General features: G+C 57.4%; 344 protein-coding genes, 1 tRNA gene, 1 other RNA gene and 5 pseudogenes (2 of these 351 only partly in view). 161 read left to right on the top strand and 190 right to left on the bottom strand.

Annotated features, from left to right (window positions below; genetic code table 11):
- Nucleotides 1-322 carry the 5' end (the start) of a phosphoribosylformylglycinamidine cyclo-ligase gene (purM, locus tag UH5x_RS22520; protein ID WP_047815986.1) on the bottom strand. The gene continues 758 nt to the left of window position 1, outside the view, so only the first 322 of its 1,080 coding nucleotides appear in the window; the start codon lies at nt 320-322; its stop codon lies beyond the left edge, outside the window.
- Nucleotides 323-793: 471 nt separating this feature from the next.
- Between purM and UH5x_RS22515 the strand changes: the two genes are divergently transcribed.
- The 9 genes from UH5x_RS22515 to UH5x_RS22475 all read left to right on the top strand — a co-directional run bounded on the left by UH5x_RS22515 (nt 794) and on the right by UH5x_RS22475 (nt 14,347).
- On the top strand, nt 794-3,469 hold the full coding sequence (locus UH5x_RS22515) for a hypothetical protein (protein WP_482633746.1): 2,676 nt from the start codon (nt 794-796) through the stop codon (nt 3,467-3,469).
- A gap of 66 nt (nt 3,470-3,535) precedes the next feature.
- On the top strand, nt 3,536-3,763 hold the full coding sequence (locus UH5x_RS22510) for a hypothetical protein (RefSeq protein ID WP_482633745.1): 228 nt from the start codon (nt 3,536-3,538) through the stop codon (nt 3,761-3,763).
- Nucleotides 3,764-3,829: 66 nt separating this feature from the next.
- Nucleotides 3,830-4,867: an SMP-30/gluconolactonase/LRE family protein gene (locus tag UH5x_RS22505; RefSeq protein ID WP_482633744.1), complete on the top strand. Its 1,038-nt coding sequence runs from the start codon at nt 3,830-3,832 to the stop codon at nt 4,865-4,867.
- Between the two features lie 761 nt (nt 4,868-5,628).
- Complete coding sequence (locus UH5x_RS22500; protein ID WP_047815047.1) at nt 5,629-7,236, top strand: DUF1549 domain-containing protein; 1,608 nt, start codon at nt 5,629-5,631, stop codon at nt 7,234-7,236.
- A gap of 146 nt (nt 7,237-7,382) precedes the next feature.
- Nucleotides 7,383-8,651 carry a DUF1501 domain-containing protein gene (locus UH5x_RS22495; protein ID WP_047814880.1) on the top strand — a complete coding sequence of 423 codons (1,269 nt, stop codon included), beginning with the start codon at nt 7,383-7,385 and terminating at the stop codon, nt 8,649-8,651.
- Nucleotides 8,652-8,670: 19 nt separating this feature from the next.
- Entirely contained in the window at nt 8,671-9,192 is a 522-nt protein-coding gene (locus UH5x_RS22490; protein ID WP_047815048.1) for a sigma-70 family RNA polymerase sigma factor, read from the top strand.
- Nucleotides 9,189-11,189 (top strand): hypothetical protein, encoded by a 2,001-nt coding sequence (locus UH5x_RS22485; RefSeq protein ID WP_482633743.1) that lies wholly within the window; start codon nt 9,189-9,191, stop codon nt 11,187-11,189. The genes UH5x_RS22490 and UH5x_RS22485 overlap by 4 nt, the downstream gene beginning before the upstream one ends.
- 35 nt (nt 11,190-11,224) lie before the next feature.
- Entirely contained in the window at nt 11,225-13,015 is a 1,791-nt protein-coding gene (locus tag UH5x_RS22480) for a DNA methyltransferase (RefSeq protein ID WP_482633742.1), read from the top strand.
- Between the two features lie 753 nt (nt 13,016-13,768).
- Nucleotides 13,769-14,347 (top strand): hypothetical protein, encoded by a 579-nt coding sequence (locus UH5x_RS22475; RefSeq protein WP_482633741.1) that lies wholly within the window; start codon nt 13,769-13,771, stop codon nt 14,345-14,347.
- A gap of 37 nt (nt 14,348-14,384) precedes the next feature.
- Here UH5x_RS22475 and UH5x_RS22470 read toward each other — a convergent pair whose 3' ends face one another.
- Nucleotides 14,385-15,452: a UbiA family prenyltransferase gene (locus UH5x_RS22470; RefSeq protein WP_482633740.1), complete on the bottom strand. Its 1,068-nt coding sequence runs from the start codon at nt 15,450-15,452 to the stop codon at nt 14,385-14,387.
- Complete coding sequence (locus tag UH5x_RS22465; protein ID WP_482633739.1) at nt 15,452-16,642, bottom strand: hypothetical protein; 1,191 nt, start codon at nt 16,640-16,642, stop codon at nt 15,452-15,454. Before UH5x_RS22465 ends, UH5x_RS22470 begins: the two co-directional genes overlap by 1 nt.
- Nucleotides 16,643-16,948: 306 nt before the next feature.
- On the opposite strand from UH5x_RS22465, the gene UH5x_RS22460 reads away from it, so the two are divergent.
- From UH5x_RS22460 to UH5x_RS22450, 3 genes are all read left to right on the top strand, one after another.
- Entirely contained in the window at nt 16,949-18,304 is a 1,356-nt protein-coding gene (locus UH5x_RS22460) for a hypothetical protein (protein WP_047815049.1), read from the top strand.
- Nucleotides 18,305-18,549: 245 nt separating this feature from the next.
- Nucleotides 18,550-19,335 (top strand): hypothetical protein, encoded by a 786-nt coding sequence (locus UH5x_RS22455; protein ID WP_047815050.1) that lies wholly within the window; start codon nt 18,550-18,552, stop codon nt 19,333-19,335.
- Entirely contained in the window at nt 19,332-20,723 is a 1,392-nt protein-coding gene (locus tag UH5x_RS22450) for a DUF11 domain-containing protein (RefSeq protein ID WP_482633738.1), read from the top strand. Before UH5x_RS22455 ends, UH5x_RS22450 begins: the two co-directional genes overlap by 4 nt.
- 96 nt (nt 20,724-20,819) lie before the next feature.
- Here the strand turns inward: UH5x_RS22450 and UH5x_RS22445 are convergent, their stop codons facing one another.
- Entirely contained in the window at nt 20,820-25,934 is a 5,115-nt protein-coding gene (locus UH5x_RS22445) for an Ig-like domain-containing protein (RefSeq protein WP_482633737.1), read from the bottom strand.
- Between the two features lie 408 nt (nt 25,935-26,342).
- Between UH5x_RS22445 and UH5x_RS22440 the strand changes: the two genes are divergently transcribed.
- Nucleotides 26,343-27,224, top strand: a complete 882-nt coding sequence (locus UH5x_RS22440) for a serine/threonine protein kinase (RefSeq protein WP_482633736.1) — start codon at nt 26,343-26,345, stop codon at nt 27,222-27,224.
- A gap of 20 nt (nt 27,225-27,244) precedes the next feature.
- Here the strand turns inward: UH5x_RS22440 and UH5x_RS22435 are convergent, their stop codons facing one another.
- Nucleotides 27,245-28,909 (bottom strand): permease, encoded by a 1,665-nt coding sequence (locus UH5x_RS22435; protein WP_482636054.1) that lies wholly within the window; start codon nt 28,907-28,909, stop codon nt 27,245-27,247.
- Nucleotides 28,910-29,210: 301 nt separating this feature from the next.
- On the opposite strand from UH5x_RS22435, the gene kdsB reads away from it, so the two are divergent.
- Nucleotides 29,211-29,963, top strand: a complete 753-nt coding sequence (gene kdsB, locus UH5x_RS22430; protein WP_047814889.1) for a 3-deoxy-manno-octulosonate cytidylyltransferase — start codon at nt 29,211-29,213, stop codon at nt 29,961-29,963.
- Between the two features lie 649 nt (nt 29,964-30,612).
- On the opposite strand, the gene UH5x_RS22425 is transcribed toward kdsB, so the two are convergent.
- From UH5x_RS22425 to glmS, 18 genes are all read right to left on the bottom strand, one after another.
- Nucleotides 30,613-30,933 (bottom strand): hypothetical protein, encoded by a 321-nt coding sequence (locus UH5x_RS22425; protein ID WP_236696285.1) that lies wholly within the window; start codon nt 30,931-30,933, stop codon nt 30,613-30,615.
- A 268-nt stretch (nt 30,934-31,201) separates the two neighbouring features.
- Nucleotides 31,202-31,600, bottom strand: a complete 399-nt coding sequence (locus UH5x_RS22420) for a cytochrome C oxidase subunit IV family protein (RefSeq protein ID WP_047814890.1) — start codon at nt 31,598-31,600, stop codon at nt 31,202-31,204.
- Between the two features lie 62 nt (nt 31,601-31,662).
- The gene (locus UH5x_RS22415) at nt 31,663-32,934 is read right to left on the bottom strand and encodes a cytochrome c oxidase subunit 3 (protein WP_047814891.1); all 1,272 of its coding nucleotides are present in this window, start codon (nt 32,932-32,934) and stop codon (nt 31,663-31,665) included.
- A 134-nt stretch (nt 32,935-33,068) separates the two neighbouring features.
- The gene (locus UH5x_RS22410; protein WP_047814892.1) at nt 33,069-34,811 is read right to left on the bottom strand and encodes a cytochrome c oxidase subunit I; all 1,743 of its coding nucleotides are present in this window, start codon (nt 34,809-34,811) and stop codon (nt 33,069-33,071) included.
- 99 nt (nt 34,812-34,910) lie between these two features.
- Nucleotides 34,911-36,092 (bottom strand): c-type cytochrome, encoded by a 1,182-nt coding sequence (locus UH5x_RS22405; protein WP_482633735.1) that lies wholly within the window; start codon nt 36,090-36,092, stop codon nt 34,911-34,913.
- Nucleotides 36,093-36,159: 67 nt separating this feature from the next.
- Nucleotides 36,160-37,176: an SCO family protein gene (locus tag UH5x_RS22400; protein WP_482633734.1), complete on the bottom strand. Its 1,017-nt coding sequence runs from the start codon at nt 37,174-37,176 to the stop codon at nt 36,160-36,162.
- Nucleotides 37,177-37,217: 41 nt separating this feature from the next.
- Nucleotides 37,218-37,514: a hypothetical protein gene (locus UH5x_RS22395; protein ID WP_047814895.1), complete on the bottom strand. Its 297-nt coding sequence runs from the start codon at nt 37,512-37,514 to the stop codon at nt 37,218-37,220.
- 72 nt (nt 37,515-37,586) lie between these two features.
- The gene (locus tag UH5x_RS22390) at nt 37,587-38,828 is read right to left on the bottom strand and encodes a hypothetical protein (protein ID WP_047814896.1); all 1,242 of its coding nucleotides are present in this window, start codon (nt 38,826-38,828) and stop codon (nt 37,587-37,589) included.
- A 121-nt stretch (nt 38,829-38,949) separates the two neighbouring features.
- Entirely contained in the window at nt 38,950-40,497 is a 1,548-nt protein-coding gene (locus UH5x_RS22385; RefSeq protein WP_482633733.1) for a quinol:electron acceptor oxidoreductase subunit ActD, read from the bottom strand.
- A gap of 85 nt (nt 40,498-40,582) precedes the next feature.
- Nucleotides 40,583-42,004: an NrfD/PsrC family molybdoenzyme membrane anchor subunit gene (gene nrfD, locus UH5x_RS22380; protein WP_047814898.1), complete on the bottom strand. Its 1,422-nt coding sequence runs from the start codon at nt 42,002-42,004 to the stop codon at nt 40,583-40,585.
- A gap of 61 nt (nt 42,005-42,065) precedes the next feature.
- Complete coding sequence (locus UH5x_RS22375) at nt 42,066-45,449, bottom strand: TAT-variant-translocated molybdopterin oxidoreductase (protein WP_482633732.1); 3,384 nt, start codon at nt 45,447-45,449, stop codon at nt 42,066-42,068.
- 70 nt (nt 45,450-45,519) lie between these two features.
- A complete protein-coding gene (locus UH5x_RS22370; RefSeq protein WP_047814900.1) occupies nt 45,520-46,224 on the bottom strand; it encodes a cytochrome c3 family protein in 705 nt (234 codons plus the stop codon).
- 352 nt (nt 46,225-46,576) lie between these two features.
- Nucleotides 46,577-47,482, bottom strand: a complete 906-nt coding sequence (gene pyrF / locus UH5x_RS22365) for an orotidine-5'-phosphate decarboxylase (protein WP_482633731.1) — start codon at nt 47,480-47,482, stop codon at nt 46,577-46,579.
- A gap of 109 nt (nt 47,483-47,591) precedes the next feature.
- A complete protein-coding gene (locus tag UH5x_RS22360) occupies nt 47,592-48,131 on the bottom strand; it encodes a hypothetical protein (protein WP_482633730.1) in 540 nt (179 codons plus the stop codon).
- Between the two features lie 895 nt (nt 48,132-49,026).
- Nucleotides 49,027-49,617 (bottom strand): 3-isopropylmalate dehydratase small subunit, encoded by a 591-nt coding sequence (gene leuD, locus UH5x_RS22355; RefSeq protein ID WP_047814904.1) that lies wholly within the window; start codon nt 49,615-49,617, stop codon nt 49,027-49,029.
- Between the two features lie 173 nt (nt 49,618-49,790).
- Nucleotides 49,791-51,248, bottom strand: coding sequence for a 3-isopropylmalate dehydratase large subunit (leuC, locus tag UH5x_RS22350; RefSeq protein ID WP_047814905.1), 1,458 nt, complete (start codon nt 51,246-51,248; stop codon nt 49,791-49,793).
- Between the two features lie 183 nt (nt 51,249-51,431).
- Nucleotides 51,432-51,629: a hypothetical protein gene (locus UH5x_RS22345; RefSeq protein WP_047814906.1), complete on the bottom strand. Its 198-nt coding sequence runs from the start codon at nt 51,627-51,629 to the stop codon at nt 51,432-51,434.
- Nucleotides 51,630-51,766: 137 nt separating this feature from the next.
- Nucleotides 51,767-53,620 (bottom strand): glutamine--fructose-6-phosphate transaminase (isomerizing), encoded by a 1,854-nt coding sequence (gene glmS, locus UH5x_RS22340; RefSeq protein ID WP_047814907.1) that lies wholly within the window; start codon nt 53,618-53,620, stop codon nt 51,767-51,769.
- Nucleotides 53,621-54,137: 517 nt separating this feature from the next.
- Between glmS and UH5x_RS22335 the strand changes: the two genes are divergently transcribed.
- From UH5x_RS22335 to UH5x_RS22310, 6 genes are all read left to right on the top strand, one after another.
- The gene (locus UH5x_RS22335; RefSeq protein WP_482633729.1) at nt 54,138-55,619 is read left to right on the top strand and encodes a sensor histidine kinase; all 1,482 of its coding nucleotides are present in this window, start codon (nt 54,138-54,140) and stop codon (nt 55,617-55,619) included.
- Nucleotides 55,620-55,790: 171 nt separating this feature from the next.
- The gene (locus UH5x_RS22330) at nt 55,791-56,162 is read left to right on the top strand and encodes a DUF3127 domain-containing protein (protein ID WP_047814908.1); all 372 of its coding nucleotides are present in this window, start codon (nt 55,791-55,793) and stop codon (nt 56,160-56,162) included.
- Nucleotides 56,163-56,507: 345 nt separating this feature from the next.
- Complete coding sequence (locus tag UH5x_RS22325) at nt 56,508-58,187, top strand: GH3 auxin-responsive promoter family protein (RefSeq protein ID WP_482633728.1); 1,680 nt, start codon at nt 56,508-56,510, stop codon at nt 58,185-58,187.
- A gap of 156 nt (nt 58,188-58,343) precedes the next feature.
- Nucleotides 58,344-59,390 carry a ketopantoate reductase family protein gene (locus tag UH5x_RS22320; protein ID WP_047814910.1) on the top strand — a complete coding sequence of 349 codons (1,047 nt, stop codon included), beginning with the start codon at nt 58,344-58,346 and terminating at the stop codon, nt 59,388-59,390.
- Nucleotides 59,387-60,673: an ATP-grasp domain-containing protein gene (locus UH5x_RS22315; RefSeq protein ID WP_047814911.1), complete on the top strand. Its 1,287-nt coding sequence runs from the start codon at nt 59,387-59,389 to the stop codon at nt 60,671-60,673. Before UH5x_RS22320 ends, UH5x_RS22315 begins: the two co-directional genes overlap by 4 nt.
- Nucleotides 60,674-60,791: 118 nt before the next feature.
- Entirely contained in the window at nt 60,792-61,250 is a 459-nt protein-coding gene (locus UH5x_RS22310; protein WP_236696288.1) for a superoxide dismutase, Ni, read from the top strand.
- A gap of 55 nt (nt 61,251-61,305) precedes the next feature.
- Here UH5x_RS22310 and UH5x_RS22305 read toward each other — a convergent pair whose 3' ends face one another.
- The 10 genes from UH5x_RS22305 to UH5x_RS22260 all read right to left on the bottom strand — a co-directional run bounded on the left by UH5x_RS22305 (nt 61,306) and on the right by UH5x_RS22260 (nt 70,253).
- Nucleotides 61,306-62,235, bottom strand: a complete 930-nt coding sequence (locus tag UH5x_RS22305) for a cupin-like domain-containing protein (protein ID WP_047814913.1) — start codon at nt 62,233-62,235, stop codon at nt 61,306-61,308.
- Nucleotides 62,236-62,253: 18 nt separating this feature from the next.
- Entirely contained in the window at nt 62,254-63,612 is a 1,359-nt protein-coding gene (locus tag UH5x_RS22300; protein WP_482633727.1) for an amidohydrolase family protein, read from the bottom strand.
- A gap of 131 nt (nt 63,613-63,743) precedes the next feature.
- A complete protein-coding gene (locus UH5x_RS22295; protein ID WP_236696289.1) occupies nt 63,744-64,811 on the bottom strand; it encodes a sialidase family protein in 1,068 nt (355 codons plus the stop codon).
- A gap of 135 nt (nt 64,812-64,946) precedes the next feature.
- A complete protein-coding gene (locus tag UH5x_RS22290; protein ID WP_047814915.1) occupies nt 64,947-65,579 on the bottom strand; it encodes a bL17 family ribosomal protein in 633 nt (210 codons plus the stop codon).
- A gap of 86 nt (nt 65,580-65,665) precedes the next feature.
- Nucleotides 65,666-66,661, bottom strand: coding sequence for a DNA-directed RNA polymerase subunit alpha (locus tag UH5x_RS22285; RefSeq protein WP_047814916.1), 996 nt, complete (start codon nt 66,659-66,661; stop codon nt 65,666-65,668).
- Nucleotides 66,662-66,721: 60 nt separating this feature from the next.
- Nucleotides 66,722-67,105: a 30S ribosomal protein S11 gene (gene rpsK / locus UH5x_RS22280; RefSeq protein ID WP_047814917.1), complete on the bottom strand. Its 384-nt coding sequence runs from the start codon at nt 67,103-67,105 to the stop codon at nt 66,722-66,724.
- Between the two features lie 66 nt (nt 67,106-67,171).
- Nucleotides 67,172-67,543 carry a 30S ribosomal protein S13 gene (gene rpsM / locus UH5x_RS22275; protein WP_007328402.1) on the bottom strand — a complete coding sequence of 124 codons (372 nt, stop codon included), beginning with the start codon at nt 67,541-67,543 and terminating at the stop codon, nt 67,172-67,174.
- 390 nt (nt 67,544-67,933) lie between these two features.
- Nucleotides 67,934-68,641: a dihydrofolate reductase gene (locus tag UH5x_RS22270; RefSeq protein ID WP_482633726.1), complete on the bottom strand. Its 708-nt coding sequence runs from the start codon at nt 68,639-68,641 to the stop codon at nt 67,934-67,936.
- Between the two features lie 7 nt (nt 68,642-68,648).
- Nucleotides 68,649-69,443: a thymidylate synthase gene (locus tag UH5x_RS22265; RefSeq protein WP_047815055.1), complete on the bottom strand. Its 795-nt coding sequence runs from the start codon at nt 69,441-69,443 to the stop codon at nt 68,649-68,651.
- 156 nt (nt 69,444-69,599) lie between these two features.
- Nucleotides 69,600-70,253: a class I SAM-dependent methyltransferase gene (locus UH5x_RS22260; protein WP_482633725.1), complete on the bottom strand. Its 654-nt coding sequence runs from the start codon at nt 70,251-70,253 to the stop codon at nt 69,600-69,602.
- 374 nt (nt 70,254-70,627) lie between these two features.
- Between UH5x_RS22260 and UH5x_RS22255 the strand changes: the two genes are divergently transcribed.
- The 5 genes from UH5x_RS22255 to UH5x_RS22235 all read left to right on the top strand — a co-directional run bounded on the left by UH5x_RS22255 (nt 70,628) and on the right by UH5x_RS22235 (nt 76,966).
- A complete protein-coding gene (locus UH5x_RS22255; protein ID WP_482633724.1) occupies nt 70,628-72,439 on the top strand; it encodes a GumC family protein in 1,812 nt (603 codons plus the stop codon).
- 104 nt (nt 72,440-72,543) lie between these two features.
- Entirely contained in the window at nt 72,544-73,788 is a 1,245-nt protein-coding gene (locus UH5x_RS22250; protein WP_482633723.1) for a sugar transferase, read from the top strand.
- Between the two features lie 9 nt (nt 73,789-73,797).
- A complete protein-coding gene (locus tag UH5x_RS22245) occupies nt 73,798-75,159 on the top strand; it encodes a glycosyltransferase family 4 protein (protein WP_482633722.1) in 1,362 nt (453 codons plus the stop codon).
- The gene (locus tag UH5x_RS22240; RefSeq protein ID WP_482633721.1) at nt 75,156-76,136 is read left to right on the top strand and encodes a polysaccharide deacetylase family protein; all 981 of its coding nucleotides are present in this window, start codon (nt 75,156-75,158) and stop codon (nt 76,134-76,136) included. Before UH5x_RS22245 ends, UH5x_RS22240 begins: the two co-directional genes overlap by 4 nt.
- A gap of 8 nt (nt 76,137-76,144) precedes the next feature.
- Nucleotides 76,145-76,966, top strand: coding sequence for a WecB/TagA/CpsF family glycosyltransferase (locus tag UH5x_RS22235; protein ID WP_482633720.1), 822 nt, complete (start codon nt 76,145-76,147; stop codon nt 76,964-76,966).
- 51 nt (nt 76,967-77,017) lie between these two features.
- Here UH5x_RS22235 and UH5x_RS22230 read toward each other — a convergent pair whose 3' ends face one another.
- The 3 genes from UH5x_RS22230 to leuB are packed head-to-tail and all read right to left on the bottom strand — an operon-like array spanning nt 77,018 to nt 79,691.
- Nucleotides 77,018-77,551 carry an NADPH-dependent FMN reductase gene (locus UH5x_RS22230; RefSeq protein WP_047814924.1) on the bottom strand — a complete coding sequence of 178 codons (534 nt, stop codon included), beginning with the start codon at nt 77,549-77,551 and terminating at the stop codon, nt 77,018-77,020.
- 46 nt (nt 77,552-77,597) lie between these two features.
- Entirely contained in the window at nt 77,598-78,557 is a 960-nt protein-coding gene (locus UH5x_RS22225; protein ID WP_047814925.1) for a phosphatidate cytidylyltransferase, read from the bottom strand.
- Nucleotides 78,558-78,611: 54 nt separating this feature from the next.
- Nucleotides 78,612-79,691, bottom strand: a complete 1,080-nt coding sequence (gene leuB / locus UH5x_RS22220) for a 3-isopropylmalate dehydrogenase (protein WP_047814926.1) — start codon at nt 79,689-79,691, stop codon at nt 78,612-78,614.
- Nucleotides 79,692-80,047: 356 nt separating this feature from the next.
- On the opposite strand from leuB, the gene UH5x_RS22215 reads away from it, so the two are divergent.
- The 3 genes from UH5x_RS22215 to UH5x_RS22205 all read left to right on the top strand — a co-directional run bounded on the left by UH5x_RS22215 (nt 80,048) and on the right by UH5x_RS22205 (nt 83,162).
- Complete coding sequence (locus UH5x_RS22215) at nt 80,048-81,337, top strand: glycosyltransferase family 4 protein (RefSeq protein WP_047814927.1); 1,290 nt, start codon at nt 80,048-80,050, stop codon at nt 81,335-81,337.
- A gap of 109 nt (nt 81,338-81,446) precedes the next feature.
- Nucleotides 81,447-82,718 carry a hypothetical protein gene (locus UH5x_RS22210; protein ID WP_482633719.1) on the top strand — a complete coding sequence of 424 codons (1,272 nt, stop codon included), beginning with the start codon at nt 81,447-81,449 and terminating at the stop codon, nt 82,716-82,718.
- Nucleotides 82,719-82,802: 84 nt separating this feature from the next.
- Nucleotides 82,803-83,162 carry a hypothetical protein gene (locus UH5x_RS22205; protein ID WP_482633718.1) on the top strand — a complete coding sequence of 120 codons (360 nt, stop codon included), beginning with the start codon at nt 82,803-82,805 and terminating at the stop codon, nt 83,160-83,162.
- A gap of 93 nt (nt 83,163-83,255) precedes the next feature.
- Here UH5x_RS22205 and UH5x_RS22200 read toward each other — a convergent pair whose 3' ends face one another.
- Nucleotides 83,256-83,819 (bottom strand): elongation factor P, encoded by a 564-nt coding sequence (locus UH5x_RS22200; RefSeq protein WP_047814929.1) that lies wholly within the window; start codon nt 83,817-83,819, stop codon nt 83,256-83,258.
- A gap of 306 nt (nt 83,820-84,125) precedes the next feature.
- On the opposite strand from UH5x_RS22200, the gene UH5x_RS22195 reads away from it, so the two are divergent.
- From UH5x_RS22195 to UH5x_RS22180, 4 genes are all read left to right on the top strand, one after another.
- Complete coding sequence (locus UH5x_RS22195) at nt 84,126-86,699, top strand: serine/threonine-protein kinase (protein ID WP_482633717.1); 2,574 nt, start codon at nt 84,126-84,128, stop codon at nt 86,697-86,699.
- 129 nt (nt 86,700-86,828) lie between these two features.
- Nucleotides 86,829-87,758: a GGDEF domain-containing protein gene (locus tag UH5x_RS22190; RefSeq protein ID WP_482633716.1), complete on the top strand. Its 930-nt coding sequence runs from the start codon at nt 86,829-86,831 to the stop codon at nt 87,756-87,758.
- Between the two features lie 480 nt (nt 87,759-88,238).
- Nucleotides 88,239-90,911 (top strand): PSD1 and planctomycete cytochrome C domain-containing protein, encoded by a 2,673-nt coding sequence (locus UH5x_RS22185; protein WP_482633715.1) that lies wholly within the window; start codon nt 88,239-88,241, stop codon nt 90,909-90,911.
- Entirely contained in the window at nt 90,908-92,395 is a 1,488-nt protein-coding gene (locus UH5x_RS22180) for a DUF1501 domain-containing protein (protein WP_047814933.1), read from the top strand. The genes UH5x_RS22185 and UH5x_RS22180 overlap by 4 nt, the downstream gene beginning before the upstream one ends.
- An 11-nt stretch (nt 92,396-92,406) precedes the next feature.
- On the opposite strand, the gene UH5x_RS22175 is transcribed toward UH5x_RS22180, so the two are convergent.
- Nucleotides 92,407-93,696, bottom strand: a complete 1,290-nt coding sequence (locus UH5x_RS22175; RefSeq protein ID WP_482633714.1) for a Gfo/Idh/MocA family protein — start codon at nt 93,694-93,696, stop codon at nt 92,407-92,409.
- 147 nt (nt 93,697-93,843) lie between these two features.
- A complete protein-coding gene (locus UH5x_RS22170; protein WP_482633713.1) occupies nt 93,844-95,082 on the bottom strand; it encodes a PQQ-binding-like beta-propeller repeat protein in 1,239 nt (412 codons plus the stop codon).
- A 131-nt stretch (nt 95,083-95,213) separates the two neighbouring features.
- On the opposite strand from UH5x_RS22170, the gene nagA reads away from it, so the two are divergent.
- Nucleotides 95,214-96,413 (top strand): N-acetylglucosamine-6-phosphate deacetylase, encoded by a 1,200-nt coding sequence (nagA, locus tag UH5x_RS22165; RefSeq protein WP_482633712.1) that lies wholly within the window; start codon nt 95,214-95,216, stop codon nt 96,411-96,413.
- 272 nt (nt 96,414-96,685) lie between these two features.
- Entirely contained in the window at nt 96,686-97,867 is a 1,182-nt protein-coding gene (locus UH5x_RS22160; RefSeq protein ID WP_482633711.1) for a DUF3500 domain-containing protein, read from the top strand.
- Nucleotides 97,868-98,588: 721 nt separating this feature from the next.
- On the opposite strand, the gene UH5x_RS22155 is transcribed toward UH5x_RS22160, so the two are convergent.
- Complete coding sequence (locus tag UH5x_RS22155; RefSeq protein ID WP_482633710.1) at nt 98,589-99,614, bottom strand: acyl-CoA desaturase; 1,026 nt, start codon at nt 99,612-99,614, stop codon at nt 98,589-98,591.
- A 363-nt stretch (nt 99,615-99,977) separates the two neighbouring features.
- Here UH5x_RS22155 and UH5x_RS22150 point away from each other — a divergent pair, with 363 nt between their 5' ends.
- The 3 genes from UH5x_RS22150 (at nt 99,978) to UH5x_RS22140 (ending at nt 104,014) form a co-directional block, all read left to right on the top strand.
- Nucleotides 99,978-101,387 carry a THUMP domain-containing class I SAM-dependent RNA methyltransferase gene (locus tag UH5x_RS22150; protein WP_482633709.1) on the top strand — a complete coding sequence of 470 codons (1,410 nt, stop codon included), beginning with the start codon at nt 99,978-99,980 and terminating at the stop codon, nt 101,385-101,387.
- Between the two features lie 186 nt (nt 101,388-101,573).
- A complete protein-coding gene (locus UH5x_RS22145) occupies nt 101,574-103,022 on the top strand; it encodes a hypothetical protein (protein ID WP_482633708.1) in 1,449 nt (482 codons plus the stop codon).
- 71 nt (nt 103,023-103,093) lie between these two features.
- The gene (locus UH5x_RS22140) at nt 103,094-104,014 is read left to right on the top strand and encodes a hypothetical protein (RefSeq protein WP_482633707.1); all 921 of its coding nucleotides are present in this window, start codon (nt 103,094-103,096) and stop codon (nt 104,012-104,014) included.
- A gap of 141 nt (nt 104,015-104,155) precedes the next feature.
- On the opposite strand, the gene UH5x_RS22135 is transcribed toward UH5x_RS22140, so the two are convergent.
- From UH5x_RS22135 to UH5x_RS22090, 10 genes are all read right to left on the bottom strand, one after another.
- Nucleotides 104,156-105,625 carry a TlpA disulfide reductase family protein gene (locus UH5x_RS22135; protein ID WP_047815042.1) on the bottom strand — a complete coding sequence of 490 codons (1,470 nt, stop codon included), beginning with the start codon at nt 105,623-105,625 and terminating at the stop codon, nt 104,156-104,158.
- Between the two features lie 365 nt (nt 105,626-105,990).
- The gene (locus UH5x_RS22130) at nt 105,991-107,472 is read right to left on the bottom strand and encodes a DUF1254 domain-containing protein (protein WP_482633706.1); all 1,482 of its coding nucleotides are present in this window, start codon (nt 107,470-107,472) and stop codon (nt 105,991-105,993) included.
- A gap of 74 nt (nt 107,473-107,546) precedes the next feature.
- Nucleotides 107,547-108,974, bottom strand: coding sequence for a DUF1254 domain-containing protein (locus tag UH5x_RS22125; protein WP_482633705.1), 1,428 nt, complete (start codon nt 108,972-108,974; stop codon nt 107,547-107,549).
- Between the two features lie 133 nt (nt 108,975-109,107).
- The gene (locus UH5x_RS22120) at nt 109,108-111,633 is read right to left on the bottom strand and encodes a DUF1592 domain-containing protein (protein WP_482633704.1); all 2,526 of its coding nucleotides are present in this window, start codon (nt 111,631-111,633) and stop codon (nt 109,108-109,110) included.
- Between the two features lie 8 nt (nt 111,634-111,641).
- Nucleotides 111,642-112,931: a DUF1552 domain-containing protein gene (locus tag UH5x_RS22115; protein WP_047815044.1), complete on the bottom strand. Its 1,290-nt coding sequence runs from the start codon at nt 112,929-112,931 to the stop codon at nt 111,642-111,644.
- A 113-nt stretch (nt 112,932-113,044) separates the two neighbouring features.
- Nucleotides 113,045-114,208 carry a purple acid phosphatase family protein gene (locus tag UH5x_RS22110; protein ID WP_482636053.1) on the bottom strand — a complete coding sequence of 388 codons (1,164 nt, stop codon included), beginning with the start codon at nt 114,206-114,208 and terminating at the stop codon, nt 113,045-113,047.
- A gap of 412 nt (nt 114,209-114,620) precedes the next feature.
- Nucleotides 114,621-115,694, bottom strand: coding sequence for a hypothetical protein (locus UH5x_RS22105; RefSeq protein ID WP_482633703.1), 1,074 nt, complete (start codon nt 115,692-115,694; stop codon nt 114,621-114,623).
- 253 nt (nt 115,695-115,947) lie between these two features.
- A complete protein-coding gene (locus tag UH5x_RS22100; RefSeq protein ID WP_482633702.1) occupies nt 115,948-116,769 on the bottom strand; it encodes a hypothetical protein in 822 nt (273 codons plus the stop codon).
- A 390-nt stretch (nt 116,770-117,159) separates the two neighbouring features.
- A complete protein-coding gene (locus UH5x_RS22095; RefSeq protein WP_482633701.1) occupies nt 117,160-118,320 on the bottom strand; it encodes a transposase in 1,161 nt (386 codons plus the stop codon).
- A gap of 121 nt (nt 118,321-118,441) precedes the next feature.
- Nucleotides 118,442-119,797 (bottom strand): rhomboid family intramembrane serine protease, encoded by a 1,356-nt coding sequence (locus UH5x_RS22090; RefSeq protein ID WP_047813801.1) that lies wholly within the window; start codon nt 119,795-119,797, stop codon nt 118,442-118,444.
- Between the two features lie 519 nt (nt 119,798-120,316).
- On the opposite strand from UH5x_RS22090, the gene UH5x_RS22085 reads away from it, so the two are divergent.
- The 3 genes from UH5x_RS22085 (at nt 120,317) to UH5x_RS22075 (ending at nt 125,290) form a co-directional block, all read left to right on the top strand.
- Nucleotides 120,317-121,855: a nucleoside permease gene (locus UH5x_RS22085; RefSeq protein WP_047813800.1), complete on the top strand. Its 1,539-nt coding sequence runs from the start codon at nt 120,317-120,319 to the stop codon at nt 121,853-121,855.
- 205 nt (nt 121,856-122,060) lie between these two features.
- On the top strand, nt 122,061-125,096 hold the full coding sequence (locus UH5x_RS22080) for a VWA domain-containing protein (protein ID WP_482633700.1): 3,036 nt from the start codon (nt 122,061-122,063) through the stop codon (nt 125,094-125,096).
- Nucleotides 125,093-125,290 (top strand): hypothetical protein, encoded by a 198-nt coding sequence (locus UH5x_RS22075; RefSeq protein WP_047813798.1) that lies wholly within the window; start codon nt 125,093-125,095, stop codon nt 125,288-125,290. Before UH5x_RS22080 ends, UH5x_RS22075 begins: the two co-directional genes overlap by 4 nt.
- Here the strand turns inward: UH5x_RS22075 and UH5x_RS22070 are convergent.
- The gene (locus UH5x_RS22070) at nt 125,287-125,709 is read right to left on the bottom strand and encodes a VanZ family protein (RefSeq protein ID WP_047813797.1); all 423 of its coding nucleotides are present in this window, start codon (nt 125,707-125,709) and stop codon (nt 125,287-125,289) included. The genes UH5x_RS22075 and UH5x_RS22070 overlap by 4 nt on opposite strands.
- Before the next feature lie 188 nt (nt 125,710-125,897).
- Here UH5x_RS22070 and UH5x_RS22065 point away from each other — a divergent pair, with 188 nt between their 5' ends.
- The 5 genes from UH5x_RS22065 (at nt 125,898) to UH5x_RS22045 (ending at nt 130,083) form a co-directional block, all read left to right on the top strand.
- A complete protein-coding gene (locus UH5x_RS22065; protein WP_482633699.1) occupies nt 125,898-126,602 on the top strand; it encodes a LamG domain-containing protein in 705 nt (234 codons plus the stop codon).
- A complete protein-coding gene (gene tadA, locus UH5x_RS22060) occupies nt 126,599-127,078 on the top strand; it encodes a tRNA adenosine(34) deaminase TadA (RefSeq protein WP_482633698.1) in 480 nt (159 codons plus the stop codon). The genes UH5x_RS22065 and tadA overlap by 4 nt, the downstream gene beginning before the upstream one ends.
- Nucleotides 127,079-127,223: 145 nt before the next feature.
- Nucleotides 127,224-128,558 (top strand): leucine-rich repeat domain-containing protein, encoded by a 1,335-nt coding sequence (locus UH5x_RS22055; protein ID WP_482633697.1) that lies wholly within the window; start codon nt 127,224-127,226, stop codon nt 128,556-128,558.
- Nucleotides 128,558-129,130, top strand: coding sequence for a DinB family protein (locus UH5x_RS22050; protein WP_482633696.1), 573 nt, complete (start codon nt 128,558-128,560; stop codon nt 129,128-129,130). Before UH5x_RS22055 ends, UH5x_RS22050 begins: the two co-directional genes overlap by 1 nt.
- The gene (locus tag UH5x_RS22045) at nt 129,127-130,083 is read left to right on the top strand and encodes an ion transporter (protein WP_047813792.1); all 957 of its coding nucleotides are present in this window, start codon (nt 129,127-129,129) and stop codon (nt 130,081-130,083) included. Before UH5x_RS22050 ends, UH5x_RS22045 begins: the two co-directional genes overlap by 4 nt.
- A 22-nt stretch (nt 130,084-130,105) precedes the next feature.
- Here UH5x_RS22045 and UH5x_RS22040 read toward each other — a convergent pair whose 3' ends face one another.
- On the bottom strand, nt 130,106-130,858 hold the full coding sequence (locus UH5x_RS22040; RefSeq protein ID WP_482633695.1) for a tetratricopeptide repeat protein: 753 nt from the start codon (nt 130,856-130,858) through the stop codon (nt 130,106-130,108).
- Between the two features lie 248 nt (nt 130,859-131,106).
- Between UH5x_RS22040 and UH5x_RS22035 the strand changes: the two genes are divergently transcribed.
- Complete coding sequence (locus UH5x_RS22035) at nt 131,107-131,745, top strand: hypothetical protein (RefSeq protein WP_482633694.1); 639 nt, start codon at nt 131,107-131,109, stop codon at nt 131,743-131,745.
- 27 nt (nt 131,746-131,772) lie between these two features.
- Here UH5x_RS22035 and UH5x_RS22030 read toward each other — a convergent pair whose 3' ends face one another.
- The 9 genes from UH5x_RS22030 to UH5x_RS21990 all read right to left on the bottom strand — a co-directional run bounded on the left by UH5x_RS22030 (nt 131,773) and on the right by UH5x_RS21990 (nt 144,053).
- Nucleotides 131,773-133,299: a sulfatase family protein gene (locus UH5x_RS22030; protein WP_482633693.1), complete on the bottom strand. Its 1,527-nt coding sequence runs from the start codon at nt 133,297-133,299 to the stop codon at nt 131,773-131,775.
- A gap of 41 nt (nt 133,300-133,340) precedes the next feature.
- Nucleotides 133,341-134,948, bottom strand: coding sequence for a sulfatase family protein (locus UH5x_RS22025; RefSeq protein ID WP_482636052.1), 1,608 nt, complete (start codon nt 134,946-134,948; stop codon nt 133,341-133,343).
- A gap of 146 nt (nt 134,949-135,094) precedes the next feature.
- Complete coding sequence (locus UH5x_RS22020) at nt 135,095-137,134, bottom strand: tetratricopeptide repeat protein (protein ID WP_482633692.1); 2,040 nt, start codon at nt 137,132-137,134, stop codon at nt 135,095-135,097.
- A complete protein-coding gene (locus tag UH5x_RS22015; protein ID WP_482633691.1) occupies nt 137,131-138,582 on the bottom strand; it encodes a metal ABC transporter permease in 1,452 nt (483 codons plus the stop codon). Before UH5x_RS22015 ends, UH5x_RS22020 begins: the two co-directional genes overlap by 4 nt.
- A complete protein-coding gene (locus tag UH5x_RS22010; RefSeq protein WP_482633690.1) occupies nt 138,579-139,913 on the bottom strand; it encodes a metal ABC transporter permease in 1,335 nt (444 codons plus the stop codon). The genes UH5x_RS22015 and UH5x_RS22010 overlap by 4 nt, the downstream gene beginning before the upstream one ends.
- Nucleotides 139,913-140,752 (bottom strand): metal ABC transporter ATP-binding protein, encoded by an 840-nt coding sequence (locus UH5x_RS22005; protein ID WP_047813785.1) that lies wholly within the window; start codon nt 140,750-140,752, stop codon nt 139,913-139,915. Before UH5x_RS22005 ends, UH5x_RS22010 begins: the two co-directional genes overlap by 1 nt.
- Nucleotides 140,753-140,785: 33 nt before the next feature.
- Nucleotides 140,786-141,856 (bottom strand): metal ABC transporter solute-binding protein, Zn/Mn family, encoded by a 1,071-nt coding sequence (locus tag UH5x_RS22000; protein WP_482633689.1) that lies wholly within the window; start codon nt 141,854-141,856, stop codon nt 140,786-140,788.
- On the bottom strand, nt 141,853-142,635 hold the full coding sequence (locus UH5x_RS21995; protein WP_482633688.1) for an NUDIX hydrolase: 783 nt from the start codon (nt 142,633-142,635) through the stop codon (nt 141,853-141,855). The genes UH5x_RS22000 and UH5x_RS21995 overlap by 4 nt, the downstream gene beginning before the upstream one ends.
- Entirely contained in the window at nt 142,632-144,053 is a 1,422-nt protein-coding gene (locus UH5x_RS21990; RefSeq protein ID WP_482633687.1) for a transcriptional regulator, read from the bottom strand. The genes UH5x_RS21995 and UH5x_RS21990 overlap by 4 nt, the downstream gene beginning before the upstream one ends.
- Nucleotides 144,054-144,209: 156 nt before the next feature.
- Here UH5x_RS21990 and UH5x_RS21985 point away from each other — a divergent pair, with 156 nt between their 5' ends.
- Together UH5x_RS21985 and tmk are read left to right on the top strand one after the other, a co-directional pair.
- Nucleotides 144,210-144,785, top strand: a complete 576-nt coding sequence (locus UH5x_RS21985) for a hypothetical protein (RefSeq protein WP_482633686.1) — start codon at nt 144,210-144,212, stop codon at nt 144,783-144,785.
- Nucleotides 144,785-145,441, top strand: a complete 657-nt coding sequence (gene tmk, locus UH5x_RS21980; RefSeq protein WP_482633685.1) for a dTMP kinase — start codon at nt 144,785-144,787, stop codon at nt 145,439-145,441. The genes UH5x_RS21985 and tmk overlap by 1 nt, the downstream gene beginning before the upstream one ends.
- 327 nt (nt 145,442-145,768) lie before the next feature.
- Here tmk and UH5x_RS21975 read toward each other — a convergent pair whose 3' ends face one another.
- The 16 genes from UH5x_RS21975 to UH5x_RS21900 all read right to left on the bottom strand — a co-directional run bounded on the left by UH5x_RS21975 (nt 145,769) and on the right by UH5x_RS21900 (nt 166,041).
- Nucleotides 145,769-147,946 carry an alpha/beta hydrolase gene (locus UH5x_RS21975; protein WP_482633684.1) on the bottom strand — a complete coding sequence of 726 codons (2,178 nt, stop codon included), beginning with the start codon at nt 147,944-147,946 and terminating at the stop codon, nt 145,769-145,771.
- Between the two features lie 298 nt (nt 147,947-148,244).
- On the bottom strand, nt 148,245-148,544 hold the full coding sequence (locus tag UH5x_RS21970; RefSeq protein ID WP_482633683.1) for a hypothetical protein: 300 nt from the start codon (nt 148,542-148,544) through the stop codon (nt 148,245-148,247).
- A 1,003-nt stretch (nt 148,545-149,547) separates the two neighbouring features.
- Entirely contained in the window at nt 149,548-150,108 is a 561-nt protein-coding gene (locus UH5x_RS21965; protein ID WP_482633682.1) for a hypothetical protein, read from the bottom strand.
- A 157-nt stretch (nt 150,109-150,265) separates the two neighbouring features.
- Nucleotides 150,266-151,282 carry a tetratricopeptide repeat protein gene (locus UH5x_RS21960; RefSeq protein ID WP_482633681.1) on the bottom strand — a complete coding sequence of 339 codons (1,017 nt, stop codon included), beginning with the start codon at nt 151,280-151,282 and terminating at the stop codon, nt 150,266-150,268.
- A 185-nt stretch (nt 151,283-151,467) separates the two neighbouring features.
- Nucleotides 151,468-152,034: a hypothetical protein gene (locus UH5x_RS21955; RefSeq protein ID WP_482633680.1), complete on the bottom strand. Its 567-nt coding sequence runs from the start codon at nt 152,032-152,034 to the stop codon at nt 151,468-151,470.
- Between the two features lie 1,800 nt (nt 152,035-153,834).
- Nucleotides 153,835-155,250 (bottom strand): group II intron reverse transcriptase/maturase, encoded by a 1,416-nt coding sequence (gene ltrA, locus UH5x_RS21950; protein WP_482633679.1) that lies wholly within the window; start codon nt 155,248-155,250, stop codon nt 153,835-153,837.
- Nucleotides 155,251-155,780: 530 nt separating this feature from the next.
- Nucleotides 155,781-156,563 carry an FRG domain-containing protein gene (locus UH5x_RS21945; protein WP_482633678.1) on the bottom strand — a complete coding sequence of 261 codons (783 nt, stop codon included), beginning with the start codon at nt 156,561-156,563 and terminating at the stop codon, nt 155,781-155,783.
- A 138-nt stretch (nt 156,564-156,701) separates the two neighbouring features.
- Entirely contained in the window at nt 156,702-156,977 is a 276-nt protein-coding gene (locus UH5x_RS21940) for a hypothetical protein (protein WP_482633677.1), read from the bottom strand.
- 347 nt (nt 156,978-157,324) lie between these two features.
- Nucleotides 157,325-157,531 (bottom strand): hypothetical protein, encoded by a 207-nt coding sequence (locus UH5x_RS21935; RefSeq protein ID WP_482633676.1) that lies wholly within the window; start codon nt 157,529-157,531, stop codon nt 157,325-157,327.
- Between the two features lie 239 nt (nt 157,532-157,770).
- Nucleotides 157,771-159,000, bottom strand: a complete 1,230-nt coding sequence (locus tag UH5x_RS21930; RefSeq protein WP_482633675.1) for an ISL3 family transposase — start codon at nt 158,998-159,000, stop codon at nt 157,771-157,773.
- Nucleotides 159,001-159,024: 24 nt separating this feature from the next.
- Nucleotides 159,025-159,333: a hypothetical protein gene (locus UH5x_RS21925; RefSeq protein ID WP_482633674.1), complete on the bottom strand. Its 309-nt coding sequence runs from the start codon at nt 159,331-159,333 to the stop codon at nt 159,025-159,027.
- Between the two features lie 389 nt (nt 159,334-159,722).
- Entirely contained in the window at nt 159,723-160,676 is a 954-nt protein-coding gene (locus UH5x_RS21920; protein WP_482633673.1) for a DUF1571 domain-containing protein, read from the bottom strand.
- 130 nt (nt 160,677-160,806) lie between these two features.
- On the bottom strand, nt 160,807-162,594 hold the full coding sequence (locus UH5x_RS21915) for a hypothetical protein (protein WP_047813773.1): 1,788 nt from the start codon (nt 162,592-162,594) through the stop codon (nt 160,807-160,809).
- Between the two features lie 118 nt (nt 162,595-162,712).
- Entirely contained in the window at nt 162,713-163,741 is a 1,029-nt protein-coding gene (locus UH5x_RS21910; RefSeq protein WP_482633672.1) for a potassium channel protein, read from the bottom strand.
- Nucleotides 163,738-165,801 carry a DUF4129 domain-containing protein gene (locus UH5x_RS21905; protein ID WP_482633671.1) on the bottom strand — a complete coding sequence of 688 codons (2,064 nt, stop codon included), beginning with the start codon at nt 165,799-165,801 and terminating at the stop codon, nt 163,738-163,740. The genes UH5x_RS21910 and UH5x_RS21905 overlap by 4 nt, the downstream gene beginning before the upstream one ends.
- Nucleotides 165,802-165,816: 15 nt before the next feature.
- Nucleotides 165,817-166,041 carry a hypothetical protein gene (locus tag UH5x_RS21900; RefSeq protein WP_047813851.1) on the bottom strand — a complete coding sequence of 75 codons (225 nt, stop codon included), beginning with the start codon at nt 166,039-166,041 and terminating at the stop codon, nt 165,817-165,819.
- 342 nt (nt 166,042-166,383) lie between these two features.
- On the opposite strand from UH5x_RS21900, the gene UH5x_RS21895 reads away from it, so the two are divergent.
- Nucleotides 166,384-169,548: a hypothetical protein gene (locus UH5x_RS21895; RefSeq protein WP_482633670.1), complete on the top strand. Its 3,165-nt coding sequence runs from the start codon at nt 166,384-166,386 to the stop codon at nt 169,546-169,548.
- Between the two features lie 41 nt (nt 169,549-169,589).
- Nucleotides 169,590-170,654: a hypothetical protein gene (locus UH5x_RS21890; RefSeq protein WP_482633669.1), complete on the top strand. Its 1,065-nt coding sequence runs from the start codon at nt 169,590-169,592 to the stop codon at nt 170,652-170,654.
- A 565-nt stretch (nt 170,655-171,219) separates the two neighbouring features.
- Here the strand turns inward: UH5x_RS21890 and UH5x_RS21885 are convergent.
- Nucleotides 171,220-172,440 carry a bifunctional 3,4-dihydroxy-2-butanone-4-phosphate synthase/GTP cyclohydrolase II gene (locus UH5x_RS21885; RefSeq protein WP_047813769.1) on the bottom strand — a complete coding sequence of 407 codons (1,221 nt, stop codon included), beginning with the start codon at nt 172,438-172,440 and terminating at the stop codon, nt 171,220-171,222.
- Between the two features lie 259 nt (nt 172,441-172,699).
- Here UH5x_RS21885 and UH5x_RS21880 point away from each other — a divergent pair, with 259 nt between their 5' ends.
- On the top strand, nt 172,700-173,719 hold the full coding sequence (locus UH5x_RS21880; RefSeq protein WP_482633668.1) for an alpha/beta hydrolase fold domain-containing protein: 1,020 nt from the start codon (nt 172,700-172,702) through the stop codon (nt 173,717-173,719).
- A 35-nt stretch (nt 173,720-173,754) separates the two neighbouring features.
- Here UH5x_RS21880 and UH5x_RS21875 read toward each other — a convergent pair whose 3' ends face one another.
- From UH5x_RS21875 to UH5x_RS21860, 4 genes are all read right to left on the bottom strand, one after another.
- On the bottom strand, nt 173,755-174,639 hold the full coding sequence (locus tag UH5x_RS21875) for a DMT family transporter (RefSeq protein WP_482633667.1): 885 nt from the start codon (nt 174,637-174,639) through the stop codon (nt 173,755-173,757).
- Between the two features lie 69 nt (nt 174,640-174,708).
- The gene (locus tag UH5x_RS21870) at nt 174,709-176,439 is read right to left on the bottom strand and encodes a LamG-like jellyroll fold domain-containing protein (protein WP_482633666.1); all 1,731 of its coding nucleotides are present in this window, start codon (nt 176,437-176,439) and stop codon (nt 174,709-174,711) included.
- A 375-nt stretch (nt 176,440-176,814) separates the two neighbouring features.
- Nucleotides 176,815-177,909 carry a DUF1559 domain-containing protein gene (locus UH5x_RS21865; protein WP_047813766.1) on the bottom strand — a complete coding sequence of 365 codons (1,095 nt, stop codon included), beginning with the start codon at nt 177,907-177,909 and terminating at the stop codon, nt 176,815-176,817.
- 48 nt (nt 177,910-177,957) lie between these two features.
- Nucleotides 177,958-178,413 (bottom strand): hypothetical protein, encoded by a 456-nt coding sequence (locus UH5x_RS21860; RefSeq protein WP_047813765.1) that lies wholly within the window; start codon nt 178,411-178,413, stop codon nt 177,958-177,960.
- Nucleotides 178,414-179,187: 774 nt separating this feature from the next.
- Here UH5x_RS21860 and UH5x_RS21855 point away from each other — a divergent pair.
- Complete coding sequence (locus UH5x_RS21855) at nt 179,188-180,210, top strand: serine/threonine protein kinase (RefSeq protein WP_482633665.1); 1,023 nt, start codon at nt 179,188-179,190, stop codon at nt 180,208-180,210.
- Here UH5x_RS21855 and UH5x_RS21850 read toward each other — a convergent pair.
- A complete protein-coding gene (locus UH5x_RS21850) occupies nt 180,200-182,065 on the bottom strand; it encodes a hypothetical protein (RefSeq protein WP_482633664.1) in 1,866 nt (621 codons plus the stop codon). The genes UH5x_RS21855 and UH5x_RS21850 overlap by 11 nt on opposite strands.
- Before the next feature lie 316 nt (nt 182,066-182,381).
- Here UH5x_RS21850 and UH5x_RS21845 point away from each other — a divergent pair, with 316 nt between their 5' ends.
- Complete coding sequence (locus UH5x_RS21845) at nt 182,382-183,389, top strand: DUF1573 domain-containing protein (protein WP_047813763.1); 1,008 nt, start codon at nt 182,382-182,384, stop codon at nt 183,387-183,389.
- A gap of 139 nt (nt 183,390-183,528) precedes the next feature.
- On the opposite strand, the gene UH5x_RS21840 is transcribed toward UH5x_RS21845, so the two are convergent.
- The 7 genes from UH5x_RS21840 to UH5x_RS21810 all read right to left on the bottom strand — a co-directional run bounded on the left by UH5x_RS21840 (nt 183,529) and on the right by UH5x_RS21810 (nt 193,382).
- Entirely contained in the window at nt 183,529-185,670 is a 2,142-nt protein-coding gene (locus UH5x_RS21840; RefSeq protein ID WP_482633663.1) for an FAD-dependent oxidoreductase, read from the bottom strand.
- Between the two features lie 1,128 nt (nt 185,671-186,798).
- The gene (locus UH5x_RS21835) at nt 186,799-188,463 is read right to left on the bottom strand and encodes a flagellar hook-length control protein FliK (protein WP_482633662.1); all 1,665 of its coding nucleotides are present in this window, start codon (nt 188,461-188,463) and stop codon (nt 186,799-186,801) included.
- Between the two features lie 54 nt (nt 188,464-188,517).
- Entirely contained in the window at nt 188,518-189,168 is a 651-nt protein-coding gene (locus UH5x_RS21830) for a hypothetical protein (RefSeq protein WP_047813759.1), read from the bottom strand.
- Nucleotides 189,165-189,614 (bottom strand): flagellar export protein FliJ, encoded by a 450-nt coding sequence (gene fliJ, locus UH5x_RS21825; protein WP_236696138.1) that lies wholly within the window; start codon nt 189,612-189,614, stop codon nt 189,165-189,167. The genes UH5x_RS21830 and fliJ overlap by 4 nt, the downstream gene beginning before the upstream one ends.
- Before the next feature lie 155 nt (nt 189,615-189,769).
- Entirely contained in the window at nt 189,770-191,173 is a 1,404-nt protein-coding gene (locus tag UH5x_RS21820; protein WP_482633661.1) for a FliI/YscN family ATPase, read from the bottom strand.
- Complete coding sequence (locus tag UH5x_RS21815; RefSeq protein ID WP_482633660.1) at nt 191,170-192,081, bottom strand: FliH/SctL family protein; 912 nt, start codon at nt 192,079-192,081, stop codon at nt 191,170-191,172. Before UH5x_RS21815 ends, UH5x_RS21820 begins: the two co-directional genes overlap by 4 nt.
- The gene (locus UH5x_RS21810) at nt 192,078-193,382 is read right to left on the bottom strand and encodes a flagellar motor switch protein FliG (protein WP_482633659.1); all 1,305 of its coding nucleotides are present in this window, start codon (nt 193,380-193,382) and stop codon (nt 192,078-192,080) included. The genes UH5x_RS21815 and UH5x_RS21810 overlap by 4 nt, the downstream gene beginning before the upstream one ends.
- 267 nt (nt 193,383-193,649) lie before the next feature.
- Here UH5x_RS21810 and UH5x_RS21805 point away from each other — a divergent pair, with 267 nt between their 5' ends.
- Nucleotides 193,650-194,024 carry an STAS domain-containing protein gene (locus tag UH5x_RS21805; protein WP_007324404.1) on the top strand — a complete coding sequence of 125 codons (375 nt, stop codon included), beginning with the start codon at nt 193,650-193,652 and terminating at the stop codon, nt 194,022-194,024.
- Entirely contained in the window at nt 194,021-194,719 is a 699-nt protein-coding gene (locus UH5x_RS21800) for a sensor histidine kinase (protein WP_482633658.1), read from the top strand. The genes UH5x_RS21805 and UH5x_RS21800 overlap by 4 nt, the downstream gene beginning before the upstream one ends.
- A 44-nt stretch (nt 194,720-194,763) precedes the next feature.
- Here the strand turns inward: UH5x_RS21800 and UH5x_RS21795 are convergent, their stop codons facing one another.
- The 4 genes from UH5x_RS21795 to UH5x_RS21780 form a co-directional block, all read right to left on the bottom strand.
- The gene (locus UH5x_RS21795) at nt 194,764-195,816 is read right to left on the bottom strand and encodes a 3-deoxy-7-phosphoheptulonate synthase (RefSeq protein ID WP_047813755.1); all 1,053 of its coding nucleotides are present in this window, start codon (nt 195,814-195,816) and stop codon (nt 194,764-194,766) included.
- Nucleotides 195,817-195,958: 142 nt separating this feature from the next.
- Nucleotides 195,959-196,930 carry a VanZ family protein gene (locus UH5x_RS21790; RefSeq protein WP_482636051.1) on the bottom strand — a complete coding sequence of 324 codons (972 nt, stop codon included), beginning with the start codon at nt 196,928-196,930 and terminating at the stop codon, nt 195,959-195,961.
- A gap of 122 nt (nt 196,931-197,052) precedes the next feature.
- Nucleotides 197,053-199,488: a flagellar hook-basal body complex protein gene (locus UH5x_RS21785; protein WP_482633657.1), complete on the bottom strand. Its 2,436-nt coding sequence runs from the start codon at nt 199,486-199,488 to the stop codon at nt 197,053-197,055.
- Between the two features lie 80 nt (nt 199,489-199,568).
- On the bottom strand, nt 199,569-200,030 hold the full coding sequence (locus tag UH5x_RS21780) for a flagellar hook assembly protein FlgD (protein ID WP_047813753.1): 462 nt from the start codon (nt 200,028-200,030) through the stop codon (nt 199,569-199,571).
- A gap of 290 nt (nt 200,031-200,320) precedes the next feature.
- On the opposite strand from UH5x_RS21780, the gene UH5x_RS21775 reads away from it, so the two are divergent.
- From UH5x_RS21775 to UH5x_RS21745, 7 genes are all read left to right on the top strand, one after another.
- The gene (locus UH5x_RS21775) at nt 200,321-201,568 is read left to right on the top strand and encodes a hypothetical protein (protein WP_047813845.1); all 1,248 of its coding nucleotides are present in this window, start codon (nt 200,321-200,323) and stop codon (nt 201,566-201,568) included.
- A gap of 36 nt (nt 201,569-201,604) precedes the next feature.
- Nucleotides 201,605-203,800, top strand: coding sequence for an efflux RND transporter periplasmic adaptor subunit (locus UH5x_RS21770; RefSeq protein WP_482633656.1), 2,196 nt, complete (start codon nt 201,605-201,607; stop codon nt 203,798-203,800).
- Nucleotides 203,801-203,811: 11 nt separating this feature from the next.
- Entirely contained in the window at nt 203,812-204,849 is a 1,038-nt protein-coding gene (locus tag UH5x_RS21765; protein ID WP_047813843.1) for an HlyD family secretion protein, read from the top strand.
- Nucleotides 204,846-206,975, top strand: a complete 2,130-nt coding sequence (locus UH5x_RS21760; protein WP_482633655.1) for an efflux RND transporter periplasmic adaptor subunit — start codon at nt 204,846-204,848, stop codon at nt 206,973-206,975. The genes UH5x_RS21765 and UH5x_RS21760 overlap by 4 nt, the downstream gene beginning before the upstream one ends.
- 102 nt (nt 206,976-207,077) lie before the next feature.
- Nucleotides 207,078-207,647 (top strand): peptide chain release factor, encoded by a 570-nt coding sequence (locus tag UH5x_RS21755; RefSeq protein ID WP_047813751.1) that lies wholly within the window; start codon nt 207,078-207,080, stop codon nt 207,645-207,647.
- A gap of 6 nt (nt 207,648-207,653) precedes the next feature.
- Nucleotides 207,654-208,424, top strand: coding sequence for a rhomboid family intramembrane serine protease (locus UH5x_RS21750; protein WP_047813750.1), 771 nt, complete (start codon nt 207,654-207,656; stop codon nt 208,422-208,424).
- Between the two features lie 564 nt (nt 208,425-208,988).
- Nucleotides 208,989-209,672, top strand: a complete 684-nt coding sequence (locus UH5x_RS21745; RefSeq protein ID WP_482633654.1) for a PEP-CTERM sorting domain-containing protein — start codon at nt 208,989-208,991, stop codon at nt 209,670-209,672.
- 180 nt (nt 209,673-209,852) lie between these two features.
- Here the strand turns inward: UH5x_RS21745 and UH5x_RS21740 are convergent, their stop codons facing one another.
- The gene (locus UH5x_RS21740) at nt 209,853-210,614 is read right to left on the bottom strand and encodes a hypothetical protein (protein WP_047813749.1); all 762 of its coding nucleotides are present in this window, start codon (nt 210,612-210,614) and stop codon (nt 209,853-209,855) included.
- 131 nt (nt 210,615-210,745) lie between these two features.
- Here UH5x_RS21740 and UH5x_RS21735 point away from each other — a divergent pair, with 131 nt between their 5' ends.
- The gene (locus tag UH5x_RS21735) at nt 210,746-211,012 is read left to right on the top strand and encodes a Trm112 family protein (RefSeq protein WP_482633653.1); all 267 of its coding nucleotides are present in this window, start codon (nt 210,746-210,748) and stop codon (nt 211,010-211,012) included.
- Nucleotides 211,013-211,292: 280 nt separating this feature from the next.
- Here UH5x_RS21735 and eno read toward each other — a convergent pair whose 3' ends face one another.
- Complete coding sequence (eno, locus tag UH5x_RS21730; protein ID WP_047813747.1) at nt 211,293-212,579, bottom strand: phosphopyruvate hydratase; 1,287 nt, start codon at nt 212,577-212,579, stop codon at nt 211,293-211,295.
- 205 nt (nt 212,580-212,784) lie between these two features.
- On the opposite strand from eno, the gene UH5x_RS21725 reads away from it, so the two are divergent.
- The gene (locus UH5x_RS21725) at nt 212,785-213,459 is read left to right on the top strand and encodes a riboflavin synthase (RefSeq protein ID WP_482633652.1); all 675 of its coding nucleotides are present in this window, start codon (nt 212,785-212,787) and stop codon (nt 213,457-213,459) included.
- A complete protein-coding gene (rsmA, locus tag UH5x_RS21720) occupies nt 213,456-214,442 on the top strand; it encodes a 16S rRNA (adenine(1518)-N(6)/adenine(1519)-N(6))-dimethyltransferase RsmA (protein WP_047813744.1) in 987 nt (328 codons plus the stop codon). The genes UH5x_RS21725 and rsmA overlap by 4 nt, the downstream gene beginning before the upstream one ends.
- Nucleotides 214,443-214,456: 14 nt before the next feature.
- Here the strand turns inward: rsmA and UH5x_RS21715 are convergent, their stop codons facing one another.
- Together UH5x_RS21715 and UH5x_RS21710 are read right to left on the bottom strand one after the other, a co-directional pair.
- Complete coding sequence (locus UH5x_RS21715; RefSeq protein WP_482633651.1) at nt 214,457-215,659, bottom strand: hypothetical protein; 1,203 nt, start codon at nt 215,657-215,659, stop codon at nt 214,457-214,459.
- A gap of 320 nt (nt 215,660-215,979) precedes the next feature.
- Nucleotides 215,980-216,675: an RNA polymerase sigma factor gene (locus tag UH5x_RS21710; RefSeq protein WP_047813741.1), complete on the bottom strand. Its 696-nt coding sequence runs from the start codon at nt 216,673-216,675 to the stop codon at nt 215,980-215,982.
- A gap of 671 nt (nt 216,676-217,346) precedes the next feature.
- Here UH5x_RS21710 and UH5x_RS21705 point away from each other — a divergent pair.
- The 3 genes from UH5x_RS21705 (at nt 217,347) to UH5x_RS21695 (ending at nt 222,438) form a co-directional block, all read left to right on the top strand.
- Entirely contained in the window at nt 217,347-219,089 is a 1,743-nt protein-coding gene (locus UH5x_RS21705; protein ID WP_482633650.1) for a hypothetical protein, read from the top strand.
- A 120-nt stretch (nt 219,090-219,209) separates the two neighbouring features.
- Nucleotides 219,210-221,573, top strand: coding sequence for an ATP-dependent helicase (locus tag UH5x_RS21700; RefSeq protein WP_482633649.1), 2,364 nt, complete (start codon nt 219,210-219,212; stop codon nt 221,571-221,573).
- A 184-nt stretch (nt 221,574-221,757) separates the two neighbouring features.
- Nucleotides 221,758-222,438 (top strand): peroxiredoxin-like family protein, encoded by a 681-nt coding sequence (locus UH5x_RS21695; RefSeq protein WP_482636050.1) that lies wholly within the window; start codon nt 221,758-221,760, stop codon nt 222,436-222,438.
- Between the two features lie 194 nt (nt 222,439-222,632).
- On the opposite strand, the gene UH5x_RS21690 is transcribed toward UH5x_RS21695, so the two are convergent.
- Both UH5x_RS21690 and UH5x_RS21685 read right to left on the bottom strand, forming a co-directional pair.
- Nucleotides 222,633-223,628 (bottom strand): adenosine kinase, encoded by a 996-nt coding sequence (locus UH5x_RS21690; protein ID WP_482633648.1) that lies wholly within the window; start codon nt 223,626-223,628, stop codon nt 222,633-222,635.
- Nucleotides 223,629-223,772: 144 nt separating this feature from the next.
- Entirely contained in the window at nt 223,773-224,111 is a 339-nt protein-coding gene (locus UH5x_RS21685) for a histidine kinase (protein WP_274405565.1), read from the bottom strand.
- Between the two features lie 43 nt (nt 224,112-224,154).
- Between UH5x_RS21685 and UH5x_RS21680 the strand changes: the two genes are divergently transcribed.
- On the top strand, nt 224,155-224,454 hold the full coding sequence (locus UH5x_RS21680) for a FliM/FliN family flagellar motor switch protein (protein WP_047813737.1): 300 nt from the start codon (nt 224,155-224,157) through the stop codon (nt 224,452-224,454).
- A 229-nt stretch (nt 224,455-224,683) separates the two neighbouring features.
- Here the strand turns inward: UH5x_RS21680 and UH5x_RS21675 are convergent, their stop codons facing one another.
- The gene (locus UH5x_RS21675) at nt 224,684-228,367 is read right to left on the bottom strand and encodes a PVC-type heme-binding CxxCH protein (protein WP_482633647.1); all 3,684 of its coding nucleotides are present in this window, start codon (nt 228,365-228,367) and stop codon (nt 224,684-224,686) included.
- Nucleotides 228,368-228,688: 321 nt separating this feature from the next.
- Here UH5x_RS21675 and UH5x_RS21670 point away from each other — a divergent pair, with 321 nt between their 5' ends.
- From UH5x_RS21670 to UH5x_RS21620, 11 genes are all read left to right on the top strand, one after another.
- The gene (locus tag UH5x_RS21670; protein ID WP_482633646.1) at nt 228,689-229,231 is read left to right on the top strand and encodes an FxsA family protein; all 543 of its coding nucleotides are present in this window, start codon (nt 228,689-228,691) and stop codon (nt 229,229-229,231) included.
- Nucleotides 229,232-229,308: 77 nt separating this feature from the next.
- A complete protein-coding gene (locus UH5x_RS21665) occupies nt 229,309-230,202 on the top strand; it encodes an HAD family hydrolase (protein WP_482633645.1) in 894 nt (297 codons plus the stop codon).
- 45 nt (nt 230,203-230,247) lie between these two features.
- On the top strand, nt 230,248-231,525 hold the full coding sequence (locus UH5x_RS21660; protein ID WP_236696132.1) for a glycosyltransferase family 4 protein: 1,278 nt from the start codon (nt 230,248-230,250) through the stop codon (nt 231,523-231,525).
- Nucleotides 231,522-233,237 (top strand): alpha-amylase family glycosyl hydrolase, encoded by a 1,716-nt coding sequence (locus tag UH5x_RS21655; protein ID WP_482633644.1) that lies wholly within the window; start codon nt 231,522-231,524, stop codon nt 233,235-233,237. The genes UH5x_RS21660 and UH5x_RS21655 overlap by 4 nt, the downstream gene beginning before the upstream one ends.
- A 10-nt stretch (nt 233,238-233,247) precedes the next feature.
- The gene (locus UH5x_RS21650; RefSeq protein WP_047813733.1) at nt 233,248-233,916 is read left to right on the top strand and encodes a MotA/TolQ/ExbB proton channel family protein; all 669 of its coding nucleotides are present in this window, start codon (nt 233,248-233,250) and stop codon (nt 233,914-233,916) included.
- A complete protein-coding gene (locus tag UH5x_RS21645; protein WP_482633643.1) occupies nt 233,913-234,794 on the top strand; it encodes a hypothetical protein in 882 nt (293 codons plus the stop codon). The genes UH5x_RS21650 and UH5x_RS21645 overlap by 4 nt, the downstream gene beginning before the upstream one ends.
- The gene (locus UH5x_RS21640; RefSeq protein WP_482633642.1) at nt 234,787-235,362 is read left to right on the top strand and encodes a hypothetical protein; all 576 of its coding nucleotides are present in this window, start codon (nt 234,787-234,789) and stop codon (nt 235,360-235,362) included. Before UH5x_RS21645 ends, UH5x_RS21640 begins: the two co-directional genes overlap by 8 nt.
- Nucleotides 235,363-235,422: 60 nt before the next feature.
- A complete protein-coding gene (locus UH5x_RS21635; RefSeq protein ID WP_482633641.1) occupies nt 235,423-237,648 on the top strand; it encodes a prolyl oligopeptidase family serine peptidase in 2,226 nt (741 codons plus the stop codon).
- A 171-nt stretch (nt 237,649-237,819) separates the two neighbouring features.
- Nucleotides 237,820-238,620 carry a site-2 protease family protein gene (locus UH5x_RS21630; RefSeq protein ID WP_047813729.1) on the top strand — a complete coding sequence of 267 codons (801 nt, stop codon included), beginning with the start codon at nt 237,820-237,822 and terminating at the stop codon, nt 238,618-238,620.
- 798 nt (nt 238,621-239,418) lie between these two features.
- Nucleotides 239,419-239,679 (top strand): hypothetical protein, encoded by a 261-nt coding sequence (locus UH5x_RS21625; RefSeq protein WP_482636133.1) that lies wholly within the window; start codon nt 239,419-239,421, stop codon nt 239,677-239,679.
- Between the two features lie 359 nt (nt 239,680-240,038).
- Nucleotides 240,039-241,454 carry a POT family MFS transporter gene (locus tag UH5x_RS21620; RefSeq protein WP_047813726.1) on the top strand — a complete coding sequence of 472 codons (1,416 nt, stop codon included), beginning with the start codon at nt 240,039-240,041 and terminating at the stop codon, nt 241,452-241,454.
- 135 nt (nt 241,455-241,589) lie between these two features.
- Here the strand turns inward: UH5x_RS21620 and UH5x_RS21615 are convergent, their stop codons facing one another.
- The 5 genes from UH5x_RS21615 to UH5x_RS21595 all read right to left on the bottom strand — a co-directional run bounded on the left by UH5x_RS21615 (nt 241,590) and on the right by UH5x_RS21595 (nt 248,140).
- Entirely contained in the window at nt 241,590-243,662 is a 2,073-nt protein-coding gene (locus tag UH5x_RS21615) for an ATP-binding protein (protein WP_236696131.1), read from the bottom strand.
- A 214-nt stretch (nt 243,663-243,876) separates the two neighbouring features.
- Nucleotides 243,877-245,421: a sulfatase family protein gene (locus UH5x_RS21610; protein WP_482633640.1), complete on the bottom strand. Its 1,545-nt coding sequence runs from the start codon at nt 245,419-245,421 to the stop codon at nt 243,877-243,879.
- A gap of 232 nt (nt 245,422-245,653) precedes the next feature.
- Nucleotides 245,654-246,343: a PRC-barrel domain-containing protein gene (locus UH5x_RS21605; RefSeq protein WP_482633639.1), complete on the bottom strand. Its 690-nt coding sequence runs from the start codon at nt 246,341-246,343 to the stop codon at nt 245,654-245,656.
- A gap of 141 nt (nt 246,344-246,484) precedes the next feature.
- Complete coding sequence (locus UH5x_RS21600) at nt 246,485-247,399, bottom strand: hypothetical protein (protein WP_482633638.1); 915 nt, start codon at nt 247,397-247,399, stop codon at nt 246,485-246,487.
- 381 nt (nt 247,400-247,780) lie between these two features.
- Nucleotides 247,781-248,140, bottom strand: coding sequence for a hypothetical protein (locus tag UH5x_RS21595; protein WP_047813722.1), 360 nt, complete (start codon nt 248,138-248,140; stop codon nt 247,781-247,783).
- 754 nt (nt 248,141-248,894) lie between these two features.
- Between UH5x_RS21595 and UH5x_RS21590 the strand changes: the two genes are divergently transcribed.
- Nucleotides 248,895-249,728 (top strand): polysaccharide deacetylase family protein, encoded by an 834-nt coding sequence (locus UH5x_RS21590; protein ID WP_482633637.1) that lies wholly within the window; start codon nt 248,895-248,897, stop codon nt 249,726-249,728.
- 386 nt (nt 249,729-250,114) lie between these two features.
- Entirely contained in the window at nt 250,115-250,807 is a 693-nt protein-coding gene (locus tag UH5x_RS21585) for a DUF502 domain-containing protein (RefSeq protein WP_047813720.1), read from the top strand.
- Between the two features lie 40 nt (nt 250,808-250,847).
- On the opposite strand, the gene UH5x_RS21580 is transcribed toward UH5x_RS21585, so the two are convergent.
- Nucleotides 250,848-251,297 (bottom strand): MgtC/SapB family protein, encoded by a 450-nt coding sequence (locus UH5x_RS21580; RefSeq protein WP_047813719.1) that lies wholly within the window; start codon nt 251,295-251,297, stop codon nt 250,848-250,850.
- Between the two features lie 245 nt (nt 251,298-251,542).
- Here UH5x_RS21580 and UH5x_RS21575 point away from each other — a divergent pair, with 245 nt between their 5' ends.
- Nucleotides 251,543-252,871 carry an NAD(P)/FAD-dependent oxidoreductase gene (locus tag UH5x_RS21575; protein WP_482633636.1) on the top strand — a complete coding sequence of 443 codons (1,329 nt, stop codon included), beginning with the start codon at nt 251,543-251,545 and terminating at the stop codon, nt 252,869-252,871.
- 100 nt (nt 252,872-252,971) lie between these two features.
- Here the strand turns inward: UH5x_RS21575 and UH5x_RS21570 are convergent, their stop codons facing one another.
- The 4 genes from UH5x_RS21570 to UH5x_RS21555 all read right to left on the bottom strand — a co-directional run bounded on the left by UH5x_RS21570 (nt 252,972) and on the right by UH5x_RS21555 (nt 256,959).
- A complete protein-coding gene (locus UH5x_RS21570) occupies nt 252,972-253,697 on the bottom strand; it encodes a tetratricopeptide repeat protein (RefSeq protein ID WP_047813718.1) in 726 nt (241 codons plus the stop codon).
- Nucleotides 253,697-254,272, bottom strand: a complete 576-nt coding sequence (locus tag UH5x_RS21565; RefSeq protein WP_482633635.1) for a hypothetical protein — start codon at nt 254,270-254,272, stop codon at nt 253,697-253,699. Before UH5x_RS21565 ends, UH5x_RS21570 begins: the two co-directional genes overlap by 1 nt.
- The gene (locus UH5x_RS21560) at nt 254,262-256,295 is read right to left on the bottom strand and encodes a type II and III secretion system protein family protein (protein WP_482633634.1); all 2,034 of its coding nucleotides are present in this window, start codon (nt 256,293-256,295) and stop codon (nt 254,262-254,264) included. The genes UH5x_RS21565 and UH5x_RS21560 overlap by 11 nt, the downstream gene beginning before the upstream one ends.
- A 232-nt stretch (nt 256,296-256,527) precedes the next feature.
- Entirely contained in the window at nt 256,528-256,959 is a 432-nt protein-coding gene (locus tag UH5x_RS21555; RefSeq protein WP_482633633.1) for a Fur family transcriptional regulator, read from the bottom strand.
- Between the two features lie 333 nt (nt 256,960-257,292).
- On the opposite strand from UH5x_RS21555, the gene UH5x_RS21550 reads away from it, so the two are divergent.
- The gene (locus tag UH5x_RS21550; RefSeq protein ID WP_482633632.1) at nt 257,293-257,931 is read left to right on the top strand and encodes a MerC domain-containing protein; all 639 of its coding nucleotides are present in this window, start codon (nt 257,293-257,295) and stop codon (nt 257,929-257,931) included.
- A gap of 32 nt (nt 257,932-257,963) precedes the next feature.
- Here UH5x_RS21550 and UH5x_RS21545 read toward each other — a convergent pair whose 3' ends face one another.
- The gene (locus UH5x_RS21545; RefSeq protein WP_482636132.1) at nt 257,964-258,155 is read right to left on the bottom strand and encodes a hypothetical protein; all 192 of its coding nucleotides are present in this window, start codon (nt 258,153-258,155) and stop codon (nt 257,964-257,966) included.
- Complete coding sequence (locus UH5x_RS21540) at nt 258,095-258,250, bottom strand: GTP-binding protein (RefSeq protein WP_482636049.1); 156 nt, start codon at nt 258,248-258,250, stop codon at nt 258,095-258,097. The genes UH5x_RS21545 and UH5x_RS21540 overlap by 61 nt, the downstream gene beginning before the upstream one ends.
- A gap of 176 nt (nt 258,251-258,426) precedes the next feature.
- Between UH5x_RS21540 and UH5x_RS21535 the strand changes: the two genes are divergently transcribed.
- Both UH5x_RS21535 and zigA read left to right on the top strand, forming a co-directional pair.
- Nucleotides 258,427-258,891: a hypothetical protein gene (locus UH5x_RS21535; protein ID WP_482633631.1), complete on the top strand. Its 465-nt coding sequence runs from the start codon at nt 258,427-258,429 to the stop codon at nt 258,889-258,891.
- A gap of 115 nt (nt 258,892-259,006) precedes the next feature.
- Nucleotides 259,007-260,269 carry a zinc metallochaperone GTPase ZigA gene (zigA, locus tag UH5x_RS21530; protein WP_482633630.1) on the top strand — a complete coding sequence of 421 codons (1,263 nt, stop codon included), beginning with the start codon at nt 259,007-259,009 and terminating at the stop codon, nt 260,267-260,269.
- 97 nt (nt 260,270-260,366) lie between these two features.
- Here the strand turns inward: zigA and UH5x_RS21525 are convergent, their stop codons facing one another.
- Nucleotides 260,367-260,732, bottom strand: coding sequence for a GxxExxY protein (locus tag UH5x_RS21525; protein ID WP_482633629.1), 366 nt, complete (start codon nt 260,730-260,732; stop codon nt 260,367-260,369).
- Between the two features lie 163 nt (nt 260,733-260,895).
- Here UH5x_RS21525 and UH5x_RS21520 point away from each other — a divergent pair, with 163 nt between their 5' ends.
- From UH5x_RS21520 to UH5x_RS21510, 3 genes are read left to right on the top strand one after another with little or no spacing between them, the layout of a single operon-like run.
- The gene (locus tag UH5x_RS21520) at nt 260,896-262,002 is read left to right on the top strand and encodes an NAD(P)/FAD-dependent oxidoreductase (protein WP_482633628.1); all 1,107 of its coding nucleotides are present in this window, start codon (nt 260,896-260,898) and stop codon (nt 262,000-262,002) included.
- On the top strand, nt 261,996-262,214 hold the full coding sequence (locus tag UH5x_RS21515; protein WP_482633627.1) for a hypothetical protein: 219 nt from the start codon (nt 261,996-261,998) through the stop codon (nt 262,212-262,214). Before UH5x_RS21520 ends, UH5x_RS21515 begins: the two co-directional genes overlap by 7 nt.
- The gene (locus UH5x_RS21510) at nt 262,211-262,843 is read left to right on the top strand and encodes a hypothetical protein (protein WP_482633626.1); all 633 of its coding nucleotides are present in this window, start codon (nt 262,211-262,213) and stop codon (nt 262,841-262,843) included. The genes UH5x_RS21515 and UH5x_RS21510 overlap by 4 nt, the downstream gene beginning before the upstream one ends.
- Before the next feature lie 421 nt (nt 262,844-263,264).
- Here the strand turns inward: UH5x_RS21510 and UH5x_RS21505 are convergent, their stop codons facing one another.
- The 8 genes from UH5x_RS21505 to UH5x_RS21470 form a co-directional block, all read right to left on the bottom strand.
- A complete protein-coding gene (locus tag UH5x_RS21505) occupies nt 263,265-263,921 on the bottom strand; it encodes a Uma2 family endonuclease (RefSeq protein ID WP_482633625.1) in 657 nt (218 codons plus the stop codon).
- A 61-nt stretch (nt 263,922-263,982) separates the two neighbouring features.
- Entirely contained in the window at nt 263,983-264,690 is a 708-nt protein-coding gene (locus tag UH5x_RS21500; protein ID WP_047813192.1) for a HoxN/HupN/NixA family nickel/cobalt transporter, read from the bottom strand.
- Nucleotides 264,691-264,701: 11 nt separating this feature from the next.
- Nucleotides 264,702-265,067, bottom strand: a complete 366-nt coding sequence (locus UH5x_RS21495) for a DUF192 domain-containing protein (RefSeq protein ID WP_482633624.1) — start codon at nt 265,065-265,067, stop codon at nt 264,702-264,704.
- On the bottom strand, nt 265,064-265,984 hold the full coding sequence (locus UH5x_RS21490) for a type II secretion system F family protein (protein ID WP_047813229.1): 921 nt from the start codon (nt 265,982-265,984) through the stop codon (nt 265,064-265,066). Before UH5x_RS21490 ends, UH5x_RS21495 begins: the two co-directional genes overlap by 4 nt.
- A gap of 329 nt (nt 265,985-266,313) precedes the next feature.
- A complete protein-coding gene (locus UH5x_RS21485; RefSeq protein WP_047813194.1) occupies nt 266,314-267,204 on the bottom strand; it encodes a type II secretion system F family protein in 891 nt (296 codons plus the stop codon).
- Nucleotides 267,205-267,427: 223 nt separating this feature from the next.
- A complete protein-coding gene (locus tag UH5x_RS21480) occupies nt 267,428-268,819 on the bottom strand; it encodes a TadA family conjugal transfer-associated ATPase (protein WP_047813195.1) in 1,392 nt (463 codons plus the stop codon).
- Nucleotides 268,816-270,030 carry a CpaE/TadZ family protein gene (locus tag UH5x_RS21475; protein ID WP_482633623.1) on the bottom strand — a complete coding sequence of 405 codons (1,215 nt, stop codon included), beginning with the start codon at nt 270,028-270,030 and terminating at the stop codon, nt 268,816-268,818. The genes UH5x_RS21480 and UH5x_RS21475 overlap by 4 nt, the downstream gene beginning before the upstream one ends.
- Nucleotides 270,027-271,205: a pilus assembly protein TadG-related protein gene (locus tag UH5x_RS21470; RefSeq protein ID WP_482633622.1), complete on the bottom strand. Its 1,179-nt coding sequence runs from the start codon at nt 271,203-271,205 to the stop codon at nt 270,027-270,029. Before UH5x_RS21470 ends, UH5x_RS21475 begins: the two co-directional genes overlap by 4 nt.
- 390 nt (nt 271,206-271,595) lie before the next feature.
- On the opposite strand from UH5x_RS21470, the gene tnpA reads away from it, so the two are divergent.
- Nucleotides 271,596-272,039: an IS200/IS605 family transposase gene (tnpA, locus tag UH5x_RS21465; RefSeq protein WP_482633621.1), complete on the top strand. Its 444-nt coding sequence runs from the start codon at nt 271,596-271,598 to the stop codon at nt 272,037-272,039.
- Nucleotides 272,040-272,527: 488 nt separating this feature from the next.
- Here tnpA and UH5x_RS21460 read toward each other — a convergent pair whose 3' ends face one another.
- The 7 genes from UH5x_RS21460 to UH5x_RS21430 form a co-directional block, all read right to left on the bottom strand.
- Nucleotides 272,528-274,309 carry a hypothetical protein gene (locus UH5x_RS21460; RefSeq protein ID WP_482633620.1) on the bottom strand — a complete coding sequence of 594 codons (1,782 nt, stop codon included), beginning with the start codon at nt 274,307-274,309 and terminating at the stop codon, nt 272,528-272,530.
- Between the two features lie 77 nt (nt 274,310-274,386).
- Nucleotides 274,387-275,415 (bottom strand): TadE/TadG family type IV pilus assembly protein, encoded by a 1,029-nt coding sequence (locus UH5x_RS21455; RefSeq protein ID WP_482633619.1) that lies wholly within the window; start codon nt 275,413-275,415, stop codon nt 274,387-274,389.
- Nucleotides 275,415-275,879, bottom strand: a complete 465-nt coding sequence (locus tag UH5x_RS21450; protein WP_482633618.1) for a hypothetical protein — start codon at nt 275,877-275,879, stop codon at nt 275,415-275,417. The genes UH5x_RS21455 and UH5x_RS21450 overlap by 1 nt, the downstream gene beginning before the upstream one ends.
- A gap of 19 nt (nt 275,880-275,898) precedes the next feature.
- Nucleotides 275,899-276,300, bottom strand: coding sequence for an A24 family peptidase (locus UH5x_RS21445; protein WP_482633617.1), 402 nt, complete (start codon nt 276,298-276,300; stop codon nt 275,899-275,901).
- Between the two features lie 342 nt (nt 276,301-276,642).
- On the bottom strand, nt 276,643-276,990 hold the full coding sequence (locus tag UH5x_RS21440; RefSeq protein ID WP_283433065.1) for a Flp family type IVb pilin: 348 nt from the start codon (nt 276,988-276,990) through the stop codon (nt 276,643-276,645).
- Between the two features lie 417 nt (nt 276,991-277,407).
- Entirely contained in the window at nt 277,408-277,842 is a 435-nt protein-coding gene (locus UH5x_RS21435; RefSeq protein WP_482633616.1) for a DUF2946 family protein, read from the bottom strand.
- A 653-nt stretch (nt 277,843-278,495) separates the two neighbouring features.
- Nucleotides 278,496-278,819 (bottom strand): hypothetical protein, encoded by a 324-nt coding sequence (locus UH5x_RS21430; RefSeq protein ID WP_482633615.1) that lies wholly within the window; start codon nt 278,817-278,819, stop codon nt 278,496-278,498.
- On the opposite strand from UH5x_RS21430, the gene UH5x_RS21425 reads away from it, so the two are divergent.
- From UH5x_RS21425 to UH5x_RS21395, 7 genes are all read left to right on the top strand, one after another.
- The gene (locus UH5x_RS21425; protein WP_482633614.1) at nt 278,818-280,020 is read left to right on the top strand and encodes a DUF58 domain-containing protein; all 1,203 of its coding nucleotides are present in this window, start codon (nt 278,818-278,820) and stop codon (nt 280,018-280,020) included. The genes UH5x_RS21430 and UH5x_RS21425 overlap by 2 nt on opposite strands.
- Nucleotides 280,001-282,217 carry a transglutaminase-like domain-containing protein gene (locus UH5x_RS21420; RefSeq protein ID WP_482633613.1) on the top strand — a complete coding sequence of 739 codons (2,217 nt, stop codon included), beginning with the start codon at nt 280,001-280,003 and terminating at the stop codon, nt 282,215-282,217. Before UH5x_RS21425 ends, UH5x_RS21420 begins: the two co-directional genes overlap by 20 nt.
- Nucleotides 282,214-283,161 (top strand): AAA family ATPase, encoded by a 948-nt coding sequence (locus UH5x_RS21415; protein ID WP_047813206.1) that lies wholly within the window; start codon nt 282,214-282,216, stop codon nt 283,159-283,161. Before UH5x_RS21420 ends, UH5x_RS21415 begins: the two co-directional genes overlap by 4 nt.
- 146 nt (nt 283,162-283,307) lie before the next feature.
- Nucleotides 283,308-283,643, top strand: a complete 336-nt coding sequence (locus tag UH5x_RS21410) for a hypothetical protein (RefSeq protein WP_482633612.1) — start codon at nt 283,308-283,310, stop codon at nt 283,641-283,643.
- Nucleotides 283,640-285,250 carry a permease gene (locus UH5x_RS21405; protein WP_047813207.1) on the top strand — a complete coding sequence of 537 codons (1,611 nt, stop codon included), beginning with the start codon at nt 283,640-283,642 and terminating at the stop codon, nt 285,248-285,250. The genes UH5x_RS21410 and UH5x_RS21405 overlap by 4 nt, the downstream gene beginning before the upstream one ends.
- 78 nt (nt 285,251-285,328) lie before the next feature.
- The gene (locus UH5x_RS21400) at nt 285,329-286,354 is read left to right on the top strand and encodes a DUF1559 family PulG-like putative transporter (RefSeq protein WP_047813208.1); all 1,026 of its coding nucleotides are present in this window, start codon (nt 285,329-285,331) and stop codon (nt 286,352-286,354) included.
- Nucleotides 286,351-286,776 (top strand): carboxypeptidase-like regulatory domain-containing protein, encoded by a 426-nt coding sequence (locus UH5x_RS21395; protein ID WP_047813209.1) that lies wholly within the window; start codon nt 286,351-286,353, stop codon nt 286,774-286,776. The genes UH5x_RS21400 and UH5x_RS21395 overlap by 4 nt, the downstream gene beginning before the upstream one ends.
- 58 nt (nt 286,777-286,834) lie before the next feature.
- Here UH5x_RS21395 and UH5x_RS21390 read toward each other — a convergent pair whose 3' ends face one another.
- The gene (locus UH5x_RS21390; RefSeq protein WP_261340211.1) at nt 286,835-286,969 is read right to left on the bottom strand and encodes a hypothetical protein; all 135 of its coding nucleotides are present in this window, start codon (nt 286,967-286,969) and stop codon (nt 286,835-286,837) included.
- A gap of 110 nt (nt 286,970-287,079) precedes the next feature.
- Here UH5x_RS21390 and UH5x_RS21385 point away from each other — a divergent pair, with 110 nt between their 5' ends.
- From UH5x_RS21385 to UH5x_RS21370, 4 genes are all read left to right on the top strand, one after another.
- A complete protein-coding gene (locus tag UH5x_RS21385; protein ID WP_482633611.1) occupies nt 287,080-288,213 on the top strand; it encodes a Re/Si-specific NAD(P)(+) transhydrogenase subunit alpha in 1,134 nt (377 codons plus the stop codon).
- A 32-nt stretch (nt 288,214-288,245) separates the two neighbouring features.
- On the top strand, nt 288,246-288,545 hold the full coding sequence (locus UH5x_RS21380) for an NAD(P) transhydrogenase subunit alpha part 2 (RefSeq protein ID WP_047813211.1): 300 nt from the start codon (nt 288,246-288,248) through the stop codon (nt 288,543-288,545).
- Nucleotides 288,542-289,903: an NAD(P)(+) transhydrogenase (Re/Si-specific) subunit beta gene (locus UH5x_RS21375; protein WP_047813212.1), complete on the top strand. Its 1,362-nt coding sequence runs from the start codon at nt 288,542-288,544 to the stop codon at nt 289,901-289,903. The genes UH5x_RS21380 and UH5x_RS21375 overlap by 4 nt, the downstream gene beginning before the upstream one ends.
- Nucleotides 289,904-290,430: 527 nt before the next feature.
- Nucleotides 290,431-291,534 (top strand): DUF1559 family PulG-like putative transporter, encoded by a 1,104-nt coding sequence (locus tag UH5x_RS21370; protein WP_482633610.1) that lies wholly within the window; start codon nt 290,431-290,433, stop codon nt 291,532-291,534.
- Between the two features lie 302 nt (nt 291,535-291,836).
- On the opposite strand, the gene UH5x_RS21365 is transcribed toward UH5x_RS21370, so the two are convergent.
- Nucleotides 291,837-292,469 carry a hypothetical protein gene (locus tag UH5x_RS21365; RefSeq protein WP_150122490.1) on the bottom strand — a complete coding sequence of 211 codons (633 nt, stop codon included), beginning with the start codon at nt 292,467-292,469 and terminating at the stop codon, nt 291,837-291,839.
- Nucleotides 292,470-293,298: 829 nt separating this feature from the next.
- Nucleotides 293,299-294,636 (bottom strand): NADP-specific glutamate dehydrogenase, encoded by a 1,338-nt coding sequence (gene gdhA / locus UH5x_RS21360; RefSeq protein WP_047813234.1) that lies wholly within the window; start codon nt 294,634-294,636, stop codon nt 293,299-293,301.
- 485 nt (nt 294,637-295,121) lie between these two features.
- Here gdhA and UH5x_RS21355 point away from each other — a divergent pair, with 485 nt between their 5' ends.
- Nucleotides 295,122-299,009 (top strand): hypothetical protein, encoded by a 3,888-nt coding sequence (locus tag UH5x_RS21355; RefSeq protein WP_482633609.1) that lies wholly within the window; start codon nt 295,122-295,124, stop codon nt 299,007-299,009.
- A gap of 84 nt (nt 299,010-299,093) precedes the next feature.
- Complete coding sequence (locus UH5x_RS21350) at nt 299,094-299,945, top strand: polysaccharide biosynthesis/export family protein (RefSeq protein WP_482633608.1); 852 nt, start codon at nt 299,094-299,096, stop codon at nt 299,943-299,945.
- Nucleotides 299,946-299,994: 49 nt separating this feature from the next.
- On the opposite strand, the gene UH5x_RS21345 is transcribed toward UH5x_RS21350, so the two are convergent.
- Nucleotides 299,995-301,098 (bottom strand): sialidase family protein, encoded by a 1,104-nt coding sequence (locus tag UH5x_RS21345; protein WP_482633607.1) that lies wholly within the window; start codon nt 301,096-301,098, stop codon nt 299,995-299,997.
- 182 nt (nt 301,099-301,280) lie between these two features.
- On the bottom strand, nt 301,281-303,119 hold the full coding sequence (locus UH5x_RS21340; protein ID WP_047813218.1) for an SLC13 family permease: 1,839 nt from the start codon (nt 303,117-303,119) through the stop codon (nt 301,281-301,283).
- 566 nt (nt 303,120-303,685) lie between these two features.
- Between UH5x_RS21340 and UH5x_RS21335 the strand changes: the two genes are divergently transcribed.
- The gene (locus tag UH5x_RS21335; RefSeq protein WP_047813237.1) at nt 303,686-304,102 is read left to right on the top strand and encodes a CBS domain-containing protein; all 417 of its coding nucleotides are present in this window, start codon (nt 303,686-303,688) and stop codon (nt 304,100-304,102) included.
- A 145-nt stretch (nt 304,103-304,247) separates the two neighbouring features.
- Here the strand turns inward: UH5x_RS21335 and UH5x_RS21330 are convergent, their stop codons facing one another.
- Both UH5x_RS21330 and UH5x_RS21325 read right to left on the bottom strand, forming a co-directional pair.
- The gene (locus tag UH5x_RS21330) at nt 304,248-305,894 is read right to left on the bottom strand and encodes an alkaline phosphatase (RefSeq protein ID WP_482633606.1); all 1,647 of its coding nucleotides are present in this window, start codon (nt 305,892-305,894) and stop codon (nt 304,248-304,250) included.
- Between the two features lie 335 nt (nt 305,895-306,229).
- Complete coding sequence (locus UH5x_RS21325) at nt 306,230-306,592, bottom strand: hypothetical protein (protein ID WP_482633605.1); 363 nt, start codon at nt 306,590-306,592, stop codon at nt 306,230-306,232.
- 999 nt (nt 306,593-307,591) lie between these two features.
- Between UH5x_RS21325 and UH5x_RS21320 the strand changes: the two genes are divergently transcribed.
- The 7 genes from UH5x_RS21320 to UH5x_RS21290 all read left to right on the top strand — a co-directional run bounded on the left by UH5x_RS21320 (nt 307,592) and on the right by UH5x_RS21290 (nt 315,996).
- Complete coding sequence (locus UH5x_RS21320; RefSeq protein WP_236696041.1) at nt 307,592-308,017, top strand: hypothetical protein; 426 nt, start codon at nt 307,592-307,594, stop codon at nt 308,015-308,017.
- Nucleotides 308,018-308,119: 102 nt separating this feature from the next.
- Nucleotides 308,120-308,503 carry a putative PEP-binding protein gene (locus UH5x_RS21315; protein WP_482633604.1) on the top strand — a complete coding sequence of 128 codons (384 nt, stop codon included), beginning with the start codon at nt 308,120-308,122 and terminating at the stop codon, nt 308,501-308,503.
- On the top strand, nt 308,500-309,582 hold the full coding sequence (locus UH5x_RS21310) for a glycoside hydrolase family 130 protein (RefSeq protein ID WP_482633603.1): 1,083 nt from the start codon (nt 308,500-308,502) through the stop codon (nt 309,580-309,582). The genes UH5x_RS21315 and UH5x_RS21310 overlap by 4 nt, the downstream gene beginning before the upstream one ends.
- Nucleotides 309,579-311,849: a glycosyltransferase family 4 protein gene (locus UH5x_RS21305; RefSeq protein WP_482633602.1), complete on the top strand. Its 2,271-nt coding sequence runs from the start codon at nt 309,579-309,581 to the stop codon at nt 311,847-311,849. The genes UH5x_RS21310 and UH5x_RS21305 overlap by 4 nt, the downstream gene beginning before the upstream one ends.
- Before the next feature lie 8 nt (nt 311,850-311,857).
- On the top strand, nt 311,858-313,303 hold the full coding sequence (locus UH5x_RS21300; protein ID WP_047813224.1) for a glycoside hydrolase family 130 protein: 1,446 nt from the start codon (nt 311,858-311,860) through the stop codon (nt 313,301-313,303).
- Nucleotides 313,304-313,352: 49 nt separating this feature from the next.
- Entirely contained in the window at nt 313,353-314,975 is a 1,623-nt protein-coding gene (locus UH5x_RS21295) for an alpha-amylase family glycosyl hydrolase (RefSeq protein WP_482633601.1), read from the top strand.
- Nucleotide 314,976: 1 nt separating this feature from the next.
- A complete protein-coding gene (locus tag UH5x_RS21290) occupies nt 314,977-315,996 on the top strand; it encodes a glycosyltransferase family 4 protein (protein ID WP_482633600.1) in 1,020 nt (339 codons plus the stop codon).
- A 67-nt stretch (nt 315,997-316,063) separates the two neighbouring features.
- Here the strand turns inward: UH5x_RS21290 and UH5x_RS21285 are convergent, their stop codons facing one another.
- The 3 genes from UH5x_RS21285 to UH5x_RS21275 form a co-directional block, all read right to left on the bottom strand.
- The gene (locus UH5x_RS21285; protein WP_482633599.1) at nt 316,064-318,568 is read right to left on the bottom strand and encodes a protein kinase domain-containing protein; all 2,505 of its coding nucleotides are present in this window, start codon (nt 318,566-318,568) and stop codon (nt 316,064-316,066) included.
- Between the two features lie 146 nt (nt 318,569-318,714).
- The gene (locus UH5x_RS21280) at nt 318,715-320,766 is read right to left on the bottom strand and encodes an EF-hand domain-containing protein (RefSeq protein WP_482633598.1); all 2,052 of its coding nucleotides are present in this window, start codon (nt 320,764-320,766) and stop codon (nt 318,715-318,717) included.
- Nucleotides 320,767-320,947: 181 nt separating this feature from the next.
- Nucleotides 320,948-321,628: a sigma-70 family RNA polymerase sigma factor gene (locus UH5x_RS21275; protein ID WP_236696042.1), complete on the bottom strand. Its 681-nt coding sequence runs from the start codon at nt 321,626-321,628 to the stop codon at nt 320,948-320,950.
- A 20-nt stretch (nt 321,629-321,648) separates the two neighbouring features.
- Here UH5x_RS21275 and UH5x_RS21270 point away from each other — a divergent pair, with 20 nt between their 5' ends.
- A complete protein-coding gene (locus tag UH5x_RS21270; protein ID WP_482633597.1) occupies nt 321,649-324,444 on the top strand; it encodes a sulfatase-like hydrolase/transferase in 2,796 nt (931 codons plus the stop codon).
- A 909-nt stretch (nt 324,445-325,353) separates the two neighbouring features.
- Here the strand turns inward: UH5x_RS21270 and UH5x_RS21265 are convergent.
- Together UH5x_RS21265 and UH5x_RS21260 are read right to left on the bottom strand one after the other, a co-directional pair.
- Nucleotides 325,354-325,527 (bottom strand): hypothetical protein, encoded by a 174-nt coding sequence (locus tag UH5x_RS21265; protein WP_482633596.1) that lies wholly within the window; start codon nt 325,525-325,527, stop codon nt 325,354-325,356.
- Nucleotides 325,524-325,778, bottom strand: coding sequence for a hypothetical protein (locus tag UH5x_RS21260; RefSeq protein WP_482633595.1), 255 nt, complete (start codon nt 325,776-325,778; stop codon nt 325,524-325,526). The genes UH5x_RS21265 and UH5x_RS21260 overlap by 4 nt, the downstream gene beginning before the upstream one ends.
- Between UH5x_RS21260 and UH5x_RS21255 the strand changes: the two genes are divergently transcribed.
- A complete protein-coding gene (locus UH5x_RS21255) occupies nt 325,771-326,397 on the top strand; it encodes a tyrosine-type recombinase/integrase (RefSeq protein WP_482633594.1) in 627 nt (208 codons plus the stop codon). The genes UH5x_RS21260 and UH5x_RS21255 overlap by 8 nt on opposite strands.
- Here the strand turns inward: UH5x_RS21255 and UH5x_RS21250 are convergent.
- The 7 genes and pseudogenes from UH5x_RS21250 to UH5x_RS21220 all read right to left on the bottom strand — a co-directional run bounded on the left by UH5x_RS21250 (nt 326,365) and on the right by UH5x_RS21220 (nt 334,921).
- A complete protein-coding gene (locus tag UH5x_RS21250; protein WP_482633593.1) occupies nt 326,365-327,213 on the bottom strand; it encodes a type IV secretory system conjugative DNA transfer family protein in 849 nt (282 codons plus the stop codon). The two genes, UH5x_RS21255 and UH5x_RS21250, sit on opposite strands and share 33 nt — an antisense overlap.
- A gap of 733 nt (nt 327,214-327,946) precedes the next feature.
- Nucleotides 327,947-329,179: a response regulator gene (locus tag UH5x_RS21245; protein ID WP_482633592.1), complete on the bottom strand. Its 1,233-nt coding sequence runs from the start codon at nt 329,177-329,179 to the stop codon at nt 327,947-327,949.
- Complete coding sequence (locus UH5x_RS21240) at nt 329,169-329,636, bottom strand: hypothetical protein (RefSeq protein ID WP_482633591.1); 468 nt, start codon at nt 329,634-329,636, stop codon at nt 329,169-329,171. The genes UH5x_RS21245 and UH5x_RS21240 overlap by 11 nt, the downstream gene beginning before the upstream one ends.
- Complete coding sequence (locus UH5x_RS21235; protein ID WP_482633590.1) at nt 329,633-333,181, bottom strand: hypothetical protein; 3,549 nt, start codon at nt 333,179-333,181, stop codon at nt 329,633-329,635. The genes UH5x_RS21240 and UH5x_RS21235 overlap by 4 nt, the downstream gene beginning before the upstream one ends.
- A 568-nt stretch (nt 333,182-333,749) precedes the next feature.
- Nucleotides 333,750-333,971, bottom strand: a pseudogene (locus tag UH5x_RS21230) (tyrosine-type recombinase/integrase); the annotation flags it as partial.
- 63 nt (nt 333,972-334,034) lie between these two features.
- On the bottom strand, nt 334,035-334,730 hold the full coding sequence (locus UH5x_RS21225; RefSeq protein ID WP_482633589.1) for a tyrosine-type recombinase/integrase: 696 nt from the start codon (nt 334,728-334,730) through the stop codon (nt 334,035-334,037).
- Between the two features lie 117 nt (nt 334,731-334,847).
- A tRNA-Val gene (locus UH5x_RS21220) sits at nt 334,848-334,921 on the bottom strand.
- 599 nt (nt 334,922-335,520) lie between these two features.
- Here UH5x_RS21220 and infC point away from each other — a divergent pair.
- The 3 genes from infC (at nt 335,521) to UH5x_RS21205 (ending at nt 338,598) form a co-directional block, all read left to right on the top strand.
- Nucleotides 335,521-335,973 carry a translation initiation factor IF-3 gene (infC, locus tag UH5x_RS21215; RefSeq protein WP_482633588.1) on the top strand — a complete coding sequence of 151 codons (453 nt, stop codon included), beginning with the start codon at nt 335,521-335,523 and terminating at the stop codon, nt 335,971-335,973.
- 218 nt (nt 335,974-336,191) lie between these two features.
- Nucleotides 336,192-337,139 carry a phosphoribosylaminoimidazolesuccinocarboxamide synthase gene (locus UH5x_RS21210; protein WP_047814131.1) on the top strand — a complete coding sequence of 316 codons (948 nt, stop codon included), beginning with the start codon at nt 336,192-336,194 and terminating at the stop codon, nt 337,137-337,139.
- Between the two features lie 85 nt (nt 337,140-337,224).
- Entirely contained in the window at nt 337,225-338,598 is a 1,374-nt protein-coding gene (locus UH5x_RS21205; RefSeq protein ID WP_482633587.1) for an asparagine synthase-related protein, read from the top strand.
- A 182-nt stretch (nt 338,599-338,780) separates the two neighbouring features.
- Here the strand turns inward: UH5x_RS21205 and UH5x_RS21200 are convergent, their stop codons facing one another.
- The gene (locus UH5x_RS21200) at nt 338,781-339,080 is read right to left on the bottom strand and encodes a BON domain-containing protein (protein WP_047814133.1); all 300 of its coding nucleotides are present in this window, start codon (nt 339,078-339,080) and stop codon (nt 338,781-338,783) included.
- A gap of 540 nt (nt 339,081-339,620) precedes the next feature.
- Between UH5x_RS21200 and UH5x_RS21195 the strand changes: the two genes are divergently transcribed.
- The 11 genes from UH5x_RS21195 (at nt 339,621) to trxA (ending at nt 350,525) form a co-directional block, all read left to right on the top strand.
- A complete protein-coding gene (locus tag UH5x_RS21195) occupies nt 339,621-341,384 on the top strand; it encodes a GGDEF domain-containing protein (protein WP_482633586.1) in 1,764 nt (587 codons plus the stop codon).
- Nucleotides 341,385-341,954: 570 nt separating this feature from the next.
- Nucleotides 341,955-342,776 carry a flagellar hook-basal body protein gene (locus UH5x_RS21190; protein ID WP_047816028.1) on the top strand — a complete coding sequence of 274 codons (822 nt, stop codon included), beginning with the start codon at nt 341,955-341,957 and terminating at the stop codon, nt 342,774-342,776.
- A gap of 40 nt (nt 342,777-342,816) precedes the next feature.
- Complete coding sequence (gene flgG, locus UH5x_RS21185) at nt 342,817-343,623, top strand: flagellar basal-body rod protein FlgG (protein ID WP_047816029.1); 807 nt, start codon at nt 342,817-342,819, stop codon at nt 343,621-343,623.
- Between the two features lie 6 nt (nt 343,624-343,629).
- A complete protein-coding gene (gene flgA, locus UH5x_RS21180; protein ID WP_482633585.1) occupies nt 343,630-345,078 on the top strand; it encodes a flagellar basal body P-ring formation chaperone FlgA in 1,449 nt (482 codons plus the stop codon).
- Nucleotides 345,075-345,965, top strand: a complete 891-nt coding sequence (locus UH5x_RS21175; RefSeq protein ID WP_047816068.1) for a flagellar basal body L-ring protein FlgH — start codon at nt 345,075-345,077, stop codon at nt 345,963-345,965. Before flgA ends, UH5x_RS21175 begins: the two co-directional genes overlap by 4 nt.
- A complete protein-coding gene (locus UH5x_RS21170; RefSeq protein WP_047816031.1) occupies nt 345,965-347,104 on the top strand; it encodes a flagellar basal body P-ring protein FlgI in 1,140 nt (379 codons plus the stop codon). The genes UH5x_RS21175 and UH5x_RS21170 overlap by 1 nt, the downstream gene beginning before the upstream one ends.
- Nucleotides 347,105-347,190: 86 nt before the next feature.
- A complete protein-coding gene (locus tag UH5x_RS21165) occupies nt 347,191-347,556 on the top strand; it encodes a rod-binding protein (protein WP_047816032.1) in 366 nt (121 codons plus the stop codon).
- Nucleotides 347,557-347,664: 108 nt separating this feature from the next.
- A complete protein-coding gene (locus tag UH5x_RS21160; protein ID WP_047816033.1) occupies nt 347,665-348,168 on the top strand; it encodes a hypothetical protein in 504 nt (167 codons plus the stop codon).
- Nucleotides 348,169-348,309: 141 nt separating this feature from the next.
- Nucleotides 348,310-349,089, top strand: coding sequence for a sugar phosphate isomerase/epimerase family protein (locus tag UH5x_RS21155; protein WP_047816034.1), 780 nt, complete (start codon nt 348,310-348,312; stop codon nt 349,087-349,089).
- A gap of 19 nt (nt 349,090-349,108) precedes the next feature.
- Nucleotides 349,109-349,948, top strand: a complete 840-nt coding sequence (locus UH5x_RS21150) for an NUDIX hydrolase (protein ID WP_047816035.1) — start codon at nt 349,109-349,111, stop codon at nt 349,946-349,948.
- Nucleotides 349,949-350,198: 250 nt separating this feature from the next.
- Nucleotides 350,199-350,525, top strand: a complete 327-nt coding sequence (gene trxA / locus UH5x_RS21145; protein WP_047816036.1) for a thioredoxin — start codon at nt 350,199-350,201, stop codon at nt 350,523-350,525.
- Nucleotides 350,526-350,652: 127 nt separating this feature from the next.
- Here trxA and UH5x_RS21140 read toward each other — a convergent pair whose 3' ends face one another.
- Nucleotides 350,653-352,140: a DUF1501 domain-containing protein gene (locus UH5x_RS21140; protein WP_482633584.1), complete on the bottom strand. Its 1,488-nt coding sequence runs from the start codon at nt 352,138-352,140 to the stop codon at nt 350,653-350,655.
- On the bottom strand, nt 352,137-355,397 hold the full coding sequence (locus tag UH5x_RS21135) for a PSD1 and planctomycete cytochrome C domain-containing protein (protein WP_482633583.1): 3,261 nt from the start codon (nt 355,395-355,397) through the stop codon (nt 352,137-352,139). Before UH5x_RS21135 ends, UH5x_RS21140 begins: the two co-directional genes overlap by 4 nt.
- 325 nt (nt 355,398-355,722) lie before the next feature.
- On the opposite strand from UH5x_RS21135, the gene UH5x_RS21130 reads away from it, so the two are divergent.
- The 7 genes and pseudogenes from UH5x_RS21130 to UH5x_RS21100 all read left to right on the top strand — a co-directional run bounded on the left by UH5x_RS21130 (nt 355,723) and on the right by UH5x_RS21100 (nt 361,149).
- Entirely contained in the window at nt 355,723-356,241 is a 519-nt protein-coding gene (locus UH5x_RS21130) for a gamma-glutamylcyclotransferase family protein (RefSeq protein WP_482633582.1), read from the top strand.
- A 250-nt stretch (nt 356,242-356,491) separates the two neighbouring features.
- Nucleotides 356,492-358,627: a carboxy terminal-processing peptidase gene (locus tag UH5x_RS21125; RefSeq protein ID WP_047816039.1), complete on the top strand. Its 2,136-nt coding sequence runs from the start codon at nt 356,492-356,494 to the stop codon at nt 358,625-358,627.
- A 28-nt stretch (nt 358,628-358,655) separates the two neighbouring features.
- An RNA gene (rnpB, locus tag UH5x_RS21120) (RNase P RNA component class A) lies at nt 358,656-359,060 on the top strand.
- Between the two features lie 127 nt (nt 359,061-359,187).
- Nucleotides 359,188-360,228 carry a ThiF family adenylyltransferase gene (locus tag UH5x_RS21115; protein WP_482633581.1) on the top strand — a complete coding sequence of 347 codons (1,041 nt, stop codon included), beginning with the start codon at nt 359,188-359,190 and terminating at the stop codon, nt 360,226-360,228.
- Nucleotides 360,191-360,469 (top strand): annotated as a pseudogene (locus UH5x_RS21110) (hypothetical protein); the annotation flags it as partial. The gene UH5x_RS21115 and the pseudogene UH5x_RS21110, both read left to right, overlap by 38 nt.
- Nucleotides 360,376-360,630: pseudogene (locus UH5x_RS21105) on the top strand (hypothetical protein); the annotation flags it as partial. The pseudogenes UH5x_RS21110 and UH5x_RS21105, both read left to right, overlap by 94 nt.
- A gap of 177 nt (nt 360,631-360,807) precedes the next feature.
- Nucleotides 360,808-361,149, top strand: coding sequence for a DUF1589 domain-containing protein (locus UH5x_RS21100; RefSeq protein ID WP_482633580.1), 342 nt, complete (start codon nt 360,808-360,810; stop codon nt 361,147-361,149).
- Here UH5x_RS21100 and UH5x_RS21095 read toward each other — a convergent pair.
- From UH5x_RS21095 to UH5x_RS21085, 3 genes are all read right to left on the bottom strand, one after another.
- On the bottom strand, nt 361,121-361,474 hold the full coding sequence (locus tag UH5x_RS21095) for a nucleotide pyrophosphohydrolase (RefSeq protein ID WP_482633579.1): 354 nt from the start codon (nt 361,472-361,474) through the stop codon (nt 361,121-361,123). The two genes, UH5x_RS21100 and UH5x_RS21095, sit on opposite strands and share 29 nt — an antisense overlap.
- A gap of 103 nt (nt 361,475-361,577) precedes the next feature.
- A complete protein-coding gene (gene mtaB, locus UH5x_RS21090; protein ID WP_047816042.1) occupies nt 361,578-362,888 on the bottom strand; it encodes a tRNA (N(6)-L-threonylcarbamoyladenosine(37)-C(2))-methylthiotransferase MtaB in 1,311 nt (436 codons plus the stop codon).
- 32 nt (nt 362,889-362,920) lie between these two features.
- Nucleotides 362,921-363,271: an ATP-dependent Clp protease adaptor ClpS gene (locus UH5x_RS21085; protein WP_047816043.1), complete on the bottom strand. Its 351-nt coding sequence runs from the start codon at nt 363,269-363,271 to the stop codon at nt 362,921-362,923.
- Nucleotides 363,272-363,454: 183 nt separating this feature from the next.
- Here UH5x_RS21085 and UH5x_RS21080 point away from each other — a divergent pair, with 183 nt between their 5' ends.
- Nucleotides 363,455-364,873 (top strand): dipeptidase, encoded by a 1,419-nt coding sequence (locus UH5x_RS21080; protein ID WP_482633578.1) that lies wholly within the window; start codon nt 363,455-363,457, stop codon nt 364,871-364,873.
- Between the two features lie 325 nt (nt 364,874-365,198).
- On the opposite strand, the gene thrS is transcribed toward UH5x_RS21080, so the two are convergent.
- Nucleotides 365,199-367,436, bottom strand: coding sequence for a threonine--tRNA ligase (gene thrS, locus UH5x_RS21075; protein ID WP_482633577.1), 2,238 nt, complete (start codon nt 367,434-367,436; stop codon nt 365,199-365,201).
- Nucleotides 367,437-367,790: 354 nt separating this feature from the next.
- On the opposite strand from thrS, the gene UH5x_RS21070 reads away from it, so the two are divergent.
- The 5 genes from UH5x_RS21070 to UH5x_RS21050 all read left to right on the top strand — a co-directional run bounded on the left by UH5x_RS21070 (nt 367,791) and on the right by UH5x_RS21050 (nt 378,790).
- Nucleotides 367,791-370,430, top strand: coding sequence for a PSD1 and planctomycete cytochrome C domain-containing protein (locus UH5x_RS21070; RefSeq protein ID WP_482633576.1), 2,640 nt, complete (start codon nt 367,791-367,793; stop codon nt 370,428-370,430).
- Nucleotides 370,431-370,492: 62 nt separating this feature from the next.
- A complete protein-coding gene (locus UH5x_RS21065) occupies nt 370,493-371,992 on the top strand; it encodes a DUF1501 domain-containing protein (protein WP_047816071.1) in 1,500 nt (499 codons plus the stop codon).
- A gap of 308 nt (nt 371,993-372,300) precedes the next feature.
- Entirely contained in the window at nt 372,301-373,353 is a 1,053-nt protein-coding gene (locus UH5x_RS21060) for an exonuclease domain-containing protein (protein WP_482633575.1), read from the top strand.
- Nucleotides 373,354-373,711: 358 nt separating this feature from the next.
- Nucleotides 373,712-376,963 carry a carbamoyl-phosphate synthase large subunit gene (gene carB, locus UH5x_RS21055; protein WP_047816049.1) on the top strand — a complete coding sequence of 1,084 codons (3,252 nt, stop codon included), beginning with the start codon at nt 373,712-373,714 and terminating at the stop codon, nt 376,961-376,963.
- Between the two features lie 162 nt (nt 376,964-377,125).
- Nucleotides 377,126-378,790: an SHD1 domain-containing protein gene (locus UH5x_RS21050; RefSeq protein ID WP_482633574.1), complete on the top strand. Its 1,665-nt coding sequence runs from the start codon at nt 377,126-377,128 to the stop codon at nt 378,788-378,790.
- Nucleotides 378,791-378,904: 114 nt separating this feature from the next.
- On the opposite strand, the gene UH5x_RS21045 is transcribed toward UH5x_RS21050, so the two are convergent.
- Complete coding sequence (locus UH5x_RS21045) at nt 378,905-379,306, bottom strand: four helix bundle protein (RefSeq protein WP_482633573.1); 402 nt, start codon at nt 379,304-379,306, stop codon at nt 378,905-378,907.
- 221 nt (nt 379,307-379,527) lie between these two features.
- Between UH5x_RS21045 and UH5x_RS21040 the strand changes: the two genes are divergently transcribed.
- From UH5x_RS21040 to UH5x_RS21030, 3 genes are all read left to right on the top strand, one after another.
- On the top strand, nt 379,528-380,979 hold the full coding sequence (locus UH5x_RS21040) for a sigma-54-dependent transcriptional regulator (RefSeq protein ID WP_047816052.1): 1,452 nt from the start codon (nt 379,528-379,530) through the stop codon (nt 380,977-380,979).
- Between the two features lie 73 nt (nt 380,980-381,052).
- Nucleotides 381,053-382,558, top strand: a complete 1,506-nt coding sequence (locus UH5x_RS21035; RefSeq protein WP_482633572.1) for a leucyl aminopeptidase — start codon at nt 381,053-381,055, stop codon at nt 382,556-382,558.
- Nucleotides 382,559-382,651: 93 nt separating this feature from the next.
- Nucleotides 382,652-382,960, top strand: coding sequence for a DUF1589 domain-containing protein (locus tag UH5x_RS21030; RefSeq protein WP_482633571.1), 309 nt, complete (start codon nt 382,652-382,654; stop codon nt 382,958-382,960).
- A gap of 111 nt (nt 382,961-383,071) precedes the next feature.
- Here the strand turns inward: UH5x_RS21030 and UH5x_RS21025 are convergent, their stop codons facing one another.
- On the bottom strand, nt 383,072-384,499 hold the full coding sequence (locus UH5x_RS21025) for a DUF1501 domain-containing protein (protein WP_482633570.1): 1,428 nt from the start codon (nt 384,497-384,499) through the stop codon (nt 383,072-383,074).
- 30 nt (nt 384,500-384,529) lie between these two features.
- Nucleotides 384,530-387,376, bottom strand: a complete 2,847-nt coding sequence (locus tag UH5x_RS21020) for a PSD1 and planctomycete cytochrome C domain-containing protein (protein WP_482633569.1) — start codon at nt 387,374-387,376, stop codon at nt 384,530-384,532.
- 267 nt (nt 387,377-387,643) lie between these two features.
- Here UH5x_RS21020 and UH5x_RS21015 point away from each other — a divergent pair, with 267 nt between their 5' ends.
- Both UH5x_RS21015 and UH5x_RS21010 read left to right on the top strand, forming a co-directional pair.
- A complete protein-coding gene (locus UH5x_RS21015) occupies nt 387,644-389,464 on the top strand; it encodes an arylsulfatase (RefSeq protein WP_482633568.1) in 1,821 nt (606 codons plus the stop codon).
- Nucleotides 389,465-389,753: 289 nt separating this feature from the next.
- Nucleotides 389,754-391,214 (top strand): sulfatase, encoded by a 1,461-nt coding sequence (locus UH5x_RS21010; protein WP_482636048.1) that lies wholly within the window; start codon nt 389,754-389,756, stop codon nt 391,212-391,214.
- Nucleotides 391,215-391,345: 131 nt separating this feature from the next.
- Here the strand turns inward: UH5x_RS21010 and ilvD are convergent, their stop codons facing one another.
- A complete protein-coding gene (gene ilvD, locus UH5x_RS21005; RefSeq protein ID WP_482633567.1) occupies nt 391,346-393,049 on the bottom strand; it encodes a dihydroxy-acid dehydratase in 1,704 nt (567 codons plus the stop codon).
- Between the two features lie 239 nt (nt 393,050-393,288).
- On the opposite strand from ilvD, the gene UH5x_RS21000 reads away from it, so the two are divergent.
- The 6 genes from UH5x_RS21000 to UH5x_RS20975 all read left to right on the top strand — a co-directional run bounded on the left by UH5x_RS21000 (nt 393,289) and on the right by UH5x_RS20975 (nt 401,008).
- Complete coding sequence (locus UH5x_RS21000) at nt 393,289-394,062, top strand: 3-keto-disaccharide hydrolase (RefSeq protein ID WP_482633566.1); 774 nt, start codon at nt 393,289-393,291, stop codon at nt 394,060-394,062.
- Nucleotides 394,062-394,760: an HAD family hydrolase gene (locus UH5x_RS20995; RefSeq protein ID WP_482633565.1), complete on the top strand. Its 699-nt coding sequence runs from the start codon at nt 394,062-394,064 to the stop codon at nt 394,758-394,760. Before UH5x_RS21000 ends, UH5x_RS20995 begins: the two co-directional genes overlap by 1 nt.
- A gap of 18 nt (nt 394,761-394,778) precedes the next feature.
- Nucleotides 394,779-396,425 carry a Ppx/GppA phosphatase family protein gene (locus UH5x_RS20990; protein ID WP_047813186.1) on the top strand — a complete coding sequence of 549 codons (1,647 nt, stop codon included), beginning with the start codon at nt 394,779-394,781 and terminating at the stop codon, nt 396,423-396,425.
- A 104-nt stretch (nt 396,426-396,529) separates the two neighbouring features.
- Nucleotides 396,530-397,843, top strand: coding sequence for a protein-L-isoaspartate(D-aspartate) O-methyltransferase (locus UH5x_RS20985; protein ID WP_173442618.1), 1,314 nt, complete (start codon nt 396,530-396,532; stop codon nt 397,841-397,843).
- A 316-nt stretch (nt 397,844-398,159) separates the two neighbouring features.
- The gene (locus tag UH5x_RS20980; RefSeq protein ID WP_236696034.1) at nt 398,160-399,425 is read left to right on the top strand and encodes a TIGR03000 domain-containing protein; all 1,266 of its coding nucleotides are present in this window, start codon (nt 398,160-398,162) and stop codon (nt 399,423-399,425) included.
- 674 nt (nt 399,426-400,099) lie between these two features.
- Nucleotides 400,100-401,008 carry a hydroxypyruvate isomerase family protein gene (locus UH5x_RS20975; RefSeq protein WP_482633564.1) on the top strand — a complete coding sequence of 303 codons (909 nt, stop codon included), beginning with the start codon at nt 400,100-400,102 and terminating at the stop codon, nt 401,006-401,008.
- A 511-nt stretch (nt 401,009-401,519) separates the two neighbouring features.
- Here UH5x_RS20975 and UH5x_RS20970 read toward each other — a convergent pair.
- Nucleotides 401,520-402,116, bottom strand: coding sequence for a hypothetical protein (locus UH5x_RS20970; protein WP_482633563.1), 597 nt, complete (start codon nt 402,114-402,116; stop codon nt 401,520-401,522).
- A 244-nt stretch (nt 402,117-402,360) separates the two neighbouring features.
- Here UH5x_RS20970 and UH5x_RS20965 point away from each other — a divergent pair, with 244 nt between their 5' ends.
- Nucleotides 402,361-403,767, top strand: coding sequence for an outer membrane protein assembly factor BamB family protein (locus UH5x_RS20965; RefSeq protein ID WP_482633562.1), 1,407 nt, complete (start codon nt 402,361-402,363; stop codon nt 403,765-403,767).
- A 252-nt stretch (nt 403,768-404,019) separates the two neighbouring features.
- Here UH5x_RS20965 and UH5x_RS20960 read toward each other — a convergent pair whose 3' ends face one another.
- Complete coding sequence (locus tag UH5x_RS20960) at nt 404,020-404,214, bottom strand: hypothetical protein (protein ID WP_236695933.1); 195 nt, start codon at nt 404,212-404,214, stop codon at nt 404,020-404,022.
- Nucleotides 404,215-404,706: 492 nt separating this feature from the next.
- Between UH5x_RS20960 and UH5x_RS20955 the strand changes: the two genes are divergently transcribed.
- The 7 genes from UH5x_RS20955 to UH5x_RS20925 all read left to right on the top strand — a co-directional run bounded on the left by UH5x_RS20955 (nt 404,707) and on the right by UH5x_RS20925 (nt 415,266).
- Complete coding sequence (locus tag UH5x_RS20955) at nt 404,707-405,387, top strand: hypothetical protein (protein ID WP_482633561.1); 681 nt, start codon at nt 404,707-404,709, stop codon at nt 405,385-405,387.
- Nucleotides 405,388-405,598: 211 nt separating this feature from the next.
- Nucleotides 405,599-407,254, top strand: coding sequence for a CTP synthase (locus UH5x_RS20950; RefSeq protein ID WP_047812459.1), 1,656 nt, complete (start codon nt 405,599-405,601; stop codon nt 407,252-407,254).
- Nucleotides 407,255-407,292: 38 nt separating this feature from the next.
- Nucleotides 407,293-407,739 carry a DUF1844 domain-containing protein gene (locus UH5x_RS20945; RefSeq protein ID WP_047812458.1) on the top strand — a complete coding sequence of 149 codons (447 nt, stop codon included), beginning with the start codon at nt 407,293-407,295 and terminating at the stop codon, nt 407,737-407,739.
- Nucleotides 407,740-407,790: 51 nt separating this feature from the next.
- Entirely contained in the window at nt 407,791-411,132 is a 3,342-nt protein-coding gene (locus UH5x_RS20940) for a tetratricopeptide repeat protein (protein ID WP_482633560.1), read from the top strand.
- A 38-nt stretch (nt 411,133-411,170) separates the two neighbouring features.
- Nucleotides 411,171-412,088, top strand: a complete 918-nt coding sequence (locus UH5x_RS20935; RefSeq protein WP_047812456.1) for a MotA/TolQ/ExbB proton channel family protein — start codon at nt 411,171-411,173, stop codon at nt 412,086-412,088.
- 6 nt (nt 412,089-412,094) lie between these two features.
- Nucleotides 412,095-412,517 carry an ExbD/TolR family protein gene (locus UH5x_RS20930; protein WP_047812455.1) on the top strand — a complete coding sequence of 141 codons (423 nt, stop codon included), beginning with the start codon at nt 412,095-412,097 and terminating at the stop codon, nt 412,515-412,517.
- 58 nt (nt 412,518-412,575) lie between these two features.
- Nucleotides 412,576-415,266 carry a hypothetical protein gene (locus tag UH5x_RS20925; protein ID WP_482636047.1) on the top strand — a complete coding sequence of 897 codons (2,691 nt, stop codon included), beginning with the start codon at nt 412,576-412,578 and terminating at the stop codon, nt 415,264-415,266.
- 192 nt (nt 415,267-415,458) lie between these two features.
- On the opposite strand, the gene UH5x_RS20920 is transcribed toward UH5x_RS20925, so the two are convergent.
- The 28 genes and pseudogenes from UH5x_RS20920 to UH5x_RS20785 all read right to left on the bottom strand — a co-directional run bounded on the left by UH5x_RS20920 (nt 415,459) and on the right by UH5x_RS20785 (nt 454,616).
- Complete coding sequence (locus UH5x_RS20920; RefSeq protein ID WP_236695931.1) at nt 415,459-416,907, bottom strand: DEAD/DEAH box helicase; 1,449 nt, start codon at nt 416,905-416,907, stop codon at nt 415,459-415,461.
- 2,209 nt (nt 416,908-419,116) lie between these two features.
- Nucleotides 419,117-419,809: pseudogene (locus UH5x_RS20915) on the bottom strand (transposase); the annotation flags it as partial.
- Between the two features lie 539 nt (nt 419,810-420,348).
- Nucleotides 420,349-420,918, bottom strand: a complete 570-nt coding sequence (locus tag UH5x_RS20910) for a hypothetical protein (protein ID WP_482636131.1) — start codon at nt 420,916-420,918, stop codon at nt 420,349-420,351.
- Between the two features lie 54 nt (nt 420,919-420,972).
- Nucleotides 420,973-421,038: pseudogene (locus UH5x_RS20905) on the bottom strand (hypothetical protein); the annotation flags it as partial.
- 374 nt (nt 421,039-421,412) lie between these two features.
- Nucleotides 421,413-421,913, bottom strand: a complete 501-nt coding sequence (locus UH5x_RS20900) for a hypothetical protein (RefSeq protein ID WP_482633559.1) — start codon at nt 421,911-421,913, stop codon at nt 421,413-421,415.
- A gap of 664 nt (nt 421,914-422,577) precedes the next feature.
- Nucleotides 422,578-423,651 carry a transglutaminase family protein gene (locus UH5x_RS20895; RefSeq protein ID WP_482633558.1) on the bottom strand — a complete coding sequence of 358 codons (1,074 nt, stop codon included), beginning with the start codon at nt 423,649-423,651 and terminating at the stop codon, nt 422,578-422,580.
- 291 nt (nt 423,652-423,942) lie between these two features.
- Nucleotides 423,943-424,188 carry a hypothetical protein gene (locus tag UH5x_RS20890; RefSeq protein ID WP_482633557.1) on the bottom strand — a complete coding sequence of 82 codons (246 nt, stop codon included), beginning with the start codon at nt 424,186-424,188 and terminating at the stop codon, nt 423,943-423,945.
- A 962-nt stretch (nt 424,189-425,150) separates the two neighbouring features.
- Entirely contained in the window at nt 425,151-426,317 is a 1,167-nt protein-coding gene (locus UH5x_RS20885) for a hypothetical protein (RefSeq protein WP_482633556.1), read from the bottom strand.
- 324 nt (nt 426,318-426,641) lie between these two features.
- Nucleotides 426,642-427,568 (bottom strand): ISAzo13 family transposase, encoded by a 927-nt coding sequence (locus UH5x_RS20880; protein ID WP_482635993.1) that lies wholly within the window; start codon nt 427,566-427,568, stop codon nt 426,642-426,644.
- Nucleotides 427,487-427,849, bottom strand: a complete 363-nt coding sequence (locus UH5x_RS20875) for a hypothetical protein (RefSeq protein WP_482632733.1) — start codon at nt 427,847-427,849, stop codon at nt 427,487-427,489. The genes UH5x_RS20880 and UH5x_RS20875 overlap by 82 nt, the downstream gene beginning before the upstream one ends.
- Nucleotides 427,850-427,972: 123 nt before the next feature.
- The gene (locus UH5x_RS20870; RefSeq protein ID WP_482633555.1) at nt 427,973-429,646 is read right to left on the bottom strand and encodes an RHS repeat domain-containing protein; all 1,674 of its coding nucleotides are present in this window, start codon (nt 429,644-429,646) and stop codon (nt 427,973-427,975) included.
- 223 nt (nt 429,647-429,869) lie between these two features.
- Complete coding sequence (locus UH5x_RS20865) at nt 429,870-431,030, bottom strand: transposase (RefSeq protein ID WP_482633554.1); 1,161 nt, start codon at nt 431,028-431,030, stop codon at nt 429,870-429,872.
- Nucleotides 431,031-431,328: 298 nt separating this feature from the next.
- Nucleotides 431,329-431,961 (bottom strand): transposase, encoded by a 633-nt coding sequence (locus UH5x_RS20860; protein WP_482633553.1) that lies wholly within the window; start codon nt 431,959-431,961, stop codon nt 431,329-431,331.
- A gap of 233 nt (nt 431,962-432,194) precedes the next feature.
- Nucleotides 432,195-432,674 carry a hypothetical protein gene (locus tag UH5x_RS20855; RefSeq protein ID WP_482633552.1) on the bottom strand — a complete coding sequence of 160 codons (480 nt, stop codon included), beginning with the start codon at nt 432,672-432,674 and terminating at the stop codon, nt 432,195-432,197.
- A gap of 185 nt (nt 432,675-432,859) precedes the next feature.
- On the bottom strand, nt 432,860-433,105 hold the full coding sequence (locus UH5x_RS20850) for a hypothetical protein (protein ID WP_482633551.1): 246 nt from the start codon (nt 433,103-433,105) through the stop codon (nt 432,860-432,862).
- A gap of 1,268 nt (nt 433,106-434,373) precedes the next feature.
- Entirely contained in the window at nt 434,374-437,391 is a 3,018-nt protein-coding gene (locus UH5x_RS20845) for an RHS repeat-associated core domain-containing protein (RefSeq protein WP_482633550.1), read from the bottom strand.
- A gap of 920 nt (nt 437,392-438,311) precedes the next feature.
- Nucleotides 438,312-440,180: a tetratricopeptide repeat protein gene (locus tag UH5x_RS20840; protein ID WP_482633549.1), complete on the bottom strand. Its 1,869-nt coding sequence runs from the start codon at nt 440,178-440,180 to the stop codon at nt 438,312-438,314.
- A 53-nt stretch (nt 440,181-440,233) separates the two neighbouring features.
- Entirely contained in the window at nt 440,234-443,467 is a 3,234-nt protein-coding gene (locus UH5x_RS20835; RefSeq protein WP_482633548.1) for an FG-GAP-like repeat-containing protein, read from the bottom strand.
- A 494-nt stretch (nt 443,468-443,961) separates the two neighbouring features.
- Nucleotides 443,962-444,129, bottom strand: a complete 168-nt coding sequence (locus UH5x_RS20830) for a hypothetical protein (RefSeq protein WP_160311384.1) — start codon at nt 444,127-444,129, stop codon at nt 443,962-443,964.
- A 129-nt stretch (nt 444,130-444,258) separates the two neighbouring features.
- Nucleotides 444,259-445,479, bottom strand: coding sequence for a DUF1559 family PulG-like putative transporter (locus UH5x_RS20825; protein ID WP_482636046.1), 1,221 nt, complete (start codon nt 445,477-445,479; stop codon nt 444,259-444,261).
- Nucleotides 445,480-446,052: 573 nt separating this feature from the next.
- Nucleotides 446,053-446,451, bottom strand: coding sequence for a hypothetical protein (locus UH5x_RS20820; RefSeq protein ID WP_047812444.1), 399 nt, complete (start codon nt 446,449-446,451; stop codon nt 446,053-446,055).
- Between the two features lie 44 nt (nt 446,452-446,495).
- On the bottom strand, nt 446,496-447,806 hold the full coding sequence (locus UH5x_RS20815) for a (Fe-S)-binding protein (RefSeq protein ID WP_482633547.1): 1,311 nt from the start codon (nt 447,804-447,806) through the stop codon (nt 446,496-446,498).
- 5 nt (nt 447,807-447,811) lie between these two features.
- A complete protein-coding gene (locus UH5x_RS20810) occupies nt 447,812-449,056 on the bottom strand; it encodes an FAD-binding protein (protein ID WP_482633546.1) in 1,245 nt (414 codons plus the stop codon).
- Complete coding sequence (locus UH5x_RS20805; protein ID WP_482633545.1) at nt 449,049-450,494, bottom strand: FAD-binding oxidoreductase; 1,446 nt, start codon at nt 450,492-450,494, stop codon at nt 449,049-449,051. Before UH5x_RS20805 ends, UH5x_RS20810 begins: the two co-directional genes overlap by 8 nt.
- The gene (locus tag UH5x_RS20800) at nt 450,491-451,624 is read right to left on the bottom strand and encodes a Gfo/Idh/MocA family protein (RefSeq protein WP_482633544.1); all 1,134 of its coding nucleotides are present in this window, start codon (nt 451,622-451,624) and stop codon (nt 450,491-450,493) included. The genes UH5x_RS20805 and UH5x_RS20800 overlap by 4 nt, the downstream gene beginning before the upstream one ends.
- A gap of 220 nt (nt 451,625-451,844) precedes the next feature.
- On the bottom strand, nt 451,845-452,900 hold the full coding sequence (locus UH5x_RS20795; protein ID WP_047812439.1) for a sugar phosphate isomerase/epimerase family protein: 1,056 nt from the start codon (nt 452,898-452,900) through the stop codon (nt 451,845-451,847).
- Nucleotides 452,901-453,645: 745 nt separating this feature from the next.
- Nucleotides 453,646-453,915, bottom strand: a complete 270-nt coding sequence (locus UH5x_RS20790) for a WXG100 family type VII secretion target (protein ID WP_007326182.1) — start codon at nt 453,913-453,915, stop codon at nt 453,646-453,648.
- Nucleotides 453,912-454,616, bottom strand: coding sequence for a tetratricopeptide repeat protein (locus tag UH5x_RS20785; protein WP_047812438.1), 705 nt, complete (start codon nt 454,614-454,616; stop codon nt 453,912-453,914). The genes UH5x_RS20790 and UH5x_RS20785 overlap by 4 nt, the downstream gene beginning before the upstream one ends.
- 271 nt (nt 454,617-454,887) lie before the next feature.
- On the opposite strand from UH5x_RS20785, the gene UH5x_RS20780 reads away from it, so the two are divergent.
- Together UH5x_RS20780 and UH5x_RS20775 are read left to right on the top strand one after the other, a co-directional pair.
- Nucleotides 454,888-458,070: a DUF1592 domain-containing protein gene (locus tag UH5x_RS20780; protein WP_482636045.1), complete on the top strand. Its 3,183-nt coding sequence runs from the start codon at nt 454,888-454,890 to the stop codon at nt 458,068-458,070.
- Nucleotides 458,067-459,389: a DUF1552 domain-containing protein gene (locus UH5x_RS20775; RefSeq protein ID WP_047812437.1), complete on the top strand. Its 1,323-nt coding sequence runs from the start codon at nt 458,067-458,069 to the stop codon at nt 459,387-459,389. The genes UH5x_RS20780 and UH5x_RS20775 overlap by 4 nt, the downstream gene beginning before the upstream one ends.
- Before the next feature lie 1,538 nt (nt 459,390-460,927).
- On the opposite strand, the gene UH5x_RS20770 is transcribed toward UH5x_RS20775, so the two are convergent.
- Nucleotides 460,928-461,373 carry the final stretch of an aldo/keto reductase gene (locus tag UH5x_RS20770; protein ID WP_482633543.1) on the bottom strand. The gene runs 553 nt beyond the window's last position, so the window shows 446 of its 999 coding nt (coding positions 554-999); its start codon lies beyond the right edge, outside the window; the stop codon is at nt 460,928-460,930.

Below are 461,373 nucleotides of genomic sequence, written 5' to 3'. Positions count from 1 at the left end.
AGAACAGCGGCTCGGCGCCGGTGCAGATCAAATCGTTGACGCACATCGCGACCAGGTCGATTCCCACCGTTTCGTGCTGGTTCATCGTTTGAGCGATTTTCAGCTTGGTCCCGACCCCATCGGTGCCGCTGACCAAGACGGGTTCTTCGTAATTCCGAGCGAACAGTTTGCCGGGAAAATCCAGGCGAAACAGTCCCGCGAAACCACCGTCGCTGGGCATGACGCGAGGGCTGAACGTACGGTGCATCAGCCGAGGCAAGCGGCTCATCGATTCAGCGTAGACATCCAGATCGACGCCGGCGTCTTTGTAGGTCGAAGCCATGAACGAGAAATTTGACGGGGAGAACGGGCTAGGAAACGCCCAATCATGACCGCCCAACCCCGAAATGACGAGACCGGGCCCCGAATTGCCTTGAGATATTCCGTTTTGCTGCCCGAAAGCCGAAATCGCCAGCCGAAACGGCCTGTTGATTCACTCGAGTTCACAACCCGACGCGTGAGCGAGGGACCCACAGGCTCGTTGCAATCGCACACGATCCCTCGCTCATGCTTCGGGTTAGGATTCAATCAACAAGCCGGAAAGCCTCCGGTTTGTCGGGCAAAAAATAAAACCGGTCCGGATTTCAGCATTCTTTGCACGGATCGCTCGTGGCGTTGTCACTAACAAGGGTGGGGACCTGCCGCGTCCATTCCATTCGCATTGAGAAAATGGAATGCCGCGGGCCGCGTTCCAACGAGTTCCTGCTTGCAAACTTGCTTCGATCCAACCTTGCTTTTTCACCGGAAATTTCCGATGCGTTTGACCCTTCGAACCCTGCTGGCCTACCTCGACGACATGCTCGACGAGCAAGACGAGAAATTGCTGAAGCAGAAGATCGACGAAAGCACCTACGCGACGTCCCTGGTCGCTCGAATCCAATCCGCGATGGACCACCCGAGTTTGGGTGCGATGTCGCCCGACGCGGTTGGGCCACTGGAAAATGCGAACGTCATCAGCGAGTACCTCGACAGCACGCTGTCGGCCGAACAAATCGCCGAGGTCGAACGAGTCTGCTTGGAATCCGACACCACGCTGGCCGAAGCGGCCGCCTGCCACCAAATCCTGACGATGGTGCTGGGCCAGCCCGCACGGGTGAGCGATGGATTGAAGGAACGGATCTACACGTTGCCCGCCAGCGAGGCGCTTCGCAACATGGAACAACAGATCGAACGGGCCCCCGACGCGAATCCTTCCAAATCGATATCCAGCGCGGAAACCGCTTCGTATTCTTCGCTGGACATTCCTGCCAACGAAAAGGCGGCGGCAGACGCATCCGGGGACCCCACCATCGGTCAAGACGACACGCATGCGGCCACCCCGATCGCTCCGGTCGGCCCCAGCGACTCGGGCGTGGCGGACGCGCCAACGCGATTGCGGAACCCGGTCGGACATGCCGCCAACCCGTCCTCGTCGCGATCCGAAGCCGAATTGGTCGCCCGAACCACACGCGCGATGATGCGAGAGGACGGCTACGGCGGCATGGTGCGTCCCTCGCGAATCACACCCTGGCTGGTTTCATTGGCCTTGGTCGCCGTGCTGCTGTTTTCGTTGGGCAAGATCTTCGCGCCCTTGATCGAGCAACGCATCGCTGATCGAGACACAGTGAACGACGATGCCGTGACCACTCCCAATCCATCCGAGCAACCCCCCGCCGCCACGCCCTCGGGTCCCGCACCGCCTGTTCCGGGCTCGCCACCGACCACACCCATCCCCGACGAGGCGTCCGCCGAAACAAGCTCGGAAGAAACAGTCCTATCACCCCAAGAGGATTCGGCGACCGGCGATGTCCCGATGACCACCGCGCAGACGCCAGCGGAAACGACCACGCCTGAAACCGATGTGGTCGACACCGCCCCAGCCTCCACACCAAACACCAGCGCCGATGCCCCGGACGTCACGCCAGCCCAGATGACCGACACGGCCGAAGTCGCACCGCCGAAGCCGCCCGAGACACTTCCCGCGGAAACGGCACCAACCGCCGACGCCACCGCGACAACTCCACCCGAAATGGCGGAGGTTTCCAACGTTGCCAGTGGCACGGAAGTCGCCCATCTGGTCAACGGCCAATCGGTCGTCCTGGTTCAGAACCCCACCGCGAACTCGGCCGAAGCCAGCGAGGAGGCTGACGCGGTCAAGACCGCTGGCTGGCGTCGATTGTGGCCTGCACTGGCAGAGCCCGAGGATGAATCCGCGGAAGCGAATCCAGAAGCCGCCCCAGACGATCGCTTGCGTTTCGTCGGTGCCAGCCAGACCGTCTTGGCCCCTTCGCTGTATCGCCCGATCTTGGCGGGTGACCAAGGCGTCGAATGGACATTGGCGGGTCCCACACGCCTGACCATCTCACATACCCAGTCCGTCGCGGCGACTTCATCCACTGCCACCATCGAGGAACCAGACGCCATCGATTCCGAAGAACCCGGTGACGACGCCCAGCCGCCCGAGACGGAGCCAACCCCATCCGTCACGACGGTCACCCGTTTGCAGGACGGCCGCTTGCTGCTGGCATCCACGCGAGACAACGTGACCGCCACTTGGGAATTGGGTCCACGGACGATCGAGATGACGATGCCGGAATCCCAAACCGTGCTGGCGATTGAGATGACGCACCTGCGACCTCTTGGTATGGACCCGCGAGTTCCCGGCAACCGAATGCCGATCTACCGAGTCACGGCGGTTCAGGGCTCCGTCCAACTGAAGGACCAAGCCTCAACTCCAATCGACGGTGACGCGGAATCAGCCCCCGAGGTGGTGACCTTGGAACCGAACCAGCAATGGCGGGGACGCGGCACCGGGGAAGCAGAGGTCAGCGACGTTGAACGATTGCCCAACTGGATCGATCCTCCTGAAAAAGCGGACCTGCTGGTCACCTCCGCTCGAGAAGGGTTGCTGGAATTTGTCAGCCGCGATGGTTCGTTCGATGACAAACAATTGGAAAAGGAACTGCGGGAAGCAATGGCGTTTCGCCGCGTCGAAGTCTCGGCCTTGGCAGCTCAAACGTTGCTGATGATCGGACGAGCGGACGTGTACTTCGGTGCCACCGGCATCCTCAGCACGCCCCGTCATCGCCTGTACTTCACCGAGCACTTCCAGCAACTCCGCCAACACATGGCGTCCGACGCGGAAGCAGCCAAAGCCATCGACAACGCGATCCAGCAAGCCGAACAGGCCGATGGAGAAACTCTGTTTGAATTGTTGGTGGGATACAACAACGAACAACTCGAGGCCGGTGCGGATGCCAAGTTGGTCGAGTACCTGAATTCGAGTTCCATGTCGGTCCGCGTGCTGGCGATTGAAAACTTGCGAGACATCGTGGGCGACACCCTGGGGTACCGTCCCGACCAAGAAAACGTGTCGCGTCGAAACAGCGACATCAAGAAGTGGCAAGCACGACTGCGCCGCGGCGACATTCGGTACACAGCCGAGGATTGATGCCACGACGACGCCTGTCACCGCGCCGCGGCTTTGGGGCGGAGGAGCTGCGGCCGAGAACTCGGGTTGAAACCCGAGCCTGACAAATGTCACCGCTCCGCGGTTGAAACGGGTGGAAACGTTCCCGGCAACAGTCGCGGAGCGACGGCATGGGACAGCCTTGGGTTTCAACCCAAGGTGCCCAAGATTGCCATGCATCGGCAAGTCGCGGAGCGACGACCGTTGTTCAACACCTGTCACCGCTCCGCGGTTGGGACGGGCATGATGCCCAAGCAGCAAAAATTTGTGTCGTGATCGTGCGGTGGATAAGATGCTTGGCCCCTCCCGTTCTTCTCGCCTTTCCCCATCGAGATTCCCACCATGATTTTGTTGCCACGTGCCTTGGCACGCACCACCGTGCTCGCCTTCGTTGCCTCCACGATTGCCTCTGTCGGAATCGATTCGGCGGCGGTCGCTCAAACGCCATCGACCATCGGCCGAGTGGAACGACTCGATGATTCGCTCAATCAGTTCCTCGCAGTGGATGTCAAGATTGAAGTCCTGGCGGCCGGGTTCACTTGGACCGAAGGCCCGGTTTGGGTTCCCGCTCAAGAGGACGGTCAAGAAGACGCGTTGCTGTTCAGCGACATCCCACGCAACACGATCTATCGCTGGAGCAAAAGCCAAGGCGTGGAGTTGTTCTTGGAACCCAGTGGCTACACCGGCAACACGTACTACGGGTTGGAACCGGGCAGCAACGGGTTGATGTTGGACGCGAAAGGCCGTTTGGTCATGTGCGAGCATGGCGACCGACGCGTGTCGGTGCTGACGATCGGCGGTGGCAAGCAAACGATCGTCGACAACTACCAAGGCAAACGGCTGAACAGCCCCAACGATCTGGTGTTTGACCAAGCCGGCAACCTGTACTTCACCGACCCGCCGTATGGATTGCCCGAGCGTGCCGAAGACAAACGACGCGAATTGGATTTCTGCGGCGTGTACCGCGTCTCAACGTCGGGTGAGGTGACGTTGTTGACGGATTCCATCGCGCGGCCAAACGGCATCGGCTTGTCGCCAGATGAGAAGACGTTGTACATCGCTCAAAGCGATCCCCAAGAACCGATTTGGATGGCTTACCCGTTGAAGTCCGACGGCTCTCTTGGTGAGCGACGAGTGCTCGGCAACGCCAGCGATGCGATGAAGGAATTCCCCGGACTTCCCGACGGCATGGCCGTTCATAGCCAGGGGACCTTGTTCGCCAGCGGTCCCGGCGGGATCTATGTGATGACTCCCGATGGCAAGTTGCTCGGCCGGATCCTCACCGGCGGGCGGACCAGCAACTGCACCTTCGACAGCGACGAAAAGTGGCTGTACATGACCGCCGACGACAAACTGTGCCGAATTCAGATTGGCCACTGATCGCTCCGCGGGGAAGGTGCCAGCCACCTTCCCCGGCACGGAGCTTCCCTTGGGTTGCGAAATGTTTGCTATTGGCGTTCCGATCGCGAATGCAATTTTTCTTCCGGCTTCTGTCTTTCTTCATCCCGGTAGGGATTTCAGATGGTAGCCGGGGGTTGCTGCGTAGCAGCGTCCCCCCGGAAGACGAGCACCTATGAAACTCTCCCTCCCGCCGTGGCCAATGGCCACGGCGGGAGGGAGAGTGGCGGCGTGGGGGGGGCGTGTCCATCGGTGGCGCTATCGCTTACCGACGGCTACCATCTGACATCCCTACCGGGATGAGAACTTGCGCGAACGAATACGCTCCACAACACCAAACATTCCGCGGTCCAGGCTTCCGCCCCGAGTTACCGATGTCGTCCCCTCTGTGGCGAACAAAGCGCAGCAGAAACGGCTGGCTCCAAGTCCGATTGTGACGCCCCCGGATCAATTCTCCTTTCCCACAATCCCTCTTGGATTGGTGGCAGCGGCCCAGATTGGACTAAAATGGAGGTTGGTTGTCTGAGGATGAATCAGCCTCCAGCGGGTACATTTCCTGCGGGTAGCCGTTCTATTCTTGTCTCGCGTCGCTTCCAGCCCGCCCGCTCATTCTTTTCTGACGATGAGTGGCCCAAGGCTTTTGCTTCGCACTTCTCGTCTAACTTCGCCGAGCGTTTTTCATGAAATCGATCGTTCTGTCCCTTTCCGGGCTGTTGATCGCGGGATCTCTCGCTTGTTCTTCCATGGCTTCCACCGCCTCGGCGGCCGGTCCTGCCGTTCCACCTCAGGTGGTGATGATCAACGAAGCGATCGAGCAAGTCTGGCGAGACTTTTCGATTCGTCCTGCCGCGGAAGTCGACGATGCGACTTGGTGCCGACGCGTTTACTTGGACGTGATTGGGCGAATCCCCTCATTCGAAGAACTGTCGGAATTCGTGGGTGACCGCGACTCGAACAAACGAGCCGCACTCGTCGATCGCTTGCTCAACGACGACCGTTACACCGAAGAGTATGCCAACCACTGGTCGACCGTTTGGACGAACCAGTTGATCGGCCGCAGCGGTGGCACCGATCGCCGTGACTTGACCAACCGCACCGGCATGCAGAAGTACCTCCGCGATAGCTTCGCAGGAAACAAGACCTACGACCAACTGGTGTATGAACTGGTCACCGCCGAAGGATCGACCACCCCGGGTGAACCGAACTTCAATGGCGCGGTCAACTTCTTGGTCGACAAAGTCAATCAAGAAAAAGGCACGCTTGCGACCAGCAGTGTTTCGCGGATTTTCTTGGGACAACAGGTCCAGTGCACCCAGTGTCACAACCACCCGTTTAACCAATGGAAACAACAGAAGTTCTGGGAGTTCAATGCGTTCTTCCGCCAGACCCGATCTCTGCGTCGGTTCGTTGATGGAACACGAGATATCGAGTCGGCCGAATTGGTCAGCCAAGACTTTGCTGGCGAAGCCAACGACCCCGAAGACGCACTGGTGTTTTATGAACTGCGAAATGGTTTGCAAAAGGTCGCCTACCCGGTCTTCACCGATGGCACCGAGATCGAAAAAAGTGGCTTTGTCGAAGACGTCAATCGCCGCGAAGAACTCGGACGTCTGATGCTGCAGAGCGAGTACCTGGACAAGATGATCGTCAACCGGATGTGGTCGATGTTCCTTGGCTACGGCTTCACTCGTCCAATCGATGACCTGGGCCCACACAACCCTTCGTCGCATCCTGAGTTGCTTGACAACCTTGGCAAGGAATTCCGCAGCAGCAGCTACGACCTCAAAAAGCTGATCACCTGGATCACCCTCAGCCGTCCCTACCAATTGGCATCGACGATGAGTTCCAGCAACGAGATCGACGACCCAACGATCGGTGAATCCCCCAAATTCTCGCGGTTCTACTTGCGTCAAATGAGTGCCGAACAGCTGTACGCGTCGATGGTCACCGCCAGCAACGCGCAGTCCAAAGGCAGCTATGAACAACAGGAAGCAGAACGTCGTCGTTGGTTGTCGCAATTTGTCGTCGCCTTTGGAAACGACGAAGGAACCGAAACAACCACCTTCAACGGTTCGATCCCACAAGCCTTGATGTTGTTCAACGGTGACTTGACGAAGAACGCAATCAGCCTAGAAGCCGGTTCGTTCCTGGACCAACTCAGCCAGTCGGGACGTTCGCCCAAAGACCGTGTGACGCGATTGTTCCTCAGTGGTTTGGCACGTCGTCCAACCAAAAACGAAGTCACGATTGCCAGCAAGTTGTTGGTCGCTCGCAAAGGCGATGAGCCTGAAATGTTGCAAGACATGTGGTGGGCGATTCTCAACAGCAACGAATTCATCATGCAGCACTGAGCTGCCTGATTTCACCCTCAGACAGGACCCCGGCAGCGATCACTGCCAGCGTCCCAATCTGAAAACGCCTGATCTGACATCGCCCAATCCGAGGGTGGCTCTCATGCCGCCACGAACCGATCACCTTTTCTTTCCCGGAGTTCACCATGGATCTTTCCACCCCCAACGGCATGACGCGTCGTCACTTCATGAGCCACTTGGCTGGGTCATCCGCCGCGGCCGCGGCCGCGTGGACTTTGGGCGGCAACATCGCTGCGCAAGCCGACGAAATGCGACGCAATCGCAAGTCCGCGATTTTGCTCTGGATGGGTGGCGGTCCGCCCACGATTGACATGTGGGACCTGAAACCAGGTGCTCCGACCGGCGGTCCCTTCCGCCCGATCTCGACCACCGGCAACGCTCAAATCTGTGAGCACATGCCGATGATCGCCCAACAGATGAAACACCTGTCGGTCGTTCGCAGCATGTCGACACGAGAGGCCGACCACAGCCGCGGCAGTTACTACATGCACACGGGCTACGTTCCCAACCCCAACATCGAACACCCCAGTTACGGCAGCGTGATCGCTCATGAGTTGATCGATCAACGTCCCGCATTGGAGATTCCTCCCTTCGTTTCGGTGGGTGGCGCCGGTGCCGGTCCTGGGTTCCTGGGGATGGCTTGGTCGCCATTTTCCGTGACCAGCAACGGCCGTGTTCGAAACCTCAAGATGAACCTGGATGACGATCGACTGCTGCAACGCATGGCGGCCCTCAACATGATCGAAAGCGGGTTCGCCAAACGCACGCGTGACACGCCCGCCGCCGAGCACGCAAAGGTGCTGGGCAAAACGTTGGATCTGATGACCAGCGAACAAATGGAAGCGTTCCGCGTGGAGAAAGAACCCGACGAAGTCAAAGAACGTTACGGCACAGACAACTTCGGCCAAGGCTGCTTGCTAGCCCGTCGCTTGGTGGAAGCCGGTGTGCCGTTCATCGAAGTCGACCTGGGCGGCTGGGATTTGCACAACGACAACTTCACAGCACTCAAAGACAACAAATTGCCAACTTTGGACCGAGCCATGAGTGCTTTGGTGGAAGATCTGGCTCAGCGAGAATTGCTGCAGGACACCGTTGTGATGTGGATGGGCGAATTCGGCCGAACGCCTCGAATCAACGCCAATGCTGGCCGAGATCACTTCGCTCGGGCGTGGTCCTGCGTCGTGGGCGGGGCGGGAATCAAGGGCGGGTTGGCCGTCGGCGAGACCAATTCCGACGGAACCACGGTTGAGACGGAACCCTATAGCAGCGAAGATCTGATGACGACGGTCTGCAAAGGCCTGGGAATTTCAACCGAAACCACCTTCACCAGCAACAACGGACGACCGATGAAAATTGCTGGTGGCGGAAAGCTCATTCGTGAATTGGTGGCCTGAGATCCAGGCCAATGGATGCGTGAGTGAACTTTCACCAGCTGAATTGGTTGTCCGCCACCAAGATGGAATTTGGCGGTATTTGCGACTGCTCGGATGTGACTCCGCCACGGCGGACGATTTGACGCAGGAGACGTTTCTGCGTGTACTTCGACGAGACAACTTCGTTCAACATTCAGACGAAGCCACTTCAGAATACCTTCGCCGCACGGCGTACAACCTCCTCGTTTCATACCACCGAAAGTTCGGACGGATCCGACTTTCTGATTCACCTGAGTTGCTGGACGAAAGTTGGCAACGATGGGCGGGCAAGGATTTGACGGGCAATGAAACCGTCGAAGCCCTCCGAGAATGCATGGAGGGACTGACCGAACGTGCTCGCGACGCCTTGGCAATGCGTTTCGTTCACAACACACCTCGCGTGCAAATTGGTGAAAACCTGGGCATTTCCGACCACGGAGCCCGAAACCTGATGCAGCGAGCGAAAGCACAACTTCGAGAATGCGTGGAAGAAAAACTCCGCGCTGTGACTCAACCATCATGAATACAAACCCTTCCCCCGCCGAACCGCACGAGGATCCCCCTCGGAACACTGGCCCTGACTCCCAGGGACCGGACTCGTTGCGCGAGGACGCGATGCTGGACCTGCTGATCCAGGAAGCTCTCGGTGGTCCCACACCGTCCGATCAAACCGGACTCATCCTGCGACGACTGGCGGACGAAAACGCGGGGTCAGAATCCAAACTCGCGGGTTCCAAGAACCAATCCGCTTCTCCCGTTGCCGAGCACTCCTCCCAACCTTCGCTTGCCACGATCCTGATCGGCATCGCCGCCGGATTGTTGCTGTGCGTCGGAATCGCCGTGGGCGTGAAGTACCGATCCGGGGTGGCTCTGCAAGCGATCGCCGAGGAGGCGACCGACAACGCCGCGCCATCCGTGCCCACCCCGTCTGCTGTGGTGGAAAGCGAAGACGCGTCCCCACAACCCAAGCCTGCTCCCCGAAAACGTGCTCAACCAATCGAGTTGGCTGGTGATCCTTCGACCGCCCTCGATGGCGATCCAGGCTCGCTCTCGCCCGAGTTACCAAGTCAGCAAGACACCCAATCGGCTTCACCATCCGCCGCGGTTCCGTCAATCACCTTGGTTTCGCAGAACATCAACTCGCGTTGGCAGTCACACTGGAAACGCCTGGGCGTCAGCCCCACGCCTTCGCGTAAAAAGGAATCGATTCAACAGGAACTCGCTGACCGCTTGGGTCTGGTGATTCCCGTCGATGCGATCGGCGATGCCAAAGCCATTCGAACAGCGATCGCTAACCCATCGAATCGCCAAGCGATCTCGAAGCGGTTGCTGACCGCGATCTTGGGAAAGAATTCCAAGCACCAAGATGCCTCTGAAAGTCTCAGTGAAGTGCTGAAGAGCGGATCGGGTGCCGATCGCTTGATCGCCGCTTGGATGCTCCCGTCGAAGGCCGATTCCAACCCCAGTCCGGACGAAAAATCGGACTCCTCGAAATCGGCGGCGACCCCGTGGATTCGAATGTTGCAACCGACGGACTTGCACGAAGTCACGGTCAAGACAGCAGCTTTGACCAGTCACAAGGATCTGCGTTGCCAACGCTGCCACGATGTTCCCAACTCCGGTGACGAGGTTCCAACGCAAGCCGATTACTGGACCGTCGCAGCAGGACTGGCCCCACTGCTGAACCCGTCGCGAGCCAACAAGGATCTCTTCTACGACACCCTGGACGGACGTCGTCAATTGGCGAAGCGCCCCTCCCAAGAAGAATCACAGGCCTGGTCCGACAACTTGGTTGGCTCACGGGACTTGGCGGAGGGCATCGTGTCGACCTTGTTTGCAATGGTTCACGATTCGCCGTCCACGACCAGCCCGTTTGATCTGTCGGTCGCTTCGGCTGCCTCCGTCCCGTCCGAGACGCTTCGTCCACTGGTGGATGATTTGATCGCCAGTGATTTCGACGTGCTTCGCAGCCTGTCGATTTTGTTGTCCGATGCCGTGATGACTCGCTCGGTTCCCGATGCGATGTCGCCACAAGGAGTTTTGATCGCCGACGATCAACAATGGTCCAGCGCGGTGTCCGCCGTCCACGCGATGGCGGCTCGATCTCCGTTTCGGCGTCCTGGATCCGCTCAGCGTCGGTTGCAAGTCGCTTTGCTCGATGCCAAGCCAAACTGGCCGGGCGACAGCGGTCGCGACACATTGCTGGCTCAGCCCCTGGGCAGCGAATTGTCCGCCGATGGCACGCCCTCAAACTCGGAAAAGCGTCGTCCTGAAAAGAACGGGGATCGCAAAACCGCGGTCGCCGCGACGGGGTATCCCATGCGATCCTCGATGATTGTTCCCGCGTGGATTTCTCAGTTGCCGGATTTCGACAGCCGCTTGGACCACGTCGCTCATTTGGCCGGTCAACTGAAACTCAACCCCTCCGAACGCGAACTGGCACACCAGGCCCTGGCATCGGGCGACGACGAGGCGTTGATCTTCGAACGGTTATGGTGGATCATCCGGCCCAACAGTTGATCGATTGTGGCCCGTGAACGGATCTGAATGTTTGTATGACCTCTCCAGCCTTCGGACAAATTCACGTTTCAGATTGCGTCGAGGGCATGGCGAAGCTGCCAGACGGCTGCATCGACCTGGCTTTTGCCGATCCACCGTTCAACATTGGATACACCTACGACGTCTACGATGACTCGTTGGAATCCGATGAATACCTGCAGTGGTCCGAAAACTGGATTCGCGGCGTGCACCGTGTTCTGGCCGATGATGGAGCCTTCTGGCTGGCGATCGGAGACGAATACGCTGCCGAACTGAAGGTGCTGTCGCAAAACATCGGCTTCCGGTGCCGCAGTTGGGTCATCTGGTACTACACCTTTGGCGTGCACTGCAAATACAAATTCACGCGGTCACACGCCCATTTGTTTCACTTCGTCAAAGACGAAAAGCACTTCAAATTCAACGCCGACGATCCAGCCGTGCGAGTGCCTTCCGCCCGGCAATTGGTCTACAACGACCGCCGCGCCAACAGCAAAGGCCGGATGCCCGATGACACTTGGATCCTGCGGCCCCAGGACCTGCCCTACGGCTTCACAGCCGATGAGGACATCTGGTACTTCCCTCGAGTCGCGGGCACGTTCAAGGAGCGTGCTGGGTTCCATGGCTGTCAAATGCCAGAACAGTTGCTCGGCCGCATCGTCCGGGCCTGCAGCGACCCCGGCGACAAAGTGCTGGATCCCTTCAGCGGCAGTGCCACCACCGTCGCTGTTGCAAAAAAGCTCGGTCGTGAGTTCATCAGTTTTGAGATGAGCGAAGAATATGTTTCGCTCGGAAACGAACGTCTCGAACAAATTCGTGTTGGCGATCCGCTCACTGGTGCCGCAGACCCTCTTCGCAGCGCCCCCGCCACCAACGGCAAGAAGAACGAAACCAAGGCGGAAAAGCTAGCTCGCGAGGAAGAAGAACGCCAACGCTGGGCAACCCAACAGGTGGGGCCTCAGATGGAATTCCAATTTGAAACCATGCGTGCGATGACCGATGGCGAACTGATCAACGCCTTCCGAGACATCCATGACGGCCACTCCGTCGATCGGGTGCTGCTCGATCCGGTCCTCAGCGATCGCCTGGAAACCGCGTGTCGCCGGATCTCCGAACGCGAACCCGCCGCGTCCCGACGTCAGCGACTGATCGAACTGCGCGCGTCCGGTGCACTGACCGCCGAAGGCATTCACACCGTGCGTCCCACCACGATCCCGACGACCACACTGGAACGATTCAGCTACGCCGCTGAATTGGCGTGGTCCAAACTCGCGCAGCATTATCCCGAACACAGCTTGGACGATATCTTCACCGATCCCAAGTTACTCGAAGAGTTTGATCGCGAAGCGTTGCTGCATGCGGCTGACGCCGATCCTATGACACTTCGTTGGTGTGCGACCCAACTGCGATCATGGGCCACCGCGGCTCGCGAGAACCAACCGAGTGAAGACGCACCAGAGCACTCGCCCCTGAAGTTCTCAGCAGCCAAAAACTGGACTGCCACCTCCGGGCCGAGTTCGAAAAGCGGCTCCGCAAAAGGCGGCCTGTACCAGGTGCTCGCCCGAGACGATTCCGTGTTGTTCGTGGGCGAAACCTCCGACTTCGCCGTTCGGTTTGGCGACCACCTCGCCAGCGAATCGGCAGAACGGTTTTGGCGAAACGAGGCCGGTGGCCAACCCAAAGTCCGCACCGCCCAACTGGAAAACCACGAAGGCCCCGAACGTCGACTCGCGATGTGCCAATGGCTGCAAGAAAATCCGGCGACCTCACGGAACCTCGTTTCCTTGTGGAAGGATCTTATCGAAATTTAGTGACAACGGTCCAGGATGTGAGATTGTTCAGACATTGTCTTGGTTCAGTAGGAACGGGAATTTGCGTTTCTGCGAGTTACACATTGTGATGGCTTCCTGCCGGTGAATTCGGGCATCCTGCCCGAAAGATTTTTCGTATGATGGAAGAATCGAAGGGAAGAGTGACGGCATCTTTCGAGACCGCCGCCCTTCGACTTTTCACTCGGCGCGGCGCTCCGGTTGCTCCGCAGCAGGGCTCTATCCTTCGACCGAAGCCTTTGCAGTTTCTTACATAAGCGTGTCGTTTTCGCTTTTGCTGACAACGACGCGTACGGGCCTCCTCCAACTTGCGATCACGCTATGCAACCTCCGCTGGTTGGAATGGCACGCGATTCTTCGTTACCCGGCTTGTCGATATTGCTGTAGTGTGGCCACTCTTATCCGACATCCGCAACTTTGACGGGCAAGAGTGCCCCTCCTACACGCGTTAAAACCTCGTTGACGACTCAATCGACAAGCGGTAACGCTTCGGGTTAAGATTAAATCAACAGGCCGCTAAGCAGGTCGGCAGGAATGATCGGGCATCATCATGTGAGCCGTTTGGGCGTTAGCCCCGGTTGTACGTGGGAGCAACGACGTTTACCGAAACAGTCCAAATGCCGAAAGGCTCCTGCCGACCTGCTTCAACGCAAGCGTTCGCAGTGTCTCAAATGCAATCGGCGTAGCGCAGTCGGCTTTGATAGCTCACCCCACTTAGGTTGCGATAACGAACGAATGAAAAATGTCACAATCGCTTTACTTCTAGCGATCGCTACGATTGCCTCCGCTTTTCTTGTTCGATCGCATCGTGAAAATCTCTTGTTGAAATCGGAGGCTGCTAAATTAGCGGAAACCGTCGAGTCCTACGAATGTTTAGTTGAAAGTCGAAATGAGAACTTGGCTCATTCCCGGCTCGGTACGAGCGTGCTTTGTCGACTGGCTTTGTCGGGAACCAACAACGACGTTTTCGATTTTCTTGACATGACACCGGTCGGATCACTGAATTGCAAGGTGATTGATTTTCCTGAATCGCCAGAAACAAAACTGCTCTGGTATAGTCAGAAGCGGGAATATGAAGAAGGCAAACCGATTTCTGTTCGGGAATCCCAAGCTCTCCGAGAAGAGGCCAAGTCCGTTTTGTTCGTTGTTGATTTCAAATCATTTGAGATTGTCGACCACGTGACGATCAAGAATTTCACTGGGGTATTAATACAAGGTCCCTCTCCCTATCAATGTCGAGTGAGCTGCAATCTACCGAATGGAACGCCGGTCGAATACAAGGTTTTACCGACCGGGTTTGAACAAATTCAATAGTTGCCGGGGAGTCGTTGCCATTCGTACCTGACACCTTTTACGTCACTCGGAAGCGGCGGGCGAGCCATGTGGAGGGGATCACCAGGGCGAAGACGCAGAGCGATGGGATGGCTCCGGCACCGAGCATGGTGATCGCGGCCATCAAGGGAATGATCGCCATGATCGCGGACTTGATTGTGAGCTGAATGCGTTTGGGAGACGGGGATCGCCAGGCTGTCCAGCCTCTCGCAAGCGTCGGCACGATCATCAAGGCAATCGTGGCGGGAAAGATCAGCACGGGGTCAATTTGCCAACCACGGGTCCAATCCACTGGCACGTTCGCGGCCGGGAAGAGGCTGGCAACACGAGGGGCGAGCGCGAGCACCAGGCCGCCCAATGTCATCCCAAACCAGCCCCACGGAAGGTGCAGGCTGCGATCACCGATCGCTTCACGACGGGCGAACGTGGTGACACCGGTGATGTAAAGTCCCATGCCGATTGCAAACGCGAACGAGACGGGTGTGATGTGCATCCAAACGGGCTCGCCGAGGACGGACACACGTCCCTGCCATTGCTCCGCAGGGATCACAGAATGAGCCGCCGTTGATCCCAGCAGGAAGCTCAACACGCGGCACCCACCCATCAACACGGAGGCGATGGGAGTGCGTTTGAAGGGGCCATCGTAAGCGACAATGCAGATGCTCAAGAGCAACGCGATCACACCTGGGACGGTACCGATCAAAGCAGCCAAAACCATTCCCGCAACGAGCAATGCCCAGCCGACCCGCCGAGCATCCGCCAACCGAATCTCGCGGCGCGGGAGCGGCCGTTCGCTGCGTGCTCGGCGATCAGCGCGGATGTCAAAGACATCGTTGAGCACCATGCCGCCCCAGTACAAGGCGACTCCTGAGGCAACGACCAACGCCAAGAATGGCCAAACCGAACCAGCACGGTCATCACCCGATCGCAACCAACCGCTGGCGCCCAGCACCAACAAGAACGCGGCCGACACATCGGCGACCACCGTGAATCCATTGGGCAGTCGAACAAGTTTCGCCCAAGAGAACAAACGCGTTCGGAGCGTGGCGTTGGCAGGAAGCGAAGAACGTGATGACTTGGGATTCATTAGCGCCGGAGCATTCGACTTTGACGTTCCGTGATCGCGATCCCGTAACGGGACAAGTAGCGATCGGTTTCGTTGGTGAATTCGACGTCGAGGTCTTGGTTTTCAAATCGAAAGCGACCGATCGGCGGAGGCGAGATCGGACGCAGCGAATACAGCTCAATCAAACTGATCAAAGGCCCGGTCAGCATTCGTTGGTGGGATAGTTGCGGGTCAGCAGTGGAGTCGTCAAGCACACTTGCTTCGCTGGCGTCGGTGCCACTGCGACTTTGGTTGTCGAGATCCGAAATAGCCGGGTTGTCCTCGCCTTCCGCTGTCTGCCGTTGCACTGGGTCTCCACAGTATTGGATCAGCAGCGGCAGGCCGTTTCCAAATCCGGTTTCTGGATCGTCGCTTCGTGCAATCAACACCATGACTTGCGTGGGACAAAGCTCTGGCCAAGACGTTGTGCCAAACTCTTGCAAGCGTTGCGTTCGCACGTCGTTGCGGAGGGTTCCCGTGACAATCCAAACGTCACGGCCTTCGAGCTGGCCGGATTGCAACGTCAGGTCATGTTCCGAGGCAATGGTGTCCATCATTTCCGTCCACCCGCCGACTCGGACGCTGGGTTTCATCGTGGTCGGAACCGCTGCCCCTTGCGAGCCACGTCCCATCAGCGATGCGAGTGAGTCGTTGACCCATTGGTCCAAGCGTCCCACATCCACCCGCCGCAAGGAAACTTGTTCCCCGATCTGTTCGCGGGTCCAAGCCAATCGCCCGTCGCTGACTTGTTGCAGCGTGTGTTTTCCCTCGCCGTCGAGCATCGTGACTTGCAAATTGAACTGGCCGGTTCCCTGGCCGGCTTGTTCGTACGTTCCGACTCCTAAAATTTCTCGTCCGCTGACCCAAACCCGTTGGCGAACTTTTGCATCAAACGCGGGTCCGTGACCGATTCGTTGGACTGTCTGAGCGATCAATCGGTCGGCAGGGCCATTTGTTTTGGGCTCAATCGAATCCGCACCCCAGGCCTGAATTTCATTGCAAACCGCCGTCGCGAGGCCGCCCAAAAGGAAGCAGGCGAAAAGGCATCCCGCCAGTATTCCCAGTGTTTTCCGGGGTATCAGGCGACTTGCCAAGCTCCGTCGACTGACATCAGCAGCACCGTCGCTGTGCGGGTTCAGACAGTCAAAGCAGTCGTGCGGGTGAATCTTCATGGGGAGGTTATGACGATTTTGCCAAAGAAATGCCCTCTCGTGTGCCGATGAGCTGAGCAGTGACTGATCCTGACAGAACAGTTGCGGGGAAGAAGGGCCGATCCTAGGTCGTTTTCCCGCTTCGCGTCCAGCCAGATCTGGTCACAACTGAACACCACTGACTTTCCATTTTGATTTGATTCAACGATTGAATCACAACCAGTTCTTGTTCCACGCTGCGTGAAACCCGAACGAGTCGCTTGTCGACTCGTCCGATTCATGGCAAGTGTTGGGGGAAGAACCCAGCGACCCAAGACGGGGGAAAAGATGAAACGAATCGTCACTCATTTGGCGCTTGCGGCGGCCACGGCGATCCTCGCCACCGGATGTGTGCCGGTTCGCCACAACCTGCCTCCAGAACAGCGGATGATGCAACCAGGTCCAGGCGTCGGAGGCCCCGGCCCCGGTGTCTTGGGCCCACAGGCCTACGGCATGATGGGAGCCAACGCTCCTGCGGCTGCAACGGGCACAGAAGGCATGATCACAGAGGGAGCCATCGACGGCGTCCTCGGTGAAGTGCCTTCGAGCATCGTCCAGGCAGGACAGAACAACCCCGAAATTCAGCAAGTCGGTTTCCGTCAACTCGCCGGTGGCGATTGCGGATGTGGCGGCAGCTGTGGTGGCGGCGGATGTCTCAGTGGCGGATCGAACATTCCTCCTGGTGGCGGCGTGGCAATGATGCCACCACCCGGCATGATGCCTGGGATGGTTTCGACCGCCCAGGTCACTTTTGGCAACCCAGATGGCATGCAAGTTCGCTATGACCAATCCGGTGCCGGCATGTTCGACAGCGAACCGATGGTGGTTCCCGCTCGTCAGAACTTCCCACAAGGCGGTCTGTATCGCCTGAAGCTGACCAACATTCCTAGCCGTCCCGGTGTGGAATTGTACCCGACCGTTGAATTGGCCTACGCCAACCCACGGACCGGTGCGTACTTGGCTCACAACTCGGTGCCGATCCAGTTCACCGAAGAAGACTTCGACCAAGTCTTGACCGGTAACTTCGTCACCAAAGTCATCTACCTACCAGATCCCGAGTTCCAAGGCCCTGCTTTGGCCGGTATCGACACGCTTGTCAGCACCCGCCTCGATCCAGGCATCGACCCAATCGTCGAAGCCGACCGTCGCGGTAGCATCTTGGCGATCATCCGTTTGGGTGACAAAGACATCGAGATGGCTGGCGGCAACGGTGGCATGGCAATGGGCGGCATGATGGGTCCTCCGATCGCTGGCTTGCCCGCTCCTTTCGCTCCGGCAATGACCGACGGATGCGGCGGACCAGGTGCTGGCAAATCGGGCACACCGATGGGAATGCCCGGCATGATCGCTGGTGTCAACGCTCCTCAGTATGGGATGCCACACACTGGCACGCCGATTGGATTGCCTGGACCACCTCACATTCCATTGGGTGCTCCAGCCGGTTTGAAGAAGCATGTGATCCGCAACCACACTCACATGAACATTCCACAACCGGTTGAGAAGATGCGAATCGATGTTCGCCAGCAACCTGGCATGAGCTACCCCAACCCGGTCAGCCGTGTTCGGATCACTGAGCAGAACATCAACCCAGGCGTTCCAAACGGTCGGCCTCTCTACGACAAGGCCAGCCAAGGCGTTTACTAGTCAGTAACGTCCGAATTGGAAAGCCGGTGACAACCGAATGCAGTCAGGCTCACGGGCCTGACTGCTCAGAACCACGACGCGGTGTTTTGCTTCGGCAACGCACCGCATCGTCACTGCCCAGCGCAAGTGGCGTTCCTGCAATGAATGAGCAACCGCCCAGAGCGAGCTACCGCTCAGAGCAAAATACCGCTCAGGGCAACTTTCGCAGCTGCCCGAGAATGAACATCGCAACCGGATTGAGACTCATGGCAATCGCACGCATTACTCCGCCCAGCAACTTGCTGAACGCCGGATGGGCTCTGCCGTCGCTCGCGATCGCCTGCGTGTTGGCAACCAGCCTCTCTTCTTCAGCGGCTGACCCATCCCAGTACCTCTCGTCCAACGGACAACATCGATTGTTCAACGGCGCGATGCCACCGGGCGTGATCGCGGCCACGCGTCAGATGGCTGGTCCAGGCGGCACGGCGGCAATGGGAGTGCAAGCTCCCTACTATCAACCCGTTCAAATCCGAGGCCCACAAGGCGTTCGATTTGCATTGCCTCAAATGGGCAGCTTTGTAGATCCCGAACCGGGGTTGATGGCGGGTTTGTTGGTCGGCCAAGTTTACCGCTTTCAAATCACCGGGATCCGCGGTGCCGAAGGCGCGGAGTTGTTTCCAACCTTGGAAATGGTCGACCGGACCTACCCGCCACCGGGATTGGCAACGCGTTATCCAGTGATCGTCACCCTCGACGAAGAAGACTTGCAAGCCGCATTGGATGGCCAGATGGTCACCCGAGTGATCTACCTCGAAGACCCACAAACCGCCGTGCCACTCGCTCAAGCCCCCACGACGGGCAGCGACACCGGCGGCGAAACTCCGATCGATGTGTCGCAGTTCCAAGACCCACTGCAAGTTGCCGATCGCCTCGGCCGAGTCGTCGCGATCCTGCGAATCGGCTCGCTCGCCCCGCCACGTTCCCACGAACTGGCACCCCAGTTTTTCTTTGGCTATCCCACCTGGGCACCCATCTTCAAGCCGGAATCATGATGCATCCAGCTCGCCTTTCCGAGATCGCGATCCTGTCGCAACCAACGAACGCCACTCGATCAAACAGTGCACCGATGTGCTTGGCTTGGTTGGCTGTTGGTGCTGCCGCGATGCTGATCAGTGGTTGCGCCACGCCGGTCGCCTCGCCCATCGTGTCGCCGACCGCCTCGCTCACCCAGCATCCGGTCCAACCGACTCAACCCGCTCAGCCATTCGCTCAGGCTCCGGCAGCTCCCACTGCACCTGCGTTGGATGTGGCATCGTTGTACGGATCGACTTCCGTGACCTCCAACGTTCCTGGGGCCGAAGCCACGATCGGTCAACCAGCGATCGCTCAAGTTGGCTTTCGAAATCAAACCGCATGCGGATGCGGCAGCACGGCCTGCGGCGGCGAATGCGGTTCAACAAACGGCATGGCCGGCGATTGCGTTGCCTGTCAGCCGATGCCTGCCATGCCCATGATGCGCGCTCCGTGGGGTGTCGACCCACAAGAGTTCCTGTGCGACGGCGGGGACCAAGATCCACAAGCTCGGTTGACTCGAGGCGACATGATCAACGGCCTGCAGCCCGAAGACACCGTCACTCACTACACCACCGAGGCAGGCGACATTGAGTTCTCCGCCTCCAATCGTGTCTGCGTGTACTCACCTCGATTTGCATCGGTGCGTCGGATCACGGGAGCGATTGTGAATGATCGTTCGATCACCGTCGGCGGCACGTTTCAACCTGTGGGGCCACGTGGCATTGATTTGGATCAGCCCGGGTTGGTCATGACCGACACCACCAAGATTGCTCACAGCGAACTGACGCGACGCGTCGATGCGATGCGAGATCGCAATCGTGGCGTCCCCGTCGACAACGTTCAACAAATCGAAGTCGCCGAAGATGTCCTGGCGTTGCTGACCAACATCCGCCAACTCAGCTTGTCTGAATTGGACGAGTCCCAACTGGCACTGGTCGAACGCTTCGCCAACGCCGCCATCGCTTGGTCAATCGACGAATCGGTGGAAGTCGAGATCCAAGACTTGAAACCGCCAACGCTGACCCGCGACCAAAAGGTCGACGCCGTGGTGGTGTATGACTTCCCCGAGGCGGGACGCGTCAACCTGATCAAGTTGGCTGACAAACAACACGCACCGGTCGGCGACACCGTGACTTTCGCGTTGCGATTGCAGAATGTGGGTGACTCGCCGGTCAACGGCGTCGTCGTCACGGACAACCTGACCACGCGTCTGGAGTACATCGCCGAATCGGAATCCGCGACCATGGACGCCGATTTCAGCATCCAACCGAACCAAGCTGGCTCGGATCAATTGATCTGGAAGCTGACCGAGGAACTCGGTGTCGGTGAAACCGTCTCGATCGAATTCCAATGCAAGGTGCGATGAGCAAGCTGCTTTGAGTTCGACCAGTCAACAAAAAAAGCGTGACGAAGCCATTGCTTCGCCACGCTTTTTGATTGGGTGTTGAACTTCCGGTCTGGGTTAGCCCCACAGACCCGCAACGTCGTCGGCCAACAAGTCCAGCAGATCGTCGTCGTCCGAATCCGCCGTGGAGTTATCGACCACCACTGCACCGGTGGACGATGCATCGGTTGCCGAAGCAGCTCCGCCCGTGACCTTTGACTCTGCTGCCAAGTCACCGATCGCTTGATCCGAGGCTTCGCTGGAGAGCGTTTGAATGCCCGTTGAGATCGATTCGCCCGCAGCAGCAATTGATTCGCCGGCCGAGACTTCGTTCAGATAGTTGATGACTCGAAGAGCATCAATGGCACTGACGCGGCGGTCTCCGTTGACGTCGTGGTAGTACGGGCTCGAATTCGCAGATCCGGGTTCGCCCGCAACGGCGGAATCCAAACGTGAGAGTTCGTTGATGACCAACAAGGCGTCAATGGCCGTGACCAAATTGTCACCGTTCACATCCGCTGGCAGGTTCGTGTTCTGCAGTGGCTCACCGCTTCCGGTGATCGTGAAGGACAGTGAATCATAGACGATCTGCGATGGATCAACTCGTTCGTCGCGGTCATCCAACAACGTGTCTTGGAAAGGGAACCGGTCGGCTGGCGAACCAGTGATCGTTGCCGTTCCTGGTGCAACCGCTTCGAAGTACAGCGTTGCCAACAAGGGGCTGACGCCGGTTGCAGGGAGACCAGTGTCACTTCGGAGCGAACCGAATTCGTCGATCAAACCGGCACGCGTGTTGACGCCGACGGCTGCCGAGGAGTTGAATTCGTCCGCGAATTCAACATCAAATCCAAAGTCATCGCCAGAAATTGTGTCGGACGGGACGATGCGTCCGGTGTCGTAGAGGACATCGAGGAAGCCAGCGAAGACAGGATAGGGGTCCCGTTGCGTAAGGTCATCCGCGATAATACGAACACCAAAACGTTGGCCAACCGCGACGGTCGAAATCGGGTTGCCCGATTCGTCCACCAACTCGAAGTCGAACTCAGCCAAGGGGTCCTGATTGGCTCCCACGACCAAGGTCACTTCCGCGATGCTGGTGACAATCCCGAATGTTGGGCTGGAAACCGTGGTCACATAGGTGAACGAATCAAAACCACTGAATCCAATGTCCGCGGTGTACCCGATGTAGTCATCGGTTGGATCGTTGGGCGTGCCATTGTCGCGAACGAGTGCGGTGCCATTGGCAGCACCTTGATTGATCTCGAAGGAGATGACTTCGCCACTGGTTCCCAACAAGTCATTGTCGAGCACGTCCAGTTCGGATTCGGAAACACTGGTGATCAGCGATCCGTTGCTATCGAGACCTTCCGGGAAGGAATCATCCAACGCCGAAGGGAAGTTCGGTCCCGCCGGTGCAATCGCGACCTCAACCGAACCGTAGCGAATTTCGCCAAAGCCCAAAGCAGAGGACTGTTCGATCAAAATCGTTTCGCTGACCGCGGCATCAGATGGGTCAGCTTGGAAGACGGCAATGCCGGAACCAATTGCCTGCAGCGTGACAGTGAACAGTTCCGCCGGTCCGGTGTGCGAAGCGACGTCGTCACCAGGTCCATTGACGGACGACAGGTTCGAGATGGACTGAGCCGCACCGATTTCATCGAGCAGACCAGGTGTCAGTGAATTGCCGAGTTGGAAACTGCCAGGAGTTTCAAACTTAGGACCAAAGGTGATGTCAAAGGGGAACGCGTCGCTGGAGTTGGTATCAACGGTCGTCACCAACTCGCTGGAGTACAACACGTCCAAGAATGCAGAGGCCAGACCTTGTGGCGTTTGCCCAGGCAGGTCCCGCAAATCATCCACGCTGACTCGCAAGCGGAAAATGTCGCCTTGTTGCAAGGTTGGACGTGGCGTGTCGTTGACTTCGTCCAAGATTTCCAACGTGAACGATGCCAAGTCATCGGCATCGGAGTCCGGGTTGATCGAGACGGTCACGGTCGCAGTCGAGAAATTGTTCTCGCTGTCTTGAACCGTGTACATGAACTGTTCCGACCCGGTGAATCCAGCGGCAGGTGTATACCTGACCGATTGGTTGTTCTGGGTCAAGACCACGGTTCCACCCGCGGTTCCGTTGGTGACAGACGCCAAGGTCAGTCCACCGGGAGCATTCGACGCAATGTCATTGTCGAGAACATTCAGCGGGAATCCGCCGCTGCTGTTCGCGTTCGCTGGGATGCGATAGATGTCATCCAAAGCGATTGGGTCTTCGGTTTGGAACGTCACGTTGACGCTGACCGTGGCGGTTGCCACGTTGCCTTGCGTGTCAGTGACTCGGTACTGGATCGTGTCCTGTCCGACGAAGTTGTTTGGTGGCGTGTAAAGCAATTGCTGCTGACCAGCGGCACCGGCACTGATGGTCACAACCCCTTGGGTCGCGGCGGTGCCCTGCGTGGTGATCGTCAGCGGATTGGACGCCGAGTTGAAGTCATTGGCCAGGACATCGATCGGGAAGCCTTGGCTGTTGCGAGGCACCGAGACGCTGTCGTCATTGGCCAAGTCGCCGTCATTCAGAAGTCGAACGGCATAGTCTTCCACTTCACCAGTATCAACAAAACCTGTGGCCGAGATGTTGGTGTCTTGGCTCAGACGGAACCGAGCAAACGTGTCGAGCAGGCCGCTCGCCGGCAAAGTGAAGCTGGGCAGAGTCAAGGGAACCGAGCTGACACCAGTCGCAAGGACTTGGTTCGTGATGAAGCGTTCATCCGAATCAAAGGTTCCGCTGCCGTCGACGTCGATCCAACCTTGCAGGTAAGCCTGGCCACCGGTGGTGTTGTTGACCGTCACCTGGATGGAACTGGTCGTTCCGGGAACCAAGGGGCCCGTGAACAGGATGCCATCTTCGTCGGCACCATCACCCGTGGCATCGGCCGTGGGCTGCCCATCGCTCTCACGATCCACCGTGGCACCGAGAGTCAGACCACTGAGGATCCCGTGGCTGGCACCATTGGATGCACTCAAGGTTCCGTACGTGTCCGGAGCATCGCCAAAATCGCGAGACGACCGGCCACCGAAGTTGAAACCCTCTGCTGGTCCGCTACCGGGCGTGACGACGTATTCGCCGGACAACGGAACGGTTGCTTCGAACCCAGCCTCCGCGACTTCGCGAATCGCGTAGGAATAATCCACCTCGGACAAGTCGAGCGTATACAAACCGTCCTCATCGGTGAGCGCGAATGGCTCACCCAAGTCAGGACGATCATCGCCGTCCAAGTCGGCATAGATGTAGGCACCTTCGACACCAGGTTCGCCTGGATCATAGACGCCGTTTTCGTTCACATCTTCAAACTTCCGGCCGGTCACATCCGACAGCAACTGACGGAAACCAAAGCTCGGCAGCGTGCTGCTGCTTCCCAGAGTCACCGAACGACTGACGGGGGTCGTTGCCACGAAGTTGGAAGGCGTCATCGCGATGACGTTGTAACTGCCCGACGCACCGAACAAGCTGTAGGTGCCATCGGCAGCGGTGACCGTCGAAGGATCGGCTGAACTCAACAGGCCATCGCCGTTGACGTCCAAGAAGACAGTGACGCCACTGAGTCCCGAGTCGCCAGTGAACGTGCCGTCGCCATTGATGTCGTTGAAAATCCGTCCGGTCGCACCGGAGCCAACCGTTCCGGTGGACAAACCGTAGGCGATCGAATGAGCGGTGTAATTGGTACCGAAGATGCCTTCAACCAATGAAAAGATGTCTGTTTCAAAGGACGAAGGGATGTCGTCCGCCGTGCCATAGATGCCGTCAGGGCCAAGGCCGACCAGTTGATCATCGGCGATTGGGTCGCCACCTTCATCGCTGACATTCGCGACCAAGTTGGTGCCGTCGGTGTGCCGAATGCCCAAGATGTGGGCTGCTTCGTGAGCCGCAATGCCACCCAAGTAAGTCGCCAACACGTCGAACTCACTCGATCCCGCCGAACGGGGAAACGCTTGAGCGAACGGAACCCAAGTATCCAACTGAACAATGGCGTACTCGTCGAGCTTGAAGTTGCCGACGTCAACGGATTCAGCAACCGTGGCTTCGAAGCCATAGTTCGTTGAGGTTCCCGTGACCAAAACACGAGACACATTTGGATTGCTGCCGGGATCAGCGTGCTGCAAACTATTGAGGATCGTGACCCCATAGTCGCCAGGATTGCCCGTCGAGTCGTAGTCGCCGTTGATGTTCTTGGCACCCACGTCTTCGAAGATGCGTTCCACTTCAGCCGCAATCGACAGTTGCAAATTCTCGATGGCACCCGCTGCTTGGTTGACCACTCCCAATCCGCTCAAGGTTTGTTCGATGCCAGGGATGAACGCGACCCCACCCAGGATTGGATCACCAGCGGGGGCATAAATTTCTCGCAGAACCGCCCGTGGGAACACACCGCCGTCAAAGTCCAAGAAGATGACCTGCCCTTCTCCAACTGGCAGACTCTCGGTCACGGGGCGATACGTTCGCAGCCCCAAGGTGTAATCGACACTGGTCGACTCACCCGAAACCATCACATAGTAAGTTCCGTCTTCTGGAACGATCTGAGCAAAGGCTTGGTTGCCCAAAGTTTGAAGCGGTGAGTCAGCGGGGTAAGTGTTGAACTGGGTCGTGGAGCCATTGAGAACGCTGTCCACGGCGAACCAAACTTGGCCGCTGGGCAGCATCACCGTGAATTGAGCGGAGCCACCCAAAGTTGCGACATCCAAGATATCGCCGGCTTCCAGATTGAACGAGAACACGTCGATGTCGGTGGTGACACCCAAATTGCCACGCGGGAAAATCCCGGCGGTGCCGCTCAGGTCGATGGTGTCACGCTGCCCTGCACCGTTCCCCAACGGCAGGAACTCCGCATCCTGAAAGAAATCGTTCTCGCCAACTTCCCCACGAGATTCCGATTCCGACATCGGGAATGCGGCGACGGTTCCGACGTTGCGAGGACCGTCGTACTCGTCCAAGGCAGGGGTACTGGGCACAATGCCACCCGCCGCCAAGAGCTGGCGGGTTTCCAACCCTTCCATCATCAGACGGCGTTTCTGGGTTCGTTTACTTCGCCGGTCGCTGCGGCGTTTCGAGCGTCCTTTGCCCGCGTTGGAATCGGATGGATTTCGCTCCGTAGCGGTTTGAGAAGTCCAATCCGACGACGGTTGAGAAGGCTGACGATGAATCATCGAGGGTCTCTGGCAGGATGGGCCCCTGGGGACCAGAAAAGGGGAAGCAGTGCTGTCACACACCTGACGGCGTTTCCGTGACGATGCGGAAGTGGCCACAAACAGCAAACCGCGACAGCGAGTCTAGTTAGGGGCGATGCGGTGTCAACGAAATGCATACTTTGTGACGTCAACACGATCGACAAAGTTCCCCGAATGAATCGTCCACCTCCTACAACCCGCACAACCAGCCCCCATTGGACCCGCTGAAACCAGCGATTGGGACAGCAATCATGCCGAATTGGCGGACTTTTCCGGTCGCCAGGAGTCGATTCGACCGGAACCATCGACCTAGTCGATGTCACTCTCGGTTCCGGACCAATCCGTTTGTCCGCTCCCAGACCTCTTCGCCTCCTGTTTGGATCGCTCATGTTTGGCAAATCCCGCGCGTCTTCAAAATCGACTTCGGCCGCCGAGACGCCCACCTGCTCCATGAACAGCCCGTTTTCCCAACGAATCCTGGGAATTTGGCGGGTCGGCAGATCGATCGCCCAGGGCCAGGGGACGGAGTTGTTTCTCGCTCAACCCGCCGATGCCGCGGACAGCCCACGCTGGGACTACGTCTTGAAAACGGCCAGTTTGACAGGCAACGCAAGCGTCCCGGCCATCCAACCGGCTCGACGTTTCGCTCAAATCATCGCCTCCGCAGGGATCACACACCCCAACCTGATGCCGATCCTGGACGAATCCGCCCATGGCACGTCCCCCTACGTGGTGATGCCTCGTTTGGACGCCATGAATTTGACGAATCGAATTTCAAAAATCCCTCAATTCGCGCTGCCGATCGCTCTCTGGTGGACCCGGCAACTCGCACAAGCCACGCAGGCCCTGCATCAAAACGGCTGGATTCACGGCGACATCAACCCCGACAACGTGCTGGTCGATTCCCAGGGACATGTGACTCTGATCGATCTGGGGCACGCTGCGAGAATTCATTCGCCGATGCCGCCTCTGTTCCGTGGAACCCCGGGATACGCTGCTCCAGAACTGGCCGCCGGAAACACAGCCGCCCTGCCAGCCATGGATGTGCACTCCCTCGGCCAGATTCTGCTGCAAACGTTGGCGTTGACCGAGCCCACTCAGTCCCGCAGCGTCGAACCCGTCGCTGAGTTGATCGAAGAAATGGTGTCTCCCGATCCGCTCGAACGCCCCTCGACGAGCAACGTCGTCGCCCGACTGCTCAAACTCGAAATCGAGACGCTGGGATGTCACATCGTTCCCGAGCGAAGCACGATTCGGCGTGCCGCCTAGTGCTGACTTCGACGTGCCCGTCAGGATGACGGCTTGACCTCGGATAGGCCGGCCGGTTCATGACTGCTCCTTTCCGAATCGTCCGCGGCGGAAGGTTTCGGCAGGAACCAGGCCCATGCGATCAAGAACCCACCTGTGATCGCGTACCCCGCCACGTATTCCATCACCTTGGCAACATGCTCGCCCGGCAATCCCAACGAGCTTGATTCGCCAAACAAAAACGGGACGAACAAGCGATTGCCCACGATCGGCGAATGCATCACGCCAAAGCAGGTCAACACCGCGGCCCCCAGCATCACAACGCCGGCCCGAATCAGCTTGCGGTCTATCATCGACGCAAGTGTCCAAGACCACAGCAACCCGGTCACGATGAAACCGTTGCTGAGCATTCGCAAGGTCTGCAGGTCATGCTTCAACGGACCGCCCACCAGCGAATCCATCGTGTGCCCACCTGCGAGCATCAACGAATCCCCAAAGATTCGATCTGGCAAACTCATCGCTAAATACGCCAGCGCGGGCAGGCAAGCGATCACGACCGCCGCGTAGTGCTTGCGTGGTGTTGCGGTGAAGGTTTGCGCCGTGATCTCCAACCCAACGAACACCAAAATCGGATACACCGCCGGCGCGGGGATCCAAGCATTCAACAACGCAAAGTAACCAACGATTCCCGCTGACCCGACCAGCAACGCGGTTGCCAACGTGTACGCCGCCCGGCCACCCATCGCTTTGTAAGCCGGGTGACCGATGTACGGTGTGGTTTGAATCACACCGCCCGACAGCCCGGCCAAAAAGGTCGCCACGGCTTCGACGCCCAACACCGTGCGTGCATCGTATTCATCGCCCGCCGAGGCGGCGGATTCCGTGCAATCAATCCCACCAACCACCGTGGCCAATGCGAACGGCAACACAAACGGCAAGAACGGAACCGCATCGGGAAACGCGCCCCACCATGTCCCCTGCCACGATTCCATCCACTGGGTCGGAAACCAAACGGTCGGCTGAGTCGTCGGAAATTCATACCCGGCCACTCCAAGCAAACACAACAAGTAGTAAACACTTCCGGCAACGATCAACGCCCCCAGCGTCCCCGGGGTTCGACCGGGCAAAGGCAGGTGAGCGATCAACGTCCCCAGCACCATCACCAGCGCCAACAAACCTGGCAGGGGCGAACCCAAAATGTGCGTCAGAGGAAAAAAGCTGATCAACACCAATGCGATCGCAGCCAACGAACCCAACAAGCCAGCGCGCGGAATCGCATCCCGAACGACTTGCCCGAAGGGAGCCAAGATGAGCTTCAACACCCCGCACATCACTGTGCACCAAATCCCGATGTGCCAAGTGTGACGAGCCGCTTCCAACTCCGTCATTCCACCCGCCCGTGCTGCCAAGAACGCGGGCCCCAACACCAACAGAATCATCCCAAACGTCGACGGCGTGTCCAAACCCAGCGGCATCGCCGTCACGTCGTCTCGGTTCTGCCGGCGTCCCATCCGCAAGGCAATGAAAAAGAACGCGATGTCACCCAGCATCACCCCCAGCGCCGTGCCGGGAACCATGTGCGTGACTGTGAACTCCGCTGGCAATCCAAACCCCGCCAACAACGCGGTCATCAACAACAACCCCGCCACGTTGTCGAGCATCAATCCAAAGAAAGCATTGATGTCGCCCGTCGTCGCCCACCATATCGCCGGAGATTTCTGGTCCGTTGTTTGCTCTGCACCAGACATGAAAAACCTGTTGTTGACGAATCGAGCGGGTTGCGATCAGCACTGCCTCATCCGAGGTGCTCTAGTTCTAACCGGATTCAACACTCCAGGGAGGCAACACACGCGATTCATCCCGGAGCGTTTCCAAATCGAGCCTTGTGCTGCGAACAACGGCGTTTGCATCTCAAATCCGCTTCGATTCCACTGATGCCACCCCGGATTGCCCTAAGTCCGCTTCACCGATCCATTGACTCGTTTCCCCCAAGCCATCGGAACCACCATGAAGTCCATGATCGTCATTCCCGCTCGCTTGGCATCGTCCCGCCTCAGCCAGAAATTGCTGTTGCAAGCGGGTGGCAAATCCGTGCTGCAGCACACCTACGAAGCCGCAATGAGATGCTCCGTCAGCGAGGAAGTCATCGTCGCAGTGGACGATCCACGCTTGGCCGCCGAAGTCGATTCCTTCGGTGGACAAGCTCGACTGACCAGCGTCGAGTGCCAAAGCGGAACCGACCGGATTGCAGAAGTCGCCCTGCTGCATGAAGACATCGATATCTTCATCAACGTTCAAGGAGACGAACCGGAGATCGATCCCAAGACAATCGATGCGGTCGCCCAATTGCTGATGCAACATCCCGAGGCAGACATTGCCACCGCTGCCTGCCCCATTCGCGATCGCGAACGCGTGGAAGACCCCAATTGTGTCAAAGCGGTCCTGGGCGATGACCAGCGAGCGATCACGTTCAGCCGTGCCGCTGTCCCCCATCCTCGCGATGGATTGACCGACGCCTTGCTGAATGCGGAACCAGCGAATTACTGGCAGCACATCGGACTGTACGCCTACCGCCGAGACTTTTTGCTGTGGTTCGCGATGCAACCGCCAGGAAGGCTCGAGCAAATCGAAAAACTCGAGCAACTGCGGGCCATCGAAGCGGGCAAAACGATCGTCGTCACTCCCGTCGAGTCGTCGGCGCCTGGGATCGACACCCTCGAAGATTTTCGCGAATTCACCGCACGAATCGAATCGGTGTGACCAACCGTTGAGCAATCAACGAAAGACTCCTGCCGACTGGCTTGGCAGACCACCGCAGTCTTCCCTTGCGAGTCGAGAAACTCGTCGACGGTTCGTTGATTGAGCGGTTCCCATCCAAAGTGCTTGGAAATCCTAGCCCGGCGCGTGACGGCTTGCTGATTGAGTCAGCTGGAACGCGATAGCGTCCGGTTCGTCTTCGGTATTCGTGAGCGAGCGCTGGCCTGCTAAATCAATGGGCTTGTGGCGGCCATGCGTTTGCGCAACTTTTTATCCCGGTAGGGATGTCAGATGGTATCCGTCGGTAAGCGACAGCGCCACCGATGGACACGCCCCCCACGCCGCCACTCTCCATCCCGCCGTGGCCATTGGCCACGGCGGGATGGAGAGTTTTATGGGAGCTCCTTTTCCGGGGGTACGCTGCTACGCAGCGACCCCCGGCTACCATCTGACATCCCTACCGGGATGAAGAAAGACAGAAGCCGGAAGAAAAATTGCTTTCGCGATCAGAACGCCGACAGCAACGATTTCGCAGTCCACGCTAGCGCCCATCGGCTGATTGCTCAATCTGCGAAACGCACTGAATCAACAGCCTGGTGAGAGCGGGACCGCATTGAGTCCCTTGATCTGAACGGCAGGCCGCCCCAAATGACTAGCGACGACCAAATGGGCGACTGGTCCCACGTCCGGATTGCACCCCATCGGTACCGATCACGACGCGTCGAAGCGGACGGTAGGTCAATGGGGTTTGCTCAGCGCTCTCCACCCAGCGAACGGTGTTGCCATACACATGGAACAATCGACCAGGGCGTTCGGCAATGGGCGTCGCCTGAATTTGAGCTCGGTACTCACCAGTCGGCACAACGACCGGGCTCCATTCTTCCGCAACAATTCTTGCGGGACTGCTCGCCAAGGAGGTTCCCAAACTCACTGCTGCCAACAAAGCCAACACAGAACCGGACAAAGAACGCATCGCTGATTTTCTCCTGAAGAAATGTCTGAACCTGCAAACATACGCCAAGAAAACAGCTTAGGCAATTTCGGTCAACCTTTCCGGCCAAAAACACCTCGCAGTCCAACCAGCTTGGAAAAAGGAGGTGAATCCACCCAGTCTATTAGGGGGAATCACGCGCAGCCGGTCGCGTTGAAGATGCCTCGACACGAAAAAGCCCGGTCACAAAGTGCCGGGCTGATTTCAGATCCGCGCCAAGCGGCATTCATATCCGCTGGACAGGGTTTCACTACAAATCGACGGAAACCGCAACCGGCACTTCGTCGACAATGTTCTCGTTGGCCGGAGACGTCATCTTCGCATCACTCAACGTGATGGTCACGAACAAGCCGACAAACACAAACGACGACAGGAACACGATCAGGTTGAACGGTTTATCGAACGCCAAGTGCATGAAAAACAAAGCGACCAAGACCGCCTTGATGGTGGCGATGAACATCACAATCGCAATGTCAATGCTGCCCAAGTCGAAGTTGGCCTGAGCGACGGTCACGATCGTCAGAAAAACAAGTGCGATGAACACACCGAACAGCAGCGGCAACGGAATGGGGTGCGCGAAATCGCCCTCGGCATGGCCGTCGTGCGAGTGTGCCGAATCGGTGTTCGCGGAATGTCCGTGGTCAGACATATTGCAACTTTCGAGAGGTCGTTGAATGAGGAGGAATGCGAATGAACTGCTCCGCGGCTGAACTAGCGAATCAGGTACAGCAGCGGGAACAGGTAGATCCAGATCAAGTCGACGATGTGCCAGTACAGGCCGACGTAATCAACTGGGCCAAAGTAGTGTCGATTGAAGTCTTGGCGGATCGCACGGATCAACAGCCAAACCAGCACACCGATCCCAGCCAAAATGTGAATCGCGTGAACACCGGTCATGCAGTAGTAAATCCCAAAGAACACACCGGCTTGTCGTGGTGTGTTGACGTTACCTGGGATAGTGGAGATCCCCGCGTCACTGGTGGATGAATCCTTCAGAATCTTGCCTTCAGCCATGGTTTGCTGAGTCTGCTCCGCGACCACCAAATCCTTCAGACCGGTGTTGGTTTCGTTTTCAGCGAGCAGTTTCACCGCCGCGTAGTCATCGCCCAAAGGCGTTTGGACCATGTTGGCGTCGGATTCGTCCGCGACTTCTTCTGCATGATCAACGGTCGCCACGGCGTGCGAATGATCTGCGTCGCCGTGTTCCGCATCGGCATGATCGCCAGCTGCAGCGACATGCTCATCACCATGATGCTCGCCACCGGACTCCAGAATCGTGCCCAGTCCAACGCCCCCGAAGAAGCTCAAAGCGACGACCAACAGTGGCTTCGCACAAGCGTACTGAAAGGCATTGCCCGAGATTTTCGAGACAACCAACCAAATGAAGACGCCCGCCGCGATCAACGCAAACGGAGCACACAGGAAATACAAACTGTTCGTCAGGAAGAACGCAGTCGACTCCGAGAAGCCGTGCAACTCCACCATCTGAGCGGCGGTCGGGTGCTCGTTGGCAGCACTGTAGAAGTACGTTCCCGGCGGCAGCAATCCCATGCCCCATTTGTGCGAGTATTCAATCGACTTCACACCCAGGAAGACCATCGCACAGGACAGCGTGGTCGCAATCAACGCGACCAACTTCTTGTGCTCTTCCGTTTGGGAACAGCGAACGGCCCACGCCATCGTCAGCGAACTGAATAGCAGCACGCCGGTGTTGATCGCACCCAATTTCGTGTTCAGGAACTGGCTGCAACCCTCGAAGACTTCCGGTCGAAGCATTCGGAGGATGGCGTACGCACAGAACATTCCACTGAAGAACAAAATCTCCGTGACCAGGAACAACCAAATGCCCAGCTTGCCGCTGTCAAATTGCTGTTCGGGGGTCTCGAAATGGTGCGCCAACCAAGATGGATGATCGTGATCGTGCCCATGCGAATCATCCGCGTGAGCATCGGTTGGTGAAGATACGGAGTCGATCGTTGCCATGAGCGGTGGGCCGACGTGTGAACTGATTCAAAACGGAAAGCGGCACCAATCCGATGCCGCGGGATTTATAACAAGTGCCCCCGAACGTCGCACGATCCATCAAGATGGACAATTCGACGCAGGGCAGATCTCAACTACTTTTGGCCGCCAGCATGGGCGGGAACTTCATCAGGCGTGGACTCAGGAACCAGTTTGCGTTCTGGCTCCGTCATGACGTATCGCTCGTTCTCAGCGTCCCATTCCAGATTGTGGAAATCGTATGGATCGCCAACAACGGGTGGACGTTCAAAGTTGTAGTACGGCGGTGGGCTGGTGCATTGCCATTCCAACGTCACGCCACCCCAGGGGTTGGCAGGGGCACGACGGCCTTTGGCCAACGAAACCATCAGCACGATGAACGCATACAGCAAACCAACTCCGAGCAACAAAGCACCAAACGTGCTGAGCTGATGCAAGAACGCGAACTCGGGATCGTAAGTCGCGTAACGACGAGGCATCCCGCGGCTGCCCAAGACGAACTGTGGCAAGAAGGTGCCATTGAATCCGAGGAAGACCAACAGGGAGGCAATCCGCCCGTGAGTTTCGTTGTAGAGCTTCCCGACCATCTTCGGCCACCAGTGGAACACACCACCGAGGAAAGCGATCAACGTTCCACCAACCATCACATAGTGAAAGTGAGCGACCACAAAGTACGTGTCGTGAAGGTGCAGGTCTGTCGCCAAGGTTCCGAGGAACAAGCCGGTCAAACCGCCGATCGTGAACAAGAAGATGAACGAGATCGCGTAACACATCGGCGTCGTCAAGCTGATCGAGCCCTTGTACATCGTCGCCAACCAGTTGAACACCTTGATCGCCGACGGCACCGAAACCGTGAACGTCAACGCGGAGAACACGATGGTGGTCAACGAGCTCATGCCTGCGGTGAACATGTGGTGTCCCCAGACCAAGAAGCCCAACAGAGCAATCGCGATCGAGGAGTAGGCGATGAAGCGATAGCCAAAGATGTGCTTGTGACTGTGAACACTGATCAGTTCGCTGATGATCCCGAAGGCTGGCAGAATCATGATGTACACAGCGGGGTGACTGTAGAACCAGAAAAAGTGCTGGTAGGTCACCGGGTCGCCGTTGAATTCAGGATCAAAGATCCCGATGTGCATCGTGCGTTCTGCGATCAGCAGCAACAACGTGATCCCGAGGACGGGCGTTGCCAACACCTGAATGATGCTGGTCGCGTAAGTCGCCCACAGGAACAAAGGCATCTTGAACCAGGTCATGCCCGGTGGACGCATCGTGTTGATCGTGACAATGAAGTTCAGACCGGTGAAGATCGAGCTGAATCCCAGAATGAAGGCACCCAAGGTGGCCAAAATCACCGAGGTGTCAGTCGTTGTGCTGTAGGGCGTGTAAAACGTCCAACCGGTGTCCAACCCGCTGCTGAACAAGGCGCTCACAAAGAACAACGCCCCAAACACCCACAGATAGAAACTGCTGAGGTTCAACCGCGGAAAACCAACGTCCTTCGCACCCAGCATGACAGGCACAAGGAAGTTCCCCAGTGCCGCCGGGATACTCGGGATGATGAACAAGAACACCATGATCGCCCCGTGCAGGGTGAACACTTGGTTGTAGATGTTGTTGCCTTCGGCGCCCGTGAACAGCAATCCATCGGGTTTCAACAGGTGCAAACGAATGGCAAGGGCTAGCAAACCACCGATTGCAAACGCGCTCACCACGCCGATCAAATACATCATCCCGATGCGTTTGTGATCCAGCGTGAACACCCAGCTGAGGATGCCCGAGGAGTTGGTCAGGTAGTTTTCGCGTTCGGTTGGATAACCGGGGTCGCGAGCGCCCGCTGGGAGTGTTGCATTGGACATATTGGCGTCCCTTCTGGAGACCGTAAAACGTGTCGGTGATGGGTGTGCTTTGAAAAGGCTTCAGTCAGTTTACCGAATCAGCCTGAATCTCTAAACGAATTATTCGGCGGATTCTGCTTCCGGTTCAGCCTCGGCGGCGGCCGGTTGGGACGATGCGTTGGCACTGATCGACTTCAAGTAAGCGATGATCGAGGCAATGTCGTCGTCGCTGAGCTGCCCTTTGTAGCTCGGCATGACAGGTTGATAACCCGCGACAACCTTCGCCTTGGGTGCGAGAATCGATTCGCGAACGTAGTTTTCATCGACGAGTTGATTCTCACCGGTGGTCAATCCGTGCTGGCTGCCGTAAACGTCCTTGAAGGACGGGCCAACCAGTTTCGAACCGTCGACCGAGTGGCAACCGGAACAACCACGACGGCCGTAGAGCAACTCGCCCCACTCTTCCATCGAGACTTCACCGCGACTGCTGTTCGCCTTGATCCAGGCGTCCAGGTCCGCTTGCGTTTCGTGAACGACAACCACGGTTTGCATTTCGGAGTGGTTCGTGCCGCAATACTCGGCACAGTACAGGTCGAAGAACGTGTAGCCCTCGGGAGTGACTTGCACCTCTTTTTCACCATCTTCGGTTTCGATGGTGTGGACTTTGTCGTAGTCCCAGGCGGTGCCTTCGTTTTGCTTCTTCAGCTTGGCAAGTTGCTCGGCACTGATCTGTTCGCTGGCAATGGTCGGTTGGAACCACATGTAGTTGTACCGACCCGGCACAACGTCCTTCTTCACGCGAAAGGCGGGGATGAACACACTGTGAATCACGTCGGTGCTGCGCATCGACAGCTTGGTGGGTTCATCTTTGACGATGTGCAATTCGGGGTGGAACGTGCCGTTCCCGTAATCCATCGTCCAACCCCATTTGAACGCTTGAAGACCGATGTCGTAGGAACCTTCTGGCGGACTCCGCATGTCGAGGAACGAAATCGACCCCTGAACGAACATCCAGACCAACAACACCGACGGCCCGATTGACCAGGTCAACTCCAGCGTTGTGTGGTGCGACAGTTGGCTTTCAGCCTTGGTCCCGCGAGCCTTGATGTACTTGAACAGGCACCAAACCATGAACACCATCATCGGCACGAAGAATGCCAAGCTGATGTACAGGATCAGGTCATAAACCCAATCAACTTCTTCGGCGAACGATGAACCTTGGATGGGAAACCAAAAGTCCGCGTTTTTGTCAGCCAACAAAGTTGGAAACGTCATGGCGAGCGATTCGATTGCAGGAAACATTTGAGTGAATGATTTTCAGGTCGCAGTGGATTCGGTTGTCTGGTCTTGCTGAGGTCGCAAGCGATCGTCAGTCGGCATTCCCGTGCAAATGCCACTGCGTTGGTTTCAAAGGTGCCGGTTCCGATGTGCCATCGGGACCCGCGGTTGAGTTGACGTTGCCGTCAGGTGTTTCGTCGTCGGTGGCGTTGGCTGGCGAACCTTTGCGGCCTCGCCAATAAGGCAGCAACGCCAACCCGAGCAAAGTGATCGTCATCCCACCGCCCAAACGCATCAGCTTCCAAGCCTGCGGAACGTAACTGTTTTCGTTTGGGTCATAGCTGTAACACCACAGCACAAACTGATCGACGATCCCGCCCACATTGCCTTGACCAGCCTCGACCAACGCCAACTTCATCTGGTCCGGGGGAAAGGCAACGCCAAGCGAATAACGCGTGATCACACCGTCGGGTGAGACAAACGCCAGCATCGCCGGGTGAGCGTACTCTTTGGTGCGGGGGTTGTACTTGTAGGAGAAGCCCACTTCTTTGGCCAAGCGTTCCACGTTGGCCTTTGTCGTTCGTGTGAACGACCATCCCTCTTCTGCCTTCTCATGCGAAGGAACTTGTTCGACGTATCGTTTCTTCGTGTCGCGAAGTCGTTGATCGGTTTCGGTCGGGTCGATGCTGACACTGAGCAACTGAAAATCTTCACCAATCTTCAAGTCGTCCATCTGGTCGAGCGATTGAGCGAGCTGATTCAGTTGCACGTTGCAAAGCATCGGGCAGTTGCTGTAGTTCAGCGTCAAAATCAGCGAACGTTCACCATCGAGGTAATGACTCAGCGTGAATTGGCGGCCCTTCGAATCGATCAGCTTCATGTCGCCGGGCAGTTGATTGCCCAAACGCTGCTCCACGGTGACGTTCTCCACTCCCATTGGCACACCATCGTTCAGCAGAACCGGTGCTCCCTGTTCCATGGCCCCCGTGCTGGGCTGAGCCGACACAGGTGATCCGACGCCAGCCACGAACGCGAACATTCCGGCCACGAACACCCAACTTGCCAGTGGCAAGCGGTGGGTCATTCGGCGGGAAACGAGCGTATTCATAGTGGATCGCTGGGGAGGGATGGGTTGAAAGGGTCGTGGTCTCAGGCTTCGTCTTGCGAACCGGCCTTCTTGACCATCTTCTTCATCGCGTCTTCGACGGGAATCGTCACATTGCCCGTTTCCGGATCCACGCCGTAACGCGAAATCTCAGCGGATTGGTCCGCGAGCACCGCGTTCTGGCGGGAATACGAAGCCGATTGAACCTTGCGTTCATCAACAATGTCCGCCATCGCGAAGTACAGGACCTGGACCGCTAACACGGTAACCGCAGTGACCAAGATCGAGATCACGCTGATGACCGCGATTCGTTTGACATTGAGGTCGTCGTAGGCTGCCATGAGTAAGGATTCAGTAGAAAGGAGATGGGTGGGGTCCGAACAGCGGCAAATTGCCGCAAAACGCAGATCGGTTTAGAAATTTTCGAATGCCAGCGACTCACCCAAGCGAGGGTCGCGAACCGGCACCACACGAGTTCCAGCGGCCAATTTGAGCATCAAACCCAACATCAGAGCGATCATTCCAATCACGCAAACCAGTGTCGCAATGATTCCGGCTGCACCGCCCAAGCCCATTCCGGCTTCCGGGATGATGATCCAGTACAGGTCAACGAGGTGCAAAACCAAGATGTAAGCCGCCCAGCAGGAAATCAGCCAAGGGCGACGCCGAACGTGGCGGCTCATCGTGCCAGCAAACGGCAATCCCCAGTGCAGGATCATCAGCACCAACGAGACGTTGAACCACCCGTTGGTCGACCGTGTGTAGAACCAGTGAGTTTCCTCAGGGATGTTGGCGTACCAAATCAGCATGTATTGGCTGAACGAAATGTATCCCCAGAAACAAATGAACCCGAAGATCAATTTGCCCAAATCGTGGTAGTGCTCGACCGTGACTTCGTCTCGCATCGCACCGGCTCGCTGCAGCAAAAAGCTGAACAAGCAGATCGCACAGTGCGCGGACAGAATGCTGCCGGTGAAGAGGTACACCCCGAACATGGTCGAGAACCACATTGGAGCCAGGCTCATCACCCAATCAAACGCAGCAAACGATGTGCAGAACGAAAACGCGATGACGGCAGGGCCACTGCGAGCTTGCAGCTTTTCAGTGATCGTGATCTCGCCCGTCTCGTCTTGGCGTTGGCTACCGCGGTAATACCAGGCGGCGATGCCACACCAAACGGTCAAGTAGATGAGCGACCGAGCGACGAACCAATTGGGGTTCAACCAACGTTCCTTTTGCTCCCAAATCGCACTCGGGATACCGTGCTCGGCTTGGTAACCCTCGGCGGACCACACATACAACGATCCGGTGTAGGCCGAGACCGCGATGGGAATGAACAGCAATGCCAATGGAATGACCATGATCATCATCAGCTCTGCGACGCGTCGTACCACGACGCTCCATCCCGCACGCGACAGGTGCTGGATCAAAACGAAGAACAACGACCCAATCGCAAGGGTCAGGCAGTACATGTAAGCCACCAAGTACGATGACATCCCGAATCGACCGCCGACGGCCGAGTTGGAGAAGAACGCACCGCCGACCAGTGCCACGATGCCCCCGATGATCATGGGCAACGACAACCCAGCCAAAGAGGCGGGAAGTTGAAATGCCGGGTCATCGGCAGGCTTGATAGCGACCGCTTTGTGTGACATGGGAGATGTGAGGGCTGAGACTAAGTGATGTGATGACTGGTTTTGATGCCGGGTGGTCCGGCGTCGGACGCTTGCGTTTCTCGGCTGGGGCGGTTGCCCGCCTGCCGATCACAAAAGCGACCTACTCGGCGTCGGCGGCTTCTGCCGCCTTGGCTGCTTCGGCTTCGGCGGCGGCTTTCAACTTCGCTTGAACGTCGGCCTGTTCTTTTTCGATCTTCGATCGCTGTGATCCAGGAACGTCTTCCAATGTCGCGTCCTGGCTGGTCTGCAACGCTCGCACATAGGCCACAATCGCCCAGCGATCCTTGGCTTTGATCTGCGAAGCGTAACCTGGCATTTTGCGGACACCGTTGGTGATCGTGCTGAACAACTTGCCGTCGGGGTAAACGTCCGAGTACAGCGTTGGGTCATGCATGTTCGACGGTGGCGTCCACGTGGTCGCCAAAATCTCTTGAGCTCGGCGATTGACCAAGCCGTTTCCGCGCCCGTTCATGCCGTGGCAGACGGAGCAGTAAATGTTGAATTGTTGTTGACCACGGGCCAGAGCTTCTTCGCTCAGCTCGAGTGGATTCTCAGTCAACCAAGGTGTGTCGTCCGCGGTCGCTGCAACCGAAGTGTTTTCGGAAGCTTCGCCGGTCTCGCCAGCAGGGGCAGGTTCCTCCGTCGCCGCTTCGTCTGCGGCCTGTTCCTCAACGGCAGGCTCTTCAGCTGCCACCTCGTCTTCTTCATCCACGGCAACATCGGATTGCAGAGCAACCAACTGAGCAGCACGTGGGGCATCGATGCTGGCCAATTCGTCCATGTCGATGCCGGTCTTGAAGTTCAAATCCCAATCCATTTCGCCGCGGCGAACGGTTCCGGGAACATCAGGACGCATCGCGCGGCCATCGGCAAACAAACTGGTTGTTTGCTGAGCGTCCTTCGAGGGCGAAAAGTCCATGTCGGGGAAGATGTGGAAACGCGGCGAACCACTTTTGGTCACTCGCATCCGCAACACTGCCAGAGCTGGAATCGAAGACAGGCAAATCACGGTCGCCAGTGTGATCAGCAGTCCCTTGGGAATGACTTTGGACGAGTCATCCTCGAGCACAGGCTCCACAAACTCACCGCCGAGTTCGCCCAGCAAGGCCTTCGCACCGGCTTCGTCAAATCGCGAGTCCTTGGCATCCAAGAACAAGAAGAACGTGTCGTCCGTCGCACGATCGAATCGTGGGCTGGTGAACATCGGGTTGCTGAACCGGGGCAGACCATTCAAGGCCCACATCCCAAAGAACGTTCCGAACGACGCCAGCAAAATCGTCAACTCAAACGTCACCGGAATGAACGCCGGCAAGGAGATGAAAGGCTTGCCCGAGATGATGTAGGGATACTGAATGCCTTCGAACAGTTCCGTTTGACCGTTCAAGCTGATCTGCATCAACAGTGCGATCGTGGTCCCAGTCAAACCCGCCGCCAAAGAGATCCATGGCAAAATGGTGGGTTTGATTCCCAGGGCCGTGTCGATCCCGTGCACCGGGAATGGCGTGAACGCATCCGCTTTGGTGTAGCCCGCGTCGCGAACACGACGACAAGCCGCCAGCAGCGAATCGACATCCGTGAATTCGGCGACGACACCGTGGACTTTTTTGTCGTCCGCGACTGTCTTCGGTTTGGGTTGGGATTCAGTCATGAGAAAGATTTCAATGAACGGTTTTCAGTGATCAGGATTCAGCACGTCAAGGAGGCGTCGGCCGCGAATGCCGCGACCAACAAACTCAGTGATCGTCCTCGTGCGAATGGTTGGCGTGAGCCATGTGCAATTCTTTGGCGAGTGTCGCCTTCGTCTCCGCCATGTTGACGATCGGCATCAAACGGCAGAACAACAGGAACAGAGTGAAGAACAATCCGAACGAACCAATCAACATGCACCAATCGACCCACGTTGGGCTGAAGTATGCCCAAGCACTTGGCAAGTAATCTCGCGAGAGACTGGTGATCGTGATCACGAAGCGTTCAAACCACATTCCGATGTTCACAAAGATCGAAACGACAAACATGATCCAGGGTGTTGTCCGAGCTTTCTTCGACCAGAAGATATTGGGCGAAACCACGTTGCAGGTGATCATCGTCCAGTACGCCCACCAGTAAGGACCAAAGGCCCGGTTGATGAAGGCAAATTTCTCTTCGGGGACTTGGCCGAACCAAGCGATGAAGAACTCCGTTCCGTACGCCAAACCGACGATCAAGCCGGTCGTCAGGATGATCTTGCACATGTTTTCCAAGTGCCGGATCGTGATCAGTTTTTCAATGTTGAAGATCTTCCGAGCGGGGACCATCAACGTGATCACCATCGCGAAACCGGAGAAGATAGCCCCAGCGACAAAGTAAGGCGGGAAGATCGTCGTGTGCCAACCGGGAACCTGCGAAACCGCGAAGTCAAAGGACACGATCGTGTGCACCGACAAAACCAGCGGGGCAGCGAAAGCAGCCAACAGAGCGTAAGCCTTCTCGTATCGCATCCAATGCCGTGACGAACCACTCCAGCCCAGTGCCAGGACGCCATAAGCGGCACGCCGGATTGGATTCTTGCTGCGGTCACGGAAGGTCGCCAAATCGGGAACCATGCCCATGTACCAGAACAACAATGAGACGGTCGCGTAGGTCGAAACCGCGAACACGTCCCACAGCAGCGGGCTGCGGAATTGTGGCCACATCCAAAGGTTCAAACTGGGATAGGGTGCCAGCCAAAATGCGAGCCAAGCCCGACCGACGTGAATTCCCGGGAACGTCCCCGCACAAACCACGGCGAAAATCGTCATCGCCTCGGCCGTCCGGTTGATACTTGTTCGCCACTCTTGGCGGAACAGATACAAAATGGCACTGATCAGCGTTCCGGCGTGACCAATCCCGACCCAGAACACGAAGTTGACAATCGGCCAACCCCAGAAAATCGGTGCCCGGTTACCCCACACCCCCACCCCGGTGTAGATCAGGTAAGCGATGCACAAACCCAACATGGTCGCCAAGTGAACGGAAACCAAAAACCCGATCACCCACGCACGAGACGGCGGTTGCTCGGCGATCTTGCAGACCGCTTCGGTGATCGAGTGATAATTCGTGTCGCCAAGAACCAGCGGTGCGCGCTGACCGGGCCGATCGTTCGAATTATCCAGTCCGTTTGGGATTGCGAGAGACATGGAAAGGGCTGAGAAAGGAGGTTGATTTCGGAGTATGAATGCGGGGGCGGGACGCGAGTCCCTAGACGATCGGCAACTGGAACGGACGAGTCAGGTTCCGAGTGTGCTCTTCTTCACCATGAGCGTGATCGTCGTGACCGTGGTCGCCTTCGTCATGACCATGGTCATCGTGCCCGTGTTCCTCGTGACCGTGATGAGGTGCCTCGAGTGACAGATCCTCGATCTGCTTGCGAGTCATCAAGGCGAACGGCGTGTTGCGAATACGAGCCTTGTAAGACGTTCGTGGCTTGACGTTGAGTTGCCCCAACATGCCATAGCTGCGAATGTCTGCCTTGGCCTTTGAAACAGCCGATTCTGGATCCGCAATGTTACCAAAGTCGATCGCGTTGGTCGGACAAGCGGCTTGGCAAGCGGTGACGATATCGCCATCGCGAACCGCGTTCCGCCCGTCCTTGCGAGCGTCAATCTTGGCGTGCTCGATGCGTTGAACGCAGTAGGTGCATTTCTCCATGACACCCCGTCCGCGAACGGTGACGTCCGGGTTGAGCACCAATTGCTGCAGCTTGCGATTCGCGGTTTCGATCGAGCCTGGGTAAGCATCGATGCCGTAACCAACTCCAACGTCTTTGTTGTAGTTGAAGTAGTTGAAACGGCGGACTTTGAAAGGACAGTTGTTACCGCAGTAGCGTGTGCCAATGCAGCGGTTGTAGGTCATCGCGTTGAGACCTTCATCGGTGTGAACCGTGGCCGCAACCGGGCAAACCTGCTCGCAGGGTGCCGTTTCGCAGTGCATGCAAGCAACCGGCTCTTGAACGATGTCCGCGACGTCGGAATCGCCTTGGAAGTAACGGTCAATCCGCAACCAGTGCATTTCACGGCTGTTGCCGACCTGTTCCTTGCCGACGATCGGCACGTTGTTCTCGCTTTGACAAGCGACCACGCAGGCGTTGCAGCCCAGGCACTTGGTCAAGTCAATCGACATGCCCCATTGAGGAATGTGATCTTTGCTTTCTTCGATTTGGTTGATCGGCTCTTTCCAAAGCGAACCTTCTTCACCCACCGATGGGACGTGAGGTCCCTTGGCTTCGGTGAACTCAGGCAGCTTCTTCAGCAATTCGAGCGTGCCTTCCCGAATCAGGCTGAAACTGCGGCTCTCAGCTTCGTCGCGTCCGAGTTCATCGATCGCCCAGTGATCCTGCGTCGTGACCAAATCGTATTCGGTGTATCGCGGGCGAGCTTCGACGGGATGAGCGTACAACATCGAATCGCTGAACCGAATCGGCGAAACGTTGACGCCCACCGGATCGACATCCATTTCAATGGATCCGCCAACGGCACCGACGCGAGTTCGGCCGTACCCGATTTGCGTGGTGATGACGCCAGGTGCACAACCGGGCATTTCGTAAACCGGCAATTCAACGGGTGTGTCGCCGCGACGAATCGCAACCATCAAACCGTGTTTGATTCCCAACGCTTCCGCGGTGCGGGGGCTCATCACCGCGGCGTTGTCCCAGACCAATTTCGTCAGGGCTTGCGGCAATTCTTGCAACCAACCGTTGTTGGCAAACCGACCGTCGTAGAGGCTTTCCGATGCGGTGAAGATGACCTCGATGTCGTCTTGATCGACATCCAAAGTGATCTCAGGTAGTTCGGCAGGGAGCTCGACCAACGTCTCACCAGCGGCCACTTCTTCGGCGGAGACAACGACATCTTCCGAGAAACCATCGTGCAGTAGTTTTCGCCATTGGCGATCGCTGATTGCCGATCCAGAAACCGAATCCGCGGTGCGACGGACCAATTTCTCTCCCTCGGTGACTTCTTCGGCCAGCATCAACGCCAAGACTTCTGCGGCGGAGCGACCACCCAGAAGCGGCATGATTTGCGGCTGGCAAATGCCGTAATGACCATCGACCCCGACGCAGTCACCCCACGATTCGAGCGGGTGGCTCATGGGCAGCGACCAACTGCATTTTTCAGCCGTTTCGTCGTCGTAGATGCCCAAGTAGATCGAGTGCTCAACGCGTTCGAGAGCCTTGGTGAAATTCAGATCGCCCGGTGCGGTGTGGACCACGTTGGTGTCAACGAACAACACGGTGCTCAGGTCGCCCTTGGCAATTCGATCGAATGCGTCTTGGAGCGTGAGCTGGTTCTTCAAATCCGCGCCAGCGACGGGGCGGAAGGTTTGGATTGAACTGAGCGAACCAAGCTTGGCGTTCATGTCGATGCCAGCGACGATTGCATCGGCACCGAGCGTTTCGCCAACAACGACCACACCCTTGTCACCAGCGGCGGCCAAGTCAGCCGCGGCAGCGTTCAAGAATCGGTCCAAACGAGCGGCAGCGTCGATTTCGCTGTACGCGGCACCTTCGCCGGGCAAGTTTTCCAAACCGTACTCTTCGCCAAGTGTTTCCCCCGCTTTGACTTTTTCAACGCGGCGTCCAAGCTCGGCCAAGACGGCCTTCATTTGGCTGGGGCGAATTGCGATGCGAACATCAGCGGCAGCACCAGTGGTCGTGTACCCGCCCTCGGCGACGTACAGACGACTCATCTCGCCTTTTGTCTCTTCTTGCATTGGATCGCGTTTTGCCGCGAACGTGCGTGAGTTGGTTTGGCTGCCCGTGTCGCTGCCCAGGAAATCTGACTGGAACGAAACGATGACTTCCGCTTCGGTGAAGTCAAATTTCTGAGTGGCTGGTTTGCCGAAGACACGCTGGGTGGCTTCGTTCATCAACCCGCCATCGATGGGGTCGTAAACGCAGACGGATGCGGCGGGCAGCTTCTTCTGCAGTTCGCCGATCATTCGCAATGTGGTGGGCGACGTCGTCGGCGACATCATCACCGCAACCGATCCACCATCGCCGACTGATCGCAGCAAAGCCTGCCCATAATTCGCGAAGGCGTCCCAGTCGGACTCGATGCGTCGTTTTTCGCTGTCATCGAAACGGATCGGCACACCGGCTTCGCCGCGAGCCCGATCAGGATCGTAAAGCCCCAGCACGCAGGCCTGGGCATGAGTGCCCGCTCCGCCACCGGCTGGGTGGGTTGTGTTGGGCTCGGCTTTGATCGGACGACCATCGACGCAGGTGATCAGCAAGTGCTGGACTTCACCGGCGAGTTCAAAGTTGGTTGCCGCTTGATAAGTTTCGCCCGGCACACGATCAGCGGGACGCAGCACAAACGGCGCGATCAGCTCCTCGGGGTAACGACACCCCGCGGCACCCGCCATGGCCAGCGACGCACCCATGATTTGCATCCATCGACGACGCGAAACGCCCTCGGGGAATTCCGATGCTGCGACCGGAAATTCACGGTGCAAAAATTCGCTGACGAACGCGTCGTCTTGACGAAATTCCGACAAGCTTCGCCAGTACTGCGGTTTGCCTGCAGCGGACGAAGAGGAGGTTTCGGAAGAATCGAAACCGGCGTCTTGGGTCGAAGTGGTCATGGAGTGGAATCTTCTCAGTTCAGTTTGCGGTGAGTCAGCCGAATACAGCGGGCCGGTTGGTCTTGATGGACTATCGGTGACAAACCGCACAATGGACTTGTGGATTGATGTTGTGTTCTTCTCGGTGGGCCTTCGCGAATTCTTCTTGGTTGGCGAATTCACCCCAATCGTGGTCATCCGCTTTCCAATCAAGCTTGGTCACCAGCTCGACGGGGCGAAGGTGTTCATTTGGGTTGCGGTGACAGGTGATGCACCATGCCATCGACAACTGCTCGTGTTGGTACACGACTTCCATTTGATCGATGCGCCCGTGGCAGGAAACGCAACTGACGCCTGAATTCACGTGCGCGGCGTGGTTGAAGTAAACGAACTCCGGCAGGTTGTGAATTCGCATCCAAGCCACACTCCGGCCCGTTTTCCAACTCTCGTGGATCGGTGCCAACTTGGCACTTTCCGTTCGAACCGCACCCAGTGGCGTTTGCCCATTCTCGGCAGCAGGTGAGTGACAGTTCACGCAAGTCGCGGTGGGAGGCACCGCCGCGTGAGCCGCATCAAACACGGTGTTGTGGCAATACCGACAATCCATTTTCAACTGTCCCGCGTGAAGCGCGTGACTGAAGGGGACCGGTTGCGTCGGTTGATAGCCCACGTTGAGAGTCTGAGGGTCCGTTACCAGTCCACCCATGGCAGCGGCGTACACGCCCCCGCCAACAAGGGCCAGTCCCAGAACGCCCAAGAAGGGATTGACCCAACGTGGAAACAAAAAACGTTTCATGATCGATCCAAATCACTCGCCAACGGAAACCAAATCTCAACCGCAGTTCGCACCCGAGGGATCACCTCGATGTGCAACACGCCCGAGCAACGTTGACGAGACAAGAAAAAGTAATAGAGCATCCGCGCAACTCTTGCCGACGCGGGCCGGGATTATCAGTCGGAAACACCTGTGAGGGCAAGGCCAGCGGAGGATCAGCGACATTGTGTCGCACAAAAAAACCAAGCTTGGCCGACAATACCGGCTCTTGACTCGCGAGAGAGCCCCTCTACGCGTCTGCGCAGCGGAAATCGCACCAAGGAATCGGGCAGAAAAAGGGGAGCGACGAAAAAACCAGACGAACTTGCCAGGCTCAGCCCTGGAGCTGCTCGTTCATCTGCAGGGTCGCGGCTCGCACCGCATCCTGCCAATTGCTCTCATCCGCAGCGACTGAAAACTCTTCTCGTTTGTGCGCAAAGATGATGTGACGCGAACTGTTCACCACCGCCCCCGTCCCATTGGCATCCAGTGCCGCCCGGACGTCGTCGGCCGATCCGCCCTGGGCCCCAAAACCGGGCACCAACAGAATACTGTGCGGCATCGCCTTCCTCAGCTCGACCAACTGCTCGGGGTATGTCGCCCCCACCACCGCGCCCACGGGCCCGTATCCGTCCGCGTCCAGTCGCGGCCGATTCAGCTCCGTGACCAACTCCGCCACCGATTGATAGATGGTTTTGCCGTCCACGCTGAGATCCTGCAGGTACCCGCCACCTGGATTGGATGTCTTCACCAGCACAAAGATCCCAGCCGCTCGGAGATCGCAAACCTCGACAAACGGCTCCAGGCTGTCTCGCCCCAAGTAGGGGCTGACGGTCAAGGAATCACTGCCCCAAGGCGAACGATTCGGCTCAGAACTGCCCAGATAAGCGTCCGCGTACGCCGTCGCGGTGCTGCCGATGTCATTGCGTTTGCCATCCGTGATGACAATCAACCCAGCTCGATTGGCGTGCGAGATGACTTCGCCCAGCGACACCATGCCAGCCGGCCCAAGCTGTTCAAAGAACGCCGCTTGAGGCTTCACGCACGGAACCAAGTCGGCCACCACATCGATGATTTCACAGCAAAACTGCGTGTAAGCGGCCGCAGCCAGATCCTTTCGATCCCCTGTCACAAGGTCCCGAAGCGGCTTCGGCAACTGCGCCAATCGCGGGTCCAATCCCACGCAAGTCACTGATCCGGTCCGCAAAATTGCCGCATTGAGCCGCGTGGCAAAGGTCATCAATCACATCCCGTTGAAGTCTGGTTTGAAACAGACGGAATGCTATCGGATCTCAGACAAATTGTCGGCCCAGCCTCCAGGACTTTTCATCCGCCACGAACCAACCCGCTCACGCCGCGGCCAAACCAGACTGCTCGGTCGTTCGCTGCAGCAACCGCCCGTCGTCCAACCATTCGCTCACGAAAACCTGCCCCTGCAGAGCCTCCAATTCGATTCGCACTGGCGCCAATTCCGGCAACGCATCCCCCGCAGCGCACTCTCGTTCACGAAAACCGCCCGAGACATCGCCCTCCCATTCCGTCGCGAGCGCGAGCTTCATCCCAGCCGTGGTCAGAGGATCAATGTTCTGCGGAAACAGGTCCGCTTCGGGGTCGACGGAGGCAACGTCCATCGCGTGCCACCGACCATCGGTGAATTTCATCCAAACCTTGATCCCCAACAACGCGTTGGGCAAAGAACTGTTGTTCACGATCGCCAGGTTCAACCAATACTTCAGCACGATTTGGTTTTTGCCTGGCGCCACCCGCCGGTAGGTCGCGGTGTCCTCCATCGCCATCAGCATCGTGCCCCGCAACCCCGTGACCGTGCAGGCAGCCAACTTGGCTCGCTCACGATTGGCACGTACCAACCAAAAATAAAACGTTGACACGACAGCAAAAAACGACGCTGAGAGCGACAACCCCTCTCGCGCGAACTCCATCTCTGACCAAGCCACTTGCGTTCTCCTGCGTTTCGAAACCCACCCCATCCGGTCTACCCCAGCAGCACCGAGGGCCGAAAGAGCGAAACCAGCCCCAGCCAAGAAACTCACGGCAATCAGCCCCACCCAACAAAGGAGTACGTGCAGTTTTTTGAAGCTGCATTTTGGCGGGTTTTCACTCGGCGCACCTCTCCTGAAACGCAGTTTGGGGAGAGCGACGCCGTTCAGGCGTACGCGAGGGTGAGGGCCGAGCATGGGGAGCGGCGCGGATGGCCCTCCCCCGGTAATCTCGCTCAACGCTCGCCTTCCGCCCCCTCCCGCTGCACGGGCGGGGTTCTTAAGCAGGTCGGCAGGAGTGATCAAGCACAACCATGTGAGCCGTTTGGGCGTTAGCCCCGGTTGTGCGTGAAAACCGTGGCTAACGCCAGCGGCTCACATACCCGATGACACCTGCGCACCTGCTTAAGGCATTGCAAGCACAGCATTTAAAAACTGCACGACCTCAAAGCGTCAGATGGAACGCGAGGAATGGGAAAGAGCCTCAGTGAGGCCCTGCTTCTACCTCGTGCTCGTGCTCGTTTTCTCCGATGGGCTTCCAAGCCCGTCGAATAAACGTGCCCCCGAAGCGCGAGCGAGGAACCGCACCTGTCGCCGCTCCGCGGCTTCAGGGCGAGGGTTTGCGGCCGAGACCTCAGGTTGAAACCCGAGGCTGACGACTGCCACCGCTCCGCGGTTGGGTGAGTCGGATGCATTCGTGGCAACAGTCGCGGAGAACCTTGGGTTTCAACCCAAGGTTGGGACTGCACTTACGCGCACAACATTCACGAACCGTGACCCCCGAAACTTAGCCGCGAGCTTCTTCGAACGCGGTGATCTTGTCTTCGTGCTTCAGCGTGAGGGCGATGTCGTCGAGGCCGTGCAACATATTGTGCCGGCGACTCTCATCGACTTCGAACGAACGCTCAAAGCCTTGGCCGTCGGTGACGACCTGGTTTTCCAAGTCGACGGTCAACTGATAGGGGTTGCCCTTCTCGGCTCGCTGGAACAACTCTTCCACGTCCTCTTCTGACAACGCGATCGGCAGGACGCCGTTTTTGAAGCAGTTGTTGAAGAAAATGTCGGCGAACGAGGGCGCGATCACGGCACGAAAGCCGTAGTCGTCGAGCGCCCAAACCGCGTGCTCGCGACTGCTGCCGCTGCCGAAGTTCTGACGCGTGAGCAAGATCGACGCCCCTTTGACATTGATGCGGTTCAGCTCAAAGTCTGGGTTCTCGGTCTCGCCGTCTTCCAAGAAACGCCAGTCAAAGAACAGGAACTGGCCGAAACCGGTTCGCTCAATGCGTTTCAGGAATTGCTTGGGGATGATTTGATCGGTGTCGACGTTGGCACGATCCAGCGTTGCCACAACGCCTTGATGTACGGTGAAATTTTGCATGATGAAAGCCTGCGGCTTCAGCCATTCGCTGTTCGCGTCTGGCTGGTAGCTCTGGAGGGGTGGTTTGTTAGCCGATGGGGGCTGGCCCCGGTTGTCGGCGTGAAGACAGAAACAAAGCAGCTAGCAGCCAATGGCTAGCCGCTAGCAGCCGGGCAGAATTGCCGCCAGGCAACTCAGCGATAATCCCAGTCGCGAATGTCGACGAAGTGGCCTTTGATCGCGGCCGCAGCAGCCATCGCGGGGCTGACCAAGTGGGTCCGGCCACCCTTGCCTTGGCGTCCTTCGAAGTTGCGATTGCTGGTGCTGGCACAACGTTCGCCGGGAGCCAACTTGTCCGGGTTCATCGCCAAACACATGCTGCAACCGGCTTCTCGCCAATCAAATCCTGCGTCGGTGAAGACTTTGTCCAGGCCTTCTTCTTCGGCCTGCAACTTCACCTTGCCACTGCCGGGCACGATCATCGCGTTGACCTTGTCACTGCAATGATGGCCTTTGATCACGGCCGCAGCGGCTCGCAAATCTTCGATCCGTGCATTGGTGCAGGAGCCAATGAAGACGCGATTGATCTCGATCTCAGTGATCGGCGTGCCGGCCTTCAGATCCATGTACTGCAGTGCCGAAGCCGTCGACTTCTGCACGTTCACGTCGGTGCTGTCACCGGGCGAAGGCACCAACGAATCGATGCTGCAAACCTGACCCGGGTTGGTTCCCCAGGTCACTTGCGGGCGGATGTCCGAGCCCTGGTAGACGTTGCTTCGGTCGTACGTCGCACCGGGATCCGATGGCAATTTCTTCCACTCTTCCACGGCAGCATCGAAATCAGTCGGGCATTCCGGACGACCGCGCAAGTAGTCGAATGTGGTTTGATCGGGCGCGATCATGCCGGCGCGAGCCCCGGCTTCGATCGACATGTTGCAGACCGTCATTCGCTCTTCCATCGTCAGGTTGCGAACAGCGTCCCCGGTGAATTCGAGCACGTAGCCTGTTCCGCCTGCGGTTCCGAGCTCACCGATCAGATACAGGATCATGTCCTTCGCCGTGACTCCGCGAGCCAGCTCGCCATCGACGCGAAGCTCGAACGTCTTGGGCTTGAACTGCAACAGCGTTTGCGTTGCCAGAACGTGCTCGACTTCGCTGGTTCCAATTCCAAACGCGAGCGAGCCGAACGCACCGTGCGTGGCCGTGTGGGAGTCGCCACAGACAATCGTCATGCCGGGCTGGGTGTAGCCGTTCTCGGGGCCGATCACGTGCACAATGCCCTGTCGCACATCATCGATGTCGAACAGCTGAACACCGAATTCTTTGCAGTTCTCACGCAACGTTTGAATCTGCTTGGAACTGATCGGGTCCGCGATGGGCAGGCTGCGATCGGACGTGGGTACGTTGTGATCGGGAGTCGCGATGGTCCGCTCGGGACGACGAACGGGGCGGTTGTTGATCCGCAACCCTTCGAACGCCTGGGGGCTGGTCACTTCGTGAACCAGGTGCAGATCGATGTAAATGATCGCAGGCCCGGACTCGGGAGCGTGAACCAGATGCTGGTCCCAGATTTTGTCCAGCAACGTTTGTTTGCCGGCGGATTGAGGAGTGGCCCCCGCTTGGCTGGGGGCAGTCGAAGAAGCGTCAGACATGGATCGTGAGACGAGCGTAGGTGGGGAAAACTGGGATTTTAATCCCGGGAACCCGACACTGTCGACACTCTAGGGCAACCTGTCAACTCAAAGCAGTGACAGAAGTTGTGCTCGACAACGCCATCGGCGGAGCTCCCAATCCTCTCACCAAACCGACTCATCCAACCCGATCCAACCTGCCAATCAGACCGGCTCTTCGATGAATTCGTGAACGGGTTGCTGGCCAGGAACAATCCGCGTGATGCTGACCTTGGTGCGGCGGAGTTCCTCCACCTCTTCCAACAGATTGTTCAGCAAATCAGCGATCTCGGCTCCTGCCGTTTCGCCAACGTGGACCATGAGTGCTTTGCGTGAGTTGTAGCTCAAACCCCGATCGTTCATCTCAGGATAACTCCACTGCAGGTGTATTCGAAAAGAAACAGAAAAGGCCCCTCGGCTTGATCAACCAACTTTGGACGATCAAGCGAAGAAGGTAAGACAGACCCTAATTGACGACCAGGCTCGCCCAACCGTGAAATTCACTCCACTGTGACACTTTTCGCCAAGTTCCGAGGCTTATCAACGTCACAACCCCTCAAAACGGCAATATGGTAGGAGAGCAATTGCAGGGGGATCGCCGAGACAATCGGCTGCAGAAACTCGGGGACTTCCGGGATCATGATGACCTCATCGGCAATCCGGCGAATCTGAGCTTCTTCGTGGCTGGCGACCGCAATCACGGGACCACCGCGAGCCTTGACCTCCTCCATGTTCGACATGACTTTGTCGTAAGTCGTGCCGCGAGGCATGATGAAAACGCTCGGCGTGTGCTCGTCCACCAGCGCGATCGGGCCGTGTTTCATCTCAGCCGCAGGGTAGCCCTCCGCATGGATGTAGCTGATTTCCTTCAGCTTCAGAGCCCCCTCGAGAGCGGTCGGGAAGTTGTAGCGACGACCGAGGTACAAGAAATTGGACGCGTCGGCGTACTTCGCAGCAATCCGGCGGACTTCCGAGTCACACGTCAACGCTTGCTCCACCGCGGCCGGCAACCGCCGCAGTTCTTCGATGATGCGGCCGCCTGACTCGAAACTCATGTGCCGCATTCGGCCAAAGTACAGCGACAACATCGCCAGGACGCAGCACTGGCTGGAATACGCTTTGGTGCTGGCCACACCGATCTCCGGTCCGGCGTGAAGGTAGACCCCGCCGTCGGCCGCTTGTGCGATCGAACTGCCCACCACGTTGCAGAGCGCCAGCGTGCGGTGCCCCTTGCGTTTGGTCTCGTTCAGTGCGGCCAGCGTGTCGGCCGTCTCACCACTTTGGGTGATCCCGAAAACCAGGGTGTTGTTCTCAATCGGCGGGTTTCGATACCGCAGCTCACTGGCGTATTCCACACAAACGGGAATCCGCGCGAACTCCTCGATCATGTATTCCCCAACCAAGGCCGAGTGCCAACTGGTCCCGCAACCGGTCAAAATGATGCGTTCCACCCCGCGAAGCTGCTGTGGAGTCAGGTTCAATCCGCCAAAGACCGCGGTTGCGTCCTCATCGTTCAACCGGCCCCGCATGGCGTTGCGAAGCGAATCGGGTTGCTCATGAATTTCCTTGAGCATGTAGTGCTCATAGCCATTCAGGCTGACCTCGCCGGTGTCTTCCGCCAACGGCTGGATGTTGACCCGCACCTTGCCGCTGTCGCGATGCAGCACGGTGAACCCCTCGGCTGTCAGGACCGCGATTTGGTGGTCGGCCAGGTAGACGATGCGATCGGTTCGCCCCGCAATGGGAGAGGCGTCGCTGGCAATGAAGTACTCGCCGCGACCGACGCCCAGCACCAATGGACTGCCAAATCGAGCGGCAATCAGCAGCCCGGGCTTCTCTCGAAATGCGACGGCCAAGCCATAGGTGCCGCGAAGCTGTGCGATCGCCCATTGCACCGCCGTCACGTAACGCATGTTGGGCTGAGCCGGATCAACCGGTGTGTTCTTCAGGCCTTCGGCGACCAAGTGCGCAATCACTTCGCTATCGGTCGCGGATTTGAACGCGTAGCCCTTGGTGATCAGCTCGTCTTTGAGCACCTGGAAATTCTCGATGACGCCGTTGTGAGCCAGAACGACCTCGCCCTCCCCACCAAGATGCGGGTGAGCGTTCTCTTCGGTCGCCGGCCCGTGGGTGGCCCAGCGAGTGTGCCCCAGCCCCATCGTGCCTTTCGGCGGGGTGCCCAGACGATCGGCCAAGGCCTGAATTCGACCGACTGACCGCGTGATGGCAATCTCGTTTCCGCCGTGAATGGCCACCCCAGCACTGTCGTAGCCGCGGTATTCCAATCGCCGAAGCCCATCGACCAAAAACTCAGCCGCTTGGTCCGCACCAACGTATCCAACAATTCCGCACATGGCTCTCGCCGCTCTCGAATGACAAAAAATGAGTTCGCGATGGTTGCTATGTCCCACGCGAGCGTGGCCGACGTCAAGAGACGACCGCCAGGTCACCCCGGCCAACCTTCCCGTTTGCATGAAATCAAATGCGCCCAGGCAGCCCGATCCGTGACCCACGACCGTTCTATCGGCGTTTGCGTTGCATTCGATCCAACCCTTTGACGCCACCGGATTCGGATGATTCCGTCGAACACTCAAAACCGCTGCGACCCGTTCAATTCCCCCAATCCGAGGAACCAAAGCTGCTGGCAAAACAGCATTTTTCAAGGCAAAGTCCCTCTGCGGCACAACATATGACGATGGAGTAATCGTTGCTGCATTTGGTTTCACATTGAAGCGTGAGATCAAATCGACCGGGCCGTGAGCGGCATCCTGTCGATTGAATCTCAGTCCGCGTTCACCCCAACGCTCAGAGAAAGACGCCCCGCCCGGCGGCAACGACACGCCTGCCCCGTCGTGAACGAAAGCCCACAATATGCCCCCGTCCAACCACCCATCCACCACCAGCGTGCGTCCCAGCCGCCGCGTCCGCCGCAACACCGCCTCCCCCACCAAGGAAGCGGCACCCGATCCACTCGGCGCGGCCGTGCGACTGCTCAGCGAAACCGCGCACGATCTCAAATCGCCCCTGGCTGGGATCGCGGCCACCATGGAAGTCATCCGCGACGGCAGCCTCGGCGACGTGACGCCCTCGCAGGCAGAGTTCTTACGAGGGGCGATGAACCAGTGTCGCTACATCGATTCCCTGATCGGTGAATTGGCGCGAGCCGAACGACTGAGGTCGGGAACGCCTCGCGTTCGCCGAGTCGCAACCAAACGCTCCGCAATTCGCGAATCGGTCGAGTTGGCCACCCGCTCGATTCTCAGCAACAAGCAAATTGACTTGCTGTGGGACGGAGTGGATCCCAACTCAGCCGACGTGTTGATCGACCCGACGATTCTGACACGATTGCTGACCAATCTGATCATCAACGCCGAACGCGCCAGCCAAGCCGGTTCGCCAATCCTGATTCGGGTGGAAGACGACCTGCCTCGCGGAGTCGCCGTTTGGTCCGTGATCGATCGCGGACGAGGCATCGCCCCTCAACGATTGCAGCAAATCAGCGGAACCAACTCAATCGAGTCAGACCTGGGCGGCGAGGGGCTGGGGCTGATGATCGCTCGACAGATGGCGTCGCTGCACTATTCGAGCCTGACGTTGCGGAGCCGAGTCGGAAGCGGCACCGACGCGATGTTCGAAACCCCTTTGGCCACCCCTTCCGGAATCGCGACCACCTTCGCGCGGTTCCGCTCTCTGAAACGCGGGGGACGCTCTCGCCCCAAGACAATCCAGCAGTGGAAGTCAGGCCCCGACGTGGCGGAACGCGAACTCCTGGGCGGCAAACGCGTGCGGATCGAAACCGTTCAGAACCAATCGTCCTGGCATCAGATTCAATTGCACTGCGATGACAGCCGCCCCACCCGTCCCGATCGGCTGGCACTCGGGCGAGTGACCGCTGACGAGGAGTGCTCGATGGAAATGGCGGATCGTTTCGACGAAATGCTGCAGGACAACCTCAGCCAGTTTGAACTGGCCTATCGAACTTCGCGCCGCAGTTGGGTGTGTGCGTTCGACGCCGACCATCACAGCATGCCCACCCGAATGCAGCAGATCGAATCGCTCTCTCGCCGTGCCACACCCGCCATGCACCTGCAATGGAGCGAACCCTCGATTGTGCCCGTTCACGAGCGCAGCCTTCAGTGCCTGCTGCTCGATGCGATGACCACCCGATCGCTGGCCGAAGCCCCGGGGACTATCCCCGACGTCGATTCCGTTCGACTCGGAACGCCCGAGATCACCTTTTCACCCGTCGCCTCCGCTCGACTGGACGAAGAACTTCGACGCATGAACCAGCGAATGAAGACGCAATCGGAGCGACTGCAACAACAATCCGCTTCCCTCCGGCCGCAAGGCTGAGCACCGCGCCCCGCGGAACACTGCCGCCCAAAGACACTTGGGATTCCGGACGTTTGGGTTTAGGACCTTTAGTCGTTTGCGATCAACGTTTACACTTCGCCGCTGTGATTGCTTCGGTCCGTTTTCGACCGAACAGACGATTTTGCGAGAAACATGCGGGCGAGTAGCGAGATGAGTGATTCAACAGTTCGAGGCGTGGTCCACGTGATCGAAGAAACCAAGACTTACGGTCAAAAAGGGTTTCGCAAACGGATGGTCGTTCTCGAACAAGACAAAGGCAGCTTCAGCAACTACATCCCCATCGAATTCACTCGCGACGCTTGCGACAGCGTCGACGAGATGAACATGGGTGACGAAGTCGAAGTCGCCTACCGTCTGAACGGCCGGAAATGGCAGCGTGACCCGCAAAGCGAAGTCAAATACTTCGTGAGCGTCGAGGCCCTTTCCTACAAAGTGGTCGGTGCATCAGGCGGAACGGGCGGCGGAGGCACCGAAGCAGCCAATGACGCGTTCAACGAAGTGGACGACGAAGCGCCCTTCTGACCGATCCCAACTTGGCAGACCGGAAAACCCGCCCAACAGAGCCCCTATTGGGCACGGTGACACGGAGCCACCAACAGGAACATACGTACTCCTGAGCGGTGGCAAATCGCTTTGAGGACACTGTCCTCAACTTGGCACCGGCCATCTGGGGGACTACAAAGGTCCTCCAGACAACTCAGATTGCCTCGCCATCGCTGCGCACAGCGGACCGATCTCAGCCTCCACCGTGGCCTGCCTCGGACGCAAATTGCATCCGCGCCCCACGCCCTGGATTCGCGACGGACAAAGGACGCCGAGAACATTCTGAGCTGATTGGCCCATTCCGACCGAGGGAGCCCGCTCACCATGTCCCCCGATCCCATGACGCTGCTGCGGCGTTCGATGCTGCGATACAAGGTCGGCCGCCTGGAACGGTATCTCGCCACGGCAGAGCGTGCGCGCGAGATCCAGCGAGAAAACCTGCTTCAGCGAATTCGGCAAAATGCGGACACCGGTTTCGGCCGCGACCACGGTTTTTCTGAAATCCGCACGCTCGAAGATTACCGACGCCGCGTGCCGATTGCCGGCTACGACGAAGCTCGCCCCTATGTGGAACGGGTGATCCAAGGCGAAACGACGGCTCTGTTCCCCAAGAACACCAAAGTCGTCATGTTCGCGACGACTTCGGGAACCACCGATCACCCCAAAATGATCCCGGTCACCGAAGACTTTTACCGCCACTACAAAGCCGGCTGGCAATACTGGGGCACGGGGGTCTACCGCGATTACCCGCACCTTCTGCAAATGAAATCGCTTCAGTTCTCGAGCCACTGGAACGTCACCCAAACTCCTTCCGGTGCCCCCTGCGGAAACATCAGCGGGCTGGCCGCGGAAACGCGACCGTTCTACATCGGGTCACTGTTTGTCCTGCCCTCCTGCGTCATCCAAATCACGGAACACCTGGCCAAACACTACACCGCACTGCGACTCAGCCTCGCATGCGACCGCGTTGGAAAAATCGTCACCGCCAATCCGAGCACGCTGGTCGAAGTTGCCAAGTTTGCCGACTCCATGAAGGACACACTGATTCGGGACATCCACGACGGCACGCTCACCGGCGACCAGCCGATTCCCGATACGATCCGGCAACGACTTCGATCTCGCCTGCGGCCCAACCCTCGCCGAGCACGGCAACTGCAACAAATTGTCGACCGAACCGGCCACCTGTACCCCAAAGACGCCTGGCCTGACCTCACACTCCTGGCCGTGTGGACTGGTGGCTCCGTTGGCATCTACCTGAACCAGTTGCCCGAGTACTACGGCGACGCGGCGATCCGTGACCACGGGCTCTCGGCCAGCGAAGGCAGGATGACGGTTCCTCTGCAAAACGGCTCGCCATCAGGCATGCTCGACTACAGCAGCCACCACTTTGAATTCATCCCTGAATCCGAACGCGACAGCAGCCAACCAAACGTGCTGGAAGCTTCCGAACTGACCGAGGGCGAGAACTACTTCATCGTGCTGACAACAGCCAGCGGCCTGTATCGCTATGACATTCACGATCTCGTGCGATGCGATGGTTACTGTGGCCAAACCCCCATGCTGTCGTTCCTCAACAAAGGCAAAAACTTCTGCAGCTTCACAGGTGAAAAACTCAGCGAACATCAAGTCATGCAGGCAATGCAACAAACCCTGCAAACCCTCAACGTTCCATCCTGCACCTTCACGCTAGCTCCGACGCTGGGCGAACGCCCGCGTTACCACCTGGTCCTGGACGATGCCTCGCTGCCCAATCTCTGCGAACAGATTGGCAAAGAACTGCAACACCAATTGTCGCAAGTCAACTGCGAGTACGCCGACAAGTGTGCCAGTGGACGCATCGAGCCAATCCAGGTCACTCGCGTTCCCGCCGGCACCTGGGAAAAGCTGCGACTCAACAAGACCTCGAAACGAGGCAATTTCGAAGAGTACAAACACCCGTGCCTGACGAATGACCCCGAGTTCATGCAAACCCTCCGGCAACTGGATCCATCCCCTCCCCACTGAGCAGGCCAACCGGGATCGACGCCTCGCGTGAACGCACATCCACCGCGTGCTTCAATTCGGCGAGCGTCACTTAAAGAGCCAGCGCTGGCCCGTTATCATCACTCATCGAATTTTTTGCGCCGGCCCTTTTCAATCTCTCATGACCGACATCCCGCTATGAAAATCAGTGTTCTTGGGGCCGGCGCGATCGGCACCATGCTCGGAGCTTTGATCCGCGACAACGACCCGTCTTGCCAAGTTGTCTTGCTTGGACGCGGGCCACACATTCAGACCATCCGTGATAGCGGACGCGTCCAACTGCAGGGCCCCTGGCCGACCCGTGACGTCCAAGTCCAAGGCACCGACAACCCAGCCGACATCGCGGACTCGGACCTGGTCCTGGTAACGGTCAAGTCGCAAGCCACCGCCGAAGCCATCGCCACGGTCGCCCCCTACCTCGGTTCAGCCATCGTCGTGTCCGTTCAAAACGGATTCAATGACGAAGCCTTGCTGCAACACGTCGACGAAGACCACTTGGTCATGGGAATCACCGCCACCAATGTGACCGTTCCTGAACCCGGCACCGCCAGCCTGCAGTTCAAAGGCACAATCGTCCTCGGCCCCAATGCCCAAGGCACCAACGCGGCCTCCGCGACCGCCGCGACCAAGACGCTTGAGAAGACTGGCTTTCGCATTTTTGAAGAACGCAATGTCGAAGGTGTGCGGTACAACAAACTGGCGATCAACTCCCCCGGTTACGCGGCCTCGCTCTCGCAGTCCAACTTCATCACCGAAGCCGTCTGCCATCGCGGTTGGCGAACTGCCGTGGGCAAACCACTGGCCGATGAATGCTTGCGAGTTTTCGAGACGGCGGGCATCCAACTTGCCAACATCCCCAAACTTCCCGACATCCGAAAACTGCGAGGCTTCTTCGGAAAGCTCGACTCTCGATTGCTCGGCCCGATCGTTGGCACGGGTGCCAAGCTGATCTTCAATCGCCGACCGATTCAGTTTTCTCTGTACCAGGATCTGCTCAAAGGCAAAGGCACCGAAGTCGACCACACCCTCGGTGAGATCGTTCGCTTGGCTGAGCGGCACGGCACGACGGCCCCCTGCAACCAAATGGTGATCGACCTGGCCCACGAAATCGAGCAACGCGGAGCCGGCAAGTTTTTCACCCGCGAAGAAGTCATCGAACGTTTTCAAACGATTCAATCGCGATGAGCAAATCGCGGCGAATCCTGTTGACGGAAGGATCGAGCACGTCGGCTCGCCAAACACTGCACTGCCTAGGCGGCCGACACACGATCGACGTGATGGATTCAGCGGCACTCAGTCAAGGCCGTTTCAGCACGTTCGTGAGACACTGGCACCGATGCCCGCTTTCTTCCGTCGATCCGATCGCGTACCTGCGACGACTGAAAGAACTGATCGACGCTCACGGTTATGACGTGGTCATCGCCACGCACGAGCAAGCCTACCTGCTCAGTCGCGTGCGAGATCAACTTCAAAACCATGTTGGCGTGGCGTTGCCAACCTTTGAAGCGATCGACCGATTGCAAAACAAAGCCAACTTTGCACGGGTGATGAAAGAACAGGGCCTACCTCAACCCAAGACTCGGATCATTGACGGCACGTCACTCGAAACGCTCCGTGAAGGCTGCCTGGCACAATCCGATTTCCCGTGCTTCCTCAAAACGGCACATGGAACCGCCGGACGAGGCGTGATCGCAATTCACGACCCCACGGAGATGCTTGAATGGGTAAACGAGCAAACGGCCAACAGCGACTCGCTTCCCAACCAAGAAATTGTCCTGCAATCAGCAGCCCCCGGCGAACTGTCGATCCTGCAAGCCATTTTTGATCGCGGTCGCCTCGTTGCCTGGCACGATGCGATGTCACTTCGACGTGGTGTCGGCGGTGCTCCCATTGTTCGGGTCAGCACGCATCGTGAAAATGTCGCTGATGACGTCCGACAACTTGGTCAGTCACTGGACTGGCACGGAGCCCTCTTCGTCGAATATTTCTACGACGAAGCATCCCGTCGTCATCAATTCATCGAGGCCAACCCGCGAATTGGCGAAACCGTCAATGCGATGCTAGCCGGCGTCAACTTGTGCGAAATCCTGGTGAACGTTTCGCTCCAAGAGATCCCGCCGTCGTCGCCGGTCGCCACAGGCGTCGCGGGGGTCAAATCTCACCAATTCCTGACAGCGCTGCTCGACCAAGCCATGCAGACCAACTCGCGAGCGGCGGTGTGGCACGAATGCGTGAACCGACTCCGTCACCGACAGGGCTATCGCGATTCCCAGCCTGAGATGATGCGTCTGAGGCAGGATCCACTCAGCGGCATCCCACCACTCGCCATCGCGTTTGAACTGCTGCTGTCGCCCCAACGCTCACACAAAATGGTTCGCTCGACGGTCGCCAACTATGGGCTGAACGCCGATGCGGTGGCAAACATCGCCAGCCTGCCGGACCAGGAACTCTTGGCAATCTTTGGGTGAGGTGGAGCTTGCGCCGCACCGGCAGAAGAAGTCGGTACAATTGGAAGGCGGTGCAAGTTAACTTGCGCCCACCGGACAGCCTCGCTCTTTCGCTCCAATCCCCGAACTGGACCACAATATGAACCGCCTGTTTGCCTCGACCATCCTGACACTCGTGTTTGCCACCATTGCCTCGGCTCACTGCCAAGTTCCTTGCGGAATCTATGGCGACCAACGTCGCTTTGAAGAAATGTTGGAAGACGAGCACACGATTTCGAAAGCCCAAACCGAAATCAATTCCTTGGCTGGCAAGGCCGATGCCCAATCGGTCAACCAAGCCGTTCGCTGGGTCACCACCAAAGAAGACCACGCCACTCGCATCCAAAACACGATCGCGGCCTACTTCATGGCTCAGCGGATCAAAACGGACGACCCTGCCTATGGCAAGAAACTGATGGCCGCTCACAAGGTGATCGTCAACGCCATGAAAGCCAAGCAGTCCGCAGACCCTGCGACCGCCAAAGCTCTTGAAGAATCGATCTTCGCCTTCTACGAAGCTTACGAAGGCAAGAAACCTGACTTCGATCACGAACATTGATCGACCGAGCGAGCAGCCAAACCTGCTCCGCTCAGCTCAGCATTGAAATTCAACCTCAGGCCGCCTTCTGGGCGGCCTGACTCGTTTGCAGCAGACCGCTGAGAATCTTCTTGCCTTTCATCACCGTCCTGGCTTTTCGAATCAAGGTGGGAATCGCCAAGATCACCATCGGACTGCGGACCACCTCCTTCGCCACGCGACTCAAACCGCGCCCCAAAGAAACCTCTTGCGTCAACGTGTTCAGTGCTGGTTCGCCCGCACCTGCGAAATTATCAAGCATCCATTTGACGCCCGACGGCATCACCCCCCTCGTCTTCTGAAGCAACCACAGGATCTCTGATTCACGCGCTGCAATCTTGGTTGCGGCAGGCTGCTGCTTGGGCATCAGAACCCAGTTCACGTTGACATTGAGTTCGCCAATCGAGTGCACGTGGTGGAACCAATACCGAGGCAAAAACACCATGTCGCCCTCGTTCAAATCAAACTCGTAGACCCGCTTGCCTTTCAAAGAGTTGTCCTCGAACAAACAAGTCTTCGAGAATGGCATGTTGGGAAGTGGCGTTTCTGGGGCGACGATCGTCCAGTGCTTCTTGCCCTTGAGCTGCAAATTAAAAACGTGCAACGAGTGACCGTCATAGTGCCACGGCGTGGTGTGCCCTCCCGAGTTGAACCAAACGCGAACGCAGTTGTCTCGCAAGAAGGCGGTGTCCGGATTCATTGATTCCGTCACGACGGGCGGCGTGGTGCAGGCATCGTCAATGATCTCTTGCCGAACGTCATACCAAAGCAACCGCTCGGTCACGGACGTATCAACCGCAATCTTGTCACACAGAGATCGGCAAACCTCTTCCGCACCACCGTCCGCGTGTGTCACACCGCGAAAAATCACAGGCTGCTCAGTCGCGTAATGATCGCGAAAAAAAGCTTCGACATCAGTGGCGTCCAACGATGGAATCTCGCGAGCGGCCGGAATGGACATGGTCATGATGCGGTCTCGTTGAGATCAATCCGAGGAATGCTGCGCGGCAAATGCTTCCACCCGTTCCCGAACGCCGGGGATCAGCTTGGTGGCGTTCTCATAATACAGCTTCCGGAGCACCTGGGGAGGAAGATCCACCCCATCGATCTGCCACAACCCTTGCGGCGGTGGCTCCTTTTCGCTGTAGGGAAACGCCTCATCATTGGTTTCAAAGAATCGCCAATAGTACTTCAGGCGTTTCTTCGGCCACGGACCGTCCGTCCCAAACAAAATCCGGTCCTGGTATCGGATCAAAAACTCTCGTGCTGCGCGAGGCTGACGCCCAAGCTCGTTGATTCGTGACGCAGGCTCAAGCCACAAATTCGGATACCGCTCCATCCACTCGCTCACCAACGCCAGGTCCTCGGGACTGTTGGCAATGTGAGCTCCAATGAACTGCGTCTTGGGATGCTTTCCAATCATCCGATTGCGAGCTTCGAAAAGCTCTTCGCGAGAAGGGAACTCCTCACCATGAAAACTCCAATCAGGATGCCGCGACAACTCTTCCCAGCGTTCGTTGCGTTCGTCAACCGGATCGAAGAAGGCAGCCGGATCGGCCGTGTGAATGATGATCGGAATCTGAAGCTCACCGCACGCAGCCCAAATTGGATCCCATCGAGGATCATCAATCTTGACCAGCGAGCCATCCGGATTGCGATGGCCCAAACCAAACCGCTTGAACAGCTTCAGTCCCGAAGCCCCTTGCTTGACCGCCTCACGCAATTGCTCGACAGTCCGCTCGGCAAACCCAGGTCGGTGACACGCCCAGGTGGAAGGATCGTCCGTCGCACCGTCGCCCCGCCAATCCACGTTGGCGTACAACACGAAACGATCGCGATGCGTTTTCCACAAGAACTCCTTTTGCTCCTGGAACTGGGAGCCAAGCTTGCCGTCCAGAGACACGCACAAAGCGATGCGATTGCAGTCCATGGCCGCGACAAAATCTTCGAGAGCCTCGCGGTTCATTCGCAATCGATAGAAGAAGTGCGTGTGCACGTCGACCACCGGAAACGCAGCCCGACTCACCTCCGTGACTTTCGTCTTCAACTGCGACTTGGGGTTGTATCGATGCAGTGACAGGTCACGCCCATTCCTACCGTCCAGCTCATTGGATTCCGCTGTCTCGGCCGCCATTTCGGTTGACTCGACGCTTTCTGAATCACCCCCTTCTGCTGCGACCTTCTTTGCCCCGCAACCCGCGGCGCTGTGGGCTGTGGCATCTGCGGCGTGGCCCCGTTGCGATGTCACATCGCGATCACTCGGCGATGCTGCCGTCGTAGGGCAACACCACACCACAGCCATGGTCCAAGCACCCCACACCAACAACGCACGTCGAACAGTCATATCGCTCAAAAACAAAGGGAAGGAAGTTCGTCGCGAATTGTAGCGTTCCACCATCCGCATTCATTGGAAGATTCGATGAAAACGAAAGGGCAACGACGCAACCAAGCTCACGCCAATCCATCACCGAAAGATCAATCCAACTTCACCTGGGCAACATAAATCGCTGTTGTGAAGTCAGTCTCGACTTCCGCATCCAGTGACTCGTGCTGCGAGTAATAGCTCACCCACAGCAGACCGTCGTGATACACCAACCCGGCGTAACTCGTGTCGCCACCGGATGGCAGTGCGAGAAACTCATCCAAGGCACCCGTCTCTGGATCGATCCAGCACAGCGAGGTACGAACCTGCCCGTCGTAGAGACGCACCGCCGCAACCAGTTTGCCATTGGGCAAACGAATCATGTGTGGCCCGCCAATCCGGACTCCCATGTCCTGCCATTTCCAATCGGTGTAAGGCGGCTTGGCAACGCCCCACATCCCTGACTTGCTCCCGGCGTCGCGGCGCAACAAGCAGTGCGCCGTGTCATCTTCCGAAAACAGGATCGAAGATTCATTTGGATAGCCGTCAATCATCAAGTTGTCGACCAACACGTCGTACTGACGCCCGTCCTCACTCTCGTACAAACGGACGAACCGATCCTCCGGAGCGGCAGTCCGATAGCCAATGCTGTACCCCTTGCCGGCATGCGACCAAGACGTTCGCCACAACCAATCGCTGATCTTGCCAATGGCAACTGGCTCACTCCAGGTCACGCCATCATCCGAAAACCAATTGTAAGACTGATGACTTCCATGACTCGCGTCGTGCAACGCCCCAGCCCCGCTCAACAGCAACTTTCCATCAGGTGTCACGGACAATTTTGCGTCGCGAAGATCGGCGGTGTCGCTTTCAATCAACGCAACAGATTCCCACTTCAATCCATCTTCACTCCGCAGCACCCGCAACGCACCATCGTCAGAGACGTGCCGCGTGCCCTCACGAAATACGCAGAACCAATGTCCCTGAAAACGAGCCAGGTCCGTGAACGCGTTGTGATGCGCCTCATCCCAGATGCGATCCACTCGCACCAACTCAGCCGCCTCACCCACGGAAGGCAGTTGAAATGCAGCCAGAAAGAACAGCATCCACGATCCCAACCCGACCGACACTCGCTTCACTGCATCCATCTTCCGACCACCAATGACTGAACTGAGAAACAAGAGGGCACACTCGCTCAGAACGAGCACACCATCCCGGAGAGAATAGTTCCTGACGCACTCGCCCCCAAGTGAACGCGCATAAAAAAAGCAGCCCAAATTGGACTGCTTTCTTTTTCAATGATTTGCGAACGCGGTTCAGCTAGCCGAAGCGGTTTCTTCTTCGGACTTCGCTTCGGCTTCAGGAGCCGAGGTGTTCTCAGGGGCGTCTTGCTCAAAAGCAGGACGTTGAGCTGAACGGGTGACCCGGTCGTTCTTGCCGACCAGTTCCAGAATCGCACGTGTTCCGCCGTCACCCAAACGAGGTGTGGCCAAACGCATGATCCGAGTGTAACCACCGGGACGATCGACGAAACGCTCTGCAATGGTGTCGAACAAAACCGAAACGGCTTCGCGATCACCGATCAATTGCAAAACGCGACGCTGAGCGTTGACATAAGGAGCACGAGCGTCGGCCCACTTGGTCCACTGCTCGCTCTTACGCCATTTCTTGTATTCATCGGAACCACGCTCGGCGGTCGTTTCGTACTTCTTGGCTTCTTCGAGAGCTGCCATCGAACGCTTTGCGAGCGTGATGCATTTCTCAACCAAAGGACGAACTTCCTTGGCCTTTTCCAAAGTCGTGATGATACGACCTGGGACCTTGGGAGCATTTTCATCCAAGCTGGCGTCACGTTCGGTCAAGAACAGGGCGCTAGACAGGTTCCGCAACAATGCTTTGCGGTGAGCTGGAGAGCGGCCGAGAACGCGGCCTTTGCGGCGGTGACGCATGACGCGAGTCCGTCAAATTGAATGGGAGTGAAATGAAAGGTGATTGAAGTCGTTGGGAGTGCACCGCAGACGCGATGCGTCTCCACTTAAAACAGAGGCTGATTCGGCACACGCATGCCGAGGTGCAACCCATACTGCGAAAGCTTTTCACGAACTTCGTTGAGAGTTGTGTCGCCAAAATTGCGAACTTCCAACAATGAATCTTCGGTTCGCTGCACAAGGTCGCGAACAGTCATGATGTTTTCGCTTTCCAAGCAGTTGTTGGCACGCACCGACAATCGCAGGTCGGCGAGAGTCATGTTCAACTTCGCTTCCAGCTGAGCTTCGGGCGAACCAGCTCCACCGCGAGCGGCGGAGAAAATGCTTGGTCCCAATTCGCGGTATTGCACGAATGGGTTGAGGTGTTTGCGAAGGATCTTGGCGGCTTCGGTCAACGCCATCTCTGGGTTGATCGTTCCGTCAGTCCAAATTTCGAGGATCAAACGATCGTAGTTGGTCTTTTGACCGACACGAGTCGCTTCCACTTCGTAACGAACACGAACGATAGGACTGAAGACCGCGTCGATCGGAATGATTCCAATCTCGTGATCCACACTGCTGTGTTCCGTGCTGGGCACATAACCGCGACCGGTTTCAACAACCATTTCCATCATGAATGGAACGTCGTCGGTCAACGTGCAGATGACGTGGTCTTTATTGATGACTTCAACGTCCGCATCCGTCTGAACATCAGCACCAGTGACAACACCAGCGGTGTTGCGTTCCACGGTGATCACTCGAGTTGAGTCGGTGTTGCTGCTGACGATCAACGACTTGACGTTCAAAACGATGTCGGTGACATCTTCAAGAACACCTGGAATCGAGGTGAACTCGTGTTGAGCACCACGGATTTTGATTTGGGTGACGGCACTGCCCACCAAACTGCTCAGCAGCACGCGACGCATGCTGTTACCGATGCTGGCACCAAAACCACGCTCAAATGGCTCGGCAGAAAACTTGCCGTAGGTTTGGGTCAGCGAGTCACGATCGACTTCGAGCGAACTGGGCAGTTCCATTCCGCGCCAGCGGATGTGCATGGTCATGTTGGGCCTTTGATGGATGCGGGATGGGGTTGATCAGAAACGAAGCGGCGTCAGCGGGAATTAGACGCGGCGTTTCTTGCGAGGACGGCAACCGTTGTGCGGGATGGGGGTCACTTCCTCGATCAATTTCACGTTCAAACCAGCGGCTTGCAGTGCCGTGATGGCACTTTCGCGACCAGACCCTGGCCCTTTGACGCGAACTTCGACGTCACGCATGCCAAACTTGGTTGCTTTTTCAGCAGCCTGTTGAGCAGCACACTGACCGGCAAAAGGAGTGCTTTTGCGACTGCCCTTGAAACCGCTGGTTCCGGCACTGGCCCAGCACAACGTGTCACCCTTGGAGTCCGTGATGGTCACCGTGGTGTTGTTGAATGTCGCGTGAACGTGAGCAACACCGTTGCTTACATTTCTGCGGATGCGTTTTTTCTTGTTGGTCTTTGCCACCGAAACTTCTCAAACAGATCAATGAATGGGGAAAGGAAGGAAAATGGAATCAAGACAAACCTGCGACTAGCGCAGATCCTTGACGCCCTTCTTACCAGCGACCGTCTTACGAGGCCCTTTGCGGGTCCGAGCATTGGTCTTGGTGCGTTGCCCACGAACAGGCAAGCTGACACGGTGCCGGATGCCGCGGTAGGATTTGATCTCCCGCATGCGGCTAATGTTTTGAGTCACTTGACGACGCAGCGGACCCTCGACGAGATAATCTCGTTCGAGAAGGGCTGCGATGCGACCTACATCTTCATCGCTGATGTCGCTGGCGGGTGAAGTTGGGTCAATGCCCAATTTTTCACACACCTCACGAGCCCGGTACAGCCCAAGGCCGTACAGGTACGTCAGCGAATATTGAATCTGTTTGTCGTTGGGGATGTCGACGCCCATCAGACGGGGCATGGCGATACTCCGAGAGCAGCTGCGAAGGAGGTTAATTTTGTGCGTTGTTACGCTTCAGAAGCGCTGGATGGCGATGAAACGCAAGTGCGTCTTCGCCAGCGGATCGCGGACTATAGCAGTCGGCCCCCTTTTTGCTCAAGTGGAAGCGACAAAAGCAATCCGGATTTTTTTTCGGGGAAGTCGTCAGCTTGGCACATCCCCACATCAACGTTTGCCCGAAACCTCCAGCAGAGCCCCGAAACCACGTTGAATTGGATGCATCGGCGGGCACCCCACCCGCACTGAAATCTCATCCGAGTTTTCTTGAGAACCCTCCAGAATTGTGCCCCAAAGCCATCTGATTGATTCGCTGAGAGCCCATTCCGACCGTTTTGAGGGCTACTCAGCGGTGTTCGACTCGGAAAACTTGGGGCTCGGAATTCGACGACGCATCCGCAACCAGTCGGTTGGGTAGTCGTCTTTCGCGGTCACCGGGAATGATGCCTGAGACACCACCTCAAACTCGTCCAACGGCAATTCGATCCGCGTGTCGCCGGAAATGTTGGCCCAGACCCTGGTCCACCACAAATCAGTGCACCACGGGAACCACTGCTGGTAAATCTGCCCCCCACCAACCACAAAAATCCGCCGCTGAGCTGCGAGCGCTATCGCGTCCCGCTTGCCCGATGCAGTCTGGGTGCCAGGGAACTTCCAATCATCCTGACGAGTGAGAACGATGGTTTGCCGCCCCGGCAGAACCCGACCGATCGACTCAAATGTCTTTCGGCCCATGATCAACGCTCCCCCCATGGTGGTCTGCTTGAACCTCTTCAAATCGGAGGACAATCGCCACGGCATGTCTTGCTCATCCCCAATCACGCCATCCGGGGTCGCTGCAACGACGGCAGTGATACGGCGGCCCATACCGCCATCGGCGGGGCCACTTTCAGTGGGCAACGTGTCGGGAGTGACCTGCGAACGGGTGGGCTCGGCTGACGCGCCCCCAGAATGCCCCGTTTCGTTGGCCTGGCTCGCTGAATCGGGCCCCAGTGACTGTGCGGATGAATCCGACGGCCTGGGATCAGGGTGGGAACTGACTTCACGCATACCGCTGTTAAACTGCCACCGGAGCCTTGATGTGGGGATGCGGGTCGTAGTTCTCCAATTCGAAATCATCAAACTGGAATTCCGTGATCGTCGCCACATCACGCTTGATGTGGAACGCCGGCAATGACCGAGGCGTCCGGCTGAGCTGCTCACGAGCTTGGTCGAAATGGTTGCTGTACAGGTGCACGTCCCCCAGTGTGTGGACGAATTCACCCGGCTTCAAACCAGTCACCTGCGCCATCATCGAAGTCAACATCGCGTAGCTAGCGATATTGAACGGCACGCCCAGAAACAAATCCGCACTCCGTTGATACAACTGGCACGACAACCGACCACCAGATACATAGAACTGAAACAACAAGTGACAGGGCGGCAAAGCCATCTTGGGCACATCGGCCACATTCCAAGCGGAAACCACCAACCGACGAGACTGCGGATTCGTGCGAATTTCGTTCTCGACCCAACCGATCTGGTCGACCGTTTGACCGTCAGCTCCCTCCCAACTTCGCCACTGGTGTCCGTACACGGGGCCGAGGTCGCCAGACTCGTCGGCCCATTCGTCCCAGATGGAGACTTTGTTTTCCTTCAGATAACCGATGTTGGTATCGCCACGCAGGAACCACAACAATTCATGCAAAATCGAACGAATGTGCAGTTTCTTGGTCGTCAGCAAGGGAAAACCGTCTGCCAAGTCAAACCGCATTTGACGCCCGAACAAACTGCGGGTGCCAACTCCGGTTCGGTCATCTCGATCGATCCCGCGGTGCAGGACTTCGTCGAGGAGTTGCAAATAGCCTTGCATGAGCGTCTCGTGCGATTTGGAACTGCCGGCGAATCTCTTTCGCCCAATCTTGAATGGTAACAGCCAAGGCGTTTCGGGAGCATCCGCCCTGCCCAACAAAATCAGCTCGAACGACTCAGCTGTTTCTTCCAATCCGGGCGACTCGGCGGGCAAGTCTCAAACCGGCATCGTCCAGTCCAACGTCCAGTGTCGGTCGCTTGTCATCTGCACGGCTTCCTCTGGTATCCCCACGCTGGCCACCATCGCCCGAGATTCCTGCAAAGTCAGCCCCGCCCACAACGATTGCCGCAGCAATTGAACTGGAGCGTATTCCGGTGGAACGTCGACGCTCGCATCCGATCCCGCATGCAACTCGACCAAACGTTCAATCTCAGCTTCGTTTTCGGGGCGAAACAGATCCCGAATGAACAGACGTCCGCCCGGCATCAAGGCTCGCACCGCGACCTGAATCGCGGTGATCGGGTTGGGCAAATGATGCAGCACCGTGTTGCTGATGATGGTTTGAGCCAGGTCCTCTTGCAGGCTTTCGGGATCCGTCAGATCAATCTGTTGCAAGAACACCAAGTCCTGCATGCCAGCCAACTCAACCTCAAACTGTGCCAACTCCAGCATGTCCACGCTGAAGTCAACTGCCATGATCTCCAATCGGCCTTCCGCGAAAGGTCGCTCGGACTGACCCTCCACCTCCTCGGACTGGCGATACCGCTCACTCAAGATCAGGGGGATCCCAGCGGGGCCACAGCCCAGATCGATGACCCGCGGGCCAACACACCCCCCTGAGAGAAGATCCTCGACAAAAGCAGTGTTCACCTGTCGATGATCCATCGCTTGGTAGGCGGCCGCATCCAGGGCAGGATCGTCCGGTAAAGGCTCCGGTACACGTGAGAACATGCGTTCAGGACACTTTCGAGTAAAAACGACTTGAAAAAACCGAAATGCACTTGGGTGAGAATAAACGCCCAACCCACTGGAATGGTGGTTTCCACCCAGACATTACTGGATTCTGAGCAAATTCACCCCCGCATTTTTTGAGCGGGCAACTACAACTTGAACAAGATGCCTGACCAAGGCAATGGATTGCGCGTGCTGAAGGGAATCGGGGCTTCGCGCTGGTTGTGGGCATTTTGACTACAGGGCCGATTGTAACGATTGCCCCTTTGCCCCCGAAGTGCTTGGAGCTGCCCGTGAGCCGATCTCAACCAGAATCCACCTCGTCCAATTCAGCAAGCCGCCTGAACAAACGTTCGTCTCAGTTCTCCGCAGGTTCCTGGTCGCCCTCCGCACCCACCGAATCATGGGCCATGGTGACTCCCAGTGAAGTCCTGCAGTCCTTCCGTCGCCGATTGCCGTCGATCATCGTCACCACGCTTTTGGTGACCCTGGCCGTCGTGGCTGTCCTGATTGTTTGGCCGAATCAGTATCGAAGCGAAGGCTTGATGTATGTTCGCCTCGGACGCGGTGCACTGGCCGTGGATCCGACCACCAAAACCACTCAATCGGTTTCGATGCAAGAAAGCCGCACGGCGGAAGTCGTCAGCATCGGCGAGATGATCGGCAGTCGGGAAATCGCGGAACGCGCGGTGAAACGAATTGGCGTTGAGAAAATCAACCAACCGCGCACCTGGATCGACCGCGGCCTGAACGACGTTGAAGCGTTCTTGAAATCGGACCATCAGCTGACCTCCTGGTTGCCAAAGTCCGAAGGCAAAACCGTCGGCGAACTGACCCCCGAAGAATACCAAGCTCAATTGGAGCGTGAAAACGCGATCAAGAAGGTCTCCCAAGCGATCAACGTCCAAATCGCGAAGAACGGCTACACCGTCGCGGTGGCCGGCAAAGGCGACGATCCCTTGCTGGTCCAATCCGTCGTCCAAGCCGTGATGGATGAATACGGCCGCTACCACGTCGAAGCTCACAGCGTGGACGGATCGGAGTCCTTCTTCGAGAAACGAGCCAAGCAAAGTCGCGAGACAGCCTTGACGACACGCCGAGCCTTGCAAGAAACACGCAATGAAATGGGCTGGCTCAGCGCCGCCTCCGCGGAAGAAACACTGCGTGAACGAATCATCGACCTGGAGATGAAGCTGAACACCGCGGACAGCGAACTCGCCGAAGCGATCAGCCAAGCCGAAGAACTGCGTCGCCAACTGGACGGGACCAAAGAATGGGTCCCCGTCGAAGTCACTCTGGGCATCGCCAACGTAGCGGGCGACCAAATGCGAAGCCAACTGTACGACGTGCAGATCCAGGACGGCGAGGAACTCTCCCGCGTCAGCCCCAACCACCCCCGCTACAAATTGCTGCAAGAAAAAATGCAGCAGAGCGCACAGCTCGCCAACGCGGAACGCGAAGATCGCGAAGAACGCCGCGAAGCAATCAACCCGGTCTACCAGGAACTCGAAACCCAGTTCCAAACCATTCGCGCCAAAGCCGTCGGACTGAAGAGCCGCCGTGATGCCGTGAACGAACGCCTGGCCGCCACTCAGCTGGACCTGCGACGCCTGAACGACGACTCCACCCGCTTGGCCGAACTGACCTGGGAAGCGGAATTGGCAGAGGACACCTATCGCGAACACGCACGGTCACTGGAAGAAGCCCGTGTCAATTCAGAACTGGACGAATTGCAGATGTCCGATGTCAGCGTGATTCAAGACGCGACATTGAACCTCAAGAAGTCCGGTCCGATGCGTGGCTTGCTGTCCGTTGTCGGCCTTCTGCTCGGCCTGAGCCTTGGATTGCTCCAAGCGATCCTGCGAGATTCGCCCGTTTCTTCGACCGGCGGTTCTCGCTCTGAGTTTTCGCGTAACAAGGCGGACAAAGTTCGGCGCCGCCCCAACTCCAACGACGCAGCCACGGCTGACACGGACATGGACGATGTGATGCACGAACAGGACACCATTGAAGTCAGTAAGCCGGTGACTGCCGGCCTGCCCAATGGCGACACCGTTGCCATGAACGAAACGACGGGAACGTTCAACGCTCCCGTGCCGCGCTGATCCCAGTGGAATTTGACGCGGGCAAAAACAGACCCCGCCTCGACCACGATGGATGAAGCAGACCGGCTCGAGTGGGCACAGACACGCACCTAGGAACAACAAACTTGTTTTCATTTTTAAAGAAAGAACGGCGTGAGCGCCTGCTGCGTTGGAAGGACGAGGCTTCCCTCGGCCGCCGACGCGTGCTGCTGCTGTCGTCGCGACAGTTCGATCGCGAACTGAACCGCGAACGCTTGCGAGCGACCCGGCGGTCCATTCCTTTCTGTCTCTTGACAGTTGAACTGCTGACCAAAGCAGGCTCGACACGTCGCAACACGAACAAACAAAACCGCCAACTGGTGGACCTGCTGCTCCGCAATCTTCGCGTGACAGATGAAAAAGGAATCCTGGCAACCTTCCGATATGGCGTCCTCCTGGTCGACACACCCGAAATGGGCGGTCGCGCGGTCCTGGACCGACTGTCACGCTTGACCTCCGCGGCGGGCTTGGAAGTGCGATTGCACCTGCAAGTCCACGACCCGAATGGCTTCAGCGAAGACAACGATCTCGACGGTGACGCCTCCGGCGATCGGCGCACCGGCGAACGCCGCAAAGACGATCCTGCCGACAAACAAGAGAACTGGGTGCGTCTGGCAGAATCCTCGCCGGATCCCTCCGCATCGACGGCCCCCCAAACGCTCTCGCACAGCGGCGTTCAATCGTCGATTGATGACCTCTCACTCGTCGGCACTCCCCAACAATCCAACCACGCTGGTTTGTGGCTCAAACGCGGCATCGATCTTGCCGGCGCAAGCGTTGGGTTGATCCTGGCAGGTCCCGCGATTCTGGCCGCCGTGGCTGTGATCAAGTGGACCGACGGCGGACCAGCCTTTTTTCGCCAAACCCGCGAAGGCCAAAACGGTCGCCCTTTCACCATCCTGAAACTTCGCACGATGATCGTCGATGCGGAGAAATTCCAAGCGGAATTGCGTGCCGAAAGCCATCGCGACGGGCCCGCTTTCAAGATTTCTCGTGACCCGCGCGTGACCAAAGTTGGCCATTTTTTACGGGCGACTTGTTTGGACGAACTCCCACAACTGATTAATGTATTGAAAGGTGACATGTCTCTGGTGGGTCCTCGACCACTCCCCTGGCATGAGAGCCGAGCCTGCGAACGTTGGCACCGTCGACGCCTCGACGTTCGCCCCGGGCTGACTTGCACGTGGCAGGTCAACAAGGGAAAAGCCGTGACGTTCGATGATTGGATGCGGATGGATCTTCGTTACATCGACCAATTGGGTTTGTTTCAAGATCTTCGACTCATCGCTCAAACTGTCGTTGTGCCCGTGACGGGGCGTGGCGGCGAATAGACTCTCAACATGTCTGCCGTTTTGCCCGCGAAACCTGAATCCGACGACTCAACGCACACCTGCCCGCCGATCGGTTTCTTTGGAGACGATTCGCTGGAACGGGGATTTTCTGCTGACGCCAAATCACTCAGCCAACCGCTCGCGGCCGACTCGGTCTTGGACACCAAAGCCGTCTTTCTGACGCACTACATCCCGCTGTATCAAGTCCGGGTGCTGCAAGAGATCACCAAGCGAATTCGCGATTTTCAGATCCTGCTCAGCACGCCGATCGAGCCCAATCGCAATTTCGAATTGGACTGGTCAGGACTGAACGTCCAAGTCCAAAAAACCGTCACGCTGCGCAGGCGATGGCGACATGCCAAGGCAGGATTTGACGACCCGCTGTTCGTGCACATCCCCTATGACACCTTGGCTCAACTGAAACGCCTTCGCCCCGAGGTGGTCATCTCGCATGAACTGGGGGCTCGGTCATTGGCGGCGGCTCGCTATTGCCGACGCTCAGGAGCCCGTCTGGTCCTCGCGACCTTCATGAGTGAACACACCGAACAAGGTCGCGGACGACTTCGCACCTGGGCGCGCCGGCGACTGATCCGGGCAGCCGATGCCATCACCTACAACGGCCCCTCCTGCCGCGAGGTGTTGCTGTCCTTGGGTGCCAAGGAAGAACAGTTGTTTCACCTGCCCTACGCGGCAGACGACCGAACCATCGCCAACGATGCCGAACGTCCACCGGAACCCCAGGTTCGCAGGCGTCTGCTCTGCATCGGGCAGCTCTCACAACGCAAAGGGGTCCTGCCCTTGGTTCGTCAAGCCAGCGATTTTTGCGCCGCCAACAATGAGTCCTTGGAAATCACCTTTGTGGGCGACGGCCCCTGTCGTGGCGAACTCGAAACCTTGGCAGCGGGGAATTGCACTCACGACAACGCTGCCATTGATTCCCGCCTGACCCTCCATGTGCTGGGCAACCAGCCCGCTGCCGAGCTTCCGCAACGGATGCATGACCACGGGGCCATCATCGCGCCGACCTTGGCTGACGAATGGTTGCTGGTCACCAACGAAGGGATGCACGCAGGGCTGCCGATCATCGGCAGCATCTACGCACAATCCGTCACCACACTGGTCCAAAACGGACGCAATGGCTGGCAATACGATCCACTGGCCACCGCACCGTCATCATCGACGCTGGATCTTTCCGGCGCACTGACTGCTTACCTCAACTGCGACGACGCGACCATCGCTGAGATGCGAAAGAACGCCCAGCAAGACATCCAGGGTTACACCCCGGAACGATCTGCGATGGGTGCCATCCACGCGATCCAATCAGCCATGCATCACCTCCCTCCGCATTCGACGGGGAATGCTGCACGATGACCCAAGCGTTGATCGGCAGCCTGTCGATGGATCTGGACAACAAATGGGCCTACCTCCGCGCTGCCGGGCGAGAGGACTGGGAGTCCACGTCGAGCTACCTTCCCATGGCCACGCAACGCATCGTTGAGATGCTCGGCGAGCTGAACCTGCCTCTGACCGTGTTCTTGGTTGGACGAGATCTGAACGTCGATTCCGACGCCCAGGCCATCCAAACATTCGACCAACTTTCCAGCTGGGAAGCCGCGAATCATTCGCTCAATCATTTGCCGTGGATGCACACGATGAGCGAACCCGAAATCGAATCCGAGGTCATGACGACGCACGATCGAATCATCTCGACCATCGGCACCCGCCCGGTTGGTTTTCGAGGGCCAGGGTTCAGTTGCCCCAAGGAAGTGCTGCGAGTGCTGATCCGAAATCAGTACACCTACGATGCATCGATCTTTCCAACATCCGTGGCGCCGATCGCACGAGCTGTCTTTTTGGCTCGCACCAATCTGAAAGGCGAACAACGCGAAAAAGCGAAGAAGCTTTACGGTGGGTTCGATTCCATGCGACACCCCAATCGCCCCTTTGTACGGCAGGAAGAGGTGGACGGCGTCGTTCGTCCACTGCAAGAGATCCCGGTCACCACGCTGCCCTTCCTGCGTGCTCCCATTCACTTCAGCTACGTCACTTTTTTGGCCAGTTTCAGCGTGATGGCGGCGAAAATGTATTTCACATCCTCGTTGCGGTTGTGTCGCCTGACCGGCACCTCGCCGTCACTGCTTCTGCACCCGCCGGACTTTCTCGGGTGCGAAGACGATTCCGACATGGCTTACTTTCCCGGCATGAAAATGAAACGCGAAAAAAAGCTTTCATTCATGCGCTGGGCTCTCAACAAATTCGCTCGTGACTTTGATGTGCGAACCATGCTGGAACAAACCCAAACACTCGCGACCACGCACGCTCCCGTGCCTCAACCTGCAACCACTTGATCAAAACCATGTTGGACTACGGACAACACAACGTGTTGGGCATTGGCGTCAATGCGATCGACTACGAATCCGCGGTGGATCGCATCCTCACCGCCGCGAAGAACCATGCCCCGATGGCGGTCACCGCCTTGGCCGTTCACGGCGTGATGACTGGTGTGCTCGACCGGGAACATCACTATCGACTCAACCAATTCGACCTGGTCTGCCCGGATGGGCAACCGGTGCGGTGGGCACTGAATCGATTGCACCAAAGATCCTTTGACGGACCTGCCTTGTCCGATCGTGTTTACGGCCCGGAACTGACGCTTCGGCTGTGCGCCCAGGCTGCCAAGGAAGACGTGCCGATCTTTTTGTTTGGTGCCACTGAAGACATGCTCCAGCAGTTCGCCGATCGTTTGTGCGAACGGTTCGAAGGCCTCCGCATCGTCGGCAAACGTGCCTCCGCGTTTCGACAAATCACCGCGGAAGAACGAGACGAACTGGCCGCAGAAATCCGGGCCAGCGGCGCTCAGATGTGTTTCGTAGGACTGGGTTGCCCCCGCCAGGAAATCTTCGCCTACGAAATGAAAGAACACCTCTCGATGCCTCTGATCGCGGTCGGCGCCGCCTTCGCCTTCCATGCCGGAATGCTGGAACAGGCACCGGCTTGGATGCAAAAGAACGGGCTGGAATGGTTCTTTCGCCTGACGCGAGAACCGGGCCGTCTGTGGCGGCGTTACCTGTACTTGAACCCCGCCTACGTTTCCTTGCTCACGCTTCAGAAGCTGGGCATCTACCGTCGCAAACGTGACGGCGGACAGTCACCGAGCAAAGAACTGATGTTTGGCTGATCCATCAATTCATTGCAGAGTCGACAGGCGAGGATCGCCTGGCGACGATGCTCACACGTTGAGTGCGTCGCTGATCCGCAGCGTTTCTTCCACCAGCGTGTCGACTCGCCGAGCGATTTCATCATCGGCCAACGAATCGCCTTCGAAGGACTCGCCGGTTGCGTAGACAAACCGCGGCACGATCAAGCAGCGGAAATCCAGCATCAGGCTGTTGGCCAACCCCATCACGGACATGTAACTGCCCTGGCCACCGGCGGCCAACAACAAGGCAACCGTTTTGTCTGTCCAGGCTTTCCCGGTGAGCTCCACCGCGTTTTTGATCGCCGCGTTGACATCGTAATTGTAAACCGGAGAGGCAATGAAAATCGCTTCTGCCGAACGCACCAATTCGCCCAGCGCAATCACCTCTTCGTTGCCGTACGCCGTGGCACCATCGCAGGGTGGCAGAGTCCGCACGGACAGGTCAAACACTTCCACTTCGCGGCTCTGCCCACGCAGTCGCTCCGCAACCGATCTCGCCAGAATTCGGCTGCGACTGGTGGGGTGAAGGCTGGAACTGATGACGAGATGCATGCCCTGGCTCAATCGAAAGTGATGTTGGCTTGGAAGAAGAACTCAGACGACTGAGAGTTCAAGTGAAGAAGAATCGTGTGACGTGATAGAAGATGGGAGCGGCGAAACAGATGTTGTCGATCTGGTCCAGAATCCCAGCGTGCCCCTGCACCAGGGTGCCCGTGTCAGTCACACCACGGTCTCGTTTGATCGCACTCATGGTCAGCGTGCCCATGCTCGCCATCGCGGTCACGACCACGCCCATCAGCAACGCTTCCCACCAGAAAAACGGCGTGGCCCACCGAAGCAGCGCGGCGATCACACCGGTCGACATCATCGCCCCCAACACGCCTTCCCAGGTTCGCGAAGCGTTGATATCGGGAGCGATCACGTGACGCCCGGCCAGCTTGCTCCACACTCTTTCCAGGGTCAGCGACAACTGAGCGATCAAGACGAAGAACATCAACAAGTTGACGTTGCTGCCCGTCCAAGGTTCGCCACCCGTCCGAACCAACTGAAGATCCAGAAGCGCCGGGGCGTGGGACAGCGAATAAACACACACGAGCAGCCCGGCCTGGATCTTCGCACAACGTTCCAGAAACCGCTTGGCATCGCCCGCGATTGCAGCCCGAGCCGGAATGAACAGGCTGGCATAAACCGGAATCATGATGCTGTAAAACGGATAATAATCATCGCCCAGACCAATCAGGATGTACTGCAGCGGCGTGAAGATGAAGAAGATCCAAAACAGCGTCCGGTGGTCGCCACGTCGAGTCGGAGTCATCGATATGAACTCTCGCAGCGCCCAAAAGGACACCATCGAAAACAACACCACCAACCCGATCCGATGGATCAAGGAACCGATCACAAAGATCGCCACCATCGTCCACCACACTCGCAATTTGGCACGAAATCGCTTGACGACCGCGGCATCCACCGCGATCGAATCGTTGCGGCCAAGCAGGAACGCGACCAACGTTGCGATGGCCAGCGCCGCGAGAATGACCGCGATCAGGATGTAGGTGGTTGTATCTGGCAAGGTGATCTTCGGAGTGAGAGGAACCGACTCGACCAGCAGAGTTTCTGCATTGGTTTAGACCGTCAATTTCGCAACCACAGCTGCGCCCATCTCGTCGGTCGACACGCTTTTGGATTGATCGCCACGAGCCAAATCAGGGGTTCGCAGGCCATCGGTGATCACGGCCGCAACCGCAGCTTCGATGGCTTCGGCTTCCTCGGTCAGCCCCAATGAATGCCGCAGCATCATCGCAGCTGCCAAAATGGTCGCCAACGGGTTGGCGATGCCTTTGCCGGCGATGTCCGGTGCCGATCCGTGAATGGGCTCATACAATCCAGGCCCACTGTCGCCCAGCGACGCACTGGGCAGCATGCCAAGCGACCCGGGCAACATCGACGCTTCATCGGTCAGGATGTCGCCGAACATGTTGCCGGTGACAACCACGTCAAATTCCGAGGGGCGATTGATCAAGTGCATCGCCATCGAGTCGACCAGCACGACGTCATACTGCACGTCAGGAAATTCATTGGCCATGACTTCCGCGGCCACACGTCGCCACAATCGACTCGGTTCCAAAACGTTGGCCTTGTCGACGCTGGTCAATCGATTCGAACGTCCGCGAGCGGCTTGAGCAGCCATGCGGACGATCCGTTTGACCTCGCCAGCGGAATAGGTCATCGACTGGAACGCGGTTTCATCGTCGCCACTGCCGGAGGTGCCCGACTCACCAAAGTAAATCCCGCCGGTCAGTTCTCGAAAAAACAGGATGTCGGTGCCTTTGACGATGTCCGCTCGCAACGGGGACGCCTCGGCCAACTCATCGAACAACTTGATCGGGCGTAAGTTGGCGAACAAACCCAACTCCTTGCGGATTTTCAACAACCCGGCTTCTGGTCGAGTCTTCGCCGACGGATCGTCCCATTTCGGCCCGCCAACCGCTCCCAACAAAATCGCCGCGGACTCACGACAGGCGTCGATGGTCGCCTGAGGGAGTGGGTCGCCAGTCTCGTCAATCGCGATTCCGCCAATCTGGTGCGAACTGAACTGAAACGTGTGTCCGAATCGCTCCGCCACCTTGGCCAGGACCAAACGGGCTTGCTCGACGATTTCAGGTCCGATCCCGTCTCCGGGCAACAAAACGATGGAGGAATTCATAAGGTCTGACGCGGGGCTGAGTTGGCGTGGGGGAAAACAGGAAAGACGCATGATTTTTGGAGCACAGAACTTAGCTGAATCGCAGCGTTTCCCCCAGGGTCCTGGACACTCAATCATCACAACCAGCACGACCGTCCAACTCCCCTGCAATGCGTCGGAAGCCGCGGAAGTGCTCCACACACGGGGGCGATCTCTAACCCAAACTTGAGAAGTGTCGCCTCACGTGAGTGCCTCCTTCACGCGAAACCAGACTTTGCCACTGCCATCCGGCACGTGTCCGCACCGCGGCGGATGAGTCCGTTCGGCATTCCTGTCCGACACCTCCCGCACACCCGACACCTCCAGCACGCCCCAATATGCAATCGACCACCAACTCCAACTTCTCGCCCGTCACCGAGACCGTCATTTCGCCGGTTGCTTCGTCCGCCAGCGTTGATATCGCCAAGGAAGCGTCGTTTTCTGCGGCCAGTCTCCCGTCGGCTTTGAGCATGACTCGTGAAGTCCGCGTGCTGCATGTCGTCAACGGCGAGCACTTTTCGGGTGCCGAGCGCGTGCAGTCTCACCTGGGACGCTGCTTGCCGGATTTCCACGTCACCGCCGATTTCGCGTGTGTCAAACCCGGACGCTTCGCCGAGATGCTGGAAGAACGCCAAACCGGCGTCGCTGGTGAAAACTGGGGACAATGCCACCGTGTCCCCATGCGACACCGCTTGGACTGGACCGCGGTCAAACGACTCGCACGCGTGATGGCCGAAGGCGAGTACGAACTCCTGCACGCACACACACCTCGCACCGCGATGCTCGCCTCGGCGGTTTCGAAGTGGTCGGGCCGACCTTGGGTGTACCATGTCCACAGCCCCGCCGGCCGGGACTGCGAACGAGCCTGGGCAAACCACATCAACGCCTGGATTGAGCGTCGCTCACTCGCAAATTGCTCGCATTTGATCACCGTGTCCAACAGCCTTCGCGAAGACACGCTTCAACAAGGTTTCCGTGCAGACCAAGTCACCGTCGTTCACAACGGCGTGCCCGCCATCCGTCCCGCTCGGCAGAGCAAACCGACGATCGGTAGTCACTGGACCATCGGCATGATCGCTCTGATGCGATCCCGAAAAGGTTTGGAAGTCGTCCTGGATGCCCTGGCAATTCTGAAGCATCGCGGCATCGAAGTCACGCTGAGGTGCATCGGACCGTTTGAAACCGAAGCTTACCGACAACAAATCGACGCTCAGATCACCGAGCTCGGGATTGGTCATCTGATCGAATGGGTGGGATTCACCCAAGATGTTCCTGCCGAACTCGCTCGCCTGGATGCGATGGTCTTGCCCAGCCTGTACGGCGAAGGTTTGCCGATGGTCGTCCTGGAATCGATGGCCGCCGGAACCCCGGTCATCGCCACCTCGGTCGAAGGGACACCCGAAGCCATCCGGCATGGCATCGAAGGCGTTCTCGCCGAACCTCGCAGCGCAGACTCCTTGGCCGAACAAATCGAAGCGATGGTTTCCGGTCAACACGATTGGCAATCCATGTCGGATTTCGCCGTGACGCGGCATCACCAAAGTTTCAGCGATCACACGATGGCCAACGGCATCGCCAAAGTCTATCGTCGCGTTCTGGAGCCATTGAGCCTCCCCAGCAACGGTTGATCCCGGTGCAAATTTCCGCCTCGCAGGTGCCCGTTCGCTTGGTACGATGAACCAAGCGGCGACCGAACCGCGTTTCTGATCACAGCTTTCTGAATCGGCGGAAAAAACGATGCGAAGCTTCACCGGATGGACCTGCCCTTCCAACCCGTCCACCAATCACCTTGCAAGCTTGGCATCGGCTTGGTTGCTGTGGGCAATGATGGCGACCAGCCTGCTGGCCCAACCGCCACTTCACGTCGATGGCCGCCGCGGTCCCTATCACGATCACGGTCGTCACGGCGGGCCATCCGGCGAGTTTGACTTGGTCGAACCCACCGGTGCGGTGACCGGGAGAATTTCTCTGCATCGAGACCAACTGATCTATCGACACGGCGACGGTCGGCAAGTCGTCTACCGACGCAACGGACGCTACGACACTCCCGACGGACAATTCCTGGGCTACTACAACACGCTGCTCGCCCGAGTCCTGAAGTTCCCACGCAGCGGGTTCGGCCACTTTCTTTACGCCGACCTCGACGACTTCACTCCCTTCCCGCAAGCCTCCTACCGTTTGCTGCACCCCGTCGACGCAGGCCCGATTGGCGGCCCCATCGTTGGCCCTTGGGCGGGCGGCTACATGACCCACGACATCTCGGTTTATGGCGGTGGGCTCGGATTGCCTTGGTTGGCCCCGGCACCTGCCTTCGGTTGGGGCATGAACGCCGGTCCGCTTGGGCCCATGCCGTTTGCCCCCTTTCCTCTCAATCCGTTGCCACTCAGCCCCATCCCACTGAATCCCGGCCCAGTCCCAATCGACACTCGCCGGGTTGCGTTGCCCGACCTCCCGCCTGCCAAGATTCGGTTCACCAACAGCAGCCAACGAGACGTCAACGTCACCCTGTCGGACGCTCGCCAAGCGGGCCTGTCGAAGACGTTCCGACTGGGGCCTGCTGAAACGCACGACATGAAACTGCGACGCGATGCCGGTCACGAATGGGTCGAAACCTATGAACTGCTGTCACCGGACGGCCAGTGGATCACCCGCGAAGTCCGACACTCAATCCAACCGCAACCTCGTTACGAAATCGTCGTTCACGAATGGCGGGTGCAATCCGTTGCGATCGATCGCACCGCGCGGGGCAACAATCGGATCGAAGACATCAACATGCAAGGCAAAGGCATCGGTCGCTTCCTCTTGCCACCGGGCCCCGAACTCACCGACCAAACCATCGATGTTTTTCAATCCGCGAGAGCCATGCAAAACCAAGGCACCGTGACACCTTTGATTTCGGACGAGCAAATCCAAGAGCAGTTCCGTCCCAGCGATCGAGTCTCACCGTTCGAACGAGCCCTCCTCCAACAACAACGAGCGATCCAACAAGCCCAGCAGGGACAACGTTAGGAACCGCATGGCAAAAAACTGATCTTTGCCGAGCAAGAGATGACGAGAGACACCAATTTGTCCGCCGTGAAAATGACAATCAAAATGCAAGTCGAATGGTTGGGATGCATTGCCGTTGCAGCCTCCTTGCTGGTGGGATGCCAGAAAACCATCCCCGAAGGAACTCCGGTTCCCAACAACGTGGTCGAGCATGAAAGCGACGACGCCATCGAACGTTACATGCAAGCCCAAGATCAAAACTCGCGACAAATGGCGGAGCAATACCAAGAGCAGGCGATGGCCGACCCCTCGATGGCCGGCCCCTCGATGACCGAGCCTTCTTTGATCGAGCCGCCCACCAACGGCCCGCATTCAGCCGACCCGGATACTGCGACCAACCCTGCAGACGCTGGCCGGCAGGATCCCCCGCCAGCCGTTCCCCCAGTGACCGTCGACATCATCTGACTGCCAAGGCTGCATTGGATTGGCAGCGAGGGCCCCCGTCGGCGAGGCACCTGCCAATGGGAGCAGCAGAACAGACGAAGAAACGTTTCCGCGTCACGCTCGCGAAAGAAATTGGCCGGTTCGCGAATCAACCTTCAGTCGTTCGCCTTCCTTGATGTACTCGGGAACTTGAATGACCAACCCGGTTTCCATGGTGGCGGGCTTGGTGCGTGACGTGGCTGAGTTGCCCTTCACACCTGGATCACACTGAGCAATGTTCAGCTCCACGGTCGCTGGCACTTCGATCCCAACGCAGGCGTCGTTGTAGATCAATGCCCGGATGCCCTCCAGGCCTTCCGTGATGTAAGGCATCTGCTCTTCCGCATCCTCGAGAGGGATTTCGTACTGCTGAAAATCCTCTTTGTCCATCACGTGCAAGAACTCCGTGTCGGTGTACATCATTTGCACATCCCGGCGAGAAAAATCCGCTTCTTGAAGGACTTCGGTGCCCTTCAGAGTGATGTCGACCTTGTTGCGGGTCATGACATTCCGAGCCCGAAACTTGTACAGCGTTGCCGCGCCTCGAGCAGACGGCGACTGAACCGACATTCCAACGATCATCACCGGGTTGCCATCGTGGACCACAACGGAACCGGACTTCACTTCTTTCGCGAGCATGATTGATATCAAAATGGGAGAAGAGGATTTTTGAGAAACGTAATGCTCGCTCAAACGAAAGAAAAGCCCGGATCCTGGCTTTTCATCAAGCGGGCGTGCCACCGCTCCCCGCCCTACAACTCGCTCGATCCCTGCGACCGTTGCAACGGTTCTCTGTGAAAGTGGCAGACGGTTCGGGGGTTCGCTTTCGAGAAACTTCGGCGACTTTCGGTTCACGGGAACGACCTACGGTTGCCATAGCAACGAACCCGTTGGTCGCGAATTCAGATCAACACGGCACCGTGAGATTCCAAAGCAACCGTCGCCATGAACGCCCCTGACGCATCCCATCCCGAATCGACCGGCAACCCCGGTGCGTTGGCGTCTGATGTCAACAGCCTCGATTCAAACCGCGAGCCGACTGACCGTTGCGGCGATGGCTCCTCGAGCGATCCCGGCAACCAGAACGCTGGCTCCTCGCGAAAAAGTCGGTCGCGTTCACGACGTCGTCGACCAGCGAATGCCTCCCTATCCCATCCCATTCACGAAGAAACGATCGGTGCGATCTCCGGCGATCGTTCGTCTTCTTCTGCACCCCTCCCTGGGTCCAAGGATTCCGTCAGCGTCCCCGTGTCCCGGTACGAATGCCTCGAAGAGGTAGGGCGAGGCGGCTGGGGAGTCGTTGAGAAGGCTGTCGACCGACAACTCGATCGAGAAGTCGCGGTGAAACGATTCAGTGACACCGATGATGTCACGGAACTAGAGCGACAACGTTTTCTGAACGAAGCCAAAGTCACCAGCCAACTTCAGCACCCAGGGATTGTCCCCGTCCACGAAATGGGCGATCAGCATGACGCGTTCTACGTCATGAAGTTACTCGATGGCGTCACCCTCAGTGAGTTCATCCAACAACATCACCAAAGCGATCAAACCCGCAATCGAAAGACCCAACACCAATTTGGCGAATCACTCGAACCGTTGCTGCAACGGTTTGTTGATATCTGCAACGCCGTCGCCTACGCACATCAGCGAGGAATCATTCATCGCGATCTAAAACCCTGCAACGTGATGATCAGTGGCTTCGGCGAGACCGTGGTGCTTGATTGGGGATTGGCCCAATTCGTCCCATCACCAACCGGCTCGGCACCCGCCCGATCCAAATCATCCCAGCCCACTCGGCAAGCTGATCTTTCGCTGCCCTTGGAACCTCACGGTACCGTGCTGGGCACCCCAGCGTACATGTCACCGGAACAGGCCCGTGGAGAGTCCCACCGGATCAATCCCTCTTCGGATCTGTATTCCTTGGGCGTGATTCTCTACACCATCATCGCTGGCCGAAATCCGTACCATGGCCAACCTGTCAAGCAAATCTTGGAACAAGTCCGCCGATCATCTTCCCCTGACTTGCGAACGGCTCAGCCGTTGGTTCCCAAACCACTGCTCGCGATTGTTCGCCAAGCGATGTCATCGTCGCAACACGACCGCTACGACAGTGCCGAGGAACTGGCAAGTGAGGTGCGCCGTTTCATCGCCGGCGATTCCGTTTCCGTCCACCGCGAAAGCATGATTGAAAAAGGAATGCGATGGTGCCGGTATCATCAAGGCATCGCCGCCACCGTCACAGTCGCAGCCAGTGCGTTGCTAATCGCGACGATCATATTCGGTCTGGTCATCCATCAATCTCATCGCACTGAACGCTTGGCCCGTGTGGATGCCCAACGCGCTCACCGCGAAGCGATCATCAATCTTGGCGAAGCGATCGACGCGACCGACACATGGCTGAATGAACTCAGCGGGTCCCTTCAATTTTATCCCGGCATGGCGGCGATCCGTTCGAACCTCCTCGATCGAGCAATTGAACAATACGATGAAATCGCAATCCAAAACCTCAACGGCTCAGCCTCGCCCCTCTCCACCGGTGAGTTGGACGATTTCGATCTGTCGAAATCCAGCCGGCAAACGGAGCGTCTGACGTTGCTGCAACACGTCAAAACTCAACTCCGATTGGCCGACCTCCACCGGATCACTGGCCACCCCGAGCAAGCACAGCAGCAGTATGCGGTTGCGGAGTCCCTGCTGAGCAATCAACCCGATCTTGGCAACCAACTGCAGATCACCCCCGTCTCCACGACCGCTCGCCAAGATCCACTCGAAACTCAATTCGAACTGGAACGGATTCATTCATTGACCGGGCAGTTGCTCCTTCAAGATTCATCATCGACTTCGATTCCAACCCAACGTCTCTTGGCGGCCCGACAATGGTTGCTCCAACGCCTCGGCACGTTCGCCACTTCCTCCAAACCTGAACACTCGGGTCGCATGGATCCGACCCTGGCGAAAACGGCAGCCATCTACGCACAACTCGAACTTGCAATTCAAATCCAGTCGGATCCATCCCTCCATCCCGGACTGAAGGATGCCGCCTGCTTCCAACACGCCATCGATGTCGCTCGCCGACTCGCCAAACTTCAGGGAACAGTCGGAAACCTCCGACGATCGGAAACCATCCAAACGAACCACTGCCTCCAACTGATGGATGCTGATTCCCTCACGCTCGCTGAACAGGGATGGTCGCAGTTGATTGGTGACCTACAAGAATGGCTGGATTCGGCCCCGGACCGCATCGATCTTCTGCAATCCCGTGCCCGTGCCTTGCACCAGCGAGGCAACTGCCGGGCTCGTTTAGGCAAGCAAACCGAAGCAGTCGCTGATCTGAAAGCGTCCCTCCAGATGCTCGCCAAGGCTTCGCGACTGACGGAAATGGATCCCGACCAAACCCAGCGTTTGCATCAAACTCAACTGGATTTGAGACGTCTTCAAGCCGCAACCATAACGATCACCCCGATCGGCACGATCAACAACACCGTCGCGGTTGACACAAATTCCGACGAGTCAGACTGAATGCCGTGACGCTGTGTTCCAAATGAGAACACCGTAACCCATGGTTGCAAGCAAGCCCAAACAATGGTGACAACCGTCGCCGTGCAGTCGTTCCACGGGTCCCCCTCAAATATGCATGGAGCAGGTCAGATGACAACCGTTGCCCACCCAGCCAGCCAAACCATCCCCACTGGCCTCGATGCTTCAGAAGCGACGCTGCGACAACAGCCAACCGTTCCAACATGCGAATCGAACAACGAGTGCTGCTTGGTACAAATCTATCCGCCGGACGTCATCGAAGGCATGCTGCTTTTGGAACAAGACGAGTTTCAAATCGGTCGATCCCCTGATTCCGATCTGCCACTCTTTGACAACAGTGTTTCTCGCCAGCACGCCATGCTGATTCGCGGGCAAGACGGCTACCTCATCCGCGACCTAGGCAGCACCAACGGAACCCTGATCAACGAAACCGTGATCCAGGACGATCGCAGCTTGGAAAGTGGCGACACGGTCCGCATCGGCAGCTTTCTCTTCCGGTTTCTTTCTGCCGACAGCGTCGAGACGCAGTATCACGAAACGGTCTACAACGCATTGACACGCGACGCGCTCACCGGCGCCATGAACAAACGGTTTTTGACCGAAGCCATGGACCGAGAACTGTCCCGTTCGTCGCGTGCCAAGCTCGAGATGGCCGTCATCATGTTGGACATCGACCACTTCAAATCCGTCAACGACACGCACGGGCACTTGGTGGGAGACGATGTCTTGCGAACCTTTGGACAACGCATCCAAGCACTCTGCCGAGCCGACGACATGTTGGCTCGCTATGGCGGCGAAGAGTTCTGCTTGCTGCTCGCCGCGACAGGTCGCAAAGACGCGATGGAAATTGCCGAACGCTGCCGAGCAACGATCGCTGACACACCCTTCGCAACTTCCATTGGCCCACTTTCGATCACCGCCAGCTTTGGCGTCTCTGTTTTCGATCCCGAGCAAATTCAATCGGTCAAAGAGTTGATCGGGTCAGCCGACCAACAACTCTACGAAGCAAAGCGTTCAGGTCGCAATCAAGTTCGCGGCTGATGGCTTGCTGCCACCAACTTTTGCAAATCCGACCAAAGAGGTCGGCAGGAGTCTTTCGGCATCCGAACTGTTTTGGCAAGCGTTGTTGCTCGCTAACGCTGGACTGCTAAAAGTTTGGTGTTATGGAACGCATTCGTTTGCGCAAGTTTTCATCCCGGCAGGGATATCAGAGAGTAGCCGTCGGTAAGCGATCGCGCCACCGACGGACCTGTAGCCCGCGTCGCCACTCTCCATCCCGCCGTGGCCATGGGCCACGGCGGGATGGAGAGTTTTTTGGGAGGCACGGTTTCCGGGGGTGTGCTGCTACGCAGCGACCCCCGGCTACCATCTGACATCCCTACCGGGATGAAGAAAGGCAGAAGCCGGAAGAAAAATTGCATCCGCTGTTGGATTGCCTGAGTAAACAAAAAGCTGGACTGGGGCCATCGGTTGGGGTTACGCTGTGGGTCTCCCACCTCCCGCGAAGCAGATGTCCCACCTATGTCGCGCCCCATCCTTGCCGTCCTGGCGATCGTTCTCATTGGCTCCCACCTGCGAGCTGATGTGGATTACGACGCCGATATCAAACCACTCTTCCAAGAGAAATGCGGTTCCTGTCACGGCGTCCTCCAGCAAGAGGGCGGACTCAGGCTCGATGCCGGGTCCCTGATCCGTGGGGACCACGATCCCAACGGCCTGCTGGATTTGGAACACCCTTCCCAAAGCGAACTGATTCGACGAGTCGCCTCTTCGGATCCCGATGTGCGAATGCCGCCCGAAGGCGAAGGAACGCCACTGTCGACTCAACAGATCCATCAACTGACCGGCTGGATCGAACTCGGCGCCCCCAGCCCGCCGGACGAAGTGATCATGGAATCGCCGTCCCAGCACTGGGCCTACCAGCCTCCCACCCAACCCAAGCTTGCGACCGACGTTCCTGAACCATGGTCGGCGAACCCCATCGACACCTTGATGTTCGCCCAGTGGCGACAAAGCGGTTTGGATCCCGTTCCACCAGCGGACCCTGCGATTGCTTTGCGACGCCTGCACTTGGACGTGACGGGATTGCCACCGACGCGAGCCGACCAAACTGAGTTCGCAACGGATTCTTCGAGCGAGGCTTGGCGAGAGCGTGTGGATCGATTGCTGGACGATCCCGCCTATGGAGAAAAATGGGGTCGGCACTGGATGGATGTGTGGCGATACAGCGACTGGGATGGCTACAGAAACGAACTCCGTGGTAGCCAGCGACACATCTGGCATTGGCGAGATTGGATCATCGAATCGCTGAACGTGGACAAAGGCTACGACCAAATGATCCACGAAATGGTGGCCGGCGATGAGGTCGCCCCCGAAGACCTCGACGTGCTGCGTGCCACCGGGTTCCTGGTTCGGAACTTCCACAAAAGCAATCGCGACATTTGGTTGGACGCAACCGTCGAACACACCGCCAAAGCGTTCCTGGGAATGACGATCGCCTGCGCTCGATGCCATGACCACAAGTACGACCCCATCTCGCAGCAAGAGTACTACGCGTTTCGAGCGATCTTCCAACCGCACCAAGTCCGCACCGAACGTTTGCCGGGAGAGCCCGACACAGCCAAACTCGGGCTTCCGCGAGCCTACGATGCGGACCTGGACGTCCCGACCTACTTGTACGTGCAGGGCAACGAAAAGAATCCTGACAAGGATCATCCGATCGCCCCCTCCGTCCCGGAGATCGTCGAACTCCCCTTTGCGATTGAACCGGTCGCGCTGCCAAATCTCGCATCCAATCCTTTTCTGCGGGACTACATCGAAGCCGAGGAAATTGCCACTGCACAACAGAAACTTCAGTCGGCCCAGAAATCACTGCAATCGTCCAATGACAAACAGGACTCGATCAAACGGCAACAACTCACCGTCGCCGAAGCAAACCTGAAGTCCATCCAACAACGTTGGGCCGCAACCAGAGCCAAGTTCGCCGGCACAAGTTCAAACCATGACGAATCGGCTGCCGATCCGACGCCCGCTGAAGCCCTCGCCGTCCAAGCGGCCAAGTCCGAACGAACGCTGCATTTCCAGCAAGCATTGCTCGACGTGCTGAAGCAGCGCAACGCGGTGGCGACCGCTAAAGATTCCAAGGAAACAGACGAGACCAAAAAGAAGTCTGCCCTCGATGCGGCCAACAAAAAACTGTCCGAACTCGAGAAGAAGTTGGTCGATGCTTCCGTTCAACTGGTTGGCAACGACGGCAAGTTCACCCCGGTGGGCAAGAGCTACCCGTCGACCAGTAGCGGGCGACGCACTGCACTCGCAGAGTGGATCACCCATCCAAGAAACCCGCTGACCGCTCGCGTTGCCATCAACCACATTTGGACGCGTTACTTTGGCCAACCGCTGGTTTCCAACCTCGACGACTTTGGTCTCCGATCACCACACCCCATCCACCATGAACTGCTGGACTGGTTGGCCGTGGAACTGGTCGAAAACGACTGGAGCATGAAGCACATCCATCGGCTGATTGTCCAGTCACGCACCTATCGACTCGCTTCGTCGGCGTCGCAAGATTCAGAAACCACGTTTGCCAAGAACGCCGAGATCGATCCCGACAACCTGCAACTTTGGCGAGCCAACGTGCGCCGTTTGGAGGCCGAACTGGTTCGCGACAATCTGCTTTCGATTGCTGGGACGCTGGACCGATCCAGAGGCGGCCCCGACATCGATTTCAAAAAGGGCGAAACGACGCCGCGACGAAGTGTCTATTTCCGCCATGCTTACGAGAAACAGATGCCGATGCTGGTCATCTTCGACGCAGCCAACCCGACCGATTGCTATCGACGTTCGGAAAGCATCGTCCCCCAACAAGCACTGGCGCTCGCGAACAGTCCGCTGGCGGTCGATCAATCTCGCCAGACCGCGGCGCGACTCAGTGCCGACGTCACGGACGACCTCGCCTTCGTCTCGGAAGCCTACGCCGCGATCCTGGGACGCGAACCCACCGACAGTGAACGCTCCGCCTGCGAATCGTTCTTGACCCACCAAGCAACCTTGCTGGCCGATCCTGATCAGCTTTCTCCTTCAACCGGTGCGGCCAAAACCTCCGTTCCGCCAGCGACCGATGCGAACCTTCGCGCACGTGAAAACTTGGTTCACGTTCTGTTCAACCACAACGACTTTGTAACGGTGCGATGAGCATGCAATTTGGAAACAAAGGCCCCCATCCATTCTCCGAACGTCACCGCCGTGGCTTCCTGCAGGATCTCGGGTTGGGATTTGGAAGCATTGCACTGTCCAGCCTGCTGCAGGGTGACTCGGTCGCACACGGCGACGCCCTCGCGGAAAGCGAACTGAAGAAGATCGCCCCGAAAGCCAAGAGCGTTATCTGGCTGTTCATGATTGGCGGCGCCAGCCACATGGAGACCTTTGATCCGAAGCCACAACTGAACCAACTGGCGGGCAAAACGATCAAGGAAACACCCTACGCCAAAGTCCTCGAGTCCCCCTACTTGGCCAACGAACGCGTGGTCGCGTTTGACCCCAACAACGGATTCATTCGCAACGAAATCTATCCCCTGCAAGTCGGCTACGCACCGCGAGGCGAAAGCGGGATCGAAATCAGCGATTGGTTCCCGCACGTCAGCAGCTGTGCCGATGACCTGTGCGTGATCCGGTCAATGTGGACCGAGGACAGCAACCACGGCGCTCAACTGCAATTTCATACCGGACGCCATCGCGTCGACGGCTTCTTTCCCACCATCGGCTCCTGGGCGACCTATGGACTGGGCTCACTCAACGAAAACCTGCCTCAATTTGTTGTGATGGGAACTCCTGTCGCCGATTGTTGCGGCGGCCGTGAATGCCATCGTGCAAATTACTTGGGCCCGCAATTCGACGGCATTCCGCTGGACATTGATTCAGACATCCCGCTCCCTTACGCGGCACCACCCGGTGGCGTGTACCAAGAGGAACAAGCCGGCGAGTTTGAACTGCTACGTCAACTGAACCAAATCTCGTCGGAGCAATTCCCGAGCGACGAAGCGCTGCGAGCCCGAGTCCGCTCCTACGAATTGGCGTTTCGAATGCAGACCGCGGTCCCCGACGTGGTCCGACTGGAAGACGAAACCGCGTTGACTCAACGAGAGTACGGGTTGGACCAACCTGAGACCAAAGTCTTCGGACGTCAGATGCTGACGGCTCGCCGATTGGTCGAACAGGGCGTTCGGTTCGTCCAGGTTTACCACGGCAGCAACGGCGGGGCAGGGCAGTGGGACAACCACAAAGGTCTCAAAGCGGGACACAGCAAATTGTGCAAACAAACCGACCAGCCAATCGGTGCCTTGTTGAAAGACTTGAAACAACGCGGACTGCTGGATGAAACCCTGGTCGTTTGGGCAACGGAATTCGGACGAACTCCCGGAGCTCAATCATCCAACGGTCGCGACCATCATCCCTACGGATTCAGCGTTTGGATGGCCGGCGGCGGAGTGAAGGGCGGAATGACGCACGGTGCGACGGATGAAATTGGATTTCACGCCGTTGAAGACCGCCACTATGTGACCGACATCCACGCCACGATTTTGCACCAACTGGGACTGAACCCGCACGAGTTGGTCGTCCCCGGTCGACAACGACTGGAAAAAGATTTCGGTCACGTCATCCACGACGTGCTCGCCTGAAAACGAACGGTCTAAGTCCAGTCGCGTTTCGCACGGCTGCGCAAACGGTTCGCTTCATCGTCGTCCACAAACGTTTCCGTTTGGGGATCAATCGTGAGCGTGCGATTCAAAATCCAAGCCAGCGCGGCGGCGTGACAAGCAACATGCGACCGACGCATCACGGTTGAATTGCAAGTCGCCTGTTCTCGAGTCTTGATGCAATCGAAGAAGTTCCGTGCGTGGGCGGTGACGTCCAAACCACGCACACGCTCAGCGCTGGAAAGCTCTTTTTGCAGGGCAGGTGAAGACGCCACAATCTCACCTTCATCGCCCGTTTCAATCGAGCCATCCTCACCGATGAACCGCACCGGGCAGGTCCCCAAACGAGTCAGCCAACGCGGGCTGCGATCACCAAACGGCTCCTCCAAGAAGTCCACTTTCAACTGAACGCCGTTGGCATACGTGCACATGATCGCGGTTTGCGAAGGCTCGTACTTCACAGGCATCGTGTCATCGGCGCCCGCGGCCCACTGGCAAAGATCCAGCGTGTGAGCTCCCCAATCCAGCAAACGCGCACCGCTGTCAAAGTCGTACTGACCACGCCAACGACCATCGACGTACTTCTGGTTGAATGGACGCCATGGAGCAGGCCCCAACCACATGTTCCAATCGCAAACGGCTTCGTCCGGTGTCGGTTGAGCGGGCAACCAAGTGTTGTCGAGAGTCGGCAGGTAAGCCGTGGCCTGCAACTCTTTGAGCTGCCCGAGCTTTCCTGACTGAGCCACTTGCACCGCTTGAATGAAATTCGGCACGCTCCGCCGCTGCGTGCCCGCCTGGAAGATTCGACCCGTTCGCTGGAACGTCTCATCGAGTAGCTGGCAATCACGAATCGTGATCCCACACGGCTTTTCACTGTAGACATCCTTGCCAGCCTCAGCGGCCAGGATCGATGCGGCGGCATGCCAACGATCGCCGGTTGCGATCAAGACCGCGTCGATCTCATCCCGCGCCAGCAATTCTCGAAAATCGTGATAGAGCATGCAGTCTTGATTGCCGTAATGGTCGTCCACCAACTTCTTTCCCGCATCACGTCGCGACTGTTGCACGTCAGCGATGGCGACACATTGCACATCCTTGAGCTTCAAGATCGCTTTCAGATCGTAGGTGCACCGAGGCCCGATCCCAATCACCCCCAGCGTGATCCGTTCCGACGCTGCGACAGAATCGCCAGCCCCAAGTGCCTGAGAGGAAACGAAAGCGGGAGTCGCGAGAGCCGCCCCAGCGGCCAGTGTGGTGGACAGAAAGCTGCGTCGATCGGTCATGATTTCGGTGGGGAAGGCGTAGCCGGAGGGATTTGCTAGCGAGACTGCAATCGTGGAACGAGTCGCCATCTCAGCAACATGTCTCTCATTCTAATGACTGAGAACACACCGATGGCCATCAAGTGCGTCAAGATCTTCCCGCCACTATCACAGCTTGATGCACAGCACTTCTTGGTTGTCGCGGATGTATCCCAAACCATTGGCGATTGAAAGGGATTGACGTGTCCTGCCAAACAGCTTGGATCTGCCCAATTCTTCGTATCCATCCGGCGAGACCTTCACCAACACCAACTCCCCGTCCATCGTGGTGATCCAAAGCTTTCCGTCGGCCAGAACCAAATTGCCTTTGCCAAACCGAGTCTTCCGCCAAACTGTCTCGCCGGTGCCCGCATCAATGCATGTCAGGTGTGTGGTTGGCCCGGCTGCTCCCACATTGTCGAATCCGTAGAGATAACCATCGACCAACACCGATGTTTGCCATTCATTTCGCATCACGCTCTTGGAATCAACACTGGCCCAGTGCTCTTTGACCTCAAACTTCCCACTGGCCTGCTCAACGTCAATGAACACGCAACCATGGTTCTCGCCAGCCGAGATGAACACGTCGCCGTCCACCGAAACCGGGTTCGCAGTGTTGCAGGCGTAGGGCGTTGGAAAGTCATACGTCCACAACACCGCTCCGTCGCTCGGGTCGATCCCCAGCGTTTTGTCGCCCGTCAAGCTGACAACCTGCTGTTCACCAGCGACTTCCATCAACGTTGGCGATGAGTAGCCCGCTGGTCCGCTGCCTGCTGACCACTGGAGTTGACCGTTGGCGATATCAAACGCCGCCACTGCCGTGCCGCTGCCTCCCACGTGCACGATGACCGAATCCCCGACCACCAATGGGGACGACGACATCCCGTATTCGGATTCTCTGGCGCGGCACGCCTGCAAGGCATCGGTCCGCCAAATCAGTTCGCCCGTCTTCTGATCGACCGCGCACAAGACACCATCGCCCGTGAACGCATAGACGACGCCACCCGATACCGCCGCGGTCGCACGAGGCCCATCGCCTTGACCGTTCTTGTACTCCGCTGCCAAACCGGTTTGCCAAGCACGCTCGCCGGTTTTGGCATCGAAAGCAACGAGCAACTGCTTGCCCGAATCATTCATCGTGGTGATCGCCAAGCCATCCGCAACCGTGACCGCTGACATTCCCACACCACCGGGTACTCGCCAAACAACCTCGGGGCCTTCTTCGGGAAACGCGTCGAGCAACGCAGTCTCGCTGGACGCACCATCACGTTTTTCACCCAAAAACTGAGGCCAATCGGCGTGCGTCCAAGAACAGCCCACGATCGTTGTCAGCAAAACGTGGAGACTTCGGTGAATCAAGGTTCGCATGCTGTGTCTCGGACGGAGCGATCAAAAGGAAAAGCCGACCAACATGATAGCGCAATTGGTCACCTCGAGCACATCTCACCAACGGTATACTTCTCGTTCCCACCGGCCGTCCTCCAACCCAACTGCAATTTGTGTCCCATCTTTGCTTTCTCAACGGCACTGCGATCTTGCCCGACCGCTTGCTTCCCGATGCGGTCATCGTCTGCCGAGACGAACGAATCACGTACGTCGGAACCGCACGCTCTCGCGTTCCCGCCTCCGCGAAAATCATTGATGCCAAAGGCGGCTACATTTGCCCGGGCTTTGTCGACATCCACATTCATGGTGGCGGCGGTGCCGATGTGATGGACGGCACTCGAGAAGCGGTCCACACCGTTTGCCAGTCCCATGCTCGCCACGGAACAACAACCATGTTCCCAACCACCAGCACTGGAACCGACGATCAAATTCACGCGATGTTGGCAGCCTGCGGCGAAGTCCGCGACACTTGGAAGACCGATTGCGGAAGCAAGATCGGCGGTGTGCATCTATACGGCCCGTACTTCGCCAAGGGAAAAACAGGCTGTCACGACGAGTCCGTTTGCCGTGCTCCCAAGGCAGCCGAATACCGCCGCTACTTTGACTCGGGCATCATCGGGATCGCAACCTGCGCGGCGGAACTTCCGGGAGCGGCGGCGTTCTATCAACACGCGACGAAACGAGGCTGCTTGGTGACGTGCGGTCATTCCAATTCCAGTTGGAACGAGATGGACGCTGGATTCAAACGTGGCATGCGACACGTCGACCACTTTTGGTGTGCGATGAGCAATGTGTCCTCGGTCCGCAAACGACTCGGGGTTCCAATGCAAGGCAGCATGCTGGAGTACGTGTTGTCCAACCCAGAGATGAGCACCGAGGTCATCGCCGATGGGATGCACCTGGCACCGGAGCTCCTGAGTTTTGCTTGGCGAATGAAAGGCAGCGAACGCTTGTGCTTGGTCACCGACTGCAACCGAGCCCTCGACATGCCGCCGGGGAAATATCGATTTGGCCCGGAAGCGGACGGCTCTTGGTTCACCAGCGACGGACAAGTCGGCTGGGCATCGCCCGGTTCCTTGGCCAGTTCCGTGATGGGAATGGACCACATGGTTCGCACGATGCACAAGCTCGGAAATGTTCCCCTGCAAGACGCCGTTCGCATGGCATCCCTGACTCCCGCCGAGCGAACCGCAATCGATCAACAAGTCGGCAGCCTGACCCCAGGCAAACAAGCCGACATCGTCTTGCTGAGCAAAACCTTGAAAGTGAAACAGGTCCATATCAACGGCGAACGGTGGTCACCGAGTCGCTAAGACAATCTGAGTTAACCGACGCATTGAGCAGGGTGACGAAAGCGGTTGAAGGCGGACTCGGTTGCAATGAGGCTTGGCCGTTGAGGGTTGCCTGACGGAACAGTTGGGGACAACTGTTCTACTCTGGATTCACCCCGCTGAATCGTCAGTCCGATCCGCCGCAGAGCCTTCAGGGACTGGCTCCGTCGCATTGTTACAAAGTGTTTGGCCCTCCGATGGACGCGTTGGGTATAAAATTCAGAAAACACAGTCCCCCGAATCCTCGATCGCAATTGAGAAACATGAATCGACCGTCACATCTCCCCCGTTGGATCGCAGTCGCCACCGGTTTAATTTGCTGTTCAACCGCCCTCTTGAACGTCCATGCTCAAAGACCGGGCGGACGACGAGGCGCTCCCACGGTCGACGAACCGTTTGTTGGCATCACGACGTCGAACGGTCCGCAGAAAGACCTGTTTTCGATCGAGTCCACCGGTGTCACCACGGAACCCGTTCGTGTCGCAGCCGATGCCTTCCTGGCAGGGCTGACCAATCAGCAACGCGAGCGAACCGTCTTCCCGGTCGACGACACCGAATGGAGAAAGTGGGACAACCGACACAGCCCCAAACGCCAGGGGGTGGGCTTCGACGAGATGACCGAAGCACAACGAACGCTGGCCTTCGAAATGCTTCAGCAAAGCCTCAGTGCCAAAGGGCTGAAGAAAACCAAAGACATCATGAAGCTGAACGGCACGCTCGGTGAGTTGGCGAAGAAGCCCCAGGAATACAACGAATGGCTTTACTGGATCACCGTGATGGGGAAACCATCCGAAACGGAACCCTGGGGATGGCAACTCGATGGGCATCACGTCGTCATCAATTACTTCGTCTTGGGCGACCAAGTCGTGATGAGCCCCGTCTTCATGGGTTCCGAACCCGTCGAAGCCAAGCAAGGCAAATTCGCGGGAACGATCGTGATGCAGGACGAACAAGACAAGGGTTTGAATCTAATCAAGCTGCTGAGCGAAGGGCAGCGTTCCGAAGCGATCATCATGAATCGCAAAGACGGCAACAACAATCTGACAGAAGCCTACAAGGACAATGTCGTCCTGGACTATGCGGGGATTGTCGGTTCAAAGCTCGACGAAACGCAGAAAGATGCTCTGCTGCAATTGATCGAAGAGTACGTCGGCAACATGCGAGAAGGACACGCAAAAGTGCGAATGTCCGAGGTGAAGCAGCACCTCGACGAAACCTACTTTGCCTGGATCGGCGGAACGACTGACCAAAGCGTGTACTACTATCGCGTTCACAGCCCGGTCGTCTTGATCGAGTTCGACCACCAACGCCGCGTCGCTCCGTTTCGAACGTCCGAACCGACGCGTGATCACATTCACACCGTCATCCGGACTCCCAACGGCAACGACTACGGCAAAGACATCCTACGCCAACACTACGAATCGCATTCGCACTGAACGCGATATTCGCGGAAGCAAGTCGGCAGGAATGATCCGGCATCACCGAGGGATGCCGTTTGAGTATTAGCCTGGGCTGCTAAATTTTGGGGGGTTGTGGCGGCCATGCGTTTGCGCAAGTTTTCATCCCGGTAGGGATTTCAGATGGTAGCCGTCGGTAAGCGATAGCGCCACCGATGGACACGCCCCCCACGCCGCCACTCTCCATCCCGCCGTGGCCAATGGCCACGGCGGGATGGAGAGTTTTATGGGAGCTCGTTTTCCGGGGGTACGCTGCTACGCAGCAACCCCCGGCTACCATCTGAAATCCCTACCGGGATGAAGAAAGACAGAAGCCGGAAGAAAAATTGCATTCGTTGTCAGAACGCCAATAGCAAACATTTCGCAGCCCAGCGTTAGGCGGACAGTGAAAACCTGAGAGACGACACCGTTCTGGACTGCGAAGGTTCTGTTCCTCGACTTCGCCCCAACGGGGCGGTCCTAGTGGTCTGTCACAGCTAAAAGTTAGGGTTGATCGTAGTGGACGAGGCCACGAGTCCTTGGATTTGACGCCAGTTCAGGACTCGTGGCCTCGTCCACTACCCTAAAAACAAGTCCTGACAGACCACGAGCGCATTTTGGGACTCTTTGTTAGGGCTGCCCAGTTGGGGCGTGGGACAGAACCAAAACCAACGACGCTTCCCAAAACGGATCCCATGCCGAAAGACTCCTGCCGACCTGCTTAGCTTTCAGCTCCGCTTTTTCGCACGTGGCGAGGGCGGATGATGTGGGTTGCCAAACCGAGGGCTCCGAACAACCGGATCACGTAGTAGTTGGGGTCGATTTCCCACCAGCGATGTTGAACCGACGCGCTCGCCGGATCCGCGTGATGGTTGTTGTGCCAACCTTCGCCCGCGGTCAGCAAGCTGACAAACCAGTTGTTGCGACTGTCGTCCGTCGTTTGGTAGTTCCGGTATCCAAACACGTGCGTGAACGAATTGACCGACCACGTGATGTGCCAAACCCAAACGGTTCGTGCGATCACTCCCCAAACAAATACGCTGGCCGCCATCTGATAGGCGTCTGCATTGTTGCCGTAAACGAGCATTGAGATCCCGACGGCCAACAACGCATACACAAACGCGTGAGCGAGATAGAACATTCCCGCTGGGCTGGGCAGTTTTTCAATCCATCGGTAATAGGGGTCCGACAGAATATCGCGGGCATACTTTTCGTACATCGAAAAAGTCGCCATGCGTGTCCGACTTTCGTGAACCAGCCATCGCACGTGGGCCCACACGAAACTGATTCGCGGCGAGTGGGGATCTTCCGCGTGATCCGAATGACTGTGGTGCATGCGATGCCAAGCCACCCAGTGCGCCGGCGTTTCTTGAGCCGTGCACATGGCCAATGTCACCAGCGTCCGCTCAAACCATTTGGGTGACCGAAAACTACGATGCGAAAGCATCCGGTGGTAACCGATTGGAATCGCCAATTGCCCGAAGACAACCACTCCAATCACAAACGCGGCGACGCCGGCCCAAGAAAAGAAATAGGGAAGCAGCACCAACAGCGTCAGCAAATGCAGGGTCACGAAAAAGATCGTGTAATCCCAGCGAATCGAGCGTTTGGTTGGATCGCTGTAGGTTCCCGCCTGGGCAGGCGAGCTCGCCGAGGCAAGACTCTGAGAATCGGTTGGCGTCTGCCAATCAGCCTCTGAATCGCTCTGGCCCGGATTGGTTGGGATGGTTGCCGCCTCAGTCGTCATTCTGATACCTGGGGTAGTTTCACGGCTCGTGCTTGGACTCGATCGGCTGCAGCCGTGTTTCCGATCGTCCCGCAGCATATCGTATCGAAGGTGAATGGGAAGAACGATTCGCCGCCACCCCGGACCGCTTCAAGGCGAATGGGCGCATCGCGAGGGTCAGACAAAGTTTCCGGCTGAGATCAAGGAAGGACCAGGCCTGTCGAAACCTGATAACCACCGCGAAACAGAGTGATTCCCAAACAACCGTGCGTCCAAATGGACGACCAATCGACTATGGTGTCCCTCGTCCACGCAGTCAAAAACCATGTCCAATTTGACGACATCAACAGCTCTGAACCACACTTCGTCCACGTCTGACCACTGATGGAAAAGAAACCAAGCGAATCGATCGCTTCCTCCCCCGCAACCGCCCCCCAGCCATTTGACTTGATTGTCCCCTGCGCGTTTGGCTTGGAAGCGATCGTCAAACGGGAATTGAAAGGACTGGGCATCGAGGCCACCATCAGTGATTCCGGACGCGTTTCGTTCCGAGGCACACCCGAGATGGTTTGCCAAGCCAATCTTTGGCTCCGAACGGCCGACCGGATTCTGATCCGCGTCGCGGAATTCCCTGCCGCTGATTTTGATGCTTTGTTCGAAACAACCCGTCAGATCAACTGGGGAAAGCTGCTGCCCGCCGACGCTGCGTTTCCGGTCACAGGCCGCTCCATCAAGTCGACGTTGACCAGCGTTCCAGCCTGCCAGCGAAGCGTGAAGCGAGCCATCGTTGACGCGATGATGCGAGACCACCGGACCAGTGAATTGCCCGAAACCGGACCGCTCTACAAAGTCGACGTGGCGATCGTGAAAGACGTCGCCACATTGACGATCGACACAACCGGCCGCAGCCTGCACCGCCGGGGATACCGAACTCACATCTCCTCGGCCCCCCTGAAAGAAACCTTGGCTTCCGCAATGGTCTTGCTGAGCTACTGGAGATCCGGTCGCCCTCTGATCGACCCGTTCTGTGGCAGCGGCACAATTCCAATTGAAGCGGCCCGGATCGGTCGCAACCTAGCACCTGGACTCGAGCGAGAATTTGCTTGCCAAGCCTGGCCCAATTTCTCCGCCGAACTCTGGTCCGACACCCGCTCCACGGCGGCCAACCAAAGCTTGCCGCCGCTGGAAGAAAAGCTGTTGGGCAGCGACATCGATGGTCGTGTCCTGACCGCTGCCCGCGACAACGCGATTCGCGCCGGTGTCCAAGATGACATTCATTTCCAAGCCATGCCGGTTCACGAAATCAGCAGCAGCAAACGCTTCGGCTGCGTGATCACCAACCCGCCCTACGGCCAACGCATCGGATCCGGCCATTCGTCTCGCTTCGATGCCGCCGATCATGGCGACCCAGACAGCGAGGGACCTGAAGATTGGGAACTCGACGAGTTGTACGAATCGTTGCCCCAAATCTTTGAGAAGCTGCCCACCTGGTCGAAGTACATCTTGACCGCGTACTCAAACTTGGAACGGGCGATGGGTCGTTCCGCGAATCGCCGTCGGAAACTTTACAACGGCCGTATTGAATGCACGTACTACCAATACCAAGGCCCCAAACCCTACGCGAGCGACCGCCCAGCCACCGAGAAATCTCCGGCACCTGCTCAGCCGATCACACGCGAACCAACCACAAGTGAGCCCTCCGTTCGCGAGACCAACACCAGCAAACACGCCACACCAGAACCGGCCAAACCAAAACCCAAATCACCTTGGCCAAAATCTCCACCGAACTCGTGAACGTTGACCTGGCATCGACGAGCGGACCAACCTCGTTCGGCCTATCATGGACTGATTGCTCAATGCCATTGGCAAATTGCGACTTCAAGATTGAAAGGCACGATGATGCAACGGATGACACTCTCGATACAACCGTGTTGCGAAAGCAAATCCGCGACCAAGCCCTCATTTGCGAAGTTCGGGACGATGACCTTGGCATGGTTTGCATTGTCCATCTGTGTGACTGGCGTTGCGATGGCAGCCGACACGGACAAAGTGTTTCGCGCCGGTGCGGTTGCGATCGACATCACGCCGGAAACATTCCCGGTCAGCTCCTCGGGCAGCATGACGCACCGAACGGCCAAGCAAGCACACGACCCTTTGCACGCTCGTTGTCTGGTGCTGAACGACGGTGAGACAAGCATCGCGTTGGTCACCTGTGACAGTTGCATGATCCCGCGTGAGATCTACGACTCCGCCAAACAGATGGCCGCCGAAGCCACCGGCATCGCAACCGACCACATCCTCTGCTCCGCAACCCACACGCACACGGCGGTCTCGGTCGCGCCGACCTTTCAAAGCTTGGTCGAGCAAGACTACCTCCCGTTTCTCACCAAACGAATCGCTGAAGGAATCGTCCAAGCCCATGCGCAATTGGAACCGGCACGCATCGGTTGGGCAATCGGAAACAATCCCAACCAAGTCTTCAATCGTCGTTGGTTCCTGCGTCCAGGAGTCGAAATCAATGACCCATTTGATTTGGGAACCGATCGAGTGCGAGTGAACCCGAGTGCGAACAGTCCCACGCTGTTGCAGCCGGCTGGTCCAGTCGACCCGGAGGTTCCTGTGGTCGCCGTCCAAGCCCTCGATGGTCGACCGATTGCGATGTGGGCAAATTATTCGCTGCACTACGTCGGCGGTGTTCCTCCCGAATCGCTTTCCGCTGATTACTTTGGTGAGTTTGCTCGCCAATTCACGAACATGATCGATGCAGGGGAAAGCGAGCCACCCTTCGTTGCCACGATGACCAACGGCACCAGTGGAAACATCAACAACATCAACTTCTTCGAAGGCCGCGACCACCAACAACCTTTCGAACAGATCCGGTTGGTCGCCAACGATGTGGCGGCTTCCGCACGTGTCGCCTACCAGCGCATTCAATTCGAAGACTGGGTGCCGCTGGCGATGCGAGAAACCGAGATCAAACTCGGCGTGCGTCGCCCCACTGCCGATGAGGTCGCTCGTGCAGAACAGTTGATCGCCGAGTCCAGTCCGGGCCCCTGGAGTGACCGCCGCTTGATCTACGCGGGAGAAACTCTGGAGCTCGCTGAGTACCCGCCGACCGTGAAAGTGAAACTGCAAGCGATTCGAATCGGCGAGCTCGCCATCGTCAGCAGCCCCTGCGAAACGTTTGTGGAAACCGGACTGGCAATCAAACAGTCCAGCCCCTTCAAGCCGACGTTCACAATCGAACTCGCCAATGGCTACAACGGGTACCTGCCCCCTCCCGATCAACATGCCTTGGGCGGATACGAAACTTGGCGAGCCAAGTCGAGTTACCTCGAGGTCGATGCGGAACCCCAAATCCGGGAAACCCTATTGAACCTGCTCGATGATTTGAAGAAGTCGCCACCAGTTTTCTCTGCCCGACGATGAGTTCCAGAATCCGGTCGACAAGAATTCCGTTGATCGGGGCAGTGGTCGCTTTGGCTGCGATCGTCCTCGCGATGAATTCGCTGCCCCTGGCTTGGTCGAGCGTTCACTGGATGATGCACCCGGAAACCGCATCGTCGCTTCAGTGGTGGATGTCGCGGGCCACCGCGGTGCTGTACGTGGTGACAGCCATCTTCTTTGCCTATGGTCCACCGGCTCAGGCAACCGCGAGCAGAACAATCGCAAGATTGGTCACGATCCTGCTCATCATTGCCGTCTTTCCATTTGCGACCAACTCGATCCAAAAGTTTTGGCACATTCGGCCTGATTCCTGGGACCTGCTGCTTTGGCGACTGGACGACGATTGGAACGAAGGTCGTGTCTTTGACTTCCTCGGTGATTCCATCGCCTGGCTGATCGCAATTGGGGCACTGTGGCTGATAGCCGGGTGGCGAAATGTCGCCTTGCAATCAACTTCGGTTGACGAGGACATCGCCCGCGAAAAGATAACGAAGTCCATCACGATTCAACGCCTGATGGCGTTGACCGCGATGGCTGCTGGCTTCGCTGCGATTCTGCGTTGGTTGCAATGGTCCGCCTCACCGCAGGAGTTCGTTCGCATGACCTCGGCCGTGCCCATCGCATTGTCGATTGCAAGCGTGGGCAAATTGACCCAACGTCCAGGCCACCAAAGTCGCTTTTGGGGATGGGTCCTTGGCGTGACCATGATTCTGCTGACGTGGGTCACCTGGTTCGCGCATGGATTTTTCACCGAGTGGCATTTTCGCTCGATGGTTCAAACGAACTTCAATGCTCCAGTCTCATGGCTGGACGTTCGATTTAGGCAGCACGTCACGATTGCTAACGACGAAACCATTGCTTCGATCGGACAAGCGATGATCGCTTGGACCCTCTTCGCTGTCCTGGGTTATCGACTGGAGCGAACATCGCTCAAGCACCCTGCATCCAATTCGAGCGATCCGGCACCTCGCTGATCGCTCGATTGAATCAGTTGCCCCGGCGGACCAACACCGGCCCGGCTCGCAAGCAAGTGAACCATCGGAATCCCTCGCTTGCCCAGCGGCCAGTCGCTCAACAATTCGTCATGCTTTTCGCCCAAGACAATTCACTCGGGACTATTCGCCCACCAACTCTTTGATCTTGGCGTGCAGTGCGTCCGCATTGGCTTGCCCACTGCCAACTTTGATCATCTGCACCTTGCCTTCGCGATCAACCAGCACCGCATGCGGGATACCGGTCACGCCGAAGTTGGATTGCATCTCGGTGACCTTGGGGGCGACGATGGTTGGGTGCTCCATGTCCTTGGATTGCAGGAATTTCGTGATTGCCTCGCGTTCCTCTTCGGGCGTCGGATCTTCGGATCCGTTCACTGCCTTTCCGCTTTCTTCGTCCCATGTGTAGCCGTAGTACCGGGTGATCCCCACGACCTCAAAGCCTTGATCGCCGAACTCCTCGCGAAATTCTCGCAAGTGCGGAAAGGTTGCGATGCAAGGGCCACACCAGATCGCCCAGAAGTCGTACAAAACCACTTTGCCGTCCAGGTCCTCCAAGCTGATCCCTTCGGCGTTGGCCCACCCATCGATGTCCAACTCAGGAGCGGGCTGACCGATCATCTCCAGTTGCTTTCGGGTCGACTCGATGCGACTTTCCAACGACTTGATTCGAGAAAGGATCGACGCGACGCCCCGGTTCTCTTCGTAGGGCGTCAACTTCGCAACCGCAGCTTCCATTCGCTCGATCGCCTCGTCAGGACTGACCCGAGCGAGCCCGCTGATCACCGAGTATTCGTTGCTCGCGTATTGTCCCATCAAAACGGAGGACTCCGGATAGGCCCCCAATGCTTGTTCAAAAGCGGATGCGACACGCTCTTGCCCATCCACCTCGTCGAACAGACGATTTTGAGTGGTCAGCAGATTGATCAACTCAACGGTTGTCTTCTCAGATCGATCCTCCGTCGCGTTGATCTCTTCTAACTTCGCGACTTGCTTGGCCAGCATGTCCTTGGCGGCGTCTTCATCCTCCCGCGCCAACATGGAGGCACGAACTTGGATCAGACGAGAGAGCGGCATTTGAATTTCGATGGGATGCTTCGCTTCCAACGCCTGCACCTTTTCAATGGCTTGGTCGGACCACTGGGCAGCCAACTCGGGTTGAGCAGCAGGAAGACCGTAGACACTGACCTGGCGAATCAAACTAGAAAGCCGCACTGCGTCGGAAGGCGATTCCGTCCGCTCCAGTTCGAATTCAACCGCAGCCCCAAACTGCGCCATCGCCTTGTCGTATTGGCGTGCCCGAACAAAGCCCGTCGCAATCGTTTGATGCAATGGTTTCAGCTTCTCCGCGACAGCATCCGATTCCATCGCCGTCTCCAGAACCTTGGCCGCCTCGGCAGGCTTCCCCTCCTTCACCAACTGCAGGATTTGATCGGGAATCGAGAGGACCTCAGGCTCCACTTCCGCAACGTCTTCGGCACTCTTTTCGGGAGCGTCGGTCGAGTCTTGCCCGTACGACATTGCCGGGAAGACAAACCCGAGGCTCAACGGTGCCGTCAACAAGCCGATGGCCAAGAACTTTCGCAAACGCATCTGATTTTTCCTTGAGAGATGATCGAATCAATGGTTTCCGCCTGTTGCTGATCCTAACCGGTCTCGGATGCGGGCTGTTGAACGCAATTCACAGCGGAAAATCAAATGCCCCGAAACCCGAAGCGGATGGCAGATTCGAAACCACTAACCAATGGCTGCGAGACTCGATCGATTGATCTGACTCGGCCATTCCCATTGTCGCGTGTTTCGAATCGTGGAGCGGGGACTCACGTGGTCGGTCACTGGATCACAACCGCGCCGGCTTCCCCGTGTCCTGCAAACACCTTCGTGAATCAGCGAACGATCGCACCGCCCAACGTTTGCAGACCGCTGGACGGGGCCGCGAACACCCCGCTATTCCAACATCAGTTGGCTTTCACGATACCCGGAGGGGACCAAGTGCCTTCGCCCGGCGGCAAAATGGACGGGGCCTCGGTTTTGGGCCAGTAGAGACGCATCACCAAGTAGGCTGTGCCGTTCGGCGCCGGGAGCCAATTGCTCTCCTTCTCAGCCCCCGGGCTGTCCTTCTGAATGTACAGCGTCAGCGATCCGTCCGCATTCTTTTTCATGGCGGGAAGCATCGGCGCGTTGATCAAGTATCGATCGATCGGATTCTGGATCAGCAACTGGCTTTTGCCATCGTACATCGTGACTGACCAGAACGAGTTCACTGGCGGGAGCTGTCCGGCCGGGAAGGTCAGCGTGTAGTTGTGTTTGCTTGTTTCGATCGCATCGCCATGGGTATCTTTGCGGGTCGCGGGATACATGGCTTCGGCCGGCACGTTGGCGTAGATCCCCGCCTTTGCTGTCGCTGCGAGCTTCAGAGCATTGCCGCCAAAGAACGCTTCGTCTCCGCCCGCGAGTCCACCGACTTGCCATCCGTTCTGATCCTTGCCCCCGTCGGCTACAAGAGAATCGACCTTTTCAGAACCAGCCTTCATGCCCAACAGCACTTCTGCTTTGTGTTCCAGTGAAAGGTCCTTGAAGTCGAAGGTTTTCCCAGGTCCGATGCCGATGGAGGCAAGCTTTGCACGGATGGACTTGTTGCCCGGCGTCTCCGGTACAAACTGCAATGCGGCATCGAGATATTCGTAAAAGTTGTCCTTGATCCCCTTCGTATTGGCCGGGACGAAGTCGATCTTCGCCGCTGCCGGTGGCGCGGGTTGACCGAGAAAGGCGGAAAGCGGCTGAGCTTTGTACCCCGATTGCACCTTCACCACGTTCGGCATGTCATCGGGGTTGAACAGCTGGGTGCGGAAAATGGTCAAGCCAAACGGAGTGCTGGATCGAAACACCTTCTTGATCCCCGCCGGTGTCTCCCCTTTCCAATCGGGTCCCACCGCAAGGTAGTCGCCCGGTTCGACGCCCGTTGCGCGAGTGCCGATGTAGCCATAGACGAAAGTGTTGCCGTCCACCAACTGAACCGAATAGTAACGTTCCTTCTCGACCGCCGGCACCGAGATCACCATGGGTTCGGCGCGCAGGTCCAACCACAGACTCGAGTAGGGCGTATCACTGTTCGCTGTGACCACCGCGGTGTCCTTGTAGGTGAACACGCGTGCTTCGTTGTGTATCTGGTTGAAGGGGGCTTTGTACTGCCCGGATTCCTTGTCCACACAAAACTCGTTCATGACCGCATAGTTCATCACCAGCGGCAGGCCGTAGATGAAGCCCTCTTCGGCAATCGCTCTGGTTTCTTCGAAGCTCGGCATGTTGATCCCTGCTTGCCCATCGGCACTTGCGGCCTCGGTGATCGGGTCACCCGGTTGATCGCAGGCAGGCAACGTCAGTGCGGTAACAAAGCCCACGATCAGGAAGAGGGCAAATCGTTGGTGAGTGGTCTTCATCCTGCTTTTGTCCAGTGTGCGGCTGTCAGAGGTCGGTTGGCTTGGGATTGCGGTCAGCAGATTCGTTGACTCGGTCACTTCACCATGTCCAACTTGGGTGCTTTCCAAGATCCATCCAACGCCGCTTCGCTGGGCCAATACAGTCGCATGTACATCGAAAAAGGTCCGTCGGGAGCGGGCAACCAGTTCGATTCACGCTCTTTGCCGGGCGATTCGTTCTGAACGTAGATCGTGACTCCGCCGTCGGCGTTCTTTTTCAACTGCGGCAACATCGGCGAGTTGATCAGGTAGCGATGGATTGGGTTGGCCACCAGCAAACTGGACGGCAGCTTGTACATGGTCAACGACCAGAATGCCTTCACAGGAGGATACTGACCTTGTTGAAACGTCAGGGTGTAACGGTGGGTGCCGGTCAACGGATCGCCGCTGGAATCCACTTGATAGACCGGGTACATCGCTTCCTGCTTCGAGTTGCCATAGATGCCGATCGTCGCCAACCAACGCCGCAGGTAATTGCCATTCAAGTATTGACGGGTGCCGAAAACATCGCCTGACGTGATCACCCCTTCCTGCAACTTTCGAGCATCCTGAGCATAGGCCTTCCACGCTTGGGCTCGTCCCTGCTCGAAGGCAGCCGTCATTTCAGGTGTCAGCTTGGCGGGGTCGAACGTTTTTCCGCCCTCGATGCCGATCTTGGCAAAGCGTTGACGAAGCTCCACTTCCGAAGGATCGACCGGGCAATAACCCAGCACAAAGTTCAGAACATTGAAGAACTCCAACGATGTCTTTTGCTCTTCCGTCGTCAATGGTTTGATCCACGGAACCAATGGCGCGGCGGGAGCAGCGGCCTTGCCAAGAAACTTCGACAGCGGCTGTACTTTGTACTGAGACTGAATTTTCTTGACGTTGTCGATGTCGGCCGGATCGAACAACTGAGTTCGAAAGGCCGCCAAAATGAAATCGGTTTCCGAGCGGATCACTTCCTCGATCCCTTCGGGCGTTTCCCCTTCCCAGCCTGGCCCTGCGACAAGAATCGATCCGGCGTCGTTGCCGGTGGTGCGGCTGCCGGCGTAGGCGAAGTTGAACGTGTACGCGTCAATGAACTGAATGCTGTAGTAGCGATTCTTTTCAATTTTGGGCACGGAGATCACGATCGGCTCGGCCCTCAAGTCCAAACCCGCCCAGGAATACGGGGTGTCCGAGTTCGGCGTCTGAATCGCGGTGTCGGCCGGCGTGTAAACGTTGGGAATGTTGGTCAGCTGATTCCAAGGCGCCTTGAACGAGGGGCTGTTTTGATCGACGAAGTAGGCGTGCTGGATGCGATAGCTGTCCACCAACGGGTAGCCATAAATGTAGGCCTCCTTCGCAATCGCAATCACCTCCGGAAGGGGCGTTTCGGAACGGGGCAGGTCGGCCGAGGCCACTTCCTCCGCACGTCCCGGTGAACAGAGCACCATGGCAAGGCCGAAGACAAACAAGTTGGCCACAAACAGCGATTTCATTGGGACAGGCTTTCAGGCATGGAGGGACATTGAAGTCTTGATTCCCGGACAACGGAATCGCGTCGTTGGCACGGAAGACAAACGCCACCAGCCACATCCAATTCTATACCAGACCAAGGAATCAAAGGGCTCCTTAGCGGGAGCGAAACAGATCGCTGGTCAGAACCTCGGTCACCATCGTTTGCAGCCCACCACCGTCCGCTTGGACACGTTCCCAAATTTCATCGATCTCGTATTGATCCGCGCGTTCCATGTGACGCCCCGTCGAATACGCAAGCAGCTTCTCGATCAAACTGCGAGTGAATTGATCCTGGCGGCTTTCCAGCAGCTTCTGCTTGAAGTCTGAAAAATTGGTGAATTCTTCACCAGAAGGAAACTTCCCTGTCGCATCGACCTTTGCCGCGATGCCCTTCCCCTTCGCCTTGGGATACTTGCTCCGCCAGCGACCAATTGGGTCAAAGGTTTCCAGGGCATATCCCAGTGGATCAATGTTGCGGTGACACACCGCACAAGCTTTGTCCTCACGGTGTTTTTCCAGCCGATCTCGGATCGTCATCGCTCCGCTCGTGTTGGCATCAATCGCGGGCACCTCATCAGGTGGCGGTGGCGGCACGGTACCGAGGATATTCTCGAGCACCCAGACGCCACGAGTCACGGGTGATGTGTCGACGCCATTTGCACTGACGGTCAACACTCCAGCCATCCCCAGCACACCGCCGCGTTGGCGGTTCTCCGCTAGGCTGACACGTTGAAATCCATCGGCCAACCGCAACGTCTCTTTCTCTGGCAACCCGTAGAGCTTGGCCAGCTTCTTGTCCACGAAGGAATAGTCCGCGTCCAACAAATCCGTCACCGGCCCGTTCTCATCCAGGAGGTTCCGAAAGAACAGACGCGTCTCTTGCTTCATCGACTCCGGCAGATTCTCCGCGTAGTAGTCTGGGACAGACTTTCGTGGCGGCGGCAGATTCCCTATGTCTCGCAAGTTCAACCAACTGTCGAGAAAACCATTCACGAACTCGTTGGAGCGTTCCGATCGAAGCATTCGTTGAACTTGCTTCTTCAACACAGCGGGTTCGGTCAGCCGGCCCGATTGGGCCTCTTCAAACAGTTCTTCGTCCGGTGGTGCGGCCCACATTGCATAGGAAAGACGCGATGCCAGATCGAAGGGACGCAGCAGCGGTTCCTCTTCCGGTGTGATCTCACTGAGATAAAGAAACGATGGCGAGCACAGAATCATCTTCAACGTATCGAGTGCGGCTTGTCGCGGAGTCGCATTTTCAGACAACCGTTTCTCGTAGATCGCCACAATCCGATCACGGTCCGCCTGCTCGAGCGTGCGACGGTAGGCTCGTTGGCCGAACGCAAACAATTGTTCCAGTGCGTGATCTTCTTGAAATCCCTCGCTCCCAAAAACGGCCCGTTCTTCTTCGCTGCCGTGGAGTTCTTCCACCGGTCCTCGGACTTTGATCTCGCCAATACGAATGTGCGGCAACTTGCCTTCGCGAAGCAGTGTGGTGCGGCTGACACCTTCCTTTGGATTTTTAAATTCGTCCTTGTAACGCCGGTTGGTTTCGATCACAGAGGCCCGTGACTCATAGGGTCCATTGGGGAAAATGAATCGAGGTGTCTGCCCGGCCTCCAGCCAGACACGAAACGGCAACCACTCGGGTTGTTCATCCGGAACGACGGCACTGGCTAAAATCGGCTCAATCGCTTGGGGGTAATGAATGTGCCCCTTGGTGGCATCACCAGGAACCACCGCGATTTGAAAGGGTTCCGAAAGATCGATGCGGTAAATTTTCGGATCGTAGTGCGTGTCGCGGTGCATCGCCTGGGCATTCACTTCGATGTCGTAAAACCCTGACACGGGGACACCTTCGAGGAAGTCTTCGATGTGCCCATAGCCACCTTGTCTGGTGTCCGTGTTGGGTTGCTCGTACAGGCACAAGTATTGAAACTTGAAGACAGCTCGGTGGGCGCCCGTCAGCTCTTCGTACTGCTGGAAATTGTCGGTGAAGTGCCAAGATTTTGGCTCCATCGTCGGCTTGCCGAGACGCGTTTGCACCAATCGCGAGGCCGCCTGGAAATACTGGTCCAGCAAAAAACCCGACGTCACCAGGGATTCGCCGATGGTGTCGAGATGGTGGCTGGTATTTTCTTTCGGGAAGTCGGCGGTCAGCCCCAACGTGTCGACGCGACGACCAAACAACGCCGCCAAAGTGACTTCGTATTCACGGTTGGAAAGCCGACGCATCACGGTTCGTCCCGCATGCCCCTTGAATTGATCGCGGGCATCCGTGATGCCGTCTCGCAACACCTCAAGCAAGTCCAAGCGTTCTTCGTCGGTCGGCTGATCCGATTCCTCCGGTGGCATCAATCTCAACGTCACCTGATTGATGATCTCATCCGTCGTGATCAGTTGTTGCTCCGACGAGATCGGAAGGCTGAACGACTCGAATTCGCGTTCTCCCTCAGCCGAAGCTTTGTCATGACACTCCAGGCAGTACTTCCCCAGGAAATTCGCGACGATCGCGGGGTTGTCAGCGTCCGTCTCCGCCTCGGTTTCAGCAGCGAAAGCGACCGGCGTGTTCAAAAGGGAAAGCACGACCCAAGTTGCGAGAAACGCGATGGACCGGATCGAAAGACTCGAATGCATCATGATCACGTTTAAGAGAAGGTCCCGGTGCTGGTGCCGAACGAATCCGTTTGGACCCCCATCTTCTGAGCAATGTCAACATACAAATTGCACAAAGGAATTTTGTTTCGGTTGCCCGATCCAACCTTCTTGAATTCACCACGACCATAACCACCGCCCGCCAAAACAATCGGCAAATCCGAGTTTGTGTGAGAACTGCCGTTGCCCATGCCGCTGCCGAAGAGCACGGCGGTTGAGTCGAGCAACGTCTGCTCACCGTCCTGGATTCCTGCCAGACGAGTCAGAAACTTCCCGAACTGTTCCAGTTGGTAGGTTTCCAGCGTGATCAGATGTGCGACCGTTTCCTCGTCGTTGCCATGATGCGAAAGGCTGTGATAAGACTTGTCAATTCCCAGATTCTGCGGCAAGAAACTACCACCGATTTCCAGGGTCGCGATCCGTGTCGAGTCGGTTTGCAAGGCCAGCGAGATCAGCTCATACAACATGGGAAGATCGTCCACCGTGTTGGTGTCCGCTGGTTTCTCAAATGGAGCTTCCGGTTTCGGCTGATCAGCCCAACGTCGGCGGACTTCCAGCTGTTTTTCCACTTCGCGAATCGAGCTGAAGTACTCATCGAGCTTCGATCGGTCCTCTTGATTGACTCGCTTCGAAAGCGCCCCAGCTTCTTCGGTGATCGAGTCGAGAATCGATGCTTGCAAAGCGTTCTCATTGACCATCTGCGAGCGTCGTTGCTTCGACTCCGTCATGAACAGACGGTCAAACAACTCGGCTGGCCCAGTGATCGGTGGCACGCGAACGCCAGATTTGGTCCATGACATTTGACACCCGCCATGAATGCCGCCTTCCGATCCCACCGTCAACGACGCAAACCGAGTTTGCTTGCCAACTTCATCGGCGAGAAATTGATCAATCGTCACATTGCCATCGCGGCGATGCTTGGATTCGTGGTGCAGCACGCCCGATAAAAACGTGTGCACTGCGAAGTGCCCGCCGCGAATCCCATGATCCAAGCCTCGATACACATTGATGTGGTCGCGGTTTTCTGCCAACGGCTTCAACAGCGTTGTCTCTTCGAAATCACGTCCAGGTGTTTCCGGAAAAAAATGCTTTTGCTGAAAGCCGAGTAAGTTCCCAACGGCAACGAACCGACGTGTCCCGGTGCCCGCACCACGCGTTGCCTGAACCGGTGAGTTGCGATCGACGGTATCGGCCATCAACGACGGCAATCCTGGCAACGCGAGTGACCCAGCAAGGGAACGAATGACGAAGCGACGCCGGCCGAGATTCTTTGGTTTTGTCATGTTCGTATTCTACTCGAATCAAAAAGGGGATACTCATCGGTCAGTCATCATCTGCTGGTGAGAACTGACCTACCGAACTCAGGGAGGAGTCCGTTGCTGAAAAACCAAGTCGCCTACTCGCGGACCGGGCGTGTGAACTGGTCGCGGACCGTTCCATCTTCTAGCAAGCAGGTGCCCTGCAACGCGTCCCGAGTGAATTTCAAGACAAACACATGGTTGCCTTGATCGGCCATCCCTGGTGACTCCAAGAACCAACGGTCGGTCTTGGGAGTCCGTTGTGGCACGCCCAAGCCTCCTTCACCGATGTAAACGACGCCGGTTTCATCGTGCTTTCCATCACGGATTGGAACCGTGCGTTTGATGTTGTGCCCATCCGCTTCGCAGACCAAATCCACGTCGTACTTTTCAAACAACGGCACCCAACTCTTCAAACCGGAACCGGGTGTTTTGACCGCGGGAAAAACCGGGCGATGGTACTGAGTGACCAACCAGCGATGAGTGGGACGCGATTCCTTCAGCTCCGCCTTCAACCAATGTGCCTGATCGCCCGCCGTGCTGGTCTCGGAATTCAGTGTCGTGAAGCGAACCTGAGGACCGATGTCGAACCCAAAGTAATTCAGATCGCCCTCGGGAAAACCAAACACTTCGTTGAACGGTTTCCCTTTGTCGTGGTTGCCACGAGCCGGGATGATCGGCAGCAAGCGACCGTCAGGCGCGGTCGTCAATTCATGGTCGGACAACCACATCGACCAAAGTTCCATCTTGGTTCCCGTGACGATGTAATCTCCGCCGTGGGCGAACGCCAAAATGTCATCGGCCAAGTCATCGTTGTCATAGGAATCCACGACCAACCCGGCGATCATTTTGTTCATCCGCCGGCGGGCGTCTTGATCGGATCGGGAATCCCCCCCATGCAAGATGCTGAATGCACGGTCCGTTGCCGGGGCCGTCACAAAATAGAACCCAGGCGACTCATTCCCGTCGCTGACCATTTGCACCTCGTACGCCGTCGCAGGCAGCAAGTCCGTCAAACGAACGTGATGGTAATACGACTCGAATTCGCCGCCGGTGTAGCGTCCCGATTCGGCCAATTGCTCGGCCGGACTGTCCTCGCTGCCTCGGACGCGAAACCGAACGGAGTGCGAGCTCCCCGCTTCTTTCGTGCTCCAAGAAACGGTGGCTTGGGTCGCCGGGTCAGCGGTCCAAATGACACGCCACTGAGCTGGTTGGGTTCCGGTCAGGGGAGCATCCGCGCGGACTGCCCCACTTCCCAGCATCAGACTGCAAACAAGGCCAAGTATCAGCGTGCGCGTGCATTTCCTAGATTTCATCTGCGGGTCAGGCCAATCGGTGGGTGGGGGTGCGTTTGCTGCCGAATGCTGCAGCAAACGCGGTAGGGGCTCAGGAGTCTACATTCTACTCGCTGGAACCACCAACCTCCAAATGACCCATCGAAGGAACCGTGGGCGACAATTTCTAGAATTCAGGTGAGTGCAAAAGGCCATGAGCCCTCCGGCGACCCACCGGGCGACTTGCCCCATTTCGTGAGGACGAACTTGTTCCCCAACGATTCCTTCGTACCTGAGCCAACCCTATTCGGCAAAACCTTGATGGTCCGAACGTCTCAGCGTCTCGTTCTCGCGAGTCGTGAGCGAACTCTCTTCGGCTGACTCACCCAATCACGTGTCCTTAGGGAGTGGCGTACTTCGAGTGGGCGGACGCATTGAATTCCTGCAAGGCCTTGTCGAAGGTACGATTTTCGAACTCGTAGTTCCACGGTTCGATGTACCGCATCCCGAGCTCTTCTGCCTGTTGGAACACGGTCGTGTAATCGTTGTTCTCAAATCGGTTGGGTTGGTCGGAGCGACCGATCACCTGACCATAAAGATCACCTTGGTAGTTTTTCAGGAGAGAGATCAAGTTGCCTTGGTAGGTCGTTTTACCCGAGATCCACCACATGCCGATGCCGACGCGATCTTTATACTCAGGCTCCTGGAACTCGCTGATCAGACGCTCCGGAATCTCGGTGCTGCGAAAGAGTTCATGCACCTCGAACGCGACGGCTTTTCCGGGGAAGGCACTGAGCACACTTTGCGTCGCCTCGGTGGCTGCTTGGAGCCAGAGATCGCCAAATTTTTTCTCCGCGTCCCGATCACGTGGATTGATCCCGGCGGCACGCAGCAATGTTTCCGAAGGGACACCGTTGAAATGACCTTCAGTCCCATTGCTGGTCATCTGCGGGACGTAGATCAGTTTCAAACGCTCGGTGCGGTATTGGTTGCCAACAGCCTGCAACATCTTTTTCAAGCGTTCTTGAACAATCGGGTCCCAGTACTTGGGCATCTCGACCGGATTTCCGCGGAAGCTCATCGAGAAGGTCTCAACATGGAGGTCGGAGACCAACCAGGTCGGCGACAGCGAAAGAGGTCGTCTCCGTCCTCGAGCGATGTTCGCTCGCGATGGGGTGCGTTCGCGAGATTCAGTCGAAGTCCAACCACCGTGGATGGCGAGCGTCCAGTTCATGTTGGGTTGGAGCAGACGAATCTGTTCCTCAATGCGAGTGAAATTGAACTGCCCGGGTCTGGGTTCAATCTCACTCCAGGTGACCCGGACGAGCCCGCCCTTCATGTTTTTGTTTTGAACAGCGCCACGAGTGATCACGCTGGCATAGGTGCCGATTGGTTTTTCAACTTCCTCGCCCAAGGCAGACGAGACCAGGAACAGTGGCGAGAGCAGCAGCGCAAGTAGTTTTCGAATGTTCATGCTGATTCAACCGCTGAGGCATGAAAAGGTTTCGGTTGCGACGTCCATCGAACACCAATCTCACCCCACCCAGTGGACGAATTTGCATCTGCCGCCACTCGCGACGAAAGGCCCCGTGGGTTTAGAAGCAAACGCGAAGCAGGTCGGCAGGAATGAACGGGAATAACCCAGTGAGCCGCTTGGGCGTCAGCCCCGACTGCACGTGGGAGCAACAACGCTTGCCAAAACAGTTCAAATGCCGAAAGACTCCTGCTTACCTCCGGTTCAACGTCCAGTGGATGAAGATTGCGAGCGGCACGCCACCGTTGGCGATCCGAATCAACGTTTCCGGCCAAGCCTCGATGCCGAGAGCGGTCATGCGACTCGCCGCCGTCACCAAGCCCCAAACGACCATGTAGAACGCCGCGACACGTGAACGCAAGACCAGCAAAGCCACCGCAACAAGGATGTCGACCACGCCAATCACGACCAACATATTTTCGACCGTCGTCTGAGTGAAACCGATGTCGGTCCATTGCATATCTGATAGCAGAATCAGATCGGTGAACGGGGCGTAGCATGCGTACGCTTTGTAGCCATGCGCAGCGAAGGTGAATGCGGCCGCGACGGTCAACATCAACACCGCGAATCGAGTCCGTTTGGAGGAGGAACACGATGCGGCACCGACTCCGCCACAGATGGCCAGTGCCATGGGCGCGACGTAGCGGACCGCATGTTCGGGAAAGGACAATTCCGCGAACACCGCCGCACGCATCATGTGCGCCGCGGCGATCAACAGCATCCAAAGAGCAACGCATCCGGCAGCGGCCTGATCGAGCCTGCGAACAACGTTGAACCACCGCGAGTCACTCGGCATTTCCCACATCAGCCAGCCGGCCAAGCCAAAGACACCACCGGCGACCAGCGTCATCAGAGCGCCAACGTTGTCAATCGACTGAGCGAGTGCTTCGGGCCAATGGCAATCGAAATACAGCCAGCCATAGACGTCGCTTTCCGTTTCAAGTGATGAAAACAGATAGCGTCCGCCCACCCCAACGCACTGGACCACGACCACCACCCGCAGGCACACGAACATTGGCAGTGAACCAAGTACCCGCCACCCTCCTTTGCCAGGGGATACGGAACGGTCGGTTGATGTCGACGGGGGTGAGATCGGTGTATTCATGGGCGACGAATGATACTCCATGCAAGGCAATCTGTTTGCCCCCTTGAATATGGTGCCAGCCACCTTTGAATATGGTGCCAGCCACCTTAATTGTTTGACCGCGCCGAATGTTTGGCATTTACGGCGGCAGATTGGGGACAACTCCCGCTGTCTTGTTGCCATTGTGCGAGCTGATCGTCTGCTCAGAGGCGTCGACTTCGCGATTGCGGTCGAGTGTGCGCATCAGAGTAGAACCGTTGTCCCCAACTGTTCCGTCGTCTCATTCACCACGGTGAAGGCCGGCGATCGCTTCGGGCCTGCTCAACCGAAGCAGGCTGCGGCTTGGACCTGGCCTCGGTGGTGGTGGCGGCCGGTTCGTTCGGCATCCGCTTTCATCGATTCAGGACGACCGATGCAGCTGGTTCTGCCAAAGTACTTCTGCCAGTCCCACACCAAGTCTCGCCACATCGAAGCGTCGATTCCAACCTCGGACAGCGTTTGAGCGAGACGCGCTGGCAGCTCAGCGACTCGAACGGCGACGGACTGCGCCGCAGTCCAGTCCAGCAATCGTTTGTAGTCGCTCCAGCGGATGTTCAAGAATCCGCGATCGCTGCTGCGGAGACCCTTCGTGTGGACTTGCGGTTCGTTGGACAGTTTGGTTTCGTTCAGCGTCAGTGGACTCAACCATTCGTCGCGTCGGATGCGTTTCCCGGTTGGATTGCGTCGTTTGGCTTTTCGTTTTTGCTGAAGAACCTCGACCGGCGTCTCTCGAATTTCTCGTCCGGCTTCTTCTGTCGGGATCGGTTTCAGATCAAAGGCCGCCGAAGCAATTCGTTCGCCCTTGCGAGCTTCGATTCGGTCGTAGGCACTGGTGTGCGGGCTGGTCTCGGGACTTGCCGTCATCGCTGCCCGGACCGGGTTCAGATCGACGTACATGCTGCACGCGAGCAACCCTGCCTCGTCGACGATTTTTTGTGCTTTGAAGCGTCCCTCCCAAAACCTACCGGTGCATTCGTCTTGTTTGTTCGCCATTCGAGCAATCGGTTCAGCCAGGGCTCGCATGAACCAGGAGATGTCTGACAAGCGGTGGCGGACGTCGGCCAGACGTTCCTTGTTGCGAACCAGCATCTGAACATCGTTTTCAGTCGGCTCGGCCAGGTGTTCTTCGAGGCGTCTGCCGGGGAAGACCCGCAGCCAGCGAATTGCGACTTCCTCGTCGCTCCACTGAGCACAGACATCGGGGCGATTGCGAAGAATCTGATGCATGTGATTGCTCAGCACCGCGTACGAAAGAACGTCGACCGCGAACACTGAAGCCAGGGCTTCCATCCGCCTGCGGATCCATTCTTTGCGGAACGAGTAGTCCTTGCCAGTCGCTTGGTCGACCCCTGCGAGGAAGGCGCGTCGCACACATCGCTGGACCACGTGCACGATTCCCACTTCGTTTGGATCAAACTGTTCACATCGCTGAGGCCGCGGCATCGCTCTGCTCTCCAAAGGGATTGGCAAGACAAAAGCATCGTATGCATCGCCGCAGCAAAGTCAAATCAAGGTGGCTGGCACCATATGGAGATGGAGATTTGGATTGGATCGTCGTTGGCGGTCACGGAGGCGTGGCGACTGCTCGGCACAGGGTGAGCAGCTGGTCTCGGCGGGCAAGCGTTTGTTGTTGGGACTCGGTGGGCTTCTTCTCGTCCACATGAATTTGATTCAAGGAGGCCGTCGCGAGATCGGCGCGGCGCATGACTTTGAACTGGATCTGGGCCAGTCGCAAGCGTGCTTCGTTGGACAGCGAACCGTCGCGGTCAGCGATGATTTGCAGTGGGCCCGCTGCGGGAACGAACTGTTTCCCTGCGGCATAGAGTTTGGCCAAGTCAAACAGGGTCTTGTCGGACAACCCCGTGGCGATGGCGAGTTGGTCCAGCTTGGCAAAGTGGGAGTTGGCGACGCTCAAACTGCCGCTCGCGAGGGCTTGTCGTAGCAGCATCGACAGGCGATTGAACTCGGAGTGCGATTGCGACGCGGTCATCGCGGCTTGAGCGGCTGCGGCAGCATCGTTGGGGCCACGCTTTTTCTTGCCAAGGAACCCACGCTTGGTTTTCACTGGCGTGGCCGACGCCGATTGCCGTTGAGCGTAGGTGGATTTCGCATCGACTTGCGAATGCTTGCTCGCCAAGGCCGCCGCCACAGGATCGTACGCAATGGCCGCTTCCCGCTGAATGGCTTCGCGACGCGACGGTGGGCAGAGCCACTCGTATTCCTGCAACCACTCGTTGCGGGAAATGACGTCCCAGTTCTCGCAGTCAACACGACCCGTGTGCAGCATCCAGAGCCCGATGGGTGCGCCAACGAGTGCACCGAGCATATGCAGCACCCCAGACGAGACGGAGAACCCCGCGACGAACATTTCAACGACTTGCAGAAACAAGAACAGCATCGCGAGCGTGACGACTTTGATTTCAAACGCGAAGGCTCGGATGAGCAAGAACAACCCAAAGACCAACACACATTCGACGTCGTTTTCAGGTGCCCAAATCAAAGCAATCATCATCAATCCGAACACGGCTGAGGAGGCCCCCAGTGAATACCCTTCGCCGACGAGGACCAACATCATCAGCTGTTCGACAACGCATTCGCCAACAGCAATGCCCAAATAGATGAGCAAGAACTTCCACGCACCAACTTTGCCTTCCACGATCAGACCGAACGCCCACAGGAAGAACATGTTGCCCATCAAGTGAAACGGACCAGCGTGCAGAAAAACGCTGGTCACCCACTGGACCGGATGGATCGTTTCGTACGAAAGAGCGAAGCGTTCCAACGTTTCGTAGTCAATGTTTCCAGTGACCAGCCCCCAGACGCAAACACTGAAGGCGAGCACATTGGCAACGATCAGGCTGACGGTGGCGATCGGCCAGTGATAAATGGGCGCGTCGGTCGAGATCGGCACAAACAACACGACGCGTCTCCTTCGAGTGAGGGGAATGACAATGGCAACCACCGCGACCGTAGTCTAACGCGATCGACGCCAGCGGTGGCAGGAAACCACCTGTTGTGGGGCGAGCCTCGATGATCGGCAGGACCTGGAGCCCGCCGGGTGCGTGACCTTCAAAGGGTTTGTTCATCGATCGCAAAGCCCCTTGGGTTTGCCTGACCGCGGAGGCAGATCGGTTCGCCACTGGCCGGCAAGGGCTCCGGCCAATCCGCTCGCATGCGTGTTGGGCAACGATTGATCCACTGAGGAAGACCGGGGCAAATCCATCGACAGCCTGCTCTGCGTTCAGCATTCGCAACAGTCGGTTTGGCTTGGGCAGGCAATCGACAAACTGAGGCTGAGTCGAGACACGGCTCCTGCGAATTGTCTTAAGATGGGCCGACCCGCGGCCGCCATCGCGTGGCTCCCCACTTGCGAGAGCGCCGGCCGCAGCCGGAAAGCTCACCTTGAAACCTCCTGCCTCGTTTCCCAGTGCTGACTCAAATGCAAGACGCAGAATCCAACTCCCAGTCCGCCGCCAGATGGATCGTCCCATCGTTGTCGCTGATGATGTTCCTCCAATTCTTCGCGTGGGGAGCTTGGTTCGCGAGCCTGTCCGCTGCGATGGATTCGAATTTATTGGGAGCGTTCATTGGCGGTGCCTATGAAGCGGCTCCCCTCGCAGCAATCTTCGCTCCCTTGTTCTTGGGATTGGTCGCCGACCGGTTCTTTGCGAGCGAACGTGTGATGGGATCGCTGATGCTGGTTGGCGGCGGCATCATGCTATTGATCCCGGGAATGGCGGAAAGTGCTTCAGCGTTTGCCAATGAGACCGCCGATGCCATGCGTGCTGCGGGCACCTACGATGCGGAGGCCTTCAGCGCCTCGCAAGCGGAGGAGAACACCGCTGGCAAGACTTTGGTCTGGATGATCTTGGCGTACCTCCTGTGTTACATGCCGACACTGGGACTGGGCAACACGATCGCATTTTCGAACATCCCCAGTCAAAACGATTTCCCGAAGATTCGCGTTTGGGGCACGATCGGCTGGATCGCTGCGGGCTTGACGGTCGGGATCTTGGGTTGGTCCTCGTCGTACAACATCTTTTGGCTCGGTGCGGTCAGCTCGCTCGCGTTGGGTGTGTTGTGTTTCTTTTTGCCGCACACCCCGCCACCGCTCAAAGGCAAGCCGATGGACATGCGGTCGCTGTTCATGGTCGATGCATTTGCGTTGCTGAAAGATTGGAACTTCCTGATCTTCGCGGCTTGCTCGACGTTGATTTGCATTCCTTTGGCTTACTACTACGGCATGACAGCCACGTACCTGAGCCAAACCGGATTCGCGGAACCGGCGGCGACGATGACAATCGGGCAGATGTCCGAAATCATCTTCATGTTGCTGATCCCGTTCTTCTTCCGCCGTTTAGGCGTCAAAGTGATGATCTTGGTCGGGATGGCTTGTTGGGTGTTGCGTTACGCTCTGTTCGCGTATGGCGCACCAGATCAAGTCACGTGGATGTTGCTCGCCGCGGTGGCGCTGCACGGCATTTGCTATGACTTTTTCTTTGTGACGGGGTTCATGTATACCGACCAGAAAGCCCCGCTTGGCATTCGCGGCCAAGCCCAGGGGTTATTGGTGTTCTTGACTCAAGGCGTCGGGATGTTCTTCGGTTACCGGATCATGGCGGGAGGAGACTTGTTTGGCTTCATTCCTCTCAACTTGACGTTCGGAAACTACGGCCAGCAGGTGACTTCCTCGCCGACCTACGTGGAAGCGTTGGCGGATGCACGCGGTGAATCGACGTCCCTGTCGTTCCTGGAATCATTCACGCAGATGTTTTCACGAGCATTGCCCGAGGGACTCGATGCGGGGATCTTGGCGGAAACGATGGGACAGTGGAAGGACTTTTGGTTGTCGCCCGCCATCATGGCGGCGATCATCTTTGTTGTCTTCGCCGTGACATTCTGGGACCGAACCGAAACGGAACCAGACGCGGCCGAAGCCTCTGCTGCCGAGCCCGTTCCATCGGACACCTCGGTCTGATCGGCTGGCAATCAGGTGCGAACACCGCGGGACCCCACCGTTGGATCCTGCGTTATGATGGAGCGGTGGGTGTGAGCGACACGCCAGTGGTCAGGTCGCTGCATCGACTTGGGTTGACGATCGCTTTTCCGGCCTCACTGGGTTCCCCCCAGCCTCGCGGGGTTCCCCAGCCTCAAGGGGCTATTCAGCCATCCAGAGCTCTTTCGTGACATTTCCTTTTCGCCTCGGTTTTGAATCGCCCGACTACCTTTGGTGGTTGGCTGCGCTGCCGTTGTTGTGGTGGCTGGGATGGTCGCACCTGCGAGTGCTAGGGGCTTGGCGACGGGTCGTTGCTTTGATCGTCCGGACCGTTGTCTGGACCGCGATCGTGGCGGCGCTTGCCGGTGTGCAACTGGTCTGGACCAGTGACCGGATCACGGTCATGTACGTGCTGGATCAAAGCGAAAGCATTCCGTCGGCGAAACGAACGGCGATGCTGGATTACGTGATCGAATCGGTTCGCCGTCACCGAAATGCAACGCGTGGTGACCGCGCGGGGATCATCGTCTTCGGTCGGGATGCGATGATCGAGATTCCGCCTTACGACGACAACGTGCCGCCGATTCGTCGTCTGGAAAGTTTGCTGGAACGCACCGACGCGACCAATCTGGAAACGGCACTCAACCTCGCTCAGGCATCCATGCCCGAGGACACGTCACGCCGCATCGTGATCGTGACCGATGGCAACGAGAACATGGGAGAAGCTCGCCGAATCGGCAGCCGGATTGTGGACGCGGGGATTGGGATCGACGTGGTTCCAGTGTTGAAGGAGGCCGGCGGAGAAGTCTTGGTCGAAAAGATCGATCTGCCGACGAACATTCGCAAAGGGCAACCATTCGAAGCACGCATCGTGGTGGATCGCCAAGGTGCCAAGCAATCCGATCCAGAGAAACCTGTCACAGGTCGCTTGCGCGTCAAACAGAAGGTCGCAGGCGAAGAAGCGTTGCTGCTCGAACAGACCGTGGAGCTGCAACCGGGAAAGAACGTGTTCCCGCTGCAGCACAAGATCGATCAACCAGCGGCATACACCTATGAAGCGGAATTCATTGCCGATGACGACGAAGACGATTCTCTGACGCAGAACAACAGTGCGACCGGCTACACCTACGTCCGTGGCAAAGGACGTGTGCTGTTGATTCACGGTCCAGAGGACATTGGTGATTTCGAACTGCTGATTGCAACGTTGCGAGATTCCAACATCGAAGTGACTCCCATGCCAACCACGCAGCTCTTCGGATCGCTGGCCGAGCTGCAACCCTACGACGCGGTGATTTTGGCTGGCGTTGCCAGGGTGTCCGGTGACACCACTCAAACGATCACTTCGTTCAGTGATGACCAAATCGAAATGCTGGTCCGCAACACCCAGCAACTCGGGGCCGGGTTGCTGATGATCGGCGGTCCAGATTCTTTGGGCGCCGGTGGATGGACAGGGACGGAGCTTGAAAAAGCGATGCCGGTCGACTTCCAAATCAAGAACACCAAAGTGCAAGGTGTCGGGGCTCTGGCCTTGATCATGCACGCCAGCGAAATGGCGCAGGGCAATTACTGGCAAAAGCAGATCTCGATCGCGGCGATTGAGCAGCTCGGCAGCGCGGATCAAGCCGGCGTGGTTCACTGGACCATGAACGGTGACAAATGGTTGTGGGGCGGATCCAAAGGCATGTTGGAGGTCGGCCCCAATCGACGCGCGATGCTGGCGGCGGTGGGACGGATGTCACCAGGCGACATGCCGGAATTTGATCCGGCGATGCGGATGGCGGTTGCGGGGTTGGTTCGAACCGATGCTTCAGTCAAGCATTTGATCATCATCAGCGACGGGGACCCGGGAGCACCCACCAACAGTGTCATCCAAGCCTTCCAAGACAACAGCATCACGATCAGCACGGTCGCGGTGGAATCGCACGGGTTGTCCGACAGCAAACGATTGCAAGACATCGCTCGGTCCACCGGTGGCAAGTACTACGCGGTCAAGTCAGGGCGTGCATTGCCCGGTATTTTTCAGCGTGAAGCTCGCCGGGTGACTCGGCCGTTGATCTACGAGCCACCCGGCGGCGTCACCCCGCAGATTGTCTTTCCGCACCCGGTCGTCGATGGGTTGGACTCGCTTCCACCGATCACCGGTTTTGTCATGACTCAGGTCAAAGACAGCCCGCTGGTTCAGGTCATCGCTCAGTCCCCGAAACCCAGCACGCCAGAAAACGCGACGGTGTTGGCCACATGGACCTACGGGCTGGGACGCTCCGCGGTGCTCACAACCGATGCGGGCGCACGCTGGACGAATGCTTGGACGGGGTGGCCCGGCTATGAAAAACTGCATTCGCAATTGGTGCGTTGGTTGATGCGTCCGACCGGCGACACCGGTCAATTCTCGTTGGCCACACAGGTGCGAGATGACATGGTCGATGTCATCGTGACCGCGCTCGACGATGACGATTCCTTCCTCAACTTCTTGGAGGTCGGTGGTTCGGTTTTGGACCCTGATCTTCAACCATTGATGCTGGACATGGAGCAGACTGCACCGGGACGCTACGAGGGGTCGTTTCCGATCGATCGAGCGGGAACCTACTTCGTCAACGTGATTCCCGGCCAAGGCAACGCGCCGTTGTCTGCTGGCGTCACGGTGCCTTACAGCGAAGAGTTCCGGTATCGTGAAACCAACGAAACCTTGATCGCTCAGTTGGCCTCGATGAAACCGGATGGAGGCGAAGCCGGGATCGTCACCGAGCCTCTGGAAGCAACCTTGAATGACGCCCTGTTATCGCGGGACACGTTCCGTGGTGGATTGCCGTTGGCCCGTCGAATTCGTGATGCGTGGCCATGGTTTGTGTTGGCCGCTTGTGTGTTTTTCTTCACCGACGTGTTGGTGCGACGTGTCGCGATTCGGTTTGGATTCCTGAAGACTTGGTGGAAACGAATGGTGGGGGATGCCCAACCTGAAACGGCAACGGTCGCGAGATTGGATCAACTGCGTCAAACCAAAGAGGACGTCCACAAACAACGACGAGCCAGCCCACGGTTCGAGCCGGAATCGATCGACACTGATGGCTCGAAACGGTCGGACATCGAAGGGTTGGATTCCCCACTGGGGCGGCCAACGGATTCCCAGGATGCATCGACGTCAGCAAGCAGCCAAGGTGACTCATCAGGGACCAGTTACACCGAACGGTTGCTCGAAGCCAAGCGACGGGCGAAGAAGAAATGATGATGCTCGTCTTCACCGCGTTCGCGTTGCTGCTCATCGGGTTGGAACTGTTCACCGGATGCGCGATGCTCGGATGGGCAGCGGACAAAATGGTCGTTGAACGCGAGAAATCGCCAGGCCCGTATTGGTTTGCAATCGCCTTGCATTCGTTGGTCGGCATTGGATTGCCGATCCTGTTTGCGATCTACGCCTAGGTCGCCGACGGCGAGTGAACCGAATCCGAGCGTTCGCGGTGACTCAGCCAGGCCCAGCGAACGGCTGCGTACAGAAACACAGCGGTCAGGGTGCCTGCGGCGTCGGCCAAGAAATCCATCGGGTCCGAATGCCGGCCTCGAACCAGAGCCTGGCTCAGCTCATCGACGCACGCATACACCAAGCACATGGCCACGATGATTGAAAAGCGACGCCAGACACGGGACGAGTTGGTGCAGTAGCAAAGCAACATCGCCAACCCGAAGAAAGCCGTGAAGTGCATCACTTTGTCGTTCACCGACGGGAGTGACTGGGGCATCTTGGGCAGATGCGTGCCCACAAAAATCGCGACCCAGTAGGCAACCAAAGCGATCACGGCCAATCGAAAGCCGAGCAGTCGAAATTTGGTGACCGGTTGCATCAGCGGTGCTCTCGCGAGGACAATGGGCGTCTATGACAATTCGTTCGCTAAAGGTCTCTATCGTGCGTCCGCAATCCACTCCTTCGATCAATCTGGCTTCGTTTCCGGCGTCGCGGGCATTCTTGGCGACGCTCGTGCTCGCACTTGCCCCATCTTCTGCATATTGCCAGTCCGGGGAAACTCCCCCTGTGGCGGCCAAAAGCGATGCTGAAACGAAAAACACCGCGAAATCACAGTTCAAATGGCGTCCATTGGCCGGAAAATGGGACGAAGCCCACTTTGGTGGGGACGGCGGAATCACACGAGAAAATTGGAAGAAGACTGCTCAGGACGATTCCGCGAAGCAGCCTGCGACCGGTGAGTTGTTCCGTTTGGGGATGGGCGACCCGCTGACCGGAATCCGCTGGACCGGTGATTTTCCACTGGAGAACTACGAACTGCGACTGCAGGCTCGGCGAACCGACGGGTTCGACTTTTTCGCGGCCGTGACGTTCCCTGTCGGTAAAGAACACTGCAGTTTTGTGCTGGGGGGCTGGGGCGGCGGTGTGGTTGGAATCAGCAGCATCGATGGGAATGACGCATCGAGCAACGAAACCACCGGGTACAAAGACTTCGAAAACAAGCAGTGGTACAACATCCGGATTCGAGTCGACAAGGAAACCGTGACCACTTGGATCGATGATTCAGAATGGTCCAACGTGAACCGATCCGAGCACACGTTTGACATCCGAATCGAGATGGATCCATGCCTGCCGTTGGGGATCGCAAATTTTCAATGCGAGAGTGAAATCCGAGGCCTGGAGATTCGCCGTTTGGACGATCAGTCCCCCGCTGAAAAGCCTGAATCGCCGAGCGAAGAAGCCTCCGCAATCACACCAGCGGGAAACCCATGAGTTTGGACCCCTTGGACATTGATCGTCACTGGATGCAGCGGGCGATCGAGATGGCTCAGTCTGCCGCGATGGAAGATGAGGTTCCGGTTGGAGCGATCATCGTGCGATCGGGAACCGCGATCGCCGCAGCGGCCAATCAGCGGGAAGCCTTGCATGATCCCACGGCTCATGCGGAGATGATCGCGATCACCCAGGCGGCAGCTTCGATCGAAAACTGGCGTTTGGAACAAACGACGCTGTACGTGACGCTGGAACCCTGCCTGATGTGTGCGGGGGCGATTCTGCAGGCTCGCGTGCCGCGGGTGGTCTTTGGGGCCAGCGATCCCAAGGCAGGGGCGGTGACCAGTTTGTACGAAGTGCTGACCGATTCACGCCTCAATCACCGCTGCGAAATCACCCATGGCGTGATGGGCGAACAGTGCGGCCATTTATTAACCGAGTTCTTCTCTGCCAAGCGTGCACTGGGCAAAAAGTAGGGGAAGAAGTCCAAGTCGATCGACGCTAGAATGCAGGGCCTTCTCAGTCCAAGACGGCTGACACACTCCCTCCGAACCTTTCCCGTGGCAATTTGCCCTCGTCAAAATGAAACTGAATTTGCTCTCTCGCCCAAGCCTTCGTCCCATGACCATTCACCGTTCCCTGTTGACCGGACTGCTCGTCGGTGGTCTGGCCCTCACCGGGTGTTCCCGTTCCGACTCCAAGACCGGCCAGGACGCGAACACTCCTGAAGTCGAAGAGACCGTGGTCAGTGTTCCTCCTCAGGCCACGCCGGACGATCCAGAGGCTGTCGCCGCACTGACCGACGCGGGTTACATCCTGACGAAAAACGACGATGGCAACGTCGTTGAGTTTTCGATCGCCAACCAAAAAGGTGGCATCGCGGAATCCTTGCCGCATCTCAGCGGAATTCCCAACACGCTGATCGCCACCTTCAATGGCCCTGGCATCGACGATGCTGGAATGGACAACCTGACTTCGCTCGCCAAACTCAAACGCTTGACGCTGACGGACACCGCGATCACGGACCAGACGCTGGAAACGGTTGGCAAGATGAACACTCTCGAAGCGTTGTTCCTGCGTCGCACCGGCGTCACCGACGAAGGCATGGAATTGCTCACCGGGTTGAGCAAATTGCGAGCGATCGATCTGCGGAACAGCAACATCGGCGATGCTGGCATGAATTCGCTTGCCAAGATCAAAACACTCGCAGATGTGCAGTTGGAAAAGTCCAAGGTGACCGATGAGGGCTTGGTCCAACTTGCCCCGTTGCCGCTGAAGTCCATCAACTTCAACTACTGCACGACGATCAACGGTCCGACGATGAAGATGCTGGGCCAGACCGCAACGCTGGAACAGTTGCAAGGCGATTATTCCAAAATCAACGACGCTGCGATGGCTGAATTGAAAGGGCTGTCCAAGCTCAAGCGTCTGCGAATTCGCGGTTGTGACGTGACGGGAGAAGGCATCCAACACATCGCCAACAACAAAGCCCTGGCTCGATTTGAACTTCGCGATTCGTCGGTGGATGACAAAGGACTGGAAGTCATCTCGCAGTTGCCCGCCGTGACCTACGTCGACATCTCGGAATGCCGCCTGGCGTCTCCTGAAGGAATCGCCCAATTGGGTAAATTGACGGGCCTGACGTACCTCGGACTTTGGGAAACCAAGACGAACGATGAAACATTGGCTGGGTTCGGCGACTTGGTCAACTTGGAAGAGTTGAATCTGAAGTCCACCTCGGTGACCGACGAATCGCTGCCTGTGTTGATGCAGATGACCAAGTTGAAAACATTGAATGTTGCGGGGACCCAACTCGGCGATGAGAGCTTCCTGGAATTGGCAAAGCTGCCCAATCTCAAGAGCATGAACGTTGCCAACACCAGCATCGGATTCGACGTCATCGACACATTGGCTGAGAATCATCCCGACCTTCAAGTCATTGAGTTTGAAAACTGATGCAAGCCAACGCTTCTGTGAGCCGCTCCAAGAGTCGCCGACCTGGCGAAGACGAATTGTCGCTCGACTATCACTGTGAATTGGCCCGTCGTGTTCCTGGTGAATGCATCCTGCAAGCCATGGACGACCAGTTGCACTGGGTCTGTGAACTGACAGGAAGCCTTTCGGCGGAGCAGATTGACAAGGTCCACAAACCCTTTGCGTGGACCATTCGCCAGGTGATTGAACACTGCGTCGACGCGGAACGAATTGCCGGGGACCGAATGCTGCGAATCGCGGCAGGAGATCAAGGCAACCAGCCCGCGTGGGACGAAAACGCCTACGCCGCGGCTCGCTTTGGTCTGGGGAACATGCGAGAGTTGATCTCCGAACTGGGATTCTGCCGGCAAGCCAACGCGACGTTGCTGCGGCGAATCAATCCAACCGCCTGGGACAATGTTGGGACGGTGGATGGCAACCGCATCAGTGTCCGAGGGATGGCCTGGGTGGCGGCGGGGCATTTACTGCATCACTTGGAAATCATTGAACAGCGATGTGAAATCCAGGTTCCTCGCGGTCCCCAAATGACATGAGCACCGCGACCGAAAAAGTGTTGCGGCGTCGATTGATCCAGCGTCCCGCCGAACCCGGTGTCCGGCAGACGCTTTACGATGTGATCTTCGAAGCCGACTCAACGCTTGGTCGTGGTTTTGACATCGCGTTGTTGGTCGCGATCATTGCCAGCATCGTGTTGGTGTCTTTGGAAACGGTCCCTGAGTATGGCCTGCAACGTGACCCCAAGTCTGAGACGCCAGTCAGCACGCTCGCAACCTGGTTTTGGGTGTTGGAATGGTTTCTCACCATCCTGTTCACCATTGAGTATGCACTCCGACTGTACTGCGTGCGTCACCCGCTGAAGTACGCGTTCAGCTTTTGGGGGATCGTGGACTTGCTCAGCATTTTGCCGAGCTACTTGGCTCTGTTCGTCGAGTATTCCGCCAAGTCATTTGTCATTCTTCGCAGCGTTCGGCTGCTGCGAGTCTTTCGGGTCCTGAAGCTTTGGCGAATGATGAGCCAGGCCGATGAGCTCGCGGATGCGGTTTGGAAATCACGCGAAAAGATCATTGTCTTTTTGGCCGTCGTTTTGGTCGCGGTCACGATCAGCGGCACGTTGATGTACCAGATCGAAACGGTGCTGATGGGATCATCGCATGAAAGTGATTTCACCTCCATTCCGCAGTCGATGTACTGGGCGATCGTGACGATGACCACGGTGGGCTACGGCGATGTGGTGCCACACACGACAATCGGAAAGATCATCTCTGCCGCATTGATCCTGCTCGGGTATTCGCTGATCATCGTGCCGACTGGATTTGTCAGCGCGGAACTGTCGAGCAAGCTGGTGACGACGACGGAGCGTCATCTGTGTTCGCAATGTGGTTTGTCGAATCACCGAGCGGGCGCCGTCCATTGTGATCGCTGCGGCCATCGCTTGGACGATGTGATTCCCGCGGTGTCAAGCCCGGATGGTTCGCAGGGATCGTGACCCCACGGCGGTCGCGTGATTGTCAGCGTACTTCGGGCTTGGTCGAATCCGGCAGGTGTTTCGCGTAAACACGAGCCACATCCGCCATGTAATGTGCCAGCGGTGCGGCGGCGGCTCGCTTCATGAATCGCTCCGCGGCAACTGGTTGGTCCTCCGCATCGGCGATCATCCCCAGGTAGAGATCCGCATAGAAGCGAGCGGATTGCTTTGACCCTGGATGGTCGATCGCCTCCACGGCGGCTTCGATGGCGTCAGTGTCGCCTCCTGGCAGCCGGTCAAGGATCTCAGACATCGGGACCCGTCGGTCTCCCGGTGCAGGCAACAGCAACTTTCGAGCGGAGTCGATGCCGTTGGCCTTGGCTTCGCAGAGGAAGTGCCAGGCTGCGTTTTCAACATCGTTGGGATTCACACGTCGATGGGCTTCGAACAATTCCCGTCCGTCTTCGAAACGCCCGGCGAAGAACAAAGCGATGCCGTACTGCCAAAGGTATGGCTGCATGTCAGGCGATTGCTCGATTGCGTTCTCGTAGTGCGGAATGGAATCGTCAACCTTCCCGGCACGCAGCAGCGCATCGGCCACTGCCACCTGGCGATTCGCGGAACCTGGCTCATCCGGACGCAGGTTGGACCGGGCTCGTTCGATCGCAAGCTCATGTCGGGCCGAGTGATCGATGCTGGGCTGTTGTGCATGCACTGGATGGATCGCAACCCACGACAGCGTGAGCGCGAAGATCGAGAAAAGAACTCGGGGCGAGAGGTGAAAAGTGTGGCTCATGGTCAGCATGTTGGAATGGAACGGGAACAAAAAGTGGCATAGGCTTCCAGCCAGTGAGTCGCGCTAGGACATCACCTTCCTCACAGGCCGGAAGCCTATGCCACATGACTCCGCTTGTGTTGGGGGGTGACGATTTGATATCGCCGAGGGTGAACCGGGCCAGTGACCATCGTCCGAACGAAATCAATGATGACGATCTCTTGAATTCAAGCTTCCATCCTATCGTGTGGCTCGTTGCAGGAAGTGCCTTGCTGGCTTCTTCCGGGTGTCGATTGCCGACCGGCATCACGCACTCGCGATGGGCGATGGAACACCCGGATTACGCTGAGAAGTATGCCGAAGGCGCTCCCAAATCCGACCCGATTGGCAAGGTAAAACAGGCCAGCGATGCCAGGTTCCTGAACGGGGCCGAGGGGACCTACGTTTCTGCCGGAGCGGCGTATCGATCCCGCACGGGAGCCGGGTTTGTAGCGGATGTGGGGAATGAAAACTACTTGACCTCGTACCTCACTCAGCGGATGTCGGTGTCCGGCGCTGCGGGCTGGGACCAAGCTTCGATCGGACTCGACACCGGATTGCGATTGCAAACCCCAACCCGATTGGCGCCCTTTGTGGGGATCGGTGGCTACGCCGGGATGAACTGGGAAACCGTCGAGGCGGACGACGATGGAGTTGACAACGACGACGATGGAATCACAGACGAACGCGGTGAGGAAGACACCGAATACGATCTGACGATGGCATCGATCTATCCCGAGGTGGGCGCCCACTTTTGGTGGACGCCACACGCTCGGTTGACCGGGTTTGGACGCTACTGGGTCACCACGGATGGACGCGAATCCGATGCCTGGATTGTGGGCGGCGGACTCGCGTTTTTTCGGAAGTGAGCCAGACGCTGGCTCGAACCGATCGGATCAGGGATTGATTTCCGCGACTTGGGGTTGATCCCAAAGACGATACGGGTCGTCCAGTCGTTGCATTTCGGAGAGCAACAACGCTTCCAGTTCCTGACGCTTCTCAGCGTAGGCCGGGTTTTCTGCGAGGTCCGTTTCGAGTTCCGATTCACGTTGGTGTTCGGGCAGGTACTCCAGCGGATTGGCGGCCAAGTTGAACAACTGCGTCTCGTGGACTTTGCCGTCCAACGCGTCGTACTTGATCAACTTCCAGTCGCCCTTCTTCACGCTCCGCATGCCCGGTTTGGTTCCGCCACAGTAGACGCCGTAGAGAACATCGCGAAGGACTTCTTGGTCGCCTCGGATGACGGGTTGCAGGGATTTTCCCTCCAGGGTTTCGGGGCCATCGATCTTGGCGAGGTCGACGAGCGTGGGCAGCAAATCGAGGAGGTACAGGTTGCCGATCGCACGCTTTCCCTGTGGAATGCCAGGACCCTGGATGATGAAGGGAACTCGCCAAGTGTGTTCGTAGAGGTTTTGCTTGCCTTGCAAACCGTGGCGACCGATCGCCATGCCGTGGTCGGATGTGTAGACGATGTAGGTGTTGTCCAATTCGCCCATCTCCTCGAGGCGGTGAAGCACCTTGCCGATTTGAATGTCGATGTTTTCGCTGCAGGCAAATTCTCGTCCGAGTTCGTTGCGAATCGTCCGTTCATCGCGACGATCCCACACGCCACTGACACTGACTTCATCGCGAAGATTGGGGTGCCCGTGATGGAACGGATGAGCTTCCAAATGGTTCGGCGGCAGGGGCGGTTGCTTGGGATTCGCAGGTGGCAATGATTTGCGATCAGTGTGGTTGGTCGCTCCATACTTGGCCAGCAATTCAGGTGTTCCGTCTCGCGTGTCGTGTGGATGCGAGAAACCGAAGTAAATCAAGAATGGATCTTCATCCGATGCAGCGTCACGTTGATCCAGGTAATCCAACACTTGTTTGCCGTGCCAGGCACTGCCTGATTCCTCTGTTCCACCACGTTTGGTTGCATCATGCACGACCGTGAATTGCTCGTTGGCGGCAGCGTAACTGTTGCCCCTCTTGCAAGTTCGCATCGTGTCGTACCCGGCCCGATTGAAGATCGCCGCCATGGTGTATTCAGGCAGGTCCTTGGGGGCCAGTTTCTCATCTGGGTAGCGCACACTTTGATTGTTGTTGCGTTGCTTTGCATTCTTCGGACGTCGCTGAGGAAGGTGCCAAACAGTGCGTCCCGTCATGATCATGTGCCGCGAAGGGGTGCACACGGCACCTGACCAGGCCCCCATGTGATGAGCCCCATCGAACACCATTCCGGACGCTGCCAAGCGATCAATGTTGGGCGTCTCCAGTGGCGAGTCGGGGTTGTAGATCTTCAAATCGAGAGGCGATTGGTCGTCAACCACAATGACCAAAAAGTTGGGGCGATCGTTGGCGACTACGGCGTGCGAGACGCTCATTGCGCAAAGCAACGCAACCAAAGGAAGCCAACGAGGAACGGGGATCATGAGATGCATGGAGGGTCTCTCTGGGGGATGGGGATCGTGTGGAAAGAGGATCAGGGACTGGGGCGGATGTACTCGGAAGGATCGATCCAGTGGAGGTCGTCCCAGTAGCCCGTGTCATTGGGTTGAGGATCGCCGGGGGTACTACGCCCGTTGACCACGATTTTTGTCAGCGCGGTTTGCAATCGACGAGCAATCTGAGGGTGATCAGACGAGAGATCCTTCGATTCCGCGGGATCAGTGGCGAGATCGTAGAGTTCACCTTGGTCTTTGAATCGGTTGGGAGCGATCCACTTCCAGTGGCCTGCCGTGATGGCGAACTCGCCTCGCACCCCGTGATTGATCAATGGGACACGATGATGTTCGTAAGAAGGGTCGAGCAAGATCGATGCAAAGCTGTGGCTGTCTTCGGCGGCATGGACCGGCACGGATTGCCCGAGCAATTCGGCAATGGTTGCCAACAAGTCGACTTGTCCCACCAAAGCATCGCTGGTGCGACCTGGTTGCTGAATGCCGTCGGGCCAACGGGCCAGCATGGGAACTCGGTGGCCGCCCTCGTAGATATCACGTTTGCCACCTCGGTAAGGACCGTTGCTGTGGTGACCAAAGTCATCGATGCGTTGCTTCCATGACTTTTCAGGGCCGTTGTCGCTGGTCAAAATCACGAGCGTGTTATCGCTCAAACCGTTTGAATCCAAATGGTCGAGCAAGCGGCCGAGATGGTGATCCGTTTCGATGACAAACTCACCATACCCACCGCATTCGCCTTGCCCCCAGAACTCAGGCAGCGGGCAGACGGGATAGTGCGGCGATGTCAGTGGCAAGTACAGGAGAAACGGTGCGGTGTCGGAAGATGCTTCTGCGGATGGAGCGGATGTGACTTCGGAAATCCACTCGATCGCTTTGTCGGTGAACCGAGTCAGGCATTGATTGTCGATGAAGTCGTCCGCGACCTCGATGGTCGTGTTCTTGAAACGCTCCCGTGCTTCGCCCTCAGTGTCGACATAGGGAGGCATGATGCGATAGTCGACGTGACGCTTGTTCGGTTTCTTGCCGGTCCAAGATTCGGGAGGAACCGCGGCGTGGCGACCATCGAACCAAGCCAACACGCCATAGTTCAGGGATGCGGGAATGCCAAAGAAGTGATCAAAGCCTTTGTCCAACGGCATGTCGAGAACGGGTTGGGACCAATCTCGGTCCTTCGGTGAGCCGGGGAACTGCATGCCCAGGTGCCATTTGCCGACCATGCCCGTTTGATAGCCTTGATCGCGAAGGAAGGATGCCAACGTCATCCGGTCGTCGGCGATCAAGCACTTTCCCTCGGCGTTCATCACACCTCGTTTGAGCGTTGTCCGCCAACTGTAGCGACCTGTCAGCAATCCGTAGCGGGACGGCGTGCAAACGCTGTCGCTGGAGTGCGCGTTGGTGAAGGCGATCCCCTCTTTCGCGAGACGATCCATGTTGGGCGTCGCGAATTTTGCCTCGGGGTTGAAACTGCTGACATCGCCGAAACCTTGGTCATCGGTGTAGACGATGATCACATTTGGACGTGGGCTGGCAGGCGTCTGCTGTGCGACCAGCGAAAGGGGCGAAATTGCCGAGCAAACCAGCGTGACCCAAAAAATTCCCAGAAGGCCTCGGTAAGCATCCCGCAGGTGCATCCGAGTTCGGCTCGACGAAACAGGGATAGAAGAGTTCGAATGCATTTTGGAACCGTGTCGACGAAGAGGAGCGGTGAAACCGCCTCCGATTGTATTCGAATCACACAGCAAACTCGAAATGCCATTTCATTTCCTTCGGTCGGCCATCAGGGAACAGAGGGCTGCAATCGCTCGGCACGCCGGAAATACTGCTCCGCTTCGGCTGTGTTGCCCAGAGCATCGTGCATGGCTCCCATATTGTACGTGGCGCTCAGGTGATTGGGGACGATCGCCAGCACACGTTCGAAGTAGCCGATGGCGTCTTCGGTGCGTTGCTGATTCGCTGCAATCACGCCTAAGTTCAAGATCGCGCTGACGTCTTCAGGGGATTGATCCAGGATCCCCTGCCAGACTGCGGAGGCATCCTCCCACCGTTGGACCGACATCAGCACGCGAGCCAAATTGGTTCGATGATCCAGTCTTTGAGGAGCCAGATGCACGGCGGTTTGGAACAACTCGATGGCCTCCTCGTTGCGTCCCTGTGAGGATCGGAGCGTCGCCAAGTTCCCGTAAGAATTGGCGTAGCCGGGGTCAATTTCAATGGCATGGTTCAGCGACGCTTCTGCGGCGTCGAAGTCACCCATCATTCCTTGCGATGCCCCCAGTCCGTTGTAGGCTTCGGCGAGCCCCGGATTGAGTTCCGTGGCACGGGTGTAGAGCGAAAGTGCCTCTTCCAGATCGCCCAGGTTTTGACGGGCTTGGGCCAAGTTGATGACGGAGTCGGCAAACGTGGGTTTGATCTCCAGGGCACGACGCAGATGCGTTTCGGCTTCCAGGTAGTCGCCTCGTCGGTTGAGCAGCGCGCCCAAGTTATTGTGAGCCATGAACGAGTTGGGGTTCTTGGCCAACGTGTCCCGCCAGAGCACTTCCAATCCGCTGTAGATCGTCGCTTGGCTAAACGAAACCGTGGCCAGCAGCAACGCGGCACCGGCGGCCATCAATTTAGGCAGGTGTCGCCCCAAGCCAAATTCTTCCTCGTCTTGATCCTTGGTTTGCAGCCAAGTCGCAACCACCCCCACGACCAAGGCAATCAGAGGAACACTGGCCATGTAGGCAAAGTGATCGGCAACGAAGGAGAACCGCATCGGGTAAACATCGAAGAACCCCAAGGCAGGAAACAAGGTGCCCGCGTACAAGCACACCGCTGCGATGGGGCCGCGCCCCAAGCGATGGCGCATCACGAACAGCGTGATCATCACGGCGATCGCTGCGATTGGAAACGCGTTTTGCCACCACGAGGTGACATCGATCTCCCATCGTGGGTAGGTGAAGATCAGCTCGGTCGGCCAAACCAATTTACCGGCGTAAAACCAAAGCGCTCGTCCGGCAATCAGCACCCGTTGCCAAGGCGACAATTCCCAGTCCATGCCACTGGCCCCGACCTGGACCTTTTCCAACCACACGGTGAGCAACCCCATTCCGATGCCGATCACGAAGAACGGAATCAGGGCGACAAAGTCTTTGATCCGGAGCGTGCCACGCTTCCACCAAATCATCACCAGCAACGCGGCGGGCAAGGTGGAGGCGACCGTCTTGCTCAACAACGCGGCGATGAAACACAGCAATGCGAGTGCGTACCAACGCCGGTTTCGAGGCGTCGTTTCGGCATCTGATTCCGACTTCGTGAAGTCCCAGTACCTGAGCCAGCACAGGATGGTCAGCAGGGTGAACATCCCCGACAGAACATTTTTGCGTTCGGTGATCCAGGCAACCGATTCCACATGCATCGGGTGCACCGCGAACAGGAACGCCGCAACGTAGGCTCCCGGAACGGAGAACCGCGAGAGGACTCGCCACAACAACAGTGCACTGATGCAGTGGACCAGCACATTGACCAAGTGGTAGCCCATCGGGTTCAGGCCCCACAGGTGATTCTCAATCCAAAATGAACTGTGAACGACGGGGTAGTACTGGGGTGTCGCCGAAGGATCGGTCCAGATCGCGACCAGTCCATCAAACGTGTGCAAGGTTGGGTTTTCAGTGACATAATCGTCATCATCCCAAATGAATCCACCTTGGATGGCTGGCAAGTAAGCGATCGCAGTCAGAAGGCACAACGCCGCAGCAAGCATCCAATTCGTGAGGACGCTGGTGCGGAAGAAATGCTGGTCGGTCGAAGAAGAATGGGATTCCAAGCTGGCACTCATGGGTGTTGATCGTTGGCCGAGGGAATGGGGCTGCCGTGCGGGTCCTTCTCCGGCGAATCGGTTTGATGATCGAGTTGGTCTTGCAGTTGGCGATCGGTGAAGTGCTCAAGCTGGTGAGCTTGCTGGTGAATCCGGCTGCCTTCCGAGTCAACTTGTGTGACCAGGTATTGTTCCCACAACCGGTGCGAGCGAACCAGCGATTCCGCTTCGGATCGTCCCACACCCGTCAACTTGGGAACCAGCACTTTCGAACGATCGGCCGTGTTCGCCGTTTCGGCGGTGGTCGAAACCGCCTGAGCGGTCTCGATCCGGCCACGCCAGGCGTGATACTTGACCGCCGATTTGATCGCGAATCGGTTGGTCAACAAGACACCCGCCATCCAGGCATTGAGGTCGGCCTGCATGGCCATGGCATCCGCGATCGGACGTTCGTCCAGTGTCTTTTCTTCCATGCGGTACAGCAACGCCAAGACGTCGTCCGTCAGGATCGTCCAACGCAGCCATTGTTTGCGGATCCACTGGGGGATCAATCCGCGACGGGGCGAACCCAACACGGCAAGTGTGAACGCGAATCCAGTGGCGACTGCCATCATGCCCGCCGTGGTGGTGCTCCGGAAACCGAACCAGGTCGGAATCTCGACCGCGGCCACGTGACCGCCCCAGGCGGAAGCGGCACCAATCACGCAGGCCAGCAGAATCATGACTCCCAATCGATCGGTCAACAAATACGCCGTCGCGGCGGGAACGACCAGCATCGCAACGACAAGGATATTGCCCACACTTTCAAAGCTGGCAACGGCAGTCACAGCCACCAACGTCATCAGAACGTAGTGAATCGCTTTGGCCGAAAAACCACTGGAGGTGGCCAGTTCAGCGTCAAAGGTTGCCATCTTCAGTTCTTTGAAGAACAGCCCCACGAAAGCTGCGTTGATCAATGTGACGATCGACAACACGACCACGACTCGCGGAATGTCGGTGGGACCGAGAATCGGAATCGGGATGACCCAAGTATCAAGCGGCGTCGATTCAATGGCCCCATACAAAACGCATCCTGGATCGAGGTCGACCCGATCAGCCGCCAACACGATCATGATCAAACCAGCGGCGAACAGGGTCGTGAACACCACGCCCATCGAGGCACCCTCGTCGACTTCGCCACGAACGTGAATCCAGTCGGACAAGAGTGCAGTGAGAACGCCCACGATCACGGCGCCGAGGAACATCCATCCGCTGCTGCGACTGCCGGAAATCAAAAATGCGGCGGCCAAACCGGGCAGCACCGCGTGACTGATCGCATCGCCCAGCAAACTCATCCGGCGGAGCACGAGGAAACAACCGAGCAGCGATGATGCCACGGCACAAAGCATTCCTGCGGCGACGATCCATCCGTCCAATGCCCAGTTCCATTCCACCGTCCAAAATGACGTGGAGTCAGCCCAACCGATCATGCCTTGGCTCCTTCGGCGGAGGAAGCGTGCGGGTCGGTCGGCATCCGGCGCTCCCCCAGTTCGGCATTGAGCAACGATTCGAGCTCAGCCACCGTCTCCGGTTCCAGCACGTGCTCAATCGCGTCCGCATCGCGGTCAACTCGTTGCGGTGCGATGTCGGCGTGATGAATCAAATACAGTTCCCACAAACGGTGGCGGCGTGTGAGTCGGCGGGCTTCGGATTCCCCTCGTTCCGTCAAAGCGAATTCCATCTTGGTGATGTTCTCGCTGACCCAACCATCGCTGGAGGCCTGCTCCAGAATCTTACGAAGGCGTTTGTTGGACCAACTCCGGGCTTGGACGAGTTCGTCCCACGAAACCGACAACCGATTTGGATCGGTTTCAAACAGTTCGTAGAGTTCACGCAGCAAGTGTTGTCGATCGATGCTGGCGTTGAGCGACCGACGACGCCACATCCGAATCAACAAGCCTCGACGAGCCCCGACGAGAAAACTGATCAGAAAGCCAATGCCAGTCGTCAGCACGATCATCGCGCCGCTGGGCAATCGTGGCAGCATGGCGCTGGCGGCTGCTCCCACCAAGCATCCCATCATGCCAATGGCCGATGAAAGAACCATCATCCAAACCAATCGATCGGTCCAAAACCGGGCCGACGCAGCGGGAATGACCAGCAAGGCAATCACCAACACCAATCCCACGGCCTGCAGGCCAATGATCGTGATCACGACCACCACGCTCATCAGAGCCGCATCGAGCAGCACGACGGGGTACCCCCGCGAGCCCGCAAAGGCTTCGTCGAAACACAGCAGCTTGAACTCTTTCAACAGCCCCACGCAAACCACAACACAAATCAACGATGCGATTGCGATCAGCCAGGCGTCGCTCTCGACCATCGACGCGGTCTTGCCGTAGATGAACGATTCCAGTCCGGCTTTGTTCCCGTTCTTCATTTGCTGGGCGATCCCCAGCAGTTCCAGTCCGAGTCCAAAGAAGACGCTGAGGACAATTCCAAGCGCGGCATCCTCTTTGATGCGAGTGCCACGCCGAATGATCAGAATCGATGCGATCCCAAACATGCCCGATACGGTGGCCCCAGCCAACAAGACCGGCAGCGAACGCCCATTGCCGCCCATCGCCGTGACCCACAGAAATGCAATTGCAATTCCGGGAAGCGCCGCGTGAGCGAGCGCATCGCCGACCAAAGCACGGCGACGAAGCAGCGTGAAGCAACCCACCAACCCGGCAGCGAGCCCCAGCATCGCGGCGCCGAAAATCACGACTCGTGTGTTGTGATCCTGCAGACTGATCACACGCCAAAGGTGCTCGGGCATCAGATCGACCGTTCCCGGCGACGCATGGCTTCGGTGGCTTCGTCCAGCAACGTCAATCGGCCACCGTAGGTCTTCTGCAAATTTTCACTGGTGAACACGTCTTCGGTTTTGCCTGATGCAACCACTCGCATGTTCAGCAGCACGACGTAGTCAAAGTAATCCGGCACCGATTGCAAATCGTGGTGAATCACAACCGCGGTCTTTCCATCGGTTCGCATCTGACGAAGCAGGTCGATGATCGCGGCTTCCGTGGCTGCGTCGACCGCAGCCAGCGGTTCGTCCATCAAATACAAGTCGGCGTTCTGCACGAGAGCTCGCGCCAGGAAAGTGCGTTGTTGTTGCCCGCCGGACAACTGGCTGATTTGCCGATGAGCGAGGTCAGCAATGCCCACGCGAGCGAGCGCTTCTCGGGCCATGTCGCGGTGCTTTTTGCGAACCGGCATGCACCAACCCAATTGCCGATACAGTCCCATGGTCACAACATCGAGGGCATCAACGGGAAAGTCCCAGTCCACGCTTTCTCGTTGCGGGACGTAGCCCACTCGGCTGCGTGATTTGGAATACGGTTGGCCAAAGAATTCGACTCGCCCCGACGCCCGTGGGATCAAATCCATGGCCGCTTTGAGCAGCGTGCTTTTCCCGGCTCCGTTGGGACCGACGATGCCGACCAAGTTGCCTGCTGGGATTTCCAGTTCAACGTCCCAGATGACGGGTTTGCGGTGATACGCCACCGTCAAATCATCCACCTTCAAAGCGATGGCCGACGACGTGTCACCGGCACCCGAAGAGGCGGACCCGTTTGGAACGGAAGGTTCAACAGGGATGGCAGACGAACTCATGATGAAAACAGATGGGCTGGACGGGGACGGTGCCTAATTCGGAACGTTCGAGGTCTCGGCTGTCGTTTCCGCGTCCATGCTCAGTTTGCCTCGCAATCCATTCTCGGGGGCTTCGCCTCCCAGGGCTCGGGTGATCAGTGTCACATTGTGATCAATCATGCCAGGGTAGGTGCCCTCGTAAGTGCCCGCTTCGCCAGCGGCGTCAGAAAACAGTTCCCCGCCAATTTTGACCGCGTGCCCACGAGAACGGGCGCCATCGATCAAGGCTTGAATGCTTTTCCCATTCACACTGGTTTCAACAAAGACGGCGGGGACCTGTTTCTCAACGATCAAGTCGACGAGTTCGTTGATGCGTTGCAGCCCGGCTTCTGAGTCCGTTGAAATTCCCTGCACACCCATGACCTCGATCCCGTAAGCGCGGCCAAGGTAGCCGAACGCATCGTGCGAGGTGATCAGAATTCGTTGGTCTTCTGGGATCGTTGCCAGGGCGGCCTTGGCGTCCGCTGCGAGGTCTCGCAAATCCGATTGGTAGTTTGACGAATTCATCGCAAACGTATCCAGGTGTTCGGGCAACTGTTCCCCGAGGACTTCCGCGACTTGGTTGGCGGTGAGCGACCACAGTTCGACATCGAACCAAACGTGCGGATCGGGGTGGCCGGTTTGCTGCGAATCAGACAAAAGCTTGTCGTGATCCAAATCCTCTGTCACTGCGAAAACGGGTTTCGATTTCCCGACCTTCGCAAAGGTGTCCGACATTTTTCCCTCGAGCATCAAACCCGAATAAAACACCACATCGGCATCCAAAATTTGAGCCACGTCATCGCGAGTCGTCTTGTAAAGGTGCGGGTCGACGCCCGGACCGAGCAACACGGTGACTTCGATTGCGTCACCACCGACCGCTTTGACGACGTCGCCCACCATCGCAGTGGTGGCGAGAACTTGCAGCTTGCCGCTTTTGGGTTTGCCGGCTGAATTGGTGCATCCTTCGGTTGCCGCAAAGGCGAGGATCAACATCGTTCCGGCCATCAACACGGTTGCCCAGCGAGACGCCGATGATCGGGTGGATGCCCGCGGTGAATGCTCGGTCGGAATCGCTGAATTCATTTGGAGGCCTGTTTTCTTTCTTGGAGCCATTGTTCCACCGCGATTCGATTGGACGGGAATGCCATGTTGTTGAGCTCACGCTTGGTAGGCACACACCATTTGAACTCAGACAGTTCAGTGGGTTCCAATTGAATCTTAGCGTTCGTGGGAACTTTGCAGACAAAGAACAAATCGATCACATCAGCGGTCACGCCGGCGTAGGTGTAAGTGTTGGGGCCTGTCGTCAACAGCGTCAACTCGGTCACTTTCAACTGAGTCTCTTCGATGACCTCACGGCGCAGAGCTTCCTCGATGGACTCGCCTCGATCGACAAAGCCACCGGGCAAACCCCATTGGCCTTTGCCAGGGTCGCGTGCACGACGAACAAGCAGCAATTCCTGAGCTTCGTTCACAATCAGCCCGCCGACGGCCGCGACGGGGCCAAAAAAGAACGCGAATCCACATTCTCCGCAGCGAAACGGGATGGCTCCGAGATGCTCACTCGGTGTTTGGCACGAGGGACAATAGCGGAACGCCTGTTCGATCGGTTCTTGCGAACGCCTGGTGGGCTTGGGGTTTTGCTTGCGAACGCTTTTGACAGCGGACTTTTTCGCGGCCTTCTTCTTGACCGACTTCTTCACCTTCTTGCTGGCGGATTTTTTGGCGTCGTTGCCACTCGCTTGGTGGGCGGCAGGATGTGACGTGCGAGTTGATTTGCGAGAGGACTTCTTCGCCGATTTCCGTGAAGCAGACTTCTTGGCTGTTTTTTTGACAGTTGCCGCGCTCGGTTTCTTCTTCATGGTTCCACCTCTTCGTCGGTCATTGAGAAGGCGACGATGGATTCGGTGTGGTAGTGCGCTGCACGCAACACGCCGGCATCTTTGAGACGCGCTCCTAAGGTTCGAAGTTCTTCGACCGAGTGAATGACGCCCATCCCGAGCGATTCAATCACCTCGTCGTCCAGTTGGCAGTGCAGCAGCACGTGACCATCGGCAATCAATTGACTCCATTGCCGTGCCAGAGGTGTTTCCGCGTCCCAGCTTTTGAACGCCGTGTCCTGGTCCAACTTGGCTGGGTTGCTCGGTTCCAAATCGGCTGTGCCCGAGTCGTCTTCCTCCTCCTCGTCGTTGTCTTGGGAGGCGTCGCTCTGGTCCGGATCGGACTCGATGCCGATCGGTGATTGACCGAGTTCTCGCAACCACACCGGGCCGGGCGGCGTGCTGACTTGCGACCAAATCACAATCGTTCCGGCCGGTGTGACGTGACGCCCGGCTGCGATTGCGGCCCGCGCCAGGTTGGCCCAGGTCTGCGAGTTTTCGTCTCCATCGAGAGCCGCAACGACCATTTCCGCGGTCGGGACGGTCTCGCTGATGGCGTCCGAAGTGATCGCGGATTCGTCGCGATCCCAGGACTCTTGGTCGGCCGTCTCTCCGCTGGCATACAGGTTGGCCAGCTCATGGCGCAAGGCATCCGGGGTGCCGGCGATCAATCGACCGAGTTCACCGGCTGCGTCGGCGGAAACCAGCATCATGACTTGCACGCCCAGCAACCAAGCGGCTTCCGAAGGTTCCGTGGTGGATCCGATCTGGTAGCGGTGCTGCGTCGCCGCATCCGCGAACAATGGGAAGATGCCGGTCGGATCAACGTTGTTGATCGCGTCACGGGATCGAGCGGACAGAATTGGCAACGTGAAGTCAGCGTCGACCAGATCCTTGGCCAGGTAAACCGCCTCGGCGTTTTCGTCCGCGACGATGTAACGCAAATTTTCGCGTCGGTGTGGTTCATGGCGAACCACTTCCACCTTCATCGGTTTGAGGGTGGCTTGGTTGTCCTGGACCGCATCCAGTTCTTGCTGCAGTCGAGTCACCAAGGCTTCGTCGGCCTCGTTCCAGAGCACCACGCTGACCTTGCCCGCATTGGCTTGCCCGAGCAAGGCAAGCACGCCCCGCAAAACATCCGAAATTCGCGGGACATTGGGGTCAACCGCCAAAGCCACATGGTCGCCGGGAACAATCGCCTCGAACACGGTGGGGAAGTCCGCCGGCGTCTGCAACATGCTCACGGCGAGTTTCGTGATCGCCTCCGGTGAATCATCGGTGGGTTGCGAACGAGCGGAGAACGAACCCGCCACCGCGGCGGGCCTCAACTCCCACAATTCACCCTCGACTGCCCCACGGTAGTGCTGGGCTGAGACGACTGGCAACGAAACACGTTTCATGGAACAAGTGGCTAAAATGAACGGGATGACCAATTGGATCAGGGCGACCCTCACGGCGCTGAGATCGAATGCGGTTATCGTATCGAATCGTGGTTCCTGGGGTGACCCCAGCGAATCGCAACCAAGCGGCTCTCTTCCTCTTTTCTGGCGATTGCGATGACTCAACTCCTTGCTGAACAACCGCTCGTGGTTTCAATCATGCTGGGGGTGTTGGCCGCCGCGTTGATTTTCAGTTGGTTGCAAACGGGCAAAAAGGCATTGGCCATCGCCGGCTTGGTCTCCGCCGCCTTGATTCCGTTGGCTTGGGTGATCGCCGGCAATTGGGTGACGGACGAGGAACGAATCGAAACGTTGATCTACGATGTCGCGAAAGCTGTCGAGGAAGAACGCTACGACGATGTAGTGGAATTGATCGGTGCCGAACAAACCCAGACGCAAGCTGGAACCGAACTTCAACGCTATGAATTCGAAGTCGCCAAAGTCGGCAGCATTCGATCCATCAAAATGGTGCAGGGATCCTTGCCACCACAAGCCAACGTGGACATGACGGTCAAGGTGACCGTCAGTGAAAAACGCGGGTCGATCAAGAATGTTTCCATTCCCAGACGATTGATGCTGACATTTGAAAAAAGTGGCGATCCCAATGCGGCCCACGGCGGTTGGTTGGTGTCGGAATACGCTCACTTGCCCATTGTGGGCAAAGCCGATGCCTATTCAACGGGGACGTTTTGATGCCTGACGATTCTCACCATGCGGAACCATGCACAGCGGAACCCGCTCACCCGTATCCGGGGCGTTTGATCACGCTCGATGGAATCGACGGGGTTGGGAAGTCATCCCAGATCGAGATCTTGGCCGATCGTTTGCGATCCGAAGGCCGCAAGATTCTCTGCGTGCGAGACCCCGGGTCGACTGACCTGGGAACGAAATTGCGAGCGATGTTGCTGGACAGTGATCTGCAAATGCATCGACGCACCGAAGCGATCTTGTTCATGGCCAGTCGCTGTGAAATGATCGAATCGACCTTGCGATCGGCGCTGGCCGATGGGGTGACGGTGATCAGCGACCGGTTCTTGCTGGCCAATGTGGTCTATCAGAGCGTTGGTGGTGAAGTCGATGCGCAAACGCTGTGGCAACTCGGCCGACTCGCGTGCGGTGGGGTTCAGCCGGACGTGACGCTGTTGTTGGATTTGCCCGCCGAGATCTCGATGCAACGAGTCGGTGGCGAAACCGATCGGATGGAATCACGAGGCGTGGACTACATGGCCAAGGTCCGCCAAGCCTTCTTGGACGAATTGCCAAACGCCGGTGGTCGCACCCACGTCATTGACGCCTCGGGAACGATCGAAAAAGTCGCCGAAGCCATCGCTGCCATCGAGCTGTTCTGATTCGGCCTGTAGGTCTCTCGTTCCCGCACGCCTGAACGGTGTCATGAGTTGTGTTGGGCACGCGACCCACGGATACCTTCCATGAATCCCTTCGGGGTGCGGCGTCAAGGGGTCCAGGGGCGGTGCCCCTGGCCCAAAGGCCATCAAAGTCGATCTGGCAAAATCGAAGCGGGTCGCGGCAGAACGCTACAGCATCCGCGGTCGTGCGTCGCTCACGAGCTGATGCTGACCGTAGCGTCCAAAAACCGTGAAACCATCGATAGATCGCCCCGGGGCAACTGGGATGTTGGATGGCTTCATCCGCCCATTTACCAAAGGGAGGGCAAGTCAGCGATGAGGAATTGACCAACAAGATGCACCAGATGCAAACGATAGTTTCCTGATTGCCGGACGATCCTTTGCAGGTGCATCGAAACGCAACATCACACAAATATCGTGCAGTGTATTTCCTGCTTCAGCAAAATACCCATGTGCAAGATCAAACAGATCAAATCCTTGAACCAAAACCACTTCAAGTCCATTGACCTCAACAACAGGCGGAATCAGTCCGGCACGCGAGAAGAGATGCTTGATCTCAGAAAGCTGCAAAGCCAAGTCTGCACTATTGGCGTAAAGTGTTGCGCGTTGGTACACATTGCCCCATGATTTCAACGAGTATTTGAATACATCATGGTCAACGTCCGGCGCGGCAAAAATTGCGTCACGTAGTTTCACCGGCTGCTCCATCGACGACTGCATTTCAGTCCATCGTGCAAGCAATCTGTTTCCCATACTGTGGGCCAACAGCGATAACGGCTCTCCATCGACGGAATCTTGAACCACCTGCATGAACTTTGTGAAGAAAGGAATTGACGCCTCAATAGCTGCCTCGTCAGATGCGTACATGCCAGGATTTCCAGCCGAAGGCCATGAGAAAAGATAGATATTGCCTTTCAGTGCGAGGTCAGCCTTGAGTCTAGCAGCCTGAGCCATCGCGAAATCAAACGTAGTATTAAAGCCATGCACAAAAACCAAATGGTGTCGTGATTCTTCGTCTGCGTTAAGGAATCGCGAAAGTTTTTCAAAACCTTCAGTCTCGACAACCTTGATGGCAGTCACGTCTTCTTTAGACTCGGCAAACCGTGACACCAGCCACGTGCAAAAATCGATCGTTGATTCTCGCCAAGTCCTGCTGGCAGATCCAAAGCTTTGCATGTTCGTTACCTCGACTACTCTGAAACCGAGCGTTAACTCAGGGCTGCGAGCGTTGCCAAGCGATACTGTCTCACCGTCTATTTCGCAATTTCGGTTAGTGCCAAACAGCACCGGTACCTTGACTGGATCAATCAATGGTGGGTCTTGGCGTCGCCTTATCCACTCTAAAGGAGATGCAGCTGGCTGGGGCGGGTCTCTTGTCAAAGCGATGGTTGCTTGAGTCAAGCCTTGACTGGCAACACCATCGAGACAGTACAAATCGTTGGTCGATTCACTAAGTTCAACCCCGAACAGTTTCGCAACAACCAATACGCCTTCCTGCCGCGCACTTAGACAATCGACGAACGGCACTCGCAGTCGCGGTTTGATGTTCATTGCATTGCACAGCTGCAGCATCAGCTCGGCAAGCTTTCGTCCTAAACCGCGAGCTCGGTAAGTGGGCCAAACGAAAAACTCGTGAATCACCAGTTCATCTCCTCGTCGGGTGCCAAAAGCCCAACCCATTCGCTCTCCGGTGTTGCCTTCAATGATCTCTCGACCATGTATTGAGAACTTTTCCGACAAGGCCCATTTCCAGCCAACACAAACATCTTGCTTAACGTCGTACGGCAACTGATCCATGAAACCGGCAAAGCCCAGGATTTCGGTAACATGTTGCTCAAGGTATTCAGTGCTAAGTGTTCCTGAACCCTGATTACCCCATTCCCAGCCCCACGAGTTGTCAAAGTGGAACAGTTGGGTCGTTGAGTCGAATGTCGGCGTGAGCATATGAGTACCGCACGGTACCGTATCAGAGCTTGGCATGGGGATCACACCATTTGCTGGGTCGTACCAGTCGCTGTTAATGAAGATCGCGCAGCTTGCAAGCCCACATAGCGATTGGAACTCGAGGAGGTCAGCAACGTTGTCTAAAGGAAGGTAGGCAAACTGGCGGAACTGTTTTCCATATTTGGCCAATCCTTCGCTAACGTCTTCAATTCTGCTTTCGTACCCGAACTGATCGTTCGGCACCGCTCCCAGGAACCGCTCTGATCTTTTCTGGCTAATCCCATAGCAGCCCTCCTGAAGAGGACTTTCATGTCTTCCCTCCAGCCATCTAGCGTGCATCCAAGCGTAGGGATTGGCACTACAACGCTTCCAGAATTCTTCTTCATTGGCCTTCCGGAGTTTGACGTTACGCTTCGAGAATCTCCAATTTGACGCATCAATAGTCTTGATCTTTAGATAATTCAGCTCACGCTGCTTGCTGAATTGCCGACGCGCAAAGGCGACATTTCTATTTTCAAGCGTTTGAGAGAGCAAGTTGTTCAATGGATCTCCTATTCAGAATGGGGCACAGCAAACGTGGGCATGCATGGGCGCAAGTCCAATCAAAGAGGACGGGGCATAGACGCACAGATGAAAGCAACAGTGAACGCCATCCCTTTCGATTTTGCCCAATGGCTTGAAATGCAAAACGCCTTCCAAGCAAAAATATTAGCACCTCCCCCGCCAGGCAGCAACGATTGAGCGTCTTTGGTGTCGGCGGAAACGGAAGAAGCAACGAATCGCGGTGAACGCATCTATCGCCGGTGAGGAAGTGGCTACTGATCGCCGTTCGCAGGTGGCCTCATCTCGGCCCAGTGGGCCGGCAGCTGAAGCGGACGACTCGCTCGATGGGGATGACTTCAATGCGTCCGCCAACCTGCGTGATGGTGAGATAGTCGGAGCCGAGGATCGCCGCCTCAGCCTCCAGGTCACTGAACCTCGACAGGCCACCGAGACCATCGTCGACAGTGTACTGAACGGTCACCTCGTGAAAGGCGTGACGGTCGGCCAGCGGCAACCACATCCGGCACAAACCACACGCCATAAAACCGCAAGCGAAGCTGGCGGCGACAATGAGAACGAATTTGCGTCGATCAGTCATTTGGATGTCCATCGGCGATCGAAAATGATTTGGAGCAGGGCAAAAGGGAGCGGGGCAAAAGTGAGCCAATCGAAATCGCGATGCCCTTGTTCCCTTCGATCTCGGGCAGATCAATTTTGGTCAGAATCAGAGTCGGTCGACACTTCCTTTGGGACAGTCGTTCTTGGGAGCAAACGAAGCATGGACTCGACCTGCCTCAGCGCTTCTTGCATTTCGGGATCCGACAACAATTTGAGGGTCTCGTTTGCCGAACGAAGGGTGGACGGGAGTGACGAGATCCCTTCGGCTACGTCGTCCCCGACAATATTCGAGTCCTGAAGCGTTTTCTGATAATCATGAAACAATCGGTACACAAATGATTGGCTCAGTTCGACCGTGGTTGTGCCCTGCCCCGTCGCTACGGTCGCACCGTCGATGACCACGTTGTACGATCCCGAAAACTCGAAGTGAATGACTCCCTCACTTGGATGAGGATCGGTCTCAGTCGTTGGCTCGTCAGCGTAAGTGGTGGGCGAGCAAAGAACGGATGCAAGAACAAGCAATCCTGAAAAAATGGAAATGGTGTGTTTCGGCATTGATAGCAACCTGCGGAATGAATGGTGAATCTTGGTGTGTTCGCAAACGTCTCAATTCGCGGAGCGTCGGACCTCACGGGGCACGGAGAGACAGCGATCCATTGCCAGAACGCTGGAAGCCGTGCTCTCGTGCATGTCATTGCCCCCCGCCATCATGGCCAACGTAGCGGAAATTGCGAGCGAACCAAGCAAGTGCAAAATGGATTGTTCCAAAGACGCTGCCGAGCGCGAGGGTCACGAATGGAATCAGCCAAGTGGAAGCGAATGAATCGATGCGCGCATTGAATGGCACAGTTGGATCGTACAGCACATCAACACGATCAACGAAACCAGAAGCGAGCATCCCGCAAGCAGCGGAATCAGAACGCGAATCACGCTGAACCAGTTTCGGATCATTGAGGACTTGATGTCAGTTTCGACGTGGGACGTTAGGCAACGCGGGGGCCGGAGAGTGAGCGGTCCATTCGATCTAGCGCCGCAAGCCGTTCTCCCGTGCCTGTCATTGATCTGCTCGCCTTCACGACCTGCCAGCCTGTTTTTGTCTTCCACTGGATACGAAATCCGGCATCTTTGAGAGGCGTGTCCTTTGGAAACCAAAATGCGAGGTAACGCATGCCGATGGACCTTACAGGCTCCGGGGCGAAACAGTAGGCGTTGCTGATTGGATGATAAACGAATCGAAAGACGTTTGTCGTCGAAGGGGATGTCTTCTCGTCGACGCGAAAATGGACCATCGCAGAACAGACGGGGCCAAGGCTCAGAACGAGAACCACGAAAGCCAGTTGAATCGATACGACACACGGCAACAGCAATCTTGCAACTCTGTGATCGCGTTTAAGCAACAGCGGGACGAGGCACAAGAAACTGGCGAACACGGCTACAGGAATTGCGAGCGTTCCGGTCAATGCCAAAAACTGCCCAAGGCTGATGGCGAACGCAATGCAGGCTGTTCCCAGAAGTAGAAAGCGGAGGGAGAATTTCGGTCGCATCACGTATTCAGCTCCAGCTTCGATTGTCAGAACAGTGCGGTTCAGCTGGCGACGGCGAGCGACTTTCCATTTGCAAAATGGCGACCACCGCCACTCCGTTGCAGCCGATAGTTCGCCGCTCCCAGCCGAGTCGAATCAATTGGAGTACAAGGACCATTTAGGACCACCAATCTCGCCATGACGGCGGTTTATCCAGGCAAGGCACGTGCGTCTTATACGACTCAATGTAGAGCAGCATGTCCTCCACTTCTTCCTGATTCATAGCTAGGTCGAGGGCTTTTTCTTGATATTCAATTGCGGAGAGAAAATCACCTTGAGCGGCATAGGCAGAGGCAAAACAGCCGAGGTAATCCGCGCTGCATTTGTCGGCCAGCTCGCATGCTTGGCTGATAAGCCTCAGCGCGCGAGCTCCGTCGCGGAACCGGCCTTTGGGGCAAGTTGCCAGAAACTCGGCGAGAACGGCATGCCGTTGCGCTGAATTGGAATCGAGTTCAAGTGCTCGCTCGTAATCAGCAAGCGTTTTGGCGTATCTTCCTTTTCGCTTCCACGCGATACCGCGGCTGTTATAGGTTTTGGCAATATCGGTGTTGTTTGGCTCAAGGCGGATCGCCCGCGTGAAGTCCTTGATCGCTTTGCGAAACTTACCGAGGGATACCCAGGCATTCCCTCGATTGTGAAAATCATCTGCGGAGCCCGGACCGATGCGGATCGCGTTGTCGAAATCTGCTAGGGCCCGCAGGTAGTCACCACGGTCGGCCCACGAATGCCCTCGCAGTCGGTATGCCTTGACATATTGGTCATCAAGGCGGATCGCGATGTTGAAATCTTCGATTGCATCTTCGTAAGCACCTGTCAGCCTGCGGGAGCGACCGCGATTGAAGTAGAAGTGGTGAAGATCAGTGTGCCTGGGTGCCCGAGAGATTGCTTCAGTGAAGTCGGCGACTGCGAGTAAGTGTTCACCTTTACCGCTGTATGCCAGCCCGCGATTGTTAAGCACATCGACGCGATCCGGAGCCCAACAAAGCGCCTTGTCAAAATCGGCAATTGCGTTGTCGTATCGCTTCTTCTTGCTCCAAGCCCATCCACGCAAACTCAATGCGTAGACATCATCCGGAAAGGATTCAAGTTCCTCCGTGCATTCCGCAATCGTCTTGTCATGTTCCGGTTCGCTCAAGTTCTCAATGCTATCAATCGAGGCTGCTAAAACGATTCGTTGGAGTCGTAGTTGGCAACAAGTTCGGCTTGCGACACGGGGCACCAAACCAATCGTCAGTCGGATAACGTCCAGAGTAACAGGGCGGCGACGTTACGCTTTGACTTCCATTTCCGCCGGATTCGCCGCTCCGGCTCACGAAACTGTTAGCACGAATATGGGTCGGGCGGAAGGCTGCCATCGGTTTCAGCCTCCGAAACCGGAACATCCGCGAGCGGTTCAAGTGACGGGATTTGCAGTCGGTGAACAACGTCGGCCTTGTAAGCCATGAACGACAAAACGTCATCTTTGATGCTCCATCGTTCGTCAATTTTCGCAAAATGTGGCGGCCACGTGTCACCAATGCGATAGACGAAGGTCCAATGTTTCTCGCGGTAGATCAGCAACGCAGTGTAGTCGTTGATCCATTCAATCATGCCAACATCACAGCCGAAGAATGGATTGTATGATTCAATGTCGACAGCTGACGATTTGCCGTTGGTGTCGATGTAGTGAATCTTGATCGTAATATCGACTATCGAGGACCACCAGCGTTTTTTTGCACGAGATTCAACGTACACCAAACGGTTCGTCGGTGATTGTATCGCCGCAGCAACCAATTCGCACTCGTAGCCTCGTTTGTCGACGAAGAAAGGTTCGCGGCCAAGAATCGATGCTGCCTGTTCGATTGCCTCGGGGTCGGGTTCGTCACCATTGGAGGCGCGGAGTGACATTCCGTACTTCCACGGATTGCGATTGCCGCCGATAAATGCCCGGTCAGAGTCGCTCACAGTCTCTTTCTTGCGTGCTAACGTCCAAGGCCACCTCAGGGCGTTCGGTGAAGTTGGAATGGGGAAGAAGACTGACGCCCGTACTCCGGTGCAGTACGCCCAACATTGGCGTGATCTTGTAGGGTGCCCTTCCTTCGTGAAGCCAGTCTCCTGTACTTCGTTCCGGTTTCTTTCGAGGAGTCAGTATACCAAATGTAACTCTGAAGAAAGACAGTACGAGGCCATTCACCAAGCAACCCGGGGCAACTGCGGGGCGGTGACAAACCGTGGGGAGGAAGCCCGCTAAGACGATCGGTAAGCCAGCAAAGAATCGTCGCTAGACATCTTTTCGCCAAGACCCGCCAGGTGACGAACAGAAACTTGATACGAGGCCGACGACTCCAGGTCCGTCGCGGAGCAATCCATTGGATCACAGTGGGCTGCTGACCAAGAAGCCGAACCGGAAGCCCGACGGATGCCTTGCTGGAGTTCTGAGCGTAGGTAGATCAAGCACTTGGGCGGGGACAGATCACGTATTCTTGAGCGATCAAGATGTCCCTTATTTGGTGAGATGTCGATGCGTACCCGTGAGTAGGGCTTGCCCGAAAGGCGGGGCGGAATGCGGCAACGTATGCCCGTGCAAAGAGAAGTCAGCAGAGGGCCCCATCGATCGATTGCTGAAGGCTCCGTAGCGACCCACGAAGACTATAGCTTGAGCTCTGGGGGAGATACCGCGCACCACACTCCCTTTTTGTCAGCGGTAGTCATTCCAGCGCGATTGCGGTGATGCTTAACTGAATGCGAATGGTCTCGCGCTGGTCGGATGGCAATCGGTCGTCCCAATGTTCAAAATCGCGAGTCTCGTCGATGAGTGTTACGGTTTCGCCCTCGGAAATCTTTGCAAAGCTTCGGGATGCACCCGGGTTTTCGCTTCTTGATGTGTAGGAGCCAACGCTAGCAGGATAGATCTCCTTGATTGGCTTCCGTATTGTTTCCCTGACAGCTCTACGACCTATCCCTCTGCCACTTGTCGGATCATATCCCAGTTTCGTCGTGATGATTAGATCTTCCTCAAACTGCTCCTCCGGAGATACGGGATCAGGCAAAAGGAGGACAAGGGAGCCGAACGCGTCCTTGCTCGAGTCCGCCGAACGGTTCTTCGTGTAAAATGACTGCGAGGATTCTAAGTAGTTTCGTTGAAAGACAATTCGACTCCTCCGATTTTTTCCTTTTGGCCGATGGGAAATCGTTACTTCCCACGTACCAAGGTACGCCAGTCACTTCGAAAGCCCATGCGTCCAATCCTAGGTCCGCGAGGATAGTCTCGGCGTCCAGATTGCGTCTAACCGTCAGCTGTGCTACGGATTGCTCCGGGGCCTTTGACAGTCGCTGGTTCTGCGGAAGTTGGCTTGTCTCAACCGGTCCCGAAGATCTTCCGCAACCACAAGTCATTATCGCTAGAAACGCGAGCGACGAAATGGTTTTTGGGAGAGATCGCATACGTGAAAGCTTCCTGTTGTTCACTGGGTAGCGACCGCGATGACCGATGTCGCGGCCAAAAAACTCACCGTCAGGAAGCGGCCGAACCGCGACTTCGGGCGAGTAGACCGAGGTCTCTTTGGTTTAGGTTAGGGTTTGTGTTCCCTGTTTGCCACCGGTTTCCTGTGGTGGTGTCACAATATTCTAACCATGCCGCATTGACCCTCGGCCCCTCTCAGATCCGGACGTGCCACTTTCTAGCATCCGGCTCCCAACCAACACCTCTCACACAGCACTCATCGACGCACGCGACATCGCGATCAGGTCCGTGAGCTGCCGCGGATTCGACAAGGGATGTCGCTCGCACAGACGGGCCAGGTGCGTCCAGTTCACGTAGCTGCTTTGGCTCCGACGACTGAGGTGACGCTTGACCAGCACGCGGGCCTTGTTGCGGTACGCCATCAGCATCGGCCAATTGTCATTGATACCGTAGTACTGGTAGTGACCGCGAAGCTTCGCGTTAAGGGTCTGCCACATCTCGCCGATCGGAACGTCCAACTGACTCTTGAACCAGCGACGCAGTTCCACGACCTTCTGCCGATACTTCTTCCCCGACGTCTTCCGTTTCAGCTTGAACTTTCCAGCGCGGCTGCGCCCGCAGTAATGAGTGAATCCCAGGAAGTCAAAAGTTCCCGGAGGCCCTTCGCCCCAGCGTTTGGAATCACGCTGGGCAAAACGACCGAATCGGAGCAACTTCGTCTTCTCCTGGGCGACTGACAGCGAATACCGGGCAAGTCGTTTCGGCAGGACCGCTTGGTATCTCCGCGCATCCGATTCCAGTTCAAAACAGCAGATGAAGTCATCCGCATACCGAATCAGAGTCGCTTGTCCTTGCAGTCGTGGCTTCACTTCCCGTTCGAACCAAACGTCCAACACGTGATGCAGGTACACATTCGCAAGCAGCGGAGAGAGGCTCGAACCTTGTGGAACGCCCTCGTCGGTTGCTTCCAGTTTGCCTTCGATCATCACACCTGCTTTGAGAAACCGCGTGATCAGAGCGAGCAGCTTGGGGTCGCTGATGCGAACTTGCAACAGTTCCAAGAGGCTCTCGTGACACACGTTGTCGAAGAAGCCTTCGATGTCCGCGTCACTGATCCAGTTCACTTTCTCGGTCGCGATGCTTTGACCGAGTGCCGACAACGCTTGGTGGCATGATCGCTGCGGACGGAATCCATACGAGAAGTCGTAAAAGTCGACTTCGTAGATCCGCTCGAGGACCATCACCATCGCTCGCTGAACGAGCTTGTCTTCCACGCAAGCGATCCCCAGAGGTCGCGTTTTCCCATTCCCTTTCGGGATGTTCTTTCGCAAGCTTGGGTTCGGGCGATAGCTGCCACGATGAAGTCGATCGAGCAGGCCAAGAAGGTTGCCCTCCAGATCCTCCTCGTAATCTTCCACCGCCACGCCATCGACCCCCGGCACTTTCCCTCGCTTCAGTCGGCGAAACGCATACCACAGCAGCTCGTAATTGAGCAGCGAAAAGAGGTTATTGAAAACCTCTTCGGGATGCGCCTTCGCTCTTTCGGTGATGCGTTCAAGACGATCCAGAACCGTACTCCCGCCACTGAGTGTGGGCGACTCGGCGTCTTGGACGCGTGTTGGCCTGACCGCCTTCCCTTCGCCAGCATTACCCGGCTTCATTCCACCTGATTGGACTTCAAGTTTCTGCGGTACTATTCGGTCATCCGACTCCCTGAATGTCATTTGTCTTCGTCGCTTATTCCACTTCTAGGACATACTCGATCGGCCAAGTTGGAAGGCTTGGGTTCGGTCAAGAACTTCAGGGTCTCACTGGTTGCCTGATTGGCTTGATGTGTAATGCGAATGGGCCGCCGACCCCGGGTCTCCGCTTGCTGCTCGCCAAGTGACGCTGCAAGCGATGTTGCCTTCAGGGATGCACAAACCTTGGGCAGGATCCAACAGTTACCAAATTTCGGGGCTAAAATCCATTCAACGTCGCAGGGCCACCTACGAGCGCTTCATCCTCACTACCTTTCTGTGTACGCTTCAAACTTCGACTTCAGCTCATGGTGCCTATACGAAGCCTGCAACACTCGATACTGGGCGCGCGGCTAACGCTTACCCAGACGGGATTCCCACCCGCTAGTCAATCAGACCTTGCCAGTCCGCACGTGCATCGGAATGGTTATCCCAGATAGTGTGCATTGGCATTAGCTTTCGAAGGTGCAGATAGTTGCGAGATCTGATATTGAACGAGCAACCCCGTCGAGTCCAGGAAATAAAGTTGCAGCAGTTACGTTCATGGAGACCAATTGCGAAAGCAGGTGTGGCTTGCATTTTGAAGCAATCGTAATTAGTCGCACTTGGTCGACATCATCACCGGCCGCGTCGCGGTAGAGCGTGTCGTGGTCACAAACTAGGTGCGTTGGAAAAGTGAATAAGCCTTGTTGTATGATCGCCCTCTCGAAATCTGCGCTTGGGGAGTACAAAAATGCCGTCGGCTTTTCACCAACGTACTGCTTGAAGTCTTCTGGTTTCCGAGGATCGCCTGACTTCCCACTCCAATTCCTAAGCGAACCTACATCAACAACTATTACAGAACCATCTACGGATGGTTCCGCAGCGACGGCAAAGTACAACGCAACGTAAAAAGAGCGTGTCCAGTCAAGCAGTCGAGTTGGAGCTCCGTAATGTTGCATTGTCTGCCAATGCTCAATATCTGTCGTTCGCCCGCCAAACACCCCACCAGCCTCACGCGGACGCAGATGCTTGCTACGTCTTATGTATTCAAATGTGATTCGCGACTCCGTTTCAATCGCCTGCTCTTCCGTGGGGTTCTGGGGGATGAGTAAACGCGAGAGTGTAGGTTCAAGCCGGTACGATTTGTTCGCGTGGCCTCTGAATGCGTATTGCACCCGATTCCCAACCGGCGTCTCGAATTGCGATGCAAGCTTGAAAGCGTCCTCAATTCCCTCGATGTGTGAAACTTGCATCGTCTATTTTCGGTCTAGTTGGGATAACGGCCGACGTCACCGGGGACGGCGGTTTAATTTTCCATTTGTGAACGCCCCATGCCGTCCTCCGGTGGACGTCATGGTTATCTGGCAGTGTGACGTCTGCAGCGCCGCGTCCTAGATCTCATCACGCGGATCTCGCTGGTCTGCTTCGCATTCTGAAGGTGGACGGTGCACAAAGTGGGATCCTAACAGTCCACCAGCGACCGCACCGAATGCACCGCCAATGGCTGCGGAAGTCGCGGCTTCTCCAAAACCGTGATCATACCCGTACATCGCTTCCAGGATCATGGTCGACAAACAGCCTACACCAAAGATTGTTCCAAGTATCGAACCAATCGTCACATAGACGATCGGCGCGACGTCGTCCGCTCGCGCAATGAGAATGATCATGCTGAGTGTTGTGCCAGCGAAAATTGCGGCGACAAAACCGGGTATCCCCCGCGACTGCATGGTTGCGAGCAGAACAGCATACGCCGCTATCACTGCAAGCGCCCTGCTGATGCTGAATCTCACGAAAAGTCCGGAAGTGAGTGTGCGTAAGTCAGATAACGGTTGGCATCAGCGGGGACGGGCGGTTGAGCTGCAAGCAGACAGAAAAACGTGACACCCGTCCTCCGTTGAATGCCTTGGTTATCCGTCCGTCCGGGAAAAGCTCACATTCCAAATCGACTCGAGCTCGTCGAGCTCATCATCGTTCAGCAATGACACGCTGTAAAGCAATGCGGCTGCGTAATACCCTAGGCGCTGGCATTGGGTGGGCAGGTCGGTTTCAAGGTCAGCGAAAGTGAAGTAGCAGTCAAGACCAGCGACAGGACCAAGTACGCGAAATACGGCAGCTTCAGTTTGCCCAAGCGACATGGCGACATTCGCACCGCTGCCGCAACGCGATACAGCATCAAATCCAGCAAGCGATGTGCAACGGACCTTGCCAGATATATCTCCACCAGCAGACCTCCGAAGCGATGCAGCGGATACGCCTGGTAGAGCAGACAATAGCTCTTCGATTCGCGTCAATGAACTCGAGTCAGTCAATAGAGGATGACGGTCGGTTAATCGGATAACGGCCGCGATATGCGGGCGGCGGCGAGAGACTCAACCATTGCCAAAACGGCGACCACCGCCGCTCCGTCATCATCGCTTGGTTACCCGCCGTTTTGAGGAGCATCAAAAGGTCCATCCGGGATTATCGTGGGTAGAGATCCAAGCCGCCACAGTAAAAGAAGATGGCTGTTTTGAAGTTTTCAACGTTTCGGAATCCACCGACTCGTCTTTTGATGGACATGATTTTGCTGTTCATGCCTTCGGCGACCGCATTGGTAATGCCATACGTGCAGTAGCTCACAACATTCCCAAGGCGATCCTTGATTGTGCGTGCGACAGCTTTCATTGGCTCCAGCTTCGTGTGAATAACTCGCTTGTACCAATCCTGGAAATAGGCCGTTACTGAAGCGGCATCGTCGTGATTCCAAAGATCACGCAGCATCTCCTTGTACGCCCATGCCCTGCCGGTCTCAAGTTGATTGGTATAGACCTCATCGAATCCTGAACGTTGATTCTCCGTGAGGTTCTCCTGGCTTTTGAGCCAGAGATAGCGTGAATGAGTGAGGCGATCGTCCCCTTCGCTTTGAAGCTGCTTGTGTTCACGTCGCCTCACTTTGTCGACCGCCTTCGTCGCTAGCTGCATTACATGGAAACGGTCATGCACAATCTTCTGCTCGGCCAGTGGGATCGACTGCTTTGCCGCCTTGACATAGGCCGCACTCATGTCCATCGCAATCGCCTCGACAGAATCCAATTGTTGTTTAGAAAGCTCGGAAAAACAGGCGTTTCCTGCCTGCGTGTCGTTGCCTGCACTGATTGCCTCGACGGTGCTATTGTCCAAGTCGTAGAGCATCGTGATATAGCTGTGGCCTTTCTTGAACGCCTTCTCGTCGATCCCGATTCGTGGCAGCATTCTAGTCAGCTTCCGATTCTTTCCGCGGCGCACAGCTCGGGCAATGATATTCCAAGTTTGATCCCACTTCGTATCGAGAACGCCCATCGCTCCCTTGACCGTCTGTGTCGCCATCAAGACATCGATGGCGAATCGCTCAAACATAATTGTGAATCGGCTGCTCTTCTCAGCCCAAGGGACATTCACAGTCTTGACCCCGTGAGTCGGACATTTCACACGCGGTGTCCGAGCAATCAAGATCGTTTTGAACTGACACGAATCGAGGTGTCTCCAGCGTCGTGGCTCCGAATGATCGTGGCATGGCAATTCGGTCTGGCATTCAGGACAACAGAACTTGGTGCCCCGAGGATGTTCCACCTTCACTCGTATCTCTGCTGCGTCTTTATCGAGCTCGACCTCATCGACCGACCAGGGCGAATGAAGTCCAAGGATTTGTTGATAAAGTTCTTTGTCTTGCATTGTGATTCTCCAGGGCCGAGAATCTTACCAAATCCACGATAATCCCGGATGGACCAGTTTTTTCCCGTCAACACACCGAACAAGTTCAACCCTAGCCGAGGGAATGATGCCAGCGGGAACATCCAAAAAAGCTGTTTCAAGAACTCTCTTTTCACCACGATCCGTTTGCATCGCGGATACGCTCTTCGGGGCCTCCACGACACCGAGGACAACAAACAGGGCCCCGATAATCAATCGCCTGCTGGGTGAAAAGAATTCGACAGACACACCAGCCATTTCCATTTCGCTAGTTGAAATCTTGATGCCAAGAGCAGTGGCACCGAACAGCGCCATCGGCTTCGATTAAGGAACATAAGTCACGATTGGGGGGCGATGTCAAATCTTTTTGTGAGCGAGGCGGAGGGCTTCGCCAGGGCGGGGACGGTCGAATGGTAAGTCAAGTCAGGTTTGGAAATTCAGTATTTCCAAACCCGTTTGATCGGTCCTGACCATCACGTTCATAATCGTCAGCAGCTTCCTCATGCACGCAACGATGGCCACCTTGGATTCCTTGCCAGCGATCTTGAGCTTTTGGTAGTGAGCCTTGATCACTGGCGACATAAAGTGGCTGGTACCATACTGAGACAGGTCGTCAGGCAGACAGGGTAAAGAAAACTTAGGCCTTCTTCAGCATTGTCGGGGGCAACTTTTTCGACTCTGTCATTCGCAGTTTCTCAAACGCTTCACTCAGGAAACGTGTAGTCCGGATTGGCGGGATCGAAATCGAGATCGATCAATGTCGGATTGATGACCAGGTCGTGGTATTCGTAGGACTCGATCAACGGAGGTGTATCGCCTTCGGATTCAGGCCAACCGAAGCTGCGGAAGCTGACGATGAGTTTTTGTTCTTCATCAATCACGACCTCGGCCAATGAGAAGTCATCGGGTTGGTCGCTCGGCATAGACCGTTTGATCTGGAGCAACGTCAATGATTGCCCGTCAAAGTCATGGCCTTCCGTGCGAATGACTTCGACATCGGGATTGTCGATGTCGCGAGAACCTCGCTCGATCAACTTGCGAACCAAGTTGGTCAGTCCCAGTTCGGTGATCGGATAGCGTTGGCCTCGCATCGCGAGGAAGTTGGTCGGGTCCAATTTGGCGGTCATCATGCTGCCGATGAATCCCGCTTCGCGAACGAGCAGCTGTCCGTCGTTTTGATCTTCGATCCAGATCACTTCGCGTCCCTTCGCGGATTCTGGTGTCTCAAATCGCAAGTAAGCGCGAAGGCCGTGACCTGGTTCACCACCGACATGTCGCGTTCGGATCTTCATGAACATCTCAGACGGTTCTTGCAGGACTCCGTTGCGATCTTGTTCGTGTTTGATCATTCGCGTTGTGTAGCCGTCAACGTTGGCGATCAAATGCTGCAGCGATTCCTCCGCGAGCTTCAACACCTCGGACATGGGGACTTCCGACGATGCCGACTGACCGTCGGTTGATGTGCGATTGGAGGAAGATGAGTCAGTTCCGACCACGGTGGGCGGTGAGGCCACGGAGCGAGACGACTGCTTTCCTCGCAGGAACCATCCCAATCCGATTCCTGCAGCAAAACAGAGCAGTCCAAACAGGAAGGCTCGGCTGCGACCGCGGGAAGGGGCGTCAGCGTCGGGTGAGGCGGAAGATGAATCAGAGGCCATGACACCGGGCAACTTTGGAGGACAAGAAAAAACCTCCCTGGATCCACCCGATATCGGGTCGGCCCAGAGAGGTTTGAAACGTGGTCCATTCAGATCATCTGACAGAGCAAATGATCCGAACAGCGTTGGCTCAGAAGCCTTGGTTCATCTTGGCTTGCTGAGCTTGGCGAGCGGCAGCACCGATGGCTTGCAGCATGCCGTCACCGATGATGAACCGGCTGATTTGGCCGTTTTCGATCGCTTCGGAAACGATCCGCAATTCACCTGCGTCATCGGCTCGCGAAAGAGCGTCGATCATGGCGGCGATCGCGTCGTTGTTCTCGATCGATTGAGCAAACTGAAGGATTGGCATCAGGTTGACTTCCAGTTGCATCAACGTGTTGCCCGACGGAGCCACGGGTGTTGCTTCCGCGTCGATCAATTGCTTCATCAATGGCAGGCTGTCATCGCCCAAAGCAACGTAGATGGCTTTGGGGCCAGTTCCGATGTGAACGCGAACTTGTTCGCCGAAGATCTTGCGAACTTCGTCTTCGTCAGCGGGCACGTCGGCTTCCACCAAGTGCATATTGACGCCCTTGTAATTGTTGACGTCGAACTCAAAGCGAGGTGCGTCACCGCGACCTTGAACCTTGGCAGCGACATCTTTGACGATGCTGGCGGCTTCGCCACCGTCGGAAACAAAGGCCCCCATTGCGAATTGCAATTTATTGGCATCGGTCAGCAACAAGGCACCGAAGTCCGACTTGCCTTCTTTGGCCGAGTCCATCATCAATTCAACCACGCGGCGAATCATGTCTGTCGCTTCGGCTTGCTCGGATTCGCTCAGCTTGTCGGTTTGGCTCAGAGCCGATCCCAGCATTTGCATGGCACCGTCGACGCTCGTTTGAGCTTGTTCCAAAGCCTCGGGGCCAATCGAACTGGCGAAGTGAACGTAGCCGGCGGCATCTTCACGAATGACACTGCTGTAAGCCGACGGGATCGGTTTTTGCCCGTCGTAGATGCGAGCCAATTTGGTTCCGGCAACGGCGGTGAATTCGGTCTCGAGCATGATGCGGCGATTGGCCGAATCAATGTCGATTCCGATCATCAGTTCTTTGGTTTGATCGATGACTTGTTCGAGTTGTTCGATCGATTGAGCGGCGTATTCCAAAGCGGCTTCGTCGCCGTTTTGTTGCTGCTTCATGGCTTGATCAAAGCCTTGGCGAATTTGCCCGATCAAGGCATCACGCATTGGCGGCGGGATCTGTTGGACGTCCAAGCGAACGGCGATGTCGTAGTCCGTGCCCATCTCGCTGATGATGGCCGAGGGGTCGGCGGGAGCACGGTCCAGCACGCTGCGGTTGCGAGCCAAGACAGCCCAGTTACCGACTTGGCGGATGAACACCGTGTTGGCGCCGATGGCGATCACCATGGTGCCGTCGTCCAGTTCGTCGGCGGGGCCGACTTGAGCTTCCATGCGTTTGAGCACGGTTTTGACATTGGAGGTTGGCAACAACGCGATGGGTTCCGGAGCACCGTCGATCAACGGGACGACCACACCAACCGGTTGAGAGGTGTCGATGCCTTGCGTGAAGGTTCCGGCCATCATGGCGAACATGCCGCCCAATTGAGGCTGGCCGATCGCACCACTGAGGTAGTTCAAGTCGCGGGTCAATTGGTCAATGCTGCCCAACGTGACCACGACAACGGGTTCAGTGGATTGTCCCGCCACGGCACTGCCGCCACCGGGAGTCAATTTTTCTTGAGCCATCACCGAAGTGAACGGTGAGGCGATGCCTGCGACGGCGACCAAAGCGGCCAACGCGAACGTGGCAACTCGAGAAATGCCTGGGCGGGCGGGTTGGAAACGGGCGTACGACAATCTCACGGGTGCGTCCTTTGTCGGATCAAATTGGAAACTGAAAGGCAAGAGCTTCAACTGTAAGGCCGCGTCATGTCAGGAACAGGGCGCGTACGAAGAAAGGTACCCAGGCCGATTCGCTGAAGTTTCAGCAATGTTGGCAATTTAGGCGAGTTTCTTTTGGGTTCTTTTTTACCTAGTTGAGCGGGACGGCGGCGTCGGTTTCGTCCACCAGGCCTGCTTCATCGTCCAGTTCTTCCTGGATTTCACGCTCCAGTCGAGCAATCGCGAGCCGAATCAACCGCGTTTCACGACGCGCGACGGACAATTCCGCCTGCAGTCGTTCGAGCTGGCGTTTCTTGTTGGTTTTGAACAACCGGGTGGCGACGCCCAAGATCACCAGGGCTCGGAAGCCCTTGAGCGCCGTGCCTCGCAAGCGATAGGCCCGAGCAAGCTTGGCAATCTGGGGTATTTTCGCAAGTTTCGCCAAACGAGTTCCTCGAACCGCCTGCATCGATCGCAGGAACGAGAAAAACGGCAGCAAGATGATGGCCAAGTCGACCCAATTGTGGCGGATGTACTGAAGCTTCTTCTCCGCAATGGAAACCATCAGAATGAATTCTGCCGCGAAAGCAAACCAGATCACTCCGGTGCCGATGTGCAACGCGATTCGCAGCCATTGATAACGTGCGACTTGGTCTTTGAGAAAGAACTCCGTGATCAACACCGGCAAGATCAACAGCGCGATGCCGATCATCGGAATGCTGAAGTGTTGCGCCAAACGCCGCCTCAGCCGTTTGTTGGTTCGTTGCCACGACATGCCGGGCAACCACAACTGGCCATGCATTTCGTAACTGCGAGCACACATCCGCAGGGAAGGGCAAATGCAAAACGTCAACGTGTAGAAGTGGAACCATCGCATGGACGGTGTTTTCGGCCGAATGATCCAGTGGTAGACGGACTCCAGGATCACGATGGGCCAAATCGCCAGCATCGAAACAATCGCGAGTTGTTCGAACCACATTCCCAAGTAAGTCGAATCAACCCGAATGACGTATTGATCGACGTCCGCCTGAGTGGCCGATTCGCGAAGATTGGGAACGTCGACCCACATCACGATCAAGACCGCTTGGCACACCAAGAACAACATGGACAGCGCAAACATCCACGGCGCTGTCGCTCGCGCGATTTGCGTGTGAATGGGGGAGTGCAAATGCGACGTCATGAAGTGCGGGTGCCACCAGCGAAAACTTGCCAAACCGAATTGGCGGCCTCGACATCATCCTGCAAGGCCGCTGCACGACCATAGACGATTCGGTTGTACGCATCGACGACCTGGACCGCCGATTGGCCGAGAGTCGGGAATTGCACTGCGACTCGGCGGACAAATTCAGACGGCGTTTCGTCCGGAGATCGCTCGACGCCTTGTTCTCGGCACCATGCTTCCAAAGCCTGAAACGTGACCACCACCACCCGACGCGGATCGGGATCCCCAGCCGGATTTCGAAACGATGCAAATGGTCGCGGTGGCGAATCCGGCTCCAAGCTTTTCTTCTCGATCGGTTTTGGAGCGGACGGTTCTCGGTTTTCATCCGCAAAGAGGTTGTCCCACCACGCCAGAATGGCGTCCAAGTTACGAACGACAAAGAACGCGATGAACGCAAACAACGCCAGGAAAATCACCCACTTCAGCATTCCTGCCATGGTGCTGAACACGCCCCCCAAGGACGGCGAGCGATCGGGCGGTGGCTTGGTCCGAGCCGAGAGCGGTTCCTGTTGGTTGCCCGTGTTTTGATTCGGGGTGTCGTCCGAGGGCGACTCGCTGTTGGATTTCGATTGCTCGGATGTTTGAGGCTCCTGTTCCTGCGAATCAGGCGATTGGGATTCCTCCGCGGCATCGGTGTCGGAGCTTGAGTTCTCGGGTTCCCCACTTTGCGAATCGTCGTTGGCCGCATCTGCCGCATTCGACTCGGATGTTTTCGACTGCGATTGGTTGGGTGGATCGGTTTTGGAGGAGGATTCGCTCGGTGAGGGGGGTGACTGGTTGGGAGGCGCCTTGCCTTGGTCTCCTGACTTGGGCCCTGGTTGTCCGGGCTTGGATTGGGGGGGGGTGCCCGAGTTCTTGGAATCGTTGGCCGCGGGAGACGGGCTCTTCGACGACTCGTTTTTTTCACCGCCGGCGGGTTGGTCGCTGCCGGGGTCTTGCCCCTTGCCTTGCTTCTTTCCGCCGGGATCACTGCCCGCAGGTCCATCTTCGCGGTTGCCCTTTTGGCCGCCGGCTTTTGCACCGGATTTGGTTTCACCGCTGGGAGAACCGTCTGGGCTGGTTTCGGATGACTTCGCGTCGTTCTCGTCGCTGATTTCCGCGCCCTCATCGCCCCACCCGTATTCGCTGGCAGACAGCGGCGACCGATTGGTGAGGAACTCGGGGGCCTTCAGCGAAGCAACGGCCTTGCCGGGCAACGGAGCGATGTAGGCGATCATCAGGATCACCCCGATGATGACAATTCCACCTGCAAGCCATGCGACGGTTGCATCCAAAGGCATCTCGGTCTGCCGTTGTCGCAGATAACGCCGAAGGTTCAAAAACGAAGTCACCACGAGCAGTGACAACGCAGAAAACAAATAGAGCGTCAGAAGGATTCGAGCCAGGTTCCAGGTTTTTGAATCGCCACCAAGAAAAAACTGGCCCAGACCAAACAGCGGCAGGGCCCCCAGTGCCAGCCACAACACGGTTCGGCCTGGTTGGTGCCCGGCAGCAGGGTTCTTGGCTGAGCGTTTGGAGTTGGACTGGGAGATCGCACTGGCGTCATTCGCGTCGGTTGCCGCATTTGATGGCAAGACGTCGGTCTGTTGTTTTTGTTGTCGTCGAAGCTTCAGAAACGACAAACCACTGTCGACCAGTCCCTGTCCGCTGCTGTCGACGGCATCATCGACGATGGTGCAGTCATGAACGATCTTGTCGGCCAAATAACCGACGACCCACACGATCCCGATGGAAAAGATCGGATCGCCAACGTACCGAATCAGGACGAAAACCGTCGCGACGCCCAAAGCAATTGCGTACAGGGAGGAGTACTGACGATCGTGTTCGATGGTGATCCGGGCCACCGCAGTGGCTCCCATCGTGTACATCAACATCGTCCAGACCAACGCGCCCGAGTACCCGCCGGAATACAGGACGATGCACAGGAAGCTGGCCAGACTGAACAGCATCACGAAGATCAACACCGGCGCAATCGCGATGGCGGCGTAGTCGGCGGCGGTGTGATGCAGTCGGCTCAAGAAGATGCCGTGTGGCTAGCTGGCCTGCCCGTGCGCGGCGTCACCGGCTTCGTTGGGATGAGACGCTTTCCATCGCCGCATGGCAGGTTCAATCGTACTCATTGGAACCCACCGCTGCCGCGTCTTGGAGGATTGCACCAACGTTTCCGGAGAAATTTTCCCCCGGTCGATACGGAGCAACATTTCAGGTTCGCTGATGGGACCGATCCGTTTCGTCGTATGAAACCATCCGTGACTCATGTAATACCATTGGGCACTCATATGCACCTCCACTATGTTTGCGGAACAACCTTCAGCTTAGTGCTTTTGTCATCTTGAATACAGCTAATTCTGGGGTGATTCTTGCGCGGCAAGGGTGGTCAGTGCGCCTCTAGGGGGGCGTGGTTTGAATGCAAGTTCCCTCCGAAATCGTCTTGTGATGACGGTGATGAACCCAGTACTTTGGCGTTGGACGATTCAAGTTGGATCTCGAAGAATCGGCCACCCTGTTGGGTGGTGATTATCACAAAAGCTGGTTTTCAAGTGATGGGGCAAGGCGAAACAAACGCGCGGACAACACCTCGAAACGACCGTTGTCGTGACGTGTCGCGCACGTTCTACGATGCTTTCGCAATCGCTGTGTCGCGATCGCTGGCAGGGTTGTTGGTCTGTGTTTTCGGCGTGACAAACGCCCTCGCGCAAACCAGTGAAAAAATCGTTGTCTTGCCGCAGAAGGGGATCCCTTCGTGCCAGTTGTCGGAATCGTTGATTCGTTTTCGGATCGCGGGCGAAGCGGACGCTGCTGACGAAGAAACAGTTGCGAGCGAAACGTCGGTGGATCAATCCAAAGGTTCGGGACGCTTGGACATTCGATCGGCTGCATCCAATGCCCTGATCGGGCGCGTGGAAATTTCCCCTGCAACGGTGTCTGAACCGGTCACGATCACGGAGCCAGGGATTTACGATGTGCAAATGCGCGTCCCTCGAGACCACCAAGGTTGGCAGCGCTGGCTGCGTTTGGATTCCCTGACCGAGCGTGATGGGATGGACGTGGTTCGCAGTTGGACCGTGGTGGTGTTCCCAGCCTCCAGCACGCAACCGACTGCCCCCACCCAACCCACGGCGGGCCTTCCCAGCCCAATGGGGCTGAAGCCCCGTCAACTGATGACGCGGATCGATGCGGCGACCCTGCGATCGTGGTGTTCCAATGCGGCGGCGGAGACATCCGCAAAGGATCACTCCTTGTTGAACTGGAATTGGCGTCACGATGACGCACCGATTTCGGAGGATGCGATGCAGTGGCAAGCGCGTCTGAATTGCTTGAAACGCGAAATCAAAGTCCTGCGTGACCATGGTGTGGACGCGATCGTCCTGCCCATGCCCGAGGCGGCGCTTGGTGCCGATCCCGATTCATCGGTTTCCAACGAAGGGTCCCTCGAAGACGCCATGCTGGTCCGCTTGGCCGCGGAAGAAATGATTCAGTTGGACGGACAGGTTTGGTTGGAACCGCCCCATTTGCAGTGCGGTGCTCCGGTGAATCGTTTGGTTGATTCCTGGAATGAATTCTGGGGCAACGGCCAGGCCAGTGGTTTTGTGGTGCGATGGCAATCAGAAACCATTCAGTGCCGGAACTGCGGCCACCATCATGCGACGGAAGCTTTGCTGCCGATCATTGCGAACTTGAATCATCAGCACTTGATCTTGGTCGAAGATGCGAATGTTGAAACGGCGTCGACCGCAGATGCCACCAGCGAATCAACCGTGCTTCCTTTGCTGCAACAAACTCTCGCCGAAGTTCGCCGTTTGCAACCGGAACGAACCGACGGGCAGGTTTGGTTGGTCAGTGATCACCGACGTGAACCGCCCCCGCGGTTGAGCGCCCACTTCCCGATCATGGACGGTCGTGCTGCTGAGCCCGCCCAAGGTTTTTGGCTGGGGTACCAACCTGTGAGTCCCACCTCGGACGCCGCGTCTTCCGTGGAGGGCAACGCCGTTTCGATGGCGTTGAGGGATGACCAATGGATTCAGTGGTGGGATCAACCTGCTCGTGCCGCGGGCCTGCCTCGAGATTCCATTTCGTCACGATTCCTATTGTTCGATCGCGACATGTTGGACTCATCCGTTGGCAAGGCCGCTTGCCACGTTTGGAAACACTGGAACGAGGATTTGATTCCAGTGCCGGCAGAAGTTGCCAATGGCAAACAGAGGTCGATCGATGGGTTGGTGACCGTGTCGGTGCATCCGTCCAGTCATTCTTTGGTGCTTGTGAACCGTGCTCCGTGGACCATGAGCGTTTCGCTGACGACGACGGAAACGACGGTTTGGAAGACCACTGCGGGTGACGATGCAAGGGATCTGACGCTCACGGTGCCGGAGCAAACAGCACTGGGCGCCCGTTTGAAATTGCCACCTCGTCAGATGGTGATTTGCCAAAGTGAATCGCCACTGCCTCGCAAATTCGCCTGGACCGGATCCGTCTCGGACCCTGCCACGATGATGCCTCGAATCACCGAGCAAGTCACGATGGTGGTGGAGCATGTCGGTTTGTTGAGTGAGTTGGATCGGTTGCCTCGAGAATTGAAAACACCCACTCCAGAAGCTGAATCGCAAGCCGCACCGGCGAGGTCCTCCATTGACCGCTGGAACCCTGGTCGAGTGATTCAAGCCAGCACAACGTTGCTGCGTTCTCCCAAGCAAGTGACACCACACTTCGTTGCAAAGTCACCGCAATCCCTGCTCAGCAACGGCGGGTTCGAGCAGAGCAGTTTGCCAGATGCGTCCGCGCGACTGGGGATTCCGAATTGGATGCATGCCCAACATCCCGCTGACGCTGTCAAACTCGATTCACGCGCAGCGTTTCGTGGCGAGCACAGTGTGCGTCTCGCCGCTCGCGATGAGTCGGGAACTCAGGCTTGGTTGATCAGCAAAAACATTGCGACTCCAGTCGCGGGACGCGTTGCCATTTCCATGGCTGTCCGAGGGTACCGCGAACCTCTCAAAGCACCAGCGACGCCGGGAGCATCCGCTCCAGCGATTGCCAATCCTACCGCAGGGAATTCAGGAAGGCCCTCGCTCGAACCGTTGGGACAAAGCAACGAAGGACGCCAGGGGACTTCCGCGGAAGCTTCCAAAACACTGACGCTGCGAGTGGCACTGGAGGGATCTCTCGACGGGCAACCGTGTCGCCATTGGCGTGAAGTGGAAGTTCCAATTGACGGAAAATGGCAAGACTCCACCGTGGTCTTGGAATGGCTGAACGTGGACGTGGAAAACACGCGAGAATTGCGGGTAACAATCGACAATCTGTCCGATGGAATCATTTGGGTGGACGATGTTTTTGTCACGGATTGGTTTGCCAGTCGAGCCGAACGAGCTGAAATCCAGAGTTTGGCGTACTTGGCCGTTCAGGGTCTGCAACGTGACGACGTCAAAGGTCCCGCGCGATTACTGAATCAATTCTGGGCCAAGCAATTGTTGCAATTTGCCGTGCGACGAACGACGGACCCGCGCCGCGCCGAGGTTGATCGTCCCTTTGTGCAGCCGGCGTTTGGGCAGGGCGTTGTCAGTCCCGTGGCGATCGCCACTTCGGCCCCCACAGGGCCGCCGACAGAATCCATGCTCACCGAAAAGACGGTGGACAATCTTTCTGGCACAGCGGCCTCGCCTGGAAGTTCCTCGGATCCGCAGCCCCTGGTGGATTCGTCGCAGCAAAATGCGAGTGTGACCGGCAAAATTCGCAATTGGTTGCCTCAGCCGCTAAGATTTTGAGTCCTTTTTGATCAGTCGAACGCCTTCCCAAGGTTTCGCTTATGTTCCATTCGCCATCGCATCGATCGAAGCCTGCGAACGCTAAGAAAAGCAGTCGGTCGTCCTTTCGTTTTTGGGGACGCATCGCGGGCGTGGTTTTGACCGTGGCCCTGGTTGCCGGCGGCATGGCGAGTTACTGGGCGGTTTGGCAGTCTCGGCAAGTGCCCGATTTCTACCAGCGGGTCTTGGATCAATCCGATCAAGCGATGCAGGTTGCTCGGAATCAATTGCAACACGATGTGGAGCAACTGCAATCGGATCTGTCACGGCGAGGTTCCTGGAACGCCTCCTTCAGTGAAGAGGAAATCAACGCGTGGCTGTCCGATCAATTGCCAGAACGATTTGATCGGCTGTCACGTCGCGGCGTGCGCGAGCCCGCCATCGCCATCCAAGATGGGCAAATTCTCGCCGCGGTGCGGTACCAGTCATCGCGTCTCGACACGGTGGTCTCGTGCCGCTTGTCGGTTGAGATGACCGAAGAACCCAATCTGCTTGCCATCCACTTGTCGGACTTGAAAGCGGGGGCGTTGCCATTGCCGCTGGAACCCTTTGTCCGCCGGATCAGTCGCGAAGCTGCGCTGGGCGATTTAGACATTCGGTGGGACTTCACCGAGGATGGGCCGATCGCGTTGGTGCACATTCCTCCAGAGGACCCGCACTATGCCTTCAAGCCCTTGGTCATCGAACTGGTCAGCTTGACCGCGGGGCGGTTGCGTCTGTCGGGACAAGCCGGCCAGTTGGCTCAGGATTACTACTCGCCTCGAGGTCCGGTGCATCGTTTCGTTTCGTTTCGCAAGCAATCACAGCAAGCAAACGATTCCGAGGATGAATCCTCACGTGCATCTGATCAAACCACGGACGGCCGTTCCGCATCGATTTCCGAATCCCAAGAGCAAAGCTCCGAAGCAACGACGACCGGGGATCGAAACCTCGATCAACGCCGGGCAGATTCGCGAGCAGCGGGAACCAAAGCCTCTGGCCAACGCTGGATGGTCAGGAAGCCGTCCCAGACAATGCCGGCGGTGTTGCGAACTCGCTCAGACGATTCGCTGTCGCAGTACCAGTGAATTGACTGCAATGGAGCGGACTGAAACAACAGCTCCAAGCACCCGGGCGATGGGACCGCGTTGAGTGCTTCCGTTGGTTGGATTGAGGCCACGGTGCGAAACGGGATTTCGCTCGTCGCCGCCTGCGAGGACGATTCCGATCGGAGGATTCGGTGAGTGCCGAATGCGATCCGGGTGACATTGCCTCGGTTGTTGGAAACCGGGCCGTTGTAGTCCAAGTAAAGCCGGCGGTGATCCGGCAAACGCACCATCGGAATCTTGTTCGCGGGTGCCAGCTGCACGATCGGCGTGGCACAGGTCCACAGTTGCTCGCCGCCGCTTTCCAGTTCGAACAACCAGTCAAAGTGATCGCCACGTGCGACGGTCGCCTGGGCGGCTGTATCACTGCCAGTTGAATCGCAGCCACTTGAATCGCAGCCGCTTGGATCCGAGCCACTTGAATCCGAGGCATCCCGATTTGGGTCAGCACACTTGTCGCTGTCGCCGCATGGCACGCGGTGATGCAACACGGCAAATCGCAACGACGCCTCGGAGGAAGCCTGCGATGAATCTTCGGTGGAAAGGTTCACGACAGTGGCGGCAGCTGGTGACCCATCTTTTCGCGTTTGGTTTCCAAGTAGCGCATGTTGTGCTCGTTACTGGGGGGAACGATGGGGACTTGGTCGACGACCTTCAAGTCAAAGCCACGAAGGTTGAAGGCTTTGGTTTTCTTCGGGTTGTTGGTCAACAAACGAACCTCGGACAAACCAAGGTCCTTTAGAATTTGAAGTCCGACGCCGTAGTCACGCATGTCCGCTTTGAATCCGAGCGCGTGGTTGGCTTCGACCGTGTCCATGCCCTTGTCTTGCAAAGCGTAGGCCCGGATCTTCTGAGCCAACCCGATGCCCCGACCTTCCTGTGGAAGATAGATCAATGCACCTCGGCCTTCGCGACTGATCATGTCCAGTGCCATGTGAAGTTGGTCTCCACAATCGCAACGCAGGGATTGGATCAAATCCCCCGTGAAGCAGCTGCTGTGCATCCGAACCAGTGGTGGCGTGCCGGGCGCGGTCAGGTCCCCGAACACGATCGCAATGGGTTCTTGGGCTTCGTAGTTGACATTGTAAACGATGACTTCGAAATCGCCGTACCGGGTTGGCAGTTCCGAAGTGGCGGCGCGGCTGACCAGTTTTTCGCTCACGCGTCGGTGTGCGATCAGGTGTTCGATGCTGATGATTTTCAGATTGTGTTCCTTGGCCAGTTTCGCCAAGTCGTCACGCGAAGCACGGTCGCCGGTTTCGTTCAGCACTTCGCAGAGCACGCCGACGGGGGCCAGTCCCGCCATCCGAGAAAGGTCGATTGCCGCTTCAGTGTGTCCTGCCCGGCGTAGCACACCGCCTTCTTTGGCCAGCAATGGGTACACGTGACCGGGACGCACGAAGTCTTCTTCCGTGGCCTCGGGATCCGTCAGGAGTCGAATCGTTTCACTTCGCTCGGCGGCCGTGATGCCTGTTTTCGCAGTGGCGATATCGATTGGCGTCATGAACGCGGTTTGCAGCGGAGCGTTGTTTTGAGGGACGACCGGTGACAATTCCAGTCGTTTACACACCTCGGGCAGCACCGAAACGCACAACTGTCCACGCCCACCCAAAATGAAATTGATCAGTTCTGGGGTCGCTTTTTCGCCCGCGCAGATAAAATCGCCTTCGTTTTCACGGTCTTCCGCGTCAATCACGATGATGACTTCGCCTCGGGCAATGGCTTCGACGGCTTCGGGAATCGTGTTCAACTCAATCGAGGATGACATATTGGGCAGATCAGGTCGGCGATGGGGGGGAAAGACGGGGGACCATGCGACGAAATGGCAATGACTCGACGCTGGACCTGCCCGTATTATACGTGCGATGGAAACCACGCCTACGGACCCAAACATGATGCTCTCATCCTTTCCCTGCAGTTCCCTGCCGCCGCGAGAATTCGCGAGCGGGAATCATGGGGGGCAGGGCAGACGGACTTTGCGAAGCCCAAGTCCATGGAACCTGCTGGCGAGTTGCATTCTCGCGTCAGTGGCTGTTCTGCCCTCAGGGGCTGCGTGGTCCGATGAGGGAGAGAAGACAAACTCATCGAAGATCATCCCAACCAGCGAGTCCGCGGCCGTTCAGCCCGCCAGCGTTGATTCCGCTGCTGAGGTGGGCGCAGTTGCCGTTGCGGCGACCGATCAGGGGACCCCCGTGGAGGTGCAGCAGTTTCTTGATCTCCGCTACAGCGATGCCGATGGAAGCGCGGGGCTGTTTGATTTGCACCTGCCGATTTCGGATCAGCACCGCGTTTCGACCAACGACGCCGGCGAAGTGTTTGTCGAAGGGGCACCTCGTCCAGCCATTTTGATGATCCACGGTGGTGGTTGGGCGATCGGCGACAAATGGACTTTGCGTGCGTATTGCGATCGATTGGCCCAGTTGGGATTTGTCGTCCTGAACATGAATTACCGCTTGGCACCGCAGCACCAATTCCCGCGGCAAGTCGATGACGTGCGACAAGCCCTGCTGCAATTGGTCGAGCATTCGGACGCTTGGAAAATTGATCTGAATCGTGTCGGGATGTTTGGCTACTCGGCGGGAGGTCACCTGTCGGCACTGATTGGAGTGCTGAGCAATGAAGATCGGCCGACTCAAATGCTGGCCAGCGAGTGGGGATCCGACGACCCACGTTGGGAACAGTTGCCGCCGATCGCGGCGGTGTGTGCGGGCGGTCCACCGTGCGATTTCCGAATCGTCCCCGACGACAACGCGGGGCTGAGTTACTTCTTGGGCGGAACGCCGCGTGAAGTGCCTAACAATTATCTGGGAGCCTCACCGACCGCCCATGTCTCCCCCGGCGATCCACCGATGCAGTTGATTCATGGTGAAAAGGATTTGTTGGTTCCGCTGGAAAACAGCGAGAAATTTGCAGCTGCTTTGATGGACGCCGGCGTGGCCGTTTCCTTGACGGTGATCGAAAACCAAGGCCACATGATGACGCTGTTTCATCCCACCACGAAGCAGCAGATCAAGGACTTCTTTGTCAAGCAGTTGCTGCAACCGTAGTCATCGTTTCGGATCGCTCTGGTATCGATTCCGAGTCACGACAACACGGCCAAGGCAACGGCGAACGTCAACAGAACCGCACCCGACAGTCGCATCAGCAGCAGTTTGCCGCTGAGGTCGGCTTCTGCGCCGCCCCAAATTCTGGCGGCGGCGTAAGCCAACAACACGCCCCACAAACCGCGAAGCGAGTAGACCACGTTCAGTCGTGCCGCGTCGCCAAACACCGAGACTGCGATCGTGATGCAGAACGCTTGGCAGGCCAGCAAGATGATCGCGGGAACGAGCAGTTTCCAGTTGTTGTCTGACACCACGGGCCGCCAGCGTACCCAAGGCAGCGCGAGCAGCGACAGCACCGCGACGATGAGAAAGACCGCGGGCAACAACCGAGTGGATCCCCAGGCCGGTGACCAACGTTGGACCAACAAGTCAAACGTCGCATAGCAACTCGCGGCACCGAGCGCCAATGCGATGGTCAGTCCAATTCGCCGGGGATGATGCTGGCCAGTCCACTGAATCAACGCAATGCCGGTTGCCGCCAAGAAAGCGGCTCCCCAGATCGCGTTGGGGACTCCCGTGTCCGACGAGAATGCGAGCAGGCAAGTTACAAAAACGACCTTCACGCCAAACACCGGGGCCGCGATGGAGACGTCGCCGACTTCCACCGCCGTGAATGTCAGCAACAACCCCAAGATGAACAACAACGCGACGACCGCGGGTTGCCAAAGATTCAACCAATAGGTGTCGGGCCCGTCAAAGAACCACAACAGCGACATCAAGGCAGAGGAGCCCATGTTCACGCAGAACAACAGCGTGACTTGTCCAACCCCCTCAGGGCGTACGACGGATCGGCTGACTCGTTTAACAAAGATCAGCCCGCAAACAAAAAGAACGCTGGCCAACAAAGGAAGTAGAAGGTGCATGGCGGAAACGATACCGCCTGCTCCTCCAATGCGATAGTTGAAGCCAGGTTGCCGTCGCGACCTCCAGGCTCACTCTTGCTTGGGCACGCCGGTTTGCTTCGTCACCGAAACGGTGTCGAAGAGTTGCCCCTCCAAGTCGTACGATTTGAGTTGCAGTTCTTTGCCATTGACCGCGACGTAGACAAAGTGGTGTCCGCGACGAACCGTTTGTTGAAACGGAGGTCGGATGGGACCGGCTTGTTCCAGTCCGCCACCGCCGCCGCCCGTGATCATGTAGATCGTGCCTCGGTCGTTCTGTGGTTTTTCGTTGTGCATTTTCCAGGTGCGTTCGTAGGAGTGGATGTGTCCATTCCAGACAATGTCCACAGCGAAGCGGTCGAACAATTTGGTCATCGGGCGGATTCTCAAATCACCCCATTTGCTTTTGCCTTTCCAGAGGTCTCCGTAATCATTTTCATCCGATGAATACGCGGGATGGTGAAAGCTGACAAAGGTCCACACGACTTTGCCGTCTGCTTTTTCAGTTTCCAAGGCCGCGAGTTGCTTTTCGAGCCACTGGTACTGTTCGCTGTCGGGGCCCATTTCCTTGTTGGAATCGAGCATGAAGAACGCCGCGTTCCCGTATCGAAACGAGTAGTAGTATTCAGGTGCGGGCAGGTCCATGTACCGATAGTAGTGATCTGCATTTCGCTCGTGGTTCCCCAGGACCGGATAGAACGGGACTCGAGAGATCAGTGGATTCATGCTTGAGAAGAACTGATAAACCCATTCGTTCTTGATCGTGCCGGTGCTGACAAGGTCACCGGGGACGACCAAGAAGTTCGGACGCAGGCCCCAGGCCAATTCGCCGACTTTTCCGCTGACGGCTGGATTGCCCTGAGTATCCGAGATGACTGCAAATGCGTACGGGGTTTCCGGCAGGGAAGCGGTCTGGAACGAGAGCACTTCGCTTTGCACGGAAGCTTGGGTTTCCAGATCGGTTGCGGTGACTTGATAGTAGTGTCCGGTCTCAGGAGTCAGTCCATCCAGCAGTGCCGAATGAATTCTTTTGTCGTCGGAGGCGGCAGTGCTTTCGCGGTCGAAGTCGGCGGTTTCTCCGAAACGCACGGAGACTTCGCACTCCGCATTGGTTTCACAAACCACGCGGATGCTGTCGGTGGTGGCGTACTGCAAAAACGGGGCGACCATGAAGTCCAAGGGTGCCTTCTTTTTCGCGGTGGGCGGAAGCTCTGCCCATGCCTCTTGGTGTTCGAAGTCATGAGCGATCCAAGCCGGTTTTGCGGCCAGGTCGTAGACAGCGACCTTCGCCAGACGACCGCTCATGGGAATGGTCTCGTTTCGATCGAGGTAGGCACCCACCGCCAGGTCGGCTTTTTTCGGATACAAGATCGGACCACCTTGATCGCCCGTTTTTGCATCCAGTTTTCCGTTGACCCAGAGTTGCATGGTTTCGCCATCGTAAACACCCGCGACGTGGTACCACTTTCCGAGTGTCACTTCGGTGGTTCCTTCCAGGTAGGTCATCTTCCCATTCCCATCGTCTGCTTCCTGACTGGAGAGTCCGAACGAGAACGTTTGGTTGTTGTACCCCAGAACCCATCCTTGTTCCGAGTCGCCATTGTCCTGCAGGGCCGAGACAATGCCGCCGTATTGAGTCAGCTCATCGAGCGAAACCCAAGCCGCAATCGTGATCGCTTCCTCAGGAAGCTTCTTCTGCAATTCAGGCCAAGGTTGTTCAGCAACAAAAAACGAACGGGTCCCCTCGAGGCGAATCGCGTTGAGTCCATCGGAGTCGTCCAATGTGGGGGATCCGTGCCCAGCGAGACTGGGACCGAGTTGGCTTTTCAGATTTCCATCTTGGAAGAACGGTGTTCCAAAAACCCAATGCGCCCGCGGGTCAGGTCCATCGTGCCCGACGGCTGTCGACCATGAACAGACAAGAAGAAGCAGGCAGATGCCGGGACGGAGGAACCATGGTTGTGTCGAACGCATTGGGAAACTCAAAGAGAAAATGGATTCAAGGAAGTGTTCAGCAGACCGGCGGGAGTCTTTCGGCATTTGGAACGTGTTGGCGAGCGATGTTGCTCCTACGTACAACCGGGGCTAACGCCCAAACGGCTCACATCGCCATGCCCGATCATTCCCGCCGACCTGCTTCTCAAGGAAGTGATTAAGTTATGGCTGTTCCACCACTTCCCCACCATCTCGGGTCCCCAAGGCGGAAAAGATCGTCATGTCGATCGATTCCGTGATGAAACGAACCGATCCGTCGCCCACACAGAACTGAGCACCACCGGTGTGCTGGCTGCCGAAGCTGACTTCGTAAGCGCCCCATTCAGGTGAGTCATCCGCCGTGGGGATGTCAATTGGTTTGGCATAGTTGATTGGGACAGCGGTTGACCCGCCCATTTCGGACCAGTCGGTACCTTCCCAGTTGTCGAAGTCGTCGCCGCCAATCGCCCAGTGATCTTTTCGGCCAGAGTTGGCTTCTTCGGCAGTCGATGCGATCGAGGCCAACTCGGGGTCGGGGATGGCTTCGCCAAACATCAGGGTGTTGGAGAGTCCGTCGATCACGTCTCGAAATTTGGTGCCGCCTCCCATTCCGCCTTGTGCGATACGAGCTCGCTCGGGAGAACGCGTTTGAATCATGCCGTCCAACTCGGAGTGGTGCTTTGTCGTTTGGCTGTCGCCCCAAGTCGGTTGGTTGGCGCGGCCCCATCCCCAGGAAGGCTTCCAGTCATTTGGCTGAATGCCGGTGACGACGGCGAGGTAGTTGGCGGGTGCACGGGCGGCGACAAACCATGGAGGCGAATAGACCGAGGCGTCAAAGATGGCTGAAGGGGCGACTGAGGAAGGGCATCGCATGACGCTGATCTGCATTTCGCAAGCGGCCACTTGCCGATCTCGTGGGTTGGCCGATGAAATGTCGGCGCCACTGAGTGCGGTGCCCGCTGCCCAGTTGGTGGAACCAAACGTGAGTGCTTCAAAGAGGCTGGTCTGTTCACAGTAGGGCATGATGAATGCACTCCAATGGCCACCTTCCTGAGCTTCACCAAGCATTGGCAGATCTTCGTCGTAAGCGGAAGCAAAGTTATGCGTCGCCAAGCCAAGTTGTTTGAGATTGTTGCTGCACTGCATTCGTCGTGCGGCTTCGCGTGCGGATTGGACGGCAGGGAGGAGCAATCCGACAAGAATGCCGATGATGGCAATGACCACCAACAATTCGACAAGTGTGAAGCCGGATCGGTGGCGAAGGTTGCGTCGTTTCATCTGAAAGGTCTCGCGAGAAAAAGTCAGGTGGGAACAAAAAGGGATGATTCAAGACTGTTTGGATGGGATGTCGAATTCAATGCGGTTGTCGGTGCCGGAAACCACCTCGAATTCGAGGGTCGATTCACCTCCATCGCCGTAGGCAGGAGGAACAAGGTCTTTGGTGACCAGACGCCGGTCGTCGTCCATCTTTTCATCGCTGGAGCCAACCGTTTGACCTTTGCCACTGACGATGCAAGAGAAGCTGACGCGATACATTCCGGTTGCGAGACCTTCGCCGGCGGTCGAGCGAAGGAACAGCTTTCCAGTGGCGTCGGTTTCACCGACACCGAGGTTGTATTGTGTGACGCTTTCGTCGACGGGCCGGACATACACGATCAACCGCTCGTAGGGTTTCCCGCCAAGCGTGACATGGCCGCTGATCGGGTGAAGAGCGGGTTCAGAATCGCAACCGGTGGCAAGCAGGGACGCTGTTAGGATCAGCAAGGCAGCGAAGGGTTTCATGGAAGGCGTTCGCAAATAGGATGGCAGGTCAGTTTTGAATGAGGCGTGATTTATAGGTGCTCAATGTGAAGGTGCTGTGGTGAGTTCGGTACGAGTTCGATGAATCTCTTGGGAATCAATTGATTGAAACGAGGCAGGTATCGGCGTTGCTTCTTGCACATGAATGAGGTTGTGCAGTTTCGAAGTGCTCTGTTCGTGACGTCGTGCGAACCCCGCCCGCGCAGGAGGTCGTGTAGTTTTCAAGTTGTTGTTTTGCAAAGCGTTTCTCATCACCCTCCCCTTGGGAGGGTCGAGCGAAGCGAGGGGAGGGCTCAGCATTGGATCCTGCGCGTAACCCTCCCCGGCCCGAAGCGGTCCGACCCTCCCAAAGGGAGAGTGAAGTAAAACTTCACGACCTCGAATGAGGTGGGGGCTCGATTCTTCGATTGGTGTTGTCTACTTTTGTTCACTAAGCAGGTGCGCAGGTGTCATCGGGTATGTGAGCCGCTGGCGTTCGCCACGGTTTTCACGCACAACCGGGGCGAACGCCCAAACGGCTCACATGGTTGTGCTTGATCACTCCTGCCGACCTGCTTAGCGGGCGGTCTTCACCAGACACCGAGATCCTCGCCATATGGGATGGCACCGGATAAACGGCATGGAAAACAGCACCGAACGAACACAAGAAAATTCGACCACGCGAGACGCCGCGGACTCCGATTCAGAAGCGACGCGATCGGCAGGGCAGTCGTCGTCTTTGTTGGGTGCGATTGGTTGGCAAATCAGTCGTCGCCGATGTCCGAGAAGGAGGCCGCGAAGTGGATGATTCAGATGGCCAACGCGGTTCAGTACGGTCATGAAGCCGGAATCATTCACCGCGATTTGAAGCCGCAGAACATTCTGATGCAGCAGTCGTCGGATGGCGAAACGCAGAGGCCCGTGGTGTTGGACTTTGGTCTTTGTGCGAACACGGATTCGACCGTCGCGACAACGACCAGGATCGCGGGGACGCCGCGTTACATTGCGCCCGAACAAGCGATGTTTGGCAATCGTCAGATCACACCGAAGAGCGATCTCTATTCGCTCGGCGTGATGCTGTATCAGATGCTCACCGGAACGACTCCTTTGACGCCGGACAATTTTGCCGAGGCCGTGTTGATGCTGCACCATTCGCCGATCGATGGGCCGAAGAAACATCGGCCTGATCTTTCCGATGCGATGCAAGCGATCTGTTTGAAGTGCCTGAGACGCGATCCAGACCTACGCTACGAATCGGCTGGGGCACTGGAGGCCGACCTGCAGAGATTTCTGAGCGATCGGCCGGTTGAAGCCAGAGCTCCCAGCATCGCGGAGCGTTTCGGGTACGAACTCTACCACGGGTCGCTCGAGAAGACCTTTGGCTGGGCCATCATCGGGATCAATCTCTTCACCTGGGCCTGGGCCGCGAGCGGCGGGCTGTTGGTTTGGCAGCGTTATTCCGATGTACCAGAGCTTGTTGAAACGTTGCCGGAGTTTCTGTTCTTTGTCGGGGTGGTCGTGATCCCGTTCCACCTGCTCGGTGCTCATGCCGGATCGTTGATGATCCGTGGGAGCAAGCATTTTTTGTGGCTCGCGTTCGTGAGCTTCGTTTCACTGGTTTGGGCCGGCATCCAAGCCACCCATTTATTCTCCAACGCAACCACGTTGAGAATCTACGAAGGCCGTGTGGTCGCCACGACTTTGGTTTTCCTCGTGATTGCGCCCGCTTTTTTTGCCCAAGCCTGCATGCTGGCAGCGGGATCTTGGACGGCGTGGTGTCGAAGTCGAGCTAGCGTTTGATCTCGAAGGTGACTTCGTTTTGACCGTACTTCTTTCCGTGGACGTCTTCCATCGTCAAACGCAGCTGGTAGCGTCCCGGTTCGAGCGAGTCGGGCAAGTACATTTGGTAGGCGATGAAATAGTCACGCAATTTGTTCGTCGACAATTGTTTGTCGACAGGCAGCGATTGGCTGGCAACGCGACGCCCTGATTCATCCAGCAGGTCATAGCTGCCTTGCAACATGGTTTCGAAGCCTTGGTTGCCACCCTCGCTGATTGACTTGGCCACGAAGTTTTCAATCTCGCAATACAAGATGACTTGTTGACCGGGATCAAACTGACGTTTCGGGAACGGCTTGATTTGCCCGTAGGCTTCGATCTCGGTACAGAATTCCAAGGCCCGGATATCCAGCGAATCCGATGCCGCGGCAAGGAACTCGGTGGCTTGGCGAATTTGCGGCAGCGCGGTGCTGAAACGTCGCGACGGCACCGGGTGCCCGTTGGGATCGATGATGGTCCACAGACCGAGCAATTGGTGACGCAGGTACTCCTGTTCTTCCGTGCTCAATCCCTCCAGTTTGTCGACCGCACGATCGGGGTCTCCCGAGAGAACCATCAAGTGACGTTTAATAATCTGGCGACGTTGTTTCTGAGCGTCGGATTCATTGGGTTCGGTTTGCTCGAGTCGTTTGAGCAAGGCGTCATACAGTTCCGAGTCACTGAGCGATTCCACGTTGACTGCTTGAGCGACGCTGGCCGCCGGTTGGATGACAGGCGATTGAGAGCCTGACGATTGCGTGGCCGAGACCTGTTGAACTTTGGGTGGTGTGCCATCTTGGTTGGCGATGGCGTCCGTTTGATCCGACAACGAATGAGCCGCGCCGGTGTCATCCGCGACCTTGTCCGAGAAGTTCCAAACGGCCGTGGCATCTGTTTCTGTTTGGGGCGAGCCAACCGGCAATGGAAGGTTCTCACCACCACCGGTCGCAGCGGCGTTGGTGGTGGCGACCTTGCCTTGGTCGCTCAGGGAGTCTCCTTCGAAAACGTCTTCGAGCACCTGGTCGGTCAGATTGAATTCAGAAAGTGGCGGGATGGTCTGAGCGACATTGGCGACGGGGCTTGTGGAGGACTCCTTCGATGGGGAGGGGGGGAAATCCTTTGCCGCGATGCGTTGTGGCGTCAGGCCGCGATCCACCACTTCATCCGGCAGATCGGGCAACGAGTCCAGCGAGGCCGCCAACAGGTTGTCGATCCCGGCCGGTTGCTGGGTGGGTTGGGCTTTCTTGTAGGACATTGCGACCAAGCGGCGAATCGCTTCTCGCTGCACCTCAGGCGGATGATCCTTGAGCGCGTTCATGACCATGCTGACGTCGACGCCCGCGTAAGTGTCCGGTGCCGAGGTGGGTTTGGGAGTGCCGTTTTCATCCGGGCGGGACGGCGAGTCGCTGACGTAGCTGACTTGGCGTGTGGTTGCCGCCGAATCTCGTGACGACAAATCGTCAGATTCGGGGCCGGAGGAGGTGGTGGTTTGAGCGGGAGCCGGAGTCTTGGTGGGCGGGGTTGCCGCGGTCGTCGAATTCGAATTCTTTCGAGTGATCGGTGTTTTCGCCGTCGCCAAACGCTGCGGGACTTCTTCAAGCAGCGTCTCTGGGGCGGCATCCTCCCCCGAAATGAAGATGTCCGAAGGTCCCTGATTGGCGTGTTGTTCCAGACCGGATCGGCCGTTGAGCGGTGAGAACAACCGCGAGCGATGGCAGCCCGCGCTGGTGAATCCGGTGGCCAGCAGAGCGATGGCCAATCCTGAGCGTGTCAGCGAGGATGATCGAACCGACCATTCCGTGAACAGGGGCAGGAGGAGGAGACGTGGCGCAGACATGAGGAACCTGGCATCGGAGACGGGGGACAATCGACCGGCCAGACGCTACGAAAATCGCCCCCTCGGCAACAACGTCAATTTGATCCACTCATTCTTCACGGATTCGCTGATTTTCATTGGTTTCCACAAATTCTCCCCCCAATCGAGCTTGTCCATCTGAGGCATCTCGGTACGATTCACACGAGATCGTTGATCGATTGTGGATGCACCCGACCTTCGCGTTGTTGCTAGCAAATGGTCAACCTCGAGCCAATGCCGATGGATGGGCATTTCAGGTGAACATGTTTCCTCGCAGCTCCCCTCAGGAGGGGATCGAATGAACAGTCGAGTGTGGATGGTGGCGTTTGTCTTCTTGGGTTCGGCCCTGGGTTCCTCTGCGAGGGCGGATTGGACCCAAACGGTGTTCCCGGTGAAGACGCACAATTTTGGAACGGTTGCGGTCGCTTCCAAAACGGAATTTCGCTTTCCGGTGGTCAACACGTTCAACTCGGATCTGCATATCCGATCGGTGCGAGAAAGCTGTGGATGCACCACCGCGATCATCGAAACCGCAACGATCGCTCCCGGCGAGTCCGGATCGATCTTGGCTCGTTTCAACACCCCAACGTTTCGCGGCAAACGTGGCGCGACGTTGACGGTCGTCATCGACAAACCGTTCTACAGCGAAATTCAGTTGAAAGTGGATGGTTACATCCGCAGCGACATGGTGTTCCACCCTGGTGCCATCGAACTGGGAACCGTCAATCAAGGCGAACCCAAGTCGGGGTCGACCAAGTTGTTCTACGCGGGGCGAAGTGATTGGCAGGTGGTCGACGTCCGCTCCAACACGCCTTGGTTGGTGCCTTCGTTCAAGCAAACCGAACGTGGTGCAGGCAAAGCCAACTACGAACTGTCCGTCGAAGTGCGTGAAGACGCTCCGGAAGGCTACTTCCAAGACGAGCTGATCATTCAAACCAATGACCGCAGCATGCCGAACGTTCCTTTGCGAGTGATCGGCACCGTCGAATCAGCCCTGTCGATCGCTCCTCAATCCATCGCGGTTGGAACGATCAAGCAAGGTGATAGCATTTCCCAACGCTTGGCGATTCGGGGCCGCAAGCCTTTCGCAATTGAGTCGATCGAATGCGAAGGTTGGAAGGTGGAATTCTCGGCCAGCGAAGACGAACGAATGATCCACATGGTCGACTTGACGCTGACCGCCGACACGGCGCGTGGGAACCAACGTGTTCCCATGGTGATTCGTACCCGAGGCGAAAATGCCGTGACCGCCAAAGCCATTGTGACGGCGGACATCGCTGCCGAACAAGTCGCTCAAGCTCAGTGAGCTCGAACGTTTCAACAAACCGAAGCCTGCGATCGAATCCCTCGATCGCAGGCTTTTTTTATGCCGTCAACGAATCGCCTGCCAAGTCCGCGGGGTACTTCTCCTCTCGTCTCTTTCAGAATGAACGCGTCGCCCCCAATCACTCCTCAGCGACTGACTTGGATTCCACTGGCAGCAGTTGCACGGCGTCAAGGATCACAAAGCCAGACGTTTCCGCGTTCGTGATTTGGATGACGGATTCCGTCTCTGCCGAGAGTGCAACCGTGGCGACTGGGCGGAAGTGTTCTCCCGATGGCAGCGGCAGGGTTTGGTTCACGTGGAACGAAGTGTGGGAGTCCCCGGTGGAAATTGAGAGAGGAACGTTCTTCGCCCGGCTTTCGTGAGCGGAATAAGCCATCCGCACTTCGTATCGCCCCGACTTTGGAACACGGAATCGAAAGGTGGCCGTCGTGTTCCCGTCGCCCTTCGATTGGGAATCCTTCTCCCCGCAATACATGTAGCCCGTCTCGACGTGAGGTTTGAAGTTGGTCGAGTGTGACCAGTTGCCCGAGAGTTCCGCTTGGGAATCGTCGAGCACCATTCCCGGCAACGACGTCGCGGCAATGGTCCCACTCGGAGTGGTTGGCTCCGGCACGTCCGGCAGTTCCAGAACCTGGCCTTGCGCGAGCAGCCGTTTGCGGAGCTGTTCGTAGTTCAGTTCCTGGACAGGCAGGTCGGCATCCGCCGCCAGGGCCGCGGCGACACCGGCTCCCTGGCCGATCGCCATCCAAGCCCCCTCGATTCGCAATGACGAGATCCCAACGTGCGTGCAGGACAGGGCGACCGGAACCAGCAAGTTGTCGCACTGCTCTGGTCGGGGCAGAATCGACCGGTAGGGGACATGGTAAGCGTAGCCCTGTTTTGGATTGGTTCTTCGCACGGGGAAGATCGTCCCTTCGTTGATCACCCCGCCACCTGGAAGTGCAATCCTTTGGCAGTCATGCGAGTCAATTGGAAACGACGAGATCGCAATCGGATCCTGTTTTTCGGGTGATTCGAGAATGTCCTTTTGGCTGATGACGTACAGGCCCTTCATTCTTCGAGATTCGCGGACGTAGAGCGCCGGCGAAAAGTGTTCGTGGCTCGCGAATTCGTCTTTGCAAAGGCCGAGCTTGGCGTAGCGTTCCCGCATCGATTGGGGCACAACCGGGTCAGTGATCAGGAAGTGATAGAACTCCAGCGTGTACTGCTTGTGGGCTTCCCAGATCTTCCTTCGCCCCGCCTCGTTGGCGGCGTGCCAGTCGTTGCCGCCGCCGACCAAACCGATGGAGAATTGCCCGCCGATTGAATTGTTGCCGTCGAGTTTGTTCCCGGGCAGTGGGTACAAGTCAAAGCCAACGCGGGTTTCCCCGGCCAGGAGCGCCCGGCGGACAATCTCGAACCTTGCCGGGTCGTAGTGGGTGGGTTGAGGCATCGGCACACGGTTTTCCGCTTCCTCGGTCAAGCACAGTCGGAAGCTGTAGGTCATCACATTTTTGTCACCGACGTTCTCGTCACCAACACGCATCGCGGTGACCAGCGGCAATGGCTCGCCTTGATCATCGAAGCCGTTGATGTTCATCTTCGATTTCGGGGTTTGCTTTCCCGCCAGCGATTCACCGTATTCCTCGCGTCCTTCTCGGCCAATCGTCCAATCGACTCCTGCAGCCGCCATCAGGTCGCCTTCGTAGGTGCCATCCACGAAGACTTTGGCAGTGAACACTTCTTGCGTCGTGTCCAACGAGGTGATGCGTGGACCATCCTTCGTGACTGATTGAAGAGCACGCTTTGTCAGGACGGTGACCCCGGCTTCCTCCAACATTTGCAAGGTCACTCGCATCGCCACATGCGGTTCGAACGTCCACCGCGATTGGTCCTTCTTGGCTGGGTTGTACGGAGCTTGCCGACCTCGGTCGGTGTAGTCCTTCACCACTCGTGTGTGCCACTCATCGAACAATCCCAACAACGTGCTGCGAACCATCTGGTTCGAGTCGCAGTGACTCAAGCCACCCGTATTCAGCCCGCCGATATGCTCGGTCGGTTCTAGCAAGATGACCGAAGCTCCCTCGCGAGCGGCCGCGATCGCGGAACAAAAGCCTCCCGGTGTCGAGCCATAGACAATCACATCCGCCGCCGTGGGGTCAGCAACGTTGCCTTCGGTTTGGGGAGTTGGTTCTTGGGCATGGAGCGTGGGGCAGAACACCAGCATGCCAAACGCAACCAAAGCGAAGGGATTCGAAAGAGCAGCCCGGCGGTGTGACATGGGGATTTTCCTTGTGCGGGGCTCACAACTTGGCGAATGGTTGTGAGTGAAAACGGAGGGGCCGTCATCTTAGTTGTCGAGCGACGAGGGAGGGTCCCTCGGACTTTGCGAATTCCCAGTCGCGGAGCGACGACAGTCGGGGGAAGCGTTGCAATCACCTGCCGCCGCTCCGCGGCTCGGTTGCGCTCGCTCTTGCCACTGGTCATTCCGTAAGGTGCCACCCACCATGCGCACCCGCGGGGAACACGCACGGCCAGTCGCGGAGCGACGGCAGCCGCCAGCCTTGGGTTTCAACCCAAGGTCACATGCCCACCCACAGGTCCACCCAGTCGCAGAGCGACGACAGTTGGGGGAAGCGTTGCAATCACCTGCCGCCGCTCCGCGGCTCGGTTGCGCTCGCTCTTGCCACTGGAGACCTCGGGTTGAAACCCGAGGCTGGCAAATGTCACCGCTCCGCGGTTGGGGTTTCCACCATTCCGTAAGGTGCCACCCACCATGCGCACCCCGGGATGCACCCGCGGGGAACACGCACGGCCAGTCGCGGAGCGACGGCAGCCGCCAGCCTTGGGTTTCAACCCAAGGTCACATGCCCATCCACAGGTCCACCCAGTCGCGGAGCGACGACAGTTGGGGGAAGCGTTGCAACCACCTGCCGCCGCTCCGCGGCTCGGTTGCGCTCGCTCTTGCCATTGGAGACCTCGGGTTGAAACCCGAGGCTGGCAAATGTCACCGCTCCGCGGTTGGGGTTTCCACCATTCCGTAAGGTGCCATTCCGTAAGGTGCCACCCACCATGCGCACCCGGAGCGACGATAGGTGCGGTTCAAGATTTTCGCCCCGGATGGGGCCGTCTTTCATAGCTCGGGGTGGAAGCCCCGAGTTGGATGGCGGTTCATGGCCGTTGCCCCGGATGGGGCCGTCAGTGGGATGCGGTGCGGTGCCCCGCCCACGCGTCGGGCTTTCAATTCGACGGGTTTGGAAGCCCATCGTACGACGAGCACGAGCACGAGCACGAGCACGAGCACGAGCACGAGCACGAGCACGAGTACGAGTACGAGTACGAGTACGAGTACGAGCTAGAAGCTAGTGGCTAGTGGCTAGTGGCTAGTGGCTACGAGCTAGTGACCAGGTCAAACCTGCAGGTCGACCCCGGTCGCCGGCGTCATCCAGGAGGCAGCGGTTGCTGCTGGGAGGGTGGGACCGTCCGGTTTGGCATCGATGGGGCGGGAGCCGTTGACGTTGCCGCGGTTGCGAGAGCGTTCGTGCTGGGATCCCGCGTCGCGATCGGCATGGTCTCGATCACCAAACGAGTTTTGAGTTTGATCGAACTCCGAGGCGCCGTTGGGATCGGTGGTGATCTCAATGGATTCCAACCGCATGCCTTGCGACTCGAGTTGCGACCGCAACTGGGGCAGATGTTCTCGCAGCAGTTGGCTGGCGGCTTCCGATTCCGTCACCATCCGGCCGCGAAGGTTGTTCTCTTGGATATGAACTTCCAATTGGACCGACCCCAATTCGACCGGCGAGAGCCGCATGCGAATGTGTCCGCCGTTGGTGCCGAGCGTTTGAAAACCTCGGCTGACCCGTTGGACCAGTTTGGCACGAGCCACCGCGGAGGTCTGGTCGACTCCAGAGGCTTGCAGACCAGCCTTGGCTTTGCTTTCCGCCTTTTCCGCCGAAGGCGTGGCAGAATGGAGGGGATCGGTCGGATCGCTGCTGCCCGATGGGGTGGACACCGCGGCACTCGTGGATCCCACGGCGGTCGTTCCGCTGGCCGCGGTTTTGGCAGCGGCGGCCGCGGCGGTGGCTTGGATGGGTGCCACAGCCGCCACCGAGGCGGGAGATTTGGCCGCGGCTTGTTCGACCAACTGATTCAACTGCGTCTCGCTGATTTCGGTTTCGTCGCCGGCCGCTGCCAGGGACGAATCGATTGCGATTTTTCCCTCCCCCGAATTGCTTCCGCTGGCGGGTTGAGACGCCTGGTCTTGCGAGTCAGCATTCCCTTCGCGTGAATAGCGGCGACGTTCGGTTCGTCGGGGATCGTGCGAGGTTGGATCGTCGGATTGTGATTCACCACGCGTTTCAGCGTTGTCATTCTCTGTGCCGGACTCATCCGTGGCGGCTTCTTCGGTGGAGGTGACCGGATTCGTGGTCAGAACCTCTTCTTCCGCCGAAGCGTTCGCGGTGTCATCGCTCGAACGCTGTTGCGATTCGCTGCTGAGCAGAACGGCAACCTCTTCGGTCACGATCGCATTGGAATCGCTTTCTTCGAGTTTCGATTCCGCGTCGGAAAGGAGCAAGGCCTCATCCGCCGAGCTGGCTTCTTCCTCTTGAAGTGAGTCGGTCTCCTCGGCCGATTGGGTCCAAGCCACCTCGTCGGGGCTCTCCGACGACTCATTCTCTTCGTTGGAAGTTGCGACCGCATCTTGCGCCGAGTCAACTTCGACCGTCTCGTCGACCAAGTTGGTTGCCGTTGTCGCCGCGGCGGCGGGGGTGGTGTCGTCTCGCGCTTCGACCTCTTCTTCGCTGGATTCGTCGCGGTCTTCGGTTTCGGTTGACAGCGAGTCTTCCGGTGCCGAGGCTGGTTCGGAGGCAACCACGGTTTCGGTGGTCGCGATTCGAGCGAAGACTTCGGCGAACGGATCGCCCAATCCTGACGCCGGCTCGATCAATCCGGCTGTTCGTGCGGATGCAGAACTGCCCAGTGCGGCGAACGCATTCTCGGCGCGTTTGTTGGTCGTCGGTGTCGAGACAGTGGTCTCGGTCCTTGATTGGACTGGTTTTGTAGTTGTCATCGCGGTCCCCCCACCGTGATCATCGGGATCCTGGTGGGAACACCTTGACCTCAATCACCCACCGCGAGCATCGTCGATGAGTCCGGTCGTTGGCATTCCTTCGCCGATGCGGCGTAGGATCTCGTAGAGCTTGTCCATTTCTTCGGGCGTAGCAAACTCTGCCAAGATATCTTTTCGTTTATCGATGGGCATGGCTTGAATGATACTGACAACGTCATCGATTTCTTCGTCATCGTACATGCGCAAAAGCTGCTCTTTTGCCTGTTCTGCCTCAAGTGCCTGGAGTGTGCGTTGCACTTCTTGCAGTCCTTCGTCTTGAGCGCCTTTTCGAATTTCGTCCAAACTGCGATCAAACGAGGTCCGACGTTCATCAAAACGTTCGCGTTGCAGCTTCAGTTCCGACATTTGAAGAGCGATGTCGTTCTTGGCTTCTTTCAGACTTCGCAATCGAATGTCACTGTCCAATCCATCCCGCCGCCGGGCGTCGAGGATCTCGTCAAAATCCGGTTGCTCACGGTCTTCGCTTTGCTGCATGATCTGCCGCAATTGATTGCCGGTGATGTCGATTCCGTTGAACAGTGCGATGACTTTGGTCAATGTTCCAACGTTGAGCGTGCCTCGCGAAGCGAAGTAGCCCATCAAAATGATCATGGTCAAGCAGGTCGCGGTGCTAATCATCGCGACGGAACGCATCATGAATCTCATCGTCGAGTCTCCTTGGATTGAGCAGCCATCGCGCGACGTCGTAGCAGGACACGGGCGGATGTCAGATCATCGGCTTCGGCTTGTTCTTGTTTGGCTTCGAGCGAACGATGTTCGGCCAGTTGAGTTTCACGCAATCGTTCGAGGCGTTTCACTTCGGCTTCTGCGGTCACAAGCTTTTGGCGACGCTTTTCAAGCTCTTGGTTGAGCTGAGCCAGCGTTTGTTGAAGCGAGATTTGGTCGGCGTGCAGTTGGATGTCGTAGCGACCTTGGTGCAGCATCTGGTCCACCGAAACGTTGGCTTGATGCAATGTGTGGGTCTGCGCCGTGCGGATCAATTCGCGTTGCGAATCGATGTCTTGCACTTGCTCGTTGATTCGCTGAATGGCTTCCAGAGCCTTGCCCACCTCCGCGCCCGCTTCATCTCGTTCGCGAGAACGCAAGTCCACCAGGGAATCGAATCGGAATCGAAACGGAGGCATGGGACGCTAGCGAGTGTTGAGTGCGAAGGATTGACGGGAAGAAGAACGTTCTGAGCGGTGTGGCCGAAACGATCTGGTGAATGGATGCCGTTTTGGAAACTCATTCGATGGAAAGAGCGGGATCAGGCTGGATTGGGAGCAGCAACCGGCGGTTGTTTCAGTTGAGCGAGTGCTGCCGACGCGGCTTGATGCAATTTTTGAATGCGAGCCTGTGAATCCGCCAGGGGCGTGATCTCGTTCGCGTCTTGTCGCAACAGATCATTGATGGGGTCTCGCATCGCGATGGCGGTGTCGATGCGAGGGTCGCTGCCGGCGCGGTAGGCACCGATCGAAATCAGGTCCTCGCTGGATTGGTACTGGACCATGTGTTCGCGAATTCCCAGGGTGGCCTGGTAGATTTCCGGGGTTACCAAATGATTGGCGACTCGGCTGATGCTTTCGGGGACATCGATCGGCGGGTAGTGCCCACGATGGGCGAGTTTTCGGTTCAGCACAATGTGCCCGTCGAGCAAACCACGGACGGTATCTGAAATGGGTTCGTTGTTGTCGTCGCCTTCCACCAACACGGTGTAGAACGCAGTGATCGAACCTTTGGTGGTCCGTCCAGCACGTTCGACCAACTGGGGCAACATGTTGAACACGCTGGGCGGGTAGCCACGTGTGGTCGGAGGTTCGCCGGCGGCCAATCCCAACTCACGCTGAGCCATGGCGAAACGAGTCACACTGTCGACGAGCAACAGCACACGATGCCCTTCGTCGCGAAATTGTTCAGCGATCGCGGTCGCGGTCCATGCCGCAGAAAGTCGTTGAGCGGCGGGTTTGTCGCTGGTTGCCACCACGACGACGCTGCGTTTCAGGCCGGCGGCACCGAGCGCCCGCTGCATGAATTCCTGGACTTCGCGTCCTCGCTCGCCCACCATCGCGATCACGATTCGATCGGCGGTTGTTCCGCGAGTCAGCATGCCGAGCAACGTGCTCTTGCCAACGCCGGAACCGGCAAAGATTCCCAACCGTTGGCCCACGCCGCAGGTCAGCATCGCATCGATGGCGCGAACGCCCGTTTGCAGAGGTTCATCAATGGGTGGGCGATCCAGCGAATCGGGTGCGGCCCGCGACGCACTGACTCGAACAAGGTCTTCGCTGAGAGGTTTTCCGTCGATCGGACGCCCGAAGGCATCAATGACACGCCCGCACAGAGAGTCGCCAACACGCAATGTGAGCGATCGCGAAACCAAGCGAACTCGATCCCCAGCCGCGAGGGCTGAAATGGCTTCCATCGGTGCCAGGATCGGTCGCGTGTCATCAAACCCAATGACTCGCGCGAGGGTGGGTTTGGCGTCCGGCGGCATCAGTTCGCAGATCGCCCCCAGGGGAGCGGTCATGCCTTGCACCGTCACCGCATCGCCCGTCACCGATGCGACACGGCCGCGAATTTGTGACAGGACCAGGGAGCCAAGTGATTGGCGAATGGTTTCGGGATCGGGCAAGCGTGGCGGGTGCAGCTGTGGAACGGCGGGCAGGTTCATAGCATTTCCTCACGCAACCGTTCCAACTGGGATTGCAACCCGGCGCGGATCTCGCCGCCTTCTTGTCGCACGACCACTTCGCCCACGGGAAGTGTTTCATCGGGGATCACACAGGACTGTTCCGGCAAATCAGGGCTTGCCAAAAGTTCATCGAAACGTTGCCCCAACTCCGCCAGCATGTCGGGATGAACGGCCAGGACCAAACGTCCAGCGGACCGAGTGCTGTGCAGCGCTTCGCTGGCCCAACGCACCAGAAGGTGTTGTTGGTGAGGACTGTCGGCGTAACCGGCTTCGGCAAGCGATGCCGGCACGGGGGCCTCGTTCAGGTTGGCGCGCACCATTCGTTCGGTCGCTGCGATCGCAGTTTCGGTCAGCACCTCGGCGTATTGCTGCATCCATTGGTCGTACTGCGCGTGCATCTTTGTGCTGGCGTTTTGCAACGCTTGCAGTTGCGATTTGGTTTTGGCTTCGGCCAACTGCGTGATTTTCTGTTCGATGTCTTGCGAGGCCTTTTTCACGCCTTCTTCGTAGCCGCGAGCTTCCGCCGCCTGCTTCATTTCGGCGGCTTGGGATTCCGCTTCGGCGAGCAACTGAGCGGCTTGTTCGCGAGCCTGACGCAATTCTTCGCGTCCTTTTTCAGCCAGGTCATTGAGATTGAAGCCAGCCAAACCGGACACACCACCCGGTTGTTTGCCGACGACGTCGCCAGTCGCACCTGCTGCGGTGGATCGAGCTTGATCGACTTGATCAGCAGGGACTCGCGTGGAAATGCCGGGGCGACTCGCGGGCGGAAAGTCAGCGGGGCCAAACTTCGATCGGTCAGGGGGCGCGACGGGCGTGCCATCCGCATTGCTTGCGGGGGCGGCGTTGGGCGCGGCGTTGTGTTTGAGAATCGATGCCATGGTCATGCCGCCATCGCAGTGGTGGAGGAATCAGCCAAAGCAGCAACCAAGACCGCTTCTTTGGCCTCGTCAATTTCACGCAGTTCCATCGATCCCACATTGGCCAACTGGGCACGAACCTGGTTGGCTTGTTGCCGCGGGAGCACGCTGATGGCGGAGTCGGCGGTCTTGTTAGGCAGCCCGCACAAGCACAGCATGGCGATGCGGGTGGGGACACGTCCCAGAGCTTCGCAAAGCAAACGCGGTTTCATTTTCACGAGTTGTTGATGAATTTCGTCCGTGGCCAAACCGGAGGATGCCGGCGAGGAGGTGGAATCTGATCGCGGGGAGGCGTGGGGAGCTTCCGCGGTGGCGTTCGCCGGCACATGCACTCGCAGCGGTGGTGCGCCGCCAACTGATGGCTCTTGAATTTCTGCTGCGGCACCGATTGGCGTGCTGGCAGGATGCCCGGGCGCGGTGGCATGCGTCGCTGGAACCGAGTGGGTTTCCGTGCTGGGCGAGGCGTGACCGTACGTCGGCGTCATTTCAGACAGGATGGCTTTCAAACGAGGCGACACGGCGGCGGCTTCCGCGGGCACGTGGCGTGCTGCTTGCGCCGGGTCCCAGCCCTCGGTGGGAGCGTAAGCGTTGATCAGATCCTGCAATGGATTGGCTTGCGATCGAGCGATCAAGGCTTCCGCTTTGGTGCGAAAGGTGCTGACCAGATCTTCGATCATCGAATCGGGAAATTCTTGCAACCGGCCGATTCGGCTGAGGATGTCTTGCCGCTGATTCGGAGGGAATTGCGGCAGGATGGCCGCGGCTTTTCGGGGATCGATCGATGCCATCACAACCGCGATCGTTTGCGGATGTTCGCTCTGCAGAAGCCCACGGACATCGTCGTTGGTCAGTGAATCCAGGAATCCAAACGAATGCTTGGTGGATCCAAAATCAGCGGACACGGGGACTCCGGCCGGATTGGAATCCATCGTCGAGCGGGGGGAAGGCGTCTGCGTGCCCCGCTCCGACGCGGTTCGGCTGAACACGATTTCATCCATGGAGCCGCTCGGTTGGCCGTGGCGGGCAGCGTCGGATCGAGTCTGTCGAATGGAACCGGTGAATGATTCCAGGGCTCGTTTGTGTTCCAGCGGGTCAACCTCGTCGAGGGAGGCGAGCTCGTATTGCAGGCGTTGCTGCGATTCAACGGGCAATTCGCCCAGTAATTTCGCGGCAATTGGTCGGGGTAAATTTTTGAGAACGATCGCGACACGTCGCAACGAAGCGGCGCGGCGAGCGTCATCGTCAGAGCGAGAGGAGGCGGTCGCCACGAGGACACCTGAATTGTGGGGAAAAAAGCGGGCAGAAAATTTGCGAGCGACGGATGCGATCCTGCCCAGTTCGGTCATAGTGAAACACGGGGTCCCAAGTGAAGGTCGAATTGTCTCGATCCCCCCGGCCCGCTAAACTTGCTGCCATGAACCAGCCCCGGATGAAACGCCTGTTGGCAGTCATTGGCGGTGGTCTGGACACCGGATGGGTGGCATCGGTCATCCAACGTTTTCTGTATTTCCTCCTGCCGTCCTGAGCAAACTCACATGTCAGCCATCACCGAGCAAATGCAGGGTGAAGTATTGATCGTTGGATTCACCGACAATGCCCTTCGCGATGCACAACGGATTGAGGTTGTGGGCCGCGAAATGCAAGAGATCGTGCCACAAGCCATCCACAAAAAAATGTTGATCGATTTCTCCGGCTTGGCATTCATGTCGTCGGCGATGATCAACAAACTGATCCTGCTGAACAAAAGCTGCAAAGCTCAGGGCGTGGCTCTGAAGTTTTGCAATGTGTCCCCGTTGGTGATGGAAGTTTTCCGCATTGTGAACCTGGGCAAACTGATCGACATCCAAGGCGATCAAGAAGTGGCCGTGGCCAGCTTCGACAAAAAGGGCTGGTTCGGCGGCAAAAAATGACGCCCGCCGGCGATTCCACTCCGGGTGTGCCCACGGACCCGCCCGAGTCAGGGCCCGACGTTTCGAAGTCGCAGTGGATGCGGTTGGTCGAGGCCGAACGCCAGTCGATTGCTGGTGAGCTGCACGATGAGTTGCTGCCTTACCTGTTCGCTGCAGCGGGGGCGCTCGCATCGCTGCAGCGGCAGAATCCCGATCTGAAAACGGCGCTCGAAAAACCCGTTCAGTGGGTCGATCAAGCCCGCGAAATCGCTCGCCAGATCATGAACGGAGCGGCGCTGCCTCGTGATCTGTCTTCTGGCCCCTTGGTGGCCGCCAAAGAATTTCTGGAATCCGTGGTGCTCCGCGGCGATGACGTCCAGGAACTGTCGGTTCGGTGGAAGCAATTGGACGAGAGTGCCGACGTGGCATGGGACGAAACGCAGGCAATCGCGGTTTACCGGATCGTTTGCGAAGCGGTTCGCAACGTGGTTCGGCACGCCCGAGCGAACCAATTGATCGTGGCTTGGGAAACGGCCCCGACCGGATGGGCGGTTTCGATCCAAGACGACGGGGAAGGCTTCGAGTCGGAGACCGTTTCAAAGACTTCGCAGGGCATCACCTTGATGCGGCAGCGGGCAGAAGCTGCCGGATTGCGTTTCCAGATCGTTGGGGCCAAGGATTCTGGCACCCAAGTGACCGTGTTTGGATCGCCGTAGCGTGCTTCGCACGAGACGGCGATGTCTCCGCGTTTGCTGCTCGATCAGCCGACTTGGCGACGGGCCGCGACTGCTTGTCCGAGATCGCGAAACAGTTTCTCGGTGGTGTCCCAACCGATGCAAGCGTCGGTGACGCTGAGCCCTTGAACCAACGGGGACGCACTGAGTTTTTGATTGCCTTCGAGCAGGTTGCTCTCGATCATCACCCCCATGATGCGATCGTCGCCCTCGGACACTTGAGCGCAAATGTCGCGACAAACGTACGACTGCCGCGCGAAGATTTTGCGACTGTTGGCGTGGCTGCAGTCGATCATGATTCGCGGTGGCAGGTCGGCTTTTTCGAGCAAGCCCGACGCCATGTCGATGCTGGCGGCATCGTAATTGGTGTGCTTTCCACCACGCAGAATGATGTGGCAGTCCGGGTTACCGGTCGTGGCGAAGATGGCCGAGGTGCCCTCTTTCGTGACTGACAAAAAGTGGTGAGGACGCCGAGCTGAGCAGATTGCGTCGACCGCGATCTGCACATTGCCGCTGGTTCCGTTTTTGAAGCCGACCGGGCAAGACAGCCCCGACGCCAATTCGCGGTGCCCCTGGCTTTCGGTCGTGCGAGCCCCGATGGCTCCCCAGCCGACCAGATCGGCCACGTATTGAGGGCTGATCAGATCCAGGAACTCGGTTCCGGTCGGCAATCCCATCGCGTTGATGTCGCTGAGCAGACGCCGAGCGGTTCGCAGGCCGTGGTTGATTTCGAAGCTGTCGTCCAGTTTCGGGTCGTTGATCAGACCTTTCCAACCCACCGTGGTGCGTGGTTTTTCGAAGTAAACCCGCATCACGATCAGCAGATCGTCGGCGTACCTTTTTTGCTCCACGGCCAACTTTTCAGCGTACTGGCGAGCAGAGTCTGGGTCGTGAATCGAGCAGGGCCCCACGACGACCAATAGACGATCGTCCTTCTTTTGAAGCACGTTCTGGATGGCAGCACGCCCGTCAGCAACGGTTTGTGAGATTTCGTCGCTCGCCGGGATTTCCGACAACAGTTCACTGGGTGACATCAGGTTTTTGATGGCGCCGATACGAAGATCATCGGTGCGGATCATGAGCTTGCAGTGGGTTCAAAAGGAAAATGTGGGGGAAAACGTATCGTAGTTCAATTCCAAAAGATTGGAACGAGCCTTCTATCAACGGCGGGGTGGCGACCAAGACGAGGCCGACAAATCGTCTCGCTGTTTCGCAACTGGTTCATGGTTCTGATTGGACCGCAGGGCGTTTCAGAGTCGCGTGAATGTGGTCCACGTCGAGCTCGACCCCAGGGCCGGGCTGGTAGATGAGCAGGCTGACCATCTTGATTCGTGACAGATCCAGCTCGCGATCTTGAGGACCGTCGATCATGGATTGACGAGGGAAAATCACGTGTTGAGGTTCACCCGCTCGAAGTGTCACAAAGTGTTTCGCGACATCTTCATGGTAATCCTGATGATCTTCGTCGATGACTTTGAGGATCACTTCCCACGTTCGAACGACAGGCGACTCGAGTTCCGGATCGGATGATTCGGAATCGGTTGGCTCAGTCCCAGTTGGCTCCAGCTCGGTCGGCACCGGCCCCAATGACTCGGGGGGCCCGGCAGACGCTGGTGCGTTCAGCACGATGTCCAGTTCCAACGTTTCCACGTTGGACCAATCGGAACTCACCTCCAACAACGTCATCGCGGGATGCGGGGCATCCTTGGGTTTCCAACGCAGAGCGAACTCGCCGTCGGTCACATTGGACTGGGTTCGACCACGCCGACCGCGATTGAAATGCCACCGTGTGATCTCAAGCGGTGTTTCGAACGACGCGATCCGAGGGAAGTCCGATTCGACCTTCCAGCAATCACGAATGATCTCGATCGAACCCCACCATGTCAGCCCGATGAAGATGATTCCAAGCAACTGCAGCGAGCGTCGCCCTATCAACGAAGTCAAACCACTGGCAACGAACCAGACCGACGCGGCTAGGATTCCCAGGCCGTTGGCAATGGCATCGTGAAGCGTCGCGGATCGTCCGATCATACCTTGCAGCATCTCGACCAAAACACCCGACACGAACAAGGCTGCCGCGACCAAGACCAAACGCCGTGCCCATGGGGCGGAACCAACGACCTGAGGCCGAAGCGACTGCAGCAACACCAACGTCAACATCGTCAGCCCTGCGAACAGCGGGGCGTGCACCATGTTGCCGATCGACCCAGCCATTCGACCCGAGATCGGCAGCGGCACCAACAATCCAACCAACGCGACCAAGAAGCATCCCGGCAGCGCCAGCCAAATCAAGCGAGAGGATTGGCTCTGAATCACTATCGTCGCAGGTTGAGCAGTTCGTCGATGAGCTGCTGGGTGGTCGTGATCACTCGGCTGTTTCCCCGGTACTGGGTGCTGGCCAGAACAAGTTCGACCAAGTCCTTGCCGATGTCCGTGTTGGACAATTCCAACGCACCACCGATGACCGATCCGATGCCGTTTTCGCCGGGCTGACCGGTCACGGGCAAGCCGGTGTTGACGCCCTCGGCGTACATGTTCAGACCCCGCGCTTCCAAACCGGCGGGGTTGGCAAAACGAGCCAATTGCAACTGCCCCAAGTCTCTCGAAATACCGTTGCTGAACACGCCGCGAATGGTGCCGTCTTCGCCAACGACGAAGCTGTTCAGAACACCGGGTTCACTCCCGTCCTGCTGGGTGGCTGCCAGCGAGGCTTCGTCGGTAGCCAGTCCCGAGACAAGTGAGAAGTCCATTTCAAATTGCAAAGGCGAAACGCTGGGGATGCCTTGGCGGTTGATCGAAATGGTTTCTTCGGTCGCGGTCACGAAGTTGCCGTTCCCGTCGAACTGAATCAGACCTGTTCCGACCGTGATGTCGGTGTTGCCGGTCACCGAGTTGTCGGGACTGTCGGCGTACCAGCGATAGATGGTGGCTTGGTCGGTGCGGCTTTCCAGGGTCGCGGAAACTCGGACGTTGATTGGCACACCGAGTGAGTCATAGACCACAAAGTCACTGGAGGCACTTTGTCCGATCGCTTCTTGCTGCACTCCAAAGGCCAAGTTCGGCGTGGTGATTTGGCCCAGTTCGTCCGTCAATCGAAACGCAGACAATTCAATGTCGATCGCGTTGGCTTCACCATTGTTCGAAACCAGTCGAATCTTTCCGTCTTGGATGTAGGCTCCCGCGACCAGGTCGCCGGATTCACCTTCAATGTTGTTTTCCGATCGAGGGATCGGATTGGCCGAGTCAACCTGCAACGTCTGGATCCCCGAAGCATCGGAGATGAAGTCCAGCAGGTCCTGCATGGTGCTGGTTGAAGTGATCTCCAGTTCCTTCGTTCCCAGGTTCGAACCACCTTTGCGACCGGTGTAGCTCAGCGTGCCTTCGCTGAAGACCTGTTCGTAGGTCAATCCATCTCGGCGAAGGACATCGGTCAGCAAGGTGTTGGAGTTGACCGCCGGGCCATCCATGTCCAACAACTGGTTGCCGGGTTCGGTCAGGTCCGATATTTGTGCATCCGTCGCGGAGTCGGTGAAGGTTTCACCGGGGGCGACCTCCCCCACCAAGTAGAAGTTGTTTTGGTCACCGGCAAGGTTGCGATAGATCCGCACCGAATCGTAGGCGGGGAAACCGCCGCCAGCCGGAGGCGTTGGAGGCGTTGGGAAATCGCTCAACGTGATCCGGCCATCGACAACGCTCTTGGGCCCCAAATACGAACTCGGGCGACTTTCTGGGTCGCCGGAGCTGTAGTAAGTCACCATGTAGGTGTAGTTGCCCGTCAGCGTGTCTTCGTTGATCGCCGTTCCGGACAGGGCGGTCGAACCATCGTCGTTGTACGTCCCACCTGCGGCTGCCGACGCGAGGTACTCGAATTCGGTTCCATTGGGGCCGGTGCGATAGATGTTGACCGTTGGGAAGTCGCCGCCCAAAGGGTCCTGAGGCAAGTTACTCAGGTCGACATTGCCGTTGGTTCCCACCGTGAAGGAACGTGCAGCGCTGGGCGCCGATTCATTGCCGCTGGCATCGACCAAGGCAAATTTGTACTGGTAAGTTCCCCCGGTCAGCGAACCGGCCCCCACGGTGCCGGTGACGGCAGCGTGATCCGCAATCGGTGATGTTTCGACCGACACACCGCTGGCGTCGGGACGTGGGACTTGGCTGTCGCCCAGGTGAAGACTCTCGATCACTTGTCCCGCGGTGGCAACATCGCCTTCAGGGGTCAACGTGCCTTCAAATGAGACGTTCTCGGTCGCTTTGGCAACGGTCTTGGTTCCCAAGGGAATCGACAGCGGAACCAACGAACTCGTCTGCAAACGGAACTGTTCGTCGATGCCGTAACCAAGCAATCGCTGGCCGGTTGCATTGACGAGTTCTGCATCGCTGTTGAGTTTAAAAATACCATTCCGCGTGTACAGCTTTTCGCCGTCCGCCGCTTCGACTTGGAAGAACCCGTCGCCCTGGATCGCGAGGTCGCTGCTGCTGCTGCTGATCTCGATGGTGCCCTGGTTGTGGTTGGCCGCGATTTCCGCGACCTGGACACCCAAACCGATTTGTCGGGGGTTGGTACCACCGTTGTTGCTGGAGGGACCTGCCCCTAGCGACAACGTTTGCAAGAACTGCGTCGCAAAGACCGCATCGGACGATTTGAAACCGACCGTCTGCGAGTTGGCCAGGTTGTTACCGATCACATCGATCTGTGTTTCGGCAGCACTCAGTCCGGTCAAGGCAGTCGTCAGGGCTGATTGAAGTCCCATCGGCGAACGTCTCCACAGTTTTCAGTAGGTCTTACAACGCAAACTCAAACCTGTAGATCGGCCAAACTAATCGACAAACTTTACTCAGTTTGAATTTCTCGGATATTCTCTATCTGCATCGTCTTCTGACCCACGTGAACTTTGACCGAACGGGCTTGGCTGTCGTCATTCGTTTCGACCGTGATCTTGTCGACCACCCCCGTTGTGTTGGTTTGGTCATCGGCCAACCCCGTCACGGTGCGTCCAATCAATCCGCTGGCGGTGACCAGTTGTTGGCTGTTGGACAGATCGCTGAGTGTGTTGGTCAGTTCGTCGGTGGCCCCGATTTCACGAATTTGTGCGATCTGCTGGACCATTTGGGCGTTGTCGACCGGGTCCAGAGGGTCCTGGTTCTGCAGTTCATTGATCAGCAATTGCAGAAAACTGTCCACATCCAACGAGTTGTACCCCTCGTTGGCACTGTCGCTGATTTGGGAAGCCTGTTCGCTGGACGAAAAGCTCGCGGCGGCGGAGGTGCTGGTGACTTGACTAGCAGCAGACATATTCGCGTTTCCAAGATGGGAAGATCCGCTCACGCGAAATCAGCGCGACGGAGAGCGTTTGCATAGCAATTTCGGGGATTCTGACGCGAGTCCAGTTCTTTGCGGGCTGGATTTTCTTCGCGGTTTGCACGCCTTGGGCCCGGGATTGTGAGCGATTTGACGTCTCAGCAGCCCGCCCATTTCTACCTATCGGCGAACGGACGGCTTCCCCTAAACTCGCCCGAACGCGACCAAGAATGATTCGAGGTCCGCCCCTTCGACGCTCAGCCACCGGAACGGAGTCCTTCGGCATGGAAGCCAAAACCATCCGCCAGTTCGTCTCTGCACGTCTCGATTTCCAGAAGCGATTGGGAACCGTGTGGGCCTGTTTTGCTGTGTTGGCGTGCTTGGCAGCACCGGCCGACGCGGCCAACTACCGAACCCGCAATTTCATCGTCGAAGCTCCCAACTCCCAGTTGGCCAAAGCCGTCGGGGACGCCGCCGAGAAGTATCGCCATGATCTGGCGAGCTATTGGACCGGCCAGCCCTTGCCCCCCTGGCCCACTCCCTGCCCGGTTCGAGTTGTCGCAGGCAACCTGCCCGCCCAAGGCGTGACCACGTACAACCCCGCTCCTGTTCGCGACTTTCAAATGGAAGTCGTTGGAACCCCCGAGCGAATCCTCGACAGCGTGTTGCCGCACGAAGTCACCCACACGGTTTTGGCGACTCACTTCGGTCGACCTTTGCCACGTTGGGCTGACGAAGGCATTTGCACCACCGTCGAGCACGATTCAGAAAAGGCCAAGCACGAAGCCAAGTTGCGAGAGTTCCTGTCGACGCGTCGCGGCATCGCGATGAACCAGTTGTTCTTGCTGACCGAGTATCCCTCCGATGTGTTGCCGATGTACGCCCAAGGTTACTCGGTGTGCCGATTTCTGATCGAGCAACAGGGTCCTGAGACATTCATTGATTTCTTGGGCGAGTACATGCAACGTGGGTCGTGGACCAACAACGTGCAAAAACACTACGGCTACGATTCGTTGGCCGAACTGCAGGAATACTGGTTGGGCTGGGTGGAATCCGGCAGCGGCCCCGTGGCTCAATTCGCCAAACTCACTCCTCGAGGCAGTCAGCCTGGTTCGACCGGCGACATCGCTTTGGTCAGTGCGACTGGCCCCGCCAACTCAGCGGCCCGCTCGCAAGTCGCACCCGCCACCGCACTGGCAGCAGCGGATTCGATGCCACGTGACCAAGGGCGTTCGGATTCTGGTTGGAAAAGCACGAATTCAATGGCATCCGCAGGCAACCGACCGGCAGCCTCGAATGGTTCCTCGTCCTGGTATGTCCGTCAACTCAATCGCGACGAAGATCGTTCGCCAGTGGAGTCCATTCCAGCCGGAGCGAGTGCACCGATCGCACAAGCAAGCCCGAACAACTTGAGTGAGGATGCGTCCAAGTCACGTTGGATGCCACCCTCGGTCAAATCCAGTGGTCGCTATTCGGTTTCGACGCCGCAAGGCGAAAGCAGTGGTTCCTTTGGCGGCAACCGCTGGCGTTGATCTGCCGGTTGAAAACATCGTTCTCTTGGAAAATTGATGACGTCGACCGCGTCCAGCGAGCCGTTTGTCTTTGCACCCAGCGGGTCGGTTTCATCTGACTCGTCGGGGAGTTCAGCGTCTGCGCACGGATCGACCTACGCCGCCCCCGGTGTGCCTTCGCCTCATCAGTTGGTGGACCAAGCTCGGCAAGAGATCACTCAGATCGTTCGCGAGGTCGCTGCGGCGACGCATCAACCGCGAAAAAGGGCGGACTACCTTCGGTTTCTCGCCGATCGCGTTTTGCGAGCGATGGCGGGTCATGGCGTTGTGATTTGGACGCGTCCCAGTTCAGGGGACTCCAATGAAACGAACTACGTTGCCGAACATCGTCTCGGGCGGGTGACCGACCTTGCCCTGGTGGATGAGGCCGAACAAGTTCACCAGTGTTTGCTTGCGGAAGTCGCAACGGAAGGGGCTCCGGTCGTCGTTCCCCCCACGCCAGGTGCGGACCAAATCGATGTGCCAGCCAATCCGCTGCCCTATCCCACGGCAATCGTGCCGATTCGGATCGACCCTTCCTCGGCGTTGCCCGAAGGATTGATCCAGGTCTTTTTGGATGAAGGTGGGACCGCTGCCAGTCAACGCGGCAGCCTTCGGTTTCTGGCCCAAATGTCGGATCTCGCGGGCGAGTTTCTACGCGTGTTGCGTCTGAAAACACTCAGCCAATTGCTTGATGCAACCGACCGGGTCGATGGCGTCGTGGAACGCCTGCACCGGACGACGTCGACCGGAATGATCCAAGCCGCCTGGGTGGATGCAGCAGCAGAGTTGTTGCGTTTGCCACGCGTGGCCCTGTGCCGAGTCGACTCGTCTCAACCACGAATCGTTGCTGTCAGTCATGTCCATCGCATCGATCAACACAGCGGCGCCGCCAAAGCAATCCGCGCCGCGACGGCGATTGACCTTCAACCTCAACACGGAATTTGGTTTGGCAGTTGCCAAGCGAAATCGAACGAAAGCAATCCCAACGAGGACGCTTCCTCCGCAACTCCGTTCAACCAAGACCAAACCACGAGCTCCATTCAATCTTCCCAGGAACCCTCTTGGGTCGTTGCCGCGCACCCCGATTCGCAGTGGCGGATCGTGGGATTCACGTCGGACGAAGCGGACCATTTGTCGGAAGACATTTACTGGGGCACGCTGAATCGGTTGCTTGTCGGCGGAGCCTCGGCCTGGACCGCCGCCCGTCGCATCGAATCGCTTCCCGGTGGCCGATGGTTTTCGAAATTGTTCGTGGAACCGGACGCGGTCAGCTCCCTTGGCTCAGCCCCGGCGTCCGACCCGAGTTCCACTTCACGACGCACGCGAGCGGTGCATTCTCGACTTCGCAAATCTGCGACTTGGATGGCAGCAACGCTTGCGATCGCCATCTTGGTTTGCCTGCCGATGCCCAGTTTGGTGCCCGTCACGGGAGTCATCCGGCCTGTTGAACTCGACTCCTATCACGCCGCCAGCGATGCAGTGGTGGAAACACTGCATGTCGATCACGGGCAACGGGTTCAGCGAGGGGACTTGTTGGCGACACTCACGTCCACCGACCTGCAAGAACAGGAAACCAGTCTGCTGGGTCGCCAAGCCGTGTTGATGCGGCAACAGGAACAAGTCAACCAGACGCTGATGTCGCGTCCATCCGTTCATTCTCGTCCGGACTCGGCCCATGACGGACGAGAAGTGGAAGAAGAAATCGCGTCGGTCGAACGACAACTCGAAATCATTCAGGAATCAAAAAAACGGTTGGTCCTCCGAGCTCTCCGCGACGGACGCGTGGACGCCTGGCGACTTCAAGAACGTTTGGCCAATCGCCCCCTCCGCCGCGGCGATCCGGTCTTGAACGTGATCGCCGAAGACACCCCGTGGGTCGTCGACGCTCGGGTTCCTCAAACTCGCCTGCAAACCGTCGACAACGCGTGGCAATCGGAGCAGCTGACCGCGGAAGTGGGGACGGCCTGGTCCAGTCAAATGAATCTTGCTGCGACCGCCCAACGGTTTGGCCCGATCGTGCCCGATCCGACGGATGGAACGCCCTCGGTCGTGATGCGATTGGGGCTGGAACAATCACCGACACTCGGTGATCAGCCGCTCGCTGAAATGCCCGCCCGGGTGACGCTGCATTGCGGACGCACGCCGGTGGGATGGTTCTTGGTCCAAGACGTGGTGCATTGGTGCCAAGTCCAATGGGGAGGGTATTTCTGATGCCAGATCACATGAAATCAATGGTCTGTTTGATCGTCACCTTTGGCTGGGCAACCGCCTCCGTCGATGCCGCTGACCCGGTCGATCGCGATCCCGTGCGAACCAACGTGGTCGAAGTTCGCGATGTCGTTGTCGATTTCAGCCAACAGGTGGACGTGCCAGCGTTGCAGAGCGGTGCGGTGGCGGAATCTGCCGTGCGACCCAACCAATTCGTCCGCCGCCAGGACGTTCTGGGAAGGTTGGACTCGCAGGCACTGATCATCCGACGTCGAGCTGCATCGCTGCGTCACGAGTCAGCCAAGCTGATCACAAGTGACGATCTCGAAATGCAATTCGCGGAAACATCGCTTGCCGAAGCCGAAGCCGAGCTGGACGCCAGCAACGCGACTGAGCAAAAATTCACCGGCGCGGTTTCCTCGAATCAATTGCGGAGGATGCGGTTGGCGGTGGAACGCGCCCGCTTGGAAGTGGCACGCACGAAGAAACAAATCCGCCAAGCCGTCATCGACACACAGTTGGCTGCCGCGGACTTGGCCTTGATCGATGAAGAGTTGGCTCAACTGGATTGTGTCAGCCCGATCGAAGGAGTCGTTCTGGCGGTGCACCGGGAACCAGGTGAATGGATCGCCAAAGGCCAACCTTGGGTCACGGTTGCTTCCGCAGGACAGTTGACGTTGCACGCCCTCGTGGACGCTGATGAGCTGTCACCGGCGACCTGCGTTGGTTTGGATGTCAGCGTCCATTGGGGAAACGAAGCCGATGGGACTGCGAAAATGTTGGCGGGCAAAATCACATCGGTGGATCCAACTCGCTTGCCCGGCAATCGTTTCCGCTTGCACGCCGAAGTTCAGAACCGCCGGCAAACCCATGATGGTTCGGTGCCGCCGCGGACCGCCATCGTTCCTGGTTCAGGGCACAGCGTCGACCAGCATTGGCAATTGTTGCCAGGTGCCCAGGTGACGCTTCGCATCTATCGTTCACGAGACGAAATGGCCTGGCGAATGGACCGCGACGACTCCGATTCCCTTCGTGGAAATCTGCGGCGATGAGCGGTTTGGGCCCTGCCGTGAACTCCCGCCGAGAAGCATCGGCCCTGCGTCAGGACTTGCACGCGTTGCCATTGCCAGATGGCCGTGGGCTGGTGATTGTCGATGAAATCGGCGGACGCTTCGCTCGCACGACCAAACGCATTTGGCAATCGCTTCAAGGCTCCGCCTCGGATGCCCCTGGTGCTACGGCGCCCCCGGATGCGACGTTTTGGCCGCAAGCCAAAGCGGCGGGATGGCTCAAGCGAACCAGCGTGGACGCCCCCAACAGTCGATCGCGATGGCTTCCGTCGCCGCTGTCCTTTCGCATTCCGCTGGCGTCGATCGATCCCGTTGCTCGTCGTTTGGTCCCCCTCAGCGGATTGGTCTTCTCACCGTTGGCCGTTGTCCTGTTCAGCGTCGCCGGATTGGTGTCGTTGCTGTTCTGGATGGTGCGTTGGCAACACTGGGCCGGCTCAGTGCCTTCCCTGCAAAGCTATCTCCTGTCGTTGCAACCACTGACCATCGCGGCCACGTTTGTACTGACCAAGACCGCTCATGAACTCGGGCACGCGGTCCTCTGCCGACGCTTTGGATCTCGCTGCGGTGTGGTTGGCATTTGGTGGTTGTGCTTCATGCCGTGCCCGTACGTCGACGTCACCGACGTTTGGCGACAACCCAACGCCGCCAGACGCGGTGCGGTGATGGCCGCAGGGATTTGGGTGGAGTGGATCATCGCCATGGGGGCGCTGTGGGTTTGGTGGTTGGCTCCGTCGCATGAAGTGCGAATGACGGCGATGAATGTGGTCCTGGTTTGTGGAATCAGCACCGTTTTGTTCAACGCCAATCCACTGATGCGGTACGACGGGTATTTCATTCTGAGTGATCTGCTCGACACAGCGAACTTGCGAGAGGAAGCACGACGCGGACTGCGATTGTTTCTCGTTTCACCACTTTCCCGTTGGCATCGTTTTGGCAAACGAGTTTGGTCGATGGCGGTCTACCACTTGGCCTCGAAGCTGTACCGGATCTCCATCAGCATTGCGATTGCCACGTTTGTTTTGCAGTGGGCCGCTGGATGGGGATTGTGGCGAATCGCCATGGTCGTGGTCGTTCTTGCCGTGATGCGTTTCGCCTTCACCGGCATGCGAAACCTTGTTCGCATGATTCGGGGAAGCGGTGCGTGGATGGGAGTTCCCGGTGGACGACGCGTTGGATTGGCAGCCTGTGGTTGTCTCGCGGCCATCCTGATTCTGATCGTTCCCATTCCCAGATACCGCCACGTCCCAGGAGTCATTCGCGTTCGGGATGCGGCATTGGTTTACTTGCCTCGAGGCGGCGTCATCGAAGCCGTCGACGTTCGCGTGGGCGACCGCGTGATCGCAGGCCAGAAACTGGCCGAGATCGCTGATCCCACATTGCAAATGAAGTTCGAAGAAAATCGGGGCAAGCAATCCGTCATTCGCGAAAGAGTGCATGCGACACGCTTGGCTTCGTTGCGGACGGGCACGTCGGCAAGAGATTGGCAAGCGTTGGAGGCTGCGTCGGATTCGTTGGCTTCGAATCAATCCCTTCTGCAAAAACGAATCGACTCTCTGCGTTTGGTCAGCCCACAAGCGGGGTTGGTGCTGCCGGCATCGGCAGCACCAACGACTCCGAAGAATCATCGCGATTGGCGAATGGAGGATCCGTTCACTCTGCGACCAACGGTGGGTGAGACCACAGAAGATCGCGTTGCCTGGTGCCGAATCGCGTCCGATCCTCGGTTGGAAGTGGTCGTGAACATCAACGCCTCGGACCGCAATCGGATCGCCGAGGGCGTGCCGGTGAGTGTGACGCTGCCCTCGATGCCAGGCCGAAAGATCAGGACCCACGTGCGCGGTGTCTCACCCATGGAGTTGGTCGGCGAACAAGTCGCTGCGACAAAACCGGAGGAGGAACTGGCCTACGAGGCGGTGTGTGATCTTTCGATTGAGAGCATGGTTCGCCCGCAGGATCCTTCATTCGCAGGACAAACCGCGACCACTGATCGGGAACTCGACGGGTTGCTACGCTGGGACGGAGCCAGTTGCCAAGCGGTGCTTCGATTGCCACCGAAACCGTTGTGGAAAGATGCCAAGCACTCGATCGAACGGTTGATGGGCATCTGAACTCTCTGTCCAGATCCCCTCCTATTGCTTGTTCTAACCGTGTCGGATCCTTCCACGCCCCCTTCGGAGACAGCGCCTTCGTGGCCATCGCCCGAGCAGCGGATGCCGCTCCCGATGTCCGTGGGCACGCACCCATGTCTCTGGCCGGTCGAAGAGATCGAGAAACGCTGCCAGTTGCGAACGCAATCTCGCAGCGGCCCAGGCGGACAGCATCGAAATCGAACTGCGTCGGGAGCGTTCCTGACGTTTGATTCGGGAGTCCCCGAGATTGGCACGATCACGGCCGAGGCGACCGAGCAGCGACAACAGGGTCGCAATCGATCGACGGCATTGGCACGCATGCGGTTTCTGCTGGCAATCACGCTGCGATCAGAATCGCCTCTGGGAACCGGTCTCGCCCCGAATGAAGTCGGACTCTCCCAAGCGGAGTTGGATTTGCGAGCACGCTATCGCGGTTCACCCATGAAACTGAATGACGAGAATGCCGCGAAACCTGGTGTGTTGACCTTGGTGCTCAACGATCTTTGGTATGCCGGCGGGCAGCCAAGTTTGGTGGCACCACATTGGAAGGCATCGACCAGCAAACTGGTGAACCTTGTTCGATCACATCCCCCGGCGTTTCGTTTGGTCAATCAGATCCGCCAACATCACACGAGACCACCTTTGCGGTGACCCCCTATGATTCCGATTCGCGATGACATCCCCAGCCGGACCACGCCGGTGGTCAATTACTTGGTCATTGCCCTGTGCGCGTTTGCGTTCTTGGCTCAGCAAGCGTCGTCGGACCAAAGCGAAGCGATCATCAGCGGATTCTCGATGGTCCCCTTGCGAATCACGGATCCGGACACCACGCCGGTCATGCAGCAACGTGTCGCGGTTCAAACGCCTCGCGGTGTCGAAGTCATGGAGGTGCGGCAGGAAATTGGTCCGGCAGCGGTGCCGGTGTGGGCGACGTTGATCACCTGCATGTTCCTGCATGGTGGGTGGATGCATTTCCTGGGCAACATGTGGTTCTTGTATATTTTTGGCGACAATGTCGAGGACCGCTTGGGGCACCTGGGGTATGTGCTGCTGTATCTCGGGACAGGTGTGTTCGCCGGGCTAGCACATTTGCTCAGTGACCCAGGCAGTCCCGTGCCGACGCTGGGGGCCAGCGGTGCGATCGCGGGTGTGATGGGAGCCTACGCGTTTTTGTACCCGCATGCTCGCGTGGTGGCGGTGTTGCCGTTGATGTTTGTGTTCCCGACCTTTGTCTTGCCCGGTCCGGTGTTCCTGGGCATCTGGTTTGTGATCCAGCTCGTCAACAGTCTGGGGTCGCTCACCGGGGGCGAAGCGGGAGGAGTCGCTTGGTGGGCTCACGCGGGCGGGTTCATCGCCGGGGCGGTTGCCGCATTGCTGATCGGCCGTTCGCCGCTGGGCCATGAAGCCGTCCAAGAACGACGGTTTTGAGTTGGCTGCGGCTGCTCGGAGAAACGCCGGAGCATCGAAGGGCAGGGAGGCTGAATCGCAGGGCACTGGAACGCGACACCTTGCAAGCTGAAGTCCAAGCCGCTGGCTGCGTTGGTTGAGCAGGACGAAACAATCGCAGGCCTTCACCGTGGTGCGGGAGGCGACGGAACAGTTGGGGACAACTGTTCGACTCGGATGCGCTCACTCAACCACAATCGTGAGCAGGGAGCCTCCAAGTAGCCAATCTCGCCCGCGAATGGCCCTCCAAACAATGGAAACCGTCCACAAACAAGCCAACTTCTCACAACGATCCAACTCAAAAAGTGGCTGGCACCTTACGAAATCAAAAGGAACACAACTAAATTTAATCAAAGCAGTTATAAAAACTTTGCCATTCCTGGCTGGCACCTTGCGATGACCAATACGTTTTGACAACAAGTCCTGGCCATGATCTTTGTGTTAAGTTAGGGGGATTCGACTGTCCCTACTGTTGCAACTCAAATCAAATCAGCCAACAGTAGCGGAAGAATCTACCTATTTGCACTGGCACCGAGGCACTTTGAGATGAAAGTTATTTTGCTAGCCGCGTTCGCCGTCTGCTGCATTCCTGCCGTTGCCAAAGGAGCCTTGGTAATGACCGGAGTTGTAGACGGGCCCTTGTCCGGGGGAACACCAAAAGCCGTTGAATTCTATGCGACGGCGGACATAGCCGACCTCAGCATTTACGGTATCGAGCTAGTCAGCAATGACGGAAACTCAGGCGGTACAGTTGAATCTGCATTCTCCGGTTCGCTATCAGCAGGAGAGTTTTATTACATCGCGACTGAGACAGTGCAATTTGAGAGCGTGTTCGGTTTCGCCCCGGACCTCGTTACGAGCGACGCCAATCACAACGGCGACGATGATTTCTACCTGTACGAAAACGGCAACTTGATAGACACTTGGGGCGGTAGTGATGGCGTTGATAACACTGGTACGGTCGCGGACATCCTGGATTCTTGGGCCTATCGAATCGACGGCACTGGGCCGGATGCAACGTTCAATCCAGCTAATTGGACGATTGCCGCAGTGGGCAGCCTTGATGGTCTGACGGCTACTGAAACAGGTTCAGTGGTTCCGTTCGGCACCTACTCGGTGACAGCAGTTCCTGAGCCGTCCAGCCTCGCACTGCTAGGAATCGCAGGTCTCGGCGTTTCCTACCAACGACGTCGCCGCGCACTGAAAACAAAACGTTTCCGTGTCATTTGAATCGCAGAAATTCAATTCGAGGTTTGCCATCATTCATAATGCCTCTTGCCAATCGATCCCGGGAGACAGCAATAGATTCTCCAGAAAACGAAAAGAAGGCTGAGCGACACCCCCGCCTTCCTCAGCACGGAGTTTGCTCAACAGCCAATGCTACGCGTTTTCAGATTGCGACTCATTCCGTCACCGCCAGAGGCTGATGACGGGGAGGCCGGCGACGGCGGTGGGTGGGCCGTAGATCGTTGGGTTGGCGGGAGCGAGTTCGGTGGCTCGCATGCCTGATTGCAGAGAAGAGCGTGGTCGCTCCCGGGTTGCCAGCGAAGCGGTGGCGGCTTGATCGGCCCCGGTCGTGATCGGCTGGATCGGTGCGTTGGCGTCGATCGGACGCAGACGCGATGCGATCTCAGGACGGATGTTGGAGTTGGCCGCCAACGACTGGGCTTGCGTTGCCAACTGACCGACGGGCTCGTACTGGACGACTTGATCGTTCTGCATCCGCAGCGTTCGCTCCGGAATTTGAACCAGCTTGGTCTCCGGTTCCCACTTCACCCGAGTTTCCGTCTGGTGGAAGACTTCCGAGCGAGCTTCCCAGCGGGTTTCTGGCACGTGCCGGTAGGCCACGGTGGGCTGGCGAAACGGGTTCCAACGGCCTTCCAAATGCGGACGCAACATCATCGTGGTCACGGGCACATAGGAGGTGCGAGCGACCGGTTTGGTCTCGGTGACAGCTTTGGGCGTGTACACCGTTTGCTGGCGAGTCTTCATCTGAACTTCGCTGACAGGCCGCTGGACCTGCCGAATTTGCTTCCGGTACACAATCCCGGTCGCTGGGTCAGCGTGCAATTCGCCGCCGTCCTGAGCGGAGACCTCTGTCGCCAGGGACAGCGATGCCCCCGCAACCAACACGCCAACAATGATCTGGTTCGTCCGATTGGATTTCCGCATGACAATCCTTCGTCTGCAGGTGGGATCGGGCATGGCAAGGCCGCCCCAAGAAAAGTAGTTTGCCGTGGTTAGAATTCGGTGGGACGCTCACCGCCGTTGAAGTCAAACTTTTGAATCCCTGAGAAGCCTCCATGATCACACCGGATATCTTGCCTATTCTGCGCTGTCCAGCAGACGGCGGTCAGCTCCTCTTGGCCGACGAGCCCCTCATTCAGAGGGTCAACCAAGCGATCGCCGAAGGCACCGCGCGTGATCAATTGGACGAGCGTGTGACCGATCCCATTGAAGGCGGGTTGATCAATTCTCAATCCGATCGGCTGTACCCAATCCGTGGCGGGATTCCGACACTGATCGTCGACGAAGCGATCGGATTGGCGGGAATCGGCGAAGGGGAGTAGAGAAGCAAACGACCAAAGCCGTTGGTTTCGCCGGACTTCGAATCCCAGCCCACTGGTCTGTCACAGCTAAAAGTTAGGGCTGATCGTAGTGGACGAGGCCACGAGTCCTTGGATTTTACGCCAGCTCAGGACTCGTGGCCTCGTCCACTACCCTAAAAACAAGTCCTGACAGACCACTACGGTCACCCAACACGAAACTGGCCAGTTTCGGATGCACCCACAAAAAAAGCGGAGCCACTGGGGCTCCGCTCGCTGAATCAGTCCATCGTGAATTCGGCGATCAGCCGGTGATTCGCTTGGCGAACAAAGGGCCGCCGTACTGAGCCGCGTCACCCAGCAATTCTTCGATGCGGAGCAATTGGTTGTACTTGGCCATCCGGTCACTGCGGCTGGCCGATCCGGTTTTGATTTGACCGGTCGACATGGCAACGGCCAAGTCAGCGATGGTGGAGTCTTCGGTTTCGCCGCTGCGGTGGCTGCTGATCGAGGTGTAACCGTTGCGATGAGCGAGTTGGATCGCGTCGATTGTTTCGGTCATCGTTCCGATTTGGTTGACCTTGATCAGGATGCTGTTGGCAATCCCTTCGTCGATGCCGCGTTGCAGACGCTCCACGTTGGTGACGAACAAGTCATCGCCGACCAATTGGACCTTGTCACCGATCTTGGTCGTCAGTTTCTTCCAGGTTTCCCAATCGTCTTCGTCGCACCCGTCTTCGATGCTGCAGATAGGATACTTCTCGCACCAACCGGCCAAGAAGTCGACCATTTCATCGCCCGACATTTGGTTGCTGTCCAGCGAGTACTTGCCAGACGCCTTGTCGTAGAACTCAGTCGATGCCGAATCCAAGGCGATCCAAACTTGTTCGCCGGCTTTGTAGCCCGCTTTGTCGATCGCGGTCATGATCACATCGAGAGCTTCTTGGTTGCTCTTCAGGTCAGGTGCAAAACCACCTTCGTCGCCAACCGCGGTGCTGTAACCCTTGTCCGACAAAACCTTTTTCAGGTTGTGGAAGATTTCGGTTCCGCAACGCAGTGCATCGCTGAAGCGTTCGAAGCCCAATGGCATCACCATGAACTCTTGGATGTCGACGCCGTTGTCGGCGTGCTCACCACCGTTGATGATGTTCATCATGGGGGCGGGCAACATGCGAGCACCAGCACCACCGAGGTAGCGGAACAAAGGCTGGTTGGTCGAAGCCGCAGCAGCGTGAGCGACGGCCAGCGAAACGCCGAGAATGGCGTTGGCACCGAGTTCTTTTTTGTTGGGCGTGCCGTCCAATTCGATCATCGCTTGGTCAACCGCAGCTTGGTCGGTTGCGTCCATGCCTTCCAAGGCATCGGCGATTTTCGTGTTGACGTTTTTGACAGCGGTCGTGACGCCTTTGCCCATGAAGACGGACTTGTCGCCGTCTCGCAGTTCCCAGGCTTCGTGCATCCCGGTGCTGGCTCCGCTGGGCACGGCGGCGCGACCGGCGGCACCGTCCATCAGCGTGACTTCGCATTCGACGGTTGGGTTGCCGCGGCTGTCCAAGATTTGCCGAGCGTGAATCGATTCGATCAGTGTCATGAGTTCACCATGGGATTGAGGGGGAACGAAATTCGGCTCAGAAGAGGGCCGCAAAATTTGAATTGAAAAACGCGGACGTTGTCCGATCGGGCGGTATTCTGTCCAATGCCCTGGAAACTGACCACCCGGCACCGATTTCCTGGGTTGCGGCCAGGTTTCGAGTCGTTTTTTCCGCCATCTGCCTCCTGCACGTCATTTCGCTCTCATGTTCACCGGTCTTGTCGAATCCGTGGGTCAACTTTCTGCCGTCGTGGAACAACCACCCGGCAGACGCCTGGTGATCGCCGCCCCCTCCTTCCGGGACGAAGATCCGGCTCAGGATGTGAAGCTGGGCGACAGCATCGCGATCAACGGCTGCTGCCTGACCGTCATCGAGATCGACGGCAACGACTTGGCTTTCGAAGCCGGTGAAGAAACCCTTCATCGAACCAACCTGGGCGAGCTAACGGCCGGGTCCACGGTCAACCTGGAACGGTCGCTGGCCGTGGGTGATCGCATGGGCGGCCACTACGTCACCGGCCACATCGACTGCGTCGGCCAATTGATCGAACGAGTCGACGACCCACCGTGGGCCAATCTGAAGTTCTCCGTCCCATCTCCCTACGCGCAACAGATCGTTTCGAAAGGCAGCATCGCGATCGACGGGATCAGTTTGACAGTCGTCGATGTGGGAGACGACCACTTCACGGTCGCCCTGATCCCTCACACGTTGGATGTGACCACCTTGGGAGGTCGCCAAGTCGGGGACCGAATCAATCTGGAAACCGATTTGTTGGCCAAGTACGTGCAACGAACATTGCAGTTCGGAAATGCCAACGACCAACCCAGCGCCGACACCGTCGCGTCCCCCCCCAACACACCATGGAGTCCACAATCATGAGCGACGAATTCGATCCCAATCCTCCCAGCGCACCGCCCCAACCTCCGGCTCGCTCGGGCAACGCGTCTCGCGGTTCACGCCAAACCGCGACGTATCTGTCCAAGCGTCTGACCGCCGCCGGTTTGCGCCCGGTGTCGAAGTACGGCCAGAACTTTCTGATCGACTTGAACTTGGTCGAGCTGATCGCTCGGTCGGCCAAGATCGGCCCTCACGACATTGTGCTGGAAATTGGCACGGGAGTCGGGTCGCTGACATCGATCATGGCGACTCAGGCCGGCGCGATCTTGACCGTCGAAATCGACCAGAACCTTTTCCAACTGGCGTCCGAAGAACTGGCGCCGTTCCCGCACGTGAAGATGATCCAAGGCGACGCGCTCAAGAACAAAAGCACGTTCCGTGATGACATCATGGAATCGATTCGCGAAGCCAAGTCACGTTTGCCCGAAGACAGCAAGTTCATGTTGGTTGCGAACTTGCCTTACAACGTCGCGACGCCGATCGTCAGCAATCTGCTGCACCAAGATCCACCACCAGATCGGATCGTCGTCACGATCCAAAAGGAGCTGGGCGAACGGATGGTCGCTGGCCCAGGGTCCAAGGACTACGGCGCGCTCAGCATTTGGATTCAAGCCACATGCCGCGCTGAGATCGTTCGCATCCTTCCACCCACCGTTTTTTGGCCGCGTCCCAAAGTGGACTCAGCAATCGTGCGACTCGACGTGGATCACGAGCGCCGCAACGCCATTCCGGATCTGAAGTACTTTCACCAAACCGTTCGAGCGTTGTTTTTTCACCGTCGCAAATTTTTGCGAAGCGTTGTGATCAGCGCTATGAAAGGACGCCTCGAAAAACCTGCCATCGACGAGATCCTTGGTCGCCTGAAGCATGGCGAAACCGCCCGTGCAGAAGAGCTGAACCTGGAACAGATCTCCGAATTGGTGGAAGCGCTCCGGCAAGCAGAATTGGCCAACGAGTCGACTTAGCCACGGTCAACCGTTCAGCGTTGTCGGGTATGAAAGAAGGGCGCCTGCCAACTGGGGGCGAGAGAGGCATCGTCGATGTTCACGCCCGCTTCCGGACGACCGTCATGATTGACGAGCGGATGGTCGACCAACTGGCTCAGTGATTCTCGCGGGACAAAGCGAACCCGGCCGTCTTCGTACAAGACATTGATGCCACGCCCGCCATGGCTGATCACCCCATCCTGTGATGTGGCAGCCAACCGGGGCCAGCCTTCGTCATCCACCACACGATCGACAACCTTCATCACCGCGGCATCGCTCATCACGGCGAACGAGGACCGTCCTTGGAATCGCGGCGAAGCAAACTCCTCACCGTCACGAACCCCCAGCGTGTAGGCATAGTGGCCACCGGCGGTCTGCTGCAACCATTGCAAACGAGCGATCGCACGTTGCCACGCGACTTGTTCTTCGAACGTCGTCGCACCTGACTCCGCGAAACGGCTCAGGTCACGAGCCGCTTCGTCCAGCATCCGAAGCGTTACCAGAGTGGGCTCTTCCCCCACTTCCTGCGAAACAAACTCCTCCTCGGTAGATCGCAACCCACCCGCGATCCAGAAGTCAGAGGATCGAATGGAGGGGCAATGAGTCGACCGCGGATCCATCATCAATCCAGCCGCGTGAAGTCGCGGGGCGTAGACCCCAGCGAAGGCCTGGTAACCATCGGAATCAACCGATGGCAAACGTGCTTCGGCGTTGCGGGTGACGTACTGGGTCATCGCCATGCCCAGGTGCCGCAAATTATCCTGGCACGCTTGCTTGCGAGCCATGAAGCGACCCTCCACCATCGATGGCAGCGCGATCGCCAACAAGATGCAGGCTGCCGTGAACGAACCCACCCAATCACGCCACGTCCACGCGATCGCGTCCGAGCCCTCTAAAACCGGCGACAATTTTGGTATCTGCGGGGCGGACACTTCAGAACCTGCGGACACGTCAGCAGGGCCCGATTCCATGCCGGGCATCGGCGGGAGGGGCGGCAAAGCATCGAGCGTTCGCGCAACCAAGTCCGTGGGCGGTGGCTCAACGATCTCACAATCGTCGTGAAGCGGCCCCAGTTTGCGTTCCAACTCGGCCAGCATTTCTCTGGCCTCGGGGCTTTCCCGCAGCAGCTTTTCGACCCGCTGCATTTCGTCCAGCTCCAGCGCACCAAGCAGATATCCGAGAAGATCTTCTTGCATCACAAAGGACGTTGCGTAAGCGGAAAACGAGCACAAAAAAGGTCCCGACAAAGAGTGTTACGCCCGAACAAGGGCGAGTGTTCGAAGAGCGGCCGTGGAGCCTGTCGGTCAGGCCTGCAGCGGCTTCCAAGCCGCGATTCGCGGTGATGTCCGCTGCACTCCGTCAGACGAACGGGTCGCTCCCCTGGTTCGCTCAGGCACGAACGAACGGGCCAGAAAACGAGGGCCAGAAAACGATCGGAACAAAAAAAAAGCGGCACCGAAGCGCCGCTCTTGTCCTTCCTGCCAGCCAACAGGCTGCCAAATCCGATTCCTGGCGGTCAGATCCCTGATGGTTCGTTGGCATCCTGCTCGCCGTCGTGACTATCGTCCCACAAGCCGCTCAAACGATTGACGGCGGCGTGCAAACGACTTTTCACGGTGCCAACTGGGATCCCCAGAATTTCCGCTGCTTCGCGGTACTTCAGGCCCTGGTAGTACACCAATTCAACGACTTGCTGCATGGGTTCGCCGAGTGATTCGACTGCGTCATGCACCCAGCGACCATTTTCTTCTTTGGACGCTGCGGCCAATGGATCGGTGATGGCACCTTCCAGCTTTTCAGACCAACTGCCGCCACGGTCGTCGTCTTGACCGCTGGCAGGACGATCCAAGCTGACCATTCGGTGACGCTTGTTGCGACGCTGGACATCAATCGCTTGGTTGGTCGCGATGGCGTACAGCCAAGGTCGGAAACGACGGGTCAGGTCGAACTGGTTGCACTTCAAGTGAACCTGCAGAAAGGTGCCTTGAAAAGCGTCTTCCGCCATTTCGGCGTTGCCGATGTAACGACGCAAATACGCGTAAATTTCGCGTTCATAACGCCGCATCAAGGTTTCGTAGATATCGCGACGGCCGCTGGTGCGATATTTCGCGACCAATTGCTCGTCGGTTTGTTCAGCCACGGGTTCGCTGGTGAAGACGCTTCCCGAATCCACTTTCGAATCAGCGACCGCTGCGGAAGTTGAAAAGTTCATAGGGGATCGATCACAAAGGAGTTATGAGTAGCACTCAGTCTACTTGCAAATGCGTCTCGTCAGGGGATGAACCGCCAAAACGAACGCACATTCACAGAGACGAGCGTTGACAGGAAGGATCCGCAAAGTGTCTTCAACAGCCCTTACAGGCAATCAATGGAAACCTCGACGACATGCGTATTATCGCGGTTTCGCAGAAAATGTCAAAGTCATCTTCGCGTTGAATTCACATCCTGCCTCGTTGGCAGGGAGCGAATCCATGTCTCCCTAGGGGCAATTCGTGTTCCAGACCGTTTGAAATCGTTGCGCGGGTCACTCGGGTTGGTCCGATTGTTCCGGAATTACCGAATGTTTGCTGGAAGTTGTGCCGATAACTCCGCCTGGAACGGTTTGTTCGTTCGAGGTTGAACTCCCTTTTCGCGGTGTTGCCCCCAATTTGGCGGCAAGCTTCCCCGGAAACGCGTTCAGGCTCGGTTCACGGCGGAACGGTCCACAACGGCGGGGTCGCCGAGTGCGAAATCCTTTGGAGCATCTCAGCGACCCAACAGCCACAGGACATTTATGGCTGGGTGTCCTCGCGTGAGCGGGGCCCCCGGGGGGATTTTGGGGTCTTTGTGACCGCGGAGACGATTGCAATGCGAAGAATTGTCAGGCAACGAAACGAGCAACCCATGATGGCCCAGACCCCCGATCCCCAAATCAAACCCGGACCCAACCAAAGAACCGGACTGCGTGTGACCCTTGAGGACAATGGGATGACGAAATCATTCAACGAAAGCGTGACGGTGAAACTTCGCAAGCTTCGTGACTTAGTCTGTGGAGGCTTGATCGCCGCCGCAGTTGCCACGCCAGTCGCTGCAGCTCCACCCACTGCGGGTGATGCAATGGACTACGAGGCGAGTGGCTTCATGCTACCGCCCGGCGTTCAGCCAGCAGGGATGGTCGACGGCATGCCAGCCATGTCGATGCCACCGGGCTCCATGCCGGGTGCTCAATCAATTGCCACCACCTTGCCATCGGCTCCGCTGATGATGCCAGGCGGATTTGGTTCGGCTGGTTACGCTCCCGCGGGTTACCCACAGGCTGGCTACGCACCTGCTGGTGTGATGCCCGTCGGTTACCAAGGCGGTGGCTTCCTCGGCGGCGGGTACGCAGCCGGCTGTGACACGATGGCCTGCGGTTGCGGCGATTCGGGTTGCACCAGTGGTCAATGTGGCAGCAACTTCCAAGGTCTGTTGCCCGCCGTGATGGGCGATTGCTGCGGATCCTGCGGCGGTGGCGGATGCGGTGCCTGCGGCGGATTGGGCTCTTGCCTGACCAACGGATCGCTTGGCCAAGGCGGCCTGCTCGGCAGCCTCAACGAGTGCGGCCCCGGCAGCACTGACTTCGGCATCTTGGCAGCACACATCGGCGGCGGTTTGGCTGGTCTGGCAGAAGCCATGCGACCTTACTCGGAAGCTGGCAAATCAGCTCAACGCTGGTACGACGTTTCGGTGGAAGGATTGTTCCTGACACAGGAACTCGATGGCTTCGCTGATGGCCAAGTGCTGACCAATGCAGGCACCACCGGCACGCCCAACGTTGCCGACAACCCGGTTCTGACGCAAAGCGATCTGGGTGACGATGACCTGGAAGCCGGTGCTCGCATCTCGTTCGCTCTGATTTTTGGTGCTGGCTCGAACGTCGAGTTCACCTTCATGGGCGGTCAAGAATGGGGTGGTGCCGCCTCGGCCTCTGACCCCGGCGGAAACCTGACTTCGATTTATTCAGGTTTTGGCACCACGCCTGTCGGTGGATACGCCAACCTGTCGAACTTCCAATCGATCAGCTACCAAGCAGAATTCGACAGCTACGAAATCAACTATCGTCGTCGCACAGTCGGCCCGTACGGACGATTCCAAGGCTCTTGGCTGCTCGGCCTCCGGCACGTGGTGTTCGACAACCAATATGCTTTCAATGGCTCGCAAACGTCCAGCACCATTGCTGACTTCCAGCAAAGCTTCGACCTCGAGAACCGCTACTTTGGTCCTCAGGCCGGTGTCGACCTCTGGTGGAACGCTCGCCCTGGAATCCAGCTCGGTGCGGAAGTCAAAGGTGCTTGGGTTCAAAACGACTTCGGCCAAACAGCGTCGATCGGAACGACACCGGGTGGCTTGAACACGTTTTCAACTGGCGGCCAGGACGGTGCCTTCATCTTGGATTTCCAAGCCACAGGGATCTACCGATTCTCGCACTCGTTGTCGCTGCGTGGCTCGTACCACTTGTTGACCATCGACGATGTGTACGCGGCTCCACTGGACAACAGCTTCATCGACGATTTCGCAACGAACGGGGCCGGTGTCTCGGCACCGAGCACATCGGAAACGTCGCTGACTCTGAACGGTTTCGCAGCCGGTCTTGAATACATGTGGTGATCGGTTTGGCGGGCAACCGCCGACGATCCATCATCGAGAGAATCTCGCACAGGGGATCGACCATCGGGTCGGTCCCCTGTTTGCGTTGCCCAGTTTCCCTGGGAACGCTAATCTTGCGTCATGGATGCCATCACAAAAGATTTGACCGTCGCGCAAGCCGAAGCGGTCCAGCACATCGACGGACCTCTGCTCATCATTGCCGGTCCCGGCAGCGGTAAAACTCGCGTCGTCACCCACCGCATCGCGCACATGTTGCAAAGCGGAATCCGACCGTGGCAAATCGCGGCGCTCACGTTCACCAACAAAGCCGCGGACGAAATGCGGTCGCGAGTCGATCTGCTCGCCCCCAACCAACCAGTCTGGATGGGCACGTTCCACCGGTTCTGCGCGCAACAGCTTCGGCGTTACGCACCGATGGTCGGGTTGGCCGAGAACTACTCGATCTACGATTCGTCCGATTCCAAATCTGCGATGAAGCGGGCGATCGCGGCCGCCGGTGTGTCAACCAGCCACACCTCGCCCGAGCAAATCACCTCGGCCATCTCCAACGCCAAGAACCGCCTGATCACTCCCGAGATCATGGCCCAACAAACCGGCCGCGCCGGCGACACCGTCGCAGCGAAGGTCTACCCGGTTTATCAACAACAATTGCTGACCGCCAACGCGGTCGACTTCGATGACTTGCTGTTCCACTTCGCTCGCTTGCTGCGGGAAAACCCCGAGGTCCGATCGAACCTGGATGAAAAGCTCAAGTACATCATGGTCGACGAGTACCAAGACACGAACTTGGCTCAGTACGCGATCGTGCGTGCACTCTCGGTCGACCATCCCAACCTGGCCGTGACGGGCGACCCCGATCAATCGGTCTACGGATGGCGTGGCGCCGACCTCAACAACATCCTGGATTTTGAAAAGGATTACCCAAGCGTCAAAACGGTTCGGCTGGAACAAAACTACCGCAGCACGCCGGAGATTCTGCGTGTCGCCGATCAACTGATTCGGCACAACCGCCGTCGCAAACAGAAGAAACTGTTCACCGACAACCCGACCGGTGAAGCGGTCACGCTGCGTCAGTACGAGAGCGGTTACAAAGAAGCGGACGGGATCGCCGATGAGATCGACAACCAAATGATGGCGGGCAATGCCGAACCGCGAGATTTCGCGATCATGTGCCGCATGAACGCACTGACGCGATCCATCGAACACGCCCTGCGAAATCGCGGCATCCCGTATCAGATCGTCAACGGGCTGGAGTTCTATCAACGCAAAGAGATCAAGGATCTGCTGGCCTATCTGCACCTGATCAACAACCCTCGCCACGACGTGGCTCTGCATCGCGTGATCAACACACCGACGCGAGGCATTGGTGCCAAGACGCTCGAACGAATCCAACGCTTTGCCGACGATCACCGCATCCCGATGCTGGAGGCGACTCGGCGAGTCGACGAAATTGACTCGCTTTCCAAGCGTGCCAAGACACTGGTGACATCGTTCGTCCGTCTTTACGACCGCCTGGCTGTCAAAGCGACCGCGACGCTGGAGGACATGCTCCGGTTCCTGATCGAAGAGATCAAATTCGTGGCGTACCTGGAACGGACCACGCCGGAACAACAAGACAACAACCCGATCGCCAACGTCGACGAATTCATCTCCGCCGCCGTTGAATTTGATCAGATGCACCCGGAAGACGGGTCGCTGGAAGCGTTCTTGGAACAAGTCGCACTGGTCTCGGACACCGACGCGTTTGAAGATTCCAACAACCGCGTGACCCTGATGACCATGCATGCCGCCAAAGGCCTGGAATTTCCTCGCGTGTTCATCATCGCGGTCGAGGACAACCTGCTGCCTCATCGCCGCAGCAAAGAAGACGAGACCCAACTCGAAGAGGAACGTCGACTGTTGTTTGTGGGTGTCACGCGAGCCGAGCAGTGGCTGCAGATCAGCTATGCAAAACTGCGAAGTTTCCGTGGCGAAAACCAACCGGCGATCCCCAGCATGTTCTTGGGCGAATTGCCTCGCGATGAAATGCAGGTGGTCGAAGTCAAAGGCAGCCGGAACTTCTTTGACGACGCCTACGACGATGAATACCCGGACTCGTGGGACCTGGTTCAAGAACCCGCTGCGGTCACCGACACCGGCCCCGCCGGACAAACAGAAGTCGCCGACGGACCTCGCATCATCCCGATGACGGACCAATCCGCGATCCCGGACGTGTATCACGACGACGTTCCGCCGCCGAAGAAAAAGAAGCCCAAGGTTTCAATCCAAGCCGAGCTGAAAACGGCCAGCGATCTGCTGCAATCCGGGGCGACACCCCTGGGTGCGTACCGCGAAGGCAGCACGGTTCGCCACGATGAATATGGCGAGGGAACGATCATCGCGTTGACAGGCAAAGGCCCCAAACGAACCGCCAAAATTCAATTCGAAGAAACCGAAGAAACCTTCCGTCTGGCGTTCGCCAAAATCGAGTTGGTGGAGCGGTAGCTCGCCCATCCGGCCAAGGATTCGCGACGTTTGGGGGCCGCTCATCCAGCTTGGATTTGGCGGATCCCACTCGGCAGCAGACATTGCCAAGCTGTTGCCGTTCTTCTCTTCCTTCTGAATCCAACGTTGTGAACTCATGCGATTCCGTCTCTTCTTTTGTGCCGCATTTCTGCCGGCCATGGTCCTGTCCACTCAAGCCCGTGCAGACGAACCCGCGGGAACCAACCTTTCCTCCCAACTGAAGGAAATGGAGGTCAATTCGACGAAGCGATACCCAGCTCAAGTCCTGAAGACGTTTCAAAATGCGGTGGGCCAAGTCCGTGCGACCGGCATCGAGGAATCCGCCAAGCAAGTCGGCGACGACGCCATCGACGCGACCCTGTCTGGCTGGGACGAAAATCAAATCACGCTCAGCGACGTGTGGTCCGAAACCCCGGTCATCTTGATGTGGTACCGCGGCGGATGGTGCCCGTACTGCAACCTTCAATTGCGAGCCATGCAGGAACAACTCTCGGCCATCGAAGGTGCCGGTGCAAAGCTGATCGTGCTGACTCCCGAGATCCCCGAGAAAGCCAAAGAAACGGCCGAGTCCAACGACTTGGAAATGCTCGTTTTGTATGACCAGAAAAGCGAAGTCGCGCGGAAGTACGGCATCATGTTCGACTTGCCCGAGTCGATTCTCCCCGTCTACCGCGACAAGTTTCAGCTCGCCGAACGAAACGACAACGAAGCGATGGAACTGCCGCTGGCGGCGACCTACGTGATCGATACCAATGGCAAGATCAGCTACGCATTCGTGGACGCCGACTACAAGAAACGGGCCGAACCCGCCGACGTGATCGCTGCCGTGAAAAAAATTCAGTAGCAAACGCCCATCCGACTCAGCGAAGCATCAGGTGACCAATCGGTCCTGAATTTTGGTGGTGGACGAGGCGACGAGTCCCACTCAAGGATTCGTTGCCTCGTCCACCACGCTGATTGCTAGGGACTCGTTGCCTCGTCTCTACGCTGATTATCAGGGACTCGTTGCCTCGTCCACCACGGCCATTATGATTCCGCTCAGACGCTCAAATCTGTCAACTGCTTGACTTCGTCTGCTGTGAATGGAGTGGCCAAGCGAGCTCCCATTTGGGCGACCACACGAGCGGCGGCGTGCGAGGCCAAGTGCCCGGACTGACGCCAATCCAACCCATTGGTGATGCCGTACAAAATGCCGCCAGCGTACATGTCGCCCGCACCGGTCGTGTCGATCGCCTTGACCTTCACACCTTCGACAGGAATCGCTTCGCCACCGTGCATCAAGATCGAACCGTTGGGCCCCAAAGTCATCGCGACGTTCTCGGCCGACTCGTGAATCTTGTTCGCACATGCAATCGGATCAGCCAATCCGGTGAGGCTCTTGGCTTCTTCTTCGTTGCAGAAAAACAAATCGACTGGACCGCGGATCAGGTCCCACATCTCGTCCTTCATCATGTTGACGAGGAATGGATCCGACGCAGTGAACGCGACTTTGACATTGTTCTTTTTCGCGAATTCGATCGCTTTGTAAGCGGCCGCTTTGGTTTGTTCGCCGGTGAACAAGTAGCCTTCGATGTAAATGTATTTGCTCGCTGCAATCACGTCTTCGTCGATGTCCGCTTCGGACAGGGCGGTGGAAGCGGCCAAGTTCGTCAGCATGGTTCGCTGAGCGTCTTCGGTGATCAGCACGGCACAGGTTCCGGTCGGTGCCTCGGGCTGAGGATCCACGTCGATGGTGACACCGAGGGCTCGCAAGTCTTTCAGAAAGAACTGCCCGGTTTCGTCGTCGCCGATCTTCCCGACAAAGGCGGCCTTGCCACCAAAGTCCGCGACGGCGGCGATGGTGTTGGCGGCCGAACCACCCGCACAACGAGACAACGATGGAAGATCAAATCGGCTCAGCACGCTCGCTTGTTTCTGGTCGTCGACCAGCGTCATGATGCCTTTGTCGAGTTGCAGTTCCGACAGCAGGTCATCGGCAACCATCGTCTGAATGTCAACGAGAGCGTTGCCAACGGCGTAAACATCGTGCGTCATCAAATTCAACCAAGGTGAGAGAAACAGACTCGTCCATGCCCGCGAATCGGCCTTGATCAGGGCGACTTCAGATCCGGCAGGCGGGCCCGCAGTGTACCCGCGTGCGACGACTCCGCCAGCCAGCTAGGATCGTCTGCTGTGCTCTCAGGGGGTGAACATCGACGACAACCCGGCGTCGAATTGGCCCCGCGTCAGCACGGTCGGCACGCCCGCTTCTCGCGCCCCCTTCAACCGAGCCACTTGAACGTGCGGCCCATAGGCCACCACGCGAGCCTCGGGACACACGCGTGAAACCGTGGGCATCAATTCTGCGACGACTCCATTGCGAGTCGACAGGTCGACGATCACCCACCCCACGTCCTCGTTGGCTTCTTCGGGCAATCGTCCTGCCAGCGAAAACGTCATCCCGGCCGTTTCACAGGCCGCGCGGACACGGGAGGCAAAAATCAAATCGCCGGAGAGGAACAATACAGTTGATTTCATGGTGGCTTCCGGTCGATAAACGAGGTGTCAGGATCAAGAAAGAATGAGCGAGAACGCAACCAAAGACAAGCCGAGCGAACCAAAGCCTCCGACATCCTCGATGTATCAGGAGAAGGTTCTGAAGATCCGCACCACCGTCAACGTCACGCTGGCGGAGAAGAAGGAATCGCTTCGCAAGATTCTATCGCTGGTCCCCGGCTCGATGCTGACCTTCGACGTGCACTGCGACCGACCGCTGGAACTGCGTGCGGGTGGGCACCCCATCGCCATCGGCGAGACAGTCAAAATTGGCGACAAGTTTGGCTTGCGGATCCGAGAGATTGGCGTCCCCAAAGAGGACTGACCCGCCCCGATCCAGGTCGGCAGGAATGATCAGGCACAACCATGTGAGCCGTTTGGGCGCTAGCCCCGGTTGTACGTCGGAATAGTGGCGTTTGCCCAAACAGTTCAAATGCCGAAAGACTCCTGCCGAACTGCTTCATAGCAACCAGGCCCGTCTGAAAACCAGTTGCTGATTTCAACCGGGCCTGATTTCGTTTCCTCACCGCGATGCTGCGACGTTGGCGGGTGGGCTACTCACCCTTCACCGGGCGTCCAAAGAAGACCGCTCGATCGATGTGGAAGATCCCTGTTCCTTCCAACCCGATTTTGATGTAGCTGGCCACCGTTCCTTCGGGAAGCTCCACCTCCCACTCGGCCTGCGGCGACTCGCTCTTCCAAACTCGGGTCCATTCTTTGCCGTCGTTCGACGTCCACATGGCCAAGCCTTCCGCTCGGTCGTGGAACTCCTCGTCGCGACGGTTCGTGATGGTGCCGCGAACCAATTCCGCTGGCTTTGCCAACCGCAGAATCACGGCTGGATCCGTTGCGGGTTGTTTCGAGTGCACCGCAAAGCGATCTTGGCGAACGCCTTCCCCGCTGAACAGATGCTGGGCTTCGCGGTTCCATACGGCAGGCCAATCGCCGGGCACACTGATCATTGAATCACGTGTCACCTCGATCAGATCGCCGTCCTTGCGAAGCGGGTAATCCGTGTTGGGATTGGTCGCGATCCAGTTGCCACCCAAGAACGCCAACAGATCCAGGAACTCACCCGGTGCAACCGTTTCGGTCAAACCTTCGGGCATGCTGCTGGCCTTCATCGGTTTGCGTATCTCGATCTCTTCTTTGTCGATGACTTTGATCTTGCCATCGGCGATTCCGAGCGAGATCGTTTCGTCGTCTTCCTTCAAGATGAACCCGCCAATGGCCTCCCCGTCGTACGTCAAAATCATGACGGTCTCGTAACCTTTGGCGATTTCCTCGTTGGGCCAAACGATCGATCGGATGATGTGTTCCTTCGTCATCCGTTCGCCGATCGTGGTCAACTCCGGACCAAACTCCTTGCCAATTTTCCCGTGCAAGTGACACGCGGAACAAACACGTTCAAACACCTTGGCACCGGTTTGAGCGTTCCCGCGAGACGCAGCAACCACCTTTTGCAGTGCAACCGTTTGGTCTTCTGGCTTGGCATCCACATCCGCCAACACCTTCAAAGGCCGATACACCTCCGCGCCGGGACCGGTCGCGATCTTGTATTCCTTCAAGTACTCCGCCGCCTTGGGTGGCAAGGAAGCGATCAGCTCTTGGATCTCCGTCGACTCCCCGTCCCAGTGCGTCGAAAGCGCTGACATGGTGTGTTCCAAAACATACTGAATCCATTTGTCAGCGGGCCGATCCACACCGGCCAGGGCCACTCGAACGCCAACGGGATGATCCATCAAACTGGCGGCTCGCAACGATTCCAGTCGGACGCGTGCATGCTTGTCTCGGCCGGCTTCCAGCAAGAACTGAACGAAGGGCAAGTCCACCGACAATTCAATCTGATCGCCGGAGTTGGCTTGTTCGTTTCCGGACAAGAAACGCCATTCGTTGCCAACCACATGAGTCGCAGCGGCACGCTGCTGGAAATTGCCTTCCGCAAGAACTCGCTTTGCAAGATCCAAGTCCACGTGGTGGAACGACTCTTGAACCCAGAGAATTTCGAGAGCGGCTTCGGGGGTTGGGTTGTCTTGCAACCATTGCTTGGTTGCCGCAACCACTTCCTCCACCGGACGACCACGCAGAGCACGACGGGCGCGGTATCGAGTGCGAGTTTCGTACGCCAGCAATTGATCCATGACCTCGATGGTCGGCAAATCCGCCTGCGTCACCACATCCAACAACGGCCGTTCCTTGTGACGCAGCCGATAGATGCGGCCGTGTTCATGGTCGCGGTTCGGGTCACGCTGGGAGTACTGCATGTGTCCGATCAGAGCGTTGCACCAATCGCCAAACCACAACGCTCCATCGGGACCAATCTTGGGATCAACGGGACGGAAGAACATGTCCGTGCTGACCAGCAAGTCATCGGATCGTTCGCCGGTCAAACCCGCCTCGTCTTCTTGGTCGCGAAGTTCGAACGCGGGCATCCCGTGCATGTTGATCACGCACGCATAGACCAAACGATTGCGAAACTCCTCGGGGAACTGACGCGAATGCAGGATTTCATTTCCAGCGGCGGGGCGAATCCCATGGTTGTTAAAAATTGGCTCCAGCGTTTTTCTCGAAGGGACTTCGCCGCCTGACAAGGCGTTGGTCCAGTGGTGCTGGGCGTTGGTCCCGTCCCCAATGATGCCGTTGCCATATTGATCAAAGACCAGACACCACGGGTTGTACTGCCCGGGAGTTCGGAAGTGCGTCAAACGCAGACTGTCCAAATCCCACACGTAGCTGCCCGAAGCCCCCGCTTCTCGAACGGGGCCCCAAGGGGTTTCCACGGTCGTCGACATCGCGATGCCCTCCTGCATGTGCAGTCGACCGCCGTTGGAATATTCCCAAGCTCCCATCGCGTGGTGCGTGTCATCGGTGCCGATCCCGTCCAGCACATGTGTGACTTCATCGGCCACGTCATCGCCATCGGTGTCTCGCAAAAACAGGATGTGTGGCTCGTCGATCACCAACACACCGTCTTGGTAGAACTCAAAACCGGTCGGACAAATCAGCTTGTCGTAGAACGGTTTGCACACATCGGCTTTTCCATCGCCATCGGTGTCTTCCAAGATCAGCAACCGGTCGCTGGGACGGCTGCTGCCGGGCAACCACTGTGGGTAGTTGACCATGCACGACACCCACAATCGGCCGCGTTGATCGAAAGCGATTTGCGTCGGGTTGGCCAGTTCAGGGAAGTCTTTTTCACTGGCGAAACACTCCACCTCAAAACCGTCAGGAATCTCCATCTGCGAAATGGACTGCTCTGGCGTGGGGTATTCCAGCGTCTTGGGCTCGCGCATTTCGCGAAAGCCATCATCGCGAGAACCAAACATGGTTTCGGGGATGAAGACTTCGCCGGTCTTCGAATCATCGACCTCTTCCGGCACATCGCGGCCCGCGGCCATGTCCCACAGGTACTGATCGCGAACGGTGACCATTTTACGAATCTTTTGAAACTCGCCGGGGAAGGTTTCCGTGTCCCACGTGCGACGTCCACCGTAGACATACCAACCGTTCAGCATGCGATAATCTTGTTGGTGCAACCAAGCCTTGTCGTTGACGACTTGCCGCATCGCTTCAAAGCGTTCCGCCCCCACGGCGGGTCCCGCGCCAGCGAACAAACCGGCATCGATCAACAACGAAACCGCTTCGTCTCCCGCTTCGTTCAGGTGCAATCCGTTGGTGGTGTATTGGCAACCGGGTTGCTGCTGGAACAACTCAGCGGTGGGCGTGAACACATCGATGACCGTCAACTCACGTTGCTTGCCGACTCGCTTCACGGCATCGGTGTAGGCGGCCAAGTAACGATTGTGCAGCAAGCCATCCGGCTGCAACGGGTTTTCGCTGGGTTCAAACGCAATCGGCGTGACCAAAGCGAACTGAACCGGGCGTCCATCACTGGAAAATTGCTGCGACAATCCATCCAGGTAGGCGTGGTAATCGGCCTCAAATTTCGCGATGTGTTCGGCGTCGTCTCCAGCGAACGATTCGTTCATGCCAAAGAAGCACAGGAACGCTTGCGGTGCGAAGACCTGGAACGGGTCGTCGATCACCGTGTAGTTTCCCGGCCGTTGTTGCGTGGAAACTTCGTCGGTCGGCCAGCCAAAGTTGCGAACCACCAGCGGGTTTTTGCTGGTTCGCAAATGCAGCATGGTTTCCAAGTGCCCGTACAGGCTCATGCGTTGTGCTGTCCCGTTGCCCACGAAAGCCAAACGCGTTTTGGCAGGCAGCTTCGACGGATCCATGGCGGAGACGTTCGTCCCGGCCAACGTCAGAAAAAAGGTGCTAAAACCCAACAGCAGCACGACCAACTTCGGTGTCGTTTGAGCCTTGCAAGAAGCCGACCACCCGGTCGGAACTGACTTGGCCCCGCAGCTGGATTGAGACCGCGAAAACGCGAGAGAATTCATAAAACGCATCGAAAAAGCGGGAGAGATGGAGGGAATCGAGGCAGGCGACACCCGTTTGCGGAACGAGAATCGCAATGGAGTCGTATCCTCTAAAATCTTAACCGATTCCCTTGCCAAGTTGGCAGTGAATTCATTCCTTCGTTCGAGCCCGAATTGATGTTCTTTCGACTTCTCGCTCTCTTGATCGTTGTCCCGTTCATCGAACTGGTTCTGCTGCTGCGTTTGGCAGACGAAACCAGTTGGTTGACCACCCTGATGATTGTCATCATCACCGGGATCATCGGTTCCTACCTGGCTCGCCGCGAAGGACTGGCAACCTGGTTTCGTTTCCAGTCCGCCATGGCGCAGGGGAAAATGCCGAGCCGCGAAATCCAGGATGGGTTGATGATCGCGTTGGCAGCGGTGTTGTTGTTGACCCCGGGTTTGTTGACCGACGCGTTCGGGTTCACTTTGTTGACGCCACCTGGACGTCGGCTGATCGGCGGGTGGTTGCGACGTCGTTTTGCGGGAAGTTTTCAGATGCGAACCTTCGGCGGTGGCGGCCAACCCGGTTCGACCAGCAATCCCGCCGAGGACGAACGCTTTGATCCGCGAGGGTATGAACCACGCAGATCGAATGCCTCGGGGCAGCGTTTTGGCGGTGCGGGCGATACGATTGACTCGCCTCACTTCGAACCCAAACAATCGCCTTCGCCGTGAACTCATCCAACGACCGCGACGCTTCCCTGACAAATTTCCTTTTTTCTTCCGAGCCACTTCTGCCGAATCCGGTTTCCGTGCCCCCGGAACTCGCCCCGCTGACTCAGCCCAAGTTGATTGACCTCGGTGAGATCCAGGTCATCTTGCTGGACGTCTACGGAACACTGGTCATCAGCGGCAGCGGCGACGTCGGAACCGCTGACGATGCGAAACACGACGCCGCCAACCGCTGGATTCGTGACGCCGCCACGGAAGCCGGTGTCCAGGATCTGACCGGCATTCCAACGTCCGACCAACTGCGAAACCAAATCGTGGCCACGAACGAGGCCGCTCGCTCGGAAGCGAACCCCAAGCCAGAAGTCGACATCCTGGAGATCTGGCGGCGGGTGCTGCAGGCCAACGGACGCGAGGATTTGGCAACGAATCCAAAAATTTTGGCGGCCTGGATTTGTGGCGTCGAAGGCCGCTCCAATCCGGTTTGGCCGATGCCGGGGGCTCACGACGCATTGATGGCGATGCAAGCCAAAGGCCGCCGTTTAGGAATCGTCAGCAACGCTCAGTTTTACACTCCGTTGATCGTTCAAAATTTGATTGCCAAGCGTTCCCAGGACACGAAACGAGGCGAGTCAAGCGATTCGGTTGAAAGAACGATTGCGGGAGATCTGTCATCCGTGTTCGATCTCAACGCGTGCCATTTTTCCTATCGCTATCGAGCCGCCAAACCGGGGCCCTTGCTGTTTGAGCGTGCAATCTCGCAGCTCCGTGGCACCGGGATTCTGCCGGAACAGGTTCTCTACATCGGCAACGACATGCTCAACGATGTCTGGGCGGCAAAGCAGTTCGGACTGCAGACAGCACTGTTCGCGGGGGACGGTCGCAGCTTGCGATTGCGGACCGAGGATGCTCGCTGCGAGAAATGTTTGCCTGACATGGTGCTGACACACTGGGATCAGATAGTAGAGTGTTTGTGAGAGAACGTTTCCGCGACGTTCTGCCGCCAGACGAAACACGCAAGAGTGACAGCTACGATGGGCGTCCAAATCGGCTTTGTGGGAACACGTTTCGCCGGCACCGACGGGGTGTCGCTTGAAAGCGCGAAATGGGCCCAGGTTCTCTGGGACAACGGCCATGTGAGCCACTGGTACTCGGGCCAGAGCGACCGTGACAAAGCGACCTCGATGGTCGTTCCCCACGCTTACTTCGGCCACCCTGACATCGAATGGATCAACCGCCGCGCGTTTGGCACTCGCACACGAACGCCCGATGTGACCCAGCGGATCTACACGCTGGCGGACTACCTGAAGAAAACGCTGTACGAATTCACGCGTCGATTCGATTTGGATCTGCTGATCGTCCAAAACGCGCTGTGCATCCCGATGAACTTGCCGCTCGGCGTCGCGCTGACCAACTTCATCGCCGAAACCGGTTTTCCCACGATCGCGCACCACCACGATTTCTACTGGGAACGGGATCGGTTCAGCGTCTCGGCTGTGACCGACATGCTGTGGATGGCGTTCCCGCCCGCGCTGCCACAAATTCAAAACGTGACGATCAACTCGTTCGCACAAGAAGACCTGTCGCACCGCCGGGGTGTCTCGTCGATCTTGGTACCCAACGTGCTGGACTTCGAAAACGAACCACCGCAAGCCGATGAGTACTCGTCGCACTTCCGCGAAGACATCGGGTTGGAAGAAGACGACATCCTGTTCCTGCAGCCCACCCGCGTGGTGCCTCGCAAAGGCATCGAGCACGCCATCGCCCTGGTCGCGGCGCTCAAGAACGACAAGTGCAAACTGGTGATCTCTCACGCCAGCGGTGACGAAGGCAACGAGTACCTCCAAGTCCTGATGGACTTGGCCGAGAGCAGTGGCGTCGACCTGCGGTTGTGTGATCATCAAGTCGGCGACAAACGCGCGATCGATGCGGACGGCAATCGCATCTACACGTTGGGCGATGCCTACGCGCAAGCCGACTTCATCACCTATCCAAGTATCTACGAAGGGTTCGGAAACGCTTTGTTGGAAGCGTTCTATTATCGTAAACCGTTGTTGGTGAATCGTTATTCGATTTACGTCGCCGACATCGAACCCAAAGGGGCCAAGGTCATCTCCATGGATGGCTACCTGACCAAGGACGTTGTGTCGAAGGTGGAGCGGATCATTCGCGACAAAGCGTTCCGAGATGAGATGGTCGACTTCAATTATGAGATCGGCCGTGCTTTCTTTTCCTACGGGGTGCTGCGGCGCAAACTGCGAGCCCTCGTGACCAACTTCACCGGACAGGACAACTTGTGAGCTCAACCATCGACGATGCCACTCGGTCACGGATCACCGATGTGTACGGGCACGTTCCCGACGTGCTCGCCGAAGGTTTGCAACGGTGCTTTGATCAATCCAACCATCCCTCCTCTCCCGACGAACTGTGGGATCATCGCGATGTGGTGATGATCACCTACGCCGATCAAATTCGTGAACCGGGCAAGTCGCCACTCGACGCCCAACGGCAATTCCTGCTGGATCACAACCTCGATGAATTGATCCGCTGCGTTCACTTGCTGCCGTTTTGTCCCTCGACCAGCGACGATGGGTTTTCCGTCGCGGATTATTTGGCCGTGGATCCTGAATCCGGCGACTGGGACGACATCGAGCGGTTGGGCGAACGCTTTGATTTGATGTACGACTTGGTGCTCAACCATTCGTCGCAACAACACCGTTGGTTTCAAGGCTTCCTGAACGACGAACCGGAATACAAGGACTTCTATTCCACCGCCGATCCATCGGAAGATCTCTCCCAAGTCGTCCGACCACGCAGCTTGCCACTGCTGACGGAGTTCGATTCCGCATCGGGCAAGCGTTACGTCTGGACCACATTCAGCGCCGATCAAGTCGACCTGAACTACGCCAACCCGCGTGTCATGTTGGCGATGCTGGAAACGTTGGTTGAATACGCTCGCCGAGGGGCCCGCATCATTCGCCTCGACGCGATCGCGTTTCTATGGAAAGAGATCGGCACGTCATGCTTGCACCTGCCACAAACTCACGCCGCGGTCCGTTTGATGCGTCACGTGCTCGATGTTGCCGCACCGGGAACCATCGTGCTGACAGAAACCAATGTGCCTCACGCCGAGAACATCTCCTACTTCGGCGACGGCACCGATGAAGCCCACATGGTGTATCAGTTCAGCCTGCCGCCGCTGTTGCTCGATGCCATTCACAGCGGTGACACCGGCGTGCTGCAAAACTGGATGCGGTCGCTGGTTTTACCCACCGACCAAGTCACGTATTTCAACTTCACGGCATCCCATGACGGCATCGGGGTTCGGCCCGTGGAAGGCATCTTGCCACCCGAGCGAGTCGACGCACTCGTCGAGATTGCGAAAGCTCATGGTGGTCGCATCGGAATGCGTACCCAACCCGATGGCTCGCAAAGCCCATACGAACTGAACGTCACTTACCTGGATGCGGTGGCCGATCGCACTACCGTTCCCGCGACGGAACACGCCAAACGTTTCTTGGCCACGCAGGCGATCATGTTGTCGATGCGCGGCGTGCCGGCGGTTTACTTCCATTCCTTGGTCGGATCGCCCAACGACATTGCTGGCGTGGAAGCATCGGACATTCCCCGCCGCATCAATCGCCACAAGTACGATCGATCCGAACTGGAGTCGGCTCTTGCCGATGCCGGTTCACTGCAACAACTCGTCGCAGACGGTTACCGTCATTTATTGAGCGTTCGAAAACAGCAAACCGCGTTTCACCCCAACGCTTCGCAGGAGGTTTTGAAACTTCCGGCCGATGGTCTCCTCGGGTTTGTACGGCAGCACGATGACGAATCTCCGCTGTGCGTGCTGGCCAACCTATCCAGCGAAACTCGCCAGATCGAGCCAGCGAACCTCACCGGCGATTTCACCTTCGACGCCCTGGCGGATGAGTCGCTTGATCAGAACGCCCCCATCGCGATGGCGCCGTATCAGGTACGCTGGTTGAAGACATCTTCCACCGCTTGAACAACTGGCCATGCTAGAGCTGATCTCGTCTTACTCCACTGTTGCCATCGTGGTTGCCGCGTTGGCACACGTGTTCTTTTTCTTCGTGCTGGCCCTGTGGGCACGGGGAGATCGCAAGAAGATCGTGCAAACGCTGCAGCGGTTCACGGATTCGCTTCCCAATCGCAGTCGGATGGATCATGACGCCCACCCCTCCGACCAAATCGAGGCTTGCCTGGCGGACATCCAAGACGTCTTGGTGGAGCCACCGGGATCGTCTCATCGCGTGGCACTCAGCCAACGAATGCGAATCCTGGACGAACGGCGTGACTACCTGCATTCGCTTCGGTTCGACACGGCATGGAATGTCGCCCGGACCATGATCGAGGCCTACCCGCTGGCGGGTGTGCTGGGAACGATCCTCGCCATCGGCGCGGCGCTCGCGTCTGACGACCAAGCCTCCGTGGGCGTGATCGTGACACGCTTTGGTGACGCCATCTGGTCGACCTTCGCGGGACTCGCTTCGGCGATCACGCTGATGTTGATCAACAGTTTTGTCGAACCCGGGTTTGCCAAGCTTTCAGAGAACCGTTTGCACGTGCGCGAAACCGCGTCCAAAGCCAAGCGTGAACTCGGCCCTGCGGATCGCGTGGATCCCAACGTGATGCCAACCACGCCCGCCATGGAAGCGACGACGTGAACGAATCGGCGTCTCCTGCCAGCGAAACCGATTTCCACGCCTCCCGCGTTGGCCATCGGCGAATTCGGTTCCAATTGACACCGTTGATGGATCTGTTGCTGATCATCGTCTTCGCTCAGTTCATGGAGATGCGCGAAACCTCCCAAGAACAAACACGGGAGATCTCGCAAGAGCGTCAAGCATTGCTGGAGGAGCAAGCGATGTGGCGATCCGAGCGAGACCGTGCGGTCGCCGAACGCAACATGGCTCTCGCGACTCAGCAATCCAGTGCCCAAGACGTCGGCCGCGCCATCGAGATGCTGCGTGGCTGGCTGAACCTTGACACGGAGGAATCCAAAGCAACCATCCTGCGTCCCGGCATCGATTCGCAGGACGTGATCGCACGCGCCATCGAACGTTCGCGGCAGCTTGCCTCCGCCGACCCCAACACGCTGATCCGCTTTTTGGTCGGCCACGACGAACTGCTCAAGCGAGCGGAAGTCTGGACCGTTCACGCTCGCGAAACCGGCGACGTTGTTTTTGAGGCTTCGGGACACACCGAAACCTTTCGCTTGGAAAGCCAACGGCAATCACAACGCACCCAAGAAATCGCCGACCGACTGTTCGCCGCCTACAAACAGACCCCGCAACCCAAGGGTCTCATCGTGGTGCTCGTTTCCTACGCCCCGCGAAGCGTCGCCGGGGTGTATCAACCGTTGATCGATGCCATGCCCGCTACACTGGAACGATTGCGAGCGGACACGCCGACCAGCCGTTTCGAATACACCGTTCTCGGTGCGGCTCAGGCCCCCGAACAGTCCAATGACATGGACGCTGCAGAACCGTCCACTGAAACCGAAAACCTCACCCCACTTCAGGGAAAACCAGACGATGCGTAAACGAATCCCGTTAGCGGTGGGTGGTGGAATCGCACTGTTGATCGCCAGCCAATTCTTGGACTTCGGACTGGGTTTCCAAAGCGGCGAAGCCCCGTCTGTTTCAACCAACCCCGATGGCTCATCCGCCATTCTGGATGCGATTGTCGCTTCGGAAGAAGACAGCCCTGAAGAAGCACCAACGGAACCCGCATCCGAATCACCGCTGCCGCTGATCACACCTGAGATCGTCGACGTTTTGATCGACGGGGAAAGCTACCTCGTGATCACCGATGCGAATCAACCGGAACAACGCAACGCGTTGGCACTCGAGGCCTTGCTTTCAGCAGTCGACGCCGCCCCCGGTGATGCCAGCGGCATCAAGGTTCGAATCAGTCGCACACCGTCGGCAATCGCCATGGCCGAAGAGTTCCTGCTCGAACAGCTTCAGCAATCCGGCTTGGACGAAGACGAAATTGATCGACGTCGTCAGCTGGTTGAATTGCCGCTTGATGAAGCCATCAGCGACACAACCGAACCAAGCCCATTGGTTCCTTCCAACGAAACATCCCCGTCCGCCGAAACGCGGTGACGCATTTCGGCAATTGTTTTTGTACCGCCGCATTCCACGAAGCACGACGAGAATGACAACATGACCGTTTTCCGACGCAACGCCCGCCTTCGAAAGACACTGGCGACGTTCCTTGCCGGCTTTTGCATCAGCTCTCTTTCCCAACCCGTCGCCACGGCGGAAGAACCCACCGATTCGAGTACCCGCATGAAGTTCGAGTATCCCGTCAGTCGTCTTGACGAGGTCGTTGACAACTACCACGGCCGCGAAGTGGCTGACCCGTACCGTTGGTTGGAAGACGTAGAGAGCGACGAAACAGCCGCCTGGGTCGAGGCACAAAACGAGGTCACGCAGAGTTACTTGCAGTCTCTGCCGCAACGCGAACCGATGCGCGCACGGTTGAAAGCGTTGTGGGACTACTCTCGAACCGGTTTGCCCGCCAAACGAGGCGACACGTACTTCTACACCTTCAACGATGGACTGCAGAACCAAAGCGTTCTGTATCGCACCCCCGTCGATGTACCACCCTCGCAGTGGGAAGCCAACCGCGAAGTGCTGCTGGACCCGAACAACCTGAGCGAAGACGGAACCATGTCGCTCGCGTCATGGGTTCCCAGCGAAGATGGCAAGTACCTCGCCTATGCCATCGCCGATGGCGGCAGTGACTGGCGGACCTGGCGAGTGCGTGAAGTGGCCACGGGCAAAGACACGGACGATTTGATCCAGTGGTCCAAGTTCAGCGGCATCGCGTGGACACCGGATGGCGACGGGTTCTACTACTCGCGTTACGCCGAACCGGCTGAAGGCGAAGAACTGACCGGGACCAATGACAACCAAATGATGTACTTGCACCAACTGGGCACGCCTCAGTCGGAAGACAAACTGGTCATGAAACGCCCCGACCATCCCAAGTGGGGCTTCGGTGGGACGGTCACCGATGACGGTCGCTACCTGGTGATTTCCAATTGGATGGGCACCGAACCGAAGACGCAGGTCTTCATTCAAGACCTGACGAAGGAAGACGCGCCCGTTCGCGGATTGATCATGGGTTTTGACGCCGACTACAACTTCGTCGGCTCAGAAGGATCGACGATGTTCTTCCTGACCGACCACGAGGCACCCCGTCGCCGCGTGATCAGCTTGGACGTGGCCGAACATGCCGGGCGAACTGACGACAACGTCGATGAACCCGCCGATCGAGCGGGCTGGGAAGAGGTCATCCCACAGAGCGAACACGTTCTGGAGCATGTCTCGCTGCTCAGCGGAGTATTCTTCGCCAACTACTTGGCCGACGCGCTCAACCAAGTCGAACGCTACGCGTTGGACGGATCCCCAATGGGACCGCTGGAATTGCCCGGCAAAGGCTCCGTGGGGGGCCTGGGAGGCCGCCAGGACGCCACCGAGACGTTCTTCTCGTTCACCAATTACGTCACGCCACCGAGCATCCACCGCGTTGACGTGGCCACGGGCGAATCGGAGCTGGCGATCATGCCCGAAGTCGCCTTTGACGTCAGCCAGTACACCACCGAACAAGTCTTCTGCACTAGCAAAGACGGCACCCAGGTGCCGATCCTGATCACACGTCACAAGGACGCCCCGCTGGACGGCAGCAACCGCACGCTGCTGTACGCCTACGGTGGATTCAACATTTCGCTGACGCCGTCCTATTCGCCTGGCATCGCCGGTTGGTTGGACGCCGGTGGTGTGTACGCCGTCGCGAACCTTCGGGGTGGCGGGGAGTACGGTCGCGAATGGCACGAAGCCGGCATGCAACTGAAGAAACAAAACGTCTTTGACGACTTCATAGCCGCTGCGGAACACTTGATCGACATGGGCCTCACGCGGCGTGAACGCTTGGGGGTCCGCGGTGGCAGCAACGGTGGATTGCTGATCGGTGCCGTGATGACTCAGAGACCTGATTTGTTCGGTGCCTGTTTACCTGCCGTCGGCGTGATGGACATGCTGCGTTACCACAAGTTCACGATCGGTTGGGCTTGGGTCAGCGAGTTTGGAAGCAGCGACGATGAAACTCAAATCGACAACCTGTTGTCGTACAGCCCGCTGCACAATTTGAAACCTGGAACGTGTTACCCCGCCACGATGGTGACCACAGCGGACCGGGACGACCGAGTCGTGCCCGGTCACAGCTTCAAGTTCGCTGCCGCGTTGCAAGCGGCTCAGTCGTGCGACAACCCAACGTTGATTCGGATCGAAACGCGAGCCGGGCACGGGGCTGGCACACCGACCAGCAAGAAGATCGACGAGTACGCCGACCTCTGGGCTTTCTTGCTCGAAAACTTGAAGTGAGCTTGGTTGTTCAGCAGCCTCCTCCGATGATGAACGCTGCCTGAATGCACTCGCTTCGAGCGATCCGTTCACGGAATCACTGAAACATCTCCCGCAAGCTGGCCTGTCCCGCTGCGGAGATGGTTTCGTCGCCGCAAATCCCCCCCACAAACTCTCCTGTCCACCTGTCCAATGCTGCTGCAACAACCCCAAGAATCACCCTACGACCTGAACTTCCAGTTGTTCGGATTTCCGATCCGAATCGCGTGGACGTTTTGGCTGGGCGCGGCCGTGTTTGGATGGGGTTTGGTCCAGCTGTTTGATTCGATGGAAGGCAGCCCTGGCCGCCTGCCATTGCTGCTGCTGTGGGCTCTCTGCATGCTCTTTTCGATCCTGATTCACGAGCTCGGCCACGCGTTTGCTTTTCGCCAATTTGGCATCGAATCATCGCTGGTTCTGTACCACTTTGGCGGGCTCGCCGTGCCGCGATCCACGCACAATTACGGCGGTTTTGCCTCGTCGTTCTCGCCTCCGCGGCTCAGCCATGGTGCCGAACTCTGGATCGCTCTGGCGGGGCCGCTGGCGCAGTTGGCATCCGCTGCAGTGGTCGTTGCCGCTGTCAAAGCGATGGGGTTTCGGATCACCGCGTTCGCTTTGATGCCCTATCCACTCGATTCGCTTCCCGGCGTCCTCGAGGGGAACGATTTTGACAGTGTCGGCATGATCGCGTTGGTCACGTTCTACGTCTGGCCCAGCGTGCTCTGGGCAGTCCTGAATTTGATCCCTGTCTTCCCGCTCGATGGCGGACGAATCATGCGTTCGTTGGTGATGATGGGAGGCGGCCAAACCGACACCTGGTTGTGGATCAGCATGATCATCGGTGGTGCCTGCACGATGTACGGTTTCTCATCCGGGAACATGTTCTTGGGCATCCTCTTTTTGTCGTTGGCGGTGGGCAACTACCAAATGATGCAAGGATCGGCGCGTTACTAGCGCGCACGTCGCGGTGGACTGCTTCATGGGTGCCTCGTTGCCTGCCATCGAGGACATCCAATCAACGATCGCGTCTGCATCACGTCACGTGACAAGCCGGTTCTGCAAAGCTGCCATCGAACACACTTCGCCGCGTTTGCAGTGACAAGCAAACAAGCCGATGTGGATGATGCATCACACGTTGAAACGCGCAACGTTTGTCATCCACGCCACGTTCAACGACCGTTTCGCGTGTTCAACGACGTGTTTTTTTCAAACTTTTTTTGCGACGTTGAAACGCTTGTTCGTTGCCTGTTCCAACGACGCGCATGCATACCATGCAGACAACACGTGGACGTGGCGATAACAACACGTTGCGCGCGTGTTGTTGCAAAAACATTGAAAAAGCCAAGCGTTACTGCACTTGTTCGCAAGCAACGCAACAACGTCGACTGGAACGTTGATGCAAACAAGCCACACGGCGCATCAACGACGAAGCGAAACAACATGCAAAAAATGCGTTTGCCGTAGCAAATTTTGTTGGCGACGCAAGCGGTTTTTTCACGAAAACATGTTGCGGAATCCAGCGAAGCGCGTACAGTTACGCGCACGTACTAACGATCGTTTTTGTTTGCAAGGTCGATGAGGATCATCGAAGCGGATGAAATCGATCACCATCGATTGTTGTTGAGCCGTGGCCGGTGACTTGCAATCAACTTTGACAACGAGGACGTCGACGCAATCGCGTTGACCAAATCGATGTCACAGCTCGCAAGTCACAATGACTCGACAACAGTTCCTTTCTCGCGGAGGAAGAACGTGGCCAAGAAAAAAGCAACCAAGAAGACCGTCAAGCGCACTGCTAAAAAGAGCGTGAAGGCTGTCAAGAAGACCGCTCGTAAAGCAGTCAAGAAGAAAGCCGTCAAAAAGAAAGCCGTGAAGAAGGGCGTCAAGAAAACCGCTCGCAAGGCGACCAAGAAGAAGGCTGTGAAGAAGAAAGCCGTCAAGAAGGCAGCCAAGAAGAAGGTTGCCAAGAAGAAGGCAGTCAAGAAGAAAGTTGCCAAGAAGAAGCGACGCTAAGCTTGACTGATTCGGCGACCCAACCCGGTTCGCCAATCATTCGCGATTCAAATTTGACAAGCCACGTTGAGCTCCAAGTTGGAGAACGTGGCTTTTTTTATGCCCCAGCTCAATCGAGGGAGCTCGGCATCAGAGGGCGCCACCAACCACCGTGTGGCCAAGCGCGGCGAGCAATCCAGCCCCAAATTTTCGCGTTGTCTCAAACGTTGCTTTCCCAGCCCATTAAATCGCCGCGGGGACTGGTTTGGCCGCGGCGAGCGGCTTAATTTGGCCTCTGTCAGCTCCTCCATCACCCCCTTCTTTGCTGACTTCCACTGGGCCCCGTCGCCCGTCCGTGCCAACCCAACGGAACCTGCTTGATGTCGACATCCGATTCCACCCCACCCGACCAACCAGCCAGCCCCAAGTATCGCGATCAGCCCGAAGCCACAACGGGCATGCCTGCCGGCATCCCCTACATCATCGGCAACGAAGCGGCAGAGCGATTCAGCTTCTACGGGATGCGGTCGATCCTCACGGTCTTCATGACAACGTACCTGCTCAACGCCAGTGGTGAACTGGATCCGATGAGCGATGAAGACGCGAAGTTCTGGGGGCACACGTTCATCATGGCCGCCTACTTCACGCCGCTGCTGGGCGCGTTCCTGGCCGACTGGTTGTTGGGCAAGTACCGAACCATCTTGTACCTGTCCGTCCTGTATTGCCTCGGTCACCTGGCACTCGCGATGAACGAAACCCGATTCGGGCTGGCGGTCGGCCTGGGGCTGATCGCCCTTGGCACCGGTGCGATCAAACCATGCGTCTCCGCCCACGTCGGTGACCAATTTGGAACCAAGAATTCACACCTCCTCGCCAAGGTCTTCGGATGGTTCTACGTCGCCATCAACCTGGGCTCCTTCTTCTCGACGCTGCTGACGCCGTGGCTGCTCGACAAGTACGGATCGCAAGTCGCCTTCGGGGTCCCCGGCGTGCTGATGGCAATCGCCACCCTGTTGTTTTGGATGGGGCGAAACAAGTTCATCCACATCCCCGCCCGAGGACCAAGCGTCTTCAAAGACGCCTTCACCGGAATCGGTGGACTGGCGCTGCTGAACCTGATCCCCGTCTACCTCTTGGTCGCTGTGTTCTGGAGCCTGTTCGATCAAACCGCCACTTCATGGGTGATCCAAGCCGAGAGCATGGATCGAAATGTCTTTGGCTTTGAGTTGCTGTCCAGCCAAATCCAGGCGGCGAACCCATTCTTAATCCTCATTTTCGTGCCGCTGTTCAGCTACGTGCTGTACCCGGCGATCAACCGTGTGTTCACTCTGACGCCCTTGCGAAAGATCTCCATGGGCATGTTCCTGACCGTGTCCTCGTTCGCGATCATCGCTTTGATCGAACAAAACATTCAAGATGGCGGGACACCCTCGATCACTTGGCAAGTGCTGGCCTACACAATCCTGACGGCCGCAGAAGTCATGGTCTCGATCACCTGTCTGGAATTCAGCTACACCCAAGCGCCAAACAGCATCAAGAGCATCATCATGAGCTTTTACCTGCTGTCCGTCGCTCTGGGCAACTTCATCGCCGCTGGTGTCAACGCGATCATCTCCAACGCCGATGGCACTTCCAAACTCCCTGGTGCAACCTACTACTGGTTCTTCGCTGGATTGATGTTGGTGGCGGCCTGCCTGTTCATCTTCGTCGCTCTGATTTACCGGGGTAAAACCTACATTCAGGACGACGAAACCCTGGACGCTGAATCGACGGCTGAGAGCTCAATGACCGCTTGATTCGCAAGAATGTTCTGGCGGCCTGAGGTTCGCCACGGTTCTCACCCAGGAACCGTGGCGGTGAGTTGTTCGATGGGGTGGCTTGCAGCGAAGAAGACCATCGTGGGCTGAACGACCGGTGATCGGGTCGAGCGGTCACCTCAGTCCGCGACGCACTTCCAATTCCAGAAAGATTTCTCGCAGGCGTTGAACCGAAGCGGGTTTGGTGATGTGCCTGTCAAAACCGGCCTCCATTGCCATCCGAATGTCTTCGGGTTGCCCATTGCCGGTCATCGCGATCAGCATGCTGGAATCCAATTCCGACAAGCTACGGAATTGTCTCGCGAGCTCGTAGCCATCCATGTCCGGCATGCAGATGTCTGAAAAGACGATGTCAGGCTGAAGCTCACGAGCCCGCTCAATGCCAATGGGAGCACTGGGCGCTGAACTCACCTCGTGCCCCATCGCGCCGACCAACATCGTGAACATTTTTGCGATCGCGGGGACGTCGTCCACCACCAACACCCGGAAACGTTTCCTCGGCTCCTCCACTTGGACGCCCGGATTCAGCTCACCGGGCGGGGCATCCAAACGCGGCAAATGAATCCGAAACTCACTCCCGCTCGACGTCTCGTCACTGTCCATCAACAGGACCTCTCCACCGTGCAGTTCGACCAACTGCTTGACCAACGTCAAGCCGATGCCGAGCCCGCCGCGACTGTCCTTCAATGTGCCTTCCACCTGCGTGAACATTTCGAAGATGGCCCTCCGATGCTCCGGTGGGATACCAACTCCATTGTCCTTGACTGTGATCTCCACCTGCCCATTGGATCGGCCGCAGGAGACTTCGATGCGACCATTTGGCGGTGTGTACTTGCATGCATTGTTGAGCAGATTGGTCACCACCTGCGTCAGCCGGACGTCGTCGCCATGCACATGCAGAGCTTCTTCCGGATCTGCTCGACGAATCAGCTGATGGCCCATCTCGTTGCAAAGTGACTCCACCGCTCGACAAGAATTTGCAACAACTTCGTGAATCGACACCGTCTCTCGCTGCAAATCAATCCGCCCACGCGTGATCCGTGAAACGTCCATCAGATCATCGATCAATCGCACCAACTGGCGGACTTGGTTTTCCAAAACGGTGCTGATCTCATTGACCTGACCAGGGTCCTTCGCCGCGAAACGAAGCAGGTCAACAGCGTTGCCAATCGGTGTCAGTGGGTTGCGTAATTCGTGTGCTAACAATGCGAGAAAGCGATTCTTGCGTTCATCCATCTCACTGAGCAACGCCTTCTCATTCTTCAATTCGCGAAACAACCGCTCGCGTTCGAGTGTGTTTTCGTGCGACTGCGAGACGTCATCGATGATCAGTAAAATCTGATCTGAATGCCCGTCATATCGGTGCAAGGAAACCGCCGAAACGTTGACGTGCACAGTTCGCTTTTGCCCATCGGCATCCTCGCCCTTGGCACAGTAGGTATCCACGCAGCGGAACACGCTTCCGTCGCCCACCGCATCACGGATTCGCTGGCACTCGTCAAGCCTCCGATCGGGAATGATCGGCAAGGGATACCCCAGCACCTCGGCGCTGGTCCAGCCAAAGATGGCTTCGGAGGCGTCGTTCCAAAGCTTCACGCGCCCGTCACAATCGATGACAATGACCGACAGCGGCGACGCTTGGATCATTGTCTGAAACATGCGTGCTTGGTCGCGTTCCCGTTCGGCCGCAGCGATCAGTTCGATCTCTGACTCAACCGACGCCGACAGTTCACGCAACGTTTCGAGTTCGTCTTCCGTCCATTCACGCGGAACAACGTCGACAACGCAAAGCGTACCGAGCACTTCACCCGATCGTGTTCGGATGGGAAAGCCAGCGTAAGAAACGATCCCGTACTCTTTGATCGCCGGATGCGACTCAACCCGAGGATCCACGCGTGCATCTTCTATCAGGAAACGCTCTCCCGCACGTACCGTCAGTTTGCAAAACGAGTGACTCAGCGGTGAACCACGCAGGGTTGCGAGAGGCTCCGGCAAACCAACGCAACTCTTGAAGAATTGCCGATCCTCCTCGATCAGCGTGACCACCGAGGCAGGGCATCGCAGCAAACGGGCGGCCAAACGAGTGATCCGATCAAACGACTCGTCGGCGGGACTGTCCACCAACGACAGACTTCGCAGAGCCTTCAGCCTCAATGGATCTGTGATCGGGTCAACGGTTCGATTCATCGATGCTTTCGCGGCCGTTCGCAAGGTCAATGACAAAAAAAGGGGGACGGTTCAACGCCCCGTCCCCCGAAACTCACACCGCATCGATCTTATCTGCGTCCCTCGCCTTTGTCTTGGGGCAGCAACCGGTCCGCCCCTGCAGCTGAAGAATCGGCTGCTCCCGAGCCAACCGCAACCGCCGATGGGAACGATTCTGCCACTTTCGATTCGCCCATCAAGGACTTGGGAAGGACACGCCCGCTGGCAAGAACGTGATCTCGCGATCGTTCGCGACCTTGGGTCCCTCGGTGCTGCGGCCTGAGTCAACGTAATCGCTGAGTAAGCGCAACAACGAATCGACGACTTCAGGATTCTGCTTCGCGACGTTGGATTTCTCTGAGGGGTCCGCTTGCAAATCAAACAATTGCAGTGGCGGAAGTCCCTGCTGCTTGGCTTTGGGCTCACGCGGGTCGCTCCAGCCGCCACTGCCACGCGACAGGCAGAGCTTCCATTTGCCGCGACGAATCGCGAACGAACCGCCGATGCTGTGGCTGACCAAAGCTTCGCGTTCCGATGAGTCGTCGCCACCAAACACGCCGGTCAAATCAAACCCATCTTCACCGCCTGTCGCTTCCCGCGGTTGATCCGTGATCGACTGCAATGTCGTGTACACATCGGTCAAACAAGCGACCGCATTGGTCGTCTTGCCCGCCACAACTTTCCCTGGCCATCGCGCGATGAAGGGAACACGGTGACCGCCTTCGTAGATGTCTGCTTTGTGCCCTCGGTAGCCTGCACTCGGATCATGTTCATACTTGGCGAGCGCACCAAAATTGGCTTCCGGTGAACAACCATTGTCGCTGGTGAAGATCACCAATGTGTTCTCTTCGATGCCCGCCTTGGCAACCGAATCGAGCAATTGCCCCATGTGGTGATCCATCTGCATCACAAAGTCCGCGTAAGGGTTCATCCCACTGGCGTCTTTGAACGGCGGCACCGGAACGATCGGCGTGTGCGGGGCAGGAAGCGGCAGATACAAGAAGAACGGCTTGTCCTCCTTCACGCGTTCTTCGACATAGGCGATCGACTTGTCAAACAAATGCGGCAACACCTGTTCGATCTCAAAGTCATCTCCGATCGGTCCGTTGCGATACCAACCGTAGGGATTCTCCTTCTTCGTCACTCCCTCTTTTCGAGTCGGCACAGAAGTTGGCTTGCCAGTGTCCACCCAGACGTACGGAGGCATGTCCAGTGATCCACAGTGAGCGTAGTACTGGTCGAAACCGTTGCTGTCGGGACCGTTCAAAACCGGCTTTGAAAAGTCAATTTCTTTGCCGTCCTTGTGCCAATCCCAACCGAGGTGCCACTTGCCGATCATCGCCGTGTGATACCCGGCACCTTGAAGCAGATGCCCCAAAGTCGCTCGGTCACCTGGGATCAAGTGCTCGCTGGTTCCACTCAAAACACCCTTGGCCAATCGCGAACGCCAGTTGTAACGACCGGTCAACAGCCCGTACCGTGTTGGGGTGCACACCGAACTGGGCGTGTGAGCATCCAAGAATGTCAGCCCTTCATCCGCCATCTGCTGCAGACGCGGCGTCTTGATCTTGCATTCCGGATTGGTCGGCGAGACATCGCCGATCCCCAAGTCATCCGCCATCACCAGAATGATATTTGGACGAGCCGTAGAATCGTCGGCACGAACCTGCGTCGCCTCCACATCCATCAGACAGGGAACAGCAACAACCGCGGAAACAACAAACCATCGCAACCAATTCATCAGTAGCCAATCAATCAGAGTGGGGAAGGAAAAAGGGGGATCGCACATTCTAGACACGAAGCATTCTGATGCAGAAAGCTTCTCGTGAGACCCCGCGTGGCCCCTCAAACTACCAAAGAACGGATGCACCTTCTCGGAATGGAAGCACAAACTCGCAGCCCAAAAACGCTTCCCCAGCGAATGCGACAACCGCGGAATGAATTGCGACAACCTGGCAGCGTTCAGAATTTGCTCACGAGGCCGGCTCATAGAGAGGCGAACCCTTGATCTGCTCTTGCGTCAAACCCACTGTGACGGTCGCTTCCGCCCACGAAATCTCTCGAATCAGCTCGCGGCTGATCAGCACTTTTTTGCCTGGCCACCAATTCCGAGTGTCCACGATCAATTTTTGAAGGGACCAGTTCACATCATCGATCAACAATCCTTGAACGTGCCCGACATGCTCATCGCTGCCCTGGATGTTGTAGCCTGAAACTTCGTTCGCACTGCGGAGGTGATTCCGCTGGATGTCATCCGTTTCGACTTGGTCCATCGGCAGCAAACCTGCCGCCAACGGCATCGGCGTGTAACCGCTGCCGGCCAACGTTGCCCCCGCGGGTCCCCAGTAGTACGGCACATCAAAATGCTGGTACAGCTCGATCTCCATCTGACGCGATACCGGGCGATCGGACTCAACCGAAGGGCTGTCGCTGACCTGTTGACTGGTCAATGGGACGGCAGCACTCGCAGCACTCCAGTCCGCGTTCTCAACAACGCCCGGTGGCAACAAGACCTGACGCCCAGGCAGCCAATGCCCTGTGTCAACGACCAGGTGCCTGACGACCCAAGTCTCGTCATCAAACAACAGGTCACAGATCGTTCCGACACTTCGATCGGATCCGAGCAATTCTGTGCCCAAGATGGTCTCGGTGGAAATCAACATGACATGGTTCCTCTGGAAAAGCGGACAGGTTGCGTGAAGCACATCGCGTGCAAAGAACGTTCCGAAACCGAATGCGAAGTCGACTGAGCAGGCATGCAGGATTCTTCAGGTGAAGATCGAGAGATAGTTGGCGAGGTCCAATCAGCGATAACGCTGCGAGACGACACGCAACTCAAACCCACCGCTCTTTGAAACACACTCGAAGACCGTGTTTGCAATCTCATCCACCGAATCGTGCCCTGCCTTGACCGCATGGCGAAGCTCCAGCGTTGCCAAATGCACTTCCAACTCCTCTGGAATCAACTTGAGGATCTGACGATCACGAGTGGATACGCCGGCCTGGATCAGCAAACGTTCTTCAAATCGCTGCAGTGGACTGGGGCGAGTCCAAAGGAAGTACAGTCGCTTCTCTTCGCTGGAATCGTCCAGATATCGAGCCTGAGGATTTGATGAAAACTGATTCACCAAGTCGACTCCTGGTCGCGTTCCGCCGACAACGCCCAATTCGATCCCGAGGTGGTCCAACTGCCTGGCATATTCCTTCAAATCGTTGGCCCTCCAATCAATCTGCCATCGTTTGAATCTTGGAATGATGTCGGCATCGGCATCTCCGGTTTCGTCCAAACCGCTTCTGCCGGTTGTTCCGGAGCCATCGTCTGCCGATGGATCCATGGAATCCATGGAATCCATTTTGGGTTCGGTCATCGCAATTTGTTCGGCGGCCGACACAAGTGACCGAACGGACGCTTTCAAATCGGTGGTGCGAAACGCCACCGTTTCTTGATCTGTCGGAACAACAAACGTCGAATCAACGATCGCGCTGCCTCCAACCGAAACGCGTGTGATCTCCGCCACCGGCTCGGTCAACACAACATCGTCTTCCGGCAGCAGCACCCAGAGCAGAAACAAGACACCGACCATGCTGGTCAGCATCAGCAAGACCGCCATCAAAAACGAAGTCACCGCATCAAACCAACTGGTTCGCATCGCAGCCGATCCGCCTCTGGACGACGACTCCGGTTTCGGGCCGGTGAGTTTCCACGCATTTCGTTTCATCGGATCACTCGCTGAGAGAAGGATGGGCGACTGCCCAAGAGAAGCTCAACGAGTTTAACCGTTCACAGCAACCGACACCAATTTCTCAATGAAATCGGCCAGCCATCACTAGTGGTCTGTCAAAGCTAAAAGTGAGGGTTGATCGTAGTGGACGAGGCGACGAGTCCTTGGATTTGACGCCAGTTCAGGACTCGTCGCCTCGTCCACTACCCTAAAAACAAGTCGTGACAGACCACTAGCAACCTGTTGCTTTGGTCAGCCGGAACGCGTTCGCGTCCGGTAACCGTGGGCTAGCATCCGTCGGCAGATCCTTCGATCTGGGAAACGCTTTCGATCAACAGTCTGCTAGCACCTCAGTCTTTGACGGCGAGGATCCAACCATCATTTGTCCGGACGCTGTTTGTCGAGAAAGGCTTGGATTCTTTCATGCATTTTCTCTGGTGCCGCAATAACCAATGCGCCGTCCTGAGGATAGGGAGCCATCGTGGCGGTTCCACCACGAGCTTCCCAGTGCTTTGGCAAGACCTGATCTTGCACTGTTTGCATGATCAAGGCAGGTCGAAAGGCCCCGTCTTTGGACCACGCCGGCAAATCATGAAGCCGATAGACCTTGACAAAGGTTGTTCCTGGATCGACCAGGACCTCTCCATCCGCCGCATCCGCCGACACTTGCGAATTGGTTGTCACTGCCATTCCCGCCAACATCAAACCCAGCAACAGGGCACCGCACTGCAGATGCATTGTTCAATCCTTTTAAGTTGCGTTTGTCTCTTGCTAAGTGCGAGAACGTGATATCGAGTGTTACTGTAACGCAACCTGGGGGATCCCCAAACATCAATTCAGATCGAATGGATCCGACTCATCCAAGAACGACAAATTGATCGTGCCTCTACTAAGCAGGTCGGCAGAAGTCTTTCGGCATTTGAACTGTGATGGCAACCGCCACTGCTCCCAATTGCAGCCGTGGCTAAGCACGTGAGCGGGAGTCATTGGGCTTGATCACGTAGCGGCGTCTCTCCGAGACGCTGTCATTTGCGAGTCTCAAAGAGACTCGCCTGCGTGAGGTTCTACCCGATCATTCCTGCCGACGTGCTTACATAGGAGGGTAGCCATCGGTATGCGATCGCGCCACCGACGGACACGTGACCCCACGTCGCCACACTCCATCCCGCCGTGGCCAGACGCCACGGCGGGATGGAGTGTTTCCTCGGGCTCGCTTCCCGGGGGTGGGCTGCTACGCAGCAACCCCCGGCTACCCTCCGACATCCCTACCGGGATGAAGAAAGGCAGATGCCGGACGAAAAGTTGCATCCGCTATCGGTACGGCAATATCACACCTTACCCAGCCCAGGTGAATCGCACTGCAACTTGCCCTGATTTGATCGACTTCCGTTCGCATCCGCACTAACATAGGTGCGCTGCATCGCTGTGGCGGGTGTCGTTTTTGACCGACATTGATTCTGTCCATCTCATTCAATTGGGTCCAGTTCGTTCCATGTTTCGCTCAACCCAACCCAATTGGCTTTTGCTGCTTGCCGTTTCCATCGCTTTTCCATCGACGGGCGTCGCCGAAGAGGGTTACTGGCCAGACGGCAAAACCTATTGCGTCACGCTGACCTACGACGACGGCATTCCCAGTCAGATCGTTCACGCCTTGCCACAGTTGAAGGCTGCGAACCTCAAGGGCACGTTTTTTTCGGCGGGTGGCGTCACCTATCGTTGGTCACAGGAAGACCTCGACCAGGTTCGCGAGCAGGGCCACGAGTTGGCGGGGCACACCATCCTTCACCCCTGCGCTCGCAAGAACGACTGGGTGAAACCGGGCGACGCCTCGGAAGATTACGACGATGCTCGGATGGCGAAAGAACTCGATGAAAACCTAGCCAACCTCATCAACAACGGCGTCAAGCGGGAACTTGCGACATTCGCTTACCCGTGCGGAAACACATCCATCGGGGAAGACAATCACAGCTATGTCCCGTTGGTCAAAGAGCGATTCTTCGCCGCGCGTGGCACCCAGTTTGGTTTTGAGATCCCCAGCCAAGGCAACACCGATCTGTTTGAAGTCAAAACCGTCGCGGGCCACGAACGTGACTTGGCGTATCAACTCGAACAGGTCACCAACGCACGAGAGAAACAGGGCTGGCTCGTGATCATGTTCCATGGTGTGGGAGGCGACCATCTGGCAATCAGCGCGGACGACCACAAAGAGATCCTTCGATTCCTGCAGAACGACGATTCGGTTTGGGTCGCAACTTTCCAGGAGGCTGCCGCTTGGGTGAAATCAAAGCAAGCGACCGCACCAACCGCCGCGATTGAAATGGAATAGGCAGGTCGGCAGGAGTCTTTCGGCATTTGAAATATCTTGGCAAGCGTGGTTGTTTCCACGTACAACCGGGGCTAACGCCCGAACGGCTCACTTGGCTATGCCCGATCATTCCTGCCGACCTGCTTAGGTCTTCCCAACGCCTTGGCTTGGCGATCGCTGGATCGGCAGCACCCTACCACGGGTTCATCGTTGCAGCGATCATCGTTGTTTTGGCATTTCGCACAGGCTGGTCCTTCACCCACCTTCCCGAACAAGGGCGCATGCTGTCCGCTGACTTTGCCCACCTCATCGCCTTCCCACTTGGCCTCGCGAGTGCATTCGTTTCGAGGTAGCGGCAGGACGCGTTCCGAGGCAGCCCCTCCCGCTCACCACCTGGATTTTTCAACATGCGTGCTTTCCTCCTAACTCTTTGGCAACGCGGGTTCATCGGCACCTTCTTGACGGGCCTGTTTGCATTGCTGCCACTGGTGATCACGATTTGGATCATGAACTGGGTCGCCGGAATCCTCCGCGGGTTTGTCGGCGCAGAGAGCTTGTTGGGCCAAGGATTGCGTTCGATTGGATTGCACTTTGCCGCCAACCAATGGCTCGCCACCGCAATCGGTTGGGTGTTTGTGGTGGCCGCGATTTGGTTGGTCGGCCTGCTCGTCTCCAGCACCGCTCGTTTCCGCTGGCAAGAATGGTTCGATGGCAGCTTCAAAAAGATCCCCGTGGTCAAGAGCGTCTACGGACCTGTGAAGCAAGTCGTTGAGATGTTCTCCAAGCAAGACGAGTCCGCGATGACCGGAATGAAAGTCGTGCACTGCTACGTCGGCGATGACGAGTCAGCGGGCTTTCTGGGGTTGCTTCCCAGCACCGACACCTATCGATTCCAAGACAAAGAATGCCACGTCATTTACCTGCCGTCCGCCCCGATGCCGATGACCGGCTTCAACATGTTCATTCCGGTCGATCATGTCACCGTTGTGGACATGGGCGTTGACGATTTGATGCAGGTCTATTTTTCGCTGGGCGTGATGACGTCGACCGTGGTTCCGCCCGGAGTTGTCCTTCCAAAACAGAAACCGGGACCGACATAAAGGCCGCCAAACCCGGCGCCTTCGATTCGCGGAGTGGAAGTCAACCTTTTTGATCGTTGGGTGGCTTTTGCTTCCGGTCAAAGTGGGCCTCGATCGGTTGCAGGATCACCAACACCACCACCGTCGTCACCACGCTGGTCACGGCCAACGGATACTCTCGCAGTCCGCACGCGGTTCCAACCGCTGCGGCCAGCCAGATGGTGCTGGCGGAAGTGAGTCCAATCACCTCGTGTTCCTGACTCATCTTCAGAATCGCTCCGGCCCCGATGAATCCGACCCCCGCTGCAATTCCCTGAACCACTCGCGTCATGTCGCCGCCGGAATGGCTGGTCATTTCACGGCTCGCAAGGATGAAGATCGATGCAGCCAAGGAAACCAGGATATGAGTGCGCAGTCCTGCCGCGTGCCCACGTGTTTGGCGTTCCAAACCGATTGCTCCACCAAGCAGGACCGCGGCGAGCGTTGGAATCAAGGTATCGGAGAAAGTCATGCGGCAACTGGCGATTTCAAAGCAAATTTGATGGTGTTGATGACGACGAGATCACCCTCCGCCCATTGTGTGCGTTTCGTGTTTGCCTGGATACTGCACATGGCGGACGCCCCCGATCACTCCCTTCCCAATCCCATTGGAACCAGGGGCCGAAAGGTGAAATCAGACTCCTTCTCGCAATGAATGCGATCTGCCGCCCCGATGCTGACAGCACGTCCTCCACCCAACGACGAGAACGCTCCTCCATGAACTCCACTCCCTCAACCAGACTTCCTCACGTCGTCATTGTCGGCGGCGGTTTTGGCGGTCTCGAAACAGCTCAACGCCTTCGCAAATCGAATGTTCGCGTGACAATCGTGGATCGACACAACTACCACCTGTTCCAACCACTTCTGTATCAAGTCGCCACTGGTGGACTGTCGCCCGCCAACATCGCCACTCCACTGCGATCGATTGTTCGCAAACAAGCCAACTGCGAAGTGCTGATGGCGGAAGTCACCGACTTCGACGTCGCTCATCAACGACTGATGCTCGCCGACGGCGAACTGAACTATGACTACCTGGTGCTCGCTGCCGGAGCCACCCACAGCTATTTCGGCCACGATGAATGGGCGAAGTTTGCCCCCGGCCTGAAAACAATCGGCGACGCAGCCGAAATCCGACGTCGCATCTACTTGGCCTTTGAAGCCGCTGAGCGAGAAACGGATCCAGAACGGCGCCAGGCCAAACTGACGTTTGTCATCGTCGGCGGCGGCCCCACCGGCGTGGAACTCGCGGGGGCACTGTCAGAGATCGCTCAACACACGCTCAAACATGACTTTCGCCATATCAACCCCCAGGACGCTCGGGTCATGATCGTCGAGGCGGCACCGCATGTGCTTGCCCACTACCCCAAGGACCTCTGCGAACGAGCCGCTGAAAAAATCCGCTCGTTTGGAATCGAAGTTCACACCCACACAAAAGTCACCGCGATCAACGCCGATGCGGTTCACCTGTCCGGCCCCAATGGCGAGACGATTGTGGCCACCGAAACCGTGTTGTGGGGCGCCGGCGTGCAAGCCAACCCGTTAGGGAAGAAGCTCGCGTTGGCATTGGGGATCGAAGTCGATCGAGGCGGCCGCTTGCCAGTCAATCAATCCTGCCAACTCGCCGGCCAAGACCGCATCTTCGCAATCGGTGACATCGCTTCGTTTACGGATTCCGATGGCAAATCTCTGCCGGGACTGGCCTCCGTCGCGATCCAACAGGGACGCTATGTTGCCAAGGCGATTCCGCAACTGACAAGCGGAGAATCCATCGACGAAACGTTTCAGTACACCGACCGAGGAACGATGGCAACGATCGGTCGCGCCGCTGCGGTGGCTCTGATTGGCAAGCGTCGCTTCTACGGGCTATTCGCTTGGCTGCTTTGGCTGTTTGTTCACTTGATGCTGATCGTCCAGTTTCAAAACCGGATGTTGATCTTGGTCCAATGGGCGTGGAGCTACGTCACCTTCAACCGCAGCAATCGCATCATCACAGGTGAACAACCGGTCCAACTCATTTCGCAACCCGGCAAATCAGCCTCCGGATGAAAAACCATCGCAAACCAAGTGAATGGTTGGCTGCAAATCGGCTTCGCGTTCGCGGTTCGTCCCGCGGTCGCTTGGTAACTCCGTGGGTGGCCGAACCCGGCTAGCGCTGCTGTGTTGACGTCTCGAGAGCTGCCACCAGGGCATTGGTCTGGTCATCCAAGTTCGGATCCTGCTTGGCTCGCTGCAGGTTCTTTCGAGCGGAATCAATCTCACCGGCTTCGATGTCGAGCAACGCGAGATTGTGGAGCGCGGCCGTTTTCCCCACCGCCATTTCCCACTGTTGGAAGGCATTCCCGTGGTCGCCCTGTCGATAGTAAGTCATCGCGAGGGTCGACCGCAGCCGCTTGTTCTCCGGCGATTTCTGCAACCCTTTCATCGCTTCCTCGATCGCTTGATCAAAACGACCTGCTTCCATCAGTGTCCAAGCGTAATTGTTGATCAAATCGGCGTCGTCCGGCGTTGCTTGCAGAATCAGCTTGTATCTCTCAATGGCGGCGGCGTGATTGCCGACTTCGGCGTACAGGGGCGCAAGGTTGCGATCGAGCGTCGAGGCGTTGGGATCCAGTTCTTCGGCTCGCTCAAAAAGCTTGATTGCTTCTTCGGCGTGCCCTTTCGTTGCCACCGTCTTGGCCGTTTCGATGCACAGCGAACGTTCGTCGGGAATTGGTTGACGCTTTGCCTGGGCATCCATTGACTCCACCGAAGCAAACGGCTTTAAAAAGTCAGCCCCATGATCCTTCTCAATGCTGTTGCATCCCACTGCCAACGGCAACAACGACCAAAGCAGAACACGCAATGGTCGCCACTGAATGATGCCCATGCTCATCAAAAGATCCCTCCGGAAAAGCCATTGGATTGACCACCCAGACCAGAAGGCTGCGAAATCGGTGCACCGGTGCCCGAGGATGAATTGCGAATGGTCCCAAATCCGCTGGCAACACGCTCCGCCTGTGGACCACGCAACCCGAGTGCGGCAGGTGAAGCGACTTCGACCACCGGGGACGGGATCCCGAACGACGCAAGCTGCACGGTGACCGCATTGACTCGCGCTGCGTCCAATTCGTTGCTGCCCGAGGGCTCAACGAAGGATGGCTGGATGCCAGCGAGCCCACTGTTGGCATTGCGAGCCATTCGCTCGATCGCACCAGGGGAAAGCTCCGCACTCGTTCCAACGAAATCGGCATGGTAAAGCACCGTTTGATCAGCGACCGCACCGGTGACCTGCGCGGACTGCCAATTGCATACCTTCGATCCAGCGGGTTCGGGAATCGCGCCAGCGGGAATATCCGCACAGCGATCGACGCCCAGGACCCCACCGCGAGACATGCATCCCAGTGTGGTGAGCGAAGCGGCTGCCAATCCAATTGTGGCGAGTCCGATCATCTTCCGTTTATTGAGCATGATTGCCTCGCTGAATCATTTCACGTAGCGACGAACCATCCCCGGCAGCGTCTGGCTGGAACGGCTTCACGTCAGGGAACGGCTCCATCGAACCGCTGTCGATGCTGGGAGTCGTCGGTTGATAACTCAACGGTTGCTGACTGGATCGAATGGCCGTGTGCGGCACCGGTGATGGTCGTGGACAACAACGATCCGTCGGACCAACGTCGCCGATCATGAAGAGCTCCGGGCAACAGTGCTCGGCTCGTTTTTGCCGGGCGTAGTCGGTGCGAACGGATGAGCGATGGTCTTTGGACCGTCGACTTTCCAAGCGATTGGCAATGTAAAACTCAATGTCGCTGGGCTCATGGACGTCGCTGCCGGGCAGAGCGGGGATTTCGCAAGCATCCACGGGAGCGACCAAATGAGGCGTGACCAGAATCACGAGTTCCTGTTCACCGCTGCTGCTGCGGTTGACCCCGCCTGTCGCGCCGATGATGGGCAAATCGCCCCAGAACGGAGTGCGATCAGAACTGGCTCCGTAGTTGGTTTGCAGTAGTCCGGCGACAGCGATTGTTTGGCCGCTTCGGAGCTGCACCGTCGTGGAAAAATTCCGACTGTTCAGCCCCGAGACCTGAGTCCCGCCGCCTCCGCCGCCAATGCTGGTCCCCAACGACTCGTCTCGCGTGCTGACTTCCGCATTCATCTGCAACCGGATCACATCGCGATCTTGAATGAACGGCGTGAACTGCAACTGAACACCAAAGGGAACGAACGAGACGCCCTGGAGGTTGTTCCCCCCGGTGCCACCGCTGCTGATGATCGGAATCGGGAACTGCCCACCAGCTTGAAAATCCGCAGGCTGGCCGTTCATCGCGACCAAGTTCGGCTCCGCCAACGTTCGAGAAAGATTCATTCGCCGAAGTGCTTCAATGGCCAAGCGGACCTGGCCCATGTCCAACGATGCAAGGATGTTCGCGCTCGATTGGTTTTGAGTGCTGGCCAGGTTGCCGGTCAACGATTGAAAAACCGTCAGTCCATTGTCATTGTCGACGCCAAAGTTCAACCCAATGCTGCGAGCGGCACTTCGATTGACTTCCGCAACCGTGACTTTCAACATCACCTGTTGCTCGCCGACGATCTTCATCTGGTTGATGATCCCCGCCTGAGCCAGTGCAACTGGATCCAGGTTTCGACGTCGCTCCGCGGCGGCTTCCTCGCTGGAAAGTGCATCCACCGCACCGACGAAGTCATAGGCCGCCGCAACCGTGACCGGATTTGCCGGCCTGGTCAAACCTGCTCGAACCCCACGGGCACCCGCGAGAATTTGCAAGATCTGCGACATCTCGATCGCGTCCGGTGCTTGCCCTCGAACAATCAATCGATCAGCGATCTCATCGAGTTCGACAAAGCTATTGGGAAACTTCTCGTTCAGTTCCGACTCGAGGTCCCCGACCGGTTTGGCCAGAATGGGATCTTCGTAAACACGCACCAAGTAGCTGACGACGCTTTGCCCGCTCGGCGCATCACTGTCTTGGAACCACAGCATCAGCGTTGTCGTTCCCGGCCGAATCCCTGTGACGGCCAGTTCACGCCCACTCTCTTGGTCAATGATTTCGGTGCGAATCGTGTCCTCATCGGGAACATAAATTCGTGCCGGAGTATCAGCCAGTCGAAGAATTTTCGGACGACCGAGGACCAGCGAAAGTGGGATCTCGGGATCGATTTCCGATTCGACAAAGCGACTCGCTCGCTGCTTGGCAGCGTCACTGGGCGGCGGCAAGATCAACTCCGTGGGCAACCCGGATTGAATCCGTGAAGGTCCGACATCCGGGATTGGTTGCCACGGAACAACGCGATCGTCGTTTGGAAGTTCCAAGCCCGAGCGGATCGGTCGAGGCTCACCGGGTTGCAGATTGGTTTCCGGCAACCGGACCGGACCGTGTTCTTGCGCGAACGCAGGCATCGCGATCCACCCCATGAGCAGCGTCGCCAGAACGCGACACAGCGGTGATATCAGCGGCATTGCCGACTTAGGGGTCATGAAACGTCTTCCGTGAATGGACAGCAAAAAGACCTGCGCAAAACGTCGCCGCAATACCAGCAGGATAGGTCCGACCACAGGACAATCCTTTTAATCGGTAAAATCGGAAGACAACTTGAGCCGCGTTCGCAGGGTCAGTCATGCGAGGTCGATCTCACCCGCGTTTTCGACTGGAAGCTCGCCGCAGCGAATGCCGCCTAAATTGGTGTGCCGCGATCAGTTTCGAACCAACCTATCGGCAGTCGTTGCAATGGCCGCGAAGCAGGATCTCGGTCACCTCGCCAACCTTGCCGCTCTCTCGCTGGCTGCCCGCAGTCAACTTCACGTCATTCAAGCAAGACACGGTGCCGCAATCGACGCACAGAAAGTGCGGATGAGCCGATTGGTCATGCTCTCCCTCTGCGATCGCTTCGAACCGCCAAACGTGATCTCCCAATTCGGTCCGACGCAGCAAACCGGAGTCCGTCATGTCGTTCAAATTGCGAAACGCAGTCGCTTTGTCCACGCCGCTGGCGGCGAGCTGCTCGGCGACATCCGCATGGGTCAAAGGAGCCTTCGCCTCCCGAAGCATGATCAGTGTGGCGATTCTCGCAGGAGTTGCTCGCAACCCCGCCTCACGAATTGCCTGCTTGATGGCTTCAATGGACTCAGACGACTTACTCACAGAGGTGACCTAAAAGAAATGAACCTGACCAGGATTCGACAACCAACCTCTAGCATATCAACCTGCAATTCTTTTGCAAATCCACAGAATCGGCAGGCACGCCACTGCGGGCTTGGCTATCCCCGGAACGGATACGTCACCGATCTTTCCAACGCCAGAATCTTCATCGAAAATATACCTGCACACCAATTGCATTTCATATTGACAGGCGATTGCCGGACTCTTTTAATGCACAACACTTGCATTTACTAAAACAATGATTGGCATTGATGTGCAAATGCATCCCGGTAGCAATTCACGCGTCCTCCCCGACGACCTGATGGAGCCTGATCAATGAGCGATGTCCCGTATCAACCCGCCAGTCCTCTACCGCTCAGCAGTCCCGAACCCACCAAAATTGCCACCTGGCGTGACTGGGTCGGGATCGTTGCTTCGATCGGGTGTGCGATTCATTGTGCGGCCATGCCGTTTGTGATCGCATTTTTGCCCGCACTGGGACTCAGCTTCCTGGCGGATGAATCGTTTCACCAGTGGATGGCTCTGGCCTGTTTCCTAATCGCGATCGCAGCTTTCGTCCCTGGCTTCCGCAAGCATCGCCGGATGACACCGATCGCAATCGCCAGCGTGGGCTTGGCCCTGATCACCAGCGCGGCATTTGGCTTGGCTGGTGACTGCTGTGCGGCCTGCGAGACTTCCATCATCGCGGCAACCGATGCCGCCGTTTGCACCGACGCATGTTGCGAGCATTGCACCGCAGCGGCAGAAGCCGGTCCAGATGAGTCGGAAGCCAACCTGAGCAGCCTCGCCGCGAGCGGAGGCCCCCCTGAAGTTTCCGGGCTGCAAGCTTTGGTCGCTCCCTTCGCACTTTGGATCACACCGATCGGTGGACTCCTGCTGGTCTGCGCTCACTTGCTCAACCGTCGATACGGATGCCTCTGCGGGTGCTGCGAACCAGCCACACAAGCTGCGTGACCCGCCTGGCATCAAGGCACGACCTTCATCCGCTACTTGCACTTCAGTAGCAGTTGCTCCAGCTCCTCCCAGCCGGAGGTTGGACTGTCGGTGATGACTTCCAAGCGGCTATCGCGACGATACGCCGTGGTGCTGAACGAGGTCTCATTCTTGCTGCGATTGATCACCCACCAATCAACTCGTCCACGGTCACCATGCCGTACTCGTTCACGAAAATCGACCATCGTTCGCCATCCGGTCGATGCTCAAGCAAGCGATTGATCGCCGTTGTCTTCCTTGACCCAAGGAATCCCGTGATCAAATTGGTTGGGATCGGCATCATCGAACTCGAACGGGGCTGTTTTGCTGGCTGAGGTTTGGCATCCATTTTGGATACTTTAGCAGATCCCCAAGAACACTCCCTTCCTGCACACGTGTTGCATGTGCGTCGTATTGTCATAAACTGAACGTGTCCTGACGGCACTCATCGCTTCTTTTCCTACGAAGGGTTCTTCTATGTTGCTCAAGTTCCGAACACTCTGCTTGGTCGTTGCCTTGGCTGGTTGCGGGCCCCTCGCCGCGGCCGACCAACCCTCTCCGCAGCAGCCCACTGACACCGCTAGCAACATCGCCGCGAATGGCACCGGCGAGTCGGTGCACGAAGATGGCCCGATTCTTGTCGTTGCTCACAAGAGCTTGCTCGACAGAATTGCGACGTGGACCGACGCTCCGGCAGAATGCCTCTTTGATCGAGAAAACCTAGCCGACGACAACGCTCAACGGACCGTGCCGGCTTTACCCATCGCTCGATTGCTCAACGCGAAGTGCTATCTCTATTGCCCAAGCGAAGAACTGCCCATCGAAGCCATCTATCGAGAGCGTCTGGCAAACCATGGCGTGAAAGTCATTCCCATTGCCTCACCGTCCCAGCGTCGCAATCAAGAACTGCAGAAGAGTGCGATGTTGGCCACGTTGCACTAAGCAGCAATCGAACCGAACGGATAACTCCAAGTGGCATAGGCTTCCAGCCTGTGGAAGACCAACACAGGCTGGAAGCCTATGCCGCCCCCATCCCAACCACCCTCTTGAAAATCCAATGAACCCAACCGATCCAACAACGCCCCAGGCGGAACGTCTTCCTGTCACCGTGCTTTCCGGATTCCTCGGAGCCGGCAAGACGACACTGCTCAACCACATCCTGACCAACCGCGAAGGCCTGCGAGTCGCGGTGATCGTCAATGACATGAGCGAAATCAACATCGACGCGGCGTTGGTCAAATCAGGTGACGCGAATCTTTCGCGAACGGAAGAACAGCTCGTTGAGATGTCCAACGGTTGCATCTGTTGCACGCTACGCGAAGACCTGCTGATTGAAGTTCGCCGGCTCGCTCGCGACGGCCGCTTCGACTACCTGCTGATCGAATCCACCGGCATCTCCGAACCGATGCCGGTCGCAGAAACGTTCACCTTCGAAGACGAAGAGGGCGACAGCCTGTCGTTGGTCGCCGAACTGGACACGATGGTGACCGTTGTCGACGCAGGCAACTTCATGAAGGATTTCGGCTCGTGGGATGACCTCACCGATCGGCGTTTAGGTCTTGGCGAAGACGACACTCGCAACATTGTGGATCTGTTGGTCGATCAAGTTGAATTTGCCAATGTCATCGTCGTCAACAAAACCGACTTGATCTCACCATATGAACTGGAGCAGCTCAAACAGATTCTGCGTCAGCTCAACGCCGAGGCCAAGATCCTGACCACGACGGAAAGCCGCATTGAGCTATCCGAAATCATGGGCACCGGGCTCTACTCTCTAAGTGAAGCCGAGGAGCAACCCGGATGGTTGGAGGTACCTCGCGGGGAAGAAGAAACCGAGACCGAAGAATACGGCATCTCGAACTTCGTCTATCAAGCCAATCGTCCATTTCATCCCAAACGTTTGACCAGCGCTCTCGACGCCGACATGGAAGAAGGTTTGTTCACCGGAGTGCTTCGTAGCAAAGGATTGATGTGGATCGCGTCGCGACACGACTGGGCCTACGACTGGTCGCAAGCCGGGTGCTCGATCCGGATGAACCCAGCCGGTTTCTGGTGGGCAGCCGCACCGGAAGAGGAATGGCCCGACGACTCCGAGTCCATTGAAGAAATTCGATCCAAGTTCGTCGGCGAACATGGCGATCGCCATCAAGAATTGGTGTTCATCGGAAACGCGATGAGCCGAGAACGAATCACCCAGATTCTCGATGACTGCTTGCTGACGGACGTTGAATTTGCTCAAGGCCCGGAAGCCTGGACGAACATGGAAGATCCATTGCCGCCCATCGAGCTGGAATATGACGAAGAAACCGTTTCCAGCTGATTGTAATTCGCCACAGAGACACAAAGGGGCACAAAACGCAGCAACGCAAACGAGCGAGCTCTCTGTGCCCTCCTTGTCTCTGCCGCAAACCCAAATCCTACGTCTTGAATTTCCTGATTTGAAATTTCGCTGATCCGAAGTTGACGAGCAGCCCGTGACTCAGCGTGGTCGCTTTTGGATAGCCGAGGATTTGTGCAACATGTTTGTCATCGATTCCTCGAGCGGCTTTGATCTCAACCACCAGAATTTCTTCGACGACAAGGTCTAACTTGTATTCGCCTAAACAAAATTCGTCGTCATCAAACACCTGCACCGGCACCTGCTTTTCACAGCGAATACCCGCTTTAGCCAGACGATGAAGCAATCCGTTTTCGTAAATCTTTTCGTGGTAGCCGGTGCCCAAATAGACATGCAAATCGTAAGCGATCTGTCGAACCCGATCGCAAAGCTCTTTGACTCGCACGTCACTCCAGTCTTGATTGACACTCATCTCCTAGGCCTACTCAAAAACATGGTGCATAAACAGTTTCGCCACAGAGGCACAAAGACCACAGAGGTCTTGACCACAAAGTCGATCTTTCTTTGTGTCCTCTGTGCCTTTGTGGCCCAATCCAGGACGGTGCAAGATGACATTTGACGTCGTTGTCATTGGTGCCGGCGCCGCGGGCGTTGGTGTTGGCGTGGCACTCAAACACGCAGGCATTGAGAACTTTCGGATTCTCGATCGGCAGCGCGTGGGTGAGTCCTTCGAACGATGGCCTGCTGAAACCCGATTCATCACGCCTTCGTTTCCGACGAACTCCATTGGCATGTTGGACCTGAACTCCATCGCGATCGGCGTCTCTCCCGGGTACAGCCTTGAAGTGGAGCACCCAACGGGCCGGGAATATGCGTCCCACTTGCGTGGCGTATCACAATTCTTTGAGTTGCCTGTGCAAGAAGATGCCGATGTTCAAAGCATCGCCCAAGCAGGGAGCCTGCTTCAGATCGAAACGAGTTCGGAAACCATTTTAGCCAAACACGTGATCTGGGCAGCCGGTGAATTCCAGTACCCCCAAACGCGTGGGTTTCCCGGATGCGAACACTGCATTCACACAGCGACTGTCCCGAGTTTCGCCGAACTGGAGGGGGAGGATTTCATTGTGATTGGCGGTTCGGAGAGCGGCGTGGATGCGGCCTTCCATTTGTCCACCAACGACAAGTCAGTCCGTGTTTTTGAAAACGGTCAACCATGGGAAGGTGAAAGCTCGGACCCCAGCGTTTCACTTTCGCCCTGCACTCTCGAACGCATGCGTGAAGAGTGGTTCGAAGAGCAAGTCGAGTTGTTCCCCAACACACCGATCGCTTCCGTGATGCAGGTCGACGGTGGCTATGAGGTCAGAGCAGTCGATGGCCGCGTGTTTCGAACCTCCACGCGTCCGCTGTACGCGGGCGGTTTCAGAGGAAGCCATCGTCTGATCGAGAACCTATTTGAGCTTCGCGAGGACGGTTTCCCGCTGCTCACCCAAAATGACGAGTCGTCGCTCGTTCCTGGGGTTTTCCTTTGCGGGCCATTGGTCCGACATGACCACCATATTTTCTGTTTTATCTACAAGTATCGTCAACGGTTCGCTGTGGTCGCCAAAGCGATCGCCAACTCACTCGGCTTGCCCGCCGAAGAACTGGAAACGTATCGCAAGTGGGGCATGTACCTGGACGACCTTTCGTGTTGTGGTGAGGAGTGTGTGTGTTGAGTGCGAAAGCAATCGATGAAGCGAGCGAGTTTCCCAAATCCTGGCGAAACGCACTGACCCTTTCTTGGTTTGGGCAAACGGTTGCGAGTGCATGTTGGATGGGCAGCGTCTTTGCCTATGGCATATCGACCGCAGGCGACAGCATGCAACTGGCCGCGGCATCCGCATGGATGATCGCCAACCTCGCGACGCTGCGTGAATCGAACGAATGATCAATCGACACGTGATATCCGATCGACAATGGGCCGCCGGACTGCTCAGCCAACAGTGCTGGTGCTGGGGACAGGACGTCGCTTGCCCCGACGGCAATTGGTTGATCCACAACGGGTTTCGCAAACAAACGCCACCGCGAGATCGGAAGAATTGCTCCAGTGTTTATACGCTGGATCTTTCTCCGAGCAGCCGAATTGTCTTGCGCGGCTTTGGCGTTTACATCGGTGACGACTCCATCGGAGGTTTGTTCATCGAACGTTTCGGCTTCACCCCCAAGTACACCCCGCTGTCGAATCTGAAATGCCCACCATGGTCGAATGACGACTTGCCAGAGTTCGCCGATCCACCACCCAAGCGTCAATACAACTGCGTCAGTTTGCTGTTGCGGCTATTGGATTGGATCCGTGGCTATGAATCACAGGTCGCAACAACACTGGGACTCGGCTATCGTCGCCAAACACTCGCTCGATGGAACAACGGCGAGCGAATGTTCATCCCCGCCGAGCAACTTGCCTCGTCATGGCGAAAGCTTTCGCAGACGGTCGCGGCCAATGCTCACACATGGATTCCAATTCATCCAGAGTCGGAATCAGCTTTGTTGATGCAAATGGAATCGGACGATGGATGACATCAGCGTGATTTCCAAGAACCGCGAGCAGTGGCGGGACTGCATCACCATTCGTTGCGGCATACCGTTTCCACATGAATGAGCTTCGCCACAGAGACACAAAGGGCACAGAGGTCTTGACCACAAAGTCTATCTTTCTTTGTGTCCTCTGTGCTTTTGTGGCCAAACGAATGCGGTGCAAGACGACCGCTAAGCAGGTCGGCAGGAATGATCAAGCACAACCATGTGAGCCGTTTGGGCGTTAGCCCCGGTTGTGCGTGAATACCGTGGCGAACGCCAACGGATCACCTACCCGATGACACCTGCTTAGCTGATTTTTGAGGCCCCGCTACCACCGATTGTTCCGTCGTGTGTGTGGAAACGAGCGACCGGTCCGACCAAGCCAAGTTGGTAACCGCCATGCGGCGGTACAAATTTTCAATTACCGAAACAGCGTTTCAACCGAGAATTTGATCTCGCAGTCGTCGCAGACACGAAAGGCGACCGAATCGTTCAAGTTTTCAGTTTGATAACCACCATCATCTTGGCGTTGATCGAGAACAACCGTTTTTTCTTGTGGGTCAACAATGAGGTACGCGGCGATGCCGTGCTGGTGATAGAGCTGTCGCTTGTAGCCGAGATCGTTCCGTCGCGTGGACTCCGAAAGCACTTCCACAGCGACTGCGGGAGCCTTTTCCAAATGCCGTTCAGGTGGATCGCCGCAGACAACCATCACGTCCGGTCGCACAACGGTATCGTCACTGACAATCCAATCCAGCTCAACCACCGTTCTGGCATCGCAACCCGCATCGTGAATCGCGTTGCGAATCAGTCCAGCAAGTTCGGTCAGCGCGAGCTGATGCCGACCAAATGGGCTGGGGCTCATCGCAATCGCAATGCCTTCCCACAATTCCCAGTCACCCTTCCAGTGCTGATAGTCGCTTGCCGTGTAATGCGGTGAAAACTCGTATGCACTCGACATTTTTGATCCCTCGTAAATGCGGCCCCTCAACCAAATGGCCCGCATCAATGCAGCGGAGACGCAGAAATAGCCCGGCTGCCCACTGGACCAGTGCCCGTATTCTAGCAACGATTTCATTTGACCGAGAGTCGAGACTTGGCAATCGCGATTTTAACTGCAAGCGAATCCCCAGCAGGGATCAAGCGGTCAGTGCAATTCGACCGCAGTAAAAAACGCCAACCGCCAAAATCAATCCGGCACGCAGATACGGCCACGGCAGCTTCCCGAGTCGGCTGTCTTCGCGAATCAGGCTGCCGCCGAAACGTTGCAGCAGAATACCGACCAGCGTCAGACTGCTGGCAATCCCGGCAGCAAACAAACCGATCACCGCGTAGGCCGCGACTGGCGATCCCGTCGACATGCTGGTGAAGTAGGCGGCCAAGGCCGACGGACATGGAAGCAGCCCAAAGGCGATGCCCAGCAACGCACTCATCGAGTAGCTCGACCGTTTGGACACCGGCTCAGCATCACAACTGGCGTGCTGATGCGACTTGCACCCACACGCCATTGGCTTCGCCCGCCAAGCCGACCACAGCATCCAAATCCCCACACACATCACCAACGCGGCACTGATCCACTGCAGCGATTGCGTGACCACTTCATCGTCATGATGGTGATCACCCGAGACCAGGTGATGTGTCAGGTGCACCGCCATGGCGATCGCAATCAACGAAACGGAATGAGCCAAACCACTGGAGATTCCCATCACGATCGGATGCCAGAAACTTCGACGCTCGCCAGACAGATAGACCAGCATCGCGGTCTTGCCATGCCCCGGTTCCAAGGCATGCAAAGCACCAAGGAAGAACGCGAGACCTAGCGTCAGTTCATGGGAATGAGTGTGCATATTTTTCTCGCTTACTGACTACAAGGACATTCTTCGGTACCGCTGACAATTTTGAGCTTCCGACCGACCGCCCAATGCTTCGAAACCGACGACATTTCAATGACTGACTTGGTACCCGGAGCACACAGGACGACTTTCCAAGGGCGAACCTGCTGCCGAATTCCAACGATGCATAATTCTCGGTCCAACATGACCACGTCGATCGGAAACCGCATGAAACATGTGTGGAGAGACGAACAGGGTGTGATCAACAATCCGGTATCATCCGGCAGCGACGATCGAAACTGCAAGCCTTTGAATCGTCGCCAAAAGGTGTCGGCGACTTCGACTTGGTTCAACAGAACTTCGTTCGTGGCCGCGTCAATCAAGTGTCTCATCCTCCACCTCCCGTCAACGAATCAACGATTCGCAGCAACTGAGTGAAGAATGGACCGAGAGGCCAAACGAACAAACCAGGCAGGAAACAAACCACGAGCGGGATGACACGCTTCGTCGCGAGAGACTGTGCGAATGCCATCGACTTTTCACGGCGTTCGGCACGGACATCTTCGGCTTGCAGACGCAACGTTTCAGAGACGCTGGCCCCCATTTGTTCGGACTGGATCATCGCGGCAGTGAATCTCGTCAGCGGCGGCACATCCAACCGGCCCGCTAACCTGCGAAAGGCAACACTCCGTCGCATTCCCCCTAGCAAATCACGTTGAAAGCCTCGACACGCACTCGCCAACACTCGGTCCGGTCGTTGAGTCCTTTGCCAACGATCCAGGGCCGCATCAAACCCAAGTCCACCTTCCGAGAGCGTCGCCCAGAGGTCCATCGCGAGCGGCAGGTCACGTGACACTTGCGCCACCCGAGTGCGGCGTGATGCTCGCACCACCAGAATTGGCAAGGCAGCCACCATCACAGCGATCAACCAGGGCGAAACGATCACCACCGGCGCCAGCATCCCCGACAGCCCGCCGGGCACCGATTCGATCCCTTCCAAGAAGACTTGTTGCAGTCCCGACCACCGAAACAGCAACGCGCAGAAAATCCCACCCACCAACATCACGATCGTTGAGACAACGAGCAGCGTGCCGGCGGCCGGCGTTCCATAGCCAGCCAGCATCATCCGCCGACGAAGCCAACTGATTTGGTTTTCCTCGATTTTGGATGAGTCCGTTCGCGTCACGTCCCGTTGCAAACGGTCCAACGCCTCACCACGCCGTTGGTACCTTCGCCAAACGGAATAGCAAACAAGGATGATGCCCAGCCAAAGGACAACGACGATCGTGACTCGCAGCGATACGCTCATGATCGTGCCTTCTTCGACCCCGTTGGGGTCGGGTTTGCGTGAGGAGTCGAGGACCGGGGGTGCGCTGCGCGACCCCCGGCTACCTGCTTCCACCGCTTCGCGGTGGTTTCGGCGCGCCCCCGAAGGAGCCCCATTGGACAGCAGCTCGCTTTCTGACCCCGAAGGGGTCGTGGATGGTAGCCGTGGGTCGCGCAGCGCACCCACGGATGACGAAAACCAACGCGGCTCTCGCCCCCGACAGGGTCGAAGATTCGTTTCACCTGCTTCCACCGCTTCGCGGTGGGTCGAACATTGCACCCTCGATGGGCGAGAAGGTTTTCATTCATCGCTCACGCCTTTGGCCGACTGATTGCGTTCATCCAAACAATTCCAACAGCCTGCAATACGATCGTGGCCGCGATGGCTGCCGAACCGAGCGAACTGCTCGCAAATTCTTTCATCACGTCCGGTCGATCCAGCCACAACACCAACGCGACAAAGTAGATCAACAACAACACCGCGATCGTCGAAAATTGGCTTTGAGCAATGTTGCTGCGAATCCGCCGTGCCACCTCTTGCCGGTCACGCGCGACTCGCGCGACGGACGCCAGCACCGGAGCCAGCGAACCACCCGTTTCCCAGTGCACGCTCATCGTCGTTGCAAACAACTCCATCGCATCAATCGGCATCCGCCGGGAGAGCTCACGGAAGACACCGCTTCCGGAATCGCCAAGCTGGATTCGTCGCACACACCAGTGAATTTGATCCTGCAAGGGCGAAGCCGTGACCTCGGAAGCCGCCGCCAATGCCGCCGACGCTCCGGCACCGCTGCGCAGCATCGGAATCATCATGTCCAGTAAATCAATCAACTGCCGCTCAATCCGGCTGAGTCGCCAAGCGTGCCAGCCGACTTCGAGTTGCGCCAGCAACAGAGCCACCACCAGTCCAATCGCGGCCACTATCGAAATGGGAATCGAGGTCAGCAGGCCGATCGTCAATGAAATCAAGGCACCAACGAGGTAGGGCACCCACCGCAACGGACGCAAGAGCGGCTGAATGATCCGACGACGGTCCGCACGTGCTGAACTCGCCTCAACTTGCGGCGTCTTCGTCGGTGAAAGCAACTCGATGCTATCGCCGAGCCGATTGCCCGCGGTTGCACCGGCGAGTGAGCGACGCAGCGCCAGCGTCGCACCTGCGAGCACGAACAGCGTGATGGCTAGAATGATGAGTGTGGCCATTGGGGCAAACGATTCAACCGAATCTGTCTTCTCTTTGTTTAGGTTGGCTTCTCAAGGGTCGAAACGGAAAAGGTTGGAACGCTCGTTCCCGGGCTCTTGCCTGGGAACGCACTGCTTCGGAGGCTCCTGCCTCCACCGCCCCGTGCTCAGTAGGCAGGAGCCTGCCATTCGGTGGATTCCTAGGCAGAGCCTGGGAACCAGCACCGGCGATCCATGAAACCATTCAACGCTCCACTTTTTCAAACCACGAGGTCGGCACATCGATCGCTCGAGCATGCAGCTTCTCGACCAAACGCGGCACCGTTCCCGTGGCCACGTGCGTTCCTTGCAAACGCTTTCCCTTGCGACCGGAAACGTTGAACCGAAAGATCTGTTGCAACTGGGGCGTGCTGCCTTCCAACCCGACCAATTCATCGACCGACTCAACCCGACGCACGCCGTCTTCATAACGACGGACGTGAAAGATCAAATCAATTGCCGAGACAATCTGTTCGCGAATCGCCGTGGGCGGCAACTCCATGCCGCTCATCAAAACCATCGTCGACAATCGTGAGATCGCATCGCGAGGGCTGTTGGCGTGAACCGTCGTCAGTGAACCATCGTGCCCTGTGTTCATAGCCTGCAACATGTCCAGCGTTTCGCCGGCGCGAACTTCGCCGACAATGATGCGGTCAGGACGCATCCGCAATGCATTGACCACCAAATCGCGAGCCGTGATTTTGCCACGCCCTTCGACATTTGCCGGTCGCGTTTCCATGCGAACCACATGCAGTTGATCCAGCACCAATTCCGCGGCGTCTTCAATCGTCACCACGCGTTCATCGTCGGGGATGCTCTCACAGATCGCCCCCAAGAACGTGCTCTTGCCGCTGCCGGTTCCCCCACTGATCAGAATGTTCAAACGGGACCGAACGGCGATGGCAAAGAACTCCGCCATCGTTTCACTGAACATCCCCAGTCGCTGCAGTTCCTCCCCCCGCAATCGACGGCGACCAAAGCGACGAATCGATAGCGTCGGTCCGTCCAAGGTCACCGGAGGCAAGGTCGCATTGACACGACTGCCATCAGGAAGCCGTGCATCCACCATGGGCTGCGACTCATCGATCCGGCGTCCCACGCGAGTCGCAATTCGCTGGATGATTCGGGTCAGGTGATCGTCATCCCGGAACTCGACCTCGGTGAGTTCCAGTTTGCCATATCGTTCCACGAAAACATGATGCGGGCCGTTGACCAGGATGTCGGTCACCGACGGATCCGCCATCAGCGGTGCCAATGGCCCCAACCCGAGCGTTTCTTCCAACAAGTCGGCTGCGAGACGTGACCGTTCCGAATCGTTCAGTGGCAACTGCTCACTGGCAGCAATGTCAGCCACAAACGCATCGACTTCCTCCTTGAGTTGTTCGTTGTCGGCGGTCAGCAACCCGCGACGATCCAGGTCATCGAGCAACTGACCATGCAAACGTCCCTTGACAGTCACCGCTCGACCGCGACGGGCCGGGTCAGTGGCTTGCTTGGCCGTGTCTTCGGTGAGTCGTTCCGGTTGCGGCTTGCTGGTCGTCAATCGAGTCGGGCGTCCAACCTTGCCCAGCCGAGATCGTAGATTCGAGTCGCTCATGAGCTGACCTGCTGCTCGGGTAGCTGATCGGAATTCACACTCCCGCTTGTGGGACCGTCGGTCGCGACAACGGCCGAGACAGGTTCTGTTCCAGTCCGCCTGAGCAACTCATCTGCCAACTTTCGCATCGAGCCACCCACGCCCCACCAACCGCGTGACATGATGACAGGACGGCCCAGGTTCGCGGCTTCCAAAACACGACGATCGTATTTGATGACCGCAGCGACCGGTTCGCCAAGTTGCTCCGCCACTTCGGCGGCCGACAAGCTCCCCGCACAACTCTGAAACCGATTCAGGATCAACGAGCGCCGATCTCGGCGAACCTCCAATTGATCCAACGTCTTCAGCATCGCCGCGGTTCCGGTCAGCGTGGGCACGACATTCTCCGTGACCACCGCGACGTGATCCGCTCGGTCGAAGATCGCCAACGTCGTCGCGTCCAACAGAGGAAACGAATCGACGATCACCAAATCGAACGCCGATTTCGCGACCCCCAGGATGATCGACATGCAAGTGTCGTCCACCTCGGATGCATCGGCCGGTGTCGGCGGCGCCGCCAAAACGTGCAACCCAGATTCGTGCCGCGTGGTGACTTCACGCAGCATCGTGGCGTCCAGTCGATCCTGCATCGCGGCCACATCGGCGATCGTCATGTCCGGCGTCAGATCCAAGAGCGAGGCCGCGACCCCCAATTGCAGCGATGCGTCAACCAACAAGACTCGCTGGTCCGTCGTCGCGGCCCAGTGAACGGCGGTGTTGATGGCGATGGTGGATTTCCCGACACCACCCTTGGTGCTGGCGACCGCCAACAACCGCCCGCGACGCCCCGATTCGGGACGCGACTTGGCGACACGCCGGATCACTCCGGCAAGCTCTCCGGCACTGGCCGGACGCCGCAGAAAATCGCGAAAACCGACTCGCACGGCTTCGACCAACAAGCCATCGCTGGGGTCGGCGTCATCATCCAGAATCCCGATGATGGGGCAAGTGATCTGGTGCACCTCGATCGCATGCTGCCACGCGTCCAGCGACTCGCGTGACCCCGATAGTTCGACGAGCAACAGGTCCGGTGCATCGTGCCGCATCTGGTGAATTGCGGACGAAAGATCGATGCTGAAATCGAGGGAGTGATCCCCTTCGAGGGCCGAGGTGGCGGCTTCCAGTTCAATCTCCAGCGAGTCCGATTGAACGACGGCGAGAAACTTCGTCATGGCGTGCCTCCTTGGATTTGTTGACTGCGGACCAGGACTGGGGCACGAACGACGTTTCGTTCCGAAAGCTTTCCCAGTGAAAAGCGAATGACTTGCGATGCAATCTCAGTAGATTGAGCGTCATAGTGCAGCGTCGGCAAAGCAGCATCAAAGTCGGTCGTAAAATTGGCGAACTTACCGGTGCTGACGAATCGAAGAATCTCAACTCGATATTCGTCTTCGTCTTCGTCTTCGGTGATTCTCGCAAAAACAAAACCAACGACGACATCGAGATCGTCGCCATTGTCATCTTCGAAGCTAGAAAACATGGAGTAGAATTGCGGTTCGTCTGGCAAAGTCACTTCAGAAATGTCGGTGACTCGGTGACCAATCGACAGTGGATTGCAATCCTCAAATTCTGAATCGTAGTCTTCAAGTTGCTTCAGTGATCCCACTGGGAAAGCATCAGCGAAACCCGAATCCTGCCAATCTGCAAAGTCAAAGGCCAGCTGATTCGCTGATGGCAATCCAACTGGATTCTCAAACGCTCGACCGATCGCCACCGCCGGAGCCAGCGTCGCGATCGACTCACTACGGACAGCGATGCCATCACCTTTCAAACTCAAGTCGAGGAGCGAACCGCGACTCCACAGGTACGTCAAACGTTCCGCTGAGGTGCCTCCTGCGAGGGCGGCTTCGCCCGTCCGACGTAGGCGAACCAAGATCGAATTCGGGTCCTCGTCGTTTGGTTCAAACGCCGGGCTGCGGTCGTACCCACTGGGCTGACCAGGTAAATCGTCTGGCACCTCGCCACGCATATACTCACCGAGCACGATGTCGCCCGCGATGTCGTTGTCGACATTGGGATCCAGCATCGGACGAACGGGATCGCCGAGCGTGTCTCGTTTGATCGTTTGGGAGCTCTCCCGTTTGCCGTCATCGTTGAGGTCATAACCATCTTCCAGCTCAATGCGATGCGGTCCCCAACTCTCGGACATCTCTGCGGCACGACGGACGACCGCGTCTCGCGTTGTTTCCTTATCGGCCCCCATCGCCAACTGCCAACCACCTTCGATCGCGGCGGCGTCAGAAACCGATTGCATGTGAGCCTGGGTGAGCCGAGCCATTCCGATATCGATCAACAACCCTGCGATCGCCAGCAATGCGAAGAGCAGCATCACCACCAGAATCAACACGGCTCCACGCCGAGGTTCTTTGACCCCTCCGGGGTCACGCAGGCAGGTTGGACGACGTTCCGGGGGTGCGTTTCGCGACCCCCGGCTACCTTCTTTCACCGCTCCGCGGTGGGCTGAGATCCAGCAATGAACCGCTTCGCGGTGTCCTACACTCGACGATCCCGAAGGGATCCAAGAAGGTAGCCGTGGGTCGCGGAGCGAACCCACGGATAACGTGCCCCAAAACAATTTGCGACCCCGGCGGGGTCGAAGACGTTCACTCACGGCACCCAAGGACGAGGCGTACAAACGCGACGCCCGACCCTGAAGGGGTCGAAGATCCGACAAACAACCGCCCCCCCGCCTTACAATGACTGGCGTCACTTGCCACTCAAGCCCCAAGGCTCCGCCATGTCGACCTTTCATAGCTTGCACTACCACATCACCTTCTCCACCAAACATCGCAAACCCTGGATCAAGGTCGATTGGCGAGATCGGATGCATGCCTATTTGGGAGGAATCGTGAAGGAAATCAGCGGCGTTCCTCTTTGCGTCGGTGGTGTCGATGATCACGTCCACCTGCTCGTCGGACTCAAGACAACGCATTGCATCGCCGACTTCATGCGAGAATTGAAAGGATCGACCAGCCGATGGGTCCATAAGGAGATCGGTTACCCGCCCTTCCAATGGCAAGACGACTACGCCGTGTTTTCGCTCAGCCCGTCGGCCATCCCCGAGGTTCGGCGATACATCGAAAACCAAGACGAACACCATCGCAAGCGAACGTTCCGAGAGGAACTGATCGAAATGCTCGATCGAGCTGGAGTGAAGTACGACCCGAGATACTTGGATTGAAGTGCGCGATGGTTCTTTGCCCCCTCCGGGGCCAGGCCGGCACGTTGCGTGATGTTCCGGGGGTTCGCTTCGCGACCCCCGGCTACCTTCTTTCACCGCTTCGCGGTGGGCTGGGCTCCAGCAATGAACCGCTTCGCGGTGACTCCAACTCAACGATCCCGGAGGGATCCAAGAGGGTAGCCGTGGGTCGCGAAGCGAACCCACGGGTAGAGTAATACAACATGCCTCCCGGCCCCGAAGGGGTCGAAGACGTTCCCAGAGCGAGCGGCGCGACTCCCGGCTACCTTCTTTCACCGCCTCGCGGTGACTCCAACGCAACGATCCCGGAGGGATCCAAGAGGGTAGCCGTGGGTCGCGAAGCGAACCCACGGGTCGAACGGCACAACGCAAATCCCGGCCCCGAAGGGGTCGAAGACTTCCACTCCGCACCAACGCCGAGATCGAAAACGAACTCAATTCCCAATCGCGGGAACTCATATCGCCCCCTCTCATTCTCCCGCCCCAAACAACTGGGCTTCTCGCGAACCGCCGACGAAAATATCGGTTCGCTTGGCATCCGAAAGCGGATCGAACTTCATCACGGTCACTCGTTGCGGCGTGTCGCTCACCAAATCCAACGCGTCGACCCGCGAACTGGCCGACCGGACCGTCGCTCGCAAACTGGAACCAACCGCGACGGCGTATTCCAACTGAGCGACCTGATCGGGACGAACCGCGACGATCAACTTGGGCGACTCGGAATCCTTCGAGTCCTTCGAGTCCTTCGATTTCCTGCCCGTCGGATTGCCAGGGGATCGGGTCGGCATCACGACAATGACATCGTCCGCAATCGGTTCCACGCGAGTCCGCTGAGCATCCGTGAGCGTCACGTTGGCAAATCCGCCTCGATTGCCCCCCCGCGGTTGATCTTCCGTCCGGCTGGCCACGAGATCCAAGTGCTGACCGAACTCGAATGCATCCCCACCGATCAGTCCCTCGGTATCGAGAAAGAACAAGACCCTTCCCGGCGGCGTCGCACCAGACAATCCCGTCATCGTGCCTGCCGGCATCAAGTCGCCCTCCTGGATCGGCACGGTGGCCGGCAAATCGTGACGTGGAATTCGCCCCACCAAGTCCGAAAGATCCGTGATCCAGTTCGATTGACTCGCCGTTTCCACGGGCACCTGGATCGTTCGCACGTAAGCTGTCGCCGGATCTTCAAAGCTGGTCGGACGAATGGTTTGGTAGGCCAACAAGGTTTGCCCGGGAATCGGAACCGCCACCATGCCCTCGGGAACATCCACCGACGATTCGTTTGTGTCGACTCGACCGCTGCGGACCAAGACGTTGACTGTTGCCCCCAATTCCAACGCGGACGTGACCGCGGAAACGTCTTCTGCAGCGACAGCCAACACCACTTCCTCCACCGGCACGCTCAACAGTCGTTTGCCTTGTGAAAGCGAAGCCGATGTTTCGGTGCTGACTCGCTTGACGACTGGGGTCAGCACCACCGCTTGCCGAGCGACCAACCGCGCGGTCGTCTCCTTTTCTTGGTCACGATTGGCGCGTCCCGCATCCGCCACCAACTCTGCCCCAGGCAATTGACTGCCAGTCGAGAACTCAAAGCGGCTGAGTTTCTGCAGCGGGATATTGGCCACCAAGTCGATCTGTTCGCCCATGCTGATACGATGCACACCGGCGAGCTGAGCGGCTTCCAACGTCATCGCACGCATGCCTGGGGGAGTCGCACCCGCTAAACCTGCCGGCGTCCCACGCTCGAAAAAGTTGGCTTCGGCGAACGCAAATCCGGACGACTTGTCGCTCTTGACGACCCGGCCGATGATGTCCGTTGCCTGCGTGAACGCGCCCCCCAGTTTCACCAATTGGCGACTGGTGACGACCGATCCATCTTCGAGTTGCAAGACGATCCCCTCGTCGGTCCGCTGAGCGAGTTCAATTCGTTTGTCGACCAGCCCCCCATCGCCATCCGTCATCGTTGCACTCATGCCCCCGAGCGCTGTCAGTGGAATTTCCACCCCATGGATGCCGCCCGTGCGGGGATCCACCAAATCGCCGCGAGAGACTTTGCTGTAAGCCGGAATCGTCTGCCAGTTCATGGGCAGCGAGATCGTGTCAGGCCGAGTTTCGTCGACACGCCAGAACGCAAGCCGTTCCATTGGCACACCGGCAGCAAACAGCGATGCGATCAGGCCACCGCCGAGAACCACGAGGACCAGCAACATCGCCAGCAAGATTTTGATGAGCCCGAAGGATGATTTTTGTTTTCGCATGATGGAAGTTTTCGATGGTAGTGGATGAGGCAACGAGTCCCTTCGCCTGGGAACACGCAACTTCGTTCACACCCCTTTTATGGAGTCGCTTCAATGGAGGGTAAAAACACTTCCCTGCGAAAAATGGCGTGTGACACGAGCACTCGCCGGTACGGGCGAATGCCGATCGCATCGCCTGTCAATTCGGGGCTGGTCATCGCTCCATGAATACCGAGCCCATACTTACCCCCGTAAGTTCCTGCGTAGACCGATTCGCCCAGAGAGTTCTCAAAGACGAGCGGCTTGCTATCGAATAACGTGCCCTTCATCGCTTCAGAGTTGAGCGATTCAACCGCATCATCGTCGGCTGCATTGGGGTCACCGGCGTTTGATACAAACGCACCACGGTCTTGGTAGCTGCTCAACCAAGTCGACTGGGCGGGGTAGTGAACACGAAGTGCCACGACGCCTCGCATGTCTTGATTTGAATTTTCGAGAGAAAATGGTTCGGGGTTGGTATCGGGATCATCAACTTCCTCGACCACACACACCCAACGAATTCGCTCGGCACCACCACCGTTGTTGTGGCCTTCTTTTCTCTCGACAACGAGAGGGATCTGAACGACGTAATCTTCCGCGAGATAGTCGGGATACTCGATCCCCGACTCATCGGACTCACCTTGGGAGCGATTCAACAACGCACCGGGATACCGCATCAATCGCTTTGGCGGAGTGGCGTCGTCGTTGTCATGATCGAAAGTCTCGAGCACATAAAGCACCGCCAACTGTTGATTCAACAGCGGCATTTGCGGCACGACATAGGTAAAGAAATCGTGGCCTGGCTTCTCTTCTTTCAACTTCGTTAGATCGATCACCAACCAGCGATCGTCATAGATTCGCTGGCGGACGATTTTCTGATCGAGTGCATCCTCGAACGTCTCATCAAAAGGCAGCGGCGTTTGCGAAAGCTCCCGGGCGCCCACATTGGCCGCTTGTTGAATTTGCCCCGCCGCATAAATCCAGATGCCGAACGTGATCGCGCCACCCACCAGCATGTACAGCACCAACGCGACGAGTCCAAACTCGACGAGTGCTTGACCGGATCGTTTGTGGCAGCGACTTCGCACTATTGAACGCTCTTCATTGCGTCGAAGAATTTGTGCAGCAAATCGTGCAACTCTTTGTGGCCATCTTTCACCGCGTCGTGTTTCTTCGCCATCGCAGCATGCTTGGCCGAGAAATTCTTGTGCTCCTTTTCCAGAGCCTCGTGATTGCTCGCGTCGCCATCATGCTCGTGATGGGCGATCTCCTCGCCATGATGCATCGCGTGATCTTCATGAGCACGCATCGCTTCATCGTGCTCGATCAATTCCGCTTCGTGTTCGTAGATCTTCGCTTGCAGCTTGGCCATCATGGCCAAGGCTCGCATGTGTTCGGCACGCCACTTGGCGTGTTCAGCAGCCCATTGGTCGTGTTGCAGGTGAGCGGACTGGTGTTCCTGCTTCATGCCAGCGTGATCGTCAGCCGAAGCGACGACATTCGAGGTCAGCGAAACAAACGCAACGGCCAAGGCAAGTGCGATTTTCAACATAGGAACAATCCTTTTCGAGTCAGACGAGGAAGTGAACGAAACCGACGTAGCCAACAAACCCCGCCGCGATGGCGGGCACATAGGCGTAGTCTCGCTCGCCGCGAAGCATCGCGATCAGCGAGAGCACGCCACCGGCGATGGCCATTCCAAACAACACAATCAAAATCCCCACGGGTCCCACCAACATCCCCAGCGAAATGAGAAGCTTTCCATCTCCACCGCCGAGCTTCGCAAATCGAAACAAGGCGTACGCGATCGCAAGTCCGACGACTCCGCCCGCCAGCACCCAGACGATCGACAGTCCAAGCCAGCCCAACAGCGAACTGATAACGGCAACGCTGCCGATCGACACCGAGATCCAATCCGGAATCTCTCGCGTGCGAAGGTCGCAAGCGGTTGCGATCGCAAGCAAGGCAAACACAACAAGGGCGATGGTGATGAACAAACGATTGAAGTTGAAAGGCTGAAAGTTTTTGGCCTACGGACTACCGCAGAGCGGTGATGGAAAGTAGCCGGGGGTTGCGAAGCAGACCCCCGAGAACGGTTCTCCTCGTGCCGAAACGACCCCGTCGGGGTCGAAGATCGGTGCGAGTCTTCTTTGACCCCTCCGGGGTCACGCTTGTGTGCTGGACGATGGACCGGGGGTTCGCTTCGCGACCCCCGGCTACCATCTTGGATCCCTTCGGGATCATCTAGGAATCCACTCGCGGCAAGCGAGACTCGCCGAGAGTGGGTTGAGCTTCCATGCGTTCTGAACTTCGACTTAAGGTTCTACGACCAAACCACCGAAGCCATCGCCACCAGCAGCGGTCGTTGCACCGAAGACGTTATTGTCCAGACGACCAGTGTCCGTATTAGCTGCGATTGTGGCGCCATCCAAAGCGATCTCACCCGTATCCGCACCTGTGGTCTCAATGAGCTTCCCGCTGACCATCGGACCGTTGTCGTCCGCGTGAGCACCCGGCAGGATCGCTGCGGTAGCACCGATCAAATCGCTGGTCTTGTGACCGAAGACCGAAATGGCAGCGGCACAGATCAAAGCCACGCCGGCGATGATCAGACCGTACTCGACGAGGCCTTGGCCCTTCTTGTTGTTCAAAAACTTACGCATTGTGTTTTCCTTTGAGAAAACGAGTTGTTAACAAATGTTTTGTCGCCTGACCAAAGGTTTTGCATGACCAATGCAGGCATGTGCGGCGGCGACGAACAGACCGCACACGTTGTCCTTTCTTCGTAGTGGACGAGGCAACGAGGCCTGAGCAAGAGGACTCGTTGCCTCGTCCACTACGATCTGTCTTGTTCAAGGAGCCCCACCGCGCGAAGCACAACCGATCTGGTTTGGTCGGACCGTTTGACCGATCGCACCGCCGCGCGGCGGGACGTATTGGGTCGTGAGTCCATTTGGATCAGCGCGCACCGATCAACAGCGAGCACCAAAACAAACGAGGTGGAGATCCTGAAACAGGCTTCCAAACCGTTATGTGGGGACAACAGGCTGGACGCCTATCCCACGAACGGAGTGCGAAACCTAAGCAACGATCGCGGGTGGCCCGCGAGGCTGCGGGATCGAAAGAAGAGTCGCCGACAAGAGGCGAGCAGGCGAGACGCTGGTGAGCTCGGAAACGAACTCCACCGGAAGAACAACCACCAATTCCCAAGTCACACCGACGGGGGCAGCCAATGATTGGCAAATCCCGCAAGTATTGGGATCGTGCTCGTGAGGGCTGCTCGAATCGTGCGAAGCTGGGACCGCGATGTCTGCATCGGAACCCGATGCGTCCGGCGCGGTCGCGTGGTGATAGCACCCATGCGAGCAAACGAAAACCGTGTCGCTCGCCGAGTCCGTCACTTGCGAATGGGACTCGCTGTCACAGGTGGCCACATGCAACCAAGCCGGAGCCTGACCGAGAACGATCAGGCTGCAGAGCAGGCTAGCGACGAGGGGCCGGAACAGCGAAGTCATGAAAGCGACGTTCGATTCAAAGAGATTTTGATTGTGGCAAAGTGGTCCGACCAAAGACGATTGCTGCCTAGTACGATGACTACAACCCTTCCGTTCGTCAAGTTCATCATTCAAAACTTGCAGACTTCATCGCTTTTGTCCGTCACGAGCAATTGCAATCAGATTCGGATCGCATGTCGTGGGCAGGCGACCGATTCGCTCATCCCTCCAGTCACTCAACGGACTGACGCTCTGAACCATTTCAAATGACAAGCCGTAACATCGCGAGAACAATCATGGCATCCTTGGTCGGACCGTTGATTCCCGCTTGAATCAATCTGCATTGCTTCAAGCTTCTTCCGCTTTTCAACGTTGGCAACCGACTCTTGGCGTCGTTTCGCATCTTCACCGTTTACTTGACTCTGGCTGCGTTGCTGTTCGGCAACGCTGCAGGTTGGGTTCACGTGGGGTGCTCGTCACACACCGCGGGTTGCTGTGCCGTTGAATGTCATCCGAGTGGGCATTCTCATGGCGAATCGCATTGCCTGGCAGACTCACATCGCCTGACTGACGCTGGCTCCACGCATGATCACAGTGGGCACAGTTGCTGCCATCATGGTCACGCGAACCACGGTGAAAGCGAAGTCACTTGCCAGAGCGACGCAGATGATTGTTCAGCCGAGTCCGACTCGAATCAACCGACAGAGCCGCACGATTCGGATCGCTGCTCGATTTGCCAGAGCTTCTTTGGGTCGCGTCATGCCGCCTTGCTTTGGGACACGCTGGTTCAGTTCGAACCACTGACCGCCAGCCGCGAGATCGTGCTGGCCGACACCGCGTTCGTTCCCAACACCGCGTCCAACCTCCACTGGGTACGGGGTCCGCCGAGCGTCTAACGCTTCGCGATTGTTTCCCCCTGTTTCGCTTCCGTACCCAAGGTGCGCTTCCATGGCCATTGTCCATGAAGTTCCCAGGTCGGCGAGTTGGTTATCACGCATGCTGACGACCGATTTTTGCCCCTGGGCGAATCGTTTTGTTTACTGGCTCAAAGAGCCAATCGGTTGGTTCGTTCTGGCAACCGCGATCAGCGTGATCGTCGGTTTGTACTTGAGTCCCATCGGTTGGGTCCTGGCCGCGTCCTTGTCCGCGATCATGGTCGTCGGGATGGCCTGGCCGTTGGTGGCCGTGTCCGTTACGAGATGCGAACTGCGGCCCGAAACAAATTGCGTTCATGAGGGGGATGCATGCCGAATGCTTGTCTCGGTTCGCAATCGGCTTCCCATTCCAGTTTGGGGATTGTCCGTCGAAGGCTACCTGGATTGTGAAGGTGATGAAGCGGTTCCCACGGTCGGACTCGCTTGTGTGCCACCGATGTGCGTCAGTGACTTTGGCATCACCGTCAATCCGACACTGCGAGGCCATTACCCCATTCAATCGCCTTCCGTTGCCTGCTCGTTTCCATTTGGAATTTGGACCGCACGGCGAAAGCTGTCCACGACGAAGTCGCTCACGGTCTGGCCGAAGGTTTATCCGGTGCAAGGCGTTTGCCCGATCATCGGTCTGACCAGCACCGATCACGGCGACGGAAATCTCGGCGGTCGAAGCGGCGACTTTGTCGGCGTGAGAGACTATCGCCGCGGCGATTCGGCCAAGCACATCAACTGGGTCGCATCCGCCAGAGTGGACACGTTGGTCGTGACCGAACGTGGCGGACCGCAGTCGGTGGAACTGGATGTGTTTGTCGACACTGCCATTTCCCCCTCCGCCTCCACGACACTCTCCGAAGAGGAGCAATCTGAATCCGTCGGGCGTGAACGGCTGGCCAATCGCATTCGCATGGCGGCCAGTGTCTTGATCAATCTGCACCAAACCGGGGTGCCAATGCGTGTCACGATTGGCCCGCAAAGTTTGTCTTTGCCACATGGCGCCAAAGGCAGGCAGCAGATTCTCAACGCACTCACCGAGATCCCCGCCGATGGAATCGTTGCCCCCATCCAACGAAAACGGATCAGCAAACACGCCCGAATCGAGTTCGCGACCGATCCCCCTGGGTGCGAAGTCGTGCAGGTGATTGACCCGCGGGGCGGCCGCCGGGCAGGTGGGCGATCGGTGACGAAACAAATCGCATCGAGCGGTGCGTTGGCGCAGCAAATCGGCGACTTCTGGACGGAGGTGCGTGATGCTGACGTCGCCGCGTAAACGAACCGAAATCATCCTGCTCGCAATCCTTGCGATCGTCGCCGTTGTGCCGCTGCGATTCTTTGTTGAATCAAAGCTCTGGTTTCTGACGGAGATGGGAACGTTGTTGGTTCTCCTGGCCGTAGCGGAAGTCGTCAAGACTTTCGGTGTGGAATCAGGCAGATCGAAACTCGTGACGAGCTCCGCTACGACGCTGCTCGCAATCACCCCCGTCCTGTTCGCAACCCTGGCCCGAGCATTCGGTTCGCCAATCGCGTTTGAGATGTCCGCTCTCTCGGCATTTGGTTCGGTCTCGTTGGCCGTTGCCATCGCGGCAACCACCGATCGAACCCGATCGATGTCCTTGGTTGCCAGTGGTTTCCTGGTGCTGTTTGCCACGTCCATTTCCGAACACCCACACGCCGTCTGGCTGGCGGTTGCCTGGATGAGCGTTTGCGTTTGGCACTTGGTTGCCAATCACTGGGAAAAACTCGACGTCTGCTTGCCCGACTCCGTTCGCCCCGCCGTGGGCGTTCGTCCCGCAAGCGTGCTGGTCGCCGTTGCGTTGTGCGTTGCCGGTGGACTGGTCGTTCGCGATCGCGTCGGTCCAGCCAATCGAATGACCAACGGTGTGATGCCCACCAGCGGAGGATCCAAGTGGTCCGACCCGGCAGCACGCTCTGGCATTGGAACAGGCGACGCTGCGATCGCAGCGAAGGATCATGCCGAGTCCTTCGGCGCGGTCGAATCGGAGATCTTCTTGGAATCCACTGAGTCGTCGCTGTTCGACATGGTCAACGAAATGATTGGAGAACCCAAGCAAAAAATGAAATGGGATCGTCGCCAAGCGATGGGCAGCGAGAACCTGATCCCGACGCACGATCAAGCCGCCAAAAGTGAAAAAGGCGGGGCCTCTTTCAGCACCGATCGAATGCCACCGAAGAAACATCACCACTTCGAAGATGCAAAAGAAAACGCGGTGATTCAGTGGGACGGACCCACCGGCATTCGATTGGCGATGGAACGCTTCGACACCTTCGATGGTGTTGACTGGACCAACTCAGCCGATCACTTCAACAATCAACTCAGCCGACAGGAGATTGATCAACATGTTTGGTTCTTCGACCCACACATAAAATCCAGAGCGTTCAGCAACAGCGACCTGGTGTCGGTCAACTTGCTGAAGGTATTGCGTCTCGATTCAACGCGGTTTCCGTCACCGATGATGACGGCAGGACTGCATATCAAAGACATCAACCGCCAAGACTTCTTTGGCATCACCAACGATGGTTCGTTGTTCATGCCCGAACGCGACAAGATCCCGCCCCTGACGGTTGTGAACCTGGCTTCGATCCAGGTGATGGAAGATGAACTGTGGGAACGGCTTCCACGATGTGTCACCGAAGTCGAGGGACATCCAACGCTGGATCCAGCTTCCACGCCGCACCCATACGAACAACTGCAAGCCATCGTCCACCGATTGCGAACGGAGTTCACGTTCGATCGCAACACCGCGAGCCTGACCGACAACCCAGTCGAAGAATTCTTGGAAAGCCGCCGCGGTGGCGATCACCTATTCGCGACCGCAGCAGCACTCCAAGCACGTGAAATCGGATTGCAATCCCGACTGGTGACCGGGTTCTATGTTCGTCCGGACTCCTACGACTTCACCGCGGGACATGCAAACATCACCCCCGAGGACGTTCACGTTTGGGTGGAGATCCAACTCGACGACGGACGCTGGTTCGAACTGGAACCCACACCGGGGTACCAATCACCCATCTACACGCCGTCTTTGTGGCTGAGCACCAAACGCTTTGCGGCAGCGCATTGGATCCATGGCTGCCTCCTCATCGCAATCGGTGCCGTGATATTCCTCACGCGGTTGATTTGGATCGAGTGGTTGCTGGCAACCATCTGGTCGCTGTCGTTGTTGCTGCCCTCGAAACACCAATTGCGAATCGCCATGCGGATCGTGGAAACGCGAGCCCGCTTGATTGGCAAAGCTCGTCCGACGGGGAAACCGCAACGTGATTGGTTGGAATCCTTGGTCGCCCGTGACGTTGGCCTCCACGATCACGTCCAGCAATTCTGCGATGTGGCTGACCAAGCCGTCTTTGGCGCACCGACACCGATCGATCGTCGCCAACTCAGCTCGGTTGTTCGCGGATTGAAAACCAAACAATTGAAATCGATTCCAAGTGAGACAACCGCATGAGTGTGGCAACAGAACACGAACACGAAACACAAGCCGCCCTGCAGGCGATGCGTGAGCAACTCGGAAGAGTCCTTTTGGGCAAGTCCGAACAAATCGAAATGGTGATTGCGTGCCTGCTCGCACAAGGCCACTTGCTGCTGGATGATTTGCCGGGAACGGGCAAGACAACGCTGGCGAAAGCCCTCGCGGATTGCTTGGGAGGCCGACTGGCCCGGATCCAGTGCACGCCGGACTTGTTGCCGACCGACGTGACGGGGTTCAATCTCTTCAACCAAAAAACTCGGGAGTTCGAGTTCCATCCCGGTCCCGTGTTCTCCGACGTGCTCTTGGCGGATGAGCTGAACCGAACAACGCCACGTACCCAGAGCGCCTTGCTGGAAGCGATGGCGGAACGGCAGGTCACGATCGATGCGGTCCCGCACTCACTCTCGGACACGTTCTTTGTGATCGCGACGCAGAATCCGATCGACTCACACGGCGCCTATCCATTGCCCGAAGCCCAACTGGATCGGTTCACGATCAAGCTTCAAATCGGATACCCCGACCGCGCCGCACAACTTGGGATTCTGGAAAACGCTGCCCGTGCGACCAGTTCCCATGACCGTCCGAGCAGCACCCTCTCATTGGCCGAACTGAGGCGGATGCAGCAACACGTCCAAACGATTTCCGTCCACCCGAAAGTCCGCGAATACTTGGTTGACTTGGTCGAAGCAACGCGTGACGACGCAACCATTCAGCTCGGTGTGAGCCCCCGAGGCATGCTGCTGTGGCAACGGATCGCTCAAGCTTGGGCGGTGCTGCAAGGTCGCGACTTCGTGACCCCCAGCGACGTTGCCAAGGTGGCTCACCCGGTCCTGTCCGTGCGTTTGCTGACGATGACCGACGACGTCGATTCCGTGATCGACCGCATCATGGCTGAAGTTCCCGCACCGGAGTACAAGTGATGACTCGCAAGCCCAAGCCATCGCAACCAGCACTTCCACGCCACCGGCTCTGGATTTCAGCTCTCGTCCTTTCACTTCTCGCCCTGCTTGTTGGCTGCAGCACGGATGACGCTCCCAAGACCTCCCTTTTTGAACACGACCACGTCGTGTCATCGCACTGGCCCAGTGACCTTGCCGACTTGTCGAGCAAGCTACGCAGTCGAATGGAGGAATACGGCGATTCGCCCGACGAACACCTGCGTCACGAAATCGAAGACCTTGTCGACTGGGTCAGTGAATTCGCTGCGGACACGCCCCTGTCCGAAACCGATTGGATTCCGCTGCATGAAAACAGCCAGGCCGTCTCGGCAAACTTGAAGGCAACCGACGGAGCGTTCGCCAGCGATGACCTGAAACAGATCGAATCACTCTGCCAACGGATCGATGAATCGGTCTCCCTGATCCCGGAACACTTTGCCAGCGTGAAAGCGTCCACCCCATGAACCAACCACTCACAATCATGTTGACGGGCGGATTCGTTCGCGTCCTTCAAGGCTTCGCTGCCGCCGCGCCAACGTTGCTGGTGGGTCTGCTGATCGCGTCGATCATGCGGTACTACCTCGGCGACAAGGGCACCCGAAGGTTGTTCGGCGGCGAGACAATCCGATCACTGCCACAATCCTGGTTGGTCGGCATGCTCTTGCCAGTCTGCTCGATTGGCGTGCTGCCGATTCTCTGCGAGATGCGACGGGCTCGCGTGAAGCCGGGGGCGATGTCGGCGTTCGCTCTCTCCGCTCCGTTGTTCAATCCGCTGTCGCTGCTTTACGGGCTGACACTCAGTCGACCGATGGTGATCATTCTGTTTGCATTCGGTTCACTGATCATCGTCACAGCGCTCGGACTGTTCTGGGATGCGTTCGGCGGGCGGAAAGAACCAGCTTGCGATTCAGAACCAGACATCTCGGATGCCGATCCCACCAACCCCGACTACTTGATCGGTCTGCGGCGACTGGCCGCCACGTTCGTTCACTTCGCTCGTGATCTCACCGGTGCGAGCCTTGGTTGGACGGTGCTCGCGTTGTCCGGTCTCGCGGTTCTGGCCGCTGTCCTTCCCTTTGGAGCCATGCAGCACTCCGTGGAACGCGACGACTGGCTGGCGCCGTTGACGATGATGGGAGTCGCGATTCCTGTTTACGCGACCCCGATGTTGGCGATGAGCCAGTTGGGGATGATGTTTCAACATGCCAACTCACCCGGTGCAGCGTTCACCCTGTTGATCTTGGGCACCGGTATGAACCTGGCCACTCCGGTCTGGTTTGGAAAGCACTACGGATTCAAAGCGACGGCACGGTGGACGGTTTCCCTGCTGGTGATCGTGCTGGGAATCTCCTATGCAATCAATCAGCCGCTGATTCCACCGGGGGTCGAACCTGCCGGTCACACGCATGCCTTTGACATCTACGCCAATCCGATCCCGGTCTCCCAAGGGGGCAACACAACCTCGCTGCGAGACTTGGTTGTCAAGGACCTCGACTTCAGCGTCATCGCTTCGCTCGCCGTCCTGGGTTTCTTCAGCTTGGCCGGGATCGGTTTGCGACTCATGAAAATCGATGAGGCTTGGTTGGTGCGAACTGCCAAGGCTCACTCGTTTGTTTCCTCCCTGACATCGGAAGATGCAAAACCTCGCAAGGGACTCGACTTGGTGGTCCCGCCAGGCATCATCGGAGCGACCATGCTGGCGGGCTTGGTCGCGATGAGTGTCGTCGCCTGCTTCGCCTACTACCCATCGGCGGAGGAATGCTTGGATGAGATCAGCATGGCGAGGGCAGAGTGTTTGTCGGCGGCCAACAGCGGCCAAGCCGAACACGCTTTGTATTGGCTGCCTGTTTGGGAAGACTGGAGTCGCCGAATGGAAGTCGGAACATTCATTCGCACGGGGCAGATTCGGCCCTACCAAAGGATGCAGGGTTATTTGATCCGCAAAAAGCTCGAATTGCTCGAACATGAACTGGAGCACGACCCGTTCGAACTGGAGGAAACACAGCAGGTCGTGAGGAATATTCTGTCAACCAACACCCGCTGGGTACGTTCATTTCGACCCCAAGACTGACAATCCGATCTCGACGAGATTACAATCGCAGGCGGTCGGACCGGACTGACGCACCTCTTTTTGCGGAAGATCCGTTTCATGTTGGTAGTTCAAAAAAGCAAAGCTCGCGCCTTCACGCTGGTCGAATTGCTGGTGGTCATCTCGATCATTGGCGTTCTGATCTCGATGTTGCTGCCTGCCGTTCAATCGGCCCGCGAAGCCGCTCGTAGCACCGATTGCAAGAACCGCATTCGGCAATTGGCACTGGCGACGCACATGCACCATGACGTGCTCGGCTACTTTCCGCCGGCCAGGTACGAGTCGCGACCGGACGCCGATCCGGCCGACCAATGCGGCTTGGAAACACCCACGTGGCTGGCCCGTGTGATGCCTTATATCGAGCAAGCCTCGCTCGGTAGCCAATGGGATTTTTCCAAACCCTGGCATCAACACCCCGAGAACGTTCGAACGGTCGTTCCGGACATCTTCCTCTGCCCCTCGCGACGCTCCGGAACACAACCGACCGGCACTCGGGCACTCCGCACAACGGTCGATGGCGGAGGCGGTCGCCTCCCCTGCGGTTGCCCCATGCCGCCTCGTCCCGTCGACGTGTCCTTGGATATCGAAGGTGCGCTCAGCGATTACGCAGGCAACCATGGTGACCTGACGCCCGGTGCGACCGGTGCTCCCACTGATTTTTACTATGGCGGCAACGGAACCGGAGTGATCATCAGTGTGCGTCCCAACTGCAGTGATGGCAAAGCGATTGCCCCCTCCGATCGCATCCGGATGGCCTCTGTCACGGATGGGACGTCCAGCACGTTTCTGTTTGGCGAAAAGTTTGTCCCCCTCAACGGCCTGGCTCAATTCCCCGAAGACTCGCCAGCTTACGATGGCGACCACCTGCCCGCGTCCAGTCGTCTCGCCGGGCCCGGACTGCGTTTGGCCAACGGCCCCAGCGACGTTCTCGCTGACATGTTCTCATTTGGAAGCTGGCACCCTGCCGGCGTTCACTTCGCGCTGGTCGATGGCAGCGTTCGAATGCTCAGCCCCCACACCGACACCAAAGTCCTGGGCTCGCTGGCCAACCGTCGCGACGCCCACGTGGTGGAGTTGGCCCAATGACTCGTCCTTGGGTCTCAGCCTTGTTTCTTCCACTGCTGCTGGCAGGATGTTCGGCGCAACACCCCGCAACAGGATTTGTCGGGTACACCGACGGGGAACCCGTTCAGTCCGGAAGCATTGAGTTTCGTTTGATCGAGACGGGCGATCGCTTTGCTGGACGGATCGCTCGCGATGGCGAGTTCACGTTGCGGGATCAAGACGGAAACGAATCGCTGCCCCCTGGTGACTACGAAGTCGTCGTCGTGCAAATCGTGCTGACGGAAGATGTCGCCGCAGCCGATCACGATCACGGCCGCACCGTCCCTCGACGTTACGCCGACTACTACACCAGCGGCTTGCGGTATTCCAACCCAGCTGACCGGGTCGATTCGATCCGTGTTGAGCTCGAAGCAACGCCATCGACCCAATCGTCTGCTTTTTAAAGAACGTTGCCGATTCCGAGTGAATGACAGGTGACATCCGCGGCGGAACACGCCGTCTTCACAACGCATCCAGCATGCAAAACGCGTCATCTTGATTGCGTATCCGTTCCGTGAATTCGGCGGCATCAGCCTGCACTGCCACTGCCACGTGCTTGGATGCTTCGTCGTTCTGTGCACCTTTCGGCCGAGGCATGCCGCATGCATCCGCCTCAGATGGTTAGGATAGGACACAAAGGCGGTGTCAGTGTTGAAAGATTGTACGATTCGAAGCACCGGCTGATTCAACACACGAGGAGCGAAGTGATGCAGATTGGCGTCCCCCGCGAAAATTGGCCAGGCGAGGCGAGGGTGGCACTCGTCCCCGCCAGTGTCAAGAAAATGATTCAGTCTGGGTTTTCAGTCGAGATCGAATCGGGTGCGGGATCTCAATCAGGGTTTCCGGACGACGCCTACACGGAGGCCGGTGCTGTCATTCAGACCGACCGGGCATCCCTGCTGTCGGGCTCCGACGTCGTGCTGCGAGTCCGACGCCCCGAGACCGCGGAGGTTTCCAACCTCCGGCAAGAAGCCATCCACATCAGCTTCCTTGACCCGTTCAATGAAAAGGAACTGATTGGCGAAATGGCCCAGTGCGGCGTGACGTCGGTTTCGATGGAGATGATCCCGCGATCCACTCGCGCCCAAAAGATGGATGCGTTGTCCTCGCAAGCCAACCTGGCGGGCTACGTCACGGTGATCCAAGCTGCGTATCACAGCCAAAAGATCTTCCCGATGATGATGACTCCCTCGGGAACCATTCGGCCCGCTCGGGTCTTTGTGATCGGTGCGGGCGTCGCGGGCCTGCAAGCGATTGCAACGGCGAAACGACTCGGTGCCCGCGTCGATGCCTTTGACACCCGGCCCGTCGTCGCGGAACAAGTTCGATCGCTCGGTGCCAAGTTCGTGGAGATCGATCTGGGCGAAGTGGGGCAAACGGAACAGGGGTACGCCAAAGCGCTGACACCGGAACAAATTGAACTTCAAAAGGAAGGCCAAAAGAAACTCATTGCGGTCTCCGATGTCGTCATCACCACCGCCCAACTGTTTGGTCGCCCGGCGCCTCGCATCGTCACTCGCGACATGCTGCTCGCGATGCAACCCGGCAGCGTTGTCGTTGACATGGCAGTGGAAACGGGAGGCAACGTCGAGGGTTCCGTGCTGAATGAAATCGTCGATGTCGAAGGTGTCAAAATCATCGGCCAAGGGAATCTGCCATCCGAGGTCAGCCGCAATGCCAGCGAGATGTACTCGAACAACTTGACCGCCTTGATCGACGATTTTTGGGACACCGAATCCAAGCGGTTCGCATTCGATCCCGAGGACGAAATCGTTCAAGCCGCCGTCATCACTCGTGGTGGCGTGATCGTGAACGAGACCATCGCCAAGCTTCATTCGTAAACCACCATTCATCCATTCAAACAGGGGTTCCCATGGAAGCCGTGCTGCTCGCCTTCATTTTGATGTTGTCCGTGTTCTTAGGCTTTGAACTGATCGCCAAAGTGCCGGCAACCCTGCACACGCCCTTGATGTCGGGTGCCAATGCGATTTCCGGCATCACCGTCGTCGGGGCCATCATCGCTGCGGGAGCCGATCTGGGACCGTGGTCGACGTGGCTGGGCGCACTGGCGGTCTTCTTTGCCACCGTCAACGTGGTTGGCGGCTACATGGTGACCGATCGGATGCTGAGCATGTTCAAAAAGAAAGACAGCCCATCGGGAGGTGACTCATGAGCGTTGAAGTCCTGGGTTCGGTCTACATCCTCGCGGCCATCTTGTTTGTCTTCGGGCTCAAACTGATGAGCTCCCCGGCAACCGCTGTGCGAGGCAATCTCCTGTCGTCTGTCGGGATGCTGATGGCCGTCCTGATCACACTCACGTCCAAGGAAATCCTGGACTACCGCTACCTGGCCGGTGCCGCGATTCTCGGCGCCGTCGTGGGCGTGATCTCGGCGCGGCGAGTTGCCATGACGGGAATGCCCGAAATGGTCGCGTTGTTCAATGGCTCCGGTGGCATCGCCAGTCTGCTGGTGGGCTGGGCCGCCCTGTATGGGCAAGAATCGTCCGCCTTCACATTGGTCACCGTTCTGGTTTCGATCTTGATTGGCGGCGTGACGTTTTCGGGATCATTGGTGGCCTGGGCCAAGCTCTCAGAAACCATCGGCAGCGGGGCGATGACCTTCGCAGGGCAGCGTGTCGTCAACGTCTTGTTGTTGCTGGTGCTGCTGGGATGCTCGATTGCGATGGTCCTGGACCCCGCCTGGACATTCCCCCTCGTCTTCGTTGTGATTGGACTGTCGATCTTATTGGGTGTGATGGCCGTCATCCCGATCGGTGGCGCCGACATGCCCGTTGTGATTTCCCTGCTCAACAGCTACTCGGGACTGGCTGCATGTGCCGCTGGATTCGCAATCAACAACACCATCTTGATCGTGGCTGGTTCGCTGGTGGGGGCGGCAGGATTGATTCTGACCAACATCATGTGCAAAGCGATGAATCGATCGCTCAGCAACGTGTTGTTCTCCGGTTTTGCAGCGACCACCAAAGCCACCAAGGTCGAAGGGGAAGTCAAACCGATCACCGCCGATGACGCCTACCTGATTCTCGAGGCCGCTTCCTCGGTCGTGATGGTGCCTGGATACGGCATGGCGGTCGCGCAAGCACAGCACGTGGTTCGCGAATTGGGCGAACTGCTCGAAGCCAACGGGGCAGATGTCAGCTATGCGATTCATCCCGTTGCCGGACGGATGCCCGGACACATGAACGTCCTGCTAGCCGAAGCGAACGTGCCCTACGATCAATTGATCGAAATGGACGAGATCAACCCACGGATGGAAAACATCGACGTGGCAATCGTGATCGGAGCCAACGACGTGGTGAACCCAGCGGCACGCGAAGACGAGAACAGTCCGATCTACGGCATGCCGATCATCAACGTCGACTATGCACGGACGGTGTTCGTGCTGAAGCGTTCTATGGCGTCCGGGTTCTCCGGCGTCGACAACCCACTGTTCTTTGGCGAAAACACAAGAATGCTTTTCGGTGACGCCAAACAATCGCTCAGCAGTGTGATCGCCGAATTCAAATCCTGAGCGACTTCGCCAGCACTGATTGCCGGACTTCCGGGAGCGGGCAGGACGCGCCACTTCCCGGGCTTTGGCCCCTCCCTCCGGTACGCCTGAGGGACGTCGATTTTATGACTGACGTTCTTCGAGGCGTCCTTCGCCCAGGACCTGAACCGTAGTGGACGAGGCGACGAATCCTTCCCCACGCAAGGGACTCGTTGCCTCGTCCACTACCAAATGCTGCCCTCAATCAATCGACATCCCAAAGGCGTCGATCAACTGCACGACCTCCAATCGGAGAGGAGAGTCTGTCATCGATGCGACCTGGCTTCGTTGGATGATTCACCCCGACCAAACTGCGTTCCCATCACGCGGCTGCAAATTCGGCATTGATACAAACGCTCAAGGTGGTTCCTGATCCCGTAATCAGAGTCCAGTGGATACCGAAAATTCATTGCGCAGCGGCCTCTCGCACGCATGGTAGAGTTTCGACTCGTTGAGTGCCGACCCCCACTAAGCATTCTTGTTTTCACAGTGTCCGAAGAAGTGAGAAAATGAAGATGTCATTACAGGTCAATCGTTCCCGCGGATTCACTTTGGTGGAACTGCTGGTTGTCATCGCAATCATCGGCGTGCTGGTGGGACTTCTTTTGCCAGCGGTGCAATCAGCGCGTGAGGCGGCCAGACGAATGCAGTGCAGCAATCGTTTGAAACAGATGAGTTTGGCGTTGCACAACTACCACGCCAGCTTCAACACCTTCCCAGCGGCAGGCGTCCTGCCAAAGGGACAGAATGTTGCACGTTACTACCCAGGGGTGACGGTTGCGTTGCTGCCGTACATCGAGGAGCAAGCACGCTACGAAATAATTCAGCAGCGACTTGCTGCATCCACCTCAGCGTTCAGCCGGATGTTCAACGGAACAGAATACGAATCCATTTTGCCGGGTGTGCTATGCCCGTCATCTCCAAATTCGTCGCAACCATCGCCATACGCGAACAACGCTCGAATCAACTACATGTTCAACATGGGTGACGGCATGTTGAAACTCGACGCTGCCTGGCACCACCCGAACTATATCAACAACAAATACGTTCAAGCGCGGCATCGGGGCCCGTTCCACTTGGAATCGTGGGTCAAGTTTCGTGACATCTTGGATGGGACGAGCAACACGCTGGCATTCAGTGAATCGGCCAGTGCCGGATCTGGAAATTACTCCTTGGAAGTCAAAGGAAGCTCCGGATACAACGGTGCGTTGCTTGATCCTGATGGTTCCGAACCAGTGATTCACCCCGACGTGTGCGTCACCAGCACCGTGGACCCGGTCAATCGGAATCTGTACTTGGACCCTTGCGACTCCTGGCGTGGAAACTTCTTCCAAACCGGGACGCCGTGGAATGGTTTTCACACGGTCGTCCCACCCAACGGCCCAAGTTGCTGGGACAGTCCCACAGGATACTGGGCGGCCATCTTCACACCCAACAGCTATCACACCGGCGGCGTCCACGGTGCCTTGATGGATGGGTCCGTGCGATTCATCTCCGATTCGATCGACAGCGGAGACCTGACACAGACTCAACCACTCTCAGGAGAAAGCCCCTACGGTGTCTGGGGGGCGCTCGGAACGCACCGCGGTGCGGAGCTACCCGGCGAGTATTGAGCAAAGAGTATTGAGCAAACGTGAGCGTTTGAGCAATCAACACGCGGAACACTGCGAGCAACCGGCTGCAGTGTTCCGCCTTTGCCGCCTGCTTGAACGCAGGAATGGACTGAGATCAGTCCATTCGTCAGAAGTGCGATTCAAGCGAAGCAGGTGGGCAGAAATGATCGGGAGGAACCATGTGAGCCGTTTGGGCGTTCGCCCCGGTTCTGCGTGGGAACAGTGGCCTTCGCCAAAACAGTTCCAATGCCGAATGACTCCTGCTGACCTGCTGATGAAATCATCGCTGCGAGCTGCGAGGTTCACTCCATCGGTGTGTACGACGCATCGCCTTTGGACGTTGCACTCGCTTGCACATCGATCTCTTTGACGGCGGCGCCCAAATCCTCACTGAACAGGTTCTCACCTGAACTCGTGACTTCCACCTTCAGGGGCGTTGTCCCGGCGGTGCGGTATTCCTTTGCGACCACCTTGTAGACCTCGAACGTCCCCGTCTTCAGTGCTCGATCGTACTCATTGATCTCATCTCGCGTCGCTCCTTGACCAGGATGTTTTGGGTAAGGATCGCCTTCGGTGACGTTTTTGCTGACGATCACTTTAAAATGACCTTCAGGTGCCCCCTCATATTGAGTGGACGTCACCAAGGCCGCAGTCCCTTGCTCGTCAGTGGTTCCACCGACCGGCCAACGGGTCAGGGACGAATCTTCTGGATAGAGCACAACAGTCGCGTCAGCGAGCGGAACGCCATCCTGAGTGATCGTGATAGATGCAGGGTAAGTTTCAGGCATCCCCTCAGGACGCGAGTCGCCGCATCCAGTGAAAGCGAGTGTCAGTGCCAAAAGCAATCCGACAGCACCACTCCAAGTTCGGTCAATCTTTTGCATGTCTCGTTCTTTGTGTTTGTCATCGATGTCTCGCGGAAACCACCATGGCATCGGCAAGTTCGCGCTGCCCATCAGGAAACCGCGCACAGAGAACGAAACTATATCAACCTGCTCTGTCACCCACGGATTGGAGCCTCTCTTGCAACCGCAAGGCGAAAGATAGCACCGCCATCGAGGGATACGGAAAAGATCAATCACACAGAACTTCGCCGGCCCGAAGGCCGGAGCGTCTGCCTATGTCGGTGTGGACTTCAGCGGGGCCGCTTTCACTTGGATTGCTTCGGCTTCCGCCGGGAACCTGCTTTTCGCTGGGAACCAGCTTTCGAGTTGCCTTGAGACCTCGTTGTCTTCGGTATGGTAACGGTGTAAGTCAAACCGTGATTGGTTTGAATCGTTACCGCGACATTCGACATGCCAGTTGACACAACAATTTCCTTGGAGAATGGAAAACGAATTGACCGAACAAGTCGACCTTTGATTGCAAAAGCTGGACCACCTCGATCACGAAACGAATCCCGCGTGTTCGCGAGAAACAGCGTCAACCAAGGTTTCCAATCGTGTCACCGGAGATTGTCATCGTCCGCGGATCGACCCAATCCGCTGAAGAGGTCGTGCGATGCCAACGCCTCCGAGTCGTGGAGAATCGTTCGGAATTAATTGGCTGTAGCGGAGCGGCGCGAGCCGCCCGGTGTGTCACCGGAGGGCTCGCGCCCTTCCGCTATCTTTTGAAATCCCGATGTTGTTTCCGAACGGTTCCGAGCGACGGCAGTTGGCAGCGAGTTCGATCCCACCTGCCGCCGCTCCGCGGTTTGGTTGGGCAACGCCTCGACCGCATCGTCACGGAACGCCGTCATATGACGGGTATCAGGCGACCGCTTGGTCAGATCAGCCCCAAGGATTCCATGGCGTCCGCGACCCGCATGAAGCCTTCGATGTTTGCTCCTTGGGCATAGTTGCCGGTGACTCCAAATTCGTCGGCCGTTTCCAGGCAACGGTCGTGGATGTCCTTCATGATTGCCGCCAATTTCTGCTCGGTGTATTCAAACGACCAGGCGTCACGCGAGGCATTTTGCTGCATCTCCAAAGCACTGGTCGCGACCCCGCCTGCGTTGGCAGCCTTGCCGGGCGCGTAGGCGATCCCCGCCTCATGAAATTTCTCGATTCCCTCGGGCGTGGTTGGCATGTTGGCACCTTCAGCAACCGCCCTGCAACCACCTCGCAACAGCGAGTCCGCGTCTTTCCCGGTCAGTTCATTCTGGGTCGCGCAGGGGAGCGCGACATCACACTTGATTTCCCAAATCTTCCCCGCCCGTTGATAGCGTGCTTGCTTTCTCGTTTTGCAGTAAGCCTCAACGGGCAGTCGCTCTTGTTCCTTGACCCGCTTCAGGGTGGGCAGGTCGATGCCACACTCGTCATAGACCACGCCTTTCGAATCGGAACAAGCCACCACCTTGCCGCCCAGTTGCGTGACCTTTTCAATCGCGTAGATCGCGACGTTGCCCGCCCCGGACACGATACAGGTTTTGCCTTCGAGTGATTCCCCTCGCGCCGCCAGCATCTGCTGGACGAAGTAGCCGAGTCCGTACCCAGTCGCTTCGGCCCGAACCAGCGCGCCGCCATAGCTGAGCCCTTTGCCTGTCAAAACGCCCGACTCATAACGGTTGCTGATTCGTTTGTATTGCCCAAACAGGTACCCCAACTCACGACGTCCCACGCCGATGTCGCCCGCTGGAACATCGGTGTATTCCCCCAAGTGCCGTGACAGTTCAGTCATGAAGCTTTGGCAGAACCGCATCACTTCATTGTCGCTGCGTCCCTTGGGGTCAAAGTCGCTGCCGCCTTTCCCACCACCGATGGGCATCCCGGTCAGAGCGTTCTTGAAAATCTGCTCAAAGCCCAGGAATTTGACGATCGACAAATTGACGGATGGATGAAATCGCAACCCGCCTTTGTACGGACCCAGGGCACTGTTGAACTGCACGCGAAAGCCGCGGTTGATGTGCACCTCGCCCCGATCATCCTGCCATGGAACACGGAAAATCACCTGCCGTTCGGGCTCGCAAATGCGCTCGATGATCTTCTGTTCCGTCAGCCGGGGGTACTTTGCCAACACAGTCCCGATCGACCCCAACACCTCTTTCACCGCTTGGATGAACTCTTGTTCGCCGAGGTTTCGTTGTTGGATATTCCAGAGTGTTGACTCTAATTTTTCATGCATCGTGTGGATCAAATCTCTTGAAGTGGTGCCGGGGAGCCAAATCTGGCGTGAAACAATCGCTCGGCCGACGATTGCCTGATTCCCGGTAGAGAAAGCCAAGGCAACGAGAGTTGTCATTGGCTTGTCGATCGAAGGTGGCTTCTTTGCAATCATGGCCCCAGCATGGAAAGGCCGCAGCGAAAAAACCCCATTAGCACCTGGCATGCCGAACCGTTCGGACCATCGCAATCGACGTCAATCCGGCGTTGAAACAGATTCCATGTGCCCCGCCACTTCACCGATGCGTCAACTCCCGGCGACACGACGTCGCCACAGGTTGACTCCCTGGCGATTGAGACAGAATCACGACTTCCGGTGGGGCCGGGAGGTTTCAACACCAAAAGCAAGCCACCAACATCCTGCTGCCTCCACCTCCAACCACGATGAGACATCCGATTCGTGCCTTGCTTCCTTCCAGGCCGGAAAGCTACAGAGGAATGAACGAATTGCCACTCCTTCTTTTCACCCCCATCAAGGACGACTGCTTGCGAACGAAGAAAGGCGTCCGAACGTTCGCAATTCGAGCGATCAACCTGGGGCTGTTGCTCGCATTGGTGCTTCTAGTTTCCCGGAACGTCGTTTCACGGTTCCTAGCAGAACGAGTGGCGTCGTCCCTGTTGGCAACGGAAGTCCGAGTGGAATCGGTTCACATTGGCCTGGGTACGATTCAAGTTGATGGCATCACGGTCATGGAACCTTCCATCCCAGATGCCGCGCAGATCGAAGTCCACCAAGTCGACGTTGTCGCGTCCATCTTTCGTGGTCTGAGCGACGGGAAGTGGGTCGATCACATTACCGTTGTGAAACCAGTCCTCCACCTTCGGTTCGACGACGAAGGCCAACTGCTCTCGGTTTTCCCGAAATCAGAAAGCTCATCCGAAGGCGAGACCAAAATCCCACTTCGGTCGTTGCTGGTTCAGAACGCGGAACTGATCGTTCACCAGGGAACACACTGCCAAGCGATGGTGGAGGGAGCCAGCCTTTCGGCCGTGTTCGGAACCGAAATCGACCTCCGCGCGGAAGTCGACCAGTTGCTCGATGGACAGCTCGATTTTCAAACCCGAGTGGATGCAGCCACCTTCGCCGGATCAACCGTCATCCAATTGACGGGCTGCCGCCTCGATAGCCACACGCTACCTGCCAGTTTGTTACCGCCTGACGTTCGCAAGGAACGCGTCAGCGGGAAGGCGTCGATGCTGGTCAAAGTGCAGCACCCGGCCGACGAGAAAGATTTCCGACACCACCCCGCGGAAATGCAACTGCGTTTGCAAGACATCGCCTGGAGTGACTTCGGAACGGTGGTGAGCCAAGTGACGCTGCATGCCAACACAAGCCGCGATGGACTCGCACTGAACGTGGACGCGGACCCGCTGCAGGGCAGGGCTCAATTGTCATTGACGACCAATTCACTGGCTGCACCACTGACAGCGAACATGACCAGCGAGGTCAGCGGTTGTGACCTCCAACCCTTGCTCGCTCACTTCATCCCGAACTTAGGCGTTCACGCGACAGCGGGCTTCTCAACGCACTCCCAGGTCAGCTGGCACAATGGTGTCGCTGACTTCCAAAACACAATTCACGCGATGGCGTCAGGCCTCGCCGCGGATGACATCGAACTGGATCCCGTCATCTGCGACGTCATTTGCAAGGGGCAAATTCCACTGGATCCAAACAACTTCGATCCGATGGGAGGGTTGCAAGGCAACCTCTCCGGCAACGTGACGTCAGACGGCCTTGGTTTGCATCAGCTGGCCAAGCGACTCGGCATCGCGGATCTGGGTGGCCGCCTCCAAACATCGGTCGCCTTCTCACTGCCCCTGGATCAATGCCTCGACCCCAATGCACTGACCGTCGAAGCAACCGCAAGTTGCGAAAACATTCAGGCACACGGCGTTGCACTGAACGACACGGTCGCCCAAATGAGCCTTTCCAAGGGCACGGCTGTCGCTCGCTTGGACGAAGCCCGATTCGTCAGTGCACAGGGCGAGACGATTGCGGTGACAAGCGGTTCCGCACAAACAAGCCTGTCCACTCGGCGACTCCAACTGCAGGCCATCTTGAACGAACTGGATGGACAGCACGCTGCCCGCCTTTGCAAGGTCGATGATGGACAACTCAGAGGGAAGGCAACCGGCCAAGTGGACGCTTCCGTCTCGCTCGATTCGATGGCTCACCCCGACGCCTGGCAAGTGTTGGCCAGCCTGAACACGGTGGGCATCTCCGTCTTGGGAGAAGTGGTCCGCGACGTGAACGCGCAGCTGGAACTGAACCAAGGGCGAATCGTTGTTGCCCCCACCACCTTGCAATGGCGTGAGAACCGCTGCCAGCTCTCATTGGATGGAAAGCTCACCAATGAATTGACAATCGACGCGGACTTTTCAGCGGGACCGATCTCACTCCGTGATGTTGCCGATGTTGCGTCACGTTTTTCAACCACCCCGTTGCCACTCGCCGGAACAGCCCAACTGGCTGGCAAACTGCATGCAGACTCCAAACGCCACACCATCACGACAACCGGGACCGCGTCTTTGTCGGACGCAACCTACGCCCGCACGAGCATTGGCTCGGCCCGTCTGAACTGGGAAGCCGACTCAACAGGGCTGGTGATCCACACGGGATCCGACGATCTGCTTGGCGGTCAATACACGCTCTCGCTGACGACCCACCAACTGGATTGGACGCAGTCGACGATCGAATCGTGGTTCACTGGAATCCAGGCCAACCGCTTGCCTCGATTTGCCAACGTTCAAATTCCTGTGACAGGCACTCTGGAAGGCGGATTCAAATTCACGTCGCTCGGATCGCTCGCCAAACTGGGTGGAAACGCTTGGGTCCGCAGTCGCGCGCTCTCGGCAATGAACGTGCCGATTGAGCTGACACGGGCGGAGATTCAGATCGAGAACGGGATGGCGAATGGGAATGCAAACGGAGAGCTCCTGCAAGGCACCTTTGACGCCAAGGTCCAAAGTGATCTGCAAGAACTCGTCGCATTCGCGAATCAAGACGCCACCGACCTGCGTCAGATTCCCTTTTTCGTGGAAGCCAAACTCAGCCGACTCTCAATCGACAAAGCGATCCAAGCGGCCAAGTTGCCGACAGCCCTACGCCCTTTGTCCGGGTTCGTGGATGCCAACTGCACGCGTGATGCGAACTCGATCCGCGACGGTTTGCTTTGCACTGCGACGGCGTCAGCGGAACGCGTTCGCTGGAACCAATCCAGACTTTCCGATCGTGTGACCGCCAACGTCGAACTGCGTCCCGATCGTCTGGCGTTGGAATCCGTTGACGGACGATTCGCAGACGGACGGCTCAGTGGGCGGGCGGAAGTCTCGCTGATTGGCGAACCTCGCGGGACGTTTCAATTCGGTATCAACCGAATGAACCTTCGACTTGCTGCCGCACCACTGGGCAACATCGCAAGCGGTGCGTCCGGAACGGCCAGTGTGCGAGTCACCGGTCGCATCGCACAAACCATTTCGGGTCGGGCGGATGTCTCCGCCAACAACCCTTCGATTGCCGACCTCAACATCCGCGCGGTTCGATTCCCGATCGACTGGACGGTCACACCAGCCTCGAACCGCATTGCCTGGCGATGCCGCGCTGGGGTGATCGAAGCAGGCGGTGGAAAGATCAATGTTTCGACCGAGGGCGACTACAGTCGTTCTCTCAACATGCAACTTGCCGCACGGCTGAATCAGATCGACACCTCTCGTTTGCTCCGCGGCAAAAGCGTGGGAGCAGGCGTGATGGACGGGCAAGTCCATTTGAACGCCCGACGTGCCAGCCGCCCGGATCAGATTTCCGGCAACTTCGACCTCCAGATGTCCCAGGTCGATTCGTTGGAGATGCCGATCTTGGACCAGCTCGATTCCCTGGTGAGTTTGACTCCCTCACTGGGTTCCAAACACGACAATGACGGCACCATCACAGGTCGATTGTCCGGCGGATTGGTTCACCTCGATCAACTGGCCATCACACAGAGCAACGTCCAGGTCCTGATGAGCGGCAATGCTTCGCTCGACGGACGTCTCAACTTTGACGTGACCGCAGCAACCGGCCAGGTTGGGCCGGCAGACGGATTGATGGCGCTCACCGACTCGCCGCTCATGCTGGCTGCTCCCGCGCCGGTCACCCTGGTTTTGAAAGCGAACGAGGCGATGAAAGACCGAGTCGTCCACGTCCATGTGGGTGGAACTTCCTCCCGGCCAACCCTTCGTTTGCAACCCGGCAAAAACTTAACCCAAGACACCTTACGTTTCTTCTTGACCAACAGCTTCGGATCGCAGGTTGCCACGGTGGCCGACCAGTCACGGAACCAGAACCGCTCGCGTTAGCAAGCAACGGAAAACGACCGTTCCTTCACCAGCAACAGCGTGTCGACCAAGCAGACAGAACCAAAACTGAACACGGAGATTCCTATGACCCATCATCCTACTTTACGCACCGTTCAGGTGATGCTGCTCGCCGCCTGCTGCGTTGCAGTCATCGCCGGCTGTCGCACCGCCGCCTCGCTCGGACTGCCTGTTTCGGCAAGTTCCAACGCGTTGCTTCCCTACGCAACGAATCTCCGCCAAGCCGGACATCGTCACGGCATCCCAACGGAGTTGGCCAAGCAAGCCTTGCCGCCTCACCGCATGGAAGCTGGCGATGTCTTGGTCATTGAGCCCAACGATTTCAATTCGCCCGTGCGTCTGCAAAGCGACCAAACCGTCCATCAAGATGGCTACATCGAACTGGGCGACTACGGCCGTGTGGCGGTCCTCGGTATGACGACCGAAGAGATCCAACAAACGGTTCAATCGCGTGTTGCCGCTCGAGAAACGGAAAAGAGTCAACAACGATTCGCTCTCGCCTCACACAGCCAGAATCGCCCGCCGGAGGAAATTGTCGACTACGGCGTCAACGTCCGCTTGGTCAACAACGAAAGCGATCAGTTCTATGTGATGGGAGAGGTCAATGCGCCAGGCTCGTATCAGTTGGTCGGCGCCGAAACGGTGTTGGACGCACTGATCGCTGCCGGTGGTTTGTCCGATCGAGCGAACGAACACAAAATCATTCTCACTCGCCCCCAACCGGACGGACAACCACGACTGGTCCTCCCCGTTTGCTACAAACAAATTCTGCAACTGGGTGATGTCACCACGAACTACCAATTGCTTCCTGGGGACCGCATCTATGTTCCCAGCATCACGCTCTGGGAAGATGTCAAACAAAGCGTCGCCTTCAACAGCGACAAGAGCTGCCCACACTGCCGCGAGTACCGCCAGTAGGTGACGGCAGAGCCAGCGACACGAACGTCTCGTTCCGACCGCCCAAGACTCACTCGATTTCACGGAACAAGGCATCCGTTTCTTCGATTCGGAAACGCGTGGTCACCACCGAGTGTTTTTCTGGCCCCGGCTGATACTTGATGTACGTGGTCGCCACGATCGTTCCATCGGGCAACAACTCGACGCCCGGATAACCACAATCGCCCACATTCTTCGCGTGACTGTGCAACAGCTTGATTCGATATTGCCCCGGTCGGTTTTCGCGAATGTCCTCGTAAGTTCCGACCCAAGCCACGAAATGCCCGCGTGTTGGACTGCCCGGGGCCTGATCACGGAACGCGAATACCCAGCGACCGTCTGGCAGCGGGACGCCGATGTGTCGATCGCCCGACAATCCCCATGGCGTGTCAACGGGCGTGGTCCAGGTCTGGCCCTCATCACGCGAGAACATCATCAGACTGCGTCCGCGGTGTGTGTTCTCTCGCAACAGACAACACAATTCTTCCCCGTCGGGTGAACGAAACACGAACGGCTCACAGGGATTCTTCCCTTCCACCGCGGCGACCACACGCGGCTCGGACCAAGTGAACCCTCCGTCCGCGGTGATGGTTTGCAACACGCTCAGCGGTGCTCTGTCCTTGCCGTCAGGCCCTTTGTGATACAGCCCCAGTGTCCGACCATCTTTCAGTGTCACCACACTGCTGAACGTCATCACACATGGAAAACCAAGTGGCGGCATCTCGGTCCAAGTCTGGCCGTCGTCTTCGCTCATGATGCTCGGCATCCCCGGACCACCACGCCGGTTGAGCGACGCCGAGAAGACCCACAGCCGCGGCTTCCCCTCGGGATCACGAATCCGATAGATGCTCGGACAATTTTGATGCTTTGAAAAGTTGGGTGGCAACTGATCGTCCAGTCGCGTCCACGTCAGTCCCCCGTCGTCGCTCTTGGCCATCGGCCCCGCCGAGCCACCGTGATTGACACACCAAACGCAAAGGATTGTTTCGCTCTCCGGCATCCGCAGTGTCGTGGGATGGCCTTGGTAAACGTCTTCGGTGCCCGCTGCGATGACCACCTGACGTTCCGTCTGCTGCGACAAATCCACGACCGGCAAATCAGGACCATCGCCCAACGCGGCGGAAGTCACTGACATGACTCCCACAATCCAGATCAACTGACGGCAAGCCAATCCAATGAGCGGGTTCCTTCGATCAGCAAGCAACAAATGCATGGTCAATTCCAGTGGAGATACGGCGGGGTGTTTGAATCGAAACGAGACAGTCTACCCGATTCACGCGTCGCATTTGTTCCGAGCAAGGACTCCCAACGGTGGCGTCAGGGAGTGAAGGGGAACAGCAGGGGCACGATCCAGAGCGTGACCGCGAGAACGAGCAACTGCAGTGGGATGCCGACCTTCAGGAAATCGCCGAAACGGTAGCTGCCCGCGCCAGTCACCAGCGCATTGATCGGTGAAGCCATTGGAGTGGAAAAGGAGGTCGATGCAGCGAGTGCCACGCCCATCAACAAAGGGTACGGCGAAACGTCCAGCCGGTGAGCAACCTCCAGCGCCAGCGGTGCGAGCAACACACTCGTTGCGGTATTGGAAATCGCTTGACTGAGCAGCGACGTGACACTGAAGAGCAACAGCAGCAACAGAGTCGGGTTCGCTAAATGAGGGCTTTCCACGATCGCGTCGGTCACCATCCCCAGCACACCCGTTTTCTCGAGCGCCGTGGCCAGCGGCATGACCGAAGCGATCATCACGATGCTGTCCCAATGGATGCTCTGATAAGCCGTCGATCCACGAAATGCTCCGACCACCACGGTCAACAACGCGGCGACCAGAACCGCAGTCACATTGGCGACCACCCCTGTGCTCATCACCATCAACATCCCCAACAGAATCGCAACGACCCAGCCAGCAGCAGGAGTCAGTGTCGGACCATGTTGCTCGTCCTGTGTGCTGATCAGCAACACATCTCGTCGCGATTTCCAGAGTCGCTCCAGCGTGCTCGTGTTGGTGGCAATCAAAAGCGTGTTGCCTGGATTCAATGGCGTGTCAGATGTCCGCGTGCTGATGGGCTCCTTGCCATCGTGCATCGCCACCACCATCGCCCCGTATTGACGAAAAAAGTCGATTTCCCGAACCGTCCGCCCAACCAACTCAGAGCGAGGTGGGACGATCAATTCGGCCAGGTACACATCCTTGGGAAGCGACGGAGCGGTTGAAACCAACTCGACGTACCCTTCCGTGATCAGGCGTTCGACGGCCCCCTGGTTGGAGGATTTAATGAAGAGCGTGTCGCCGGGTCGCAACAGCGTATCGGCGTTGCATTTGCGCACGATATCCCCGTCCGAGCGACGAGTCAGCACCGCGATGACATTGACTTGAAACGTCGTCCGCAACCCAATCTCCCGAAGCGTGCGGCCCGCCAAGACCGAACCCACGGGAATCGTGACTTCGCTGATTTGCCCCTCCACCCCGTAGCTATGGAGCAGGTCAGGACGCGAAACGTATCGCTGCTCGTGACTCGCTTGCGCCACGTTGTCGTCTTCCTTCGCCCGGTCAGGCAACAGTCGCGTTCCGATCGTGCACATGAAGCCAACACCGACGCAGAGCATGACCAAGCCCGCCGGCGCAAACGAAAAGAAATGAAACGGTTCCATCCCCGCATGCCGAAGTTCTTGACTGACGACGATGTTGGATGGGGTGCCAATCAGAGTCAGCATGCCGCCCAACGCGGCCGCAAAGGCCAGTGGGATCAACAGCTTCGACGGTGAGATTTCCGCACGGCGACTCAGCGAGAGCACGACAGGCAGCATCACAGCGACCGTTCCCGTTGAACTGATGAACGCCGACAACAGGGCACAGGCGAGCATCACCGTCGCGGTCAGCCGGACCGTCGACTTGCCGCCGATTCGCCCCAGCCCTCTGCCGACCTGATCAGCCACGCCGGTTTCCAAGATCGCACCACCGACGACAAACAGTCCGGCAATCATCAGCACCAACGAATTGGAAAAACCTGCGGTTGCCTCCGCTGGCGTCAGGATGCCGGTCAGCACGAGCGCCAAGAGCGAAACAAATGCAACCAGATCCATCCGGAATCGATCCACCACAAACGCGATGATGGTTGCCACCAGGATGAAAGTCACCATCCAAACGTCAGTGGACATCGGTTGATCCGTTCCTTCGTCGGAGTGATTCTTAAATGAAAAAGCAGGTGCGCATCAGTTGTCCCACTGCTGGGAAGGACCATCGCAACGATAGCTCTCGTCAATCGCTTCGTCGATCCATGTTGGAGACAACGGATCGACCGAACGATCCAATATCATCCCACCGTGCAACGATCGATCAGCCGCCCCATACTTCTCTGCCCGAGTCGCATACGCCACGGCAAGCACGGGCAGTGAAAGCTGCGTTTCATCTTGCCAGGCGCCGCCGTGCGATATCGCACGCGGTTGCTGTGCAGTTCGTCACACTGTGTGACGCCTTCCCAAACGTGTTCGGGAGTGGCCCTGTGGTGCGACCTCTTGTCCACTGGACCTCCGTTGTGATGCCGAACCGTCAACACGCTGATCGAAATTCAGTTCGCAGCGGCAGCAGTGCTCTTTCCTGAATGAATGTCCATCGCGGAACAACGTTTGCCAATCAAGGATGGCAACTTGATTGCCACGTGTTGAGCGTGGATGGATCTCCTAATTTTCCATCCCTTGGTTCAGCACCACTCCTTGGAAATAAGATGAAGAAAAACGAGCCGCTGACAAAAATCATGTCAACAGGATTGCAGACCATTCACGACGGCGAGCCCGTTTCGAAGTTGCGAGCCATGTTTGAATCCGGTGGCATTCACCACATCCCTGTTGTCAGCGGGGAGAAGTTGATCGGCATCGTCAGCTGGAGTGACTTCGTGCGAATCTCGTTTGGCGAGTTCGGAAACCAAACCTCGAAGTCCTTGGATCAAACACTCGATCACCTTTACAAGGTGCACGACGTGATGGTCGCCGATTGCGTCACGATTGAAAAATCGAGCACGATCCGTGACGCCGCGAGACTGCTTGGGTCTCACAGTTTCCACTCTCTGCCTGTCGTCGAAGGAGACAAGCTGGTGGGCATTGTGACCTCAACGGACTTGATTCAGTATCTCGCTGATCAATAGCCTTCACGCGTCAGCCTTCACGCGTCGCCGGAACCGCTTCAGCCAAGCAGCTGTTTCGATCACGCTGGGTGACGCCCGCACAGCTTTTCAACTGCGGGCGATCACCCACTATGGCTCGACCCCAACGCCTGGTCCCTCCCTCAACTCACTTGTCGAGTGTTTGAATCAACGCTTCGGGACGCACAAGGTGGAAATAGTGCCCATGGTCGGCGGTCAAAATCAACGCGGTGTCATCCCAGCCACCATTTTGCTCAATCCACTGAACAACCGCCGCGAACGCATCGTCACCGCTGAGCACAGCCCCGATCGAATTGTCGATGTTGTTGGAGTGATTTGCCCAATCGACGTCGCCCGATTCGACCAGCAACCACCAACGTTCATTTTTCGATTGGAGCACCTCCATCGCAGCAACCGCCATGTCGCGTAGCTGGACGTTTTCAACCCGATCGGCCTCGCTGTAGACTTCTGCCTTGGCCGGTTTGGGATTGCCAACGCTGACGACGGGGTCGTAGTTGCCGTCGGCGGTCTGGAACGGCAGGTGACCGGCTTGAGCACCAAAGAAACCAAACAACCGCTTGCCATCGGTTTTTGCTTGCTCGACGGCCTTGCTCAACACCTCGGTACCAGCTACCCCATTGGTTCGTTGAGCCACGACGTACTTGCCGCCGTTTTGAATATCAATCGCTTCCAAATCTTCGGGCGCCAGGTAGCGATTCCCGGGGACAAAGTTCTTGCCCTGAGCGCCGTCGGTGTCCTTGTCCATTCCCCAGCCACCACCAATCAGCACATCCACCCCTGGCAGACCACCGGGATGATAAATCGACGGACGCCCGATCAGGTCGCGAGTCAAATCTTGATAGTCGTTTCGATGAACGTTGTTGGCGTAGGCACATCCCGGCGTTGCATGGCTGATCGGAACGCTCGTCACCACTCCCACCGCAAAACCATCTTCTTGCAGTGTTCGAGCGATCGGCAACGCCTCACGCCCCATCGAATTGACATTCATCGACGCGTTGTAGGTCTTGATGCCACTCATCAACGAAGTCGCCGAGGATGCCGAATCGGTGTAGGCCTGGCGGTTCTGTTTGCTTTTGCCAATCGGATAGTCCGCGTCCTTGATCGGGCTCCACGGTGAATCGCCACCCAACTCGGGGTCATAACCACCACGAACTTTGCCGTCAGGATTGACGACGATTTGCTTGTCGACACTCACGTTGGTGCCATCGTTGTGCGGGCTGGTGACGCAGTAGCCAAAGTCGGTCGTCGTGCCTCGGTAATCTTGAAAATACAAACCCTCCCCTCGTCCTTGGTCGTAGGCAACGCGACCTGACTTCGCGATCGCAGCCGCTCGCGTCGTGTCCCAATCCATGCCATCGAAGACAAACAGAATGACTCGCTTCTTCCCTGACTCGGCCGCTTGTTTCTGCAGCCGATAAACATCGGTTTGGTCAAAGTACTCCGCGTTCGGGTTCAAGGTCTTTTCAGGCAGGTAGCCGTAGAGCTTTTCGATGGCCGCCGCATCGCGATACAGGCTGTTCTCACCGCGGACCGATTGGAGATCCATCCCAAATGAGTACACCGGGATCAACCGGTTGCTATGCGTTTTCCAACTGGAATAGGTGTCTGGGTCGGATCCCCAGTGCCCCCAGTCCGACGTGCGTGTTGTCGCTGCATCGGCCTGCAACTTGGCGATCGGGTCAGGGACTTGCGCCAGCAATGGCGTCCAGGATGTCGTGACCGCTCCTCCCATCAGAATGGCGAACAGCATTGTCAGGCGAGAGCAAAAACTCATGGTGGGGCCTCAGAAGTCGAGCGGGAGAGGTAGCTGGTGGGACGGTTTGGTGGGAGAGATTTGCTGCAAAGCGCAAAACTCTGGTACCGGCGATCATCCTTGGGGACATGCATCCATTCAAGACCCTTGTCCCCAGTGATTTCGTCCGCCCTCAGGAATCAGCGGCCTGCCTGCGTCTGAACTTGCCCTCCATCACCCGTGCTTCGGCGTGATCCGCTGTCGAATGATTCGATCCAGTGGACGCTCCGTTCGGCCAGTCGTCGGGCGACGATGCCGTGCCAATTTCAGGGAAATGAATCCCGAACCTTGGGGATGACAACCAACTTGGAGCCGTCTCACAAATAATCCAAGCGAGAGGCAAGCATCCACACCGGTATGAGATACAGCAACGGAACACACGCAATGATGAACGCTGAAATTGGCCGCCCGGCGATCAATCCAACGATCGAAAAAAAAGAACAGGTGACATAGACGGGCGGATAGAAGCACGCAGCAGCGAAAAATTTGCAGAGCAAAGCCACCTCCTCCTTCGCTTCCGCTTTCGGCAGATCGCCTGTCGGCACACCATCGCCTGACAGCACACCGAAGATCAGAAACAACCCGAGAATGAAAAGGAACGGCAAGTATTTGAAAGGCCAGATCCCAACCATCACTGGCAAGACAGGAAGCAATCGCCCGACTGATTTCAGTAGTTTCATGCTTGCTCCCATCAGCGTGACAAAAGAAACAGCCCCCGAACGAACCGCCCCCCCACTGTAAAGGATCAACTCCCCCAAAGCTCGCGCAGCGGTCGCGTGCCGCCGAAATGAATGGACCTTGCTCGGGAACCCCACGCGTCCGTTCCGAACTTGCCTTTTGCCGATCGGTCCTGTTGGCCAACAGGCCTTTCTCCACCCCAACACGATGCGTCCAACCTTTGTCCCCTGCTCCCACACGCTTCGGGTATCGGGCGGCTTTCAAGTCTCGAACTGCCCGGCAATTTCTCATGACCCTCGCTCCGGGAGGGTCGAGCGAAGCGAGGGGAGAGTGAAGCAAAGCCGCACGACCCGTGAAGCGGTAGGGGCCGGGAAAGGAGCGTTCAGCGACGCATCCGGGTGAGGGCAACACGCACAACCATCGCCCAACAACACCGAATTTCAACTCCTGCCCCCCCTCTCGCACGGAGGTCGTGCAGTTTTTTGGTGCTGCATTTTGGCGGGTTTTCACTCGGCGCACCTCTCCTGAAACGCAGTTTGGGGAGAGGTCGAGCGACGCCGTTCAGGCGTACGCGAGGGTGAGGGCCGAGCATCGGGAGCGGCGCGGATGGCCCTCCCCCGGAAATCTCGCTGAACGCTCGCTTTCCGACCCCTCCCGCTGCACGGGCGGGGTTCTCAAGGCATTGCAAGCACAGCATTTAAAAACTGCACGACCTCCACGCTTTGTGGGGAGAGGGCGAGGGGCAAGATCTCAACCCAAGGTTCGGAGCACCAACCGGCGTATTTCAGTCACTCGTGGATGGTTTTGGATTGTATTGACTCCGAATCGTGGTAGCTTGCAATGTTGGCCTGCGCGAAGCGTGCACTCAAATCACGCCCGTGAGTTTCCACCGCATCTTCCGGTTGAAACCTCTCTGTTCGCAATTCGCAGTTTGATTTCGCCGTCGATTTTCTTCGGCAGACAAACCGCAGCAGGCCTCTGGATGGCCCAAGGAGGCGATCATGGTGGATGTTTTTGCCAAGACACCACGTTATGTCTTGAAGGATGGGGCGAACCCGACGGGTCCGCCTGTCATTTCAGCAGCGGCCGATCCCCATTCCGTTGTCATTCACGGTTTTTCGGACAAACCAGACTACGACGTGTTCGTGTCTGCCAGTTCGCTGGAACTCACCCCATACCCGCTGGTCAAAGGGTTCCTGAAAAATCAATGCGAACTGGACACGGACGTTCTAAGACTGATCGTGCTCGATCCAGTCTCGCCCACCCAAGCATGCCTAGATGCCACCACGCTTCAGGCCGTACTCGAGGCCTTGCGGATTGGTTCGAAGAGTGTCCCGGTCTCTCACCGATTGCGACGGGATCCGTCTTCGTCGGGCTACCGAATTGAACCGATTGCTTGCTCCTCCCCAGCGAGCCCTCTGTCATGAATTGGAAACAAGTCAAACGGCAATGGCCGGCCGTCCAAAATGGCATCAAACGCACCTGGGGAAAGATCGACGAGATGGACTTGAAGATGATCCACGGCGAACGTGAATCGTTCATCCGAATTCTGGCCCAGCGGTATCACCGCAATGCACCCCGCGGTATTGCGAGCGATCCAGCAAGTCGTGGTGGCAGCCAAACGCTGGAATTGCCCGGTCTGTGTTTGCGGCGAAGAAGCCAGTGACCCCGAATTTGCAGAACTGTTGATCGGACTCGGAATTCAAGAACTGAGCATCAGCCCTTCGCGCGCGGGCGAACTCGCGACCGCCATCGGCAAGATGAATTCAGCAACCGCGAGTGCCCTTGCGCAACTCGCACAAAAGTGCCGCAGCCCGCAAGAGGTTCGGCAATTGTTGACGCCAGAAAGCAGACAAGAACAGCTCGAAGAATCAGACCACCAACCCGCGGATGCAATCGGAACTCGCTCGTGATCGAAAGAAGCTCCGCCTCGTTGCTGCTGCAACCGAGTGACGTGCCGCCATCGCAGGCTGACCTCCGAGTGATCGGCGTGTTCAACCCGGCCGTTGCAATCCTCAATGACGACCGGTTCATGCTGGCCCGCGTCGCGGAACTGCCATCCGAATCACGAACCGGCTGGCTGCCTCTGCCTCGCTGGTCGACCTCCGGAACAACCGAAGTCGACTGGGTGCGGGAAGAGGATCTGACCCACGTCGATGCACGCGTGGTGGCGATGAAGACCAGCGGCGACCTGCGTTTGACTTCCGTTTCCCATTTGCGACTCTATCGCTCATCGAACGCGAGCGACACGTCTTGGGAGTTCGTCACAACGATTCATCCCGAAGGCCCTTGGGAAGAATACGGCATCGAAGACCCTCGGATCACCAAGATCGGGCCGATCTACTGGATCACCTATGTCGCTGTTTCTCGATCCGGTGCAGCGACCGCACTGATGTCATCGACGGACCTGATGACCTTCCAGCGTCACGGCATCATCTTCCCCAGCGAAAACAAAGACGTCGTCCTGTTCCCGGAAATGATCTCCGGTGACTTTGTCGCCTTGCACCGCCCGAACCCTCATTCGCACTTTCACCCGCCCCAAATTTGGCTGGCCCGTTCGCCCGACATGATTCACTGGGGGCGTCACGAATGTGTTCTCAGCGGAATGCATGCCTGGGAAAGCGACCGCGTCGGCAGTGGCACGCCGCCGATTCTGTGCGAGGAGGGTTGGCTCACGCTTCATCACGGCAGCGCTCGTCCGAGTTCCGCCGGCACCGTGGGTTGTTACTCCGCGGGTGCGATCTTGCTCGATCGCGATCATCCCGGTCGTGTGCTGGCTCGGTCCAGCCAACCGATGATGCAGCCCACAACCGAATATGAGCTTCATGGCTTCGTCCCCCAGGTCGTGTTCCCAACCGCCATGCTGGACCGAGACGATCAGCTTCACGTCTTCTACGGAGCCGCCGACACCTGTGTCGCCTCGGCCCGTTTCCCAAAGCAATCCGTCCTGGATTCGCTGCAACGACAACCCCCGAGTCAACCCAAACAATGACCTCACCTGATCTATTAAAAATTGCCTTCCTTGGCGACTACTTGCCGCGCAAATGTGGCATCGCCACGTTCACTCACGACCTGCGAATCGCCGTCGCCACTGAATCCTGCGCGGAGTGCATCGTGGTCACGATGGACGACGTCGAGGGCGGCTACGCCTACGACGATGAAGTCCAATTTCAAGTGGCCGATCAAGAACTGGATGAGTACCGATCGGCAGCCGACTTCCTGAACTTCAGCAACGTGGATGTGATCTCGCTGCAACACGAATTTGGCATCTATGGCGGTCCCTGCGGAAGCCACATCCTGGCGCTGCTGCAAGACGTTCGGATGCCGGTCGTCACGACCCTCCACACGGTTCTGTCGGAACCCAGCCAAACGCAGCGGGCGGTGATGATGCAGCTGATTCGGTTGTCAACGCGGCTGGTCGTGATGACGGAGCGAAGTCGCCAAACGCTGCTCAACACCTACTCCGTCGACAGTGAACAAGTCGACTTGATCGCGCACGGAATCCCGGAAGCTCCCGAGACCGACCAAAGCGTCCTGAAAGAACAATTCGGGGTCGAGAACAACAACGTCGCACTCACCTTTGGCTTGCTTTCCCCCGGCAAAGGCATCGAACATGTCTTGAAAGCGATCCCAGAGATCGTCGCCCAATTCCCGGATTTCATCTACATCGTCCTGGGGGCAACGCACCCCAGCCTGATTCGCGATCAAGGCGAACGCTATCGGATCAGCCTGGAACGGATGGCAAAGGAACTGGGCGTTTCCAAGCATGTCAGTTTCTACAACCGCTTTGTCGAACTGGAAGAACTGACGGAATTCATTGGTGCTGCGGACCTGTACATCACACCGTATCTGAACGTGGAACAAGCCGTCTCGGGAACCCTGGCCTACGCGTTTGGTTGTGGCCAAGCCGTGATTTCCACTCCCTACTGGCACGCCGAAGAACTGCTCGCCGATGGGCGTGGGGTGCTGGTCCCGTTCGCGGATCCAGCCGCGATCGCGCGCGAGGTGATCGGGTTGTTGGGCGACGACGACCGGCGTCTGGCAATGCGAGCGAAGGCCTATGAACTGGGTCGCAGCATGACCTGGGACCATGTCTCGCAGATGTACCTCGACTCATTCAACCGAGCCCGAGATCAACGCACGTCGTCCTCGAAACCACTCGCGGTCCGCACGCTGGACGAGCAACCTTTGGCGCTGCCGCAAATGCAGCTCGACCATCTGCAGCACCTCAGTGATTCCACCGGCATCATCCAGCACGCCATCTATTCCATTCCCGATCACGCCCATGGCTACTGCACCGATGACAACGCTCGAGCCTTGATCCTGACGGTCTTGCTGGAGGAACAAGGCAAGGATTCCCCCGAAGTGCGTGCGTTGGCATCTCGCTACGCCGCCTTCCTCAACAACGCCTTCAATCGTGACACCGGACGATTCCGCAACTTCCTTGGGTTTGATCGACAATGGATGGAAGCAGACGGTTCGGACGATTCGCAGGGCCGCGCCTTGTGGGCAATCGGAACGTGCGTCGGTCGATCCTGCAACGCAGGCTTGGTTGCCTGGGCGCGAGAGGTGTTCCACCAAGCACTTCCTGCCAGCGAACGAACCACCTCCCCGAGAACCTGGGCACTCGCCATCATCGGCATTCACGAATACTTGCGACGCTACAGCGGTGATCGCGTGGCTGCGGCGATGAGTCAGCAACTCGCCGACCGCCTGGCCGACATGTACGAAGCCATCGCCACGGACGAATGGCCCTGGTTCGAAAAAATCGCGACCTACAACAACGCCAAACTATCGCAAGCCCTGATCACACATGGTCGCTGGTTCGACAATCAACGCGCGGTCGACATCGGGCTGAAATCCTTGCATTGGCTTAGCGGAATCCAACGCTCGCCGCAGGGAAGGTTTCGCCCGATTGGTTCCAACGGCTTCAGCCCCGAAGGCGAAGTGACGGCCGTGTTCGATCAACAAGCCATCGAGGCGCATGCCATGATCTCGGCGTCGATCGAAGCCTTCGCTGCCAGCAAAGACAACTTCTGGTCCGAACAAGCTCACTTGGCATTCGATTGGTTCTTGGGACGCAATGATCTCGGCCAACCCATTTACGACGCCTCCACAGGCGGTTGCTTTGACGGCTTGATGGAAAATCAAGTCAATGAAAACCAAGGCGCCGAGTCCACGCTCGCGTTCTTACTCTCACTCGCTGAAATGCGCGGCTTGAATGCCATGATGCGCGTCGTCCCCAACCCCACTCACTGATCTTCACCTTGCCAATCAAACGAACCGGAATCGTCCTCTCGCCCAACCGCCAACGCGTCGTCCTGCGACCGTTCCAGCCTCCTGGTGACGATCGTGTGCTGCGTGTCATCGGACGGGTCTGCACCCTGTCCGAAGCGGAGGTCAACCAACAACTCGCCCATGTCCTGGAGGAATTCCACGGGCGACATCAAAAACCCAAGGCCTACTTTGAACAACGGTTTCGGGACCTCAAACACCACCTGCTCACCGACACCCCGCTCAGCGAAAACCGGCGGCTGCTGCTGGGAGCGTACTTCACCCAAGAATACGCGCTCGAATCGGCCGCTCTGTTCAACCCTTCGCTCGTGTGGCATCCCGACCAATCGAATCTCCCTGCAGGTACGCGGCGATTTGCAATGAGCTTGCGAGCCGTCGGCGAAGGACACATCTCCTCGATCGTCTTTCGCAGTGGAACAATCGACCGCAACTGCAACATTCAGGTCGATGAATCCGTGCGGTATGTCACGACACCTCGGTACGTCCCCGATTCCTGTTACGAGAACAGTCTGTTTCGGCGCAAACTCATCGAACTCGGGCTCGGCAACACGTTCACCTACGAAGTGCTCGACGCACTCCCGGAGGAATTCACACTCGCCGAACTGGAAACGCGTTTGCAAGCGTCGCTCCGCGAACATCGCTCGCTTCACAACGAACTCGCGCCGCTGGTGGATCGAGTGGTCATGCTGGCCAAATCGAACTACGAAATCCAATACACACCCGATCACGAACTGTCCGAACGAGTCATCTTTCCATTCAGTCCCACCGAAAGCAACGGGATCGAAGACGCGCGTTTCGTGGACTTCCAAGACGACGATGGCAGCCGTCGATACTACGCCACCTACAGCGCCTACGACGGCCAATTGGTCTTGCCCCAATTGTTGGAAACAAAGGACTTCCTGCGTTTCAAGATGCACACTCTCAACGGTCCCGCCGTCGCCAACAAAGGCATGGCGTTGTTCCCGCGGAAAATCAACGGCCATTACGCAATGCTGGGCCGGCAAGACGGCGAACATCTGTTTCTGATGTATTCCGACATGCTCTATTTCTGGCACACCAGCGAATTGATCATCAAGCCTGCCATGCCTTGGGAGTACATCCAAATGGGCAACTGTGGCTCGCCCATCGAAACCGACGCAGGGTGGCTGGTCCTCACTCACGGCGTCGGTCCGATGCGCAAGTACTGCATCGGCGCGATGCTGCTGGACCTGAATGACCCTTCCAAAGTCATCGCACGGTTGAGCGAACCTCTGATCACTCCCAACGAAGTCGAGCGGGAAGGCTACGTCCCCAACGTGGTCTACACCTGCGGTTCGATCATTCATGAAAACCAACTGATCATCCCCTACGCGATGTCAGACTACGCCACCACGTTTGCCACCATCGAAGTTGACAAATTGCTGGCCTTGATGACGTAGAGAACCGTCGAAAAATCCGTGTCAGGTACCCTTTGCCGAACGACGATCCATGAAATCACACTCCCGCCCCCTCTGCGATCATCGATGGTGGGAAACCGGGGTGATCTACCAGATCTACCCGCGTTCATTTCAAGATCGCGATGGCGATGGGGTCGGTGACCTGGCGGGAATCGAGACGCGGCTGGATCACCTGGTGACACTGGGGATCGATGCGATTTGGCTGTCGCCGATCTACCCGTCCCCGATGGCCGACTTCGGCTACGACGTGGCCGACTACTGCGACATCGATCCGATCTTCGGGGATCTCGATGCCTTCGATCGGTTGCTGGCGGCAATCCACTCGAGAGGGCTCAAGCTGCTGCTGGATTTCGTTCCCAACCATTCCTCGGACCAACATCCCTGGTTTGTCGAAAGCCGTTCTGCTCGCGACCATCCCAAACGGGACTGGTACATTTGGCGTGACCCATCGCCCGGCGGCGGACCACCCAACAACTGGGTCAGTGATTTTGGTGGCTCGTCCTGGCAGTGGGACGAGGCGACGCAGCAATACTACCTGCACGCGTTTCTTCCGCAGCAACCCGATCTCAATTGGCGGCACCCGGAACTGCGTCAGGCGATGATGCAAGTGCTGCGATTCTGGCTGGATCGCGGCGTCGATGGATTCCGCATCGACGTGTTGTGGCACATCATCAAAGACGCGGGTCTCCCCGACAATCCTCTCAACCCAAACTGGACGCCCGACCAAACTCAGCGCGATCGGTTGATCCAATTGCACTCGACCGATCAACCCGAAGCTCACCAGATCGCCGCCGAGTTCCGAGCCTTGGCCGACTCCTATGGCGACCGCGTCCTGATCGGCGAGATTTGTTTGCCAGACGATCGTCTCGCCCGCTGGTTCGGCACCCAGGATCAACCTCAAGTCCATTTCCCGGTCAACTTTCACCTGATCGAAAGCGAATGGAAGGCGGACTCCCTGTGCCGGATGATCGCCAACTACGAACAGTCCCTCCCGGCATTTGGTTGGCCCAATTGGGTCCTGGGCAGTCACGATGCACCTCGCATCGCCGCCCGACTGGGAGAGGCCCAATCCCGAGTGGCCGCCATGCTGTTGCTGACCCTTCGCGGCACACCGACGCTCTACCAAGGCGATGAGATCGGGATTGGCGAAGTGACCATTCCTCGCGATCGAGTTCGTGACCCGCAGGATCTTCGGCAACCCAAGTTGGGGATCGGTCGCGATCGTTCCCGCACACCAATGCCGTGGGACGCTTCCGCTCACGCCGGATTCAGCACCGTCGATCCTTGGCTTCCGCTGGGTGACGATTGGCGGACGCGGAATGTTGCCGCGCAAGCTCGGGACCCTCAATCGCTTCTGTCTCTGTACCAAACATTGCTCTCACTGCGGCGAAGCCACCCGGCACTTGTGATCGGCGACCTCGTGCACCTGGATTCCGCCAACGACGTGCTCTGCTTTGAGCGACAGCATGGCGAGGAACGACTGTGGATCGCACTGAATCTCAGCGACCAACCCCAGCCCTTGCCCAGGCCACAAGAAGCAGCCCAAGCGACCTCCCTGTTCACGCTTCTGTGCTCAACATCAAAACCTCGTCCGCTGGACGGCACGCTGGCGTCCAACGAAGGTCTCCTCCTACAACGAAGAAAGCAATCCTAGAATGCGAATCGCAATGCTGGCCCCCATCGCGTGGCGAACTCCACCAAAGGCCTACGGCCCGTGGGAACTCGTCACCAGCATGTTGACCGAGGCCCTTGTGGCGAGAGGGGTGGACGTGACTCTGTTCGCCACGCTCGACAGCCAAACGTCGGGGAAGCTCGATGGCGTGGTCCCCGCACCCTACGGCGACGACCCATCGATCGACGCAAAGGTCTGGGAGTTTCGGCATCTGGCTCATCTGTTTGAACAAGCCGACCAGTTCGACTTGATCCACAACCAAGCGGACTTTCCCGCCCACGCCTTCGCCCGGATGATCGACACGCCGATCGTCACCACCATTCATGGATTCTCATCCGACCGCATCCTGCCGATGTATCAAGCGTTCCAGGACGTGGTTCACTACGTCGCGATCAGCGATGCCGATCGGCATCCCAGTTTGCGGTACGCCGCCACCATCCATCATGGCATTCCCTTCGACCAGTTTCCGTTTCAGCCAAAGCTCAGCGATGACCTGCTGTTCTTTGGCCGCATCCATCCTGACAAAGGTGCGGCGGAAGCGATCACGGTGGCACGCCGCAGCGGACGCCCGCTGCACATGTACGGCCTCATTCAAGACCACCAGTACCATGAAACGCACGTCGTGCCAGCCGATGATGGCGTGCACATGACCTATCATGGGGTGGTCGGTGGGAAGCAACGACTGGACGCCTTGGGCAATGCGAGAGCGTTGTTGCACCTGATCAACTTTGACGAACCATTCGGTCTGTCGGTGATCGAAGCGATGGCCTGCGGAACACCCGTGATTGCCACCCGGCGCGGATCGATGCCCGAGCTGATTGAACACGGCGTCACTGGTTTCCTGGTCGACAACTTGGAAGAAGCGAACCAAGCGATTGAGCGAATCGACGAGATCGATCGAGCCACCGTTCGCCGAGCGGTCGCGGAACGTTTCTCCATCGACCGCATGGCCGACGCCTACCAAGCCCTCTACCACCGCATCAGCAACCCCATCGTGGCCTAGGCTTCCAGCCTGGGTTGCGTCCGTCATTCACCACCCGGCACAACTCTCGCCCCCGCTCCCACTCGCGTCAGAGGTCGTGCAGTTTCTGAATGATCTGTTGCGTCTGAACCGCAAAGGGATGTGTCTTGGACTCTGGGGCGATCGCGTCCAAGTCAGCAACGGCGGCCGCGATCGCTTCACGCTCTGCCTCTGTGTCACCGCTGCGTCGTCGAATTTCGGCGAGACTTCGGAACAACAACGCTCGCCAACATCGATGGGGCATGCTACTGGGCGATGCATCGACCAACGACGACTGAATCGCAATTGCCTTTTCGAGGCGTTTCAGTTCCAAAGCAAAGTCGCCATCCGAACGAGCGAGGCTCGATAGCTTGTGCAAAATGTGAACTTCGGAGATGGCGAACAGTTGTGTCTTGGGATTGCTCGACCGCAGCGGTTGCAATTCCGCCAACGCTTCGTGAAGTCGCTCGTCCGCCTCGTTGATCAATCGTTTCGAACCGAACTGCCGTCGCAGATTCACGCTGGAGAGCACCTCGACCAAGGCGAACCGAACTCGGGAATCGTCTGGATTTTGAATCAGTCGATCCCGCAAAATTCCGGTGGCTGACAGAAGCTCCGACTGCCGAATCGCTGGCCGCTTTGCGCGACGTGATTTGGCGAGATGAATCCGGGCTCGCAGCACAGCAACTTCACTCGCGTCATGCAAAGGGATTGTCAATTCACTCAACAGCAACTCGGCCGCTGACAATCGCTCACGGGCGATTCGTGATTCAACCGGCGACCCCCATTCATCGCGGCGACGCTGAGGCGGCGGCTCACCGAGCGCCACATACGCAGACGCTAGTTGCAGTTTCAACCGATCGTCTGGATCGGTGACCGCTTCCCCGAACTGGATCGCCATGCCATAGGCTTTGTCGGAATGGGCGTCGTCCAACTTCAGGGCGTGGACTTTGCCGAGCTCGTTGTGCAAACGGGCGAGCAGCATTCGTTTCTCATTCGTTGGCAAACCAGCCAGGTCACCCCGTGTCTCCAAGAGTTCAATGCTTTGGTCGAGGGTGTTGATTGCAGCGTCGGTCTGCCCGAGTTGTCGTTGAATCTGTGACAACCGAAGGCTCGCTTCCACCATTTGTCGAACGATGTCGGGCCGAGTCGGCGATTGGTTGGCAAGCCGTTCGTACAGGGGTTGAATGTTTTCCAACACGCTTGCAGCATGCGGCGATGGATTCAGCAGAAACGGTGCCGAATCCAATTCCCCCAGATCCATGTCTCCGATCGCTGAGCCTGGAGTAGAGACCACCTCCACCACGCCATCCAACGACTGCAGCGCGAGATCGACCGTTTGCTCGGATCGCGCAAGTGCCTCGCTGGTCCGCTTGTTGGCGGCCGATGTCATCGCAAACCCGACCGACGACGCGACCGTTGCGGCCAGCATCGACGCGATGGCGATGCCGGTCACACCAGCCAGCTTCGGGTTGCGGCGACACCAACGAACCAGTCTCTGGAACGCCGTTGTCCGTCGAGCAAGGATCGGCTCGTCTTGCAAAAAACGCTTCAGATCGTCACGCAAATCAGACGCCGATGGATACCGATGGGCCGGCTCAGGATTGATCGCTTTGGCGACAATCGTCTGCAGGTCCATAGGAACATCGGCGCGAACATCCCTCCATGGCTTGATGAGCTGAAGCTTCACCGCCTCCGGCAGTTGCTGCTGGGTCAGGCCTTCAAAAGCAGGTGTGCCCGCCAGCATTTCGTAGAGCGTCAATCCAACGCCGTACACGTCGGACCGCTCATCCGATTGCCCTTGAAAACGTTCCGGTGCCATGTAGCGAGGACTCCCGCTGAGTGCCTGCGTCATGGTCGGATCGTCCCGAGTGTTTCGGGCCAGTCCAAAGTCGGTCAGTTGCGCGACCCCCTCTTCATCGAGCAGAATGTTGGCGGGCTTCACGTCGCGATGCAACACGCCATTTCCATGCGCGTAAGCCAGTCCGTCAGCAATCTGGGCGGCGATCTCAGCTGCGGTGCGACAGTCGAAAGGCGGTCCCTCTGCCGTGATCCGTTTATCAAGCGACTCGCCTCGAATCAGTTGCATCACCAAATACTGCGTTCCATCGCATTGCCCCGTCCCGAAGATGGGCACAATGTTCGAATGATGCATCGCCGCTGCCGTGCTGGCTTCGCGATGAAAACTTTGCAACGCATCGTCGGTCAGCAAAGACTGTTTGGGCAGAACCTTGATCGCAACACGACGCCCGAGCGACTCTTGTTCGGCTTCGTAAACAATCCCCATCCCCCCACGACCAATTTCGCGGACGAGACGAAAATCACCGAGTCTTTCGATCGTCCGTCCCGCGAGCGTCGCTCGTCCATCGCTTTCAGCTTGCTGGTCAACCTTGACCTTTTCGACCGAGAGCACCAATGGAAAGACGCGCCGAATGGGCTCGCTCAGTTCGGGATGGCGAATCGCATATTCCTCGACCGTCGGTCGATCACCATTGCGATACCGTGCCACGAAATCACTGGCCAGGATATCAACCGTTGCGTAGGTGTCGTCGTCGATCGATTCAGGAAGTTGCATGCGGTGTCAAAGAAAAGGTGAATGCGAAGGCTCTGACTGGACAACATCGACAAATTGTAACAAGCACGTCTCATTCACAACCAAAGTGTTAAACAGGTCGACAGGAATGAAGACTCCTGTCGACCTGCTTAGCGAGGAATTCGGTGTCACTGTCCCAAGCGTCCGCCCGGCCGCTGTCCCCCGCCCGTTCGTCCTTGGCCTCCCTGACGCGAGTTGCCACGACCACCCGGGAAGTGACTTCGTCCGTTGACCATGCCAGCCGATTCATCTTCGTCTCGCCAAACCGTGAACTCCTGTTGCACCGACTTGCACCAGCCTTTCTCTTTGTTGCACGCGAAGTATTGGATCTTCACCAAAAGGGGTTCGCCCTCGTCCCAGCCCTTCACATCAACTAAAAACTCACGCGGCTCATTGTCGGATTCGACTTCCAGACGCTGAGCATGCCCCGTTGCAGGTGAGACCGTTGCACCTTCGACGACGATCTTGTACTCCGGTGGACTGGCAAGGTTGTTCCAGCTTGCTCCCAACACTGGGTCCTGGCGAAACCCAAGGTACAGCTTCCCCGTCCCGGTCTCGATCAAGGATTGGTCGGCTTCCGGGCGAAGTTTCGCATAACGGTTGGACGAATTGAAATCGATCGAGCGCAAGGCAGAGACGGGATTGCTTTTCCCGCCGGACTCGACACGCAACGGAACAGCTTTGCCTTCCACACTCACCCGCTCCACCAGCATTTCGCTTGTGGGAGTGAGGTGGCGTTCGAAACGAGGAAGGTTCAATTCCTCGACGGTCGTCAGTGTCTCCGGCTTGCCGACCAACGCCTCCAACGATTCGCGAAGACTTGATCCCCGTGCCCAGGAACTACGAGTCACCACTTTGCCGGATTGATCAAACACAAACTGAGAGTTGGGAGTCAGAGCGAAATACGATTTCAACGGGTTGTCGATCGGATCGGTCAACCATGGGACTTGGGTCTGCAAAAGATCCTGAGCGTGTTCGACTTGAGCAAATCGTTCCTCGATCGAAGACGGCTGCACAAATCCCCAATTCTCCGGGTGGGTCAGGGATTGGTACAGGAAGTAGAAGTCGACGCCTCGGCCTTGAAAGTCGCGAGCGACCGCTTCAATCTCAGGATAGGAATTTCGGAATTCAGGACATGTCAAACAGCCACCGACGATCACGGTGTACTTCGATTGAAAGATGCGATTGACTGGCACCAACTCTCGATCGACGTTGTAGACGGAGAGGCTCTCCGGCAATTCGGCCCCGACCGGAAACCGTTCGTTGAACTCGGTATCACGCGGACGAACGCGATCACGAGGCCGACCGCCCTGGGAGACTTGCCCACCACGCTGCCCCCCGCCTTGACCGCGTCCCAGACCATCACGCCCCAGACCACCACGACCTTCGCCCATTCCGCGCTGGCCCATTCCACGCTGACCCATTCCGCGTTCACCGGCACCGCGTTGGCCCGCCTCCCGCTGACCAGCTCCGCGGGGGCTCGCTTGCGTGGGCGTGTTCACCGGAGTGTCGTCGGTCGGATTGAGTTGGTTGCGTTGAAACTGCGACGCCAGCACGAGTCGTTCGGACGAATCAAGCGATCCATCTTGGTCGGCGTCGGCAACTGAAAATGCTTTGTGCATGTGTTCGGGTAACTCCGACTTGCTGAGCAAGCCGTCCTTGTCGTCATCAAAGTCCATGAGCTGTTCGGCAAACGCAGCATTCGCTTGAGCCGGATCGCCACCGCGACCTCCGCCCCCACCAGGTCCACCACCAGGTCCACCGGCAGATCGGCCACCGCCGGGCTGGCCACCTTGCATTGCCCCCCGTGGTCCACCGCGACCTTGTCCTTGACGATCCGATTGCCCGCCGGCACCCGACGGTCGAAATTCTTCGACGGTCAGCTTTCCATCGCGATTGCGGTCCAGCTTTCGCAGCGCAGCGGCCGCACCTTCGATTTCTTTCGACGACAGTTCCTCGTCCCCATCCACATCGAAGATACGAAGCATCGGCGGGATCGATTGCGTTCCGGGCTGCGAGTCGGGACGCCCCATTCCTTGCCCACGCCCGCCTCCCATGCCTCCGCCTTGCCGTCCGCCGCCCTGTCCGGGGCGACCACCTGGAGGCTGCGCGTTGACATGTGATTCGCTCAGCAACATAGCCAACGCACAGAAAACAGTGAGCAGTGACAAACGCTTCATGATGGGGCCCGTGGAAGGATCAGTGGAGGAGGGTTCACAGACTGAAACCCCACCGCGAGGCCGCTTCTACAGGTAAAACAAAAAAAGTTTGAAATGAGAGCGGCTGGTGTCGCTCGCTTCACCAGAAAGATCACCAGTCGGCCACAAGCGGTTGATCAAACCACTCCGCACGGACGAGCATTCACAGTTGCTCCAGCACCGACCGCAACCGTTCCAACGCTCGCACGTAACGAATGCTGGCTGCTTTCGGCGTGATCCCAAGCTCGATCGCCACTTCTTGGTTGGTCAGTTCCTCAAAGTGACGCAGCGCCACGACTTCGCGATCCATGTCGCTCATCTCACTCAGGGCCGACCGCACCTCCGCAATCAATTCAACCTTCACTGCCGCCTGGCTGGGGGAAGTGAGATGAGCCATGAAACGTTGCGAAAGACACAGCGACGTGTTGCCCCAAGGATTGTCGTTGCCCGGATTGGATTCACGCAACGTCGAGCGTGATTCGGTGGCCAGATGGCGGCGATGAACCCGACTCAGCGTCTGCCCGGCGACCAGTCGGAGCCACAGAAAGAGGGACGGGAAATCGCCCTGGATGTAGTGTTCGAGCCGTTTTTCGGCATCCAGGTAAACGTCCTGCAAAACATCGTCGGCATCCACACGTGCACGAATCTGATCGCTGAGCCGAAAATGAATGATCTGCCACAACCGGGCGCGATGGCGCGCAAACGCATCGGCAAACAGCGACAAATTGCCATGTTTGAGTTGCTGTTCGATCTCTCCGACGTCAATATTCACAAAAATGGCGTGGCAGCTGTAGATGTCTGCAACCGTTGGGGTTTCTAACCATGAGGAAGTTGCACCGCCCATTGTATCCAAGGCTGATCCTGATGAAACCAACTCTCGCCATCCCCACGTTTGTGCTGTTCGCCGCATCGATCATCTTGCCCAATGCGGAACTTCGCGCGGAAAACTCGCCCACGAAAAAGAACATCGTGATCTTGTTGGCCGACGACCTTGGCTGGGGCGATGTTGGATTCCACGGAGGGACCGCTGACACCCCGAACATTGATTCCCTGGCCAAAGACGGTGTGCGACTCAACCGCTTCTACGCCTACCCGGCCTGCAGCCCCGCCCGGGCAGCGATGCTGACCGGCCGATTCCCACACCGCTATGGAATCTCCGGCCCCGTGCGACCTCGCGACGAGGGGTTGCCGACCAGCGAGAAACTGCTCCCCGCTGTGTTTCAAAAGGCGGGCTATGAAACCAGCTTGATTGGAAAGTGGCACCTCGGCCTGGCTGGCGAAGAAGCCCATCCCAACCGCCGAGGCTTCGACCACTTCTACGGCTTCCTCGATGCTTCGATTGACTACTACCAACACACTGCAGGTCGAGGGCAGCTGGATTGGCAACGCAATGGAACCACGCTTGAAGAGGAAGGCTACTCCACCGACTTGCTGACCGCGGAAGCCGTGCGTCAGATCGGAAACCAACGCTCGGGGAAACCGTTCTGCATCGTCGTTTCCTTCAACGCGCCCCACTCGCCCTTTCAAGCTCCCCAAAACTTGATCGCAAAGTACCAAGGGCGATCCAACGAACGCGAAGCGACCTACGCCGCCATGGTCGATTCGATGGACCAAGGCATCGGGCGAATTCTCGATGCCATCGACGACCAACAACTTCGAGAGGAAACAATCGTCGTGTTCGCATCGGACAACGGTGCGGCTCGAGCTGGAACGAACGAACCGTTTCGTGGGCAGAAACGACAAATCTACGAGGGTGGAATTCATGTCCCTTGTGTCATCCGTGCTCCTGGCATTCTGAAAGCTGGAACCGAGAGTGAACAGCTCACCGCCATCCACGATCTCTTCCCCACACTCGCAGCAGCCACAGGAGTCACCATCCCGTCAGCGAAACCGCTCGACGGCACCAACCTCTGGCCACAACTGGTCGGTGGCAAGTCAACTTCGCGGACCATCGTGATTGCCGAAAACGACCACGCCCTCCTTGAAGACGATTGGAAACTCATCCAATTCGCGACGGGTGAGACGGAGCTGTTCCATTTGCGGACCGATCCAACGGAGTCTCAAAACAGGGCCGACTCGGATCCCCAAGTCGCCTCCCAATTGCGATCCAAGCTGGCTCAGTACCAAGGGTTGGTCCAAACGGATGCACCGTCCCAAGCTGCCAACCCGTCACCTGCGGCGGAGCATGACACGACGAAGGTGTTGATCGCCACCGCGACAGAAGACTTGCAAGAAGGAGAATCGCTCTCGACGGCAACGATCCTTGGGGATGCCAAGTACGGGGTGCTGGGTGATCCGCGTGTGGAATCCAATGGGCGCGGCATCCGCTTGCTCTCCAGCGAAGATGTCGATGGCAACGGTATCTTTGCCAGCGAAGTGTCACTGACCAGCGACGAGGTCTCGGCCGACCAACGCTGGTATCGATTCTACATCTCTGGGCTCGCCCAAGACCACTTTGCCGTTGAACAAGACGAACTGTATCTGAAGGTCGAGTTCTTCCAGAAGAACGGCACCGACTCATTGGACCTGATCAAAGAGCGAATCTACCCACAGGTCTTAAGAGAACGAGAAGACTTCTTTGACAAAGCCACCAACGAAAGTCTCGGTCACGCAACTTGGCGAACCTACGCCATGGACTTTCGAACGCCGTTTGCGGAAGTCGACACCCTGAAGCTGAGTGTGGGTTTCGCCAACGGAAAAGCCCTCGAGGGAAAATCCGAGTTCTGGGTCAATTCGATGGACATCCGCCCCATCGATGCCCCCGCGAACTACCAAGCGGCCAAGCCCACCCTTCAAGACTTTCCACAACCGGATGAATCGACTTTGATCGCCCTTGGCGGTCGTTGGTACTTCGCCCCGAAAGACGGCCAACGCAACGTCCCCAAGCAGTTCGACCACAACAACGCCGAACAACTGCTCTACAAAACGGATCGCTACCACGCCCCGTTCGCCGGCAACATGAGTTCGTGGTTGCGTGCCGGATACCTCGATTTCAATGGCGACGAAGTCACGAAGGACGAGCACAAACCCTACGCGGTCATCGTCACATTCACCGACGAACATCTCGTCATCCGAAGTCGCAATCTGCCGAATCACCCCACCGCAACGTTCCCGGATCGCTGGCGAATGCTCGATGGAAACCCGTCGTACATCCAAGAACAAGCGAACACGTGGCACATTCCGTTGGAACCGAAGCGTGATCCAGACGCCATTGCGATGGATGAAAAGAACTCCAATCAAGCCCTCCCGATGGGAGCGATCGGTGTCGCAACCAACGGCGTGATCTTCTTCAATCCCTTTGACCATATCTTTGAAACCGATGCGGTTTGGAGACTCGATCGTTGTTGCGGTCACCCCAGCCCTCGACAACAGTATCACTATCACAAGTATCCGGTCTGCGTGAAGACTCCATGGTGCGACGAAGGGCAGTCTCACTCCGGCGTGATTGGATTCGCTTTCGACGGGTTCCCTGTTTACGGTCCCTACGAATCAAAAGGCTTGCTCGCCAAAGACGATTCAAAGAACCCACTCAACGACTTCAATCTTCACGAAGACCCTGACCGTGGTCCTCACTATCACGTCACGCCCGGCGAATACCCCCACATCATCGGCGGGTACTGGGGAAAGATCGACGCGAACAATCGCCCGGGACGAAGGTGAGCTGGCAAAACCACCCACCCCCGGAAAGCTCGCTGAACGCCCGCTTTCCGCCCCCTCCCGTTTCAACGGGCGTGCCGTTTGACTTCCCTCTCCCTTGGGAGGGCACTTCCCTTGGGAGGGCACAGACAAACACCTGGTAATACAAGACTTCAAAACGGCACGACCCCAGCGAAGGCAGGGTCAAAAACAAGTTTTCAGCGACCATCCACAGGCGACCTGAACCGCACTAAATCAAACCGCTAACGACGGATACCCAGGAAGCCTTTGACATCGCGAGGAAAGAGCCGATGTTCAAGGGCTTTGTTCAACAGGCCATGAAGCGGAGCGGCGAAGTCGGGCGGTATTGAAACAGACAATCTTTCCTTGCCGCCAAGTTGCGGCTTCCATTGTCCAACCTTTGGAATGGAACTTATGAGCGACGGTCTCAGGCTCAAACTTGCATGCGTTTTGGTTCAACGTCGATTTCAAACCACTGCTAGCGATTACTCGATCGGAATCGCTAAGCAGGTCGGCAGGAATGATCGGGCATCATCATGTGAGCCGTTTGGGCGTTAGCCCCGGTTGCAAGTGGGAGCAACAACGCTTACCGAAACAGTCCAAATGCCGAAAGACTCCTGCCGACCTGCTTGGCCTCCGGTTCAATCCCTTGTTTCTTCACCTCAGCGTTTCATTGGGCCGGGGCTCGGACCGAGGTGAATGTGCAAAGTCACAACCCGCCGCATCAGCAATGCCCCACGTAATCTGACTCGCAACGGCTTGTCGATTTTGTTGGTAGGTTGGCCACTCTTGGCCGACATCCAAAGCTCCGACGGGCAAGAGTGCCCATCCTACAAGCGTTCAAACATGAATGACGACTCAATAGCAGCCTGGTAAGCGAGGCACGCACCTGCCCCCGCCCCATCAACACGCCTACTCCGCCTCATCCAAATCCGACGTCACCTTCGCAACCAGCAATCGTTCACTGGGAACGTAGCGTTGCCCCATCGTGAACGCCGTCGGCTTGCCTGACTTTGAACGTTTGTCGTTTGGGATGGGCTGGTCCAACGTGATCGTGTCCGGCGAATCCGGGGCGGATAGCATCATGACTTTGAATCGTTCCCCTTCGGGCCGATATGCCCCCATGGGATTTGTGCAACAAGCTGCTGCACGATCGGTTTTTGTAGCGAGTCCGCCTTGGCCACAGCTTGTGGCCATTTCTTTTCCAATTTGGCCACAACTTGTGGCCCAATTGCATCGGTGGATGCCCAGAAGGTGTACCACTGCCGCATTCGACGCAGATTTCGATAAGAAACCCCCTTGATTCCGGGGAATTCGGAGGAGAGATCCTTGCTCATTTGTTTTAAGCAACCGTCGCCCCATTTGTTCACGGTCCCCGATGGCATCCTGCGGATTCTCAATCGAGACCTGAAAGCCGCTGGCATTGAAAAGACAGTGGACGATCGCGTCGTCCACGTTCATGCGTTGCGACACAGTTTTGGGACCCACCTGTCGCTTGCGGGCGTGGCACCCCGCGTTGCCCAAGCTGCGATGCGACACAGCAATATTAGCCTGACGATGGGCACCTACACCGACGCCAAATTGCTCGACACCGCGACTGCAGTTGAAGCGTTGCCATCACTGCCGATCGCCGATGACGACACCGATACGGCCGAAGAACCGAAAAGCGTGAACGCTTCCGATTCGGATCGCCCTGGTGAAACAGGGGAAACGAGCACCGAAGCACCCCCGCGAACGGTTGCACCAATGCTTGCACCAAACTCAGTCCAGGACAGCAAATTGAGTCCTTCTGAGTCCCTTTCTGACCCATCCGACGACGACGCTGAAAACGGTGCGGACACGAAAAAACCCCACAAAACACTAGGTTTTGCGGGGTTTTTGGGAGTGGGCGATACAGAACTCGAATCTGTGACCTCCACGATGTCAACGTCCTGGCAGCTGGCGAAAACAGCGTGAATACCCGCTCATCGTTTCGCCTCGCATCGCAGGGATGCTTGAATAGATCGATAGCGATCCACTTTTCAATCGGCGAGGGTCGACAAACGGACCGGTCAGCACATCCTGCACGCACTCAATCCCGATAAAAGCCAAGTGTTTCCGCAAGTTCGACAGAACCCCAAAAAACTCCTGCCCCGTACGATCATAGAAGGCCCTCGCTGACGCACGGACGGTACCGCCGCCCGCGTCATTGTCCATCATCTCGATTTCGAGCGTGTAGCTGTTCGGATCTTCTTCAGCGGGTTCGGCCAGACGAAATGCAAGTTCCCAAACAGTGACGAGGTTGCGTCGACCTTCGTATCGGGCGTGCGTGGCAACGTGAGTGCAGAGACCGCTCAGAATATCGCGAGCGCAGTCATTCCAGTGCGGGTCCTTACTTCGCTGTGAGTCCGGTATCAGCGAACTGGCGATGAGCAACGCATTCGGAACGAACGAAAATCGATCCGACCGCGAGAGCATCTCGATCGGATTGAAACCAACCCGGTATTTCCGGGTGCCTTCGCCAGAACACTCAAAGGGATCAATGACGGCGACATCTTGCCCCAAGCCTTCTGCACGCCATCGGCACGTGGCTTTCGCGAGGTCGCCTTTGGGATCAATCACGAGCGTCGACGTTTCTTTTGGAAGCATGATCAGATTCGGCACGAGCACAGATCGCCCCTTGCCGGCGCGGCTTCCTGCGACAAGAAGGTGATGGCGATCATCAGCAACGCCGATCGGAAAACCGCCATCAACCCATCGCGTCGCCCGTCCGTCCGTCCGGCAGTCGATCACCTATCGTGATCGAGCCGCCGATCACGCCGAGAAAGATCTTCGATTCGCGGTTGCTTTCGACGTCGAACCGAAGCGACTTCGTCGAGACGATGTTCTGAGAGAGCTCGAAGTGCGCATTGGGCGGCCGCCCGACATCGTCAGGTCCACGACCGCGAGGCAAATCGCCAAGAATTTCGTTGAGTGCTTTGAACTGGTCGATGTCTTCGGTTCTCTCAAATTGGCCGATCTAAACGCCTCCGAGCGATCCAATAAGATAGCAAATCGCGACAGGAGCCTGTCACAGCGACTTCTGACAATGTCTGACCCCTGGAACAATTAACCAACAATGCCGAGCCGCCTCCATTCGCCTCCCAAATGACAATTGGGCATCCGGCGTCGGCCACCGGAGCAGATTAGCGGCGCAGGTCGGACTTGTGCATCCCTAGATTTCGATCATGCAGATGCGTCCGTGTCGTGGATTTGAGTCCTGGAACATTCCTTACGCCGACCCTCGAAAACGCGGAAGAAACGGACGTTTCCGACACGGTGGGTGCAGTAAACGCAAGCGATGTTTTGCTCAGCGAATTGATCGCGATCTGGGATAAGGTTTCACCTGAGATTCAGCAAGCGACTCTTGCGATCGTCCGGCAGAGAAGGGCAAACTAAAACTTCGTTGCTCCTAAACTATGGGCCGAAGAACTTCTTGGAATTGGGGGTTCTCAAAAGAAGCTATACAATCAGCAAGCCGCAACTGCTAGGTGAGCAAGAACCAGATTGACCAAATAGCGAGGGCGAGGATCGCAAGCGCAACCGAAATCGGTGATCCACTGAGGAAAAACATCAGGGCGACAACACTTGCCCCAACGATCCAAGCAGGGAAGTGCTCAAAGGGTAAGACGGCCTTCGATAGTTTCCCTCTAGCGACCATCTTTGTAGGGACGATTTCTCCCGACTCAATGAAGGGCTTCCAGTACCGCTCCACAAAACCTTCGTCCATAAAAAGACCGTGAGATCCAGAATGAAATCGGTCGGTCACCAACGCAGATCCGGCGCCATTGGTCCCAATGTCTCCATAGCCTACCGAGCGTGCCATCGTCGGCCATTTGTCTGCATCACCGCAGTCATTGATGACAAAGCAATCCTTAGCTGATTCAGCTGGTTCACCTATCTGCAACCGCACTCGACTCCAAGGGAAATCTTGTCGAACGACAGATCCACATAGAATGATCCGATGGAGTTTTGCGTGTGGGTTATCGGCTAAGAATCTAGTCACCAAATAAGTGCCAAAACTATGAGCAATGACCGAAACCTTAGCATCGACATATTGATCCTTGACATTTCGGTATTCCTCTTCAAACCGAGAAAGTGGTGTTCTCGTAAAGTCCAGAGGAATTCTTGGAGCAACAAACCTAAGCGGCCCAAACCAGCCGTACTTGATTGTGAATACTCGAGTGCTCGTCCCCTTCTCAAGAATTTGTTTCACTCTGCTTTGCCACGGCCCGTAGTCTCGAATGCCGTGCAAGAGAATGACGACATTTTGTTTTGTCTCCGCTGAAGCATTCGCCTGCTTAAATGCATGCTCAGCAAAACTTGCCAGTTGCTCTTGCCACCCGAGCTTTGAGCTCTCGTATCGAAGCAAAGTCCAACATGCTGAGGTGAAGACGCTTTCATACCTTTCCTTAGCATCCTCAAACGCTGTCAAACCAACTATGTATCGAGGGACCTTGAAATGAGGGCTCGATCTTTGGAACGACTTAAGCAATGAGATTGCAAGATTAGCATCAGGATCCTCATCCCCAGTCCTTGGAATGAGCAGATCCAAAACAAGCAAGTCGAACGCCCGCTCCTCAAGCAACTCGCATGCTTCAATATAGCTGCCAGCAGAAATGATTTCACAATTCGACTTGCCGCATGCGTGAATGAGTGTGTCGATTATCCGCTGTTTTTTGTCAGCATTGTCCTCGACTACAAGAACACTAATTTTCATCCGTTAAAACCCCTCTGTCCGTCAACAGCTTATTTATCTCAACCTGCCAATCTACTCTCGAAGGATGGTAGTAAACGGTGCCTATGTAGCTCTCGCTAAACAATGCGGAAAGCTCCTCACGCAGTTCTTGGATAGTCATTCTTTCCTTGTCTTTCCCAAACTCAGGAAACTGCGTGACAACGATCACCGAGCATCCGATCTTCTTGCGTTTCATTTCCTGGAGGATATCTCTTCCCGCGAAGATAAACATCTCACTGTACGGATCACTCGGTGAAACATCACGATTAGGCAAAGACATATCCAGGACTACAAGATCGAAATCTCCCTCAATCGCGGCTTCAAGGCCGCCGACATAAGAGACTCGCTCTTCGATTTCAGCGTCAGGGAAAACCTCCCGGAGATGCTGCCGCATGTGAGCAAGCTTCCTCTCTGCATCCTCAACGACAAGAATCCTCATCGAATACCTCCGATCATTTTTATTGAACGCATCTCGATGAATACTCGGAAGTTCCCATCGCTCGTCACCGTACAGATGACTTGGCTTGCACGTTGGCGCAAGTCTTCTCTAACGAGTTTACGGATTTTCGGAATCCCGGTGTTTCCCTCTGATTGCAATTTCGTGTGGTCAATTGAATCCGAGCGTCCTTCAGCATTTATCCTATCTACTTCGCGACGTAGCTCATCGACATCAACATCCTCACCAAGAGAGTTCTCTATGAGCATCGACAGAGTGTTCCCACCATTGAACGTAACAACGCACTCAGGACGAAAAACCGGAGTCATTCCATTCTTCAGTAAATTGTCAAGCAGAATCACCATTATCTCAACGAAGGGCTTGAACCAAGATCCTTCAAAATTGTGCTCAGGAACCCGACGCTTCAGCTCGAAATCCTTGCCGGGATGAAACTGCTTCGCGGTTTTCGTCGCAACATCCAAAACTAAGTCAAAGTTGAAATTCTTAAGCACCGGGCCTGAAGATCTCCGAAACCATTCCGCGAACAGTCGGAAGTCAGCTTGTACTTCATTTCCGCATGATGCGACTACTGCTGAAAACTCTGTCTCGGCAACCACCGGCGAAAGATCTAGGACATCTCGCTCCAGATCGTGAAGCAACCCAAGAGCCTTTGACAACAACTCGCCGGTAATGCGGTCCCGTATTTTTTCCAGTGAGACCTCGGTTTTTTCCCAAAGATATTTGATGATAAAATCAACGAATGAGAGATGGTCAGATTTTTGAGCCGCCGCTATGAACAAGAGCGTTTGCTCGTTGTCATCCATGTCAAAATCAAACATGCCATTCGGATGTTCTTCGTTTTTCATCTGAATCCAGCCAGTATTCACCTCTTCTACGAGGTCGTCGAGCTGACTTGAAAATACCTTCATCCTCTGATTGATGATCGCTTGATTCGACTGCTCGACTTCAGAAAAGCGTTCCATCCAGTATTCGTTATCTTGATACTGGCCATCTCGTGCTTGCCTCGTTGCAAGGCGCCTCGCGTCGAACTGGTTTCGTATCTGAGAGCTTATGTAGCCATGGCGAATATGCACTGAGACATACGTATTGAGTCCGTGTGAGGGATTTCGGATGAATTCATCACGAATCTCGTTGACGAGATCTCGAAAAAGTGAAACGGTGTAGTCCGTGTAACGGACGCGACGCGTGTCCCTCAATCTGACTCCGTTCAAGTCTACGGTTCTGCGCATTTCTGCGTCGGGAACTCGTCGCAAACGATCGAACCGATCGAACCGTTGTGAATTCTCCTCGGAAAACTTTGATTCAAATCCCTCTGTGTTTACAAACACTCTTCCGATTTCGACATCCTGAATTGCATCGTGAAGTAAATCAAGGCGATTCATTTCGGTGATTTCATCGCGTGCTTTCTGCTTGTAACGGGTCGTGTCTTGCTGAAGGACGTATTGAAGAATGTGGATTCGTTCGTTGTGTTGATCCATTCGCGTTTTGAGCTTGTAATTTCTTCTAAGCACTTTTGTCGTGCAGACATTCATCAGAAAGCAAATAAACGCAGGGTTTGGATCTGGATTTCCATCGAGATATTCAGAGACTGTTCGGACGTTGTGCTCGATCATGAATTCGTCAACGGAAACCCAAAGGTTGTATTCAACGGATTCGCTAATCAATTCTCGTGTTGCAAGCCAATACGTTATTGGCCAACTGAACTCCGACAAACGCGGGTCACCCAGTAGTTTTTCTGAGCCTTGCCAGATGTCAGACAATAACCTTGATGGGAATCCCTCGAGAAAAGATGGCTGAGAAACAAAGGCGTACGATGTCTCGTTAAAAATCTCAACGAGGTCGCCGGAACTCTTGTGCTGTTTGAGGCTTGCGTGACACGTCTTAGCTAGGAAGTACTCCTTGCTCGTCAGTTGTCTCAAATTACTGAATCGTTGGGACGCTGTCTCGGTATTGCCTTGTTCAAGATCTAGCATCGCATCAAACCAGAGTGAAAAACGCTCGTCGATTCCCGTTTTTTCAAATCTGCTTATGTTAATATCCGGTTTGTATCCAGTGTTGCGAAAGGCGTGGATCCACTGTGCATCATCAAGCTGACTCCACTGCTGCAAGGCGGCAGCGCGTTGACCTTCGCTCATGCTGAAAGAGATCCAGGGAAGAACACAAGGCAAACTTGTCAGCCAAAAATTGTCAAAGTGCGTGCTGTAATCCAGTTTGGAATTCCAATATGTCATAATCCGATGCGAGAACTCGCTGTTCCCCAGAGAATATGCGAGCTTCGCAAGCTCATTCAGGCAGCGGGAGGTTCTTTCCCCAAATGCTTCGGCCTCTGCGACGCATGCCAGCACTCGCTGAGCGATTGACATTGGCGGAAAAAGCTCGCGGACATTCAGATCCCCAAGGTGGCAAGCTTGTGCGTGCACCAGGTAAAAGTCGAAGCATGTGGGATTCAGTTTTATCTGGTGTTCACATAGATCACGGGCATCACTGAAGCGTCCTTCGATTAGCATTCGCTCAACTTTCGCGTGCACTCGCGCCAATTCCCCAACGGTGACGCCATCATGGTTGCCAATCCAGAATTTAAGTAATAGATACCTCTCTGCGTCTAAAAACACTTTCGCATCTTCTAAAGCTAGTTCCCGTTGAAGAGATGACTCGTTGGACTGCAGATCAACAACATAGAATGGGACAATTGTCCGGTAAGCGAGCGCAGTATCGAGCAACGAATATGCTCGTGCATGGTCTAGTATGAAGGGGAAGAACTGGGGGACTTCTTTTGCATGAAAATTTAGGTTGTAAAGTACTTCTGCGATCTCTTTTTCCGGCACGTCATGATCGGAGTTGCGGACGTCTTGAATGAATCCGTTGACATATCCACAGTAAGACGAAGCGGGAAGTTCCTTCTCCACTCTCTGTGATTTGAATGTCGAGATTAAAGCAACCCGCTGAGCTGGGTCCTGTTCATAAATGCTTGAAAGGAAGCGTCTGTTCCCCTCGACGCCGTCAGAAAGTTCGCCGACTAGAAGCGTTGCCTCGACTAACCAGAGCGAAACTCCAAAACCAGCTTCGATACTAGCGAGGGTTTCAGTTGCCTTCGTCAATTCGTGAGTAGCAACCTGACCGTAGAAGCGATCAACCAGCTCGTATCCAACCTTAACGCGTTCACGATAGGCCTTCAACAAACTACTTGTGAGCGAAAGAGCCGATCTCAAATTCGGAGAATAGATCGACGACCTTTTTAATGCACATTCAGCGTAGGTGGCTGGAAATGCGTTGGGAACCAGCGGGGAACGCAACTTTTCGTTGGCCACAATCTGTCGCAGAACGTAGTCACGATCCGCACGAGGAAGCGAGGCAATTTTCGCTAGTTGCGATGAATTGTAGTTTCGCTTCAGACGTGGAATGTGACTTTGCTTTTCTCGCAGGTGCGCAAGCTGTTTTTGCACCCGCTTAGCTCTTTCTTTCTCTTTTCGACGTTTGCGATCTTCCTTCCGTATGCCCAAGAAGTCCTTCCCCTGATAGTTTGTCACAGCTGTTGGTTGAAGGTTTAGAATTCTAGCAAAATGCCATTAGCAGTGTCAGCATACGTTGCCATTCTGTAGCCGACGGCGGATCCAGATTAACCGAAGTGGAAAAGGTCTCCTCGCCGTCGGAACCTTGGTTGATGTTCCATCTTGAAAAGCGAATACGGCCAGCCAACCCGATCGGGGTTTGAATATTTGGGTTTCGGTGGATTTCCTTCGGCGGCAGGACGCCGCCGCACATCGGCCACGACGCCCGCCACGCTGAACTCCCGGCGGCGATGCCGTCGCCCACAACGGGCAGGATACCCGCACGCACCCCGGCGGTAGCGAAGCGACCGCCTGAGCCTCGCCGGCGAGCGTCAGCGAAAAGGCGAGGCGAACCACTCGGGATTCGCCGAAGGCACGGCGCGCATGGATGATAGCCGTGGAATGGGCCGCCGGGGCATGGATGCCGCCGGGCGAGAAATGGTACGGTCAAGAAAAGGCACGCGGACTCGTTTTAAGCTGTTTTGGCATCAAGCTTTCATGCTCCGGTGGCCGACGCCGGCGTAGTTCCGGGCACGTTTTTGCTCGCTCACTTCCTGCTAGCAGCGTTTTCGGCTTGTCGCCGCAGGTGCTCGATGTTCTGGGACAGGTGGGCGTAGTTGGATACCATTCGTGTCGATCGGTGCCCCATCAGGTGCGAAAGCGAAACAGTGTCAACAGAGCGGATCAGAGCGTTGGTCGCGTAGCTGTGCCTGGCCCCGTAGGCGATGCACCGGAATCCCGCTTTTTTCGAGATACGGATCATCGCTTGGACGAGGGCGTCTTTCGTGTAAGGGACTCCTTTCGTGTTTTTAAAGAGGACACCTTTCTCCTTCTAACGCGGAGCAACGATGTCTTTGGCCTCTGCGGTGAGGAAGATGACTCGCGAGTCGGTTTCGCCTTTGCTTTCGTCGGGCGGAAAAATGACGAGGTCATCGTGGACATGGCGTGCCTCAACGGTGCGACCTTCTTTCGGTCGGCACCCGGTCGACCAGAGGAAATTGATCAACGCGGCCAGTTGGGGGCTCGCGTACGACTGGATGATTTTCCACTGCTCGGGCGTGTAAACGATCTCTCGTCGCTTTCGCTTCGGTTTAACGATTTTGGGAATCGGGGATGCATGGAGGTATTCGTGCTCGACCGCCCAATTGAACATTCGCTGCACAACCGAAATGGCATCATTTTGGCTCGTCGTGTCCCCGACGCCCTTCGACCAGTTCAAGACGTGGTGCTTCCTCAGGGCAGAGATTTTGAGCGTCTTACCAATCGCTCCGATGAAGCTTTTTAAGTAGAGCCGGTGATTGCTGTATGTGCCGGCACTCCGGTTTTCTTGGCACCAATCGAGGTACGACTGCGAAAGCTCGTACACGGTCGACACTTCCGCCGAGACTGCCCGGCGATTGAGCATCAACTGGTGGTACTTGTCGAACGCCGCCTCCTTCTCAGCCCCAAGCGTGATGCGTTGCCCGTCGATGGTGCAGACCCATCGTTGTTGCTGACTTTTCCAGTACGGCTTTGGTTCTCGTGGCATGGCTTCACCCCTCGTGGTTCCTGAAAAGGGAACGGAAAGGGGAATACTACGCCGGTTCGTCAGCGAGAAAAGTTTCTGCGCATAAAAAGAGCCCGCAAATTGCGGGCTCTTTTTGAGTGGGCGATACAGAACTCGAATCTGTGACCTCCACGATGTCAACGTGGCGCTCTAACCAACTGAGCTAATCGCCCGTCGGGGTCTGGTTCGGATGATCTCCGGACGTTTGACCCGAGGGGGTCCCGCCTGTCTCGCGGGCACTTTGCTAGGAAATCGGCTGTCTGGCGGACAAAATCCAGTCCCGGTGTTCCCCAAGCGGTCGCACAGTTTGCGTCGACCCTGACGGTTCGTCAAGCCTCCCCCATCACGCAAAATCCGATCCCTGGCCGTTTGCCCGCACTCGGACTGATTTCGACCCACCCTCGGAGCCGAAATGCCTTCCAGACCGCAACGGATTGGCGAAAACACAAAGATTTCGCCATTTCGCTGTTGACGGCTGCCGACCCACCCCTGGATACTTTGGGGAAATTGGGGTTGACGCGGTTGGAGCGATTTTCAGGAATCCCTCCCCCACTGGTCAGGCTGACTAACCTATGTTTGGGCAGCGGCTTTGATCGGACGGCACGTCCGCCCGCTGCGGTGAGCACACATTCGTTCTCATCGACTTGATTTCCACTTGCGCCGGAACGCCTCCCGGCCGGAGAAGATTGCTTTAGTGGCATTGGCACGCAGAAACGTACAACCGGAAAATCGCGATTCAACTCGCATCAACTCCCAAATCCGCATCACTCCAGTGCGAGTCGTCAGCGAAGAGGGGGAACAGCTTGGAATCATTCCCACCGAACAAGCGCTCGAACGCGCTCGCGACGCGGGGCTGGATTTGGTTGAAGTGGCCCCCGGAGAGCGCCCACCGGTTTGTCGAATCATGGATTACGGCAAATTCAAGTACGACAAAAACAAGAAAAAGAACAGCGGCTCGTCTCACACCAAGACCAAAGAAATCCGCTTGCGACCCAAAACCGGTGACGAAGACATTCGCACCAAGGTTCGCCAAGCCGAGAAGTTCTTGGAACACAAGGACAAGGTCCAAGTCAGCGTGCTGTTCCGCGGTCGTGAAATGGCCCACATCGAAGAAGGCCGCAAAGTCATGGAACAGGTCATCGAGATCCTGAGCGAAGTGGGCAAGGTCGAAACCAAGCCCCAACAGCACGGTCGTCGAATGATCTGCATGATCGCTCCGAAGTAATTTCGGACGCGGGTCTGGTTCTTCCCTCCTCTCGCCACGCCGATTCTGATCGGCGTTGGATGGTGCTGGCGCAGTCCCGGGAAACACGCTTGGACTTGCCGAAAGTCTTGGCGACTTCCGCCACGTCTTGGCGACTTCCGTTCCGGATGGAACGCGAGAGCGAAACTGGCAGCGGCTGATGCTTGTCGACGTCCGGTCGGTGTGCGAACATCTGCGGCATGAACGACCACTATCAATTCGATGCCGCAGGTGCCTTGCTCAGCACCGAACTGCCATTCCCTCGCCGACAAGGCAAGGTCCGGGACGTGTACGACCTGGGCGATCGGTTGCTGATCGTCAGCAGCGATCGGATCAGCGCATTCGACTACATTTTGCCCACAGGCATCCCCGACAAAGGCCGCTTGCTGACCGCGATGAGCCGGTTTTGGTTCGAGCAAATGGATGCCGGCCGCATCGGGCAAAATGCCGGCGGACCAAACGCCGAGCAATCGATTTCACATCACTTGATCAGCACCGATGTCCCGGAAGAGGTCGCCGACCAAGTCGATCCGAAGCCGCTGGAAGGTCGCATCATGGTGACCCGGAAAGCGTCGGTTGTGCCCTTTGAATGTGTCGTCCGAGGCTACCTCGAAGGCAGCGGCTGGAAAGAGTACCAGTCCACGGGCGAAGTCTGCGGTGTGGCTTTGCCGGCCGGACTGAAGCAGTGCGACCAACTCAGCGAACCGATCTTCACCCCGGCGACCAAAGCGGAAGAAGGGCACGACGAAAACGTCTCGTTTGAGGTCATGTGCGAATCGCTGGGCGAGGAACAATCCAGCCAACTGCGGCGGATGAGTTTGGCGATCTACCAGGACGCCTTGAAGATCGCGGCCGAACGAGGTTTGTTGATCGCGGACACCAAGTTCGAGTTCGGCATCGTCGATGACCAACTGATCTTGATCGACGAAGTTTTGACGCCGGACAGTTCACGGTTCTGGGCCGCGGACGAATACGAACCGGGCCACTCGCAACGTTCGTTCGACAAACAGTTCGTTCGCGAATACTTGCAGGCGTCGGACTGGGACCGCAACAGCCCTCCGCCACCGCTGCCGGAATCCATCGCCCGCCAGACCGCGGATCGTTACCGTGAGGGCTACGAGCGATTGACCGGCCAAGCGTTCGCTTGATCGCGGCGTTTCGATCCCACATCGTCGCTTCGATCCTTTCAGAATCGCTTTCTTCCTTCCAACATTTTTCGTCGGGAACACTGCCATGAACGCGCCTCCTGTCATTGAACGCATCGTGAACCTGTTGGATCCCAGCGGCGACATCCTGTTGGGCACCACTCGCAAGGCGGCCGAAGCAGCCGTGCGGAGTGGGGACGCCGAAGCGGTTGGAAAAATCCGCGGTCAATTCGCGATTCTGCAAGCGGAAGGCAAGACCGTTCACATGGCTCGTTCGATCGGAAGGCCGATGCGATACTTCTTGGCCAAGCGGGCCGCCGGCCCCTGCTTGATTGTCGCGGAGCGGATCGACGAAATCTATCAACAACTGCGTGCCGAAGGCTTGGAGGATCAATTCCATCCTTCGTACACGCGAATGGTTCCGGCACACCATGTGATGAAGTTGCAACTGACCGGTTGCCCCGACCCCAATCCAACGTTGCGTCGTTTCTTTGACCCGCGATCCAACACGCTTCCGGCCAGCATCGAAGCGATCGGGACTCGGTACATCGAACGAATCGTGAAGGCGTGCTCGGACTGGCTGGACACGATCGAGAACGACGCGCCGGTCGGGGTGATGTTCAGCGGCGGCATCGACAGCGGCGCCATTTTGATCGCGATGATTCATGCCCTGAAGCAACGTGGTCAGACGCCTCAACGTTTGAAAGCGTTTGTGCTTTCGGTGCAAGACAACACCGGTTCCAACGAAACGGACTTTGCACAGGCCAACGCATTCCTGGAAGCGATCGGGATGCCGATGCTGCTGGAAGTCATCACGGTCGAGACCTCTCGCATCGACTGGCGTTCCGCGATCGAAGTCACCGAAGATTACAAACCCCTGGACATCCAAAGCGCCACGATGGGATTGGCTCTTTGCCAGGGCATTCGCGATCGCTATCCCGACTGGAAGCACTTGGTCGATGGCGACGGCGGCGACGAGAACTTCAAGGACTATCCGATTGAAGAGAACCCAGAGCTGACCATCCGAAGTGTTCTGAACAATCAGATGCTGTACCAGGAAGGATGGGGCGTCGACGCGGTGAAGCATTCCCTGGTCTACAGCGGTGGGCAAAGCCGCGGTCACGTCCGAACAAGCGCGCCGGCGCGGCGACTGGGCTTTCACGGATTCAGCCCGATGGCATTGCCCGAAGTGATTGAGGTTGCCGAAGGCACACCGTTCATCGAGATGACCGACTGGGACCACGAAAAGCTGTACGCCTTGAAGGGTCAGATCGTGGGCGCGGGGGTGCAGGCGGTCACGGGGATCCCGATGCCGATCAATCCCAAGCGACGTTTCCAACATGGTGCGGGAGGCAAAGCAACGTTCGAGGCGTTGTTCCCGATGGAAGAACTCGAATACCGCCAGTACTTCAGCGATGCCTTCTCAACCGGCAAGCTGGCGGAACGACTTTCCGGTGAATGACGTCGAGCGAGAAGATCGGCTCGATGGCAGAGATTTGATTCGTCGGGCTTGGAAGCCCAACGGACGCACTGATTGCGTGATGCAGGGCTTGGTTTGGAAGCCCAGTGTTCAGACCAAGCTCAGTGTTCAGACCGAGCCCAGTGCAGAGAAACTGCGCGGTGGAAAACCAGCACGAAGGCTGATCAGGAGCCCATGCAGACATCGACGCGGTTGACGACTTGGCGTCCCGCAGCGACAGGGCGAATCGTTTCTTGAGCCAATTGCTTGTGATAGAAGCTGCGAACTCGGCCAGTCAGGCAGATCTCGTTTTCACTTTCGTCCACCCGCAAAAATCGCAACTCAGCGACACTGCTGTCAGCCAAGGCTTTGATGGCGGCGGTGACTTGGATTCCCGAAACGCGATTGCTCGCGGAATCGGCAAAACCGGTCGATGCGGCTGAGAGTGACGGAGCAACGTGGGTGGTCTGCGTGGTCGAATGCATAAAAGTCCCAATTCCTTTTAGGTGGTCATGAGTGGCCCGGACAGCTTTGCAATGCGCAAAATTTGCACCGCGGAAACGCTGTCCCTCTAATTTTGCCGATGTTTGCGATTCAGGCCACGTCAATTTGGATATTTTGTGACGATCAGCCGCCGGGAGCGTGTCAAACCAGGAAAGCCCGGGGCATTGGGCCGTTTTTCTAACGAAATCGATCGCAGACTCTCCTTTTTCCTCAAGTTGATTTCGCTTGGTGAGACCGCGGCGTGGCCCAACAGCTTTGCTATTCCCCAGAGGAAGTAGTTCAGTCAACTGGCAAAAGCAGCGGTTCGAACGTGAACATTTTTCCATTCGGCACAAACGGTGACGTAGGTTTGTATCTCGCAAGCTTCATTCGGGTGGGTCGGTCCAACACATGCCCACCGCGAAGCGAGCGAGAAGACCGGACGGGATGAGGCCCCATCGATTGGAATTTCGAATGGCATGTCTCCTTGCTGCCCACTCTTCCACTGAACGAACTTAGAGATCCTCTGCGGGAACAAAAACGTGCTTCTTGATATCATCATTGCAGCCAGTAGCGGTGGCGCCGGAATGACATGCGGTTGGGTGATGCACGCCCTTTACAATCAAGGCTTGGCATCGGATGGCCCCCAGCCATCGCCCCAGACGCCAGCCACATCGAAGGCATCTTCAGCCGCCGAAAAGGCACTCTCGACCGACGCCGACACCTCGATTCCAGCGGCCACTGAAGACGTTCCCGATAGCGAAAAGGTGATGGCCGTCGCAGATCGCGTTCGCCAATTCACTCATTCGATTGCTGCGGACGTGGACGCCCACCAAAGTCGCGTCGAAAACTTGAGCATGACGCTGCATGAAAGCGACCTGAGCAATTCACCTCCCGCGATTGTGGATGCGGTGGAACAGATGTTGGGAGCCAATGAGATCATGCGAAATCAATTGGCTGACGCCCAAGCACGAATCCGCGAACAATCCCAACAACTGCAATCGGCCGAGCAAAGAGCTCAGACCGATGCCCTGACTCAAATCTACAACCGAGGGGCGTTCGACGAGCACTTGTTGCGACGTCATGCACTCGGTCCGTCCCGAGCTGGCGTGTTGGCAGTCCTCGACGTCGACCATTTCAAAAAGTTCAACGACACGCATGGTCACCGGGCCGGGGACGAAGTGTTGCGAGTGGTCTCGCAATTGCTCGATGCACGTCTGCAGCCGCACGGGATGGTCGCTCGATTTGGTGGTGAAGAGTTCGTGATGCTGCTGCATGACAAGAGCTTGGCCGAAGCCGTGGACCTGATCGAACAAACTCGGATTGCCATCGGGACCCGCGAAGTTCGCTTCGAGGGCAAGTGCTTGAAAGTCAACGCCAGCGTTGGCATCGGAGCGCTCGAGCCCCAACAATCTGCTGAGGAATGGTTGCAACGCACCGACGAAGCGCTCTATCGGTCCAAAGAAATGGGTCGCAACTGCGCCCACTACATCGATCAAGAGCGTTTCATTCGAGCAGGTGAAGTTCCCACCGAAACCATCGCGAAGGACTCGCCCACCGCAGCCAACGTCGCTGGCCAACCGATCTCTTCCAGCTCGGACTTGCTCCAGGCTCCCGCCGTCAGCCCTCGCGCTCAGGAAGAAGACCTGGCAACGGAAGTGGAAGCGTTGGCACGAGAAACCCGGTCGACCGTCCAAGCGGAACCGACTCCTGCACCCCGTGCGGCAAAAGAAACCCCAATCAACCAGGCTCCCTCCAATCCGCTGGAGGACGTCTCGCTGGTGGACGACCAACCGTTTGGCGAGCGTCCCAAGGCACTCAGCTACCTTCCCGATTTAGCGACGATGGTCGACTACGTGGAAGAAATGCAAACGTCACCCCACCGCTCCAAGGCTCCCAATCAATTGATGAGCGTTCGGCTCTCGGGCACCCCGAGCGGAGCGACCATGCGATCGCTGCTGCAACTGGTCCGTGCCGCAACCCGAAACCAAGATCACATTGGTTGCTTGGATCAATCCACGTTGGTAATCTGCATGCCTCAATTGGATGCCGAGGATGCAATGGATCGAGCTCAACAAATCTGCGGTGCCGCAGGTTCCATCGGCATGTCTCTGGCCGCGGCTGAAAAGTCGACGAACGGAGAAAAGTTGTCGATCGGTATCCTGCAGATCGCTTCTTCGGTCAACTCGATGTCGGCGTACGAAAAGTCCTTGAAACAAGCTTGTGCGATCGCTGGATTGGCGGCACGACAAAGCGGCCAGGACGACCAACTGCCCGTGCTCTCGCACCAGATGGCCTCTGCCTGAAGGCACAGGCAACGCCTGGGCGTTGAAACACACGCTTGGGATGAACCTGTCTCTTCGCGCCGCATCCTCCACGACGGCCCCTTCCGGGGCGACCGTTGGATGCCCTCCCGCGGTCTCGGGGCTTCCGCCCCGAGCTACCGATGTCGGCCCCTCCGGGGCGAAACTGCGTGCAGGACTCCGGGGGACGTTCGAAAAATAAATGGTGGCTGGCGTCTGGGTTTCGCCCCGGATGGGGCCGTCGTGGGAGCTGGGGGAGTCCCTCGCTCACGCGTCGGGTTGTGATGGGTGGTCTTGGCCGACTCTGACGGGCAAGAGTGCCCATCCTCCATGCGTTGAGGACTGAGTCGACAAGCCATCACCCTTTGGCGTTGTGATTGCGGATGCCGACTTTATTCCTGGATCGCACGGAGGAGTCCTCGTGGATCGCTCGGGTGGTCGCGCGACGCCGTTCAGGCGAACGCGACGGCTGAGGAACGAGTTCCGGAAGCACGGAAAACTCAACGCCTGGAACGAATTTGGACATTCGGTGAACTTTGGCTCAAGAATTGGGCTTGAGGTTGGCTCCTCCGATTGCGTACCCCCAAAGGAACGTCGAGCGGTTCGGCGGAAGCGGAGTCACGTGATCCAAGCGAGCGATCCATGCCTTACGGAGTCTATCTCTCTGCAGCGGGTGCCCAGGCACAAAATCACCGCCTGCAGCAGATCAGCCATAACCTTGCCAACGTCGACACGCCTGGTTTCAAACCCAGCGAAACGATCCTGCAGGCGCGGTTCTCGGAACTGATCGAAGAAGGCATGGTCTCCCCCGGCCTGGGCGGCGCCGACGACATCGGTGGTGGCGTCACCATTCAACCCGAACAGACTCAGTTCAGCGTGGGAGCGATTCGAACCACCGGCCGCGAAACGGACTTTGCGTTGCATGACAAAAAGAGTTTCTTTGTCCTGCAACGCGGCGATGAACAGCTGCTGACTCGGGCCGGTGACTTCCTGTTTGATTCCACTGGGACGCTGGTCAATTCCGGTGGCGATGCCGTCGTCGGAAAAGACGGTCGCCCGATCCAAATCGACCCCCGACTTCCGCTCAACGTTGGTCCCGAAGGCACATTCACGCAAGCGGGCGAGACTCAACAGTTGATGCTTGCTCAACCGGCCAGTTACGGCGACTTGGCCAACATCGGCGGCAACCTGTTTCGCCCCTTGGCCGGGTTCAATCTGGCTGCCGACAGCGATCGAAATGTCGTGGCCGGTTCGTTGGAACAATCCGCCGTCAGTCCCACCGGCACGATGATGGAAATGATTGAAACGTCGCGCGCCTATGAAGCCAACATTCAAATGATCAAGAACCAAGACAGCGTCTTGGGATCCTTGATCGGTCGCGTCCTCCAAGGCTAACCGCGATGCAGTTGTCGCTCTCTCACAAGGAAAATTTCGCATGAGTGTTCAAACGCTGTACACCGCCGCCACCGGCATGGAGGCGATGCAAACCAAACTCGATGTGATCGCCAACAACCTGGCCAACATCAACACGACCGGTTTCAAAAAAGACCGCGCCAACTTCGAAGACTTGTTGTATCGAACCGAGGTGTACCCCGGCGTGCAAGATGCAACGCAAACCCCCACCGCGGTCGGCACCCAAGTCGGCTTGGGAGTTCGCGTGACCAGCACGCAAACCGATCAACGGCAGGGCACCTTGCAACAAACGGGACGTGACTTGGATGTCGCCATCCAAGGCAGCGGCTACTTCCGTGTGGTGGATCCATCAAGCCAAGACACGATGTACACCCGGGCGGGCAACCTCGACATCAATGCGGATGGCCAATTGGTCATGGGGTCCGCGCAGGTCGGTCGTTTGCTCGATCCGCCGATCACGATTCCGAATGATGCCACCGCCCTCGTCATCACCAGCAACGGCGAAGTCATGACCCAGCAACCGGGGCAAACCGAACTGACCAACCAAGGCCAAATTCAGCTCGCCCAGTTCATCAACCCGGACGGGATGCTGAAGACAGGCGAAAATCTGTACATGGAAACAGACGCGTCTGGACCGGAACAAATCAACAACCCGGGAACCGACGGAATTGGTGTGCTTCGACAAGGCAACTTGGAAGCGTCCAACGTCGAACCGGTCCAAGAACTGATCGACCTGATCACGACCCAGCGGGCGTTCGAACTGAACAGCCAAGCGGTCCAGGCCGGCGATCAAGTCATGCAAAACATCTCTCAACTGCGACGGTTCTAAACCTTGATGGATTCGATCCCGAAAACGTCGTTCCGATCCACCTTCGCAAGAGGGTGGTTGTTCGCGTGCGCAGCGGCGTGTTCGATTGGATTCTCCTTGCACCTGCCGGCACAGACACCGAGCGATGCCAACTCCATCGCCAACGCGGCGATGCGGACACCCTTCCATGGGGTCGACCCAAAGTTCAATCTCAATCCTGCACCGCGAATTTCGCCTGCCTCGATGCGGGCCTCCGACCAGCCCGAACAACACGCAGGGTTCCAGCCGACCAAGCCTCGTTCGAGCGGCCCACACAGCCAGACGATTGACGCGGACACACGTTGGCAATTCACCGCCATTGAAAACGCCAGCACGGATTCCCCTATCATCCGGCTCCGTGATGTCGTGCGTCCCTTGCATTCGAACATGGCGGCTTGGCCCCGCCTGGCCGATGCCACCGTGGGTCTGATGCCACTGGATGGAACGCCCGCCAGAATTTCTCGAGATCGATTGGCGGATTTGATCGTCGGCGGGCAAGCCACAGCGGGTCGCATCAAGATCTATGGGAATCCAACGATCTTGGTGCATGCCGTTCAGGACAGCAGTCCATCCCCAACGGGCAACACGCACTCCATGGCCGCACAACCCGTTTCGGCGTTTCGAGAGTCAATCGACAACACCTACGTTGCCCACGCGATGCTGGAAGCCCCGGACGCCTCTGAATTCGCCTCTGCCCCAACCTCTGCCCCGCAGGATGAATTGGATTTTGAAACGCGAGAGCGGCTCAGTCACTGGGTCCATCTCGGATTGAAAAACCAATTCCGCGACCTGTCCGACGCCTTTGACTACGAAGCCTTCTTCATTGCGCAGGAAGTGGGCCCGCTGACTGAAATGCAAGGCATTCGAGAGATTCGGTTCCTCGACCCGATCCCAACTTGGTCGGCCGAGAGTTCCTCTCCCACCACCTGCCGTGTCAAAATCGATGCACGCTCCAGGGTCGACGATTGCGAAGGCGTTGTCCGAGTCACCTTCACGCCCAAACCCGCCGTGGTCGTCGCGCGACGTCCGTTGCAACGCGGGCACCGAGTGGGTCCCGGTGACGTTCACTTGCAACCATCCCCCGTGACCGATCTTTCGGGCGACCAGGTCATGGACGTGAACGAAGTGATCGGGATGGAAGTCGTGGGGCTGATTCGAGCCGACGTGCCGCTTCGTCCGAGTGACTTTGCAGCACCACGATTGGTTCGCCGAGGTGACTTGGTCGAGGTTCAAGTGACCGGCGGCGGTATCCGCGTGACGACCACTGCCAAGGCTCTGGGCGACGGCGCCCAAAATGAACTGATCGAGATCGAAACACTCTCGCCCAAACGACGTCTGCTGGCCAAGGTCGTCGAACCGTCAGTCGTCGAAATCGTGACCCAGCCGAACCGCGTCCTCGCGAATCAACCCACTCGCAAATGGCAACCGCAACCATGACTTTCATGCCTCGCTCATTGGCCGCCACTGCGATGTCGTTGCTGTTCGCCAGCGGTATCGCCAGCGCTCAAAACTCTTCGTTGTTGCATGCCACGCCGCCGTGGATGCCCAACGCGCCCGCCAGTCGTCCCGGCATGGTGGCTCCCGCCAGCAACACACAAGCACGCGCGGTTCCCGGCGTGGGGGCGGACGCTGCCGTGATGCCACCGGAGTTCCTTCCACCGGGCATGGCAGAACGCGTCCCCAACGGTTCAGCAGCCAATGGCGGCGGCCCATCCGCTCCCAATCCGAACGCCGCCCAACCGGCCTACAACCAATCGCTTCCGCCTGCCGTTGGATTGGCAGGAGTCAGCTGGACGTACCAGCCCGCTCCTCCGATGCGAGCCTTTCGGATCCAAGACATCGTCACGATTCGGGTCGATGAAATCGCCCGCATGATGGCCGAAGGCGACACGGAAAAACGCCGCGTGTCGTTGTTCCAAGCCACCCTGGCGGACTGGATCAACCTTGGCAGCGGAGGTTTGATCCCCGACCCGCAAACCGAGGGTGACCCAACCGTGGACGCCCAAACCACCGCCAACTCACGAGCCGAAGCGTCGGTCGAATCGCGGGAATCGATGTCGTTCAACATCGCGGCTCGGATTGTGGACATCCGCCCCAACGGCAACTTGGTCGTGGAAGCTCGCAAGCAATATCGGGTCAATGACAACCTCTGGGAAACGTCGCTGTCAGGCATCTGCCGCGCCCAAGACATCGGGCCCGACAACGTCGTGCTCAGTCGTGACCTGATCGACCTTGAAATCAACAAACAAGACCAGGGCCAATTGCGAGACGGTTACCGTCGCGGATGGTTCCAACGTGCCTTTGATCGTTTGAAACCATTCTGATGAACAACCAATCCATTTCTCGAGCTCCATTTTTCTTCGCTGCGATCCTGTGGGTCGCCGCTTCGTGCGGTGTCTCCTCCTCGATGGCAGGTGGATTGAAACTGGGCGACCTGTGTCGCTTGAAGGGTCAAGAAACCAACACGCTGCAAGGCCTGGGTTTGGTCGTTGGCCTTCAAGGCACAGGCGATGGCGATGCCGCCCCCAAGGGTCGTGCGCTGGCTCGGATGATGCAGTTGATGGGTGGTCCCATGGCCGTGGACGCCGCCGGACGACTGAACATCGAAGACGTTGGCGACGCCAAGAACGTGGCCATGGTTTTCGTCAGTGCGACCATTCCAACGGTCGGTGCACAGCAGGGTGACGTGCTGGATGTGACCATCAATGCGATCAGTGCCAAAAGCCTTGACGGCGGTTACTTGATGCTGACCCCGATGCTTGGGCCTCGCGCCGACAACCCCACCGTGTACGGCATGGCCGAAGGGCGTGTGTCCGTGTCGGCGGATGCCCCGCCCACTTCGGCGAGTATCCAAGGCGGCCTGAAAATGGAAACCACCGTGCGAGCGTCCTACGTTGAAAACGACCGCATCACCTTGATCATCGACCGAGACTTCGCGGACTTCAACACCGCGCAACGGATCGAAGACGAGGTCAACAGTTTGACTTCCCTGACGATGGGTGACCGCAATGCTTCGCGTTTATCCAGCCCCAACCACAATGCCGGCGCCGACCTTCGCGAGCCCGCCCACGCGCGTGCCATCGATCAATTGCACGTCGAAGTCATGGTGCCGCCGCTGTACCGCGACAACCCGATCAAGTTCATCGCGTTCTTGTTGGACATCCCCATTCAGTTGGCCAATCGCAGCAAACGCGTTGTGATCAATGAAGCCGACGGCGTGGTGGTGATCGGCGAAGACGTTGAGATCGCACCGGTCTTGGTCACTCATCGGAACCTGCGAATCGAAGCCGGTGGCGGAGGCCAATTCGTCGAAGTCGGTCCGGACGGAACACCGTCGGCCGCCAAGCTCAAAAGTTTGGCGGATGCACTGGGCGCCTTAGACGTCCCCACGGAAGACTTGATCGCCATCATCAAAACACTGAAAGCGAAAGGTGACTTGTACGGCGAAGTCATTTTTCGGTAGAGACAACTGAGTCGTCACATTGACTGACACTCGGTTTTTGAGCCGCCCTCCCATCGCCGACTTTCGTTTCCGAGGTCGAACCTGCCATGTCACCGCTTTCGTCTTCCCGACTTTCATCCCTGCAAACACCTTCGTTGCAACTGGGCCCCAGTGCAGAATCGAAGTCCACCTTGGACGCCCTTTCAAACTCCTCGTCCAATGAGACGGGCACCGAAGAGGCGGAACCACTGAAGGAAGCCTTTGGCGATTTTGTCGGGCAAACCTTGTTCGGAAGCATGTTGTCGACCATGCGTGAATCGGTCGGCAAACCCGCCTACTTCCATGGCGGGCGAACCGAAGAGGTCTTCCAACAACAGATGGATCAGCACCTCGTGGCGGCCATGTCAGAAGCCTCCGCCGACACGATCGCCAATCCCATGTTTGAACTGTTTCAAATGCAACGTCGAGCTTGATTGAACCACCGGATCAGTACTCGCTCAATGCCATTTACCACTTGCATCCCCATCCGTCCCCAGCATCTTTTTTCTCAACCGTCTTCCATCTGAAATATGACCAACGCTATGTCTGCTCATGAATCTTGGACTCAACGGGTCTCCGATTATGTCGACGATCTGGTTCAAATCACCGAGGCGATGGACCTGATACTGGACGAAACTCGCGTCCGCACAATCGCCTTGCAGCCCAACCAAGTGGATGAATCCACTGTGAAATTGGCGGAAACGATTTCGCAATTGGAAGCCATGGTGGAACGCCGCGACGTTTTGCTTCGCGATCCCGAGGCCCCCGAGGCTGGGCTCAGCCTATCAGAGAAACTCCTGGCGTCTCGACGCATTGAGGACGCTCGCCTGGCACGACGCTGCGGCGAAGCGGCGGAGCAAATCAAAACCACACACCAACGCGCCAATGCGTTGTTCGTGTGCCAATACCACCTTTCGCAGTTTCAATCCGAGATGCTCGACCGATTGGCTGGCGTTGCCGCCCCCCCCACCTACGAAAAACCCAATGCCAAGGGTGGTCAAAAATCAAACCGCGGTGGTGGGGAACTGTTCAACGAAGCTGCCTGAAGAAGCCGCTCAAAACGAATTGACATGGTGACTCTGCGAAGACTACACCAGTGACGCAGACTTTCCTGAATAGGTAAACTTGTCGTGGTCCCACCGTGCGGCCACTGACTTCATTGATTTTTTTGTTGAAAGGATTCCCACGTGTTTGTTGCTGCTTCGACCCGATGCTGGCCAGACCTTGAATTGCAGGCCTCGATCGAACTGCTTCAGGATTTGGATTTCACCGCGATTGAGATCGCGATTCATGAATCGTCCGCTCACTGCCGTCCCAGTGACGTGTTGAGCGATGAAGACCGCGGCATTCAGTTGCTCCGGCACACCCACCGTTTAGAAATCAGTGGGTACAGCGTCGAGTTGGACTCCACCGGCGAACAACACTACACCGATTTTGAAGGCATTTGCCGGATCGCGAAGGCGACCAAAGTCGTCAACATCGCAGTGCCCTCCAGCGAAAAAGGCACCCCGTTCAACGAGGAAGTGGAACACCTGCGGCGATTGGTTGCCATCGCGGAAGGCGAAGGCGTGCGAGTCAACGTGCGGTCGATGCTGGGCTGCCTGAGCGAAGATCCCGACACGCTGCTGGTGCTTTGCAACAATGTCGATGGATTGGGCGTGACGCTCGATCCCAGCGTGCCCTTGGTGGCCGCTCATGAAAATCCCGCCGCTGGCAAGACAATGGCCGGTGGAAAGGGCTTCGATCAAATCCTGAAGTTCGTCCACAACGTTCACCTTCGCGACACCCGCAAAGACGCTTTCCAAGTCAGCGTGGGCCAAGGCGAAGTCGATTACGGCAAACTGGTCACCCAACTGGAACGTGAAAAGTACACCCGTGCGTTGACCGTCGACATGACACCGATGGAAGATTACGACCACCGCGTGGAACTTCGAAAACTGCGTCGCTTGCTCGAAACGTTGATCTAAGCCACGCGACTTCACCCCCATGTCAGATCGCGTCCTGTCGCGATCCCCCCGGCCCACGGAGGTTTCGGTGCTGAGCCCCCAATCGACTTCCTGGACGACCGAACTTCCAACCGATGCCGACCAATTGGCCGATGGGCTGACCCGACATCTGCTGCCGAATGATTCGACGCCATCGACCACCCAGGCCCTTCCGCCGTGGTCGCTCAATCGAGATTTTCGATGTGTGATGGCGCCGCATTTGGCATACGGCCGACACCGTGGCCCTCACCGTTGCCATTCGCGACACGCGGCTGTCGCGGTTTGCTTGTTCCAAGATCCCACCACGGGTTCATGGATGATTCCGTTGACCCGGCGTCCCACGACACTGCGTCATCATGGCGGCCAAATCTGTTTCCCCGGTGGCCGGATCGAACGCGGAGAAACTCCCTCGCGTGCGGCCCTGCGTGAGTTCGAAGAGGAACTGGGCGGCCCCGCTCACGTTCACCGATGCTGCGGTGATTTGCCGCGGCAGTACGTTTACGCCAGCGATAATTTGGTCACCCCGATCGTGTTCGTGATCGATCCGCCGGCCCCCGATTGGCACCCCGATCCCGCGGAGGTGGACGAAGTCATCGACTTCCCGATCGAAGCCGTTTTGAATCCCACGCAAGACGCGACCTCCCGGCAGTCGCAGGCTGAGAAAACATGTCAAATTGACATGATTCAGCAAACCAAATCACTGCGTTCAGGAATCCACCCGGACTGCGTCGCCGGCCACCTGACCTTCGCGGTGCCCGCATTTCGGCATGGTTCGGTGAATGTTTGGGGAGCCACTGCCATCATTCTGGGCCAATTGGCCCAGGCTTTGCATTCCCTTTAGCCTCCAGCCACTCCCATCGTTCAGATTCCGCTGGATCCCATTTGGCGAGACATTCTGCAAAACGGTCATTTCACTAAGAGAGACGGCCCCCTCCGGAAAACCGCATTTCGGCCGCGTTTTACCAATCAACTCGTCCTGAGCGGCAGGTTGTCCCACCGACTCCAAATCAACCGTTAGGCAAATTGACAGTTTCCCGACGGTTCCTAAAATCACTCTTCCAATAACACCGTAACGTTCAAGGACCTTGGCCATGGCCTCAGAAGCAGTCAAAGAATTCAACGACGACAATTTCGATTCCGAAGTCCTCCAAAGCGACGGCCCTGTGCTGGTCGATTTCTGGGCTCCATGGTGTGGTCCTTGCCGTCAAATTGCCCCCATGATCGACGAACTGGCTTCCGAGAATCCTGGCGTCAAGATTGGCAAAGTCAACATCGACGACAACCCAGGTGCCGCTCAGAAGTTTGGCATCAACAGCATCCCGACTTTGTTGCTGTTCAAGAACGGCGAAATCGCGGACACCTTCGTTGGCGTTCGCCCCAAAGCCGCTCTGCAAGACGCCCTGACCTCGGTCAGCTGAATTCAAAACCGAATTCAACTTGAACCATTCGATTCACCTCGCGTTCCTTTTGGGCCGCGAGGTTTTTCAATGCGCTGGTCCTGAGCGGGAAAGCACGGTGGGGCACACCGTTCGACTCCGCGTTCGCTCACGCCAGAATATCGTTCACCAATTCGCCGTGCACATCGGTCAATCGATAGTCTCGGCCCTGGAAACGATAGGTCAGTTGTTTGTGATCAAATCCCAGCAGATGCAAGATCGTGGCGTGCAAATCATGCACGTGCACCGGGTTCTCCGCGACATCGAAACCGAGTTCATCCGTCTGCCCGTAAGCCAAACCGGACTTCAATCCACCGCCAGCCATCCACATGCTGAATGAGTTGGGATGATGATCGCGACCGTCATTGCCACCTTGAACCATGGGGGTCCGACCGAACTCACCGCCCCAAATCACCAGCGTCTCATCCAGCATGCCTCGCTGCTTGAGATCTTTGACCAACGCGGCGCAAGCCTGATCGGTATCGGCACAGTTCCGCTTCAAGCCTCCCGTCAAACCACCGTGCTGATCCCATGATTCATGGAACAGTTGCACAAAGCGAACACCCCGCTGAACCAAACGGCGAGCCAACAAGCAATTGTTCGCGAAGGACATTTTGCCAGGCTCGGCACCGTACAACTTCAGGATGTGCTCCGGTTCCTTGGCGAGCGACATCGCCTCAGGTGCACTCGATTGCATCCGGTACGCCATCTCATAGCCGTTGATGCGGGTCGCAATTTCAGGGTCCCCGACCACATCCAATCGCCTCCGGTTCAACTCGTTGACCGCTTGCAGCGAATGACGCTGCGACCAATCGCTGATGCCGGGCGGATTGGACAGGTACAGCACCGGATCGCCACTGCTACGGAACTCCACCCCGGAATGCAACGAAGGCAGGAAGCCTGAATTCCAATTGCCAGACCCGGCACTGGGGCCCTTCTGCCCGCTGTTGAAAACGACAAAGGCAGGCAGATCACGCGATTCGCTGCCGAGTCCATAAGTGGTCCAGGCCCCCATGCTGGGTCGTCCAAATTGCTGGGACCCCGTGCTCATCATCAACTGCGCAGGAGCATGGTTGAACGCGTCGGTCTTCATCGAGCGGATCAGACAAATGTCGTCGAGCACACCGCCGGTGTGAGGCAACAATTCACTGATCGGAGTTCCAGCCGATCCCTTCTTTTCAAATTTGAATTTCGGCCCCAACAGTTTGGAGTTCGGATTGATGAACGCCGCTCGGTAACCGTCCAGCAATTCAGGCGGCGGCAGCGTTCCATCGAGACGCTCCAAATCCGGTTTGTAGTCGAACATTTCAAACTGGCTGGGACCGCCGCCCATGAACAACAAAATCACATTCTTGATTTTCGCGGGAAAGTGCGGGGCTTTGGGCGCCATCGGATCCACCTGGGACCGGTCCGTGTCGGCGACGCCCAATTCACCGGCATCGGCCATCAAGGACGTCAGCGCAATGTGGCCCAAACCGAGACCGCATTGCTGCAGGAACCAACGTCGCTTCATCAAATCCACCCCCTGCGCAAAGTGCGAGGGATTGGTGAAGTCAGAAGGGGCGGATTGCAAGAAAGGCATGTTGAAAGACTTCATGATTTGGTGATCGTTTCGTCCAGGTTCAAAATCGTGCGACTGACCGTCATCCAGGCCGCCAATTCAGCCGCCTCGAATCCGGTGAGTTGCTGGCACAACCCTGCGGGGACACCCAATAACTCCGGCAGATTCAAATTTCCGTCGGCAATGTGGTCGCGTTGTTGCTGAAGCAAACGCAGCAGGATTTGAACTTCCTCGGCGTCGGGTTCGCGACTGGTGCACCATCGAAACGCAACCTGAATTCTTTGAGCGTCATCGGCGGATGCTTCCCGCAGAATACGTGCCGCCAAAGCTCGTGCCGCATCGACAAATTGAGGTTCGTTCATCAACACCAGCGACTGCAACGGTGTGTTGCTTTGCTCGCGACGAACACAGGCCGCATCGCCCTTGGGTGCATCGAAGACTTGCAGCGGCGGGTAGGGAACGCTGCGGTACTGATGCACGTACAGACTCCGGCGGTATTGGTCGGACCCTGTCGACGTGTTCCAGATCTTGGGCCCGTAGCTGGTCGGTGGTTGAAACAAAAACCCTGGGGCCGGCGGGTAAATGCTGGGGCCACCGACGGACGTGTTCAGCAAACCACTGACGGACAGCGCCAGATCGCGAATCATCTCCGCTTCCATGCGGTGTCGTGGCCCGCGTGCGAGCCACTGATTGTCGGGGTCATCTCGCCAGGCCTGATCCGGGACCGTGGACGATTGGCGGTAGGTTGCCGAGTCAACAATCAAGCGATGAATGTGCTTCAACCGCCAGCCATTTTGCATCAGTTCGGTGGCCAAGTAGTCCAACAACTGAGGGTGACTGGGAGCGGCGGATTGAAACCCAAAGTCCTCCGGCGTCGAAACCAAACCGCGACCAAAGTAGGCCTGCCAGATTCGGTTCACAATCGCGCGAGCGGTCGTTGGCGAATCCTTGGACACCAACCACTTGGCGAATCGCAGACGGTCCGGTGCGTCATCGCTTGGCATCTCGTGCAAAAAATCGGGAGCGTTGGGCTGGACCGGGTCAGTCGGATTCAAGAAGTCTCCGCGCGCGAACACAAACGTCTCGCGAGGGTGCTGGGTGGCTTGTGCGACAAGCTGGGTCGTTGTTTGGGGGAACTGTTGCCACAGCGATTCCACCTGGGCATCAAGCGTCAACAATTCCTTTTCGATCGCTGTCGTCGATGGGTCGTCATTGCTGGACGGGTCATCACTGTTCGCCGCGGCATCGTTTTTGGGTGCGTCATCGTTTTTGGGTGCGGCGGTCGCCAGCGAACGATGCCATGCCGTGAATGCGAGTTGGGCTTGGGAACTCGTCCAATCATTGGGATCCATTGCCAAAACGGATTCCGCTTCGGTGGGAACCGAGGAAGCAGGCAATTCAGCCGCGTCGGTGATGCTGACGCGATAACGTCCGATCAAGAAGTTTTGATTGTCGTCGCTGTTCCAGCCCCCGTGCTTTTGCACCAGCGTGAACGTGACTTCGGCTTGGTCGTTGATCGTGACGGGGGTTTCGGGAACGAACACGATGTGGCGAGATTGGTTGCTGCGTCCGGGCCCGATGTCCGTGGTCCACGCCGTGGCTTCGTCACCATCGATCGCGTATTCCGGCGGTCCCACAACCCGTTTGTCCTGTTCGGGATCACGATTGCGGTATTGCGGCTTCAAGGTCCGCCGCGACGGATTGGCATCGCTGAACGCACGATGAAACTTCACCCAAACGGCCGGCTTGGGATCACCCTTCTCATCTTTGGTCAGCGGGGTGATCTTGAGTTTGAATTCGGACAATGCCCCCGTGCCATCAATGCTGCGACCGGGGCCACCCCGAGGCAACTGCGGGTGCGAGAGCGCGTCGAGCCGAACCGCGGTGATTGTGCCCACGTGAGTTTCCAGCGTGAAGTCGTTGCTGACTTTCGTGGGTGCATAGCTTTCGCTGACAATCGATCCATCTTCCAAGACGTTGAATTTCTGGCCCTCGAACGGAACCTGGGTGGGATGCAACACTTGCCAGGCGACGTTGTTGCCTGGTCGCGACCGAGCCCACTCAGCCACCTGCTCACGCCACTCAGGATGTTCACGTTGAAACACCTTTTCAGCCGCTTCGATCGACGCCAACACTTCGTCGCGTTGTTTCGTTTGCTCGGGTGTGAAGACGGTGATGCAGGCTTCATGAAAATCATTCAGGGCCGCGAACATTTCGTAGTATTCGTGGTGACTGATCGGATCGTATTTGTGCGTGTGACATTGGGCACACTGGGTGGTGATGCCGAGCACTGCCTTGCCGATCACATCCATCCGATCGAACATGCCTTCGATGCGAAATTGTTCGGGGTCGGCCCCGCCTTCTTCGTTGGTCATCGAGTTCCGCAGAAACCCGGTCGCGACGCGTTGACTTTGCGTGGCACCGGGCAGCAGATCACCGGCGATCTGTTCCAGGATGAATTGGTCGTAGGGCATGTCTTGGTGCATCGCATCGACGACCCAGTCACGATAGAACCACACATTGCGTTGCATGTCCTTTTCGTAACCCGCTGAATCCGCGTAGCGTGCCGCGTCGAGCCACCAACGCGCCCAACGCTCACCGAACGAAGTGGATTCCAGCATGCTGTCGCTGAGTTGCTGCAACAGCAACTCGGGATCATCCGACGAGGCGAGCTGATCCAACGTTTCCAGCGTGGGAGGCAACCCCGTCAGATCCAAATGCAATCGACGCGTCAACGTTGCGATGTCGGCGGGCTGGTTGGGGGAACGCTGGGTGGCTTCCAATCGCGCCAGCACAAATCGATCGATGTCGTTGCGGCACCACTGCGAATTGGAAACGCTCGGTATTTCGGGAACACTTGGTGGAACGTACGCCCAATGCTCTTCATAAATGGCCCCCTGATCGATCCACCGCTGAATCGCGATTCGCTCCTCGTCTGTGATTGTCTTGCCAGTGCCGGGTGGTGGCATGACCAAATCAGGATCATCACTGGTGATCCGCGCCATCAACTCGCTGGCATCGGCGTCGCCGGGATCGATTGCCCCACCTTCGATCGCTTCGGCCCGCAGATCCAATCGCAGACTGGCTTCTCGGGTGGATTCATCGGGTCCGTGGCAAAGAAAGCACTTGTCCGACAGCACGCTGCGAATGTCTCGATTGAATGAAACCTCGTCGGCGGAGGTCGGCCGAATTGCGGATCCCAGTGACCACACCATCCCCACAAGCAAGACTGGCAGGGAAGTTCGACAGCAAGCGCTTCGAAGACAAAACGATTCGGCAGCCATTGGCTTCATTCAATTTGTTCGGCGGGACCAACCAAGATCCGCTCGCTGTGATCTCACCCAACCGACCGCTGACAAGCGAACGGGCAAGGGTGCTCCAGCAAGTGAAGTCTCGTCGGCGACAGTGCCGCCATCGCGGGTGGGCAGGGGAGGGTGCTGAGACAGCAACGGAAGGGGATCCCCCATTGTATCAGCGATGAATCCCGCCTGCCAAAATGAACCGATTCCTTTTCAAAGGCCCGTTCCAGGAACAAGGCAGCCCTGGGACAATGCAGCGAGTTCATGCCCGACTCCCTTCCGCATGGCCATTCCCTTCGTTGATACAAGTTCGAACCGAATGAATCCGATTTCCTATGCCGGCACGATCCCGGAGAACCCCGACGAGGTGGTTGTTTACTTTGTCTACGGGACGCTGTGCCGAGGTCAGTGCCGGCAACATTGTTGGCCGATCACCCCGCTGGGCGTTCACCCGGCTTGGGTTCAGGGGACCTTGTTCGGCCGAGAAGACTACCCAGCCTTGCGACCGGGAAACCAGCGTGTGGGCGGCGAATGTTGGTTCTTTTCGAAGCCAGACGCTGAGCGAGTGACCGCAGTCCTGGATGAAATTGAGGTGACAAATCAACCGGGACACCCCAATTTGTACGACCGCGTTGAATTGCAAGCCAATCTGGTCGCACCATCCCATCTAAAACCAGTCAATCAGTTTGGTTTGCCGCAAACCTGGGTGGCGTCCGCCTATCACTACGCCACCGATCCGCTGCGGGACGGGTTCGATCGCTTGACCGAGCGGGAGACTGGAAATGGAAAAATAGTCGTTTGGCCGCCAGAAAAATGGCGATCATGGCGTGACCTTTGAACCACCGGCGGTGTTCAACCGAATTAACAAGGTGAAATCAGCCGCCCCCTGCTTGAGATCGTAGGTCGTTCCGAACGCCACAAGCGGGACCAGGTCCTGTTGGGACATTAGGAAATCAAGGTTGCCGTTTTTTCGCCACACTCCTAACATCGAACTGGACGGACGCGCGCAAGCTGCCTGAATGCCCTATTTTGGTATGCACGCATCCCTCCAACCTCTGTCGGTTTTTCCTTTTACCCGATCGTGATCTATGTCGTTTCGTCAAATCCTTCCCGTCGCGTTCCTCGCGGTGGGGTGCATTGGTTCCACCCCGCTTCAACAACCCGCCGTTGCGCAGGAACAAGTCGTCGAGCGGGCTGCAGCGGAACAAGCCGCTCCTCCGCAGCCCACGCCTCAGGACAAAGTGATCGCGAAGCTGATCGCCAAACTGATGCCGAGCAATCATGTTTCGGGCAGAGAACTCAATGACGAAATCAGTCGTCGAGCTTTGGATTTGTTTCTCGAATCCTTTGACCCGATGAAGCTGTATTTCTTGCAGAGCGACGTCGACGAATTCAAACGTTACTCCGAAGTGGTGGACGACCAAGTTCGCTTGGGCGACCTCAGCTTGGCCTATTACATCTACGGCCGCTTCACTCAACGTGTGGATGAACGCGTTGCCGTGGTGATGGAATTGCTCGACAGTGACTTTGATTTCACTCGCGACGAACAAATCATCATCGACCGCGACGCCACCCAATTCGCTCGCAACGCGGATGAAGCCCGCGACCGCTGGCGTCGTCAGATCAAATTGGCGCTGTTGGATTTGCGGAACGAAAAATCGGACTCCAAAGACGACTCCGAAGCCGATGAACCCGAGTTGACCAAGGAAGAAATCACCGCTGACGCCAAGGATCAATTGCGTCGCCGCTACGCACGTTACGCTCGCCGTTGGAAACAAACCAGCTCCGATGATTTGTTGGAACTGTTCCTCACCTCGGTGACCAACGGTTACGACCCACACTCGACTTACATGTCGCCTGCGACGCTGGAAGACTTTGCGATCAGCATGCGTCTGAACCTCGATGGCATCGGTGCCTCCTTGGGCGAAAAAGATGGCAACACAGTTGTGCGTCAAGTCATCCCAGGCGGGGCGGCTGATTCGCACGGCAAACTGAAACCAGATGATGTGATCGTCGCCGTTGGCCAAGACGCCGAAGGCGAGATGGTCGACATCGTGGAAATGCCACTCAAGGAAGTCGTCAAGCTGATTCGTGGTCGCGCTGGCAGTGTCGTTCGCTTGGCCGTTCGCCCCGGTGGCACAGGCAACGAAGAGATTTTCAAAATCGTTCGCGCCCGCATTGAACTCGAAGACTCCGCTGCTCGCGGCGAAGTGATCGATCACGAAATGCCGGGGCAGGGAAAAATCAAGCTTGGCTACATCAATCTGCCCAGCTTCTACATGGACATGGAAGCCGCTCGTCGCAACGAAATTGACTACCGCAGCAGCACCCGTGACGTCGAACGAATCCTGCGAGACTTCAAGGAACAAAACGTCGGTGGCGTGGTCCTCGACTTGACTCGCAACGGTGGCGGTAGCTTGACCGAAGCGATCAGCCTGACCGGATTGTTCATCGATCGTGGCCCTGTGGTTCAAGTCAAGAACTCAGACGGGTCGGTCCAACAATACGCAGACGACCAAAGCGGCACCGTTTGGGATGGCCCCTTGGTGGTTGTGACCAGCAAACTGAGTGCGAGTGCCAGCGAAATCTTCGCCGGTGCCATCAAAGACTATCATCGCGGGATCGTCGTCGGAGACCCGGCCACCCACGGCAAGGGCACCGTCCAAACGCTGATGGACATCGGGCAAAGCCTGTTCCGCAGCAACAATGCCAACTACGGGGCTCTCAAAGTCACGTTGCAACAGTTCTATCTGCCCGACGGTGAGAGCACTCAGCTCAAAGGCGTCGAAGCGGACTTGGTGCTGCCCAGCATGACCAGCAAACTCCCCGTTGCCGAAGGCGACCTCGAATACGCGTTGGAATTCGACAAGGTCCCGTTGGCGAAACACAACCTGTACGCGATGACGCCAGACAGCCTGCTCAATCAAATGCGAATCAATTCGGCAAACCGAGTCCAACAGGACAAGGAATTCAGCGAGCTGATGCGTCGGATTGAACTCTACGTTCGCGAAAAAGACCAGAAGAGCATTTCGCTGAACGAAGAAGAGTTCCTGCGTCGCCGGGCCGAACGTGAAGCCCAAACGGAAGCCGAAGAAGAGGAACTCGATGATGTTCTCAACAACGAGGAGATCTTCCGTGACACGTATTACAACAAAGAGGTCATGAACGTGGCCCATGAATACGTGACCGGACTGCGTTCGCAGAACTTGGCTGTTGCAAAGTAGCCGGCATGCTATCCTGGTCGTTGCAAGACGAGTGGGCGGGGTGATCGCTGGCACGGTTCGCGGTTCCCGCGTTTCCGGCTGGAGGAAAGTCCGGGCTCCAAAGGGCAGGATGGTCGATAACGTCGACCGGCCGTGAGGCCAGGGAAAGTGCAGCAGAGAGCAGACCGCCGAACGGTGACATCGCTTGCGGTGTCATGCGTGGTGAGGGTGAAACGGTGCGGTAAGAGCGCACCAGCGATCAGGGTGACTTGATCGGCTTGGTAAACCCCATCCGGAGCTAGACCAAACAGGGTGCATCATCGAGGCGGCCCGCCTCGTTATCGACACCCGGGTAGGTCGCAGTGGAGGCGACGAGCAATCGTCGTGCACAGATAAATGGTCACCGTCGATGTTCGCATCGGCACAGAACCCGGCTTACAAGCCCACTCGTTTTGCATTCTTTGTGCTTGAAAGCCATTCTGGAAAGGGGTCTGCTCCCTTTGGAAGCGGCTCATTTCAGACGGTTCTTCACAGGCTCACGGGAGAGGGCCAGCCCCTTTTCAGATAGGCACTTTGATTCCATGGCGATCTCCGACCCAAACGATCGATACGTCCGCCAAGCACAATTCGCCCCCATCGGCGAAACGGGTCAAGCCAAAATCGAATCCGCTCGCGTTGCGATCCTTGGCTGCGGTGCCCTTGGCTCCGTCGCTGCGGAGTTGCTGGTTCGCGCCGGTGTCGGTCACATTCGTCTGATCGATCGTGACTTGATCGAATGGAGCAACCTGCAACGTCAAAGCCTCTACGTGGAGACCGACGCCGAGCAAGCCCTCGCCAAAGCCGAGGCCGCTGCCAGTCATCTTCGCGAAATCAATTCCCGCGTCGTGATCGAAGAAGTCGTCGCGGACATCCACCCGGCGAATATCGCGGAACACCTTCGCGACGTCGACTTGGTCCTCGATGCCGCCGACAACTTCACGCTGCGGCTGCTGCTGAACGATTGGTCGCTCTCGACCGGCACACCTTGGGTTCACGGCGGCTGCGTTGGTGCCAATGGACAAGTCCGGTTCTTTGCGGGCGTGTCACCCTGCTTCCGCTGCCTCGTCCCCGAGGTTCCCGACCCCAGCGAAGTGGCCACCTGCGATACCGCGGGAGTGATCGGCCCAGCCACGCACCTGATCGCCAGCTTGCAATCGTCCGAAGCACTGAAGTATCTCTCGGGCAACGCGTCGGCGATCAACCCGCGTGTGCTCTCGATTGACCTGTGGCGCAACCAAATTCGAGAGGTCGCGATCGACGATCAGCTGTCCAGCCAATGCCCGGCTTGCTCGGGTGGGCATCGGGAATTTCTCGCTGCAGCCGAAGCGGGCGTTTCGCAAGCCGAAACGTTGTGCGGCCGCAACGCGGTTCAGATTCCCGGCGGAAGTCGCCGCATTGACTTGGCCAAAATTGCCGAGCGTTGGAACAGCGTTGCCCCGGTCCAAGCGACGCGATTTTTCACGCGTCTGCAATTGCCTGACGACCAAACCCTGACGCTCTTTCGCGACGGCCGAGCCGTGATCAGCGGCGTCCGTGACATCCCTCATGCCCGATCGATTTACGATCGCTACGTCGGTTCGTAAGCCAAGCCGGCAAACCAACCGTAGCCGGATTTGCCAGAATTCGGTTGGCGCCCGTAGGCCATCTCCCACATGGCGTCCACGCCGACGCTTTGGAACAAAGCGAGGCGTCATCAAAATGCCGTCGCGAGACCAACGCTCACCGGCCAAGAACCATCGCCAGGTAAAACCTGGCCGACAGCAGCCACGTCAATTCGTAGCCGGATTCGCCAGAATTCGGTTGGCCCCCGTAGGCCATGTCTCACATGGCGCCCACGCCGATGCTTTGGAACAAAGCGAGGCGTCATCAAAATGCCGTCGCGAGACCAACGCTCACCGGCCAAGAACCATCGCCAGGTAAAACCTGGCCGACAGCAGCCACGTCAATTCGTAGCCGGATTCGCCAGAATTCGGTTGGCGCCGTAGGCCATGTCCCACATGGCGCCCACGCCGATGCTTTGGAACAAAGCGAGGCGTCAACGAACTGCCGTCGCGAGACCAACGTGCACCGGCAAAGAACCATCGCCAGGTGGAACCTGGCCTACAGCAGCCACGTCAATTCGTAGCCGGATTCGCCAAGAATTCGGTTGGCGCCCGTAGGCCATGTCCCACATGGCGCCCACGCCGATGCGTTGGAACAAAGCGAGGCGTCAACGAACTGCCGTCGCGAGACCAACGTGCACCGGCCAAGATCCATCGCCAGGTAAAACCTGGCCGACGGTAGCCACATCAATTCGTAGCCGGATTCGCCAGAATTCGGTTGGCGCCCGTAGGCCATGTCCCACATGGCACCCACGCCGATGCTTTGGAACAAAGCGAGGCGTCAACGAACTGCCGTCGCGAGACCAACGTGCACCGACCAAGAACCATCGCCAGGTGGAACCTGGCCTACCGAGTCCGGTGACGAGAAACTGGCCTACGCGTCTTCCGGGACCGGGTACTTGACCGCGTTGCGGATCATTTTGGCCCGCAGCGTGGTCGACAAATCGATGTCCAACTTGTTCGCGATCGCGAGCAAATACGCCAGGCAATCCGCAACCTCTTCACCGACATCGTGAAGCTTCTGCTCGTCGTCCTTCACGCGGGCGGATTCCTCCGGCGTCAACCACTGGAAATGCTCCATCAGCTCGGCGGTTTCAATCGCCAGCGACATCACCAGGTTCTTGGGCTGGTGGAATTCATGCCAGTTTCGTTCATCGACGAACTGATGCACGATCGCTTTCAATTCATCGACGGTGGCAACGTCGTCTTTGCGAGGCGGTGAATTCACGCGAGTGCTGCGTCTCAAATAGGAATGGGGGTTCTGGCCGTAGCGGAAGTCGTCAAGACTTTCGGCAACACAGGATGCAAACCGAAACACTTGACGAGTTTCGCTACCCGAAGACTTCGCTGCGACGCAGCGCGAGTTGCAATCGATCGGCTTGGATGCCAACGACTCGAGCCGTGACGAGATCATGTTCGCGAAGCGTGTCCCCGTCAGCGACCTGCGTTGGACGATCAATCGATCCAAGAGCGTAGCGACACGTCGTGCCTTGCAATCGTCCGTCGGGTGTCACTTCCTCGACCAACAGCTCCAAATCAGAACCGACCAATGACTGGTAGTACTCATCTCGCAGCTCGGCCTCGACTTCCCCCAACCGGTCGACTCGCTCGGAAATCAAGCCTTTGTCGAGTTGGTCCTCTCGTTCGGCAGCGGGAGTGCCGCGACGAGCCGAAAACGGGAACGCATGAATCTTTGAGAAGCCGGCTTGGCGACACGTCTGCAATGTTTGCTCGAATTCCTCTTCGGTTTCACCTGGGAATCCCGCGATGATGTCCGTCGTGATCGCGGGTCGGTCCAACGATTCGCGGAGCAGACGGCAACGATCAAGAAACATTTTGGTGCCCCAACGACGTCGCATGCGACGCAGGACGGAATCGCTTCCCGATTGCAAACACAGGTGCAGGTGCGGCACAACCTTGTCGGGGAACTCGGCCATCACGCCAATCAGTTCCCGAGTGACCTCGGTTGCCTCGATGCTGCTCATTCGAATTCGGAATTGGCCGGGGATCTGGCACAGGTCTTTGACCAAGTGCGCCAGCCGCACCCATTCTTCACGAGGCTTGTTGCGGTTCCAGTCGACGCCGTAGTGCCCCAGGTGAATGCCGGTCAGGATGACTTCGCGGTGTCCCGCGTCGATCAAACGAGTGACCTCGTCAACAATCTCTTGGCTGGGTCGCGAGTGCAGTTTGGGACGCACCATCGGAATGATGCAGTAACTGCAGCGAAGCAGGCATCCGTCTTGGACTTTGACATAGGCCCGTTTGCGGCCAGCGAATCCAGACAACCCGGTGGGCACATCGATGACGCCGAAGCGGCCCATCAAATCGCCGAGTTCCCGCTTGTCGGTCAGGACTTCGACGACGCCCGGCAGAGCACTGACTTCCTCGGGTGCCCGGGTGGCGTAGCACCCCATCACGACGATTCGAGCGTCCGGGTTTTCGCGATGCAACCGCCGGACAACTTGCCGACTTTTCGCGTCGCCGGTTTCCGTGACCGTGCAAGTGTTGACGATGCACAGATCGGCCGATTCACCATCACTGGCGTCTTCGTACCCGATCGTTTGCAAGCCCTGTCGCACCAGTTCGGTTTCGTACTGGTTGACCTTGCAGCCCAGTGTGCGGGTTCGAATTTTCGCCGTCATCAGAAAAGAATGCCTGTCAGCCTCGGGCTCGTTCAGCCACGAGCAGGTTCAATGGTGGCAGTCATGCTGCCTTTGCAACGGTCCAACTGTTCGTCTTTGCCAAACGCGTGGATTTGATCGCGTTTCAGTTCCGCCAGTTCCAACGTGGTGGTCATACAAATCGCACGGCCACTTTTGTCAACCTCTTTTGCGACTTGATAGCCTTTTTCGATGGGCATGCGGAACAAACGCTTCATCATCGAGATCACATAGTCATAGCTGTGGTCGGTGTCGTCCCACAGAATGACGTGATAGGGCGGTTGCCGTTTTGGCTTGCGGTCGCTGCATTGTTCTTCTTCCGTGACCACATCGGGCTCGGCAACGGCGGCGGAATGATCGGACATGCTTCCAACAGCTCCTCTTGAAATCTGGTGCAATCAGCGGCGTGTTACCCTGCCGCTTGGTGGTCCTGTTTTGGTTTGCGAAGTGCTATTGTAAGGACGTCCAGATAGACCTGTTAGTCCTCAATTACGGATTTTTCCGTATTCGAGGGCACGCCGCTTGATTCTCTTTCGCAATGCAAATCGATGTCCCAACCCGAACAATCTGCCACCCCTGGCACTCCCTCCGCCTCCCCCTTGCCCACGGAGGTTCAGTCGCGACTGGACGACGGAAAGCAGCGTCACGAAGCCGAGTTGATTGAGTGGCTGAAGATCCCCAGCATCAGCAGCGACTCGTCTCGCCGCGACGACGTGCATCGTGCCGCCGATTGGCTGCTTGAAAAAATGAACGCGGCCGGCCTGCAAACCGAATCCATCTCCACCAACGGGTTCCCACTGCTGGTCGCCTCCACCCCACCCGTTCCCGGAGCCCCCGTGGCCCTGGTCTACGGGCACTACGACGTTCAGCCACCGGAACCGCTGGAACTGTGGACCAGCCCACCGTTCGAACCCGTCGTCCGCGATGGCAAAGTCTTCGCTCGCGGTGCGACGGACGACAAAGGGCAAGTCCTGACGCACATCCAAAGCGTTTGCGACTGGGTCGCCACTGGCCAACCGCTTCCGCTGCAAATCAAATTTCTGATTGAAGGGGAAGAAGAAGTCGGCAGCCAGAACCTGGACGATTGGTTGCCCCAACTCGCCGAAAAATTGGCCTGCGACGTCGTTGTGGTCAGCGACAGCAGCCAGTACGGACCGGGTCGCCCCGCCGTCACGTGCGGCCTGCGAGGGATCGCGACGTACGAATTGTTCGTCGATGGACCGAGTCACGACCTGCACAGCGGCAGCTTCGGCGGCGCGGTCGCCAACCCCGCCATGGCCCTGTGTCAGTTGCTGGCCAGCATGAAGGACGCGGATGGAAAGATCGCGATCGATGGAATGTATGACGATGTCGCACCGATTCCCGAGATCGAACGCGAGGCTTGGAAGAAGCTCGGTGCCGACGATGCGGAATTCGCCAGCAGCGTCGGTGCGTCCGAACTGCACGGCGAAGCAGGCTACACCACCGATGAACGACGCTGGGCTCGTCCTTCGCTCGACATCAACGGCTTGACCTCCGGACACCAAGGCGAAGGCGTGAAGACGGTTCTGCCAGCCAAGGCTTCCGCGAAGTTCAGCTTCCGATTGGTGCCCAACCAAGACCCGAAACGACTGACTGGGCTGATCGAATCCCACCTCGAACGTCATTGCCCGCCGGGCATTCGTTGGACACTGAAACCAGATCACGGTGCCGGTGCCATGCTCGCGGACGCAAACAGCCGCTACGCCAAGGCAGCCAGCGTCGCGATCGAGAATGCCTTCGGAACACCCCCCGTGATGATTCGCGAAGGCGGCTCGATTCCGATCCTGGCTCGATTCCAAGAAGTTCTAAAGTGCGATTGCTTGCTTCTCGGTTGGGGCCAAAACGACGATGCCGCGCACAGCCCCAATGAAAAGTTCTCACTCGAGGATTTCCACCGCGGCATCCAAGCCTCGGCCTCGCTCTGGCAAGCCATCGCCTCGGCGTGAAGCGGGAAGATGTCACCGCTCCGCGGTTCCGTCCCCGGCCGACCGGTCGCGATCAGACCAGTCACGATCAGATCCAACGCAACCAGTCGCGGAGCGACGGCATCCGATAGCCTTGGGTTTCAACCCAAGGTCTCGTGACGCCACCCGCGCCACCCAAGTCGCGGAGCGACGACAGCCGGAAACACGTCGCAATCACCTGTCGCCACTCCGCGGCTGGCCGGTTTTCGTGTCGCCGCCCAAGACCTCGGGTTGAAACCCGAGGCTGGAAAATCTCACCGCTCCGCGGTTGCATTCGCGAAGCCCGCCTGCGGCGGCAAACCCGCGATCAATAATCCGTCGCGGCGCCGCCGGATTCGGCGATCGACACCGTGCTGCCTTTGACGGCCTGACGAACCTGACGCGTCTCGACTTCTTTTTGCAGACGCGCGATGGCTTCTTTGATCGGCATCGATCCCAGGTCGCCTTCGATTCGGTCACGCAGCGCAACCTGTCCCGACTCGGCTTCCTTCGGCCCCACGACGGCCATGTAGTTGACCAAGTCGATTTGGGCGTTGCGGATCTTGGCTTGGACCTTGCCATCAGACGCATCGACGGTGACCTTGAACCCGGCTTCGTCGAATTGCTTGGCCACCGCGGTCGCGTATTCGACGGACTTGTCCGACAACGGCAACACACGAACTTGCTCGGGTGACAACCACATCGGGAACGCACCGGCAAAGTGCTCGATCAACATCCCGGTGAATCGTTCCAGCGAACCAAATGGGGCCCGGTGGATCATCACGGGACGGTGAGTCGCGTTGTCGTTGCCTTTGTATTCCAGCTTGAAGCGATCGGGCAGGTTGTAATCCAACTGCACAGTTCCCAACTGCCACGAACGACCGATGCAGTCACGCACCATGAAGTCCGCCTTGGGGCCATAAAACGCCGCTTCACCGGGCTCTTCATTGAACGACAAACCGGAATGCTCCAGCACGCCTCGCAGAGCACCTTCGGCATGATCCCAGTTTTCTTCGCTGCCAACGTACTTGCTGCTGTCCGGATCCCGCAGTGACAACTGCACGCGGTAATCATCCAGCCCAACGGACTCAAGAACGAACTTGGTCAGCTCAATCGTCGCACGGAATTCCTCTTCGACTTGATCGGCGGTGCAGAAGATGTGCGCGTCGTCTTGCGTCAAACCACGCACTCGCATCATCCCGTTCAGTTCGCCAGTTTGCTCGTGGCGATAAACGGTTCCGAACTCGAACAACCGCAACGGCAACTGACGGTACGACCGCGGCTGGGCAGCAAAGATCTGACAGTGGTGCGGGCAGTTCATCGGTTTGAGCAAGTACCGCTCATGATTGAGTTGCCAACGATGCAGCACGTCCTTTTTCGCGTCGTTGGATGCCGACGGTTTGTACTCCGGCAACTTGACGCCGAACACTTCCGCGGCGGCAACCAACTTGTCTTCGTCATCCTTGGACAAATCATCTTTGTCCAGACGAGTGCTCCAGGCATCCAGCAACCCACCGACTTCGCTGCCGAACAACGGAGCAAACTGGCTGTCGCGGTAGTAAGGGAAGTGACCGCTGGTTTCGTACATTTCCACGCGACCGATGTGCGGGCTGTAGACCGGGTCGTAACCGCGTGAAAGCAATTCGCGACGCAAGAAGTCTTCCAGCGTGACACGAACGCGAGCTCCCTTGGGCAACCACAGGCACAGACCTTGGCCGACTTCGGGGTTGATCGCGAACAAGCCGTGTTGTTTGCCGAGCACGCGATGGTCGCGACGCTTGGCTTCCTCGAGCTGTTCGAGGTAGCTGTTCAGTTCTTTCTTGTCAAAGAACGCGGTGCCGTAGACTCGTTGCAACTGACGTCCCGAGGCATCGCCTTTCCAATACGCCCCAGCAACGCTCAGCAGCTTGATCGCTTTGATCATGCCCGCGTGAGGGATGTGAGGTCCGCGGCACAGGTCGACGAACTCGCCTTGGCGATAGAAGCTGACCGTGGCTTGGTCGCCCAAACCGGTTTCGATGTGTTCGACCTTCAAGTCTTGATCGAGGTCATCGCAAAGCTTGCGAGCTTCGTCGCGATCGAGCACAAAGCGTTCGAACGGTTCTTTGGCTTTGATGATCTTTTTGATTTCCGCTTCGATCTTTGGAAAATCATCCTCGCTGATTTTCTCCGGCATATCGAAGTCGTAATAGAAACCACCCGAGGTGGTCGGACCGAACGCCAGCGAAACGCCTTTGTAGATTCGCATGATCGCGCGAGCCATCACGTGGGCCGCCGAGTGACGCAGGACATCCAGCGCCGATTCATCACGCGTGGTCAGCAAACGAAGCGGAACCACATTCTCCTCGTCGGCCATTTCGCCGAGAGGACGGAATGAATCGACGATCGTGCCGTCCACTTCGGCCGCCACGACACTGCGGGCAAGGCCTTCGCTGATCTCTTTCGCGACGTCCATCGCGGTGGCGTCGGCGGGTTGGGTCTTCAGCGAACCGTCCGGCAAACGGACTTGAACTTCAGCGGCCTGGGAGGAGGGGGAGACGGAAGGCGAGGGGGAATCAGAGGACATCAGACAATTTTCTTTCTGAACAAGGATGGGTCGCGAGATACGAAGTCGCGAATCGACCGTCAAGAATAGCGGGTCAGGGGGGGACAGCAGAAGTTCAGTTCGAGTTCGCCCTGAGTTTCACGGTTCTTTCGTCCGACGTCAGCCAGCGCCCGTGCCCCCATTTCCCGAGCAATACCCTGGCCGAACCCAGGCGGCCCGTCCCCTCTGCAGGCTGCGAACCAGCCTCCCTGAAACACGGCAATCCTCGCCACTTCGCACGGCCAGAGCACCTGATTCAGTTGCGACATGGCGGCCCGTGGACCAAAATGCAATTCCTGCCCTCCCAATTCGCTCCTCGCCACCCCCGCCTTGCGAATGCCTGCGTCCTCGCTCTCCGTGGTTTTCCCGACTGCCAATCCGATCGCACTGACGCTCGGGGCGGCAATCGTTCTGGCCTGCTGCACGACGGCCCAAGCAGAACAAACGGTCGCCCCAGAGGTTTCCTTCCAAGAAGACGTGCGTCCGATCCTTTCGAACCACTGCTTCGCTTGCCACGGCCCCGACGAGAACCACAACGCCGCAGGATTCCGACTGGACGTCGAGGGCGAAGCCGACCTGGATGAGGTGCTGGTGCGGATCGATTCGGAGGATCCCGATTCGATCATGCCACCGCCGGACATGCACAAACCGCTGAAGCCCGAGCAAGTCGCGATTCTGAAACAATGGATCGAACAGGGTGCTCCCTACGAAACACATTGGTCGTTCGTCGCTCCGACCCCACCTGCGCTGCCCGAGTTGGTGGACGCCGACTGGACCTCCCCCATCGATCGCTTTGTGCGTTCCAAGATGGAATCGAAAGGACTCTCACCTCGACCGACAGCGGATCGTCGAACTCTGATCCGCCGCCTTTCGCTGGACCTCACCGGGTTGCCACCGACCGCCGAAGAGATCGACGCGTTCCTGAACGACGACTCCGAAACCGCCTACCCGGACCTCGTTGACCGCCTGATTGCGAAACCCGCGTTCGGCGAACACATGGCCCGCTACTGGCTGGACCTCGTCCGATTCGCGGACACCAACGGGATGCACCACGACCACTACCGCGAGATGACGCCGTATCGCGATTGGGTGATCCGTTCGTTCAATGAGAACTTGCCCTTTGACCAATTCATTGTGGATCAACTTGCCGGCGATCTGCATCCCGATCCCAGCGTCAATCAACTGATTGCCTCGGGCTTCAACCGATTGCACTTGATCATCGATCGGGGGACAGCCTTGCCCGAAGAAAGCTTCATGAAAAATGTCGTCGACCGGGTATCGGCGGTGGGCACGGCTTTCATGGGGCTGACCCTGCAATGCGCCGTTTGCCACGACCACAAGTACGACCCGATCTCACAGAAAGACTTTTACTCGCTGTACGCATTCTTCAACAACTTTGATGGCGGCCCTGAAACGGGTGGACGTCGCGGCACCGATTTCCAGCGCGGGCTGCAACCGCCGTTCATCGAACTCCCATCGGACGAACAAGCACAAACGTTGGCTCGTTTGAACGACGAGATCGCCCGTTTGCAAACCGAAGCCAAAGACTTGCAACCCAAACCGGATCCTCCCAAGAAAGAAGAACCCGCTGCCGAGAAGGTCGAGAAAGAAACGAACGGCAAAGAAAAAGAGACCGAACCGCCTCCTAGCGTTGCGAACCCGGATGCAACCAATTCCCACCCTCCCTCTGGGACGGTCGAGCCAAGCCAGGAGAAGGCTGAGGAGGAAAGCCCCGCGCCAGCCGAACCGGAAATGTCACCGGAAGAACGCAAGCAAAAACTGCAACAGGTTCAAGCCGTGATCGCGAAGCGGAACCAAGAACGTGATGGCATCTTGGTCAATGTGCCCGCAACCTTGGTGATGAAAGAACGAGCGGAAATCCGCCCGGCTCGCATCCTGATCCGGGGTGCTTACGATGCCCCCGGCGAAGTGGTCAGCCGCGACACGCCTTCGTTCTTGCCACCGATGCCAACGACCGATGACCCAAACGCCACCAAAACGCGGATGGACCTGGCACGCTGGATGGTCGATCCTACCAACCCGTTGACCGCACGCGTCGCGGTCAATCGTTTTTGGCAACAATTGTTCGGCGTGGGGTTGGTCAAAACCTCCGAGGACTTCGGCGCTCAAGGGCAGCTGCCGTCGCACCCCAAGTTGCTCGATCACCTGGCCATCGACTTCATCGAATCTGGCTGGAACGTGCAAGCGTTGATGCGTTCGATGGTCAACACGCAGGCGTACCAGCAAACGTCGATCGCACCGTCGGACGACTACAAGTCCGACCCGCAGAACCGGTGGCTGGCTCGTGGGTCACGTTATCGACTGGATGCCGAAGTCATTCGCGACCAAGTGCTTTCCGTCTGTGGACTCCTCAGCCCCACGATGTACGGCAAGAGCGTCAAACCACCGCAACCGGAAGGCCTGTGGAAGATCGTTGCGATGCCAACTTCGTATCCCAACAGCTACGTCCCCGATTCGGGCGAAAAAACAGTTCGTCGGAGCGTCTACACGTTTTGGAAGCGAGGTTTGCCACCGCCACAAATGACCATTTTCGATGCCCCCAACCGTGACAGTTGCATCGCCAGGCGAGAACGCACCAACACGCCGCTGCAAGCGTTGATGATGATGAACGAGCCTCAGTTTTTCAGCGCGTCGACGACATTTTCCAAACGCTTGCTCGATGATGAATCGCTGAATGCCGACGAGGGCGGCAATCAAAAACGCTTGGCCGCTGCCTACGAGACGATCACGTCGCGTCCGCCAACCGACGCGGCTCTCGAGTCGTTGTCACAATCGCTCGACACCTTTCAAACGTTGTATGAATCACAGCCGGCCGAAGCCACCGCGCTCGTGCAACGATGCACGGCCCCAGCCGTCCAGTCCGTGACTTCCGTGCCCGACCAAATCCGCTTGGCCGCATGGACGATGGTGGTCCATTCCATCTTGAATCTGGATTGTGTTCGAACCAGGGAATGACCTCCCGCTTCGCCCCGCAAGCCAAATCGCCGAATTCGACCTGCCTCTTCAATGACCTCGCCATGAACGTCTCTCAAAACCACGCTCTTCCAACCCTCGCCAACCTGTCCGGCCGGCGACAGTTCCTGCAGCACGCCGGGATGGGACTGGGAGCGGCAGCGTTGGGTTCGATCGTCGCGCGGGCACAAGCCAACGAAGCCGTCTCGGCGGAGAAGCCCGTGGCAGCGGATTTAAAAGCGGGCGAAATGGCGGGACTGCACTTTCCCGCCAAAGCCAAACGGGTGATCTTCCTGTTCATGGCGGGGGCTCCCAGCCAAATGGATTTGTTTGATTACAAACCCGAGCTCGCCAAGCAGTTCAAACAGCCGCTGCCGCCCAGCGTCAGCAACGGGCAACGCGTCACCGCGATGACTCGCGGCCAGGAACAAATCATCGCGCCATCGATGTTTGAATTTTCTCGACATGGAGAAAACGGCGTCCACCTCAGCGAACTGTTGCCGCACCTTGGAACCGTGATCGATGACATTTGCCTGATTCGTTCCACGCACACCGACGCGATCAATCACGACCCTGGCAAGACGCTGTTCTGCACCGGATCCGAGATCCCCGGCAAAGCGAGCCTGGGATCCTGGCTGAGCTATGGCCTCGGCCGGATGAACGAAAACCTGCCCGACTTCATCGTCCTCAACTCGGCGTTTTGGAGCGGTGACAAAGCCAACATCCAAGCGCTCTACAGTCGCCTGTGGGGATCGGGTTATCTGCCTTCCAAACATCAAGGCGTCTCGTTCCAACCCTCCGGTGATCCCGTCTTGTTTCTCTCCAATCCCCAAGGAGTGAACCGCGAAAGCCGGCAGAAGATGCTGGACCTGGTCACGGATCTGAATCGCCAACACATGCAGCAAAGCGGTGACCCTGAAATCCTGACCACCATTGCGCAGCAAGAGATGGCATTTCGGATGCAAGCGTCTGTGCCCGAACTGACTGATCTGAGCCAAGAAACCGAAGACACCTTGGCGATGTACGGCCCCGAAGTTCACAAGAGCGGCTCGTTCGCACGCAACTGTTTGATGGCACGCCGCATGGTCGAACGCGACGTGCGGTTCGTGCAACTTTTTCACCGCGGTTGGGATCACCACTCGCACCTGCCCAAGAAAATCCGTGGCCAGGCGTACGACGTGGATCAACCCTGTGCCGCACTGATTCGCGACTTGCGGCAGCGGGGGATGCTCGATGACACCCTGGTCGTGTTCGCGGGCGAGTTTGGACGCACGACTTACTGCCAAGGCAAACTGACGCACAAGGATTACGGACGCGATCACCATCCACGTTGCTTCACCACTTGGATGGCCGGCGGCGGCGTCAAAGGCGGCATCGCCCACGGGGTCACCGATGACTTCAGCTACAACGTGGTCGAGAACCCGGTTCATGTGCGCGATTTCAACGCCACCATCCTGCATCAACTGGGAATCAACCACGAACGACTGACGTTCCCATTCCTGGGACTGGATCAACGTTTGACGGGTGTGGAAGAAGCCCATGTCATCCACGACATATTGGCCTGATGCCAAATCGCGAATCGCACCCCCTCGACGATTCACCGTTGTTTGAAATCGGTCGAAGACGGTGTTGCCAAAACCAAGTCGAGACGCGTCCTTCATTCACGACGGCCCCGTCCGGGGCGAGTTTGCATGCATGGCTCCGGCGGAGTTCTCGTGGATCGCCCGGGTCGGAAGCCTCGAGAACACTGACGCATCGAGAGATCGAGCATGGTCAATTTGTTCCGCCGGCACTAGGATTTTGGAGCACACGCCAGGCTGGATTGCGGAGCAATCCAGGACACTCCCAATGCGAGCGGACTTAGAACTGCGTCATGGATTTCACCGCAATCGATTTTGAAACGGCGACGCGTCGCTCCGACAGTGCTTGCCAATTGGCGGCGGTCCGTGTTCGCGGCGGTGAGATCGTTGACTCGGCAAGTTGGCTCATTCGGCCGCGACCGTTTGTGTTTTCACCAGCCAACATTCAGATTCACGGCATCACCCCCGGCATGGTGCGTGACGAGTCCGAATTTGGCGAGCTTTGGCCGGACATCCAATCCACGCTGGGTGACGATTGCTTGATCGCTCACAACGCCAGTTTTGATCTCGGCGTGTTGATGGCGTGCTTGGAATCGCATGATCATCCCGTTCCGGAAATGCAATACAGTTGCACGCGAGCGATCGCTCGGCGGACTTGGCCCCAGCAACCTCGGTTTGGTTTGAAACCGCTGTCGGATTGGTTGGGCATTCGGTTCCGTCACCACGATGCCCTCGAGGATTCCGTTGCCTGTGCCAAGATCGCTTTGGCGGCAGCAGAAGACTCGGGCGTGACCAGCCTCGAAGAATTGGAATCCAAGCTCTCCCTTTCGCGAGGAACGGCCGGCGAATGGGGCAAGAAAGGCCCGACGACGCGACGTGCTTCCAGCAGACGAAAATCGTCCGCGCGACGCCCCTCCACGCCAGCCTCCGCCGTCGCGATCGCGGGGTCAACGGTCGCCACCGCAACCATCCCATCCCCCTCGCTCTCATCCGCCCCGACGCGAACCTGCGGGATCAGTGACAGCGGCGTGGATCTGCAGCGGTTGATGATCCGGGCGGATTTCATTCGTCCGTTGGAAGGTCGAAAAGTCGTCTTCACCGGCCTGCTGACCAAACTGCAGCGAGAAGAGGCCGAATTGCTGACCTCGCGTTGCGGCGGAAAGTGCCAATCCAGCGTTTCTCGAAAAACGGACTTGGTCGTCGTTGGTGAACTGGATTCGCGAACGATCCAGGCTGGGCGCACGATGAGCACCAAGGAAGCCACCGCTCGGCAATTGGCCGCCGAGGGAACTGCTCTGAAAATCATGACGGAGCAGGAGTTCTTGGAAATGATCATCGCAATGTGAACATTCGTCCTAACGGCTTGCTGATTTGCTCGAGTTCACAACCCGACGCGTGAGCGAGGGACCCACCGGCCCGTTGCAATGGCACGCCATCCCTCGCAAACGTTTCGGATTAGGATTGAATCGACCGGCCGCTAAGGATGAATTCCCCGCCAATTCGGGCTCGCATCGTGAATCGGGCCGCGACTTCGCGACGAATCGATTTTGATCGGATCCCGGTCCTCTGCGCCGAGGACAAACCGTGTTATCCTTCCCGAAATTTTCACGGCAGGCGTCGTTGAATCAGGGCCCCCGCAGCCGGTGGCTCTCAACCGAATCGCCCGCCATTCGAGCCCCTCCGCCCTCTTTTGGGATCGTTTCCGTGCCGCGTCGCGACGACATCAAGAAGATTCTGCTCATTGGTAGTGGCCCGATTGTGATCGGCCAAGCTTGCGAATTCGATTACTCCGGAACGCAAGCCTGCAAAGCATTGCGTGAAGAGGGTTATGAGGTCGTGCTGGTCAACAGCAACCCAGCGACGATCATGACCGATCCGGCAACCGCTGACGCAACGTACATCGAACCGCTGACTTGGCAGATGGTCGAAAAGGTCATCGCCAAAGAACGCCCGGATGCCTTGCTGCCGACCCTCGGCGGCCAAACCGGCCTCAACGTCGCGATGGACCTGGACGCCAACGGTGTGTTGGAAAAATACGGCGTTGAAATGATCGCCGCCAACGCCAAGGTCATCGCCAAAGCGGAAGAACGCGAGCAGTTCAAACAGGCGATGGACAAAATCGGTCTGGACGTCTGCAACGGCTTCACCGTCCGAACGCTTGCCGACGCTCGCAAAGCCCTCGCAGAAGTGGGCTTGCCCGCCGTCGTCCGACCATCGTTCACAATGGGCGGCAGTGGCTCAGCGATTGCCTACAACAAAGACGACTTCGACTCGTTGGTGCAAAACGGGCTGGACCAATCGCCCGTGACGGAAGTCTTGATCGAAGAATCGATCATCGGCTGGAAAGAGTACGAGATGGAAGTCATGCGTGACCGCGACGACAACGTCGTGATCATCTGCGCCATCGAAAACTTTGACCCCATGGGTGTTCACACCGGTGACTCGATCACCGTCGCCCCCGCTCAAACGCTGAGCGACAAAGAATACCAACGGATGCGCGACGCCTCGATGGCAGTCATCCGGGAGATCGGTGTCGAAACGGGCGGCAGCAACATTCAGTTCGCCATCGAGCCTGACACCGGCCGAATGATCGTGATTGAAATGAACCCGCGGGTCAGCCGCAGCTCGGCTCTGGCCAGCAAAGCGACGGGGTTCCCAATTGCGAAAATCGCGGCGAAGTTGGCCGTGGGTTACCGGTTGTGGGAATTACCCAACGACATCACCCAGAAAACCAAAGCCTGTTTCGAACCGACGATCGACTACGTCGTCACCAAGATGCCGCGATTCGCGTTCGAGAAGTTCCCCGAAGCCGACGCGACGCTGACCACGCAAATGAAATCGGTCGGCGAAACCATGTCGATCGGCCGCACGTTCCAGGAATCATTCCAGAAAGCTCTGCGAGGACTGGAAGTCGGTGCGTTTGGATTCGGCAGCGATCCCAAGGATCTCTGGGGAACCGAAGACCAACCCAGCCGCGACGAAATCCGCTCGAAGCTGTCGATTCCTGGTTCAGAACGCGTTTTCTACATCCGCTACGCGTTCAAAGACGGGATGACCGCGGCTGAGATTCACTCGCTGACCAACATCGACCCGTGGTTCTTGGATCACCTGCAACAACTGATCGAAACCGAAGACAACCTGCGCTCGATTGGCAAGCTGGACGCAATCGATGCGGACACCATGCGAGACGCCAAACGTCGAGGGTTCTCGGATCGTCAAATCGCGACAATCACGTCGAAGACGGAATCACAAGTGCGTGCCAAACGCCTGGAACTGGACATTCGTCCGGTCTACAAGAGTGTCGATACCTGTGCGGCTGAATTCGAAGCCTTCACACCGTATTACTACAGCACCTACGAATCCGAAACCGAAGTGCCAGCCAAGGGCGACAAAAAACGGGTCGTGATTTTGGGTGGTGGCCCCAACCGAATTGGCCAGGGCATCGAGTTTGATTACTGCTGCTGCCACGCGTCGTTTGCCCTGCAAGAGATGGGCATCGAATCGATCATGGTCAACAGCAACCCGGAAACCGTCAGCACGGACTACGACACCTCGGACATCCTGTTCTTCGAGCCCTTGACGATCGAAGACGTGCTGAACATCTGCGATGCGATGCAGCCCGACGGTGTGATCGTTCAGTTTGGCGGTCAAACCCCACTCAACTTGGCGCGTGGATTGGAACAAGCCGGGGTGCCGATCATCGGCACCAGCGTCGACACGATCGACGCGGCCGAGGACCGCGAATTGTTCAGCAGCCTGATCGACGAACTCGGTCTGCGGCAACCGCCATCGGGCATCGCTCGCAACATGGACGAAGCACGCGTGGAAGCCAAACGAATTGGCTATCCCGCCCTCGTCCGTCCCAGCTTTGTGCTCGGCGGCCGCGCGATGGAAATCTGCTACGACAATGCCCAATTCGCTCGCTACGTTGCCGAAGCTTTCATCGTCGCCGATGGACAACCGGTGCTGATCGACCGATTCCTCGAAGACGCCACCGAAGTCGACGTCGACGCCATCAGCGACGGCAACGACTGTGTGATCATGGGGATCATGGAACACATCGAAGAAGCCGGTGTTCACTCCGGCGACTCGGCGTGCTGCATCCCACCGTTCAGCTTGACCCAACCGGTGCTGGCCGAAATTCGCGATGCAACTCGCAAACTGGCCGCTCGGCTGAACGTGATCGGCCTGATGAACATCCAGTTTGCCGTCAAGCTCGAAGGCTCCCAGCCAACACTTTACATCCTTGAAGTGAACCCGCGTGCCAGCCGCACCGTGCCGTTCGTCGCCAAAGCGACGGGTGTTCCCGTGGCGAACATCGCGACCAAAGTCATGGCCGGCCAAACGCTGAAAGAACTCGGCGTCACCGAGGAGCCGATCCCACGCCACGTCTCGATCAAAGAGAGCGTGTTGCCGTTCCGGAAATTTGCCGGCGTCGACATTGTGCTCGGCCCCGAAATGCGGAGCACGGGCGAAGTCATGGGCGTCAGCGAACTGTTCTCAATCGCATTTGCGAAGAGCCAACTGGCTGCGGGAACCGTGCTGCCGGAATCTGGCAAGATCTTCTTGTCGCTGTCCGCCAACCACAAAGAATCCGCCGAATCGCTTGGCAAGTCGCTGATCGACTTGGGTTTCGAATTGCTGGCCACCGAGGGCACCGCCGTCCGGTTGGAAGAATCTGGCGTTGCGGTGACCCGCGTCAAAAAGCTGTCCGAGGGTCACCCGAACCTGATCGACTACCTCAAGAACGACGACGTTCAGCTGATCCTGAACACACCGTCGGGCAAGGGTGCTCGCACTGACGAGGGCAAGATCCGAGCTGCCGGGGTTCAACACGGGGTGCCATGCATCACGACGCTGGCCGCCGCCGAAGCGGCCGTGCGAGCCATGGTGGCGATGCGAGACACGCCGATGGAAGTTGAGTCACTCCAACGTCGATACGCTCAGAACATCTGAAGCGAAATGGAAACGTTTGAGGAAACAGTCGCCCACCGGCGGCTGTTTCCGTTCCCAGACGATGCTTTGCGCCATTAAGATGGGGGCCTCATCCCCCATTGTTCAGGCGACAAAGACATGGTTCATCGGAAAAATCTTTTCAGAGGCATCCTGCTTGCAGCGATGTTCCTGACTGCCCCCACGTTTGCTGCTGATCCAGTTCACTTCAGCAGCCAAGCAGGGGCGACGGTCACCTACAAGATCAACATTCAGATCGGCATCGGCAAAGACGCGGGCAAGTATCCCGGCACGTTGACCTATCAAGTCAAATCAGCCACGCCTGAGCTGATTCAGTTGACCGCGACCGGCGACCTGCAGGGCAAAGCATCCCGCCCCTCGTCTTTCTTTCGCAGCAGCAACGACTCACCGTTGCCGACCCTCGAGTCGGCATCTTGTCGTGGAGCCTTGCTTGGAATCACGCCGCTGGGCAAAGTCGAAGTGGTCCAGCGTGACGACATGCTTGGGCTGGTGCTTGGCACCATCGGCCAACTTGCGATTGCTCCCCTCCCGCCTGCGGCCGCGGCTCCCGTCAATCCACGCGCCGCGCAAAAGGGTGCGGATGTCGCGGTGACTTGGGATGTCTCCGACACGACCACGATCGCTCGCGTTAGCAGCCCCTTCGGGATGACACCCTCATTCGCCAGCCGAGCGGGAATCGACAATAAAAAGCTTTCCATCGCGACTGAGAAGTGGAAGTATGTCGCTCATCCAGCGGTCCGGAACCGGATGAAGATCGACCACCAATACGAGTTGTCAGCGCCGGATTCGGATCCCCCACTCAAGATGCAAGGCGAGGGCATCGCGTTCTTCAACTTGGAAGATGGCTTCTATGAGCAACTGCAAATCAATCGCGTGTTGTTCCAGGTCGACGACGGCGTGGAAGTGAAGGTGCCGGTTTCCATCACGGTCGTTCGCGAAACGGAGCAAGAACGAGCCGCCAAAATTGCCGCGGCAAAGGAAGCGGCCCTCAAACGCACGCGTCCATTCACCGACGTCGAACGCCGACAATGGCTACAAGCGTTGGCGCCAGGCTCGTCGGCTGCGGCAGCCCATCGTGCGATGTCAGATCTCAATTCTCGGAATCAACGCCAAGATCCCGAACTCGCCCAAGCACTCCTGAAACGCGCCGAGATCTCTGACAAAAACATGCAGCCGTTCTACTACTCAGCGGCGGGTCGTTTCGACGAATCGATCAAGCAAATGGCGGAGGACCGTCGCGATTACAGCCGTGGGATTGGGACGGTGAAGCGGACCGGCGCCCCAGTCACGACCGCCAGTCGTTTGGTTGTCGGCCAGATTCTGGCGAAATCGCGAGAACGGTTCAGCGGCCACGAAGCGGTGGAAGTCAAAGAGATCCATGACCGCAACGAAGTTTCAGTGCAGCCCGTCGGTGGGCACGGCCGGGTGGAACGCGTCAACGTCTCGCTGTTGCGTTATCCCCCTGACACGGTTCCACAACCCGTCCATGTGCGGGCGGCACCACGGGCCCGGCGTGTCGCTCCCAAACCCCGGGTGGTGATGGAGGAACCGGAGGAGATCGACGAAGTGGAAGATGAATCCGAACCGGAAATGGATGCCATCCGAACCTGGACCGACAAAACGGGGAAATTCAAGATCGAGGCGTCGTTCCTGGCGGTGAAAGACGGCAAGCTTCGCCTGAAATCCGCCGATGACAAAACGATCGAAGTCCCGCTGGCGGCCCTCTCGAAGAAGGACGTGGACCTCGCGGAACAATTCCAAGAGGAATCCGAAGCCCCCGCCAATCCGTTTCAAATCGTCACGGAATGATCCACCGGGTCGCCCCACACCGAGCCTGCTGCCTCGGTCAACCCAACCGCGGAGAAGGCAATTGAAAAAGTTAAATTGACAATTGTAAATTTCAAATTGTTGGTTGAAGGGCAGCTACTTCGGGTTTTGGAGATTTGCTTTTGCCGTCACAACAGATTTCCCAATGATGTTGCACAGTTGGATGCACTCATCGAGAAGCGGTTTGATGCGGTCATCGGAAAGCATCTCCGACTTTAGAATTAGCTTGACCCAAGTTCGCGATTCACGAAGTTCCTTCAACACGATCCCCAGCTTGTGAACAAAGTCCTTCTTGCTTTCAGCGGCACACGCTTCGGCATAGTTTGGTGCGGGCGAAGTGCCACTTCGCACCAGCTGGCCAGCGATGTGCCGCCCCAGGCGGGTCTCCGGCAACGCTTCGACCAATTTCCCGACGCGTGTCGCGAAATCCAGTAGCCGATCTTCTAAATCTTCACCACGCTGATCCATTGGGTCGCTCGCCGGCTGGAGAACAAACAAATTTACAATTTCCAATTGTCAATTTAACTTTTTCAATGCCCCAGATTGGCGGGTAGCGGTTCCGTCATTTTGCACCGCTTCCCCCGACAACTTCCGAGGGCGAAGAAAACGGGTTTTGGAGACATGGTTCCCAGGAAACTGGACTGGCTTAGAATCTAGGGCTCACGGCCACGAAATGGGGTCGTTTTTCGCCAGCCTTTCTCGTCATCCGTCTGATTTGAATGACTTCCGATCTCACTGCTGCCACTGATTCTCCCGCCGAGCCGCTTGATCGTTCCAAGTATCGGTTGTTGGTCGTCGACAACGAGGCTGCTCATGCGCGAGCGATGACGGAGAGCCTGGAAAAAGTGGGCTACGTTTGCGAGGTCGCGACCAGCGGCCCCGATGCCGCCGCTCTGATCCAGCGAGAAACGTTTGACATCATCATCACGGACATGGTGATGAACGACGTTGACGGAATGAAAATCCTCGCCTTGGCCAACGAACGGTTGCCCGAATGCGAAGTCGTGATGGTCACCGGCCATGCGACCGTGCCGATCGCTGTCGAAGCCATGCAGCTGGGCGCGTTCAACTTCCTCGAAAAACCGATCACGCCGAGCCGGTTGCGAGCCATCGTTGAAAAGGCCGCCGAGAACGTCGAACTGCGACGCCAAAACACCGAGTTGATGCAGCGACTCGATGAGCGATTTGGCTTTGAAGGCATCATCTACACCAGCAAGAAGATGCAGACGGTCATCGATCGTCTGCGTCGAATCGCGGCCACCGACGCAACCGTGCTGATCACCGGGGAATCCGGAACCGGCAAAGAGATGGTGGCGCAAGCGATCCACCAGAACAGCCCTCGGAAGAACAAACGGATCGTCGCGCTCAATACCCGGGCCGTTTCCGAAAACCTGGTCGAAAGCGAACTGTTCGGTCACGTCAAAGGCTCGTTCACCGACGCGGTGTCCGACCGGGAAGGGGCGTTCGAATACGCCAACGGAGGCACTCTGTTTCTGGATGAAGTCGGCGACATGCCGATGAGCACCCAGATCAAACTGCTGCGAGTGCTGGAAGAAAGCCAAATCACTCGCGTCGGCGGCAACAAATCCATCAAGGTCAACGTTCGCCTGATCTCGGCCACCAACCGACCGCTCGAAGAGATGATCGATGCAGGAACGTTCCGCAACGACCTCTACTTCCGACTGAAAGTCGTGACGATCGAACTGCCGCCGCTGCGTGAACGCCGCGACGATGTGATCACGCTGATGGACCATTTCCGCAAGATGTTCCTGCGGCGGCACGGGAAGTCCTCTGCCCATTTCACCCCTGCGGTGACCAAGAAGTTCTTCGCCTATGACTGGCCCGGCAACATCCGTCAGCTCCGGAACTTTGTCGAAACCATGGTGGTCCTGGACACCGATGGGTCGCTCGACGAAGACGACTTGCCACCTGAACTGATTGATGAGACTCCCCAGGAAGGCAGCGACGCGACAACCCCAGCCTTGATCGAAGGCTCCATGAGTTTCGTTGGAAAGCCGCTTGCCGAGATTGAACGCTGGGCGATCGAAGAAACGCTGAAGATGACCGGCAACAATCGCGAAGAGGCCGCCAAGATCCTTCAGATCGGCGCCCGGACCCTCTACCGCCGTCTCGACCAATACAAAAAAGATGAAGACGAAGCGAATTCCTAGACCAGCCTCTCGTCGCATCAACCAACTCTGACTGAAAACATTTCTCTCACTTCCAACTGACATCGGATCCAACATGCAACCTTTGCCTTTCCCTTCGTTGACGCTGACCGCCGAAGCCAAACTTGACCTCGCCAAAGCAGGTGTGTTGGTCCTCGGCGTCGAACCGGCCGGGGATTCGGAGGATTCATCCGACGGCAACGCAACTGCGAAGTGCGTCGCGCTCTCCACGCTGCCTGAATCGCTCGCCAAGACCGTGCAAAACGCGTGTGACTCCGGTCAAGTGAATGGCAAACCCGGTGAGCTGACCAGCTTCGCCACCGGCGACCCTCAAACACCTTGGATCGTGCTCGCTGGATTGGGTGCGAGCGACAAACGCACTCGCGGATCCGCCATCGAACTGGGCGCTGCGGTGGTTCGTAGCTTGGTCAGCAAACCTCGCCCGCAAATCACATTTGCCTTGGGCGAGGGTGTCGCCGCCGACAATCACGATGCGGTCGTCGCCGGTGCGGTCTCCGGTTGCGAAGGTCAGCACCTGTATCAACGCGAACCAGCCGTCTCGGTTCCCGACGCGATCGCGTTCGTTGGTTACTCAACCGAAGCCGTATCGCGTGGCGAAAAACTCGGCCAATCGATCAATCACACCCGGCGTTTGGTCAACGAGCCACCATCGATCATGAACCCAACGGGGTTCGCTCAGTACGCTGAAAAGATCGCCAGCGACTGCGGACTCAAGTGCGAAGTCTGGGACGAGAAAAAACTGGAAGTCGAAAACTGCCGCGCAATTTTGGCCGTCGGCCGAGCGTCAACCAGCCCACCGCGTTTGGTGATGCTGCGTCACGATGGCGGTGGCGACGAAGCCCCCCTCGTGATCGTCGGCAAAGGCGTCACGTTTGACTCCGGCGGTCTGTCACTCAAACCCAGCGATGGCATGGTCGACATGAAGTGTGACATGGCTGGTGCAGCAACCGTTGTCGGCGTGATGAACGCACTCGCAAAGCTGAAGGTGCCACGCAACGTCATCGGACTGTGTGGACTGGCCGAAAACATGGTCAGTGGCGACAGCTACAAACTCGGCGACGTGATCGAAACCCGCAGCGGAAAAACGATCGAGATCCTCAACACCGACGCAGAAGGCCGCGTGGTTTTGGCCGACACCTTGGACGTCGCGGTCCAACAAAATCCCCAAGCGATCGTCGACCTGGCCACGCTCACCGGAGCTTGCATGGTGGCACTGGGAATCGATGTCGCTGGATTGATGACCAACAACCAAGCCCTTTGCGACGCGGTTCAAAGCGCAGCGGAATCCGAGTGCGAACCCGTTTGGCAATTGCCGATGTTCTCGCTGTACGACGACAAAGTCAAAAGCAAGGTGGCCGACATCAAGAACGTCGGCGAAGGTCGCTGGGGCGGCGCCATCACCGCCGCGAAATTCCTGGAGAACTTTGTCGCCGACGTGCCTTGGGTTCACATCGACATCGCTGGCCCAGCCTTCGTTGACTCGCCCAAACCTCATCGCGACGCGGGTGCCACCGGCGTGATGGTACGAAGCCTGGTCCGCTGGATCGAAAACGCTTCGTAAGCAAAGGCCTCCGAGTCGTTCGGATGATCCCCGTCGCCGTGAAGCTTGCAACGTAGCCGGATTCGCCAAGAATTCGGTTCACGCCCGTAGGCCATGTCTCACATGGCGCCCACGCCGATGCTTTGGAACAAAGCGAGGCGTCAACGAACCGCTTTCGCGAGACCAACATGCACCGGCCAAGAACCATCGCCAGGTAAAACCTGGCCGACAGCAGCCACGTCAATTCGTAGCCGGATTCGCCAGAATTCGGTTGGCGCCCGTAGGCCATGTCTCACATGGCGCCCACGCCGATGCTTTGGAACAAAGCGAGGCGTCATCAAAATGCCGTCGCGAGACCAACGCTCACCGGCCAACAACCATCGCCAGGTAAAACCTGGCCGACAGCAGCTTCGAGTTGCATAACGCGAATTTTCGCGAGACCGAAAGACTGAGCGGTGCGGCGCAAGCCGCCCGGTGCGAAACCGGAGGGCTCGCGCCCTTCCGCTACTTTCATTCACGCATTCGGCTGCCCTATCAAGCAATCAACGGCTCGATCACCTTGCCGCCGAACTGGCTGAGTTGCTTGAAGCGGCCGGCGTGATAGTACGTCAGCTTGTTGTCATCGAGCCCCAACAATCGCAACAACGTGACATGGAAGTCACGAACCGGCCGCACCTCTTCCACGGCGGTCATCCCAGTCTCATCGGTCGCACCGATCGTGTGCCCCGCGTTGACGCCTCCACCGGCCATCCAAATCGTCATCGCGTTGGCGTTGTGATCGCGTCCGTACGCGGTTCCGCCTCGAACGCCGTTGTCGGGTGAGCGTCCGAATTCGCCGCACCACACGACCAAGGTGCTCTCGAGCAATCCGCGTTGCTTCAAGTCTTGGATCAATGCCGCAATCGGTTGATCGACACCTCGCACCAAATTCCCGTGAGCTCGTTCGATGTAATCGTGGCTGTCCCAGGTCCCGTTGTACAACTGAACGAAACGCACTCCCTTCTCGACCATCTTGCGAGCCAACAAACACTTGCGTCCGAACGCGTCGGTGGCATCGTTGCCAATCCCGTACATGGCGAACGTTTCCTTCGTCTCACCGGAAAGGTCCATTGCTTCGGGAACTTCCGTCTGCATCCGATACGCCAACTCATAACTCTCCAGACGCGCGGACAATTCATCCTGCTCGGGATGCTTGGCCGCATGTCGCTGGTTCATCCGTGCAAGCAGATCCAAATTCAATCGCTGCCGCGTTCGACTCACCCCGGCCGGTGGTTGCAGATCCAAGATCGGCGATCCTTTGGCTCGCAGGGGCGTGCCTTGATAGAACGCCGGCAGATAACCATTGCTCCAATTCGCCGCTCCGCCTTGTGGGTACGAAACCTCTGGCAACACGATGAACCCAGGCAGACTTTGGTTTTCGGAACCCAGCCCATAAGTCACCCAAGCACCGATGCCGGGATCACCGCCGAAGCGATTGCCGCAGTTCATTTGATACATCGCGGTGGGATGATTGACGCTGTCGACTTGGCACCCACGGTAGAAACAAAGCTCGTCCGCGACCTTTGGCAGATGCGTCCAGTTGTCCGCCATCGGCGCACCGCTCTCGCCGTGCCTCGAAAACGAAAAGGGGCTTTGAACGAAATAACGCTTGCCGCTTTCCATCGCGGATTTCTGTTGCCCTTGGCGAACAAACTCCGTCAAGTGCAACTGGTTGAGTTTGGGCTTGGGATCGAAGGTGTCGATGTGCGACGGACCACCTTCCATCATCAAGAAAATGCAGTTCTTCGCCTTGGCCGGAACATGCCCGGGCTTCGGCTGCATCGGTGCGGTTTGGCCATCTTGATCACTCATGTTTTCCGCGGAGGCTTCGTCCGCCAACATCGATGCCAGCGCGATCCCGCCCAGCGACGTTCCCATCCGAAACAAACTTTCGCGTCGTGGCATCACAAACATCACATCCACCTCATCAAGGACGAACCACGCCGAATGACATCAATCCACATAGACAAACTCGTTGCAGTTCAGCAGCACCAAACAAACGTCTGCCAAAGCCCACGTGTGCCGATCCACATCGGCCGGTTGCAAATCAGGTTGAAAGTCCACATTGGAGTGCAAGCGTTCAACAAACTCAAACTTCTCGCCCGTGTTCTCTTCCACCGCTTTGCGCACCACTTCCAAAGGCGGGCGGTCACGTTCGGGTGGCGACGCCGGAAGAATCTCTTGCACGTGAGACCAGTGCGTCACCACTTCCTCCACCTCTTCGCTCGATGGCGATCGAGACAACACCAGTTCAAAACACCGGGTGATCGCGTCCTCATCCGATTCCGTTTCGCGACGCGCCCGATCCGCGAGCGCCAAAGCACGAGAGTGCGTGCTTTGCCCATTGAAGAGGCTGAAGACTTGGGGCGTGACCGTGGAGGCGGAACGTCGCTCACAGGAGAAGTCGGGCGACGGCACGTTGAACACTTCCAAGAACGGATCGATCAATCCGCGAAGCTTCAACACATAGATGGATCGCCGATGCCGGTCCTCGGGTTTGGGATTAGGAACCCAAGCGGCGGCGAACGTCCCCATGACTTGCCGAGGCTGCAACGCTACCTCCTGATTGATCTCGGGACGACATGGGATGCCGCCCAACACCGGGCTCAGTTCTCCGGTCACGGCCAACATCGAATCCCGCAATTCTTCGGCACTCAACCGTCGCGGCTTGAACCCTTGATACGGCTGAGTCGATTCGTTGGAACTGGAACGACAATACACGTCCGAGTTCATGATCCGGCGATGCATCGCTTTGATCGACCCGTTCTCTTCCACCAGTGTGGCCGCCAACCAATCCAGTAACTCTGGATGCGTCGGCGGCTTTCCTGTGGCGCCAAAGTTGTTGGCGTTGCCCGCGATGGCGTCTCCGAAATGCCATTGCCACAAACGATTGACGATCACGCGGGACGTCAAAGGGTTTCCGGGTGCCGCCACCCAATTCGCAAATGCGGCCCGGCGTCCTTCGATGGCAACCGGAATGTCCGCCGGGACTTGATTCTCAATCACGCTCAGCACGCCAGGCGAAACCGCTTCACCGGCCGAAAAGGGATCCCCGCCGGTCAAGATCACGCTGGATTCCAGATCTCCCTTCGTCCACCGATCCTTTGGCATTCGAATCGGACTCATGACCGAAGTTCGCGAAACGGTTCGTCCGCTGTAGACAGCCAAAGCATACGGCTGGTAGCGATCTTGTACCCAACGCAAACGTTGCAGTCCCTTTCGGGCGACGCGTTCCTTCCCAAATTGCTCCGGTGTGAACCCGACCAACTTCGGCGGGTAGTCGCTCTCAGGAACTCCCGCCGCTCGCATCGCATTGCGAGCCGAGGTGAACAGCGATTTTGATTTCCCCTTGGATCGCAAACGTTTCAGTTCCTTGTTCCAAGCAGCCGGATCCTTGCCATTTTCCTGAAACCAAAGTTGCGAATTGTCCAAGAGCACCTGTTCGATTTCCTCAAGCGTCCGCTCGTGAATCTGCCTGGAACGATCGAGATAGCGTTTCTCATCAAAGCCAGCCAAGTTCTCTTCGTCTAAGAAATCAGCCTTTCGTTCGGCGAGCTGTGTCGTCGCAAAAACAGCTTGAACGGAGTAGTAATCCCGCGTGGGAATCGGATCGAACTTGTGATCGTGACAGCGGGCGCACTGCAACGAATGCCCCAAGAACGTTTCACCGACACTGTTGGTCACGTCGTCGAGGAACCTTTGACGAGCCACCTTGGCGACCTCCATCGAAGTCAACTCCCAAGGTCCCATCCGCAAAAAACCGGTGGCGATCAAACACTCGGGATCGTTAGGATCAATCTCATCGCCCGCGATCTGTTCTCGAATGAATTGGTCGTACGGTTTGTCTTCGTTGAAGGAGCGAATGACGTAGTCGCGATATCGCCACGCGTTCCCGCGTTCGAAATCATTCGCGAATCCGGAGGAGTCGGCGTAGCGAACGACATCCAACCAATGCTGAGCCATCCGCTCGCCGTAGTGAGGTGACTGCAGCAATCGTTCGACCAACTTTTCAAACGCCACACGGTCGTCGGCCGGGTCTTGGAGAAAACGTTCCACGTCCGAAGGCGTCGGCGGCAATCCGATCAAGTCATAGGTCGCGCGGCGAATGAGGGTTCGACGATCGGCACGCGGTGCCACGTCGGTCCCGTCAGCCAAGCCGTCTTCGATCAAGACATCGATCGGATTTCGATCCGTGGTTACTTCAGGCTTCTGCACCGGTTGATAGGCCCACAATCCGGCTGGGTCATACTTCCGGTTCGTCCAATGTTCATCGAGCCCACCGGAGGTTGCGACGGTGATGCCATCTTCGGCGGACCACTCGCTTTCATAGGCCGCTTGGATCTCGGCCACGCGATCCTCGTCCGGCCAAACCGCACCAGACGCAATCCAGTCTCTCAGCCATTCCAGTTGCTGCTTTGAAAGTTGCTCGGCTTCCTTGGGTGGCATCTCCGACCAATCACCGCTGGTTCGGGTCGAGGCCAGATACAAAGGGCTGTGTTCCGGCTCACCAGGAACAACCGCGGCTTCCCCGCTGTCGCCGCCATCTTCCAACCCAGCCAACGAACGCAAATCCAACGAGCCTTCGATCAAATCAGGGTCCTGCCCGTGACACCCCAAGCATTTTTCGCGAAGCAGCGGTGCCACGCGGCGAACAAACAACGCTTCGGATTCGGACACACGGGACGATTCTGCGATGTCATCGCCAAACAACTGGCCACCCAACGAGATCGCCAGCAACCACAACGCCAGCGGTTTCCTGATGGTCGTCAGAATGCGAACTCGCATGCGATTGTGGGCCACGGGTGAATGAATCCTTCGCGTCCTGCCAGACGCATCGGGCTTGAGTTTGGGAGGTCAACCGAACCCAACCAGGGTAACCCATGCTGACGCCTGATGCTCTATGGAGCCCTGTTGAACCGACGAAAAGGGCACTGAAAAACTGGCCCCATCCGACGCTTCGTAAGTTCTGTCCCAGACACACGATCGGTCAAACGAGCAAACCACTTTCGCGATTCCAGCGTCACTTTGGCATCACGTTCAAACGACAAGTCCGGCTCGGGGAATACGATGGTTGACCTCGATTGCAATTGTCCCCACACCATTCCGATCATCAGCCACTCCATGCACCATCGAATTTGGATTCTCCTCGCCGCCTGCCTGACGACTTGCTTTCCTGCATGGGCTCAAACCTCGAGCGAGTCTCGCCCCAACGTGATCTTGGTTGTGACCGACGACCAGGGTTATGGCGACATGTCATGCCACGGCAACCCTTGGCTCAACACACTCAACCTGGATCGCCTCGCATCACAAAGCGTGCGGCTGGAAAACTTTCACGTCGATCCGGTTTGCACGCCCACCCGAGCCGCATTGATGACGGGCCGCTACTGCACGCGAGTGGGTGCGTGGGCGGTCACCGAAGGCCGCCAGTTGCTCGATCCCGACGAAACAACCATGGCCGAAATTTTTCGCGACTCGGGCTATCGGACCGGCATGTTCGGCAAGTGGCATCTGGGTGACCCACCACCGTTTGCACCGCTCGAACGAGGTTTTGAAACCGTGGTGCGTCACATGGCGGGCGGGGCAGACGAGATCGGAAACCCGACCGGCAATGACTACTTCGACGACACCTACTACCGAAACGGAACGCCAGAATCGTTCGATGGATACTGCACCGACATCTGGTTCGAGGAAGCGATTGATTTCATCCAGCAGGATTCCGAACAACCATTCTTCGTTTACATCCCCACCAACGCGATGCACAGCCCCTACTTGGTGGCAGATCGTTATTCCGATCCATTCGAGCAGCAGGGCATCGAACCCCAACGTGCCGCGTTCTATGGGATGATTCAAAACTTTGACGAGAACCTTGGCCGACTCCTGAAGAAGCTCGACCAAGCCAACCTGCGTGAAAACACGTTGCTGGTTTTCATGAGCGACAATGGCACGGCGCAAGGAGCCAGCGAACAAGATCGCAAGGACGGATTCAACGCGGGCATGCGAGGCAAGAAGGGTTCGGTCTACGAAGGCGGGCACCGGGTTCCCTGCTTTGCAAGTTGGCCGGCGAAGTGGGACGGCAATCGTCCAGTCCACCAATTGACGTGCCATCGTGATTGGTTGCCAACTCTGATCGATCTTTGTGATCTGAAGCGACCGGCCGAAGTTTCTTTCGACGGGCGTTCGATGGCGGGACTGCTCGACGGCTCCTCCCAGCAGTGGCCTGAACGAACCCTGATCATTGAACGTCAATCAGACAACGTTGTCTCCGCAACGAAGACGCAGGGCAGGGCACAGCCACCGTTCGCTGTGCTGACAGACCGATGGCGATTGGTTCGCGACGAACTGTACGACATTCGAAACGATCCCGGGCAATTCAAGAACATCGCCGCCGAGCATCCTGAGGTGGTGCGTGAACTGCGAGCTGCATACGACACCTACTTTGAAGACGTTCACGGAAGCCGCAAGGACGTGGTTCGGTTCATCGTCGGCAAGGACACCACGCCCACACTGATCACGGTCCGAGACTGGCACCCGACTGAAGGCCGAGTGATTTGGAAACCGTCTCAATTGCCGGACAACGATCTGCTGATCAACGGTTTCTGGGAAATTGAAGTCGCGGAAGCGGGGCGATACGCCATTGAACTCAGGCGGTTCCCCGAGGACGCGTTGGCTCCCATCCAAGCCGACCAGGCTCGCCTTCGTGTGGATTCGATCGAGCAAGCTCAAACGCTGAAGCCGGAAGATTCATCCGTCACGTTCGAGATCGACCTTCCCGCTGGTCCGCATCGATTGCAAACCTGGTTGCGTGACGCGGCCAGCCAGAAAATCCGCGGGGCTTACTTTGTGGAATTCACACGCGTCGGGCCGAGCGATTTGTCTTCGCGTCGATGAAGGCAAGGTGGGACGGATCGAGTGTTCGATTTCGCCGGGCTTGGAAGCCCAGCGTACTGTTCTCGCTCGCGCCGGGCTTGGAAGCCCAGCGTACTTTGTCCGTACAATGGGCTTCCAAGCCCGTTGGTCCCACAACCCGATCTACGACTGCCTTCCAAGTCCGTTGAACCGACCAGCACAAATCACTCCTCCGCTGTCTCGCTTCCCTCCCCACTTCCTCGCGTGACTCATGCATTTGGCATCCTCCCTCGCATCACCTTCCATCCACAACCCAAGCCGCCGCCTGTGGATACTCGCCACACTCATCGCGTGCATTGCCAATCATGCGACGCCGGCAAACGCGGAAACGCAACCCGAGCCTTCCAAACCCAACGTGCTCTTCATTGCTGTCGACGACCTGGCATCCGCGCTGGGGTGCTACGGCGATGTGGTTGCCAAGACACCCAACATCGACCGCTTGGCAGCAACGGGAACCTGCTTCCGCCGAGCGTACAACCAACTGCCGCTTTGCAATCCCACGCGAGCGTCGGTGATGACGGGACTGCGTCCCGATCAAATCAAAGTCTACGACCTCGACCGACATTTTCGTGACGAAGTCCCAAACGTCGTCACGTTGTCGCAAGCGTTTCAACAAGCCGGTTACTTTGCCGCTCGAGTCGGCAAGATCTATCACTACAACGTGCCGGCCTCGATCGGAACGGACGGCTTTGATGACCCGCCCTCGTGGAACCAAACGGTCAATCCCAAGGGACGGGACAAAGTCGAAGAACACCTCATCTTCAATGCCGAACCGCACCGGAAGATCAGTGGTGCACTCAGTTGGTTGGCGGCCGATGGCGAAGACGAAGAACAGACCGATGGCATGATCGCGACGGAAGCCATCCGCATCATGCGAGAAAAGAAAGACGAACCATTCTTCTTGGGTGTCGGTTTCTTTCGACCGCACACGCCCTATGTCGCACCGAAGAAATACTTTGACATGTACCCGCTGGAGTCATTGCGATTGCCGTACGCTCCCGCTGGCGATCGCGACGACATTCCCACGGCGGCGTTCGCTCACAATTGCCCGGTTCCCAACTATGGACTCGATGAACCAACGCTGTTGAAAGCGACTCAGGCTTACTACGCGTGCGTGTCGTTTGTCGACGCTCAAGTCGGACGCTTGCTCGATGCACTGGAGGAACAGGGACTGGCCGACAACACGATCGTGGTGTTCTGGAGCGATCACGGTTACCACCTCGGCGAACACAACGGAGTCTGGCAGAAACGAACGCTGTTCGAAGAAGGAGCCCAATCGCCGCTGATCATTCGCGATCCATCGCAAACAGGACACGGATCCTGCAATCGGATTGTCGAGTTCGTTGACATCTATCCAACACTCACCGATTTGGCAGGCATTGAGTCACCGAGCGGATTGGCCGGTCGCAGCTTGAAACCTTTGCTGAACGATCCGGTCGCCCAGTGGAACGGGACGGCGATCACGCAAGTCTTGCGTCCTGCGGACGATCGATTGCCCGAGCAAGTGATGGGATGCAGCATTCGCACGCATCGCTATCGGTACACCGAATGGGCCGAAGGTCGGCACGGGGTCGAGTTGTACGACCACCAAAGCGATCCGAATGAATTCAAGAACCTGGCCGAGGATCCGGATGAACGGGCTCTTGCCGTCATCCGGCGATTGCGTCCGTTGCTGCGAGCCAAAGCGTCGGGTGAGATCCCGACGGTGCCGGTCAATCCGGCTCGGTTGTAGAGAGCATCGAGGCAGATATCGCCGGGCTTGGAAGCCCAGCGTACGTTTTGCTGGTCGCCGGGCTTGGAAGCCCAGCGTACTCTCGCTCGTACAATGGGCTTCCAAGCCCGTTGCACTCACGAACTACCGGCTCACTCGTCGGTGACGCAGCCTTCGCTGGCGCTCTTCACGCACTTGATGTACTTGTAGAGCGTTCCGCGGGTGGCTTTCAGTGCCGGTGCCGTCCACTTGGACCGGCGAGCATCCAACTCAGTCGCGTCGACTTCCAAATCCAACGAGTTGGTTTCGGCATCGATGGTGATGGTGTCGCCATCTTCGATCAACGCAATCGGACCACCGACTTGAGCTTCGGGGGTGATGTGGCCGACGATGAAGCCGTGGCTGCCGCCGCTGAAACGACCGTCGGTCAAAAGAGCCACGTCGCTTCCCAGACCGGCACCCATGATGGCACTGGTCGGGGTCAGCATCTCAGGCATACCGGGTCCGCCTTTGGGACCTTCATAACGGATGACCACCACGTCGCCTTTTTGAATCTGCTTTTGTTCCAACGCGGCCAGCATCAACTCTTCGCTGTCGTACACACGCGCCGGTCCGCTGAACTGCAAGCCTTCTTTGCCGGTGATTTTCGCGACCGCGCCTTCGGTTGCCAGCGAGCCCTTCAGGATTCGAATGTGACCTGACTCTTTGATCGGTTGTTCGACCGTGGCCACGATTTTCTGACCGGCCTTCAAACCGGGCAGATCGGCCAAGTTCTCGGCCAGCGTCTTGCCGGTGACGGTCATGTGCTCGCCTTTGATCATGCCCTTCTCGAGCAAGTACTTCATCACAGCGGGCGTGCCGCCGACGCTGTGCAGGTCCTCTTGCACAAATTTCCCGCTGGGTTTCAGATCGGCCAGGAAAGGAGTTCGATCGCTGACCGACTGAAAGTCCTCGATCGTCAGCGGCACATCGACACTGCGAGCCATCGCGATCAAGTGCAACACCGCGTTGGTGCTGCCGCCCAGTGCCATCAACGTCACCATCGCGTCTTCGAACGCGCCGCGAGTCATGATATCGCGAGGCTTGATGTCTTTCTTCAGCAGTTCGAGGATGGCCAGACCAGCGCGTTTGCATTCCTCTTTCTTTTCAGGGTGCTCGGCCGGGATGCTGGCGGAGTAGGGCAGGGCCATGCCCAAGGCTTCGATCGCAGTGGCCATCGTGTTGGCGGTGTACATGCCGCCGCAGGCTCCCGCACCGGGACAACTGTGGCGAACAATTTCGCTGCGTTCTTCTTCGCTGATTTGTCCCGCGATGTATTGCCCGTAGCACTGGAAGGCGCTGACGATGTCCAGTTTTTCATTCTTGAAATGGCCGGGTTTGATGGTTCCGCCGTAAACCATGATGGCAGGCCGATTCAGACGTCCCATCGCCATCAAGCAGCCAGGCATGTTTTTGTCGCAACCGGGCAGGGCGATCAGCGCGTCGTACCACTGGGCCCCCATGATCGTTTCGATCGAGTCGGCGATCAGGTCGCGACTCTGCAACGAGTAGCTCATCCCGTCGGTGCCCATCGAGATCCCATCGGACACACCGATGGTGTTGAATCGCATGCCGACCATGCCGGCGTCGGTGACACCGGCTTTGACGTCCGCGGCGAGGTCCAACAGGTGCATGTTGCAGCTGTTACCCTCGTACCACATGCTGCCGATCCCGACTTGCGGCTTGTTCATGTCTTCGGAGGACATGCCGGTGGCGTAGAGCATTGCCTGCGAGGCACCCTGGCTTTTCGGCTGGGTGATCTTGCTGCTGTACTTGTTCAGTGCATTGGAATCGGAATCAGGCTGAGTCGCGGTCATGAGATTGTTTTGGCAGGGGAAAGCGGCCGGAGAGGGGTGGCAACACCTTGAAAGGGTCAAAGAGTATGATCGGTGACATGAAAACTACAAAGATGGGGCAGTTCGCCTCACGTCCAACCCTGACAGCGGCGTCCCAACCTCCGTTCGGTATTGAGACCGGTTTCACTTCAAAGAAAACCTCTGGTCCACCCTGCCTCGCTGGACTTTCACCCGCGAATTCCCGGCGAACTCGCTGGGTGATGGCAATTCTGTTTGCCCTGGCCAGCACTTCGGTGGGGCAGGGCACACACGCTCAAGAGCGACCTGAATCGCTCGCACCCGCCGCGGCGCAGGCGATCGAGGACATCGGCGTCAGCGACGAAGAATTCCGCACCCGCAGCCGATCGCTGTTCGACGGTCAGATCCTGGCTGGATTCGAAGGAGATGCCTCCTGGTTCCGAATCGAAGACGAAGCGATCGTGGCAGGCCGACTGGATCAGCCAATTGCCAAGAACCAGTTTTTGGCCACGACCGAGAAGTTTGACAACTTTGAATTCCGAGCCGAAATTCGGATGCGTGGCGCGGGCCGAAACGCGGGCATTCAGTTCCGCTCGCGACGCCCAAAGAAAAGCGACCAGGTGCCACCGCACGAGATGATCGGCTACCAAGCCGACGCGGGATACTCCGCCCAGCGTTCGATTTGGGGTGCCCTGTACGACGAATCACGACGCCGCCGAATGCTGCAATTGCCCGAACCGCCATTCGAAGTCGAGTGGAAACGCACCGGCAACCAACCAGACTCGCTGGACCAACAAGACTCACAATCAGCCGCACCGGAACAAACCGACTGGATCGAGATGCGGATCGTGTGCCGGGGGCCTCGGATTCAAATCAGTCTCAATGGAACCCCGACGGTTGACTACATTGAAACGGAAGACGGGATCCCCCAAGTTGGCGTGATTGCTTTGCAAATTCATGCTGGCAAACCCGCGGAAGCTTGGTATCGCAACCTGCGCATTCTTGGACTGGATTGATGGCAGCCGACATTCGATTTATCTACTTCGACCTCGGGAACATCTTGGTCTCGTTTGATCGCAATCGAGCCAACGACAATGTGGCCGATCTGTTTGGTGGTACCCGCGAAGCCTCCGACGAAATCCTGCATGCGAGCGGATTGCAGAACCAATTGGAAACCGGGGTGATCACGGAAGAAGATTACGCGCAAGCCATTCGCGACGCCTACGCGACGTTGGTGGATCCCACCGGAATGGTGGCAACCGGCGACATCATGCGTGCGATCAGTGACATGTTCACTCCGATCGAACCGATGGTTGCCGCCTTGCAATCATTGCGTGACGCGAACGTCCCGATTGGAATTCTCAGCAACACCTGCGAGGCTCACTGGACCTGGGTCAACGGCCGTGGCTGGGAAATCATGAGCGGCCCCTTTGAAGTGCAGGTTGTCAGCTACGAGGCCCGGAGCATGAAGCCGGATCGCCTGATTTATGAAACAGCGATGAATTTGGCCAGCGAGTGCTTGGCAACCAGGCAAGGCAAAGACGACAATGTCGCGTTGCGCCCAGAAGAAATTCTCTTCGTCGACGATCGTCCCGAAAACGTCGACGCGGCACGCTCTCACGGATGGAAGGCGGAAGTGTGTTTGGGTGGTGAACAAGCCATCGATGTTTTGCGACGACACGGATTCGATATCCCTCTCGCATCCACCGCCTAGGAATTCAGCGTGAAGAACATGGACAATCCACTCACACCGCGAAGCACCGCGACCGCGCCGCACATCAGTGCTGCGAACCCGCACCTCAACACGGCGACCTCGCACATTGCAACGTCGCTGGACAATTCGCCGCGAACGGTGGCGGCGATTGACATCGGTGCGACCAGTATCCGGATGGCGATCGCAGAGATCTTGCCCGACGGCAGCGTGCGAACTCTGGAGTCGTTGCTGCAACCAGTCGACTTGGGACGCGACGCCTTTGAAACGCGACGCCTGTCACGCAAAGGCATTGAACGAGCCGCGGCGGTTTTGAGACGTTTCCGCCGAGTCCTGCGGGAATACGGCATCGATTCGACCAACGACATTCGCGTCGTCGCCACCAGTGCAGTTCGAGAAGCCAGCAACCGCGTCGCGTTCATTGACCGGGTCTATGTGGCCACCGGCTTGGACGTCGAGCCGATCGATGAAGCCGAGGTGAACCGGATCACCTACATGGGCATCACGCCCCAGTTGATGGCTTTGGCAGAAACAGCCGAGAGTAAATCGTTGGTCGTGGAAGTCGGCGGCGGCAGCACCGAGTTGCTCGTCATTCGTGGTGGCAATGTGCTGCACAGCGAATCATTCCGGTTGGGATCGTTGCGATTGCTGCAGACGTTGGACGCGTCCGGTGCCCGCGGTGTTCGCTGGCGTGAACTGCTGGAAACCCACATCCGCCGAATCCTCGTTCGAATCAGCGAACAAGTTCGCACCGACATCCAGCTGAACTTGGTCGCACTGGGTGGCGACATTCGTTTCGCCGCTCATTGTTTGATCGAAGATTGGGACGAGACCTCACTGGCTCGCATTCCGGTCGACAAGCTCGAAGAACTGACCCAGCAAATCCTCGAAATGGGCGAGGACGCAGTCGTCAAAAAGTACGGTGCGACGTTTGTCGAAGCGGAAACGTTGGCGCCGGCCTTGCTGGCTTACACGATGCTGGCACGACACTTTGAGCTCAAGCACATCCTGGTCAGCGACATCAACCTGCGAGACGGGTTGCTGGCCGATATCGTGCAGGGTGGCAATTGGACCAGCGAATTCCGCCAGCAGATCGTTCGCTCAGCGGTTTCGCTCGGACGAAAGTACCAAATCGACGAGACCCATTCCCGAGCCGTCGCCGAGTTGGCTCGCCGGTTGTTCGAAGAACTGACCAAAGAACACCAGCTGGACGCCCGCTACGAAGTGCTGCTGTACGTGTCCGCGTTGCTGCACGAAGTCGGCTTGTACATCAGTCTGCACAGCAATCACAAACACGCTTATTACATCATTCGCAACAGCGATCTGTTTGGCTTGTCACAACAAGAACTGAGGCTGGTTGCGTTGGTTGCCCGGTACCACCGGCGTGCCTCACCACAATCGAACCACGAAGGTTACGGGTCGCTGGATCGACACGACCGAGTCGCGGTGGCCAAAATGGCTGCGATTTTGCGACTCGCGATCGCGCTCGATGACACTCGCAGCGGCCGAATTCGCGAGATCAATCTCTCCCAAGAAGGCAAGCGATTGGTCATTTCCGCACCGGGAGTGGACGACGTGTCGCTGGAACAAATTGCCATGCGAAGTCAGTCGGGGTTGTTCCAAGACATCTTCGGCAAACCCGTTCTTCTGCGTCCCGAGGTGAAATGATGTCGGAGCAGCGTTCCCCCAACCCAAACGCCTCCCGTTGCGGCAACGCTGTCGCAATCGCGTCTCGCAAGAAACGTTTGGCATGCCACGCCACCTTGGTGTGCATGGTGACCTCGGCACTGACCCCCGCTTGGTCGCAGTCGCCGGAACCGAACCGTCCCTCTCTCCATCCAACTCCATCGACGAGCGACAATTCCTTGGCCCAGCCTCCTCCGTTGATCCTGGGTCAAACTGGCTCCTCACCGACTGCCCTCCACGACCGCTACGCCGCCGCCCGCCGCAAGCTGGTTGAAACCAGGATTCGCACCGCCGGCGTGACCAACGAAGCGGTTCTGAAAGCCATCGAAACCACGCCCCGGCACGAGTTTGTGCCGTCGGCCGTTCGCGACAAAGCCTACTTCGACATGGCCTTGCCGATCGGTTCCGCTCAAACGATCAGCAGCCCCTTCATCGTCGCTTCGATGACCGAAACGCTGGATCCACAACCGACGGACAAGGTGCTCGAAATCGGCACCGGCAGCGGCTACCAGGCCGCCGTGCTGAGTCCCTTGGTGGCGGAAGTCTATTCCATTGAAATTGTCGACGAACTCGGCACCCGTGCCGCTGGCGTGCTCAACCGCCTGGGATACGAAAACGTCCACACGCGAATCGGCGACGGTTTTCTGGGTTGGCCAGAGGCCGAACCGTTCGACAAAATCATCGTGACGTGCAGCCCCGAATCGGTGCCCGTGCCATTGGTCGAACAACTCCGCGAAGGCGGGTCGATGATCATCCCCGTGGGGGAACGCTACCAACAAACGCTCTACCGGATGACCAAACGCGACGGCAAATTGGTGCGTGAACCCTTGCGTCCCACTTTGTTCGTTCCAATGACGGGCACCGCTGAAGACGCTCGCCAGACGCTCCCAGACCCCGCCAATCCGAAAGTGGTCAACGAAGATTTCTCCGATCCGCCAGGCGCCGATGATCCGGAGGGTTTCGTCCCCGGCTGGTACTACGGCCGGCAAGTCCAGCAAATCGCCTTGCCTGCATCCGACACGGATGGGGCCGAAGATGCTGGGTTGATCCGTTTCGAGAACGAAACCCCTGGATTGGGATCGCACCTGTTGCAGGGCATCGCGATTGACGGAACGAAAGTCTCCTTGATTCGGTTGTCCGCTCGGCTGCGGACAGAAAACGTCGTCAAAGGCCCCGATGCGGATTCGTGGCCAATGGTCGCCATCAGCTTCTACGATGAACTGCGACGTGACCTGGGGACATTTTCGATGGGCCCCTACCGAGGCACTCGCCCCTGGCGGGAAGACAGCCGGTTGGTTCGGGTCCCGCGAACCGCCCGAGAAGCCATCGTGCGAGTCGGGCTGTTTGGCGCGACGGGCAGCTCCGAATTTGATCATGTGGCCATTGAAAAGATCGACTGAATGTCCAACAAGTGCAGGCATTCTTTTGGCGAGCACTCAGGATCGAGCAAAGAGCCGTTTCAGCTCCACCACCACAACAACGCAATCCGATTATTTTACCCAGACTTCTTGATCGGCAACGCCGGTCCGCTATCCTGGCGAAGGCGACGGGCCCCCAGTTTGAATGGCCCGCAGCTTCCAAGTGCAATTCAAGCCGTCAAGTCGCTCACTTTTGTGGTGAGAACCAGTCGGCATTACCAAGAGTCGCGTTAAAAAGGGTGGAGAATCGTTTATGAGGTGCATGCAAACATTGGCATGCCTCACGGTGGCGCTCAGCATGAGCGTTTCTGCAGAGGCGGGTGGCTCCTACGGGAGTTACGGCAGTAGCGGTGGCAGTGGCGTCGTCTACGGCAGCAGCGGCGGAAGCAGCGGGGGTGGATTGCTTTCCGGCCTGCGTGCTCGCATCGCGGCTCGCCACGCTGGTTCTTCAGGAGGCTCGGTCGGAGCTTCCTCTGGCGGTTCGTCCGGTGGATACACCGCGGCGTACGCTTCGTCTGGTGGCTCCTCAGGAGGTTCTTCCGGCGGATCATCTGGCGGGTACTCGCGTGGATCTTCCGGCGGTGGCCTGGCTGGTCACTTGCGTCAAAAAATCGCTCGCATCAAAGCTCGCCGTCATGGCAGCAGCGGCGGGTACGTTGTCAAAGCCAATTACAGCAGTGGTGGCACGTCCTACAGCAGCGGCGGACGTTCGTCCGGCGGCAGCAGTGGCGGCTACTACGCTCCTTCGGTTTCGTATTCGTCGGCTTACTCAGGCGGCAGCAGCGGTGGCAGCTCCGGCGGAGTCAGCTACGCAGCACCTTCGGTGTCGCACAGTTACCCCATGATTGAATCGGCTCCGATTTACTCGGCACCCATTCAGGGCGAAACCTACATGGGCGAAACCATCATCGACGGTGGCGCCCCCATCGGCGAGACCATCATTGATGGCTCGGTCATCGACAGCGGTGCCTCCTACGAATCCCGCAAACCGACGTTGGATGACGACGCCGCTTTGCTGACCGTTGCGGTTCCTGTCGACTCGGCTCGCGTGACCGTCAACGGACACGAAACAACCAGCGATGGCATGGTTCGCCAGTTCATGTCGCGTGGCCTCAAAGACGGCTACCTCTACACCTACGAAGTCGTCGTGACCTACGACGTCGACGGGGAAGAGCGGACCGACAAACGAACCATCAAACTTCGTCCCGGCGACATGGAACGTTTGGTGTTCAACCAAACCGAAGCTGTCTCGGACGAAGAAGCTGACGAAGAAGACCAGTTCAGCGTTGTTGAACCTGCTCAACCCGAAACGGTTGTTCAACTTCACGTTCCTGCCGAAGCAAAAGTCGTTTTGGCTGGCAACGAAACCAACGGTTTTGGAACGGTTCGCACGTTCCGCACGACCCAATTGGCCGCCGGTCAAAACTGGGAAAATTACACCGTTCGCGTTCTGTTGGAATCCAATGGTCGCCAACTGAGCCAAGAACGCACGATCAACGTTGCTGCGGGCGACACCGTTGAACTCAACTTCGAGTTCGACGACCAAGCCATCGCCATGCGATAAGCTCAACGTCGCTCAATCGATCTCAAAGCCGCGTCGAGGCAGATTGCTTCGACGCGGTTTTTTCATGCACTCACCGCATCGCCTTGCCTGCCCAAGGCGAAGACCCCGCACGGCGTTCTCCGCCCCACCAATTCGCCCCTGCCTCAGCTCCCCTCCACTTGTCCAGACCTCAGATGTCTCGAGAGAGGTTGTGCCGTTTTTAAGTGCCGTGCCAGTAACGCCTTGAGAACCCCGCCTGCGCAGCGGGCGTGCAGTTTTCTGGTGCTGGGTTTTGGCGGGTTTCTGCAGCAACCACCCATCACAACCCGACGCGTGAGCGAGGGACGCCCCCAACTCCCACGACGGCCCCATCCGGGGCGACCGTTTGTTTTCCGGCATCGGTCTCTCGGGGCTTCCGCCCCGAGCGAAGCATGACGGCCCCATCCGGGGCGATCCCCAGACGCCCGCCACCATTTATTTTTCGAACGTCCCAAGGGAGGGTGATAGTAAACGCTTGGCAACACGGTACTTAAAAACTGCACGACCTCCCAACAGCGGGTGAAGCAAACGGCACGACCTTTTCTCGGCCAACCGGGAGCGAATCACGTTCTCCGAAGGGGTTTTGGAGACAGGGGTGGGCTCAGAAGTTAAACTGGCGAGCGAAACCATCCTTCCCTTCCTCTCCGATAGCCATCATGTCAGACAAGAACCCCGAATCGTCGCTGAACCGGCGAGGAATGCTCACTCGTGCAGCAGCCATTGCGGCTGGTACCACCGCCGTTGCCGCCTCCGCTTCGCACGCCCAAGACGCAACCGGATCGGCGGTTGCCGCCGGAACCGTGGATGCCAAGCAAGGTCGTTTGAACCAATCGGTTTGCAAGTGGTGCTTCCCCAAGATCTCCCTGGAGAAAATGGCCCAAGAAGCCGCCTCCATGGGGCTGGTTGGAATCGACCTGCTTGACCCGAAAGACTTTCCGACCCTGAAAAAGCACGGTCTGGTTTGCACGATGGTCCAGTCGCATTCGCTTGCCAACGGATTGTGCGACACCAAGTTCCATGACGAGTGCCTGGAAAAGATGAACGTGGCGATCGAAGCGACCGCGGCAGAAGGTTGGAAGAACGTGATCTGCTTCAGCGGGAACGCTCGCGGGATCGATCGCGAAACCGGCATGAAGAACTGTGTCGACGCCCTGAAGAAGATCACTCCGGTGGCAGAGAAAGCAGGCGTGACGCTGCAAATGGAACTGCTCAACAGCAAAGTCGATCACGCGGATTACATGTGCGACAACAGCACCTGGGGCGTCGAACTGGTCAAGCGAGTTGGAAGCGACAACTTCAAGTTGCTGTACGACATCTATCACATGCAAATCATGGAAGGTGACATCATTCGCACCATCCAAAACGACCATCAATACTTTGGGCACTACCACACGGCCGGCAACCCCGGTCGTCACGAACTCGACGACAACCAAGAGTTGCTGTACCCGCCCATTGCCAAGGCGATCGCGGAGACCGGATACGACGGCTACTTCGCTCACGAATTCATTCCCGTGCGCGACCCAATCGCAGGTCTTCGTAATGCGGTCGCTCAGTGCATCGTGTGATTGATGCGAACGAGAGGACAGTCGCTTTCCGTCTTTCTTCATCCCGGTAGGGATGTCAGATGGTAGCCGTCGGTAAGCGACAGCGCCACCGGCGGACATGCAAACTCCACGTCACCACTCTCCCTCCCGCCGTGGCCGATGGCCACGGCGGGAGGGAGAGTTTTTTTTGGGGCTCGTTTTCCGGGGGTGCGCTGCTTCGCAGCAACCCCCGGCTACCATCTGAAATCCCTACCGGGATGAGAACCTGCGCAAGCACATGGCGTCACATCACCAAAGATTTCGCAGTCCACCCGAAAGACGTTGCTTCACTGACACGTAAAAAATGAACCCCAGGCGATGCCTGGGGCTATCATAGAGCTGCCCCGTTGGGGCGTAGGACAGAACAAAAATCAACGTTGCATTTTCCGTGTCAATCCCAACCTTTTGACAGTCCAGCGTTAGCCCCGGTTGTGCGTGGGAACCGTGCCTAACGCCCAACGGCTCACATACCCGATGACATCTGCCTGCCCGCTTAAAACGGCGGGGCGACTAACGGCGAAGACGCAGTCATTCGTCGCGACATCGCCGGGGCTTTGACAGCACATGCGGCCGAGTCCTTGCGAGCGAAGGCCTCTTTGACAAGCTTTGGCTTGGCAGCTTTTGGTTGGGCTGACTTGGGCTTGTCAGCTTGCTGCTTCAGCACGCGGCTTTCGTCAGGCACGATGCGCAGTTCCAATCCGGCCAGGTCTTTTTCCTGCATCTCCTTCACCGCGCGAGCGAGCGCAATTCGATCTCGCCGCGTGGCTTCGAAGGAACGCGAAACGATTTTATGGGGCGATGTGCCGCCTTTTTCATAGAGCGCGATCCGCAACCGTCCATCGGTCAAAAACTCTTTGCTGGATCCGACATAGAATTGCCGCCAAGATTTCGAGTCTTTGTCGTATGCGGTCAGCAGGTAGCGAGAACGCTGGGTCAGCGGACGTCGCAGGTATTCTTCGGGGGTGATCGGATCGGTGATCAAATCGCGAATCTCACGGATCTGCAAACGCCGTCGCCGGAACGTGGTGTTGGCTTCGACCAAGGTCGATTCGGGGTAGGTCAGCTCGACTTCATCATTGGGTTCGAACATCAATTGTCTCCTTCGGGACCGAGGAAGCGTTGGCTCAGAAACGTTGGCCTCTCAGTGCGCCTTGCACTGCATTGTTCGCGAGTGCCCGGACACGTTTGGTCAAAAAGCCCTGAATTCATGGTTTCCAGGTGATCCGCAGCCAATACCGGACCGGTTTGCAACGCTCACAGAAACTTTGCGGCACCCCAACGGACGCTTTTGCTAGAATGCGACGTCCCGCCTACTCCCCCGCTTGAGTCACTCCATGGTTCGATTTTGCTGCCCTGCCGACCTGTCCCGGCCATCTCAACGGTTGACTCGATCGCCTCGCTCAGCCCTGCGTCGAAGCGCCCTCTCCTCGGCCGCCTTTGCGATCGTGCTGGCCTCCATTCCCTCGATCACCTCGGCGGATTCATGGCCACAATTCCGCGGCCCGCGGGGGGACGGGATCGTCACCGAGGGCAATCCTCCGGTTGAATTTGGCGAGGACAACAACCGGACCTGGAAAACCGAGCTCGCCGGCAAGGCCTGGTCTTCTCCCGTGATCGCGGATGGGACGATTTGGCTGACTTCGGCCGTGGAGATCATTCCGTCCGAAGAGGAGCGACTCGAACTACTGAAGAAAACCGAAAACACAGAACGCCAGTTCAAACAACTCGCAATCGCCAAATCAATCGAGTTGAAAGTCTTCGCGGTTGATTTCGAAACTGGCGAATTGAAACAAACCATTGAGCTGGCCACCATCGAGCAGCCCGACGCGATCCATTCGCTCAACAGCTACGCGTCGCCCACCCCGGTGATCGATGGCGAACGCCTGATTTGCCACTTCGGAACATTCGGCACATTCTGCCTCGATCGCGCGAGCGGCGAACTGATCTGGCAGCGGACGCTGCCGCTCAAGCACGCGGTCGGCCCGGGCAGTTCGCCCATCATCCACAACGGAAAGGTCATCTTGATCCAGGACGGGATGGAACGCCAATATGTGATCGCGTTGAATGCCAAAACGGGATCCACCGAGTGGGAAACCAACCGCCCTCCAATGGACGCTCCCACCGGCGATCAGAAAAAGGCTTACTGCACGCCAATTGCAATCACGGATTCGAACGGCCGCGAGCAATTGCTCTGCATGGGTTCCCAGTGGATGGTTTCGTACAACTCGGAAACCGGCGAGGAGTTCTGGCGGCTGTATCACGGCAAAGGATTCTCAGTCGTTCCGCGACCGATCTTCGATGGCGAAGCTGTTTACTTCGCGACCGGATTTGGCAAGCCTCAGCTCTGGGCAGCCAGAGTGGACGGAACGGGAGACGTGACCGAATCCCACGTGCTGTGGGCGGTCAAGAAAAGCATCCCAGCCAAACCATCGCCCGTGCTGGTTGATGGCTTGATCTACCTGGTCGATGACAACGGAGTCGCCTCCTGCATCGACCGCGAAGACGGATCCAACGTGTGGTCGAAGCGTCTGGGCGGAAAGTTTTCGGCCTCACCGATTTTGGCGGCGGGCCGGATCTACTTCTGCAATCACAGCGGCGAGGTTTTCGTGATCAAACCTGGGACAGAGTGTGACATCAAAGTGACCAATCAGGTTGAAGGCCAAATCATGGCGTCACCAGCGGTCATCGGCGACGCTCTGATCCTGCGGACGGACACTGCCCTGTACCGGTTCGACCGCTAGGGGGCTGTCACAGCTAAAAGTTAGGGTTGATCGTAGTGGACGAGGCCACGAGTCCTTGGATTTGACGCCAGTTCAGGACTCGTCGCCTCGTCCACTACCCTAAAAATAAGTCCTGACAGACCGCTAGTGGCCCGTCAAAATCGAGACTGAGAGTAGTGGGCGAGGTCACGAGTCCTTTTGAGCGGGTGAGATACGAAGGACTCGTCGCCTCGTCCACTACCAAGAACCCTCATGTCAGGCGTTGCCGCACCACTAGCTGGGCTTTGCCACCGAGGTGACTCGTTTGGCATGGCGGTTGTTTTCCTCCAAGCGACGAGCCGTTTCCTCGCGGTAGAGCTGCGTCGTCGTTTCGCGATCTTCGCTGCCTTGCTTTTTGCGATTGAGCAACGAGCTTGCGACGATGGGGTGAGTGAAACCGTGAACAGTTTGGATGAATGCGGGATTCATGAGATCAATGCTTGAACTTGCTTTGAGAAAGAGGCGAGTGAGAGCGTCGCGAGATCATTTCGGGCGACGTCGACAACGATAGAAAAGGGATGCACGTCGCGTGCCAAAGCTGGCCTTCCGCACATGGACCACGCTGAATTCTCGATCAGATCCTCGACGCCCATGGGCGAGCAGCGGGCCATGGGCGGGCCCAAGGCTCGGACGGCAATCGCCTCCGTCTCCAGAGTGAACGCCCCGGTCATGACTTCGGTTGTAGTGATCAAACGGATCAAACCAAGCGTGAACGCATCGGACGGTCCGTTCCGATCGAAATGAACAACAAACTGCGTGGCACCCGAGTCCTACGGCCTAGGTATGAAGACCGGTCATGAAAACGCAGTGATTTTCACCTTGGCATGTTGCCCAACCTCCCGTCTCCTGAAATTTGAAACTCGGCATGGACTCGAACAGCGTTTGCACCGCGTCGGCATCCAAGAAACGCGTTTCCATTCGATGAACGACCCTTCCCGTCTGGACCGGTTTGCCCAGCGTTCTCTTTCTCAGCTGGACGTGTTTGAGTACCAGTTGCTTCAATTCAGGACAATGAGCGCCCCGCTGGATGCCGCGTTTGTCGGCAAAGCGTTCACCACAATCCGGTCCATCCGTCTGGATGCGGAAGCAACCAACCGGACCGCGATCGTGGCCCAATCGCAAAACTTGGAAACAATTTTGCAGACCGCGGTGCAACAAGTTGCCGACCAGGGATGCTCGCCCACCGCGAATTTGCCCACCGCGAATTTGATTGAGCAGTTGCTTCAAGACACCCATCGCCTTCGATTGCGGATCCTGTCCGACAACGATGCGGCCCTGGAATTTTTCGAGGTGCAGCCTGCCTCAGAGGGCTCCGCCTCAACGGAACCCCCACGCTCGTCTCATCCTGATACACGCAAGACCATTCCAAACGCCGGCACGGACAAGACGCCCGCCCCCAAACGGGCTCGGCCTGAGTTCACCATTCCGCCAACGATCAAGCGTCTGGAGGATCTGCTGGACCAGATCCAGGCCCAACTGGACGACTGCCTGGCCGACGGGGAGCCCCTGGAATTCGATCCCAAGCCAGGAACCACGGGTTCGGCATCCGTCGCCCGAGATGACGGAGAAAGCCCCGACGACGATGCCAACGGGACAACCTGAACGACCTGTGACAAACCGACCGACCGACGCATCGCCAATGGACGTCTGCGGAAAACGGGGAACATTTGCGGGAGATGGGGGTCGAAACCCGCATCCAGGATCACGTCCCCACACCCTCTAGCGGGCCTTCTCGGCACAATCCCCGGCAATCGTCCCTTCGGGTCGTCAACTCCGCTTCCGAAAACATTCCTTCACGGTATCATTTTCGGACATGACTAAACACATTTTTGTTACCGGCGGCGTTGTCAGTTCTCTCGGCAAAGGCCTGACCAGTGCATCGATCGGCATGGTTCTCGAACGCCGCGGGCTTCGAGTTCGAATGCAGAAACTGGATCCGTACATCAACGTCGATCCTGGGACAATGAGCCCTTACCAGCACGGCGAGGTCTACGTTTTGGACGATGGGTCCGAAACCGATCTCGACCTCGGGCACTATGAGCGATTCACTTCTGGCGAGTTGAATCGCGATTGCAACTACACCACCGGGCAAATTTATTTGTCGGTGATCGAAAAAGAGCGGCGTGGCCAGTTCTTGGGAAAGACCGTGCAGGTCATCCCGCACGTCACCAACGAAATCAAACGCGTCATCAAGCGAATGGGCGGCGACGATGTGGACGTCGTGATCACCGAAATTGGTGGCACGGTGGGCGATATCGAGAGCCTTCCATTCCTCGAAGCGATCCGCCAGTTCTCGCTCGACGCCGGTCGCGAAAATTGCCTGTACATGCACCTGACGTTGGTGCCGTACCTCAAGGCTGCGGACGAACTGAAAACCAAACCGACCCAGCACTCGGTCGGTCAACTGCGGGAAATTGGTATCCAGCCCGACGTTTTGGTTTGTCGCTGCGAGCGATCGATCAGCCGCGACGACCGAGACAAAATCGCGTTGTTCTGCAACGTGGAACCCGAAGCGGTCATCGAAGAAAAGGACAAGGACTTTTCGATTTACGAAGTCCCGTTGTCACTGGTCGACAACAAACTGGACGAATTGATCGTCAAGAAACTGGGCCTGACATCGGCAGGCAGCTTGGACATGACCCCGTGGAACGATTTGCTGCATCGCTTGCGCAATCCACGACACGAGATTTCGATCGCCGTCGTCGGCAAATACGCCGAGCACAAAGACGCGTACAAGTCGATCTACGAATCGCTTGACCACGCTGGAATGCACCACGACGCGCAGATCCGGATCGGACGGATTCAAAGCAGTGACATCGAGCGGGAAGGTGCCGAACGATTGCTCAGTGGATACCACGGGATCCTCGTCCCAGGTGGCTTTGGCGAACGTGGTGTCGAAGGCAAAGTCCAGGCGATCCAGTTTGCTCGCGAACGCAACGTGCCGTTCTTCGGCATTTGCTTGGGCATGCAAACGGCCGTGATCGAATATGGCCGAAACGTGCTGGGGCTTGAAAAAGCCCACTCGACTGAATTTGACAAAGACACCCCGCACCCCGTCATTTGTCTGCTGGACGACCAACAAAACGTGACCGACCTGGGTGGGACAATGCGACTGGGGAGCCAGCCAACCAAACTGGTCGCTGATTCGAAAGCCATGCAGTCCTACGACCGCGAAGACATCGAAGAACGTCACCGGCACCGCTACGAGTTCAACAACGAATATCGCAAAGCCTTTGAAGACGCTGGCATGCGTTTCACCGGCCTGAGCCCGGATGGCGGACTGGTGGAGATCGTCGAAATCGACGCGCACCCCTGGTTCCTGGCGGCGCAATTCCACCCTGAATTCAAAAGCAAGCCACTGAAATCGCATCCGCTGTTCACCGATTTCATCGAAGCAGCGATCAACCGTCGCAAACAACGCGTAACCGAAGAGATTGCCTCGGAGTCCGAGAAGCCAAACGCTTCCTGAATCCACTCTGTCTCCTTCCCCTGTTTACCTGATCTGCCATGACAAACTCTGATCCCAAAGAAAACGAACCAGACGAGTCGCCTCAAATCGTGGTGGACTCGGATTGGAAAGAACAGGTCGCCAAAGAGAAAGAAGCCTTGGCCGACCAGCCCGATGCCGATCCGACCGAAGTCGCCCCCAGCAGCGAACCCGTGGATGAATCGACGGAAGCGACCGCGATGCCCACCGGTGGGGCTCAGCTTCCGCCAGCCAGCTTTGAAGTCCTGGTCTCCATGCTGTTCACGCAAGGCATGAGTGCACTCGGCCAAATCCCGATGCCAGGTCAAACGGAAGGCCACGTCGACAAGGCAATGGCCAAGCATTCGATTGACACCCTGGAAATGCTGGTCGGGAAGACCGAAGGCAACTTGTCGGACGACGAATCAAAGATGTTGGGCGAAGCGACGCACGCGTTGAGGATGGCCTACGTCAGCACACGCGGTTAGAGTGAAACGCTGGTTTCTTGGATTCGCTTCTCGCACTTGCATTCTGCTGCCATGCCAACCATCGTTCGAACACCGTTGTTCGGCCTCCCGTGCTTCCCCCGCGTTGCTGGTTTGTTGCTGGTGATGACCTTGGTCTTGAACGGGCCAGCGCATCGTCTGGTTGCTCAAGATGAATCGACACAGGATTCCGCCGCTGTCGCGCTCTATGCCGACGCGGCGAACTTCCAAACCAACGGTGCAATTGGGCTGGCCGTCGACACCTGGACCCAGTTCCTGAAGAAGTACCCCGACAGTGCACTGGCATCCAAAGCCTCGCATTACCTCGGCGTCTGCTACATGCAGCAAGACACCCCAGATTTAAAAGCCGCGGCCGACGCCTTCCAGGTCGCCCTTCAAGACACCGACTACGATCTCCGCGAAGAAAGCTTGTCCAACCGTGGTTGGTGCTTGTACGCCGCGGCGGGAACCGGCGAAGAAGCGGACCCCAAACTGCTTCGCGAATCGATCGCGACCTACGACACGCTGATCAAAGAAAACCCCGATTCGCGATTGCTGGACCGGGCGTATTTCTATCGAGGTGAAGCCCAGTATGCGATGGGCGAGCTGGACGGAGCGATTGAATCTTACAACGCGATGATGAAACTGGATGGCATCGCGGATTCCGTCTTGCGATGCGACGCGCTGTACGCTCGCGGTGTCGCATTGGAAGAACAAAAGAAGTACGACCAAGCCCAGTCGTCGTACCAACAACTGTTGAAAGCCTGCGCCGATTCGGACTTGGTCCTCGATGTCGAGATCCGGATGGGCGACATACTTTTGTTGCAGGGCGAAATGCAGGCAGCCGTCAAACGCTTTGATTCGGTTGCAAACCATGCCAACGCAACTCCCGAGGACAAAGCGTATTCCTTGTTCCGGCAAGGGTACGCGTTCGCTCAAGACGGCGACCCGAGCCAGGCCTCCGCTTCCTACGAAAAACTGCTGACGCAGTTCCCAAAATCTCCTTACGCTGCCGCGGCAACTCTGGCCTCCGCCCAAACGCTTTATCAAGCAGGGGACCTTTCCGGCGCGGCCGCTCGCTTTCGAGACGTGCTCCAAGGCACCGATCCTGAGGCCGCAACCGAATCGGCACACTGGTTGGCTCGCATCGAACTTGGCACCGCGAATCGTGACCCCACCAAGCTGTTGAAGGCGGCCCAGTCCGCTTATGAAGTGGCGTCGGAACAAATCAAGCGAGGTCCCCAGGGCAACTTTGCTGTCGCGCTCAAACTGGATGCGGCCGAGGCCCTCTCCCTGCAACCCGACCGACTGAAAGACGCTCTGGATCAATACCGAGCCATCGCCAGCGACCATGCCGAGCATGCTCTCGCACCGCGGGCTCTGTACAACGCCGCATTCGTGGCGTTGCAGCTTGGTGAGACCGACCAAGCGGCAAAGTTGGCGGATGACTTTGACGCCAAGTACCCGCGTGACCCACTCGCACCGGACGCGTCATTCGTGGGTGCCGAAGCCCTGCTGGCATCGGGCCAAGCGGAGGCCGCTGCAAAACGCTACCAATCATTGGTCGACAGCCAACCACATCGCGACCACCCCCAGCGGCCGACCTGGATTCTTCGCGGGGCGACCGCTTGGAAGGCCGCAGGCGAGCCCACGAAAACCGCCGCCCTGATTCGCGAAAACCTGGGGGCGATGCAAACGCCGGAACAAAAAGCCGAAGCCTTGCTGCTGGCCGGACAAGCGGAATTATCCAGTGGCGATGCAGCGCAGGCCGCCAAGTCGTTTCAAGCCAGCCGGGAAGCCGCCCCTGAGTGGGCCCGTTCCGACGAAGCCTTCCTGATGGCGGGTCAGTCCCAACTGGCCGCCGGGAATCGCGACGCGGCCGCGGGCATCTGGAAAGAACTCATTCGCACCAACGGCGAAAGCCGGATGGCCGACCAAGCCCGTTACAAACTCGGACAACTGGCCAATGGCCAACAACAGTACGCCGAAGCGATTGAATACTTTGCCCCCATCCTGACCTCCCAACGTGACGTTGGCCTGTTGCCATTTGCTCGCTACGCCAAGGGCATGGCGGAACTGCAATCGCAACAACACGCACAAGCCGTGAAGACTCTTTCCGAATTGATCACGGAAACCCCCGACCACGCTTTGATGGACGATGCACTGCTCTCGCGAGGCATCGCTTATCGTCACCTCGATCAAGACACCGAATCACGAAACGACTTGACCGCGTTTTTGGAAACCCAGCCAACCGGCAACAACCTCGGCCACGCACTCTACGAACTGGCGTTGCTGGATCAGAATGCTTCGCAAACCGCGAAGGCAGCCGAGAGTCTGCAACGAATTGTCGAGGAGGTCCCTGACTACCCCGACATGGACAAAGTTCTTTACGAACTGGGCTGGTCACTTCGCGAGAGCGGGCAAGACGAACAAGCGTTGGCCCAGTTTGAACAACTGATTTCAAAGTTCCCCGACAACGCCTTGGTGGCGGATGCAGCTTACTTCGTCGGTCAAGATCACTACCGCAAGGAAGGCTGGCCCGAAGCCGCGAAGGCGTTTCAAATCGCAGCCGACAAAACGGCCGATTTGGATCTGAAGGAGAAGTCGCTTTATCGCTTGGGCTGGTCTCACTACAAGCAGAAAAAGTACGCCGAAGCCGAAGCCGCCTTCAAACGCCAGTACGTCGAAGTGCAGCAGGGCGGGTTGCTGCTGGACGCGATGATGATGATCGGTGAATCTCGCTTCAAACAAGAGCAGTACGACACAGCGCTGCGGGCGTACTCCAAAGCCCGTGAAAAAATCGTTGCCGAGAACGACTCGGCCAAGTCAATCCGAGACCGAGCCGAGCGTCAGGTCCGGGAATTGATTTTGCTGCATGGCGGACAAAGCGCTGCTCAGCTGGGTCAATTTGAGGACGCCATTGATTGGTACAACGAACTCCGCGAACGATTCCCCGCGACTACCTATCTCCCCCAAGTGTTCTATGAGATCGGATTCGCCGCTCAAAACGCTGGGAATGACGAACAGGCATTGAAATTCTATTCCGAGGTCGCGGACAATTTCCGAAGCGAAATTGCTGCTCGCGCTCGGTTCATGATGGGTGAGATTCACTTTGCGAACAAAACGTTCGACAAAGCGATCCCAGAATTCCAGCGCGTCATGTTTGGTTTTGGGGCGGACAAAGCCGATCCTGTGATCAAGAATTGGCAAGCCAAGAGCGGGTTCGAGGCGGGAAGATGTGCCGAACTGCTGACGCAGTCCGCACAAACCGATGCCGCCAAAGCGAAAGCCACCAAGTTCGCCCAGGATTTTTACCAGTACGTGATCGATCAACATCCCGGGCATGAATTGGCTGCCAAGGCCAAGCAACGGGCGGAGGCACTGAAAGCACCGTGAGATTTCTTCCCAACGACCGACGACGCCGGCGCACCACGTTGGGCATCGCTGTCCTTTGGTCCGCGTTGCTGATCACCGCGGTACCAAGTCCGTTCCTATCGCAATCGGTGTCCGCTCAAGAAGGCGCCGAACCGACGGGTGCCACGCAAGGCATCGTTGATGCCGCGGACATCCAGTCCGTGATGAACGACGAACCCACGCAGCAACCCGGTTCGGACCAGCCCTCCGGAATTGACCTGCTGTCACTGATCGCGCGTGGCGGACGGTTCATGATCCCCATCGGACTGATGAGCATGTTGGTCGTGACGTTGTCGGTGGAACGGACGCTGTCGTTGCGAACCGAAAAAATCCTGCCGCGATCACTGGTCAACCAAATCAGCGATTTGGCCGCGACGCACGAGACATTTCCACCCAGCACCGCGCAAGAGATTTGCACCGAGAACCCGTCTCCTGCCGCGCGCGTGATCTCGTCGATGCTGATGCGCACGGGGCAACCACTGGGCGACATCGAACGCGCCGCGGGCGAAGCCTTGCAACGGGAAGCGGATCGCTACGCCAGCCCTGTGCGTTGGCTCACGCTGGCCGCTGCCGCGACCCCGTTGATGGGATTGCTGGGGACCGTGTGGGGCATGATTGTGGCCTTTCACGAATCCAGCACGTTGACGGCAGACCGCAGCCGCAGCGAACAATTGTCAGAAGGGATTTACACAGCCCTGGTGACCACGCTGGCTGGACTGACCGTTGCGATCCCTGCCGCCATCCTCGCCCAGTACCTTGAAAACCGAATCGCCAAGTTGTTTCATCGCATCGAAGAATTGGCGTTCACCATCGCGCCCGGATTGGTGCGTTTTGTAGGCCGTTCGCGAATGGACGCGGAAGGTCAACTCCGCCCACTCGACAACGGGGCACCACCGCCGGTGACCGTCCACTCACCGCCCCCTGTCACCACCTCGTGATCGATCATGGCTGTTCAACTCAAACGCTCCAACGTTGCCGGAACACTCAGTCTGACCCCATTGATCGATGTGGTCTTTTTGCTGCTGATTTTCTTTCTGGTGACCAGTGAGTTTGAAGACGAGGAACGCCGGCTCGACATCGTGCTGCCGTCAGCGACCAGCGCCGTTCCGATGACCAGCAAACCACGCGAAGTCGTGGTTGACATCGATGCCGATGGGACCGTTTACCTGCGCGGCAAATCCACCCCGCTGAAAGAACTCGAACGACTGCTTCAAAAAGCGGTCGCCAGCAACCCGACCAACCAAACGGTGGTGATCCGCGCCGACCAAAACGCCAGCTTTCAACCGGTGGTGAACGTCATGGACGTGTGCAATCGCACTGGAGTGAGCGACTATTCGGTCTCCACCAAAGACGGGCCAGCGGGCTGATCTGGTGAGTAAAGAACCAACCTTCTTTGACGAGATTGCAGATCCCGAGGACGAGCGCATGTGGCCGCTCGACCTGGCCTTGGTTTCGTTGACCGGCCTGATCCTGTACATGATTCTGGGTTACCTCTCATTTGATGACCCAAGACCGCTGTACAACGCCTGGACTTACGTGATCGCGGTGCCGCTGGTCGGTGCTGGACTTGCGTTTGGCCTGCACCAGGTCGCGTCCAAGTACGTTCAGAAATCGTTCCAGCTTGGGTTCCTGTTCAGCATCTTCGTGCACCTGCTGTTGATCGTGCTGGCGGTGCGTTGGGTGATCTTCCCCCACTACTTCCCGGAAGCCTTCGCCGGGGTCAAACCCGATCGTTCTCCGATCCGCAAAACAGTTCCGGAGTACCTGTTTCAGAAGCCCGATGAATCCAATGCGGTGACGCCTGACTGGTCCCAACCCGTGGATGCCGAGACGACATCCCAAGTCATTCCGCTCGAGCAGCGGCAGATGCCACCGGTGAAACGTTCCGCGCCGCGACTGGAAATCCCTCGCCCCAATCAAGAGCAACCGCGAGAGCCAGAAAAGTTCTTGATGGAACGCGCTCAGCCGGAGATGGCCAAACCGCAGCCCTCGGAGTCGCCATCTCGCTTGGCTCGACGACGACAACCGACCGAGCCGACGCCTCAGTCACAGTCTGCCCCTCAAGCCCCCGAGATCGACACTGCAGTGGCGCCGACGGCAGAGCAAATGCCTGCCGAGAAATCGACGTCTGCGGCGGCCAAGCGTCAACGCAGCGGCGCCAGCGTCGCGATGTCAGCGGACATGTCGCCAGCTCCCACCCAAGACACGACACCGATGCCGACCCCGACAATGCGAGCGATGGCGGAATCGATGCCGACGGTTGGGTCCGCAGGGCTGGCTCGTGAGCGCAGCCAACGGCAGCGTCCCACGCGGCAATCCGCTGCCGGAGCTGCCCCCACGCCACCAACCGTCTCGATCGCGAAAGTGGAAGTCGACGCGGAACGCATGCTGACACCGGAACTGGCTCCGATTCAAAGAACCAGCCAAGCGGTGGGCGCCAACGTGACGCTTTCACCCGGTGAATCCGCCATGGCCGCGGTCGACAACGCGCCGACAACGGGGCAGGGCAACCTGCCTCAGGCAGCGAGATTGGCCACGATGGCGGGGATGCCCGAGGCAACCAACCAAGCACTCAGCAGGCCACGATCCGCCAAACGCCGAAGCGTTGGCCAACGCACTGGCTCCACCGGACCGGGCCCCGATTCGGGAGCCATCGCCGCGATGCTGGCCGATGCCACCGACGACGGCTCCGCGCCGGGCGAAGCGTCCGATGCGGCCACGGACCGGATGCAGAACGACGATGGCCCGTCGCGTGACGTGGCCCGCTCTGCCGAATCGTCATGGAACGAATTGGCGATGACGGCGGACCCTGTCTTTGATCTCAACGCTCCGGAGGGTCCAGCGGGATTGTCCATCGAGCGAGCGGACAAAGCGGGCATCGTCCCATCCGATGAACCAGTCGAAATGGCCGCGTTGGATCTCACCCGGGGCCAGCGTCAACGACGCGATGTCGGTGGACCAGTCACTCCCGCAGGTCTGTCCATCGCAGCCGTGGAACAGTTCAGCCGGCGTGTTCAACGCACCAACGGCGGCGCCGCGCCCGCGCCTGCAGGCATGGTCGGCCCCGCCACGGAAGAAGCCATTGAACTTGGACTCGCGTTCCTCGCTTCGCTGCAAAACGAAGATGGCAGCTGGGCACTCCAAGGGCACGGCGAAGACGTGATCCTGCAATCCGACACGGCCGCGACAGGCATGTGCCTGCTGGCGTTTCAAGGTGCTGGCTACACCCACCGGCAACATCAGTACGCCTCTGTTGTCGCCAAGGGCCTGAAGTTCCTGATCGACAACCAACGCACCAACGGTGATTTGTACCGTCGTGAAAATCCGCTGAGCGACCAAAACGTTGCCTTCTATTCCCACGGAATCGCAGCCTTGGCATTGTGCGAAGCGTACGGCATGACCCAAGACAGCGAACTGCGCGAACCAGCCCAGATGTGCCTCAACTACATCGAAGCAACTCAGCACCGACAACGCGGCGGATGGCGTTACACACCGCAGGTCAGCAGCGACACCAGCGTCACGGGCTGGATGATGATGGCCCTCAAGAGTGGCGAATTGTCCGGGCTGGATGTTTCCCCGGACACTTACGCTGGGATCAATCGCTGGCTGGAACTGGCCAAAGCCAGCCCCACGGAACGGGACCGCTATCGCTACAACCCGTTTGCTCCCGACACGCCTGCCCAGGCTCACGGACGCCGCCCATCACCCACGATGACTGCGGTGGGCATTTTGATGCGAATGTATTCCGGCTGGAGCCGCGAGAATGAAGACATGCAATCGGCGGCAGACTACATCGCCAAATTCCCACCCAGCGTTGGGACCAACCGAGTCCCGCAGCGAGACACTTACTACTGGTACTACGCCACCCAAGTCATGTTCCACATGGGCGGTGAGCACTGGGAGAACTGGAATCAGTATCTCAATCCGGTCCTGATTGACAGCCAAATCAAACGCGGTCCCGAAGCAGGCAGCTGGGATCCAGAACTACCCGTTCCCGATCGCTGGAGCGCTCACGGCGGGCGCTTGTACGTCACCGCGATGAACTTGCTCAACCTGGAAGTCTACTACCGGCATCTGCCGATCTACGAAGAGACCGGCGCTCAACCAACGCCTTAGGCTGGACTGCAAAATTTTGCTATGAATGCTTTGATAGCGGATGCAATTTCCCATCCAGCTTCTGCCTTTCTTCATCCCGGTAGGGATGTCAGATGGTAGCCGTCGGTAAGCGATAGCGCCGCCGACGAACATGCAAATCCCGCCTCGCCACTCTCCATCTGCGAAATGGATTGAATCAACAGCCGGTGAGACTCAGCGTGACGAAGGTCGTCCGCCACGTCCGCGACCGTTCTTGGAACCGCCACCGGACTTGCTGGCTTCACCGCCTGCGGACTTGCGTCCGACCGTGCTGCCACGACCACTGACGCTGCCTGCAGCACGTCCACGGCGACGTCCGCCGCCGGGCTTGGACCCACCGCTGCCCGAACCACCTTGATGGTCGGAAGAAGATCGCGAACGACCTCCGCCGCCGGATCGGCCGCCCGAACGAGAGTTCGATTTATCGCCCGAACCTGGGTCCTGAAGCGGCCGAGGCTGGCAACCGGGCAGTCCAGTCGCAACCGGAATCTGAAGCTTGATTTCGCGTTCAATCGCAATGAAAAACTTGGTCTCGTGGCCGCCACAGAACATGACGGTCTCGCCTTCACGGCCCGCTCGCCCCGTTCGACCGATGCGGTGCACGTAGGCTTCGGGAGTGTTGGGGGTGTCGTAGTTGATCACCGTTTGAATGCCATCGATGTCGATGCCGCGAGCGGCCACGTCGGTGGCCACCAACACATCCAGTTCATCATTCTTGAATTTATTCAGCGTCCGCACACGATTGGCTTGCGTTTTATTGCCATGAATCGCCGCCGCTTTGACACCGGCTTTGACCAATCGACGCGCCACCGCATCGGCGCCGTGCTTGGTGCGAGTGAACACCAACGTCGACCCAGTGGCCTTCGTTTCGATGAAGTGATTCAGCAATCGCGGCTTGTCAGCTTGGGCGACAAAGCAAATCGACTGTTCGATGCGCTCGACCGTTGGCTTTTGCGGTGCGATCTGGATCGTGATCGGATCGACCAGGATCTCATCGGCCAATTTGCGAATCGGGCCGGGCATCGTCGCGGAGAACAACAGGTTCTGCCGATCGCGAGGCAGCAGTTTCAAAATGCGCTTGACATCGGGCAAGAACCCCATGTCGAGCATGTGATCCGCTTCGTCCAGAACGAGGATCTCGACGTCTTTTAAATCCACAAACCCTTGGCTGACCAAGTCCAACAATCGACCGGGCGTGGCCACCAAGGTGTCCACACCGGATTGCAGTTCGCGAACCTGTGGATTTTGGTTGACACCTCCGAAAATGACCGTGCTGCGAAGCCGAGTCTTCTTGCCGTAGATCCGGAAATTCGCCTCGATCTGAGCCGACAATTCGCGGGTCGGGGACAGCACGAGCGTGCGGATGGGGCGCCTTCCGGGGCGACCACCACGACGGTTGGACGGCTCTCGCCGTTCCTGATCGTCTTCCCACATGATCTGCAGGATGGGCAGTGCAAACGCCGCCGTTTTTCCCGTGCCAGTTTGCGCGGCACCCAGGACGTCGTTGCCGTCAAGAATTTCGGGGATCGACTGAGCTTGAATCGGGGTGGGAGTTTCGTAGCCGGCTTGCTCGAGGCCTTGCAGCAAAGGGCCAGACAGCCCTAAATCTTCAAATTTGTTCAAAACAGGGTCCAAGGTTGGGTTCGAATCACGTGAAGCGTGACCCATGCAATCAGCGAATCCCAAGAACCATTCCAGGTTGCTCAAGAACTCGCCCCAGGACCAAGATGGTGTTCCCCTCGCTCACAACCATGTGATCGACACAGGGACCCAATGAACCCGGATGCGTTGCCCGCCATTTCGCGAAAACAATCGTCGCGGGCGGTTTGTGTTGAAAGACTAGCTCTCCGTCCCCAAAAGTCCATTGCAAATCGGCTCGATCGTCATGGAATGCGACTTTCTGCCCCCCAGCGATTCACCAGCGGAGCAATCCTCACTCCCCCAATCGCTCGGCTCAACAAGGCCCGAAGGGTCGCCAGATCCACTGTCGGGGTCGTCAGGCCCCGGAACGATGAACCGCCCAAACAGCCCAAGCAACGCGTGAACAACAAGTGACGATGTTAGCGGTGTGGCGCAAGCCGCCCGGTGAGGGATCGGAGGGCTCGCGTCCTTCCGCTTCGTCACTTGTTGTTCACGCGTTGCTAAGCCCCAACGGAGCGACACAGCCCGCATTGGGCTGAGCTGAACAAGCGAAAATCTTGCGGAAGATCCGCGCCCCGACTCTTCTCGGTTGGCTCCTAGCGATCGCCCTCGGTGCGGTGATCGAAATGACTAAGCGGGTAGGCAGGAATGACTGGGTAGAACCTCACGCAGGCGAGCCTCTCTGAGACTCGCAAATAACAGCGTCTCGGAGAGACGCCGCCACGTGACCAAACCCAATGACTCCCGCTCACGTGCTTAGCACTGGGCTGGATACGCCGGTACGGTTGGACTGGAAATGGTGTCGGACACGAATGGCGTTGTCCAAACTCCGATGGCGGTGCAAGGCCGACGGACGGGTGCCGAGGCAATGCACTTCATGCCGTGGTTGATCCTCATGCTCGCCGACTTGCGCGGGGAGCCGCCCGTCATGCCAGGCAACCGACCCGCCGGTCTGCCATCCGACTTCTGTTCCCAAGCCGCGTTGGATTCCCACCCACAAACGATCGTTCCCGGTCCCGCACAAGGATTTCGACGCAGAGTCGCGAGAGGCGGTGAGGCGCAGAGGGATCAGACGTTACGACTCTCCCCTGCGTCTCTGCGACTCCCCGCCTCTGCGTCAACTTCTTCCAGAACCGAGCGAGATCAATGGGACGGAGGTCATTGTTGAGAGGATGCGCCTGCTTGTGCCCCCGTCCCCCCTTTTCTTCGCCGTCCAAAACTGGCTGCTTCCTATTCTTCTGTTGATTGGACGCCCGAAACTACGCCCGTCCCTTTGATCGGTCCTTGGCGGTGCAAGGCCGACGGACGGGTGCCGAGGCGATGCATTTCATGCCGTGGTTGATCCTCATGCTCGCCGACTTGCGCGGGGAGCCGCCCGTCATGCCAGGCTACCGACCCGCCGGTCTGCCATCCGACTTCTGTTCCCAAGCCGCGTTGGATTCCCACCCACAAACGATCGTTCCCGGTCCCGCACAAGGATTTCGACGCAGAGTCGCGAGAGGCGGTGAGGCGCAGAGGGATCAGACGTTACGACTCTCCCCTGCGTCTCTGCGACTCCCCGCCTCTGCGTCAACTTCTTCCAGAACCGAGCGAGATCAATGGGACGGAGGTCATTGTTGAGAGGATGCGCCTGCTTGTGCCCCCGTCCCCCCTTTTCTTCGCCGTCCAAAACTGGCTGCTTCCTATTCTTCTGTTGATTGGACGCCCGAAACTACCCCCGTCCCTTTGATCGGTCCTTGGCGGTGCAAGGCCGACGGACGGGTGCCGAGGCGATGCACTTCATGCCGTGGTTGATCCTCATGCTCGCCGACTTGCGCGGGGAGCCGCCCGTCATGCCAGGCAACCGACCCGCCGGTCTGCCATCCGACTTCTGTTCCCAAGCCGCGTTGGATTCCCACCCACAAACGATCGTTCCCGGTCCCGCACAAGGATTTCGACGCAGAGTCGCGAGAGGCGGTGAGGCGCAGAGGGATCAGACGTTACGACTCTCCCCTGCGTCTCTGCGACTCCCCGCCTCTGCGTCAACTTCTTCCAGAACCGAGCGAGATCAATGGGACGGAGGTCATTGTTGAGAGGATGCGCCTGCTTGTGCCCCCGTCCCCCCTTTTCTTCGCCGTCCAAAACTGGCTGCTTCCTATTCTTCTGTTGATTGGACGCCCGAAACTACCCCCGTCCCCTTTGATCGGTCCCCTTCCGTGGGGATCGGTTTGAGATCAAACGCGGCGGAAGGGATTCGTTCTCCTTTGCAAGCTTCAATCCGGTCGTAGGCACTGGTGTGGGGGCTGGTCTCGGGCGTGGTGGACATGGCCGCGCGGACTGGGTTCAGGTCGACGTACATGCTACACGCGAGCAGGCCTGCTTCATCGACAATTCGCTGGGCTTTGAAGCGTCCTTCCCAAAACCGGCCGGTGCATTCGTCTTGTTTGTTGGCCATCCGGGCGATCGGTTCGGCCAGGGCTCTCATGAACCAAGAGATGTCGGACAAGCGGCGGCGAACTTCAGCCAGTCGCTCTTTATCTCGAACCAGCATCTGAACGTCATTTTCGGTTGGTTCGGCGAGGTGTTCTTCGAGGCGTCGACCGGGGAAGACTCGCAGCCAGCGAATCGCCACCTCTTCGTCGCTCCACTGAGCACAAACATCAGGCCGATTACGGAGGATCTGGTGCATGTGGTTGCTCATCACCGCGTAGGAAAGCACATCGACTGCGAACACCGAGGCCAGAGCCTCCATCCGCCGACGAATCCATTCCTTTCGAAACGAGAAATCCTTGCCGGTCGCTTGATCGACACCGGCCAAAAAGGCTCGACGGACACATCGCTGAACGACATGCACGATCCCGACTTCGCTGGAATCAAACTGTTCGCATCGCTGAGGCCGCGGCATGGCTGAGCTCTCTATCTCGGAACCGACTGACAAGACAAAGCGATCCTACGCAGCGGCGATTGGAAGTCAAGGTTTGGTGGGTGGCACCATCCGGCGCGATCATTTTTTTCATGAATTCGCACTGGGCATTACTGCCAGGAAATTATAAGTGGCGGCAAAATGCAGCTACGCTCTCATGGGGACTCGAACGAAGTGTCAATTTCTCCACGGGATGTACCGGCCGCTGAATGGAAGCTTCCAAAAATCGCCAGCGACACAGATGTAGTACCATGAAAAATAATCCTTTGCTCGTCCCTCTCCAACAGTCACATCGACTCTTGCGAGCCCTGGGACAATATAGTGAGGTTGACAACAGATGGCCGGGAGCGACTCAGACGCAACACCCAAGCCCGAGAGCATATTTTCCACGTCAAATTCGCAACGCATCGCTAACTTGTCGTGGGAGAGCGCTCCGATATGCATCTGCAGCACTACGGCCATAAAAAAAGATGCAATCAGCAGGTTTCGCAACGAGAATTGTAGCTTCCAATGCTTCATTGTCAGTACGGGAACACAGGTGGTGCTGTATGGTACGTGGAGTCCCAATAGCAGTTTTCCAGCGCGTGCATAAACGCAATAGTGCCGTAGCGAGGAATATATATCTCCAACGACTTCCGCACACACTCCCGGCGAGAACTTGGGTCGGTAAACGCATCGCACGAGCCCTCAGCGATAATTGCGCGGATCTCCATGCACATTACTTCTTCGGCAAAATCCGCATCCGGCTCGAAAAGTTGTTGGTAGATAATCTCATGTCCTTCACAGCTGTCGCAGATATCGAAGACGTGCTGAAGCTCATGTTTCACAAGAGTGTCTATCGTAAGCCCTTTTGCTTTTATGTCGGGGTCGTCATAGAAGACATCTATCGTAATGGACTCTCCGGTTGCATTTGTTACTGCACCGCTAGTTTCAGACTTCGAACTTGATCTTTTGCAATTGAGATTAAGTGAGTACCTCGCTGCGCACGATGGAGGCAATGCTGCCGCGATTCCGCTTGACCATTGTTTGCATTTTTCGAAATTCTTGATTTCCCAATTTTTGTCTGGATCTGGCAAACCAAACTCGATCATCCCGGTTGGGTCGACACCAACCGTTGGGTTCGATTTCGTGTACCTGTACAAAGACCACTTGCTCCCTGTGAACCCGATCGGATCTCTGGAGCAAAAACTACCCACCCGTGCATTGTACATTGCGGACGCATCCTGAGCACAAATGCTCAACATACCGACCAACAGCATCGCGGGCATCAAGAACTTCGCGAACATGAAGAAGGCTCTTAAGGTTGAACGCCAATACTGCTCGGCGGCTGGCTGAGTGAAATTTCGGGGAAGGCAAACGGATCGGGCTGAGAATTCGGGGCCATGAGATTGACTGGATGACCAAAGGCGTCGAACGGTTGCTGGTTTTTTTGTGCCAACCGACGTTGCTGGGCCATGATGTCAGGATGATCCTCGATCCGTGGTGGCCGTACCAACGACGTCAAGTGGGACCTGTACATCGGATGGCTTAACAAAGTGAGCGAGCCAGTTTGATTGCTCCACGGCCAAAATTCGGGTGGTAACAGCTAGCGACCAATCATCATGCGTAAGTCATGAAGCTTCTCATCCGCGAGGTCCAGCCTGCCTTTGTAAACTACGTCGACACTTCGATAGGTTGCCCCGTTGCCGCTTGTGTCTTCGTTCGTAAATTCAACCACTGCTGCTTTCAAAATTAGATTTCCGTACCGATAGTCATCGGTCCACAAACGCAATCCAGAAGCAGGCTCGATGGTGTACGTGAAGACTCCGCCGCTTCCAACCCGAGGCTCTCCAATGACTTCAACAACTTGATCAATAGAAGTGAGATGATTTGAAATAAAGTCCACGACATGCCTAGCCTGTTCCTTCGATAGCTTACCAGGCTTGTGAGATTCAAGGTCGCGATTAGCTGAAACATCGGTTTTGGGTGTCGGTCTGCACCCGGAGCAAAGAAGCATCAAAACGGTTGCCAGTGCGGTCACCTTCACAATGCCCAATCCCTCTCTGGCAATAGCTGTTGTCACACGATGTAATGTCAGATTGGACATGGTGGATCTCGCCAGCCCTCCGCGCCTTTGCAATGCCGATCTCTCTTCTTCTTCGCTGCTTCGTAGTAATCTTTGAATTTTCCGCAGCTAACTATATAGACAAACTTTTCGCCTAGATAATCAGAGCCTTCGGGACAGCTGAAGCAAAACTTAAGGATGTTTTCTGCAGCACAATCAACAGAAGCCTGATATGCGGGACACTCTCTTTTGTCTCTTACCAATGGCCTCGCTAGCCACTGCCGCCACTCACGAAGCACGTAGGCTTTACTGTTCTCGGTAGTGGCATTTCGGTAAGCTTCCTTGGCTCTGCCGCAGCAGCTGTCAGTTCCTTTATTTTGCTCTACGTGAACATCTTCGTGTCGTTTGGTACATGGTCTCGTTGGCGAATTGCCTGGGATGTCTACGATTGAAGGTCCGCCACCTTCAATGTCACATTCTGTTGTGCCGTTGGCAGCCAACCCAGAGAAGTCACTGTACCTGCAGGGGTTGGAGGACACATATTCGTAGAGACCAAAAGGACTGCCTCTGAACCCGATTGGATCTCTAGAGCAGAAACTCCCCACTCGTGAATTGTACATTGCAGACGCGTCCTGAGCGCAAATACTCAACATCACGACCAACAGCATCGCGGGCATCAAGAACTTCGTAGACATGAAGTAGGCTCTTAAGGTTGAACGCCAATACTGCTCGGCGGCTGGCTGAGTGAAATTTCGGGGAAGGCAAACGGATCGGGCTGAGAATTCGGGGCCATGAGATTGACTGGATGACCAAAGGCGTCGAACGGTTGCTGGTTTTTTTGTGCCAACCGACGTTGCTGGGCCATGATGTCAGGATGATCCTCGATCCGTGGTGGCCGTACCAACGACGTCAAGTGGGACCTGTACATCGGATGGCGTGATGCATGTTTGACAGCGAGCGCATAGCTGACGCTGGCCTCGGGCAAATTGAAGTTATCTTCGAAGCAGTGCCCACGCGATGCGAGGAATACAGCAAACGCTTCATCCATCGGAAGGGATTTCAGATAGTGCCCGCGTTCAACGGAAGACCTAGCGATTGGATGTGGCCATGTCAGGTAATGAGAATCGGGATAGCTGTTGAGCCCGCGGTTGGTCCCCTCAACATTGATGTATTCACCTTGGCCGTCCCATCGACAAAACACGTGAGCCTTCGCTTGGACCAAAAAAACGGGGTAATTCAATCGCTGAGCGACTGCTATGTACAGGACTGGCATTGAAACACAAGTACCGCCGTTGTCGCTGTTAATCATCCCATGAATAAAGAGATCTTTGCTGCGAGTGAAGTCGATCTTCTCAATTCGATCCGGGTTGTACTGGACGCCGAAGTCCTGCTGCAACACCGTCACCAACATCAACATGCGGTAGTAAGCGATGGAGTTTTCATACTTATCCGGTTCGGTGTAGAAGTTCACTATCGTTCGCTCAGTTTCCTGCCGAACCTTGTTCGCCCATCGATCAAGCGTTTTTAACGAACGGGAAATATCCAGGTCTTCACTTCCTGGCAGTCCTTCTGCGCACCGCAAGTTGAGCAACGCAATGTCTTGTGTTTTCAGATCGTCGGAAGCCATCATCGACAACTCACCGAGGGTTGGCGATGGCTTGTCCGCGATTGCTGACAACTCGGTTGCTGGTGGGTGCTTTCCCACCAGGACTACTGCAGAGCCTCCAACGCCGAGAAGAAAAGCACCGATCAGTGGAAAGGCAAAGTGACCACGTTTCACGACCGTCGCAGCAACTGGTTGCGAATTCGACGTGGAATCGACTTTGCGGCGTCTTCGCTTAGAACCCATCAACTGCCCCAGGGGGTTTCGGCGGAGTTAGTTCACGCCCAGGATTGTCCATATTCGTCGGGTGGATGCAAGTAAATTCCCATTCCTTTTCCTCGCTCGTCTGATTGACCCCGCAAAAAACGTGATTCCTCGACAGCACGTTACTGAAGGCTGGCAGCAAAGTATTCGTTGGCGAAGCGATCAAATCAGTTCTGTTCATGCGGCTCTTCCTACCTCATGTGATTAGCGACGAAGTCGAAACTGGAAAAGGTGTCGGACACGGAATTGGCTGACGTCGTAGCCGCTCGTTCCGACATCGAACCCGTAACCGCTCATCGTTCCTATGATCCCCTCACTGGTCTTGTTCTTGTTGGCGTCCCAGCCGTAGCTGAGGTTCCCGATCGAAGCACCGCTGAAGCTGATGCTCGCTAGCGTGTTGTCGTTGTTGTACGCCCGTGTTTCGCTCACACCGTTATTGTAGCTGAGCATGTGAACACAGTGGCCGGCCGCGCTGGCTCGTTTCGGTCTTCCCAAACGCAGAAGAACCCCCCCCTTCTCCTTGCCTAATCAGCCAATTCGGTGTCCGACACCTTTTCCTCTCCCTAGCGTGGCGGACTTCGTGTCCGCCAACAGGAAGAACGCTACCGCGTTCTCTGGTGCAAGCGGATGGTTACTCTACCTCCGTCCCCTTTGATCGCTCCCGTCATGCCAGGCACCCGACCCGCCGACCTGCCATCCGACTTCTGTTCCCAAGCCGCGTTGGATTCCCACCCACAAACGATCGTTCCCGGTCCCGCACAAGGATTTCGACGCAGAGTCGCGAGAGGCGGTGAGGCGCAGAGGGATCAGACGTTACGACTCTCCCCTGCGTCTCTGCGACTCCCCGCCTCTGCGTCAACTTCTTCCAGAACCGAGCGAGATCAATGGGACGGAGGTCATTGTTGAGAGGATGCGCCTGCTTGTGCCCCCGTCCCCCCTTTTCTTCGCCGTCCAAAACTGGCTGCTTCCTATTCTTCTGTTGATTGGACGCCCGAAACTACCCCCGTCCCCTTTGATCGGTCCGTTATTGTAGCTGAGCATGTGAACACAGTGGCCGGCCGCGCTGGCTCGTTTCGGTCTTCCCAAACGCCCCCCTTCTCCTTGCCTAATCAGCCAATTCGGTGTCCGACACCTTTTCCTCTCCGCTGGAATCAAACTGTTCGCATCGCTGAGGCCGCGGCATGGCTGTGCTCTCTATCTCGGAACCGACTGATAAGACAAATCGATCCTACGCAGCGGCGGTTGGGAGTCAAGGTTTGGTGGGTGGCACCATCCGGCGCGCCGAGCCAGACGCCGACTCCTTAACAAGTCAACCGGGCGTCGCTAGCTGGTTCTGGTGTACGGATACCGCAAAACTCCAGGTAGACGAAAGCCCACCATCCTGTGATGGTCGGCCCAAGACAGACTGCATCCTATTCTTCTTTTGATTGAAGGGGCTCAATCTTCTCCAGCAATTGATTCGCTCGGCTAGCGATTGTCCTATCACTACTATCCCGAAATTCCAAGAGGATTTCACGAAGTCCCTTGGGCGACTGCCTGTACACAACACGTAGTGTAATCGCTGCGATTGCTCCCTCCGATTTCCTCGCGAAAGCGACCAGCTTCTCAATCTGACCCTCTGTAAATTCAACATTCCATTGACCTCCAATTTCTAAAGCAAGCAAAGCGTCGACTCTTGCACTCCGAGGTGTTAAAGTATTCGTAGCCAAATCAATTACGTGTTCGATCTCACCTGGTTTCGCTGCCAACTTGGCTTCTAGCACTTGCGCGAGCAGTGAAATCGAAAGACGACTTGAGCCCTTCAGAGCCTGGACGATTTCCAGTGTTTTTGCGGATGCAGACCCGAATTCAAACAGCGATTCGATCAGCAATAAACGCAAGTCTTCTCTTCGGACGAATAGTGATGCAGGAAGAAAGTCATCAGTTATAGCTTTGTCAAGATGATTAAGTACAACCTCCTCTACTACGCGGCGATTGCCAAACCGACGATTAGCAAGCGAACGAGCCGCAAACGCAACCTCTGCCGGTGAACCGTAACGCAAGCAGCTAATCAAAAAGAAGTTGATCCCAGGCTCATCTATGCTTATGCTCCCAAGCCGTCTAATGACTCGAATTCGGGTTACTGGATCATCTGTCACGCTAATTGCCAGTAGTGCTGGCACAAGTGATTTATCCAATAAGATTGCCTCAAAAACACCGACCAACCGATCCCTCGCCTTCGGTGTAAAATCACCAACTGCTTTTGCTAGCCCCGACTTGAACCAGCGAACTTTGTCTAAATCGAGGCTAGATAACTGATCCGCAGCTTCATCACCAATAGTTGGGACCTTCGTGGGACTTCGCCAGGAATCGTATGCATCGTCTTCGCAGGACAAGAGCTCAAAGAGCAACTCTACTTCAGCAGATGAAGATGGAGGCGAATAGAGAATATCTGCAAATTGCTTAGCTTCTGCAGAAATCCCTGCAGGCGGTGAACCCAATGCCTGAACAGTTGTCGCGGAGAAGGATGCAATCGCAGCGATTAAGCCAGCTGCCAAGCAGAAGACATGCTTTCGAATCAAAATCAACGCACTAAACATGATCGAGTCGCCTTACAAGTGAACTAGCCAAGGACGAAATCTTCCAGGCACTCTGTGTTAACTGTCAAAAGGTGCAGCGACTGGCGGAACATGATCGCTAGCACTAAGCAGGTACGCATGAGTCATCGGGTATGTGAACCGTTGGCGTTCGCCACGGTTTTCACGCACAACCGGGGCTAACGCCCAAACGGCTCACATGGTTGTGCGTGGTCATTCCTGCCGACCTGCTTAGCAGATCAGGAGTAGCGATCGGGCGCAGTCACTTGGTCCGTCAGGGCGACTCCGTTTGCACCTTAGGACCCGTTCGGAAACAACTTCGGGATTTCAACACGGCACAACATAGTTGAATTTGCTGAGGCTTGAGTCCCGCTGAGTCGGTTCGTTGTTTTTGAATGCTTTCTCTACCTTGATTCCAGATTGATAGACTTTGCGAGCCAACTCGCAGACAACCCTCAAGCCGGTGCGAGTGCAGACTTTCGAAATCAGCGTCTGCATCCATGGGAGTGATTCGATGAGCCGTCCGCTGATCGCTCGTGTGAGATGACAGAACAGGCGATGGTCGATCGGGTTGTATTTGCTGCAATACGGAGGCAGGTGAGCGACGCGAATTGGGATTCCAAGGGTGACCGCCACGCGGTGCAGACGTTCGCGATAAAGCGGAACGCGGTAGCCGTTGCTGCCACCACAGTCGGCCAAGAGCAGCATTCCCCCGGCATCGGCGTAACGGGTTCGTCCCATTCGATGCCACCACCGGCGAACCGCATCAGCAGCTAACTCACCGGTGTCAGCGCCCGTCGCCAAATATACAAACGCTTCGTTGGCAACTGTATCGTAGACGCCGTAGGGAATTGCTTTTGGATCGCTGCTGTAGGTCCCGAAGTCATGGTCAAAAGCATGAAGCGATCCATCCGTCCAAGCGCGTCCGCTGCGGGAAAACTGACCGATTAACTCCTTCTTTTTCGTGTCCACGCTCAGGATTGGCCAACCGAGTCGTTCGTATTCCTGGCGAAGGTGCTGCAACCGGTCGAACTGTGACTGGCGAAACTCGCTGGCACCCAAAGGAATGTCTTTGGAAATCTTGCGACGGCCCAGCTTCAGGTTTCTACGAAGGATATTAGCGATCACGCCCGGTGAGAGCGAAAACCCAAGTCGATCGATGGCCGAGGCAATCACTCGCAGCCCGATGTTGGTCCAGACTTGACCGTCGCGGACCGGCGATCCAGCTGTTTGCGTCTTGACTTCAGCTTCAATCGCCTCAACGACCCCCGGCTGGCTTTTGCTAGCAAATGGACGGCCTCCCCTTTTTTACGGACTCGTCCTTGGGCCTCATCATGGGGCAAGTGTTGCAAGTCACGCTTGCCCTGCGTGATCGTATCGGGATGACAATCGAACAACTCGGCGATGTAAGCGATCCCACCATGCCCTAACTTGCTCGCTTCAATGGCCGCATACCGTCGTCGGTCCTTCTCGCTGAGCGATTCGTACAAGTTCCGCATTTGCGTTTCTACATCGAATCCGTAAACATTCTTCATCGCTGGCCTCCGTGAAAAGTGACGAGATCAGTTTACACGTTTCCCGAAGTTGTTTCCGAACGGGTCCTAAAAGGGGTGGTCACCGATAAAAACTCAACTTCCTAAAGCCTGCTGCGCACCTTTTTAAAGTGGGAACGGCGTGGCTGGCTGCTCCGGGCACTTTTTGAATTCATCGCACACTCCTTGGCAACTTACACACAGCCCCCACGCCAGATACTTGGAATAAAAGACATCGGAATCTGGAAGGTTGGGCGGGTAAAGATACTCGGCGGTTGCGGCATAGGCTTCACCCTCCCTTTCTTTACAAAGATCACAGTCTTTCCAACCTAAGCGTGGAACCGGAGGGTGATTGGCATATGGCCAGGGGCGTTTCATGCAATCGCAATCGTTTGCTTCAAGCATTTGCGAGACGTGAATCAGTTCGTGTATGATTGTTGCTTCAATATCCACTGCCACATTACCATTTTGCTTCAGCTTACCTGAGCTTATGCACAAGTGTGCGTATCCGCCTTGCCCACGAGTAAAGGCGGCACCTTGGGCGTTCCCGCAACTCTGGCTGCAGTAGATGTCCACATTGCACTCCATTGCCTTTTGAGCCAAAGGATGTCGCCCCAGCTCGCCTTCCCCGCTCTTCATCCTGTCAACAACCTTCTGGCAACTAGATCTTATTGGCGTCAGCACAGGATTCTCTGGGGGATAAATATCCTTTGGATCGATCGGGGGGAGTGGCGGATTGATAACCAACGGTGGGACACCGATCTGGGGAACATCAACGTCATTTAATCCGAGAGGGTCTACGTATCTGAATGGCTTACATCCAAGAAACTTGTATAGCTGCCATTTACTCCCGCGGAACCCAATTGGATCACGCGAAACAAACCGCCCCCCCACAGAGTCGTACATCCGAGCACGGTAGTGGTACAGATCGAGATCGGCATCCCATTCGCGACCCGTGTACGTATACCGGTTGTCGCTCGAAGCGACAGAACCACCGGCACCATCGAACGTGTCAACTCCGCCATACGCGTCGTAGGCGTAGCGTTCTTGGATCGCTCCGCTGCCGTTGGTCAGTGCGATGACGCTGTATTGTTGGTTGCGGTGGTAGTAGCGGTTGCCTCCGGTGCCCGAGCGCATCACTGGCTCGTCGATGTAGGACGCGTACACGTAGTCGTAGGTGGGGCTGGATGCCACCGTGCCAGACGTGTAGTCGGCGATGGTTTGTTGGCCCGACTGAACGAACACTGTCACGGTCGTGCCGTCGTCGCGGCCCACTCTTCTGCCCAGGGCGTCCCACTGGTAGGTCACATCGGCCACCGAATCGTTGTCGGTGTCCGCTGAGATCAGTTTGTTTTCAAAATCCCACTTCATTGCCAGGGGGTCGCTGCCGGGACGCAGGATCGCGGGGATCGACGTTTGGTTGCCCTTGGCGTCGTGCGTGACCGCTTGGCCAGCCACCGTCAGTAACTCGTGCGTGTCACCGTGGGTACGGTTTTGCACACTGGCGTTTTCGGAGTAGCTGTTCCAGTCTCCGACCAGGCTCAGGTTCCAGGATTGGTCCAGGCTGCTGTCGTCTCGCTCCCACGAGACGAGGCGATCCTCGACGTCGTAGCCGCTCATTCCGACATCGAACCCGTAACCGCTCATCGTTCCTGTGATCCCCTCACTGGTCTTGTTCTTGTTGGCGTCCCAACCGTAGCTGAGGTTGCCGATCGATGCACCGCTGAAGCTGATGCTCGTCAGCGTGTTGTCGTTGTTGTACGCCCGTGTTTCGCTCACACCGTTATTGTAGCTGAGCATGCGACAACCGTGGACGGCCGCGCCGGCTCGTTTCGGTCTTCCCAAGCAGAGAAGAACACCGACTTCTCCTTGCCTAATCAGCCAATTCGGTGTCCGACACCTTTTCCTCTTCGACACCTTTTCCTCTTCAATCGCAAGCCACGGAACGGGCCAGTTGCTCTGGCTTTATTTCATGCGTTATCAATCACAGCTAAAGCCCGCTCCCTTGCCCGCTTGGTCTGATTCAGGCAAAACACGCTGAGGCTTGGGCTTGGCCTCGGTGGTGTCTGTGACCGTTGCGCTCCGCATCGGCTTTCATGGATTCCGAACGTCCTACGCAACTGGATTTGCCGAAGTACTTTTGCCAGTCCCATACCAGGTCACGCCACATCGAAGCCTCAATGCCGACCTCCGAAAGCGCTCGGGCCAGACGCTTGGGTAGCTCAGCGACTTGACCGGCGACGGACTGCGCCGCGGTCCAGTCCAGTAGCTGCTTGTAGTCGCTCCAGCGAATGTGGAGAAAACCGCGGTCACTGCTGCGAAGGCCTTTCGTGTGAACTTCGGGTTCTGCTGAAAGCGTTGTTTTGCTCAGCGTCAGTGGGCTGAGCCACCCGTCGCGGCGAATGCGTTTGCCCGTTGGATTGCGTCGTTTTGCCTTGCGTTTTTCCTGGAGGACTTCGACAGGTGTCTCGCGGATTTCGCGTCCGGCTTCTTCCGTGGGGATCGGTTTGAGATCAAACGCGGCTGAAGGGATTCGTTCTCCTTTGCAAGCTTCAATCCGGTCGTAGGCACTGGTGTGGGGGCTGGTCTCGGGCGTGATGGACATGGCGGCGCGAACTGGATTCAGGTCGACGTACATGCTGCACGCGAGCAAGCCCGCTTCATCGACAATTCGCTGGGCTTTGAAGCGTCCTTCCCAAAACCGGCCGGTGCATTCGTCTTGTTTGTTGGCCATCCGGGCGATCGGTTCGGCCAGGGCTCTCATGAACCAAGAGATGTCGGACAAGCGGCGGCGAACTTCAGCCAGTCGCTCTTTATCTCGAACCAGCATCTGAACGTCATTTTCAGCGGGTTCGGCCAAGTGTTCTTCGAGACGTCGGCCCGGGAAGACACGCAACCAGCGAATCGCGACCTCTTCGTCGCTCCACCGAGCACAGACATCAGGCCGATTGCGGAGGATCTGGTGCATGTGGTTGCTCATCACCGCGTAGGAAAGCACATCGACTGCGAACACCGAGGCCAGAGCCTCCATCCGCCGACGAATCCATTCCTTTCGGAACGAGAAATCCTTGCCGGTCGCCTGGTCAACACCAGCCAGAAAAGCCCGGCGGACACATCTCTGCACGACATGCACGATCCCAACTTCGCTGGAATCGAACTGTTCGCATCGCTGAGGCCGCGGCATGGCTGAGCTCTCCCTCTCGGAACGGACTGTCAAGACAAATCGATGCTACGCAGCGGCGATTGGAAGTCAAGGTTTGGTGGGTGGCACCATCCGGCTTTCCCACCCACAAATGATCGTTCCCGGTCCCGCACAAGGATTTCGACGCAGAGTCGCGAGAGGCGGCGAGGCGCAGAGGGATCAGACGTTACGACTCTCCCCTGCGTCTCTGCGACTCCCCGCCTCTGCGTCAACTTCTTCCAGAACCGTCGACTCGCAAAGGTGTCGGACACCGAATTGGCTGACTGGGCAACATTGAGATTCATCGCTTCAGTTTCTTCGGGCGTCCGCGTGGTCGCATCGTTGACTCCAAGCCGAAACGACGTGCGATCGATTCGACCCAAGTTTCTTCGCCAAAGGGCACACCACGCCGCACGCTCCAATCCAGTTGTTCACGCTCTGCTTGGCTGAAGTCCGCCCGCACCCGATCGATCCAATTCGATGAACGTCTGACTGGCCATGCGGTGAGCAATTCTTTCCCAAGAACGGTTTTGGCCGACCAATGGTGCAAGCTACCCCAAAGCCAGTCTTCCGGCGATTTGCACAACTTCGCGGCAAAGGCATTGCGTTCAACATAGCGACTGACGGTTAGAAAATGCTCGTTGCTTTGAACCGGAAACGATTTGAAGCGACCTTGGTACAGGTGCCCCTCCCCGGCAGTGTGATAGTGAGCGTGATATCGCTGGGTGTGCGTCAAGATAACCCACTGAGCGAAACGCCCCATCTCTCCATCGATGTTTGGGCTGACACAAAGATGCCAATGGTTGGGCATCAGACAGAACGAAAACAACCGAATATCGAACTTCCCGACAGCTTCACGCAGAATCGCCATGAAAGCATCGTAGTCCTCCTGCTTGTGAAAGATCGTCGCGCGGAGGTTTGCTCGATTGAGCATATGATAACAGTGGCCGGCAGCGTCGGCTCGTTTCGGTCTTCCCATGCAGAGAAGAATACCCCCCTTTTCCTTGCCTAATCAGCCAATTCGGTGTCCGACACCTTTTCCTCTCCCGACACCTTTTCCTCTCCGGGCCGAACACTATTGCCTGCGTCCCCTTTGATCGCTCCGGGATGACAGTTCTTTTCCTCTTCTCAGAGCTAGGGCGGGCCCTGTTGGGCGCCCTTTGCTGCCTACTTGGTGTTTTTTCTAAGATCAACGACCGTTTTGCGCATTAGCTGATACTCACGTAATTCACTAACGCTTATACAGTGATAAATCTCGCAGCTCACCAAACGTGAACTGCCCGGTGGACGAAACCTTGTGAAGTTCAGCAGTGACTGCTGATGAGTGTCGCCAGCGAAATCATGCTGTGTCGTCCGCAAAATCTTACCCGTGTCGAAGTCTCTAAATACCACCAGATATCGAACAGGGATCAATAATGACTCGGCAACAGGCTTAAAAGAAACAGTAAAAAGCAGTCCGTCAACATTATCCTGGCCACTATATCCAAACTGAAAATTGGCTCCACCAGGCAAATCGGAAGCAACGTTCAACCGGGAATTTGAAGGTCCTGCAAAGGAGACTCCAGGCTCACGAATGCCAACTAGCGACACGGCAAATATGACCAACAGCAAAGCGAAAACTGCTTTCGTTACATTCACTTCCATCATTGTCTCCTACTCCTGTTCCATTGCTAAAGCTTCGTCGTATGACGCAGGACATTCTGGGCATTGAGAAGGTTGTTTCTCGGCTTCCGTCGCAACTGTCGTTGTAATCACCACCCTCTTTGCGGTGCTTGTATCAAAGATTGCTGAAGCTGACTCACCTCCATACGAAAAATCTGCTTTTACCGCTCTTAGGTAAAAACACCAAACTGGAAAAGGTGTCGGACACCGAATTGGCTGACGTCGCAGCCGCTCGTTCCGACATCGACCCCGTAACCGCTCATCGTTCCCGTGATCCCCTCACTGGACTTGTTCTTGTTGGCGTCCCAGCCGTAGCTGAGATTCCCGATCGAAGCACCGCTGAAGCTGATGCTCGCCAGCGTGTTGTCGTTGTTGTACGCCCGTGTTTCGCTCACACCGTTATTGTAGCTGAGCATGTGAACACAGTGGCCGGCCGCGATGGCTCGTTTCGGTCTTCCCAAACGAAGAAGAATCCCCCCCTTTTCCTTGCCTAATCAGCCAATTCGGTGTCCGACACCTTTTCCTCTTCGGTGTCCGACACCTTTTCCTCTTCCGACACCTTTTCCTCTTCCAAACTGTTCGCATCGCTGAGGCCGCGGCATGGCTGAACTCTATCTCGGAACCGACTGACAAGACAGCTGGATCCTACGCAGCGGCACTCGAGAGTCAAGGTTTGGTGGGTGGCACCATCCGATGTTCCTCTTCCGCGTTTCGCTCACACCGTTATTGTAGCTGAGCATGTGAACACAGTGGCCGGCCGCGCTGGCTCGTTTCGGTCCTCCCAAACGAAGAAGCCCCCCCTTCTCCTTGCCTAATCAGCCAATTCGGTGTCCGACACCTTTTCCTCTTCGAGGCCAGAGCCTCCATCCGCCGACGAATCCATTCCTTTCGGAACGAGAAATCCTTGCCGGTCGCCTGGTCAACACCAGCCAGAAAAGCCCGGCGGACACATCTCTGCACGACATGCACGATCCCAACCTCGCTGAAATCAAACTGTTCGCATCGCTGAGGCCGCGGCATGGCTGTGCTCTCTATCTCGGAACCGACTGACAAGACAAAGCGATCCTACGCAGCGGCGTTTGGAAATCAAGGTTTGGTGGGTGGCACCATCCGGCGCGCCGAGCGATCCAGTGCGGGCGGCTTCGTGCCGCAAGTGTGGCGGACTTCGTGTCCGACAACATGAATGCTATCGCGTTCTCCTGTGCAACTCGTTGGCTAAACGGTACCGGACACCTTTCCTTCATCTATTGAGGCGGCTCATATGGGTTGCTTGATGTTTGCCTGGAAGATATCTCGTTCCTCTGCCCCGTGATTCCAAGGTCCGTGTTCACTCCAGAATCTAATCGCTTTGACGGTCTAATCGCCACAATTATCAATCCAAGGATCGCGACACCAACTGCGGTTGCCGGCGCAAAAAACAATCCGTTGAACACAAGGCTTGCACCGTCAGAACTTACAACTCGATCGAGCTGCGCATCCGATTGAGCGAAGGCGACTTCGAGTTCCCAATAGACGATCACGCATGCCATATGAACAAAATAACTTGCGATTAAGCCTCCAGCTAACGCCAGCACACGCCAATGGAAAGCGGTCACTTTATAGCAGATGCCGAAAAAGCAACTCAACCAAAGAACGTACAAGCCGCCAACGATAACGAGGGACATAGAGTCACCCAATGCCATCCCTAAAGTGTCCCGTTGCCAGGATCAAGGTATGAATCCAGAAGCCGACAAGGGGTGCTGGTCGAACCAGACGCCGACCGCGAAAATGCGTGACTTATTCCGTATGGATCACCATCATCGCCCTTCGTTGGGTGCCTCCTTCTACAGTCTGCCTTGCACCGTTGGTATGCTTCAGGATGACGCAGAATCCAATTCGGATTTGACATGTAAGTTTGCCAGCAACCGTCAATACACTCACCCTGAGCAGTCGCAACCTTTGGGTCATCCCCAGCGTGCGATCTAGGATTTGTAAAGGAGTCTCGGAGGTTAAAATCGACAGTTGTAGAGTAGTTTGTACTCACAACCTTCAAGTTGCCGTTGCAGCATTCTTGGCACACCCAACTCTTTGTTTCAACTGCAGACAAATGAACCCAACTATGACCAAGCGGATATATAGCAATCTTGTAAGTTGAGTTCCAAAGCTGTTTCTTGAATTTCACTGGGTTGGTTGTGCTGTAGCTTCCCGGCCCATTATTGCAGTTAGTTGGAATCGCCTTCGCACGCCCAAGCGATTGCGAAGTAATGCTATTGATCGTAGAAGCGTGGTAATCTTCAAAGGTTTGCGCCAAACCAATTTCACCGAGCGTTACACCAGCCCCATGCCCGTGGTAATAATGGTCGATGAAGTCGCCCCAGCCCCAGCTCAAACCCATCGGGTCTATTCCATTAGGCGCGAAGTATCCGCGATACAACGAAGCCCCGTCGACATACCCAATCGGATCTCTGGAGCAGAACCGCCCAGTCGCAGAGTCGTACATCCGGGCCCTGTAGTGATACAGGTCCAGTACTTCGTCGAACTCGCGGCCGGTGTAGGTGTAACGGTTGCCTTCGGCGGAGGTTGTTAGTGGAGTGAGGCTGGCATTGAGGATCGTCAGCCCGCCGTAGGCGTCGTAAGCGTAGCGTTCTTGGATCGCTCCGCTGCCGTTGGTGATTGCCGTGATGGAGTACTGTTGGTTGCGGTGGTAATAGCGGTTGCCGCCGGTTCCCGAACGCATGACCGGTTCGTCGATGTAGGACGCGTACACGTAGTCGTACGTGGGGCTCGATGCCGCGGTGCCGGACGTGTAGTCGGCGATCGTTTGTTGGCCCGACTGCACGAACACCGTCACGGTCGTGCCATCGTCGCGGCCGACTCGGCGGCCCAGGGCGTCCCACTGGTAGGTGACGTCGGCCACCGAGTCGTTGTCGGTGTCCGCTGAGATCAGTTTGTTTTCAAAGTCCCACTTCATCGCCAGGGGGTCACTGCCAGGACGTAGGATTGCGGGGATCGACGTTTGGTTGCCTTTGGCGTCGTGCGTGACCGCTTGGCCGGCCACCGTCAGTAGCTCGTGCGTGTCACCGTGGGTCCGGTTTTGCACACTAGCGTTCTCGGTGGTGCTGTTCCAGTCTCCGACCAGGCTCAGGTTCCAGGATTGGTCCAGGCTGCTGTCGTCTCGCTCCCACGAGACGAGGCGATCCTCGACGTCGTAGCCGCTCGTTCCGACATCGAACCCGTAACTGCTCATTGTTCCCGTGATCCCCTCACTGGTCTTGTTCTTGTTGGCGTCCCAGCCGTAACTGAGGTTCCCGATCGACGCACCGCTGAAGCTGATGCTCGCCAGCGTGTTGTCGTTGTTGTACGCCCGTGTTTCGCTCACGCCGTTATTGTAGCTGCTGGTGAGCATCCGGCCGCCATCGTCGTACGTTCGAGTGTCGATCGTGGTGCTGTCGAAGTCGATCCCGGCAAGCTGGCCACGGTCGGTGTAGCTGCGGTCGACCTCTTTGCCGTCCGGATACGTCAGCTTGGACACTTGGCCCGCCGCGTCGTAATCGGTCAAGATCGTGTACGTCTGGCCGCCGATCTGGATCGACTCACTGGCCTTGCGCCCCGCATCGTCGTAGGTGTAGGTGACCGTGTTGCTGTAGCGGCCACTGACGGCTGTCAGCATTCGGCTGGCGTCGTCGTAAGTGAACGTGTCGGTGTGGCTTTGGCCGGACAGTGGGCCACTGGCGTGACCGGTGTAGGCCTTGCTGCTCAGGCGACCAGCCAGGTCGTAGGTGAAGTCACACGTGTCACCTTGCTCGTCGGTTCGCTGGACCGTGCGGCCGGTGGCGTCGGGTGTGAACGAGACGATCCCGTAACCGGTTTGACCGATCGTGCTGCTGGGCACGTGGTCCGGGTAGGTTTCGGTCAGCTTGGTGCCGGCCGCGTCGTAGGTGTAGCTAGTGACTTGGTCCTCGGCATCGGTCAGCGATTCCAGCTGGCCGGTGTCCGTGTAGGCGAACTCGGTTTCACCCGAGAGGCGATCGATCTGTTTGATCTGGCGTCCGCGTGCGTCGAACACATAGGTCGTCGTGTTGCTCTTGGCATCGGTCGAGGAGACCTTGTTGCCGGCCAAGTCATAGCCGCTCTGCGTCACGCCGCTGGCGGTGTCGGTGCACTGGGTGTCACGACCCAGAGCGTTGTAGAGGCAGTCCTGGCCGACTCCGTTGGGGTCGCGGACCTTGAACTGGTTGCCCGAAGCGTCGTATTCGTAGCTGGTGATCTCGCCCAATGCATCAATGCTCTGGATCGTGCGTCCGGCCGAGTCGGTGAGGCTCTTGCGGACATGCCCCAGAGCGTTGACGCTCTGGGAGGCCAGGACGGTTCCGTAACCGGCGATGGATTCGGTTTGGTCATGGACGGTGCAGTTCCAGGTGATCAGGTCACTGCTGTCGTCGATCATGCCGCTCATCACGCTGCGACCGGCACCATCGGAGATCGAGAAGCGAACCTCGCCTTCGGGGTTGATCGAGACTCGGGCGGAGCCCGTGGCATCGGAATCGAACGACACACCGGCTCCACCGTTGGCCGTGGTGCCAGCGAGCTTGGTCAGGGCATCGGCCAGCGAGACCGCGGTGCTGCCGACCAGAGGCGTGACGCCGGTGGCGTTGTCCAGGCCGACTCCATCGGTCAGGTCATCGTCGTACAGGTACTGCTCGGTCAGTCCGTCGGCTGTCACTCATCGATCCTTTCCAATCGAGTGCGGTCCCTGAATCAGCCTCCGAAGAGAAGAACCAAGTGCCGCAGACATTCTGTCAGTCTGAGTGAGCCGCCTGCTCGACTGCATTTATGCATGGCGTGGATCCGAAGAGCAAGGAAAAACTGGTAAAAAAGAGCTCCAGGAGCACTAGGCCATCGCAAACCATCCCCTACGGCTACTCGACCGCCATTGAGCGCATCGAGCTCGATTGGACGCGAGTTCTTCGCCCCAGTCGATGGCGGCAAAAGCGAGACCTCACTGAACGCTCCTTTGAATCATTCCAACCTTCTTTTTACCGAGCACTCAGTGCCCCTCAGAACTTGGAGGTGGAGCAGTTTTCCTCCACCCTCTCTTGGGAAGGTCAGCCCGCTTCGGACCGGGGAGGGTTACGCTGGGCTGCTAACTCTTTGAGCTTGTGGCGGCCATGCGTTTGCGCAAGTTTTCATCCCGGCAGGGATTCCAGATGGTAGCCGTCGGTAAGCGATAGCGCCACCGATGGACACGCCCCCCACGCCGCCACTCTTCATCCCGCCGTGGCCTTTGGCCACGGCGGGATGAAGAGTTTTATGGGAGCTCGCTTTCCGGGGGTACGCTGCTACGCAGCAACCCCCGGCTACCATCTGAAATCCCTACCGGGATGAAGAAAGGCAGAAGCCGGAAGAAAATTGCATTCGTGATCAGAACGCCAATAGCAAACATTTCGCAGCCCAGGGTAACGCGCTGGTTCCGATGCTCGACCCTCCCAGAGGGAGGGTGATGATAAATGCTTGGCAACACGGCACTTAAAAACTGCACGACCTCCTTGCGAGGTGGGGCCATGCTCAATTGCGCATTCGTTCGACGACCGAGCGGGCTCGTTTGGCGGCGGGAGCACGCGTGTGGGAGGAGGTTCAGACTGATCAAGGTTGTTGATCGAGCGAAATAGCACGCAGTCGTCGAGCAGCTTGCTGGTGCAACCGACTGCGATCCATCCGGTTCTCCGCCTGGAATATCTGAGCGAGGTACTCATGAGCGACAAGGAGCGTCGAGTCAATTCGAAGTGCCTGCTCAAACGCAAGAATCGCTGGCTCAATCCGATTGGCATTGAGTTCACAAACCCCAAGCATGAAGTGGTCACCAGAGACCCGACGCATTTGAGTCAGTTCACGGTACCAGGACTTCGCTGCTTCGTTGTCCTGCAACCTCAATGCAACCCGTGCCAACACATCCACCGCACCGACGTAAGTGTGCGCCCCCACGGACTCCGATTCGACAACCGACCGAGCCAAATTCTCCGCGGTCGACCACTTCCCTGCGGCAAAGTACGAATTGGCGAGAGTGGTTCGAACACTCGCGTCGTTGACACCCGACTTGAACAGCTCGACCAACTCCCGCTGCGCAACTTTGAAATCATCCTTCATCGACCCTGGCAATCCGCCACTACTCGCGAGCGAGTGAAAGGCCAGCAAGCGACGGCGTTCACGCTCGGTTTCCTCCAAGTGGTCCGTTGCCGAAATCGCCACCAGACGGGGCTTTTCAGATGCCGGGGCCGAGACTGACTTTGGAACAGAAAGCTCAGCGAGCAGGAAGGATTCGTCGTGAACCGCGATTCGATGATCATGCAACGCGGCATGTGTCACGTTGGTTGGCCGTTTAGGCATGTGGCATGCCTGACACTGATCCTGCTGTGTTTCAATTCGAACCGAAAGCGGCACATCGCACGAGGCAGGGGACGCGTGGCATCCGATACAGAGATCCCGGTACGCGACGGCTTCACCGGAGACTGGGTGAGGATGGTGACAGGTCACGCAAGACAGCACCTCCGTTTGCAGGTAGCACTCACTTTGATGCAGCTGTTCGGTATGGCCGACAATCCGAAAACTCTCTTCCCCCTCATCAAGTTGAAATTCGGTGACATGCTCCGAGAGCAACTCGCCGGGATGAAAGTCCCAGCGATCAAAGTCGCTCGACGAGCTTGAAACGATCCCTTGCAAATGACACTGGCTACAGATGGCATCGCGATTTTCCCGAGCGATTTTGCCGGGATGAACAATGTTCATCTCAGACGGTGAGAGGTTCTCGTCGCTCTTTTGATCGGCAACGTGTTGCACTCCCGATCCATGGCAACGCTCGCAGGCAATGCTGGCGTGAGTGATTGAAAATTGACTTGGCTGAACTTTGTCAGCACGCACTTCTCCGACGTGACAAAAAACACAGGTGGTGGTGACGACACGATCGAACATGGCAGAATCCTCGCCATCGAATCCCGGTGAAAGTCCCCACTGACTTGTCTGCTGATACCACGTCAGTGGAGATTCGATCCAATACCCGTCTCGTTTTCCGAGGTAGGTGTGGGCGTGAGTGCCAGACCCAAGTTCCAAAACCAAGTCGACAGAGTCCTGGGCAATCAACTCTCCATCGGTTCCCAAAACGGATTCTCGATGCCGCATTCCCTCGTCGGTCATCTCAGCTTCATACAGGCGTCCAGATTTGCCATCGACGAAGTCACTGCCCAATGGGAGTTCCTCACGCTGGATTCGTCGCGCCGATTTGGCATGCGTCGTTTGACTGAAAGCCTCCGCCTGTTTCGGATGGCATTCAATGCAAGCATCCGAGCCGATCATCCCGGCGGGCAAAGTTCCCCAGTCATGCGAGGTGCTCGGAGCGACCGACGTCGATGACTCAGAGGACAGCCAATCCTGCCAATTCGATGTCGGCGAACCACTCGGATCCACCGCTTTTTTTTGTCCGCAACCGACGCTGCTGCCAGCAATCAAAGCCACTGACATTGTGAACCAAAGCGAGTGCAAACACCGATGAAATTTAGCAGGCAGCATTGGATTCACGGGAGGGTCGTCAACCTGGCTTGTCCTTCGACGACAAGCAAAACCTGATTGGTTTCGATATTCTTGAACGTCTCCTTGAGTCCCGATGGCCATGCGACGACCAGATCAACACCGAGCCCTTGTGGAATCCCGCCAACAAAGAGTGTTGGCTCGTCTTGGCACGCGTACCCACCACCGCTAGTCAGCCACCGAAATTGTCGCCCTCCGTCATACTCGACCGTGAGTCTGGCACCGACGGCGGAGCGCTCGCTCTCGACTCCGACCAATCGAACATTCAACCAGTCACGCTCAGAATGAGAGATCGTTTGATTTTCGAGGAGTGAAACGGGGCGATCCTGAAAAGTCGCCACCATGTCCACCAACCCGTCTCGGTTCAAATCCGTTCGTATGAGCCCTCGCCCAATCGAGGGCTTCGCCCAGTCGTTGTTGACTTCCAAACTCTGGAATTGAGTCGATTCCTGAACGAACAATTGAGCCGGCATTTTGTGAGGCATCCCCCGATACTCCAGATTTTCGATATGCCCGTTGAGCACCGCGATATCCTCATCCCCATCGTTCTCAAAATCGAACGCGACGGTTCCAAATCCGAGCACCGGAATGCTGTCCCTCGCAAGTCCACTCGCGGTCACATGGTCACTGAAGAAGCTGTCTGCGTTCTGCAAATAGAGGTGAGCAGGTTCATGGAGGAAGTTGGTGATATGAAAGTCAATCCGGCCGTTTTGATCAAAGTCCGCGGTAGCGATTCCCATGGACGCTCCGCTGCCACCGAGCGAAGAGAACGCACAACCACGAAGCTTCGCGAAGTTGTTCCATTGCATTTGTTTTTTCCCGGTGAAACCATCCCCCCCTCGCGCAGGACCACGTTTCCAAAATCGATTGGGCTCCGTGTCATTGGCAACAAAAATCTCATTGCCAGGTTGGTTGTCAAAGTCACCCACCACCACGCCCAAACTGGGCGCAGCACCTTCCTCAAGCCCCAGTGTTCGCGTGTCCCAGTGACCTGTGGGTGACCGCACATACAAAACGTCCCCCGCTGCCTGGTAAGATTCCGGTCCACGGTAATCGATCGCTCGCCCATGCTCGTTCGTTGGCAGCGTCTCGAAAACTCGAGGGTCATTCAAGTACCGAATTTCAAAGACATCCGGGATCCCATTCCCAGTGAGGTCGGCGATCGCGTGGCCGGAAGACCAGGCGTGATGACTGTTCCAAGCAGGATCCTCCGAATGCGAGAACGTCCCGTCTGCATTGTTGATGAAACATTCGTTGTTTCCGAAATTACTGACCAGCAAATCCGGCCATCCATCCTGATTCAGATCACCGGCCGCAACTGCCAGTGTGAACCTCTGATCCTCGACCGAAGCGACCTCGGAACAATCCTGGAAGGCGCCAGCGAGCGACCGGAATAGCCGGTTGGAGGATTCTGCTGACACCTCTGTGGTCGCTGCATCGTTCGGATGACAGCCACCCTGGCCCAAGAACAGATCGATCCATCCATCACGATCGAAATCGGTCGCACACACGGCGCCACCAAACTGTTGAAAGATGCTCAAATCTTGTGGACGGGGTGGATCCGCATTCCGATAGCGAAAATCGACCTTCCATTCGCGTGCTCGATCAACGAACCGAACGACAACTTCCGGATCTGCCGATGGGTCGGTCTCGACCGGCCGGACAGGACCAACGGACTTCGTCTTTTCGAGCATTTCCGAAAGCTTCTCGATCGCTCGCTGATGGGTAGCGATCGGATCGTCACTTCGCAGCCCAAAGGTATTGTCACTGACCGTTGGGAATCCAGACCGGCTCTTTTGCAAGGCTTGATAACGTTCTTGAAGAGCCCCGACACTTGCCTTCTCCACCTTGGAACCTTGCGTCACCGCGATCATTCGCCACGCATTGGCCTCCAGCTCTCGTCCAATTTGGTCCAAGTGCTCGGCAAGTTGCAGCATCGAAGCCGCCAATGACTCGGAAGCATTCTGCGGAGAACTTGCCCCCTGACCGCCGATTCGGTTGCCCAGCACCACGGTTCTTTTCAGCCGTTCCATTCGCTGTGTGATCTCGTCCTCGACATCATATCTCTGCGTTTGGTTCATCCAGTTTGCAAGCAAGCCGAGAGCGACTCGATCGGTTGGATCACGATGGATGGCTTCCACCATCAGCTGGATCGCCAAATCGGTGTCACGCAATTGATCGTTGACAAGCCTGCTCAATGCAAACCAATGATCCGCCCAAAGAAGCTGATCTGGATTGAGGTGCTCCCACCACAAACGAAGATTTTCCTTGTCGTTCGCGTCCACGGCAGCGCGGCCAAGCAGCGCCAAGGCGGCATCCCATCCTGACCCGATCGAAGCTTGTGCTTCTGAGTCACCAATCAAACTCGCAAGTGAATCAACCGCCAAGTGTGGCTGGTGAGAAGCCATCGACCGATGAGCCTGGGAAATGGGCCCAACCCAACCCGACAGACCTTCGCTGGATGGCTGGTTTCCGTTCACTGCTGAAGTCAGCGACGGATCTTGAATGGAAAGCAAAGAAGCCAGCTCAGCCTGTCGAACGTCCCCTAAACGCACCAGATTGCGAAGGTATCGCGCCGCTTCGTGACGTCGGCCCAACCGGTTCAACAAAACCGCCAACTGACGGTGTGCCTCGGTCGCCTCAGGAAAGCGATCCAGCAGATTCCGATAGCCGGCAATCGCCTCCTCATAGTGGCCCGTTTGGGCGAGCCAATCGGATCGCATCCCCAACGCCGCCGGTCCCACTTCCGGTTCATCCAATTGGATTCGCCGCAGTGTCTGGATGGCTTCGTCAACCAGCCCCAGGCGATGATATTGAACCAGTGCGGAAAAATACAGAACCGCCGAATCGTTTGGAAACTGATCCAGCGACTTCTCGACGATTTCAAACACAGCGCTGTCTGAATTCCGATCAGCGTCGTGGACCTCAGAACCATCTAAGATCCGATTCAATTCGTCCAAAGAGGCTTGGCGATCAGGCGGGTCGGATTGGGCGTCCTGCCGTTCGGTCGTCTTGGGATGCGAAACCTCCCGCTGCAAACTCGCGGATACTTCTGCTTTGGGCTCCGCTCGAAGTGGGGCGTCAGGTGGCGAGACGTTTGGCTGACAGCCGATCGCAGCACCCAGGCACGCAAAACAAAACGAGACCATGCGACAGACCGCCCACCACCCTCGCTGGTCACGACGACCGCCTCGTTGTTCCTGATTCGCCCGCACACTCACACTGCCCCCATCCAGAGGTCGTGCGGCTTTGAAATACCTTGCTCGTCCATCTTGCGAACCCCGCCTGCGCAGCGGTCGGGCGGCTTTGAAGTGCCGATCCAGCAGTGAACTGAAGACGCCCGCCCGTGAAGAGGTCGTGCAGTTTTTAAATGCGGTGCCAGCAGCGTCTTGAGAACCCCGCCCGACGAAGTTGGGAGGGGTCGTAAAGCGAGCGTTCAACGAGATTTCCGGGGGAGGGCAATTCGCGCCGCTTCCCATACTGGGGCTCCCTCCCGCACGGACGCCTGAACGGGGTCGCTCGACCTCCCCCAAAACTTCGTTCTGGGGGAGGTGCATCATGCGGAACTCAGCTGAAACACGGTGCCGATCAACTGCTCGACCTCTCCAGAAAGAGCGGCCAGAAAGCAGCAGGCCTGACTTGGGAAGAGCAATGTCCTCCAACAAGGAAGCAGTGTTGATCAGAAACATACAAGGCACCGTCGACGCAAGCTGAACTACTGCATCTTCTTCATTTCATTCTCGTAGTCATCCGATTCCATTTCTTGGTCCGTCTCAGTCATTGGTGCATCGTCAGCAGGCTGGATGACGGTACTGGACTCACCGCAACCAACCGTGAACAGAAGCATCGAGAACACTACAAAACTCAAACTCAACGATTTCATTTCAATCATTCATAAAAAGGGGAGCGTCGGAAAGTAAAAAGCCATTTGGAACACTCGATTCCAAATGGCAACCGCACAGGGAGTCGAACTCCCTGGACATTTTGATGATTCAGTGCAGCAAAAAACGGACTACTCGAGCGACACGGTCTCTTTGTTCCCGCGAGTTCCCAGGCCGCCCCACAATCCATAGGGACTGCGTTGGCCAGCGTTGACTGGTCCGGCTTTCGCGTTTCCTGCTTCGATCGAATCCGTGATAAACCTGACCGCACCGTCGCCCATCAAGACGTGCACGCCGCCTTGATGTCGACTGCTGGCACTGATCGAACCACCACCTTCGGTCCAGCGATCCACGCACAGTTCCGAGTTGGGCGGAAGGTTGGTGAACATGCAGGTGGAGGTCGGCAGTGAAATCATCCACATCATCCCACGATTGTAAATGTCGTTGGGGCTGTGCAACGCACCGGGTCCTGTCGGTGCCGGGCAATCGACTCCATCACACCAAAAAGAAGGTCGTTGCGGATCGATATGCCCTGTTTCCGCACAGATCGAAACATTGAGTTCAACGGTGTCCAAGGTTCGGTTGAGCGTGGTTCGATTGTCGTTGTCGCCAAGGTCCGTCATCATCTCACCCATTGCGATGGTGTTGGACAAGCCATCCAAGACGTCACGAAATTTCCGATCGGTCCGGTGCGTGTACATGCCGCGGGCATAGCGCCCCTGCAGGGTCTTGCTTCCCGAGGTCTCGTCAAAGGGACTGCCTCCCGAGTTACTCCAACGAATCGGACGAGTGAACGGCGTCCCCTGAAACGCATCACCGATGCAAAAGGCGTAGTTCGAACGACCACCTGCAGGAAGTCCCACCCCTGGATCACTAGGACATCGCAACGCGGGCGTTTCTGTCATCCAAGGGATGTATTGGTTGCGTCCACCATTGATCCGTGGTGCGGGGCCCATGGCGGGCCACGGCGGCGTTTGAACTCCACCATCGACTCGCTGTTGCGATGGGTTGCTGATCATCTCCCACAAAGCTTGCTGTTCCATGAACGGAAGCAAACCAACCATCGCACTCAATGAGCCCGAGTTGTGAGTGTCATAAGGTGTCCACGCATTGGGAGCATCATCGCGCCAGGTGCCAGTCGAGTGCCGTGGCAGTTGGTCATAGGCAGAGTGGTAGTTGTGCGATGCCAAACCAATTTGCTTGAAATTGTTACTGCAGCTCATCCTGCGTGCTGCTTCGCGAGCGGCTTGAACAGCCGGAAGCAGCAATCCCACCAACACGCCGATAATTGCAATCACCACCAGCAACTCCACCAACGTGAAACCACTTGAGCTTCGACATTTCGTCTTCATCATTGAGTCCTTGGGAAAATATGTCACGTCTAAGAAACACGAGAAAGTGCCCGAAATACCGGCCGCACCCCCCCGAATCAATAACATATAGACGCAAAACCTGAGCGTCAAGATAATCAACATTAAGACACAACTAAGAACAAACGAGCACCCTTAGGCGTGCTTTGATCTCGTCGCGAGACGGTTGGCTTCAAGCTCCACCCCCGTCATTTCGAGATGGGCTGGCTCAACGGGAAATGGAAATTGGGCGATGGCTTGAGACGACATTCGCCACGGCATCGTTGGCGGTTCCAGCTGGGAAATGACTGGATCCAAGCGTCTCGACACCCCACTCTCAGGATGGGCAAAATGAAATCTTGCCAGGTGACGATCGAGCGGTGACTTCCGGCGAGCAACCGCAGACGGGCTCATCTCGGGCTTCAGCGTCTTGGGAATTGCAAACGTTTAAGGTGAATGAGCCTGCCCCAATACCGTCGATGACAGGGTGCAAACCTCCATCGTTGTGGAGAGCATTGCCGGACTCCACGTCCCAAGCCTTCCTCAACCAGGCTCACTGATTCGAGCAATCGTCACTCATCCCAAGCGCTCGATGACCGATTGGGCACGTTTGGCGGCAGCGGCGAGCGTGGTGGACTGGGATTCGGCAAGTTCTCGCAGAACCTTCCAGGTCGAGGGGTCCAACTGGCTTAAACGCCCGAGCATCGTGGCGGTCCAGTAAAGCTGGTCCACCGCCAAAGCATCCCAGCGGTTGCCTTCTTCGCCGTCGTACAAAACCGACTCCAGCAGGCCTGCCATCTCCTCTTCTTCATCCGCACTTGGCTCGACCGATCCCGACAGAACCTCGCTCGCCCAAGTCCGGACTTCCTCGTCGTCGGACTGCAGTGCGAGCAAACAGTCGACGGTCTTCCCGTGGACGTTCTCCTGACGGGCCAACGCTTCCAATTCGTTCAAAGACAATTCGTTTGCACTCATCGTGGCCGCTGGGATTCGGGGTTATTTGGGAATCAGAATGGGATTCAATTCAGCGGGGACTCGTCCAAGCACGCACTCAAGAACTCCATCGTGTGCATCACCCGCGGGGCCGGATGAGCTTCGGTCGCCATTGAATTCAGATGCGTCTGCAACTGCGTCAAACAACCGATGTTGCCACTGACCACAATCGGGGCACCCGTCGCCATCACCGCCTTGGCTTTCCGACGCCCAAGTTCATCCGCGGTCTCGGGTTGATCCAAGTTGTAAGTTCCCGCTGAGCCACAACACAAGTGCGCCTCCGCCACATCCACCAGCTCCACATCCGGGACCCGGCGAAGCAACTCACGTGGTTGCACTCGCACGCCTTGGGCGTTGGCCAGATGACACGCGTCGTGATAGGCCACCCGCACCACGGCCTCGCCCTCGTGAACCAACCCAGGCCGTCGCAAACGCAACCGATCCGCATGCTCGCACACCACCACCGAAACGTCTTTCACCGTGTTGGCCAATGCCATCGCCTGCGACTCGATGTCCGTGCCACGCAAGATCATGCCGTACTCTTGCATGCCCGATCCGCAACCGGCGGCGTTGGTGACAATCGCATCGATCGGCTGAGAGTCACTGGAAAACGCACGCACGTTGTTGCGAGCGAACTTGGCCGCTCGATCACCGTCGCCGACATGCCAAGCCAGCGAACCACAGCAACTCTGTTCGGTTGGCACGACGACTTCCAAACCAATGTGCCGCAGCACATGGATCGTGGCTTCATTGATTGAAGGTGCCAGGACCTGTTGGGCGCATCCGGCCAGCAACGCGACACGGCCGACTTGGTCACCCAGCGGTGCGTAACGAGACTGCAGTTCCTTTGCAGCAGGCAAGGTTTCTGGCAGCAAATCCAACATCGGACGCAGGACCGATGGAACCAAGGCAGAGAACGTTTTGCCTAACAATCCCATCCGCGCCGCGAAGCGAAACCGCTTGGGGTAAGGCAACGTTTGAGCAGTCAACCAGCGCTGCAACCTTTGTGGCCAAGCGACGGAAATGCGTTCTCGAACGAGCGAACGATAAGGACTCAGCAGGTGTCGGTACGACACCCCGGAAGGACAAGCGGGCTCACACGCCAAGCAACCCAAACAAGCGTCCAGGTGAGGCGCCGCTTCGTCGGCCGACATCGAACCTTCCAACACCTCTTTCATCAGAATGATGCGTCCCCGCGGCGAATCCGATTCACGTTGCAACACGTCATAGGTCGGACAGGCCGACAAGCAAAAACCACAACGAATGCAGGTGCTGACGGCTTCCGCCATCGCATCCGCGTTGGGTCCAGAACTTTCCAAGGGAATGTCATGCTGCATGGCGATTAGGCCTCCGTGCGTGGTGTGTGCTTTGGCTCGCCAAACTGAAACGGTGCAAAGCATCGATGCGGATCGATCGCGCGAGACACGCGCACGACCACTTCGTCGTGCCGCCACATTCCGATCTGAGTTCCAAGTGGGTTTGTTTCGCCTGGGTCGAGAACCAAGCCAGCCAAGGAATGCTGCATCAACCAAGCATCCAACACCGTCAGGTCACCCGCCCCCGTCACGAACATGACATTGCCCGCCAGACCGAAATGCATCTTCCACCCTCGTTGCGTCAACTCTTGGGAAAACGACTGAACCGCCGTTTCAATTTGCCGCGGCGTGATCGGAATACGAACCGACACTTCTCCGGGGACATCCAGCAACTTCGACCATGATTTTTGGGCATGCTCTTCCGACAACTCAAGTGACCCCGCCTGACCCACTGTCTCCCGTACACGATCCATGATGGACTTCGCCACCGACGGCGGTCCGGGCACTCGCAATACAATGCACCAGTCTTCTGGATCGGTCATGCCGGGCTGGCACAACTCGATCGCGTCCAACTCAATCGGCAATCGGGTCAAGGTTTGCATGTGCCGGGTGGCCATGGCGAGGTCGCCACATTTGACGGCCCACGTTTGCGGATCGACGGACTGGGGAAAGACCTTGAACGTCAATCGCGTCAACACCCCCAATCGACCGAGGCTTCCGACCATCAACTTGGGAAAGTCGAACCCGGCTGCGTTCTTGACCACAGGGGCGCCGGTGTGAACTTCGTTGCCCAATCCATCCAGGAACGAGGCGGCCAAGATGAAGTCGCGTAGGCCTCCGTATCGCCAGCGACCGGGACCGCTCCATCCCGAGGCGACGCAGCCACCAATCGTCGCTCCCATTCCTGCTCGGGGTGGATCGAAGGGCAGGGTTTGACCGTGCTTCGCGAGCGCAGCGATGACTTCTTTGAGCGGCGTTCCTGAGGCGACCGAGATAGTGAACTCGGAAGGGTCGTGCTGAAGGATCCCAGACAGATTTCGCGTGGAAACTCGCCGCAGCGAACTCGCTGGTGAATCGTTCTTCGAGCCAGAATCCTGTCCAAGGTTGGCAAGCGACAACCCAGGCTTGCTGCATCGACCGACCGGAATCAAACGCTCCCCGGCCGACGAAGCATTCCAATCGCGGATCAGTTCGACCCAGTGACTCACGGATTCGGGAGCTTCGATGCTGGCTGGCATGGCAGATGTGGAAGTGGATTCGGATTCACTCACGGAAGATCACTCCCGCTTTTTCCAAGGGATGCAACCCGGAGGTGGACAGGGCAGGGGACTCGGCATCCGGAAACATCTTGCCTCGATTGCAAATCTCGTGAGGGTCCATTTCCGCTCGCACGCGGTGCATCAAATCAATCGTAGGTTCGTCAAACATCTCGGCGAAGACACCCCGTTTCTCGACTCCAACGCCGTGCTCGCCCGTGATGGAACCGCCCATTTCGATACACAACCGAAGGATTGAATGAGCGAACTCATTGGCCTTGTCAAAGGCACCGGGAATCTTCCCGTCGTACATGATCAGCGGGTGCAAGTTGCCATCGCCCGCATGAAAAACATTTGCAACGGGCACGCCACATTCGCGGCTCATCGCCTCGATTCGCTCGAGGGCTTCTCCCAATCGCCGCCGCGGCACAACGCCATCCTGAACCAGGAAGTCAGGGCTCAATCGCCCCGCCGCTGAGAACACCGATTTGCGGCCTTTCCATATCGCCAGTCGCTCGGCGTCGTTGGCAGCGATCTCGACCGCGGACGGGTGAGTGCTGTCGATCACGTCGGCCAAGATTTTCCTTTCCATCGCGACGCGTTCCGCAGAACCTTCCAGCTCCACGATCAACACACTGTTGGCGTTCTTGGGATAGCCACAGGCCACCGCGGCTTCGGCGGCGCGAATCGACATCGCGTCCATGATTTCCATCGCACCCGGCAATAGATTCGCAGCGATGATCGCCCCGACGGCATTCCCGGCCGCCCGGATGTCGTCGTACCCCACCAAAACGGTGTGAAAGACTTCCGGCAACGGCAGCAATCGCAACGTCGCTTGCAAAGCGATCCCCAGCATGCCTTCGTTGCCACAGAAGAAACCTGTGGTGTCCGGGCCAGCATGCTCCAACGACGACCCACCGATGCTGGTCACGGTCCCATCGCCCAGCACCACATCCATCGCCAAGGTGTGCCCGGCGGTCATGCCATATTTCAGGCAGTGAGCACCCCCGGAATTGAACGCGATGTTGCCACCGATCGTGCACACGGATTGGCTGGAAGGATCCGGCGCGAAGTACAAACCATGCGGCCGAGCGGCTTGGGAAACGGCGAGGTTCACCACCCCGCACTGGACCGTCGCGGTTCGTTCGACGGGGTCAACGTGCAAGATTCGGTTCAGCCGATTCAGCGCAATCACAATCCCGTCGCGATGCGGCATCGCGCCTCCGGAGAGGCCCGTGCCACTGCCTCGAGCGACCACCGGCACGTGATGCTCGTAACACCAACGCACCGCGGAAACGACCTCGTCAGCGGTCTCGGGAAAGACCACCCCGCGAGGTCGAGCGGTATAAGCGAGCAACCCGTCTGATTCGAAGGCCGCCTGAGCCGCTGAGTCGGTCCGAAACCGATCGGCGGGAAACAACTCTGCTAAACCAGCCAGGTCGACGGAATTCACTTCACGTCTTTCCAGCTGCGGGTCGCGGCACTGTCCAACACGGCATCGCAAACACGCTGGGTTTCCAGTGCATCGCGGAAAGTCGGCGCAGCGGGCTGGTCCGATTCCAACGACTTCAAGAAGTCGGCCACTTGGTGCACAAAGGTGTGCTCATAGCCGATCTGCAACCCTGGAACCCACCAGTTGGCCATGTAAGGGTGATCGCCATCACTGACATGGATGCTGCGCCAACCGCGGACAATGCTGTCGTCGTTGTGGTCGAAGAATTCCAAGCGATGCAAGTCGTGCAGGTCCCAACGCAGGGAGCCGAACTCACCGTTGATTTCCAACGTGTTCAACGCCTTGTGACCGCGAGCATAACGAGTCGACTCGAACAACCCGAGCGAACCATTGTCAAAGTGACAAAGGAAGGAGCACGCGTCGTCAATTTTGACCGGAGTCTTCTTGCCGGTTTCCGCGTGAACCCGTTCCTTGACGAACGTTTCCGTCATGGCCGAAACATCTTGGATGCTGCCGTTGAGCCACAGAGCGGTGTCGATGCAGTGAGCCAACAAGTCACCGGTCACGCCGCTGCCAGCGGCTTCCGCATCCAAACGCCAGGTTGCCGCACCGCCTTGAGGAACGTCGGCGTTGATCGTCCAGTCCTGCAAGAAGTTGGCACGGTAATGGAAGATCTTGCCAAGCCGACCTTCGTCAATCAATTGCTTGGCCAACGTCACGGCGGGGACACGACGATAGTTGTACCAAACCATGTTGCGAACGCCGGCCTTCTCAACCGCTGCGCACATTTCGATGCCTTCGGCGGTGTTCATCGCCAAGGGCTTTTCGCACAGAACCATCTTGCCGGCTTCGGCAGCGGCGATCGAGATCTCTTTGTGCAAGTTGTTGGGCGTGCAAACGTCAACCGCGTCGATGTCATCGCGTTCGAGCAGTTTGCGCCAATCGGTTTCCACCGACTCGTAACCCTGCTGTTCCGCGAAGGCTTTGGCCTTCTCTTCGTTGCGAGCGCAAACGGCCTTCAAGACGGGATGGTATTCCAGGTCAAAGAAACGCGGAGCTTGGCGGTACCCGTTGGTGTGCGTTCGGCCCATGAAGCCGCAGCCGATCAGGCCAATGTTCAGAGGTTTCATTCGTTATTGAGGGGAAGAAGGAGATTGATGTAGATGGAGGGCAGACGCCCTTCCGCCACAAAAGTTAGTTCGGCAGGAAGACAATCCATTTTCGCAAGCGACATGAAACTCTTGGCAGAGTGGCGAAAGCCGTCGCTTGATCAAGTGATTCACACGAAAAACCACAACCCGACGCGTGAAAAAACCACAACCCGACGCGTGAGCGAGGGACCACCTCGAATCACTCGTTCCAGCCGTGAGCGTCTTGCACGCTCAGCATCGCTGCCAGGATTTCGTTCCAGGTCTCAGGCTTGTGCATGACGTCGTTGGGGAACATGCACCCGTCCCAGCAAATGTGCTTGCAGGTCTGCAACACGTCCCCGTGCTCGTCACGCAACCAGTGGCCCGCGTCGGTGGCGATGTCCAATTTGCCGTTGGGATCGTTGGGCAAGCAGTGGCGTCCCGTTTTGTCGTGGCTGCCAGTGCCGTGCACGGTCGCGTCATTTTGTGCGACGTGAAAGTCGATCGTCCATGGCCGCAAGGCATGCGTCAACTCTTTCAATGCCGCCGCCTTTTTCTCTTTGTCGGCCCAATCAAAGTCTTGCGGCAAAATCGCATCTTCCGGTGCGTTGTAACCAAGCAGGTACAACAACGTGTGAGCCATGTCCGCTTGGAAACCAAATCGCTCGGGATGACCGACTCGCTCAAGCAAGTCAACCATCTTCTTCCAAGACTGCATGCCACCCCAGCAGATTTCACCTTCCGCGGCGAGGCGTTCGTCGTACTCTTCGGCGATATCCGATGCGGCTTTGAACGTGTCGGCGATCTTGCTTTGGTTGGCCTCAGGATCCTTGACCCAATCCGCCACACCCATCGCGCTGTCCAAGCGAATGCATCCATACGGACGGACGCCGAGTTCACGCAACTTCTTGCCGATCTCGCAGCCCTTGCGAACTTGCTTCAAGAATGCTTCGACTTCTTCAGGACTGCCGCCAGCGCTTCCGCCGCCGGTGGGTTCCCAAACGGGAGCGACCACGGTGCCGATGTTCAGCGATCGGCTGCGAACCTTTTCGGCCAAGGCTTCCAGTTCCGCGTCGTCCGCGTCGATGGACACGTGAGGTGAGAACAGAAACAGATCGACGCCGTCGAATTTCCGCCCGTCCACTTCCGCCGCAGCGGTCAGGTCAAGCATTTCATCCAAGGGAATGATGGGGTTGGCATCGTCGTCGCCCTTGCCGACCACTCCGGGCCAAGCAGCGTTGTGCAATTTTGGAAACGAGTTCGGGTGCTGGCTCATCGTTGGGAAGTGCCTTTGATCAGAGTGGGGTCGCTATCAGGTTGAATCGCAAGTTCAGACGGGAAGTATCGACCGATTCACCAAGTGGCCTGAAGGGTCATTTGGACGAATGGGGCGTGAGATTTCTGCTTTCCCGCTTCCCTAGGGTGGACATTGCGACCGCTCGTTGCAAGAACCCTTGTTTTTTAATCGCAAAGCAAACCAGTCGCGGAGCGACGGAAGCCGTCAGCCTTGGGTTTCAACCCAAGGCCCGCCGACCCCCGACAATCATCCCAGTCGCGGAGCGACGACAGCCGGACACGCGCTCCCAACACCTGTCGCCACGCCCTGGCTTTCCCGGTTCGAGAACGCCACCCAAGACCTCGGGTTGAAACCCCGAGGCTGGCAAATTTCACCCTCCGCGGTTCCCTCACGCGACGCCTCCGCCCCGCAGTCGCAGAGCGATGACAGCCCAATGAGCATGGGTTTGACATCGAAACGCACCCCAGTCGCGGAGCGACGGAAGCCGTCAGCCTTGGGTTTCAACCCAAGGCCCGCCGACACCCGACAATCATCCGAGTCGCGGAGCGACGACAGCCGGACACGCGCTCCCAACACCTGTCGCCACTCCGTGGCTGTCCGGTTTCGGGAACGCCACCCGAGACCTCGGGTTGAAATCCGAGGCTGGCAAATTTCACCCTCCGCGGTTCCCTCACGCGACGCCTCCGCCCCGCAGTCGCAGAGCGACGGAAACGCGATCGCGGGATCAGCGTCCCAGGTAAGCGTCCAACTGATCTGCTTTCCGCATCAGATAGGGCACATGCTCGTCGGTGGCCTGCACCAAACGCTGCAGTTGCCGCAGTTGATCCTGAAATTCTTGATTGAATTTCCTCTGCTGGTCATCTCGCCAGCTTTGTTCGAGCTGGTTCATTTGAGCCGACAGCCCTGTCCCGCGTTGCCGCAGCTCCTCCGCGAATCGAGCCAATTGAGATGCGAACTGGCGAATTTGATCCGGGTCACCGATGGCTTGATTCATGAAATCGCCTGGAGAGATTGTTGATAAAATTGCAAACTGGCATGCAAACCATGACGCTCGGCCAAATCAATGAGCAACCGGAGCGCCGCCGATCGAGTTTTCGCAGGCCCGACCACCGCACGCCGGATCGATGCCTGCCGCAGCGACTTCATCGCCGCCATGTCTTGACTGAGCAACAACTGACAACGCCCCATCAACAGGTAGGCACCGGGCGAATGAGTTTCCGAATCCACCAGCGGTTCCAACTCCTCCATCGCTTCCTCGTATCGTTCCAGGTCGTACAGGGCTTCGCCCAGGACCATGTGCAGGTAGGTCAGCGAAGGATCCCGCGCGAGTCGGGCCCGGCAAACCTTCAGCCGACAATTGGCCCAGTCCGTGGTCGCACGATCCAGCTCATGATCGGCGGAGGAATTCCCCAACCGAGTCGCCAAATCTCGCACCTCCACCAACTGCTGGACCGACCGAGCCAATTGGGCTTCTTCCAATTCCCACAACATTGACATGTCGTCCGGAAACAACTCATGTGCCTGACGCAAGACTTTCGCTGCCTGCAAGGGACGATGTTCTTCGCGATAGATCGTGGCCAGTTCCAGGTACCCCTCGCGATCCGTGGGACAAGTTTTCAGATGGTGCTCGAGTTGCTGGCGACGCGTCGACACGGTCGCCGATTCGCTTCCTTCATTGGTGGGAACGGCGGTCATTGAAATCGCTCGCGGAAGAGAATCATGAGGCAAGGGCGTAACCAACACAGCGGCGATGCACCGCCAGTGGCTCAGAAGAGACCATTCATTATGGGTGAAGGGGACCAAGATTGCAAAATCTCAACCCCCACTTGGATTGCCCACTCGCTCGTGAAAGGAATGAGTTATGATAGACGGCTCGATCGTTGGTTGCCGAACCTCGACCGAACCCGCCGCGGTCCCCCCCGCCCCTCATGCTCCGATTCGCGTTCCCTCCTACAACGACGCGGCCATGCATTTCATGCGATTCGCCCTGACCCTTCTTGTTGGCAATTTCTGTGTCAGCGCCGTGGGCTCCGACTCACTGGAAACTGTGTTCCAAGACACGGTCCAACCGTTCCTGCAGCAGAACTGCTTGCAGTGTCACGACGACCAATCCGCCGAAGGCGACCTGGACCTCAGCGTCGACCAAAACATCGACGATGTCGTGAAACGATTCCGCCACTGGGCAGTCGTCTTGGACCGCTTGGAAGTGGGTGACATGCCACCCGAAGACTCGGACATCCAACCAAACGCCGAGCAGCGAGACGCGGTGATCGCTTGGATCGAATCCCTGAAAGCAGCGGAAGCCAAGCGAACCAGCGGTGACCCGGGGATGGTGCTGGCGCGGCGACTCAGCAGCGCAGAATACGACCGCACCATCCGTGACCTCACCGGCGTCGACATTCGTCCCGCAGCCGACTTCCCCATCGATCCCGCCAACGAAGCCGGGTTCGACAACTCTGGTGAATCACTGACGATGTCACCCGCGCTGCTCAAGAAGTACCTGCAGGCGGCTCGACGCGTCTCCGAGCACATGGCGATCACGCCCGCAGGACTCGAATTCGCACCGCATCCCGTGATCACCGAAACCGATCGCGACAAGTTTTGCGTCAATCGCATCATCGATTTCTATCGTCAACAAAACACCCGTGTCTCGGACCACTTGTTCGTGGTTTGGAAACACCACCAATCGCCGACACAGCATTCACTTGAGGAACTGGCGTCCCAACAGGGCGTCAGTGTTCGTTACTGTCAGCTGTTGAGCAACTTGCTGAACGAAGACCGGTTGCAAAGCGAAGAAACAAACGAGCTGAACCAAGCGTCCATCGGCCCGATCTTCGCCTTGAGAACGATTTGGCATGAAGTTGCCCAATCGAACGCTTCTGATTCAGAAGCCCGACAACATTGTGAAAACATGGCGACCTTCATCGAGTCGCTTCGCCAAGCGTTGGTCCCGGACGTCCCCAACCTGACCGCGCCCGAGATGAATTCGGGCTCGCAATCGTTGGTGCTTTGGAAGAACCGTCAATTCATTGCCAATCGACGACGCTTCGCAGCAGATCAACTTCCGCCACTGCCGGAGTTGATGAAGACCTTTGACCCAAGTCAGCTTGACCTGCCCGCCAAGGACGCCGTCGTCGCATCCATGCAGATCCCGGAATCGGAATCCGAACAAGCGACCTATGCAAAAGAGCTGGATCGATTCTGCAACGTCTTTCCGGATCAGTTCTTGGTCTCCGAGCGGGCTCGCGTGTACCTGGATCAAAAGAACGAGAAGAAGCTCAAGGGACGTTTCTTGAGTGCCGGGTTCCATAGCCAAATGGGGTACTTTCGCGACGACGAACCGCTTTGCGACTTGATGCTCACGGATGCCCAGCGAGAAATGCTCGATCGTCTCTGGCTGGAACTGGACTTCGTCACCTCCGCTCCGATGCGTCAATACGCGGGCTTCATTTGGTTTGACCGCACGGACTCCGCTTTCATGCGAGACCGAGTTTTCGACCGGTACCGTGCTGAAGACAAGGACTGCATCGCCGAAGAAAAGGTCCGTGGCCTACGCGACACCTACGCCGAAAAAGCGGAACGGGTCGGGGCCAGCCCCAAGGCCTTGGCCGCGATTCGGCGTTACTTCGACGACCTCTCCAAAACCTTCCGTTCGCTCGAAAAAATTCGCGAAGAATCGGAACCGGTCCAACTTGAAGCGATGCTGCAGTTTGCTGAACGAGCCTACCGCCGCCCACTCGAGCAAACCGACCAAAATTCACTGCTCGCGTTCTATCAATACTTGCGAACCGAAGGCGAGCTGGATCACGAGGAATCCATTCGCGACTGCATCGTGCGAATCTTGATGTCGCCGCACTTCTGCTATCGCGTCGACCCAACTCAATCCAGTCCAACTCAATCCAGTCCAACTCAATCCAGTCCAACTCAATCCAGTCCAACTCAATCCAGTCCAACTCAATCCAGTCCAGCCCAATCTGGCCCGAACACGTCGGCCCCGAACACGTCAGCCCAGGACAACTCCAAATTGCCCACCGGCGTTGAACCGCTGGACTCATTCTCGCTGGCCAATCGCTTGAGCTACTTCCTGTGGTCAAGCATGCCGGATGAAACGCTGATGGCGCTGGCGTCGAAGGATCAGCTGCAAGACCCTGGCGTCCTGATCGAACAGACGCGCCGCATGTTGCAGGACGATCGCAGCCAAGGCTTCCTTCGCGAATTCATGGGCAACTGGTTGAACTTCCGCCGCTTTGACCAGCACAACGGCGTTGACCGAGCACGGTTCCCGACGTTCACCGACGACCTACGGCAATCCATGCTGGAAGAACCCCTGCGTTTCTTCACCGACGTGATCGAACGCGATGGATCGGTGCTTGATTTGTTGTATGCAGATCACACCTTCGTCAATCGCGAATTGGCGATGCACTACGGGGTCGAGGAACAGCAATTCGACTCGCTGTTGAAAGCCTCCGCCTCCACCGATGGCTGGATTCAACTTCCCAACGCGAACCAGTTTGGACGCGGTGGCTTGCTACCGATGGGAGTCTTCCTGACTCGCAATTCACCGGGTCTGAGAACCAGCCCCGTGCAGCGGGGCAACTGGGTCGTGCAGCGTATGCTCGGCGAGCACGTCCCGGCTCCTCCGGCCGAAGTCCCTGAGCTTCCCGAAGACGAATCCAAACTGGGCGACCTGACGATTCGCGAGGCCCTTGCGCGGCATCGCGAACACCCCAGCTGCGCCGGGTGCCACGAACGAATCGACTCGATGGGACTGGTCTTCGAAGGCTACGGCCCCGTCGGTGAAATGCGAGACGCCGACCTGGGTGGACGCTCGATCGACGCCAGCGTTGTGTTTCCTGATGGCGGCCAAGGTGACGGCATCCAAGGTCTGCGAGATTACATCCGCCGCGATCGCGAAGACGACTTTGTCGAACACCTGTGCCGCAAGTTGCTGGCGTACGCTCTCGGACGATCGCTGCAACTTTCGGATGAATCCCTGGTGGCCGAGATGAAATCGAATCTGCAAGCCAACGAGCACCGCTTTTCATCCATGATCGAAACGATCGTGACCAGCCCCGCGTTCCGCAACAAACGCGTTCAACTTGCCTCCGTCGACTCCGCCCCTTCCTCTGAAACGGAACCTTCCCCATGAACCCTGCTGTCAACCGACGAACACTGCTGCGTGGTGCCGGCGTTGCCATGGCATTGCCTTGGTTGGAATCGATCCCGGTCTGGGGCCGCGAAACGATGGTTGGGAACGATGCCGCCGAAACCCCTCAGCGTTTTGCGGCGTTGTTCATGGGCTGCGGGATCAACGCCGATCACTGGTGGGCCAAAGGTGCCGGCACAGACATGGAACTGGGCAAGAGCCTGGCTCCCATGGAACCGCTCAAACACAAGATGAACTTCATCACCGGATTGTTCAATGAGAACGCAACCGGCGTTGGTATTCACCCGGGACAAACGGGCAACATCCTCTCGGGAGCTTCGCTAAAAAAAGGCTCGGAGCTTCGCGGCGGCATCAGCATGGACCAAATGCTGGCCAACCACTTCCAAGATCAAACCGCGGTCCCCAGCTTGGTGCTCGGCTGCGAACAGCCCGTGACGGGTTACCACGAAACCAACTTCTCGATGGCTTACAGTTCGCACATCTCGTGGCAAAACGCGACGTCGCCGGTGCCCATGGAAGTCTACCCGTCGCTCGCCTTCGATGCATTGTTTGACAACCAAGGCAGTCGTCGCAACGAGAGCATTCTGGACCGGGTCGGCGAAGACGCGGCCTCCCTGCGTCGACAAGTCAGCTCTGCCGACCGCGCCAAACTGGAGGAGTTTTTGAGCAGCGTTCGCGAAGTCGAGCGACGCGCCGCATCGATGCGAGCGGCTCACTCCAAAGCCAGCGACCGCGCCAAAGATCAGGGCAAACCGATCCACGCGATGAAACGCCCGGACGATGGCTTGCCCGAGGACATTCGTGAGCACATGCGATTGATGTGCGACATCGTGGCGTTGGGATTCCAAACGGACAAAGCCCGTGTGGCAACGCTGCTGCTCAACCGTGACTTGTCCGGTTTGTTCTACCCATTCCTGGACGTGAAATCGACGCACCACTCCGCCTCACACAGCGATCGCTCCGATGCCTACGAGCGAATCTCGCGGTACTACTGCAGCCAATACGCGTACTTGGCTGGAAAACTGGACGCGATGCCGGAAGGGGACGCCACCGTGCTGGACCATTCATGCCTGCTGTTCCTGTCCAGCATGTGGTCGGGCAACGCTCACGATTCCAGCAAACTGCCCGTGCTGCTGACCGGTGGGTTGTCAGGCAATTTGGAAACCGGACGCGTCCTGGATTACCTCGAAGAATCCGACGACGACCGCAAACTGTGCAGCATGTACCTGTCGATCATGGATCGCATGGGAGTCGAACTCGATGACTTCGGCGACGCAGAAAAACGGCTCGCCAGACTGTAGGCCGCTGAAAGAATCGAAAGGCCTTGGTAGCCCGACGCGTGAGCGAGGCCCACGCGGCAAGCCCCACGCCGGCCCCGTCCGGGGCGGCCTCTCATGTTTCGTCATCGGTCTCGGGGCTTCCGCCCCGAGCTAAGAACGCTGGCCCCATCCGGGGCGATGATTGCCGCCGAACGCTCCTCCGGTTCGCGTCTCGTCACCGCCCCAACCACCCGGATTTATCAATTTGCAATTTCCAATTTCACTTTTTCAATCCAGCCCAGCTCGCCTGTCGCCGCTCCGCGGCTTGCCGCGCGTGTGGGGTAACGCCCAAAACCTCGGGTTAAAAACCCGAGGCTGACAACTGTCACCGCTCCGCGGTTGTTCGATCAACCGGAGACACACCCCAAGTCGCGGAGCGACGACAGATGTTTGCCGTTCCGTCGCCGAACGATCCCCGGTTCGCGCCCCGTACGATGGGCTTCCAAGCCTGCCGAAATGGAAACCCGACGCGTCAGCGAGGCCCACGCGGCAATCCCCACGCCAGCCCCGTCCGGGGCGGTTTCTTGGGTTTCGTCATCGGTCTCGGGGCTTCCGCCCCGAGCTAAGAACGCCGGCCCCATCCGGGGCGATGATTGCCGCCGAATGCTTCTCCGGTTCGCGCCCCGTCACCGCCCCAACCACCCGAATTTTTCAATTTACAATTTCCAATTTCACTTTTTCAATCCATCCCAGCTCGCCTGTCGCCGCTCCGCGGCTTGCCGCGCGTGTGGGGTAACGCCCAAAACCTCGGGTTGAAAACCCGAGGCTGACAACTGTCACCGCTCCGCGGTTGTTCGATCAACCAAACACACCCAGTCGCGGAGCGACGACAGCCGAGAGCCTTGGGTTTTCAACCCAAGGTCATCCGCCGACAACACACAAACCCCAAGTCGCAGAGCGACGACAGATGTTTGCCGTTCCGTCGCCGAACGATCCCCGGTTCGCGCCCCGTACGATGGGCTTCCAAGCCTGCCGAAATGGAAACCCGACGCGTCAGCGAGGCCCACGCGGCAATCCCCACGCCAGCCCCGTCCGGGGCGGTTTCTTGGGTTTCGTCATCGGTCTCGGGGCTTCCGCCCCGAGCTAAGAACGCTGGCCCCATCCGGGGCGATGATTGCCGCCGAACGCTCCTCCGGTTCGTGTCCCGTCGCCGCCCCAACCACCCGGATTTTACAATTTACAATTTACAATTTTACTTTTTCAATCCATCCCCCAGCTCACCTGTCGCCGCTCCGCGGCTTGCCGAGCGTGTGGGGTAACGCCCAAAACCTCGGGTTGAAAACCCGAGGCTGACAACTGTCACCGCTCCGCGGTTGTTCGATTAACCGGAGACACACCCCCAGTCGCGGAGCGACGACAGCCGAGAGCCTTGGGTTTCAACCCAAGGTCATCCGCCCACGACACAAAAGTCCCCCAGTCGCGGAGCGACGGCAGGTGGCGATCGACGGGCTTGGAAGCCCATCGTACGTGCTATCGGGGTTCATCCGACGAAAGAGGCATGCCGCTCGCTTGAACTCGGATCACTTGCCGCTGTACCAGACGCCTCGCCGCCATTGGTGCAGCTGCAGACGACGCAGGAAATCATCCGGCAGTGACGGCAGGGCTTCGGTGGCCACATTCAAGGCGACTTGTTCCACATTTCGCATGCCGACGATCACCGTTTGAACGGCCGAGGGAGCCATTGCGAACTTGATCGCGGTGGCGGCCAACGAGTAGTGCTCCTCCAGTCCGAACTCTTTCAAGTCATCGCGAATCGCTTCGACTCGTTTGGACGTGCGTTCCATTCGGTCACCGGCAAAGTAGCCGGACCGAAAATCGTCTTTTGGGAACGAATGGTCGGCGGGATACTTGCCGGTCAAGGCACCTTCGTCCAGGGAGACGCGAACGATCACACCGGTTCCGGTTTCTTCGGCGACGGGCAACAACTGCGCCGCAGGTTCTTGTTCAAAAATGTTGAACACCACCT

Source organism: Rhodopirellula sp. UH5 (assembly GCF_056839225.1).
Note: the sequence above shows the minus strand (reverse complement) of the source record. Positions and strands in the feature narration are given on the sequence as shown.

Bases quoted from the DNA above. Each gene is read 5' to 3' on its own strand.
- UH5x_RS22300 (WP_482633727.1), bottom strand. From the start codon at position 63,612: ATGACTGTTCGACGTGCGTTGTTGGTGTGGGGTGCTTGGACCATGGCT.
- UH5x_RS21365 (WP_150122490.1), bottom strand. From the start codon at position 292,469: ATGCCATGGTGGTTTCCGCGAGACATCGATGACAAACACAAAGAACGA.
- UH5x_RS21305 (WP_482633602.1), top strand. From the start codon at position 309,579: ATGACCTCACCTGATCTATTAAAAATTGCCTTCCTTGGCGACTACTTG.
- UH5x_RS22470 (WP_482633740.1), bottom strand. From the start codon at position 15,452: ATGAATCCCAAGTCATCACGTTCTTCGCTTCCTGCCAACGCCACGCTC.
- UH5x_RS21295 (WP_482633601.1), top strand. From the start codon at position 313,353: ATGAAATCACACTCCCGCCCCCTCTGCGATCATCGATGGTGGGAAACC.
- UH5x_RS22420 (WP_047814890.1), bottom strand. From the start codon at position 31,600: ATGTCTGACCACGGACATTCCGCGAACACCGATTCGGCACACTCGCAC.
- leuB (WP_047814926.1), bottom strand. From the start codon at position 79,691: ATGAATTCCTCCATCGTTTTGTTGCCCGGAGACGGGATCGGACCTGAA.
- UH5x_RS21620 (WP_047813726.1), top strand. From the start codon at position 240,039: ATGTCGACATCCGATTCCACCCCACCCGACCAACCAGCCAGCCCCAAG.
- UH5x_RS21840 (WP_482633663.1), bottom strand. From the start codon at position 185,670: ATGTCACACCGCCGGGCTGCTCTTTCGAATCCCTTCGCTTTGGTTGCG.
- UH5x_RS22120 (WP_482633704.1), bottom strand. From the start codon at position 111,633: ATGATGCATTCGAGTCTTTCGATCCGGTCCATCGCGTTTCTCGCAACT.
- UH5x_RS20950 (WP_047812459.1), top strand. From the start codon at position 405,599: ATGACTAAACACATTTTTGTTACCGGCGGCGTTGTCAGTTCTCTCGGC.
- UH5x_RS21000 (WP_482633566.1), top strand. From the start codon at position 393,289: ATGGCAATTCTGTTTGCCCTGGCCAGCACTTCGGTGGGGCAGGGCACA.
- UH5x_RS21710 (WP_047813741.1), bottom strand. From the start codon at position 216,675: ATGAACTTTTCAACTTCCGCAGCGGTCGCTGATTCGAAAGTGGATTCG.
- UH5x_RS20980 (WP_236696034.1), top strand. From the start codon at position 398,160: ATGAGCGTTTCTGCAGAGGCGGGTGGCTCCTACGGGAGTTACGGCAGT.
- UH5x_RS21490 (WP_047813229.1), bottom strand. From the start codon at position 265,984: ATGAGCGTATCGCTGCGAGTCACGATCGTCGTTGTCCTTTGGCTGGGC.
- UH5x_RS22310 (WP_236696288.1), top strand. From the start codon at position 60,792: ATGAACCGCCTGTTTGCCTCGACCATCCTGACACTCGTGTTTGCCACC.
- leuC (WP_047814905.1), bottom strand. From the start codon at position 51,248: ATGTCTGACGCTTCTTCGACTGCCCCCAGCCAAGCGGGGGCCACTCCT.
- UH5x_RS22100 (WP_482633702.1), bottom strand. From the start codon at position 116,769: ATGTTCGTGTGCCTGCGGGTGGTGGTCGTGGTCCAGTGCGTTGGGGTG.
- UH5x_RS21770 (WP_482633656.1), top strand. From the start codon at position 201,605: ATGACGTCGACCGCGTCCAGCGAGCCGTTTGTCTTTGCACCCAGCGGG.
- UH5x_RS21170 (WP_047816031.1), top strand. From the start codon at position 345,965: ATGAACAACCAATCCATTTCTCGAGCTCCATTTTTCTTCGCTGCGATC.
- UH5x_RS21150 (WP_047816035.1), top strand. From the start codon at position 349,109: ATGTCAGATCGCGTCCTGTCGCGATCCCCCCGGCCCACGGAGGTTTCG.
- UH5x_RS21595 (WP_047813722.1), bottom strand. From the start codon at position 248,140: ATGCATCTGCAGTGCGGTGCCCTGTTGCTGGGTTTGATGTTGGCGGGA.
- UH5x_RS22130 (WP_482633706.1), bottom strand. From the start codon at position 107,472: ATGAAGACCACTCACCAACGATTTGCCCTCTTCCTGATCGTGGGCTTT.
- UH5x_RS21210 (WP_047814131.1), top strand. From the start codon at position 336,192: ATGAACGACCACTATCAATTCGATGCCGCAGGTGCCTTGCTCAGCACC.
- UH5x_RS21775 (WP_047813845.1), top strand. From the start codon at position 200,321: ATGGAAGCCAAAACCATCCGCCAGTTCGTCTCTGCACGTCTCGATTTC.
- UH5x_RS21830 (WP_047813759.1), bottom strand. From the start codon at position 189,168: ATGAGATTCATGATGCGTTCCGTCGCGATGATTAGCACCGCGACCTGC.
- UH5x_RS21350 (WP_482633608.1), top strand. From the start codon at position 299,094: ATGACCCATCATCCTACTTTACGCACCGTTCAGGTGATGCTGCTCGCC.
- UH5x_RS21780 (WP_047813753.1), bottom strand. From the start codon at position 200,030: ATGTCTGCTGCTAGTCAAGTCACCAGCACCTCCGCCGCCGCGAGCTTT.
- UH5x_RS22320 (WP_047814910.1), top strand. From the start codon at position 58,344: ATGAAAATCAGTGTTCTTGGGGCCGGCGCGATCGGCACCATGCTCGGA.
- UH5x_RS22095 (WP_482633701.1), bottom strand. From the start codon at position 118,320: ATGCCGCGGCCTCAGCGATGTGAACAGTTTGATCCAAACGAAGTGGGA.
- UH5x_RS21510 (WP_482633626.1), top strand. From the start codon at position 262,211: ATGATCAATCGACACGTGATATCCGATCGACAATGGGCCGCCGGACTG.
- UH5x_RS22140 (WP_482633707.1), top strand. From the start codon at position 103,094: ATGAATTCGCTGCCCCTGGCTTGGTCGAGCGTTCACTGGATGATGCAC.
- UH5x_RS21970 (WP_482633683.1), bottom strand. From the start codon at position 148,544: ATGACTGATCGACGCAAATTCGTTCTCATTGTCGCCGCCAGCTTCGCT.
- UH5x_RS20865 (WP_482633554.1), bottom strand. From the start codon at position 431,030: ATGCCGCGGCCTCAGCGATGCGAACAGTTCGATTCCAGCGAAGTTGGG.
- UH5x_RS22305 (WP_047814913.1), bottom strand. From the start codon at position 62,235: ATGACCATGTCCATTCCGGCCGCTCGCGAGATTCCATCGTTGGACGCC.
- UH5x_RS21995 (WP_482633688.1), bottom strand. From the start codon at position 142,635: ATGAAGAAGAAACCGAGCGCGGCAACTGTCAAAAAAACAGCCAAGAAG.
- UH5x_RS22415 (WP_047814891.1), bottom strand. From the start codon at position 32,934: ATGGCAACGATCGACTCCGTATCTTCACCAACCGATGCTCACGCGGAT.
- UH5x_RS21605 (WP_482633639.1), bottom strand. From the start codon at position 246,343: ATGTTGATTTCCACCGAGACCATCTTGGGCACAGAATTGCTCGGATCC.
- UH5x_RS22465 (WP_482633739.1), bottom strand. From the start codon at position 16,642: ATGAAGATTCACCCGCACGACTGCTTTGACTGTCTGAACCCGCACAGC.
- UH5x_RS22070 (WP_047813797.1), bottom strand. From the start codon at position 125,709: ATGCAACCGGTCACCAAATTTCGACTGCTCGGCTTTCGATTGGCCGTG.
- UH5x_RS21335 (WP_047813237.1), top strand. From the start codon at position 303,686: ATGAAGAAAAACGAGCCGCTGACAAAAATCATGTCAACAGGATTGCAG.
- UH5x_RS21345 (WP_482633607.1), bottom strand. From the start codon at position 301,098: ATGTCAGTGACTTCCGCCGCGTTGGGCGATGGTCCTGATTTGCCGGTC.
- thrS (WP_482633577.1), bottom strand. From the start codon at position 367,436: ATGTCCTCTGATTCCCCCTCGCCTTCCGTCTCCCCCTCCTCCCAGGCC.
- UH5x_RS21130 (WP_482633582.1), top strand. From the start codon at position 355,723: ATGAATCCGATTTCCTATGCCGGCACGATCCCGGAGAACCCCGACGAG.
- UH5x_RS22330 (WP_047814908.1), top strand. From the start codon at position 55,791: ATGAGTGATTCAACAGTTCGAGGCGTGGTCCACGTGATCGAAGAAACC.
- UH5x_RS22485 (WP_482633743.1), top strand. From the start codon at position 9,189: ATGAATACAAACCCTTCCCCCGCCGAACCGCACGAGGATCCCCCTCGG.
- UH5x_RS21845 (WP_047813763.1), top strand. From the start codon at position 182,382: ATGAACAGTCGAGTGTGGATGGTGGCGTTTGTCTTCTTGGGTTCGGCC.
- UH5x_RS21900 (WP_047813851.1), bottom strand. From the start codon at position 166,041: ATGAGTCACGGATGGTTTCATACGACGAAACGGATCGGTCCCATCAGC.
- UH5x_RS22210 (WP_482633719.1), top strand. From the start codon at position 81,447: ATGCGAAGCTTCACCGGATGGACCTGCCCTTCCAACCCGTCCACCAAT.
- UH5x_RS21850 (WP_482633664.1), bottom strand. From the start codon at position 182,065: ATGTCTGCGCCACGTCTCCTCCTCCTGCCCCTGTTCACGGAATGGTCG.
- UH5x_RS21615 (WP_236696131.1), bottom strand. From the start codon at position 243,662: ATGAATCGAACCGTTGACCCGATCACAGATCCATTGAGGCTGAAGGCT.
- UH5x_RS20885 (WP_482633556.1), bottom strand. From the start codon at position 426,317: ATGTTTAGTGCGTTGATTTTGATTCGAAAGCATGTCTTCTGCTTGGCA.
- UH5x_RS22315 (WP_047814911.1), top strand. From the start codon at position 59,387: ATGAGCAAATCGCGGCGAATCCTGTTGACGGAAGGATCGAGCACGTCG.
- UH5x_RS22215 (WP_047814927.1), top strand. From the start codon at position 80,048: ATGCAATCGACCACCAACTCCAACTTCTCGCCCGTCACCGAGACCGTC.
- UH5x_RS20875 (WP_482632733.1), bottom strand. From the start codon at position 427,849: ATGAAGAATGTTTACGGATTCGATGTAGAAACGCAAATGCGGAACTTG.
- UH5x_RS22390 (WP_047814896.1), bottom strand. From the start codon at position 38,828: ATGTCACACAAAGCGGTCGCTATCAAGCCTGCCGATGACCCGGCATTT.
- UH5x_RS20990 (WP_047813186.1), top strand. From the start codon at position 394,779: ATGGACAATCCACTCACACCGCGAAGCACCGCGACCGCGCCGCACATC.
- UH5x_RS21930 (WP_482633675.1), bottom strand. From the start codon at position 159,000: ATGCAAGACAAAGAACTTTATCAACAAATCCTTGGACTTCATTCGCCC.
- UH5x_RS22115 (WP_047815044.1), bottom strand. From the start codon at position 112,931: ATGACAAAACCAAAGAATCTCGGCCGGCGTCGCTTCGTCATTCGTTCC.
- UH5x_RS21395 (WP_047813209.1), top strand. From the start codon at position 286,351: ATGACTCGTCCTTGGGTCTCAGCCTTGTTTCTTCCACTGCTGCTGGCA.
- UH5x_RS20780 (WP_482636045.1), top strand. From the start codon at position 454,888: ATGCATTTCATGCGATTCGCCCTGACCCTTCTTGTTGGCAATTTCTGT.
- UH5x_RS21505 (WP_482633625.1), bottom strand. From the start codon at position 263,921: ATGAAATCGTTGCTAGAATACGGGCACTGGTCCAGTGGGCAGCCGGGC.
- UH5x_RS21865 (WP_047813766.1), bottom strand. From the start codon at position 177,909: ATGAAACGACGCAACCTTCGCCACCGATCCGGCTTCACACTTGTCGAA.
- UH5x_RS22155 (WP_482633710.1), bottom strand. From the start codon at position 99,614: ATGACGACTGAGGCGGCAACCATCCCAACCAATCCGGGCCAGAGCGAT.
- UH5x_RS21520 (WP_482633628.1), top strand. From the start codon at position 260,896: ATGACATTTGACGTCGTTGTCATTGGTGCCGGCGCCGCGGGCGTTGGT.
- UH5x_RS22085 (WP_047813800.1), top strand. From the start codon at position 120,317: ATGCAAGACGCAGAATCCAACTCCCAGTCCGCCGCCAGATGGATCGTC.
- UH5x_RS21640 (WP_482633642.1), top strand. From the start codon at position 234,787: ATGCGTAAACGAATCCCGTTAGCGGTGGGTGGTGGAATCGCACTGTTG.
- UH5x_RS21325 (WP_482633605.1), bottom strand. From the start codon at position 306,592: ATGAAACTACTGAAATCAGTCGGGCGATTGCTTCCTGTCTTGCCAGTG.
- UH5x_RS22010 (WP_482633690.1), bottom strand. From the start codon at position 139,913: ATGCCCGAGCACCTTTGGCGTGTGATCAGTCTGCAGGATCACAACACA.
- UH5x_RS21380 (WP_047813211.1), top strand. From the start codon at position 288,246: ATGGAAGCCGTGCTGCTCGCCTTCATTTTGATGTTGTCCGTGTTCTTA.
- UH5x_RS22460 (WP_047815049.1), top strand. From the start codon at position 16,949: ATGAAACGAATCGTCACTCATTTGGCGCTTGCGGCGGCCACGGCGATC.
- UH5x_RS21765 (WP_047813843.1), top strand. From the start codon at position 203,812: ATGAAATCAATGGTCTGTTTGATCGTCACCTTTGGCTGGGCAACCGCC.
- UH5x_RS22505 (WP_482633744.1), top strand. From the start codon at position 3,830: ATGATTTTGTTGCCACGTGCCTTGGCACGCACCACCGTGCTCGCCTTC.
- UH5x_RS20995 (WP_482633565.1), top strand. From the start codon at position 394,062: ATGGCAGCCGACATTCGATTTATCTACTTCGACCTCGGGAACATCTTG.
- UH5x_RS21560 (WP_482633634.1), bottom strand. From the start codon at position 256,295: ATGACCCCTAAGTCGGCAATGCCGCTGATATCACCGCTGTGTCGCGTT.
- UH5x_RS21750 (WP_047813750.1), top strand. From the start codon at position 207,654: ATGATTCCGATTCGCGATGACATCCCCAGCCGGACCACGCCGGTGGTC.
- UH5x_RS21260 (WP_482633595.1), bottom strand. From the start codon at position 325,778: ATGAGCAAGGATCTCTCCTCCGAATTCCCCGGAATCAAGGGGGTTTCT.
- UH5x_RS22395 (WP_047814895.1), bottom strand. From the start codon at position 37,514: ATGGCAGCCTACGACGACCTCAATGTCAAACGAATCGCGGTCATCAGC.
- rsmA (WP_047813744.1), top strand. From the start codon at position 213,456: ATGAGCGACGAATTCGATCCCAATCCTCCCAGCGCACCGCCCCAACCT.
- UH5x_RS21985 (WP_482633686.1), top strand. From the start codon at position 144,210: ATGACTCAACTCCTTGCTGAACAACCGCTCGTGGTTTCAATCATGCTG.
- UH5x_RS21245 (WP_482633592.1), bottom strand. From the start codon at position 329,179: ATGAAAATTAGTGTTCTTGTAGTCGAGGACAATGCTGACAAAAAACAG.
- UH5x_RS21585 (WP_047813720.1), top strand. From the start codon at position 250,115: ATGCGTGCTTTCCTCCTAACTCTTTGGCAACGCGGGTTCATCGGCACC.
- UH5x_RS21160 (WP_047816033.1), top strand. From the start codon at position 347,665: ATGTCTGCTCATGAATCTTGGACTCAACGGGTCTCCGATTATGTCGAC.
- UH5x_RS21415 (WP_047813206.1), top strand. From the start codon at position 282,214: ATGAGTGTGGCAACAGAACACGAACACGAAACACAAGCCGCCCTGCAG.
- UH5x_RS20870 (WP_482633555.1), bottom strand. From the start codon at position 429,646: ATGCTCAGCTACAATAACGGTGTGAGCGAAACACGGGCGTACAACAAC.
- UH5x_RS21460 (WP_482633620.1), bottom strand. From the start codon at position 274,309: ATGCGAAAACAAAAATCATCCTTCGGGCTCATCAAAATCTTGCTGGCG.
- UH5x_RS21430 (WP_482633615.1), bottom strand. From the start codon at position 278,819: ATGCGTGATAACCAACTCGCCGACCTGGGAACTTCATGGACAATGGCC.
- UH5x_RS21165 (WP_047816032.1), top strand. From the start codon at position 347,191: ATGTCACCGCTTTCGTCTTCCCGACTTTCATCCCTGCAAACACCTTCG.
- UH5x_RS22170 (WP_482633713.1), bottom strand. From the start codon at position 95,082: ATGCGAACCTTGATTCACCGAAGTCTCCACGTTTTGCTGACAACGATC.
- UH5x_RS20890 (WP_482633557.1), bottom strand. From the start codon at position 424,188: ATGCTCAGCTACAATAACGGTGTGAGCGAAACACGGGCGTACAACAAC.
- UH5x_RS21680 (WP_047813737.1), top strand. From the start codon at position 224,155: ATGAGCGAGAACGCAACCAAAGACAAGCCGAGCGAACCAAAGCCTCCG.
- UH5x_RS22075 (WP_047813798.1), top strand. From the start codon at position 125,093: ATGATGATGCTCGTCTTCACCGCGTTCGCGTTGCTGCTCATCGGGTTG.
- UH5x_RS20825 (WP_482636046.1), bottom strand. From the start codon at position 445,479: ATGAAGACGAAATGTCGAAGCTCAAGTGGTTTCACGTTGGTGGAGTTG.
- UH5x_RS20815 (WP_482633547.1), bottom strand. From the start codon at position 447,806: ATGCAGCATGACATTCCCTTGGAAAGTTCTGGACCCAACGCGGATGCG.
- UH5x_RS21920 (WP_482633673.1), bottom strand. From the start codon at position 160,676: ATGGCCTCTGATTCATCTTCCGCCTCACCCGACGCTGACGCCCCTTCC.
- UH5x_RS22455 (WP_047815050.1), top strand. From the start codon at position 18,550: ATGGCAATCGCACGCATTACTCCGCCCAGCAACTTGCTGAACGCCGGA.
- UH5x_RS21600 (WP_482633638.1), bottom strand. From the start codon at position 247,399: ATGAAACGAAATGCGTGGAAACTCACCGGCCCGAAACCGGAGTCGTCG.
- UH5x_RS22015 (WP_482633691.1), bottom strand. From the start codon at position 138,582: ATGATCGGTTGGGCTGACTCCACGTCATTTTGGACGGTGGAATGGAAC.
- UH5x_RS21500 (WP_047813192.1), bottom strand. From the start codon at position 264,690: ATGCACACTCATTCCCATGAACTGACGCTAGGTCTCGCGTTCTTCCTT.
- UH5x_RS22145 (WP_482633708.1), top strand. From the start codon at position 101,574: ATGACCTTGGCATGGTTTGCATTGTCCATCTGTGTGACTGGCGTTGCG.
- UH5x_RS21790 (WP_482636051.1), bottom strand. From the start codon at position 196,930: ATGGTGCACGCCCCGCTGTTCGCAGGGCTGACGATGTTGACGTTGGTG.
- tadA (WP_482633698.1), top strand. From the start codon at position 126,599: ATGAGTTTGGACCCCTTGGACATTGATCGTCACTGGATGCAGCGGGCG.
- UH5x_RS21860 (WP_047813765.1), bottom strand. From the start codon at position 178,413: ATGAAACCCTTCGCTGCCTTGCTGATCCTAACAGCGTCCCTGCTTGCC.
- UH5x_RS20965 (WP_482633562.1), top strand. From the start codon at position 402,361: ATGGTTCGATTTTGCTGCCCTGCCGACCTGTCCCGGCCATCTCAACGG.
- UH5x_RS21875 (WP_482633667.1), bottom strand. From the start codon at position 174,639: ATGCACCTTCTACTTCCTTTGTTGGCCAGCGTTCTTTTTGTTTGCGGG.
- nrfD (WP_047814898.1), bottom strand. From the start codon at position 42,004: ATGTCTCTCGCAATCCCAAACGGACTGGATAATTCGAACGATCGGCCC.
- UH5x_RS21800 (WP_482633658.1), top strand. From the start codon at position 194,021: ATGACGCCCGCCGGCGATTCCACTCCGGGTGTGCCCACGGACCCGCCC.
- UH5x_RS21690 (WP_482633648.1), bottom strand. From the start codon at position 223,628: ATGACGCACGATGTTTACGCCGTTGGCAACGCTCTCGTTGACATTCAG.
- UH5x_RS20860 (WP_482633553.1), bottom strand. From the start codon at position 431,961: ATGCTCAATCGAGCAAACCTCCGCGCGACGATCTTTCACAAGCAGGAG.
- UH5x_RS21590 (WP_482633637.1), top strand. From the start codon at position 248,895: ATGTTTCGCTCAACCCAACCCAATTGGCTTTTGCTGCTTGCCGTTTCC.
- UH5x_RS20925 (WP_482636047.1), top strand. From the start codon at position 412,576: ATGTGGCCGCTCGACCTGGCCTTGGTTTCGTTGACCGGCCTGATCCTG.
- UH5x_RS20855 (WP_482633552.1), bottom strand. From the start codon at position 432,674: ATGATGGAAGTGAATGTAACGAAAGCAGTTTTCGCTTTGCTGTTGGTC.
- UH5x_RS21265 (WP_482633596.1), bottom strand. From the start codon at position 325,527: ATGATGCTATCCGCCCCGGATTCGCCGGACACGATCACGTTGGACCAG.
- UH5x_RS21495 (WP_482633624.1), bottom strand. From the start codon at position 265,067: ATGAGACACTTGATTGACGCGGCCACGAACGAAGTTCTGTTGAACCAA.
- UH5x_RS21760 (WP_482633655.1), top strand. From the start codon at position 204,846: ATGAGCGGTTTGGGCCCTGCCGTGAACTCCCGCCGAGAAGCATCGGCC.
- UH5x_RS22235 (WP_482633720.1), top strand. From the start codon at position 76,145: ATGTTGGACTACGGACAACACAACGTGTTGGGCATTGGCGTCAATGCG.
- UH5x_RS21420 (WP_482633613.1), top strand. From the start codon at position 280,001: ATGCTGACGTCGCCGCGTAAACGAACCGAAATCATCCTGCTCGCAATC.
- UH5x_RS22370 (WP_047814900.1), bottom strand. From the start codon at position 46,224: ATGAAACGTTTTTTGTTTCCACGTTGGGTCAATCCCTTCTTGGGCGTT.
- UH5x_RS21855 (WP_482633665.1), top strand. From the start codon at position 179,188: ATGTCCGAGAAGGAGGCCGCGAAGTGGATGATTCAGATGGCCAACGCG.
- UH5x_RS21270 (WP_482633597.1), top strand. From the start codon at position 321,649: ATGAAACCAACTCTCGCCATCCCCACGTTTGTGCTGTTCGCCGCATCG.
- tmk (WP_482633685.1), top strand. From the start codon at position 144,785: ATGCCTGACGATTCTCACCATGCGGAACCATGCACAGCGGAACCCGCT.
- UH5x_RS22055 (WP_482633697.1), top strand. From the start codon at position 127,224: ATGACCATTCACCGTTCCCTGTTGACCGGACTGCTCGTCGGTGGTCTG.
- UH5x_RS21030 (WP_482633571.1), top strand. From the start codon at position 382,652: ATGTCTCACATGGCGCCCACGCCGATGCTTTGGAACAAAGCGAGGCGT.
- UH5x_RS21745 (WP_482633654.1), top strand. From the start codon at position 208,989: ATGAAAGTTATTTTGCTAGCCGCGTTCGCCGTCTGCTGCATTCCTGCC.
- UH5x_RS22040 (WP_482633695.1), bottom strand. From the start codon at position 130,858: ATGAGCCACACTTTTCACCTCTCGCCCCGAGTTCTTTTCTCGATCTTC.
- UH5x_RS22240 (WP_482633721.1), top strand. From the start codon at position 75,156: ATGACCCAAGCGTTGATCGGCAGCCTGTCGATGGATCTGGACAACAAA.
- UH5x_RS22150 (WP_482633709.1), top strand. From the start codon at position 99,978: ATGGAAAAGAAACCAAGCGAATCGATCGCTTCCTCCCCCGCAACCGCC.
- UH5x_RS22205 (WP_482633718.1), top strand. From the start codon at position 82,803: ATGCAAGTCGAATGGTTGGGATGCATTGCCGTTGCAGCCTCCTTGCTG.
- kdsB (WP_047814889.1), top strand. From the start codon at position 29,211: ATGAAGTCCATGATCGTCATTCCCGCTCGCTTGGCATCGTCCCGCCTC.
- UH5x_RS21175 (WP_047816068.1), top strand. From the start codon at position 345,075: ATGACTTTCATGCCTCGCTCATTGGCCGCCACTGCGATGTCGTTGCTG.
- UH5x_RS22005 (WP_047813785.1), bottom strand. From the start codon at position 140,752: ATGAGTTCGTCTGCCATCCCTGTTGAACCTTCCGTTCCAAACGGGTCC.
- flgA (WP_482633585.1), top strand. From the start codon at position 343,630: ATGGATTCGATCCCGAAAACGTCGTTCCGATCCACCTTCGCAAGAGGG.
- UH5x_RS21650 (WP_047813733.1), top strand. From the start codon at position 233,248: ATGCTAGAGCTGATCTCGTCTTACTCCACTGTTGCCATCGTGGTTGCC.
- UH5x_RS21740 (WP_047813749.1), bottom strand. From the start codon at position 210,614: ATGCGGAAATCCAATCGGACGAACCAGATCATTGTTGGCGTGTTGGTT.
- UH5x_RS20840 (WP_482633549.1), bottom strand. From the start codon at position 440,180: ATGTCAGTGGCTTTGATTGCTGGCAGCAGCGTCGGTTGCGGACAAAAA.
- UH5x_RS21965 (WP_482633682.1), bottom strand. From the start codon at position 150,108: ATGCGACCGAAATTCTCCCTCCGCTTTCTACTTCTGGGAACAGCCTGC.
- UH5x_RS22050 (WP_482633696.1), top strand. From the start codon at position 128,558: ATGCAAGCCAACGCTTCTGTGAGCCGCTCCAAGAGTCGCCGACCTGGC.
- UH5x_RS20955 (WP_482633561.1), top strand. From the start codon at position 404,707: ATGAACGACCCTTCCCGTCTGGACCGGTTTGCCCAGCGTTCTCTTTCT.
- UH5x_RS21015 (WP_482633568.1), top strand. From the start codon at position 387,644: ATGGTTGACCTCGATTGCAATTGTCCCCACACCATTCCGATCATCAGC.
- UH5x_RS21200 (WP_047814133.1), bottom strand. From the start codon at position 339,080: ATGCATTCGACCACGCAGACCACCCACGTTGCTCCGTCACTCTCAGCC.
- UH5x_RS20790 (WP_007326182.1), bottom strand. From the start codon at position 453,915: ATGAATCAAGCCATCGGTGACCCGGATCAAATTCGCCAGTTCGCATCT.
- UH5x_RS22495 (WP_047814880.1), top strand. From the start codon at position 7,383: ATGGATCTTTCCACCCCCAACGGCATGACGCGTCGTCACTTCATGAGC.
- trxA (WP_047816036.1), top strand. From the start codon at position 350,199: ATGGCCTCAGAAGCAGTCAAAGAATTCAACGACGACAATTTCGATTCC.
- UH5x_RS20930 (WP_047812455.1), top strand. From the start codon at position 412,095: ATGGCTGTTCAACTCAAACGCTCCAACGTTGCCGGAACACTCAGTCTG.
- UH5x_RS21785 (WP_482633657.1), bottom strand. From the start codon at position 199,488: ATGGGACTTCAATCAGCCCTGACGACTGCCTTGACCGGACTGAGTGCT.
- UH5x_RS21805 (WP_007324404.1), top strand. From the start codon at position 193,650: ATGTCAGCCATCACCGAGCAAATGCAGGGTGAAGTATTGATCGTTGGA.
- UH5x_RS21700 (WP_482633649.1), top strand. From the start codon at position 219,210: ATGGATGCCATCACAAAAGATTTGACCGTCGCGCAAGCCGAAGCGGTC.
- UH5x_RS21890 (WP_482633669.1), top strand. From the start codon at position 169,590: ATGTTCCATTCGCCATCGCATCGATCGAAGCCTGCGAACGCTAAGAAA.
- UH5x_RS21910 (WP_482633672.1), bottom strand. From the start codon at position 163,741: ATGACGTCGCATTTGCACTCCCCCATTCACACGCAAATCGCGCGAGCG.
- UH5x_RS21450 (WP_482633618.1), bottom strand. From the start codon at position 275,879: ATGTTGAAAATCGCACTTGCCTTGGCCGTTGCGTTTGTTTCGCTGACC.
- UH5x_RS21140 (WP_482633584.1), bottom strand. From the start codon at position 352,140: ATGAAGTCTTTCAACATGCCTTTCTTGCAATCCGCCCCTTCTGACTTC.
- UH5x_RS22290 (WP_047814915.1), bottom strand. From the start codon at position 65,579: ATGCGTCACCGCCGCAAAGGCCGCGTTCTCGGCCGCTCTCCAGCTCAC.
- UH5x_RS21435 (WP_482633616.1), bottom strand. From the start codon at position 277,842: ATGACTTCGCTGTTCCGGCCCCTCGTCGCTAGCCTGCTCTGCAGCCTG.
- UH5x_RS21440 (WP_283433065.1), bottom strand. From the start codon at position 276,990: ATGCGTAAGTTTTTGAACAACAAGAAGGGCCAAGGCCTCGTCGAGTAC.
- UH5x_RS21675 (WP_482633647.1), bottom strand. From the start codon at position 228,367: ATGGATCCGTCGAAGCTGCCTGCCAAAACGCGTTTGGCTTTCGTGGGC.
- UH5x_RS21285 (WP_482633599.1), bottom strand. From the start codon at position 318,568: ATGCAACTTCCTGAATCGATCGACGACGACACCTACGCAACGGTTGAT.
- UH5x_RS22265 (WP_047815055.1), bottom strand. From the start codon at position 69,443: ATGCAAGGCTATTTGCAACTCCTCGACGAAGTCCTGCACCGCGGGATC.
- UH5x_RS20910 (WP_482636131.1), bottom strand. From the start codon at position 420,918: ATGATCGAGTTTGGTTTGCCAGATCCAGACAAAAATTGGGAAATCAAG.
- UH5x_RS22180 (WP_047814933.1), top strand. From the start codon at position 90,908: ATGAGCATGCAATTTGGAAACAAAGGCCCCCATCCATTCTCCGAACGT.
- UH5x_RS21040 (WP_047816052.1), top strand. From the start codon at position 379,528: ATGACTTCCGATCTCACTGCTGCCACTGATTCTCCCGCCGAGCCGCTT.
- UH5x_RS20970 (WP_482633563.1), bottom strand. From the start codon at position 402,116: ATGTTCGAACCCAATGATGAAGTCGAGCTGACCTACCCCGAATCGACC.
- UH5x_RS21735 (WP_482633653.1), top strand. From the start codon at position 210,746: ATGATCACACCGGATATCTTGCCTATTCTGCGCTGTCCAGCAGACGGC.
- UH5x_RS21940 (WP_482633677.1), bottom strand. From the start codon at position 156,977: ATGATCATTCTCATTGCGCGAGCGGACGACGTCGCGCCGATCGTCTAT.
- UH5x_RS21320 (WP_236696041.1), top strand. From the start codon at position 307,592: ATGGTGGATGTTTTTGCCAAGACACCACGTTATGTCTTGAAGGATGGG.
- UH5x_RS21610 (WP_482633640.1), bottom strand. From the start codon at position 245,421: ATGAATTGGTTGCGATGGTTTGTTGTTTCCGCGGTTGTTGCTGTTCCC.
- UH5x_RS21795 (WP_047813755.1), bottom strand. From the start codon at position 195,816: ATGATCCGCACCGATGATCTTCGTATCGGCGCCATCAAAAACCTGATG.
- ilvD (WP_482633567.1), bottom strand. From the start codon at position 393,049: ATGACCGCGACTCAGCCTGATTCCGATTCCAATGCACTGAACAAGTAC.
- UH5x_RS22030 (WP_482633693.1), bottom strand. From the start codon at position 133,299: ATGCATCTCATGATCCCCGTTCCTCGTTGGCTTCCTTTGGTTGCGTTG.
- UH5x_RS21290 (WP_482633600.1), top strand. From the start codon at position 314,977: ATGCGAATCGCAATGCTGGCCCCCATCGCGTGGCGAACTCCACCAAAG.
- UH5x_RS21340 (WP_047813218.1), bottom strand. From the start codon at position 303,119: ATGTCCACTGACGTTTGGATGGTGACTTTCATCCTGGTGGCAACCATC.
- mtaB (WP_047816042.1), bottom strand. From the start codon at position 362,888: ATGACGGCGAAAATTCGAACCCGCACACTGGGCTGCAAGGTCAACCAG.
- rpsM (WP_007328402.1), bottom strand. From the start codon at position 67,543: ATGGGCGTCGACATCCCCAACGACAAACAGATTCAATATTCGCTGACG.
- pyrF (WP_482633731.1), bottom strand. From the start codon at position 47,482: ATGACCTTTGCCACGCGGCTCAATGCGGCAATTTTGCGGACCGGATCA.
- UH5x_RS20800 (WP_482633544.1), bottom strand. From the start codon at position 451,624: ATGAAACCTCTGAACATTGGCCTGATCGGCTGCGGCTTCATGGGCCGA.
- UH5x_RS21480 (WP_047813195.1), bottom strand. From the start codon at position 268,819: ATGAGCGACTCGAATCTACGATCTCGGCTGGGCAAGGTTGGACGCCCG.
- UH5x_RS21570 (WP_047813718.1), bottom strand. From the start codon at position 253,697: ATGAGCATGGGCATCATTCAGTGGCGACCATTGCGTGTTCTGCTTTGG.
- UH5x_RS21070 (WP_482633576.1), top strand. From the start codon at position 367,791: ATGCCTGCGTCCTCGCTCTCCGTGGTTTTCCCGACTGCCAATCCGATC.
- UH5x_RS22440 (WP_482633736.1), top strand. From the start codon at position 26,343: ATGTTTGGCAAATCCCGCGCGTCTTCAAAATCGACTTCGGCCGCCGAG.
- UH5x_RS22270 (WP_482633726.1), bottom strand. From the start codon at position 68,641: ATGCGTGAAGTCAGTTCCCACCCTGATCCCAGGCCGTCGGATTCATCC.
- UH5x_RS21550 (WP_482633632.1), top strand. From the start codon at position 257,293: ATGAGCGATGTCCCGTATCAACCCGCCAGTCCTCTACCGCTCAGCAGT.
- UH5x_RS21475 (WP_482633623.1), bottom strand. From the start codon at position 270,030: ATGACGAAGTTTCTCGCCGTCGTTCAATCGGACTCGCTGGAGATTGAA.
- UH5x_RS21630 (WP_047813729.1), top strand. From the start codon at position 237,820: ATGCTGCTGCAACAACCCCAAGAATCACCCTACGACCTGAACTTCCAG.
- zigA (WP_482633630.1), top strand. From the start codon at position 259,007: ATGAACCCAACCGATCCAACAACGCCCCAGGCGGAACGTCTTCCTGTC.
- UH5x_RS22375 (WP_482633732.1), bottom strand. From the start codon at position 45,449: ATGACCACTTCGACCCAAGACGCCGGTTTCGATTCTTCCGAAACCTCC.
- UH5x_RS21835 (WP_482633662.1), bottom strand. From the start codon at position 188,463: ATGACAACTACAAAACCAGTCCAATCAAGGACCGAGACCACTGTCTCG.
- UH5x_RS21925 (WP_482633674.1), bottom strand. From the start codon at position 159,333: ATGGCGCTGTTCGGTGCCACTGCTCTTGGCATCAAGATTTCAACTAGC.
- UH5x_RS22445 (WP_482633737.1), bottom strand. From the start codon at position 25,934: ATGATTCATCGTCAGCCTTCTCAACCGTCGTCGGATTGGACTTCTCAA.
- UH5x_RS21955 (WP_482633680.1), bottom strand. From the start codon at position 152,034: ATGTCACTCCGCGCCTCCAATGGTGACGAACCCGACCCCGAGGCAATC.
- UH5x_RS22450 (WP_482633738.1), top strand. From the start codon at position 19,332: ATGATGCATCCAGCTCGCCTTTCCGAGATCGCGATCCTGTCGCAACCA.
- UH5x_RS22125 (WP_482633705.1), bottom strand. From the start codon at position 108,974: ATGAAATCGCTGTTTGTGGCCAACTTGTTTGTCTTCGGCCTTGCCATG.
- UH5x_RS22335 (WP_482633729.1), top strand. From the start codon at position 54,138: ATGCCCCCGTCCAACCACCCATCCACCACCAGCGTGCGTCCCAGCCGC.
- UH5x_RS21725 (WP_482633652.1), top strand. From the start codon at position 212,785: ATGTTCACCGGTCTTGTCGAATCCGTGGGTCAACTTTCTGCCGTCGTG.
- UH5x_RS21100 (WP_482633580.1), top strand. From the start codon at position 360,808: ATGTCCCACATGGCGCCCACGCCGATGCGTTGGAACAAAGCGAGGCGT.
- UH5x_RS22110 (WP_482636053.1), bottom strand. From the start codon at position 114,208: ATGCTGGGAAGTGGGGCAGTCCGCGCGGATGCTCCCCTGACCGGAACC.
- UH5x_RS21275 (WP_236696042.1), bottom strand. From the start codon at position 321,628: ATGGGCGGTGCAACTTCCTCATGGTTAGAAACCCCAACGGTTGCAGAC.
- UH5x_RS21815 (WP_482633660.1), bottom strand. From the start codon at position 192,081: ATGACCATGGCATCGATTCTCAAACACAACGCCGCGCCCAACGCCGCC.
- UH5x_RS22175 (WP_482633714.1), bottom strand. From the start codon at position 93,696: ATGACCGATCGACGCAGCTTTCTGTCCACCACACTGGCCGCTGGGGCG.
- UH5x_RS21540 (WP_482636049.1), bottom strand. From the start codon at position 258,250: ATGCCGATCCCAACCAATTTGATCACGGGATTCCTTGGGTCAAGGAAG.
- UH5x_RS22285 (WP_047814916.1), bottom strand. From the start codon at position 66,661: ATGACCATGCACATCCGCTGGCGCGGAATGGAACTGCCCAGTTCGCTC.
- UH5x_RS21205 (WP_482633587.1), top strand. From the start codon at position 337,225: ATGAACGCGCCTCCTGTCATTGAACGCATCGTGAACCTGTTGGATCCC.
- UH5x_RS22500 (WP_047815047.1), top strand. From the start codon at position 5,629: ATGGCTTCCACCGCCTCGGCGGCCGGTCCTGCCGTTCCACCTCAGGTG.
- UH5x_RS22410 (WP_047814892.1), bottom strand. From the start codon at position 34,811: ATGTCCAATGCAACACTCCCAGCGGGCGCTCGCGACCCCGGTTATCCA.
- UH5x_RS20945 (WP_047812458.1), top strand. From the start codon at position 407,293: ATGACAAACTCTGATCCCAAAGAAAACGAACCAGACGAGTCGCCTCAA.
- UH5x_RS21400 (WP_047813208.1), top strand. From the start codon at position 285,329: ATGTTGGTAGTTCAAAAAAGCAAAGCTCGCGCCTTCACGCTGGTCGAA.
- UH5x_RS21755 (WP_047813751.1), top strand. From the start codon at position 207,078: ATGCCGCTCCCGATGTCCGTGGGCACGCACCCATGTCTCTGGCCGGTC.
- UH5x_RS21225 (WP_482633589.1), bottom strand. From the start codon at position 334,730: ATGCCACGAGAACCAAAGCCGTACTGGAAAAGTCAGCAACAACGATGG.
- UH5x_RS22425 (WP_236696285.1), bottom strand. From the start codon at position 30,933: ATGCGTTCTTTGTCCGGTTCTGTGTTGGCTTTGTTGGCAGCAGTGAGT.
- UH5x_RS20900 (WP_482633559.1), bottom strand. From the start codon at position 421,913: ATGTCCAATCTGACATTACATCGTGTGACAACAGCTATTGCCAGAGAG.
- UH5x_RS21535 (WP_482633631.1), top strand. From the start codon at position 258,427: ATGTTGCTCAAGTTCCGAACACTCTGCTTGGTCGTTGCCTTGGCTGGT.
- UH5x_RS21425 (WP_482633614.1), top strand. From the start codon at position 278,818: ATGCTGACGACCGATTTTTGCCCCTGGGCGAATCGTTTTGTTTACTGG.
- UH5x_RS21280 (WP_482633598.1), bottom strand. From the start codon at position 320,766: ATGAAGCGTTTGTCACTGCTCACTGTTTTCTGTGCGTTGGCTATGTTG.
- UH5x_RS21390 (WP_261340211.1), bottom strand. From the start codon at position 286,969: ATGCCTCGGCCGAAAGGTGCACAGAACGACGAAGCATCCAAGCACGTG.
- UH5x_RS21385 (WP_482633611.1), top strand. From the start codon at position 287,080: ATGCAGATTGGCGTCCCCCGCGAAAATTGGCCAGGCGAGGCGAGGGTG.
- UH5x_RS21580 (WP_047813719.1), bottom strand. From the start codon at position 251,297: ATGACTTTCTCCGATACCTTGATTCCAACGCTCGCCGCGGTCCTGCTT.
- UH5x_RS22185 (WP_482633715.1), top strand. From the start codon at position 88,239: ATGTCGCGCCCCATCCTTGCCGTCCTGGCGATCGTTCTCATTGGCTCC.
- UH5x_RS21485 (WP_047813194.1), bottom strand. From the start codon at position 267,204: ATGGCCACACTCATCATTCTAGCCATCACGCTGTTCGTGCTCGCAGGT.
- UH5x_RS22195 (WP_482633717.1), top strand. From the start codon at position 84,126: ATGAACGCCCCTGACGCATCCCATCCCGAATCGACCGGCAACCCCGGT.
- UH5x_RS21670 (WP_482633646.1), top strand. From the start codon at position 228,689: ATGTTCTTTCGACTTCTCGCTCTCTTGATCGTTGTCCCGTTCATCGAA.
- UH5x_RS21705 (WP_482633650.1), top strand. From the start codon at position 217,347: ATGATGGCCCAGACCCCCGATCCCCAAATCAAACCCGGACCCAACCAA.
- UH5x_RS21125 (WP_047816039.1), top strand. From the start codon at position 356,492: ATGTCGTTTCGTCAAATCCTTCCCGTCGCGTTCCTCGCGGTGGGGTGC.
- UH5x_RS22480 (WP_482633742.1), top strand. From the start codon at position 11,225: ATGACCTCTCCAGCCTTCGGACAAATTCACGTTTCAGATTGCGTCGAG.
- UH5x_RS21035 (WP_482633572.1), top strand. From the start codon at position 381,053: ATGCAACCTTTGCCTTTCCCTTCGTTGACGCTGACCGCCGAAGCCAAA.
- UH5x_RS20940 (WP_482633560.1), top strand. From the start codon at position 407,791: ATGCCAACCATCGTTCGAACACCGTTGTTCGGCCTCCCGTGCTTCCCC.
- UH5x_RS21945 (WP_482633678.1), bottom strand. From the start codon at position 156,563: ATGCAAGTTTCACACATCGAGGGAATTGAGGACGCTTTCAAGCTTGCA.
- UH5x_RS21565 (WP_482633635.1), bottom strand. From the start codon at position 254,272: ATGCTCAATAAACGGAAGATGATCGGACTCGCCACAATTGGATTGGCA.
- UH5x_RS20830 (WP_160311384.1), bottom strand. From the start codon at position 444,129: ATGAAATCGTTGAGTTTGAGTTTTGTAGTGTTCTCGATGCTTCTGTTC.
- UH5x_RS22400 (WP_482633734.1), bottom strand. From the start codon at position 37,176: ATGAATACGCTCGTTTCCCGCCGAATGACCCACCGCTTGCCACTGGCA.
- UH5x_RS20850 (WP_482633551.1), bottom strand. From the start codon at position 433,105: ATGCTCAGCTACAATAACGGTGTGAGCGAAACACGGGCGTACAACAAC.
- leuD (WP_047814904.1), bottom strand. From the start codon at position 49,617: ATGCAAAATTTCACCGTACATCAAGGCGTTGTGGCAACGCTGGATCGT.
- UH5x_RS21575 (WP_482633636.1), top strand. From the start codon at position 251,543: ATGAACTCCACTCCCTCAACCAGACTTCCTCACGTCGTCATTGTCGGC.
- UH5x_RS20985 (WP_173442618.1), top strand. From the start codon at position 396,530: ATGGTGACCTCGGCACTGACCCCCGCTTGGTCGCAGTCGCCGGAACCG.
- UH5x_RS21060 (WP_482633575.1), top strand. From the start codon at position 372,301: ATGGATTTCACCGCAATCGATTTTGAAACGGCGACGCGTCGCTCCGAC.
- UH5x_RS20960 (WP_236695933.1), bottom strand. From the start codon at position 404,214: ATGAATCCCGCATTCATCCAAACTGTTCACGGTTTCACTCACCCCATC.
- UH5x_RS22020 (WP_482633692.1), bottom strand. From the start codon at position 137,134: ATGAGTGCCAGCTTGGAATCCCATTCTTCTTCGACCGACCAGCATTTC.
- gdhA (WP_047813234.1), bottom strand. From the start codon at position 294,636: ATGCATGAAAAATTAGAGTCAACACTCTGGAATATCCAACAACGAAAC.
- UH5x_RS20975 (WP_482633564.1), top strand. From the start codon at position 400,100: ATGTCAGACAAGAACCCCGAATCGTCGCTGAACCGGCGAGGAATGCTC.
- UH5x_RS22200 (WP_047814929.1), bottom strand. From the start codon at position 83,819: ATGCTCGCGAAAGAAGTGAAGTCCGGTTCCGTTGTGGTCCACGATGGC.
- UH5x_RS22475 (WP_482633741.1), top strand. From the start codon at position 13,769: ATGAAAAATGTCACAATCGCTTTACTTCTAGCGATCGCTACGATTGCC.
- UH5x_RS22245 (WP_482633722.1), top strand. From the start codon at position 73,798: ATGTCTGCCGTTTTGCCCGCGAAACCTGAATCCGACGACTCAACGCAC.
- ltrA (WP_482633679.1), bottom strand. From the start codon at position 155,250: ATGAAGCCGGGTAATGCTGGCGAAGGGAAGGCGGTCAGGCCAACACGC.
- UH5x_RS21990 (WP_482633687.1), bottom strand. From the start codon at position 144,053: ATGAAACGTGTTTCGTTGCCAGTCGTCTCAGCCCAGCACTACCGTGGG.
- UH5x_RS21065 (WP_047816071.1), top strand. From the start codon at position 370,493: ATGAACGTCTCTCAAAACCACGCTCTTCCAACCCTCGCCAACCTGTCC.
- UH5x_RS21375 (WP_047813212.1), top strand. From the start codon at position 288,542: ATGAGCGTTGAAGTCCTGGGTTCGGTCTACATCCTCGCGGCCATCTTG.
- UH5x_RS21115 (WP_482633581.1), top strand. From the start codon at position 359,188: ATGGCGATCTCCGACCCAAACGATCGATACGTCCGCCAAGCACAATTC.
- UH5x_RS21820 (WP_482633661.1), bottom strand. From the start codon at position 191,173: ATGAACCTGCCCGCCGTTCCACAGCTGCACCCGCCACGCTTGCCCGAT.
- UH5x_RS22405 (WP_482633735.1), bottom strand. From the start codon at position 36,092: ATGTTTCCTGCAATCGAATCGCTCGCCATGACGTTTCCAACTTTGTTG.
- UH5x_RS22515 (WP_482633746.1), top strand. From the start codon at position 794: ATGCGTTTGACCCTTCGAACCCTGCTGGCCTACCTCGACGACATGCTC.
- UH5x_RS20785 (WP_047812438.1), bottom strand. From the start codon at position 454,616: ATGACCGCCGTTCCCACCAATGAAGGAAGCGAATCGGCGACCGTGTCG.
- UH5x_RS22000 (WP_482633689.1), bottom strand. From the start codon at position 141,856: ATGAATTCAGCGATTCCGACCGAGCATTCACCGCGGGCATCCACCCGA.
- UH5x_RS20775 (WP_047812437.1), top strand. From the start codon at position 458,067: ATGAACCCTGCTGTCAACCGACGAACACTGCTGCGTGGTGCCGGCGTT.
- UH5x_RS21330 (WP_482633606.1), bottom strand. From the start codon at position 305,894: ATGAGTTTTTGCTCTCGCCTGACAATGCTGTTCGCCATTCTGATGGGA.
- UH5x_RS21545 (WP_482636132.1), bottom strand. From the start codon at position 258,155: ATGGTCGATTTTCGTGAACGAGTACGGCATGGTGACCGTGGACGAGTT.
- UH5x_RS21135 (WP_482633583.1), bottom strand. From the start codon at position 355,397: ATGAAGCCAATGGCTGCCGAATCGTTTTGTCTTCGAAGCGCTTGCTGT.
- UH5x_RS22135 (WP_047815042.1), bottom strand. From the start codon at position 105,625: ATGCGTTTGCGAAAGTTCTTGGCCATCGGCTTGTTGACGGCACCGTTG.
- UH5x_RS21050 (WP_482633574.1), top strand. From the start codon at position 377,126: ATGTTCCTGACTGCCCCCACGTTTGCTGCTGATCCAGTTCACTTCAGC.
- UH5x_RS21715 (WP_482633651.1), bottom strand. From the start codon at position 215,659: ATGCAAGAAGATCTTCTCGGATATCTGCTTGGTGCGCTGGAGCTGGAC.
- UH5x_RS21685 (WP_274405565.1), bottom strand. From the start codon at position 224,111: ATGAAATCAACTGTATTGTTCCTCTCCGGCGATTTGATTTTTGCCTCC.
- UH5x_RS20795 (WP_047812439.1), bottom strand. From the start codon at position 452,900: ATGAGCCAGCACCCGAACTCGTTTCCAAAATTGCACAACGCTGCTTGG.
- UH5x_RS22025 (WP_482636052.1), bottom strand. From the start codon at position 134,948: ATGCACCTGCGGGATGCTTACCGAGGCCTTCTGGGAATTTTTTGGGTC.
- eno (WP_047813747.1), bottom strand. From the start codon at position 212,579: ATGACACTGATCGAATCGATTCACGCTCGGCAAATCTTGGACAGCCGC.
- UH5x_RS21080 (WP_482633578.1), top strand. From the start codon at position 363,455: ATGTCCCAACCCGAACAATCTGCCACCCCTGGCACTCCCTCCGCCTCC.
- UH5x_RS22105 (WP_482633703.1), bottom strand. From the start codon at position 115,694: ATGAACATTCGAAAACTACTTGCGCTGCTGCTCTCGCCACTGTTCCTG.
- UH5x_RS22190 (WP_482633716.1), top strand. From the start codon at position 86,829: ATGACAACCGTTGCCCACCCAGCCAGCCAAACCATCCCCACTGGCCTC.
- UH5x_RS22045 (WP_047813792.1), top strand. From the start codon at position 129,127: ATGAGCACCGCGACCGAAAAAGTGTTGCGGCGTCGATTGATCCAGCGT.
- UH5x_RS21405 (WP_047813207.1), top strand. From the start codon at position 283,640: ATGAACCAACCACTCACAATCATGTTGACGGGCGGATTCGTTCGCGTC.
- UH5x_RS21635 (WP_482633641.1), top strand. From the start codon at position 235,423: ATGACCGTTTTCCGACGCAACGCCCGCCTTCGAAAGACACTGGCGACG.
- UH5x_RS22325 (WP_482633728.1), top strand. From the start codon at position 56,508: ATGTCCCCCGATCCCATGACGCTGCTGCGGCGTTCGATGCTGCGATAC.
- UH5x_RS22345 (WP_047814906.1), bottom strand. From the start codon at position 51,629: ATGAACGATCGGGGTTTGAGCTACAACTCACGCAAAGCACTCATGGTC.
- UH5x_RS22385 (WP_482633733.1), bottom strand. From the start codon at position 40,497: ATGACTGAATCCCAACCCAAACCGAAGACAGTCGCGGACGACAAAAAA.
- UH5x_RS21085 (WP_047816043.1), bottom strand. From the start codon at position 363,271: ATGTCCGATCATTCCGCCGCCGTTGCCGAGCCCGATGTGGTCACGGAA.
- tnpA (WP_482633621.1), top strand. From the start codon at position 271,596: ATGTCGACCTTTCATAGCTTGCACTACCACATCACCTTCTCCACCAAA.
- glmS (WP_047814907.1), bottom strand. From the start codon at position 53,620: ATGTGCGGAATTGTTGGATACGTTGGTGCGGACCAAGCGGCTGAGTTT.
- UH5x_RS21240 (WP_482633591.1), bottom strand. From the start codon at position 329,636: ATGAGGATTCTTGTCGTTGAGGATGCAGAGAGGAAGCTTGCTCACATG.
- flgG (WP_047816029.1), top strand. From the start codon at position 342,817: ATGAGTGTTCAAACGCTGTACACCGCCGCCACCGGCATGGAGGCGATG.
- UH5x_RS20820 (WP_047812444.1), bottom strand. From the start codon at position 446,451: ATGAGTGCAAACGAATTGTCTTTGAACGAATTGGAAGCGTTGGCCCGT.
- UH5x_RS21885 (WP_047813769.1), bottom strand. From the start codon at position 172,440: ATGTCATCCTCGATTGAGTTGAACACGATTCCCGAAGCCGTCGAAGCC.
- UH5x_RS21370 (WP_482633610.1), top strand. From the start codon at position 290,431: ATGAAGATGTCATTACAGGTCAATCGTTCCCGCGGATTCACTTTGGTG.